General features: G+C 35.9%; 345 protein-coding genes, 4 tRNA genes, 1 pseudogene and 1 riboswitch (1 of these 351 running past the window's edge). Of the genes and pseudogenes, 177 read left to right on the plus strand and 173 right to left on the minus strand.

Annotated features, from left to right (window positions below):
• Nucleotides 1–157 carry the start of a BlaI/MecI/CopY family transcriptional regulator gene (locus J4050_RS02695; RefSeq protein WP_208152415.1) on the minus strand. Its footprint begins 209 nt before the window's first position, so 157 of the gene's 366 nt are visible here — the first part of the coding sequence; it begins with the start codon at nucleotides 155–157; its stop codon lies beyond the left edge, outside the window.
• A gap of 43 nt (nucleotides 158–200) precedes the next feature.
• Between J4050_RS02695 and J4050_RS02700 the strand changes: the two genes are divergently transcribed.
• Entirely contained in the window at nucleotides 201–1658 is a 1458-nt protein-coding gene (locus tag J4050_RS02700; RefSeq protein WP_208152416.1) for a M28 family peptidase, read from the plus strand.
• Between the two features lies 1 nt (nucleotide 1659).
• Here J4050_RS02700 and J4050_RS02705 read toward each other — a convergent pair whose 3' ends face one another.
• Complete coding sequence (locus J4050_RS02705; RefSeq protein WP_208152417.1) at nucleotides 1660–2898, minus strand: DoxX family protein; 1239 nt, start codon at nucleotides 2896–2898, stop codon at nucleotides 1660–1662.
• Nucleotides 2899–2912: 14 nt separating this feature from the next.
• On the minus strand, nucleotides 2913–4301 hold the full coding sequence (locus J4050_RS02710) for a dipeptidase (protein WP_208152418.1): 1389 nt from the start codon (nucleotides 4299–4301) through the stop codon (nucleotides 2913–2915).
• 106 nt (nucleotides 4302–4407) lie between these two features.
• Here J4050_RS02710 and J4050_RS02715 point away from each other — a divergent pair.
• Nucleotides 4408–4489, plus strand: a tRNA-Leu gene (locus tag J4050_RS02715).
• Nucleotides 4490–4527: 38 nt separating this feature from the next.
• On the opposite strand, the gene J4050_RS02720 is transcribed toward J4050_RS02715, so the two are convergent.
• The 12 genes from J4050_RS02720 to J4050_RS02775 form a co-directional block, all read right to left on the minus strand.
• Complete coding sequence (locus tag J4050_RS02720; protein ID WP_208152419.1) at nucleotides 4528–5496, minus strand: aldose epimerase family protein; 969 nt, start codon at nucleotides 5494–5496, stop codon at nucleotides 4528–4530.
• Between the two features lie 20 nt (nucleotides 5497–5516).
• Nucleotides 5517–7169: a sodium/sugar symporter gene (locus J4050_RS02725; RefSeq protein WP_208152420.1), complete on the minus strand. Its 1653-nt coding sequence runs from the start codon at nucleotides 7167–7169 to the stop codon at nucleotides 5517–5519.
• A 30-nt stretch (nucleotides 7170–7199) separates the two neighbouring features.
• Complete coding sequence (locus J4050_RS02730) at nucleotides 7200–8240, minus strand: UDP-glucose--hexose-1-phosphate uridylyltransferase (RefSeq protein WP_208152421.1); 1041 nt, start codon at nucleotides 8238–8240, stop codon at nucleotides 7200–7202.
• A 1-nt stretch (nucleotide 8241) separates the two neighbouring features.
• Entirely contained in the window at nucleotides 8242–9369 is a 1128-nt protein-coding gene (gene galK, locus J4050_RS02735) for a galactokinase (protein WP_208152422.1), read from the minus strand.
• Between the two features lie 9 nt (nucleotides 9370–9378).
• A complete protein-coding gene (locus tag J4050_RS02740; protein ID WP_208152423.1) occupies nucleotides 9379–9804 on the minus strand; it encodes a DUF4174 domain-containing protein in 426 nt (141 codons plus the stop codon).
• Between the two features lie 4 nt (nucleotides 9805–9808).
• A complete protein-coding gene (locus J4050_RS02745; RefSeq protein ID WP_208152424.1) occupies nucleotides 9809–12259 on the minus strand; it encodes a DUF4982 domain-containing protein in 2451 nt (816 codons plus the stop codon).
• An 11-nt stretch (nucleotides 12260–12270) separates the two neighbouring features.
• Nucleotides 12271–13419: a glycoside hydrolase family 53 protein gene (locus J4050_RS02750; protein ID WP_208152425.1), complete on the minus strand. Its 1149-nt coding sequence runs from the start codon at nucleotides 13417–13419 to the stop codon at nucleotides 12271–12273.
• Between the two features lie 97 nt (nucleotides 13420–13516).
• The gene (locus J4050_RS02755) at nucleotides 13517–16369 is read right to left on the minus strand and encodes an alpha-amylase family glycosyl hydrolase (RefSeq protein WP_208152426.1); all 2853 of its coding nucleotides are present in this window, start codon (nucleotides 16367–16369) and stop codon (nucleotides 13517–13519) included.
• Between the two features lie 63 nt (nucleotides 16370–16432).
• Entirely contained in the window at nucleotides 16433–17896 is a 1464-nt protein-coding gene (locus J4050_RS02760; RefSeq protein ID WP_208152427.1) for a SusE domain-containing protein, read from the minus strand.
• A gap of 10 nt (nucleotides 17897–17906) precedes the next feature.
• Nucleotides 17907–19001, minus strand: coding sequence for a SusE domain-containing protein (locus tag J4050_RS02765; RefSeq protein ID WP_243878533.1), 1095 nt, complete (start codon nucleotides 18999–19001; stop codon nucleotides 17907–17909).
• Nucleotides 19002–19018: 17 nt separating this feature from the next.
• Nucleotides 19019–20623: a RagB/SusD family nutrient uptake outer membrane protein gene (locus tag J4050_RS02770; RefSeq protein ID WP_208152429.1), complete on the minus strand. Its 1605-nt coding sequence runs from the start codon at nucleotides 20621–20623 to the stop codon at nucleotides 19019–19021.
• Nucleotides 20624–20629: 6 nt separating this feature from the next.
• Nucleotides 20630–23554 (minus strand): SusC/RagA family TonB-linked outer membrane protein, encoded by a 2925-nt coding sequence (locus tag J4050_RS02775; RefSeq protein WP_208152430.1) that lies wholly within the window; start codon nucleotides 23552–23554, stop codon nucleotides 20630–20632.
• Between the two features lie 280 nt (nucleotides 23555–23834).
• On the opposite strand from J4050_RS02775, the gene J4050_RS02780 reads away from it, so the two are divergent.
• The 14 genes from J4050_RS02780 to J4050_RS02845 all read left to right on the plus strand — a co-directional run bounded on the left by J4050_RS02780 (nucleotide 23835) and on the right by J4050_RS02845 (nucleotide 45895).
• Nucleotides 23835–24884, plus strand: a complete 1050-nt coding sequence (locus tag J4050_RS02780) for a LacI family DNA-binding transcriptional regulator (RefSeq protein WP_208152431.1) — start codon at nucleotides 23835–23837, stop codon at nucleotides 24882–24884.
• Between the two features lie 130 nt (nucleotides 24885–25014).
• On the plus strand, nucleotides 25015–26373 hold the full coding sequence (locus tag J4050_RS02785) for an MFS transporter (RefSeq protein WP_208152432.1): 1359 nt from the start codon (nucleotides 25015–25017) through the stop codon (nucleotides 26371–26373).
• Nucleotide 26374: 1 nt separating this feature from the next.
• Nucleotides 26375–27028, plus strand: a complete 654-nt coding sequence (gene pgmB, locus J4050_RS02790; protein WP_208152433.1) for a beta-phosphoglucomutase — start codon at nucleotides 26375–26377, stop codon at nucleotides 27026–27028.
• A 41-nt stretch (nucleotides 27029–27069) separates the two neighbouring features.
• Entirely contained in the window at nucleotides 27070–29376 is a 2307-nt protein-coding gene (locus tag J4050_RS02795; protein WP_208152434.1) for a glycoside hydrolase family 65 protein, read from the plus strand.
• 1 nt (nucleotide 29377) lies between these two features.
• A complete protein-coding gene (locus J4050_RS02800; RefSeq protein WP_208152435.1) occupies nucleotides 29378–30181 on the plus strand; it encodes a phytanoyl-CoA dioxygenase family protein in 804 nt (267 codons plus the stop codon).
• Between the two features lie 4 nt (nucleotides 30182–30185).
• Entirely contained in the window at nucleotides 30186–31805 is a 1620-nt protein-coding gene (locus tag J4050_RS02805; RefSeq protein WP_208152436.1) for a sulfatase family protein, read from the plus strand.
• Between the two features lie 4 nt (nucleotides 31806–31809).
• A complete protein-coding gene (locus tag J4050_RS02810) occupies nucleotides 31810–33744 on the plus strand; it encodes a glycoside hydrolase family 13 protein (protein ID WP_208152437.1) in 1935 nt (644 codons plus the stop codon).
• A 2-nt stretch (nucleotides 33745–33746) separates the two neighbouring features.
• A complete protein-coding gene (locus tag J4050_RS02815) occupies nucleotides 33747–34724 on the plus strand; it encodes an alpha/beta hydrolase (protein WP_208152438.1) in 978 nt (325 codons plus the stop codon).
• Nucleotides 34725–34767: 43 nt separating this feature from the next.
• Nucleotides 34768–37200, plus strand: a complete 2433-nt coding sequence (locus J4050_RS02820) for a TIM-barrel domain-containing protein (RefSeq protein ID WP_208152439.1) — start codon at nucleotides 34768–34770, stop codon at nucleotides 37198–37200.
• 66 nt (nucleotides 37201–37266) lie between these two features.
• Nucleotides 37267–39159: an alpha-amylase family glycosyl hydrolase gene (locus tag J4050_RS02825; RefSeq protein ID WP_208152440.1), complete on the plus strand. Its 1893-nt coding sequence runs from the start codon at nucleotides 37267–37269 to the stop codon at nucleotides 39157–39159.
• Nucleotides 39160–39166: 7 nt separating this feature from the next.
• Nucleotides 39167–40837, plus strand: a complete 1671-nt coding sequence (locus tag J4050_RS02830; RefSeq protein WP_208152746.1) for an alpha-amylase family glycosyl hydrolase — start codon at nucleotides 39167–39169, stop codon at nucleotides 40835–40837.
• Between the two features lie 2 nt (nucleotides 40838–40839).
• A complete protein-coding gene (locus tag J4050_RS02835; RefSeq protein ID WP_208152441.1) occupies nucleotides 40840–42966 on the plus strand; it encodes a glycoside hydrolase family 97 protein in 2127 nt (708 codons plus the stop codon).
• Between the two features lie 13 nt (nucleotides 42967–42979).
• Complete coding sequence (locus J4050_RS02840) at nucleotides 42980–43435, plus strand: hypothetical protein (protein WP_208152442.1); 456 nt, start codon at nucleotides 42980–42982, stop codon at nucleotides 43433–43435.
• Between the two features lie 87 nt (nucleotides 43436–43522).
• Nucleotides 43523–45895, plus strand: coding sequence for a GAF domain-containing protein (locus tag J4050_RS02845; protein ID WP_208152443.1), 2373 nt, complete (start codon nucleotides 43523–43525; stop codon nucleotides 45893–45895).
• On the opposite strand, the gene J4050_RS02850 is transcribed toward J4050_RS02845, so the two are convergent.
• Nucleotides 45892–47103: a Pycsar system effector family protein gene (locus J4050_RS02850; RefSeq protein WP_208152444.1), complete on the minus strand. Its 1212-nt coding sequence runs from the start codon at nucleotides 47101–47103 to the stop codon at nucleotides 45892–45894. The two genes, J4050_RS02845 and J4050_RS02850, sit on opposite strands and share 4 nt — an antisense overlap.
• A 104-nt stretch (nucleotides 47104–47207) precedes the next feature.
• Between J4050_RS02850 and J4050_RS02855 the strand changes: the two genes are divergently transcribed.
• From J4050_RS02855 to J4050_RS02880, 6 genes are read left to right on the plus strand one after another with little or no spacing between them, the layout of a single operon-like run.
• Nucleotides 47208–48770 carry a protein adenylyltransferase SelO gene (locus J4050_RS02855; RefSeq protein WP_208152445.1) on the plus strand — a complete coding sequence of 521 codons (1563 nt, stop codon included), beginning with the start codon at nucleotides 47208–47210 and terminating at the stop codon, nucleotides 48768–48770.
• A gap of 12 nt (nucleotides 48771–48782) precedes the next feature.
• Nucleotides 48783–49064: a DUF427 domain-containing protein gene (locus J4050_RS02860; protein ID WP_208152446.1), complete on the plus strand. Its 282-nt coding sequence runs from the start codon at nucleotides 48783–48785 to the stop codon at nucleotides 49062–49064.
• Nucleotides 49065–49090: 26 nt separating this feature from the next.
• Nucleotides 49091–50308 (plus strand): bifunctional alpha/beta hydrolase/OsmC family protein, encoded by a 1218-nt coding sequence (locus J4050_RS02865; RefSeq protein WP_208152447.1) that lies wholly within the window; start codon nucleotides 49091–49093, stop codon nucleotides 50306–50308.
• Nucleotides 50309–50316: 8 nt separating this feature from the next.
• Nucleotides 50317–51483, plus strand: coding sequence for an ergothioneine biosynthesis protein EgtB (egtB, locus tag J4050_RS02870; RefSeq protein WP_347879100.1), 1167 nt, complete (start codon nucleotides 50317–50319; stop codon nucleotides 51481–51483).
• On the plus strand, nucleotides 51484–52422 hold the full coding sequence (locus J4050_RS02875) for an L-histidine N(alpha)-methyltransferase (protein WP_208152448.1): 939 nt from the start codon (nucleotides 51484–51486) through the stop codon (nucleotides 52420–52422).
• A 45-nt stretch (nucleotides 52423–52467) separates the two neighbouring features.
• On the plus strand, nucleotides 52468–56145 hold the full coding sequence (locus tag J4050_RS02880) for a metallophosphoesterase (protein WP_208152449.1): 3678 nt from the start codon (nucleotides 52468–52470) through the stop codon (nucleotides 56143–56145).
• Between the two features lie 24 nt (nucleotides 56146–56169).
• On the opposite strand, the gene J4050_RS02885 is transcribed toward J4050_RS02880, so the two are convergent.
• Nucleotides 56170–56997: an SdiA-regulated domain-containing protein gene (locus J4050_RS02885; protein WP_208152450.1), complete on the minus strand. Its 828-nt coding sequence runs from the start codon at nucleotides 56995–56997 to the stop codon at nucleotides 56170–56172.
• Nucleotides 56998–57031: 34 nt separating this feature from the next.
• On the opposite strand from J4050_RS02885, the gene J4050_RS02890 reads away from it, so the two are divergent.
• The 7 genes from J4050_RS02890 to J4050_RS02920 all read left to right on the plus strand — a co-directional run bounded on the left by J4050_RS02890 (nucleotide 57032) and on the right by J4050_RS02920 (nucleotide 63650).
• Complete coding sequence (locus J4050_RS02890; protein ID WP_208152451.1) at nucleotides 57032–58249, plus strand: BaiN/RdsA family NAD(P)/FAD-dependent oxidoreductase; 1218 nt, start codon at nucleotides 57032–57034, stop codon at nucleotides 58247–58249.
• The gene (locus tag J4050_RS02895) at nucleotides 58246–58782 is read left to right on the plus strand and encodes a DUF1697 domain-containing protein (RefSeq protein WP_208152452.1); all 537 of its coding nucleotides are present in this window, start codon (nucleotides 58246–58248) and stop codon (nucleotides 58780–58782) included. The genes J4050_RS02890 and J4050_RS02895 overlap by 4 nt, the downstream gene beginning before the upstream one ends.
• Before the next feature lie 2 nt (nucleotides 58783–58784).
• On the plus strand, nucleotides 58785–59870 hold the full coding sequence (locus J4050_RS02900; RefSeq protein WP_208152453.1) for a diphosphomevalonate decarboxylase: 1086 nt from the start codon (nucleotides 58785–58787) through the stop codon (nucleotides 59868–59870).
• Nucleotides 59871–59891: 21 nt separating this feature from the next.
• Nucleotides 59892–60821 (plus strand): mevalonate kinase family protein, encoded by a 930-nt coding sequence (locus J4050_RS02905; RefSeq protein ID WP_208152454.1) that lies wholly within the window; start codon nucleotides 59892–59894, stop codon nucleotides 60819–60821.
• A 124-nt stretch (nucleotides 60822–60945) separates the two neighbouring features.
• Nucleotides 60946–61848, plus strand: coding sequence for a geranylgeranylglycerol-phosphate geranylgeranyltransferase (locus tag J4050_RS02910; protein ID WP_208152455.1), 903 nt, complete (start codon nucleotides 60946–60948; stop codon nucleotides 61846–61848).
• The gene (locus J4050_RS02915; protein WP_208152456.1) at nucleotides 61849–62796 is read left to right on the plus strand and encodes a carbon-nitrogen hydrolase family protein; all 948 of its coding nucleotides are present in this window, start codon (nucleotides 61849–61851) and stop codon (nucleotides 62794–62796) included.
• 47 nt (nucleotides 62797–62843) lie between these two features.
• Entirely contained in the window at nucleotides 62844–63650 is an 807-nt protein-coding gene (locus J4050_RS02920; protein WP_208152457.1) for a pseudouridine synthase, read from the plus strand.
• Here J4050_RS02920 and J4050_RS02925 read toward each other — a convergent pair.
• Complete coding sequence (locus J4050_RS02925) at nucleotides 63647–64615, minus strand: transglutaminase domain-containing protein (RefSeq protein ID WP_208152458.1); 969 nt, start codon at nucleotides 64613–64615, stop codon at nucleotides 63647–63649. The two genes, J4050_RS02920 and J4050_RS02925, sit on opposite strands and share 4 nt — an antisense overlap.
• A 108-nt stretch (nucleotides 64616–64723) precedes the next feature.
• A complete protein-coding gene (locus tag J4050_RS02930; protein WP_208152459.1) occupies nucleotides 64724–65149 on the minus strand; it encodes a carboxypeptidase-like regulatory domain-containing protein in 426 nt (141 codons plus the stop codon).
• A 420-nt stretch (nucleotides 65150–65569) separates the two neighbouring features.
• On the opposite strand from J4050_RS02930, the gene J4050_RS02935 reads away from it, so the two are divergent.
• The 6 genes from J4050_RS02935 to J4050_RS02960 all read left to right on the plus strand — a co-directional run bounded on the left by J4050_RS02935 (nucleotide 65570) and on the right by J4050_RS02960 (nucleotide 70624).
• Nucleotides 65570–67021 (plus strand): type III PLP-dependent enzyme domain-containing protein, encoded by a 1452-nt coding sequence (locus tag J4050_RS02935; protein ID WP_208152460.1) that lies wholly within the window; start codon nucleotides 65570–65572, stop codon nucleotides 67019–67021.
• Nucleotides 67022–67046: 25 nt separating this feature from the next.
• Nucleotides 67047–67988, plus strand: coding sequence for an agmatinase (gene speB, locus J4050_RS02940; RefSeq protein WP_208152461.1), 942 nt, complete (start codon nucleotides 67047–67049; stop codon nucleotides 67986–67988).
• Nucleotides 67978–68955: a deoxyhypusine synthase family protein gene (locus J4050_RS02945; RefSeq protein WP_208152462.1), complete on the plus strand. Its 978-nt coding sequence runs from the start codon at nucleotides 67978–67980 to the stop codon at nucleotides 68953–68955. Before speB ends, J4050_RS02945 begins: the two co-directional genes overlap by 11 nt.
• Before the next feature lie 14 nt (nucleotides 68956–68969).
• Nucleotides 68970–69293 (plus strand): hypothetical protein, encoded by a 324-nt coding sequence (locus tag J4050_RS02950; RefSeq protein WP_208152463.1) that lies wholly within the window; start codon nucleotides 68970–68972, stop codon nucleotides 69291–69293.
• A gap of 47 nt (nucleotides 69294–69340) precedes the next feature.
• Entirely contained in the window at nucleotides 69341–70120 is a 780-nt protein-coding gene (locus J4050_RS02955) for an RMD1 family protein (protein ID WP_208152464.1), read from the plus strand.
• Nucleotides 70121–70444: 324 nt separating this feature from the next.
• Nucleotides 70445–70624: a hypothetical protein gene (locus J4050_RS02960; protein WP_208152465.1), complete on the plus strand. Its 180-nt coding sequence runs from the start codon at nucleotides 70445–70447 to the stop codon at nucleotides 70622–70624.
• Here J4050_RS02960 and J4050_RS02965 read toward each other — a convergent pair.
• The 5 genes from J4050_RS02965 to J4050_RS02985 are packed head-to-tail and all read right to left on the minus strand — an operon-like array spanning nucleotide 70619 to nucleotide 77085.
• On the minus strand, nucleotides 70619–71977 hold the full coding sequence (locus J4050_RS02965; RefSeq protein WP_208152466.1) for an MptA/MptB family glycosyltransferase: 1359 nt from the start codon (nucleotides 71975–71977) through the stop codon (nucleotides 70619–70621). The genes J4050_RS02960 and J4050_RS02965 overlap by 6 nt on opposite strands.
• Nucleotides 71977–73467 (minus strand): cellulose synthase family protein, encoded by a 1491-nt coding sequence (locus J4050_RS02970; protein WP_208152467.1) that lies wholly within the window; start codon nucleotides 73465–73467, stop codon nucleotides 71977–71979. Before J4050_RS02970 ends, J4050_RS02965 begins: the two co-directional genes overlap by 1 nt.
• On the minus strand, nucleotides 73467–74156 hold the full coding sequence (locus tag J4050_RS02975) for a glycosyltransferase family 2 protein (RefSeq protein WP_208152468.1): 690 nt from the start codon (nucleotides 74154–74156) through the stop codon (nucleotides 73467–73469). Before J4050_RS02975 ends, J4050_RS02970 begins: the two co-directional genes overlap by 1 nt.
• A 33-nt stretch (nucleotides 74157–74189) precedes the next feature.
• Nucleotides 74190–75779 (minus strand): 4Fe-4S binding protein, encoded by a 1590-nt coding sequence (locus J4050_RS02980; RefSeq protein ID WP_208152469.1) that lies wholly within the window; start codon nucleotides 75777–75779, stop codon nucleotides 74190–74192.
• A gap of 1 nt (nucleotide 75780) precedes the next feature.
• The gene (locus J4050_RS02985; protein ID WP_208152470.1) at nucleotides 75781–77085 is read right to left on the minus strand and encodes an NAD(P)/FAD-dependent oxidoreductase; all 1305 of its coding nucleotides are present in this window, start codon (nucleotides 77083–77085) and stop codon (nucleotides 75781–75783) included.
• Nucleotides 77086–77182: 97 nt separating this feature from the next.
• Here J4050_RS02985 and J4050_RS02990 point away from each other — a divergent pair, with 97 nt between their 5' ends.
• From J4050_RS02990 to J4050_RS03000, 3 genes are all read left to right on the plus strand, one after another.
• Complete coding sequence (locus J4050_RS02990; RefSeq protein ID WP_208152471.1) at nucleotides 77183–78199, plus strand: glycoside hydrolase family 113; 1017 nt, start codon at nucleotides 77183–77185, stop codon at nucleotides 78197–78199.
• 109 nt (nucleotides 78200–78308) lie between these two features.
• Nucleotides 78309–79586 (plus strand): POTRA domain-containing protein, encoded by a 1278-nt coding sequence (locus tag J4050_RS02995; protein ID WP_208152472.1) that lies wholly within the window; start codon nucleotides 78309–78311, stop codon nucleotides 79584–79586.
• 59 nt (nucleotides 79587–79645) lie between these two features.
• Nucleotides 79646–80374 carry a metallophosphoesterase family protein gene (locus J4050_RS03000; protein WP_208152473.1) on the plus strand — a complete coding sequence of 243 codons (729 nt, stop codon included), beginning with the start codon at nucleotides 79646–79648 and terminating at the stop codon, nucleotides 80372–80374.
• Between the two features lie 3 nt (nucleotides 80375–80377).
• Here the strand turns inward: J4050_RS03000 and J4050_RS03005 are convergent, their stop codons facing one another.
• The 17 genes from J4050_RS03005 to J4050_RS03085 form a co-directional block, all read right to left on the minus strand.
• Entirely contained in the window at nucleotides 80378–81913 is a 1536-nt protein-coding gene (locus tag J4050_RS03005; protein ID WP_208152474.1) for a carboxypeptidase-like regulatory domain-containing protein, read from the minus strand.
• A gap of 125 nt (nucleotides 81914–82038) precedes the next feature.
• Nucleotides 82039–82599, minus strand: a complete 561-nt coding sequence (locus J4050_RS03010; protein ID WP_208152475.1) for a YceI family protein — start codon at nucleotides 82597–82599, stop codon at nucleotides 82039–82041.
• A 5-nt stretch (nucleotides 82600–82604) separates the two neighbouring features.
• Entirely contained in the window at nucleotides 82605–83093 is a 489-nt protein-coding gene (locus tag J4050_RS03015) for a hypothetical protein (protein WP_208152476.1), read from the minus strand.
• Nucleotides 83094–83208: 115 nt separating this feature from the next.
• Nucleotides 83209–84348: an AraC family transcriptional regulator gene (locus tag J4050_RS03020; protein WP_243878534.1), complete on the minus strand. Its 1140-nt coding sequence runs from the start codon at nucleotides 84346–84348 to the stop codon at nucleotides 83209–83211.
• The gene (locus tag J4050_RS03025; protein ID WP_208152477.1) at nucleotides 84349–85044 is read right to left on the minus strand and encodes a TIGR04283 family arsenosugar biosynthesis glycosyltransferase; all 696 of its coding nucleotides are present in this window, start codon (nucleotides 85042–85044) and stop codon (nucleotides 84349–84351) included.
• Nucleotides 85037–85732 carry a DUF547 domain-containing protein gene (locus J4050_RS03030; RefSeq protein WP_208152478.1) on the minus strand — a complete coding sequence of 232 codons (696 nt, stop codon included), beginning with the start codon at nucleotides 85730–85732 and terminating at the stop codon, nucleotides 85037–85039. The genes J4050_RS03025 and J4050_RS03030 overlap by 8 nt, the downstream gene beginning before the upstream one ends.
• 97 nt (nucleotides 85733–85829) lie before the next feature.
• Nucleotides 85830–86798: an arsenosugar biosynthesis arsenite methyltransferase ArsM gene (gene arsM, locus J4050_RS03035; RefSeq protein ID WP_208152479.1), complete on the minus strand. Its 969-nt coding sequence runs from the start codon at nucleotides 86796–86798 to the stop codon at nucleotides 85830–85832.
• A complete protein-coding gene (locus J4050_RS03040) occupies nucleotides 86799–87611 on the minus strand; it encodes a purine-nucleoside phosphorylase (RefSeq protein ID WP_208152480.1) in 813 nt (270 codons plus the stop codon). It lies immediately after the preceding gene.
• Nucleotides 87604–88233 carry a TIGR04282 family arsenosugar biosynthesis glycosyltransferase gene (locus tag J4050_RS03045; protein ID WP_208152481.1) on the minus strand — a complete coding sequence of 210 codons (630 nt, stop codon included), beginning with the start codon at nucleotides 88231–88233 and terminating at the stop codon, nucleotides 87604–87606. Before J4050_RS03045 ends, J4050_RS03040 begins: the two co-directional genes overlap by 8 nt.
• Nucleotides 88226–88723 carry a rhodanese-like domain-containing protein gene (locus tag J4050_RS03050; RefSeq protein WP_208152482.1) on the minus strand — a complete coding sequence of 166 codons (498 nt, stop codon included), beginning with the start codon at nucleotides 88721–88723 and terminating at the stop codon, nucleotides 88226–88228. Before J4050_RS03050 ends, J4050_RS03045 begins: the two co-directional genes overlap by 8 nt.
• Before the next feature lie 5 nt (nucleotides 88724–88728).
• Nucleotides 88729–89784, minus strand: a complete 1056-nt coding sequence (gene arsS / locus J4050_RS03055; RefSeq protein WP_208152483.1) for an arsenosugar biosynthesis radical SAM (seleno)protein ArsS — start codon at nucleotides 89782–89784, stop codon at nucleotides 88729–88731.
• Nucleotides 89785–89861: 77 nt separating this feature from the next.
• Nucleotides 89862–90197: an arsenosugar biosynthesis-associated peroxidase-like protein gene (locus tag J4050_RS03060; protein WP_208152484.1), complete on the minus strand. Its 336-nt coding sequence runs from the start codon at nucleotides 90195–90197 to the stop codon at nucleotides 89862–89864.
• Nucleotides 90198–90368: 171 nt separating this feature from the next.
• A complete protein-coding gene (locus tag J4050_RS03065; protein WP_208152485.1) occupies nucleotides 90369–90842 on the minus strand; it encodes a nucleoside deaminase in 474 nt (157 codons plus the stop codon).
• Between the two features lie 34 nt (nucleotides 90843–90876).
• Nucleotides 90877–92124, minus strand: coding sequence for an NAD(P)/FAD-dependent oxidoreductase (locus tag J4050_RS03070; protein WP_208152486.1), 1248 nt, complete (start codon nucleotides 92122–92124; stop codon nucleotides 90877–90879).
• Nucleotides 92125–92126: 2 nt separating this feature from the next.
• Nucleotides 92127–93137, minus strand: coding sequence for a 4-hydroxyproline epimerase (locus tag J4050_RS03075; protein ID WP_208152487.1), 1011 nt, complete (start codon nucleotides 93135–93137; stop codon nucleotides 92127–92129).
• A gap of 3 nt (nucleotides 93138–93140) precedes the next feature.
• Nucleotides 93141–94724 carry an aldehyde dehydrogenase (NADP(+)) gene (locus J4050_RS03080; protein ID WP_208152488.1) on the minus strand — a complete coding sequence of 528 codons (1584 nt, stop codon included), beginning with the start codon at nucleotides 94722–94724 and terminating at the stop codon, nucleotides 93141–93143.
• A gap of 1 nt (nucleotide 94725) precedes the next feature.
• The gene (locus tag J4050_RS03085) at nucleotides 94726–95643 is read right to left on the minus strand and encodes a dihydrodipicolinate synthase family protein (RefSeq protein WP_208152489.1); all 918 of its coding nucleotides are present in this window, start codon (nucleotides 95641–95643) and stop codon (nucleotides 94726–94728) included.
• A 134-nt stretch (nucleotides 95644–95777) separates the two neighbouring features.
• Between J4050_RS03085 and J4050_RS03090 the strand changes: the two genes are divergently transcribed.
• Nucleotides 95778–96629, plus strand: a complete 852-nt coding sequence (locus tag J4050_RS03090; RefSeq protein ID WP_208152490.1) for an AraC family transcriptional regulator — start codon at nucleotides 95778–95780, stop codon at nucleotides 96627–96629.
• A 6-nt stretch (nucleotides 96630–96635) separates the two neighbouring features.
• Here the strand turns inward: J4050_RS03090 and J4050_RS03095 are convergent, their stop codons facing one another.
• The 3 genes from J4050_RS03095 to J4050_RS03105 all read right to left on the minus strand — a co-directional run bounded on the left by J4050_RS03095 (nucleotide 96636) and on the right by J4050_RS03105 (nucleotide 100253).
• The gene (locus J4050_RS03095) at nucleotides 96636–97505 is read right to left on the minus strand and encodes a helix-turn-helix domain-containing protein (protein WP_208152491.1); all 870 of its coding nucleotides are present in this window, start codon (nucleotides 97503–97505) and stop codon (nucleotides 96636–96638) included.
• Nucleotides 97506–97855: 350 nt separating this feature from the next.
• A complete protein-coding gene (locus J4050_RS03100; protein WP_208152492.1) occupies nucleotides 97856–98875 on the minus strand; it encodes an alpha/beta fold hydrolase in 1020 nt (339 codons plus the stop codon).
• Between the two features lie 79 nt (nucleotides 98876–98954).
• On the minus strand, nucleotides 98955–100253 hold the full coding sequence (locus J4050_RS03105) for an O-acetylhomoserine aminocarboxypropyltransferase/cysteine synthase family protein (RefSeq protein WP_208152493.1): 1299 nt from the start codon (nucleotides 100251–100253) through the stop codon (nucleotides 98955–98957).
• 122 nt (nucleotides 100254–100375) lie between these two features.
• Nucleotides 100376–100497: riboswitch (SAM riboswitch) on the minus strand.
• A 142-nt stretch (nucleotides 100498–100639) separates the two neighbouring features.
• Between J4050_RS03105 and J4050_RS03110 the strand changes: the two genes are divergently transcribed.
• A complete protein-coding gene (locus J4050_RS03110; protein ID WP_208152494.1) occupies nucleotides 100640–103219 on the plus strand; it encodes a phosphoenolpyruvate carboxylase in 2580 nt (859 codons plus the stop codon).
• A gap of 63 nt (nucleotides 103220–103282) precedes the next feature.
• Here the strand turns inward: J4050_RS03110 and J4050_RS03115 are convergent, their stop codons facing one another.
• The 3 genes from J4050_RS03115 to J4050_RS03125 all read right to left on the minus strand — a co-directional run bounded on the left by J4050_RS03115 (nucleotide 103283) and on the right by J4050_RS03125 (nucleotide 105248).
• Nucleotides 103283–104578, minus strand: coding sequence for an ammonium transporter (locus tag J4050_RS03115; RefSeq protein WP_208152495.1), 1296 nt, complete (start codon nucleotides 104576–104578; stop codon nucleotides 103283–103285).
• Nucleotides 104579–104583: 5 nt separating this feature from the next.
• Entirely contained in the window at nucleotides 104584–104922 is a 339-nt protein-coding gene (locus tag J4050_RS03120) for a P-II family nitrogen regulator (RefSeq protein ID WP_208152496.1), read from the minus strand.
• 250 nt (nucleotides 104923–105172) lie between these two features.
• Nucleotides 105173–105248, minus strand: a tRNA-Phe gene (locus J4050_RS03125).
• Nucleotides 105249–105354: 106 nt separating this feature from the next.
• Between J4050_RS03125 and J4050_RS03130 the strand changes: the two genes are divergently transcribed.
• The 7 genes from J4050_RS03130 to J4050_RS03160 all read left to right on the plus strand — a co-directional run bounded on the left by J4050_RS03130 (nucleotide 105355) and on the right by J4050_RS03160 (nucleotide 113135).
• On the plus strand, nucleotides 105355–106080 hold the full coding sequence (locus tag J4050_RS03130; RefSeq protein ID WP_208152497.1) for a type III pantothenate kinase: 726 nt from the start codon (nucleotides 105355–105357) through the stop codon (nucleotides 106078–106080).
• Nucleotides 106081–106082: 2 nt separating this feature from the next.
• Nucleotides 106083–107402, plus strand: a complete 1320-nt coding sequence (gene bamG / locus J4050_RS03135) for a BamG family beta-barrel-assembly machinery protein (RefSeq protein WP_208152498.1) — start codon at nucleotides 106083–106085, stop codon at nucleotides 107400–107402.
• A gap of 16 nt (nucleotides 107403–107418) precedes the next feature.
• Nucleotides 107419–108783 carry a tetratricopeptide repeat protein gene (locus tag J4050_RS03140; RefSeq protein WP_208152499.1) on the plus strand — a complete coding sequence of 455 codons (1365 nt, stop codon included), beginning with the start codon at nucleotides 107419–107421 and terminating at the stop codon, nucleotides 108781–108783.
• The gene (lptC, locus tag J4050_RS03145; protein ID WP_208152500.1) at nucleotides 108783–109370 is read left to right on the plus strand and encodes an LPS export ABC transporter periplasmic protein LptC; all 588 of its coding nucleotides are present in this window, start codon (nucleotides 108783–108785) and stop codon (nucleotides 109368–109370) included. The genes J4050_RS03140 and lptC overlap by 1 nt, the downstream gene beginning before the upstream one ends.
• A gap of 32 nt (nucleotides 109371–109402) precedes the next feature.
• The gene (locus tag J4050_RS03150; RefSeq protein WP_208152501.1) at nucleotides 109403–109594 is read left to right on the plus strand and encodes a hypothetical protein; all 192 of its coding nucleotides are present in this window, start codon (nucleotides 109403–109405) and stop codon (nucleotides 109592–109594) included.
• Between the two features lie 3 nt (nucleotides 109595–109597).
• Nucleotides 109598–110887, plus strand: coding sequence for a hemolysin family protein (locus J4050_RS03155; protein ID WP_208152502.1), 1290 nt, complete (start codon nucleotides 109598–109600; stop codon nucleotides 110885–110887).
• Nucleotides 110888–110984: 97 nt separating this feature from the next.
• Nucleotides 110985–113135, plus strand: a complete 2151-nt coding sequence (locus tag J4050_RS03160) for a SurA N-terminal domain-containing protein (protein WP_208152503.1) — start codon at nucleotides 110985–110987, stop codon at nucleotides 113133–113135.
• Between the two features lie 69 nt (nucleotides 113136–113204).
• Here J4050_RS03160 and J4050_RS03165 read toward each other — a convergent pair whose 3' ends face one another.
• Nucleotides 113205–114122 (minus strand): GYDIA family GHMP kinase, encoded by a 918-nt coding sequence (locus tag J4050_RS03165; RefSeq protein WP_208152504.1) that lies wholly within the window; start codon nucleotides 114120–114122, stop codon nucleotides 113205–113207.
• Nucleotides 114123–114126: 4 nt separating this feature from the next.
• Entirely contained in the window at nucleotides 114127–115443 is a 1317-nt protein-coding gene (locus J4050_RS03170) for a hydroxymethylglutaryl-CoA reductase, degradative (protein ID WP_208152505.1), read from the minus strand.
• Between the two features lie 150 nt (nucleotides 115444–115593).
• Between J4050_RS03170 and J4050_RS03175 the strand changes: the two genes are divergently transcribed.
• The 4 genes from J4050_RS03175 (at nucleotide 115594) to J4050_RS03190 (ending at nucleotide 121888) form a co-directional block, all read left to right on the plus strand.
• Nucleotides 115594–117825: a S9 family peptidase gene (locus tag J4050_RS03175; protein ID WP_208152506.1), complete on the plus strand. Its 2232-nt coding sequence runs from the start codon at nucleotides 115594–115596 to the stop codon at nucleotides 117823–117825.
• A 28-nt stretch (nucleotides 117826–117853) separates the two neighbouring features.
• A complete protein-coding gene (locus J4050_RS03180; RefSeq protein WP_208152507.1) occupies nucleotides 117854–119422 on the plus strand; it encodes a peptide MFS transporter in 1569 nt (522 codons plus the stop codon).
• Between the two features lie 72 nt (nucleotides 119423–119494).
• Complete coding sequence (locus J4050_RS03185) at nucleotides 119495–121252, plus strand: peptide MFS transporter (RefSeq protein WP_208152508.1); 1758 nt, start codon at nucleotides 119495–119497, stop codon at nucleotides 121250–121252.
• 84 nt (nucleotides 121253–121336) lie between these two features.
• Nucleotides 121337–121888, plus strand: coding sequence for a thioredoxin family protein (locus J4050_RS03190; RefSeq protein ID WP_208152509.1), 552 nt, complete (start codon nucleotides 121337–121339; stop codon nucleotides 121886–121888).
• Here J4050_RS03190 and J4050_RS03195 read toward each other — a convergent pair.
• From J4050_RS03195 to surE, 5 genes are read right to left on the minus strand one after another with little or no spacing between them, the layout of a single operon-like run.
• The gene (locus tag J4050_RS03195) at nucleotides 121878–123920 is read right to left on the minus strand and encodes a ComEC/Rec2 family competence protein (RefSeq protein ID WP_208152510.1); all 2043 of its coding nucleotides are present in this window, start codon (nucleotides 123918–123920) and stop codon (nucleotides 121878–121880) included. The genes J4050_RS03190 and J4050_RS03195 overlap by 11 nt on opposite strands.
• Nucleotides 123921–123970: 50 nt before the next feature.
• Nucleotides 123971–124480, minus strand: coding sequence for a C40 family peptidase (locus J4050_RS03200; protein ID WP_208152511.1), 510 nt, complete (start codon nucleotides 124478–124480; stop codon nucleotides 123971–123973).
• 40 nt (nucleotides 124481–124520) lie between these two features.
• Nucleotides 124521–125633, minus strand: a complete 1113-nt coding sequence (lpxB, locus tag J4050_RS03205; protein WP_208152512.1) for a lipid-A-disaccharide synthase — start codon at nucleotides 125631–125633, stop codon at nucleotides 124521–124523.
• 1 nt (nucleotide 125634) lies between these two features.
• Nucleotides 125635–125922, minus strand: coding sequence for a hypothetical protein (locus J4050_RS03210; RefSeq protein ID WP_208152513.1), 288 nt, complete (start codon nucleotides 125920–125922; stop codon nucleotides 125635–125637).
• Nucleotides 125915–126688 carry a 5'/3'-nucleotidase SurE gene (gene surE, locus J4050_RS03215; RefSeq protein ID WP_208152514.1) on the minus strand — a complete coding sequence of 258 codons (774 nt, stop codon included), beginning with the start codon at nucleotides 126686–126688 and terminating at the stop codon, nucleotides 125915–125917. The genes J4050_RS03210 and surE overlap by 8 nt, the downstream gene beginning before the upstream one ends.
• A gap of 196 nt (nucleotides 126689–126884) precedes the next feature.
• Here surE and J4050_RS03220 point away from each other — a divergent pair, with 196 nt between their 5' ends.
• Together J4050_RS03220 and J4050_RS03225 are read left to right on the plus strand one after the other, a co-directional pair.
• The gene (locus J4050_RS03220; protein WP_208152515.1) at nucleotides 126885–129062 is read left to right on the plus strand and encodes a carboxy terminal-processing peptidase; all 2178 of its coding nucleotides are present in this window, start codon (nucleotides 126885–126887) and stop codon (nucleotides 129060–129062) included.
• A 9-nt stretch (nucleotides 129063–129071) separates the two neighbouring features.
• Nucleotides 129072–130166, plus strand: a complete 1095-nt coding sequence (locus J4050_RS03225; protein ID WP_208152516.1) for an ABC transporter permease — start codon at nucleotides 129072–129074, stop codon at nucleotides 130164–130166.
• Here J4050_RS03225 and J4050_RS03230 read toward each other — a convergent pair.
• From J4050_RS03230 to J4050_RS03245, 4 genes are read right to left on the minus strand one after another with little or no spacing between them, the layout of a single operon-like run.
• On the minus strand, nucleotides 130163–130414 hold the full coding sequence (locus J4050_RS03230; protein ID WP_208152517.1) for a hypothetical protein: 252 nt from the start codon (nucleotides 130412–130414) through the stop codon (nucleotides 130163–130165). The genes J4050_RS03225 and J4050_RS03230 overlap by 4 nt on opposite strands.
• A gap of 20 nt (nucleotides 130415–130434) precedes the next feature.
• Nucleotides 130435–130860, minus strand: coding sequence for a hypothetical protein (locus J4050_RS03235; protein WP_208152518.1), 426 nt, complete (start codon nucleotides 130858–130860; stop codon nucleotides 130435–130437).
• Nucleotides 130861–130869: 9 nt separating this feature from the next.
• Entirely contained in the window at nucleotides 130870–131487 is a 618-nt protein-coding gene (gene yihA / locus J4050_RS03240) for a ribosome biogenesis GTP-binding protein YihA/YsxC (protein WP_208152519.1), read from the minus strand.
• 42 nt (nucleotides 131488–131529) lie between these two features.
• On the minus strand, nucleotides 131530–132294 hold the full coding sequence (locus J4050_RS03245; RefSeq protein ID WP_208152520.1) for an alpha/beta fold hydrolase: 765 nt from the start codon (nucleotides 132292–132294) through the stop codon (nucleotides 131530–131532).
• 285 nt (nucleotides 132295–132579) lie between these two features.
• On the opposite strand from J4050_RS03245, the gene mraZ reads away from it, so the two are divergent.
• From mraZ to J4050_RS03325, 16 genes are all read left to right on the plus strand, one after another.
• Entirely contained in the window at nucleotides 132580–133050 is a 471-nt protein-coding gene (gene mraZ, locus J4050_RS03250) for a division/cell wall cluster transcriptional repressor MraZ (RefSeq protein WP_208152521.1), read from the plus strand.
• Nucleotides 133037–133933, plus strand: a complete 897-nt coding sequence (gene rsmH / locus J4050_RS03255) for a 16S rRNA (cytosine(1402)-N(4))-methyltransferase RsmH (protein ID WP_208152522.1) — start codon at nucleotides 133037–133039, stop codon at nucleotides 133931–133933. The genes mraZ and rsmH overlap by 14 nt, the downstream gene beginning before the upstream one ends.
• The gene (locus J4050_RS03260) at nucleotides 133930–134250 is read left to right on the plus strand and encodes an FtsL-like putative cell division protein (RefSeq protein ID WP_208152523.1); all 321 of its coding nucleotides are present in this window, start codon (nucleotides 133930–133932) and stop codon (nucleotides 134248–134250) included. Before rsmH ends, J4050_RS03260 begins: the two co-directional genes overlap by 4 nt.
• A gap of 57 nt (nucleotides 134251–134307) precedes the next feature.
• Nucleotides 134308–136269 carry a PASTA domain-containing penicillin-binding protein gene (locus J4050_RS03265; RefSeq protein WP_208152749.1) on the plus strand — a complete coding sequence of 654 codons (1962 nt, stop codon included), beginning with the start codon at nucleotides 134308–134310 and terminating at the stop codon, nucleotides 136267–136269.
• Nucleotides 136266–137729, plus strand: coding sequence for a UDP-N-acetylmuramoyl-L-alanyl-D-glutamate--2,6-diaminopimelate ligase (locus tag J4050_RS03270; RefSeq protein WP_208152524.1), 1464 nt, complete (start codon nucleotides 136266–136268; stop codon nucleotides 137727–137729). Before J4050_RS03265 ends, J4050_RS03270 begins: the two co-directional genes overlap by 4 nt.
• On the plus strand, nucleotides 137730–138971 hold the full coding sequence (gene mraY, locus J4050_RS03275) for a phospho-N-acetylmuramoyl-pentapeptide-transferase (protein WP_208152525.1): 1242 nt from the start codon (nucleotides 137730–137732) through the stop codon (nucleotides 138969–138971).
• A complete protein-coding gene (gene murD, locus J4050_RS03280) occupies nucleotides 138971–140302 on the plus strand; it encodes a UDP-N-acetylmuramoyl-L-alanine--D-glutamate ligase (protein WP_208152526.1) in 1332 nt (443 codons plus the stop codon). Before mraY ends, murD begins: the two co-directional genes overlap by 1 nt.
• A gap of 34 nt (nucleotides 140303–140336) precedes the next feature.
• Entirely contained in the window at nucleotides 140337–141539 is a 1203-nt protein-coding gene (locus J4050_RS03285; RefSeq protein WP_208152527.1) for an FtsW/RodA/SpoVE family cell cycle protein, read from the plus strand.
• Nucleotides 141539–142636, plus strand: a complete 1098-nt coding sequence (murG, locus tag J4050_RS03290) for an undecaprenyldiphospho-muramoylpentapeptide beta-N-acetylglucosaminyltransferase (protein WP_208152528.1) — start codon at nucleotides 141539–141541, stop codon at nucleotides 142634–142636. Before J4050_RS03285 ends, murG begins: the two co-directional genes overlap by 1 nt.
• A complete protein-coding gene (gene murC / locus J4050_RS03295) occupies nucleotides 142633–143985 on the plus strand; it encodes a UDP-N-acetylmuramate--L-alanine ligase (RefSeq protein WP_208152529.1) in 1353 nt (450 codons plus the stop codon). Before murG ends, murC begins: the two co-directional genes overlap by 4 nt.
• Before the next feature lie 25 nt (nucleotides 143986–144010).
• Nucleotides 144011–144694, plus strand: a complete 684-nt coding sequence (locus J4050_RS03300; protein WP_243878535.1) for a cell division protein FtsQ/DivIB — start codon at nucleotides 144011–144013, stop codon at nucleotides 144692–144694.
• A gap of 3 nt (nucleotides 144695–144697) precedes the next feature.
• Nucleotides 144698–146020 carry a cell division protein FtsA gene (ftsA, locus tag J4050_RS03305; RefSeq protein ID WP_208152531.1) on the plus strand — a complete coding sequence of 441 codons (1323 nt, stop codon included), beginning with the start codon at nucleotides 144698–144700 and terminating at the stop codon, nucleotides 146018–146020.
• A 46-nt stretch (nucleotides 146021–146066) separates the two neighbouring features.
• A complete protein-coding gene (gene ftsZ / locus J4050_RS03310; protein WP_208152532.1) occupies nucleotides 146067–148001 on the plus strand; it encodes a cell division protein FtsZ in 1935 nt (644 codons plus the stop codon).
• Nucleotides 148002–148150: 149 nt separating this feature from the next.
• Nucleotides 148151–148603 (plus strand): GatB/YqeY domain-containing protein, encoded by a 453-nt coding sequence (locus J4050_RS03315; protein WP_208152533.1) that lies wholly within the window; start codon nucleotides 148151–148153, stop codon nucleotides 148601–148603.
• An 8-nt stretch (nucleotides 148604–148611) separates the two neighbouring features.
• A tRNA-Arg gene (locus J4050_RS03320) sits at nucleotides 148612–148685 on the plus strand.
• A gap of 369 nt (nucleotides 148686–149054) precedes the next feature.
• Nucleotides 149055–150005, plus strand: a complete 951-nt coding sequence (locus J4050_RS03325) for a UDP-glucuronic acid decarboxylase family protein (RefSeq protein ID WP_208152534.1) — start codon at nucleotides 149055–149057, stop codon at nucleotides 150003–150005.
• 71 nt (nucleotides 150006–150076) lie between these two features.
• Here the strand turns inward: J4050_RS03325 and J4050_RS03330 are convergent, their stop codons facing one another.
• From J4050_RS03330 to J4050_RS03360, 7 genes are all read right to left on the minus strand, one after another.
• Complete coding sequence (locus J4050_RS03330) at nucleotides 150077–150643, minus strand: hypothetical protein (RefSeq protein ID WP_208152535.1); 567 nt, start codon at nucleotides 150641–150643, stop codon at nucleotides 150077–150079.
• Nucleotides 150644–150726: 83 nt separating this feature from the next.
• Nucleotides 150727–151809: a nucleotidyltransferase family protein gene (locus J4050_RS03335; protein ID WP_208152536.1), complete on the minus strand. Its 1083-nt coding sequence runs from the start codon at nucleotides 151807–151809 to the stop codon at nucleotides 150727–150729.
• 42 nt (nucleotides 151810–151851) lie between these two features.
• Nucleotides 151852–152970: a hypothetical protein gene (locus J4050_RS03340; RefSeq protein ID WP_208152537.1), complete on the minus strand. Its 1119-nt coding sequence runs from the start codon at nucleotides 152968–152970 to the stop codon at nucleotides 151852–151854.
• A 15-nt stretch (nucleotides 152971–152985) separates the two neighbouring features.
• Entirely contained in the window at nucleotides 152986–153147 is a 162-nt protein-coding gene (locus J4050_RS03345; RefSeq protein WP_208152538.1) for a hypothetical protein, read from the minus strand.
• A 215-nt stretch (nucleotides 153148–153362) separates the two neighbouring features.
• Complete coding sequence (locus tag J4050_RS03350) at nucleotides 153363–155855, minus strand: DUF8693 domain-containing protein (RefSeq protein ID WP_208152539.1); 2493 nt, start codon at nucleotides 155853–155855, stop codon at nucleotides 153363–153365.
• Nucleotides 155856–156249: 394 nt separating this feature from the next.
• Complete coding sequence (locus J4050_RS03355) at nucleotides 156250–159387, minus strand: DUF8693 domain-containing protein (RefSeq protein ID WP_208152540.1); 3138 nt, start codon at nucleotides 159385–159387, stop codon at nucleotides 156250–156252.
• Between the two features lie 280 nt (nucleotides 159388–159667).
• On the minus strand, nucleotides 159668–162721 hold the full coding sequence (locus tag J4050_RS03360; RefSeq protein ID WP_208152541.1) for a T9SS type A sorting domain-containing protein: 3054 nt from the start codon (nucleotides 162719–162721) through the stop codon (nucleotides 159668–159670).
• Nucleotides 162722–163120: 399 nt separating this feature from the next.
• Between J4050_RS03360 and J4050_RS03365 the strand changes: the two genes are divergently transcribed.
• A complete protein-coding gene (locus J4050_RS03365; RefSeq protein WP_208152542.1) occupies nucleotides 163121–164776 on the plus strand; it encodes a glucosamine inositolphosphorylceramide transferase family protein in 1656 nt (551 codons plus the stop codon).
• 219 nt (nucleotides 164777–164995) lie between these two features.
• Nucleotides 164996–165535 (plus strand): annotated as a pseudogene (locus J4050_RS15405) (GNAT family N-acetyltransferase); the annotation flags it as partial.
• Between the two features lie 301 nt (nucleotides 165536–165836).
• Here the strand turns inward: J4050_RS15405 and J4050_RS03375 are convergent.
• Nucleotides 165837–169289 carry a T9SS-dependent choice-of-anchor J family protein gene (locus J4050_RS03375; RefSeq protein WP_208152544.1) on the minus strand — a complete coding sequence of 1151 codons (3453 nt, stop codon included), beginning with the start codon at nucleotides 169287–169289 and terminating at the stop codon, nucleotides 165837–165839.
• Nucleotides 169290–169754: 465 nt separating this feature from the next.
• On the opposite strand from J4050_RS03375, the gene cysQ reads away from it, so the two are divergent.
• The 25 genes from cysQ (at nucleotide 169755) to J4050_RS03500 (ending at nucleotide 195361) form a co-directional block, all read left to right on the plus strand.
• Nucleotides 169755–170705 (plus strand): 3'(2'),5'-bisphosphate nucleotidase CysQ, encoded by a 951-nt coding sequence (cysQ, locus tag J4050_RS03380; protein WP_243878536.1) that lies wholly within the window; start codon nucleotides 169755–169757, stop codon nucleotides 170703–170705.
• A 139-nt stretch (nucleotides 170706–170844) separates the two neighbouring features.
• A complete protein-coding gene (rfbB, locus tag J4050_RS03385) occupies nucleotides 170845–171888 on the plus strand; it encodes a dTDP-glucose 4,6-dehydratase (protein WP_208152545.1) in 1044 nt (347 codons plus the stop codon).
• Nucleotides 171889–172008: 120 nt separating this feature from the next.
• Nucleotides 172009–172365 (plus strand): four helix bundle protein, encoded by a 357-nt coding sequence (locus tag J4050_RS03390; RefSeq protein WP_438874710.1) that lies wholly within the window; start codon nucleotides 172009–172011, stop codon nucleotides 172363–172365.
• A gap of 46 nt (nucleotides 172366–172411) precedes the next feature.
• On the plus strand, nucleotides 172412–173272 hold the full coding sequence (gene rfbA / locus J4050_RS03395; protein ID WP_208152546.1) for a glucose-1-phosphate thymidylyltransferase RfbA: 861 nt from the start codon (nucleotides 172412–172414) through the stop codon (nucleotides 173270–173272).
• Nucleotides 173273–173277: 5 nt separating this feature from the next.
• Nucleotides 173278–173826 carry a dTDP-4-dehydrorhamnose 3,5-epimerase gene (gene rfbC / locus J4050_RS03400; RefSeq protein WP_208152547.1) on the plus strand — a complete coding sequence of 183 codons (549 nt, stop codon included), beginning with the start codon at nucleotides 173278–173280 and terminating at the stop codon, nucleotides 173824–173826.
• Nucleotides 173826–174698: a dTDP-4-dehydrorhamnose reductase gene (gene rfbD / locus J4050_RS03405; protein WP_208152548.1), complete on the plus strand. Its 873-nt coding sequence runs from the start codon at nucleotides 173826–173828 to the stop codon at nucleotides 174696–174698. The genes rfbC and rfbD overlap by 1 nt, the downstream gene beginning before the upstream one ends.
• A gap of 168 nt (nucleotides 174699–174866) precedes the next feature.
• The gene (gene gmd / locus J4050_RS03410; protein ID WP_208152549.1) at nucleotides 174867–175982 is read left to right on the plus strand and encodes a GDP-mannose 4,6-dehydratase; all 1116 of its coding nucleotides are present in this window, start codon (nucleotides 174867–174869) and stop codon (nucleotides 175980–175982) included.
• Nucleotides 175983–176045: 63 nt separating this feature from the next.
• Nucleotides 176046–176411, plus strand: coding sequence for a four helix bundle protein (locus tag J4050_RS03415; RefSeq protein WP_208152550.1), 366 nt, complete (start codon nucleotides 176046–176048; stop codon nucleotides 176409–176411).
• An 81-nt stretch (nucleotides 176412–176492) separates the two neighbouring features.
• Nucleotides 176493–177551, plus strand: coding sequence for a GDP-L-fucose synthase family protein (locus J4050_RS03420; protein WP_208152551.1), 1059 nt, complete (start codon nucleotides 176493–176495; stop codon nucleotides 177549–177551).
• A gap of 183 nt (nucleotides 177552–177734) precedes the next feature.
• Nucleotides 177735–178967: a UDP-N-acetylglucosamine 1-carboxyvinyltransferase gene (locus tag J4050_RS03425; RefSeq protein WP_208152552.1), complete on the plus strand. Its 1233-nt coding sequence runs from the start codon at nucleotides 177735–177737 to the stop codon at nucleotides 178965–178967.
• Nucleotides 178967–179503, plus strand: a complete 537-nt coding sequence (locus J4050_RS03430) for a serine O-acetyltransferase (protein ID WP_208152553.1) — start codon at nucleotides 178967–178969, stop codon at nucleotides 179501–179503. Before J4050_RS03425 ends, J4050_RS03430 begins: the two co-directional genes overlap by 1 nt.
• Complete coding sequence (locus tag J4050_RS03435; RefSeq protein WP_208152554.1) at nucleotides 179503–180795, plus strand: oligosaccharide flippase family protein; 1293 nt, start codon at nucleotides 179503–179505, stop codon at nucleotides 180793–180795. The genes J4050_RS03430 and J4050_RS03435 overlap by 1 nt, the downstream gene beginning before the upstream one ends.
• 1 nt (nucleotide 180796) lies before the next feature.
• Nucleotides 180797–181654, plus strand: coding sequence for a UDP-N-acetylmuramate dehydrogenase (gene murB / locus J4050_RS03440; protein ID WP_208152555.1), 858 nt, complete (start codon nucleotides 180797–180799; stop codon nucleotides 181652–181654).
• 45 nt (nucleotides 181655–181699) lie between these two features.
• On the plus strand, nucleotides 181700–182896 hold the full coding sequence (locus tag J4050_RS03445) for an O-antigen ligase family protein (protein WP_208152556.1): 1197 nt from the start codon (nucleotides 181700–181702) through the stop codon (nucleotides 182894–182896).
• A 17-nt stretch (nucleotides 182897–182913) separates the two neighbouring features.
• Nucleotides 182914–184068, plus strand: coding sequence for a glycosyltransferase (locus J4050_RS03450; RefSeq protein WP_208152557.1), 1155 nt, complete (start codon nucleotides 182914–182916; stop codon nucleotides 184066–184068).
• A 14-nt stretch (nucleotides 184069–184082) separates the two neighbouring features.
• On the plus strand, nucleotides 184083–185201 hold the full coding sequence (locus J4050_RS03455) for a CapA family protein (RefSeq protein ID WP_208152558.1): 1119 nt from the start codon (nucleotides 184083–184085) through the stop codon (nucleotides 185199–185201).
• The gene (locus J4050_RS03460) at nucleotides 185191–186222 is read left to right on the plus strand and encodes an ATP-grasp domain-containing protein (RefSeq protein WP_208152559.1); all 1032 of its coding nucleotides are present in this window, start codon (nucleotides 185191–185193) and stop codon (nucleotides 186220–186222) included. Before J4050_RS03455 ends, J4050_RS03460 begins: the two co-directional genes overlap by 11 nt.
• Before the next feature lie 18 nt (nucleotides 186223–186240).
• Nucleotides 186241–187287, plus strand: coding sequence for a glycosyltransferase (locus J4050_RS03465; protein ID WP_208152560.1), 1047 nt, complete (start codon nucleotides 186241–186243; stop codon nucleotides 187285–187287).
• An 8-nt stretch (nucleotides 187288–187295) separates the two neighbouring features.
• The gene (locus tag J4050_RS03470; RefSeq protein WP_208152561.1) at nucleotides 187296–188501 is read left to right on the plus strand and encodes a delta-aminolevulinic acid dehydratase; all 1206 of its coding nucleotides are present in this window, start codon (nucleotides 187296–187298) and stop codon (nucleotides 188499–188501) included.
• Entirely contained in the window at nucleotides 188491–189189 is a 699-nt protein-coding gene (locus J4050_RS03475; protein ID WP_208152562.1) for a WecB/TagA/CpsF family glycosyltransferase, read from the plus strand. Before J4050_RS03470 ends, J4050_RS03475 begins: the two co-directional genes overlap by 11 nt.
• Before the next feature lie 196 nt (nucleotides 189190–189385).
• Nucleotides 189386–190498, plus strand: a complete 1113-nt coding sequence (gene wecB / locus J4050_RS03480) for a non-hydrolyzing UDP-N-acetylglucosamine 2-epimerase (RefSeq protein WP_208152563.1) — start codon at nucleotides 189386–189388, stop codon at nucleotides 190496–190498.
• 73 nt (nucleotides 190499–190571) lie between these two features.
• Nucleotides 190572–191666, plus strand: a complete 1095-nt coding sequence (locus tag J4050_RS03485; protein ID WP_208152564.1) for an MraY family glycosyltransferase — start codon at nucleotides 190572–190574, stop codon at nucleotides 191664–191666.
• Between the two features lie 71 nt (nucleotides 191667–191737).
• Nucleotides 191738–192502, plus strand: a complete 765-nt coding sequence (locus J4050_RS03490) for a polysaccharide biosynthesis/export family protein (RefSeq protein ID WP_208152565.1) — start codon at nucleotides 191738–191740, stop codon at nucleotides 192500–192502.
• A gap of 3 nt (nucleotides 192503–192505) precedes the next feature.
• On the plus strand, nucleotides 192506–194842 hold the full coding sequence (locus J4050_RS03495) for a GumC family protein (protein ID WP_208152566.1): 2337 nt from the start codon (nucleotides 192506–192508) through the stop codon (nucleotides 194840–194842).
• 99 nt (nucleotides 194843–194941) lie between these two features.
• The gene (locus tag J4050_RS03500) at nucleotides 194942–195361 is read left to right on the plus strand and encodes a CBS domain-containing protein (protein ID WP_208152567.1); all 420 of its coding nucleotides are present in this window, start codon (nucleotides 194942–194944) and stop codon (nucleotides 195359–195361) included.
• Between the two features lie 127 nt (nucleotides 195362–195488).
• On the opposite strand, the gene rpe is transcribed toward J4050_RS03500, so the two are convergent.
• From rpe to J4050_RS03515, 3 genes are all read right to left on the minus strand, one after another.
• Nucleotides 195489–196151, minus strand: a complete 663-nt coding sequence (gene rpe / locus J4050_RS03505) for a ribulose-phosphate 3-epimerase (RefSeq protein WP_208152568.1) — start codon at nucleotides 196149–196151, stop codon at nucleotides 195489–195491.
• A 153-nt stretch (nucleotides 196152–196304) separates the two neighbouring features.
• Entirely contained in the window at nucleotides 196305–197168 is an 864-nt protein-coding gene (locus tag J4050_RS03510) for a sigma-70 family RNA polymerase sigma factor (RefSeq protein WP_094967995.1), read from the minus strand.
• 95 nt (nucleotides 197169–197263) lie between these two features.
• Nucleotides 197264–197638, minus strand: a complete 375-nt coding sequence (locus tag J4050_RS03515) for a hypothetical protein (protein ID WP_208152569.1) — start codon at nucleotides 197636–197638, stop codon at nucleotides 197264–197266.
• Nucleotides 197639–197832: 194 nt separating this feature from the next.
• On the opposite strand from J4050_RS03515, the gene J4050_RS03520 reads away from it, so the two are divergent.
• Nucleotides 197833–198357 (plus strand): hypothetical protein, encoded by a 525-nt coding sequence (locus J4050_RS03520; RefSeq protein ID WP_208152570.1) that lies wholly within the window; start codon nucleotides 197833–197835, stop codon nucleotides 198355–198357.
• A gap of 62 nt (nucleotides 198358–198419) precedes the next feature.
• Here the strand turns inward: J4050_RS03520 and J4050_RS03525 are convergent, their stop codons facing one another.
• Entirely contained in the window at nucleotides 198420–200675 is a 2256-nt protein-coding gene (locus J4050_RS03525; protein ID WP_208152571.1) for a polyribonucleotide nucleotidyltransferase, read from the minus strand.
• A gap of 191 nt (nucleotides 200676–200866) precedes the next feature.
• Complete coding sequence (gene rpsO, locus J4050_RS03530; RefSeq protein WP_208152572.1) at nucleotides 200867–201136, minus strand: 30S ribosomal protein S15; 270 nt, start codon at nucleotides 201134–201136, stop codon at nucleotides 200867–200869.
• Between the two features lie 179 nt (nucleotides 201137–201315).
• Between rpsO and J4050_RS03535 the strand changes: the two genes are divergently transcribed.
• Nucleotides 201316–202164 carry a hypothetical protein gene (locus tag J4050_RS03535; protein WP_208152573.1) on the plus strand — a complete coding sequence of 283 codons (849 nt, stop codon included), beginning with the start codon at nucleotides 201316–201318 and terminating at the stop codon, nucleotides 202162–202164.
• Nucleotides 202165–202222: 58 nt separating this feature from the next.
• Here the strand turns inward: J4050_RS03535 and accD are convergent, their stop codons facing one another.
• From accD to tamL, 3 genes are all read right to left on the minus strand, one after another.
• Nucleotides 202223–203080: an acetyl-CoA carboxylase, carboxyltransferase subunit beta gene (accD, locus tag J4050_RS03540; RefSeq protein ID WP_208152574.1), complete on the minus strand. Its 858-nt coding sequence runs from the start codon at nucleotides 203078–203080 to the stop codon at nucleotides 202223–202225.
• 242 nt (nucleotides 203081–203322) lie between these two features.
• Complete coding sequence (gene fbaA / locus J4050_RS03545) at nucleotides 203323–204390, minus strand: class II fructose-bisphosphate aldolase (protein ID WP_208152575.1); 1068 nt, start codon at nucleotides 204388–204390, stop codon at nucleotides 203323–203325.
• Nucleotides 204391–204550: 160 nt separating this feature from the next.
• Nucleotides 204551–207130: a translocation and assembly module lipoprotein TamL gene (gene tamL / locus J4050_RS03550; RefSeq protein WP_208152576.1), complete on the minus strand. Its 2580-nt coding sequence runs from the start codon at nucleotides 207128–207130 to the stop codon at nucleotides 204551–204553.
• 96 nt (nucleotides 207131–207226) lie between these two features.
• Between tamL and J4050_RS03555 the strand changes: the two genes are divergently transcribed.
• Nucleotides 207227–207961 (plus strand): TrmH family RNA methyltransferase, encoded by a 735-nt coding sequence (locus tag J4050_RS03555; RefSeq protein WP_208152577.1) that lies wholly within the window; start codon nucleotides 207227–207229, stop codon nucleotides 207959–207961.
• Here J4050_RS03555 and porT read toward each other — a convergent pair.
• Nucleotides 207948–208664, minus strand: a complete 717-nt coding sequence (gene porT, locus J4050_RS03560; RefSeq protein ID WP_208152752.1) for a type IX secretion/gliding motility protein PorT/SprT — start codon at nucleotides 208662–208664, stop codon at nucleotides 207948–207950. The two genes, J4050_RS03555 and porT, sit on opposite strands and share 14 nt — an antisense overlap.
• Before the next feature lies 1 nt (nucleotide 208665).
• Nucleotides 208666–209397: a bifunctional demethylmenaquinone methyltransferase/2-methoxy-6-polyprenyl-1,4-benzoquinol methylase UbiE gene (gene ubiE / locus J4050_RS03565; protein WP_208152578.1), complete on the minus strand. Its 732-nt coding sequence runs from the start codon at nucleotides 209395–209397 to the stop codon at nucleotides 208666–208668.
• A 130-nt stretch (nucleotides 209398–209527) separates the two neighbouring features.
• On the opposite strand from ubiE, the gene trkA reads away from it, so the two are divergent.
• From trkA to J4050_RS03580, 3 genes are all read left to right on the plus strand, one after another.
• The gene (gene trkA, locus J4050_RS03570) at nucleotides 209528–210877 is read left to right on the plus strand and encodes a Trk system potassium transporter TrkA (RefSeq protein ID WP_208152579.1); all 1350 of its coding nucleotides are present in this window, start codon (nucleotides 209528–209530) and stop codon (nucleotides 210875–210877) included.
• Nucleotides 210878–210880: 3 nt separating this feature from the next.
• Nucleotides 210881–212383 (plus strand): TrkH family potassium uptake protein, encoded by a 1503-nt coding sequence (locus J4050_RS03575; RefSeq protein ID WP_208152580.1) that lies wholly within the window; start codon nucleotides 210881–210883, stop codon nucleotides 212381–212383.
• 163 nt (nucleotides 212384–212546) lie between these two features.
• A complete protein-coding gene (locus tag J4050_RS03580) occupies nucleotides 212547–212795 on the plus strand; it encodes a hypothetical protein (protein ID WP_208152581.1) in 249 nt (82 codons plus the stop codon).
• Nucleotides 212796–213146: 351 nt separating this feature from the next.
• Here the strand turns inward: J4050_RS03580 and J4050_RS03585 are convergent, their stop codons facing one another.
• Together J4050_RS03585 and J4050_RS03590 are read right to left on the minus strand one after the other, a co-directional pair.
• On the minus strand, nucleotides 213147–214331 hold the full coding sequence (locus J4050_RS03585) for a pyridoxal phosphate-dependent aminotransferase (protein WP_208152582.1): 1185 nt from the start codon (nucleotides 214329–214331) through the stop codon (nucleotides 213147–213149).
• A gap of 14 nt (nucleotides 214332–214345) precedes the next feature.
• Complete coding sequence (locus tag J4050_RS03590) at nucleotides 214346–215446, minus strand: fatty acid desaturase family protein (RefSeq protein ID WP_208152583.1); 1101 nt, start codon at nucleotides 215444–215446, stop codon at nucleotides 214346–214348.
• Between the two features lie 140 nt (nucleotides 215447–215586).
• Between J4050_RS03590 and rsmG the strand changes: the two genes are divergently transcribed.
• Nucleotides 215587–216213, plus strand: a complete 627-nt coding sequence (gene rsmG / locus J4050_RS03595; RefSeq protein WP_208152584.1) for a 16S rRNA (guanine(527)-N(7))-methyltransferase RsmG — start codon at nucleotides 215587–215589, stop codon at nucleotides 216211–216213.
• Nucleotides 216214–216258: 45 nt separating this feature from the next.
• Here rsmG and J4050_RS03600 read toward each other — a convergent pair whose 3' ends face one another.
• The 4 genes from J4050_RS03600 to J4050_RS03615 all read right to left on the minus strand — a co-directional run bounded on the left by J4050_RS03600 (nucleotide 216259) and on the right by J4050_RS03615 (nucleotide 221783).
• The gene (locus tag J4050_RS03600) at nucleotides 216259–217953 is read right to left on the minus strand and encodes a T9SS type A sorting domain-containing protein (protein ID WP_208152585.1); all 1695 of its coding nucleotides are present in this window, start codon (nucleotides 217951–217953) and stop codon (nucleotides 216259–216261) included.
• Nucleotides 217954–218096: 143 nt separating this feature from the next.
• Nucleotides 218097–219722: an L-glutamate gamma-semialdehyde dehydrogenase gene (gene pruA / locus J4050_RS03605; RefSeq protein ID WP_208152586.1), complete on the minus strand. Its 1626-nt coding sequence runs from the start codon at nucleotides 219720–219722 to the stop codon at nucleotides 218097–218099.
• Nucleotides 219723–219975: 253 nt separating this feature from the next.
• Nucleotides 219976–220362: a Co2+/Mg2+ efflux facilitator ApaG/CorD gene (apaG, locus tag J4050_RS03610; RefSeq protein WP_208152587.1), complete on the minus strand. Its 387-nt coding sequence runs from the start codon at nucleotides 220360–220362 to the stop codon at nucleotides 219976–219978.
• Nucleotides 220363–220532: 170 nt separating this feature from the next.
• Nucleotides 220533–221783: a type IX secretion system plug protein gene (locus tag J4050_RS03615; RefSeq protein ID WP_208152588.1), complete on the minus strand. Its 1251-nt coding sequence runs from the start codon at nucleotides 221781–221783 to the stop codon at nucleotides 220533–220535.
• Nucleotides 221784–221944: 161 nt separating this feature from the next.
• On the opposite strand from J4050_RS03615, the gene J4050_RS03620 reads away from it, so the two are divergent.
• Genes J4050_RS03620 through nqrF form a run of 6 tightly spaced genes read left to right on the plus strand, consistent with a single transcriptional unit; the run spans nucleotide 221945 to nucleotide 228067 of the window.
• The gene (locus J4050_RS03620) at nucleotides 221945–223297 is read left to right on the plus strand and encodes a Na(+)-translocating NADH-quinone reductase subunit A (protein WP_208152589.1); all 1353 of its coding nucleotides are present in this window, start codon (nucleotides 221945–221947) and stop codon (nucleotides 223295–223297) included.
• Between the two features lie 49 nt (nucleotides 223298–223346).
• A complete protein-coding gene (locus J4050_RS03625) occupies nucleotides 223347–224558 on the plus strand; it encodes an NADH:ubiquinone reductase (Na(+)-transporting) subunit B (protein ID WP_208152590.1) in 1212 nt (403 codons plus the stop codon).
• 3 nt (nucleotides 224559–224561) lie between these two features.
• On the plus strand, nucleotides 224562–225308 hold the full coding sequence (locus tag J4050_RS03630) for a Na(+)-translocating NADH-quinone reductase subunit C (RefSeq protein ID WP_208152591.1): 747 nt from the start codon (nucleotides 224562–224564) through the stop codon (nucleotides 225306–225308).
• Nucleotides 225309–225318: 10 nt separating this feature from the next.
• Nucleotides 225319–225963 carry an NADH:ubiquinone reductase (Na(+)-transporting) subunit D gene (locus J4050_RS03635; protein ID WP_208152592.1) on the plus strand — a complete coding sequence of 215 codons (645 nt, stop codon included), beginning with the start codon at nucleotides 225319–225321 and terminating at the stop codon, nucleotides 225961–225963.
• 48 nt (nucleotides 225964–226011) lie between these two features.
• The gene (nqrE, locus tag J4050_RS03640; protein ID WP_208152593.1) at nucleotides 226012–226749 is read left to right on the plus strand and encodes an NADH:ubiquinone reductase (Na(+)-transporting) subunit E; all 738 of its coding nucleotides are present in this window, start codon (nucleotides 226012–226014) and stop codon (nucleotides 226747–226749) included.
• A gap of 7 nt (nucleotides 226750–226756) precedes the next feature.
• Nucleotides 226757–228067, plus strand: coding sequence for an NADH:ubiquinone reductase (Na(+)-transporting) subunit F (nqrF, locus tag J4050_RS03645; protein ID WP_208152753.1), 1311 nt, complete (start codon nucleotides 226757–226759; stop codon nucleotides 228065–228067).
• A gap of 55 nt (nucleotides 228068–228122) precedes the next feature.
• Here the strand turns inward: nqrF and J4050_RS03650 are convergent, their stop codons facing one another.
• Together J4050_RS03650 and J4050_RS03655 are read right to left on the minus strand one after the other, a co-directional pair.
• Entirely contained in the window at nucleotides 228123–228569 is a 447-nt protein-coding gene (locus tag J4050_RS03650; RefSeq protein WP_208152594.1) for a Na(+)-translocating NADH-quinone reductase subunit F, read from the minus strand.
• A 63-nt stretch (nucleotides 228570–228632) separates the two neighbouring features.
• Complete coding sequence (locus tag J4050_RS03655; protein ID WP_243878538.1) at nucleotides 228633–229061, minus strand: cupin domain-containing protein; 429 nt, start codon at nucleotides 229059–229061, stop codon at nucleotides 228633–228635.
• A 35-nt stretch (nucleotides 229062–229096) separates the two neighbouring features.
• Here J4050_RS03655 and J4050_RS03660 point away from each other — a divergent pair, with 35 nt between their 5' ends.
• Together J4050_RS03660 and J4050_RS03665 are read left to right on the plus strand one after the other, a co-directional pair.
• Nucleotides 229097–229474, plus strand: coding sequence for a DUF8840 domain-containing protein (locus J4050_RS03660; RefSeq protein ID WP_208152595.1), 378 nt, complete (start codon nucleotides 229097–229099; stop codon nucleotides 229472–229474).
• A 37-nt stretch (nucleotides 229475–229511) separates the two neighbouring features.
• Entirely contained in the window at nucleotides 229512–230495 is a 984-nt protein-coding gene (locus tag J4050_RS03665) for an FAD:protein FMN transferase (protein ID WP_208152596.1), read from the plus strand.
• A gap of 1 nt (nucleotide 230496) precedes the next feature.
• Here J4050_RS03665 and J4050_RS03670 read toward each other — a convergent pair whose 3' ends face one another.
• From J4050_RS03670 to map, 3 genes are read right to left on the minus strand one after another with little or no spacing between them, the layout of a single operon-like run.
• Nucleotides 230497–231261 carry a class I SAM-dependent methyltransferase gene (locus J4050_RS03670; RefSeq protein ID WP_208152597.1) on the minus strand — a complete coding sequence of 255 codons (765 nt, stop codon included), beginning with the start codon at nucleotides 231259–231261 and terminating at the stop codon, nucleotides 230497–230499.
• Nucleotides 231258–231587, minus strand: a complete 330-nt coding sequence (locus J4050_RS03675) for a cupin domain-containing protein (protein WP_347879101.1) — start codon at nucleotides 231585–231587, stop codon at nucleotides 231258–231260. Before J4050_RS03675 ends, J4050_RS03670 begins: the two co-directional genes overlap by 4 nt.
• Nucleotides 231584–232402: a type I methionyl aminopeptidase gene (gene map, locus J4050_RS03680; RefSeq protein WP_208152598.1), complete on the minus strand. Its 819-nt coding sequence runs from the start codon at nucleotides 232400–232402 to the stop codon at nucleotides 231584–231586. Before map ends, J4050_RS03675 begins: the two co-directional genes overlap by 4 nt.
• Nucleotides 232403–232527: 125 nt before the next feature.
• On the opposite strand from map, the gene J4050_RS03685 reads away from it, so the two are divergent.
• Nucleotides 232528–233793, plus strand: a complete 1266-nt coding sequence (locus J4050_RS03685) for an acetyl-CoA hydrolase/transferase family protein (protein WP_208152599.1) — start codon at nucleotides 232528–232530, stop codon at nucleotides 233791–233793.
• A 1-nt stretch (nucleotide 233794) separates the two neighbouring features.
• On the opposite strand, the gene J4050_RS03690 is transcribed toward J4050_RS03685, so the two are convergent.
• Together J4050_RS03690 and gpmI are read right to left on the minus strand one after the other, a co-directional pair.
• Nucleotides 233795–234205, minus strand: a complete 411-nt coding sequence (locus J4050_RS03690; RefSeq protein WP_208152600.1) for a BT0820 family HAD-type phosphatase — start codon at nucleotides 234203–234205, stop codon at nucleotides 233795–233797.
• A 44-nt stretch (nucleotides 234206–234249) separates the two neighbouring features.
• Nucleotides 234250–235767: a 2,3-bisphosphoglycerate-independent phosphoglycerate mutase gene (gene gpmI, locus J4050_RS03695; protein ID WP_208152601.1), complete on the minus strand. Its 1518-nt coding sequence runs from the start codon at nucleotides 235765–235767 to the stop codon at nucleotides 234250–234252.
• Nucleotides 235768–236033: 266 nt separating this feature from the next.
• On the opposite strand from gpmI, the gene J4050_RS03700 reads away from it, so the two are divergent.
• Nucleotides 236034–236420: an ankyrin repeat domain-containing protein gene (locus J4050_RS03700; RefSeq protein WP_208152602.1), complete on the plus strand. Its 387-nt coding sequence runs from the start codon at nucleotides 236034–236036 to the stop codon at nucleotides 236418–236420.
• 46 nt (nucleotides 236421–236466) lie between these two features.
• Here J4050_RS03700 and J4050_RS03705 read toward each other — a convergent pair whose 3' ends face one another.
• Complete coding sequence (locus J4050_RS03705; protein WP_208152603.1) at nucleotides 236467–237234, minus strand: M48 family metallopeptidase; 768 nt, start codon at nucleotides 237232–237234, stop codon at nucleotides 236467–236469.
• Between the two features lie 80 nt (nucleotides 237235–237314).
• Nucleotides 237315–238022 (minus strand): dipeptidase PepE, encoded by a 708-nt coding sequence (gene pepE / locus J4050_RS03710; protein WP_208152604.1) that lies wholly within the window; start codon nucleotides 238020–238022, stop codon nucleotides 237315–237317.
• A gap of 142 nt (nucleotides 238023–238164) precedes the next feature.
• Here pepE and J4050_RS03715 point away from each other — a divergent pair, with 142 nt between their 5' ends.
• The 5 genes from J4050_RS03715 (at nucleotide 238165) to J4050_RS03735 (ending at nucleotide 243058) form a co-directional block, all read left to right on the plus strand.
• Nucleotides 238165–238983, plus strand: coding sequence for a carboxypeptidase-like regulatory domain-containing protein (locus J4050_RS03715; RefSeq protein ID WP_208152605.1), 819 nt, complete (start codon nucleotides 238165–238167; stop codon nucleotides 238981–238983).
• Nucleotides 238970–239782, plus strand: a complete 813-nt coding sequence (locus J4050_RS03720) for a peptidase associated/transthyretin-like domain-containing protein (protein ID WP_208152606.1) — start codon at nucleotides 238970–238972, stop codon at nucleotides 239780–239782. The genes J4050_RS03715 and J4050_RS03720 overlap by 14 nt, the downstream gene beginning before the upstream one ends.
• A gap of 42 nt (nucleotides 239783–239824) precedes the next feature.
• Nucleotides 239825–240331, plus strand: a complete 507-nt coding sequence (locus J4050_RS03725) for a DUF6702 family protein (protein ID WP_208152607.1) — start codon at nucleotides 239825–239827, stop codon at nucleotides 240329–240331.
• 66 nt (nucleotides 240332–240397) lie between these two features.
• Nucleotides 240398–242704: a M1 family metallopeptidase gene (locus tag J4050_RS03730; protein WP_208152608.1), complete on the plus strand. Its 2307-nt coding sequence runs from the start codon at nucleotides 240398–240400 to the stop codon at nucleotides 242702–242704.
• 63 nt (nucleotides 242705–242767) lie between these two features.
• Nucleotides 242768–243058, plus strand: a complete 291-nt coding sequence (locus tag J4050_RS03735; protein WP_208152609.1) for a twin-arginine translocase TatA/TatE family subunit — start codon at nucleotides 242768–242770, stop codon at nucleotides 243056–243058.
• A gap of 4 nt (nucleotides 243059–243062) precedes the next feature.
• Here J4050_RS03735 and J4050_RS03740 read toward each other — a convergent pair whose 3' ends face one another.
• The 10 genes from J4050_RS03740 to kynU are packed head-to-tail and all read right to left on the minus strand — an operon-like array spanning nucleotide 243063 to nucleotide 252301.
• Nucleotides 243063–243704, minus strand: a complete 642-nt coding sequence (locus J4050_RS03740; RefSeq protein WP_208152610.1) for an O-methyltransferase — start codon at nucleotides 243702–243704, stop codon at nucleotides 243063–243065.
• Nucleotides 243704–244789 carry an amidohydrolase family protein gene (locus J4050_RS03745; protein WP_208152611.1) on the minus strand — a complete coding sequence of 362 codons (1086 nt, stop codon included), beginning with the start codon at nucleotides 244787–244789 and terminating at the stop codon, nucleotides 243704–243706. Before J4050_RS03745 ends, J4050_RS03740 begins: the two co-directional genes overlap by 1 nt.
• Entirely contained in the window at nucleotides 244782–245318 is a 537-nt protein-coding gene (locus J4050_RS03750) for a 3-hydroxyanthranilate 3,4-dioxygenase (protein WP_208152612.1), read from the minus strand. Before J4050_RS03750 ends, J4050_RS03745 begins: the two co-directional genes overlap by 8 nt.
• A gap of 32 nt (nucleotides 245319–245350) precedes the next feature.
• Nucleotides 245351–246133 (minus strand): SDR family oxidoreductase, encoded by a 783-nt coding sequence (locus J4050_RS03755; RefSeq protein WP_208152613.1) that lies wholly within the window; start codon nucleotides 246131–246133, stop codon nucleotides 245351–245353.
• A gap of 40 nt (nucleotides 246134–246173) precedes the next feature.
• The gene (locus J4050_RS03760; protein WP_208152614.1) at nucleotides 246174–247028 is read right to left on the minus strand and encodes an alpha/beta hydrolase; all 855 of its coding nucleotides are present in this window, start codon (nucleotides 247026–247028) and stop codon (nucleotides 246174–246176) included.
• Nucleotides 247029–247036: 8 nt separating this feature from the next.
• Nucleotides 247037–248476 (minus strand): aldehyde dehydrogenase, encoded by a 1440-nt coding sequence (locus tag J4050_RS03765; RefSeq protein ID WP_208152615.1) that lies wholly within the window; start codon nucleotides 248474–248476, stop codon nucleotides 247037–247039.
• 12 nt (nucleotides 248477–248488) lie between these two features.
• Complete coding sequence (locus J4050_RS03770) at nucleotides 248489–249226, minus strand: DUF6090 family protein (protein WP_208152616.1); 738 nt, start codon at nucleotides 249224–249226, stop codon at nucleotides 248489–248491.
• Nucleotides 249227–249631, minus strand: coding sequence for a RidA family protein (locus tag J4050_RS03775; protein WP_208152617.1), 405 nt, complete (start codon nucleotides 249629–249631; stop codon nucleotides 249227–249229).
• Between the two features lie 5 nt (nucleotides 249632–249636).
• On the minus strand, nucleotides 249637–251037 hold the full coding sequence (locus tag J4050_RS03780; RefSeq protein WP_208152618.1) for an FAD-dependent oxidoreductase: 1401 nt from the start codon (nucleotides 251035–251037) through the stop codon (nucleotides 249637–249639).
• Complete coding sequence (gene kynU, locus J4050_RS03785; protein ID WP_208152619.1) at nucleotides 251027–252301, minus strand: kynureninase; 1275 nt, start codon at nucleotides 252299–252301, stop codon at nucleotides 251027–251029. Before kynU ends, J4050_RS03780 begins: the two co-directional genes overlap by 11 nt.
• A 102-nt stretch (nucleotides 252302–252403) precedes the next feature.
• Here kynU and J4050_RS03790 point away from each other — a divergent pair, with 102 nt between their 5' ends.
• On the plus strand, nucleotides 252404–252838 hold the full coding sequence (locus J4050_RS03790; protein ID WP_243878539.1) for a (4Fe-4S)-binding protein: 435 nt from the start codon (nucleotides 252404–252406) through the stop codon (nucleotides 252836–252838).
• Between the two features lie 129 nt (nucleotides 252839–252967).
• Here the strand turns inward: J4050_RS03790 and J4050_RS03795 are convergent, their stop codons facing one another.
• On the minus strand, nucleotides 252968–253654 hold the full coding sequence (locus J4050_RS03795; RefSeq protein ID WP_243878540.1) for a hypothetical protein: 687 nt from the start codon (nucleotides 253652–253654) through the stop codon (nucleotides 252968–252970).
• A 35-nt stretch (nucleotides 253655–253689) separates the two neighbouring features.
• Between J4050_RS03795 and J4050_RS03800 the strand changes: the two genes are divergently transcribed.
• The gene (locus J4050_RS03800) at nucleotides 253690–254490 is read left to right on the plus strand and encodes a class I SAM-dependent methyltransferase (RefSeq protein WP_208152620.1); all 801 of its coding nucleotides are present in this window, start codon (nucleotides 253690–253692) and stop codon (nucleotides 254488–254490) included.
• 27 nt (nucleotides 254491–254517) lie between these two features.
• Here J4050_RS03800 and msrA read toward each other — a convergent pair whose 3' ends face one another.
• The 3 genes from msrA to J4050_RS03815 all read right to left on the minus strand — a co-directional run bounded on the left by msrA (nucleotide 254518) and on the right by J4050_RS03815 (nucleotide 257187).
• Entirely contained in the window at nucleotides 254518–255180 is a 663-nt protein-coding gene (gene msrA, locus J4050_RS03805) for a peptide-methionine (S)-S-oxide reductase MsrA (protein WP_208152621.1), read from the minus strand.
• A gap of 124 nt (nucleotides 255181–255304) precedes the next feature.
• Entirely contained in the window at nucleotides 255305–256090 is a 786-nt protein-coding gene (locus tag J4050_RS03810) for a zinc ribbon domain-containing protein (RefSeq protein ID WP_208152622.1), read from the minus strand.
• A gap of 2 nt (nucleotides 256091–256092) precedes the next feature.
• Complete coding sequence (locus J4050_RS03815; RefSeq protein ID WP_208152623.1) at nucleotides 256093–257187, minus strand: Nif3-like dinuclear metal center hexameric protein; 1095 nt, start codon at nucleotides 257185–257187, stop codon at nucleotides 256093–256095.
• A 40-nt stretch (nucleotides 257188–257227) separates the two neighbouring features.
• On the opposite strand from J4050_RS03815, the gene lpxK reads away from it, so the two are divergent.
• Nucleotides 257228–258235: a tetraacyldisaccharide 4'-kinase gene (gene lpxK / locus J4050_RS03820; RefSeq protein ID WP_208152624.1), complete on the plus strand. Its 1008-nt coding sequence runs from the start codon at nucleotides 257228–257230 to the stop codon at nucleotides 258233–258235.
• On the opposite strand, the gene J4050_RS03825 is transcribed toward lpxK, so the two are convergent.
• From J4050_RS03825 to J4050_RS03855, 7 genes are read right to left on the minus strand one after another with little or no spacing between them, the layout of a single operon-like run.
• Nucleotides 258218–260458, minus strand: coding sequence for an ATP-binding protein (locus tag J4050_RS03825; protein WP_208152625.1), 2241 nt, complete (start codon nucleotides 260456–260458; stop codon nucleotides 258218–258220). The genes lpxK and J4050_RS03825 overlap by 18 nt on opposite strands.
• Nucleotides 260459–260488: 30 nt before the next feature.
• Nucleotides 260489–261505: a type I glyceraldehyde-3-phosphate dehydrogenase gene (gene gap, locus J4050_RS03830; RefSeq protein ID WP_208152626.1), complete on the minus strand. Its 1017-nt coding sequence runs from the start codon at nucleotides 261503–261505 to the stop codon at nucleotides 260489–260491.
• The gene (lipA, locus tag J4050_RS03835; protein WP_208152627.1) at nucleotides 261505–262377 is read right to left on the minus strand and encodes a lipoyl synthase; all 873 of its coding nucleotides are present in this window, start codon (nucleotides 262375–262377) and stop codon (nucleotides 261505–261507) included. The genes gap and lipA overlap by 1 nt, the downstream gene beginning before the upstream one ends.
• A gap of 49 nt (nucleotides 262378–262426) precedes the next feature.
• On the minus strand, nucleotides 262427–263656 hold the full coding sequence (locus J4050_RS03840; RefSeq protein WP_208152628.1) for an NRAMP family divalent metal transporter: 1230 nt from the start codon (nucleotides 263654–263656) through the stop codon (nucleotides 262427–262429).
• Nucleotides 263646–264200 (minus strand): RNA polymerase sigma factor, encoded by a 555-nt coding sequence (locus J4050_RS03845; protein ID WP_208152629.1) that lies wholly within the window; start codon nucleotides 264198–264200, stop codon nucleotides 263646–263648. The genes J4050_RS03840 and J4050_RS03845 overlap by 11 nt, the downstream gene beginning before the upstream one ends.
• Nucleotides 264191–265303 carry a glycosyltransferase gene (locus J4050_RS03850; RefSeq protein WP_208152630.1) on the minus strand — a complete coding sequence of 371 codons (1113 nt, stop codon included), beginning with the start codon at nucleotides 265301–265303 and terminating at the stop codon, nucleotides 264191–264193. Before J4050_RS03850 ends, J4050_RS03845 begins: the two co-directional genes overlap by 10 nt.
• Nucleotides 265304–265310: 7 nt before the next feature.
• Nucleotides 265311–265514 carry a membrane or secreted protein gene (locus J4050_RS03855; protein WP_208152631.1) on the minus strand — a complete coding sequence of 68 codons (204 nt, stop codon included), beginning with the start codon at nucleotides 265512–265514 and terminating at the stop codon, nucleotides 265311–265313.
• Between the two features lie 133 nt (nucleotides 265515–265647).
• Between J4050_RS03855 and aqpZ the strand changes: the two genes are divergently transcribed.
• Nucleotides 265648–266334 carry an aquaporin Z gene (gene aqpZ / locus J4050_RS03860; RefSeq protein ID WP_208152632.1) on the plus strand — a complete coding sequence of 229 codons (687 nt, stop codon included), beginning with the start codon at nucleotides 265648–265650 and terminating at the stop codon, nucleotides 266332–266334.
• Nucleotides 266335–266395: 61 nt separating this feature from the next.
• On the opposite strand, the gene J4050_RS03865 is transcribed toward aqpZ, so the two are convergent.
• From J4050_RS03865 to J4050_RS03880, 4 genes are all read right to left on the minus strand, one after another.
• Complete coding sequence (locus tag J4050_RS03865) at nucleotides 266396–267190, minus strand: anti-sigma factor domain-containing protein (protein WP_208152633.1); 795 nt, start codon at nucleotides 267188–267190, stop codon at nucleotides 266396–266398.
• 11 nt (nucleotides 267191–267201) lie between these two features.
• Nucleotides 267202–267735 (minus strand): RNA polymerase sigma factor, encoded by a 534-nt coding sequence (locus J4050_RS03870; protein WP_208152634.1) that lies wholly within the window; start codon nucleotides 267733–267735, stop codon nucleotides 267202–267204.
• 191 nt (nucleotides 267736–267926) lie between these two features.
• A complete protein-coding gene (gene murB, locus J4050_RS03875; RefSeq protein ID WP_208152635.1) occupies nucleotides 267927–268940 on the minus strand; it encodes a UDP-N-acetylmuramate dehydrogenase in 1014 nt (337 codons plus the stop codon).
• On the minus strand, nucleotides 268940–270130 hold the full coding sequence (locus J4050_RS03880) for a pyridoxal phosphate-dependent aminotransferase (protein WP_208152636.1): 1191 nt from the start codon (nucleotides 270128–270130) through the stop codon (nucleotides 268940–268942). The genes murB (J4050_RS03875) and J4050_RS03880 overlap by 1 nt, the downstream gene beginning before the upstream one ends.
• 173 nt (nucleotides 270131–270303) lie before the next feature.
• Here J4050_RS03880 and J4050_RS03885 point away from each other — a divergent pair, with 173 nt between their 5' ends.
• Nucleotides 270304–271593, plus strand: a complete 1290-nt coding sequence (locus tag J4050_RS03885) for a retropepsin-like aspartic protease (protein WP_208152637.1) — start codon at nucleotides 270304–270306, stop codon at nucleotides 271591–271593.
• Nucleotides 271594–271626: 33 nt separating this feature from the next.
• On the opposite strand, the gene J4050_RS03890 is transcribed toward J4050_RS03885, so the two are convergent.
• Nucleotides 271627–272049: a DUF1573 domain-containing protein gene (locus tag J4050_RS03890; RefSeq protein WP_208152638.1), complete on the minus strand. Its 423-nt coding sequence runs from the start codon at nucleotides 272047–272049 to the stop codon at nucleotides 271627–271629.
• Between the two features lie 189 nt (nucleotides 272050–272238).
• Here J4050_RS03890 and J4050_RS03895 point away from each other — a divergent pair, with 189 nt between their 5' ends.
• Both J4050_RS03895 and J4050_RS03900 read left to right on the plus strand, forming a co-directional pair.
• Entirely contained in the window at nucleotides 272239–274872 is a 2634-nt protein-coding gene (locus tag J4050_RS03895; protein WP_208152639.1) for a valine--tRNA ligase, read from the plus strand.
• Nucleotides 274873–275013: 141 nt separating this feature from the next.
• Nucleotides 275014–276450 (plus strand): NADP-dependent isocitrate dehydrogenase, encoded by a 1437-nt coding sequence (locus tag J4050_RS03900; RefSeq protein ID WP_208152640.1) that lies wholly within the window; start codon nucleotides 275014–275016, stop codon nucleotides 276448–276450.
• A 342-nt stretch (nucleotides 276451–276792) separates the two neighbouring features.
• Here the strand turns inward: J4050_RS03900 and rodA are convergent, their stop codons facing one another.
• From rodA to purH, 6 genes are all read right to left on the minus strand, one after another.
• Complete coding sequence (gene rodA / locus J4050_RS03905; RefSeq protein ID WP_208152641.1) at nucleotides 276793–278073, minus strand: rod shape-determining protein RodA; 1281 nt, start codon at nucleotides 278071–278073, stop codon at nucleotides 276793–276795.
• 15 nt (nucleotides 278074–278088) lie between these two features.
• Nucleotides 278089–279999 (minus strand): peptidoglycan D,D-transpeptidase FtsI family protein, encoded by a 1911-nt coding sequence (locus J4050_RS03910; protein ID WP_208152642.1) that lies wholly within the window; start codon nucleotides 279997–279999, stop codon nucleotides 278089–278091.
• Nucleotides 279996–280502 (minus strand): rod shape-determining protein MreD, encoded by a 507-nt coding sequence (locus tag J4050_RS03915; RefSeq protein WP_208152643.1) that lies wholly within the window; start codon nucleotides 280500–280502, stop codon nucleotides 279996–279998. Before J4050_RS03915 ends, J4050_RS03910 begins: the two co-directional genes overlap by 4 nt.
• Nucleotides 280495–281316, minus strand: a complete 822-nt coding sequence (gene mreC / locus J4050_RS03920) for a rod shape-determining protein MreC (RefSeq protein ID WP_208152644.1) — start codon at nucleotides 281314–281316, stop codon at nucleotides 280495–280497. The genes J4050_RS03915 and mreC overlap by 8 nt, the downstream gene beginning before the upstream one ends.
• A gap of 9 nt (nucleotides 281317–281325) precedes the next feature.
• Nucleotides 281326–282354: a rod shape-determining protein gene (locus tag J4050_RS03925; RefSeq protein WP_208152645.1), complete on the minus strand. Its 1029-nt coding sequence runs from the start codon at nucleotides 282352–282354 to the stop codon at nucleotides 281326–281328.
• A 151-nt stretch (nucleotides 282355–282505) separates the two neighbouring features.
• A complete protein-coding gene (purH, locus tag J4050_RS03930) occupies nucleotides 282506–284035 on the minus strand; it encodes a bifunctional phosphoribosylaminoimidazolecarboxamide formyltransferase/IMP cyclohydrolase (protein WP_208152646.1) in 1530 nt (509 codons plus the stop codon).
• A gap of 144 nt (nucleotides 284036–284179) precedes the next feature.
• Here purH and J4050_RS03935 point away from each other — a divergent pair, with 144 nt between their 5' ends.
• Together J4050_RS03935 and J4050_RS03940 are read left to right on the plus strand one after the other, a co-directional pair.
• Nucleotides 284180–285430, plus strand: coding sequence for an ABC transporter permease (locus J4050_RS03935; protein ID WP_208152647.1), 1251 nt, complete (start codon nucleotides 284180–284182; stop codon nucleotides 285428–285430).
• 75 nt (nucleotides 285431–285505) lie between these two features.
• A complete protein-coding gene (locus J4050_RS03940) occupies nucleotides 285506–286759 on the plus strand; it encodes an ABC transporter permease (RefSeq protein ID WP_208152648.1) in 1254 nt (417 codons plus the stop codon).
• Here J4050_RS03940 and J4050_RS03945 read toward each other — a convergent pair whose 3' ends face one another.
• Nucleotides 286760–287236, minus strand: coding sequence for an XrtF-associated fRMsr-like GAF protein (locus tag J4050_RS03945; protein ID WP_208152649.1), 477 nt, complete (start codon nucleotides 287234–287236; stop codon nucleotides 286760–286762).
• Between the two features lie 89 nt (nucleotides 287237–287325).
• Here J4050_RS03945 and xrtF point away from each other — a divergent pair, with 89 nt between their 5' ends.
• The 6 genes from xrtF (at nucleotide 287326) to J4050_RS03975 (ending at nucleotide 292179) form a co-directional block, all read left to right on the plus strand.
• Complete coding sequence (gene xrtF, locus J4050_RS03950; RefSeq protein WP_208152650.1) at nucleotides 287326–287874, plus strand: exosortase family protein XrtF; 549 nt, start codon at nucleotides 287326–287328, stop codon at nucleotides 287872–287874.
• Complete coding sequence (locus tag J4050_RS03955; protein ID WP_208152651.1) at nucleotides 287867–288295, plus strand: exosortase F system-associated membrane protein; 429 nt, start codon at nucleotides 287867–287869, stop codon at nucleotides 288293–288295. Before xrtF ends, J4050_RS03955 begins: the two co-directional genes overlap by 8 nt.
• 50 nt (nucleotides 288296–288345) lie before the next feature.
• Nucleotides 288346–288759, plus strand: a complete 414-nt coding sequence (locus J4050_RS03960; protein WP_438874711.1) for an HYC_CC_PP family protein — start codon at nucleotides 288346–288348, stop codon at nucleotides 288757–288759.
• Between the two features lie 72 nt (nucleotides 288760–288831).
• Nucleotides 288832–289560, plus strand: coding sequence for a heavy-metal-associated domain-containing protein (locus tag J4050_RS03965; RefSeq protein ID WP_208152653.1), 729 nt, complete (start codon nucleotides 288832–288834; stop codon nucleotides 289558–289560).
• Between the two features lie 3 nt (nucleotides 289561–289563).
• Nucleotides 289564–291798 carry a TonB-dependent receptor gene (locus J4050_RS03970; RefSeq protein WP_208152654.1) on the plus strand — a complete coding sequence of 745 codons (2235 nt, stop codon included), beginning with the start codon at nucleotides 289564–289566 and terminating at the stop codon, nucleotides 291796–291798.
• Nucleotides 291799–291828: 30 nt separating this feature from the next.
• Nucleotides 291829–292179 (plus strand): heavy-metal-associated domain-containing protein, encoded by a 351-nt coding sequence (locus J4050_RS03975; RefSeq protein WP_208152758.1) that lies wholly within the window; start codon nucleotides 291829–291831, stop codon nucleotides 292177–292179.
• Nucleotides 292180–292249: 70 nt separating this feature from the next.
• Here J4050_RS03975 and groL read toward each other — a convergent pair whose 3' ends face one another.
• The 7 genes from groL to miaB all read right to left on the minus strand — a co-directional run bounded on the left by groL (nucleotide 292250) and on the right by miaB (nucleotide 298909).
• Nucleotides 292250–293884: a chaperonin GroEL gene (groL, locus tag J4050_RS03980; RefSeq protein ID WP_208152655.1), complete on the minus strand. Its 1635-nt coding sequence runs from the start codon at nucleotides 293882–293884 to the stop codon at nucleotides 292250–292252.
• 21 nt (nucleotides 293885–293905) lie between these two features.
• Nucleotides 293906–294181 (minus strand): co-chaperone GroES, encoded by a 276-nt coding sequence (locus J4050_RS03985; protein WP_208152656.1) that lies wholly within the window; start codon nucleotides 294179–294181, stop codon nucleotides 293906–293908.
• Between the two features lie 139 nt (nucleotides 294182–294320).
• Nucleotides 294321–294665: a preprotein translocase subunit SecG gene (gene secG / locus J4050_RS03990; RefSeq protein WP_208152657.1), complete on the minus strand. Its 345-nt coding sequence runs from the start codon at nucleotides 294663–294665 to the stop codon at nucleotides 294321–294323.
• Nucleotide 294666: 1 nt separating this feature from the next.
• Nucleotides 294667–295608 (minus strand): tetratricopeptide repeat protein, encoded by a 942-nt coding sequence (locus tag J4050_RS03995; RefSeq protein WP_208152658.1) that lies wholly within the window; start codon nucleotides 295606–295608, stop codon nucleotides 294667–294669.
• Nucleotides 295609–295611: 3 nt separating this feature from the next.
• The gene (locus J4050_RS04000; RefSeq protein WP_208152659.1) at nucleotides 295612–296115 is read right to left on the minus strand and encodes an LptE family protein; all 504 of its coding nucleotides are present in this window, start codon (nucleotides 296113–296115) and stop codon (nucleotides 295612–295614) included.
• A gap of 74 nt (nucleotides 296116–296189) precedes the next feature.
• On the minus strand, nucleotides 296190–297458 hold the full coding sequence (locus tag J4050_RS04005; RefSeq protein WP_208152660.1) for a sigma-54 interaction domain-containing protein: 1269 nt from the start codon (nucleotides 297456–297458) through the stop codon (nucleotides 296190–296192).
• Nucleotides 297459–297460: 2 nt separating this feature from the next.
• Nucleotides 297461–298909 carry a tRNA (N6-isopentenyl adenosine(37)-C2)-methylthiotransferase MiaB gene (gene miaB / locus J4050_RS04010; RefSeq protein ID WP_208152661.1) on the minus strand — a complete coding sequence of 483 codons (1449 nt, stop codon included), beginning with the start codon at nucleotides 298907–298909 and terminating at the stop codon, nucleotides 297461–297463.
• A gap of 144 nt (nucleotides 298910–299053) precedes the next feature.
• Between miaB and J4050_RS04015 the strand changes: the two genes are divergently transcribed.
• The 8 genes from J4050_RS04015 (at nucleotide 299054) to J4050_RS04050 (ending at nucleotide 309654) form a co-directional block, all read left to right on the plus strand.
• The gene (locus tag J4050_RS04015; protein WP_208152662.1) at nucleotides 299054–299851 is read left to right on the plus strand and encodes a hypothetical protein; all 798 of its coding nucleotides are present in this window, start codon (nucleotides 299054–299056) and stop codon (nucleotides 299849–299851) included.
• 160 nt (nucleotides 299852–300011) lie between these two features.
• A complete protein-coding gene (gene topA / locus J4050_RS04020; RefSeq protein WP_208152663.1) occupies nucleotides 300012–302510 on the plus strand; it encodes a type I DNA topoisomerase in 2499 nt (832 codons plus the stop codon).
• A 6-nt stretch (nucleotides 302511–302516) separates the two neighbouring features.
• The gene (locus J4050_RS04025; RefSeq protein ID WP_208152664.1) at nucleotides 302517–303683 is read left to right on the plus strand and encodes a formimidoylglutamase; all 1167 of its coding nucleotides are present in this window, start codon (nucleotides 302517–302519) and stop codon (nucleotides 303681–303683) included.
• A 165-nt stretch (nucleotides 303684–303848) separates the two neighbouring features.
• Nucleotides 303849–305195 (plus strand): T9SS ring complex lipoprotein PorK/GldK, encoded by a 1347-nt coding sequence (gene porK / locus J4050_RS04030; protein WP_498370599.1) that lies wholly within the window; start codon nucleotides 303849–303851, stop codon nucleotides 305193–305195.
• A gap of 83 nt (nucleotides 305196–305278) precedes the next feature.
• Nucleotides 305279–305911 carry a type IX secretion system motor protein PorL/GldL gene (gene porL / locus J4050_RS04035; RefSeq protein WP_208152666.1) on the plus strand — a complete coding sequence of 211 codons (633 nt, stop codon included), beginning with the start codon at nucleotides 305279–305281 and terminating at the stop codon, nucleotides 305909–305911.
• 48 nt (nucleotides 305912–305959) lie between these two features.
• On the plus strand, nucleotides 305960–307531 hold the full coding sequence (gene porM, locus J4050_RS04040; RefSeq protein ID WP_208152667.1) for a type IX secretion system motor protein PorM/GldM: 1572 nt from the start codon (nucleotides 305960–305962) through the stop codon (nucleotides 307529–307531).
• A gap of 59 nt (nucleotides 307532–307590) precedes the next feature.
• A complete protein-coding gene (gene porN, locus J4050_RS04045) occupies nucleotides 307591–308499 on the plus strand; it encodes a type IX secretion system ring subunit PorN/GldN (protein ID WP_208152668.1) in 909 nt (302 codons plus the stop codon).
• Between the two features lie 111 nt (nucleotides 308500–308610).
• Nucleotides 308611–309654, plus strand: a complete 1044-nt coding sequence (locus J4050_RS04050) for an NAD(P)/FAD-dependent oxidoreductase (protein ID WP_208152669.1) — start codon at nucleotides 308611–308613, stop codon at nucleotides 309652–309654.
• A 7-nt stretch (nucleotides 309655–309661) separates the two neighbouring features.
• On the opposite strand, the gene J4050_RS04055 is transcribed toward J4050_RS04050, so the two are convergent.
• Nucleotides 309662–310045 (minus strand): DUF983 domain-containing protein, encoded by a 384-nt coding sequence (locus J4050_RS04055; protein ID WP_208152670.1) that lies wholly within the window; start codon nucleotides 310043–310045, stop codon nucleotides 309662–309664.
• Between the two features lie 86 nt (nucleotides 310046–310131).
• On the opposite strand from J4050_RS04055, the gene J4050_RS04060 reads away from it, so the two are divergent.
• The 11 genes from J4050_RS04060 (at nucleotide 310132) to J4050_RS04110 (ending at nucleotide 323741) form a co-directional block, all read left to right on the plus strand.
• Nucleotides 310132–312045, plus strand: a complete 1914-nt coding sequence (locus J4050_RS04060) for an ABC-F family ATP-binding cassette domain-containing protein (protein ID WP_208152671.1) — start codon at nucleotides 310132–310134, stop codon at nucleotides 312043–312045.
• A gap of 62 nt (nucleotides 312046–312107) precedes the next feature.
• Nucleotides 312108–313232 (plus strand): efflux RND transporter periplasmic adaptor subunit, encoded by a 1125-nt coding sequence (locus J4050_RS04065; RefSeq protein ID WP_208152672.1) that lies wholly within the window; start codon nucleotides 312108–312110, stop codon nucleotides 313230–313232.
• 4 nt (nucleotides 313233–313236) lie between these two features.
• A complete protein-coding gene (locus J4050_RS04070; RefSeq protein ID WP_208152673.1) occupies nucleotides 313237–316431 on the plus strand; it encodes an efflux RND transporter permease subunit in 3195 nt (1064 codons plus the stop codon).
• On the plus strand, nucleotides 316415–317767 hold the full coding sequence (locus tag J4050_RS04075) for a TolC family protein (RefSeq protein ID WP_208152674.1): 1353 nt from the start codon (nucleotides 316415–316417) through the stop codon (nucleotides 317765–317767). The genes J4050_RS04070 and J4050_RS04075 overlap by 17 nt, the downstream gene beginning before the upstream one ends.
• Before the next feature lie 12 nt (nucleotides 317768–317779).
• Nucleotides 317780–317962, plus strand: coding sequence for a CPXCG motif-containing cysteine-rich protein (locus J4050_RS04080; RefSeq protein WP_208152675.1), 183 nt, complete (start codon nucleotides 317780–317782; stop codon nucleotides 317960–317962).
• Nucleotides 317963–318092: 130 nt separating this feature from the next.
• Nucleotides 318093–318938 carry a leucine-rich repeat domain-containing protein gene (locus tag J4050_RS04085; protein ID WP_243878541.1) on the plus strand — a complete coding sequence of 282 codons (846 nt, stop codon included), beginning with the start codon at nucleotides 318093–318095 and terminating at the stop codon, nucleotides 318936–318938.
• Nucleotides 318939–319050: 112 nt separating this feature from the next.
• Nucleotides 319051–319123 (plus strand) — tRNA-Met (locus J4050_RS04090).
• Between the two features lie 529 nt (nucleotides 319124–319652).
• Nucleotides 319653–320099: an anaerobic ribonucleoside-triphosphate reductase activating protein gene (nrdG, locus tag J4050_RS04095; protein WP_208152676.1), complete on the plus strand. Its 447-nt coding sequence runs from the start codon at nucleotides 319653–319655 to the stop codon at nucleotides 320097–320099.
• Nucleotides 320100–320105: 6 nt separating this feature from the next.
• Complete coding sequence (gene nrdD / locus J4050_RS04100) at nucleotides 320106–321968, plus strand: anaerobic ribonucleoside-triphosphate reductase (RefSeq protein WP_208152677.1); 1863 nt, start codon at nucleotides 320106–320108, stop codon at nucleotides 321966–321968.
• 56 nt (nucleotides 321969–322024) lie between these two features.
• On the plus strand, nucleotides 322025–322429 hold the full coding sequence (locus J4050_RS04105) for a c-type cytochrome (protein ID WP_208152678.1): 405 nt from the start codon (nucleotides 322025–322027) through the stop codon (nucleotides 322427–322429).
• Entirely contained in the window at nucleotides 322422–323741 is a 1320-nt protein-coding gene (locus tag J4050_RS04110) for a cbb3-type cytochrome c oxidase subunit I (protein ID WP_208152679.1), read from the plus strand. The genes J4050_RS04105 and J4050_RS04110 overlap by 8 nt, the downstream gene beginning before the upstream one ends.
• Nucleotides 323742–323783: 42 nt before the next feature.
• Here the strand turns inward: J4050_RS04110 and J4050_RS04115 are convergent, their stop codons facing one another.
• Nucleotides 323784–324230 (minus strand): RrF2 family transcriptional regulator, encoded by a 447-nt coding sequence (locus J4050_RS04115; RefSeq protein ID WP_208152680.1) that lies wholly within the window; start codon nucleotides 324228–324230, stop codon nucleotides 323784–323786.
• Between the two features lie 142 nt (nucleotides 324231–324372).
• On the opposite strand from J4050_RS04115, the gene J4050_RS04120 reads away from it, so the two are divergent.
• The 4 genes from J4050_RS04120 (at nucleotide 324373) to J4050_RS04135 (ending at nucleotide 327348) form a co-directional block, all read left to right on the plus strand.
• Nucleotides 324373–324807 carry an RrF2 family transcriptional regulator gene (locus tag J4050_RS04120; RefSeq protein ID WP_208152760.1) on the plus strand — a complete coding sequence of 145 codons (435 nt, stop codon included), beginning with the start codon at nucleotides 324373–324375 and terminating at the stop codon, nucleotides 324805–324807.
• A gap of 50 nt (nucleotides 324808–324857) precedes the next feature.
• Nucleotides 324858–325589, plus strand: coding sequence for an iron-sulfur cluster repair di-iron protein (ric, locus tag J4050_RS04125; protein ID WP_208152681.1), 732 nt, complete (start codon nucleotides 324858–324860; stop codon nucleotides 325587–325589).
• 111 nt (nucleotides 325590–325700) lie between these two features.
• Nucleotides 325701–326894, plus strand: coding sequence for a hypothetical protein (locus J4050_RS04130; RefSeq protein ID WP_208152682.1), 1194 nt, complete (start codon nucleotides 325701–325703; stop codon nucleotides 326892–326894).
• Nucleotides 326884–327348, plus strand: a complete 465-nt coding sequence (locus tag J4050_RS04135; RefSeq protein ID WP_208152683.1) for a hemerythrin domain-containing protein — start codon at nucleotides 326884–326886, stop codon at nucleotides 327346–327348. The genes J4050_RS04130 and J4050_RS04135 overlap by 11 nt, the downstream gene beginning before the upstream one ends.
• 14 nt (nucleotides 327349–327362) lie before the next feature.
• On the opposite strand, the gene J4050_RS04140 is transcribed toward J4050_RS04135, so the two are convergent.
• The 12 genes from J4050_RS04140 to J4050_RS04195 form a co-directional block, all read right to left on the minus strand.
• Nucleotides 327363–329363, minus strand: a complete 2001-nt coding sequence (locus J4050_RS04140; RefSeq protein ID WP_208152684.1) for a TonB-dependent receptor plug domain-containing protein — start codon at nucleotides 329361–329363, stop codon at nucleotides 327363–327365.
• A gap of 126 nt (nucleotides 329364–329489) precedes the next feature.
• Nucleotides 329490–330335, minus strand: coding sequence for a hypothetical protein (locus J4050_RS04145; RefSeq protein WP_208152685.1), 846 nt, complete (start codon nucleotides 330333–330335; stop codon nucleotides 329490–329492).
• A gap of 99 nt (nucleotides 330336–330434) precedes the next feature.
• On the minus strand, nucleotides 330435–330833 hold the full coding sequence (locus J4050_RS04150; RefSeq protein WP_208152686.1) for a hypothetical protein: 399 nt from the start codon (nucleotides 330831–330833) through the stop codon (nucleotides 330435–330437).
• A 54-nt stretch (nucleotides 330834–330887) separates the two neighbouring features.
• Entirely contained in the window at nucleotides 330888–331313 is a 426-nt protein-coding gene (locus J4050_RS04155; protein WP_208152687.1) for a hypothetical protein, read from the minus strand.
• Between the two features lie 2 nt (nucleotides 331314–331315).
• Nucleotides 331316–332098 (minus strand): ABC transporter permease, encoded by a 783-nt coding sequence (locus tag J4050_RS04160; protein WP_208152688.1) that lies wholly within the window; start codon nucleotides 332096–332098, stop codon nucleotides 331316–331318.
• The gene (locus J4050_RS04165; RefSeq protein WP_208152689.1) at nucleotides 332091–332798 is read right to left on the minus strand and encodes an ABC transporter ATP-binding protein; all 708 of its coding nucleotides are present in this window, start codon (nucleotides 332796–332798) and stop codon (nucleotides 332091–332093) included. Before J4050_RS04165 ends, J4050_RS04160 begins: the two co-directional genes overlap by 8 nt.
• Entirely contained in the window at nucleotides 332792–334033 is a 1242-nt protein-coding gene (locus J4050_RS04170; RefSeq protein ID WP_208152690.1) for a nitrous oxide reductase family maturation protein NosD, read from the minus strand. The genes J4050_RS04165 and J4050_RS04170 overlap by 7 nt, the downstream gene beginning before the upstream one ends.
• Nucleotides 334034–334042: 9 nt before the next feature.
• Nucleotides 334043–334471, minus strand: a complete 429-nt coding sequence (locus J4050_RS04175; protein ID WP_208152691.1) for a nitrous oxide reductase accessory protein NosL — start codon at nucleotides 334469–334471, stop codon at nucleotides 334043–334045.
• Nucleotides 334468–335085 carry a hypothetical protein gene (locus J4050_RS04180; protein ID WP_208152692.1) on the minus strand — a complete coding sequence of 206 codons (618 nt, stop codon included), beginning with the start codon at nucleotides 335083–335085 and terminating at the stop codon, nucleotides 334468–334470. Before J4050_RS04180 ends, J4050_RS04175 begins: the two co-directional genes overlap by 4 nt.
• Before the next feature lie 173 nt (nucleotides 335086–335258).
• Complete coding sequence (gene nosZ, locus J4050_RS04185) at nucleotides 335259–337211, minus strand: Sec-dependent nitrous-oxide reductase (RefSeq protein ID WP_208152693.1); 1953 nt, start codon at nucleotides 337209–337211, stop codon at nucleotides 335259–335261.
• Between the two features lie 28 nt (nucleotides 337212–337239).
• Nucleotides 337240–337824 (minus strand): fasciclin domain-containing protein, encoded by a 585-nt coding sequence (locus J4050_RS04190; RefSeq protein ID WP_208152694.1) that lies wholly within the window; start codon nucleotides 337822–337824, stop codon nucleotides 337240–337242.
• A gap of 30 nt (nucleotides 337825–337854) precedes the next feature.
• Entirely contained in the window at nucleotides 337855–338325 is a 471-nt protein-coding gene (locus J4050_RS04195) for a c-type cytochrome (protein WP_208152695.1), read from the minus strand.
• A 121-nt stretch (nucleotides 338326–338446) separates the two neighbouring features.
• Here J4050_RS04195 and J4050_RS04200 point away from each other — a divergent pair, with 121 nt between their 5' ends.
• Nucleotides 338447–338878 carry an RrF2 family transcriptional regulator gene (locus J4050_RS04200; RefSeq protein ID WP_208152696.1) on the plus strand — a complete coding sequence of 144 codons (432 nt, stop codon included), beginning with the start codon at nucleotides 338447–338449 and terminating at the stop codon, nucleotides 338876–338878.
• Between the two features lie 103 nt (nucleotides 338879–338981).
• Here the strand turns inward: J4050_RS04200 and J4050_RS04205 are convergent, their stop codons facing one another.
• The 10 genes from J4050_RS04205 to J4050_RS04250 all read right to left on the minus strand — a co-directional run bounded on the left by J4050_RS04205 (nucleotide 338982) and on the right by J4050_RS04250 (nucleotide 348673).
• Nucleotides 338982–340103, minus strand: a complete 1122-nt coding sequence (locus J4050_RS04205) for an ABC transporter permease (RefSeq protein ID WP_208152697.1) — start codon at nucleotides 340101–340103, stop codon at nucleotides 338982–338984.
• Between the two features lies 1 nt (nucleotide 340104).
• Nucleotides 340105–341211 (minus strand): ABC transporter permease, encoded by a 1107-nt coding sequence (locus tag J4050_RS04210; RefSeq protein WP_208152698.1) that lies wholly within the window; start codon nucleotides 341209–341211, stop codon nucleotides 340105–340107.
• Nucleotides 341208–341936, minus strand: a complete 729-nt coding sequence (locus J4050_RS04215) for an ABC transporter ATP-binding protein (RefSeq protein ID WP_208152761.1) — start codon at nucleotides 341934–341936, stop codon at nucleotides 341208–341210. The genes J4050_RS04210 and J4050_RS04215 overlap by 4 nt, the downstream gene beginning before the upstream one ends.
• Nucleotides 341936–342838, minus strand: coding sequence for an ABC transporter ATP-binding protein (locus J4050_RS04220; RefSeq protein ID WP_208152699.1), 903 nt, complete (start codon nucleotides 342836–342838; stop codon nucleotides 341936–341938). The genes J4050_RS04215 and J4050_RS04220 overlap by 1 nt, the downstream gene beginning before the upstream one ends.
• 2 nt (nucleotides 342839–342840) lie before the next feature.
• Complete coding sequence (locus J4050_RS04225) at nucleotides 342841–343320, minus strand: hypothetical protein (RefSeq protein ID WP_208152700.1); 480 nt, start codon at nucleotides 343318–343320, stop codon at nucleotides 342841–342843.
• Nucleotides 343321–343337: 17 nt separating this feature from the next.
• Nucleotides 343338–344240, minus strand: coding sequence for an HlyD family secretion protein (locus J4050_RS04230; RefSeq protein ID WP_208152701.1), 903 nt, complete (start codon nucleotides 344238–344240; stop codon nucleotides 343338–343340).
• 7 nt (nucleotides 344241–344247) lie between these two features.
• Nucleotides 344248–345507 carry a TolC family protein gene (locus J4050_RS04235; protein ID WP_208152702.1) on the minus strand — a complete coding sequence of 420 codons (1260 nt, stop codon included), beginning with the start codon at nucleotides 345505–345507 and terminating at the stop codon, nucleotides 344248–344250.
• A 4-nt stretch (nucleotides 345508–345511) separates the two neighbouring features.
• The gene (locus tag J4050_RS04240; RefSeq protein WP_208152703.1) at nucleotides 345512–346123 is read right to left on the minus strand and encodes a TetR/AcrR family transcriptional regulator; all 612 of its coding nucleotides are present in this window, start codon (nucleotides 346121–346123) and stop codon (nucleotides 345512–345514) included.
• Between the two features lie 669 nt (nucleotides 346124–346792).
• Entirely contained in the window at nucleotides 346793–347461 is a 669-nt protein-coding gene (locus J4050_RS04245; RefSeq protein WP_208152704.1) for a gamma-glutamylcyclotransferase family protein, read from the minus strand.
• Nucleotides 347462–347662: 201 nt separating this feature from the next.
• Nucleotides 347663–348673 carry a hypothetical protein gene (locus J4050_RS04250; RefSeq protein ID WP_208152705.1) on the minus strand — a complete coding sequence of 337 codons (1011 nt, stop codon included), beginning with the start codon at nucleotides 348671–348673 and terminating at the stop codon, nucleotides 347663–347665.
• Nucleotides 348674–349023: 350 nt separating this feature from the next.
• Between J4050_RS04250 and J4050_RS04255 the strand changes: the two genes are divergently transcribed.
• Nucleotides 349024–352407, plus strand: coding sequence for an amidohydrolase family protein (locus J4050_RS04255; RefSeq protein ID WP_208152706.1), 3384 nt, complete (start codon nucleotides 349024–349026; stop codon nucleotides 352405–352407).
• A 74-nt stretch (nucleotides 352408–352481) separates the two neighbouring features.
• Here the strand turns inward: J4050_RS04255 and J4050_RS04260 are convergent, their stop codons facing one another.
• The 9 genes from J4050_RS04260 to J4050_RS04300 all read right to left on the minus strand — a co-directional run bounded on the left by J4050_RS04260 (nucleotide 352482) and on the right by J4050_RS04300 (nucleotide 362679).
• The gene (locus tag J4050_RS04260) at nucleotides 352482–353378 is read right to left on the minus strand and encodes a universal stress protein (protein ID WP_208152707.1); all 897 of its coding nucleotides are present in this window, start codon (nucleotides 353376–353378) and stop codon (nucleotides 352482–352484) included.
• A 193-nt stretch (nucleotides 353379–353571) separates the two neighbouring features.
• A complete protein-coding gene (locus J4050_RS04265; protein ID WP_208152708.1) occupies nucleotides 353572–354786 on the minus strand; it encodes a metallophosphoesterase in 1215 nt (404 codons plus the stop codon).
• A 7-nt stretch (nucleotides 354787–354793) separates the two neighbouring features.
• Nucleotides 354794–355390, minus strand: coding sequence for a CDP-alcohol phosphatidyltransferase family protein (locus J4050_RS04270; protein ID WP_208152709.1), 597 nt, complete (start codon nucleotides 355388–355390; stop codon nucleotides 354794–354796).
• A gap of 88 nt (nucleotides 355391–355478) precedes the next feature.
• Complete coding sequence (locus J4050_RS04275) at nucleotides 355479–355667, minus strand: YgaP family membrane protein (protein WP_208152710.1); 189 nt, start codon at nucleotides 355665–355667, stop codon at nucleotides 355479–355481.
• Between the two features lie 10 nt (nucleotides 355668–355677).
• Nucleotides 355678–355983, minus strand: coding sequence for a hypothetical protein (locus J4050_RS04280; RefSeq protein WP_208152711.1), 306 nt, complete (start codon nucleotides 355981–355983; stop codon nucleotides 355678–355680).
• 1 nt (nucleotide 355984) lies between these two features.
• Nucleotides 355985–359188, minus strand: coding sequence for an efflux RND transporter permease subunit (locus tag J4050_RS04285; protein ID WP_208152712.1), 3204 nt, complete (start codon nucleotides 359186–359188; stop codon nucleotides 355985–355987).
• Between the two features lie 11 nt (nucleotides 359189–359199).
• Nucleotides 359200–360291 (minus strand): efflux RND transporter periplasmic adaptor subunit, encoded by a 1092-nt coding sequence (locus tag J4050_RS04290; RefSeq protein WP_208152713.1) that lies wholly within the window; start codon nucleotides 360289–360291, stop codon nucleotides 359200–359202.
• A 1-nt stretch (nucleotide 360292) separates the two neighbouring features.
• Nucleotides 360293–361609: a TolC family protein gene (locus J4050_RS04295; protein ID WP_208152714.1), complete on the minus strand. Its 1317-nt coding sequence runs from the start codon at nucleotides 361607–361609 to the stop codon at nucleotides 360293–360295.
• Between the two features lie 344 nt (nucleotides 361610–361953).
• Entirely contained in the window at nucleotides 361954–362679 is a 726-nt protein-coding gene (locus tag J4050_RS04300; RefSeq protein WP_208152715.1) for a peroxiredoxin, read from the minus strand.
• A gap of 170 nt (nucleotides 362680–362849) precedes the next feature.
• On the opposite strand from J4050_RS04300, the gene J4050_RS04305 reads away from it, so the two are divergent.
• Together J4050_RS04305 and J4050_RS04310 are read left to right on the plus strand one after the other, a co-directional pair.
• Entirely contained in the window at nucleotides 362850–363230 is a 381-nt protein-coding gene (locus J4050_RS04305; RefSeq protein ID WP_208152716.1) for a hypothetical protein, read from the plus strand.
• A gap of 61 nt (nucleotides 363231–363291) precedes the next feature.
• Nucleotides 363292–365394 carry a TonB-dependent receptor domain-containing protein gene (locus J4050_RS04310; RefSeq protein ID WP_208152717.1) on the plus strand — a complete coding sequence of 701 codons (2103 nt, stop codon included), beginning with the start codon at nucleotides 363292–363294 and terminating at the stop codon, nucleotides 365392–365394.
• A gap of 64 nt (nucleotides 365395–365458) precedes the next feature.
• Here the strand turns inward: J4050_RS04310 and J4050_RS04315 are convergent, their stop codons facing one another.
• From J4050_RS04315 to J4050_RS04345, 7 genes are all read right to left on the minus strand, one after another.
• The gene (locus J4050_RS04315) at nucleotides 365459–366499 is read right to left on the minus strand and encodes a Tll0287-like domain-containing protein (RefSeq protein ID WP_208152718.1); all 1041 of its coding nucleotides are present in this window, start codon (nucleotides 366497–366499) and stop codon (nucleotides 365459–365461) included.
• Between the two features lie 112 nt (nucleotides 366500–366611).
• Entirely contained in the window at nucleotides 366612–367286 is a 675-nt protein-coding gene (locus tag J4050_RS04320) for an ABC transporter ATP-binding protein (protein WP_208152719.1), read from the minus strand.
• Nucleotides 367286–368548, minus strand: coding sequence for an FtsX-like permease family protein (locus J4050_RS04325; protein WP_208152720.1), 1263 nt, complete (start codon nucleotides 368546–368548; stop codon nucleotides 367286–367288). The genes J4050_RS04320 and J4050_RS04325 overlap by 1 nt, the downstream gene beginning before the upstream one ends.
• A complete protein-coding gene (locus J4050_RS04330; RefSeq protein WP_208152721.1) occupies nucleotides 368545–369627 on the minus strand; it encodes an efflux RND transporter periplasmic adaptor subunit in 1083 nt (360 codons plus the stop codon). Before J4050_RS04330 ends, J4050_RS04325 begins: the two co-directional genes overlap by 4 nt.
• Before the next feature lie 12 nt (nucleotides 369628–369639).
• Nucleotides 369640–370248 (minus strand): WG repeat-containing protein, encoded by a 609-nt coding sequence (locus J4050_RS04335; protein WP_208152722.1) that lies wholly within the window; start codon nucleotides 370246–370248, stop codon nucleotides 369640–369642.
• An 88-nt stretch (nucleotides 370249–370336) separates the two neighbouring features.
• Nucleotides 370337–370636 (minus strand): thioredoxin, encoded by a 300-nt coding sequence (gene trxA / locus J4050_RS04340; protein ID WP_208152723.1) that lies wholly within the window; start codon nucleotides 370634–370636, stop codon nucleotides 370337–370339.
• On the minus strand, nucleotides 370633–371025 hold the full coding sequence (locus tag J4050_RS04345) for a tellurite resistance TerB family protein (RefSeq protein WP_208152724.1): 393 nt from the start codon (nucleotides 371023–371025) through the stop codon (nucleotides 370633–370635). The genes trxA and J4050_RS04345 overlap by 4 nt, the downstream gene beginning before the upstream one ends.
• Nucleotides 371026–371149: 124 nt before the next feature.
• On the opposite strand from J4050_RS04345, the gene J4050_RS04350 reads away from it, so the two are divergent.
• The 14 genes from J4050_RS04350 (at nucleotide 371150) to J4050_RS04415 (ending at nucleotide 383787) form a co-directional block, all read left to right on the plus strand.
• Nucleotides 371150–373030: a sensor histidine kinase gene (locus J4050_RS04350; protein WP_208152725.1), complete on the plus strand. Its 1881-nt coding sequence runs from the start codon at nucleotides 371150–371152 to the stop codon at nucleotides 373028–373030.
• Complete coding sequence (locus J4050_RS04355) at nucleotides 373023–374072, plus strand: response regulator (protein ID WP_208152726.1); 1050 nt, start codon at nucleotides 373023–373025, stop codon at nucleotides 374070–374072. Before J4050_RS04350 ends, J4050_RS04355 begins: the two co-directional genes overlap by 8 nt.
• A gap of 78 nt (nucleotides 374073–374150) precedes the next feature.
• Nucleotides 374151–374996: a universal stress protein gene (locus tag J4050_RS04360; protein WP_208152727.1), complete on the plus strand. Its 846-nt coding sequence runs from the start codon at nucleotides 374151–374153 to the stop codon at nucleotides 374994–374996.
• 9 nt (nucleotides 374997–375005) lie between these two features.
• The gene (locus tag J4050_RS04365; RefSeq protein ID WP_208152728.1) at nucleotides 375006–375392 is read left to right on the plus strand and encodes a hypothetical protein; all 387 of its coding nucleotides are present in this window, start codon (nucleotides 375006–375008) and stop codon (nucleotides 375390–375392) included.
• Nucleotides 375393–375891: 499 nt separating this feature from the next.
• On the plus strand, nucleotides 375892–376743 hold the full coding sequence (locus J4050_RS04370; protein ID WP_208152729.1) for a universal stress protein: 852 nt from the start codon (nucleotides 375892–375894) through the stop codon (nucleotides 376741–376743).
• An 11-nt stretch (nucleotides 376744–376754) separates the two neighbouring features.
• Nucleotides 376755–377597, plus strand: coding sequence for a universal stress protein (locus J4050_RS04375; RefSeq protein ID WP_208152730.1), 843 nt, complete (start codon nucleotides 376755–376757; stop codon nucleotides 377595–377597).
• A gap of 11 nt (nucleotides 377598–377608) precedes the next feature.
• Nucleotides 377609–378439 (plus strand): universal stress protein, encoded by an 831-nt coding sequence (locus J4050_RS04380; protein WP_208152731.1) that lies wholly within the window; start codon nucleotides 377609–377611, stop codon nucleotides 378437–378439.
• A gap of 64 nt (nucleotides 378440–378503) precedes the next feature.
• Complete coding sequence (locus J4050_RS04385; RefSeq protein WP_208152732.1) at nucleotides 378504–379355, plus strand: universal stress protein; 852 nt, start codon at nucleotides 378504–378506, stop codon at nucleotides 379353–379355.
• Between the two features lie 11 nt (nucleotides 379356–379366).
• On the plus strand, nucleotides 379367–379768 hold the full coding sequence (locus tag J4050_RS04390) for a hypothetical protein (RefSeq protein ID WP_208152733.1): 402 nt from the start codon (nucleotides 379367–379369) through the stop codon (nucleotides 379766–379768).
• A gap of 67 nt (nucleotides 379769–379835) precedes the next feature.
• On the plus strand, nucleotides 379836–380690 hold the full coding sequence (locus J4050_RS04395; RefSeq protein WP_208152734.1) for an ATP cone domain-containing protein: 855 nt from the start codon (nucleotides 379836–379838) through the stop codon (nucleotides 380688–380690).
• Nucleotides 380690–382063, plus strand: coding sequence for an MBL fold metallo-hydrolase RNA specificity domain-containing protein (locus tag J4050_RS04400; RefSeq protein WP_208152735.1), 1374 nt, complete (start codon nucleotides 380690–380692; stop codon nucleotides 382061–382063). Before J4050_RS04395 ends, J4050_RS04400 begins: the two co-directional genes overlap by 1 nt.
• Before the next feature lie 88 nt (nucleotides 382064–382151).
• A complete protein-coding gene (locus tag J4050_RS04405) occupies nucleotides 382152–382604 on the plus strand; it encodes an Hsp20/alpha crystallin family protein (RefSeq protein ID WP_208152736.1) in 453 nt (150 codons plus the stop codon).
• 65 nt (nucleotides 382605–382669) lie between these two features.
• Nucleotides 382670–383119: a hypothetical protein gene (locus J4050_RS04410; protein ID WP_208152737.1), complete on the plus strand. Its 450-nt coding sequence runs from the start codon at nucleotides 382670–382672 to the stop codon at nucleotides 383117–383119.
• Nucleotides 383116–383787 (plus strand): hypothetical protein, encoded by a 672-nt coding sequence (locus J4050_RS04415; protein ID WP_208152738.1) that lies wholly within the window; start codon nucleotides 383116–383118, stop codon nucleotides 383785–383787. The genes J4050_RS04410 and J4050_RS04415 overlap by 4 nt, the downstream gene beginning before the upstream one ends.
• A 306-nt stretch (nucleotides 383788–384093) precedes the next feature.
• On the opposite strand, the gene J4050_RS04420 is transcribed toward J4050_RS04415, so the two are convergent.
• Nucleotides 384094–384927: a universal stress protein gene (locus J4050_RS04420; protein ID WP_208152739.1), complete on the minus strand. Its 834-nt coding sequence runs from the start codon at nucleotides 384925–384927 to the stop codon at nucleotides 384094–384096.
• 150 nt (nucleotides 384928–385077) lie between these two features.
• Nucleotides 385078–385590, minus strand: a complete 513-nt coding sequence (locus tag J4050_RS04425) for a hypothetical protein (RefSeq protein WP_208152740.1) — start codon at nucleotides 385588–385590, stop codon at nucleotides 385078–385080.
• Nucleotides 385591–385786: 196 nt separating this feature from the next.
• On the opposite strand from J4050_RS04425, the gene J4050_RS04430 reads away from it, so the two are divergent.
• The 3 genes from J4050_RS04430 to J4050_RS04440 all read left to right on the plus strand — a co-directional run.
• Entirely contained in the window at nucleotides 385787–387556 is a 1770-nt protein-coding gene (locus J4050_RS04430; RefSeq protein ID WP_208152741.1) for a tetratricopeptide repeat protein, read from the plus strand.
• A 195-nt stretch (nucleotides 387557–387751) separates the two neighbouring features.
• Nucleotides 387752–387928, plus strand: a complete 177-nt coding sequence (locus J4050_RS04435) for a hypothetical protein (protein WP_208152742.1) — start codon at nucleotides 387752–387754, stop codon at nucleotides 387926–387928.
• Between the two features lie 6 nt (nucleotides 387929–387934).
• The coding region (locus tag J4050_RS04440) for a hypothetical protein (protein ID WP_208152743.1) at nucleotides 387935–388330 on the plus strand (396 nt) is incomplete at its 3' end.

Below are 388330 nucleotides of genomic sequence, written 5' to 3' on the forward strand. Positions count from 1 at the left end.
TTACAAAACCCTTCCCTATCATACGTTTTAGCAATGTCGCTACAGTTGTTGTCGCTGGCTTTGGCTCAGGATAGATATCTAACAAGTCCTTCATAAAAGCTTTTTCAAGCTTCCACAGGTATTGCATTAACTGTTCTTCTGTTTTTGATAATTGCATATTCTACGTTTTTAGAACTAACTCTACAAATGTAGAATAAAAAATGAAATATCCAATAGAAAACGCCAAAAAAACAACAAATGCGTATCTTTATGGTCTTAAACACCCCATTATGCTAAGAGTATATTCTATACTTATTTTCTTTTTATTAGGCATTCAATTGCTTGTTGCTCAATCCGTGCAGGATATTATAAATCAGGTAAGTCAACCAAATTTAGAATTAGTTGTTGCCGAGCTCTCAGGTGAACAAGCGACACTTATTAACGGTACTACTCAAACTATAGCAAGTCGTGTGCAAAGCAATAATGATTTAACAGCAGAGTATCTTGAGGAGCGGTTTTCTGCTCTTCCTAGTCTTAACGTCGAAGTTCAAAACTTTAATACTAGCGGTAAAAATGTGATTGCAACCCAATTAGGACAAACAAATCCAGATGAAATTTATTTGGTTTGTGCGCATTATGATTCGGTTACTACATTTTGCGCCGATGATAATGCCACTGGTGTAGCGGCAGTTCTTGAAATCGCAAGAATACTCAGTACACAATGTATTGATAAAACAATAGTTTATGCGTTATGGGATGAGGAAGAGATAGGCCTAAGAGGTGCTAATTTTTATGCGCAAGAAGCGGCTGATGCTAGTAATGGAAATACCAGAGATAATATTATCGCTGTATTAAATATGGATATGATTGGTTATGATGGTGATGCGCCTGGTACGCCAGGCGATAACGATTTTGATATAGACGTAAGGGATATTGCAAATTCACTTACTATTAAAGACGATTTGTTAAACCTATTAAACATGTACACCTTTGATTTAAATCCTATTGTGGTTGATCCTGGCACTTCTGCAAGTGACCATTCACGTTTTTGGCAGCAAAATTATTCTGCGGTATTAGTAGGCGAGTCGTGGGAAACTAACGATCAAACACCAGATTATCATACAAGTAATGATCGAATAGATGATATCGATTTTCCTTATATGACCGAGATTACAAAGTTAGTTGGTGCCTATCTTGCCACGAAGGTACAGCTGGTTGATTTAGATAATACGGTTACGGTGAATGGTACCAGTTTAAGTTCAAATGACCTTGGTGCAACCTATCAATGGATTAATTGCGATACATATATGCCAATTTCTGGAGCAAACCAACGTACTTTTACACCAAGTTCAAATGGCAATTATGCTGTTGAGGTTAGTAATGGAATTTGCACGGAACGCAGTACGTGTTTTAATTTCAATATCTTATCTACCGAATCTTTTGATGCTGATGTAATTAATGTCTATCCAAACCCAACCAAGACATTACTTTTTATTGATAACCCTTTTAATTTAAAGTTATCTGCTGAAGTTATTGATATTTCAGGAAAACAGATTTTAAAACAACAATCTACAAATCGTACAATTACATTGGATATAAAAAATCAACCCAAAGGTATCTATTTCGTAAAAGTAAATTCTAGCAGTAAAGCCTCGAGTTTTAAAATAGTAAAAGAATAGCTTATCTATTGTAAGGTCTTTCATTAATCCAACGGAATCCTCTGCTCTTAAGAGGAAAGTTGTTTAGGTTCTTTAAGGTTAAAAGGACCTCTATACTATCATCCTCTAAAAGACCTTTTAAACGCAGCGTTTTCATGTCATATTCATAACTGATGTTAAGACTATCTTTATCCCCCTCTGGGCTATACATACTAATTTTATGGGTTGCAGTATCAACGTTAAAATAGTAACGTTCTAATTGATTAGCCATGGTTTTAACTACAGACCTCCTTTTGCGTTCAAGAATTAAATAACGCCAGTATTCTTTATTTGTGATAAGTGGTAAAATGGTATCGCCGTTCTTAATAAATCGTTTGGTCTCCCAAATACCGTAAAACTCGGAAATATTGGCCTTGTTATTTGGACTACGTTTTTTTTCAGTATTGTATCCAAAAATTAAGGCAAAACTGAATACAAAGATGAAGCCAACCAATTTAACCCAAAATAAAATATAGTGGTAGTCTTTTTCTTTAACTGGATGATAAGATGGTTCTATTTCAGTCGTCGAATTTCTTACAAAAGCATACCAAAATCGCTTACTGTCGGATGCAAATAAGACAACAGCCATCAAAACGAGATGTATCGAAAACAGTTTTACAGGAATATCGAAAAATAGATTCATCATGGCAACTTGTGTCATCACTCCCATAATAATAAAAGAACCAAGCGCAATAGTTCGTCTAGGAATCAATAAAATGCCACCAATGATTTCCATTAGTCCAGCAAAGGCGCCAAAACCTTTAGAATAGCCCATATATGTCCAAGCCAAACCCATTGGAGACATTTCGCCAATAGGTTGCAGTAAACGGATTAGGGAAGGGCTTTGAAATTGAATTTGAAAGACTTTCACAAAGCCATAGGTAAACATGAAAATAATTAAGAATAGCCGTAATACGACTTTAAACCAATAATAAAAGGTGTTGTAATTAGGTCGTTTTCGATCAATTAAGGACCATAGTATAAAACAAAAAAAGGCTAAGACTACATTGACAAAGCAAGTAATATAAGCATAGGTATTATCACCACTTCCAAAGCCACTTCGGTCATACTCATAAGAAATACCTAAAACTTCTAATCCAATCCATCGAAATGGTGTTTCAAATAGTCCACTAAAGAACATCAAAAATATATACAGCAGAAAATAACTGCAAACGAGTCTAAATGTCCATTTAGACCATCTGCTCCATATCTTGTCTTTCACTGGGTGTACCAGCATTAGGAGTTCATTTCTGTAAAGTATTTATAAAACCATGGAATGGTTTCAATACCCTTAAGATAATTCCAAACTCCGAAATGCTCATTAGGTGAGTGAATGGCATCACTATCTAAGCCAAATCCCATAAGAATGGTTTTACTCCCTAGTTCTTGCTCAAAAAGTGAAACAATAGGAATACTTCCGCCACTACGTTGCGGAATAGGTGTTTTACCAAAGGTCTGTTCATAAGCTTTAGAAGCCGCTTTATATCCTACAGTATCGATAGGAGTAACGTAGCCTTGTCCACCGTGGTGTGGTGTTACTTTAACTCGGACTCCTTTGGGAGCGATACTTTCAAAATGAGACTTAAATAACTCGGTAATCTCATGCCATTCCTGGTGAGGTACCAATCGCATAGATATTTTAGCATAGGCCTTACTGGCGATTACAGTTTTGGCACCTTCACCTGTATAGCCGCCCCAAATACCATTGACATCTAATGTAGGACGAATGCTATTTCGTTCATTAGTTGTATAGCCTTTTTCACCATAAACCGCATCTATATCTAAAGCTGATTTATAGTCGTCTAATGAAAATGGTGCTTTGGCCATTTCAGCGCGTTCTTCAGCTGATAAGTCTTCGACCTTATCGTAAAACCCCGGAATTGTAATATGATTGTTCTCATCGTGCAGTGAGGCTATCATTTTGTTAAGTACATTTATGGGATTAGCCACGGCACCACCATACAAACCTGAGTGCAAGTCTCTATTTGGACCAGTTACCTCAACTTCAACATAACTTAAGCCTCTCAGTCCTGTTGTAATGGAAGGGACGTACTTCGCAATCATTCCTGTGTCAGAAATTAAGATAATATCATTAGTGAGTTTTTCTTTATTATTGGCAACAAAATCTGCAAGGTTTTCACTACCTACTTCCTCTTCCCCTTCTATCATAAATTTTACATTACAAGGGAGTTGGTTTTCAGAAGTCATGTATTCCATCGCCTTAACGTGCATGTACATCTGACCTTTATCATCACAAGCCCCTCTTGCAAAAATGGCACCGTCAGGATGCAAGTCTGTTGCTTTAATTACAGGTTCAAAAGGCGGAGAAGTCCATAACTCCAAAGGGTCTGGTGGTTGTACATCATAGTGTCCATAGACTAAAACTGTTGGTAAGGATTCGTCAATCAGCTTCTCGCCGTAAACAATTGGGTAGCCATCGGTTTCACAAATTTCTACATGATCACAGCCTGCACGCTCAAGGCTCGCTTTTACCGCATCGGCTGTTTTAAGTACATCTTGCTTATAGGCTGTATCTGCACTTATAGATGGAATTTTAAGTAATTCAATAAGTTCGTTAACAAAACGGTCTTTATTGTTATTAATATAGGAGGTAATGGAAGTCATAAAATAAGCTTTCGATTTTCTCAAAAATACAAAATCCTAGGGTCATTTTTCTTAAATAAAAGGAGTTTGAAATTTCAAACTATTGTTTATATTTGCAGTCCTTAATGCGGGCGTGGTGGAATTGGTAGACACGCTAGACTTAGGATCTAGTGCCGCGAGGTGTGGGAGTTCGAGTCTCCCCGCCCGCACAAAAGACTCATCCAAATCAGATGGGTCTTTTTTTGTTTTATGGTAATGCTATAAATTCAAAGCAAGTTTCTTGCCTATAGGTGTCTTTGGGTCTTAAAAACGTTGTTGGAAAATTGCTATGATGTGGTGCATCCGGGTAATGTTGTGTTTCAAAACAAATAGCAGGAAATTTTGAATAGGAAGCACCACCTTTAAAGTTAAAGTTGGGAAATTCAGGTGACGTAAAGACCACCATTGCAGGTTGATTGGAGTACACGCGCATTTGTATTCCAGATTGTTCGGATTCTAAAGTTGCTTTTAAAGGGTTACTTCGTAATACATAGGTGTCATCCAAACCTTTAAAATCGGGTTGTCCAATTTCCTTTAGTTTCGTAAAGTCATATGAGGAACTTTTAACTGGCAATACTCTTCCAGTGGGGATTAGAGTCTTATCAACTTCAAGATAGGCATCACTTTCAATTTGCAGTCTATGATTTAAAATAGTACCGCTTCCATCTAAATTGAAATAGGAATGATTAGTTAGATTTAAAACGGTTGTTTTATCTGTTCTGGCTTCATAATTCAATTTTACCATATTGTTTTCGGTAACCGAAAATGTTACAGAAACGCTTAAGTTTCCAGGGTAACCTTCTTCCATGTGCGGACTCAAAATAGAGAGTTTTGCAGATGTTTGGCTACAGTCTTCTATGGTCCATATTTTCTTGTCAAAACCTACTTTTCCACCGTGTAAATGAACCTTATTTTTAGTGTAGATAGGATATTTAATATTGTCAATTTCAAAATAACCTTTTGATATACGTCCAGCAAATCTACCAATAGTACTTCCCAGATAAAGACCTTCTTTAATGTATTGTTGGGAGTTATAATCCTTTATGTTCTGAAGACTTGCTATTACGTTAACGTTTTTTCTATTTCTGCTAGGGATTAGTAACTGAGTAATGGTTGCTCCGAGCGTACTTATCTCTAGCTTTAGACCATTTTTGTTAGCGAGCGTAATTGTTTCCACTTTAGTAAAGGGTATTTAATTTATTTCCAGAATAAGGCATAGAGCATAACTAAAATGAGTAGCACAGCAAATGAACCTATATTAAATAGAGGGCTGGTTTTAAATAAGTGACCTTTAAGAGTGATACCTTTATCGTCGTTTTTCCCCTTACCTTGACGTAAACTGACCCCAACGATTACCGCCATTGTTAATAAAGCTGTATATCCCATCTGGTCCATCCAAGGGACATCAACAAAAAATGCGTTGGATGACCAACCCTTCGGAGCCACTTTAAAATATAATGCGATAGGTATAGAGGATAAGGCTCCTATTATTGCAGCTTTATTGGTAGCTTTTTTCCAGAATAATCCTAGTATGAAAACCGCTAAAATTCCAGGGCTTACAACACCAGTGTATTCCTGGATAAATTGAAAGGCTTGATCAATACCACCGAGGAGAGGAGCCATAATTGAAGCAATAACAAGGGCAACTGCCGCAGAAAGCCGACCAATATTAACAGTCTTTTTATCAGAGGCATTTTTATTAAAATACTCCTTATAAATATCCATTGTAAATATCGTTGAGGTAGAATTTAACATGGATGCTAATGACGAGACTACAGCAGCAGCAAGTGCTGCAAATGCCAGCCCTTTTAATCCGGCTGGAAGTAATTGTAATAACCAAGGGTAAGCCTTATCCGCTTGACCAGATGATGGTAAATTTTGCATACCTACTTCGCCTAAGCTTTTTAATAGCTCAGGGTCATTAACGATTACGTAAGCCGCAATACCTGGGATAACTACTATTACTGGTATTACCAATTTTAAAAATGCGGCAAATAAAATACCTTTTTGCGATTCCTTAAGGGATTTAGCGGCTAAAGTTCGTTGTATGATATATTGATTAAAGCCCCAATAATATAAGTTTGCTACCCATAATCCACCAACCAAAACACCAATCCCAGGAAGATTGTTGTATTCTGGGTTAGACTCATCTAAAATCATGGCAAATCTGTCCGGAGCGATTTCGTATATGGTTTTAAAGCCTTCTATAACTCCCTCACCACCAGATACTGTGTTTAGGGCTAAATAGGTAGTGACCAAACCTCCTAAAACCAAAAACACGACTTGAATAACATCGGTCCAAGCAACTGCAGATAATCCGCCGTAAAGAGAATAGGCCGCAGCGAATAGGGATAGTCCAATAACACCAAAAATTAAGGGAACACCTATTATAGTCTCTAGCGCTAATGCACCCAGGTACAGTACCGAAGCTAGGTTTACAAATACATAAAGCCCAATCCAGAACACGGCTAAAATCGTTTTTAACTGGGTCGAATACCGCTTCTCTACAAATTCTGGGATGGTATACAGTCCCTTTTCTATGAAAATAGGTAGAAAATATTTTCCAACGATAATTAAGGTCAGTGCAGCCATCCACTCATAGGAAGCAATGGCTAGCCCAAGGGCAAAACCTGAACCTGACATACCTATAAATTGTTCGGCCGAAATATTTGCTGCAATCAGAGAGGCTCCAATAGCCCACCATGGTAAGGATTTGCTCGCCAAAAAATAGTCTTCTGCATTTTTTTGATGTCCATCTTTATCTCTAGAAACCCATAGACCAACACCTAAAATTAAAACAGCATAGCTGATGAAAATGATATAATCAATAAGTTCAAAATTACCTGTCATTGCTAGAAGTTGAATTAGTTAGTATAGTGACTATTGTTGTGTGCTGTAATGTATCGTTTTTAATTCTTTTAATGATTTAGCGGCTTGTTCAGCCGTTATATCGCGTTGCGGATTAGCAAACATCTCATAACCCACCATAAATTTCTTTACTTCTGCCGACCTTAATAGTGGAGGATAGAAGGACATGTGGAAATGCCATTCAGGATGAGATTTATCTGTTGGACTTTGATGAATTCCAGATGAATAAGGAAAAGACGTTTCAAACAGATTATCGTATTTAATGGTAAGGTCTTTTATTATTTCTGCAAATGCCATTTCTTCTTTGTGATTAAGTTGGGTGATATTTTGATAGTGTGATAATGGGACAATCATAGTTTCATAAGGCCAAACGGCCCAATAAGGGACTAATGCAACAAAATATTTATTTTTTAGAATAATACGTTCGTTTAGCTCTAATTCTTGTTTGATATAATCTTCTAATAGACTTCGGCCGGTTTTATTGTAATATTTAAGTTGTTGCGTCTGTTTTTTGAGCACCACCTCCGGAATGGTTCGTTGTGCCCAAATCTGTCCATGAGGATGAGGATTACTGCATCCCATAACAGCGCCTTTATTCTCAAAAATTTGTACGTGATTAATATCTGGTATTGAGCTGAGTTCTGTAAATTCCTTCTTCCAAATTTTAATCACTTCTGCTATTTCTTCAATTGGCATTAATGGCAATGTTAAGCTGTGATTTGGTGAAAAGCAAACTACTTTGCATATACCTGATTCTGAAGAGGCTTTTAATAAGCCTTCATTAAATTCAAGATGCTTTTCTAAAGGTAATAATGCCGAAAAATCATTAGTAAAACTATAGGTGTTTTGATAGTCGGGATTGCGAAGCCCATTGGCTCTTTTATTAGTAGGGCAGAGATAGCAATTGGTATCGTACTTTTTGGATTCAAGAGGTTTGGCTTTATCTGATTTTCCTTGCCATGGTCTTTTCGTTCTATGCGGAGAAACCAACACCCATTCGTCGGTTAAAATATTATAGCGTCTATGTGGTTGCTCGTTAAATAAAGCGTTCATATTACAGTTGTTTTACACCATCACCTATAGAAATTTCAATCGGTGATAAATCGATATTAAATTGTTTTCGGTAGGACTTGGTCATCTCAGATATAAATTCCTTAACTTTTTCTTTATGAACTAAATTAATTGTACATCCTCCGAATCCGCCTCCCATCATTCTTGCACCAATAACATCATCAAGTTCCCTTGCTTGGTCAACCAAAAAATCTAACTCTTTACAGCTTACTTCGTAAAGGTGTTGCAGGCCATAGTGGGATTGAAACAAACACCACCCAAAGCCTATGAGATCCTTTGCTTTCAAGTAACTCACTGCTTTTAAGGTTCTGCGCTGCTCCTGTGAGACATATAAAGCCCTGTTATAGATGTTTTGAGGTAAAACAGTCTTGAATTCTGCTATTATTTCGGGTGGAATGTCAACAAGGTTGTTGTAGGATGGGTAGGATTTTTTTATTGTTTTAAGGGCTGATTCACACTCTTGCCGTCTTACGTTATACTGGCTGCTAGCTAAGCTATGAGACACATTAGTGTTTAAAAGTACAATTTGGTAAGGATTAAAATCAGCTTCAATGAGCCTGTAATCAAGAGTTTCGCAATTCAATAAAATGAGCTTGTCTTTCTTGCCTTTTACTACGGCGAATTGATCCATGATGCCACATTTTGTGCCGACAAAATTATGCTCTGCATCTCTAGAGAGGGTTATAAGTTCAATATCAGAAAGACCAATACTAAACAGGTCATTAAGTCCCTTTGCCATGCCACATTCTAAAGCTGCTGAAGAACTGATACCAGACCCAAGCGGTAAATTACTTTCAATGATACAATCAAACCCACCAATTCTATTTGGTTTCAGAAGATTTATATGAAAAATGACACCTAGAATGTAGTTTTGCCATTCAATATCACTTCTTGAGACATCGTTTATATTAAATGTAAAACTTGAGTTGTAGTTACTAGAGAAAATTGTACAGATTTCTGAGGACGTCTTTCTAAATTCTAGTAAAATCCTTTTGTCAATTGCGGCAGGTAGTACCAATCCACCATTATAGTCTATGTGCTCTCCAATGAGGTTTATTCGTCCGGGAGAATGGATGGTGATATCAGCGTCGAACGTATTTGGATTGAGCATAAATATGGATTAGTTTTTTCTTATTTCAGTACGTCGCATTGGCATACCATCAATAAGAGTAAAAAGATTTTTAGCCGTAAGTACAGTATTTTGTTCAAGTTTAATCCCACCGTCTAAACCAATTAATATAACCTTGAACTCTTCCGGAGAACTATTATATTTTTTGAAGACTTTAGAATCTGTAATCCAATAGTCATTGTGCTCTTGGGATGACATTTCTAAATAAGGCGATATTTTAAAGACCAGTAGCTTTCGCTCTTCAAGGCCTTTGGATTCTGTCTCTAAAATTTTAAGCTGTCTAGTAAAAGCGGTCGATTTTGTATTTGAGGTTAAGACCAGCAATAGTCTATTCTTCCATTTAAAAGACTCTAGATTTTGACTATTTATTGAATGCATACATAATATGATAAATATGAAGGCAATTACTGGTTTCATAAATTTACATGTTCTGTTTTACTTTTGAAGCCTTTAATCTTAATATCCCTTCTTTTAAATCATCACCTTTAACTTCTAAGGTGATGTCTCCTGCTTTATCAGATGATTGGATAACAACAACCAGTTTACCACTAAATAATTTCATTGTGGGTAGGTGAAATGGTTCGAGTGATGTTGCATCACCATTGCATACTGCTCTGAATGTACCGGCGCCGTTTACCCTAAATTCTAATTGGTTTGTTGCTGTTGGGCAGGGAATACCGTTTTTATCTTCAACCGAGACTGTAATAAAAGCTAAATCTTTACCATCAGCGTTTATAACCATCCTGTCTGGCTTAAGGCTAATTTTATGAGGTTTTCCAGAAGTTCTTATTTCCTTTTCTGCAGCAGGGTTTCCACCATCATCAAAAGCAACCACCTTCAAGGTTCCAGGTTCATAGTTTACATCCATCCACATCAGCCTGTAGCGATTTTGTGGCGAGGCACTGTTCTTTCTTTGAACACCGAGACTTTTACCATTCAAAAATAATTCGGCACTGTTGTAATTGGTATAAACGAAAACTGGTGTTGTTTCACCTTCACGACCTTCCCAATTCCAATGCGGCAGGATATGTAAGGTGTTATCGTTAGTGTTCCATCGGCTGCGATAGAGATAGTAACGGTCTTTGGGTAAGCCTGCAAGGTCATTAATGCCAAAGTAAGAGCTTCTGCTTGGCCAGACTTCATCATAAGGTGTAGGCTCACCTAAATAATCGAAACCCGTCCAAACAAATTCGCCAATAACCCATGGCTTGTCATCTTGCAGGACAAAATCATCGTCTGGTAAATTAGACCAGCTACAATGTTCTAAATCGTATGATGAAGATTGGTAGTCGTCATAAGTTTTCATGCTGGCTCGCTCCACAGGAAACTTATAAATACCTCGCGAGCTAACCGTTGAAGCTGTCTCAGACCCTAATATAAAACCTTGTGGAAAGCGTTTATAGGCTTCTTCATACAGGTGTACGCGGTAATTTAAACCTGGAATGTCTAATAATGCTCCAAACCCAGAGGCCATGGTCGCTTCAACCTGATCCATGCCAACTGTAACAGGTCGGGTTGGGTCTTCCCTGTGAAAGATATCTTGAAGCCATTTAGCGCGCTTAACACCTTCCGCGCCCCATTGATCTGGGACTTCGTTACCAGCACTCCACATTACAATACAGGGATGGTTTCTTGTTGCACCTACTAAATTAACAACATCTTTTTCTGCATAGTCATTGAAAAAACGATTGTAGCCGTTTTTCACCTTAGGCTTGGCCCATTCGTCAAAACTCTCTGCAATGAACATAAATCCCATTTCATCACAGAGCTCAAGTTGTTCAATAGATGGCATGTTATGTGCACTACGAATTGCATCACATCCCATATCTTTTAGAATACGAAGCTGCCTTTTCAGTGCAGCTTTATTTACGGCTACACCTAATGGTCCTAAATCATGATGCAGGCAAACACCTTTAAACTTACGTATTTTTCCATTTAAGGAAAATCCCTTATTTGGTTGATATGAAATACGTCGTATTCCGAAGCGCTGAGTAATTTCATCTACCAATCCTTTATCATCATATAATTTTAGTTTTGCGGTATATAAATATGGGGATTCCGGACTCCAAAGTTTTGGATTTTTAACACCTAAATTTTCCTCAAATTTGTCCCCAAATAAGACGTCACTAGAGTTTGAAACTATCAGATTATTTTCTGCATTATAGATTTCGGTTTCTAGTCTTAAAGGCTTACCAATAACCTCGGACTTTATATTGATTTGGGCAAGGCTATCTGTTATTAAAGGTGTAGTAATAAAAGTGTTCCATTGCTTAAAGCTGGTCTTTTGCGTAACGATTAATTGAACTTTTCTGAATAGCCCAGCTCCTGGATACCAGCGCGACGATAGTCCCATATTAGTTAATTTAACCGCTAGGAGATTTTCTTCTGAAGCATTTATATAGTTTGTAATATCGAAGTAGAAATAACTGTAACCATATTTCCATTCGCCTACTTTCTTTCCGTTGACAAAAATTTCGGGCTCGCTCATGGCACCTTCAAAAACAATTAGCACCCTTTTGTTAGTGTCAAATTCGGGTATCTGGAAGTTTTTTCGATACCACGCTTCTCCAATGTAAGGCAATGCGCCGGTACGTCCCGTTTTTTCAGTAGCAATTTGTTCTCCATTTTGTTCAATGGCCACAACTTGTTTATCTATGTCTTTGTTAAAAGGTCCATAAATAGCCCAATCGTGAGGAACTGAAACCGTTTCCCAGCTAGAGGTGTCAAAACTAGTTTTATGGGCTTCTAAGGATTTCCCTTTTTTGAATTTCCAGTCCTTGTCAAGTAAAATCACTTCTCGCGTTTGACTACCTATAAATTGTATTTGATAAAAGAGGCAACAAAGAAATACGAGAGGATATTTGTTTATCATTGGTACCAATTTTAATCGTTTAAGGCATTGTTATAAAACTGCATTCCTTTTGTTGGAAGGCCATCATTTTTAAACAATGTAGCATTATCCCAATGTGAGCCTTGCGCCCATAAAGTGGAGCAATTTGTAGAAACCCAAGCTGGCTCCCAATAGACTAGTCCTTCACCACCAGCACTTTTAATTATGGAATAGAGTTGGTTTAAATAGTCTAATTGTCCTTGCTCAGTAGCAGGTATTCCACCTGTTAAGGCACTTTCGCCCATTATGTTACCCGCAGAATCTGCATCCTCTAGGGTGAAAGGATAAGCGGTTTCAACAATCATAAGTCTTTTGCTGTAAGTGTTAATTAATGTTCTAAGAGGCGTCTCAACTTGGTTAAGGTCGTACTCCGACCACGTAGGGTAGTAAGATAGCCCAATCCAATCAAAATCAGTGACGCCATTGGCAGTAGCCTGTTCAAACCACCATAATCCATTTTCTGGCTGAGCAATATGGAGCATAACTTCGATAGGTGTATTACGATCCTCAGAAATGTTTCTTACCGCCTCAATACCTTTATTAAGAAGATAAGAGTTTCGGCTCCAATCTATAGGCCATACCAATTCACCTTGTTGCAAAATCATACCATTGATCTCATTACCAACTTGAACGATATCTGGTAAGATATTTTCAGCAGCTAGACTATCGAGGGTATTATACGTATAGTCGTAAAGTAAACTACCTAAATTTTCTGTGTTATTGATTTCGGGTAACCAAGCTGCAGGAATTTCTTGTTTAGAAGGGTCTGCCCAAGTATCACTATAATGAAAATCTAAAAGTACTTTAAGGCCCTGTTGTTTTGCACGTTCTATTGCAGCTTTAACATCGTTATATGTAGAATAGTTGGTCCATTCTGGCGAATGCCAAAGTCTAAGTCGTACCAAATTGGCACCTTGGTCGTTAAATACTTTGTATACGTCTTCTTCTTCGCCACTGCTATTCTTATACACAGCACTACAATCTTCCATCTCATTTACATAAGACAAGTCAGCACCATAAAAAAATGAAATGTCTTCTAAAGGAATTTCTTCTACTAGTTGGTTGGAATTTGAGTTGCAAGAGAAAGTCAATGTAAATATTAAGATGGTGATAGCAAAACCAATTGTCCATAATAAGTTCATAGTGTTTTTATCTTATTTAAGTTGATTTTACTAAGGTAACAATAAAAAAGAGCCTCTCAATGAGAAGCTCCTTTTTTGCTCAACTAACACTTAATAATTAGAGCTTGACTAACTTGGTCGTCAGACTTTGGTTATTGTTATTATCGATTTTTACAATGTAAATACCTGTATTTATGTCAGAAATGTCAAAAGTATCATTACGTGTAAAATCTCCTTTAAAGGCTTTAACAAGTTTACCTGTAATATCATAAATCTCTACATTAGAAACATTTAGATTAGTCTTAAATGAAGTCTGTGCAGGATTTGGATAGATGGTAAAAGTGGTTAATTCTTGCTCGGCAATACTAAGGGCGGCCGCTTCTTCATTACCATAAATTCTAAATTCACCAGCAGGTATAAGAATTGGACTACTAGTGCTTGTAATATTTACAGGAGAATTATCCATTAAATCATACCAAGTACCAGTAAAAGGAAAATCTGGAATAATATTTTGATCAATAGTTCTAAAGTTAGCCAAGATTACTACATTCTTTAAAGTTCCATTTGGCAGGGTGTTGTCAAAAATAAATGCCCTTACGGATTGCGTAGCGCCTTCTAGGACATAATCCCCTTCAAAAACAGGCTCGTTGATTTTTAAATCTATTAATCTTGCCCATGCATCGTAGAGTGCCTTTCTATCTGTGTCACCTAGCCAATTCTCTACCCATTGTGGCTGTGGCTTAGTGTCTAATTTACAATTTGGATTATTCACAGTTCCATTAGAACAGGTAAAAATAGAATCATCCATCCCAAGGGCAGCAAAATGCCATATCATTTTAGGGCCTGGAAGCGTTAAACTTACAGCTCCCATAGACGCCATACGTTGTAATGCAATATTTAAATTTCTTGGATTATGTGAAGGGTTAACATTATTACCAAACTCTACAGTTTCATACATAACACGTTCTTCATCGTGACTTTCAGGGTACATCATTAGCCTAGGCGCATTAAAGCCTCTACTTTGATGAGTAGCTCTTGAAATGTTGCTGCTAAATCCTTGAACAAAGTCTGTATACTCTGAGGTCATTTTACCCCACATCATTATTCCTTTAGAGACATCGCTATCTCCAAGTCTATAATCGGCCCATTCTTTTTCTTCACCATCCTGCCCTAAATGTTCAAAAATCACATAATGCGTTGGATCTAAATTCCAAGAGTGATCAGCATATTCCTTTAACAATTGTACTCGATCTGGTTGATATTGATCTGTACAACCCGGTGAAGAACCAGGGCCACAATTTTGTGTAAATCCTTTGGTTAAGTCCCAACGGAATCCATCAATTTTATATTCCGTAATCCAGTGTTCTATAACTCTTTCTGTATATTCTTGGGTCAATGTACTTTGATGATTAAAATCATTAAACACATTGTAATCATGCTGGGGTACTGTATTAAAATATGGATTCGCACTGGACGGGCCTCCCCAACCGTCATTATCAGGATCATCCATCCATAGTCTTACTAAAGGGTTTCTCCCCGTGGCATGGTTTAATGCAATATCCAAAATCACAGCGATTCCGTTTTGATGACATAAATCAACAAATTCTTTAAACTTATCCGATGTTCCATAGAATTTATCTAAGGCCATGTGGTAAGCAGTATTATAACCCCAAGTTTCATTGCCGTCAAACTCCATAACTGGCATGAGCTGAATGGCATTGATATTAAGATTTTTAAAATAATCAAAACGGTCAATTAAATTTTGATAGTTCCTATCGGCATCAAAATCTCGCACTAAAACTTCATAAACAACAAGGTCTTCTTTCTTTGGTTTTGTAAAATTATCTACCACCCAATTATAAGGTGTTTGCCCGGTTTGAAGTACGGTGACTTCACGTTCTTGACCTACAGGGTAGGCTGGTAAATTAGGATAGGAATTGGATGGAATACCGCCATCATCAAAAGGTGATAACACCAATGTAGAAAATGGATCAGCAGTTTTAACCAAGTTTGGAGAATTTGCAACAGGATTCTCATCAACTGCCCAATACTGATAGGTTTCAATTTGTCCTGGTGTTAATCCGGTCAACTCTAACCAATAAAGGTCATTTTCGGCTGTATCGCGTCGCATGACATAACTGTTATTGAAAGTATAGCCATTAAAGCTTCCGGCAACATAGATATAATCCTTATTTGGTGCTCTTAATGCTACTGTTGCTCTAGTGGCATCATTAGAATTGTAATTAATTCCTTCACGGATGCCAGCGGGAATAGACTGGTTAACAACGGTTGGAGGAATAACGGCTTGGAAAGATCGAACTATTGTTTCACCTCCCGCCGTAGCTTCAAGTTCGTATAGTGTTGTTGTATTTACAGTTGCATTAAAACTGAAAGATTGTGTATTAGAGTTAGTACTTATTGAAGTGCCATTAGCTTTTAAGTTAAAATCTGCAGGCAATGTAGTTGTTGATGCTATAGAAAGATTTTGTCCAGCATTAAGAAATGTTACAGGTTCTGTTGGATTTGTTAATGTATGCTGAAATGCACCAACAGCAGCGTAAAAGTCATCACAGGTCGCATTGTTTTTCATTTCCTGTGTTCCATTGGCATTCCTAAAAACGAAGCCAAGTTGCGTAACGTTTTCTTGTTGCGTGGTTGTGAGTCCGTAATAAGTTGAAGGGGTTATAGTAATGGCCCACGTGGTTCCAAAAATATTGACCATTTCACCAACACCATCATCTTGTCCCCAATTGCCTATGACACTAAACCCAAAAGCATTGGTGTCATCTCCTGCTCCTGAGTGCATATACACTTTAGAAGGATTAACCAGGCCATTACAGCCTGTATCTGCACTAATATCTATTGTAATAGTAATTTGATCTGTAATCTCGAAAGGGTTAGGGCTAATAGTTAACTGACTGAATCCGAGGTAGGAAGTGAGTAATAAGATTAAAAGGGTAATTTTTTTCATATCGTTTTTTTTGAAAAAAAAAGGCTGAATATACATCAGCCTCTTTTTATGTAAAGAAATTTATTAGTTCGGGATAATAACGTAGCTTCCGTCTAGGTCATTAAACCATACATCGTAGTTTCCAGAAGGTGCAGAGAAAGGAAAATTATTACCGCTTCCAGCTAAATTTGCCTGTCCAAATAACTCCTGTGAACCCGTATATCTCCAAACGCCGTTATTCCAATCGTCGTTTGGTCTTATTAAGAATTCTTCACCATTAGTAAAAGAAACATTTGAAGCATACCAGAGGTGAGGATTATTTACAGGGTCTCTCTGAATCAATTCGATTTCATCTCCATCGCCCCAGCCACCAATGGCTTGACCAATTAAACCAATTGAATTGTATGTTGGTGCGGCAGATGCATCAAATGCCTCAATAGTATAATTAGCACCTGGTGTTAATGATGGAATAGACATTGTATAATATCCTGCTGTAGGAACATCAAATATTCCTGGGTCAGATCCACCTCCGGGGTTTACGCCTAGGGTAGAACCATCGTTTGTTCCCCATTGTGGTTGCCAAGAACCAGGTGATTCAAGAATTTTAAATCCACCAGGTTGAAAGTATCCTGTAAATTCGTAAGAATTAGGAGTATTCTGACTTCTAAATACAACAGGATTATTGTTGTTATTAGACCAACCTGCCGCAGTACTCGCACCAACTAAATAAATATATGGGAATGCCACATTGTATGGTGTAACATTAATTGTTACTGGATCAGAAATCCTTTCATAGGTATTGCCACTAGAATTTGTAGTCAAGGTTTTAAGTCTTACCTCCATGTCAGCAGCAGTTTCCGGTGCTATTCCAAGACCTAAGGCAACTCCATTAAGGTCGCTATGAGTGACGTCTAGAGAATTGATGTTGGAACCAACCCCTACAGGAATTACAGTAGCAAAATCTGTTCCCGCTAAGGCAGCTTCAACTGAATAATCTACATTGTCCGAAGTTGTCAATGCTGGATCTTCCCAAGATAAGGTGAAAACAACTAAATCCTGTGATGCGATATCTAAAACAAAGACATCGTTTTGAGATGGATTTGTTATCATTGCTGGGTCAAGAGGGTATGCATTAACAAAAAATATTACTGCATTACTCTGCGCATCGCCCGCATCAACTCGGACATAAATAGGTACTTCTGAGAAAATTTCTGGGTTAGCACTATTAATGGCCATGTTTAAATCCATGGTATTAATAGAAAAAGAACTTCCAGTAGAATTTCCTAATATAACAGGAGCATCAAATGTTTCAGTTAATGACATTTCAATATCATAACTAGAACTTCCAGTAACTTCATCATTCCAAGAAATGGTAAATGCTGGATTGGTATCTAATCCAAAGTTTAAGTTAATATTGGATATGCCCGGTTCTTGCAACAAAAATGCGGCATCAGGTTCTGTAATAATCAATGTCTCTTCGTTCTCACAAGTAAAGAACAAAAGTGCAAAGACTATTAAAAGTCGATTTAGTTTATTATACATTTTCATAGAATTTATTTTATAAGTTTAAAGGAATCATAATATAATCTCCTGTAAGATCATTGAACCAAACATCGTAAAGGTCTCCAACAATAACAGGAATATTAGAACCTCCTTCTGTTGCTTTTCCAGAGAAAGAAGTTTCACTTCCCCAAGTTGAGCCAAGGTCCGTCGAGAATGCTAAATCACCAGGGTTTAACGCTACACTATTAGCGTACCAAACGTGACTATCACTAGCACTTAGTCTAGTCATAGATACTGGTCCAGTGAGAGCAGAACCTTCAATGTCTATTGACATATAGTCAGTAGCCCCACTTTCGTCAAAAGCTTCAAAAGAGAATGAACTATTCCCAAAATTTATTGTAAAGGTGTAATAACCAGCAGCACCTATGCTACTGTTGTTGTTTGGAAACGTTCCAGGGTCAGAAGTATCGCCTGGGTTAACGTCTATCGAGGCTCCATCATTAGTTCCCCATTGTGGCTGCCAAAGTCCTTTAACCTCGAGTACCTTAAACTCACCGCTATTAAAAAAACCTGTATAGGTATAAAGATTAGAATTATCAGCATCTCTAAAAAGTGCGGGATTGTTATTGTTATTATTCCAATCTGCTGCCGTTGCATTACCCACCAAATAATAATCTTTAAATGGATAATTAAAAAATGGAAACACTTGGAAAGTAATAACATTGGAGCCTACAGCCACACCATTTTGTGTGCCTAAGCTAGATACGATTCGTGCATAGAGCGTATTCCATTCAAATGGAGGTAATCCAGCATTACCAGCCGCAGAGTTTAACTCGCCCATAGACAAGGTAACGGTATTATTACCATTGACCGTACTTGGAACTACTGGATTTGTGAATGTTTCATCTGAAGATACTTCTAAAGCGTATCGTTCCTCAGCAGGTTGACCATAATCAGCTACGGTCCAATTAAAAGTAACTGCTGGGTTGTTTGGGTTCGCAGCATCTAACTCAATCATGTCGATGCTAAGTTCAGATAAACTTACCGGATCTGTTTCCGTAACTGTAAATTGATCTGAATCATCTTCACATGCCGTAAAAACAAACAAGGCAAATAAAGAGGATAGAAGAATTGATATTTTACGTTTCATTTTCATTTCTATTTTAATTAATACCCTGGATTTTGCGTTAAATTAGGGTTGGATGATAAACTTAAATTTGGAATAGGGTATAGGTCGAAATGTGCAGGTATTGAAATACCATTGCTACCATTTCCTTTCCATGCCCAATTATAATTTCCTCCCGTGTATCGGTTGAAGCGGATTAAATCTTGCCTTCTGTGTGCTTCCCAATGTAACTCTCTCGACCGTTCATCCAAAATAAAATCAAGCGTTAAATCTCCCGCTGAAATTAAATTAGGATTATTGGCTCTTGTTCTTAAGTCATTAACTAAATCAACAGCAGTTGCTAATGTGCCGCCACCACCTCTAAGATGTGCTTCTGCATACATTAAATGAACATCTGCCAATCTAAAAAGCGGAAAATCTGTATCAACAAAAGTAAGGTCAATACCAAACCCGCCTGTTGAAGTAGCGTTAGAGTATTTTTGAATAATATAACCTGTATCCCTGTCTGATATATCAGTAATATCGATAGGTCTATTTGCTGTAATCAAGGTATTTCTGTCATCGTTAGAGAACAATCCACCTCCAAATAAATCAGCAAACTGCTTGCGGACACGTAGAGCACCGCCCCAGCCGCCTTGAGTAACACCAACTTCTTGGCCGTTTACTTCTAAACTTCCTACAGAACCGTTAATCATAACAGTTGTTGGTCCAAAGTTTTGAGTCGTCGCTCCGTCTGAAACGATTGGGAAGATAATTTCGTTTGTGGCAGAATTAGTATTGTTATCAGCCATGAAATTGTGTTTATAATCCGTTGCTAAAGTGTAACTTGAGGTCAAAATTTTGTTACAATATTCGAGACACTTGTCATAATTAGGTGCACCAATATAAACCTCAGAATTGAGATACATTTTTGCTAAAATCATCCAAGCAACACCTTTGTCTACTCTACCGTATTCGTTTTGGTTGGCATCAATTAAATCATTCTCAATGGCCAACAACTCCTCTTCGATGAAAGTAAATAGCTCTGGTCTTTCGATTACTGGTGGTACAACATTTATACCGGAAGTTTCTGTAACGAAATTAGCCTTACCAAATAAATCCATCATATAATAATAAGACATTGCTCTGAGCAATCTAGCTTCTGCTCTATAATTAACAATTTGAGCTCTAACTCCAGCAGAAACATTTCTACTGTCTAGTTTCTCATCAGTTGTTTCGTTCAAAAAGTTATTTGCAAATGCAATAGTTGCGTGTGATCTACTGAACATACCTAGAATTAATGGGTTTTGAGCCGTCCAAATATTTCGTTGGATTTCTCTTGTTCCAGGGTCATTTTCATAAGACCAAATCATTTGGTCTGCTGAAAGCGTCTGTAGGTATAATAATACACGACCAAATTGGCTGGTACCTGCATCTAATCCTTGTATGTTAGAGCTTCCGGCACCATCGGTTCCTGTTAATGCTAAATTGGCATAAACTCCTGCCAACAGTTGTTTATAGGCTGCTTCGTTTGCAAAAGCCTCGTCTGCTAGCAATGTGTCTTCATCATTAGGTATAATGTTTAAATCATCTGTACATGAGACCATAAACACCACAACAAATAATAAGACACCAACTTTCTGTAATTGTTTTAATTTTCTTTTCATAGTTTTTTAAAATTTAAAGTTAGCTCCTACTAAAAAGTTTCTTTGTCTTGGGAAAATAGTGTTGTCAACTCCTGGGCTACCTCCTGAAAGGGAAACTTCAGGGTCAAGACCACTATAATCCGTAATAATAAAGGCATTTTGTACACCTGCCCAAATTCTTAGGCTCTTTAAGACACTTGAAATGTCTTTAAAAGTATATCCTAATGTAATATTGTCCATTCTTAAGAATGATGCATTTTCAATATATAAATCTGAAATAATTACGTCAGAGGTTCTTTGGAAATTAGTTTGTAAAACAGATGTCGGGATATTTCCTAAGACAGCATTATCTTGTAATAATTCATATTGCGCTCTGGAAGAGTTTACATTGTTATATATATAACCACCTAAACTAGCTCTAAGGTTAAAGGAAAAGTCAAAATTCTTATAATTAAGGTTAGACTGGAAACCTAGAGTTGTATTTGGGTATGGATTTTCTTTAACATACCTGTCTTCATCATTGATAATGTTATCTCCGTTAAGATCGGCATAAGCACCTTCTATTGGACTACCGTTTGCATCATAAAGTTGCTTAAATACATAAAATGAGTTTGGTGCCTCACCTTCTCTTTGAATCTGGATGAAGTTACCAGTTCCGCCACCAATTCCTCCAGTAGTAACATCTTGTCCAAAAGCAAGTTGGGTAATTTCTCTATCTAAGAAGGTAGCATTAAAGTTTAAATTCCAATTAACATTGTCATTATTAACAACACTTGCATCTATACTAAATTCTAACCCTCGAGTTTCTAATGAACCAATGTTCTGTACTATGTTATTCGTAAAGTTACTACCATCAGCTACTGGTGCGTCAAACAGAAGATCATCCGTTGTTCTTAAAAAGACACCTAGGGTACCGGAAATCCTGTTATTAAACAATCCGTAGTCGATACCAAATTCTAAAGTACTGGTTTCCTCCCATTTTAAATCTGGATTTAATGCAGAAGGAAGTAAGGTCTGAATAGGAACATTACCAAACTGGAATACAGAATCAGGTCGTCCTCTTCGGAGACGTCTTAAGAAAATATCTCTAGCACCAATATCTTGCTGGCCGGTTAAACCGTAACTAGCTCGTAATTTTAAATTAGAAATTGTGTTGGAGTCCTTGAGGAAGTCTTCATCACTTATTTGCCATGCACCGGCAACAGACCAAAAATCACCCCATTGGTTTTCTTCGCTAAAACGAGATGTGCCATCACGACGATAGTTCAAGGTTAAACGGTATTTATCATAAAGGCTTAAGTTAGCTCTACCAAAGAAACCAATCAATACAACATCTGGGTCGGCAAAATTATCACCTACGGCTTGAGGGTCTAAAATATTACCCGTAAACGATCCTGAATTAGCAAATCGCTGATAAGAGTAACCACCAGTTACATCAAAACCGAAATCTCCTAAATCTCTTGTATAGGTTAAGAAACCATCTAAGGATTCATTAGTTCTTTCTTGGAAAGCTGAAGATGACTCGCGTGATACATTATCTTGTGTTGCAAATCTAGCTTCAATAGAGGTTCTTGATTCTGATCTATCGTAACCAAGATTTAATACTGCTCTTAACTCTGGTAAAAAATGGAAATTGTAATCTAAATTAATATTACCAAATACTCTATTAACATCACCTAAGTCATCACGGAAAACAAGGTTATAAACCGGATTGGTTGTTCCGTTTTGAACTAAACCATTAGCATCTACATGCTGATAGAATCCACCAAAATCAGGGTTTCCATCCATTACAGGTTGCGTAGGGTCATATCTTAAAGCAGCACCAATTTCACCTGCGTTTGCAAAACGGTTATCCTCAAAGGCCATATTTGCATTAACATTGATTTTAAGATGATCATCAAATAAAGAAGGGTTGAGTGATAAGGATAAGTTACGTCTTTCGTTAAGAGAGGTAATTAAGGCACCTTCTTGTCTAGTTGTTCCAAAAGAAAAACGTGTTGGAAGCGCATTAAAAAGTGAACCTCTTAAAGTAATGTTGTGAATGGCCGAAACCGTGTTTCTGAAAATCTCATCTTGCCAATCAGTATTTTCAGTGCCTAGCAAACTCGTATCTAACGTAGTACCGTTTATGGGCTGGGAATTTACTAAATCTCTAAATTCGTCCCCACTGAACACATCAATTTCATTGAAGTTCTCACCGAAACTAAATTGAGTATCAATATCGGCACTGAAGGAATCACGACCTTTTTTGGTAACAATAATAATTACACCATTAGCAGCACGCGATCCGTAGATTGCTGTCGCTGAGGCATCTTTTAATATAGAGAAAGATTCTATATCATTTGGGTTAATTGTACTTAGTATACCACGTGAACCGTTAACATTATCATTTGAAATTGGTAATCCATCAATAACAATTAAGGGGTCATTAGACGCATTAATCGAAGAACCACCACGTATGCGGATAGTGCCAGATGCACCTGGACGTCCACCGTCACTAGTTATATTAACACCAGCAACTCGACCAGCGAGTAAATTTTCAGGAGTTACAATATTACCACGTGTAAAGTCCTTTGCTGTTACAGATTCTACAGAACCCGTTGCATCTTTTACGGTAGTGGTACCGTAACCAATAAGTATGACCTCATCTAATTGAGCTGCATCTTCAACAAGAGCGACATCAAGTCTAGACTGGCCAGAATAAATTATTTCTTGTGTGGTGTAGCCAAGGTAAGAAACTACTACGGTTTCACCATCACTTAGCTCAAGAGTATAGTTACCATCAAAATCAGTCGATGTACCTCTCGAGGTGCCCTTAACAATAACGTTAACGCCAGGTAAAGGCATAGCGTTTGCTTTATCTGTGACTGTACCTGAAACAGTAGTTTGCGCAAACATAGTTGCTGGCGCAAGCAAACAACAGATTAGTAAAGCATTAAAGAATGTTTTCATACAAAGTTTTTAAATTAATTGCTTAGTTAATTATTTATATTTTCACTTCTTGGGTTAAAAATATGTAAATTTAGCATGTTGTAAACGTTAAAAAACCTGACATTTGTCACGAAAACGTTTTCGTGTTAAAAACTTTTTAACAATAATTAACATTTTCAGAAAAATATAGAAAAATTGAGAATTTCACAATTTCTAAAAGTTAAAACTGAGGATTCCGAAACAATAGTCCTTTTTGTTTATGGTTTTTTCTGAAAATAGTTGTAACTAGTTAATGATCAGAATGAAACGAAAAATTACCCTTAAACAAATAGCTAGAGAACTAGATGTTTCAATTTCTACAGTCTCAAAGGCACTTAGAAATAGTCCGGAAATAAGTGCAGATACTAAGCAAAAAGTACAAGCTTTTGCTAAGCTTTATAATTACAGGCCAAATAATATTGCCCTAAGCCTTAAGAATCGGAAGACTAATACCATTGGAATCATCATCCCGGAAATTGTACATCATTTCTTTTCGAAAGTGATTAGAGGGGTAGAATTGGTTGCTAATAAAAGAGGTTATAATGTTATAATCGGTCTATCAAACGAGTCATTTTCCAAAGAGGTTATCAATATGGAAATGCTTGCAAATGGAAGTATAGACGGATTTATACTGTCGATTTCAAAAGAAACTCTGCAACTGCAAGATTATCATCACTTTAATGAGACTATGAGTCAGGGTATGCCAATTGTAATGTTTGATCGTGTGGTGTCCGACATTAATTGCGATAAGGTTATTGTTAATGATTTTGGAGGCGCCAAGTCAGCTGTTGAGAAATTGATTACTAACGGGTGTAAGTCAATAGCTCTTATTACAACAAAGGATTACGTCAGCGTTGGTAAACTAAGAACACAAGGTTATATGGATGCCTTAAATGATGCGGGTTTTGAATTAGAATCTGAACTTATTCTAAAATTAGATGACAAGCTAGATTACGAGGTACATCTTGATGCTCTAGAGAATGAAATTGAGCATTTATTTAAATCCAACAAATCTGTTGATGGAGTTTTTGCTGTTAATGAGCTTTATGCCTTGTCGGCAATGAAGGTCGCCAGAAAATTAGGACTGGAGATTCCAAAGGATATTCAAGTCATTGGTTTTACTGATGGTGTGCTTTCAAAGCACTCAACTCCGAGTTTAACAACGGTTAGCCAGCATGCTCAAGTTATGGGGGAAAAAGCTGCTGACCTCCTTATTAATAGGCTCGAGACTGAGCACAACGAAAATGAAGATGAAACGTATCAAACGGTTGTTATAGAGACCGATTTAATAGAGCGCAAATCTACTAAATAGTAATTTATCATTGCCAGTTTAAAATCATTATCTATCTTTAACCCGAAATCAAAACTTATATTTTCACTTCTACAGTTAAGTTTTGATGAGCTTTGCTTATCAGAATAGTATTAATCAAACTATACTATTTATGCAAAAGCGTAGATTAAGCTTTTGGGAAATATGGAACTTAAGTTTCGGTTTTCTAGGGGTTCAGATGGGTTTTGCCCTACAAAATGCCAACGCTAGTAGAATTTTACAGATTTTTGGTGCAGATGTTCATGAACTTTCGTGGTTTTGGATTGTAGCACCATTAACAGGCCTAATTGTGCAACCAATAATTGGGCACTACAGTGATCAAACATGGACTAGGCTTGGACGAAGACGACCATACTTCTTGGTTGGAGCGATTTTAGCGTCTTTTGGTTTAATCCTAATGCCAAACTCAGACATGTTTACGGCATACATGCCAGCCTTATGGGTAGGAGCTGGTATGTTAATGATTATGGATGCTTCTTTTAATGTTGCAATGGAGCCTTTTCGGGCGTTAGTGGCAGATGTTCTACCTTCAGACCAAAGAACTTTAGGTTTCAGTGTCCAAACAGTATTAATAGGTATTGGTGCAGTAATAGGATCTTGGTTACCATATGTTCTAGCAAATTGGTTCGGTGTAACCAATGAAGCGGCTGTTGGCGAGGTTCCTCTAAACTTACTCTTGTCATTCTTTGTTGGTGCCGGAGTTTTAATAGGTAGTATTTTAGTGACAGTAATCACTACGAAAGAATATTCCCCTGAGGAAATGGAACTTATTCATGCTGCTGAAGGTGAGGAGATACAAGAAGAAGAGTCGTCTAGTCTTCTTAATATTTTTTCAGATTTTGCAAAAATGCCTGAAACCATGAAGCAATTAGCATGGGTTCAGTTCTTCTCTTGGTTTGGATTGTTTGGTATGTGGGTTTTTGCAACTCCAGCTATAGCATCACATATTTATGGTTTGGATATAACAGATACTCACAGTAAGGGTTTTCAGGATGCTGGAGATTGGGTCGGTATTTTATTTGGTGTATACAACGCGGTATCAGCGGTGTACGCCTTCTTTTTGCCAGCTATAGCCAAAAAAATTGGAAGAAAGAAAACGCATTCTTATTCTTTAATCATTGGTGCTCTAGGATTGCTCTCGTTGTACGTGCTTCCCGGCAAGAATTGGCTAATCCTTTCAATGTTTGGTGTTGGTATAGCATGGGCTAGTATACTGGCTATGCCTTACGCTATTTTGGCAGGATCTATTCCTGCAAGAAAAATGGGAGTTTATATGGGAATATTCAACTTCTTTATTGTCCTACCTCAAATTTTAAATGCCCTAATCGGTGGGCCAATGGTGAAACATCTCTACAATGATAGGCCGATATTCGCTCTAGTCTTAAGCGGTATATCTTTTATTATTGCTGCATTACTGGTAACAAGAGTTAAAGATGTTGACGACACCGTTGTAATTAACGAAGCAGAATAAAATGAAAAAAGGATTCATATTTGATTTAGATGGTGTCATTGTAGATACCGCAAAATATCATTTTTTGGCATGGAAAAAGCTAGCCAATGGTTTAGGTATTGACTTTACCGAAGAAGAAAATGAACAGCTTAAAGGGGTTAGTCGTGTCCGTTCTTTACAGAAAATATTAACTTGGGGAAACAAGTCATTAAGCTCTGAGGAATTCACAGATTTAATGGCAAAAAAGAATGATGACTACTTAAGTTACATTGATACAATGGATGAATCGGAAGTTCTTCCGGATGTCCATAAAGTGCTGGATATTCTTAAGCGACATAAGCAACCAGTAGCCTTAGGTTCAGCGAGTAAAAACGCCAAACCTATTTTAGAAAAGGTGAATTTACTTCAAGACTTCAATGCCATTGTTGATGGCAATGATGTTTCTAGGGCTAAACCGGATCCCGAGGTATTTGTAACAGCATCAAGACTTCTAGGGGTAGATCCAAAAGCGTGTATCGTTTTTGAAGATTCCGTCGCTGGTGTTGAAGCAGCAAATATTGCTGGTATGGTTTCCATTGGTATTGGAAGCGAAAAGGTTTTGGGCCACGCCGATTATGTCTTTAAGGATTTTACCCAAATTTCAGAAGACTTTTTAAACCAACTAATAAACGAATAAACGAATATGGTATTCTACAGAATGCCACAATACATTATATTATGAATCTAGATTATATCAAACCAAATAACTGGTCGATAATAGAGGAAGGATTCGATTCAGAGCATGTTAAAGCGTCTGAAAGCCTATTTAGTATTGGAAATGGAGCTATGGGCCAGCGTGCCAATTTTGAAGAAAAGTATTCTGGGCCAACATTTCAAGGAAGTTATATTGCTGGAGTTTATTATCCCGATAAAACGAGAGTAGGCTGGTGGAAGAATGGTTATCCAGAGTATTTTGCAAAGGTTTTAAATGCACCAAATTGGATAGGTATCAATGTCTATATAAATGATGAATCGTTAGATTTATTTAAGTGTAAGCGCGTTGAAAACTTTAGGCGAGAGCTCAATATGAAAGAAGGCTGGTTAGCACGCAGTTTTACGGCCACACTTCAAAACAATATAGAGGTTGATGTTTCGATTAGACGATTTTTAAGCCTAGACATAGATGAACTTGGGGCAATCGATTATAATGTGGTTCCTTTAAATGCTCCTGCAACCATAACCTACAGACCTTATATAGATACTGGAATTACCAATGAAGACAGTAATTGGGATGATAAGTTTTGGGACACCTTAAGCGTGTCCTTTAAAGAGCATAGAGCTTTTATCCAGGCTAAAACCATGAAGACAGATTTCTATACCTGTACATTTATGGAATCACAATTGTTCTTAAATCAAAAGCCTTTAGACATTACGCCAGAGGTAGATAAGTCTTCTACATATTTCGCTTTCAGTTACAGGGCTAAAGTAGCACAAGGTGAAGAATTTAAAATTCAAAAATTTGGAGGGTATACGGTAGATAGAAATCACGATAAATACGATTTAGTTACTGCTGCTCATACGGTCTTAGATACAGCAAAAGACCAAGGTTTTGACCTGCTCCTAGAGGGCCAGAAATTAGCGTGGTCTCAAATTTGGGATATGGCAGACATTACCATAGAGGGAGATGTTAGAGCCCAACAAGGGATTAGATTCAATATTTTTCATTTAAACCAAACTTATCTAGGGAAAGATGCTAGATTAAATATTGGTCCAAAAGGTTTTACAGGAGAAAAGTATGGAGGCAGTACCTATTGGGATACAGAAGCCTATTGCATACCCTTCTACATGGCAACCAAAGATCAAAATGTTGCTAGAAGCCTGTTAGAATATCGATACTATCATCTTCAAAAAGCCATCGAAAATGCAGAAAAATTGGGCTTTAAAAATGGTGCTGCTTTATATCCAATGGTGACCATGAATGGCGAAGAATGCCATAACGAATGGGAAATAACCTTTGAAGAAATTCACCGCAATGGCGCCATAGCTTTTGCAATTTATAACTATTACAGATATACAGGCGATTACAGTTATATCCCAGAAAAAGGACTCGAGGTTCTCATTGGTATAGCTCGATTTTGGCATCAAAGAGCAACCTTCTCCACAGCAAAAAATAAATATGTTATTCTTGGGGTTACAGGACCCAATGAATATGAAAACAATGTCAATAATAACTGGTACACTAACTACATAGCTAAATGGTGTATTAACTATGCCGTTGAAAATATAGAAAAGATTCAATCGGAATATCCTACGGATTACACAAGGATTATGCACAAAGCTAAACTCTCTAAGGCTGAGGTTAAAGATTGGGTTGAGGTGGCTGACAATATGTATTTTCCTTATTCTGAGGATCATAAGGTTTTCTTGCAGCAAGATGGGTTTTTAGACAAAGAATTGATTACCGTGGCAGACCTGGATAAATCACAGCGGCCAATAAACCAAAAATGGTCATGGGACAGAATATTGCGCTCACCTTATATAAAGCAAGCGGACACGCTTCAAGGATTCTATTTTTTTGAAGATAATTTTACTACAGAAGATCTTGAGCGGCATTTTGATTTTTATGAACCGTTTACTGTTCACGAAAGTTCGTTATCGCCCTGCGTACACAGTATTCAAGCGTCAAAATTAAATAGAATGGAACAAGCCTACGAGTTCTATTTAAGAACCTCTCGCCTAGATTTAGATGATTATAATCACGAAGTACACGAAGGCTTACACATCACGTCCATGGCTGGTACTTGGATGAGTATAGTAGAAGGTTTTGGAGGCATGCGCGTAAAGAACGATACATTAACGTTTGAACCCAAAATACCAGAACAATGGGAGGGCTATTCCTTTAAGGTCAATTTTAGACATCAAATTATAAAGGTAAATGTATGCCAAGGGCATACGCATTTTGAACTCGAGGGCAAACAAGACTTGAAAATTATAGTTAATGGAAAGCCAATTACAATAAGCCCAAATAATCTGGTTAAGGTGTAATGTGAATATTGGAGATGAAACATATCAACTCTCAACGAAGCAAGTTGAAGATTTTCAAAAGGATGGTCATATTCTAATAGAAAGTCTTTCTCTTCAACAAGAGATGGTCTTTTTTCAGCCAATAATAAAGGCGGCTTGTAGCCAACTAAATACTGAAACGCGTAAGCTTCAAGATAGAGATACATATAGCAAGGCTTTTTTGCAAATCATGAATTTATGGACGCAGAACGAAAAGGTAAAGAAGTTTGTTTTTGCCAAACGTTTTGCTGATGTAGCTGCCAGATTGCTGGGTGTAGATAAGGTACGTTTGTATCATGATCAAGCTCTATTTAAGGAGCCAAATGGCGGCTATACGCCTTGGCATCAGGATCAATATTATTGGCCTTTGGATACAAACAAAACCATAACTATGTGGATGCCTTTGGTTGATATTTCTGAAGATATGGGTATGTTGACCTTTGCCTCTGGTTCCCATAAATTGGGTGAAGTAAAAAGCGAAGCCATATCTGATGATACGGAGGCAATTTTTGAGGCACACATCAAAAAACATGGCTTTACCTTACAGTGTGCCAAAGTAATGAAAGCAGGAGATGCTACTTTTCATAGCGGTTGGACCATTCATGGCGCTGGACCGAATAAATCTAGAGATCAAATGAGAGAGGTAATGACTGTTATATATTATGCTGACGGTGCCAAAATTCAATCGCCAGGGAATAAGCATCAAAAAACCGATTTAGACAAATGGTTAGGAAATAAATCAGTTGGGCAATTTGCAGATTCATCCTCAAATCCAATATTAAATTGAAATAATGAAAAATTGGATTTACATAACTTTTGTTTTTTTAGCACACGTGTCGTGTAGTGATAAAATTACTAAAAGTGAAAACCTTGATAAATCTAATATTGTATTTATTATCACAGACGATCACGCTTATCAAGCCTTAAGTGCTTACGATGATAAGGTAATAAGCACACCAAATATTGATAGGTTGGCAAGCGAAGGTATGCTCTTCAATAAAGCATTTGTTACCAACTCTATTTGTTCGCCAAGCAGAGCTGTGGCCTTAACAGGAAAGTTTAGCCATCTTAATAGTGTACGAGATAATCTAGATGTATTTGATACAACTCAAGTTACTTTTCCCAAGATTTTAAGAAAACATGGATATGAAACAGCTATTTATGGCAAATGGCATTTAAAATCTAATCCTATAGGCTTCGATTATTGGGAAGTCCTCCCCGATCAGGGTCATTACTATCACCCAGAATTTCTAACCTCTTACGGAGAAGTAAAAACTGAAGGCTATGTGACAGATGTAATTACTGATAAGGCAATTCATTATTTAGAGACTTTAAGAGACAGGACTAAACCCTTTATGTTAATGTATAATCATAAAGCACCACATAGGCAATGGTGGCCATCAATGCAGGATTTGGAGGCATTTAAAAATCGTAGAATTCCAGTTCCAGAATCACTTTTTGACGATTATAAAACCAAAAGCAGGGCATCAATTGATGCGGAAATGAGAATAGCAGACCATATGGCGTTGAGTGCCGATAATAAAATAGCACCAGAACTTTTAGAGAAATTAAATTACAAAGAATTTTTATCATGGTATGAAGGTGCCTATCTAGAGCGTTTCAATCGCCTAACACCAGAAGAGCAAGATCAGTGGATAAAAGTCTATGGGCCAATAAATGATGATTTTGAAAAAATAAATCCAAAAGGGAAAGCTTTAACACTTTGGAAGTTTCAACGTTATATGAAGGATTATCTTGGTGTTATAAAAAGTGTGGATAGAAATGTTGGGCGACTTTTAGATTATCTTGATGACAATAATCTTACCCAAAATACTATGGTGGTTTATACCTCTGACCAAGGATTTTTTCTTGGTGAACACGGATGGTTTGATAAGCGCTTTATGTATGAAGAGTCATTTAGAACACCACTTTTAATGAGATATCCAGAGAAGATAAAACCTAATACTATCAATAGTGATTTGGTACAAAATATAGATTTTGCACCTACTGTACTTGATATTGCAGGCATTGACATTCCTTCAGAGATGCAAGGACAAAGTTTAGTGCCTTTATTTATGGATAATAAAGTAGACTGGAGAAAAGCTTTATACTATCATTATTACGAATATCCTGGTATTCATATGGTAAAACGACATTATGGGATTAGAACAAAACGTTACAAACTCATACGGTTTTATTATGATATTGAGGCTTGGGAATTATATGATTTGGAAAAAGACCCAAATGAAATGCAAAATATTTACAATAATCCGGAATATACTGAGATACAGTCGAAGCTTCACAAACAGCTTGAAGAATTACGACTATATTATAAAGATTCAGATAGCTTAAATCAAATGTTTATAAATAGTGATTTAAAGCGTTTGAAACAATTGGAAAACAAAACTTAATCTTATGAAGAAATTACTCTTTTGCATAAGCTTACTCATGTTAGCTTGTAGCAGTAACAAAAAGGAAGATGATACATTAGTATCAAATACTTCGGATTTTATAGAAATTAATGACATTGAGCGGATTGAACCACCAAATTGGTGGGTTGATTTTAAAAATGATAGCTTACAACTTTTGGTTAAGCATCCAAATATTTCAGAATATAAACCAAGCATAAATTATTCAGGAGTAAAGATTAACAAGGTTTCAAAAGGCAACAATAGTGATAACTATGTATTTATTGATTTAGATATCTCTAAAGCCGTGGCAACGAAGTTTAATATTTCATTTAAAAACGATACCGGTGAGGAGTTAATCGCGACTTACGAGTTTAAAGAACGTGTAAAACCAGCCGATGAGTATATAGGTTTCAATAGTAGTGATGCCATTTACTTAATTACACCAGACCGTTTTGCCAATGCCAATCCAGAAAACGATTCAGTAGAAACAATGAATGAGCAAGGTACTGATAGAACTGATGGTTATGCGCGACACGGAGGTGATTTACAGGGTATTATTAATCACGTAGATTATATTGACAATCTTGGATTTACAGCGGTTTGGCCTTGTCCAGTATTGACTAACGATATGCCTCAAGGCTCATATCATGGCTATGCTATTACGGATTATTATGAGGTTGACCCAAGATTTGGTACAACTAAAGATTATATTCAATTGGCAGATGAGTTGAGGAAAAGAGATATGAAATTAGTAATGGACCAAGTGGCTAACCATTGTGGATTAGAGCATTGGTGGATGAAAGATTTACCATTTACAGATTGGGTCAACTATCAAGACTATTATGAAGAGCATATTGATAATTGGAATAGAGAAACAGTGATTCGCTCGTCCCATCGTCGCACAACCAATCAAGATGCTTATGCATCAAAGAAAGACCAAAAAGACATGTCTGATGGATGGTTTGTAAAGGGTATGCCAGATTTAAACCAAGGCAACCCTTTTATGGCCAATTATATCATTCAAAATAGTATTTGGTGGATAGAAACCTTAGGGCTTGGGGGTATTCGTCAAGATACGTATCCGTATCCAGACAAGGATTTTATGAGCGATTGGGCTGGTGCAATAATGACTGAGTATCCAAACTTTAATATTGTTGGAGAAGAATGGTCTAGCAATCCGCTTTTAATTGCCTATTGGCAAGATGGTAAAGACAATGCCGATGGTTATGATAGCAACTTGCGGTCTACTATGGATTTCGCCATGCAGGAAAAAGTAGTTGCAGGACTTAAAAATGACGAAACTTGGGGTACAGGTTTAAAGGAGATATATGTGGCCTTGGCAAACGATTTTCATTATAAACGACCTGAAGACATTATGGTATTCCCTGATAACCACGATATGAGTCGCATCTTTACGCAAATGGATGGTGATATTACTAATACCAAAATGGCATTAAGTTATTTATCAGTTTTACCAAGAACATTTCAAATGTATTACGGTACCGAGATTCTAATGGATGATTTTGCCAAACCAGGCGATCATGGTTTAATTCGCACAGATTTTCCTGGAGGTTGGGCAAATGACACAACAAACGCTTTTACTGGCGAAAATCTTGCAGAGTCTAAAAAAGACATGCAATCTTTCATTTCTAACCTTCTTAATTTCAGGAAATCATCTGAAGCTATTCATTCTGGTAAAACACTACATTTTGCACCAGAAGACAACACTTATGTTTTGGCACGCTATAATGAGAATGAAACTGTAGTTCATATTCTGAATAAAAATGAAAATCCTTTTGATTTACAATTAGACTGTTTTGAAGAATTAAATCTCAACGGTAAGACGCTTAAAAATATACAAACAGGAAAGACTATTCAATGGTCAGATATGCTCACACTAGATAAAAAAGGCAGTTATTTATTCACTACAAAACTATAATCATGAAAAAGTGGGTGTATATTTTTTCTGTTGTTTTTGTAATTTTTTCATGTAAAAATGAAAAGGAGGAATGGAATACTTCACTAAACGATTTGACCATTTCCGAAGTTAAATTTGTAAAGCTTGATTCAGCGATACTGGCTTCAGGACGATTATTTAGAGCAGACAGTTTCCCTTCACAATACATTACTCCAAGACCAGTAGATATTTGGTTACCAAAAGACTACTCTACAAATAGAAAATATAGTGTGTTGTATATGCACGATGGACAAATGCTATTTGATAGTACAACAACTTGGAATAAACAAGAATGGAAAGTAGATGAATGGGCAACACAACTAATGGGAGAGGATAAAACCAAAGATTTTATAGTAGTTGCTGTTCATAATATTCCTAAAATTCGCTGGAAAGATTTATTTCCTCAAAAGGCTTTTGAATTTTTAGATGATACAATTCAGAAGAAGCTGATAGAAGAAGCTGTCAATGCGAATATGGACCCAGAGTTCAATGGTGATAATTATTTAAGGTTTATTGTAGATGAATTAAAGCCAAGTATTGATAATTCATATTCTGTTCATACAGATAAGAATAACACCTATGTTATGGGTTCAAGTATGGGCGGCTTAATGTCCATGTATGCAATTAGTGAATACCCAATGATATTTGGCGGCGCAGGATGTTTATCCACTCATTGGGTAGGTGCAGCACCTAGAAAAGATAATCCGCTGCCTGAGGCTATTTTTAGTTATATGGAAGAGAATTTTCCTAAGGCCGGAAATCATAAGGTGTATTTCGATTATGGAAATAAAACCTTGGACCAATTTTATCCGCAATACGCACCAAGAGTTGATAGAATTTTAAAGGCGAAAGGGTATACAGAGTCGAATTCTAAAAACTTATTTTTTGAAGGTACGGACCATTCTGAAAATTCATGGAATAAGCGTTTGGATCAACCATTACTATTTTTATTAGGGAAATAATACGTCATTCTGAACTTATTTTAGAATCGCATAAAGCAAATAAATGAAACAATTTTTTATATACATATCGATTGTACTAGTCACCTTCTCGATTAATGCTCAAAACCCAAACCGAATTTATAAGTCACACAACGAAGAAAGCAATGTGTTTTCAGTTACAACAAATGATGGGAAATACATTTTTCAATTTTATTCTGAAGCCATTTTAGAAACGACCTTTATTCCTAAAGGCGAGACAAATATCAAAGCGTCACATGCGGTGGTAATGCCACCAGAAATTATCGAAACAACTTATAAGTATGTAGGTAACAACATTACATATGGGAGTAAAGGCCTATCCGTAACTATTACTACTGAACCCTTTCAAGTGAGTTATAAGTACAAGGGCGAATCCATAATTTCCGAAAAGCGAGGTTACTATAAAAACGAGCACCAACCTATGGACATGGTCAATGGTAATATTATTGCCGATTCCACAGAAAAAATAGAATTCAATTTAACAAAGGATGAGGTCTTATATGGCGGTGGTTCCAGAGCGTTGGGAATGAACCGCAGAGGCAACCGGTTGCCCTTGTTCAATCGGGCACATTACGGTTATGAAACGGAATCCAAGTTGATGAACTACACCATGCCAATCGTATTATCATCCAATAAATACATGATTCATTTTGATAATGCACCAGTTGGGTATTTGGATTTAGATAGCAAAGGCGATAATACCTTGACTTATGAAACGATTTCAGGCAGAAAAACATATCAGGTGGTAGCAGGTGACTCGTGGTACGATATCATGGATAATTATACGGAGTTAACAGGAAAACAACCGATGTTACCACGTTGGGCGTTGGGTAATTTTTCAAGTCGATTCGGCTATCATTCGCAAGAAGAAGTAGAAATGACCATTGATAAATTTAAAGAAGAAAACATTCCTGTAGATGCGATTATTCTCGATTTATATTGGTTTGGAAAAGACATAAAAGGGACGATGGGCAATCTAGAATTTCATAAAGATTCGTTTCCAAATCCTAAGCAAATGGTGCAAGACTTAAAGTCTAAAAATGTGGAAACTATTCTCATAACCGAACCTTTCATTCTAACCAATTCAAAAAAATGGAATGAAGCTGTTGAAGAAAATATCTTAGCAAAAGATTCCATTGGTAATCCTGCTAAATACGATTTCTATTTTGGCAATACAGGCATTATAGATATTTACAATGAAAAAGGTAATGCATGGTTCAAAAATATTTATAAAGATTTATCTAAACTGGGAGTTACAGGATTTTGGGGTGACTTAGGTGAACCAGAAGTGCATCCACATTGGGTGCAACATGCCACAGGTTCTTCTCAAGAGGTTCATAACACCTATGGTCATGATTGGGCAAAATTGGTCTATGAAGCGAGCTTAGAGGCCAATCCAGAATTACGACCATTTATATTAATGCGTGCTGGTTATTCTGGAAGTCAGCATTATGGTTTAATTCCTTGGTCTGGAGATGTGAGTAGAAGTTGGGGAGGCTTACAATCACAACCCGAAATTGCAATACAAATGGCAATGCAAGGTTTAGGGTATATGCATAGCGATTTGGGCGGATTTGCAGGAGCTAATTTAGATGATGAATTATACGCACGATGGTTACAATACGGAGTTTTTCAACCTATTTACAGACCACACGCACAAGAAGATGTGCCAAGTGAGCCAGTATTCAGAAGTGAAAAAGCAAAAAATTTAGCCAGTTTTGCTATTGAAATGCGTTACCGTATGTTGCCCTATAATTATCATTTAATGGCAGAAAATCATATTGAAGGGAAACCTTTAATGCGCCCTTTATTTTTTGAAGAACCTGATAACCAAGAATTATTTGATTATTCCGAAACCTATCTTTGGGGTAATGATATTTTAGTAGCACCCGTTTTAGAAGCAGGTAAAGACGTGCAAAATGTTTATTTCCCAAAAACCTCGTATTGGTTCAACATAGAAAATGATGACATCATTGAAGGTGGACAAACAAAAGGTATACAAACACATCCAGCTTATATTCCAACTTATGTTAGAGCAGGCGCCTTTATTCCACTGGCTAAGTCGATGCAATCTACAAAGGAGTACGACGCTAACTTTATTCAATTACAGTATTATCATCATGAATCAGTTGAAGAATCAGAACGAGATTTTTACTTCGATGATGGGAAAACCGTTAATGCCATCGAAAAGGAACAATTTCAAATTCTAGAATTTGAAGCTGAAAAAGAAAGACGTTGGTTAGAAATTGAATTTGAAGCTGAAAATGGAAATAATTATACAACCGAAACAAAAACTATTGAGTTAGTAATTCATAATGTAGATAAAAAACCGAAACGTATAAAAGTTAACAAAGACAAAGTGAACGGCACTTATAATGAAGATTATAAAACCTTGACTTTAACTGTGACTTGGAATACAAAGGAGGAAAAAGAAGTTAGAATTAAATTGAGCAAATAATTATTTTGTCATTTCGACAGAGCGAAGCATGAGCGACGAGAAATCTCATAATTGAAGACACAAAACATGAAGAAACAAATTCTTTCCATATTAACACTTGCACTATTAACTATAGTAGGATGCAAAAACGAACCAAAAGAACAACCCACAACAAGCAACTCTGTTGAAGACATGAAAACCCATATGAAGAAAAAAGAAGTCGTCTATCAAGTATTCACGCGTTTATTTGGAAACACTAATACCAACAACAAACCTTGGGGAACACTTGAAGAAAATGGCGTTGGAAAGTTTAATGATTTCACGGAAAAAGCCTTGGCTGAAATCAAAGATTTAGGTGTTACCCATATTTGGTACACTGGCGTGCCACATCACGATGTCATTACAGATTATACTAAATATGGCATCTCAAACGACGACCCAGATATCGTTAAAGGTCGCGCAGGCTCGCCTTATGCGGTTAAGGATTATTATAATGTTAATCCAGATTTAGCCGAAAATGTTGACAACCGATTACAAGAGTTTGAAGCTTTAATCGAACGTACCCATAAAGCTGGATTAAAGTTGTTAATCGATATTGTGCCCAACCATGTCGCACGAAATTATCAAAGTTTAACCAATCCAGAGGGAACTTCAGATTTTGGCGCCGAAGATAATAAGTCAGTGACTTACGACGTTAACAACAACTTCTATTACAATCCCGGCGAAGCCTTTAAAGTCCCAGAATGGAAAAATGGCTATCAACCCTTAGGTGGTGAAGACCACCCAATGGCAGACGGTAAGTTTGATGAAAATCCCGCAAAATGGACAGGTAATGGTTCACGTGCGTCACAACCCGACATGAATGATTGGTACGAAACTGTTAAGGTTAACTATGGTGTAAGTCCTGATGGACAAAAAGATTTTAATGAATTACCAGAAGGTTTTGACAACGAAGATTACAAAACACATTTTGAATTTTGGAGCGATAAAACCGTTCCAAGTTCTTGGATAAAATTCAAGGACATAGCCTTGTACTGGACAGCAAAAGGTGTGGATGGCTTCCGCTTTGATATGGCAGAAATGGTACCAGTCGAGTTTTGGAGTTATATGAATTCACACATCAAAATGAAAAACCCAGATGCCTTTTTATTAGCTGAAGTATATAATCCAGCAATGTATCGCGATTACATTAAAAAAGGTAAAATGGATTATTTGTATGACAAGGTTCAGTTGTACGATACTTTAAAACACGTGATGCAAGGCCATGGAAAAACCGATAATGTGCCTCCAATTTTTGATGATTTAGCTGATATTGAACATCACATGCTTCACTTTTTAGAAAATCATGATGAGCAACGTATTGCTAGTCCTGATTTTGCAGGTAGTGCTGAAAAAGGTAAACCAGCAATGGTGGTTTCGGCAACATCAACAACGGCACCAACTATGGTGTATTTCGGTCAAGAATTTGGCGAACCAGGTGCTGAAGATTTAGGCTTTGGTGACCCAACACGCACATCAATTTTCGATTATGGGTCCGTACCAAGTATGGTGCGTTGGGTCAATAACAAACAGTTTGACGGCGGCCAATCGACAAAAGAAGAAAAAGAACTTCGGGATTTTTACAAACGCTTGTTGAATTTCACGATTAACAGCTCTGCATTAATGGGAGACTATCAAGATATTCATTTGTATAATCAACAGAATACCGAATGGTATAATGATAAGGTCTTAAGTTTTGTGCGTTGGTCGGATGATGAACGATTAATCATCATTTCAAATTTCAATGCAGAGAATACCTATGGATTTGAGCTACAATTACCAGAAGGTTTGGTGCAAAAACTAAATTTGAAAGATGGCGAATTCCAAGTCATAGACCAGTTATACGATGAATATAATTCCACCTTAAACGTTGAAAATGGAAAGGCTTCTGTTCGTATAGATATAAAACCTTTAGAATCCTTTATTTTAAAAATAAGCTAGTAATATGATGAAACAACTTCTTATCCTAATTCTAATTAGCACTATGCTATCAAACTGTAAAGACAAACCTAAATCTGAAGACATTAAGGCACATGTTGAAGAGCCAACAGTTGATAATGTTCCTTTCGATTGGAAAGGCGCCAATGTCTATTTTTTATTGACAGACCGATTCAATAATGGCGATACTTCTAACGATATTAATTTTGAAAGAACCAAAGAAACAGCAGTACTTCGCGGTTTTGAAGGTGGCGATATCAAAGGTGTTACCCAAAAGGTGAAAGAAGGCTATTTTACCGATTTAGGGATTAATGCTATTTGGATGACACCTATAGTTGAACAAATTCATGGCGCAACCAATGAAGGCACAGGGAATACCTATGGATTCCATGGGTATTGGGCAAAAGACTGGACAGCAATTGACCCTAACTATGGTACTAAAGAAGATTTACATGAATTGGTAAAAGAAGCCCACTCAAAAGGAATTAGAATTCTTTTAGATGCTGTGATTAACCACACTGGGCCAGTAACAGAAAAAGACCCAGTATGGCCAAATGATTGGGTACGCACAGACAAGCAATGTAGCTATGATAATTATGAAAATACAGTGAGTTGTACGTTAGTGGCGAATCTTCCTGATATAAGAACAGAGTCTAATGAGAATGTGGATTTACCACCTCAATTAGTTGAAAAATGGAAAGCAGAAGGACGCTATGAACAAGAAGTTAAAGAACTAGATGAATTTTTTGAAAGAACTGGTCATCCACGCGCCCCACGATTTTACATCATGAAATGGTTAACCGATTATATCACGGAGTTTGGTGTTGATGGTTACCGTTGCGATACAGTGAAGCATACAGAACCTTTTGTTTGGGAAGAATTTAAAACTGAATGTGATTATGCATTTGCTGAATATAAATCAAACAACCCAGAAAAGGTATTAGATGATAACGATTTCTACTTGGTTGGTGAAGTTTATAATTATAGCATTTCAGCAGGAAAAGCGTTTGATTTTGGCGATAAAAAAGTCAACTACTTTGACAATATGTTCACAAGTCAAATCAATTTTGAATTTAAGTGGAACGCCAAGCAGATGAAAATAGAGAAGCTGTTTTCTAAATATAACGAAATACTACAAACCGACTTAAAAGGCTTTAGCGTGCTCAATTATATGAGCTCTCACGATGATGGTAGCCCATTTGATCCAATGCGTAAAAAACCTTTAGAAACGGCCACGAAATTACTATTGGCTCCTGGAGCATCACAAGTCTATTATGGTGATGAGCTTGCTCGGATTTTAAAAGTTGACGGTGCTGAAGGTGATGCCAACTTACGTTCCTTTATGAAATGGGAAGATAAAGTTAACAATTCAGAAATCCTTTCACATTGGCAAAAGTTAGGTCAGTTTAGAGCCAAACATCCTGCCGTTGGTGCTGGTGAGCATCAAATGCTTTCTGAATCGCCATATTTATTCAAAAGAACCTATAAAAAAGGCGATGTCAATGATGTTGTGGCTGTAGGTTTAGAATTGGGTGTTGGTGAAAAGGCTTTAGATGTATCACAAGTCTATAAAGATGGCACTGCGCTTCACGATGCGTATTCCAATCAAGATGTTACGGTTGTAGATGGAAAAGTCAAAATCAATTCAGAATTTGATATCGTATTACTTGAAAAGAAATAGACATGAAACTAAAACTGTTTTCCATTATACTAGTCGTATTATTATGCTTGTCTTGTAATTTAGGAAATGATAATACAGCACAACTAAGTGTGAAATCACCTAATGGTCGAATAGCTGTACAGCTAGAATTGGATAACCTAGGACTTCCTTTTTATAAAGTACAATTTGATGATAAAACAGTCATTGACACCTCGTATTTAGCTTTTGAATTTGTTAATGCAAAACCAATTAAGGAGGATTTAAAAGTAACTAGTGTTAGGATAAATAGCTTTAATGAAACTTGGGACATGCCTTGGGGTGAACAACGCAATGTTAAGAATAATTATAAGTTTATTAAAGCACAGTTTGAAGAAACCAGTACGCCTAATCGTAAAGTCAATATTGAATTTAGAGTCTATGACGATGGCATCGGTTTTCGCTATGAATTTCCAGAACAAGACGGTTGGAAAGAGGCTTTAATCAAAGACGAACATACCGAGTTTAATTTAACCGAAGATTATAAAACCTTTTGGATTCCTGGTGATTGGGATATTTATGAGCATTTGTACAGCACAACAAAGCTTTCTAAGATTGATGCCAAATCGTACATTCCAAAAACCAATTTAGCGCAGAGTTACATTCCTGAAAATTCTGTAAACACGCCAGTGACTATGGTTGGTAAAGACGGCATACATCTAAGTTTTCATGAGGCAGCTTTAGTAGATTATTCTGGTATGACCTTGAAAGTAGATACTGAAGATTTAAACTTAAAAAGCAGCTTAGTCGGTTCTGAAAATAAGTCGTATAAAGTCAAACGCAGTTTACCATTTACAACCCCTTGGCGCACCATTCAAATCACTGATAATGCACCAGATTTAATCGAATCTAATCTTATTGTCAATTTAAATGAACCCAATAAATTAGGTGATGTGTCTTGGTTTACACCAATGAAATATAACGGTGTTTGGTGGGAAATGCATTTGGGAAAATCCTCTTGGGATTACGGTATGGAACTAGTTGACGGGAAATGGACTGATACAGGAAAAGCACATGGAAAACACGGTGCCACAACCGAAAATGTAAAACGCTTTATAGATTTTTCGGCAAAAAATAACATTGATGGTGTTTTGGTTGAAGGTTGGAATACAGGCTGGGAACGTTGGATTGGTTTCGAGGACCGCGAAGGTGTATTTGATTTTGTATCGACGTATCCTGATTACGATTTAGATGAGGTCACACGTTATGCCAAAGAGAAAGGCGTACAAATTATAATGCATCATGAAACATCCGCAGCTACACAAACGTACGAGAAACAACAAGATACAGCCTATGCCTTAATGCAGAAGTACGGTATGCATGCAGTAAAATCTGGTTATGTTGGAAAGATTTTGCCCAAAGGCGAATTCCATCATGGACAATATATGGTGAATCAATATAACAATGCCGCGATTAAAGCAGCTAAATACCAAGTGGCAGTTAATGCTCATGAACCCATAAAAGCAACTGGATTAAGACGGACCTATCCCAATATTATTTCGCGCGAAGGTTTACGTGGACAAGAGTTTAACGCTTGGTCTGGTGATGGCGGTAATCCACCAGAACATTTACCTATTGTAGCCTTCACTAGAATGTTGGCCGGACCAATAGATTTTACACCAGGAATTTTCAATATAAAATTTGATGAATACAGAAAGAACAATCAAGTCAACACCACCTTAGCGCAGCAATTGGCGTTGTATGTTGTGATTTATAGTCCGGTGCAAATGGCGGCTGATTTGGTGGAGCATTATGAAGCTAACCCAGAACCTTTGCAGTTTATCCGAGATGTTGGTGTTGATTGGGAAAAATCTTTAATTTTAAATGGAGAAGTTGGTGATTATGTGACTATTGCAAGACAAGAACGCAAAACAGGAAACTGGTTTTTAGGTGGTATCACTGATGAGAATTCACTAACTTTAGAAATAGAATTTGATTTTCTGGAGGATGGTCAAAGTTATGAGGCAACGATTTATAGTGACGGTGAAAATGCACACTGGGATGATAATCCTCTTGATTTAAAAATTGAAAAGCAAACCATAACCAATACCTTTAAACTAAATATAAGACTGGCTGAAGGTGGTGGGTTTGCCATAAGTCTAAAAAAAACATAAAACGTATAGCCCAATGAAAACGATTATTATAACTTTTTTGCTGTGTATTGGATTTGGTCTTAATGCTCAAGTTGGTATTAACACAGATACACCACTGAGTACCTTAGATATTAATGGAAATTTGTCATTAATGGTCGTGAATTATGCAGGAGGACCAGGTGGAGCTGCAACTCCAATTGATGAAGGGATTTACTTGAATCTTACACCAACAGCTTTCAATGTAGAATTCTTATTGCCTAATGCAATGGCAGTACCTGGTAGAATATATATCCTTAGAAATATTTCAGATACTGAAAATGCTTTAATCTATAGCAATGGCGGTCAATTTTTTCCGGGAGACAGCAGAGTCGCTACTGCAGCACCAATTACAATGACTTCTGATACAGCTGGTGACGGTGGAGACATCACCAAAACACTTATTTTTGTCAGTGATGGAACAAATTGGACCTATGGTCACTTAGGGTTCTAGAACATACAATACAAAAACTGTAAGATAGTCGCCTTTAAAGCGACTATTTTTATTATTAGTAACTTTGCTAAGTTAAAAGTCGTTGTAATGGACATAAATGCTAACACAGAATCACCTTTTGAAATGAAGGTGAGCTTCAATCGCTTATTGGAGCAATACGAACAACTAAAAAATTCTAGTAGTTCTCATATTGCCGAGCATGCGAACAAGGTATTAAACATGGCGCAAAAACATGCCATTTTACGAGATGGTTTTAGCGATTTAGATCTTTTGGAAACATACCGAGAAGAGATAGATATGCTACTTCAAGACGCTTTTAGCAGTTTATTGACCACTAATGAAATTAAAACAGCTCAGGTACCCTTTTATAACCATATTTTTAAATCCTCTCAGCGTTTCAAGGATATTTTGAGCAATGCTGGTCAAAATTTTGAGCTTAAGGTTAAAAATATGCCAACGGACCAAACTTATATCATTGCGAGCTCAATTATTTTAAAAGCATGTTATGGCTATGACCTTAATTTTAAGCGTCCTTTCTTTTATGAAATACCAGATGCCAATGGCATCATGCGGTATTATAAAATTTTATATAATGCTGACTTTACTGAGATAAAGCCAAAAGAAAATGCCGTTAAAATTACCGAGAGTGACTTTAACCAATTGCTTGATAATTTTGAAAATATCGAGCTATGGAAAGAGAAATTTCCTGTTGATAGTTATGAATTTAAAGGCTTTCTAATTTGTAACATTTTTGATGTTACAGATGATCAGTCTATTTCCAACATAAAGACAGCCTTGATTCAGGAGAATAAAAGACAGGATGAGGTTTTTATGAAAGATTTTCATGATATTTTTAGATCCTTACTTGGTTTAAAAAATATTAAGGTAGGTTTTTCTATTTACAATGAAGATGAAGAAACCTTTGAGCAGGTTCATGGTAATGGCATTGAAAGTTTTCTATTAAATAAGAGAAATTCTGCATCATGTAAGGATGCTCTATGCATGTGGTCTTATGAGAAACTGCTTAAGGAAAATAAATATTTTTCTGTTTCAGATGTAGAGTCGGCCTTTAAAAAAGCTAAAGGTAGAGCACCACATATTTCCTCAATGCATGAGCAGGGAATAAAAAGTGCCATTTTTGCACCTATTGCCAATGAAGATGGTCTAATGGGTATTTTAGAAATAGTGTCGGAAGTTCCAAAGGTCTTAAACAGCATTAATGCTAATAAACTGGTAGATGTAATGCCATTTATAGTTTCCGCTGTAGAGCGGTCTAAGAATGAGGAAGAGAATCTTATAAAGGCTATAATCCAAAAAGAATGCACGTCCATTCACGATAGCGTTCATTGGCGTTTTGAAAAGGAAGCCAAAAACTATATTAAGGACCAGTTAAACGGAGATGAACCTGTTTTTAATAAAATAGCCTTTAAAGATGTATATCCTCTTTACGGTCAGATGGATATAAAGGGGTCATCGAAAGCCAGAAATCTAGCTACAAAAAATGACTTGCAACTACAGCTTGAGGCAATAAAAGCATTAGTCAAAAAAGCTAAGAAACAAAGAGATTTGCCTATTTACGAGCAATATATTTTTCAAATAAATAAATATATAGATTATCTAGATAATAATTTTCAAGTTGATACAGAAAGGCAAATAAATTCATTTATAAGAGAAGAAATAGAACCTGTACTTAACCACGTATTAGAAACAAATACGCTTAAACAAGAAGTGGATAAGTATTTAGATTTAATTGATAAAACGACCAACTCTGTCTATCAACATAGAAAAGATTTTGATGATACCATTTCAAATATCAATAAAGAAATGGCTATTTTATTAGATGAGAAACAAAGAGAGGCTCAATTGATGTATCCGCACTATTTTGAGCGTTATAAGACAGATGGTGTTGAGCACAACATGTATATTGGGGAATCTATAACTAAGGAAGATAGCTTTAATCCTATTTATCTCTACAATTTAAGGTTGTGGCAATTACAAGTTATGATAGAAATGGAAAACGCCTATTATTTGATGAAGTCTCAGTTTCCTGTCAGTCTAGATGTGGCTTCTATGATTTTAGTCTTTAATCAGCCACTTACAATTAGCTTTAGAATGGACGAGAAGCAATTTGACGTAGACGGCACCTATAATGCTAGATACGAAATTGTGAAAAAACGTGTAGATAAGGCTTTTGTCAAAGGTACAAAAGAGCGTGTAACCCAAAAGGGTAAAATTACGATAGTCTATTCTCAAAAAGAAGATGAGAGAGAGTACTTACGCTATATTAAGTTTTTACAGGAGCGGAATTATTTAGATAATGATGAAGAAATTGTTGAACTGGAAGATTTACAGGCAGTTACAGGTCTGAAAGCAATCCGGGTTAGTGTGCTTTATCATAAAGACCAAGACGATAAAGCGTTTTTTACCTACGAGGACTTAATGAAAGAAATTAACGTTTAAATTAGTGCTTGGGTCGACTGTTCGGCAATGGCAAAAGCCACTCCAAAAGCAATTACACTTATTACAATTCCTACCATAAAAACGCTATAAGTTATTCTAAGTAGATTGTATTTTCGGTTTAGCACTAAGCCTAAGAAGTAGAGGTCTTTGGTTAATGAGCCATAAAGATAGTTCTTGTCTTGCATCATTTCTTTCATGGCCCACTCAAATTCGCCTAGTGGCATTTGGTGAAAATTTCCGAAGAATAGTAAGTTAACCTTCTTATTAGCTACATCTTCTTTTGTAAACTCTCCTTTGGTAACGTTAGGGCGCGTCGCCATTACCGATAGCACTATACAGATTACAGTAAAAGCCAAGAAAATTAATGTTGGGTATATCAAATAATAATTAGATGGGTTGTCCAACTTTGGTAATAGATTAGACAATGCAACCGAGATAATTATCGCATTTACAGAAAGTAAAATATTGGCCTTTGTATCCGCAATATCACTTAAGGTAATATGGTTTCTCAGAGCTACCCTAAACATAGTTTCTATACCGCGATCTGGTAAATCTAGTTTTTCTTTTTTGAATTTTAACTCAGCTTTTTTTTGTTTGAGCTTTTCAGTGCTCAGCTTGATTTTATTTTGACTCTGTAACAAATTGGCCAAATTCTTTCCCTTTCGACTTTGCCATTTTTTCATCGCTATTTCTGAATGAAATGTATGATTTGTTAAAAAGTCGACATTTTCTTGAATCCACTCTGATTTGGTGACCTTTTTGCCTAAGGTTAGTTCCCATTCTTTGCGGAGAAGCGAAGCGTAATTTTCATACTTCTTACTTGAGATATGGGCTGAATCTGCATCCCTAATTAATCCCTCTAGTTTGCTTTTTGGCTTATTTTCCATTTTTGTAGCCAAAATAATCTTGCCTACCGTGTTAATATGTTCTTCGTCAATGTTATGGTCTCTTAAAAATGATGAAGCTATTTTCACACTTTCCTCTTCGTGACCATTAATGGTTTTAGTAAAGCCAGTATCGTGGAACCAGGCTGCAATTAAAAGGAGTTGCTTTTCAATATCGTTTAAATCATCTTCTTCGGTAAGTTCCTTTGTTTTAGCAACCACACGTTGTGTGTGTGCTAAGTTATGGTATACAAAATTAGAATCTAGATTTTCATTTAAATACCGGGTAACAAAGGCTTCTGCCTCATTTATGATGTTTTCCATATAGATTTTTAAAAGTCCTAATTTAAGAATTATTTATGGTCTAAATACTATGCGATTTGTAACTTCGCTGAAGACCTATTAAAATCTTCTTGTATATAATATCCATGCATCTAAATATTTCAGATTCTTTTAATGTAGAACTACCTGCTGATAGTAATAAAGAAAACACTAGAAGGAAGGTTTTCGAAGCTGCATATTCCTTTGTAATGCCAAAAACCCCCTCCAATCCAAAGCTAATTCATGGGTCTAAAGAGCTTGCTAAAGAGTTGGGTTTAACTTGCAGAGATATAAGCTCAGATAGTTTTTTAAAAGTTTTTTCAGGTACAAAAATTTATCCAAGAACTAAACCATATGCCATGGCATATGCAGGGCATCAATTTGGTAGTTGGGCAGGACAGTTAGGTGATGGTAGAGCTATAAATTTATTTGAGGTAGAGCATAACAATAAAAGATGGGCACTTCAACTCAAAGGTGCAGGTGAAACACCTTACTCCAGACAAGGTGATGGCTTAGCCGTTTTGCGTTCCTCAATACGAGAATATTTGTGTAGTGAGGCCATGTTTCATTTAGGTATACCAACTACAAGAGCTTTATCACTAATGCTTTCTGGTGATGACGTACTGAGGGATATGCTCTATGACGGCAATGCAGCATATGAGAAAGGTGCTATAGTGTGCCGTGTTGCACCAACATTTATTCGTTTTGGAAATTTTGAATTGTTTGCGTCAAGGCAAGACTACAAAACTTTAAAGGCGTTATTGGACTACACGATAAAATATTTCTATCCAGAACTTGGCAAACCTTCAAAAAAGACTTACATCTCTTTTTTCAGGGAGGTTAGCAATAGAACCTTGGACATGATTGTGCATTGGCAACGGGTGGGATTTGTGCATGGTGTTATGAATACGGATAACATGTCTATTCTGGGATTAACCATTGACTATGGCCCTTACGGCTGGTTAGAGGATTTTGATTTTGGATGGACACCAAACACTACAGATAGGCAAAATAAACGCTACCGATTCGGAAATCAGCCCCATATTGGACTATGGAATTTATTGCAACTTGCAAATGCCCTTTATCCATTGGTGGAGGAGGCCGAGCCTTTTGAAACTATTCTTGAAGGATATCAAAACAATTTTGAGCGTAAATCACTCGACATAATGCGCTCCAAATTAGGTTTAGAAAGTCGTGATGCGGAGGATAAAAAGCTCATTTCAGACCTAGAAGACAGTCTTTCTTTATCTGAAACAGATATGACGATTTTCTTCAGACAGTTAGGTAGTTATAAAAGGGGTAAACCAGAAAAAGGATTGGAAATTGTTGAAGCGGCCTTTTATAATAAAAACGATATTAAAGATAAAATAGAACAACAATGGAAAGTTTGGTTTAAAGCCTACGACCAAAGATTGAAGATGGAAAAGTTTACAGACCACAAACGACAACTAAAAATGAATCTAGTCAACCCGAAATATGTGCTTAGAAATTATATGGCACAATTGGCGATTGATAAAGCTGATGAAGGCGATTATGGTTTAATAAACCAACTGTTTAATCTTTTGAAAAACCCTTACGACGAGCAAACTGAAAATGAGCAATGGTTTGCAAAACGTCCAGAATGGGCAAGGCATAAAGTAGGGTGTTCCATGTTATCTTGTAGCTCTTAAAACTAATTAATTATGAAAGCAATTTGGAATAATAAAATTATTGCTCAAAGTTCTAAAACCGTTGTTATTGAAGGTAATCACTATTTTCCCCATGATAGTTTATACAAAGAATTCTTTAAATCTAGTGAAACCCACACCGTTTGCTCTTGGAAAGGTACGGCATCCTATTACACCATTGAAGTAGATGGTAAACGAAATAAAGATGCAGCTTGGTACTATCCTGAGGTGTCAGAATTAGCAAAAGGCATAAAAAATCATGTAGCGTTTTGGAGAGGCGTGCAGATTGAAGACTAAATAGATACTGATATATTCGGCATAAAATGAACAGTACAAAACTTAAAATAGAGAACCGTAAGGGGATTACTTTAAATGCACATCTAGAACTACCAGCAAATCAGAAGCCAAATTACTACGCCATTTTTGCCCATTGTTTTACATGCAGTAGCAGTTTAAATGCAGTAAGGCATGTGAGCAGAGCCTTAACCCAAGATGGTTTTGCGGTAGTGAGATTCGATTTTACAGGTTTGGGACGAAGTGAAGGTGATTTTGCAGACAGTCATTTTTCAGCCAACGTAGAGGATGTTATTGATGTGCATCAGTTTATGACAGACAATTATAAAGCGCCATCACTATTAGTCGGGCACTCACTTGGTGGCGCAGCAGTTCTTGTTGCGGGTTCTAAATTGGCTGCGGTTAAAGCAATAGCCACTGTTGGAGCACCAGCAACTATTGGTCATGTAAAGCACTTATTTTCACATGCTATTGAAGATGTAAAGGAGAAAGGCAAGGTTAAGATAAATATAGGTGGCCGCCCTTTTGAAATTGATGAAAATTTTGTTTCAGAGTTTGATAAAACAGATTTGCAGACTATTGTAAAAAATCTTAGAAAGCCATTACTTATAATGCATTCACCTTTTGATAAGATTGTGGGTATTGAAAATGCCCAAGACTTATATCTCAATGCACATCACCCTAAGAGCTTTGTTACTTTAGACGCCGCCGATCATTTGCTAACGCGAGAAACGGACAGTCAGTATGTCGGTGAAGTTATCGGAACTTGGGCAAAACGGTATTTTCCTAAGACTGAAAACACCATGTTGAGTACGGAAGGCGAGCAATTGGTTGCTCATCTTAATATTGTAGAAGATAATTTTACCACATTTATACAAACCAAGAATCACACCTTTACGGCTGATGAACCTGAAGAAATTGGCGGAAATGATTTTGGGCCATCTCCCTATGAATACCTTAATGCAGCGTTAGCTGCTTGTACAGTTATGACTTTAAAGCTATACGCAGAACGAAAACAATGGGATTTAAATGAAGTTTTTATATATATATCACATTCTCGAAAGCACAGTGATGATCTTCGAGCTGAGGTAGAAAAACCAAAATATTTAGATCACATTAGTAAAAAATTAAAATTTGTAGGTAACTTAGATGATTCTCAGAAAGAACGATTAAAGGAGATTGCTTCACGTTGTCCCGTGCATAAAACCATTGCCAGTGAAGTCATCTTTGAAACAGAAATCATTTAAATTCTCACGTGCAGTTACAAGTAGCCAAAACCATAACCAAAGAACGTTTTTTAAACATTAGATGTCAGACCGAACGCATTTGTGAATCCTTACAGCCAGAAGATGTCTCGGCACAACCTGCAGAGTTTGTATCTCCACCTAAATGGCATTTAGCGCACACGACCTGGTTTTTTGAGCAGTTTGTACTCAGCAGCCATAAACAAAACTACAAGGTTTTTCATAAAGACTTTTCCTATTTCTTCAATAGCTATTATAACACTGTGGGTAATCGTGTTGTTAGAGCTAATCGTGGGACTATGACGCGACCAACGTTACATGAGGTTTTGGAATACCGTGGCTATGTCAATAAAAAGATGGCCGAGTTTTTAGATGAAATAATAGAACCTAAGGTTTATGAAACTATAGAGATTGGGCTTCAACACGAACAGCAGCATCAAGAATTACTCATATACGATATCAAATATATTTTTGGTATTCAGCCTACCTTTCCGGTATTAGATTACACGATAGACTTAAAAAAAGAAGACACACAGCAAGATTTCGTAAGTATTCCTGAAGGCGTCTATAATATTGGACATCAGAATATGGATTTTTGTTGGGATAACGAGTTGGGAAGCCATAAAGTGTATTTACATCAATATGAAATCTCAAATCGTTTGGTTACTAATGCCGAATACCTTCAATTTATGGAATCAGGGGGCTATACAGATTTTAATCTCTGGCATGCAGACGGCTGGGATTTTATTCAGAAGCACAACATTAAAGCACCATTGTATTGGTACCAAGACGAGGGAAAATGGAAGCAATATACCTTACAAGGGCTTAAGCAATTGGACAAAGCCTTACCGGTAAGCCACATTAGTTTGTACGAAGCTTTTGCCTTTGCCCAATGGAATGGAATGCGCCTACCGACAGAGCAGGAGTGGGAAGTTGCAAGTTCTTATATTAATTATGGACAACTATGGGAATGGACTAATAGTGCGTATTTACCCTATCCTAATTTTCATAAACCCGATGGCGCTTTAGGTGAATATAATGGTAAGTTTATGATTAATCAAATGGTACTTCGTGGTGGTTCAATTGCGTCTCCGGCAAATCATGTTAGACATACGTATAGAAACTTTTTTCAACCCGAAATGCGATGGTTGTTTTCGGGAATAAGACTTGTAAAATAAATGACAAATCTATTTGCACAAGATGTGCTGGCAGGTCTATCTGCTAAAGATAAATATCTATCCTCTAAATATTTTTATAATGACACTGGTAGTAGGATATTTCAAGAGATAATGAATATGCCCGAATATTATTTAACTGCGGCTGAGTTTGAAATATTATCGATGCAATCAAAACATATTCATGAGGCATTAAAATTCTCAGAACCTTTTAATATTGTTGAATTGGGAGCCGGTGATGGTTTTAAGACCTTTAAGTTTTTAGAATATTTGGTGAAGAATGAAATAAATTTCAATTATGTACCAGTAGACATTTCCTCAGAAGCCATTGCAATTTTAACGGAGAATCTTAAGAAGAAATTACCTGGGATGACCATTAAACCAAAGGTTGGTGATTATTTTGAAATTTTAAAGATTAATAAGTCAAGTCAATACCCTAGTTTGCTCTTGTTTTTAGGGTCTAATATTGGTAATTATAAAGTTGCCAAAGCACAAGAACTCTTAGGTCTGTTCCATGATAATATGAAGAAAGGTGATAAACTTCTTTTAGGTTTTGACCTTAAGAAAAATCCAATTGTAATTCACAAGGCTTACTATGACCCGCACGGTATTACAAAGCGATTTAATCTAAATTTATTAGTAAGAATTAATAGAGAATTAGAAGCTGACTTTAAACTAGATAATTTTGATTTTTACTGCCACTACAATCCTATAAGTGGTGATTTAAGAAGTTACATTGTAAGTCTTAGGGCACAGAAGGTGCAGGTAAAAGCCTTAAATAGCGTCTTTCATTTTGATTATAATGAATTGATCTGGACAGAACTTTCAAAAAAATATAGCCTAGGTGAAATCGAAAACTTAGCTGACAAGTCAAATTTTAAGATTATCGGTAACTTTTTGGATTGTAAGCATTTTTTCACGGATGCCTTGTGGGTAAAGTAGTTGCCATTTCTTATATTTAAGAACTATTAACTAACTAACTAATTTATGACTTCTTACAGAAAGTGTAGCATTCTTATGCTTTTTATTTTAGTCTTGAATGCTTGCGCAACGCATAAACTTCAAGTTAATCAAGAATCAATTTCTAAATACCCAGAGAATAAATCATTACAGCATACATTTTATTTAATTGGTGATGCTGGATTGGCAGGTGAGGAAGAGAATAATGCGGCTATATCAGCTTTTAAAGACGAGTTAAAGAATGCTAACATTAATAGTACTGCGATTTTTCTTGGCGACAATATTTATCCTAAAGGGCTCCCCAAAAAAAATGACGATTCTAGAGCTTCTGCAGAGGCTCAATTAAATGCCCAGATAGATGCTGTAAAAGGCTTTAAGGGGAAAAAGTTGTTTATTCCAGGTAATCATGATTGGTATAGTGATGGCTTAGACGGTCTTAAACGCCAAGAAAAGTACATAGAGGATGCTTTGGGCAAGAATACTTTTCAGCCAGAAAATGGATGTCCAATAGAAAAAATAGATATTTCAGATGATATTGTTTTGATTGTCCTAGACTCTGAGTGGTATCTCACGAATTGGGATAATCATCCAAAAATGAATGACGAATGTGAAATAAAAACAAGAACAAAGTTTTTTGATGAATTTGAAAGTGATATTAAAAAAGCGCGCGGTAAAACAACGATTGTTGCTATTCACCATCCAATTTTTAGTAATGGTCCACATGGTGGCCAATATAGTTTTGGGAGTCATATGTCGCCATTACCAATTTTGGGAACTTTAAAAAATATGATTCGCAGAACAGGTGGTGTTGTTACGGTAGATATGCAGAATAAGTTTTATAATGAATTTAGGGAGCGTATTATCACCATATCCCAAGAAAACGATAAAACTATTTTTGTCTCAGGACATGAACATACGCTTCAATATCTAGTCCAAGATAATCTACCTCAAATTGTGAGTGGTTCTGGGTCAAAGACATCTGCCACACGCAATGTGGGTCCAGGAAAATTCTCGTATGGAGAAAATGGTTTTGCCAGATTAGATGTTTTTGAAGATGGCTCATCACATGTGCGTTTTTACACTGCTAACTCTAAAGATGTAGTATATGAAACCACAGTATTGGAAGCTGATGAAAATTATCGATTACCGCAATTTGAACCTATTAATGCCACTGAAATTGCTTCAGTTTATACCCAAGAGGAAGTTACCAAAGGTGGATTGTATAGATTTTTCTGGGGAGAACGTTACCGTAAATATTTCGGAACAGCAGTTGAAGCACCAACAGTAAGGATAGATACTTTATTTGGCGGATTAAAACCTGTTAGAAAGGGAGGTGGTCATCAGTCTAAATCCTTAAGACTCGAAGATAACCAAGGCCGTCAATACGTAATGCGGGCACTCAGAAAAAATGCTCTGCAATATTTACAGGCAGTAGCATTTAAAGATCAGTTTATTGAAGGGCAATTTGAAGAGACGTATACACAAGATTTGCTATTAGATGTTTTTACAGGTTCTCATCCGTATGCACCTTTCACAATTGCAACACTGGCAGATGCTGTTGATGTCTATCATACTAATCCTCTTCTTTATTATGTCCCTAAACAAAAAGCCTTAGGTCAATTTAATGAAGATTTCGGAGACGAATTGTATATGATTGAAGAACATACCTCAGAAGGACACGGTGATAAGGCAAATTTTGGGTATTCCAATGATATTATTAGTACCGATGATTTATTTAAGAAATTAAATAAAGATGAAGAATTTGTATTGGATGAAGCTTCTTACATAAGAGCACGTTTATTTGATATGCTTATAGGTGACTGGGATAGGCATGAAGATCAGTGGCGCTGGGCAAAGTTCAAGGAAAATGGACAAACAATATACAGGCCAGTACCACGAGATAGAGATCAAGCATTTTCCATAATGTCCGATGGAGCATTATTGAGCTTTTTAACTGGGATATTACCAAACTTACGCTTATTAAGGAGTTATGATGCGGAACTAAAAAGTACCAAGTGGTTTAATTTAGAACCTTATCCCTTAGATATGGCGTTAATCAATAATTCAGGTAAGGACGTTTGGGACCAACAAGTTCAGCGTATTGTAAATGGATTAACTGATGACGTTATCGAAGAGGCTTTTTTGTTTGTTCCAGAAGAAGTTAGAGATAGTTCCATTGATATCATTAAACAAAAATTAAAGGGAAGAAGAGCCAACCTTCAAGATATTTCAAATAGGTATTTTGACCATATTAATAAATTTGGGATTATTAAAGGAACTAATAAAGACGATTGGTTCGATATTGAACGTCTTCCAAGTGGAGGAACAAAGGTTACTGCCTACAGAATTAAAGATGGAGAAAAAGCAGATATTTTTCATCAAAGAACCTATACTCGCGACGTTACGAAAGAGATTTGGGTCTATGGTTTAGATGATGATGATGTTTTTGTAGTTTCTGGCGAGGGCGATAGCATGATTAGAATACGACTCATCGGTGGCCAGAACAAAGATGTTTACGATGTTAGAAATGGAACTAGGGTTAGAATCTATGACTATAAGTCTAAAGAGAGTGAGTTTCTCACAAATAAAGGCAAAAGAAAGCTCACAGATGATTATGATACCAATATCTATGATTACAAAAAATTAAAATATAGTAGTAATCAATTATTACCTGTTATTGGAGCTAATCCCGACGATGGTCTTGCAATTGGTTTTAGCAATACATACACGCGTTACGGTTTTGATCGTAATCCATTTAGTGCCCAACATACAGTTGCAGCGGGTTATTATTTTGCCACACAAGGTTTTAATTTTGAATATACAGGTGAAATAGCAAATGTAATTGGAAAGCTAAACTTAGGTCTAAATGCCAAATTTACTAGTCCTAATTATGCAACAAACTTTTTTGGCATTGGTAACGAAACAGCAAATCCTGAAGCAGATGAAGACGATGGTTTAGATGTTGATAGGGATTATAACCGTGTTAAATTAAGAGAAGCCTCTTTTTCACCATCATTGATTTGGAGAGGCAGAATGGGTGCCATGTTCAAATTTAGTTTGAGTTATGAATCTTTTGAAGTGGAAAGAACAGAAGGTAGATTTATCAATACCATAATCGGAGACAATGTTAGCTTTTCTGATGATTTTTATGGTGCAGATGCAGTTTACACATATTCTAATGTTGATAACAAATCCTTTCCAACTCTTGGGATGAGTTTTGGAATACACGCAGGGTATAGAAATAATACAGAGACTAATGATGGCTTCGGATATATTAACCCTGAATTGGCATTTGATTACAAGCTAATACCTAGCGGACAACTTGTTTTAGCTTCTAAAGTTAAGGGTCAAATAAATATTGGTGATGATTTTAGGTTTTACCAAGGTGCAAATTTGGGTCAGAACGAAGGATTACGTGGTTTTAGACGAGAAAGGTTTATAGGTAATACTGCTTTTGCTCAGACCACGGATTTAAGATTAAACCTTCGCAAGATAAAAACAGGTTTATTGCCACTAAATATTGGTTTCTTTGGTGGTTTTGATTACGGACGTGTTTGGGCAGATGGAGAGGACTCTTCAATTTGGCATACCTCTTTTGGTGGTGGTATTTTTGCAGAAGCTGCAGAGATGTTATCTTTCAACCTCTCAGCTTTTAATAGCGACGACGGTTTACTACTTGCTTTTAAGCTTGGTTTCGGATTTTGATAAAAGAAGTGAAGTAAAAAGGCGCTAATTATTAGCGCCTTTTTTGTTTTCTAAGAGGTTAAATTCGTAAAAATTTCCACCTTCTGAGCCATTTCGTTCGTCTGTAATAACTACTGTAGAGTCAGTCTTAAAACAGACGCCTTCTTTCTGCGAGTCGTGTTTAAACACTAATTTTTCTATATGGCCAGAAAAATAATCCTCGCCATTAAAGTTTGTTAGCTTCCAGAGTTTGTCATGGTTTAACAGTATAGCGGTTTTGCCATCATCACTGATATCTGCAGAGGTCACTTTATTGTGCTTGCCAGGAAGATTATATTCAGTAATAAAAATTGCCTCATGTTTACCAGTAAGATTAGGTACTTTGTATACAGAAGTAATTTTATTGTCTTTACTGAACAAGTAAATACTATTATTTCTTAAAAAAAAGGCTTCGAAATCTTCAGGGTTATGTTCCGGAGGGAGAAAGAAGTCTATTTTTTCGGCAGAAACTTCTCGATTTTTTAGACTTTCATGGTTAATTCTATAAATGGTATATAGTATTTGGTCCTTAGAATTATTTCCAAAGTCACCAACGTAAAGGTTCCCTTTTTTATCAAAGGTCAAATCTTCCCAATCTCTGTTCTCAGCATTTGTGACAACAACAGATTTAACGATATCTCCCTTTTGGTCTAAGGCGAAGATTTCATTTTTATTTCCAGAATCTTCAATTATCCAGAAATGGTTTTCAGATTTATAATAGGCTACAGCTGATACTTCTTTTAAATCGTTACTCAGATCTCCAAGAATTGTTAAGTTGCCTTGAGATTGGCAAGAGGACACAATAAGTAGGATAAAAATTAGTCTTTTGGGCATTATACTTGTAATTTTAATCTAATTAAGATTGGCATTGAACAAATACAAAGATATTATAATTATTGGTGGTGGTGCAGCAGGTTTTTTTGCGGCTATAAATATAGCTGAGAAGCACCCTGAAAAGTCAGTTTGTATTCTAGAGAAAGCAAAGGTGGGGTTGCAGAAAGTAAAGATTTCAGGAGGCGGTAGATGCAATGTGACACATGCGGAATTCATGCCTTCAGAGTTGGTGCAAAACTATCCAAGAGGAAAAAAAGAATTGCTTGGACCCTTTCATAGCTTTATGACTGGTGATACCATTGCTTGGTTTGAAGAGCGAGGTGTTACTTTAAAAATCGAGGATGATGGCCGAATGTTCCCGGTTTCTAATTCTTCCCAAACTATTATAAATTGTTTTTTGAATGAAGCCAAGAATCATAATGTTGAAATATTTTATAGTTGTGCGGTAAAAAACATTTGTTTAAGAAATAATCAATTTCAAATTGATACTATTCAAGGGGAATTTAAATGTGACAAAGTTGTTATAGCAACTGGCAGTAATCCAAAAATCTGGGAGTTGCTTGAAGATTTAGGTCACACTATAATAAAGCCTGTACCATCACTTTTTACTTTTGATATCAAGGACAAACGTATATCTTCTATTCCAGGTGTCGCTGCCAAAGATGCTGAAGTTAAAGTTTTAGGAACAGATTTAGTCTCGGAAGGACCTTTGTTAATTACTCATGTTGGTATGAGTGCCCCTTCCATTTTAAAGCTTTCTGCTTTTGGGGCCATAGTGCTTGCAGAGCGAAACTACAATTTTAAAATACAGGTCAACTTTATTCGGTTAAATGAGTTCTCTTGCTTAGAACATCTCCATATATTAAAACAAGACTATGCTAAGAAAAAAGTTGTCAATACCACAGCATTTGATTTGCCAAAGCGTCTCTGGAACCAATTGGTTTTAGCCGCTGGTATTGCTGAAACGCAGCGTTGGGCCGATTGTAATAAACAGCAATTAGAGGCCATTACCGGGCAACTCACCAAGGCTGTATTTGAGGTGACTGGCAAGAGCACTTTTAAGGAAGAATTTGTTACCGCAGGAGGTGTTGATTTAAAAGAAGTGAATTTTAAAACTTTTGAAAGTAAAGTAATTCCAAATCTCTATTTGGCAGGGGAAGTCATAAATGTGGATGCTGTAACCGGTGGTTTTAATTTTCAGAATGCATGGACAGGAGCGTATATAGTATCACAGTCAATAACCACAACATGAAAACTTACATTGCACTTCTTAGGGGAATTAATGTAGGTGGACATAAAAAAATCCCAATGGCAGAACTTAGGGCTTTGTTGACCAATTTTGGGTTTAAGAACGTGCAAACGTACATACAAAGTGGTAATGTGATTTTTCAGTCTAATGATACTAATACGTTAAATTTAGAGAACTATTTCCAAAAGTTGATTATCGACAATTTTGGATTTGATGTTTCAGTTTTGGTTAGAACAAGAGAGCAATTAATAACGATTTTTAATAAATGTCCATTATCGGAGCGGAAAAGGAAAGAAAGCTATTTTGTACTATTATCAAAAGTTCCAGAGACCAACTTGGTTAAAGAAGCTTATTTGAAGGTCTATGAAAATGAAGAGTATGCCATAGAAAAAGATTGCATATATTTTTACTGTGCCAATGGCTACGGTAAGGCGAAATTCAATCTTAATTTTTTTGAGCGAAAGTTAAAGGTTAGCGCAACTTCAAGAAACTATAAAACAATGATAAAACTATTATCTTTGTCCGAGAATTTATAAAAATGACGGAGAAAGATTTTAACCTTAAATCAGATATTTCAAACTTAGAGTTAGGTTCAGTAAAATGGTCGTCACCAAGCAATATCGCTTTGGTTAAATATTGGGGAAAACGCAAAAACCAGATACCTGCTAATCCGTCAATTAGTTTTACACTTTCTAACTCTAAAACCATAACGGAATTAAGCTTTTCAAAAAAACCTGAAGCTGATAAGTTTAGTTTCGATGTGTATTTTGAAGGTGAGCGAAACGAAGCGTTTAAGCCTAAAATTCAAACCTTTTTTGAGCGTATAGAACCGTATATGTCTTTTTTAAAGAATTACCGTTTTAAAATAGATACAAAAAATACCTTTCCCCATAGCTCCGGGATAGCATCTTCAGCATCAGGTATGTCTGCAATAGCATTATGTCTCATGGACATGGAAAGGCTTTTGTCAACAAATGAAATCAGCGACGATTACTTTAATCGCAAAGCGTCCTTTTTAGCGAGATTAGGCTCAGGTAGCGCGTGTAGAAGTATTGAAGGCGAATTGGTTATTTGGGGTGAGAATAAAAGTTTTGCTGATAGTTCAGATTTATTTGGTGTTAGATTTACTGAGACCTTACACCCTAATTTTAAAGACTATCAAGATGCTATCCTTTTGGTTGACAAAGGTGAAAAGCAAGTGAGCAGTACGGTAGGCCATAAATTAATGGAAGGTCATCCTTATGCACCTCAACGCTTTGAGCAAGCTCATAGAAACCTGGCAGAACTGAAAGAAGTATTGATTTCGGGAGATTTAAAACGATTTGTTGAGATTGTAGAAAGTGAGGCTTTGACACTGCATGCCATGATGATGACAAGTATGCCGTATTTTATCTTAATGAAACCAAATACCTTAGAAATAATCCAAAAGATTTGGAGATATAGAGCTGAGAATAACTCCCTTTTATGTTTTACTTTAGATGCTGGAGCCAACGTACATATGCTATTTCCAAAAAGCGAAGCATCTCAAGTTTATGAATTCATTAAGAGTCAGTTAGTTGCATATTGCCAAAACGGTCACTATATTTGTGATAGTATTGGTGATGGTGCGATGAAGCTAAATTAGTACCGACCCCAAATAAATGTCATGAAAGGACCCCTATTTTACTCAAAGATTCTGTTGTTCGGAGAATACGGAATTATCAAAGATTCAAAAGGTTTATCCATTCCCTATAATTTTTACAATGGAGCGCTTAAGGTAGATGAAAACCCATCTAAAGCAGCCACTGCATCTAATCAGAGTTTAAAAGCCTTTGCAGATTATTTGTCTCAAATAAATCCACAATTGGTAACTTTTGATTTAGAAAAATTAAAATCTGATGTAAATTCAGGGATGTATTTTGATTCTTCAATTCCTCAAGGATATGGAGTTGGCAGTAGTGGTGCACTTGTAGCTGCTATTTACGATAAGTATGCAAATCATAAAATAACTGTTTTAGAGAATTTAACTAGAGACAAACTCATAAAGTTAAAAACGATTTTCTCTGAAATGGAATCGTTTTTTCATGGAAAGTCTTCGGGATTAGATCCCTTAAACAGTTACCTAAGTCTTCCTATTTTAATAAAATCTAAAAATGATATTGAGGCCACAGGAATTCCTGCTCAGAAAGCCGAAGGGAAAGGAGCTGTGTTTTTACTCGATAGTGGTATAGTAGGAGAAACTGCTCCCATGGTTGGTATTTTTATGGAAAGCATGAAAAACGAAGGTTTCCGTAGTATGCTAAAGGAACAGTTCATTAAACATACCGATGCTTGTGTAGATGACTTCTTAAAAGGAGATATAAAGTCTTTGTTTAAAAACACAAAGCAGCTTTCAAAAATTGTTTTGAATAACTTTAAACCGATGATTCCAACAGAGTTTCATGAACTTTGGAAAAAAGGTATTGAAACCAATGATTACTATCTTAAATTGTGTGGTTCGGGAGGTGGTGGTTATATTCTTGGGTTTACCGAAAATTTTGACCGCGCCAAGGAGGCTTTAAAAGGCCAAAAGCTAGAGGTGGTGTACAATTTCTAATCTAATATTTTATGGTAAGCTTATCTAATCTCATTGTTTTTATAGGCTTGGCTCTACTTGGTTTTATAATGATTGCCTTGAGCTATTTTAGGTCTAGAAATACAAAGAAGTAATTTATACTGTTATGCTGTCTCGCAAACAGAAACTAATATTTCTTAAATTTTTCAGCATGTTTTCTGTGGTAAGAGGCTATAACATCTTGGTTGTAGTTATTGCCCAATATTTAGCTTCAATTTACATATTTGCACCAAACAATCCTTTAAAATCTGTACTTTTTGATGTTAACTTATTAATGTTGGTTCTGGCCTCATCAGCAGCAATAGCAGGAGGATATATTATTAATAATTTCTATGATTCTGAGAAAGATCTTATTAATAGACCGCAAAAAACAATGTTAGACAGGCTCGTCAGTCAAAATACTAAGCTATCCTTTTATTTTGTTTTGAATTTTTTGGCTCTTGTATTTGCGAGCTATGTTTCCTTTAGGGCGGTTGTATTTTTTGCGCTGTATATTTTCGCCATTTGGTTGTACTCACATCGTCTTAAAAAACGTCCTATGGTTGGTAACTTAGTATCAGCCATATTAACAGTAACGCCGTTCTTCGCTATATTTATTTATTACCAAAATTTTGAATTAGTAGTTTTTGCACACGCCATATTCCTTTTCTTATTGGTCTCTATGCGAGAGCTTACTAAGGATTTAGAAAATATAAAAGGTGACTTAGCTCTAGATTATAGAACAGTGCCCGTGGTTTATGGTGAAAGGATTTCTAAAATTATGTTATCTGCTGTAGCTGTATTAACTATTTCTTGTGCTTTTTTATTGATTTTCTTATTTGATATTGGGCACATGTATATTTTCTTTTATCTCTGCATATGTTTAATGCTAGTTTTTCTTTTAGTGCTTTGGCGTTCTAGGAAGAAAATCCATTTTTTGGTGTTGCACAACATGCTTAAGCTTATTATAGTTTGTGGTGTATTTTCTATCTTATTAATAGATATTTCAGTTGTACTAAATCGTATTTAAATGAATTCAACATTAAAAATAGCAATGGCCCAAATTGCGCCCGTTTGGTTAAATAAAAAGGCAACCTTGAATAAAATTGAAAACGCCATTAAAGAAGCTGCTTCAGAAAACTGTGAACTCATAATCTTTGGTGAAGCGTTACTGCCAGGATATCCTTTTTGGTTGGCTTTGACCGGTGGTGCCGAATGGAATACTGAAAGAAATAAAAAGCTTCATGCCTATTATGTCAATAATTCAGTAAATATAGAAAATGGCGATTTAGATACCTTATGTAACCTTGCCAAAGCTCATTCAATTGCTATTTATGTGGGTGTAATGGAGCGTCCGCTAGACCGTGGCGGTCATAGTATCTATGCCTCTTTAGTATATATAAACGCTCAAGGTGAGATAAAAAGCGTTCACAGAAAATTGCAGCCTACTTACGACGAACGCTTAACATGGGCTCCGGGCGATGGTCATGGGTTAAAAGTTCATCCGTTAAAAGCATTTACGGTTGGAGGTTTAAATTGCTGGGAGAATTGGATGCCATTACCAAGAGCTGCTTTATATGGCCAAGGTGAAAACCTGCATGTTGCTGTGTGGCCAGGAAGTGACCATAATACTAAAGATATAACACGTTTTATTGCGCGGGAATCGCGATCGTTTGTGGTATCGGTGTCTGCATTAATGCGTCGATCAGACTTTCCTGAAACAACTCCTTATATAGAGGAGATTTTAAAAACTGCCCCTGATTTGCTTACAAATGGTGGGAGCTGTATAGCTGGACCAGATGGTGAGTGGATTGTAGAGCCTGTAATAGAAAAAGAAGGGTTGATTATTGAGACGATTGACTTCAATCGTGTTCTAGAGGAACGTCAAAATTTTGATCCTGTTGGCCACTATTCTAGGCCAGATGTAACTAAGCTTATAGTAAATACAGCAAGGCAAAGTACAGTTGAAATAAAATAGATAGTGTTAACTATTGTTATACCTTTGTAACCTAATTTACAATTAAAATGAACAGGTTTAAAGGAGGAAAGGGAAAGTCAGAACAATCTGCGAGAAGACAAAAAACTAAGCCTAAAAAACAAGTAGAAAGGCAAACGTCAGGCAATCCCGATGTAATGAGGTTGAATAAATATATTTCTAATTCGGGTATTTGTTCTCGTAGGGAAGCGGATGAAAATATTGCCTTGGGTTTAGTAACGGTTAACGGTAAAGTTATTACTGAAATGGGATATAAGGTGAATCGCTCCGACGAAGTAAAATTTGATGGGAGACGTTTAACACCAGAACCTATGACCTATGTGCTTTTAAATAAGCCCAAAGGTTTTGCCACAACAACTGCTGAGGGAAAAGGTAGAACTGTTATGGATTTAGTTACTAATGCAACTAATGCTAAAATAAAACCCATAGGCCGTCTAGGGCGGAATTCTTTGGGGTTACTGCTATTTACAAATGATGATAAGGTGGTTCAAAAGTTCACCAATTCTACCACTGGCGTGGCTAGATTATTTCATGTAGAATTGGATAAGAAACTTAAACCTGAAGATTTAAAAACCATCAAAGAAGGATTCAAAATTGACGATACATTAATAGCCGTGGAGGATATTAGCTATGTACAAGGACAGTCTAAAAACCAAATTGGGATTAAAATAAAAAATACGGGCAATTCTATTTTAAGAACCATTTTTGATCATTTTAATTATAATTTGGTAAAAATAGATTGCGTAGCCATTGGTCACCTTACAAAAAAGGATTTGCCACGAGGACATTGGAAACATCTTACACAACAGGAGGTAAACACCTTAAAAATGCTTTAGTTTACTTCCACCGTGTATGTGGCAATAAGGTCCTTGTCTAAGTATAAATGCACATCATAAAACCCTCTAGAATTAAATTGGTGTTCCACCTCTAGGCTTTTGTTATCATAAGTTATAGCATAAGGTTTAGCTTCCCATTGACTGCTTCCGCTGTCAATAACAAAGCCGATTTTCCTATCTTCTAATGCCTTGTTAAGTTGTAATTCAATAGCAATGGTCTCATTTCTTTTAATAGAATGATGCATCTTTAATGGACCATTAAGCATCTCCAAATTACGATAAGCATTCCCGTAAATTATCGGCGATCTAAGAAAGGTGTCAAAGTCTGGAATACCATCCGTTAAAAGCCACCATTTAGAGTCTATAGGATAATGGTTGAAGGCAAATAATCTAGGTTCGGCTAGAAAAAAACCATCGTTATATTGAAAACTGAAAGCATTGGTTTCTGGGTCTGGGATTCCGGCTGCCCAAGTTGGATCACAGAGGTACCATTTACCATTCAGTTTTACGGCATTCCAAGAGTGATTAGGTAAGCTAAGATTATCAATTTCTGTTGAACTTACCCTTCCATAACCTTGTACTACAACGCAACTTATATCGGCTAAACTAGCAAGTTCTTTTACTAAGTAAGCGTACCCTGTGCATATGGTACGCTTATCCCTGAGCAGTTTTTTAAATAAGATTTTTCTGAATTTGGTGTTCCATTGCTCAAGTTTAAGACTATCACCTTTGTAGTTTTCGCGCCTAGCTTTATTTTTAAAGTATAAATTATAATCATTCGATACGTTTTCACAGACCCACTTATAGATGGCTCTAAACCTTTCAGCTTCGGTGTAGAGACCATCTGTTAGTCTCTTTGATAAGTCCGGTAAATTGTTGAGATTTTCACCTTTTAACCGTAAAGCTCTGGCATCCGCTTTACTAAAGTCAATAGCTTTAAAATCAGATATCTGCGCGGTTGACATTAGGCAAAAGTTAAGTGCTACTATGGTTATTATCACTTTCAAATGGCTATAGTTAAAATAAAGCGCAAGCCAAAGCTTTGCACTTTATAAAATAATAGAGTTTGATTTCTAATTTTTACGTTTTGATTTATAGGGAATATCTGGGTCTAAAGCTCCAATCATTTCAATAAGATCCTCAGCTAAGGTTAATTTTATAAAGGTGCTGTTTTCCTTTATAGGAATCATTTGAGTTTCGTACCCTAAATAACTAAATAGTAATACATCGCCAGTTTTTAATGGAACAGGAAATATAAATTCGCCCTTATCATTAGTTACAGTCCCATTTCTAGTACCTTTCTGAATAACATTAACATCCTTTAGAGCTACTTTTCCATCCGTCACTAGTCCTTTTATAGTAATGTTTTGTGCTTTTGACTTAGTGATTTGAGCCTGGGCAAAGCCACTATTTAAAACAAGCAAAGCCATTATGAAAAAGACAATAGATAAAAGAGGTTTTTTGGTTTTTGGGTGTTGAATTAAGATGTGTGATTTCATAATATTATAAGAATTAAATTTAAGTCTAAGCTATGCTCTTATTTCACAAGATAAAAATAATAATGAGCCAATACATCATAAAAGGAAGTAAACGAGCTAAAAGGATGAGTAAGTGTAGTCCTAAAAAAATAAAAAAATGTTTTGTATTGAAAAATAATATATTTTTGTAGTGCTTTTTAGCTGAACGAATTGAAACGTGTTTTTACGTTCGGGTTTTTGAGAATTAGGAAGTCAAACTCAAAAACGGCTTATAAGATAAGTGACCGAAATTTAAAGCTAACTTCCGTTACTTCGATAGCTGCCAGTCAGCATATGTATGGTTTTGTCCCAACGACCCAAAACCAATTCCAGATTTGATTCAGTGATTTAAATATAATTACCGCTACATTTTTATTACGCAAATCAAATTAATTTTTTCAAATGAACACAAAGTACATTGATCTTATTGATCAATCGTTTCACTTTCCTCAAGACGAGTTTAAGTTAGAGGATAAGTCGTTACAGTTTCATGGTATTGATTTAATGAAACTCATTGCCCAATATGGAGCACCACTTAAGTTTACCTATTTACCTAAGATATCAGATAATATACAAAGGGCTAAAGGTTGGTTTGAAGACGCTTTTGCTAAGCACAATTATAAGGGGAATTACAATTACTGTTATTGCACAAAAAGCTCACACTTTAAGCATGTCTTGGATGAGGCCTTAAAGAATAACATCCATATAGAAACGTCCTCTGCCTTTGATATTGATATCGTAAAGCATCTTAAAGCTGAAGGTAAAATTTCAAAAGACACTTATATTTTGAGCAATGGATTTAAACGTGAAAAATACATCAATAATATTGCCGATTTAATCAACGAAGGACACCATAACTGTATTCCAATCATTGACAATTATGAAGAACTGGATTTATTAGCTCAAGAGATTGATGGTAAATTTAAAGTTGGTGTTAGAATTGCTTCAGAAGAGGAACCAAAATTTGAGTTTTATACTTCAAGGTTAGGTATAGGTTATAAGAATATTGTGCCTTTTTACAAGAATCAAATTCAGGGTAATGATCAAGTAGAACTTAAGATGTTGCACTTTTTTATTAATACAGGTATTAGAGATAATGCCTATTATTGGAATGAACTTACAAAGTGCTTAAAAGTTTATACAGCATTGAAGAAGGTCTGCCCAACTTTAGACAGCCTTAATATTGGAGGTGGTTTTCCTATTAAAAACTCTTTAGCTTTTGATTTTGACTACGCATACATCATCGATGAAATTGTTAATCAAATTAAAATCGTCTGTCAGGAGGAGGATGTTGAGGTGCCACATATTTTTACGGAGTTTGGAAGCTTTACCGTCGGCGAAAGTGGTGGTGCAATTTATCAGGTACTTTACCAAAAGCAACAGAATGATAGGGAAAAGTGGAATATGATCAATTCTTCATTTATAACCACCTTGCCAGATACCTGGGCTATTAATAAGCGTTTTATTATGTTGCCTATAAACAGGTGGCATGACACTTATGAGCGTGTCTTATTAGGAGGATTAACCTGCGATAGCGATGATTACTACAATAGTGAGCAACATGTTAATGCCATTTACCTACCAAAGTATAATAAGGATAAACCTTTATACATTGGGTTTTTTAATACAGGAGCCTATCAAGAAACAATTGGCGGATTCGGCGGTTTACAGCATTGCTTAATTCCTGCTCCAAAGCATATTCTATTGCAACGTGATTACAACGGTAAGTTAGAAAGTAGAATTTTTGCAGAACAACAAAAAAGTGAAGATTTACTAAATATTTTAGGATATGGTGATTTAGAAATCCATGAAAAAACACTAATCCTTTCAGAAACAATGGATGAACTAACCTAAAAAAAAACCTTTTTTTAATAACAAAATGAAAATTAAAACTTATGCTGGTATACCAGCAGAATATTCAAAATTAGATCAATCAAAGATTGTTTTGATTCCAGTACCCTATGATGGTACAAGTACATGGCAGAAAGGTGCGGATAAAGGTCCTGATGCATTTTTAGAAGCTTCAGAAAACATGGAGCTCTATGATATAGAAACAGACTCTGAGGTGTATAAGCAAGGTGTGTTTTTAGCATCACCAATTTTAGAAAATATGTCACCAGAGGCTATGGTAGAGGCGGTACACCAAACCACTAAGGATTATATTAAGAAAAGGAAGTTTGTAACTGTATTTGGTGGAGAACATTCTATATCAATTGGAAGCATAAGAGCCTTTAATGAAATGTTTGAGAATTTAACGGTACTTCATTTAGATGCCCATGCAGATTTACGCCAGAGCTATGACGGTTCTTCATGCAATCATGCCTGTGCTGTTTATGAAGCCAGCCAAACTACCAATTTAATTCAAGTCGGTATTCGTTCTATGGATAGTATAGAAACGACTGTTATGGATGAAGATAAAACCTATTTTGCACATGAGATGGCCATTGACGATAATTGGATAGATTCTGCCATTGACCAAATGACGGAAAATGTATTTATTACTTTAGATTTAGACGTTTTTGATTCGTCGATAATGCCAAGTACGGGGACACCAGAACCTGGTGGTTTATTATGGTATGAAACCTTAGAGTTTTTAAAACAAGTTTTTGAAGAAAAGAATGTCGTTGGCTTTGATATTGTAGAGTTATGTCCAAAAGAAGACAATAAGGCTCCAGATTTTTTAGCAGCTAAACTATATTATAAGATGTTGAGCTATAAGTTTCTGAACGAAGGAGTAGACGAAGATTTTGAAAGTAATTTTAACGAGTCTTCTAACACCTCAAGTAAATTTTCAAAATTTAAAGTTGAAGATGACTACTAACAAAGGACAAATCTCCCAGTTTATGGAGAAATATTATCTCCATTTCAATGCTGCTTCTTTGGTTGACGCCGCAAAAGGCTATGAAGACCAATTACAGCGAGGTGCAAAGATGCTAGTGTCTTTGGCGGGAGCTATGAGTACAGCAGAACTTGGAAAAATTTTTGCGGAAATGATTAGGCAAAACAAAGTTCATATTATTTCTTGTACCGGTGCTAACCTAGAGGAAGATATTATGAACTTGGTAGCACATTCACATTACAGGCGTGTGCCAAATTATCGCGATTTAACACCTCAGGATGAGTGGGATTTGCTAGAAAAAGGATTAAATAGAGTAACGGATACTTGTATACCTGAAGAAGAAGCCTTCAGAAGAATTCAAAAGCATATCGTTAAGATTTGGAAAGAGGCCGACGCTAAAGGTGAGCGCTACTTGCCGCACGAATATATGTATAAACTTTTATTGTCTGGAGTACTAGAAGAACATTACGAAATAGATTTAAAAGACTCTTGGATGTATGCTGCTGCAGAAAAAAACTTACCAATTGTTTGCCCAGGTTGGGAGGACAGCACCATGGGTAATATTTTTGCAAGTTATGTGCTAAAAGGAGAACTTAAAGCAAGTACAATGAAATCTGGAATTGAATACATGATGTTTTTAGCAGATTGGTATACAGATAATTGTCAAAACGGCATCGGATTCTTTCAAATTGGTGGTGGCATAGCCGGAGATTTTCCGATTTGTGTTGTACCAATGTTATATCAAGATATGGAACGTACAGACACACCATTTTGGAGTTATTTTTGTCAGATAAGCGATAGTACAACAAGTTACGGATCGTATTCTGGCGCAGTGCCAAACGAAAAAATTACTTGGGGGAAATTAGATATTAATACACCAAAATATATCATAGAAAGTGATGCTACTATTGTTGCGCCATTAATTTTTGCGTATCTTTTGGATATGTAAACCTAACCTATAACATGAAAAGAACAGACCAACACCTTAAACGCGTCATAGTAGACTTTAAAAAATTAACACCAGAAATACTGGCGTTATTAGTGGAAAAATATCCAGATGGCTATGATGATGATCAAATTATTTCTTTTAAAAATTCAAAAAATGAACTTGTTGAAGCAGTAGAGGTAACAACAGAGGATACCAAGTATTTAGTAAAAGTAAGCACTAAACTTGCGGTGACTATGGAGAATTACGATGAGGATGATTATGAGGATTTTGATAATGATGATCCAGAGGCAGTACAAGATCCTGAGGGATTATCTGAAAATGAATCCGATGATGATTAATTTTATTTGGTTTTGCTAATTGGCCTTTTTCTAGGTCTTAGATAAGAATGAAACATAAAGTAGTCGCCTTTAATGTGGCGAGCAGTATTGCAATTAAAAATTGTAGATCTGTATTAGGCTATAAACTCTTGTTTTCTGATAGTGACGAGCTATTTTTAGAATACGGTGAACGGCAATATGTCTATGTATTTCAGTACGGGATGCTCGGCTTTTTCAATATAGAAGATGCTATAATCACAAAAATCATTGAACAAGTAAAAACATGTTGTAAAGGGTTTTCTGATGACCGCATTTTTGATGAGGTTGGTATTGAAATATCTGAAGGCAGGACAGAAGTAAGATTTGATGCTATATTATTGCCCTATTTTAATCAGGAAATGATAAGATTGGTTATGCTCAATGCATCACAATCCGTGGCTTTAGAGAAGTATGCAAATATTTCTGAAACCTTGTTGGAGGAAACTAATAAACATACCATCTATTTAGAGTCTCATGGTAAATTGAATATTTCTGGACAAAAGCTAAAAAAATTCATAGGTAAAGCCTTAAATCTAAAAAACAGTATTGCTGAGAACCTCTATATTTTTGACTCGCCCGAAATTACTTGGGAAGACGAAGAGCTCAATAATTTAAATCTCGAACTTAAAAAAGGCTTTGACCTAAAAGATCGTTATCATCTTATACACGATAGATTAGAAATAATAAAAGAGAATCTAGAGTTGTTTAAGGATATCATGGACCATAAAGAAAGTAGCCGTTTAGAGTGGATTATAATTATACTAATTCTGGTTGAGGTTGTAGATATGTTTATTCTAAAGTTTATATAAAATCAGAACAATTCAAAAGAAAAGTCCATAATCACACGTTTTACAGCAAGAACTGTTACAAACTAAAAGCGCTGGGCTTGAGGTGGCAAATTTCCAGATTCTAAATTCAAAAAATGTATTTATATAACACTTAGTTCAAAAAATAATGAAAACCACAATATCAACTGTATTTATTTATTATCGTTTATAAGCCTTAGCTCAGAAACCGAGAAGAATGAGTTTCTTTTAAATAGTCAAAAAGAGGTTGTAATTGGAGTATTTGATGGTTATGACTACGAAAACGGTTATGCTTTTATAATTGCAGATGAAGAAGGCTATGAAAGTATGATGTATTTCCAAAAGATAACACCAGAAGCTTTTGAGAAGATTAATCTTAAGTCTGATAATCTCATCGGAAAACGTTTTAGAATTATATACGAAATTTCAGAGGAAATTACTGAAGATAACGATGGAATGGAAGATACTTATGAGATTTATACTATAACGACAATTGAAAAGTTATAAGGGAGAAGACTGTTGGGAAACCGGCATTCTTTTTTTTGATAAAACGTCATACAGCACTGCCAAAAAGACTATCACATATTCCAAGCCAACGAACCATAGATTTTCTTTAAAATCAATATTTGAATACGTCAAATAAGTTAAGACCACAACGACTGACCAGACTAATGGAAATTTGTATTTGGTAAAAACACAAAGTAAGACCAAGGAGGCAAGATACCAAGGATGAACCGTAGTGCTTAAAATGAAGTACAAACTCAACGCCAAGAGCATGGAAGTGATAATTTCTTGGCTAGTATCATTTCTTCTAAAGAATGCTAGGCCCAGAACGCTCATAAAGGTCAAAACTGATAAAGCTTTACTGATAATGGCTATTTCATTATAACCGGTAATCCAGTAACCAATTTCCCTAGCCAAATAATAAATACTGGCATTAAATTCAAAGTTGCCAAACCACAGTCCTATGGATTCGGAATAGTTAGTGATAAACTGCATGGAGAAAAATGGAGCGTATGTTAAAACGACAGTAACACCAGCAATAATGTAAAATAATAGGAGTTTGCCAAGGTTCAGTTTTTTAATAAACCACCAAAAGACGAGCGGCAATAACATGAGTGGAATTAACTTTGTGGCAATAGAACATCCCATCAGTAAGGCTGACCACTCCCATTTACCTTTATGTAACAGATATAAACTCCACAATAAAAATAAGATCATTAATCCTTCAAAATGCAGGTTCCCTGTAAGTTCTATAATAATAAAAGGATTGAGGGCATACCAAAAAATACGTGATGTAGGAAGCTTAAATGCTTCTAATAGTTTCTTGCCGAAATAGAGGATGCCAATATCTGCACCAATAATCATTAGGCGCATCACTATCACAGAACCTAAAATACTTTTTCCCGAAAGCAATCCGGCAATGACAAAACACAATTGGTTTATTGGTGGGTAATTGGTGTAATTGGAGGCGCTTAGGTCTCCCATTCCTTTATATAGTTCCAAGCCTTGTGCTATAGGGAATTCGCCTTGTTCAAAAAATGTTTTTGGTAAGTGCAAATAAGGACTGATACCCTCTAAAATCATTTGACCATCCCAAATAAAACGGTAGAAATCCTGGGATAGATTTGGTATAGCAAAAAGGAAAATTAATCGGAATAGTATGGAAACAACCACCAATTGTTTAAAATTAAAACCAGTGGTTTTTAACAGTTGGTAAGCTAAAACAAATAATGCGAAATAGAGACTTAGGAGTTTAGTGCTATCGGTTCGCTCTAAGCCATAAGCGAAAATTGCATAAAACAGTAAACTTAAAGTAATATAAAGCAGTGGAATTTTATGATATTTCCACAAGGACATTAAACCTTAGAGCTTAAAGACTTAAAAAACACGTAGCCAAATCCAATAAATAGCATGAGATGGAAAGGGAACAGTCCAAAGTCACCACCTTGGTCTCCTACAATAAAAGCGCTGTAAAGTCCAAAACCGAAATACAACATAAGTAAACCTTCTAAGATGACATGAGGGGATAGCTTCTTTCGGAGATACTTATTGCCTTTCCAAGAGTCTCTAATGGTACTGATATTAAACTTAGGTGTTCTTACAAACTCACTTCGTTTACCTATATGACCTTCAATAACAGCTATAGAATTATGCAATGAGAAGCCCATGGCAATAGAAAAGAACGTAAAGAACATTCCTGTATATCCAAAAAAGCGTTTAAATCCACTGCCATAAATATTTCGGTACATAAACCAATAGCACACAAAAAATATAAGGGTGCTCATTACGAAGAAACTCATCACGTAAAAATAGTCCCTCAAATGGGCGTACTCATTTTTAATGTACAGCATGGGAATACTTAATACAGCTACTACAAAAATACTTAAGAACATAGTACTGTTTAATAAGTGCAAAAGTCCATGTATTTTAGTCTTAGTTGAAATATTACGAGACTTAATAACGCGCCAAAGCATTTTCCTAAAATTTTCGGCACCACCCTTATTCCATCTAAATTGTTGCGATCTTGTTGCGCTAATAACTACGGGGAGTTCGGCTGGAGTTTCAACATCTTCGAGATATTTAAATTCCCAGTTTTTTAATTGTGCCCTATAACTAAGGTCTAAATCTTCGGTGAGCGTGTCACCTTCCCAATTTCCGGCATCAATAATACATTCTTTGCGCCATACACCAGCAGTTCCGTTAAAATTAATGAAATGACCTTTGCTGTTTCTGCCAACCTGCTCTAAGGTAAAATGCGCATCTAAAGCAAAAGCCTGAATTTTAGTTAATAAAGAGTAATTTCTATTAATATGGCCCCAACGTGTTTGTACTACACCAATTTTTTCATTTTTAAAAAAGGGTATTGTACGCTTTAGCCAATTGGGTCTAGGCATAAAGTCTGCATCAAAAATTGCAATGAAATTCCCCTTAGCTATCTTTAGTCCTTCCTTTAGAGCTCCTGCCTTAAAACCTGATCTGTTAGTTCTGGTAATGTGTTTTATATCTAATCCGGAAGCAGCCAATCGCTCTACATGAGCTTTTGTTGAAGCTAGAGATTCGTCCGTAGAGTCATCTAAAACCTGAATCTCTAATTTATCTTTTGGATATTCGATTAAAGCGATATTATCCAATAATCGTTCCATGACATAGAGCTCATTAAAAACTGGAAGTTGAATGGTAACGTAAGGGACTTCGTCTGGATTACTTAGGTTAAATTTAACCGATTCGTCGCGGTGCTTTTTAGAAGAAAGATAGTTAATCAGTAAATTTAACTGAGCCAAAGCATACAAAAAAATGAGTACTATGGCAATGGTATAAATTACTATGATTACATATTCTAGAAGCATTATTTAAAACTATATTTAAGAATCCATCCTAGGATTTTTATGCCTGCAAATATAGCACCTTTTACGGTACCCGAAACTTTTGAAACACCTATTCTATTTCTGTACTGTACTGGGATTTCTCTGTAACTTAGCTTTTGTTTAAGTGCTTTAAGTTGCATCTCAACGGTCCAGCCATAGGTTTTGTCTTCCATATTGAGGCTTAGAAGTTTGTTATATTTTATGGCTCTAAAAGGGCCGAGGTCTGTAAACTTAGACCTAAAGAACAAACGCATAAGACTAGTGGAAAGCCAATTTCCGAAAATTTGAGGAAAGGTCATGGAGCCAGGTTCCCTAAATGATTTAACTCTAGCACCAACGACAAAGTCAATGTCTTCCTTGATTATGGGTTCAACTATTTTAGTGAGCTCTTCTGGGTAGTCGCTATAGTCACCATCTAAAAAAACAATGATATCAGTTTGCTCATTTTGCTTGGATATATACTCCATAGCTTTTAAACAAGCGTAACCGTAACCTTTTCGAGATTCTGTTAACACTGTGGCTCCAGCTTCTGAAGCTACTTTTTCTGTATGGTCAGTAGAGTTGTTGCTAACAACAATAATTTCGTTAACAAGGTCAGGAATATCTCTTATAACAAGACCTATTGACCCTTCTTCATTATAGGCTGGAATTATAACTTTGATGTTTGGCATTGCATCTGCTTGAAGCCGCAAAAATACAATTTCTTATTTCTGATTGACCAATTCCATTAAATTCACATCATTGCCCAATAAAACTTCGGTGGGATTAATGCGACCTTTCAGAGAATCGTTTTCTAATTTTAATACACCTCTTGGGCAAACTGCCGAGCAAATACCACAGCCTACACAACTAGAACGCACAATGTTTTCTCCTTTTTGCGCGTAAGCGCGCACATCTATTCCCATTTCGCAGTAGGTAGAACAATTACCACAAGAAATGCACTGACCACCATTGGTTGTAATTCTAAACTTAGAAAACAAACGTTGTTGAAACCCTAAGATTGCTGCCATAGGACATCCAAAACGGCACCATGCTCTGCTTCCAAGTATTGGGTAAAAGCCTGTACCAATAACGCCTGAAAAAATCGATCCAATATAAAGCCCATAAGCTGATCGAAGTGCACCAGACTTAATGTAGAACAATTTATCAGTGGTACCCGTGAAATGCATAATCAGTAATAAGACGATTACAGCAAAAAACCCTATAGCGCCATACTTTACATCTTTGCCTAATTCTTTACCTTTAAACGCTAAAACTCCAACGAATACTATGGTTAAAAAACCAATGACTAACGAGATGAAAACACCTCTTGTTAACCAAAAATCGTTTTTGTCATAGCCCAAATAGGTATAGACCATGGCAGTTGTCATAACAACTGAGAATACCAGAACCAAATGAATTAACCACCTTTCAATTTGCCAAGCGTAAAGCTTCTTTGATGATAATTGTCTAAATGAGTCACCTGCAGTTTCTGCCAAGCCACCACATCCACAAACCCAAGAGCAGTACCATCTTTTTCCATACTTGTAAGTTAGGATAGGTGTAATTACAAAGATTGATAAAATACCAAAAATTAAAAGGGCAAGACCAATATTGCCACCTGATAGAAAGGCTTTTACAGACCATTCATCAAAAATATAATAGTTCAAGGGCCATATACTCTTTAAATCATAATAAGGAAGGTCGCTATTCATTACGTACATAAACTCAGGAATCAAAAAAGCAAATGCCAATTGAAAAAACATAACAGAAATGGTACGCAATCTTTGATAGCGGTTATGCCTGTATTTAAGTAAAAATTTATAGCCAAAAGCCAGTATTGCCAAGGTGTATAGAGTGCCATAAACAAACCACTGACTGGCATTTCTTCCGCTGAGTAATTGGCTTAAAGGGTCGAATAAACTAATAAGTCCGGTATTGGTGGCGCCATCCATACCAAGACCTAAATATTCAGGAAAGAAATACAGTACAATATAAAAACCTGTAAGTACTAGACCTACAAGCCATCCCCAAAGTCCGCGAGAAGATATAGACTTAAACCAAGTTCCGTCGTTTTTTATGCCTTCTAATTTTGTGAGATAAGCTTCTCTAGAATAGATGATTGTCCCAACTGCTATCAATGCTAAGGAAGCAGTTAAGAATATACCCTTTTTTGGAAAATTGATACTTGCCAAGGCCAATACCATAATAAACAGCCCGATAACACCAAGGATAATCGCTATTTTTTGTTTAGCGGTAATTTGTAAAGTATCGGGTTGTGCTAAGGACATGCTATGATTCAACTTATTACTCATATTAAACAGTTTGTAGTTGATTATTATATGAAGCTAAAATCTCATTTTCATAATGCAAGTAAAACTCAGGGTCAAAATTAGCTTCAACCAAATGGGTCATAACGTAATCAATATCTCGTTTTTCAGTGAGCCATTTATCAAAGGTTTCGTGTCGCATGCGTATGCCAAAAGTGTTTATTCCTAAGAAGAGATTGTTCTCCTTGTGATAGGCTACAGTTATACATTTGTTGTCATCATTGTGTTTCCAGTGAAAGTGAGATTCGTAGTCTGGTTTGCTCTTCATTCCATGTACCCAGCCATAGGTTTGGTATTCGATATCTAAAAATTTGGCGGAATTAAACCAATGTCCTGGATTATATTCTATTCGGTTACCGCATAATGTTTGTGCTAAGGTTTCACCCATCATTCTACCTGTGTACCAAACTGCTTCAATCGGTCTTCGGTTTCCAATGGCTTCATGTTGCTCAGCACAATCGCCTAAGGCATAAACTTCAGAAATATTAGTTTCGAGATATCGATTTACTTTTACACCGCGCCCTGTTTCAATATTTGAATCCTTGAGAAAATCTATGTTTGGAGAAACACCTGCGGTTAAACCAACAACATTGCAATGGATTTCTTCTTCTGATTCTTCAATAATTACTGATTTTACCTTTCCATGGTCATCTGCTTTGATTTCCTTTAAATTGGTTGATAACCTTAAATCAATATGATGACTTAATATATGTCTATTAATCATTTCACTTTCACCTTGAGGTAGTACGCCGTTCCAAAAACTACTTTCACGAACTAAGAAAGTCACTGGAATGCTTCTAGAGCTTAACATTTCAGCTAATTCAATACCTATTAAACCTCCACCTACAATGACTGCACGTTTACACACGTCATTATTTGGCGCATGTTTTTCCAAATTATCCAAATCCTGTTTGTGGTACATGCCCATAACGCCATCCAAATCTTGTCCCGGCCAGCCAAATTTATTGGGTTTGCTTCCTGTTGCTATCACCAATTTGTCATAGCTCATAGTTTCTCCGTTATTTAACTTTAAGGATTTATTGGTGGTATCTACTTGATTAACATAGGCTTTTTTTAGCGCAATACGGTTTTTTTTCCAAAACCAATTTTCGTAAGGTTGGGTGTGCTCAAATTTCATATGGCCCATATACACATACATTAATGCTGTCCTAGAGAAAAAATACTCCGTTTCAGCAGAAATGATGGTTATGCTATGGTCAGATAGTTTGCGTACGTGTCTTGCAAGTGTTATCCCTGAAATGCCATTGCCAATAATAACGATATGACTCATAATTGATTGAGGTTGTTAGCCAAAGTTTTGTCGAAGGTTTTGTTAAAACCTTAACAAGACTGCTGATTTTCTTTAAATTTAAACAATAATTTTACCAATGCGAATCTTATTTTTTAGTCTTATAACCGTCCTCCTTTTGGGATGTGCTGCTGCCGAATATAAGCCACAAAAAATTAATGGTGTAAGTTTTGTTGCTGCCCGAGATGCCATAGATAGTACGCATGTAAATCCAGTAATACGTATTAATAGCAATTATGCTGCAATAATGCCATTTGGTTTTATAAGGCAATTAGATAATCCAGAAATTATTCATAATACCGATAGGCAATGGTTTGGAGAAACGAGAGCTGGAGCAAAACAATATATCGTAGAACTAAGAAAGGCAAATCTTAGAATTATGCTAAAACCACAAATTTGGGTATGGCGTGGCGAGTTTACAGGAGAGATAATGATGAGTTCTGAGGAAAATTGGGAAAAACTTGAATCCTCTTACACTAACTTTATCATGGAGTATGCAAATTTGGCAGAGGAGGTTGATGCCGAAATCTTTTGTATAGGTACTGAATTAGAGTTGTTTGTAAAATTTAGACCAGAATATTGGACCAGTCTTATTGCTAAAATACGTTTAGTATATAAAGGCGAATTAACATATGCAGCAAACTGGGATGAGTTTAGAAGGACCCCTTTTTGGAATCAATTAGATTATATAGGTATAGATGCTTATTTTCCGGTTAGTGATGAAAAAACACCCTCTGTAGAACATTGTTTAGAAGGTTGGAAAAAACATAAACCAATTATTAAACAAGTATCAAAAGAGAATAGCAGGCCTGTTTTATTTACTGAGTATGGTTATCGCAGTGTTGACTTCTCTGCAGAGAGGCCATGGGTTTTTGACCGAAAAATGGCAAATGTAAATCTAGAAGCACAGAATAACGCTATGATGGCACTGTATGCTGTATTTTGGGATGAGGATTGGTTTGCTGGTGGCTTTATATGGAAGTGGTTTCATAAAGATGAGGCAGTAGGAGGTGAAGATAATTTTATGTTTACCCCACAGAATAAACCCGTTGAGCTAATCATAAAAAATCACTACGGAAAATATCGAAACCCATAAGTTCATTCTATAATTTAAGAGACTACTGTAATGTTGGATAAATTCTTACGTCCAAGTTAAAGTGATGAACAAAAAACTGTAATGGTCTATTTGCAGTGCAACACTATCAATGAAATTAAATATTGTATTACTAGTACTTGTATTAGGGTTGAATTCTATTGGCTTTGCACAAAATCCAATAATTACAGCTATTGAAATTGAAGGGAATAAACGTACCCGAACAAACTTTTTAAAACGGCTGGCCTTTGTAAAAGAAGGAAGTAAATTAGATACTGTAAAATTGGCCTCAGATGTTCGGCGATTCAAGCTACTGCCTTCAGTAGCTACAGCATCCTACGACGTACAACAACTTAATAACAATCAGTATAAGGTTACGTATACTGTAGTAGAGAATTTTGCAATTATTCCTGGCCTAAACGTATCACAAGACGTCAACGAAGGTTTAGCCTATAGAACATCCCTTTTTGATTTTAACTTTTTAGGACAAAATCAAATTATTGGAGGATTTTATAGTAGAAATGTTTTTGATTCCTATGGATTCTTCTGGGAAGCACCCAATCTCATTACAAGGAAATGGGGCATAGGTGTTAACTATCAAAATAATGTGTTACAGGAACCTGTATTTTTTATGGATGGACGCGATGTAAACTACAAATATGATAGTAAAGCCTTTGAGTTCAGAGTTTTTTATGAGCATAATTTTAATAACAGATTTGAGTTAGGTGTAAATTTTGCCAACGAAGATTACAAGTTGCTTAATGGTGTACTGCCGCCAAATATTCCCGATGAACTTGGTGTAAATCGTATTTCAATTGTTGGTGAATATGAGTACAATAATATTACTAATGAATATCAGTACGTTGACGGATTTAGAAGTGTTTTTACTTATGGATTTACCGTAGATTCTAAAGGAGAGAACGATTTGTTAAAAAACTTCTTTATAGGACGAAATGACTTTGAATATTTTAAACGTATTAAGAAACGAGGAAATTGGGCCAATCGTATTCGCTTAGGTTATGCAACTAATAATGCCACGCCCTTTGCGCCCTTTGCTCTCGATAATCAAATAAATATTAGAGGTGTTGGCAATGTTATAGATAGAGGTACGGCTTCTGTAGTTTTAAATACAGAATATAGGCATACGGTATTTGAAAAGGGTTGGTTCGCCTTTCAAGGAAACGCTTTTGTAGATGCAGGGACGTGGCGTGATCCAGGTGGGGATTTGGGCGAATTAGTTCGAGGTGAAAATTCTGCCTTATTTACGGGATTAGGTGTGCGTTTTATTCATAAACGTATATTTAATGCGGTTTTTAGAATAGATTATGGAATAAGCCTAGGTAAGAAGGCTAATAATGGTATTGTCTTTGGAATTGGTCAATATTTTTAAAAACCACTATAGCTTTTGTGATGCGCAATACCTATTTTTAGCAGTCAAATCTTTGAGCAATGAGAACTCTGGTTATTGGTGATATTCATGGTGGATTAAGAGCTTTGGACCAACTTTTGGAGCGAGCGCAGGTTGGGTTTACGGATAACCTAATTTTTTTGGGAGATTATGTAGATGGTTGGAGTGAGTCTGCACAAGTTATATCAAGATTAATAGAGGCGTCAAAACATAATAAATGTGTTTTTATAAAAGGTAATCATGATGTTTGGTGCGAAGACTGGTTACGAGATGGGGTGGCCAATCCTGTGTGGGTACAGCACGGAGGACAAGAAACCATTGAGAGTTATAAAAATACTTCAGACGCTGAAAAAAAAGCACATCTAAAGTTTTTTAATGCCATGCCACTATATCATTTAGATGAACAGAAACGCTTGTTCGTCCACGCGGGTTTTACCTCAATGCACGGTGTGCAACGAGAGGTCTCGCCTAAAACATTTTATTATGACCGAACGCTTTGGGAAATGGCACTTACTATGGATAAGCGCATTACCAAAAATTCCGATTTGTTTCCAAAACGCTTAACCCATTATAAAGAAATTTATATTGGTCATACACCTACCTTATACTATCACAAATATGAACCCATGAACGCTGCAAATGTTTGGAATATAGATACTGGAGCTGCATTTAGTGGGAAGTTATCCGCTTTAGATATAGACACTAAAGAAATATTTCAAAGTGATACTGTTATGCATCTCTACCCAAACGAACAAGGAAGAAACAAATAATAATTATTCACTGTCAATAGCCTTAAATTCTTTAATCGCCTGGTTAGGTTCTATGATGTTGTAACCTTTCCAAAACTCAGGATTGTATTTCTTTAAATACTCCGGAAGTACATTTGCTTTTTCCTTGAAATCATTGAAAGTCTTTTCGGCTAAGCTTTCGGTTTCAAAAACAATCAATTCTGTCTTTTCTAGATTGGTGACAATAAAATCAATATCTCCTTTAACCATATTTTGTTGTCGTCTTCCCTTAACATTTTTATTCTTTTCAATAATCTTTATGGGTCGTTTAATGCCAACGCTTTGACCGCTGGACTCATCAATATATTTTATAGAATATTTGTCATTATCATTTTTATGAAAAATAATAGTTCCCTCCTTGAGGTATTCGTTTAACGAGATGCCCAATAATCTAAACTTACGTAAGGGTTTTACGTTCTGATAATCAACTCTTACTACAGCAAAATCTTCGGTATTAACATACATAGTGCCTTTATAATCTTCTCGGCGTTTCGGTTTAAAAGAAATGACATAGACAAACATATCGTTCATAAAGGCATAGTCTTCAATTTCAAATTCGTATCGATTAGATTTGTGTAAAAAGTTTAAATCGTTCTCTTCATCAACAAAATGATCATTTTCTAAGCGATGAATGGTCATTTTTCTGAAATTAAGGAAACCTGCTTTTCTCAGGGAATCCTTTCGCCGTTTTTCAGCAAGTAGTTGATCCGTCATTTCTTTCTCTTTACTTGCTTTTTCGGTATCACCAAATAAGCTCGAATCAATTTCTTCCTTAGTACTAAACCATCCTGATTTTATTTTAAAATAAGAGTCGCGTTTCACATATTTCTTGAAAATGGCGTTAAATCGTTTTTCGTAATTTTCCAAGTTCACTTCACTGGCTTCATCTTGTAAACGGCAGGCTTTTAAAATATCCATTTTTTGTTTGCTTTGAGGGGCAAACTTTCCGTAAAGGTTCCCTAATAGTTCAACGTGGTTACTATTCGTTTTCGGAACATCGTTAAGTAAACTATCAACTAATTGTTGGTTAATTTCTGGTATGCTAGACTTTTTTATGTTAACCACAGATTTGTCAATATTGTTATAGTAAGATTCTCTATAAAACAGTTTGCGTTTGGCATAATCTGTATCGTAATTAGTGGCTAAGCCTGCCTTAATTTTCTCAAGTATCTCATCTATAGTGTAGTTTTTATTGGTCAACAATACTTCCTCTAAATCAACCACCTTTGGATTGAGAAGAGTAACCTCATTATTATAATTTAATAATGGAATACTCTGTTTTTCATAGCCAAGACAACTAATAATTAGTGAGTCTGTTGCACGGATTGCTCTAGATATGGTAATACTGTATTCACCGTTATCGTTTGTAATGACACCATTTTTAGAATTAAACTGAATGGTAGCATAAGGTATGGGTTGGTCTGTTGTTGCATCTAATACTCGGGATGAAAACGTAGATTGCCCATTTAGGGTTAAAGCTGAGATTAAGACTACTAATAAAAAAAAGGTAACTGTTCGCATGATGATTGATTTTAAGACTAAAATATTGGTTTAAGTTGAACCAAAGCAGCCCTTTAGAACTTTATTAAGTAAGATTTATCTTAAGTTTAACATCCGAGTTTCAATCAAGGATAGCTGGTGAAGTACTAATTCATTTTAAGTTGACCTTTTATTGAAATCTCATCAGCTATAGCATCATCCTTTAATTTTTCATAAAAACTTGGTGAATTGAAGTTAATGCCGTAGTCTGTGCGGTCTAGACTCATTTCAAATCGTATTAAGCTTTGGTTATCACTAAAATTAAGGGTGAGTGATTCTTTTTTGGGGTGGTTTTTAATGGTGAAGTATCCAGTAATCTTGGCGCTATTATCACGTATTAAGGCAGGTTCTATCAACGCGAAGGTTGCTGTGTCATACGTTTTGACTTCAAAAAAATCTTTACTTCTAAGATGTGATTTTAATGTACCATTCTCGTGATGTAGACTTTTCATATCAACTATGATTTTTAATGCTATTAATGAGTCGTTTCGTATTAAAGCTGTGCCGTTTTTTACCTTTAAATTACCAGTAAGACTATACGCATTAAATGCTGCCTTGCCTGTCCAGTTGAGAGTGCTCTGTACTTTGTCAATTATTTTTGATTGTGAGAAAATTAAAGTGGAATAGGCTATTGCCAAAAAGCTTAAATAGAATTTATAAGATGCCATAAGTATTAGTTTAAAAGATTAGTTGTTGTGTTAATAGTGGCATAGCCACATACGGTTTTACCAGTTGGAGTTTGTCCTATAAAGTACCATAAGGCCCAACCACCATACAGCTGGTCGCCTAAACGCCAATTGTTAGCCCATACATAAGGTTGGGCTTGTTTCATAATTTGTCTTTTGGTCCCAAAATTTTTGTTGAGGTCTTTAAGATCGTATGACTTTCTTAAATTCCAGGTGTCATTGTAATAGAGATAGGCGCCAAACTCAATAATTTCGATGTCACTGGTTTTGCACAAAATAGCAGTAGCATGTTTCCAATAATAGGTGTCTTTTATTTTAATTGGGTCGTTTTCTTTAGGAAAGTGCATTACGTTTATTGCCTGCTCTATACCAATTAGTTTTTCGGGTATGCTATGTTGCGGAGGCTTACCATAGTTAACCTGAGCGCTTAAAGTGGAATAAACAAAAACAAATATTACATTTAGAAGCTGTTTCATCTTTTAGTAGTTTTATTGGGGCAAAGATGAACAACAGTCTTATACGAGTCGTCTCAATTAGATGTTTGAGACCTTATTTTTTTGAGTCTTGGTTTCAATTTTATAGTTGATACCACTAGTTTTCCGATTTTAAATGGCTAGGAGACTGACCCGTTAATTTTTTAACGGCTCTATTAAAGGATGCTTTAGAGTTGAAACCAGCTTCAAACGCCAAGCTCAATAAAGTGAAATTACTGTTTTTTGGGTCTTTGAGTAGTAATTTAAGCTCTTCAATTCTATATTCGTTGACGAAGTCATTAAACTTTTTGTGGAATAATAGATTTAAACATTTTGTAACGAGATAGGATTTTTCTTCAATACTTTCAGATAAAATATTGAGCGTTAAATCTGGATTTTTAAAAACCTTTGCTTCAATCATTATAGATTTAAGCTTATCTGCAATGGGCTTTAGTTGTGCAGTTTCTTTATCATTAAGAATATATTTTTGTTTTAGAACGATATCTTGTTTTCTGTTAAACCCTTCTAGTCCTAACCAATAGGTAATTAATGCCATACCTATAAAAATAGGGTAATGATAAGACCTGTTAAATGCATAATCTAAGAAGATAAAATCGATAAGGACAACCAAAAGAATAGTAATGGCATACCATTTCATTATTCTTAAGATTCGGCTAATCCAATCTGTTTTATGCGGAATGACTTGGTAAGTTTCATAATCTTTCACAGACAGCATGCGTTCAGATTTAAGGATGTAAAAAATCACTAGTCCGGCACTAATGATATACTGAGTTGGGTAATGCATCCAAACTACGTAGCCCCAATAGCCCAGCCAAGACAAGCTTTCTCGAGTACCATCCCAGAAAAAATTTTGAGTTTTAATAAAATTACTCCAAAGAAATTCAATTAAAACAGGAAGAAAATGGATCCAATCGTATTTAAAACTCAATTTAAATTGAGGGCTAACGTATGCTTTGGTAAAAAAGTAAATGAGTGCGCCGTAAATCCAATTAAATTCTAGAAAAACATGATAAAAAATATCATAGTTTCCTAAACCAAACAGTTTAAAGATTTCAACAATGAGTCTATAAGAAAAAAAGAAAAGAATAGTGGCTAGAAATCGGTTTGCTGTTCTATTGGGATTTTGGTTAATCCATAAAATCGCACCGTAAATCAAGCCTTGAAGTGCTCCAATAGACAATAAAATAATAAATACTAACTCTAAGGGTTTCATCTCCCTAAAGATAAGCAACATCATTTATGAAGCAATATACTTTTTATAGTAAGCGAGTAACTCATCTGCATTGGCGCCAAACCATCGTTTTACGTAGATAGTCCAAAAATGGTACTGCAATTTCCAGACACCAACCTTTTTGTAGAGACGCGCAGAGGTTTTTATTTTTTTGTTGATAACAACAAACGCCTTTCGTTTGTATAATTCGTTTATTAAGATATTGTCTTCGTAAATGATGTAATTCTCGTTATAACCTCCAATCTCTTCAAAAAGTGCTTTGGTAATAAATTGACTTTGATCGCCTCCTCGGCAAGGTCTCCAGTTAAATTGTGTGAGCCAACTGGCTAGTTTTAACCACCAATGGCTACTATCAAACTGCATTCTAAAACATCCGGCGAAATTTTCTTTTTCAACTTCATCTATAATGTATGTATCGAAATCCTTTGGAGGGAAAGCATCTGCATGCAAAAAGTAAAGAATTGAACCTTTAGCTTGTTTCGCTCCTAGATTCATCTGTTTTGCCCTGCCTTTTTCTGAAGTACGTAAGGTGATGCCATTAATTGCTTTTACGATAGCTTGAGAACCGTCAGTACTGCCACCATCAACCACAGTAATTTCTGCAATATTTGAAGGGGAGCTATTTGCCAAAAGATGCTTAAGGAGCGGTCCTATACATTCGTTTTCATTGAGTATGGGAATAATAATAGAAATACTATTCATTTAAATCCCAATTATAATCTAAATATGAAATCTTAGCCTTTGGCGCAATTTCAACATTCGAATATAGACTGATAAAGCCTCTTAAACTATTATTAGCTTTAAAGTCTTTTGCAAACCACTTGAAAATTTTTGACAGTTCTAAACGGTCTTTTGAAATTTTATTTTTTGAGCTGTCAGACAAAAACTCTTGTGTTGCTTTGCTGAGTTGTTGTTCTATTGCATCTGCAGTATAGGCTTCGTTTAGAAGTTTTGGGCAGGACACTGAAGCACATACAATGGCAAAATGAATTCGAGGCTCTCCCATTTTACGCAAAATCTTATGCTCAATATCATTTAGGCTCATCGTTTTGTCACCAAAATGCCAAAGAGGTTGATCCCATGGTTTTTTGAGTTCTTTAATACTATTAATGGGATAGTGTCTAAGTATCAAATCAATAGTTAGAGCATTGTAGGCATTAATCCAATAGGCAAGTTTCTCATTCTTTGCCCAATTCTCAGTTGGCATATTATTTTGTAGTACTGAGATATAATTTTCTAAATCTTCTGTATTGTTTTGTATACCTTGGTAATCCACATTGCCATTTGAAGACACATGTGCTTTGAGGAGATTATTCCAAATATCATGACTTGGTTGTGCGTATATTAAGGCACTCCAAAAGATTGTAAATAGAACTAAATAGAATTTCATTATATTTTTAAATTCACGCTTATGTGACTTTTATTTAGTCTTTAACTCATAGGTCTCCTTACGAGATGTCGTCAAATCTAATTATTTCGGATGCTTGTTAGCAGCATCCTCCACCATCGTAATGAAATGTGGATTCAGAAATAAAGATATCATCTCTATTGAGATTGCTCAAGGCGGCCGCTGTTTTATCGCAAACGGCTAAAGGTTGATTTTTAAGTAATACATGACCTGCCTTATCATCAAAATATTGGTTTTCTCCATAATAAATAGCAGCTTTACCTGTAAAAATACAAGGGCCATCTTCTGGCATTGGGTCTTTAATTGCAGCTACTTCAATGGACTCAATATAAATTAAATCATCAGTAGGGTAGTGCTTAGGGTCTAATATGCGGTATGGTTTCCTCGCTCTAATTTCTATAGTGCCAAAACCTGCATCTGTTAGGGTTTTTACATAATCTGAAATGGTTAAGCTACCACTCAAACAAAGTGCTCTCAATCGCTCGTCATTTCTTAAGGCAGTGTTCATGGGTTGCTCACACGTTGGATCACTCATTACTAGGCGACCATGTGGTTTAAGAACGCGATACATTTCATCTATAGCCTGTTTTAAATCATTCTCTTTAAAGATGTTAAATAGACAGTTTTGAGCTGCCACATCAATGCTGTTGTCAGCAACGGGTAAGTTCATGGCGTCTCCTTTTTTTAAGTCCACAAATTCCGATTTAAACCAAGGGTTTAAGGCTTCTGCTTCTTTAAAATTTTTCCGAGAAGCTTCCAGCATTTCATCCACAACATCTACACCTATAACACCACTTTTTTGTCTACTGAAATAGGCAAACTGTAATAATTCCATACCACCTCCTACACCAACGTACAAAATTTTAGGGGTATTGGTTAAATCTCTTGCGTGCACAGTAGATCCACAGCCATAGTTCATTTCTTGCATTATTCTAGGGATTTTTAATCCTGGCAACTCCCAAATGGGATTGGTGGTGCAACACAAACCAACATCTGGTGTTAATGCAGCTTCCTTATAAACATTATGAGTGGTGTCTAGATAACTCATTTATATAGTTTTAATTAGTTCTTTGAAAAGGGTTATCATATGTGGTTCTGCTTTGGCAGCCATTGCAATAATGTCGTCAATATTGATAGGTTCTAAATGGTCTGGGTCGCATTCATCGGTTAGTACAGAAACAGCAGCTGCTTTTAGTCCTAAGTGGTTAGCCACAATAATCTCTGGGACGGTACTCATCCCTACAGCATCTGCGCCAATAATTTTGAGCATTCTGTATTCTGCTCGTGTTTCTAATTGTGGTCCAACGACACTGGCATAAACACCTTTATGTAAATTGATACCATTGGTTTTTGCAATAGCTTCAAATTTATAATTTAAGTCAGCGTCATACGGAGCACTCATATCCGTAAATCGTGTTCCTAATTCGGCAACGCCTTTAAATGCTAATGGTGAATTTCCTTGCAGATTAATATGGTCATCAATTAACATTAAGTCACCTTTTTTAAAATTGAGATTTATAGCACCTGCTGCATTTGAGACTAAAAGTGTTAATACACCTAACTTTTCCATGATTCTAACCGGGAAGGTAACATCTTGTAAAGAATAGCCTTCATAAACATGAAACCGCCCTTGCATTATCACGACTTTCTTTCCTTCTAAGGTCCCATAAATGAGTTTGCCTTTATGAAATTCTACGGTGGCGGTAGGGAAATTAGGAATGTGGTTATAACTTGTTTGAACCTCAATAGCTACGTGATTGAGAAGTTGGCCTAAACCTGTGCCTAGAATAATTCCAATTTCAGGTTTATCAAATCCTTTTTGCTTGAGGTATTCGGTACTTTCGGTAATTTGTTTAATCATTTAACTGCTGAATTTTTTCTTGCAATTTAAGGTTAGATTTATAAAATGATGAATCAATTAAGTCTTCAAAAGTGTCAATGTCATTTAAGTTTTCTAAAGTTGCCACACTACGATTTAGTTCATCCAATTCTTCAATGGAAACCTTAAGTAAGTTTGGCTGACTCCATGGTTTGTCTTTGAAAATATTGGGAATTAAAGTGTTCATTCCAATCAAATAATAACCACCGTCATCTGCTGGTCCAAAGACCACATCATTATTATCTAGAGATGAAATGGCTCTTTCAATTAGTTGTTTATTTAAATCAGGTAAGTCAGAACCAATTAAAACGATTTTATCATATCCTAAATTGAACCCATCGCGAAACGCATTGAGCATACGATCTCCTAAATTATCACCCAATTGAACATGTTTTGAGGTATTAGACCATAACTCAGAAACCACGTTTTGTGAAAAATAAACCCTGATGTCCTCTTCTAGATTCAAGGTTACATGTTCCGTTAATTTTACAAGTTCTGAGTAAACCTCATAAGCACCATAATCACCAATCGTCTTCGCTAAGCGGGTTTTAACCGTTCCGATTTCAAGATTTTTTACAAAAACAATAACTAATGCTCTACTCATAGACTTTTATTCCTTTGTTTAAATATTTGCCCCAACGTTTTGAATAAGCATGAATGCTATCTGTTGAATTGTTTTTTAAATTATAAACTGGCAAATTTTTATTTTTCCATTCAAAAATACCACCATAAAGATTGTAAATATTGGTGTAACCAGCATCCTTAAGTTGTTCTGCAATATCCTCTGATCTTACACCAATAGAACAATACACAACAATAGGTTTAGTCGTGTCTTTGAGGCTACTTGTTGTAGCTTGTAAATTAAAATTATCATAGCCTACGTAAATGGCGTTTTTAAGATGGCTCACTTGGAATTCTTCTATTTCCCTAGCATCTAGAATTAAAACTTCGTCTTGTTGCGCTCTAAGATTTTCAGTTGAAATATATGTAATACTTTCAGAGTTGTATTTGCTTAAAACTTCAGATAAATTTTCTTGAGCGAATCCATTAAAGCCAGTAACTATTAAAACCGAAAGCAAATAAATTTTAATCATAGTCATTAGGCTACTGTTCCTTGACAACTACTACCAGCACCAGCGGTGCAGCCATAGCAATGTTGAGAAATTACAATTTTTCGGCCTTCTAGAAGGTCTTCATTATATTCTGAAATGTGCTTTGCCTTACTGTTAACAGGAAGTTCTAACATTTGATTGAAATCACAATCGTATAAATAGCCATCCCAACTTACAGAAAGCGTGTTTGTGCACATCACATTTGCCACTGCTGAGGGGTTATAGGCTTCAACCAAAGCAAACATATAATCTTCATAATTTTCAGAAGCAATTAGGTAATCCAAGAAGCGACTGATGGGAAGATTGGTAATAGCAAACAAATTATGAAAATGAATATTAAAATCCTCTAATAATGCTTTCTTAAAATCCTTCTCCAGTGATGCTTGGTCTCCAGGTAGGAATGCACCAGAAGGATTGTAAACCAAATCGAGTCTTAAATTACTATCTGGCATGCCATAGCCAATGGCATTTAAATCTTTAAGGGCCTGGATAGATTTATCAAAAACGCCATCACCACGTTGCTTGTCAGTTTTGCCACGTGTCCAATGTGGCATAGAGCTAACTACATGTACATTATATGTTTTGAAGAATTCTGGTAAATCGTGATACTTTTTGTTAGCTCTTATAATGGTGAGATTAGAGCGTACAATAAAATCTTTAATACCAACTTTTGATGCCTCCTCAACAAACCATCTAAAATTCGGGTTCATTTCAGGTGCACCTCCGGTAAGATCTAAGGTGTGGGCTCCTGTTTTTTTAATCACATCCAAGCATTGTTGCATGGTGTCTTTGGTCATTATTTCTTTTCGGTCTGGACCAGCATCCACGTGGCAATGTGAGCATACTTGGTTGCACATATAACCAACATTTATCTGCAAAATTTCCAGTTTTTTTGCCTTTAGCGGAAATTGGTTGGTCTCTGCAATTTTATCTGCAAATTTTGGCAGCTCACCACTTTGGAAAAGACCATTAGATAAAATTTCCAACTGCCTTTTTTTATTAGCGAGTTCGCTCTCTCGCTTCAATAAGGATTTTGTTGCCATTATTAATTTTTCTTTTTCAATTTTATCCCAATAGGATAATTAACTGTAGCAATTATATAAAAAGTCAAACCTCAAAATTACATTTCAAGTTTGTTGACTTTATTCATCATTTGTACGCCATGAACCAAAGAGGCTCCTCCTCTAATAGCTCCCGCAACATGCAGTGCTTCCATCATTTCTTCTTTAGTAATACCGCGTTGTAAGCCATCTCCTGTATAGGCATCAATACAATAGGGGCATTGAATTGTGTGTGCCACAGCTAAGGCAATCAATGATTTTTCCCTAGCCGACAAGTGGCCTTCTTCAAACACTTTGCCGTAATAATCAAAAAATTTAGCACCTAATTCTTCATTCCATTCTGATATTTTTCCGAATTTTTTTAGATCGGAAGGATCGTAATACGTTTTGGACATAGTTTAAACAAGTATTGGATTGTACAAAATTTCAATATACTGCTTTTTGTCGAAGTCAATTGATATTGATTACAGAAAATTTTCTTAAAATATTACGCTTCAATTTCTTGTTTTTTTGGATGAAACGTAATTCCTATCTAGCTTTTCTGATTAGAATGGATAGTTTCTAATCTAATATTGAATTTTATCTTCTTTTTTGTCCCAATAGTCAAAAGTTTTTAAGGTAATTTCCCGATCCACTTGAATAAATGGAATACTTCGTTGATTAAATGGAAGTGGAAGTTCGTCATAAATAAAAGCATCGTCAAATCCTGCTAGTGCGGCATCTTGTTTGTTTGACCCAAAATAAACCTTATTAGGTCTGGCCCAATAAATGGCACCTAAACACATAGGGCAGGGTTCGCAAGTGGTATAGATATCGCAATCCTCTAATTGAAAAGAATTAAGTGTCTTGCACGCGTCTCTTATCGCTATAACTTCTGCGTGGGCTGTTGGGTCATTGGTTGAGGTTACTTTATTGTTACCTCTTCCAACTATCTTACCATTTTTTACTACAATACATCCAAAAGGACCTCCTTCGTTGTTGTCCATACCTCTGTAGGCTTCCTGTATCGCAGCGCGCATAAACTTATCCTTTGTGTCCATACTTCAAAAATTTAAGGCAATATAAGCCTTATCATTAAAACCGCCTTTCTGGATGGAAGGCTTCTAAGGGTAATGAGGTCTTCTTTTTGGAAATTATTTCATTCACAAGTAGGCCTGTTGCTGTTCCCATGCTCCAGCCCATCATAGCATGTCCTGTTGCAATGGTGAGGTTTTTACATTTTGAAGATTTTCCAATATATGGCAATCCGTCTGGCGATACAGGCCGCAATCCACAAGCTGAATTGGCTCTATCTTCAGAGGTAAGTTCAATATTTGGATAATAGCGCTCAACCGCATCTGCTATAGCGTCTACCCTTACTTTATTGATGTTGTGGTTGATACCTGCTATTTCCATGGTGCCGGCGAACCTAGTAAAACCATTCATTGGAGTAACTGCAACTTTAGATTCAGCCAAAATTGCTGGTATAGAGACAGAAAGATGTTTGGTTGTATCAATCCTATACCCTTTTCCCGCTTCTAATAACAAGTTTAGTCCAATTTTTCGGCTTAAGATAGAACTCCAAGAGCCTGCTGCTAATACAATTTCGTCAGCCTGATAATGATTTTTATTGGTTTTTATTCCAGTGATTTCATTGTTTTTGAAGGCAATATCAATAACATGTTCATTAGAATAAAAATCAACTCCAGAGTTAGAAAGAAGTGTTTTCATCCCTGACATAAATTCAAAAGGCGTGGAGTGATGATCGCATTTGTAAAAGATACCACCTATAGTATTAATTACAACATTAGGTTCAATTGTTTTAATATCATCTGGTGTCATAAATTTGGCCTCCAAGCCCAATTGTTTTGCCAATTCTAGCATGTTATGCTCTTCCTCAAGTGTTTTTTCTGTTTGGCAGAGCATAATAAGACCTTTTTTCTCATAATGGGAATTGAGCTTTTCAGTAGCGATAATATCTTCATAAAGCTGCTGGCTTAGCAATGTGATATCTCTGATAATTGGTGCCGCTTTAGCTACGTGCAGCGGAGTGCAAGATTTGTTAAATGCTAAACCCCATTTTAAAAAAGATGAATTTATTCGTGGTTTGATGTATAAAGGGCTAGAAGAATTAAACATCCATTTTAATCCTTTTTTCATCACACCAGGAGCGGCAAGTGGGATAATATGGCTAGGCGATAGATAGCCTGCGTTAACATAAGAGGCACCAGCGTCTAAATTAGATTTATCAATTATAGAAACTGTATAACCTGTCTTGTTAAGATAATATGCCGAACAAAGCCCGATGATGCCACCACCAATAATAATTACGTTTTTTTTCATTTTTATATCACTTGAAATCCATGGGCAAAAGGATCATCTTCCTTATCAATAATTATCGTATTATAACCAAATACTTTTGCCCAACCTTTAACACTTGGTATTATTGCTGGCCTGCCATTGAGACTTGTTGTTGACTCAATTCTACCTGTAAACGTACTCCCAATAAAGCTTTCATGGATATAATCTTGACCTTCTTTAAGAATGCCCTTAGCATGTAATTGGGCCATTCTTGCACTGGTGCCAGTGCCGCAAGGTGAACGATCAATGGCTTTGTCACCATAAAAAACGGCATTCCGGCCTGAGGATTTTGGATTAATAGGTTTGCCTGTCCACATAATGTGGCTTACATTATTAATGGTGTCGTCTTCTGGATGAGTAAAATGATTGGGATATTTTTTATTAATACGTTTACGGATGATCTGTGAAAGTTGAATCAGTTCACTAGCAGTGTGATGTTCAATGCCTAAAAAGTGCTGCTGAGGGTCTATTATTGCATAGAAATTACCACCATAAGCAACATCAAAAACTAAATTACCCAATGTTTCACAAGAAACGGTTAATGCTTCTTCTGCCAAATAGCTTTTAACGTTAGTGAGTTTTACCCAATTAACTTTGCCTTCATTTTTTTGATATTCAACATCAATTAGTCCAGCTGGTGCTTCCATTCTAATTTGACCCTCTTTTTTTGGCTTCACCAAGCCCTCTTCAATGGCTATGGTAATTGTCCCTATTGTGCCATGACCGCACATGGGTAAACAACCTGAAGTTTCAATAAAAAGAATCGAAAAATCATTGTCTGGATCATGAGGTGGATATAAAATACTGCCACTCATCATATCATGACCTCTGGGCTCAAACATTAATCCTGTTCTAATCCAATCGTATTCCTTTAGAAAGTGCTGGCGTTTTTCGCTCATGTCATTCCCAATCAATTTAGGTCCTCCTTCTTTGACTAGGCGAACGGGATTGCCGCACGTATGTGCATCAATACAAACAAAAGTATTTTCAGCCATTCCTTATATTGAGCTTTTTGTTGATTGGTTATTTACTAATCTTAATAGGCCTAGCGGGTTTTCATTTTTTAGTTCGTTGGGCAGTAAGTGATTTGGCCAATCTTGATAACTAAAAGGTCTTGCCCAACGTTTTATAGAATGAATGCCTACAGCCGTAAACCTGCTATCGGTTGAAGCAGGATATGGTCCACCATGAGTCATGGATGGGCACACTTCAACTCCTGTTGGAACACCATTGAAAATAAGTCGTCCAACTCTATTTTGCAGCGCGGAAATAAGTTTAGGGTAATTTGAAGCTTCTCCTTCATCAGCAATCAATGTACCAGTAAGTTGGCCTTCTAGTGCCTTAATAATCTGTACTAACTCATCTTGGTCTGTGCATTTTACAACTAACGAAAATGGACCAAATACTTCCTGGTGGAGCGTAGTGTTGTTTAAAAATGTTTGACCTTTTACAGTTGTAATGGCTTGCCTTGCGTAATTTGGTGCAACTTCGGTTTGATAGTGGCCAGCTAGTTGGAGTTCTTCCTGATTTAGAACTTTTGTTTTGTTATCTTCGTAAGCACCAACAATATTTGGGTGTAACATGCATGATGGTTCAATTTTTATAATTGACTTTGCCAGCTGTTCAGCAAATCTGTTTAGGTCATGGCCATTAATTCCAAGGATTAATCCAGGATTGGTACAAAATTGACCTGTGCCCAGAGTTATGGAATTGGCATAGGTTTCTGCAAGTTCTTCTACATTATTTTTTAGAGCTTCAGGAAGAATCACAACCGGATTAATACTTCCCATCTCGGCAAAAACAGGTATAGGTTCTTTTCGTTGAGATGCCAAATCGTAGAGTGCTCGTCCACCTTTTATGCTTCCTGTAAAGCCAACAGCTTTTATTTTAGGATGTTTTACTAAGCGCTCTCCAACTTCAATCCCTGAGCTATTTAAATTAGAAAATACACCATTGGGCATATGAGTGTCTTTTGCTGCTTTAAGTATTGCAGAAGCAACTAACTCGCCTGTGCCAGCATGCATAGGATGGGATTTAACTATAACTGGGCAACCGGCAGCTAATGCCGACGCGGTATCTCCACCAGCTGTAGAGTAGGCCAAGGGAAAGTTACTAGCACCAAAAACTACAATTGGACCTATTGGGATTAACAGTTTTCTTAGGTCTGGTTTTGGCATAGGCTGCCGTCCTGGTTCGGCCGTATCAATAGAAGCTTCAACCCAAGAGCCATTTTCTACTAAATCAGCAAACATAAGTAATTGGCCTATTGTTCTTCCGCGTTCTCCTTTTGCCCTTCCTTCTGGTAAACCTGTTTCGGAACAGTAGGTATGTATTAAGGCCTCATCTAGGGCCATAATTTCATGAGCAATAGCTCTTAAAAAAAGTGCCTTATCCTTTCCGGAGACCGTTCGGTAGGTCTCAAATGCTTTAGAGGCTAAATTAACGGCATTATCAATTTCTTCTTCTGAGGCTTCGGTGAAAACAGTATCATTCTCAATATTTAACCGAGGGTTGAAGGTCTTGTAAGTTACTGAGCCTTTTGCCGATGTTGAATGTCCTATATAGTTTTTTCCTGTAATCATATTATAGTTGTTTGTATGGTGGTAAGAAAGGTCTTTTTGACAAAGCCGTTTCTATGATGTCAATAACCTGTTCGCGTTCTTTACCAAAAAGTGGTAAACGTGGAGGTCTAACATATTCTGTACCTATACATGTATAAACTTCTGCTAGTTTAATGTTTTGAACTAATTTAGGGTTTATATCTAACTCTAGCAAAGGCATAAACCAGCGATATAATTCTATAGCTTCTCGTATTCGACCTGCTCTCTGCAATTCGTAAATAGCGACAGTTTCTTTTGGAAATGCACATACCAAACCAGCAATCCAACCATGGGCTCCCATCAGTAAACTCTCCAAGGCAAGGGTGTCCACACCTGTCATTATTTTTAGTCGATTTCCGAAACGATTTATTATTCTAGTGACATTAGTGATATCTCGAGTGGATTCTTTTACAGCCTCAATATTTGGGCAGTCATTAACAAGTTCCTTGAACATGTCTAGGGTTACTTCAATTTTGTAGTCAACAGGGTTATTATAAACCATGATTGGTAATTTTGTGCTTTTCGCTACAGTTTTAAAATAGGTCACGGTCTCCTTATCGCCAGATTTGTATCGCATAGGAGGTAACATCATTAAGGCATTGGCACCATCGTCTTCTGCCTTTTTCGCTGCCTCTATGGCAGCTTTAGTACTTTGTTCTGCAATATTTAATAAGACAGGAACTTTACCATTTATAATTTTTACGGTTTCTTGTGTTAATTTACGTTTCTCTTCCTCTCTTAAAGTGCTAGCCTCACCAAGAGTTCCACCTAAAACAATACCGTGTACACCAGCATCAATTTGAGCGTCTATATTGGTTTTGAACATGTGGAGGTCTAGTTTGTCATCAGATGTAAATTTTGTTGTAATTGCAGGCATAACGCCTTCCCAAGTAATGTCCATTTTGCTTTGTTTAGATAGGTAAAAATAAATATTAGCAGGTATTGAAATTAATGGTTTATTAACCACCTGTAATAAAATATTATCCAATAATACTGTTAAATACGTATTTTTGAATAGTATTAAATTAGAATTCATTGATAGTCTATCCGTTTAACATTCCTAAGCCAGATAATTCTGGGTTAATGTACCAAGTTGACAAAACTGATATTTTTTATGATAAACTACATCAGCATGAAGAGATTCAACTAAGTTATATTATTAAAGGTACAGGTACTTTAATCGTTGGAGATACTATAAATACTTATAATGATGGCGATATTTTTGTAATTGGAAGTCACATACCTCATGTGTTTAAGAGTATTCCAAAAAGTAATTTCCTATCTCATATGAGAACCATTTTCTTTACTAGAAATTCTTTTGGCGAATCTTTTTTTAATCAAGAAGCTATGATGGAGATTGCTTCTTTTTTTGAGCGAACTTCTCATGGATTTAGAATTGAATCTAATCTAAACGAATTAAGACAGTTGTTTATTGAATTTGGATCTAGCTCAACATTCAGCAGATTTTTAATCCTTTTGAACATACTCCGTTTAATGGTTGATAGCGATTATTCCAGTTTATCGTCCTTTACCAATAATAAAAAATATCGGCAGGTAGAAGGTATAAGAATGCGTCGTGTTTTTGAGTTTGTTTTAAATAATTATACTAATGATATTAAACTAAAAGATGTTTCGGAAGTTGCTAATATGACTAAAAATGCATTTTGCAAATATTTTAGAAAGCGTACGGGAAAAACCTTTATTGAATTTTTAAATGAATTAAGGGTTGAACACGCAATTAGAGAACTTAAATCTGACAAGGGATTTACGATTGCAGAAATTGCCTTTAGATCGGGTTTTAATAATATTTCTAATTTTAATAAAACCTTTAAAAAAATCAAGAATGATGTGCCTAGTGCTTACCTAAGGTCATCAATTTACAAATAGAAAGGTTTACCTTAAAAATGATTCAAAGGTCCCTTCAACCAAACGAGGAGCGTCTATTAAGTTATACTTTTCTTTAACTTCATGGTCCTCCCAGACTGTTTTTACACCAAGTTGATTGCTCATGTTATGCGAATCGTACCTTGACGTTAATAAAGCATATAAATAATTATGCAATGGCTTATCTCTATAAAACTTTAATACAGCACCTATGATGTAAAAAAAGTTCTCATTACAATCTGCAGTTATACTATGGCAATAAAATATTGGGTTGTCTTGGGTTTTATAGTTTACCAAGTCATTCGCCGTCAATTGATTTTCTTCCATTTCTTTAGACCTAATTTTTTGGTAAGTTGCCAGACTAATTGAAAAATAAACACAATGCCCAGAATAATAACCAGATTGGTCAAATAATACCATGTTTAATTCTGGTAAATTCTTCGCTGCTTGCAAAAGTAAATTCTTATTTGTTGATTTCAATGGGTTGTTTTGGAGCTCTGTATGTCTAATGATTTGAGTAATATCCTCTTCTGAGGAAATTGGTTTTAGGCGCTCGGTTCCGACATCTAATTTAGACTTGATCCAATTGGCGTTTGGTAGCTCGTTAGATAATGAGGACAAAGAATATTTTCGCAAACCGAAATCATAAAAAACAGGAATTTGATTAGCAGAATTCAAATTTCTTATCACTTGATATGGTATAAAAGTAGCTTCGGCTAATTGAGCCTCCTTTTCATTATTTAAAAGTGTTTCATTTTTTTCCCATCTAATGACAGTACGAATGTCTACATCTAATTTTGAGGCTAGGTCAGATTGCGAGGTTCCGTGATGTGCTCGATAAGCCTTTATAAGTTCTCCTAAAGTTAAAAATTTCCTCACTATTAATTTTTTCTAAAAATACACGTTTTAATCTAATTGAAGTGAGCTGAAGAAGGGATAGCGCTTATTGTGGGGTAAAAAAAGAGCGCCTTTTGGCGCTCTTCCTAATTAAGGGTTAAAAGAGAGAAGCTTAATCGCTATTAACCAACTTAAACTTAATATACCATCTCATCAGGATACTAAAAAACCGCTTCTCTCTTTAGTGTATACTAAAGTAGTTAGGGCTTACTTTCTTATACAGTACAAATGTAAGGAGTTAATAATGAGACGAGTATGACATGCTGTGTCAGGTAGTAAATTTTAATAGTATTTAACAAAAAAACCCAAAGATTTCTTAAGTCATAAATTTGTTAAGCGCATTTGTGGACTTCGGATAAAGGCGCGTTTACAGTTTTAATTTCAGAGAATATTGGGTTTAGAAAGCGTTGAAGCTGATCAAATTCGATGAGAAAGGCATCATGCCCATGAATGGATTTAATTTCATGGATCCAGACATTTTCTTTTTTGGATTTTAAGTCAACATAGGTTGTCCAATTTTCTTCAGGCTTAAAAAACAAGTCAGAATTAATAGTTATAATATGGATATTAGACCTGATTTTTGATGCGACGTCTGAAAAAGACATCCTATTTCGGGTAATATCTATTGTTTTGAGAATATGGTTCATCATTTTGTAGGCGGATAAGTTAAATCGTTTTTCTAATGTATTGCCATGATGATTTAACCAAGATTCTACGTTGAAAATTTCTGACTCACTTGTTTTTTTACTTCTATTAAACTTGTGAGCTAATGACTCTGGAGTTCTATATAATGTCATGGCATGTATTCTCGCATCGGCAATAGGATTGTTTGAGTGGTTTAAAATTAAATCTTGGATATAACAATTGGAAATAAGCCAATCCGTGGACTTCCAGTCTGATGCAATTGGAATAAGATGTTGTGCCAGTTTTGGTCTTAGTGTTGCTAATTCCCATGCAATTCCTCCTCCAACAGAGCCTCCGATTATAGCAAATAAGGTGTCAATATTTAAAAGGTCCAAACCTATTGAAAAGAGTTTAGCAATATCTCTTGCGACGAATCCTTTGTAATTTTCAGTAATGATGTTATTGGAATTATCGTAGCCATTTCCTGGCACATTAAAAGCTAAAACACAATAATAGTTTGTGTCTATGCATTTATTTGGCCCAATGAGGTCGCTCCACCAGCCATTCAGTCCACATACGTTTGAGTTTCCCGTTAGTGCATGATTAACCAAAATTATTGGTGCTTCTACTAATTGTCTACCAAACACTTCATAAGATAATTTAATATCATAATCTTGGCCAGAAAGGGTTTTATAGCCATTGATACTTAATTGTTTAATTTTTTTCATGGTTTAAAAATTTAAGATAGTATTCGAATGCCTCCTTAAAAAAGAAGACATCCGATTCTAACTAACAACACTAAGCAGATTAGACACTTACCGTATGTTTTTGCTTTATAACGGAAAAAACTTTCTTTAAATCAGCCTTTAGATCTTCGATGTTTTCTAGCCCAACAGAGAGGCGTATTAAATCTTTTGTTACACCAGTTAATTCTTGTGCTTCATCACTTAATTGCTGATGAGTAGTACTGGCAGGATGAATAATCAAAGATTTGGTGTCTCCTATATTGGCTAGAAGCGAAAATAATTCAGTTTTATCTGCAATTGTCTTTGCAGCTTCATAGCCACCTTTTGCACCAAAGGTTACAATGCCACTTTGACCCTTTGGCAAGTATTTATTTGCTAAATTTTTATAAGGACTAGAGTCTAGACCGGGATAATTCACCCAAGTTACCTCATCTTGTTTTTGTAGCCACCTGGCTAATTCGAGGGCATTTTCACTATGTTTTTTTATTCTAACCTCTAGAGTTTCTAAACCTTGTATAATTTGAAATGCATTAAAAGGACTTAAGGCACCACCGTAATCCCGTAAGCCTTCAATTCTAACTTTAGCTATAAATGCGGCTGCTTCCAAGGCCTCAGAATACACTAAACCGTGATATCCAGGTGAGGGTTCCGTAAATTCCGGGAATTTGCCATTTGCCCAATCAAAGGTTCCAGCATCAATAATAATACCTCCAAGTGTTGTCCCGTTACCGTTAATATATTTTGTTAAGGAATGAATGACAATGTTGGCACCATATTCAATTGGGTTCAGTAAGTAAGGCGTAGCTACAGTATTGTCAACAATTAAAGGCACCTTATAGGTTTTGGCTTGGTTTGAAATAGCTTCAACATCAAGTACATCGAGTTTTGGGTTCCCTAAAGATTCAATAAAAAATGCTCGTGTATTTTCTTTAGCGGCTGCTTCAAAGCTGCCAGGGATTGATGGGTCAACAAAGGTTGTGGTAATGCCATGTCTTGGAAGGGTAACATTTAAAAGGTTGTAAGTACCGCCATATAAACTATTGGAAGCTACAATATGGTCGCCAGTTCTAAGTAATGTAAGAAGGGTCGTAGCAATGGCTGAGGTGCCTGAAGCCGTTGCCACCGCAGCGATACCGTCCTCCAAAGCAGCTAATCTTTGTTCTAAAATATCATTCGTAGGGTTGTTAATCCTAGAATAAATATTTCCCGATTCCGCTAATGAAAATAGATTGGCTGCGTGATTCGAATCCTTAAAAACGTAGGCTGTAGATTGATAAATAGGAACGGCTCGTGTTCCTCCATTTTTAGACACATCGTGTCCTGCGTGCAACGCTTTGGTTGCGAAATTTTGTGTACTCATTTTTCTAAGTTTTTGAGTTAATATTAATTAAACCAAAAGCCAAATAAGCCTCTTAATTGAAGCATACTTAATAGAAAAATGTTATAAAGAAATTTACCCGCAGCAGATGAGCTATTGGGTTTGGGTTATCTATCTAATTTTTTAATAGATGAATTAAAAAATTGAGTAGAATTTAGCACCTTCTTAATACTAAGGGTTGCTAAGGCTTCACAGGGTCTATTCCCTCCACCTTTCTTGATAACATTTCAGTAAGTTTTTGAACTTTGTGTTTACAAATATTGCATAACAAAAATTTAATATCCAAATATTTTTAAACTTTTTAAGATTCAGTCTAAATATGATATCTTTAGATTTCTAAAGAATTAGAATCAAAAGAAATCAATTTTATGCATACAGAACCAAAGCTTATTCGCTTTAATCAAAATGTACTTTCCAAGTATCAAATCTATAACAGTATTTTTATGACACTGCCTTTTGATACGATTTCTAAAACGGTCGCGCTTTTGCCCTTATTTCATGAAACCTGTAAACTTGGCTTTGAGCATAAAGACGATCCAACCACTATTGTAAATACTTTTTTTGAAAAATATCAAGCGAGACGATCTGAAAAAAGCCAAATTAATTTACTCTTTAGGTTTATACAATATATCGAGCGTCAGGTGGTATTGTTTGATGCGGTTGAAGATGCGGCCTTTGCAGTTGTAAATAATATGGAAGGTGTAGGGTCATTGCGGAGTTTAAAAGAAAATGCAGCAGCAGAAAACAAAACCCAACTACTCCAAGATTATCTTGAGTCATTTAATGTTAGAATAGTACTTACTGCTCATCCTACGCAATTTTATCCAGGGACTGTTTTGGGCATTATAACCGATTTGGCCGAGGCTATTAAAGTTGATAATTTACCAGAGATTCGAAGTCTCCTTGGGCAGCTTGGTAAAACGCCCTTCTTTAAGGATAAAAAGCCTACGCCTTACGACGAAGCGGTTAATCTTATCTGGTACCTTAAGAATGTATTTTATCATTCCTTTGGCAGTATATATGATTATGTACAACAAAATATTTTCGATTATCGAGAAATTGACAACTCTATAGTGAACATAGGCTTTTGGCCAGGTGGTGACAGAGATGGCAATCCGTTTGTGACGCCAGAAATTACACTTAATGTCGCGAAAAAGCTCAAAGAATCAATTCTAAAGAATTACATAAAAGATATTAAGTACTTAAGGAGAAGGCTTACCTTCAAAGGCATTAGAGATCGTGTAATTAACTTGAATCATCGTTTGCACAATACCTTACTTTATAAAGATAATCAAATCGCATTACAGGAATTTAGAAATGAACTTATTGAGATACGAGAGATCTTGGTGAAGGAACATCAATCGTTATTTGTGGATAAGGTGACTTCTTTGATTAATAAAACAACCTTATTTGGTTATCATTTTGGAAGTTTAGACATAAGACAAGACAGTCGTGTACACGATAGTATGTTTAGAGCATTGGTAGGTGAACTCATTGAGAATGGAAGTGATCTGTTCCCGTCCAACTTCTTCGAGCTTTCTGAAAATGATCAGAAATTACATTTAGCCTCGATTTCAGGTGAGATAGGTGAGATAGTTTTTAAAGACGAACAAGCGATTAATATAGCCGAAACCATAAAAGCCATGAAGTCTATTCAAGAGACTAATGGCGAAATAGCATGCAACCGTTACATCATTAGTAATAACCAAACGACTTTAAATGTATTGCAGTTATTTGCAATGTTGAAAATTGTGGCCTTCCATGAGACCCTTACGGCAGATATCGTACCATTATTTGAAACCGTAACCGATTTGCAAGCGGCACCTGCCGTAATGGAGGAGTTGTATACCAATTCGCATTACAGAAAGCACCTAGAAGGCAGAAGCAATAAGCAAACTATTATGTTAGGATTTAGTGACGGTACTAAAGATGGTGGATATCTTATGGCAAATTGGGGAATCTTTAAGGCAAAGGAGGCACTCACGGCTTTATCAAGAAAATATAATATTGATGTTATTTTCTTCGATGGTAGAGGAGGGCCGCCAGCTAGAGGAGGTGGTAAAACACATCAATTTTATGCATCATTAGGGCCAACTATTGAAGATAAAGAGATTCAATTGACCATCCAGGGCCAAACCATTAGTTCTAACTTTGGTACACTCGAATCCTCCCAATACAATATGGAGCAACTGATTAGTTCTGGAATAATGAATCGTCTAAATGATAAAAATCATGAGATGGAACCTGACGACAAAGCCGTAATGGATAATTTGGCTGACCTTAGTTATCAAGCTTACGTAGATTTTAAAGCACACCCTAAGTTCTTATCTTATTTAGAGCATATGAGTACGTTGAAATATTATGCTAAAACGAATATAGGAAGTCGACCCTCTAAACGAGGAAAGGCCGAAGGTTTAGATTTTAAGGATTTGCGAGCCATTCCTTTTGTTGGGTCGTGGAGTCAATTGAAACAGAACGTACCTGGGTTTTTTGGCGTTGGTACTGCTTTGCAATATTATGAAGAGAAGGGTGAATTTGAAAAAGTTCAACATTTATTTCAAAACTCTAGGTTTTTTAGAACCTTGATTGCTAATAGCATGATGTCCTTATCAAAATCATTTTTTGATTTAACAAGGTATATGGCAGAAGACCCAGAATATGGTGATTTTTGGAAGCTAATATATAAAGAGTATGAAATAACAAGACGGCTTATATTGAAACTCACAGGCTTTAAAGCGTTGATGGAAAATGAACCGGTGGCTAAAGCTTCTATAGCAGTTAGGGAATCTATTGTGCTACCGCTGCTTACCATACAGCAATATGCTTTGAAAAAAATGCAAGAATTAAAGAAAGCAGAAGTGAAGGATGAGGAAAAAATCGCGGTATTTGAGAAAATGGTAATGCGTTCCTTATTCGGAAATATCAATGCAAGTCGAAACTCAGCTTAAGTAATTTAATCTAAAAAAACCTCAAAGCCATACTTCAAGGTTTCTTAGTCTATCATTATCTAATTAATGCTCATTAAGTCGGAAATCTGGGTATGCATCCATGCCGTGCTCGTGTGCATCAAGACCTTCTAGCTCCTCCCGTGCAGATACTCTTATGCCCACAGTCATTTTTAAACTGAATATGATGAGAAATGATGAAATTATACAAAACCCTGCATAGGCAAGTACGCCATAAAGCTGAGGTAAAAAGGCAATCTCATTTGCGGCCTCAGATAGTGTGCTGACAATCTGCCCACTGTCATTTAATAATTCTCCATCGTCATTGGTGGCAGCTTTAAAACCAAAAATTCCAACCGCCAAAGTACCCCAAATACCACAGACCAAATGTACAGCAATAGCACCAACGGGATCATCTAATTTTAATTTGTCGATTAGGCTTACAGCAAATACAATTAAGCCTCCCGAAACCACTCCAATAATAATGGCGTCTGTGGGAGACATAACATCTGCTCCAGCAGTAATACCAACTAAACCTCCTAAGATTCCATTAAGAAACATGGTCAAATCCAAATTTTTATATAATAAAGTTGACACCATTGCAGAGGATACACCACCAGCTGCAGCAGCTAAACAGGTGGTAACTAATGTAAGGGACGTTGCTTCGGGATCTGCGGATAATACCGATCCGCCATTAAAACCAAACCATCCTAGCCATAAGATTAGGACTCCTGCAGTTGCTAAAGGAATATTATGACCTGGAATGGCTTTTGAAACTCCATTTTTAAATTTTCCAATACGTGCACCAAGTAGTACCACAGCGACTAATGCTGCCCAACCTCCAACAGAATGCACAAGAGTAGAGCCCGCAAAATCGTAGAACCCTATTTCATCCAAAAATCCACCTCCCCATTTCCAAGATCCTGCAATTGGATATACAAGGCCTACATAAAGTACAGTAAACACCATGAAAGGACCAATTTTTATACGCTCAGCAACTGCTCCAGAAACTATGGTTGCTGCGGTAGCGGCAAACATACCCTGGAAGAGGAAATCTGTCCAATAGGTATAGCCAGTATTGTATGCCAAATCTAAATTTCCGCTTGTCGTAAGAGGTGAGTCTAAACCAAACCCAGCAAAACCAAGAATACCGTTAAAATCTCCTGGATACATTAAGTTAAAGCCAATAAGGGCATACAGTAAAAGTCCAACGGTGATAATAAACATATTCTTAAAAAGAATATTTAAGGTATTCTTTTGTCTTGTCAATCCTATTTCTAATAAGCCAAAACCTAAGTGCATAAAAAACACTAGGCCTGTACAGATCATCATCCAAACATTATTTGTAGTAAGAACTTCCATATAATCTAGTTAAGTGTTTGACCTCCTTTTTCTCCTGTTCTAATACGGTAGCATTCTTGAATGTCAGAAACGAAAATTTTTCCATCGCCAACATCACCAGTTGAGGCAGAATCTAAAATGGCCTTAATAGTTAATTCTTCAAAATCATCATTTACCACTATTGAGAGATAGCGACGCTGAATATCGCTTGTACTGTACGTAACGCCTCGATAGACATGGCCCTCTTTTTCATTTCCTAAACCAGTAACATCCCAGTAAGAAAAGAAGTTAACCCCTACATTATGCAAGGCCTCCTTGACATCAGTAAATTTTGATTTTCTGATAATGGCTTCGATTTTTTTCATAATAATTTTGAGGTTTAAAATTCAAAAATTGATAATCTGAACCAAAAATATATTTTTTTGAGGGTATAAAGCAAGATAATTAGATAAAAGACATTATAACCCTAAATTTTTTAGGGTATGAATGATAAAAAAGCACATTTATTATAAACTTACCCCTAAATTATTTAACTTAGAAGAGTCTTAGTTTTATTTCAGAATAGCATTGAGTTATGAAACCAAAAAACCCGATTCAGCCGAATCGGGTTTTTAATGGTGGTGCCTCCAGGAATCGAACCAGGGACACAAGGATTTTCAGTCCTTTGCTCTACCAACTGAGCTAAGGCACCATTTGCTTTAACTATTTAGCGGTTGCAAATATATATTCATTTTTAGTTTTGGCAAAACTTAATTCCTAAAAATTGATTTTATAAATTAGCCAACAACTTCTTTATTATGAATCTTATTATAGATGTTGGTAATACCCTCGTTAAGCTCGCAGTTTTTAAGAAAAGAAAATTAATCTTTAAAACGGATTTTCCAATTAATGATTTGCTCGATGAGTATAACATCATTAAAAGGGCGTATCCCAAATTAGAATCAGTTATTGTGTCTTCCGTGGGTCGATTACCAAAATCAACTTTATCTAAAATTGGTGAAGATTTAGAATTGCATCAATTATCATATAAATCAAAGCTTCCGTTTAAAAACTTATACGAAACACCGCATACCCTAGGTGCAGATCGTATGGCTTTAGTATCTGCTGCTACATATCATTATCCTTATAAAAGCATATTAATTATTGATGCAGGCACCTGTATAACTTACGATTTTATTAATGATAAAAAAGCGTATTTGGGGGGTTCTATTTCTCCGGGATTAAGATTGCGTTACACAGCTCTTAATAATTTAACGGCAAATTTACCGTTATTAGAAAAAAACCAACCTACAAGTTTTATTGGTAAAACAACGGAGTCTTCGATTCACTCTGGTGTTGTTTTTGGTGCCCTAAAAGAGATAGATGGTGTTATTGATGAATATCGTGCTGTATATCAAGATTTAACAGTTATTTTAACAGGAGGGGATGCCGATTTTTTGTCAAACCAATTAAAAAATAGCATATTTGCGCATTCAAATTTTCTCTTGGAAGGTTTGAATTTTATTCTTGATTATAATACATAATAATGATAAAACAGCTCCTAGTAGTTTGTATATGTCTTTTGAGTTTAGGTGCTGTTGCGCAACGTGGTACGGCAACACCTTATTCATTTTATGGTTTAGGAACCCTAAATCTTAAAGGAACAGTAGAAAATCGTAGTATGGGAGGCATAAGTGTATATCTGGATAGTATACACATGAATCTGCGTAATCCTGCATCTTATGTTGGTAAAAACGTTGAAGGATTCCCTTTTGATAATGAAAGTAGGCCTGTAAAATTTACGGTTGCAGGGACTTTTAGCAATACAAATTTAAAGAGTAATTCTGGCGAGGCTCAAACAGGAACAGCAATTTTTGATTATATAGCAATGTCAATCCCTGTTGGTCGATTTGGTTTTGGAATGGGGTTATTACCTTTAACAACAGTTGGTTACAAACTCGATGATGTCGATGATAACGGTGATTTAATTAATAGATACAGCGGTGAGGGCGGTCTAAATCGTATATTCTTGGGCATGGGTTATCAAATTACCAAAGGCTTAAGTGCTGGTGTAGATGTCACCTATAACTGGGGGAATATTGAAAACAATGCGGTTGCCTTTGCATACTCAGCTGATGGAGATTTAGCCCAGTTTCAAACCTATGAAGACAGTCGATCAGAATTGAGAGGTCTAAAATTAAATTTTGGCTTGGCCTATAAAACTATGATTTCGGAAAGGTTAGAGCTTTCTGCAACGGCTACATATTCTCCGATTAGTGATTTGTCATCAGATAATGAGAGAACTTTAGCGAGTGTCTTATATAATAGAGACTTAGATGTATTAACCGTCATAAATTCAATTGATGTTGATTTAGAGAGTGAAGGTCTTCAGAGCACTGATTTAAAAATACCATCTAGAATATCCCTAGGGGCTGGCATAGGTAGGCCACAGCATTGGTTCGTTGGTGCCGAGTATACTTTTCAAAATACAAGTGAGTTCTCTAATCCATTTTATGGAAATCAAGCTACAGCCTTTGAAAATGCTTCCCAATTCTCAGTTGGAGGTTTTATAATTCCAAAGTATAATGCATTTTCAGGTTACTATAAACGTGTCGTTTACAGGGCTGGATTTAACTTTTCTAATACTGGTATAGTAATTAAAGACGAATCAATTAATGAGTTTGGCATATCTTTTGGTCTAGGATTACCACTTGGTGCTCGCGAATTGTTCTCTAACGCTAATATAGGGTTCGAATATGGACAACGCGGAACTACCAATCAAAATTTAATACAAGAGAATTTTTTCACTTTGAATCTAAGCTTATCTTTGAATTCAAGATGGTTTAAGCAGAGAAAGTATAACTAACAAATATGACTACAAAATGAAAGCGAGAATAACAATAATGTTAATAGCCTTATTAGTAGGTTTTAATTTTGGTTTCGCACAGCAAGATGAAGAATGCATGAATAATCTTTCTATCTTCAATAGCTATGTGAAGAGTAAGAAATACGATGATGCCTATGAGCCATGGACGCTCGTGAGAAATAAGTGTCCAAAGTTTAATCGCGCAATATATGCCTATGGTGACGACATTTTAGAGCATAAAATTGAAAATTCTACTGGTGCGGATCAGCTTGCATTTATAAAAGATTTGATGTTGTTATACGATCAAGCTCGTGAACATTTTCCGTCAAAATATCCGTTAGGCGAAGTTTTGAATGACAAAGCTGAATTAGCATACAAATACCAAAAGGAGCTTAATATGTCTAAGGAACAGATTTACAACATGTTCGATGAGGCATACACAAAAGATAAAGCTAATTTTACAAGCCCAAAGGGTTTATACACTTACTTTTCTTTAATGGTTGATCTTTATGACGAAGGTAAGAAGACTGCCCAGCAGATGTTCGATAAGTATGATGATGTAACAGAAATCATAGAAGATATAACTAATAAGTATACTGTAGAGCTTAATAAGCTGGTTGAAAAAGAGGAAGCAGGACAGCCATTATCTAAGAGAGACAAACAAATTAAAAGGCGAAATACCTCTACAATTAATGCTTTTGAAAATCAAATTATCCCAAGTATGGATAAAAAACTTGGAGATAGAGCAAACTGTGAGGTTTTAGTGCCACTTTATGAAAAAGATTTTGAGGAGAATAAAGAAAATACAGTTTGGTTACAACGAGCCATGAATAGAATGTATGCAAAGGGCTGTAAGGAAGATCCTTTATTCTTAAAACTCGTTGAGCAAAAGAACAGTATCAAGCCAACAGCAGACACGGCATTTTATTTGTATTTGTTGACTGATGAGCAGAAGTATTTTGATCAGACTATTGAATTAGAAACTGATCCAATAAGAAAAGCCAAGCTTTTCAAAAAACTTGCTGACGACCAGAAAGCTAAAGGTAGATATGGCAGTGCAAGAAGATATTATAATGAGGCACTAAAGCTTAATCCATCAGATGGGTCACCTTATTTAAGCATTGCTGCAATGTATGCTAAAAGTGCTAATAGCTGTGGAAGTGATAATTTTAGCAAGCGTGCTGTATTCTGGTTAGCTGCAAGTACAGCAGAAAGAGCCGGTAGAGTAGATGGAAGACTGAAAAAAACGGCTGCTCAAAATGCGGCTAGCTACAGAGCGAGTGCACCAACAAAAGCAGAAATATTCCAAAAAGGAAATGCTGGCCAGCCATTAAATGTAGGATGTTGGATTAATATTACCATTACAGTGCCAAAAATTTAATGCGATTTAAATTTAGGTCATACCAAATATTATGCATAGTCACAGTTTTAGCTGTGACTATGTTGTTTTCGTGCCAAAATGATTTCTCAGATGTGCAAAAGGTAGGTGTCCTTCAAAATCAACCAATTGGTGAAGCAGAAGACATAAACCTAAAGTATACTGAATTTGCGGAGGATACCGTGCGGCTATTGGCCAATTTGATAAGTCCAAAAATGTTTGATTACTCAAATAGGAATTTTGGATTTTCTGAATTTCCTGATGGTGTAGAGCTCAAAATTTATGACGAGAATAATAACCAAACGGTTATAACAGCTAATTATGCCATTTACTATACAGATACCGACCTCATTGACCTAAGAGGTAATGTAATTATTGCTACGCACGAAAAAGATACCCTATTTACGGAACAGATGTTTTACAATGAAAAACTAGAATGGGTGTTTACCAATGAACCCTTTACCTTTAAGCGTACTACAGGACCCATTTATGGCAATGGAATTGATGCCGACAGGAGTCTAGAAAAATATGAGATATTAGAGATGCAGGGAAGTGTCCCTGTTAATGGAGGTAGTCCTGTTAAGAATTAATTACCTTTGTGAGGTTAACTTATTATATCTCAATGAAACTTTTACAAATATTTCAGTACGCTTATATCATTTTTGCCGTTCTATTTCTTTGGGACGCTATTTCAAATTGGTCAGTAGATAGAAATAGGGCTTATATGTCTTTGTTCTTTGCTGCACTTGGGGTTTTTATGTTCTTTTTTAGAAGGCGCTTTTCAAAAAAGTTTCAAGAGCGAGATAAAAAGTAGGTTATGGCTGTTGATATAGTTATAATACTACTTATGTTATTGCTTTCTGCGTTCTTTTCAGGGATGGAGATAGCATACGTTTCTTCCAACAAAATCCATATTGAGTTAGAGAAAAAACAAGATGATTTTCTTGGTAAAATATTATCTAACCTAACAGCTAAGCCCTCAAAATATATTGCCACAATGCTTATTGGTAATAATATAGCTTTGGTTATATATGGATTTAAGATGGGTGATGTTTTGGTAGATTGGTTTCAATCCATGCTCCCTGCTCAAAGTAATTTTGCGAACTATATGTTAGTAGATTTACAATTATTGTCACAGACTATTATCTCCACTTTGGTTATACTTATAACTGCTGAATTTTTGCCAAAAGTATTCTTTCAAATATATGCCAATACACTAATTAAAGTGCTGGCTTTACCTACCTATTTGTTTTATTTGATTTTTTCTTGGGTATCAGATTTTGTGATTTGGATTTCAGATGCCATTTTAAAATATCTCTTTAAGGCACAAGGAGAAGATGCGGTTTTGGCAATGACTAAAGTTGAACTTGGTAATTACATAAGCGAACAAATGGAGTCCTTTGAAGATCATGAGGATGTGGATAGTGAAATTCAGATTTTTCAAAATGCACTAGAGTTCTCTGAGGTAAAAGCTCGTGAGGTTATGGTACCAAGAACTGAAATTACAGCTGTTGATATTTCAGATTCCATTGAAGATTTAAGACAGCTCTTTATAGATACGGGACGAACCAAGATTATTGTTTATAAAAATTCCATTGATGATATCTTAGGTTATGTACATGCCTTTGAGCTGTTTAAAAAGCCTAAATCTATTAAGTCTGTTATTATTCCTGTAGGATTTGTGCCAGAAACAATATTGATAAAAGATGTACTAAATATTCTCACAAAAAAGAGACGAAGTATGGCTGTTGTAATCGATGAATACGGAGGCACATCGGGAATAATGACCGTAGAAGACATTATTGAAGAACTTTTTGGTGAAATTGAAGATGAGCACGATACCGTTGAGTTAATTGAAAAAAGGGTAGACGAAACATCATTTAAATTTTCAGCGCGCTTAGAGGTAGATTACATCAATGAAACCTATAAATTGAATCTTCCAGAAAGTGAGAATTACGAAACCTTGGGAGGACTTATCGTCAACGAAACTCAAGAAATCCCTAAAGAAAATGACGAGATTAAAATTGAAAATTTCAAGTTTAAAATCCTTGAAGCATCTTCAACAAAAATAGATGTTATCCTCTTGCAAATTTCCGAAGAGGATTAAACAGATTTTCAATAGTGTAAAATCGGGTATTCTCCTTTTATTATTAGCTAGAAAGTACTATTTTCGCAAACTTATTTAAACGAAACAACAGATAACTATGGCAGTTTTAAATAAAATTAGACAGCGCTCATTAATTTTGATTTTGGTCATTGCATTGGCCTTGTTTTCTTTCGTAATTGGAGACTTGTTTAAAAATTCTGATGCTTTTACAGGAGCACCTCAGGATGTTGTAGCAACCATAAACGGTAAGGATATCAATAGAACTGAATTCCAGCAAAAAGTAAAAAACTATCAAGATAGAGCGGGAGGGAGACAAACATCTACTCAAGCTATGAATGCTATCTATAACCAAGAATTGCGTAGAATAGTACTAGAATCCGAGTATGAAGAGTTAGGATTGGTAGTGGAGAAGGACGAAATGAGGGACTTATTGAAGAATAGTTTTTCTTCTTATCCGGAGTTTCAAGACGAAAACGGAAATTTTGATGTCAATCGCTTAAACGCGTTTATTGCCAATCTTAAGGATCTTGGAGGTGAGACTGCACCTCTTGGAGGTTTTGTTGTTAATTATGATAGTTGGACCACCAACGAACAAAATATAGCAAACAATGCCATCCAGCAATCCTACTACAATTTAATTAAGGCAGGGGTAGCAGCTACCATAGCCGAAGCTAAGGATGAGTATCTAGGAGATGCCAAGACCGTTGATATTAAATATGTGCAAGTACCTTATACTTCAATTGCAGATAGCTTAGTAAAAGTAACAAAGTCCGATATAAAGACTTATATCACTGACCACGAGGAGAAGTACAAAACTGATGCTACCAGAGAGGTTGTATATGTTGAGTTTAAGGAAGAGGCTTCAAAAGCCGATAAGGAAGCTATAAAAGCTGGATTGTTAGCACTTAAAGCGGATCGAACAGAGTATAACGAGAGTAGCAAGAATACAGACACTATACAGGGATTTGATAATGCCGAGGATTTAGAAGATTTTATCAATTATAATTCTGATATCAAATTCAATGATTCCTTCTTAAGGGCAGTTGAATTACCAGCAACGGCAAAGGATAGTTTATTGAATCTTGAAGTAGGTGAATATTATGGGCCTTATGAGGATGCAGGTTATTTTAAGCTGTCTAAGGTAATTGATACTAAAGAATTGGCAGATTCGGTAAAAGTAAGACATATCTTAGTGCCATTTGCTGGTGCAAGTAGAGCAGATGCTACTATTACCAGAACTGCAGACGAAGCTGCTCAGATGGCGGACAGTATACTTACTGAGATAAAAAGTGGGCGGTCCAAGTTCTTGGATTTACTAGATTTATCATCAGATAAGGTAAGTAATGAACAAGACGGAGAATTAGAATTTGCTTACAATGCTGGTATGGCTCCAGAATTTAAGGCTTTTTCGTTTGAAAATGAAGAAGGAGATATCGATGTGGTAGGTACATCTTTTGGTTATCATGTTATTGAAATCTTAGAGCAAAAAAGCTTTAATAGAACATTGAAAATTGCAACCTTAGCAGACAAAATTGAACCTTCTGAGCAAACCTTGCAAGACGTATTCAATCAAATGTCTAAGTTTGAAATTGCTGCTAAGGATGGTGATTTTAACACTTTAGCGGAAGAACGTGAGTTACCTGTAAAGCCTATTACATTTAAAGAATTAGATGAAAATATTCCAGGTTTAGGAAGTCAAAGACAAGTTGTAAGATGGACATTTGAAGGGGACACGGAAATAGGAGATTATAAAAACTTCCCAATTGCTAATTTCGGTTTTATAGTTGTTAAAGTCGTTGAGAAAAATGAAGAAGGCTTAATGAGTGTTGAAGATGCTTCAATTACCGCTCTTCCAGAGATTAGAAAAGAAAAGAAAGCCAAAATGATTCGAGAGAAAATTACAGCTACAAGCGTAGACGAAATTGCTAAGAATCAAGGGCAGAGTTCTAGAACAGCTGCCGCAATAACTATGAACAATACAACGTTATCTGGCGCAGGGGTTGAGCCAAAAGTTGTTGGTGCCGCGTTTGGTTTAAGTCAAGGAGCTACATCTCAACCAATTGATGGAGAAAAAGGGGTTTACGTTATTGAGGTCACTAAAATTAATGAGGCAACTGAGCTTGATAATTATACCGCAATTATGAATAGACTTAATTCTGAACGAAGAAATCAAGTACAGGGTAAAGTATACCAAGCACTTGAGAAAGCTGCTGATATTGAAGATAATCGAGCGAAGACGGTTTATTAAAAAAAATTATAATAATGAAAAAGGCTCTACCATCAGGTAGGGCTTTTTTTTATTCAAAAAAGGACTAAATCAACCTAAAACCATTTTAGAAAATGGAATAACGATGTCTAACCCTTTAGATTTAAAATAATCGCTTGGATTGTTTTTTGAAGTTGCTAAAATAAAATCTCCGCCCCAGGCCCCTAAACTTTTTACCTCGCCATCAAAATCGTTAAATAATCGTTGTTTAATAGGTTCTTGTTGTATCAATTCTGAAATAATGGTTTCGTGTTCGATGATTAATCTATTGAATTGGTCTAAGGACTTACATTTAGTAATATCAGTGGTGATAGCACTTACACGGTCAATAACGGTTGAATTTACTTTATTAAGGTTTCTGTAGCTAGAAATGCCTTCTCTACTGTTCTGTTTTAGATTGAGATAGACAAAATATAGATAATGACTAAAAGGCGGATTGAAGGGTATTGCTCTAACTAAAGGATTGTTATTTTTCTGAATTTGATATAATACTGAACCATTGTACTGTGCACATGCAATATCATAACCACTACCACCAAAAGTAGCCTTTAATAATTGGTAAGCGTCAATTTTAGCCCAGCTGGACATATTATTGATTAAAGTTGAAGATGTACCCAGGCCCCAATGCCTGTTGAATTCAAGCGTAGTTGTAATTGATAGCCCTTCTTTAGGGTTAAAAAAACCTGGCTTTAGGGAATTAACGGCTCTTAAGATTTCTAAAAGGCGCTTAGAGATATTATTTGATAAAGGAATATCTTTTTTGGATAAAATAGCATCGATATTAAAACAGTCTTCAAACCAAATATTGCCTTTCTCATCAATACTCTTCCAAGTTAGCTGTGACGAATTATTCTTTTCAACAACTAGAGTTTGACCAAGCTTTGTTGGTAGTGCTAAAGACAAGGCGCCATCTAGTACCGTATATTCTCCTGTGAGTAATAATTTCCCGTTACTTCTATAGGTTTCCACTATATTATTGTCTTAGACTCTTTATGGCAGCAACAACAGCACTATGAGTAACTACATTGGTTTTAAAGTGCTCCACAAGTTGCGCTTTTTCCTTTTCGGTAGCTTCAAATTGATTTAAAATATTCATTAAGTGCATTTTCATATGACCTTGCTGAATTCCGGTGGTTGTTAATGATTTAACAGCAGCAAAATTTTGAGCCAGACCTGCAACAGCAACAATTTGCATTAAATCTTTTGCGGTAGGCTTTTCTAATAATTCTAAAGCTAGTTTTACCAAAGGGTGTAGACTGGTTAATCCGCCAACCGTGCCAAGGGCTAGAGGAATTTCTATCCAAAACTTAAAGATTCCATCATCTACAGTGCAATGGGTTAAACTACGATAATTTCCTGTTCTAGACGCATAGGCATGAACACCTGCTTCAACAGCTCTAAAATCATTTCCCGTAGCTAAAACTACCGCGTCTATACCATTCATAATGCCTTTATTGTGGGTCACTGCTCTAAAGGGCTCAATTTCTGCTATAGTAATGGCTTGCTTAAATTTTTGAGCGAATAATTCTGGATTGGAGATATCTTTACTTTTTAAATCGTCAATGGGACAAGATACCTCGGCGCGCACTAAACAATTAGGAACATAATTAGATAAAATGCTCATAATAATTTCTATATCGCCTTCCTCTTGAGTAAAATTTGCATACGTAGCAGCCTCATTTTTTAATGTAGTAGCAAATTGTTCTAAACAAGAATTTATAAAATTTGCACCCATAGCATCAAGCGTTTCAAACGTGGCATGGAGTTGATAATAGTTTGTTAGCTCCTTTGTCTTGTCTTTAAGTACAATGTCTTTGATGCCGCCACCACGCTTCACCATATTTTCGGTAATAGCAGCCGTATCGCTTATTAGTTTTGGCTTAATTGCCCGAAAAAAAGATTCTAGTTTTTGGTAATTACCTTTAAAATTAAAATGAACTTGTCCTATCTTCTCGGTGGAAATGACCTTAGTCTTAAACCCACCTCTATCATACCAGAATTTTGCAGCTTTACTAGCAGCTGCTACCACAGAACTTTCTTCAATAGTCATTGGTATGGTATACAGGTGATTGTTAATTAAAAAGTTGGGTGCTACACCAAAGGGTAAGTAGAAATTCGTAATCGTATTTTCAATAAACTCGTCATGAAGTTTCTGAAGAATCTCGTCAGAATTCCAGTACCGAGTTAATATTTGTCGGGCTGTCTCCTTTTGCGAAAAATAGTTGTTTAATAGCCATTCTATTTTCTCAGATTTCGAGAGTTTAGAAAAGCCTGAAATTGCCTCTGGCATAGTGTTCAATTAATTATGAGTGCAAAGATACTTAGGATTGTTAAAAATTTAGTTGATATGCGTTTTTAATTGCCGATTTACTGTTAATAATAGGGTTTTTTTGCATAATTTTTAGTAAACTTGGCACTGCTATATCGAAAATTGACTTTCATGAAATTGAGACCTATTGTAGCCCTAATCGGCTTTTTAACTACTTCTTTAATTTTTTGTCAAAATAAGCAAATCTCCCTAGACGAAATATGGGGTGGTGCCTTTAGAACCCAAGGGATGCAGGCTTTGCATTCTATGAACAACGGCAAAGAGTATTCTGTATTGAACTATAATAGACAAAACGGAACAGCTTCAATTGATATTTACGATTATGAAACTTTAGAAAAAGTCAACACCTTGGTGTCATCCGATGATATATCAGAGCTAAAAGGGTTTTTTGATTATTCCTTTAGCGATGATGAATCTAAGGTAATTCTCACAACAGACGAGCGTCCAATATATAGACGATCACGTTTAGGGGAATACTATGTTTATGATATTACTAATAGGAGTATTACCAAGATTTCGGAACAGCTTATACAAGAACCTACGCTATCACCAGACGGAACCAAAGTGGCCTATGGATTGGAAAATAACCTTTATGTTAAGGATTTAGATTCTAATGAGGTAATCCAGATAACTACTGATGGCAAGAAGAACGAAATCATTAATGGTATTACAGATTGGGTTTACGAAGAAGAATTTAGTTTTGTAAGAGCATTCGATTGGAGTAAAGACAGTAATAAAATCGCATTTATTCGTTTTGATGAAACCAATGTTCCGGAGTTCTCCATGGATGTCTACGGTTCGGCATTATACCCAGACCAACAAGTTTTTAAATATCCAAAAGCAGGTGAGGGTAACTCTAAAGTATCTCTACATTTGTTCGATTTAAGCAGCAATACATTAACCGAACTTAAGGTAGGCAAATCGTATGAAGATTTTTATATTCCAAGACTTAAATGGACTAATAAATCTAACATTCTCAGTGTCCAATACATGAATCGGCATCAAAATGAACTTGATTTATGGTTCATCAATACAGAAAAAGACACCTCTGAATTAGTACTCGCAGAAACCGATAAAGCATACATTGATGTAACTTTTAACCTCACTTTTTTAAAGGACAATAGTTTTATTTGGACCAGCGAGAAAGATGGATTTAATCATATCTACCACTATGACAAAAGCGGTAATCTCGTAAATCAAGTGACTTCAGGTAATTGGGAGGTTACTAATTATTATGGATTTAACGAAAAAGATAAAACTATATATTACCAGTCCACAGAGAATGGTTCAATCAATAGAGATGTCTATTCCATTAAGTTGAACGGAAAAAACAAAAAACGACTGACTAAAGCCGAAGGAACTAATAGTGCTTCTTTCAGTGCAGATTTCACCTACTTTATCAATACACATTCAAGTGCATCCAGTCCTCAAGAGTATACATTGCATGATTCCGAATCGGGCAACTTGGTGAAAAGTATTAAGGATAACGATGTTCTCGCCCAAAAAGTTGGCAATTATGTTACTTCTAAAAAAGAATTTAGTACTATAGATGTCAATGGTAATGATCTCAATATGTGGATGATTAAACCGGCTGATTTTGACGCTTCCAAGACCTATCCTTTATTTATGTATCAATACTCAGGTCCTGGGTCACAGTCCGTAGCTAATCGTTGGAATAGTGCAAATGATTACTGGTATCAAATGCTAGCTCAAGAAGGTTATATCGTGGTTTGTGTAGATGGAAGGGGTACGGGATATAAAGGTGCTGAATTCAAAAAAGTGACCCAAAAAGAATTAGGGAAATATGAACTTGAAGATCAAATTGCAGCAGCCAAAAAATTAGGTCAACTGCCTTATGTTGATGCAGAACGCATTGGCATTTGGGGTTGGAGTTATGGTGGTTTTATGAGTAGTAACGCCTTGTTTAAAGGTAGTGAGGTCTTTAAAATGGCTATTGCTGTGGCTCCTGTAACAAGCTGGCGCTTTTATGACACCATTTACACTGAACGTTACATGACCACACCACAAGAAAATCCTAGCGGCTATGATGATAATTCGCCAATAAACCATGTAGATAAATTGAAAGGGGATTTTTTACTAATTCACGGCACAGGAGATGATAATGTACATGTGCAAAATACAATGCGAATGGTTGAGGCTTTGATCCAAGCTGACAAGCAGTTTGAATGGATGATATATCCAGATAAGAACCATGGTATCTATGGTGGCAACACAAGACTTCACCTCTATAAAAAAATGACTAATTTTATTCATAAGACGCTCGGTGATAAAAGAGAATTGGATACTGCAAAAGAAGTCAATGAGTCCAAAATAAAAGGCTAAACTATCTAAACTAACTAATAAATTATATATGTCAACAGCAATCAAACAACCACACCAAAAAGAGTTATTTGGGCACCCAGTAGGACTGTATGTCTTGTTTTTTACAGAAATGTGGGAACGTTTTTCCTACTACGGCATGCGTGCTATTTTAACTTTATATATGGTGGCTAAAACAACAGATGATAATGCCGGACTTGGCTGGGACAATGGCAGAGCCTTGGCTTTATATGGCTGGTATACCATGTTAGTTTACGTAGCCTCCATTCCTGGAGGTATAATTGCCGATAAAATATTAGGACAAAAAAAATCTGTTATGATAGGTGGTTGGCTTTTAGTGGCTGGACACGGTGTTTTGTCTGTTGAACAAGAATGGGCATTTTATACAGGTTTATTATTAATTATTCTTGGAGTAGGCATGTTAAAACCAAATATTTCAACTATGGTTGGTGGTCTATATAAGCAAGGAGACATAAGAAGAGACAAGGGATTTTCTATTTTCTATATAGGAATAAACTTAGGTGCCGCTGCAGCAAGTTTGATAGTTGGCCTTGTAGCAGCTGAGTATGGTTGGCACACAGGCTTTGGTCTTGCAGCCATTGGAATGGTACTAGGTCAATTAGTATATTTATCAGGCCAGAAATACGTAAAGCATGTTGGTAATGCGCCTTCTCATGATAATAACGATAAAGACTCAGTATCGATAGCTGTTATTTTCAAAAGAATGTTCAGTAATACGAAGACTATGATAATTTTTTGTCTTTTGGTTATAGTGTCCGTTGCAGTTCCTCAGTTATTTATGGAGTCCGAAATATTAAACTATAGTATTTTCTTTGTGTTTTTGTCCTTGGTTGTTGGTTTTATGATTACGGTATATCAAGATTTAGATAATTTAATCGATAAGGATAGATTTATTGTATTACTGTTGTCCTTCTTAATTGTAATTGTCTTTTGGGGTGCTTTTGAACAGGCTGGTGGTTTAATGAATATTTACACTGAACAAAAAACCGACAGATTTATTGGTGGTTGGGAAGTACCAGCAGCAATTATGCAATCATTTAACCCACTTTATATAATTATTTTCGGAATTCCAGTTGCCTCTTTTTGGGCATGGATGAAGAATAGAAAAAAAGAATCCTCATCTATATTTAAAATGGCAACAGGTGTCATTATCATGGGTCTAGGTTTTGTATTTATGATTGGTGCTTCTTTACAATATGAAGAATTAGGGAAGTCTGCATTATATTGGTTAGCCTTCGCTTATCTTCTGCATACCTTGGGAGAGCTTTGTGCATCACCAGTGGCTTTGTCATTCATAACAAAACTTGCTCCTGTCAGATACGGTGCTTTAATGATGGGCGTATATTTTGCCGCTACAGGATTAGGAAATAAAGTAGCTGGAATAATTGGGGAAGGAGCTTCAGAAGCCGGAGAATTAACAATTTTTACTGGGATAACTATTTTTTGTGTGTTATTTGGACTCTTGGTCATTCTTATTCTGAAACCTCTGAAAAGACTAACACATGGTGCTGAAGACGATGAGCACGAGATGCTAGAGACTGAGAAATACGAATTAGCAGACCCAGATATCAATAACTAAATATGCAATTACCAAGCCCTTACAGTTAATCATTGTAAGGGTTTTCTACATACTAACTAAACATCAAAAACTATGTCAAATTCATCTGAGAATTTTTTTCAAACCAAGGTAATGGGGCATCCTGCCGGATTATTCGTGCTATTTTTTACTGAAATGTGGGAGCGCTTTTCCTATTACGGAATGAGAGCCATCTTAGTGATCTTCTTAACAGGAGCATTAATCGGTGATAATCCGGGCTGGGCTTGGGATACTTCTGCAGCACTGTCCTTACTGGGAACTTACGCGCTTTTTGTTTATCTCACACCGCTCCTAGGTGGTTGGTTAGCAGATAATAAAATTGGGTACCGTAACGCTGTGGTCATTGGTGCTTTGCTCATGACCTTAGGCCATGCTTCCATGGCTATTGAGACACCAACCTTTTTATACATTGGAATTGCTTTCTTAATTGTTGGTAATGGATTTTTTAAACCTAATATGACTTCAATTATTTCGAAGATGTATGAAGGGCATGACGAGAAAAAGGATGGTGCTTACAACATCTTTTATATGGGTGTTAATGCCGGAGCATTTCTTGGAATTATGTTGTGCGGATGGGTAGGAGAAAAAGTTGGTTGGAGCTATGGCTTTGGACTGGCTGGGATATTTATGTTCCTTGGTATGCTGCAATTTTATTTTGCACAAGCCCTATTTGGGAATATTGGAGATAAACCTGTCGCTTTAACTCAGGATCAAAAAGACGAAGAAGCAAAGGCTCATCCTGAGGAAAAGAGAAATCCTTTTTTGACTATAGATTACATTTTAGTTGGTGTATTTGTTATTTCTGCCTTAATATTTATTATAAACGATCCTTTAAGTAAAATTGGAGATATTCAGACTTTAAATTATAGCATAGCAGGTTTGTCTGATTCTTTATTTTTCGCCTTGGTTGCTGCTATTTCTTTTATCGTTCTGCTAGTTGTTAGAATTCCTAGATATGCGAAAATAGAACGCGATCGCATGATTGCCTTTGCTATTTTTTGTTTGTTCACAGTCTTTTTTTGGGCGGCTTTTGAGCAAGCAGCTGGGTCACTTCCACTTTATACCAGAGATTTTACAAATAGACTCTTAGAGGGCAATGCAGCTACCTTATTCAAAATTGTGGACCTTATAGTAACCGTTGTACCATTGGCAATTATTACCTACGTACTCTATAGCTTGTTTAGACAAACCTATAAGCGTATTGGACTCTCTAATGTGATTTTAGCCTTTAGTTTTGTGATTGTTTGGGGAATTGTTATCTATAAGCTTTCTGTAGAATTTCAATCTACCGAAACCGAGGTGCCAGTGACATGGTTTGCTATATTAAATTCTTTATTCATAATTATTTTTGCACCTTTATTTACAAAATGGTGGGATAGCAGATATAATCCTCCAGCCTCGGTAAAATACTTTTTAGGTCTCTTTTTACTTGGTATAGGGTTTGCATTCTTGGCCTTTGGTGCGCGCAATGTGCCATCTGGAGCAGAAACTGCCAGTTTAAGCATGGCTTGGTTGGTATTTGCCTATTTGTTCCACACGCTCGGTGAACTCTGTTTATCTCCAATGGGTTTATCTTATCTCAGTAAACTTATACCTGCTAGGATGATTGCTTTTATGTTTGGCGTGTACTATTTAGCTATTGCTATTGGTAATAAATTAGCTCACTATGTAGGTGGGGATATTGAGCAGATTACGAAGGATTATAGCTTATCAACATTCTTTTTAATATTTACTATAATTCCTATAGGACTTGGATTGGTGTCACTAATGCTTCATCCATTATTAAAACGTTTAATGCATGGCGTACGATAGTTAGAATCGTTAAAATAAACTGAAATGCTCCTAGCTTAGGAGCATTTTTTGTAAGTTCGGACTATAGTTTGCTACAAATCGATTATGAATACTAAAATACTTTTAAACCTACTCGTCGTTTTTGCTTTGGTGCAAGGTGCCGTTGCTCAAGAAATCAATTGGTTGACCATTGAAGAAGCAATTGCCCTTCAAAAGAATGAGCCTAGAAAAATTATTATGGATGTGTATACCAATTGGTGTGGTCCATGTAAATTACTCGATAAGAATACCTTTCATAATCCAGATGTAGTGGATTATATAAACAAGAATTACTACGCGGTAAAGTTTAATGGGGAGGGAAATTCTAATGTCACCTACAAGGAAAATACTTTTGCCAATCCTAACTACGACCCTGCTAAGGCCAACCGGCGCAACAGTGCACATGAGTTTACACGTTATTTAAGGGTTTCGGCGTATCCAACTATGGTGTTTTTTGATGAAGAAGCAAACTTTATTGCTCCAATTTCTGGATACTTAAAGCCTCAGCAAATAGAGTTGTATTTAAAACTCTTTAAGTCAGATAAGTACAAGGAAATGACCTCTCAAGAACAATTCAATGAATACTACAAGTCATTTAAAGCTACCTTTAAGGAGTAGAGCCATTTACAATGAAGGCGCCTTTTTCCTTTGTATAATGAAAATTGGCACCTCTGTTTTTGCAGGTTGACCTCCAGCGGTTTATATAACTTGTGTAATTACTAGCGTCTGCAATAATGATTTTAGGCTGCAAATGATCAATAACTCTATTTAGGTTGATTTTCGGGGAATTCCGTAATAAAATATATTGAGGCTTAAAGGAAATATTTTGATAAACTCCAATACTATCTATCACTAAAAGTAATTCACTATTAAATTTATAAACAGGTTCTATTTGCTGCAGATCTATATCGGTTATACCTTCTCCGACCTTGTAGTTTTTAAGTAGATTGTCGTTTAGGGTTTCGGTAGAATCAAGATTTTGAAATAAACTAAGATGCTTGCCATTTTGTAGGCCAATCACAGTATGCCGACTTTTATTAAAAATAACTAGTGCTTCTTTTTGAGAATTAATGTTACTTATAAGTGTATTGCCTTGAAGTGCAATTATACTCCCTAAACACAACATTACCCACTTTGCAGATTTTGTTTTATAAAACTGTAGAATAGCCACTACAATAATGTAACATCCAACAACTTGAAAGATATTAAACGGAATATCTCTAAATAGAAGCGCCTCGAAGGTTGCAACCCAACCTATAAAGGCATTAAGGCTTTCAATAATGGTGCTGTATCCCATAACTAGGATGATTGGTAATGCATTTAATAAAGACAACACAATAACCAGTAGCCCAAGACCTAGTACCAATCCTAAAAATGGAATAACAACGAGGTTAGAGACAAAAAATAATCCAGGGAATTGGTGAAAATAAAAGAGGCTAATGGGAAGTACACCAATTTGAGCAGCAAGTGTTACGGTGAATATCTGCCACATTTTATTAAATATCCAATACTTAGATCGCAACATTTTATAGAAAATAGGCTGAATGCTCACAATGCCGAGTACCGCCAAATAACTCATTTGAAAACCTACCTGAAATAGGAAACTTGGTTTAAAAAGGAGAATTAAAAATGCCGAAATCGCTAAAGTATTGTAAATATTGGTTGGTCGTTTTAAGTGCATAGCAATACTAATAATACTAAACATTGCTACCGCCCGTGTTACAGACGGTGAAAGACCTGCAACAATGGCAAATAACCAAAGTAAAAAAACGATTAGTATTGGTTCAATCACGTAACCATACCTTATAAAAAGCAAAGGTTTAAAAAGTGTATTTAAGATAATTAGGATTATACCTACATGTAAACCTGATACCGCTAGGATATGTATGGTGCCAGCGTTAATATAGTTGTTATAAATTGTTTTGTCTATATCTTGACGCTGACCTAAAAGCATAGCATTTATAATGCCCATTGTATCTGGTTTAAATCCAGCTTTTTTAAGTTCAGTGTTTATGGTTTTCCTTAGGGCATCGGCATAACCATAAATGCTAGTCTTTTCTGTGCTTAAAGTTTTTATAGCTGAATCAGCAAGATAGAGTTGATGATAGATGTTTTGTAGTTCTAAATATTTGCTGTAATCAAATTGATAAGGATTTAAAGGGCCCTGAATAGGGCTAACTTGTGCTGATGTAAATATGACAGTATCAACATCTAGATTATTTGATGTGCTATCCTTTCTCATATTTATTAAGAGGTTACCTATAACCTTTTGTTTATTAATGGATAAAACTGAAGCGATATATTTTTCGTTGTATAAATCTGGTTTAAGTCGTTTTGTAATTTGTAAAATAAAATCAGATGGCTGGTTGGGAGCTAATATGTGCGCATAGTGATTGGGTTTATTCCTATCTATATTAATGATGTAGGAGGTATATCCAATACAGGTCATGGTGAGATAAACAAGTACTGCGAAAAAAGGATGTCTTACAATTTTCTTTCGCAACAAAAACCACGAAACCCCAACGATAACTACAAGGCTAAGAGAACTGGAAAAAACAAGGGTAATATCAAATGAGATATAGCGCCCAATTAGAACGCCTAGAACTAAAAAAAGTAGTAATCGAATGATATTAAAATTCAGTAACCTCATGATAATGAGATACTAATATAATAAAAAGAAAATATGTTATAAGAAAAAGATTACAGTATACGCCTCGCTTGTACAAAGGCAAAGTACCAATACTTTTCAGCGATTGAAGAAACCATAACACCTTTACTGCTAGAGGCATGGATAAACTCAACATTGCCAGTCCTTACATTGGTAACAATACCAACATGGTTAACCTTCCTACTATTTTTTTTGGTGGCAAAAAATACCAAGTCGCCAACATTAACCTCTTTGAGGTCTATCCAATCTCCTGTAGATTTTAAATCTGAAGTGGTTCTTGGAAGTGCAATGTTATGTTTTTTAAAACTGGTATATATCAGACCAGAACAGTCCATACCGCGTTTTGTTGTGCCTCCATATTTATAGCGTGTTCCATCAAACGTCATTGCGTAGTTTACAATCGCTTTTGCCTCGTTTGATGCTGGTTTGGGATTGTTAACTTCAATCGTTCTTGTTGGTTGTTTTTTTGCTGTGTAACTCTTTCCTGATTTGCAGCTACTAACCAATAGAATAAGGAGCAATAAGGAAAGTGAGCGCTTCATAAAGTTTGAGGTCTTTAGAATTAGGAAAATCGTTTAAATTTTAATTATTAATAGTGCTGTAAATTAATTGAGCTGCATTTTCACTAGCGCCTTTACCTCCAAGTTTTTGCTCCAGGTCATAATAATCCAAAAATAAGGTTTCACGTTTACTTGATTGTAAAATGGCGTGAAGTTCCATTTTGAGTTGTTCCTCATTTAATTCGTTTTGAATTAATTCTTTAACAACGGTCCTGTCCATTATCAAATTTACCAATGAAATGTATTTCAATGTAATAATTCGTTTGGCAATGAGATAAGAAATAAAGTTAGCTTTATAACAGACTACCTGAGGCACCTTAAAAAGTGCTGTCTCTAGAGTAGCAGTTCCAGAAGTTACAAGAGCAGCGAACGAAATACTAAGCAGGTCATATGTTTTATTAGAAATAAATGCAACGTTATTACCTTTTATAAAGGATTGATAAAATCCATAATCTTGACTTGGAGCACCGGCTATTACAAATTTATAGTCCTTAAAATGATTCACCATTTTAAGCATAACATTTAGCATTTTATTGATTTCTTGTTTTCGACTTCCCGGCAATAACGCTATAATTGGTTTGCTGCCCAGATTATGTTCTTTTCTAAAAGCGTTTTCATTAACCAATGGTCTATCTGCAATTGCATCAATCAAAGGGTGCCCTACAAAATGAACCTCATAGCCATGAGAAGCATAAAATGCTTTCTCAAAGGGTAAGATGACGTACATTTCATCAATATCTCGTTTTATTTTTTTTACTCTACCTGCTCTGGAGGCCCAAACTTGTGGTGATATGTAATACTGTGTTTTTAAGTTCTCTGCCTTGGCCCATTTGGCAATTCTTAGATTAAAACCAGAGTTGTCAATGAAAATAACCACATCAGGTTTAAATGCTGCGATGTCTTTTTTACAAAAAGAGATGAGTCCTAGTATTTTTTTAAGGTTCATTAAGACTTCAGCAAAGCCCATAAAAGAGCGGTCCTTATAGTGTACTACAAGTTCTCCTCCAATAGCTTTCATTAAATCACCTCCCCAAAATCGCATGTCTGCATTGGAGTCTTGCTTTAGTAAAGCCTTCATAAGGTTAGATCCATGTAAATCACCAGACGCTTCACCCGCAATGATATAATACCTCATTTTATCTCAAAAATTTTATAACCAAGGTAAGCGCTAAAACTAAAAGTGTGGCTATGAGAACGCCTTTTGCACGATTGTCTTGCCGCTTTCTAATAAAAACAAAGAATGCACCTAAATTCAAAAGGGCTCCAATACTCATTAATTTCGTGAAAAATCCTTGCTTTATGGACTCTTCAATAACAAGGCCCCAATCATCGGATTGCCCAAAAATCTGAATCGCAAATATTAAACCGAAAAGGCTAGCGACAACTCCTACTAAAAACCCTATGAGAATATCTTTTTTAGTCATTTAAGTTCCATGTATTAATACTTTTTATGGCATGATGTGCTGTTAGATCAAACTGTACAGGTACCACGGAAACGTAGCCGTTGGCCAGGGCCCATTCGTCTGTGTCTTCACCATTATCCATATTTACAAATGATCCAGTAAGCCAGTAATAATCACGTCCCATGGGATTGGTGCGTTTATCAAATTCTTCCTTCCAGTTGGCTCGGGCCTGCCTGCAAACCTTTATACCTCTTAATTTGCCTTGTTTCTTGTTGGGAATGTTTACGTTTAAAACAACACCATCAGATAGACCATGTTTTAAGACTTCTTTTGTAATGGTTTCTATAAACAATTTACAATGTTCAAAATCAGCATTCCAATTGTAATCTAATAAGGAAAAACCTATTGCTGGAATACCTTCAATCCCTGCTTCTAAAGCGGCACTCATAGTGCCAGAATAAATCACATTTATAGAAGAATTGGATCCGTGATTTATTCCAGAAACACAAATATCCGGCCGTCTATCTAGAATTTCATTAACGGCTAGTTTAACGCAATCCGCTGGTGTGCCAGAGCAAGCATACTCTGGTTGTTTACCGTCAATATTTACCTTTTCAATGTGAAGTGTAGAATTTATTGTAATGGCATGGCCCATTGCACTTTGAGGGCTATCTGGTGCTACAACTACAACATCTCCAATCGTATGCATCACAGAAATTAAAGTTCTTAAACCAGGTGCGGTAATTCCATCATCATTGGTGACTAAGATTAAAGGACGTTTGGACATAAATTCGGCAATGAGATTAGGTTGTAAAAATACTAAAAAGCAAATGAACAACGGATTCAATCTCTTTAACAAAAAATTAGTGCCGCTATTTTTTATGGCATGGTTTTTTCTTCTATTTTAGTGAAAATTTGAGAATTGTATCCATGATACGTAGTTAGACATTGTTTAATATTCTTAAAAGCTATAAAAATTACTAATGAGAGGGAAGTATAAATTTTTGTTGTTTGCATTGCTCATTGCTTTTGCATCATGCAGCTTTACAAACAAGACATTCGACAATTCGGATAAGGATAAGGTATTAATCCAGTTAATTACATATTTGTTAGATCAAGGTCATTTTAGTCCGCAAGAATTAGATGATGATTTTTCTCAAAATGTTTTTGTAGAATATATTAACCGCCTAGATCCGTACAAGCGCTATTTCTATGCGTCGGACATCAAGGAGTTTGAGGCCTATAAATATGATATCGACGATCAAATTAAAGCTTATGATTTAACTTTTTTCAATCTTACCCACGAAAGATTGCTTCAAAGAGTCGAGGAATCTAAAAAATTATATGCTTCAATTTTAGACAAATCTTTTAATTACGATAAGGATGAGGTTTTCTCCGCTGATTACGAGAATTTGGATTATGTGCAGTCTAAGCGCGAAATGAAAGAGCGATGGCGTAAGCAGTTAAAATTCTCTTCCATAGCTAATTATGACGATTTAATTGCGCAGCGCGATAATGAAATTGATTCAACAAATATGCCAGAAAGTGAGTTTTCTCCAGAAAATGAAACTACTAAAGGAAGCGAAAAGAAAAGTTTAAAAGAACTCGAAGAGCAGGCTCGTATGGAAACTAAAGAAATACTCGATGAGCTTCATGGTTATATAGACGATAGAAATCGCAATGATTGGTTTAGTGTATATATCAATGCTTTGGTTGAAGAATATGACCCACATACATCCTATCTGCCGCCAGCAGATAAAGAGCGATTTGACCAATCTATTTCTGGGAATTTTGAAGGTATCGGAGCACGTTTGTCAAAAAAACGTGATGCAATTTCTGTTGTAGAATTAATTAGTGGAGGTCCTGCCTGGCGTGCCAATGAACTTGAAGTTGGAGATGAAATTATCAAAGTAAAGCAAGAGGATGAAGATGAGGCGGTAAATATTGTAGGGTTGCGCCTTGATGATGCCATTAAATTCATAAAAGGCCCAAAAGGTACTGTGGTAACGTTGACATTAAAAAAAGTTGACGGTACAATTGAAAATATTTCTATAATAAGAGATGTTGTAGAGCTTGAAGAGACCTTCGTAAAATCATCAACGGTTGATCGCGATGGAAAAACATTTGGTGTTATTAACTTACCGAAATTTTATATAGATTTTGATGACCGCTCCAAACGGACAGCAGCAGCAGATATGAAAAAAGAGCTAATTAGATTGAAGGAGCAAAATGTAGAAGGCCTTGTTTTAGATTTAAGGAATAATGGAGGAGGATCTTTACAGACTGTTGTGGAAATGGTCGGTTTGTTCATAGAAAAAGGTCCTGTAGTTCAAGTAAAAACAACGGGTGAGCCTAAGGAAGTGATGTCTGATACAGATGAAAGCATTTATTGGGATGGGCCTCTAGTAGTTTTAGTTAACGAATTGTCCGCCTCTGCTTCAGAAATATTTGCTGCGGCCATGCAAGATTATAAACGTGCTATAATACTTGGTAGCGAACAAACATACGGAAAAGGGACTGTGCAGATTATTTTCGATTTGAATCGTTGGGTGAGAAATAATTCTAATGGCGACTTGGGAGCTTTGAGATTTACTACCCAAAAATACTATCGTATTGACGGTGGTTCAGTGCAGTTAGAAGGTGTAAAAAGTGATGTTGTTGTACCGGACCGTTATAGTTATATTAATATTGGTGAGAAAGACACAAATAATCCATTGCCATGGGATAAAATAGACCCTGCATCTTACGAAGAATGGGACAATTATTTCGATTATGAAACTACAATTGCCAAGAGTAAGGCTAGAATGGCCAATAACGAACAGTTAAAGTTAATAGACGCTAATGCGAAATGGGTAAAATCAATTAGAGACCGTGAAACTTATTCGTTGAATTACGATGAATATCGCAAAGAGATGGAGCTGAACGATGAAGAAATAAAGCGATTTGAAAAGCTTTCTGAGTATCAAACTGACCTTACATTTGCGTCATTGCCTTATGAGGTTCAACTTATGGAGCAAGACAGTGTTCTAAGCGAAAAACGTGCGCGTTGGCATCAAAATTTATCGAGGGACGTTTACATCGAAGAAGCTTTAAATGTGTTAAACGACTTAAAGATGTCTTATTCCATAAAAAATAAAGTAGCCACTTCAGTGAAGAATTAAACCTTTGAAATGGCAAGCCAAAATAATTCATTAACAAGCTTTGCGCTCCAAAAATTTAGACGAAATTTTTGGGGCGTTTTTAGTTTAGCTATTATTGGTCTGATTGGTTTAATATCCGTTATGGCATACGTTCTTGCTCCGGATGCTTCAAGAAATGCCAATCAAATGCATTTGTCAATACATTCTAAATCGCCTGGATTTAAGGTGGATATGCTTAGAATACCGTCTGGTATAATAACTGAACAAGGTGCTTTGGACAAACTGTTTTTTGGCAGTACCAATACAGATACTGAAATACCCATTCAGTCCTACAAGGTTGCAGATGGTAATTTGAGTTATATAGAATATACTAGTGATGCGCTACAAGGTTTAGAAAAGGAAATAGAGTTGAGCCGATTTCCAGCAGGAAAGTATAACGATTTTATTGAAACCAGAACATTTTTATTTGGTACGGACAAATATGGAAGAGATTATTTAAGTCGTATACTCATAGGGTCAAGAATATCGTTTTTTATAGGGTTTATAGCGGTGATTATTTCATTGGTTATAGGGCTAATCTTAGGAAGCTTGGCAGGCTACTATGGTGGGCGTATAGATGCTGTAATCATGTGGATTATTAATGTCACATGGTCTATTCCAACCCTTTTAATGGTTATAGCCATTACCTTGGCTTTAGGAAAAGGGTTTTGGCAAGTGTTTATAGCTGTTGGCCTAACCATGTGGGTAGAAGTGGCGAGAGTGGTAAGAGGTCAGATTATTAGTGCAAAAGAGTTGCAATTTGTAACGGCGGCAAGGGCATTGGGATTTAGTGACTACCGGATCATTACAAAACATATTCTACCTAATATTTTTGGTCCTTTAATTGTAATTTCTGCAGCTAATTTTGCGGCTGCTATTCTTATTGAAAGTGGTTTAAGTTTCTTGGGAATTGGTGCACAACCACCAATGGCTAGTTGGGGCGCCATGATAAAAGACCATTATAATTATATTATTTTGGGCAAACCCTATTTGGCGTTAATTCCAGGACTTTGCATCATGCTTTTGGTGATGGCTTTTATGCTGGTCGGTAATGCGTTTAGGGATGCTTTGGATGTCAAGGTTTAATCATTAGAATTTGAATCTTCCACTTGTTGCAATGAAGGGAAGTAAACGGACCATTTCTCCTTTTCCAGATAACGTGAAAAATCATCCAAACGGTATTCTCCATTTCTAACTAAAGTTTGGCCATTGGGTTTTACGGCGGCATAAGACCCACACAAAGTAGGGTATTTAAATATGTTATTTCTGAAAAAGTTATTCTTATCCAAAAAGTAGTATTCTCTCTTGCTTTTTGGCCTATTATTTAAGGTCATCCCCAGTTCGAATAGAGTTATTACTGTAGCCCCTTTTGAGTTGACTTGTTTCTTCTGTTAAATGACTTTCTCCTATTTATTTCTCCTGAAGACCAATGATTATCAAATTTTGGTGAGCATAAGTCATCTTTAAAGTAATACTTAATAATAATTACACTATTGGAGTCAATAGTGAATGGGATAATTTTCTCTAACTCTGATTTTACTAAATTATAATCAAAGTAACCTTTTAAATAGAGTTTGCTCTGTAATGTGCAGTATCTAATATTGTCTTTACCTATTGAATCCCATCGGCTCAATGAGTAGTATTTGTCTCGCCAACGATTAAGGAATTCATATTGTTCAACTGTATCACCGATTTCATCTATCCATACCCTTGTTTGAGATTCGCTATACAGAGAATAAAAAAATAAACAAATAAAAAGAAGCGCCGATTTAAAAGGCATAATATAATCCTATAAGTTATTCTTTAAACCATTTATTTCTTCGTTGGTAGCATCTATAAAATTTAGGACCTCGTCTTGCCCTATTTTTTTACTAGATGAAGTTATAAAATATGGAGGGAGTTCTTCCCAGGTTTTAAGAAGTACCTCGCAATAATGCGCTACTTGCCGTTCTATAGCCTTAGGTTTTAGTTTATCAGCTTTTGTAAAAATAATTCCAAATGGGATTTCATTTATACCGAGATAGGTCATAAATTCTAAATCAATGGGCTGAGGTTCGTGCCTTACATCCACTAAAACATAGGCCATGGCCAATTGCTTACGTTGCTCAAAATAATTGGTAATAAACTTTTGAAATTTCTTCTTGGAGGATTTAGAGACCTTCGCGTAGCCATAGCCTGGTAAATCCACTAAATACCAATTATTATTGATGACAAAGTGGTTAATAAGTTGGGTTTTACCAGGTCGTCCTGAGGTTTTGGCCAAACTTTTACGATTGGTAAGCATATTTATCAATGAGGACTTACCTACGTTACTGCGTCCAATAAAGGCATACTCCGGTATAGGCCGTTGCGGACATTTGGCCACATCAGAGTTACTTATTACAAATTCTGCCGATTTAATATCCATAAAGGCTTCAGAATAGAACTAATTTTTTAAATCATATGAAGTTTAGAATTTACGGCTTTCCAACCATGAATTCAAGATGGTATTAAATTCATCTGGGTGCTCCATCATAGCGGCATGACCACACTTATCAATCCAAAACAAATCCGAATCTGGCAATAGACTATGGAATTCCTTTGCTACTTCAGGTGGCGTAACGGTGTCATTTTTACCCCAAATAATACAAGTAGGTGTATGCATTTTTGGTAAATCCTTAGCCATATTATGCCTAATAGCACTTTTTGCTATGGCGAGAGTTTTAACCAGTTTGTTTCTGTCGTTGACCGTTTCGTATACTTCGTCTACAATCTCTTTAGTTGCTACTTTAGGGTCGTAAAATACGTCTTGAGCTTTCTTTTTAATAACCTCGTAGTCACTGCGTTTAGTGTATCCACTTCCCATCGCACTCTCATAAAGGCCAGAGCTACCGGTTATAATTAGTGCCTTTACTTTCTCGGGAAAAAGTTTTGTGTGGTATAATCCAATATGTCCTCCTAAAGAATTTCCGAGAAGAATAACTTCATCAAAGCCCTTAAATTCTATAAATTCTTTTAAGTAAGTGGCAAAACTCTTAACATTAGTTTTAAGGAGCGACATAGTATAAATCGGTAACTCAGGAATGATTACTTTATAGCCGTTCGTTCCAAAAAAATCAGTAACAGAATCAAAATTACTCAAACCACCCATTAGCCCATGTAACACTATGATTGGTGTGCCTTCCCCTACTTCAATATATCGATATTCCTTTTCTTTTTTTAAAAGGTGTGCCATTAAAATCTTTTAGCGTATTTGCGTTGAAACAAATATAACTAAAACCTTTTTAATACCGCAAAAACAAAGTGTTTTCAAAATTATTTCAAAACACAATATTCTTTGGTATTCGAAAGATAAATAACACTTTTTAAATCGTATTTGAATAAAGTGTAACACCAAACTTCAAGCATGTAGTCCGATAAAAATTCAAAACTTATCAACAAATGTGGTAAATTGTGGTAAAATGTGGTATAATTTTCAATATATTTGAATCTTATACGCTAGAGTGGGAAATTAAAAAGTTTGAATTCATTTATAGGAACATACGAGTGTAAAGCAGATGCTAAAGGGCGTTTAATGATTCCTGCAGCATTAAAGAAGCAAATGTCTTCTGGCTTAAATGAGGGCTTTGTGCTCAAGCGCGCTGTGTTTCAACCTTGTTTAGAATTGTATCCTATGGCTGAGTGGAATAGCCTTATGGTTAAGGTGAATAAACTCAATAGGTTTAAGAAAAAGAACAATGATTTCATAAGGCGGTTTACTGCAGGTGTAAAAGTAGTTGAGGTAGATAGCGCAGGAAGACTGCTCATTCCAAAGGACTTAATTGCTTTTTCTGGTATAAGTAAAAATGTTGTTTTGGCTTCTGCCGTTAACATCTTAGAGATTTGGGATAAAGACAGTTATGAAAAAGCCATAGATGATGCAGCTTCAGATTTTGCTGATTTGGCGGAAGAGGTTATGGGACAAGACGAAGAAGGCAATGGCATATCATAATGCAGTACTGCTTAAAGAGACCGTTGAAGGTTTAAATATAAGACCCAATGGTGTTTATGTAGATGTCACTTTTGGTGGTGGTGGTCACAGTAGAGCGATGTTAGCGCACTTAGGCGATGATGGTAAATTGTTTGCTTTTGACCAAGATAAAGATGCACTGGCAAACGCTATTGACGATGATAGATTTGTTCTCATTAATGAGAATTTCAGATATATAAAAAGGTTCTTAAGGTTTTATGGTGTGAAAGAGGTTGATGGGATTTTGGCGGATTTTGGTGTGTCTTCTCATCAGTTTGACGTCGCTGAGCGCGGTTTTTCTACAAGGTTTGATGCAAATCTTGATATGAGAATGAATCAAGACAATAAGCTTTCGGCCTTTGAGGTGGTTAATGCTTATGAGGAGGAACAGCTTAAGACGGTTTTGTTTCAATATGGCGAACTGCGACAGGCTCCTGCAATGGCAAGAACAATTGTCACAGCGCGTAAAACAGGTGAGATAAAAACGAGTCAGCAATTAAAGGAAATTTTAAAATCCTTTTTACAGCATAAGCGTGAGCATAAGGTGCTTGCTCAGATTTTTCAGGCCATAAGGATTGAAGTTAATCAAGAGATTGAAGTGTTGAAAGAGTTTCTATTGCAGACTAAGGACATTCTAAAAAAAGGAGGGCGCTTAAGTGTAATATCGTATCACTCGCTCGAAGACAGGTTAGTGAAACGATTTATTAGAAATGGATTATTTGAAGGTGAACCAGAACGTGATGTATATGGAAATTTTGAGGTGCCTTTTAAGCGTGTAGGTAAGCTTATAGTGCCAACAGCAGAAGAAATAAAAATAAATAATAGGTCTAGAAGTGCAAAGCTAAGAATAGCTGAAAAATTATGAAAAAAAGCATCTACAGCATATTACGTGGGAAGTTTTTAATAAGCGACGATTCATTTAAGAATTGGCGCATAATAATTTTCATTTCGGCATTAGCTATAATAATGATAGCCAGTTCTCATAGTGCAGATAAAAAAGTGCATGATATAGCACGTCTTACCAATGAAGTTAAAGAGTTGAGATCTTCATTTGTCGATGGAAGATCAAAACTCATGCGATTAAAAATGGAATCTACCATCATAAATAAAGTAGCGGACAAGAATATTCAGATTTCGGAAATACCTCCTACTAAAATTAGGGTTAAATCGCAAAAACAATAAGAATTGGCAACAACAGAAACCAACATATTAAACAGGTTGTACTTTGTAGCAGGCTGCATGTTTGTCTTTGCCCTTGCCGTTGTTTTTAAGTTGTGTAGCATTCAATTTATTCAAGGAGAAACCTATAGAGCCTTAGCTGAAAAGAGAACTGTTAAGGATTTCGAGATTCCTGCAAATCGTGGTAATGTATATTCGGTTGATGGTAGTTTGCTCGCAACCTCAATACCAAAATACGATATCCGTATAGATGCCGTTCAACCCAAAGAGGCTGTTTTTAATAAATACATAGGTGCCTTAGCAGATTCTCTGGCCATATATCGCGGAAAGTCGTCGTCTTATTATAAAAATAGTATTAGAAAGGCAAGGAAGAATAAAAACAGGTACTTTCTTTTAGCGCGTAACATCAGTTATTCAGATTATATAAGACTTCGCAATTTTCCATTACTTAATCTAGGTGCTATAAAAGGAGGTCTTATTGTTGAGCAAACCACTCGTCGCGAACATCCTATGGGTGAAATTGCTGCACGGTCCATTGGTTATGAGCGCATTGATGAAAATAATTATGCTACCAGAGTTGGTATTGATGGCGCATTCGGACAGGAATATTTAAGTGGAAAAAATGGGAAGCGGCTAAAGCAGAAAATAGGAAACGGTCAGTGGAAGCCCATTGCAGATTTTGATCAAGTTGAGCCACAAGATGGCTATGATGTTTACACCACAATAGATGTAAATATTCAAGATATAGCACACCATTCTCTGTTGGGTCAGCTCGAAAAGTATGAGGCCGAACATGGATGCGTTGTCGTAATGGACGTTAAAACTGGCGAAATTAGAGCCATTTCCAACCTAGCAAGAACGTCTAAAGGTACTTATTATGAGCGCCTTAATTATGCTGTTGGAGAAAGTCATGAGCCAGGTTCCACCTTTAAAGTCATTGCTATGATGGCTGCTTTAGAGGATAAGGTCATTGATACATCTACCATTATTGACACCAAAAACGGTATTAAATATTTCTACGGCAGAACCATAAGCGATTCTCATCGTGGTGGCTACGGGAAGATTTCTGCAGCACGTACTTTAGAAGTGTCTTCAAATATTGGTCTAGCAACTATTGTTGATGATAACTATTCCGATAAACCTGCAAAATTTCTAGATAGGCTAAGCGATTGGCGATTAGACAAACCACTTGGGATTTCTATAATAGGTGAGGGTAAACCTATAATTCCTAAACCAGGAGATAAAATTTGGAGTAGAAATGCATTGCCTTCCATGGCATATGGCTACAACTTAAGTATGACGCCACTTCAGACCTTGGCCTTTTATAATGCTATTGCTAATAACGGCGAGCTGGTTAAGCCACGTTTTATTAAAGCAGTTAAATCCTTTGATAAGGATATTGAAGTCTTTGATAAAGAAGTATTAGTAGATCAAATATGCTCTGATGAAACCTTATCTAAAATAAGAGAGATACTTAAGAATATTGTAATTAGAGGTACTGGAAAAAGGATGTATTCCGAGACATTTTCTATGGCTGGGAAAACAGGAACAGCCAGAACCGATTATGCCAATTTTGAAGAATGGAAGAAAGACAAGAAATATATCTCTTCATTTGCAGGTTATTTTCCTGCTGATAATCCGAAGTATTCTTGCATCGTGGTTATACATAAGCCTAGTACAAAAGTGGGTTATTATGGTGCAGATGTTTCAGGTCCTGTTTTTAAAAGAATCGCTCAAAAAATATACATAGATACACCTATAATAGATTCGGTAGAGTCCATTCAGTTTCAAAATCAAATCGTAGAGAACGATTTTGAAGACTACTTTGACAAAGCGCAAAACTACAAGCAGCTCATGCCAGATGTAACTGGTATGCCGGCAATGGATGCCGTAGCCCTTTTAGAAAACCTTCAGGTAAATGTTAAGGTTAAACTTAACGGAAGTGGAGTTGTGAAAAGACAATCTGTTCAAATACATCAAAAACTTCAACCAAATCAAACTATAGAATTAGAGGCGTCATGAAGGTGTTAAAAGACATATTGTACAAGGTTAATATCAATGCAGTTGCTGGTAGCACTAATACGTTGATTAATAAGATTGAATTCGATTCTAGAAAAGTAGCCATAAATGATGTTTTTGTAGCCATATCAGGAGTGACCATGGATGGTCATCAATTCATTGAATCTGCAATTTCTAGTGGTGCTATTGTAATTATTTGTGAAACGCTTCCACAAATTCTAAAAGATGGTATAACCTATGTCGAAGTTTCAAGTGCAAATATGGCCTTGGCTTACATGGCCTCAAATTATTATGAGCATCCTTCAAAAAATTTAAAGCTTGTTGGAGTTACCGGAACAAATGGTAAGACAACCGTCACCAGTTTATTGTATCAGCTATTTAAAAAAGCAGGATTTAAGGTTGGGTTGTTGTCTACCGTAAAAATCATGGTAGATGATTCCGAATATAAGGCAACTCATACAACACCAGACTCGTTGACCATAAATAGATATCTCCAAAAGATGAATGACAAGGGCGTGGAATTTTGTTTTATGGAGGTGAGTTCTCATGGAATTCATCAAAGTCGCACTGACGGTCTGTCTTTTGCTGGTGGTATTTTTACCAATTTATCACATGACCATCTAGATTACCACAGCTCTTTTGCAGAATATAGAGATGTTAAGAAATCCTTTTTCGATGGCCTCACAAAAGATGCATTTGTACTATCAAATATTGATGACAAGAATGGCTTGGTGATGTTGCAAAATACAGTGGCCAAAAAATTCACATATGCTTTAAAGAATTATGCCGACTATAGAGCGCAGATTTTAGAGAATGATTTTGGTGGTCTACTGTTAAAGTTAAATGACCAAGAACTTTGGACGAAGCTTGTCGGAAACTTTAACGCCTATAATATCCTTGCCATATATGCTACTGCAGCGTTATTGGGGTTAAAAAATGAAGAAATTTTAAGGCTCATCAGCGAGCTCGAAAGTGTTAGTGGACGCTTTCAATATTTCATATCAGAAGACAGAATAACTGCCATTGTGGATTATGCTCATACGCCAGATGCCTTGAAAAATGTGCTAGAAACCATAAATAGTATAAGGACTAAAAATGAAGAACTCATAACCGTAGTTGGTTGTGGTGGTGACCGGGATAAGGCGAAGCGGCCAAAAATGGCGCACATTGCTTCAGCCTTGAGCACCAAGGTCATTTTTACAAGTGATAATCCTCGAAGTGAAGATCCAGATGATATCATTAAGGATATGGAAGTTGGCGTAGAGCCACTTAATTTCAAAAAGACCTTGTCAATTACAGATCGGAAACAAGCTATAAAAACAGCTTGTCAAATGGCACAAGCCAAGGATATTATTCTAATTGCAGGAAAAGGGCACGAGACTTATCAAGAGATTAATGGGGAGCGTTTGGATTTTGATGACTATAAAACGGTCTTAGAATGTTTAAAACAATTACAAAAATAGATGCTGTACTACTTATTTGAATATTTAGAACAACAATATCAGTTTCCTGGAGCTTCTCTTTTTGGTTACCTCACCTTTAGGGCAGCTGTAGCTATTATTTTGTCTTTATTGATTTCTACAATATTCGGTAAGCGCATCATAAGATTTCTGCAGAGAAAGCAGGTTGGCGAGACCATTAGGGATTTAGGTTTAGAAGGTCAAGTTGAGAAAGCAGGTACACCAACTATGGGAGGTATTATTATCATTCTAGCAACCCTAATTCCCGTATTGCTCCTAGCTAAGTTAGAAAACACATATATCATTTTACTTCTAGTTACAACCGTTTGGATGGGTACCATTGGTTTTATAGATGATTATATCAAAAAATTTAAAAACGATAAGGAAGGACTTAAAGGACGGTTTAAAGTTTTAGGTCAGATTGGTTTAGGAATTATAGTTGGGGCAACGCTCTTTTTTAGTGACGACGTAACGATAAAGGAAAAATTACCAGTTCAAGAACAACGAGCGCTTTTAGCTGAGAACCCAGATTTACCGGCTGCCAAATTATTTCAGCCCGAAGAAAAATCAACAAAAACAACAATTCCTTTTGTTAAAAAGAACGAGTTCGACTACGCTGTTCTAATTACTTGGATAAATCCAAAACTTAAGCCATACGCTTGGCTGGTTTTCATATTAGTCAGCATTTTTATTATAACTGCAGTTTCTAATGGTGCCAACCTTACAGATGGCATCGACGGTTTGGCCGCCGGTTCTTCAGCTATTATAGTCTTAACCCTTGGTATTTTCGCTTGGGTTTCTGGTAATATCATTTTCTCAGAATACCTCAATATTATGTATATCCCAAGGGTAGAGGAGATAACCATTTACATTACTGCCTTTGTAGGCGCTCTTATAGGTTTTCTTTGGTACAATGCCTATCCGGCTCAAGTTTTTATGGGAGATACGGGAAGTTTAACTATTGGCGGAATTATCGCAGTAATTGCCATAGCTGTTAGAAAAGAATGGCTAATTCCTGTATTGTGCGGCATCTTCTTAGCAGAAAATCTATCTGTTGTTATGCAGGTCAGTTATTTTAAATACACACGGAAAAAATATGGTGAGGGAAGACGCATTTTTAAAATGTCACCCTTACATCATCATTATCAAAAATCAGGATATCACGAAAGTAAAATAGTTACGAGGTTTTGGATTATTGGCATTTTGCTAGCCATTATTTCAATAGTGACGCTGAAGATAAGATAATGAAAAGGCTAGTTGTATTGGGCGGCGGAGAAAGTGGTGTTGGTGCGGCACGCTTAGGAAAAGAAAAAGGTTTCCAAGTATTTGTGTCAGACAAAAATACAATTGCAAAAGCGTATAAGGACGTTCTTTTAAATTATGAGATTGAATTTGAAGAGGAGAAGCATACGGCATCTAAAATTTTAAATGCAGATGTGGTGATGAAAAGCCCAGGCATACCAGAAACAGTGCCTTTGGTGAAACAAATAAGAGCTGCAGGTATTTCAATTATTTCCGAAATCGAACTAGCATCGCGATACACCGATGCAATGCTGATTGCCATCACAGGAAGCAATGGAAAAACAACAACGGCTAGTTTAACACATCATCTGTTGAAAACAGAACTTAGTGCTGGTTTGGCTGGTAATATTGGAGATAGTTTCGCCAAGCAAGTGCTGAATTTTAGTCATACCCATTATGTGCTTGAGGTCAGTAGTTTTCAGCTAGATGATATTGAGCGTTTTAAACCGCATATCGCAATATTGACCAATATAACTCCAGATCATCTCGATAGATACAACTATCAATTTGAAAATTATATCGCTTCAAAATTCAGAATAGTAGAGAATCAAACTTCAGATGACGTGTTTATTTATGATGCCGATGATGAAGTTATTTCAGATTGGATAAAAAATAATCCTATCCAATCTAGATTATTGCCTTTCTCGTTGACCAAAACCATTGAGCAAGGCGCATATTTTAAAAATAAAAACATAGTAATAACAATAGATAATAGCCAAATAATTATGCCTACAGAGAACTTAGCATTAGAGGGTAAACACAACATTAAAAATGCAATGGCAGCTTCTACAGTTGCCCATTTGTTAAAAATCAGGAAACAGACCATCCGAGAAAGTCTTGAGAATTTTCAGGGTGTAGAACATCGATTGGAGTATGTGCTTAAAATTAATAAAGTACAATACATCAATGACTCCAAGGCCACAAACGTTAATGCTACTTATTTCGCTTTAGAAAGCATGGACGCCCCAACCGTTTGGATTGTTGGAGGCGTAGATAAGGGTAATGATTATAAAGAGCTGTTTCCTTTTATAAATGAAAAAGTAAAAGCTATAATCTGCCTTGGGACAGATAATTCTAAATTATTTGAAGCTTTTGGCAATATGGTAGATATTATTGTAGAGACACAGTACATGAGTGAGGCTGTTAAGATAGCATACAAAGTGGCCGATGCTGGAGATAACGTGCTGCTTTCTCCTGCATGTGCAAGTTTTGATTTATTTGAGAATTACGAAGATAGAGGGCGGCAATTTAAAAATGCTGTAAGGAATTTATAATAAGGTTAAAGTAATAGGATAAGGCACTGTAATAATGAGCCAGGTATTTAAACAGATAAAAGGGGATAGGGCTATTTGGGCTATAGCAACTCTTTTGGCCATTTTTTCCTTTTTACCGGTTTATAGTGCGGCGAGTAATTTGGCGTATGTTGGAGGCACGGGTAACACATTTACTTTTTTTCTAAAACATTTTATGCACCTAGTTCTCGGTTTTGCCATTATGTTTGGAGTGCATAAGGTGCCTTATAAATATTTTAGGGGATTATCTATGATAATGATTCCCATTGTTCTTGTACTACTGGTAGTTACAATGCTTCAAGGCACAACAATAGAAGGTGCCAATGCAAGCCGATGGATACAGATACCAATTGTTAATATGTCTTTTCAAACTTCCACTTTGGCATCTGTGGTTCTTATGGTTTATGTAGCGCGATATCTGTCCAAAATTAAAGATAAGCAGGTTTCTTTCTCTGAAACTATTATTCCGTTATGGGTCCCTGTATTTTTTATTCTGGTATTGATTTTGCCTGCCAATTTTTCAACTACCGCTATCATTTTTACTATGGTAATGATGTTGACCTTTATTGGAGGATATCCTATTCGATATCTCTTAGTTGTTATTGGTACAGGCATTGCTGGCTTAGCACTGTTTGTTCTGGTGGCAAAGGCTTTTCCAGAAGCCATGCCAAACAGGATTGATACATGGATGAGCCGCATTGAGAATTTTGCTAATGGTGCAGATACAGAAGCAGATTACCAAATTGAAAAAGCTAAAATTGCGATTGCTTCTGGAGGCATACAAGGTGTAGGACCTGGTAAAAGTGTTCAAAAAAACTTTCTGCCACAATCCTCTTCTGATTTCATTTTCGCTATTATCATTGAAGAGTATGGTCTTGTTGGAGGTCTGTTTTTGTTGCTCTTGTATTCTTGGTTTTTATTTAGAATAGTCATTGTATCCCAAAAATCAGATACTATTTTCGGAAAATTACTGGTGTTAGGAGTTGGGCTGCCTATCGTGTTTCAGGCATTAATAAATATGGCAGTGGCTGTTGAGCTGTTTCCTGTAACTGGACAAACATTACCCTTAATAAGTAGTGGAGGAACGTCTATTTGGATGACGTGTTTAGCGGTTGGAATAATTTTAAGTGTAAGTGCAAAACGAGAGGAGCTAAGAAGTATAGAGAATAATATAAACAAAGAGGAAAACCCTTTAGATATTTTAAGTGAAACGATTTAATGGCTAATTATAAATTCATATTATCAGGGGGAGGAACAGGTGGACATATCTATCCTGCTATTGCTATTGCCGATGAATTGAAAGTACGTTATCCAGATGCAAAGTTTTTATTTGTAGGTGCTTCGGACAGAATGGAGATGGAAAAAGTGCCTCAGGCAGGCTATAAAATTGAAGGTTTATGGATTTCTGGGATACAGCGCAAGTTAAGTTTAAAGAATTTAGCCTTTCCATTTAAACTTCTCATGAGCCTTCTTCGCTCAAGAAAAATCGTAAAGTCCTTTCAGCCAGATGTTGTAATTGGTACAGGAGGATTTGCAAGTGGACCGTTGCTGCAAGTCGCAGCATCACATGATATTCCATGCCTTATCCAAGAACAAAATTCGTTCCCAGGAATCACCAATAAACTTTTGGCCAAAAAAGTAGATGTCGTTTGCGTGGCATACAGCGGCTTAGAAACTTATTTTCCCAAAGAAAAAATAAGGTTAACTGGCAATCCGGTTCGACAAGATTTATTAGGTGTGAAATCTAAAGAAATAGAGGCCAAAGATGAGTTTACCTTGGTTCATAAAAAGTACACGTTATTGGTTTTGGGTGGGTCTTTAGGAGCAAGACGCATAAATGAACTTATAGAGGCTAATTTAGATTTTTTTGAAGGCTTAAATATGCAGGTGATATGGCAGTGCGGAAAATTGTACTACCAACACTATAAGCGATACAATACCCAAAAGCACGTTCAGGTGTATGCCTTTCTTAATAAAATGAATTTGGCATATGCTGCCGCAGATATTATTATCTCGAGGGCTGGTGCTATTTCTGTATCAGAATTGTGTATTGTAGGAAAGCCAGTCATTTTTATTCCATCACCCAATGTGGCTGAAGATCATCAGACGAAAAATGCCGAGGCCATTGCCAATGAGGATGCGGCCATTTTAATTAAGGAGCAGGATTTAGATAATCAATTTAAGCCTGTGTTTTCGGAACTGGTTGGTAATGAAGAAAAACGAAAAACACTTGGAGATAAGATTAAGTCTTTGGCATTGGTAGACGCAACTAAGGACATAGTAAACGAAGTAGAAAAACTCTTAAATATAAGATGAAGGTTTTAGAGTCAAATAATGTGTATTTCATTGGTATAGGCGGCATAGGCATGAGTGCACTGGCGCGCTATTTTCATGCTAATGGTAAGCGTGTTGCCGGCTATGATAAAACACCTTCAGATATTACAGAAGATTTAAGTCAGCTCGGTATTGAAATCCATTTTGAGGATGCTCTAGACCAAATAAATGATACATTCTTGGATTCTAATCAAACCTTAGTCGTTTATACACCTGCGATACCAGAGTCTCATAAGCAATTGAATTATTTTAAGTCTAAAGGATTTACAGTTGTTAAACGCTCTTTCGTTTTAGGTGAAATTGCTAATCAAAGTACGTGTATTGCAGTGGCAGGCACTCACGGAAAAACAACCACTACAAGTATTTTAGGGCATTTATTATATGAATGTGATGTTCCAGTAACAGCGTTTTTTGGAGGAATCAGTGAAAATTATAATACCAATTTTATAAGTAAGGGAACAGACGTCACTGTCGTTGAGGCCGATGAATTCGATCGTTCTTTCCTAACCTTAAATCCAGATATTGCGTGTATTACTTCAATGGATGCCGATCACTTGGACATCTATGGTGATGCCGATCAATTAACAAGCACCTTTAGGGCCTTTTCTAAACAGATAAAGCAAGAAGGTGTTTTGTTTATAAATAATGGGTTGCCGCTCAAAGGTTTAACCTATGGTCTTGAAGACGATTCTGATTATCGTGCAGAACATATAAAAATAGTAGACGGTTCGTACATATTCGATTTCCGTACACCTAAGGGAACATATAAAAATTTTCAATTTAACCTACCTGGTAGACATAATTTGTCAAATGCAATAATAGCCTTGGCGATGGCTGTAACATATGGTTGCCCTCACCAGCAGCTCGCCAAGGGTTTAGCATCTTATAAAGGTGTAAAGCGCAGGTTTACGTATCATGTTAAAACTAATGATACAGTACTTATTGACGATTATGCGCACCATCCACAAGAAATTTCTGCTGTTTATAATGCACTAAGGGAAATGTATGGGGATAAGAAGTTGCTTGCTGTATTTCAGCCGCATCTCTTCTCGCGTACGCGCGATTTTATTGATGGGTTTGCCGAGAGCCTAACAAAATTTGATGAAATTATTTTACTAGACATCTATCCAGCGCGCGAGTTACCTATTGAAGGTGTATCGTCGGCATGGCTCCTCAATAAAATAAAAAACCCAAACAAGCAGCTGGTTAATAAATCAGAACTAGTTGCTGTTATTAAAGAAAGTAAAGCAGATATTATTCTAACTATAGGGGCAGGAGATATAGGCCAAGAAGTAAAAACCATTAAAAAAGCTTTAACCCTTGCAAATTAATTACGGTTATATAAAACTGATCATTTTGCTCCTGCTAGTTGGGTTTCTCTTTGCGTTTTCAAACATTAGAAATAATGCTAAAAAATTGGTGACTGCCCAGATAAAATTCTCAGGAGAGAATAAGCTCTTTATTACAGAAGATGCTGTTAGTAAATTGTTAATACAAAATCAACAGCCTGTTACGGAGCTTCCTAAAGAAATTATAGATTTGAACGAATTGGAAACCGCCCTAAATTCTAATCCAATGATAAAGAAAGCGCAAGTGTTTATGTCCGTAAACGGTGAGCTTTCTGCTGAGATTGAACAAAAACAGCCTATTGCTAGAGTTAGTACTAATGCGTCGTATTATATCGATGATGAGGGCTTTTATATGCCGTTGTCATCTAATTATTCAGCGAGAGTACCTCTTATTACTGGTAAAGTAGATAAAGAAAACCTCGATACGGTTTTTCAATTTGCCAAAACAGTTCATGAAGATGAGTTTCTAAGGAAGCATGTCATTGGGATACATCAAAACGATGATGATACCATTGACTTTAAAATACGTAAAAGCGATGTTTTGGTTCAATTAGGAGATTTGTCCAAACTGGAAAAGAAACTGAATAACTTTAAGGTGTTCTATCAGAAAGCATTGAAAGACAGTATTTTGAATAAATATAGAACTATAAATTTAAAATTTGACAAACAAGTCATATGCACCAAAAAATAAATTATGGAGAAGCATAACATCGCAGTTGGACTTGATATAGGAACCACAAAAATCGTGGCCATGATTGGCCGTAAAAACGAGTATGGCAAACTAGAAATCTTAGGTGTTGGCAAATCTAAAAGTATGGGCGTTCATCGAGGTGTGGTTAATAATATCACACAAACCATTCAGTCTATACAACAAGCCGTTCAGGAAGCAGAAGGTGCAGCTTCCGAAAAAATTGAAGAAGTCACTGTTGGTATAGCAGGGCAGCATATTCGTAGTTTACAACACAGCGATTATATTACTAGATCCAATTCAGAACTGGTTATTGATGAAGGTGATATTGACCGCTTGATTAATCAGGTACATAAATTAGTGATGCTTCCAGGCGAGGAGATTATTCATGTACTACCTCAAGAATTTAAGGTAGATGGGCAAGCAGAGGTTAAAGAACCGATTGGTATGTATGGTGGACGTTTAGAGGCTAATTTTCATGTAGTCGTTGGCCAAGTCTCTTCGATAAGAAATATTGGGCGTTGTGTAAAAAGCTCCGGTTTGCAATTAGAGGGTATTACCCTTGAGCCATTGGCTTCTGCAAATGCAGTACTTAGTCAAGAAGAAAAAGAAGCTGGAGTAGCTTTGATCGATATAGGTGGTGGTACCACAGATTTAGCTGTCTTTAAAGATGGTATAATTAGACATACCGCTGTAATTCCGTTTGGAGGTAATGTAATTACTGAAGATATCAAAGAAGGCTGCTCAATTATTGAAAAGCAAGCTGAGCTTTTGAAAATAAAATTTGGGTCGGCATGGCCAGGAGAGAATAAGGACAATGAGATTGTATCTATACCTGGATTACGAGGAAGAGAACCCAAAGAAATCACTTTAAAGAACTTATCAAAAATTATACATGCTAGAGTCGTAGAAATTGTAGAGCAGGTCTATGTAGAGATTAAAAACTACGGTCATGAAGAACAGAAAAAGAAACTCATTGCAGGTATCGTTTTAACAGGTGGTGGTAGTCAATTAAAGCATTTAAAGCAATTGGTAGAATACATCACAGGAATGGATACAAGAATTGGTTATCCAAATGAGCACCTTGCGGGTGATAGCGATGATGAAATAACAAGTCCGCTTTATGCCACAGCTGTCGGTTTGGTAATGGATGGTATAAAACGTCAAGAGCGCAGGGTTATGGAAGCAGAGGAAGTGGCTGCCTCAGAAGATATTAGTGCTGAAGAATCTGGTGCGGAGTTAAAAATCGAAGAACCTTTGAAAGAACGACGTTCGTTCTTAGACAAGTTGACGGAGCGTGTAAAAGACTTTTTAGACAATGCAGAGTAAGAAATTAATTAATTAGATCATATAAAATCCCATAATCATAAAAAGTATGAGTAATAGCAACGAATTTGGAAACATTTCTTTTGATATGCCCAAGCATCAATCCAATGTCATCAAAGTCATTGGTGTTGGAGGTGGAGGAAGCAATGCCATTAACCACATGTTTCAGCAAGGTATCAAGGGCGTTGATTTTGTCATTTGTAATACAGATGCACAAGCATTGCAAAGCAGTGGTGTTCCAAATAAAATTCAACTTGGCGTTAACTTAACCGAAGGACTTGGAGCTGGTGCAAATCCAGATGTAGGTGAACAATCTGCTGTAGAGAGCTTGGAAGACATTAGGCGCATGTTGGATACCAATACAAAAATGGTCTTTATAACTGCAGGAATGGGTGGCGGAACCGGTACTGGAGCCGCTCCTATAATCGCTAAAATGGCTAAAGAATTAGACATTCTTACCGTTGGTATTGTTACGATTCCATTTCAATTCGAAGGAAAAATGCGTAACGAACAGGCGCAAAAGGGTATTGAAAAACTGCGTCAACACGTAGACTCCTTAATTGTAATTAACAACAATAAGTTACGTGAGGTTTATGGTAATTTAGGCTTTAAGGCAGGCTTTTCTAAAGCTGATGAGGTGTTAGCTACAGCCTCGAGAGGGATTGCAGAAGTTATTACGCATCACTATACACAAAATATCGATTTACGTGATGCTAAAACGGTATTGAGCAATAGTGGTACGGCAATTATGGGGTCAGCAACGGCTTCTGGTCAAACACGTGCACAAGAAGCTATAATGAAAGCTTTAGATTCACCATTACTAAACGATAACAAAATTACGGGTGCTAAAAATGTGTTGTTACTAATAGTGTCAGGGTCTCAAGAAATTACCATTGATGAAATAGGTGAGATCAACGATCATATACAAAACGAAGCTGGTCATGGTGCTAATATAATTATGGGTGTGGGTGAAGATGAATCTCTTGAAGAGTCTATTGCAGTGACCATTATTGCAACGGGCTTTAATCTAGATCAGCAGAATGAAATTACTAATACTGAGACTAAGAAAGTAATTCATGCTTTAGAAGAGTCAGTTGAACATGAGGTCAGTACGCAAGAGCGCGATCCGGCTATAATAACACCAGACATTGTTTTGGAGCAAGAAAAAGAAGCTGTGGTTAGACACACTCTAGAAGATGTGGAAGATGCATCACTAGCTGATACAGATAGCAATGGTATGGATTTGATTCCTACAACAGAACTGATTAAAAACATGGACATTACCTATGAGGAAGTACTAGATCAAAGTCCTGTTGACTTACATTCCGAAGAGGAAGAGTTTATTATCACACCTATAGAAAATAAAGCAGAATCCATTGACATTGAAAATGAGGAAGACCAATTTACATTAACATTTGATTTGCCTTTGTCGCAAAAACAACCAGAAGACATTGAAGAGCCAGAAGAGAAGGAAGAGCAGATGTTCTTTAGTTTGGACGAGGATGTAAAGGATATGAATGTCAATGAACCTATTGAAATAATTTCTGTAACAGAAGTTAACGAAGAAGGGGAAAAGCGTTATGCATTAGACGATTTTGAAACCTTTGAGTCTTCAATGAATGTTACCAATGCTAAAACTGAAGTTAAAGAAGAAATAGTCTTTGAGAAGAAAATAGTGCCAGTTGAAGAAGGAGCGGAACCGCTAGAAGAAGAAATAGATCCAATGAATAGTCCTATTTCTGAATTGATCAAGGCCCGAGCTAATGAGCGCAGAAAGCATATGAAAGACTTTAATTATAAGTTTAATTCGGCTAAAATAGATGAAATAGAAAAAGAGCCTGCTTACAAGAGACAGGGTGTTAACTTAGAAGATGCACAACATTCTTCTGAAACAAATGCTTCAAGATTATCCGTCGGTACAGATGATAACGACGACATTCAATTGAGAAGTAACAATTCATTTTTACACGACAACGTAGATTAATAGCAAGTTTAAGTTAAGTGTTTAATACACCATGTCTAGCCCAAAAAGTCCCTCCAACTTTTTGGGCTTTTTGTTTTATCAAATAGCTTATAAAGCTAAAAACCCCTAGTTTTTTGTATCTTTGCAATCCAAAATCAAAGAAGAGAAACATGAGTTTGCAGACTGAAGTAATGGCGGCCCTTAAAACTGCTATGAAAGAAAAAGACCAAGTGGCACTTGAAGCATTAAGAGCAGTAAAATCGGCTATTTTGTTGGCACAAACAGCATCTGGATCTAAAGCTGAATTATCAGAAGAGGAAGAGTTAAAGATTCTCCAAAAATTGGTTAAACAGCGTAAAGACAGTGCTGCTATATATTTAGAGCAAGATAGAAAGGACTTGGCACTTCCAGAACTAGACCAAGCAGAAGTAATAAGCCAGTTTTTACCTGAGGCGCTAACTGAGGAGGAAATTGAAAAGGTAGTTGTAATGACAATTGACGATATAGGAGCCCAAGGCATGAAGGATATGGGGAAGGTTATGGGTATAGTTAATAAAGAATTAGCGGGTAGAGCAGATGGTAAAACCATTTCTACTATAGTAAAAGCCAAGTTAATGGCTTAATAATTATTGGCCACGTAGCTCAGCTGAATAGAGCACTGGATTTCGGCTCCAGCGGTCGTAGGTTTGAATCCTACCGTGGTCACAAATAAATACTTCAATTAGAAAAAACGCAAAGCTAGCTTTAGCGTTTTTTTGTTTGAAGTATTTTCAAAGCGGCACGCTTTGGGATATGCAATCCCATATTTAGTATAATGAACATATTAGTCTTGGAAGTGCCCAAGCTTGTTTGAGCGTTTTTTTGCTTGAAGAATATTCAATACAAACAAAAGGTCAATCCGGAGCAATCTATGGCAGTATTCGTATTTTAAAAATAGAACGCGTTAGATTTGTCTTATGAGACGTTAAAAATCTCCCGATGTTTATTTTAACTAAATCTATTGAATACCAATTTAACTATAAGGAAAACCTTCAAAATAAAACGTATTTTTAGGCAATTAAAAGTCCACGATAAATGAAACGAATTTTAGTAACTGGAGGTGCAGGTTTTGTAGGCTCCCATCTTTGTGAGCGCTTATTAAAGGAAGGCAATGAAGTGATTTGCTTAGATAATTACTTTACAGGCTCCAAAAGAAATATTGAGCACCTCATGGACCATCATTTTTTCGAATTGGTGCGCCATGATATCATTAACCCCTACATGGTTGAGGTAGATGAAATTTATAATTTAGCCTGTCCTGCTTCTCCAATTCATTACCAATATAATCCCATTAAAACAGTGAAAACGTCTGTTATGGGTGCTATAAATATGCTAGGATTGGCAAAACGCGTCGGTGCAAAAATCCTTCAAGCGTCTACGAGTGAGGTTTATGGCAATCCTTCTGTGCACCCACAACCAGAGAGTTACTGGGGCAATGTAAATCCTATAGGGTTACGGTCGTGTTACGATGAAGGAAAGCGCTGTGCAGAGACACTATTTATGGATTACCACAATCAGAATAAGGTTAACATAAAGATTATAAGAATCTTTAATACCTATGGTCCTCGGATGCACCCTCAAGATGGTCGTGTGGTTTCTAATTTTATAGTACAGGCTCTAAAAGGTAAGGATATTACCATTTTTGGAGATGGCACCCAGACACGTAGTTTTCAATATGTCGATGATTTAATTGAAGGGATGACACGCATGATGAATTCAAGAGATGGTTTCATTGGACCTGTTAATATAGGAAACCCAGATGAATTCACCATGTTAGAACTAGCTGAGTTGGTATTAGAACTGACTAACTCTAGTTCAAAGATTATTCATTTGCCACTACCTCAGGATGACCCTTTACAACGCCAACCAGATATTAGCTTAGCTAAAAAAGAGCTCAATGGATGGAAACCAACTATTAATTTAAGAACTGGCCTTGCAAGCACCATATCCTATTTTGATGAGTTACTTAAAATAGAAAATTATTAAGTAATCAACGATGTGACATAAAAAAAGCCCCGAAATCTCGAGGCTTTTATTATATGTTATAAGTTGATTTTTTATAATGCAAAGACCAACTGTAAGTGTGTTTGGAAATGGTTATTGTCAAAACCACTCTCCTTATGATCAAATGCAAATTTTGCTATTGTTTGTAAGCGCAGTCCTAAGGTTTGTCTGCGGTTGAGCCAAACCTGAACACCACCTCCTAAATTACCTGAGATATTGGTTTCATCTACAGTGAAAAAACCAACACCAGCATTTGCGTATAAATCGAGCCATTCCCATTTAGGAAAGATATGTTTTCCGAAATAGTATTTGGCGTGCGTATCAAAAGACATATAGGTGTAATCTTCAGTCAGGGTTGCACCATCTATTAAATCACCTTCTTTAAATTTATTCACTGTAAATGCCTGCTCAATAGAAAAGCCTGAGGTCCATCCTAACTCTATAGCCGCTGAAAAAGGTATTCCATTGGCCCAATCACCAATGCCTCCGAACGGAGATTGAGTTCCTTGGCTATTAATAGCGTTTAAACCAACACTGGCAAACCATTCTTTATCGTTACGTTGACTAAAAGCGCTTAGAGTTATGCAAATCAGTAAAGTAGATAGCAGTAGTTTTTTCATAAAACAACATTTATAAGTTTCAAAGTTAAACTTTATGATATATAAAACAAATCCTTCATCGAATAAAACTGAAAAAAAAGTACTTAGTGCGGAGGTTTATTATGTATAATTTGGCGTCTTAGTGTAAAGATAATTCGTTTCCTGTCTGCCCATAGGCTCTTGCGATAGTCCTTTTTAGTCAAGAAAAATCCAATTCTTCTACCAATCAGTTTCAAATAATTCATCGTGTAAATTATTCGACGTCTAAGACGGTCAAAGGAGGTGTGTTCTAATCGAAAGTTAAAGTATTTTTTTTGAAAATAAGATAATCTTGAATTGGCGTATAGGCTCTGATTGAACAATTCATTATGATAGCTCAAAAATGAGGCTATGTTTCTATTGTTGAGGTTTGAATTGCTAAATTTTGTAGTTAATCGAGCTGTTATCAATAAGTGATCATAAACAGTTCTAAAGCCAATGGCCTTAAACTGAAATCCGTAATCACTGATTTGAAAATTTAAGATATTATGTAGTAATACATGATGTTTGTTCGGCAACCAAGCCCCATCGACTAACTGTTTTTGAGAAAGTAAATTATGAGGGCTTAATGCTTTATGCTCGTAATCCATAAAAACCTTTCTGTGAAGCTCAACGGCAGCTATAAATACATCTGTCTTAAGGCGTGGAAGATGTTTGTGCTCTACGTATTTCTCTCCAAAAGTTGTGTCAATAGGAACGTAGTCTTGTTGCTCTAACAACCTAAAAGCTTCGGTAAGTTGTGATTGCTCTACCAAGATATCAATATCACCAATCATACGTTCACCAATATCCTCGTATACGTTAGCCATTAATAAAGCAGTTCCTTTTAACAGAACATAATTGATGTTATGTTCTGTAAATAGCTCAATAATATGCAGAGTCTGTAATTTAATCGCTTCATTTCTGTTGCGATTAATACTGGTGAGCTCTTGGAGATAGGATTCTAATTCTTCTGGTAAACAGTGCAGTAACTGCTTTCGTTTTAGGCTGCAGTACATTGCTGGTAAAACCAAATGCTTACTACCCTCAACCACTATAGCATCCCAATCAAAATCGGGCTGTCGCAGTAAGGCTTCTAACTCTGATTGAGAGGTGTCTAAATTCAGAATATGAGCAATTGCGCGGTATGTTTTTAAACGGTTAGCCATAGTAATTAACTGGTCCTAAGGTAACACAATTCATTGACTGGACTAGGCTTTAAAAAGGTCAGAAATTGTTTTTACCATGCTATCGGTATCGCTATAGGTGAGTTTGTAGAAACTAGTAGTGGATAACCAATTTAAAAACGCACCTGCGTATGCAATACCTGGATGTAACCATGAATCTGGTATTATGGTTTCCAAGACCTCCTTAACCGAAATGGTTTCTAGTTGTGTCGTACTTTCAGGGTTGTAATTTACCAAAACGATTGCATTGCACGGATAGTGCAATTGTTCAGGCTTTGGGCACGGCAGGTATTTTAAAACGCCTTTCGAGGGATTAAAGAAAACGTCAGGTAGGGTTTTTATTTGTGGCAATAAGGGTTCTATGATTTTAAAAGCGTTTTCTTTTATAGAAATTGCGGCTGGATTGTAATAGACATGGGTATTAGACTTTGCCAATGGCGAAATATCATCGGCCAAAAGGGAGTAACCATGGGCGACTAAAAGACTACAAAGCGTACTTTTTCCACTACCAGAATTTCCAATGAATAGAAGGGCTGTATCACCATTAGTTATAGTAGAGCCATGAAGTGTGCCTAACCAGTCTGTTTCATTTTTATGATGGATTAGATTTGATACTGCCATATGAAACTTTCCTTGTATAAAGTGGTATTCTGTTTTGGGAACCGCTAACAACAAGGCCTCGTTCTGAAATAAGTGAAGGTTATTTTCATTGAGGTATACATCAAAAACAGTATTTACTTTGTTTACATCTTGTATTTCGTATTGGGCAAGTGAAGGATGAAGGGCGTCTTCAACCTGCTTTCTATCGCTATATAATCGAAAGGAGTTATCTCCAATCTTGTAAGTTTTGGATAAATTACGGTGGTTCTTATCAAATGTAGCGTCAAAGTGATTTGTGGAGTCTTGCTCAACTTGGCAACTACTTAAATAACTATCTAATTTTGCTTTGATGTTTTGGACTTCCTTTGCGGATAAGTGATTGAGTTCGTTTTGAAAGGCATTTAAATCTGGAGCGCCAAGATATAGGTCTAGTATATCCTTAAAATTGCCGTCAACAATACTGTAGCTATTAGAATTGGCGTACCACAACACATAATAATCACCAAAGCTTTTGTCCAAGGTGGGCGCTAAGGCACTTTTCAAAATAAAGAATTGAAATTAATCGAATGGATTTCCTCCTGGATCAGGTGGCGAACTGGCTTGGGCTTTTTGGGGATTTAAAATCACAAATGTACCTATAGCAGTCAACGCTGCGTACTTACCCATTTTTTTAATGGCTTCTTTTCTTGTGATTTTATTGGTATCGTTAGTTTTTTTCATGGTTCTAACCTCAACTTTGGTTCAAAAATAATAAAATATTTTATATAGGACTGTAAATTATTAAAAGGTTTCTATTAAAAAAATACAATACTAAAAAATCTTAACAAAATACTTCTATATGTATGCTGTTTATCGGTTCATTTAATAGTTAGCCTATAGTTTAAGCCAGACGCATAAATTTAAAAGCATGCGCCTAGCCCTGGTTTTATAGGATATTACCTTAAGATCACTTTTTGTGTTTTTGTCGAAGTACCATCTGATAATTCAACGATGTAAATTCCTGATGTTAATGCCGAAGCGTCCATACGCTGCTGTACCTCGTTTAAATTTAGTGCGGTGGTTTTTACCAGACGCCCTTGTAAATCGTAAAGTCGCATAGTTGTTGCAATATTGAGCTGTCCAGCGACAATTATCTCTTTATTTTCAACGAAGATGGCTAAACCATCTAAGGCAACATCTGTAGTATTAAGAGCACTACCTTCAAAACGGATAAAAAAGCGTCCCGTACCGCTTAAGGGGGTAGAAGGTGTTAGGCCATAATCCCCAACAGTAAGTTCTGTACTGGTATTGGCCACTGTGTCATCTAAAAATACCTTTGTGCCTGCAGGTAAGGTATTGGCCGAAATACCAAAGGTAATTGGTTCGCCTTGATTAGCATTGACACCAAGAGCTATTGTGGTGTTTTCAAAATCGTTGGCCCCTAAGGCTTGGACTGCAATAGGTTCGCCAGTATTATCTTGAACGAGTTCTGAGTAGATGGAAAAAGCAGGCGCAGAATTTCCAAAAATAGCGGCATCATAACCAGGGTCTAGCCCTAGACTCGCATTGCTGTTAAAGTAGAAATCTGTCACATAATCGGCAGTAGATGAAGACAATTGAAGCTCTAAGTTCACCAAAGCTGCATTGCGGCCAGGGATAAAATCATCGGAACTACCAGTACTTCTAATATCCGGTGTAAATGTTAAATCGTACAAGCCTGCATTTGTGGCATCCGCGCTTACAAAAAAGCCTTGACCTGGCGCAATGAGGTCAGTTGCATTAGTTGTTGCTAAATTCCAAACGGTCCAACCATTGGAAGCATCACCGTCATAGCCATAAATCGCTGCGGCACCAGAATTAAATAAATCTAAATTACTAACACCAGGGGCTACTTCGGTATTTAAAAAGTCCTGTACGTTGATGTATGAGGAGTATGGGTTCCCAACAAGATTCCATTCTTGAAACCCAGGGCCAGAATTTTGAATATCATTAGTAATGGTTGCGGTTTCTACCGTACCAGTAAAGGCTAAATCAGCTCCACTATCTGTTGCAGCTCTATACCCTACACCAGAGGTTAAGGTGGCCGACGTGACATCTGTAAAATTTTCATAGTCACCATTCGCTTTTACAAAAGGTGCAAATGCATAGGTAGTTGGACTTGTGTTGCCATCGTCAAACAGACGCGTCGCGTTGGCGCCAGAACTTAAGAAATCGGACCAGCTTTGTCCCCCTAAAGGTGGCGCAATAAGGTCGTTGCCATTGGCGTTGGAATTGACAAACCTGAAATAATCTACTTCTCCAGAACCTGAAATCGTTGTGCTTGGCGAAATAATAAGACTCCCAAAACTTGTTGAGGTGCTATTAATCAATACGCCTCCATTGTTTACAAAGTTGAGGCCTGTATGTGTTAAACTTTGACCAGCTGATATTACAAGTACATTGGGGCTGTTTATGGTAATATTACCAGAGTGACTGATATCGCTAGCAACAGTTACGAAGTGGTTCAATTCTACAACATCATTTGTATTAGGAACGCTACCTGAGGTCCATGTAGCAGGGGTATTCCAATTTCCTGAAGCAGCAGTAGTTTGAATATCCCTTACTGTGTAGGAGTAATTGCTACCATTATTGTTTTCTATGTCAATGCTTATGAGATCGTATTCAGATTCATCTATAATTGTTGTGGCATCAACAGTGGTGGTAAATAGATAATAGTCTACAGTAGTGCCTGCAGTATTAACAATGCCAGGGATTATTCCATCCACTTCCTCTGGAAAACCAGGAATGGAGTTTGTCATTTCTACGACATCCGACGTAGCAAAACCATCTGTTGAGTATCTAATAAAAATTCTCAACTCGGTATTAGGTGTAGCGGCAAGCGTTCCAAAAACAGTAACAGGTGTACCGTCAGTAATATTATTTGGAGGCGTTTGTACAGTAGAACTAGAGATATCAAAACCAACAGGCGCGCCTGTGGTTTCCATAAAAATAGCTCTAGTAGTAGTATAGCCACTATCTTCAAAGTTCATGGTGTAGAAACTGCCATTAGTCAACGTAATAGCAGTTGCAGGTGGGTTACAACTGTTACATTGTGTATAGGTTTCAATTGCATCAAAAGTTACAGTTGAACGAGTCCACTGGTTAGCATAATAGTTAGTATCAGGTCCGGAAGTAAATTTAAAAAATCTAGAACCGCCGATGGCCTCAGCACCACTAGCTGCAGCTGCAAATGTGGTTTGCCATCTTAATGTTCCGGCAGAAATTTTAGTCAGCTCTCCATTTGGGCTAAATTGAGCGAAACTTTGAAAAGTAGGGTCTACTACATCGGGATTTCTGAAAGTACCGTCCCAATCACCTGGCATATTTAATCCTTCCGGTTCAAAAATTTGTGCGTTTCCAATAAAAACGAAGGAAACACAAGAAATTAAAATAAAGTAAAACTGTCTCATAAGCGTATAATAGATTTGATATTTACATTATTAGTTAAAAATCAAATATAGAACTGTTTAGTGACAATTAAAAATGCAATCGTTGTGGTGTGGATAAATTAGTGGTGATGTGGTGAGTTGGTGAAGCAGTGAAATGGTGAAACAGTGAAATGGTGATACCGTGAAGTTGTGAACTGTGATTCGTGAAGCGTGAATTGTATTTTTATTATTGACCATTGACCATTGACCGTTGACCATTGACCGTTGACCTTTGACCATTGACCATTGACCATTGACTTTTGACCTTTGACGATTGACCTTTGATCATTGACTATTGCCGTTAGGTGATGCGGTAAATGCTAATAAAAAAAGCAGGCTCCTTGGACCTGCTTTTCAGTTTTGGTTGGTGGTTTATTTAGTTTAATATCACCTTTTCCGTTTTGCTTTGACTGCTGTTGTTCAACTCAACCACATACACACCAGTGGTTAATCCGTTGGTGCTAATACTCTGTTTGCGCAGTGCAGGATTTAATTGGAATTGTTTCACCAAACGCCCTTGTAAGTCAAAAATTGACACGGATGTCTCATCTAATAATTCTCCTGATACTACAATACTACGCTCTCGGATATCTGTATATATGCGTAGGGTCTCACTGTTTGCATCTGGTATGGATAAGGCACTGTTACTTAAGCGTAAGAAGAAACGACCTGTACCATTTAAATCACTGCTAGGCGTTAATACAAAGTCGGTTGAATTTAAAAGCGTGTTGGTGTTATTGACATTATCCTCTAAATAGATATTAACCGAACCTGGTAAGGTGTTTTCGTTTATGTTAATAGTGATTTGCTCGCCTTGAGCGGCATTAATCCCGAGAGGTATCATCACATCATTATAGGCCGTTTCCCCAAGGGCTTGTATGGCCATAGGAATCCCTTGGTTTTCATCTAATAACTCTGAGTACAATGAGAAACCTGGTGCATTACCACCAAATAGACCAGCATCATAACCTGGGTTTAAACCTGCATCGGTTAAAGACGAAAAATAGAAATCCGTGGCAAAATTATCAGTGCTACTGAACATATTTAACCTTAAATGCAAAGGCTGAGGTGTCGTATTTCGACCTTGTATAAAATCATCAGTCCCAGTTGTGGTTCTCATGGCCGGCGTAAACTGTAATTCACCGGTGCCATTTGAAGGCACAAAGAACCCTTGACCTGGAGCAATATTAATAGTGTTGTTTTGAAAATTATTAATGATGGTCCAAATACCTGTAGCGCCAGAATCTGTGCTATCATTGTACCCATAAATTGCTCCGAAAGTAGCATCTATCACGTCGAGACCTGTTTCGTCATTAGCGTCTAAAAAGGCTTGAGCATTTAAGTAGCTCGGATAAGGATTACCAACGAGATTCCATATTTCAATATCAGGGGAGTCAAAGCCGTAATCATCAAAATCAAAAGTGTTAATAGTTCCTGTAGCTAAGTCATTGACACCACCTCTAAAGGCCAATGTTGTACCGCCAAAAGTTGCGGCGCGATACCCTTTTACAGGTTCAATAGTTTCAAAACCATCATCTCCGTCACCTGGAATCCCACCTCCATTAAGCTCATCATTTATGAAGTAGTTGATGTAATCTAAATTAAATTGATTATCAAAAGGCCCAAACAAATATTCTAAAATACTTGTTGAACCATTATCTGAACTTCCAAATAGATTAAACTCATTTTCAGGGTCTTGAACAAAATCAACAAAAAACAAGCCTGTTAAAGGCGAGGTTATTAAATCATTTCCGCCTGTAAATCCAGTTCCTACTCCATTGACAAAGCGTCTGTAGGTTACATTATTAACAATACCACCTGCTAATGTGCCATCAAGGATTAAAGATGCATATTGATCTGATGTAGAATCCAAATCCAACGTGTTGGCAGTTAAGGTTGCACCAGTTTCAATAGTTAAACTTGCTCCTTCAGATATCGTAAATTGGTTACAGGTAATACTAGTGCCCGTTGTTAATACCGCATCTCCAGAACTAATAGTAATATTATCATTGCTAGTTGATACGCCTGTAGGATCACTTGGAGACCAGACACCATTTGTGAAGGTGTAATTTATGGTGGACGATGGATTAAAAGTGACGCTAATATCATCCAAAGCGAACTCATCTCTACTACCGCTACCACTAATATCATCCCCTCGCCAATTCAAATAAAAGAAATCATTTGGTTGAATGTTTAGGCCTGTTATGGTTTCTGAAACGGTTGTTGGTACCCATGAATTGGTATCGCTCGCTTCTGGTGAAACCACATCTAGACTAGGCACATTGGTATAACTGGCATCATCATCACTGTAGAAAAAGCGGAAGTCATTACTGCGGTCTTGGTCATTATTAATATAAACGGTGTATTCAACCCTTATTTCTGTAACGGTATTTCCGGTTTGATTTTGAGCACGTAGAAAGAGGTTGCCAGGCGTCCAATCCGAACCGCCAGGTTGAATACCAAAACTAAAATTCCCCGTAGAGGTTTCGAAAGCATAAAAACCACCAGTACTAACACCACCTGTACTTGATCCTCTGGCATAGTCACCACTGGTGTTGGTGCCATCATAATTAAGAGTGCCGTCACTCATACCTGTATTCGACCAGGCATTAGAATTAAGTTGGCCTGCTACTGGTGTGGGGCTAAAGCCTGTACCGCTATAAGTACCATTATTCACATTGGTAACGCTGTTGTCAAAGTCAATAGTAAATTCGGTGTTTTCAGAGGTAATTTGCCATCCCTCCTGGGGAATAGGATCACATTCCATTGCAGGGACGGTACCACTAAAAGTTAACCCATTACAGTCATTAAATGCAAAAACTTCAATTTCCCAAAAATCGCCTTCAAACACATTAGTAAGAAAAATGGTACCACCATCATCACTACTAGGGTCACTGCTGTTTTCCGTATCTATATTGCCAAAACCATTACTAGTAACATCGACGAAATCGATATCCGCGTCAACCCCTAGATATGGAATTTCAACAATAACTTCATCAAAAGGTAAGCCTGTGGATATACAGGTATAGGTTGCTGGTAAAAATGTAATACCACAACTGGTAACACCAGAACTGATGATGACTTGGATATTAGACCACTCTGCATCTGAGAGTTCAAAACTTTGACTCAGTGTTATTTCTAGGAAACCATCTACATCTGGGTCATAAAATCCTGGTAAGTTTCCTGAAAAGATTAGGGTTGTTGCATTTCCGTTGTCTGCAGCACCTGAAGTTGCAGGTTCTATTGTTTCTGATCCTGCCGCTGTCGTTATGGTAAGACCAGCTTCTATTGACCAAGGCGCTCCGAGTCCCTCGACCCAATCAACTATCACCGTAAAGCTGTCGTAGTTACCAGAATCGACACCTGCCGAATTAAACGTATCATTCAACCCTATAGTTACGGGCGAACCTTCTGCGACGAATTCGGGTCCTGAAATGGTTGGAAAACTAAATTGCGCATTGGAGTACCCGATAAAAGCCAACAACGCAATAAAAAAACTTGTACATTTTTTCATAACGTAAGATTAATACTATTAAACTATTATTTTGGCGATTATAATGTAGGGTCAATACAATCGAAGATTTTAAATGTAAGAAAAATTGCTGTTGATTGCTGAACTAGAGGCTAATACACGATGAAGTGCTTATTTTTTTGGTTGATGGTCTTGGTTTACAGATTATGAAGTAGAAGCAAACCTTTTTCAAAGTGGTTCTTGAAGCGAACAGAGACTTGGAGAGAAGTCAAAAAAAAGCAGGCCCTAAAGACCTGCTCTTCCATATAAAAATGTTATCTAATTATTTTAAAATAACCTTCTCCGTTTTGCTTTGGCTACTGTTGCTTAACTGTACCACATAGACACCTGTGGTTAACCCACTAGTACTTATAGATTGTGTGCGTAAGCTAGCATCGAGTTCTACTTGTTTTACCAAACGGCCTTGAAGGTCAAAAATCGAAGCGCTGGTGTTTTCATTTAAGTCGCCCGATACTACGATAGTGCTGTTTTGTGCATTGGTAAAAATTTGTAGTCCATCCAATTCGTTTTGTGGAATGGACAAGGCATTAGCGGCAAATCTTAAAAAGAAACGTTCGCTACTACTCAATACGGCATTTGGTGTAATGGTGTAATCTGCGGTATTAAGACGTGTTGAGGTATTTTCAACCGTATCATCTAAATACACATCGATACTATCGGGTAGCGTAGAAGTGCCGTTTAAACTAAACGTTATTTGCTCATTAGGGTTTAAATTTACTACCAATGGTACCACAATATTTGTTAAATCGTTGTAAGGCAGGGATTGGTTAACTAAGGCTACTCCAGTATTATCCTCAACCAAATACGAATAAACACCATTCTCTGTTTGGTCAAAAGCGCCTGTATCGTATCCTGGGTCTAACCCTCTAGTGTTGATATCCCTAAAGTACACATTGGTCACAAAGGACGTCGATGCCGTATTTAAATTAAGTATGGCATGTGCAAAGTTATTATTGCTAGAGGCATTGCGCCCTAAAATGAAATCGTCACTGCTACCTGTACGTTGCATAGTTTCGGTAAAGTCTATACCACTGCCACCACCAGCAGGGGCAGCAACAAAAAAGCCTTGGCCAGGAGTAATTAAAAGATCTTGGTCCACATTTAAATCCCAAATGGTCCAAATACTACCGCTGCTATTAGCATTATAGCCATAAACACCATAAAAGGCACTCCTAATATTAGTATTGGCAACATTCTCAGTTAAAAAGTCACCAATGTCCAAGTGGCTTGGATAAGGATTTCCAATAAGGTTCCAGAAACTTGTGGCATCAAAAAGCGTTACTGGTATATCACCAGAATTTGGTGTACCGCTAAAGGCTAGAGTTTCACCACCACTGGCTTGAGTCCCAGCTCTAAAGCCAGCGCCAGAGGCGATTGCGGTTCCACTATTTGCTGTAGTGTCATAGTTTTCATAAGCATTAGACGTGGTATTGAAAGGCGCAAAGGCTCTTAGTGTACCCGACTCCGCTAGTGAGCCTGTATTTGCCGTTGCAAAGGCCCCAAACGGTTGTCCGTCAATAGGTGAAGACACTAAATCATTAGTCCCTGTTGGTCCAACTTGAGCGGTATAGCGGTTGTAGGTGATGCCTCCGGTAACCGTGCCATTGACGATTAGGCTTGCGTATAATTGACTCGTAGAATTAAGCGCAAAGGTGCCAGAATTTGTTAAGTCACCGGCTGAGGTTAAAGACTGTCCCGAATTCACCGTAAGACTGCCTGCTGATCTAATTGTCACATTATTGCTGTTAAGATCAGAGGTGATGTTGGCACTCCCATTAAGAACTAAGATATCGTCTGCAGATGTTGCATTGCCATTGGGGTTTCTAGGTTTCCAAGCACCATTAAAACGAAATTCGTTTTCGGAAGCTCCAGGTGTAGCGTCAGCAACATTGGCTGCAGAAATTGTCCAACTTGATGCTTGCCATGTCGTAGACGGTGAATCCATTATATCATTGCGAACGGCTCTACTATCTCCATATTCCCAAGCCTCACCAGTACCATCCACGCCAATTTGTCCATAAACATCAAATAAGGTTCCAGCTGGAAAAACACCTTGGTACATCCCAAAGGGATCATCACCATTTACTGCAAACCCTCCATTTATTTCATCTGGACTAAACCCATAGGCTAAGTCAAAATTGGTTCCGCTGGCAGCAATAACTAAATAATTTCCTGCTGCTAAGATACCAGAATTAAGCTGCTCAGTATTAGCGCTTGTCGCCGTAGGAGCCTCATTGACAAATCTGGATATATAAATTGGTGTAACAGAAAAATCAATGTCTGTAGAACCATTGTTATAAATTTCAACAAAACGTGCATTAGCGTTATCTCCTGGATCCGCGACTTCAGAAATTATCAAAGATGGTGCTGGTGGTGTGTCATCATCAATAATCGTCACCGTATGTTGGCTGGTACCTAAATCAGCGGTTCCAGAAGTGACTGCAAGATCTAAAATTATGGTTTCATCATCAAAATCGGCATCGTCATTAATGTCTAAAGACACGTTTAAGGTCTCATCTGCATTAAAGGTTAAACTAGTAGTATTCAAGGTGTAATCACCAGCTTCTGCATCACCACCGCTTACGCTTACAGATACTGTAACTGGTGCGTCATAGTTGGTCATGGTTACTGGAATGCTGGTGTTAAATGAAGTATTGGTTTCATTTTCTGTGCTTGTGGCTGAGTCAAAACTTATGGTTGGTGTTGCAGGACCTCCTGTACAATCGGACAATGAAAAGGAACCAATAAAACCGGTTGTTGCACTATTGTCCGTTGTCCAATTGGCAGAATTGAAAATAGCCATTTTTATCTCAGCTATAGTTCCAGTTGTTATTCCTGAATACCACATATTATCAACCTCTGGTATAGCCAGGGCATCTACGTTATCAGTTAGGCCATTTGGTAATGCGGAATTGTTTGTGCTCGTTGCGGTAGCGGCCCAGGTAGTTCCATCTGAGTGCAAGGCAGTTAATATTGTTGGACTGCCCAAAGTTCCTGTAAATGCTATAATTTGGTCCCCGGACGTGGATAAGGCCATACTTGATTCCGTAAAAGTTATTATATCACCACAAGAAACTCCTGGTGATACCCATGTATCAATACCTTCTCCAGTTCGAAAACTTCCCGTCGAGAACCAGCCATTATCAGTGAAGTTAATTTCTGTACCGTTTGGAATATCAACAAACGTAACAAACTTAACATCTGTACTGGTACCATCTGTTATCATTTGTAAAAGAGCTATATCCCCAGAATTAACTTGCCCAAACCCGAAGCTTGTTATTAATAAACCTAAAATCGCAATGTAAAATTTTTTCATGTGTAAAACTATTTCGGTTTCTGTAGGTTCAACATATAAAGAACCATCAAAAACACAACTATTAAATTATAAAGTGGAATGTAGTTTAGGTAGATGCTTTTGGGACCTCAAATATAGGGTTTTATTCAAAATTGTAATGCTTGGGATATTAATAAATTATTAACATAACGTCTAGTGGTCATTGAAGTTCTGTAATGCCAAAAAAACATATTTTAGACTATTCATTGCTCAGATTATAAAATAAAATCGAATTACGATTTTTAGATGTAATTGGTTCAATAACAGTGGTTGAGTATTTTTTGTCGCAACTTTGTTTAACTTTGACGGATATATTTTTTTATTTCCTAAAAGAAGTCCTACATTTATCGATGCTATTAATTTAACGATGATCCTAACCTAATGAAAGTTGGACTGATAACTCATTGCAAAGCTTTATCATTTGCACATTATACTTTTATCGCTTCGGTAATGGCTACTGCAGATATGGACGTCAGTCTCATTGAAGTAGAGCTAACAAATACTTCGGGCTATAACGGAACAGCTTCTTTTTTTAGAAAAAACAAAAGCCTAATCGATAGATTTAATCTACAACTTTTAAAGGGCCAAGCCATTATAGAACGGACAATCCTTAAAAAGGGAATGGGTTACAAGGATTGGTACAAGGTATGGGCACCAAAAGACATAGTGGGCCTCAAAGTGATTAAAGCCTTGGGTACAGTAACAACGAGTGGAATTACTTTGGCATTAGACGATGTGGGTCGTGTATCTTTAAGGCAAGGTAAGTTTGATGTCCTAATTTCCTTGGACGGACCTATGTCTATTGCAGAACTACCTGAGCTAGCACATCTCGGCCTATTAAGTACAAATTGTGACCACAGCGTGCAGTATCCAGTTTCACTGTCAAGTTTTTGGTCAGTCTATACTAAAAAGTCTACAACAGGTTTTCACGTGAGTTTTAAATCCTCCTTAACCCAACAAGAGAGCGTTGTTTTTAAAGGAAACAGAACAACTAAAGATCTGTGCTGGAAATATAATTACCATTATTTGCAAAAAGAGTGTTACCACTATTTGTATCAACTTATGGTAAAACTTAATGCAGATTTTCAACTCAAAGCACTAAGCCGCATTAGCAATGCAGAGTTAGACACTAAAATCCCTAAGTGGTATCAAATTCTGAGCTATCAGTGGCAGGTACTCCGTACCTTATCTAAAAAAACCAAGAACCACCTAACAAATACAGGCGACTATTGGACCGTGTATTACAGTAAAGGCAGCTATGACAAGCTAGACTTTAGTAAGGTTAAAAAAATAGAAAATCCTAAAGGGGGCTTTTTTGCAGATCCTTTCATTTTGCATTATGACAATAGAAATATTGTATTTGTAGAAGAATTTGTTATCAATGAAAAAAAGGCCGTAATAAGTGCTCTAGAAATAGATAAGGATGACAATTACAAGTATTTGGGCGAGGTAATTAGAGAGCCCTTTCATCTCTCTTATCCCTTTATTTTCGAATATGAGAATGCGCTGTACATGATACCCGAAAGCTCTGCTTCTAAATCCATAAGATTATACAAGTGCAAGACATTTCCTTTGGAATGGGAGTACCAATATGATTTAATTTCTAATATCGATGCGGTAGACACCACCATTATGTTTAGAGATCATAAGTATTGGTTATTTACCAATTTAAAGGAGCAAGATTGGGAGCACAATTCTATTTTAGAATGCTATGTTGCAGATTCGCCAATTTCCCAGCAATGGAAGCCGCACGAAAATAATCCTGTTTATTTCGATAATGGTGCAAGAAATGGTGGATTTCTCTACAATGGTAACATGGAACATATGGTGTCACAGACCTATGATATTGATACCTATGGTAAATCTATACAGATAAAAAGAATAAAGATATTGTCTGAAAACCAATTTGATGCTGAGGTTGTAAAAGAATTTGAACCTAAGCTTATGAAAGGGTTCCAAGGTATGCATCATATGAGTTCTGATGATAGTTTTACCGTATTTGACGCGTTGCAAAAACGACCAATAAAAAAGGGGTAATACATGATTGAACTTAGTGCCAGTGAAGATTTCTTTGAACTTCAAGGACAATTAGATATTGTCACGTCAACACAGTCTAAAGGTTGGCATAGTTATAAAAAAAGTCAGGGCCGAGAAATTCGCTATTTTGTCAATGATGAGGCGCAGCCAACAATTGCCGTTTGGGGCTTTATGTTTAAAGTTCCTGTATTAAAGAAATTTCTCTTTGTCATTGAGGGTATGGCCCATGCACAGCATTTAAAAGCTAATGTTATTACAAAGTTTTTCTCCCAACTAGCTCAAATTGATGACTTTGTGGGAGTTGATATAGACAGCAATACCGTCTATAATACGAGCTTTGAAATTGGTTTACGGAGGGCTGGATTTTTAAGACCTTTAGGCAGTTTTAATTGTCCATTAACTATTGAAATCGATTTACAAGAACCCTTTAGATTCGATACCAATTGGAAGCGAAATATTAAGCGTACCGCTGGCCATAATCTCATTTTTGAAGAGAAAACACATTGCTCTGAGGCGGATATAAAGGCTATCGTTGACCTCTATAGGGAAATGAATAATTTAAAAGGTCGTGCTGTTGGGCACAGAGACTACCAAATTAAAGCACTTGTAGAAGAGGAGGATATAAGGGTGTTTTTTGTATCGAGTGAAGACGGAGAGCCGCTCTGTGCTCGGGTTATACATTGTAATGACCGTTTTGCTACAGATATATTTGCCTCAAACGCTTTAAAATCTCGAGAATGTGGGGCGAGTTATTTTATAGTTCAAGAACTCCTTGAGTTGTTAAAGGCTGAAGGCTATGAAACTTTCGATTTTGGCCGCATTGGTCCCAGTACGCATTCTGCCGATAGCGTTTACACATTTAAAAAAGCATCTCGCGGGCGAGAAGTGCAATATCTGGGCGAATTTTCCTGCTACAAGAATAAACTCATAGAATTAGTATTATTGGTTTACAAGCTAAAGTATAAATCTCCAAGATACTAGTTTAGCACATTCAAGTACCTCTAGTCCATTAGGATTACATTGGCAATCGAGGTGTATAACTTGTGGTTCAAAAAATTAATTAGTGTATCACCATCTTTTTTGTGTGTTGACCATTCCTATTTAAGACTTGTATAATATAAACGCCATTGTCTAAATTAGACACATCAATGCGCTGTCTGTTTATCCCAGATTTTAAAGCGGTTTTCAACACTACCTTCCCTGTAATATCATGAACCCTAAAGTCTGCATCAGCCTCAAGGTTACCTGCGATTTCAATTTGTTTATTGCGCTGTAAAAAATGTATACTCAGGGTATCGAAATTGCTCTCAGGTGTTCCGAGTGTTGCATTTTGAAACTTCAAATAAAAACGACCTGTACCACTCAGACTATTAGTTATAGTAACTTCATAAGAATTTTCATTTAACGAAGTGGCTGTTTCTTTGGCCAAATCCAATAAAAAGACTTCTGTGCCTTGTGGTAATTGCGAAGTTATACGCTCAAAACGAAGAGTACGATTTCCAGAAGCTTCGAGTCCTAGTGGAATAATAACCTCGGATAAATCATTTGTATGTAAACTTTGCAAGCCTAAAGGGAGTTGCAAATCATCTTCGGGAGCAATGGAGTATATAGCGAAGGCTTCTGGCGTAGAGCCCCATACTTCAGCGTCGTAACCGCTATCTAGACCTAAGCTAGAATTTGCGTTAAAGTAAAATTCAGTGCTATAGCGCTGATGCCCGGAACTGAGTTGAAGCTTTAAAAAGGTAAGTTGTGCATTACGCCCAGGAATAAAGTCGTCTGTATTTCCAGTACGTTGCATGGCAGGATTAAACAAAAGATTACCATTAGTTTCGGCACGTACAAAAAAGCCTTGACCAGGAGCTATAGCTGTTGCCCCTGTAGTATTGGCAAGTGTATAAATCGTCCAGCCATCATCTGCAGAACCGTCATAGCCATATATACCTACAGCATTCTCATCTAATAATGCAGTATTGTTACCATTATTTAAAAAGTCTTGTACATTGAGATAGCTAGGGTATGGATTGCCAACGAGGTTCCAGTCGCTGCTGCTACCGATGCTAATAGGCACATTAACTGCTCCTGTTTCTACATTACCAGAAAAGATAAAGCTGCTATTATCTGCAGAGCCTGTTCTAAAACCTTCTCCGGCATCTAAAGTTTCAGAATCGTTTGAGGGTTGGTAATTAATGTAGTTTCCTGAATTGATATCAAACGGACCAAATAAAAATGCTGGACTACCACCAATGGTACCTGAAACTAAATTTATGTTTTCTGTTCTAAAATCTCCAAAGGACTGTCCAGATAATGGCGGGCTAATAAGGTCATTATTAGTTGTGGTTGAGCCCGTACCTGCGGCGCTGTTGACATGGCGCTCATAAAATACGTCACCATTGATAGTTCCATTTAGCAATAGACTAGAGTAGCTGGTTGATGTGGATTCTAAAACTAGTGTGTTGAGGATATCTAAGGTTACTCCAGTATCTACAATAAGCCCTGCGCCTGGATTTACCATGAGACTGTTACAGGTTGTTGAACTCGTAATGGATGCATCACCATTAACTATGGTAATATTGTCTGCAGATGTAGCCACACCATTAGGGTCAGACGGTGCCCAGCCGTTATCGTAAACAAAGTTGGTTCCGGGTAGTACCGTAATAGTATAATCTTCAATCTCTCCATCTGTAGAACCTTCGCAGGGTCCGTTAAGTGGAATACTATCAAAATAATACTGACATAAAACACGTAGCCTTGTATTACCCAAAACAGCATCGTTGGGTATCGTAATACTCAGTGGGCTATTGGCTGTTGGTCCATCGGGATTATTGATGGTCTCCCCTAAATCATAAGTCTCATTGGCATCATCAAAATCACCATCTCTATTCCAATCAATCCAAGCATAGCTGTAAACGGCAAAGTTACCGTCGGTATTAAGATTTACGGTAAGGTTTTCTGTACTACCTCGGGTTACTGTTGTTGCTAGTGCGGTAAAATCATCATAGCCTGAACCCTGTCCGGTGACATTGTTAATACTTCCGAAATTTACTAGTGTAATGGAGGTGTCAAAAGTGGTATCGCCAGTGACTTCACAATAATCAATAGCAATACTAGTAGCAACACCTGTGCTCCATACGGTACCTTTTCTTGTAAAAACTCTAAAATGATAGGTGTTCCCAAAATCTACATTAGATACTGAAACGGTATTGCCTGTGCCTTGAAACACAATAAATTCGTTAGTAGAGAGTTCAGTACCACCACCAAAATTAGTATTGGCAATATAGGTGCTGCCGTCACCACTCGGCGCTGCCGTAACCGCGCTGCCCTCTCTGGCTACGACCAAAACTTCATCATAGCAGTTGCTTAAAGCCCAGCTTAAATCAACATTACCATCACTATAATTAGCACTAAGGTTACTCACGTCAGCTGGTATTGTACAGCCCGAAATATCAGTAACGGAAACATCATCCAAAAACCAATTATCACCGTCGTTTTGTTCCATAACAAAGGCGACGTATACAATACCAGAGTAGGCAGATAGGTCTATGGTTTTTTCGTTAAAGGTATTGCCAAGTTGGGCTTCGGTATAAGTTTGTAGGGTCGTAAAACTGCTAATATCGGTAGCTGAGGTTTCAGAAATCCGTACAGTATATTCGGTATTATAATCTACAGTAAACTGTTCTCGTGCAAAAAAGCGCAGTTGGGTTTGGTTAGTCCCTAAGTCAATAGCTGGTGTTACCAGCCAATCTTGGGCATTACCACCTGTAACGGCTTCAAATTCTACGAAAGCAGCGGTTGTCCCGGAGTTGGCTACAAGAGTTGAGGTCGTCCAATCATTAATGGTGCCCAAATTATTTACGCCACGGTAACTGCTCCAACAGGTTGGCGGAAAGACACCGCTTTCAAAATCTTCGGAAAAAGGCAAGGCAAATGCCGTACAGTTTTCAAAACCATTGACTTCAATATTATCAATCCGCATACGCTCCCCACCGCCATTATTGGTCATAATCACCCTTAGCTCTAGAGTACTGCCATTTAGCATGGCTTGGCTTGCTGTAGTAGGATCGTAATCGTTTGCAAAACTTCCGTTAGTCGAGGCTTCAGTCCAGGCACCACCATCGATACGGTATTCAATAGCAACAGTATCGGTTGGTTCGAGATTGTTGCCGCCGAGGCCATTGGATTCAGAAACCTCAATAGTAAATTCTACATCGAAAAAGTTATTGATATCAATAATTGGAGAAAACCATATGGCTTGGGTGTCTAAATCACGACCTTCGAGCAGTTCGTTTCCGCCCAGGGTTATAACTCTAAAATAGTCATTGGTATCAGCAAAACTTCCACTAGAAACATCTATGGTCCAATCTACGCCGCTGAGGTCAATACTGGGATTGCTCCCTCCAGGTCCAGTGGCACCTTGTCCGTCCTGACCTGTAAAATCTTCAGAATAAAATGTGGTTTGTCCGTAACCGTATAGGCTAAGACATATAAGGCTTAAAAAAATGATATTTGTTTTCATAGCTAGTCATATCAATTAATTTGTAGGGACAACATGGTGTTATCCTATTGGTTTAAATTTTAATAACTATGAAAAAATTTACGGATTACTCATGCGCACAATGAAGAGTATTCGAACATGTTCGAGTTTTTCAGAGTTATTAATTAAGGGTTATGTGTCATTAAGACACCACAAGTATGTTATAGTCACAAGAAGTACTTAGGGTGTCCATTGCATATCTAAGGATCTGTCATCGTGAGGTTTTTAGAAATTGTTGAATTGTTTAAAAGGGTTATAGCAAGAAAAGGATATGCCTATAGCTGAAGCGCTATGGACAAATCTGTATGTTTTATCGAAAATATATGGGGCTAAAAGACTAACCTTAACTTTTGTAAGGCCATTGTAGTATCCCAATGTGTTTGACATTACTGCCATTATCATAGACGTTTTAACGGTCTTTGACGATTTATTTTTAGCCTGATGAGAATGCTAATTGTTGCAAATATAATAAAATGCATTAAAATTCCTACGTTTGTTGACTTGGTGCCATTAAATGACTTAAGAGGTATTCAGTGTATAAAAGTCATTTGGAAGCATGACGTGGAAAATAGTATATTGCTGGTGATGGATAGCATTCTTAAAAACACAAACTTGGTTACCGCAATACATGCGGCATTATCGGCAGGTAAATCTATAATGGCTATTTATAAAAATGATATTGCTGTCGAATTCAAATCGGATAATTCGCCACTTACATTAGCGGATAAAGAGGCTAATACGATTATTAATGCTTATTTAAAACCGATAGGTATTCCAATTATAAGTGAGGAGAATATACAGTTAGAGTATGGTATTAGAAAGCACTGGAAGCAATGCTGGATCGTTGATCCGCTAGATGGTACTAAAGAATTTATTAAACGTAATGGCGAGTTTACCGTTAATATTGCGTTTGTAGAATCTGGTCAACCGAGTTTGGGAGTCATTTATATTCCTGCTAGCAAGACCTTGTATTTTGCTGATGCGATAGCAAAATTAGCTTTTAAGGCAGAACTGGAAAATCACAATACAAGTCTTGAAAATGTTATTAGTAAATCAAAACAAATCTTTCCTAAAGGCAGCCCTTCGCAACATATTACTATTATCGGTAGCCAGTCACATATGACTAAAGAAACACAAGGTTTTATTGAGGCTGTTAAACGTGATTTCACCAAAGTAACCTTATTAACAAAAGGGAGTTCTCTCAAATTTTGTTGGTTAGCTGAAGGCAAGGCTCATGTATATCCAAGATTTGCACCAACTATGGAATGGGACACAGCAGCTGGTCATGCCATTTGTAATGCTGTGGATATAGACATAATTTCCCAGGTAACTCATACGCCATTACGGTATAACAAAGCAGATCTCTATAATCCTTCGTTTGTTGCGGCTAAATCCTGATGGCTATGTTTTTAAAAACCAGTAAAGCAATTGGCTTAGTATAAAGATTGTTTTAGATTTGTGTACAATAGTAAGTGCTAAAGGCAATTCAAGGTTTTCCTAATGAAAAAACGGTATTTTTGAAGTTAGAATCTAATCGATGAACATTTTAATTACAGGAGGTGCAGGATTTATAGGGTCACATGTGGTGCGTCAGTTTGTGACTACCTATCCCAATTATCATATTTATAATTTGGATGCCTTAACCTATGCTGGTAATTTGGAGAATCTTAAGGATATTCAAGGGCATCCAAACTATACCTTTTTAAAAGGGGATATCACCGATCAGGCTTTTTTAGCTACAATATTTCAAAACTATAAATTTGATGCTGTCATTCATTTGGCGGCGGAATCTCATGTAGATCGGTCTATTACAGATCCTTTGGCTTTTGTAAAGACTAATGTCATTGGAACAGTTAATTTATTAAATGCGTTTAAGGCGCTTTGGAAGGGACAATTTGAAGATAAATTGTTCTACCATATCAGTACAGACGAAGTCTATGGAACCTTAGGCGAAACAGGCTTATTTACGGAGCAAACAGCTTACGATCCTAATTCTCCTTACTCTGCTTCAAAAGCAAGTTCGGATCATTTTGTGAGAGCTTATGGAGAGACTTACGGCTTGCCCTACATTATTACAAATTGCTCTAATAACTATGGACCCAATCAATTTCCAGAAAAATTGATTCCATTATTTATTAATAATGTCATTAATCAAATACCTCTTCCGGTTTATGGTGACGGCAACTACACTAGGGATTGGCTTTATGTTATTGATCATGCTAAAGCCATTGATTTGGTTTTTCATAAAGGGGTAAAGGGGGAAACCTATAACATAGGCGGTTGTAACGAGTGGAAAAATATTGACTTGGTTAAGTTACTCTGCCAACAGATGGACAAGCGCTATAACAAGCCTAAAGGAAACTCCGAGCAATTAATTACTTATGTTAAAGACCGACCAGGGCATGATTTGCGCTATGCCATTGATGCGTCTAAAATACAAAAAGAACTTGGGTGGAAACCTAGTGTTACTTTTGAAGAAGGTTTAGAAAAAACAATAGATTGGTATTTAAACAATCCGGAGTGGTTAGACCACGTCACATCTGGTGAATATAAATCGTATTATCAGAAACAGTATAGTTAAGAGGTTAAGAGGTTAAGAGGTTAAGAGGTTAAGAGGTTAAGAGGTTATGAGGTTATGAGGTTAGAGCGTGTAGCGTTCAAAATTATTGGATAAAATGTTTGTAAAAGTAATTAGTTATAAGTGAAGGAGATAAAATCCCATAAGGACTTAAAAGTTTGGCAGGAGTCTATGGATTTTGTTGTTAAAATCTATGATATAACGGAGCATTTTCCCTCAAAGGAAGCTTTTGGATTAACGGCACAGTTGCGAAGGGCTTCAGTCTCCATTCCATCCAATATAGCCGAAGGGGCAGGAAGAAAAGGGGCAAAGGAATTTTCCAGATTTTTATTTATAGCTTTAGGATCGCTTTCTGAAGTGGAAACACAATTGGAAATTTCCCAAAGGCTCGGCTATGTAGCCCATTTAGATGACATTAACAATAGTATTTATTTTATTAGAAACATGCTTTCAAAATTGATAAAGAGCATAAACAATTAAGCCATTAACCATAAGTATAACTTTATAACCATTTAAGCATAAATCGATGAAAGGAATCATACTAGCCGGAGGCTCAGGCACACGTTTACATCCCCTAACATTGTCGGTGAGTAAGCAGCTGATGCTTGTCTACGACAAGCCTATGATATATTATCCGCTATCTACCTTAATGTGGTCTGGTATCCGCGATATTTTGGTTATAGCAACACCTCAAGATTTGCCTTTATTCCAAAAACTCCTTGGTGATGGTTCGCAACTGGGTTGTCAATTTCAGTATGCTGTGCAAGAAGAACCTAACGGCTTGGCAGAGGCCTTTATTATTGGTGAGGCCTTTATTGGAGATGACAAGGTGGCCCTTATTTTAGGAGACAATATTTTTTACGGAACGGGTCTTGCAGAATTATTGCAACAGAATAATGACCCAGACGGTGGTATTATCTATGCCTATCATGTTCAGGATGCAGAGCGTTATGGCGTTGTAGAATTTGATGACAATGCAAAAGCCATTTCCATTGAAGAAAAACCCAAAAACCCAAAATCTAATTATGCGGTACCTGGTATTTATTTTTATGATAACAAAGTTGTGGATATTGCCAAAAGCATCACACCGAGCCGTCGTGGAGAGTTGGAGATTACAGATGTGAATAAGGTGTATCTAGCACAAGGTAAATTGAAGGTGAGCGTTTTAGATAAAGGCACGGCTTGGTTAGATACAGGGACCTTTAAGTCTCTTATGCAGGCCGCACAATTTGTGCAGGCCATTGAAGAACGTCAAGGTTTAAAAATTGGATCTATTGAAGAAGCTGCCTACCGTATGGGTTATATTAACAAAGAGCAGTTTAAATCCTTGATAATTCCACTGACTAAAAGTGGCTACGGAAAACACTTATTAAGCCTTATAGAATAGGTCGCATGAAGATAATTGATATGCCATTAGACGGTTGTTTTGAAATACAACCTAATTTGTATTCAGATGAAAGAGGCTATTTTATGGAAAGCTATCATCAAGAGAAGTTCAATGCCTTAATCGGAGCCGATATTCAATTTGTACAAGACAATGAATCGTATTCCACTAAGGGTGTATTGAGAGGATTGCACTTTCAAGAAGGGAAACACGCACAGGCGAAATTAGTAAGGGTGATTCATGGGAGGATTTTAGATGTTGCAGTTGACATTAGAGCCAATTCCTCAACCTATGGACACTATTTTTCCACAGAGCTTTCAGACACCAATAGAAAACAACTCTTTATCCCTAGAGGTTTTGCCCATGGTTTTGTGGTGTTGAGCGAAACTGCTCTGTTTGCTTATAAATGCGATAATTATTATAACAAAGCGTCCGAAGCCGGCATCCTTTATAACGACCCAGACCTAAATATAGACTGGGTGTTGCAAGAGTCAGATTTAAAGTTGTCAGAAAAAGACCTGAAATTACCGAGATTCAAACAAATCAAGCATCTATAATGACCATATTAGTCACAGGTAAAAACGGGCAGTTGGGTTCGGAGCTACAAGCCTTAGCCAAGGCGTTTCCCAAATACCAGTTCTTGTTTACTGATAAAGAGTCTTTGGATGTTACCAAAGAGAAAGCGGTAGAGGACTTCTTTAGAACCCACAATTTCGATGCATTAATTAACTGTGCGGCCTATACTGATGTGGATAAGGCCGAAGCAGAACCCGAATTGGCCAATGCCGTTAATCATTTAGCCTTGGGCTATTTAGCTAAAGCTTGTAAGGAGCACCAGGTAAAACTCATACATATCTCAACCGATTATGTGTTTGATGGGACGGCAACAACACCTTATCTCGAAACGGATAGCACTAATCCACAAAGTGTTTATGGGCAGTCTAAATTAGATGGAGAATTACTGATGAAATTGGTTAACCCAGCACATAGTATTATCATCAGAACCTCTTGGCTCTATTCTGTATATGGTTCCAATTTTGTAAAAACCATGATGGGTTATGGTAAGGAAAAAGATGTTTTACATGTGGTAAACGATCAGCTAGGGTCACCAACATATGCCGCGGATTTGGCCAAGGCTATTGTAGATATTCTACCACAACTCAATACTTCTGTGGTAGAAACCTATCATTATGCCAATACCGGCAGTTGTACATGGTACGAGTTTGCTCATACTATTTTTGAGATGAAGGCTGTCGATGGCGAGGTAAAGCCTATTCCCACATCCGAATATCCCACACCAGCACAACGCCCACAATACTCTGTGTTAAACACAAATAAAATTCAGAGTGTATTTAATATTAAAATACCGCCTTGGACGCAGAGTTTAAAGCACAGTTTAGATAGTTTCACAGAAACAACTGGCAGTTGAGGTATTCAAAGTTGTTGGTCTAAAGTGCATCAGTAAATTTAGATGAAAACTGCAAATATCCTTGATAATATTGTGCATATCTCATTTTGCTATGCTTTGGGGAAGTTCATTATAATGTTTTAGATTTGTGACTTATCACAACCACCACAGAAAAGACCGAATAGAATTATGAGCAAGGTAGCGTTTATTACAGGGGTAACAGGGCAAGATGGCGCGTATTTAAGTGAATATTTATTAAAAAAGGGTTATAAGGTACACGGCTTAAAGCGACGATCATCCCTCTTTAATACAGACCGCATTGATCATTTGTACCAAGACCCACATGTAGAACATCAAAATTTCTACCTCCATTATGGCGACATGACGGATAGTACAAACCTCATCCGCCTTATTAAGGAAATTCAGCCCGATGAAATATATAATTTAGCCGCTATGAGCCACGTTCAGGTATCCTTTGAGATGCCAGAATATACAGGTAATGCAGATGGTCTTGGCGCACTTCGTATTTTAGATGCGGTTCGTTTATTGGGTTTAGAGTCTAAAACACGGATTTACCAGGCCTCTACATCCGAACTATATGGAAAGGTCCAAGAAGTGCCACAATCCGAAACCACACCTTTCTATCCGCGTTCACCCTATGCCGTAGCTAAAATGTATGCGTATTGGATGACCGTGAACTACCGTGAGGCTTACAATATGTTTGCCTGTAATGGGATTCTGTTCAATCACGAGTCGCCCATCCGTGGGGAGACGTTTGTGACCCGTAAAATTACAAGGGCAGTGGCGCGTATTGCTTTAGGCATACAAGACAAATTCTATCTCGGTAATCTCGATGCACAGCGCGATTGGGGCCATGCCAAAGATTATGTTCGTATGATGTGGCTAATTCTTCAAGCCGACCAGGCCGAAGATTGGGTGATTGCTACAGGTAAGACCACACCTGTGCGCGATTTTGTAAAAATGAGTTTTGCCGAAATTGGCGTAGAGCTCGAATTTAAAGGACAAGGCGTTGACGAAAAGGCCTATGTGCATAAATGCAATAATCCAGAATATCAGCTAGAGCTGGGTAAATGTGTGCTAGAGGTCGACTCAAGGTATTTCAGGCCAACAGAAGTGGACCTATTGATAGGTGATGCCTCAAAAGCAAAAAACAAACTGGGTTGGGAATGCCGTTATCAGCTTCAGGACTTAATAAAGGATATGATGCAAAGTGATATTAAGTTGATGCAAAAAGAGCAGTTCTTAAAGGAGGGCGGTTATGATACGTTGAATTATTTTGAGTAGGAAGTTACGCTTGACAATTGACCATTAGCCATTGACATTTTACCTTTGAGCAGCTTAACTCTTATGAGAAATTTTAGAGTTTGGGATATTTATAAAGACGGCATGGTGTTAGTCAAAGATATTTACGTTATTACCAAGGAATTTCCTAAAGAAGAAGTTTATGGTCTCAGTTCTCAAATTAGAAGGGCTGCGGTTTCGATAGTAAATAATATTGCTGAAGGAGCTTCAAGAAAATCTTCAAAAGATTTTCATCGTTATTTAGAAATGAGTCTTGGTTCAGCATTTGAAGTAGAAACGTTATTAAAGATAATACAAGATTTAAATTATTGTGAACTAGAAAGGATAGAAGAGCTCCTCATTAAAATAGATAGTCTCGAAAAACGGATTAATGCATTTATTCAAAAAATAAGAAAAGAGGATTTAAATTAACCAATAGTCAACAGTCAAAAGTCAAAAGTCAACAGTCAAAAGTCAAAAGTCAACAGTCAAAAGCCAATAGCCAAAAGCCAAATGTCAACAGCCAAAAGTCAAACATCAGCAGTCAACACTCACAGTAAAATCTACATCGCCGGCCACCGCGGAATGGTCGGTTCAGCCGTATGGCGCGCATTAGAAGCCAAGGGATATAACAACCTCATTGGGAGAACAAGCCAGGAACTCGATTTGCGGAACCAACAAGCAGTCAATGATTTTATTACTGCAGAACAACCAGACGTTATTATAGACGCTGCGGCTCGTGTTGGAGGTATTTTAGCTAATAACGATCATCCGTATCCATTTCTAATGGAGAATCTACAGATTCAAAATAATCTGATTGATGCCGCCCATAAGGCTGAGATACAGAAATTTATATTCTTAGGCAGTTCCTGTATCTACCCCAAGTTTGCACCGCAGCCTTTAAAGGAAGAGTATCTCCTTACGGATAGCTTAGAGCCTACCAATCAATGGTACGCTATAGCCAAGATTGCGGGAGTAAAAGCTTGTGAAGCGATTAGAAAACAATACGGTAAGGATTTTGTAAGCCTGATGCCTACCAATTTATATGGCCCTAACGATAATTTCGATTTAAAAAGTAGCCATGTACTTCCAGCCATGATTCGCAAGTTCCACGAAGCCAAACAGTCAAAGGTCAACGGTCAAGATTCAACAGCCAATGGCCAACAGTCAAAGGTCAACGGTCAAGACTCAACAGCCAACAGTCAACAGTCAACAGCCAACAGTGAACACCAACCCGTCACCCTCTGGGGCTCTGGGACTCCGATGCGCGAATTTTTACATGTAGACGATCTGGCACAAGCGGTAGTATTTGCTGTAGAACACGTATTGCCGGAGTATTTATATAATGTGGGAACGGGGAGCGATGTGACTATAAAGGCCTTGGCAGAAACCATACAGGCCATTGTAGGGCATAAGGGCGAAATTATCTGGGACAGTTCCAAGCCCGATGGTACACCACGGAAGTTAATGGATAGTTCTAAGATGCAAGCCTTGGGTTGGACACCTAAGATTGGTTTGGAAGACGGTATCCGAACGACCTGCAACTGGTTTCTTCGTAATAGGGCTAAGTAAGGTCGAGCCGCATATTTATATTGCCTTTTAATGGTCTTGTATCTTCTGGGTTATACACTGTGTTTACTACCATACGTTTAGATACAATTTTATAGTGTTAGTTTTTAGTTTTTAATTACAGCGTTTTGATTATGAGAGTCCTTGTAAATGTTTTAGATTTGCCAATATCGCTAACCAAGATTAATGGATACCTTAAAAATTGCCAAAGCAAGACTTCAAGGACAGGTAAGACTCAGCGGTGCTAAAAATAGTGGGCTAAAATTATTAACAGCCTCTGTATTAACTGACGAGCCTGTAGAAATTTATAACTCGCCTAACGGTTTGTTAGATATGCAGGTGCATATTAAAATGCTCAATAAGATGGGCAAAACCTGTGCCGAAGCAGACGGATATTTAAAGATTTTAGAAAACAATATTAATCCAGAATTATTATGGGACGAGCGTTCTATAAGAAATTCATTACTCATTTTGGGGACGCTAACTACACGTTTTGGTAAAGGTAAAGTGCCTCTACCAGGAGGTTGTAAGTTGGGAGAGCGTAAGTACGATTTACATGTGATGATTTTAGAACAAATGGGTGCTAAAGTTTGGGAAGAAGACGGGTATTTATGTACAAAAGCCAATGGAAGACTTCAAGGAGGAGATATCCATTTATCAATGCGCTCTACTGGAGCAACAGAAAATGCCATTCTGTGTGCTACCTTGGCAAAAGGAACTACAACAGTTTGGAATCCACATATACGTCCTGAGATTATAGACCTTATTACTATGCTTAATAAAATGGGAGCAAAGATTAAGGTCTTTGGTCAAAAGTGTATTGTTGTAGAAGGTGTTAAGAAATTAAGCGGAGTAAAGCATCGTGTGATACCAGATAATATGGAAGCGTTAACGTGGGCGATTGGTGCCGTGGTCACTAATGGAGATGTGGAGATTTTGGATTTCCCGTTTGAACATTTGGAGGTACCACTGATTCACGTACGGGAAAGTGGGATGAAATTCTACAAAGGAGAAAACTCCCTAATTGTAAGAGGTGGCGAAGCTTATCCTATAGATATTAGTACTGGTCCTTATCCAGGCATAAACTCAGATATGCAACCCTTATTTGCCGTATTTGGCGCTGTTTCTCAAGGCGAGTCTCGTATTATAGATTTACGGTTTCCTGGGCGCTATGGGTATGCTAAAGAATTAGCAAAAATGGGTATGGACTACGAGATAGATGGCGATTTACTTAAGATACATGGTGGTAACCCACTTACAGGAGCGACAGTTACCGCTTTAGACCTTAGAGCTGGTATTGCTTTGGTTTTGGCAGGACTAACTGCAGAAGGCGAAACAACCATTGAAAATACCTGGCAAATAGGTAGAGGGTATGAAAATCTACATGATAAATTGAATGGGCTTGGAGTAAAGATATAATGAAAAGCCTTTTTGCAACATATAGACAAATCCTTAGAGACTATCCTCGTCGTAATCCCACGTTGTTTAAATGTTTAGTGGCTAAAACTTTAAATCCAAGTTTTAGTGCACTTTATTCTTACAGAATAGGTAGTTATTATTTTCATTCTAATAATAGATTATTTAAGTTCTTGGGTTCAAGAATGAGAATGAAATTAATTTTTAAAATGAATTGTGATATTTCTTTTTTAGCGAAGATAGGTGATAGATTAAGACTGCCTCATCCTTTAGGAGTTGTTATTGGTGCTGGTGTAGAAATTGGAAATAATGTTATAATTTTTCAAAATGTTACTTTAGGTAGTGATGGAAAGAAAGGTAAGGAAAAGAGCTATCCTAAAGTTGGGGATAATGTAATAATATATGCAGATTCAATAATCTTGGGTAATGTTAAAATTGGTGACAATTCTGTTGTTGGCGCAAAAACTTTTGTTACTATTGATGTACCTCCTAATTCGTTAGTAATAGGTAATCCTTGTAAAATCATTATCAAAAATTAATGAAAAGTTTTTTTAATGATGTTTTCAGTATTGGTGTATCAAAAACTTTGATGATGGTTTTTGGTTTTACAACTACGATAATTATTGCTCGAGTTTTAGGTCCAGAAAAGAATGGTATTATTGCAGCATTACTCGTCTATCCTTCATTATTTATGTCTTTTGGTTCTTTAGGGATTAGACAATCTACGACCTATTTTTTAGGTAAGGGCATTTTTTCTGAGGATGAGATAAAAAGAGCCATAACACAGATTTGGTTATTTACTACCGTTTTTAGTATTGCAGTTTGCTTTGTACTCATGCGGTATTTTAGTAAGTCTGGAGAAAATCTATGGCTAGTGTTGTTGGCCTTAATGCCAATACCGTTTACGTTATTTAATACCTATAATTCAGGAATTTTTTTAGGTAAAAATGAAATCAGTAGCTTTAATAAAATCAATTGGATACCAACAGCTTTAATATTCGTAGTAACTTTAGTGTTGGTGCTTTGGCTGTCTTTTGGAATTTCGGGTTATTTAATAGCTATGATTTCTGGTCCAACATTTATAAGCCTAGTGTTATTCTTTAAAAATAAGTTTATAAAAGCTTTTGGCTTTGATTTTAATTGGGTAATCATCAAACGCATGTTGTCTTTGGGGTTGGTATATGCCTTTGCACTATTGGTCATCAACTTAAATTACAGAATGGATGTGATTTTATTGGATAAACTAAGCACCGCTTTTGAAACGGGTATTTATTCTAAAGGGGTGAGCATTACCGAGTATTTATGGCAAATACCCATGTTGTTGAGTACCGTGGTTTTTGCGCGCAGTGCGGTTTCTAAAGACGACATAGGCTTTTCCATTAAAGTTACTCAATTGTTAAGGTTGTCATTTTTAGTTATTGGTTTAGGAGCCTTAGTTTTGTTTTTACTTTCTGAGCAAATTATAATATTAATGTTTGGAGATGCCTTTATAAATAGTGTCTTGGTATTAAATATATTACTTCCTGGAGTTTTGCTGCTCACCATATTTAAGGTCATTAATATGGATTTGTCAGGTAAAGGCAAGCCGTGGGTATCCTTAAAAGCCATGTTCCCAGCGTTACTCATTAATGTAGTTTTAAACTTTGTCTTGATACCAAAACAAGGAGCTTCTGGTGCCGCTTTGGCATCAACAGTAAGTTACACCTTAGCGGCAATCTTATTTGTGCACTTTTACAGTAAAGAAGTTAATTTACCTGTTAAAGAGATTCTTAGATATAAGGCTTCAGATTTTCAGCCCATTGTTCAACTTCTAAAAAAGTTAAAGCGCTGACATGAAAGTTTATAAAGATTTTGACTTAACTAATTATAACGCATATAGGCTCAAAGCTAAATGTAGCCGAGTTTTTTTCCCAGAAAATGAACACGATTTATTAGAATTGTATAGATTAAAAAGGGATTACATTTTATTAGGTAATGGTTATAACGTTATACTCACCCAAACTTATTATGATGAAGATTTTATAGTGTTCAATGGTAATTTCAATACCGTAACTGTTGATAAAGAATCCCACATTATTTCAGCCGAATCCGGTGCTACTACCTTAGATGTAAGTGAGAAAGCCTTGGAACATAGTTTAGCAGGTGTAGAATTCTATTTCGACATTCCAAGTTCAATAGGAGGAGCGGTAGTCATGAATGCCGGTACTAAAGAGGGAAATACACAATCTATTCTAATGAAAGTAAGGTATTTGGATTTAGCAGATATGACGGTAAAAGAAAAACATAATGAAGACTTGGAATTAACGTATCGTAATAGCCTTTTTCAAAAACAAAAGGATAAAGTCATTTTAAAAGCTTGGTTTCAATTACAAAAAGGAGATGCAGAAGAAATTAAAACAATAATGGAGGAGTCTAAAGCCAGGCGCTGGGCAAAGCAACCTAGGGATTATCCCAATTGCGGTAGTGTTTATAAACGGCCACCAGGGCGTTTTGTTGGGCCTATGTTAGATGAACTAGGGCTTAAAGGCTATAGAGTTGGTGATGCCGAGATATCCAAAAAACATAGTGGTTTTATTGTTAATGTGGGTAATGCCACGGGACCCGATATATTAGATCTCATTAGATACACCAAAGAACGCGTAAAGGAAACCTTTGGTGTGGATTTAGAAGTAGAACAGCGTATTATTTAGCGATTTTACTTATGGTAATATTTTTTTCAAAGAAGGTATAATTTAATGAAAATAAGCAAATCAAAAAATGGGCTTATATTAATACTCTTTTTTACACTGTTGTCATTTTTCGATTTGCTGTATCCCTCAAAGGGAGATAATGTAGATAGAATTGTGCCGCAGATTGGTAGAGCTGCTTTTTTTGGGGTTATGTTAGTTTATCTTTTTAATGTTAAAATAAAGGGATATAGAATACCACAACCAGTTACAGGTAAAGCGATAAGGTTTCTTTTACTATTATTTTGTGTAGTTAGTTTGCTGCATTTAGAGTTACTTTTAAAAAATCTCTTTCCGTTCTTAAAAGTATTATATTGGATAGCAGGATATTATTGTTTTTACTATGCTCTTGTCTCAGGTCTTGTGACTAAGCGACATCTTAATATACTAGTTGTTTCACTAGTAATTATATATTTTTTAGTGATACTTAGGGATTTCTCTAATAGATCTTTATGGCAAGGGTCAAAAAACTTTTTTGTATCGAACAACTCTTATCATTTATTAAAGTTATTCCCTTTAGTACTTCTAATGAGGAATAAGTTTACCAATGTATTGATACTGCTAACTGCAATTGGTATTGTGTTAGCTTTTAAGAGAGGGGCTTTATTGGCATTTAGTATAGCTTTTGCAGTATATTACTTTTATATTTTGTTTAAAGTTAAAGAAAAAAAGCTTCTTAAGTTAATCTTTGGTATAGGTGTATTTTCTGTGTCTTCTTATTACTTTTTTTTAAACATGGATATTTTTCTTGCTCGTATAGAAGATTTTGAAAATGTTGAAACAGCAGGATCTGGGAGGGGAAGAATGTTTACTCTGATTATTAATGAAATGTTGAATAATGATAATCCTTTGGTATTGTTGTTTGGCAATGGGTTTTATGCAACAGTTGACTTTTTTCAAAAGACTATCGGTCATAGTATAGTGGCGCATAGTGACATTATGGAGTTTTTCTTTAATTACGGTCTTCTAGGACTGGGTGTAATTATTTTCTTTTTTTATAGAGTATTTAAGTTGTTTTTATTTTTTAAAGGAACTTATGAAGGACTTGTGATTATTATATGGATGGTGGTTGTTGGTCTTGGCTGTTCTTACTCTATTAATCTCTTCGCACCTGAGATGATATACGCAATAATTACCTTGGTCATCTTAGAGGCTAGAAGAATTTGGATACTAAATAGTAGCGCTATAACCTCACCAACAAATTAATTAACCAAAAATCAATAATGAGGATAGTTTATTTAATTACAACAAAGGGACACGGAAAAGGAGGGCATTTTCATAGTTTAAATGCCATAGCCAATACTATTGGACGCGTTCATGATGTCCATGTAATTAATGTTGGTGTGCAACGCTCAGAGTCTCTAGATTCTAGTAGCTACAAAATATCATTTGTAAAGTATAACGGATATAATTTTTTTAAGGTTTTTCTCAAACTTAAAAAGATAGTTAAACATGTTCAACCTCAGGTAGTTCATGCTTTCGATGTAGAGTCCTTTGCTTTTGCAAGATTGTTTTCTATAAGTCTACGGCAGCCTAGTTATCTTAATAAATGCGGTGGGCCAAACCCAAAATTATATTATCCCAAGGCTGATAATTTGGTGCTTTTTAGCCATGAGAATCAACATTTTTTTGATGAGCATAGAAAATATCAAAAAGTTAATAAAGTTCTTATACCTAATAGAGTGTTACCTGTTTATATAGATGTAGAAAAGGTGAAAGCATTTAAAGAAAAACACAAGGTAAATACAGAAATTACAATCTTAAGGATTGCAAGGATAGGAAATCATTACCATCAGTCTATATTACAAGGTATTAATTTAGTGAAATGGCTTGTGGAAAAAGGTTGTAATGTTAAATTTATAATATTAGGGACAATTCAGAGTGAAGAGATATATAGAGATTTATTAGACTATATCAATCAAAATAATATAACTAACCATGTTATCATAGAAACAGATGATAAATTTACTCATAATGCAAGTAAGGTTCTCAGTGCGGGCAATATAATTATTGGTACAGGACGAAACTTTATGGAGGCTGCAAGTTTAGGTCAAATTTTACTTGTTCCTTATGAGGATGAAGATTATCCTTTACTTGTAGATAATGATAATTTCGATCAAGTTTTCGAAACCAATTTTTCACCAAGAACTAAGGTGGATAATTATAATAGTAGATTAAATTTAGAAAATATACTAAGCCTAGTTCAATCAAAAGATAATTATATCAATTCCCAAAAATGGTTTAATAGTTTTTTTAATGTAAAAGAGGCAGTAAATAAATATACACAGTTATACAATGCATCTGATAATCATAAATTGTTTTTATTCGATATTGTACTTAATGTATTGTATTCAATCAAAGGACTTGTAGTTAAGTAGTAAAGAGATAAATCATGAAGATAATCATAGGTGGCGATATTTGCCCAATAAATACTAATAAAAACCATTTTAAAAACAATGCTATGGTTTTTGGTGATTTTCAGGAAGAATTCCGACAATCAGATTTAAATATTATAAATCTAGAGGCTCCATTGACCAATGCTACAAACAAAATTTTAAAGTCAGGTCCTAATATCAAAGGGCCAGTTTTTGCTGCAAACTCTTTGAATCTGTCAAATGTACATGTGGCGAGTTTGGCTAACAATCATATTGGGGATTTCTCTAGTCAAGGAGTGTTAGAAACTATTGAGGTTTGCTCTAAACATAATCTAAAGAGTGTTGGTGCTGGTAAAAATATCTATGAAGCTGGCAAGCCATTAGTTATAAATGCTACCAAGAAAGTTGGGATAATATCTATGTCAGATACAGAATTTGGAATAGCTACAACTAAAGAAGCTGGAGTAAATCCTTTGGATATTTGCGAAGCTTCTCTTCAGTTAATCGACCTTAAAGAAAAAACCGATTACAATATTGTTATCCTTCATGAAGGAAAAGAACATTACAAATATCCATCTCCTAACTTGCAGAAAATTTGCAGATATTTATGTGATATAGGGGCAGATTTAGTTGTGTGTCAGCATTCACATATATGTGGTGCCTGGGAAACCTATAAAAAAGCTGACATTTTTTATGGACAAGGTAACCTCATGTTCGATTATGCTAACAGAAATTCTAATAACTGGAATACAGGTTTTTTAATTAAGATAGAGTTAGAAGATAATGAGGCTCACTTGCAGCAAATACCATTTAAGCAAACTTTTCCGGGTATTGCTAAATTAAATAAAGAAGAAGGCGAAAAGTTTTTTGAGGAATCAGAACAAATGAGTAAAAATGTCTTGGACGAGAATTTTATAAATGAATCTTGGGCTAATTTTATTGAAGAGTTTGAACCATTATATTTTGGTGTTTTTAAGGGGTATGGTAGAGTTTTGAGGAAGTTAAACTCAATTTTTCCTTTTGTAAAAAGGACGTATTCAAAAAAGAGTAAAGCTATTTTGCTAAATGCAATAAGGAGCAGAGTGCATAGGGAAGTTGCAATAGATATTTTAGAGAAAGAAGTAAATGGAAAATAAAAAAATAGTTTTCTTAGTAGACTACAATAATAGGTTCTCATACAAATGGAATACTAAACCTTACAGAAGTGGTATTAACAAAGAAGCACTTCTGATAGAGTTTAAAAAACTTGGACGTGAGGTGATATTTATGCCTTACACAGATTTAAACTTTAGAGACAGAAAGTTTTTTGTAGACAAAGTTTTTTTATACACTAGCCAAGAGGATGAAAATTTATTTTACAAAAGTTTTGTGGAAGATATGGTATTAGGGTTAGAAATGATAGATGCTAAGGTGATACCAGGATATAAATATTTAAGAGCTCATCATAACAAAATATTTATGGAGATTATTAGAGATGTAGCACCTATCCCTGAAATCAAAAATATAAAGTCAAATTATTTCGGAACTTTTGAAGATTTCAGAAAATCTGCCGATAGTTTTAGTTATCCACTAGTACTTAAAAGTGCTTTTGGGGCTACAAGCAAAGCTGTAACTTTAATCAACAATAAAAGAGAAGCGTTAAAAAGAACAAAATCATATTCCAGTAGTAGAAGTTTCTGGTATGATCTCAAAGATTATATTAGAGCTATAAAGCACAAAGGGTACAAAAGAGAATCTAGACATAGAAGAAAATTCATTGTACAGAACTTAATATCTGGGATGGATAGAGACTATAAAATACTAGTATTTGGTGATAAATATTATGTTTTAGAAAGAAGAGTTAAGAAGAATGACTTTAGAGCAAGTGGAAGCGGACTTATAAATTATACCAAAGATATACCAACAGGAATATTAGATTATGCTCATCAGTTTTTTGACAAACAAAATCTTCCGTTTTTTGCAATGGATGTAGCTTTTAATGGAGAAAAATTCTCTTTAATTGAGTTTCAGGCATTATACTTTGGAACTCATACTTTAGAAACGGCACCATATTATTTTATCCAAAAAAATGGAGAATGGGATTGTGTTGAGAAAGAGTCTGTATTAGAAACAGAAATTGCATTTGCTTTAGATAAGTATTTAAGGAGACAACGATAAGTATCTAATACAATACATATGAAAAAAGTACTCATAGTTGTGCCAGATTTAAACTTGCCTGGTGGTGTTTCCAATTATTACAAGACATTAAGGCTAGATGATTATAAAGATATAAGATACTTTAATATAAATGGCGGTATTTTTAAGAATACGGTTTTAAGGTTAATAGAGAGAAATATTGCTTTTTTCTTTTTATTGTTTAAATTTAAAGTTGTTCATGTCAACCCTTCGCTACTTAATAAAGCTTTTTTGCGCGAAAGCGTTTTAATCGCTATATCTTTATTGCACAGAAAGAAAATTATCGTATTTGTAAGAGGTTGGAGTAATGATTTTGAAAATAAAATACATGCTAACAAGATTTATAACCAAATATTTAGATTAATATGGTGCAAAGCAAACCTGTTTATTGTACTTGGTAATGTATTTAAATCAAAAATACAAAAGCTTGGTTACAATAAAAAGGTAATAGTAGAAACGACCCTGTCTCAATATCAAAGCACCTCTCCTAAGTATATCAAAGAAAATGAAGCAATTAATTTGCTGTTCATTTCAAGACTTGTAAAAGAAAAAGGGGTGTATATAGCAATAGATGCCCTAAAGATTCTTCAAAAAAAACATAATATAAAGTATGTGAATTTATACGTTGCAGGAGATGGAGATATACGTGAGGAGATTGAAAATTATATTAATAAACAAGAGATTGTTAATTGCAGTGTATTAGGAGCTGTATATGGTGATACAAAAGATGAACTATTTCAAAAGTCTCATATTTTAATATTTCCGACATATTATGGAGAAGGTCTTCCAAATACAATCTTAGAAGCTATGGGTAGTGGGCTTCCGATAATATCTAGAATTAATGCTGGTATACCAGATCAAGTAGAACAGGGCATAAATGGGTTTTTAACTTCGTCATTAAAACCTGAGTGGTATGCTGAAACTATCTTAAAGTTGCTGGATAATGATATATATCAAGCAATTTCAAAAAATAATATTATGAAGGCGAAACGCTATTCTATAAGTGCCGTAAGTTCAAGATTGTTGAGTGTGTACAGTCAAATATAAAATAAAAAGTGATATCTAATTTTAAAAATAGCTTCCAAAATCTCAAATCCTACTGTGAAGCCCAAGACTTCAAAGGTTGGGATCCCTATGATGGCTTGAACTCCAAAATCTTTCAGGCACTACCCTTAAAACATTGGGATGTAGCGCGTTTGGCATGGATACAAGGCTTTAAGCGCAGCCCGATTAATTTCAGACCCTTGCTCTTGGTGCCTAAAGAGCACAATGCCAAAGGCGTTGGTCTTTTTTTATTGGGGTATTGCCGCTTGTATCAGTTGGCCCAAAAGGGCGATACCACCTTTGGAACGAAAGAGGCTTTGCTCAAACAAATCCAAGAATTGACGCAGCTAGTATTGGATATGCGTTCCAAGGGCTATTCGGGTTCCTGTTGGGGCTATAATTTCGATTGGCAAGCACGGCGCCTATTTTTATTTAAAAAAAATACACCAACAGTGGTGGCTACTGCTTTTTGTGTTGAAGCACTGATTGAGGCCTTCGAGATTACCAAGGATGCTAAACTGTTGGAGGTCATTACCTCTGCTGCAGACTTTGTGCTTAAGGATTTATCGCGAACACCCTGTAAAGATGGGTTTTTGTTTTCCTACAGTGTTACGGATGGCAATAACACCGTGATTAACGCCTCCTTGTTAGGAGCAAAGATTTTGAGCTATGCCTACAAGTACACGGAGGAGAAACGCTTTTTGGTGCCCGCTGAAAAAGCGGTGCTAGCCGCCTGTCAGTTGCAAGAGACCGATGGGTCCTGGGTCTATGGCTTGTTACCTATTCAATCGTGGAAAGATAGTTTTCATACCGGCTTTAACCTCGATGCTATAGCGACCTATCAACAGAATACAGGTGATACACAATTTCAGACCTATATGACTAAGGGTTGGCAGTACTACATAGAACAGTTCTTTGAGGACAACGGTAGGCCAAAGTACTATCATAACAAAACGTTTCCTGTGGATATCCACTGTCCGGCCCAAGTTATCGTCACAGCCTCTAAACTAAAGCTGTTCCAAAACCACCAAAGGCTTTTGGAGCAAGTGTTGCAGTGGACTATAACGCATATGCAGGATAAAAAAGGGTATTTTTATTACCAGTATAGAAGAGGCTTGAGCTCTAAGATATCCTACATGCGGTGGAGTAACGCCTTTATGTTCAACGCCATGGCACATTATTTTTTAGAAACTAAAACCCAAGGTAATGACTGCTGAATTTCTTAATGGTGTACAAACCTTTGCGCCAGAGTCTCGTGATGCCCTTGTGGATTATGCTATGGAAAATCACAAGATTATGGTTGCCGTTAATGCTGAAAAGATTTTACATGCCACAGACGAAAGCCGAGCGCTCATTAATAGAAATTTAGGGTATCCCGACGGTATTGGTGCGGTTTGGGCACTCCAGAAAAAAGGTCATAATACTGCGGTGAAAATTCCTGGTTGCGAATTGTGGTTGCATCTGATACAACGCTATTACAAGGACAAAACCTTTTACTTAGTAGGCGCAAAACAAGAGGTCATTGAGGCTACGGTAACCCAACTGAACATAGATTTCCCAGAGATACATATTTGCAATTACCGGAATGGTTATCTTAAAACGGAAGCTGAGGAGCAGGCTTTAATCGCAGATATAAAGATGCATCAACCCGATGTAGTGTTTGTGGCCATGGGATCACCCAAGCAAGAGTTGCTCATGGAACGTATACAACAAGAGCACGCCGCAGTATATCAGGGTCTAGGCGGCAGTTTCGATGTCTATACCGGAAACGTAAAACGTGCACCCAGATGGTGGGTGGCTCATAATTTGGAATGGGCCTACCGCCTCGTTAAGCAACCCTCACGAATTAAACGACAAATCCATTTGCTACGTTTTTTTATTAACTTAAATTTGGGGCGTTACTAATTAAGGGTTGTAAAATAACCAACGAATACCTGTTAAAAGTATATATGGCCTACTTCAGTATACTGTTTTGGTATATCTAGTATTCTAAGCGTGTTAACCTCGGGTCAACCTCGGGTCAATTTCTGGTCATAAGCGGGTAAAACAGCGTTTTTCTTATAACTATTGTGGTAACGGATTTGCTAACCATAGATTACTGATGTACACGATTACCATTATTGCTGGGGCGCGGCCCAATTTTATGAAGATTGCGCCTATCATTCACGCTATTAAAGATGCCCAAGAGCGTGGCGCACAATTACAGTACCGTTTGGTACATACCGGGCAACACTACGATACCAATATGTCCGGTAGTTTTTTTGAGCAATTACAAATCCCTGAGCCTCATGTCAATTTAGAATGTACTGGAGGGACTCAGGCGGAGCAAACGGCTTCGATTTTGGTAGCATTTGAAAAGGAGCTCCTAAAGAAACCTTCTGACCTGGTTTTGGTGGTGGGTGACGTTACTTCGACCATGGCTTGTGCGCTGGTAGCCCAAAAGCTGCATACCAAGGTGGCGCATGTAGAGGCTGGAATTCGCTCAGACGATTGGACCATGCCCGAGGAAATCAATCGTTTGGTGACCGATAGTATCACCAATTACTTTTTTACCACTTCGGAACTCGCCAATGCCAATCTCCTAAAAAACGGTGTAGATCCGAATACCATTTTTTACGTAGGCAATACCATGATCGATACCCTTTTAAAACACAGGCCTAGCTTTAAACCACCCGCACTCTGGGAACAATTAGGATTGGAGCCACAACGCTATATGGTAATGACCCTGCATCGTCCGGCGAATGTCGATGAAGAAAGTCAATTAAAGGCTATGATAGATGAAATCATTACCCATTCCAAAGACCTTCCATTGATTTTTCCGGTGCACCCTAGAACTGCAAAAATTCTAGAGCGTTTAAACATCAAATATTCTAGGTTGCATTGTGTGTCGCCCTTATCGTATTTAGAGTTCAATTACCTGGTAGAGCATGCTAAGGCTGTGATTACCGATTCTGGTGGTATTACCGAAGAGGCCTCCGTTATGGGTGTGCCCTGTATGACCCTTAGGGATAATACAGAACGCCCCGAAACCATTACCTTGGGAACCAATGAGTTGGTTGGTACCAATCCTAAGCATATTAAGCCTTTTATGGATATTTTGTTTAAAGACGATTGGAAAGAGGGCAAGCCTATTCCTATGTGGGACGGCAAAACCTCAAAACGGATTGTAGAGGTACTGTTAGAATTACATTCTAATGGCTATCATGAAGATTAATAAGTTATAAAAGGATAAAACTGATTTTATTTGTATATTTCTTAATAGCTAAGAGTATAGGAGCTATTGCCATATGATCCAACAACTAGTTGACAATTTCTTGCCAGAGCAGAATATTATCCCATGGCTAATCATTGCCTTTGGGCTGTCATTTTTAATTGCATTCCAAACCTTTCCTACTATCTTGTATGTGGCTAGGGAAAAGCACTTAATGGATGTGCCCGATAGTAGGAGTGTGCATTCTAATCATACCCCAACTCTCGGTGGTATCGGTATTTTTTTAGGACTCATCGTGGTAATGACTATTGTGGGCGCCTTTTTAAACACCAAAGTCTTGCTCTTGGTAATGGGCGCCTTAACAGTGCTATTTTTTCTTGGGCTTAAGGACGATCTTACGGTATTGTCGGCACGTAAGAAATTCTTAGGGCAACTCTTTGCAGCGAGTTTGTTAATTGTATTTACCGATTCTCGGATCATTGGGTTTTCTTCCATATTGGATATTGATATTTTGCCCTATTGGGTGTCTGTGGGTTTTACCTTGTTTGTTTATGTTTTAATCATCAACGCTTATAATTTAATCGATGGTGTGGATGGGTTAGCCGGATCTATTGCGCTTTGTGCCAGTGGTATTTTTACGTATTTATTTGTAATGGCAGACGATTTAAGTTTGGCGACCATTGCCATCGCGCTTTGTGGCGCTCTAATTGCTTTTTTACGTTTAAACTTTTCCGCTACACGAAAGATATTTATGGGTGACACCGGTTCTATGGTCGTTGGGTTCTTATTGGCCTTTTTTACCATAAGCTTTATTCATATGGAACAAGTTGATACCGAAGCTACCTATTATAGAGATGCACCAGCTTTAGCCTTTGCCTTATTATTTTATCCTTTAATGGATACCTTGCGTATTTTCTTTATCCGCATTTTTGTGCATAAAACCAGTCCGTTTAAGGCCGATAAAAACCACATCCATCATCGTTTTATTCAGCATGGCTATAGTCATTTGGCGACTACGGTTATTATTGCAGGGATTAATGTGCTTATTGTGATTATAGCCTTTAATTTAACCTATTTTGATTTGAATAATCAGATTTTTAGTCTCTTGTTGTATGGCACCGTGTTATACCTCATTCCCTTTGGCATTAAGAAATGGGCTTTAAAACCATAGCATATTTTATCTTCGCCTTTGCCAGTCCTTGAAATGCGTTTATATTTGTGAGGTATACATTGATAACAACTATGAGAATAAGGGTTTTGGTGCTATTGGCTTTAGGTGTTTTAAGTTCTTGCGCCTCTAAAAAAGATATTTTTTATATGCAGGATGCCTCTGATGTGGCAGAACAATCCGTGACCTATGTGTCCTCTAAGATTCAACCTAATGATATATTAAAAATCACAGTGGAGTCTGCTATCCCTGAAGCCGCTATTCCTTATAATAGAGTGTCCAACAATACGGGGCAAATCGTACAGAATATTGAGATTTTGCAGCTGGAAGGGTATCTGGTGTCTCCAGACAATAGCATCAGTTTTCCGGTTTTGGGAGATATTAATACGACAGATAAGACCACTGAACAATTAGCAAAACATATTGAAGGCTTGTTGGTGTCTGGCGGCCATCTCAACAAACCAAGGGTAAATGTACGTTTACTGAATGCTAAGGTGACCATTTTAGGGGAAGTGAATAGGCCGGGTACTTATAATTTCACAGAGCAAAATATTACCTTGTTACAAGCCTTAGGTTATGCCGGCGACTTAACAATAAACGGTAAACGAGAGGATGTGTTGTTAACACGTGAAGTTGGTGGGAATCGCAGGGTCACGCATTTAGATTTAACATCAGCTGAATTTATGAATGGTGAGTTTTATTTTATAAAGCCCAATGATGTCATTGTAGTGAACCAGAATAAACCTAAGGTCACCAGTTCAGGCTATATTAGTGATTTCGGCGTTATATTAACCATAGCCTCATTAGCGCTTAGTGTGGCCGTATTACTGTCGAGATAAATTATGGATGTACCAAAAACAAGTTTTTCGGGTTTTATAGAGGACGATAGCATTGATATTAAGCGAAAGGTGCAGCGCTACCTCAATTATTGGCCTTGGTTTTTAGTCGCTGTTGTTGTGGCGCTTATTGCCGCTTACAGCTATTTGCGCTATGCACCACGGATTTACGAAACCACCGCTAAGGTGAAGATTTTAGATGAGTCGGAGGGCTTGGAATTGCCCACCTCTGCGTTTGTCTTTAAGCGTACCAACATCAATCTAGAGAATGAAATTGAGATTTTAACCTCTTATATTATTTTAGAACGTGTGGTGCGTCAACTCAACTTAACCACTAAGTTTTATGAGGAAGGGACCATACAAACCTCACCGCTATATGCCTTACCCTTTGAATTTAAGCAACACATCCAACCCGATAGTATTGTAGAATCGAGACCTTATCAAATTGATATTGAAGCTCAAGGTTTGGTAATTACCAATCTTAAAACGGAGCAAAGTTTTAGTTTTTCAGAATTTAGTACCTATACCAAGGCGCATCGCTTACCTTTTGATATTTACTATAATCCAGAAACAGCAGAACAAGACCTTGTGGGCAAAAGGTACATTATTTCCTTTAGCACCATAAAACAAACGGCATTAGGTCTTAAATCTCAAATAGAGGTAGAGGCCATTGGAGAGCAGAGCGATTTATTAAAACTCACCTTAAAGGGGGAGAGCGAATTACTTTCCGAAGCTATTTTAAATACCCTTATAGAGGTCTTTGATGAAGATGGGATTCAAGACCGGCAACTGGTATCAAAGCGCACGCTGGATTTCATCGATGATCGTTTTGTGTTCTTGGCTGAGGAACTGGATTCTATAGAAATCAGTCGCCAAGATTTTAAACAAGACAATAATTTAGTGGATTTGGTGGCAGATGCGCAAATGGGTCTGGAGCAGCGCACTAAGTCGGATGAGGAGGTCTTTCAATTAGAAAACCAGTTGGCCTTGGCCGAGCTTCTAGAAGAGGCCTTAAGTTCTAATGCACAATCAAATTTACTCCCAGCAAATATTGGCATTAACAATGGCGGCATCAATAGCCTTATCAATGACTATAATATGGCTGTTTTAGAACGCGATAAATTGGCGAGTGGTGCTGGCGCCAATAACCCTGCTGTGCAATTGGCCTCTGGAACTATAAGGGATTTAGGTCAGAACATTAAACGGTCTTTAGCCTCTTATGTCAACCAGTTGAAGGTCTCTTTAAGGCAATTAGAAAATCGTAATGCAGCATTTGTAGGACAGGTCTCTAGAATCCCTGAGAAAGAAAAACTTTTACGGGCCATTGAACGCCAACAAAAGATAAAAGAAAGCTTGTACTTGCTATTGCTCCAAAAGCGCGAAGAGGCCGCTATTAATTTAGCCATTACCGAACCTTCTATTAAAGAGGTAGAGAACGCTTTAACAGGCGTTACACCAATTTCACCAAAGCCTAGTATTATTTATGCCGGTGCTTTGTTGGCAGGGCTCTTATTGCCTTTTGGCATATTGTATATCATCTTTATGTTAGATACCAAGCTGCACAGCAAAGAGGATATTTTAAACTTAACGTCCAATATCCCAGTGTTAGCGGAAATACCAGATTTAAAGAAAACTAAGGACATTGTATTTACAGATCCTAACGACCGTTCTCCGTTAGCAGAATCCTTTAGGATATTGAGCGCTAATGTAGATTTTATATTGCCCCTGCAAAAAGAACCGACAGGGCGTGTCATTTTTTGCACGTCGACCATAAAGGGAGAGGGAAAAACCTTAGTGAGTTTAAATCTGTCTTTAGCTTTGTCTAGTATTAATAAAAAGGTGTTGTTAATTGGTGCCGATTTAAGGAATCCACAAATTCACGCACATATTGCCGAAGATAAGCATAAACCAGGTTTGTCTAACTTTTTACATGAGGGCGATTTCGATTGGAAGACCTCTTTAATTAAAGGCTTTGACAAGCATCCTAACCACGATATTATCCTCTCTGGCAGTATTCCACCCAATCCAGCAAATTTGCTTACTAATGGGCGTTTTAAGATGCTTATTGAAGAGGCTAGGACCTTGTACGATTATATTATAGTAGATACAGCACCTACCATTTTAGTTACGGATACCATGCTTATTTCTCCATTGGCAGATGCCACTATTTATATTGCTAGAGCTAACTATACCGAAAAGCGATTATTGGAATTCTCTAAGGAATTGCATGAGGGCGGTAAGCTAAAAAATATGGCTTATGTAGTGAATAGTGTGGGCGCCAGTAAGTCTTATGGCTATAGTTATAATTACGGTTATAATTACGGCTACGGACAAAAAAGTTAAGAGGTTGCATCCAACTCCAAAGTTCTAACATGACATTTATCATACTTTCTATGCGCTATATGGTTTACTTTTAATAGTGAATTTTAAACCATAGAAGTCATGAGAACTATAGAAAACATAAGCACTATAATGTCTACGGATATTATAGCGCTGAACAGAGATGATGATCTCGAAAAAGCGGAAATGCTTTTTAAACGTCACAAAATTAGACACATACCTGTTGTTGATAAGGATGTTATCATTGGGATGCTAAGTTATACGGATTTATTACGTATCAGTTTTGCTGATGCCGTTGATCCTTACGATACTGATGTAGATACTTTGGTCTATAATATGTTTACGATTGAACAAGTGATGGCCAAGAATATCATTTCCGTGCCATCAACAGCTTCTGTTAAACAAGTTGCTGAGTTATTAGCAAAACGTGAATTCCATGCTTTACCTGTTGTTGATAATGGCGTGCTGGTAGGAATTGTAACTACAACCGATTTAATTAATTACCTGTTAAAGAAATTGTAGACTACTGTCCTCATATGGTTTTCTATAGTCTAACTAGAACACGGTAGGTCATACCATATCATACACAACATGAAAAAGGGCTTTTGAATTTCAAAAGCCCTTTTTTATTTACACGATTTCTTAATTACTATTGATTTGAAAGGGTCTTTAAGCGCTTTATGGTCCTTGTAGGATTCTCGCTTTTAAACACATGGCTTCCAGCGACAAAGGTATCTGCACCAGCAGCCACTAAGGCTTCAATATTTTTATCGGTAACACCGCCGTCTATTTCAATTCTGGTATCTAGATTTTGAGAATCTATAAGGGCTTTCAATTTTTTGATGCGTTGATAGGTGACGTCCTCAAATTTTTGGCCTCCAAAGCCAGGATTTATAGACATTAATAAGACCATATAACACTCTGGTAAAATATCTTCGAGAACAGAAATTGGTGTTGTAATATTAAGAACTACTCCTGATTTACAGCCTGTATCTTTTATTTGTCGTAAGGTTCTATGCAAATGCACTGTAGATTCGTAGTGCACCGTAATAATATCTGCTCCTACTTTAGCAAAATCCTCGATATAACGCTCTGGCTTTTCAATCATTAAATGTACATCCAAGGGCTTAGTGGCATGTTTTTTAATGGCTTGGATAACAGGCATGCCATAAGAAATATTTGGCACAAAATGACCATCCATAACGTCGATATGAAACCAATCGGCCTCACTGGCATTAACCATTTCTGTATCGCGTTGCAGATTGCCAAAATCTGCAGCGAGCATTGAAGGAGCAATAAATTTAGGGTTCATCGTAGTACTAATCGTTTTAATGTTTGGCAAAAATAGAGTAAAAAAGTGAACCCACGGTAATCAGCCGTGGGTTCTTTCATCAATCAAAAAACGAACAGTTATGTTTTGTAACTGTTGTTACCTTTATTAGGTTGGTCGTTAAATATACAAAAACTAACCTAAATATGTTTTTAAAATTTTGCTTCGCGAGGTATGTTTTAACCTACGAATTGCCTTTTCTTTTATCTGTCTTACACGCTCGCGTGTTAAATCAAATGTTTCGCCAATTTCTTCTAGTGTCATGGGATGTTGGTTGCCTAGGCCAAAATATAAACGAATAACATCTGCCTCACGAGGGGTTAATGTCTCGAGGGCACGCTCAATTTCCGTACGCAAGGATTCGTGTAATAAATCTTTATCTGGATTTGGAGATTCGCCACTTCGCAATACATCGTATAAGTTAGAATCTTCTCCTTCAACTAAAGGGGCATCCATACTGACATGACGTCCAGAATTCTTCATGGATTCTTTAACATCATTAATGGTCATATCCAATTCCTTGGCAATTTCCTCAGCTGAAGGTGGTCTTTCGTGACTTTGCTCAAGGAAGGCAAAAGTTTTATTGATTTTATTAATGGATCCAATTTTGTTTAACGGTAATCGTACAATACGCGATTGCTCAGCCAAGGCTTGCAGTATGGATTGTCTAATCCACCAAACGGCATAAGAGATAAACTTAAATCCACGTGTTTCATCAAAGCGCTGGGCAGCTTTTATCAACCCTAGATTGCCTTCATTAATTAAATCTGGAAGTGTTAAGCCTTGATTTTGATATTGTTTTGCTACGGATACCACAAAACGAAGGTTAGCTTTAGTCAGTTTTTCTAAAGCAATTTGATCACCAGCTTTAATTCGCTGTGCCAATTCAACTTCTTCATCGGCTGTGATTAAATCTACTTTACCAATTTCTTGTAGGTATTTGTCTAAGGATGCGGTCTCTCTATTGGTGACCTGTTTTGTGATTTTAAGCTGTCTCATCTAAAAATAGGATTTGTGCAATTGTCTGACAACGATAGGTTGCTTTTATTATACGTATGAAATCCAAAAAATGTTACACGATTACCAACAAAAAATTAAATTTTAATTAATTTTTTGTTGGTAAGATTAATATCCTCTAACATTTCGTTTGTAAACTTAAAATGGCCTTTGGTGGTGATTAATCTAAAATGTCTTGATTTTACTGCACTTAATGTATTAAGAAATAGCCACTTGGACTTGAGCAGATTTGGTTTCTCGCTTTTAAGGCTGATATCAAAATAATGTTTGGTCCCATTCTTCTCAGCAACAATATCCGGTGTAATGGTAACCTCACTTCCTTTTTTTATAAACGATTTAGGGGTCTCATATCCTTCGGTATCTGCTTTAATATTCTCAAACCCGAGTTGTTCTAAATAGGTCACGGAGTTTTCTAAAATGTCTTTGTATTTATCCTTATCTGCTTGTATCATAGCCCAAAATATAAGGATTATTAAAGAGATTGACAAGGTATACGGCAATAACATTAGATTGGCACTATTTTTTAGAGCTCTAATCTCTTACCTAAAGCACCACTATTTTTAATATATGATATTTATCAGTGTCTAATTGCATAATGCTTCTTAGTTTAGTAACTGCTATTAACAACACACTAAAATATGATATCATGAAAACACTATTAAAATTTGCTGCGGTATTAATACTATTCTTAGGATTCACATCTTGTGATGAACTCGATGAACTCACAGAAATTGATTTTAACACAACGCTTAATGAAAGTGTATTTGTTTCGGTGCCTGCAGGTGAAGATTTAGTTTTAAACGAAACAATGCTTATTAATATTAATAATAGCGATACTCAGGATTATCTTGACGTACTACAAGATGTAAGTATTACGAGTTTCACCTACCGCTTAATTAATTTTACGGGAGATGCCAACGGTACTATATCTGGCCAGTTTGAAGCTGATGGTGTCGCGCTAGTCAATCACGATATGGTCATAAAAGACGAAGTTGACGCAGGAACGGTATTTGAAGTTACAGATCCTTCTGCATTGAATGCGATTGCCAATTCACTTAAGAGTGGTAACAATGTTTCTGTTGGTATAACAGGAACGTCTACTTGCGAAGAAGCAATGAATTTTTCAATTGCGGTTACCATTGAGTTGGCTATTACTGCAGATGTTCTTTAATTAAAGAACTAAGGTTAAAAAAAACCGCTTCAATTTTGAAGCGGTTTTTTTAGTAATAGAATTTAATCTTCTTTTTTATCGTCTCTCGACCTTCTGTCGTCTCTGCGATTATCGCGTCCACGATTATCTCTGCCTCTGTTATCACGTCCACGATTATCTCTACCGCGATTGTTATCTCTTGGCGGTCGTGGTTGCCATCCTTCTGGTTTAGGGAGAATAGCTTTGCGAGATACTTTTTCTTTACGAGTTCTAGAATCTATTCCAAAGTATTTAACATCAAATACATCTCCTATGTTTACAACATCAGATACATTTTCAGTGCGTTCCCAAGCTAATTCACTCACGTGTAAAAGAACTTCATTTCCTGGCGCTTCTGTGTATTCTACAACAGCTCCAAAATCTAACATTTTTATCACTTTTACTTCGTAAACACTACCAACTTCTGGCTTAAATAGTAACGAATCGATTTTTTCCATAACAGCATCGATACCTTTTTTACCTACACCTAGCACTTCAACAATACCTTCTTCTGTTACAGGATCTTCATTGATTACTATAGTGGTGTCCGTCTCTTTTTGTAATTCCTGAATCACTTTTCCACCAGGACCTATCAACGCTCCAATAAATTCGTTAGGAATACGTCTTGTCACCATTGTTGGTGCATGTTCCTTAACGTCTTCATTTGGTTGTGAAATGGTATCCGTTAGTTTTTCAAGGATATGTAAACGACCATCTCGTGCTTGCTTTAGTGCATTCACTAAAATCTCATAAGACAATCCTTTTACTTTAATGTCCATCTGGCAAGCGGTGATACCGTCAGCAGTACCTGTAACTTTAAAGTCCATATCACCAAGGTGATCTTCATCACCTAAAATATCTGATAATACAGCATATTTTTCACCTTCAGAAATTAATCCCATAGCAATACCGGAAACAGGTTTCTTTAATTGTACCCCAGCGTCCATTAATGCCATTGTCCCAGAACAAACGGTTGCCATAGAAGATGAACCGTTAGATTCTAAAACTTCAGACACCACTCTTACTGTATATGGACAATCTTCTGGCACCATTCCTTTTAAAGCACGTTGTGCTAAGTTACCATGACCAACTTCTCTACGAGATGTGCCACGGATAGGTCTTGCTTCACCTGTTGAAAATGGTGGGAAGTTATAATGGAGATAGAAACGTTCTTCTCCTTCAAAAGACGGCATGTCTATTTGGTTGGCCTCTCGAGATGTACCCAAAGTAACTGTTGCTAATGCTTGGGTTTCTCCACGTGTAAAAATTGCCGAACCATGGGTAGATGGTAAATAATCGATTTCACACCAAATAGGTCTAATTTCTGTAGTCTTACGACCATCTAAACGTAAACCTTCATTTAAGGTGAGGTCTCTAATCGCGGCTTTTTGTGCTTTTGCCACATATTTGTGAATGAGTTTTCCTAAATCTTCTTGCTCTTCTTCTGAGAACGAATTGAAAACGTCTTCTTTTATTTCACTGAATGCAGCACCTCTTTCATGTTTTGAGGATCCTGCTTTTGCTATGGCATATGTTTTATCATATACCATGTCATGAATTTTCTTAGCTAAATCTTCATCAGAGCGTTCTGGATCATATTCTCTAACTTCTTTTCTGCCAACAGCTTCAGCTAAACGCATTTGCGCAGCACACTGTTCTTTAATAGCTTCATGGGCAAACTTAATGGCCTCGGCCATTTCTTCTTCAGAAATCTCATCCATTTCACCTTCAACCATCATAACAGAATCAGCTGAAGCTCCAATCATCATATCGATGTCAGACTCTAACAACTGCGCTCTTGTTGGGTTGATTATAAACTCACCATTAACACGACCAACTCTTGCTTCTGAGATGGCACATTCAAACGGAAAATCTGATAATTGGATAGCGGCAGAAGCTGCCAATCCTGCCATAGCATCTGGCATTACTTCATCATCATGAGACATTAATTGAATCATTACCTGAGTTTCCGCGTGATAATCTTTTGGGAATAGTGGACGTAATACACGGTCTACTAAACGCATGGTCAAAACTTCACCATCACTAGGTCTTGCTTCTCGTTTGAAGAATCCGCCAGGATAACGTCCGGCAGCAGCAAATTTTTCTCTGTAGTCTACTGTTAGTGGCAAAAAGTCAACATCTGCTGCGTGATAATTGGAAACAACTGTACACAATAGCATACATTTTCCTGATTGAACAACAACAGAGCCGTGAGCTTGTTTTGCTAATTTTCCGGTTTCGATAGAAATTTCCCTACCGTCACCTAGGTCAATGACCTCTTTAAATGTTTTTGGAATCATAAAATTTTTAATTCTTGCTTTGATATTACACCATCAAAGTCTTGTTAAACAATGGTCGTTGTGTTGTTGTGTAGTTGTTGTATTGACCAATGAAAAACTATAGGTAGCTTCTTCAATTCGATTTTTAAACGCTTTCGATTGCGTATGCTAAAATAAAAAACCACGCCAAAAGCGTGGTCTTTTTTGATGGATTATTTACGTAATCCTAATTCCTTAACTATGGCACGATATCTTAAGACATCAACTTTAGTTAGATAGTCTAATAATGCACGACGCTTTCCAACTAATTTTACCAAAGAACGCTCAGTGTTATAATCTTTACGATTATTTTTTAAGTGTTCTGTTAAATGATTAATTCTGTGAGTAAACAGAGCAATCTGCCCTTCTGCAGAACCGGTATCGTTTTTACCTTTACCGTATTTTGCGAAGATTTCTTCTTTTTTCTCTTTAGTTAAATACATTCTAATATTATTGTAAATGATTGTTATGTACTTTGAAAGGTTTTCTTTCAGACGGCAAATATAAGTAAAATAAGTAATTTGGCTCTTTTAATGCTGAAAATTATTTTTTTCGATAAACGGTATTAAACCATTGCATCTCTCTTAAGTCAAAGGAACATATTAACAATAAAAAATTAATCATGAAAAACTTAAAAGTATTAACCAAATGTATTCTAGGCTTTGTTGTTCTAGGGCTTGTTATGTCCTCTTGTTCGGATAATGACGATAACACTGCAATAGACAATGAGACGCAGAATATAGCAGAGATTCAACAGTCTGCTGAAATCGATCAAATTGATAATGTGTTAGGTGACATTGTAGTAGAGGTTTATGAACAGCAAGAAGGTAATTTAGGGCGTATGGCAAATGCTAGCAGTGCTAGTTTTATACCAGAATGTGTTACTATTACTGTTGTGGCTCAGCAAAACTTTAGAGAGGTAACTGTAGATTTTGGTACAGAAGGTTGTGTTGTGCAAGGTCATCTTTTAAGAGGTCAGATTGTTTTTGATTACACTAGAGACCCAGAGGCTCAGCAAATTGAAATCAATTATAATCTGGTAGACTTCTTTGTAGATGCCAAAAATGTTATTGGTTCTCGTTCTATTCTACGTGAGCTGGCTAATGACAATGGAAATCCGCAATTTACTCACGATTTATCTCTAACCGTGATATGGCCTAATGGTGTGCAAGCTTCTAGGGAAGGGACAAGAATTAGAGAATGGGTTGAAGGATTTGGTAGTGGCGTATTTAGTGATAATGTATTTGAAATTACAGGAGATTGGACAGCTACTTTTGTTAACGGAAACACACATTCTTATGAGGTTGTAATACCATTACGCAGAGAAATAGGATGTATGTATTTTGTAAGTGGTTCCGTAGATGTTGAACGTACTAACTTTGGAGGAATCTTTGATTTTGGAGATGGTACTTGTGATGACCAAGCTACGTTTACTTTTAATAACGGCACAGAAATAGAAGTACAGCTTTAAAGAAAGGGTCTGCAAGACAGTTGATTACAAAAAAAGCGAGCAGTAATGCTCGCTTTTTTTATGCTCTTAAAGGTCGATTTAAAATTAAATCGAGATACAGATTAATATTTCGTTTTAAATCTTTACGATGTGTAATAAAATCAAGAAATCCGTGCTCCAATAAGAATTCTGAGGTTTGAAAACCTTCTGGTAACTCTTTTCCCGTGGTATCTCTTACAACTCGAGGTCCAGCGAAACCGATTAAAGCTCCAGGCTCAGCAATATTAATATCACCTAGCATTGCAAAGGATGCTGTTGTTCCTCCTGTAGTTGGGTCAGTACATAGTGAGATATAAGGTATTTTGGCATCAGCCAATTGCGCTAATTTTGCTGATGTTTTTGCTAGCTGCATTAATGATAAGGCTGCCTCCATCATCCGTGCGCCACCAGATTTACTGATTATCATAAACGGAACTTTCTTCTTTAGTGCGTAATCTGCTGCCCTGGCTATTTTTTCGCCAACAACACTGCCCATAGAGCCACCAATAAATGTGAAATCCATACAGGCAATAACCAAGTCCTTGCCATTAGATTTACCAACTGCCGTGCGAACAGCATCGTTAAGTCCGGTTTTTGCTTTAGCAGCCTTTAAACGCTCTGGATATTTTTTGGTATCCACAAATCTTAAAGGATCTTTAGAACTTAGGTTGGTATCTAGTTCCTTAAATTTATTGTCATCAAAGAGTATCTCGAAGTATTCATTACTCCCAATTCTCACGTGGTAGCCATCTTCTGGACTCACGTAATAATTTTGCTCTAATTCTTTAGTGTCAATGATTTTTCCGGTCGGTGATTTGTACCATAGACCTTTAGGAGTATCTTTTTTTTCCTCGGTTGAGGTTTGAATACCTTTATCTTTTCGTTTAAACCATGCCATATTAATCTACTGTTTTAGTCTTAAGGTCTTTCCTTAGGAAAGCAAAGTGATATCTAATTTATAAAACTTCTATCACTTAATGTCTTTTAGTTAGTTATAATGAAGTGTACAAAACTACTATAATAATATTTTAAGTCAAAGAATGTTAGAATTCTAATAGCCAAAGTATCGCATAACATAAGAAAACCCATTATAAATGGTTTAAATCTATAATGGGTTTTAATCGTTTGAGTTAACTGTTGTTATAAGGTATCTACGTTATTAAGATCTTCAAAAGCTTTCTTTAATCTTACCACAAAAGCATCTTCTCCTTTGCGTAACCAAACACGTGGGTCGTAATACTTTTTATTAGGTACGTCGTCTCCATCGGGATTTCCAATCTGTGTTTGTAGATAATCTTTTTTATCTTGAATGTAATCTCTAATGCCACTCATAAACGCGTATTGCATATCGGTATCAATGTTCATTTTAATAACGCCATAGCCAATAGCTTCACGGATTTCCTCTACGGTTGAACCAGATCCGCCATGGAATACAAAATCGATATGATTATGAGGTAAATTGTGTTTTTTAGACAAGAATTCTTGAGAATTTTTAAGAATTTTAGGTGTTAATTTTACATTTCCTGGTTTGTATACGCCATGGACATTGCCAAAAGCAGCAGCCACCGTAAATTGGTCGCTTACCTTGCTTAATTCTTCATAAGCATAAGCGACCTCTTCAGGCTGCGTGTATAATTTTGAATCATCTACATCGGTATTGTCAACACCATCTTCTTCACCACCTGTAATTCCTAATTCTATTTCTAGGGTCATTCCCATTTTGCTCATCCGCGCCAAATACTGTTTACAAATTTCAATATTTTCTTCAATGGGTTCCTCAGATAAATCTATCATATGAGAACTGTATAGTGGTTTACCCGTTTCTTTAAAATGTTGTTCGCTAGCATCTAACAAACCGTCTATCCAAGGTAATAATTTCTTTGCGCAATGGTCTGTATGTAAAATTACAGGCACGCCATAAGCTTCTGCCATATGATGTACATGTTTTGCACCAGCTATTGAACCTGCGATAGCTGCTTTCTGATTTTCATTGCTCAAGCCTTTCCCAGCATTGAACTGAGCACCACCGTTAGAAAATTGAATAATAACAGGTGCGTTTAGGGCTTTTGCCGTTTCTAGTACACCATTGATACTGTTAGAACCAATGACATTAACTGCTGGTAAGGCAAATCCTTTTTCTTTGGCTAATTTAAAAATATCTTGAACTTCTCTTCCTGTAGCAACGCCAGGCTTGATATTGTGACTCATAATAAATGATTGAATATTAGATATCAAAAGTACATAAAATTTGGATATTTCTAAGGGTGATATGCAATCAAAAGAGGTTTGGTTTAAGGGATTGCGTACATTTTGATTTATGACTTAAATAAGGCTTACGAGTCCAGTTGGATTGGCTGTCTTCTGGTCTTTAGAATGGATAATTAATACCAATATTGTAAACGGCATTTTTGAAGTTGTAATCCTTAAACCAGCGGTCGCCAAGCTGATAGGCTGGATCATAGGTTTTAAAGCCAACATCAAAACGCAGAACAAAAAAGTCGAAATCATAGCGGAGTCCAAAACCAGAACCGACGGCAATATCCCTTAAGGATTCTAAACTCGAAAATGTCGCGGCTTCCTCTTCAACGTTGTCAAAAACATTCCAAATGTTTCCTGCGTCAACAAAGACAGCACCACGTAAATTTCCAAATAAGTTAAAACGCTGTTCAGCACTGAAATGGAGTTTAAAATTAGCTTCATTAAACTCTTCATTTGTATCAGTGCTACCAGGACCAAGATCATAAGGTGTCCACGCTCGATTATCATTTGGTCCACCACCAAAGAAACTCTCTACAAAGGGAATACTGTTAGAGTTACCGAAAGGTATGGCAATACCAGCGTAGCCTCTAAATGCGAAAATATTTCGTTTTCCAAGACTTATATATTTCACATAGTCTAATTCTGTCTTAATATACTGGGAAAAGCTTACGCCTAAAACTTCATAATTTCCATTGTCATTTTTTTCAGCACCTGTTAAACGAGATAAGCCAGCAAGTACATTTCCTGCGGTTTCAATACGCCATTTGAATATGGAGAAATTATTATCAAATAAATTCTTTCTCGTATTCTTTCTATACGAAAAGGTACTTGAAATGATGAGGTTATTTTCTGTTAAGCGCTGTTTGCGTTCGTCTATATTGCTAACAGCAGTAAAATCCTCATCTTCTGGTGTTAAACTGGTTTGCTCATTAAGCACCTCTGAAATAAAAAGGTCGGCTTCATCGGGTATACCAAGGTTCTCATCATTACCTATATAGCCAATATCTTGAGCAATAGAATTAAGGCGATCGTATGAGGTAGAATATACACCGAAGTAATTGTCTGTATTTAGGTTTTTAACAAATAAGATATCAAAAAGCCCCAATTCATTAGTTACCGTTTCAGAAGGCTGCCAGTTGTAGGCCAGAATACTCTGAAGTGTTTGTTTATCTAATCCTATATTGGTTTGGCTAGATGTGGACAAAGTTAAACTTGTACTCGGCGACATGTACTTTGGAATAATATTGTCTGTATTAATAGGACTCCATATTCTTGGAAAGGTCAGCCTTATGTTTGCTCCAAGCTCGTTAATATCAAAGAAGGGATCATCAATATTTTTACGATCTTTAGAAGCGCCAATGGAAGTAAATCCAGTAATGTCTAAGGTCTCTGCACCTCTAAAGATATTACGAATTTTTAGTCCGGTACCAAAAGAAAATCCAACGGTTTGAATGTTGCTTTGGCTTACGTCAAAATCGAAATTTAGGCTGTATTTCTTTCTAGGGGCTAAATAGATGTTTGTAATTAGCGTACTATCTTCTGGATTCTCTACATATTCAATACTCCTAGACCCAAACATTTGCAAATCGTTAAGGTATCTCGATGTACGTCTTCTAGCCAAATCGGTGTATAGATCGCCATTATTTATAAAAACAGCATCTGTTAAGGCATTGGGTCTAAACTTTAAGCCCTCCTTGCTGTAGAGGTTATAACCATCATAGACTGTAGTGTCAGATACTGTTTTAAATCGGTTATCAAAGGTATTATCAGTAAAAATATTAACTTCTTTGATTTTAAAAGGTTTAAAAGGTCTTACGATGGTAGAGTCGTCTCCTCTAATTATTCGGTTAGAAATAATTATTTCGCTATTAATTTTTTGTTGAGTACCTATAGTATCTATTTCAAAACGAATGTAGTCTTGACCGAAATGAAAGTATCCGGAGTTTCTCAAAAATGTATTGATTCTCAATCGCTCTTTTTCAAAATTATCTTCATTGTACTGTTCTCCTTTTTTTAAAAAGGAGTTTTTCTCTATTTTGGGATAAAGTGAGTCTATTGCTGGCGTACTAATTAAAGATTTTATGGAGTCTATGGAATAGGGCTTGTTTTTTGTGATCTTGTAAATAACTTTTGCCTTTTTGTTACTGTCTTTTTCAACCTCATAGTCAACAGTATTGTCAAGCCAACCAATGGAGTAATAATATTTACGAAGGTTATTTGCTGTTACTTCAGTCTTTTTCTCATCAAAAATCACAGGAGCCTCACCAGTTCGTTTTAACCAGGAATTAAAACCTTTTTTAGTAGAAATATATTTGTCAAATTGTTTTTTAGAAAGTAAGGCTGTTCTCCGTTTTACTTTTAAGGAGTCACTAAGAATATTGGCGTCTATAATTGAATCTATGTTAGGTCTTGCGAGGTTATAAATATGAAGTTTTAAGGGGAGACTTAAACCTAATAACCCATTCATACCAGCGTTTTCTTTCTGAATGATAATATTGTTGACGCGCTCTTGTTTTATTTTTTTGCCATCTTCTAAGATGGTATTATCTACAATCAGGTACTCCTCTTTTTGAACACGCTTAACCACATTACAAGAATTAACGCCGAGCCAAACAAAAGCAAAAACAAAAACTTTAAAAAGGGTATTAAAGTATTGTCTAAGTAAATACTGACGTTGTGACGAACTCAAATTAGATGTAATTTTTCGATATTGATTCTCTTAAACAAAAATTAGTCCAAAAAAGATTTACTTTGTACTCTGTCTAACAAATGTAAAGACATTTTAATGTTATCAAAGAATCAAATTAAGTTAATTAGGAGTTTGAGTCAAAAAAAATACCGACAGGAACTTGGCTTATTCACAGTAGAGGGCGTCAAGGGTATAAATGAATTTCTAAACTCTAATTATGTGCTCTTTTCTCTTTTTTCTACAGAAGCGATTTTTGACGCAATACTAAAAGATTACCATGAGCTTACTGAAGCTGAATTAAAGAAAATATCTGCGCTAAAAACTCCAAATAAAGCCTTGGCAGTTTTTAGAATCCCAGAAGCGACAGAGCCACCAAGTGAAGGATTAATAGTGGCCTTAGATGATGTTAGGGATCCAGGGAATCTAGGGACTATTATTAGACTTTGCGATTGGTACGGCGTAGACCATATTATTTGCAGTGAAAATACAGTAGATTGTTATAATTCTAAGGTGGTACAAGCTAGTATGGGGTCATTGACACGTGTTAATCTTCACTATTTGCCTTTAAAATCGTACTTAGAATCAAATTCATTACCTGTTTTTGGGACATACATGAATGGTGAATCTGTTTATGAAAGTGCACTGCCATCCGAAGGCATTATTGTATTTGGTAATGAAGCCAATGGTATATCTGGTGAATTTGAAACTATTGTTACGCAAAAACTAACAATTCCTCAGTTTGGAAAACAGCAAAAAACTGAAAGTTTAAACGTAGCTAATGCCGCTGCAATTCTTTTAAGTGAATTTAGAAGGAGGGTTATTGAAAGGTAAAATTGATAAAAACCCCTCTTGTTTGCATGCTTGCTACATTTCCGGTCCATGGACTATTTGGATCTGCATCTCTAACGATTTCATCGTTTAAGGCAAAAATGCCACGTATAGATGGTGTAAACTTGAAATATAAAAGATAAAAGTCAATTCCAAATCCTAATTCGTAGAAATAGGTACTTTTAGTCATCCTAAATTGACCAGAACTATTATCATCAGGATTGTCTTGGTTGCTTGACAAATTTAAAGCAGCAGAAAAACCTCCAACAATAAAAGGTTTAAAATTATTAATGCGTTTGGTTGAAAACTTTAGCAGCAACGGTACATGGACATATGTAGATTTTACTTCGCGCAACAAGTCGGCATCATTAAAATCTAAACCATCGAAATAGCTTTCGTCATAACGTAGATTCCTTGTGGTAAAAAATACACCAGGTTCTAACCTTAGATTTATGTAATCATTAATCCTCAAATCTCCGACCAATCCCAGATGAAACCCAAAGGAATTGTCAACAAGAATATCCTCAAGATCTTCATTGTAATCAAACTTAAAGTCGTAGCTGTTAAATCCTAGAAAATATCCCCAAGACAGTAACTTTTGGTCAATATTATCAACGCTATTGGCAACACGTTCTTTGGAAAAAAGTTGTGCACTCAAGCCATTGAAAAACACAAGAAAAGTGACTAAGCTTAAAAGTTGCTTCATATTACAATTTGGATGCTTTATAAATAGTTGCCACGCCCATGGTCTGTGGATGGTCTTTGACATTAATAAACCCAATTTTTCTCAAAATATTGTTCAAGGTTTCGCCATAAGGAAATACTGAGGCAGATTCACTAAGATATTTATAGGCGACCTTATCTTTAGAGAATAGGCGCCCTATAACAGGTAATATAAATTTTGAATACACGTTGTATCCTAATCGGTAAATGGGATTTGTAGGAACTGAGGTTTCTAAAATAACGAATATACCGTTTGGTTTTAGCACGCGAAGAATCTCAGCAAGTCCTTTTTCCAAGTTTTCAAAATTACGAATACCAAATGCCACAGTAATCGCATCAAAACTATTGTCCTCAAAGGGTAAATCTTCAGAGTCACCTACAACCATTGTAATAGTCTCATCGAGGTTTTGAGCATTGATTTTTTGTCGCCCAACCTCTAGCATACCATCACTGATATCCAAGCCAATAATTTTTTTGGCATTTGTGGTGCTTAAATTAATAGCCAAATCACCAGTACCTGTCGCAATATCTAAAATGGTTTCAGGGTTTTGACTAGCAATAAGTTCTACCACTTTTTTACGCCACTTTACATCTATACCAAAAGAAATGACACGATTTAAACCATCATATTCTTGCGAGATGGTATCAAACATTTTAGTGACCTGAGCTTTTTTTGTAGCATCACTATTTTTATATGGTTTAACCTTTTGGGCCATTAAATTTTTTGGCAAATATAAGGTATTATAGGACTTTTGTAATCATCTAACTTGTAATTATGGACAGTTTTAAACTAATTGCTGGACAAATAATATATGTATATTTGTACCCTGATTTCAATTAGAATCAATGAAAATAATTATTGCAGGTGCTGGAGAAGTAGGGTTTCATTTAGCCAAATTATTGTCATACGAGTCGCAAGAGATAACTCTCATTGATAACAAGAAAGACAGTTTGACCTATGCCGGTGAGCATTTAGATATAAAAACTATTAAAGGTGATGCCACTTCACTTACGATTTTGCAAGAGGCAAGAATTGAGCTAGCTTCGTTGTTTATAGCCGTAACCTCATCGGAGACTACAAATATTACAGCAAGTGTACTTGCAAAACAACTTGGAGCGCAGCGCACTATTGCTAGGATTTCAAATACGGAGTTTATTGATAATAAAGAGACTATAGATTTCTCGCAATTAGGAATCGATGAATTGATTTCACCTGAGTCTCTAGCTGCTTCAGAAATACAACTTCTCCTTAATCAATATGGGTTTAATGACACCTATGAGTTTGAGGATGGCGCACTTACCATGCTAAGTCTGAGGTTGTCCAGAACCGCGGCATTTGTCGGTAAATCCGTAAGAGAGGCAGGAGAATTATATTCAGATTTGCATTTTATTCCCATAGCTATTCAGAGGTACGGGACACAGTATACCATTATTCCGAGAGGAGATACCCAATTTAAAGAAGGGGATAATGTTGTTTTCATGACCTCTAAAGGTGGAGATGACGAATTATTTCAACTATCGGGCAAAGTGAAAGTCGGAATAAAAAACGTAATGATTCTTGGCGGCAGTAAAATTGGTTATAAAACAGCTAAAGATTTATGCGCAAGTAAGTTTAACGTAAAGCTTGTTGAAAATAAAAAGTCCAATGCTGAGGACCTAGCAGACCAGTTGCCAAATGCTCTTATCATTTGCGGTGATGGTAGAAATGTTGAAATATTAGAAGAGGAGAATATCTCTGATATGGATGCTTTTATATCCGTGACGGGTAATTCTGAAACTAATATTATGTCTTGCTTATTGGCGAAATCTAAAGGGGTGAGAAAAACTATTGCCTTAGTGGAGAATATGGATTATTATCAACTGTCACAATCTATTGGTATTGATACGCTCATCAATAAAAAACTTTTAGCAGCCAATAATATTTTTAGATATATAAGAAAAGGTGAAGTTGTGGCCATGACCAAACTTACTAATATGAATGCTGAGCTTTTAGAGTTTGTTGTTAAACCTAAATCCAAGATTACCAACCAGCGCATAAAAGATTTAAACTTTCCGAAATCAGCTATTTTTGGAGGTGTTATTAGAGATGGGGAAGGATTAATTCCATTGGGAAGTTTTCAAATTGAAGCTGGTGATCGCGTTGTGGTATGTTGTTTACCGCGGTCTATCTCTGAGGTAGAAGCGTTTTTTTCGTAGCGTATGTCTAGAATACATCTTAATTATAAAATCATCTTCCATTTTTTTGGACTGCTTTTGCTGTTTAATGGTGGTTTTATGCTCATCTCAACCTTAATCAGCCTAATTTATAAAGATGGCGTTACGTTAGAGCTATTTCTGGCAGGAATGGTAACCTTGCTTATTGGGTCTTTTGCTATGATTGGTACTAAAAATCATAGAAAAGAAATGAATAAGCGGGAAGGATATATAGTTGTAGCCTTTGGTTGGATTGTGATGTCCCTGACAGGAACACTCCCGTATCTGGTTACAGGTGCTATTCCAACCTTTACTGAAGCTTTTTTCGAAACCATGTCTGGTTATACTACAACAGGTGCTAGTATTTTAAATGATATTGAGATTATTCCAAAAGGTGTTTTGTTTTGGAGAAGCACCACACACTGGATTGGTGGTATGGGAATTATAGTTTTGGCGATAGCTATTTTACCATTACTAGGTGTAGGCGGGATGCAGTTGTTTGCAGCTGAAGCTCCTGGGCCAGGAGGTGATAAGTTACATCCGAGAATTACAGATACCGCAAAGCGTTTATGGTTAATTTATGTGGGTTATACAGCGGCAGAAACTATACTCCTACAAATCGCTGGGATGTCTTTTTTCGATGCTATTAATCATGCATTAAGTACGCTTTCTACGGGTGGATTCTCTACTAAAAACGCAAGTATCGCGCATTGGAATGACAACCCTGCCATTCAATACATCATTATCTTTTTTATGTTTCTGGCTGGTACAAACTTTGTGCTGAGTTATTATCTCTTTAAGGGTAAGGTTTCTAAAATTGTAAAAGATGACGAGTTTAAGCTATACTTTAGATTTATAGCTATATTCACAATAGTGGCTGCGATTCTGATTTATTTTAGAGCTGATGTCTCCCAATCGTCTGTAACCCATCCCATGGTCCTTGGAGAGGGTGAGAGTGCCATAAGACACGGTTTGTTTCAGGTGTTGGCTATAGTAACAACAACAGGCTTTGTTACGGCAGACTATACCATGTGGACACCGTTTTTAACTGTATTCTTTTTTGGTTTAATGTTCTTAGGGGGTTCTGCAGGGAGTACTGCGGGTGGTGTAAAAGTTGTGCGCCACCTGATATTAATTAAAAATGGATTTTTAGAATTTAAGCGGGCCTTACATCCGAATGCCATTCTTCCTGTACGTTACAATAATAAATCTATTTCGGGAGAAATCGTATTTAATATTCTTGGCTTTTTTATTCTATACATGTTATCCTTTATCATTGGAGGTTTGGGCTTCTCCATGTTTCAAATGGATTTTGAATCTGCCATAGGCCTTTCCGCTTCGAGCTTGGGAAATGTCGGTCCTGCTCTTGGTGATTTCGGACCAGTGAATAATTATGCCGGATTACCAGCTTTGGGTAAGTGGTGGGCTTCGTTTTTGATGCTTTTAGGACGATTAGAATTGTTTACCATCCTCATTTTGCTGACGCCCTTTTTCTGGCGAAATCGTTAAATTTTTATTTTTTTTCAAAAAAATATAATTTTCATCTAGCCTATATATTTACTAATATTTCATGTGGATTATGTAGTGGTAAATCTTAAAGCTCTGTAATAGAAGATGTAACATTTTTGTTTGATGACCGTCATATCTACATAACCAATTAAAAATCATCATCATGGAATTATCAGTAAATCAAGATTTAGACTTAGAGCCAGAACCTTTAGTTGTTGCTTGTAACATAACCGAGGGATTGTTAAAATCAAATTACAAAATGGTTGTTAATGGAAATTTTAAAACAACCTCTTCCGATTCTATATTCAAAATCCGCCAGGGCATAAAGGCCATTCAATCTAATACTGTAAATCACGCTTCAGTTATTCTTAAACTCACACTATTTGCAGTTACCTTAATCGCTATATTCTAAAAGGTATATGCTTAGACTTATGAACTCTTACTTACTTGGGATTATGTCTTTTATATAAAACTCTTTAACTAAGAGCACAAGGGAAATGTATTAAAAAATTACGTTTATGCCACTTGGCGAATCAATGATACGCGCTTTGAAGAGTAATAAGGGCATAAATGTATAGTAAAAGTACATGGACGTCAAATAGGTTTACGAAAGTTCAAGCAGAAGAGCAACAATCTTAAGGTTCAGGTATTGGTGGCTTCAAGCGTAATAATAGCAGATTGGGTTTGGAGCATTAGGTAATCATAAAAAAGCCATAGTACAATGGTGGCACTATGGCTTTAAATTTTTGTACTTCGACCTAGTCTAAGATAGGGCTTCCTTAATACGTTTAACAGCTTCCTTAATTTCAACCTGAGAAGCTGCATACGAAATTCTTATACAGTTCGGATTTCCGAATGCTTCTCCTGTCACTGTTGCGACAAGGGCTTCCTCAAGAAGGAATATGGCCATATCACTTGAATTATTTATGGTTTTTCCTTTAATGGTTTTTCCAAAATAGGAAGAAACGTCTGGAAAAACATAAAAAGCACCTTCAGGTTCATTGGTTTTAAAACCGTCAATATCATTTAACAATCCTAATATTAATTGTCGTCTTACCTTGAATTCATCAACCATATATTGTACGCTCGAAGCAGGGGCTTCTAGAGCGGTAATAACAGCTCTTTGAGCAATGCAATTAGCGCCACTGGTAACTTGGCCTTGTATTTTATTGCAGGCGCGTGCAATCCAATCTGGCGCTCCGATATATCCAATTCTCCAACCTGTCATCGCAAAAGCTTTAGAAACACCGTTAACCGTGATAGTACGATTGTACATATCATCAAATTGAGCCATGCTATAATGACCACCTTTAAAATTGATATGCTCATAAATTTCGTCAGAAACAATATAAATATTAGGATGTTTTTTTAAAACATCTGCTAAGGCCCTTAATTCTTCTTTGCTATAAACGGATCCGCTTGGATTGCAAGGCGAACTATACCAAATCATTTTGGTTTTAGGTGTTATCGCTGCTTCTAATTGTGCTGCAGTCATTTTAAAGTCGTTCTCTATAGAGGTTTTAACTTCTACTGGGACGCCTTCGTTTAACTTAACAATGTCGCTGTAGCTTACCCAATATGGACAAGGAAGAATGACTTCGTCCCCGTCGTTAAGTAGTACTGACGCTATGTTAAAAAGTGCTTGTTTGGCACCAGTTGAAACTACAATTTGAGGCAGGCTATAGTCTAGACCATTATCTCTCTTAAACTTTGTGATTATAGCGTTCTTTAAATCTACATAACCATCAACAGGAGTATAACTATTGTAATTATCATTAATAGCTTGTATAGCAGCATCCTTTATAAAATCTGGTGTGTCAAAATCTGGTTCTCCCAGGCTTAACCCTATAATATCTTTTCCTTCTGCTCGAAGTTCTCTTGCCTTAGCAGCCATAGCTAAGGTTGCTGATGTAGACAAATTAGTGACTCTATCAGATAATTGATTCATCTTGTAATATGTGTTTAAGCTTGAATTGCTGGAGGCATTCCCATTTCTTTTAGAAATCTAAAATGGGCTATAACAGCTTTTCTTGTGGTTTCGTATTCTTTATAAGGCAAATTAAATTCCTTAGCAGTATCTTTTACGATTTTTGCAATTTTACCGTAGTGAATATGACTAATATGTGGGAAAATATGATGCTCAACTTGATGGTTTAAGCCTCCTGTATACCAATTAACTAGCCAATTTTTACGACCGAAATTTACAGTAGTCTTAAGCTGATGAATGGCCCAAGTGTTTTTCATTGTACCGTCTTTTTCTGGCATAGGCATTTCGGCCTCATCCATAACATGTGCCAATTGAAAAACGACACTAAGGATTAAACCAGCAACATAGTGCATTATTAAAAACCCGATAAGCACCTCATACCACGCTAAATCTGTAAGTACTATAGGTATAACAATCCACATACTTACATAAATAAGTTTAGAAATTACCAATTTACTCCAATTAACAATTGGGTTGGGCAACTTGCCGTAAGAGAGTTTTCGCTTCATGTAGCGATACATTTGCTGAAAATCTGTAGTTATGGCCCAATTAATGGTTAACAGACCATATAGTAGTATAGAGTAGTAATGTTGAAATTTGTGGTATTTACGCCACTCTGCATGTTTTGAAAAACGCAATATTCTTCCAGCTTCTAAGTCTTCATCGTGTCCATGAATATTGGTGTAGGTATGGTGTAGTACATTGTGTTGTACTTTCCAATTATAAACGTTGCCAGCTAAGATATATATACTACTTCCCATTAATCGGTTAACCCATTCCTTATTAGAAAAAGAACCGTGGTTGCCATCATGCATGACGTTCATTCCTACACCAGCCATACCTATTCCCATAACAACTGTTAAGAGTAACTGAGCCCAAGTGGGAATTTCTAAGGTTAATAATAAAAAGTAAGGTGTTAGAAATATGGCAAACATGACTATGGTTTTTAACCATAGTTGCCAATTACCGGTTCGTTTTATATTGTTTTCCTTAAAATAATTGTTAACACGTTTATTTAAGGTTCTAAAAAATTTCGCAGAGTCTGTTCTTGAAAAGGAAAGGGTTTGTTGTGCCATTAATTCTAATTTTTAATACATCACCTAGGGGATAGGTGAAAGTCTTAAGCTTCAAAGATAACTAAATAATGATTTCTTCTAAACAAGGTTTAGTTAATTTCTGCGATTAATTTGATGTATTTTTGCCCAACAATTTAATCATGGACATCATTTTAAAATATTTTGAAGGCTTAACTCAGCGACAGATTCAACAATTTGAAGCGCTAGATTCTCTTTACAGGGACTGGAATGCCAAGATAAATGTTATTTCTCGCAAGGATATTGATGAGTTGTATTTAAGGCATGTACTGCACTCCTTAGGTATTGCTAAAGTAATCGATTTTTCGGATAAATCATCCATACTCGATGTAGGTACAGGTGGCGGTTTTCCTGGGATTCCTTTGGCTATTCTGTTTCCAGAATGTCAATTTCACCTGGTAGACAGTATAAATAAAAAGCTCAAAGTTGTAAATGGCGTTACTGAGGCGCTTGGATTGAAAAATGTTAAAACAACTCATGCTAGAGTAGAAGTAATAGATGAACAATACGATTTTATTGTAAGCAGAGCGGTAACACGTATGCCAGAATTTGTTAAATGGGTTAGAGGAAAGACAAAAAAAAAGCAGAACAATTTATTAAAGAATGGTATACTTTACTTAAAGGGTGGTGACCTTACGGAAGAATTGGGACGGTATACGACCACTACTATATTTCCACTTTCAAAGTATTTTACTGAAGACTTTTTTTACACAAAGAAAGTGGTTCATTTGCCTTTAAAGTATAAATAAAAAAAGCCTCTGCTACGAGGCTTTTTAGTTTTATTGTCTACTTGTTTAATTTATGATAAGTTTTGTCGTAAAATCGATATTTTCCTCATTCTTAACGTTTAATATGTAAAATCCAGAGTTGAGATTCACTGGTATAACTGAGCGGTTAGACAGTCTTATATGCTTATCAAAAACAGTTTTTCCGGTTAAATCTGATATAGAGATTTTAGCGTTAGAGTTGTTGTTGGACAAAATCACTAACTCTGATTGAATAGGATTTCTCTCCAAACGTACATCTATCGACAAATAATTACCATTACTTAAAATAGGATTTAATATTTCATTGAGCGCAAAAGTGACATTGGCTTCCGTAAGTTGAACGTGTTGCTCATTATTATCAGGGATAAAGGTGTTGTCAAAAGGCGTGTCATTGGTTGTAGCTCGAGAGGAACTTAAATCGATATCATGATACCAGTCAACAGGTGTGTCATCAGTAATAACAAGTGACAAAGCACTGACTGTTGGGATAAAGTTGAACTTATCTATTTGTAAGGCATTTAAAAAATCTGTAGCTAAAGGGTCTCCGCCCCCAACTGCACCTGTAAGTGCAGACAAATCAAATAAACCGCCAGGAGCAGCATCAATACCGCTTACAAATTCAAATGCTTGGCTTTGCGCTGTTGAAGTAGTTGGTGGAATAATTGGCGGATCAATAATAACATTACTCACAACATCCGTGGTATTCAATTCAGGTGTGAAATTGATGTCAATATCAATAACAACATTTCCAAAAGGTGGCGCTGGTACAAGGAACGTTGCGTCCATAACTATAAAACCAGGACTCACGGTCGTACCACTATTGCCAATGGCAAAGTAAGGGCTTCCAATACCACTGCCGTTTACTATAGCAACATTTCTTACGTTTGTTGGAAACCCATCTGCGGTAAAAGATGTAATTCTATTCTGAAAACTTGTTCTATAGGGATGTGGTGTTGGTAACGTAATGCTTGGGTCAAATTCCACGTCGCTTCCAGATTGTAAATGTGGCACAAAATGGTCTGTCAAGAGTTGCCTCGCAGCAGGTGAATTGAGTAAATCGTTAATAATGGGTTGAATTTCAGCAACTGGATTTAGTCCGTTAAAAGCTAAATAATTAAGCTGATGCTGTAACCCAATCGGAATATTTGCACCTAAATGTGGCGAATCAAAAGAAATAAATAGTCGGGTGTCATCCGTTATAGCGTTAGACTCCATAAAATTAAGAGCATATCTAGAGATTATGCCTCCCATACTTGGTCCAATAATTACATTTTGCTCTGGACTGTTAGCTGCTTTATCGGTATTAATAGTATTAATCAATTCTACTAAAACCATAGCATTACGCTCAATAAAGTCTGCACCACCATCTATTGTAGCACCGTCTCCATTGACGTAGGTTGGGAAATTTAAAATAATAAGATCAAATCCCTCAGCACGTACTAAATCAGCTAAATTTTGAGTGCCGCCTGCTCCAGTAAACTGTAGAGAGTTGTAAATAGCAGTAATATCTCGAGTATCACCAGGATCGAACCCATCGACAAAGATTATGGGTTTATTTAAGATATTATCATTTCCAAGGAAAATCTCATACTCTCCCTGGCCAAGTGTACTTGCCGTGTTGTCATAAATAGACAAATCTACAGATTCCGTTGCCGTAATCGAAATTTGTGCAATGGCAATGAAAGGGCATAAAATTAAAAATAGAATGTAATTTTTTAACATAAGAATTTTGTGTTTTAATTGAGTTAAAAGATACAAAGATTTCTCTTTCCGCATGTATATTTTAGAATCAAATCTATAAAGTGCACAAAAAAATCCTTAGAACTCAGGGCTTCTAAGGATTTAATTTTCAATTATTTAACAGACTATCCTAAAAATGGATATCTATAATCTGTTGGAGTTACAAAGGTTTCTTTAATAAGTCTTGGTGACACCCAGCGCAATAAATTTTGTGCACTTCCCGCCTTATCATTAGTACCAGAGGCTCTGGCTCCACCAAATGGTTGTTGTCCAACAACAGCTCCTGTTGGTTTATCATTGATGTAAAAGTTGCCAGCTGAATTCTGGAGTGCTTTTGTAGCCTCATCAATCGCATATCGACTTGTTGCTAAAACCGCTCCAGTTAAGGCATATTCACTAGTTTCGTCAACTAATTTCAGAGTTTCAGTAAATTCTGTGTCGTTATACACGTAAATAGTAATAACAGGACCAAATAGTTCAGTGCGCATTGTTGTGTATTTTGGATTGGTAGTAACAATTACTGTTGGTTCAATAAAAAACCCTTTTGATTTGTCGTAACCACCACCGGCAATGATTTCGGCATCGCTGTCTGATTTGGCTTGGTCAATGTATTTGGCCAATTTATCAAAAGATCCTTCATGTATTACTGCAGTTATAAAATTGCTCATATCTTCAGGAGAACCCATTTTAAAAGACGCTATGTCTTCTAGTAAATAGGATTTCACATCTTTCCAAATACTCTTTGGAATATAGGCTCTCGATGCAGCACTACATTTCTGCCCTTGGAATTCAAAAGCGCCACGCGAAATTGCAGTAGCTACCTGTTTTGGAACAGCACTGCTGTGTGCAATGATAAAATCCTTACCACCAGTTTCGCCAACAATCCTTGGATAGGTTTTATAATTGTGGATGTTCTCTCCGATTTGCTTCCATAGTTCTTTAAAAATAAAGGTTGAACCTGTAAAATGTAACCCAGAAAAATCTGGACTAGATAAAACTGTATTTGTTATCATTACGGGATCTCCAAAAACCACATTAATAACGCCATTAGGTACTCCAGCTTCTTTAAATACGTCCATTATTACCTTAGCGGAATACACTTGGCTATCACTAGGTTTCCAAACCACAACATTTCCCATAAGTGCCATACAGGCAGGTAAATTTCCAGCAATGGCAGTGAAGTTAAATGGTGTTACGGCATAAGTAAATCCTTCGAGCGGTCTGTACTCAACTCTATTCCAAGCATCAGAGGTGCTTTCAGGTTGTTCCATGTAAATATCAGTCATAAACTGAACATTGAACCTCAAGAAATCGATAAGTTCGCATGCTGCATCAATTTCCGCTTGGTGCACAGTTTTAGACTGTGCGATCATTGTTGCAGCATTAATCTTCGCTCGGTATGGGCCAGCAATTAATTCAGCAGCTTTTAAGAAAATACCTGCACGCTGTTCCCATGGCATTTGAGACCATGATTTACGTGCCTCAATTGCTGTAGCAATTGCTTTTTCAACGTGTTGTTTTTCAGCGAGGTGGTACTCACCAACAATATGTTTGTGGTCATGTGGAGGAGACATTGGTTTGGTGTTGCCGGTTCTAATGTCTTCACCATTGATATACAAAGGTACTTCAACTTTACTACCATACATCGCTTTATAAGTCTCTAATACTGCTTGTCGTTCCGGAGAACCAGGAGCATATGATTTAACAGGCTCGTTCACAGCTATTGGAACATTAAAAAAACCTTTTCCCATGATATGTTATTTATTAAAAGTTTGAATTTTTTTGAAAGTGCAAAGGTACAACTTTTAAGGTTTATCAATTGCACATTTGATATTCTAACTTGGAAAAGCGGGCACTTAGTTTGATGAAAAGGATATAGGGGTTAACGTTGGTTGTAAGGCACAGAATGTATTGCAGCAGGATCAACTTATGTATAAAACGAATAACCTATAAACAGAAATATTGCCTAAGTTGAAAAAATTGATTCTAAGAGTGATAGATTGTTTAGTTGAGTGCGAAAGGAGCACTGAGCTTAAAGGAAGGAATATAAACTTTAAACTTACTTGCTTTGGTAAAGTTAACCATATTGTAATGACCTTGCATGGCTCCGAAAGGCGAAGTTAAAAGACAGCCCGAATTGTAGGTGTGTTTTTCACCAGGCTTTAATACCGGTTTTTTTCCAATAACACCTTCACCTTCAATAATCTCCTCATTATTTAAGGCGTCTAAAATACGCCAATGTCTTGAATTTAATTGAACCGAATCCTTACTTTGATTTTCAATAGTTACCTTGTATCCAAAAGCGAAATGTACCTTGTAATTTTTGTAAAAGGTGCCTTCGAAATTAGTTTCTACGGAGATTTTTATACCGCTTGTAACTTGTTGTACCATTGTTAGTGTTGAGATGTTACGCTAAAATAGCATAAATTTTTAATCAAAGACACAATTTTAGAAAACTAAACCTTCTATTTTAACAATTTCTGTAGATATTCGCTGAAATCCCCTTTAAAAGGGATGTTAAGCCATTGTGCAATGTTATTTCAGTACACAAAACGTAAATTTTAGTTAGAGATATCAACCGATGTCGCCTCGCCAAATCCAATGAGCCTGTCGTATCTTGCGCCCAAATCCCTGTAATATACTAATACCTTGTAATTATTCTCGGTTTCCCAATAATTACCGCTAATATCACCTTCATTAAGTATTCCCGTTGCTCTGTCTATGGTAACGTACTTGTAATTGTAAAATCCCTGTTTCAAACGCATCATACATTCGTATATGCCCGCTTCGGAGTTGTAGATCATTTGGGTTAGCGGTTCTATTGAAAAGCCATTGAAATTGCCGTAGATATGTACGTCTCTATCCATAAATTCTTCATGACGAAGAGAAAAATGAATCATGGTGTAATCGGCCTCAATGGAAACATCAGTTCTGTCTATAGCTGTAATCTGAAAATTACCATTAATGTCAGGATTGTAAGTGTAGGGATTACCTTTTCGAGCCTCATTGGTAAAAAGATAATTGTGATAAATATCTTTTAAATCAATGAACTGAACACCAACATTGGCAGCCCTTACATCCTTATTTTCAAAAAAGAGATATTCATTTCCGCCCCAAAATGCTGTTTCTGTATCATAGCGATAAATCAATTGATTGCCTAAAGTGTATTGAGGTGCTAATCCTGTGATTGCTGTGTTCAGATTATTGTTTTGAATAATAAGTGTTTTAACAGTTTCTAATGGGTTGTTAAAGTTGATAATACTTGTAGAAATAGCAATGTCTACCGACTGTTTTGATGCAATAACCTTTACGTCTCTAGACCTTTTAACCTTTACGCCTACATTAACCAAATCTTCATAAACCATAAATTTCCTACTAAACATTAACTCGCCATAATCATCATAAATTGAAATCATGTAGTTCCCTGTTTTTAGCAGTGCCCTAGTCTGTAAATTTGGTATTTGGAGTTTGTAATGCGAATAGATTTGATAGGTATTGAAAGAATTAAAATAATCCAGTATTCTTTGGTTATCCAATCCTCTGAGGTATTCTGCTTTGGCTAAAACAGACGGTGTCCAATCATAATTAAAATGCTCAATAACATAATAAAAGTCTTCTTCATTAGCATTGAGTGCGTCAAATTCTAATACCAAAGGTTCACCAAGCCTTAAGACTGGTAATTGGCCTTGCGTAGTGTTTGACTTAAATTGAATGGTTTTAATAAAATCTGGAGGAGGCACTTCAACAGCCTGCGATAGAATTGGACTTGAGCAAAAGAAAAGTACGCCTAAAAAAAAGAGATATCTTGTCATTTTTGTAACTAAAACTTTTAAATATAAACAAATTCTATGCCTTAAACCTATTAAAGTTATTTATAATGACTATAAATAAAAAAGATGTTTTATTATGAAAACTATTTAACCATTAATTCTTAAATTTGCACGGATTTTTAGATAACTAATCTTTAACAGGTATGTCAAAAGACATTAGAATTAAGAAAGGTTTAGATATAAAGCTTGTTGGTGAAGCAGAGAAAACAACTGAGAACGCCATTGTTAGCAATTTTTATTCTGTACAACCTGAAGATTTTCACAGTATTATTCCAAAACTTGTATCGAAAGAGGGTAGCCATGTAAAAGCAGGTGAAACATTATTTTACAATAAGGATAATGAGTCTATGAAATTTGTATCTCCAGTATCTGGGAAAATTTCTGAGGTAAAACGTGGAGAACGACGACGCATTTTAGCTATTAAGATTACTGCGGATAAAGAGCAAACCTACTTAGATCATGGTAAGTTTAATTTAGATTCTGATGCAGAAACTATCAAAACTCATTTGTTAGAATCTGGTTGCTGGACATTTATTAAGCAGCGTCCTTACGATGTTATAGCCAAACCCGATTCAGAGCCGAAAGGCATCTTCATCTCTGGTTACGCAAGTGCGCCGTTAGCTGCCGATTTAGACTATGTTTTGGCTGGTAAAGAAGCAGAATTGCAAGCTGCAGTAAACGTGTTATCTAAATTAACTTCTGGAGATGTCCATGTTTCAGTTGGAAAATCTTCAAATAGTCCACTCTCAAACTTAGAGAATATTACTCTACATAAAGTTTCTGGACCACATCCTTCAGGAAATGTAGGAACCTTAATAAATAAGGTGGATCCAGTAAATAAAGGTGAAACAGTTTGGACAATAAACGCACAAGACTTAGTTATTATAGGTGAATTGTTACTCACTGGAAAATTTAACGCTGAGCGTATTGTTGCTTTAGCAGGGTCTTCGGTTCAAAAACCACGTTATTTTAAAACAAAAATTGGGTCAGAGGTTGCAACAATGATTTATGATAACGGCGTTGAAAAAGATGGCAACGATCGTATTATATCAGGGAACGTGTTAACTGGAAAACGAGTTGCACCAGATGGCTATTTAGATTATTACAGCAACGTCCTTACGGTAATTCCAGAAGGTGACGATTATGAGTTCTTTGGATGGAATAAACCAGTATTTGATAAAATTTCGCCTTCAAGAGCGCTAACATTTTCTTGGTTGACTCCAAAAAAGAAGTATGACTTAGATACGAATACCAATGGTGAGCATCGTGCTTTTGTTATCACAGGGAGCTATGAAGAGGTGTTTCCTTTAGATATCTATCCTTTACAAATTCTTAAGGCTTGTATGTATAAGGATTTGGATGAGATGGAAGTTTTAGGTATGTACGAGGTCGCTCCAGAAGATTTTGCTTTAACGGAATTTATCTGTGTGTCAAAGCAACCACATCAAAAAATTATAAGAGAAGGATTAGACGTAATGCTCCAAGAAATAGGATAACCATAAGCAATTTTTGAGAGTTTGAAAAAGCTATGAAAAAGTATAAATAATGGGATTAAAACAAAACTTACACAACTTTAAAGTAAAAAATCAGGACAAAAAGTGGATTCCCGCTTTTAATGCTCTTTTTACATTTTTATATACCCCTAATGAGACTACACATGGCGGTACTCATATTAAGGCAGCAGACGATTTAAAACGAACAATGAACACGGTAATCATTGCTTTGATTCCATGTTTAATATTCGGAATCTTTAATGCAGGTTACCAACATTACCTCGCTTTGGGTGAAATAGAAGCCTCAAATGGTTTTTTAGGGTCTACATTTTGGACCTTAGATAATCTTATCATAGGCGCATGGACCGTACTGCCTTTAGTAGCGGTGTCATACGGAGTGGGACTTGCTGTAGAATTTGTTTTTGCGGTGATTAAAGGACACGAAGTAGAGGAAGGGTATCTGGTTACTGGTATGCTAGTGCCGTTAATTGTGCCAATTGATATTCCGCTTTGGATGCTTTCCGTAGCTGTAATCTTCGGTGTGGTAATTGGTAAGGAAGTTTTTGGTGGTACCGGAATGAACATACTTAATCCAGCCCTAACCATTAGAGCCTTTTTATTCTTCGCTTATCCAACATGGATGTCTGGAGATAAGGTATGGGTCCATGGAGCAGTAGAGCGCGCAGGTACGCCTGATGCAATTTCTGGTGAAACCTTATTAGGTGCATACGCACAGAACACCGAATTAGCAGGCATTGGTTATTGGGATATGTTTTGGGGATTAATTCCTGGTTCTGTAGGAGAGACGTCTAAGTTCCTTATTATAATTGGTGCATTATTTTTAATATTTACTAAAATAGGAAGTTGGAGAATAATGTTAAGTACCGTAATTGGAGCGTTAGTAATGGGCTTAATTTTTGAATATGGTGTAGTTGGAACAGGATTAATCGACGAAAGTTCAAAATTTTATGGCTTAATGAGTGTACCGTTTTGGCAGCATCTCATTATAGGTAGTATATTATTCGGTGCAGTATACATGGCAACAGACCCTGTGACTGCCTCACAAACCAATAAGGGGAAATGGATTTATGGATTCTTAATTGGATTCATTTCTATAATGATTCGTGTATTTAATCCAGCATATCCAGAAGGGGTATTCTTGGCTATCCTTTTAATGAATGTGTTTGCACCAACTATTGACCATTATGTGGTTCAAGGTAATGTAAAACGAAGACTAAAACGTTTAAAAGTAAAAGCAGCTTAAGTTATGGCAATCGATACTGAAAAAAATAGTTATACTGTTGTATTCGCCGTCATTATGGTGGTAGTTGTAGGTGCGATTCTTGCGGGATTAGCATCAGGTTTAAAGCCTATGGTAAAAGCTAACGAGCGTTACGAAAAACAACAGAATATTTTGTATGCAATGGGTGTAAATAACAACCAAGGCACTAGTGATGTTGAATTTATTCCAACAGAGATAGTCGAGTCTGAGTTTGATAAATACATTAAGAAGCAATACGTAATTCAAGGTGGTGAGGTTTCTGAAAACGACCAAGCCTATTTAATCGATATTAAAAAAGAATCGACAAAGGCTAAGGATCCTAATTATGAAAGACGTCTTCCATTATTTATAGGGGAAAAGGATGGTGAAGAGGTGTATATTGTACCAGTAAGGGGAAAAGGACTTTGGGATGCTATTTGGGGTTTTGTGGCTATGGACAAGGGAATGACTGTGAAAGGAGTTTATTTTGATCATAAAGGTGAAACACCAGGCCTAGGAGCAAATATTAAAGAACGCTTTTTTATGGATGACTTTACTGGTGAAGAGTTACTTGATGGTAATGAATTTAAAGGTATTAAAGTCGCTAAAGGAAATAATGATCCAAAGAATGAGATTAAGGATGATTATGAAGTAGATGCTATTGCAGGATCTACAATCACCGGAGACGGCGTTACAGCCATGTTAAAGAAAGACATTCAAATGTATAAGTCTTATTTTGAGACTTTAAATTAATAAATGGAATATGGGACTTTTATCAAAAAAAGACGCAAAATTAATATCAGATCCATTAGCAGACAATAATCCGATTACCATCCAAGTGTTAGGTATATGTTCCGCTTTGGCTATTACGGCGCAGTTAAAGCCGTCCATAGTTATGGCCATCTCTGTGATATTTGTAATGGGAGTAGGTAATGTTGTTATCTCATTAATGCGAAACGTCATTCCTTCAAAAATTAGAATTATTGTTCAGCTTATTGTGGTTGCGACATTAGTAATTATCGTTGACCAAGTTTTAAAAGCTTTTGCCTATACACTAAGTAAAGAACTTTCAGTGTTTATAGGATTAATTATAACTAACTGTATCATCATGGGACGTTTTGAAGCTTTTGCTTTGGGTAATGGACCTTGGCGATCATTTTTAGATGGCATTGGTAATGCCTTAGGTTATGGTGTAATATTGATCATTGTTGGATTCTTTAGAGAACTGTTAGGTTCTGGAACACTTTTTGGATTTAAAGTGCTTGGAGACTCTGTTGAAAAAACAGGATTATATGCTCTAGGTTATGAAAACAACGGATTTATGGTACTGCCTCCAATGGCTCTGATTGTTGTTGGATTAATAATTTGGGTCCAACGTTCTAGAAATAAGGCTTTAATTGAAGATTAACACATAGTGTAATCCTGAATTTGTTTCAGGATTTCAAACTCAAAATATATGGAACATTTAGAATTATTTTTTAAATCGATTTTTGTAGATAATATGGTATTTGCATACTTCTTGGGAATGTGCTCTTACTTAGCAGTATCTAAGAAAGTATCAACGGCTGTTGGTTTAGGAGCTGCCGTCATATTTGTACTCATGATTACTGTACCGTTAAACTGGTTGCTAGACCAGTATTTACTGCAAGAAGGTGCTTTGTCATGGTTAGGAGAAGAGTATGCAAGTTATGATTTGAGTTTCTTATCATTTATAATGTTCATTGCTACTATTGCTACAATGGTTCAGTTAGTAGAAATCGTGGTTGAGAAATTCTCACCATCTTTATACAATTCATTAGGGATATTTTTACCGTTAATTGCTGTGAACTGTGCTATTTTAGGAGGTTCGTTATTTATGCAGTCTAGAGAAATCGAATCCTTAGGCTTAGCATTTAATTATGGTATTTCTTCGGGTATAGGATGGTTTTTAGCCATTTTAGCTATAGCTGCAATTAGAGAGAAAATAAGATACTCTGCTGTACCACCAGCATTGAGAGGTTTAGGAATCACTTTTATCATTACAGGACTTATGGCTATAGGTTTTATGAGTTTTGGAGGAATGCTTACAGGAGGTGATGAAGCCCCAAAAACAGAAGAAAAATCTGTTGCTATAAAAAAAGAATTGGAAAAAGAAAAAGAGGAAATTACTAAAAAAGTAAGCTTGGTAAATACCTCAAAAACAGAAAACGAATAGACTTATGATAGTATTAGCCGCAAGTACCATAGGAACAGTTATAGCTACGGTAGCAGCCTTTTTAGTTGTAACCTTACTTTTAGTCGCTTTGTTATTGGTAGTAAAACAAAAGCTATCTCCTTCAGGTCCTGTAAAAATCTTGATTAACGGAGAGCGTGAAATAGAAGTAGCCTCAGGGAGCACACTTTTAAATACTCTTGGAAGTAACAAGGTGTTTTTACCATCGGCTTGTGGTGGTGGTGGAACTTGTATTCAATGTGAGTGCCACGTTCTTTCTGGCGGTGGTGAAGCATTACCTACAGAAACACCTCACTTTTCAAGAAAAGAACTACAACATGGTGCACGATTAGCCTGCCAAGTTAAAGTAAAGCAGGATATGGAAATTACCATACCTGAGGAAGTATTTGGTATAAAGAAATGGGATGCAACTGTGGTTAGAAACTATAATGTAGCGTCTTTTATTAAGGAGTTTGTAGTAGAGATTCCTGAAGAAATGAACTATAAAGCGGGAGGGTATATACAAATTGAAATCCCTCCTTGTACAGTAAAATACGAAGACATTGATATCACAGCTCATCCAGAAGAGCACGATAAACCAGATAAATTCCAAGAAGAATGGGATAAATTTGGATTATGGCCTTTGGTGATGAAAAATGATGAGGTTGTGGAACGCGCTTACTCCATGGCGTCTTACCCAGCAGAAGGTCGCGAGATTATGCTTAATGTGCGTATTGCCACACCACCATGGGACCGTTCTAAGAATCAATGGATGGATGTTAACCCAGGAATAGCATCTTCGTACATCTTTGCTCAAAAGCCAGGTGACAAGGTTGTTATTTCAGGTCCTTATGGAGAGTTCTTTATCAATGAATCAGAAAGTGAGATGCTTTACGTAGGTGGTGGAGCAGGAATGGCACCGATGCGCTCTCACTTGTATCACTTGTTCAAAACGTTAAAGACTGGCCGAAAGGTGACGTATTGGTATGGCGGTCGCTCTAAGAGAGAGCTGTTTTACATTGATCACTTTAGAGAATTAGAAAAGGATTTCCCGAATTTTAAATTCTATATGGCCTTGTCAGAGCCGTTAGAAGAAGATAATTGGACAGTGAAAAAAGATATTAACGATGAAAAAGCTGATGGTTTCGTTGGTTTTATACATCAAGTGGTTATAGACAATTACTTAAATCATCACGAAACACCAGAAGATATAGAGTTGTATTTCTGTGGTCCTCCTTTAATGAACCAAGCGGTTCAAAAAATGGGAGAGGATTTTGGAATTCCAGACGAACATATTAGATTCGATGATTTCGGAGGTTAATACAAAAAGCCAACTTTACTAAAGTTGGCTTTTTTATTTTTAGAATACGATTTAACTATTTAACTTCTACTAATTCTTGCTTTTGCTTAAAGTTGAATAGAGAAGAACAGTCCATAAAATTTTTGATACAATCTAATTGACATAAGCATTCTACTACTTGAGAAAGACCATTGAATAAAATGTCTTTATTACTAATATCATCAGGGCGAATTAATCTACCTCGATTCAACCCTGTATAACCACAGCCTTTTAAAAAAGCCTGTTCAATTTGTAGCAATTCTGTAGGTGTATAGCCATTAAAACGGCGCCCAAAATTCTCGTTAACCAATCCAACATAATTGAGTTTTACAGAACCATGTCTGTCCGTAAGATGTTTCCAGCTATCCGAACAATCTAAAATATTGCCTACCGCGCAATGTTTGCAGTCATCAGGGTTTAAAGTATTATTGTGAAAAGCTTCGTATAGCTTTTTAACAGCAGCATCAAATCGTCTAGTAGTCATATTTCTTTTTCTTTTTCAATATTGAAGATACAAAAAATCAAAATGAAACTCAAAATCAAGGATTTATTTGTATTCCATAATAAGAAATTCAGCGGAGGTAGTTCCAATATTTAATACCTCATGCCATTCAATATAATCATTACTGAAACTATAACCTGTTGGGATATCTACCTCTCTAGTGCCTGCAGAATCTGTTATTCTAAATATTCCGCCGGCTAAGGTATAACCAATATGAGCTTTGTGGTAGTGGCGCTCATGACCAACGCTTGGCGGAAAGCTGCATTTCAAAACACGCAGTTTATCCGTTTCTTCAACAATTTCACATACTACTTCGTCCTGCCAACCTGCTTCAAGCGGGTCTGGTAATTGATTGTTGTGCTTACAGGTAAAGACTAAACAAATAAGTAATACAATTAAATAACGACTGTGTTCAATGGAAACCATAGGTGTTTTATAAGCTATAAATATACAAGAGATAGACTTAGTCTTCATTTATTTTTTGATGACATTGTTCGTATCTTTGCAATATGTCCAAAGAACTAACACAGCAGGAGCTTCACAACCTGGCAATGAATCACGTCGGAAAGGATTTAGAGAAGCGTGGCTTTGAGTTTGTAGCCATAAATAGCAAGCTCAAAAGGCATCCACAGTTTGTTTGTATAGATAAAAACAGCCAGTATTTCTTTGTAGTGGTGAGGGCGGTCTTGCTCCCCGAGAATCCAAATAATTATGATGTGGTTTGGATGGAAACATTTAAAAAGCATGCCTTTGATAAAAATGCTAAAGTACTCTATGCAGGTGTCGGTTTAGGTAATCCTAATGGAGAGCATTTACCTATCTATTTAAACGAGGAATATTTAATCGAGTATAATGGGATTCAAGTTGTAGAAATGAACCTCAATTAGCCTACTTTGTTATTTTTATAAAAACATTTAACTCGTTATGAGAAAATTAATTTCAATTACTTTGATTGTTGCATTCGTTTTAGCTTGTACACAAAAAGCTCCTGAGAATGTTGTGCTAAGAGGACCAGTTTTTGGTACCGATTTTTCCATTTTGTATTATGTGGACGATGGGACAAATTATATGGACGAGATTGAAGGCTTATTTGAAAATGTCAACATGTCTTTGTCAACCTATATTGCAGAATCTAGACTCTCTCAAATTAACAGAAATGAGAGCAATGAGGTAGATGAACATTTTAAAAAGGTAATGGCTGCTTCAAAAGTTATTTACAGGCTATCAGAAGGTGTATTTGATCCCACAATAGGAAATGTGGTCAATGCATGGAATTTTGGCGCTGATAAGAATAAATTTTTAACCGATAGCACAACCATAGACAGCCTAATGCAATATGTAGGTTTAAATCGGGTAGGTATTGTAGGAAATAAGATTCAAAAGCCAAAGGAAACTTATTTGGAGTTTAATGCTATTGCAAAGGGCTATGGCGTAGATGTTATTGGTGAATTTTTAGAATCTAAGGGTATTGATAACTATTTGGTCACCATTGGCGGTGATATGAGGGTTTCAGGTATAAATAAAGAAAAGAATCAACCATGGTTAATAGGAATTGATGATCCTAACTTCGATGGTTCGCAGTCTTTCTCTAAGAGCATTTCACTTAAAAATGAATCTATGGCCACGTCAGGGACTTATAGAAAATATAAGGTTGATGCAAATGGTAATCGCTATGCACATATTATTAATACAAAAACTGGCTATCCAACAAAAACCAATGTTTTAAGTGTATCGGTTATAGCAGAAGATTGTATGACTGCAGACGCATATGCCACAACGTTCCAGGCAATGGGTATTGAAAAAGTAAAAGAGTTTTTAGAACGTCATCATCAATTGAAGGTGTACTTCATCTACCTCAATGAAAATAATGAAATGGAGTTTCTTACCTTAAACGGATTCCCTGAATAGCTTATTTTTGAACAAATGGAATGAGCTCACCTTGGGACAAACGATAGGTGTTGACCTCAACTTTTGATAATTTATTGGTATAATCAATGGCCTTCACTTTAAAACCAATAGAACGCAGTTTATCAAAATAATCCATACCATAAACACGGACATGATCGTATTGCCCAAATATTTCAGCACGTTCTTTTCTGCTTGTAATAGAATTATCCTCAAAAGTGGTTTCCCTTGATAAGTCTTGTGGAATTTGAAATATTCCCCAACCGCTGGGTTTCATTATTCGATAGAGCTCTTGCATAGCTCTAGTGTCGTCTGGGATGTGTTCTAACACATGATTGCAAAGAATAACATCAAATTCGTTATCCTTAAAAGGTAGGTTGCAAATATCCGCTTTAATATCTGCAATAGGTGAATTTAAATCTGTAGTGGTATAATCAAGGTTCGTCAATTTTCTGAAGCGTTTTAAAAAGCATTGTTCTGGCGCAAAGTGCAAAATCTTTAGATTTTCCGTAAAGAAGGTGGTTTCTTGCTGAAGAAATACCCAAAGCAATCTGTGGCGCTCTAGAGATAGAGTGGAAGGCGACAATACGTTTGGTCTTTGCTTGCCATAGCCATAAGGCAAAAAGCTTCTAAAACTTTTACCATCAATAGGGTCTGTATAGGTTTTACCTTTTAAGACCATTTCTAATATTGGCTTTAGTACATAACTAAGCCTAATAAGAACAGGCCTAGGTAAAGTATTTAAAATGAATCTGAAAATCGATTTCAAAGCAAGGATTTATAATCTTCACGGACTGGGAAAAATACATCTAAAATCTTACATGGCGTTAATGATTTACCACTATGTGGCATATTGGAAGGAATTACCAATATTGACCCAGGTTTATGAATTTTTGTAGAATCACCTACAGTCATTTCAAATTCTCCTTCTACGATTTGTGATACTTGCTCATGTTGGTGATGGTGTAAGGGTAATTCGTATCCGGCCTCAACTTCCCAAAAGGCAAACGTCATTGACTCTGTATGTAAAAAACGAGCTTTAAAGCCCTTAACGACTTCAACAGGTTCAATGTCTAGTATTCGTTGGTCTATCACAATACCAATGTTTTTTCTCTGAAATGGTCCTCATCGTTAGATGTAATTCCAAGAGCCTCATGGACATAAGCAAATGTAGATAGAATTTCAGGTTTGCCATTTACTAATGCAACATCATGTTCAAAATGAACACTTGGCTTACTGTCTTGCGTTACTATGGTCCATCCGTCTTTTAATTGTTTCACTTTGTGAGTACCCATATTTATCATGGGTTCTATAGCCACAACCATACCCTCTACAAATTTCTTTCCTCTGCCACGGCGCCCATAATTAGGCATCTCTGGGTCTTCATGCATTTTACGTCCAATACCATGACCTACAAGTTCCCGGACGACACCATACCCATGAGATTCACAATACTGCTGAATGGCATAACCCACATCACCAACTCTGTTACCATTTTTAAATTGTTCAATACCAATGTACAGGGATTCTTTTGTGATTTGTACAAGCTGTTTTGTGGCTTCATCCACGTCACCAATTTCAAAAGTATATGCGTGATCTCCGTAAAACCCATTCATTAATGCACCACAATCAACAGAAACAATATCACCATTTTTAAGAGGTGTATCTGTTGGTAGTCCATGAACTACAGCTTCATTTACACTACAAAGCAAAGTTGATGGACAATCATATAAACCTTTAAAACCGGGTAAAGCGCCATGGTCTCTAATAAAGGTCTCTGCAAGGGCATCTAAATGATTGGTAGTTACACCTTCTTTTATTTCTTTTGCAAGCATTCCCAAAGTTTTAGAAACAATAAGAGCGCTTTGCCGCATCAGTTCGATTTCCTCAGGTGTTTTCGTAATAATCATAGGTGAAATTTAGCAGCAAAGATAGCTAATTTAAAGGATTTTTAAATTTCTGAAAAACATGATAAAAGGCAGTTTTTTTGAACATTTTGTAAGTTAAGTTTGTAAGCTAAAAATGTAATATTAATATGTACAAAACAATGACCGCCGAAGAGGCTCTGAAAATTGTAAAATCTAACGATAAAATTTATCTACATGCCGCAGCGGCAGTACCACAAGTATTGGTGAAAGCACTTTCGGAGAGGCACGAAGAATTGAGAAATGTTGAAATATGCCAGTTACACACAGAAGGCGATGCCCCATACGCTAATCCAGAATATGCAAAGAGTTTTCATGTCAATTCCTTTTTTATTGGACGTAATGTTAGGCATACCCTTAAGGCAGGTAACGGTTCTTATACACCAGTTTTTTTAAGTGAGGTCCCTTTACTTTTTAAAAGAAATATCGTAGATATCAATGTGGCCTTAATCCACGTATCGGTCCCTGATAAACATGGATATTGTTCTTTAGGTGTTTCTGTTGAAGCCACTTTAGCAGCTATTGACAATGCAGACCATGTTATTGCTCAGGTGAATAAACAAATGCCAAGGACTTTTGGTGATGGTATAATCCATGTGACTGAAATTGATGCTTTTGTTGAGGTAGATGAGCCCTTGCCGGCATTCCCTGTTACAGAGCCTAAAGCCATTGAGAAGAAAATTGGAGATTATGTTGCAGAATTAATAGAGGACGGTAGTACGTTACAAATGGGCATTGGTAATATTCCTAATGCAGTATTAACACGACTTCACAACCATAAAGATTTAGGCCTCCATACTGAAATGTTTTCTGATGGTGTTATTGATTTAATTTTAAAGGATGTTATTAACGGAAACCATAAAGGTATTAACCCAGGACGTGCTATGGCAACATTTTTAATGGGCTCACAGCGCTTATACGACTATGTGCATGATAATCCTTTTGTTGAAATGCGAACTTCAGATTTTGTAAATGATGTTTCAATAATTAAACTTAACCCTAAGATGGTGGCTATCAATTCTGCTGTTGAGGTTGATGTTACCGGACAGGTTTGTGCAGATTCTATTGGCTCTAAAATGTATTCTGGTGTTGGTGGGCAAATGGATTTTATTAGAGGTGCCTCTTTAAGTGAAGGTGGAAAAGCCATTATAGCCCTTCCTTCCGCAACTAAAAAAGGAGTAAGCCGCATAGTTCCTTCATTAAAGCCTGGTGCAGGTGTAGTTACAACAAGGGCTCATGTGCATTATGTCGTAACGGAATACGGTGTTGCCAATTTATATGGGAAAACAATTAAGCAACGGGTAAAAGCATTGGTTGAAATCTCTCACCCAGACCATAGAGAAAGTATTGATAAAGCTTATTTTGAGATGATGTAATTTATTTAAACCAGCTAAATAAACCACTTTTTCTTTTGGCAGCTTTCATGTCGGGTTCCTCATTAGTTATCATTTGATAGATTTCTCCCCAACCTAGAATACCACCTATATTTCTATCATCAATGAAAAGGTCGGCATGGATTTTACGGCTTCGACTGTAGTCAAACTTTTCTTCAGGAAAACTGGCGTTTACAGCATAAAACTCAATGTCGTTATCCTTACAGAATTCAACGGCCTCTTGCAGTTTAGTTCCGCTTCTATATGTCCATAAGATAAGTCTGTGGCCGTCTTGCTGGAGCCGTTTGAGAGTTTCAAAAGCAAAAATACGTGTTCTTCCTATTTTAGGGTAAGCGTCCTCTACAATAGTGCCATCAAAATCAATGGCAATCGTCAGTCTATCATGAAAATTCATGCTGTGTAATCAATTAGTGAACAAAGGTACGGTATTAAACCGTATTACAAAAGGCTGTGTTGTGTCATAGCTTTGGGTTGGTCAATTCCCATTAAATCTAGAACCGTTGGAGCTATATCGCCTAAAATACCGTCTTTAATTTGCTTCAATTCCTTATCAATTAATATGATTGGTACAGGATTGGTAGTGTGAGCTGTATTTGGGCTTCCATCTGGATTTATCATAGTTTCACAGTTACCGTGGTCAGCGATTAAAATAGTAGTGTAGTCATTATCTAATGCTGCGCTTACAACATCTTTAACACAAGTGTCTACTGCTTCACAAGCCTTTATTGCTGCTTCCATTACACCTGTATGACCAACCATATCTCCATTAGCAAAATTCAAACAAACAAAATCAACATCCTTTTTTTGCAATTCTGGTAGAAGTGCATCCCTTAATTCGTAGGCACTCATTTCGGGTTTTAAATCATATGTGGCCACCTTTGGCGAATTGCGTAATAGTCTTGTTTCACCAATAAAGGGCTCTTCTCTACCACCTGAGAAAAAGAAAGTCACATGAGGGTATTTCTCGGTCTCCGCAATCCTTATTTGTTTTTTGTTATGCTTTTCTAAAACCTCGCCTAAGGTTTCGGACAAGTTATCTTTATCGTAAATAACGTTGATCCCTTGAAAACTATCGTCGTAGTTAGTCATAGTTACATAATGCAAATTGAGCTTGTGCATATTATACTCATGGAGATCTTTCTGAGACAAGGCTTCAGTAAGTTGGCGACCACGATCGGTCCTAAAATTAAAAAATATGATAACATCGTCATTCTCTATGAGACCATTTGGAGTATCGTTTTTATCAACTAGTACAAGGGGTTTGATAAACTCATCGGTTATATTTTCTGCGTAACTATCTTCAATAGATTTTAAAATATTAGTGGTGTGCTTTCCTTTACCATGGACAATGGCATCATAGGCTAATTTAACGCGTTCCCAGCGTTTATCTCTATCCATGGCATAATAACGTCCAGTTACAGTAGCAAGTGCTCCAGTTGTATTTTTAATGTGGTCCTCTAGTTCGGAAATGAAGCCGTAACCAGATTTGGGATCAACGTCTCTGCCATCAGTAAAGGCATGCACTAAAACATCTTTAAGGTCAAATTGGTTTGCGGCATCTAATAAGCCAAATAAATGATTGATATGGGAGTGTACACCTCCATCGCTAACCAAGCCTAATAAATGTACCTTCCTTTTTTTAGTTTTTGCATATTCAAAAGCCTCTACCAAAGTTGGTTCATTGTATAAAGACTTATTTTCAACAGCCATATTTATTTTGACTAAATCTTGATAAACAATTCGGCCTGCTCCTAAATTCATGTGTCCAACTTCGCTATTACCCATTTGTCCTTCAGGTAATCCAACGTGCAATCCATCGGTCCGTAAACTTGCATTTGGATATTTGCTATAAAGAGAATCTATAAATGGTGTATTGGCATGGTCTATTGCAGATACTTTAGGGTCTGGAGATTTTCCCCAGCCGTCTAATATCATAAGAAGAACTTTCTTATTCATGAAGGTTTCATTTAGGTGTATTCAAAGATAAGACTTAGTTAAGTATATAAAATTTGTAATCAAAAAAAAATAACTGATTAAATATTTATTATCAGTGAGTAATAGGAAGATTAAGCCCATTTCAGTAATTGTGACGCTCTTAACATATTTGTTTTCAAAGCGTTAATATTATGTTATATAATTTTTTTGGTGTAACAAATAGGAATTATTACCGTCTATTAGATATAATCAAAAAAACAAATCAATTAATTTTTAAATCTTTCATCATGAAAAAAACAGCAATCGTATTAGCCTTAGCATTGGGCTTTTCTATCAGTAATTTAAATGCAATGAACATTCCATCCCATTCAGCAGAAGTTTCAGTGTTAAAATCTGAAATTTCACCTTTGTGTAAAGCCGTTGCTACCGGAGATATGGATGAGGTGAAACGCTTAATTAATAATGGTGTTGATGTTAATAAAAAATCTAACGGCATGTTACCAATACATTATGCTGCGAGATACAATAGAGTTGACATGATTAAAGTTTTAATTACAGCTGGGTCCGAGATTCACAGTCCTTGTGATAAAGGATATACTGCATTAAGACATGCTGAAAAAACCAATGCGACAGAAGCGGCACAGTTTTTGAAACGCTTTAAGAGAAATGTCTAGTTAAGACAATTATTTGAGTTAGTTAGTTGGTAAAAAGCATCCTATTTTAGGGTGCTTTTTCGTATTTAGAAATTGCCTCTTTTATTTTTTCGATTCTGTTGTCTGGGTCAGGGTGGGTACTTTGAAATTCTGGTACACGGTTTGGACCTGCTGCTGCTTTTAAAATTTCCATAACACCAATAAGTTCGTTAGGGTTGTAACCAGCCTTAATCATTAATAAAACTCCGAGCTCATCACTTTCTAATTCATCACCTCGGCCATTTGACAAGAGCTGTCCTTGTCCTATCTGCTGTGCCACACCACCCATGTCAATAGCAGAGCTTCCCATAGCAATGACCTTCCAAAAATTAGCATTAGTTATTCTTTCATTGGAGTGCTTACCCAAGACATGTCCTATTTCATGACCCAAGATTCCGGCTAATTGATCTTCGTTCTCAAGCTTTGAAAATAAGGCGTAGGTAATAAATATTTGACCACCAGGAAGTGCAAAGGCATTTATGGTGCGCTCATCTGCCAATAAATGGAACTCATAATTATATGGCGTATCTTTAGCAATACTGTTTGATACAAGTTTATTTCCAACATTGTCAACAAGCGCTTGATATCTATTTTCGGGATGTAATCCACCATGCTGTTGAGCCATTTCAGGAGCACTTTGAAGACCAATGGCGATTTCTTGTTCAGGAGATAAAGAGATTGCTTGTGTTTTTCCTGTATATGGATTTACTTCTTCCTGGCTGCATTTTCTTAAGTAAGCAAAAGCTATTACAGCTACAAAAATGAACAGTCTAAATTTAAAGCCTTTTCTGCGCATAATTCCTGATTTTGAAAGTTAAGTTACAAAAGTTTGACACATAATATTTTAACAGGTCATTTGTAAAACTTAATTTTTTGTTACTTTAAAAAATTTAAATCGGCATTGTCTTCAATTTCATAAGGTTTTTTGCCATATTCAAATATTCGTGCTTTTAATCCACCTTCTAGCTTTAAGGAATTGCCTTTAACCTTTATCCAACTGCCTTCTCGTAATCCTATTACAGGTTGGGTATTGTAAGTTAAAAACTCATTGATACGGGTTTCCCTCGTTTCGCCCATATGTTTGCTGTTTGGAATGGGATCTAAGTAATGTGGATTAATATTAAACGGAACAATGCCTAGGGTTTTAAAACTAGGAGGATACACAATTGGCATGTCGTTAGTGGTATTCATAGTAAGTCCACAAATATTACTGCCTGCACTTGTTCCAAGATACGGGATTCCAGAATTAATAGCCTCTTTTAATGGTTGTAGAGTCTTTGTTTTGTAGAGTTGGTTAACGAGTACAAACGTATTACCACCGCCTACAAAAATACCTTTAGATTGTTTAAGGGTTTCAAGAGGGTTTTTAAATTCGTGAATGCCCTTAATGGACTTGTGTATTTGTCGGAAGGCTTTTTCAACACTGCTGGTGTAGTCATCATGAGAAATTCCACCTGGCCGTGCATAAGGCACAAATAGAATATCATTTGTGTCATTGAAATGAATTTTCAACTCTTCTAAGAGATATTCAAGTGGTGTTCCACCATGAACTGTTGAAGTACTTGCGATTATTAGTGATTTCAAGATTTATTACTATTTAGTATTTGATATACAGGAGCTACTTTTTTAATGTGAATGTGCAATTTAGTATTTAACAAAGATTTACAACGGGTTTTTTATGAGAATTAAAGATTATACCCGAAATTGTATTCTTTAAACCATATACATGAAAACAAATTTACTTGTCATTTTCCTTTGTTCTTTCTTTTTGGGTTTTTCTCAAGACATTGAACGCACACTGATTAACGGAAAAATCATTGTGTCTACAGACGATAAAGAAGGTGTTGCTGTATATAATACGTCCTCAAATAAGGGAACCGCAACAGATAAAGATGGCTATTTTTCAATTAATGTTGCCTTAAATGATGTTATACAATTTAGTGCCTTGCAATTTCAGGACTTTACGGTTAAGATATCTGAAGATATTATGCGGTCCAAAAGACTGACCGTGATTTTAGTAGAGGAGGTCAATAAATTAGATGAGGTCGTATTATTGCCTTTTGGTTTAACGGGAAACATAAATACGGACCTCGAAAATGTTAGAACCTATAATGTAAGTTTAGATTATGTGTATTTTGGTTTGGACCATATTACCGACTTTGAGTTCTCTGCAGATTATAAGACCGAAGCCGAAAATTTAGCCTTTAGCGAATATAATCCAACTGTAGATAATATGCTCAATGTAGTTAACCTTGCTGGTTTTTTACTAAAGCAAGTGGCTGATATAGATATTAATGCTAAAACCAGCGATAAGGATAAAGCCTTAAAGAAAACACCATTTAAAAAGGCCTTGGAAAAATATAGCTATAATTACATCCATAGCAATTTTGATATTCCGTTAGATCAAGTTCCATCTTTTATTGATTATATGGAAGAGCAAGGTGTAGACGAATCCTTGTTGGCAAAGGACAAAGAGATTGAGCTTTTAGAGCGTATAAATCAACTCAGCCAAGTTTTTTTAACTGATTCAAGTGAAAAGGATTGAGATAACTTTTATTGTTCTATCAATACTATTTTGTTCATATTCTGCTGCGCAAAGGGTTGAACTTAAAGGTCAACTAATTGCAAATGATGAAGTAGAAGGTATCCACATTCTAAACAAGACAGCTGCCAAATACGATATATCGAATGAAAAAGGGAAGTTCATCATTCCTGCCAAGGTAAATGATACTATCTACATTTCTGGATTAAAGTACATAATTAAAGAGGTTATCGTTAACACAGAAAATGTAAATACAGGTATTATTAATGTAAATTTAGAAGAAAAAATTAATGAGCTAGACCAAGTGGTTGTTGGTAAGATATTTACGGGAAGTCTCCAGTCTGATATTGAAAATTCAGATGCCAAACCCGAAATTAACTTTTATGATTTAGGCCTACCTGGAAGCACCAAACTCCCAATGACCCAAAACGAACGTAAATTATTTGATGCAGGTAGCGGCCCAACTGCTATGATTATGGGAGGACCTTTTGGCGGTGGGTTGGGTGTCAATTTTCATAAATTACTAAATGCTATAAGTGGCCGTACTAAAAAATTAAAGAATATAGTAGAGCTAGATAATAGAGATAAATGTATAACTAGATTGCGACGTGAATACGAAACTATAATTTTTGAAAATGACTCGTTAGCTGATAACTTAAAAACTGAATTTTTCTTATTTGCCCAAGAGACCGATGGTTTTCTCAAAATGTGCAATCGTAAGAATGATATAGAAGCCATTATTTTTCTTAAGGATAAGCTAAAAGCATATCATTTTAGAAGAGAAGCAGAGCCTAAAGACTAATTTTGGAATTATTTTTGATTCTATGACCTTGAAATATATCCTATGAATAAATTAAATTATGCCCTTATTCTACTGATAGTGCCAGTAGTGCTATCTGTATCCAAGGTTCACGAATATTATGTCAGCGTCACAAGTGTTGAGTATGCGAAGGACCAGCAGACTATTCAAATAATCAGTCAAATTTTCATAGATGATTTTGAACAAGCACTTCGTATGCGCTATGATGAAAATCTACTATTAGCTGGTGAAAATGAGATGGAATCAGTAAACAGTTTAATGGAGCGGTATTTAAAAGCAAAGTTGAAACTATGGGTCAATGGGGAAGAAGTTCAATTTCAATTTCTTGGAAAAGAATATAAAGAAGATATAGTGTATTGCTATTTAGAAATTGCAGATGTTTCCTATATAGACTCCATCACCATGAGCAATAAGATTCTTCTAGATATTTTCGATACGCAGCAAAATATTGCTAGATTCAAAATAAGCGACAAAAATAAGAGCTTTCTTATGGTCCGGGAAAATGCTGAATGCATGTTAAACTTTGATTAAAAAAGTTTTAAAGCAACTGCAATTGCCTATTTTAGGCATCATTTTTATCAACCCTAATTAACAGTTATGAAAATCTTTAAGTTCGTTTTATACAGTATTTTTTTCATCACATCGACTGTGATAGCACAGAATGAAATAAAACCAGAGCGAAAACCAGGTCACACAAATCAAAATAAATTTAAGCAGTTGTATGATGAGTTTGCAACTCCAAACATGTTTCGCACTGGTTCGGGTGCTCCGGGTCCTGGCTATTATCAGCAACAGGCTGACTATAAAATGGACATTGAAATCGATGATGTCAATGCCAGATTATATGGTGATGAAATCATCACTTATACCAATAACTCACCAGACGTTTTAACCTATTTATGGGTTCAGCTCGATCAGAATATGAGAGCTAGAGATAGTAAAACACCTTTGATAAATAGTTCGGGTATAGGTCCGGCAACCACTGCGTCAAGAGCAGTGAACTCCTACTTAAAAGAGAGGTTTGATGGTGGTTTTAATATTGAACACGTAAAAGATATTAATAACAAGGATTTACCTCACATTATAAATCGTACGATGATGCGCGTAGAATTGCCAGAGCCGATGAAAACAGGCGATCAATTCTCGTTTAAGATTAAATGGTGGTATAATATTAACGACCATGTTAAAGATGGCGGGCGCTCAGGTTATGAATATTTTGAAGAGAATGACAATAGAATTTACGTCATGGCTCAGTTTTATCCGCGTATGGCCGTATATAATGATGTTGAAGGCTGGCAAAATTCCCAATTTTGGGGACGTGATGAATTCGCATTGCCTTTTGGTAATTTTGATGTTAACATAACTGTTCCGTCAGATCACATACTAGATGGTACAGGTTATTTGACCAATAGAAAAGAGGTTTTTACCAAAGATATGATGCAGCGCTATAACAAGGCCAAGAAATCCTTTGATAAACCTGTTATGATTGTAACAGAAGAGGAAGCAAGGAAAACAGAAAAAACTAAAAGCAAGGATAAGAAAACTTGGAAGTTGTCTGCTCAAATGGTGCGTGATTTTGGTTTTGCAACCTCTAGAAAGTTTATCTGGGATATGATGGCCGTAAAGCTGGATACTAAAGAAGTAATGGCTGTTTCATTATATTCTAAAGAGGGAAATCCACTCTGGGAGCAATGGTCTACAAGAACTGTTGCTAGTACCTTAAAATCGTATTCAAGAATGACATTTGATTATCCTTATCATAAAGCAATCTCTGTACATGCGCCTATGGGAATGGAGTATCCTATGATTTGTTATAATTTTGGACGACCAGATGAAAACGGAAACTATTCAGATAGGACCAAGTTTGGAATGATTGGCGTAATCATCCATGAGGTTGGTCACAACTGGTTTCCAATGATTGTAAATAGCGATGAGCGCCAGTGGACATGGATGGATGAAGGTTTAAACACCTTTGTGCAATATGTAGCAGAACAAGACTTTGGGGAGTGGAATCCAACAGCACTATCAGAAGGAATGACGAAGTATCCGTCTCGTAGAGGACCTGCTAAGAACATCGTGAGATATATGGGAGGCGACCAAGATTTTATAGCACCAATTATGACCAAAGGTTTAAACACCTATCAATTTGGAAGTAATGCCTATTCTAAACCAGCTACAGGACTAAATATTCTCAGGGAAACTATTATGGGTAGAGACTTGTTTGATTACGCCTTTAAAGAATATGCTAATCGCTGGAAATTTAAGCATCCAACGCCAGAAGATTTCTTTAGAACAATGGAAGATGCTTCAGCAGTTGATTTAGATTGGTTTTGGAGAGGATGGTTTTACACAACGGACTACACAGATATTGCGGTTAAAGATGTAAAGAAATATATCGTTACCACAAAACCGAATGAAAATGGTAAGCGTTTGGCAGAACGTTATAAGCGCTTTGGTATAAATCCAGAAGATGTAATTTACTTTGTAGCTGAAGGCGAAGAAGGTTATGAAGAAGCATTAAGCAATCCAGAAAGCCTTGAAAATTTACCAACGGTAAAAGAGTACATTATGGATAATCTTACACAAGAGCAACAAAAGGAGTTAAAGGAAACGCCAAAATATTTTTATCAGGTAACTTTTGATAAACCAGGAGGATTGGTTATGCCGCTTATTGTGCAGTATAAGTATGCTGATGGTACAACAGAAAAAGTTACTTACCCTGCTCAAATATGGAGACTGAATGATCAAGAAGTAAGTCGTGCCATTGCTAGTGATAAAGAAATTGTAGAAATTACTGTAGACCCTGATTTGGAAACGGCTGATGTGGATACATCAAATAATTCTTGGCCTAGAGAGGTCAAGGAAAGTCAGTTCGATCAATTTAAGAACAGTATTAAAGATTAATAAAAAGAGCCGGCTTAGAAAAGTCGGCTTTTTTTATAGACAAACTCATTCTATATTTGCAAAGTGATTCAATCAGCCACATTATTATTTATTGGTGGAACAGAAGTAGTGTTTATTCTGTTCATTGTTGTATTGGTGTTTGGTGCAGATAAAATACCAGATATTGCTAGAGGTCTTGGTAAGGGAATGCGTGCATTAAAAGACGCAACTAATGATATTAAGCACGAAGTCACAAAAAGCGCCCAGGAGAACAATATCGTAGATACTGACCTTACCAAGAACATAGAAAAGGAAATCAATGAAGTCAAAGATGAAATTGAAGATTTTTCTGGGTCTATTAAGCGAAAGATGTAAATTTCTATCTCTTACGGCTAATAGTAAGACCGTCCCTAACCGGCAGAATAATTGATTCTACGCGTTGATCACTTTTGAGAATCTGGTTGTATTCTAAAAGAGCCTTAGTTGAAATATCTTTGTCATTTAAAGGTTCGACCACTTTACCGTGCCATAGAACATTATCTGAGAGTAAAATACCACCAGGGTTAAGCTTATTAATTATTAAATTAAAATAGTTACAATAGTTGGGTTTGTCCGCATCAATAAAAACGAGGTCGTAGGTCTTATTTAGGTTGGGTATAATTTCAGTAGCACTACCTGTATGTTGGTAAATGGATCCTCCGTAGTCTGATTTATCAAAATACTTTCTTTGAAAATCTCTTAATTCCTCATTGATGTCAATGGTGTCAATAAAACCATTAGGCGTTAGACCCTCTGCCAAACACAATGTAGAATATCCTGTGAAGGTTCCTATTTCAAGAATACCCTTTGGTCTGTGGAGTTTAGAAATCATACTAAGAACACGTCCTTGGTAAGGACCGCTTATCATAATGGGTTGTAAAATTTTTTGATAAGTTTCACGGGTAAGTTGTCTCAGTAATTCTGGTTCTGTTTCAGAATGTGATACAATATAATTATCTAATTTCTCAGGTAAAAAATACATTAGCCAACAATTCTGTTCACCAATTTTGTTTTAGCTTCTTCGTCGTCACCACAAAGCCATTGGATAACGTTGTCTTCCCAAATAGCATCACGTTCTTGCTCATTAATTATATTGCGATCAATGGCAAGGTCTAGAATTTTTCCCGGATAAGAGGATTGTTTCACGCTCTCCATCTCACCTAAGGGATAAGGATCGTCTAATCCCATTAAGACTTGCTTAGAGGTTTGATTCCTTATTAATAACTCTAAACTATTAGTGTCGTGAACGAGAGTGTCAAAGAATATATTTTTATGACCTACAGCTTTTCTTGGATGAATTTTATCTTCAAATAAGTCTGGCCTACCATCAAAACCCTGGATGCGTCGACCTAAATTTATTTGAGCCAATTGACCTCCATGAGCGAAGCAAACACGCATATTTTTATATTTTTCATAGTACCCATTTAGGGTTAAAAAATGATAGGCATCTGCACATTGCGCCAACATCCAAATTAAATGGAATCTCCAGGAGGTGTTTTCGAGTTTTATGAATTTTTCACCATCATAAGGATGAACTTCTACAGCTAGATTGTACTTATCAGCTAATTCAAAAATAGGCTCATTTTCTTCATCAAAAATACAGCGCCAAGTACCAATGGTATCCATATAGTGCGTTGGTAAACATAATAGTTGCATACCTAAAACTTCTACACAACGTTCAATTTCCCAACAAGCACCTCTCACAAAACCAGGATGTACCACAAAACCACAAGTGAATTTTCTTGGATTTTCTTTTTGAATTCTAGCGTTAAAATCATTTTGAAATCTAAGCGCCTGCTTCATTTCCTCTAAACGAAGTCCATTGCCATAAAGCTGAGACAAATTAAGAACCACAGCGTGGTCAATCTTAAAATGCTCCATCCATTCCAATTTTTCATTAAGAAAAAAACTAGAATCGGTAATGGGACGATTCCAATCCTTTTGTAGCATAAATTTTCGGTCTTTATCAACCCAAAAGATACCTTTATCCCTCATAAAATCCGGAATTTCTTCAGGATAGGGGAGCAAGTGGGAATGACCGTTAATTCTAAGCTTTTTCTTAGTCATTGAGTTGTACTTTTTTTGGAGGTTCCATGATGCTTCCACAATTTGGACAACTGCGTTTTTTCTTATCGTTATAATAATTATCAAATATGGCAGGCATATCTGTTTCAATATTGTCTAATGTAAAATTTTCTTCATACAACTTAGTTGTACAATTTTCACAAAACCAAAGGAGCGCGTCTTTTACGCCCTCATCTCTAGGATATTCTATAACTAATCCTACAGTGTTGGCACCACGTTGTGGTGAGTGTGGTACTTTAGGAGGTAACAAAAAAATCTCTCCTTCTTTAATATGGATATCTCTAGGATTACCCTCTTCTATCACTTTTAAAACAATGTCCCCTTCAATTTGATAAAAGAACTCAGGAGTTTCATTGTAATGGAAGTCCTTTCGGCTATTAGGTCCACCAACGACCATGACTATAAAATCACCATCTTTCCAAACGACTTTATTTCCCACAGGTGGTTTTAACAAATGACGATTTTCTTCAATCCAAGATTTAAAATTAATTGGAGGATATAATTTACTCATATTATTGTTTGATTTATTGCAGCTCTCTAAAGTTACAAAGATTTTGTGCGCCCACCATCAACCGGAAGGTTAATTCCATTAATATATGCGGCACGTGCGCTTGCTAAAAATGTTATAGCGTCGGCTGTTTCCTCAGGTTTGGCAAAACGTTTTGCCGGTACTGTGTTTTTCATGGCAGTAGCTGCCTCTTCTTCTGTTTGTCCAGTCTTTGATGACTTATTTTTAATTATTTGGGTTAAACGTTCTGTTCCGGTAGCGCCCGGCAATACATTATTCACTGTAATACCAAATTGACCAAGTTCATTAGCTAAGGTTTTGCTCCAATTGGCAACAGCTCCTCTTATAGTGTTACTGACACCAAGACCATCTAATGGTTGTTTTACAGAAGTTGAAATCACATTGATAATACGGCCATAATGTTCACTTTTCATAAAAGGAACTAGTGCTTGAGCTAAAACATGGTTGCATTTAAGGTGTTGTGTAAAAGCACTTTGAAATTCTTCTAAATCTGCAGAAAAAATTGGTCCTGCTGCAGGTCCACCAGTATTATTTATAAGTATATGGAAACCGTGATTCTTAGAAATGTATTCTGAAACTTTTATTTTTAAATCTTTGGGATTTGAAAAATCTGCCACAATATAACTATGATTTCTATGCGAAGGGAGTTCGCTCAAAACCGCTTTAAGTTTTTCTTCATTTCTTGCAATTAGAGTTATGTTTACTCCTTCTTCTGCTAAAGCTAGTGCTGTTGCTTTACCTATACCAGCAGTACTACCACAAACTAGTGCGTGCTTGTTATTTAATTCCAAATTCATAATAGTCTCTATTTATGGTACACTTTATTCACGATTAGTTTTAAGTTTTGAATGTTTCAGTCAATATTTCAGTTAAGAGTTCTCTCCATTTAAGATAGTCGTGTCCACCTTTAAATTCATTAGCATCTAATGTCAAATTTAATGCATTAGATTCTGCTTCTAAAAAATCGGCATCTTCTTTAAGGAATTGAGGTTCTTCACTTCCGTAGCGTAAATATACTTTTGGGTATTCTATATCCTTTTGCCATGTATTAGTTCTTATGTCTCCCCCAAAAGTGGATAGGCAGATATATGTTCCAATAATATCTGGATTAGAATTTAATAAACTCATTCCGAAACCTGCGCCATTTGAAACGCCGTAGAAAAACCTATCTTCTGTTGTTAGTTCTAAGCTGAAGTTGTTTTCTATCTCTGAAATTAACTCATCCTTAAAATATGACTTATGAGCATCAAATCTATTATACAATAAAGCATCTTCTTCCTTGGAGATTCTGTAATTGACATATTCAAAATTGCGGTACTGTAACTTTACGACCTTTCCATCTCCAGTTGTTGTACTTGTGCTATCTGCTATCTTCTTGTTAGAGTGACTTTCTACAAAAATTATTGGCGCTATAATTTGATTAGAAATTAAAGAGTCTAAGGTAGATTTTAAGAAGCTTTCATCTTTAATAGTTCCGCCGTCAGTTGCGTAAATGACAGGGTATTTGTCTTTAGGCGTAAAGTTTTGAGGTAAGTAAATATTGTGCTTTCTGTATTCTTTTAAGTGATTGCTGTATAAAGAATCTGTGTAATATTTCGATTTTGTTTTTACAACCAGATTATTATTCTTACATGATGTGTTTAATAGGATCAGCATAAATAAACAGCCAAGTACTAATAATGTTTTTCTCATGTCTTATTTTAATATTTAATACACACATTCTTGGCTTCCGTAAAAAAGCGTAAGGCTTCAAAACCACCTTCACGTCCAACACCCGACGCTTTTACACCACCAAAAGGTGTGCGTAAATCGCGCATCATCCAGGTGTTGACCCAAACAATACCTGCTTGTAGTTGGTTGCTCATACGCATGGTACGTTTAAGATGATTTGTCCATAGCGTTGCGGACAAACCATAATTCACTTTATTGGCCATTTCAAGAACTTCTTCTTCTGTTTCAAAGGGCATAATAGTGACAACAGGACCAAAAATTTCTTCTTGATTGACACGGCATTCATCAGTTTGGACTTCTATGACGGTTGGTTCTAAATAATAACCATTTTCAAAACCTTTAACTTTGATTTCCTTTCCACCGCACAATACCTTGCCACCTTCTTGCTTGCCAATTTCGATGAATGATTTTACTTTCTCTAAATGCGGTTTAGAGACTAAAGCACCTATGCTGGTATCTGGAGAGTTGGGATGTCCAACCTTGAGTTGTTTCACTTTAGTAACAAAATCAGCTTTAAATTTCTCGTAAATGGATTGCTCTATAAAAATTCGACTACCGCATAAGCATATTTGACCTTGATTGGCAAATGACGAACGAACCGTTGTTTTCAACATTTCTTGGTAATCGCAATCTGCAAAAATGATATTTGGGTTTTTTCCACCTAACTCTAAAGATAATTTTTTAAACATTGGTGCAGCGACTCTTGCAATGTGCGCACCAGTTGCCGTACCTCCAGTAAAAGAAATGGCTTTAATGTCTGGATGCTCCACAATAGCTTGTCCAGTAGTCGTGCCTAAACCGTGAACGATATTTAAAACGCCTTTTGGTAAACCAGCGTCGTTACAGATTTCACCTAATAAGTACGCCGTCATTGGTGTGACCTCACTTGGTTTGGCAACCACACAATTACCTGCTGCCAATGCTGGAGCAATTTTCCAAGTAAATAAATAGAGTGGAAGGTTCCAAGGACTGATACAACCTACAATACCGATTGGTTGTCTCAAGGTATAATTGATGGCGTTTTGTCCAACACTTTCATGACTCTCACTAGCAAATTGGGTAATGGCATTTCCAAAAAATCTGAAGTTACTCGCTGCTCTTGGAATGTCTACGGTTTTAGCAAGAGAAACAGGCTTACCATTATCCTTGCTTTCGGCTTCTGCAAACTGTTGTAAATTTTCTTCTAAAAACTCTGAGATTTTAATTAGAATACGACTGCGTTCTTCTAAAGTTGTATTGCTCCATTTAGGAAACGCTGATTTTGCAGCTACAGCTGCGTTCTCAACATCTTCTTTTGAGGAGTTGGGGGTTTGACTGTAAACTTCACCGCTGGCTGGATTATAGTTGTCTATCCAATTGTTTTCAATTGGATTCTCAAATTTTCCGTTTATGTAGTTTTTGATGTTCATCAAAACTTTGGTTTAACGCGTTTCTTTTAAAATTTCATCAATTATTTGTTCAATACTGTCAATGTTTTTTTGACAACTAATAATCCTATATAAATAATCGTCTAAAATATTTTCGAACTCAATATCATTAAATATATCATACTTTTTCACTTTTAAAGTTGATTCTTCTTTCCAATTTAAAGCGCCGTATTTATCTATGTCTTTTAAAGCGTAATTTTTATTTAAATAAGGTATTATATCTTGATCTATCTTGATTTCTACACGTTTATATTGAGCATCAAAATCCTTTAAGGCACTCTGCCATTTATAAAGCTGGTCTTTAAGTTTCTTGTTTTTGAGTAATTTTAATCTACCTGATTGTATGAGATCATTTACTGTATTTTCACTTGCTCTAAATTCTCCTGGCTCTAAAACATAAAACAATAAACTATCAGGGTTATTTCTTTCAATATAGGCTTTTGGTTTGCCAAAAAGACTCATAAGTTTATAACCACTTTCTTCAGCGGTATCTGAGCTTAGTTTTGTGTTCTTTAATAGTTTTTGATTTGCAGAAAACTCATCATGAAGATTTTGAAGAATTGAACTCTCTTCTAATTTCTCTTTTCTATTTTCATTCCAATTGTTAATCTGAAGAGCAATCAAAATCCCAATTACTACGAGGATTATTTCACCAATGGCGTATTTGAAGTATTTGCCTGTTTTGTTCTCCATGAGAAGAGATTTGCGTATATGCCGAAAGAATTTAATCATTTATAGTGGCTTAAAAGCCATCACCTTAATTTCAATTACCAAATCTGGATGTGGTAGTTGATGAACTGCTACAGTGGTTCTAGCAGGACCCGTTGCCTTGTCGAAGAATTCTGCGTAAGCCCTGTTGTAATCTGCAAAATCATTCATATTTACTAGAAATGAGGTCACGTCGACTACATCTTGTAATGTAGCTCCTTCTTTAGTGAGATTACGTTCAATATTCTTTAAAACTTCTTGAGTTTGGGTGTAGGCATTGAGCTTTTTTGTTCCCATTTCATCAATAATATCTACACCTGCAATGGTATTATCTGGTCTTCTGGAGCTTGTCCCTGAGACAAAGATAAAATCACCGACACGTTTGGTATGAGGGTAGGCACCTCTTGGGGTAACTTGTTTGTTTTCCATAATAATTAATGTAATCCAGCAATTCTATCATCTTCAAGAATTGCTTCTGTTTCTTGTTTTACTTTTTGTAGCGTTTCTTCTGTTACCGCTTCTGTTGAAATAATTCCATCAGAGAGCATGTTTAATATCGCTTTATCCTGTGCGCGACCTCTTATCATTGCTTCTCTATAACCAATATGTTCATTAAAGGTTACAAGGCTATATTTTGATGAATATGCTTTTGGAAATGCTTTTTCCAAAGCCATTTCTATTTTTCGTTTGTCTTGAAAAATAGCTCTACCCACGTGATCTTTCATTTCATGGAAATTGTCAATGGCCAAATCTGCTATGGCGTCGGTATCTTTCTTTCTGGTTTTTTCGTATTCCGAAAACACGTTTTCCCAATTTCCTTCATGTTTTTCTAAAGCAGCATCAAACTCTACAACATCTTCAAAAGACGCGTTCATGCCTTGTCCGTAAAATGGTACAATGGCGTGTGCTGAATCTCCCATAAGCAGTGTATTTCCTTTATAATGCCAAGGAGAGCACTTTACTGTGCCCAATGGGGCTGTTGGGTTTTCAAAAAAATCTTCTACAAGGTTTGGCATTAGCTCTAAAGCGTCTGGGAATTCTTTTTGAAAGAATTCGGTAACAATTTCAGGAGTGGTTAAATTATTAAAATTGTACTCGCCTTCGTTAAAACTTAAAAATAGGGTGACCGTAAAACTACCATCTAAATTTGGTAAGGCGATGACCATAAAATCACCTCTTGGCCAAATATGCAAGGCATTTTTGTAGGTTTTGTAAGCACCTTTTGCATCTGGCAAAATGGTAAGTTCCTTGTAGCCATGACTGAGCCACTGCTGAGAAAAACTAAACAAAAATTTACGCTCTAAAAAATAGCTTCGTCGTAGTGCCGAACCCGCGCCATCTGTAGCTATGATACAATCGGCATCTTCTATAAATTCTCTTTTTGTGATTGTGTCTTGAAAGTAGGCCGTGGTTTTTTCAAAATCAACAGATTGACACTTCTTATTAAAATGTATGTTGACGTTATTGTGTTTTTCGGCCTCATCCAAAAGTAAAGCGTTAAGACCCTCTCTAGATATAGAATTAATGTATTCATAATCTCGTCCACTATAATTGGATAGAAAGGTATTGCCATCTCGATCGTGAAGCATACGGCCATTCATTGGGATGCACAATGCCTTCACTTTTTCTTCGAGACCAACCAACTTCATGCCTTTATTACCTCTATCTGAAAATGCTAAATTAATAGACCTGCCTGCAGAAATATCAGTTTTACGAAGGTCTGGTCGCATTTCATAAACGGATACATTATAACCGCGTTGAGCCATACGCAGTGCTAATAAGCTTCCGCAGAGTCCTGCACCGATTATAAGTATGTTTTGTTTTTTATCTTTCATTTAAAATTGATTTCAATCGTTCAACCATAATATATACGTCTTCAAATGAATTATAAAGTGGCACCGGAGCGCAGCGAATAACATCTGGTTCTCTCCAGTCTGAAATAATACCAGCATCAGTTAATTTATTATGGAGGCTTTTATCAGCATTTTTAACTTGTATAGATAGTTGACATCCACGTTCCATTGGATTTTTAGGTGTAATTATCTTAATACTTTCATTGTGCAGCTCGTTTAGAAGGAATTCAAAATAGCCTGTGAGCCTTTTTGATTTTGTAATGAGATTATCCATTCCGGCCTCTTCAAACATATCTAGTGAGGCTTTTATTGCAGCCATGGATAAAATTGGAGGATTGCTAAGTTGCCAGCCTTCTGCGCCAGGAAGCATATCAAAATCATCACGCATTATAAATCTAGTTTCCTTATTATGGCTCCACCAACCGGTAAATCGATTTAAATCATTTCTATAAGCATGTTTTTCGTGGACAAATACGCCGCTTAAACTTCCTGGACCTGAGTTGAGATATTTGTAACTACACCAAATGGCAAAGTCGGCTCCAGAGTTATGCAAATCTAAATTGACATTTCCAGCACCATGAGCACAATCAAAACCGACCACACAACCGTTTTTGTGACCTAGTTCCGTAATACGTTTCAGGTCAAAGAATTGCCCTGTGTAGTAATTTACACCACCAATCATAATTAGGGCAATTTCATCACCATGTTCTTCTAATATGGCTTCTAAATCTTCATATCTTGCTAACTCTTCGTTCTCTCTTGAGCTCCACAAAATTAGTCCTTCTTTATCATCAAATCCGTGATGTCTCAGTTGAGATTCAACCGCATATTTGTCAGAAGGAAAGGCATCAGCCTCAATAAGTATTTTATAGCGTTCTTGAGATGGCTTGTAAAACGATACCATCATTAGATGTAAATTAGTGGTAAGGGTATTCATAACCACCACTTCAATCGGTTTGGCCCCAACTATTTTTGCCATATTCTCTGTAAGTAATTCATGGTACGATAACCATGGATTTTTACCATGCACATGACCTTCTACACCTAGTTTGGCCCAATCTTTAAGTTCTTGGTTAATATAGTCTTTGGTAACCTTGGGCTGTAAACCTAGAGAATTTCCGCAGAAGTAGATAATATCGGTTCCATCTGTGTGTTTAGGGATATGAAATTTAGTTCTGTAAGAAGCTAATGGGTCAGCCTTATCTAGTTGAAGTGCAAAGTCAATCCCTGTGTTGTAAGTGCTCAATGACAATTGATTTTAGCTGTGATAACAAAAATAATCATTTAAAATGAGGCGTTAAAGGCTTTTGTTGGCTTCAATTGATGTGTTAAAAAGTTGTATCTTTAAATGAAAAAGTTAATTATGGGGAAATTAAAAGAATACTCTAATGGGGATGTTACAGTTACATGGGAACCAGAAAAGTGCATTCATTCTGCAATTTGTGTAAAAGGCCTACCAAATGTATTTCAACCAAAAGAAAAACCATGGATAAAAATTGATGCAGCTTCAACGAAAGCATTAGTCGATCAGGTAAAGCAATGCCCTAGTGGTGCTTTAGGTTATTACATGACTCATGAAGATGATAAATCTGCCGAAACTATGGAAACAAAAGTTGAGGTTTTAGAAAATGGACCTTTATTGGTCTATGGCACCTTAAAGGTGACTGATAAAGACGGCATTTCAGAGACCAAAAACAGAACCACTGCATTCTGTCGTTGCGGTGCATCTGCCAATAAACCTTATTGTGATGGCGCTCATGTTAGCGCGGAATTTAAGGGGTAGAAAAGTGCTTTTCAATATATTTAAATGCCCAAATAGGACCATGTAAAATTTGTTCTATGAGTTTAAATACAAATGTTGTCCCACAATACTTTTTAGACATCTAAAATCACATGAGGTTAGAAGTTTATATTACTCTAAAGCTACGCTGACATCGGCAAAATTTAAATTCCAGTTAGCATCAGGCCTTTTGTGGTCAATTGCGATTTTAATTCCTTTAAAATCTTGATAATTTTCAAATGTTGTGGATAATGTTGGTTCTGGAGAATTTCCTTTTCTAAATGTCCATTCTCTTATCAAATAGTTATCATCGAAATAGATGTCGTAGGCATCGCCTGGTGTATATCCGCCTCTGTCATCTGGATAACTTAGGGTAATCATTTGCATATCTGTTTGGCTAATAGGTGCCAGAGCTATTTTTGAATCGCTAACATTTGCAGATGTATCCCAAACCAATTGAAATGGTACAAAGAGCCAGAACTTATCATTGACAAAAGCTCTATCGGCAGCAATATGAGTACTATCCATAGCGCTACGTTTATAGGTAATGATTTCCTCTCCCATGGTTAAAGTTATGTTGTCAGACTTTGGTTGCCATACCCAATTCCTACCTTTACCTTTTACTGAATCTCTATCTACCTTAAAGGTAAACTGAACCTCAGATACATTTTTCCAGTTCTCGTAGCCGTGTGCATTTGCTATCTTTTCAGCAATACTTAATGATTTGTCTTGACCTTTATGTGTTGAATTTGATTTATCGGATTTGCAGGAAGTTAGTAGAACTGCACAAAATAGAAGGGTGGTAATCGATCTCATCATTATAATTTTTTTATTTTGAACAAAATTAAGGAAGGATGACAGACAAGGCTAATTATTTTAATATTAATAAGGAGACATGGAATAAAAAGGTGGCTACTCATGCACAGAGTGCTATGTATGATTTAGAAGCCTTTAAATCTGGCCAGAACTCACTCATGTCTTATGAATTGAATGCCTTAGGTGATGTTACTGGCAAGTCCATGTTGCATTTGCAATGCCATTTTGGTCAGGATACCTTAAGTTGGAGTAGACTTGGTGCTAAAACTCTAGGTATTGACTTCAGTGACAAGGCTATTGCTCTTGCTAAACAACTAAATGAAGAACTGTCATTGGATGCAGATTTTTTTTGCTGTAATGTATTGGATACTTCAAAACATGTAAGCAAAAAATTTGATATTGTATTTACTAGTTACGGCGTTATTGGATGGTTGCCCAATTTAAAACCTTGGGCGCAAATGATTGCAGAACGTTTAAAACCTGGTGGTATTTTTTATATGGTTGAATTTCATCCGATTTTATGGATGTTTGATTACAGTAATGGTACACCAGAAATGAAATACCACTACAATCAAAAAGAAGTGATTTATGAGGAGTATAAGGGAACTTATGCAGACCAAAACTCAGAAATGATAAGTAAAGAATATGGTTGGAACCACGGTTTAAGCGAAGTCATTAACGCTTTAGTTACATCAGGGTTAAAGATTGAATATCTCAATGAATATGATGAAAGCCCTTATAACATATTTCCTAATTTGATAAAAACACAATCAGGTATGTACAAAATAAAAAATCAGTTGCATCCCTCGATTTTTGAAGTCAAAGCAACTCAATCTTAAGCAAAAGCCGCCTAGGTAAGCATTTTTTTAATGCTTGGCTTCCTCTTTTAATAATTCAGGAAATTTTGCTTTAAACCGGTTTAGCCTTGGGACAGAAACGGCTCTCACATAAGACTGGTTCGGATTTCGTTTTTCATAGTCTTGATGGTAGGCTTCAGCTTTCCAAAATTTTTGAAAGGGATAGATTTCTGCAGCAATCTCAGCGTCTAGTTCTTTTGCTAATTCTGCTTTTTTATTTTTTATAATAGACTTTTGCTCCTCGTTTTGATAGAAAATTATAGATCTATATTGTGGTCCACGATCAGGCCCTTGACCATTTGCTTGTGTTGGGTTTTGCGATCCAAAATAAACATCGACTAAAGTGGAAAAACTTACGACTTCAGGATTGTAAATGACTTCAACAGCTTCGGCATGACCCGTGCGGCCTGTATTACTAAGTTCATAGGTTGGGTTATCTGTAAATCCTCCAGCATAGCCACTAATAGATTCTTCCACACCTTTTACGCTCTCATAAACAGCCTCTACACACCAAAAGCAACCACTGGCAAAATAGGCTCTAGCCATACCATTTTCCAAAGGGACTTCAACAGGTTCTGCATTTATTACGGCTTGTTGCTTAGGATTTATTTGAGCTTGATTTTGACAGCTACATACTAAAAATAGACTTATACTAAAAATAAGGGATTTCATAGTTTTTCTTTTTCTAATAGACGTGTAAAATTATCAAACCTTAACTGTAATAGTTTTAAAATTATATTAAATAAAAAAGCCTTGGCAAGTAGACCAAGGCTAAATAATAAGATTAAATTTATTTTTACTTACCTAATTTAGTAAAAAGCTTCTCCATTTTTGCCTTTTCTTCTTCAGCAAGAGCCGCATCAACCAAGATACGCCCACTATGCTCGTCAGTTATAACTTTTTTTCTTGATGCAATTTCTACTTGAACTTGAGGAGGAATAGTAAAAAATGAACCACCAGAGGCCCCACGCTCAATTGGCACAACAGCAAGGCCATTTTTAACGTTGTTACGAATTCTTTGGTAGGCTTTCACTAAACGCTCATCTATTTTCTTTTGAAAATCTTGAGATTTTTTTAAAAGCGCTTCTTCTTCTTTCTCAGTTTCTTTAAGTATTTCGTTGAGCTCTCCTTTTTTATGCTTAAGGTGTGAATTGCGGTCTTTTAAACGATCTTTCGTTTCAGTAATTACCTCTTTCTTTTGTTCTATCTGAACTTTAAATTCTTTGATGTGCTTCTCTGCTAATTGGATTTCTAATTCTTGAAACTCAATTTCTTTAGTTAGCGAATTATATTCTCTGTTATTTCTAACATTTTTTTGTTGTTCGCTATATTTTTTGATTAAGGCTTTAGCTTCTTCTATTAAGTTCTTCTTTCCCTTAATCTCATCGTCGATAATAGCAAGGCTGTCGTTTAGCTTTTCTATTCTTTTGGTTAGGCCTTCTACTTCATCTTCCAAATCTCTAACTTCTAATGGAAGCTCACCTCTGACATTTCTTATTTCGTCTACTCTAGAGTCAATTAATTGTAAATCGTATAGTGCTCTTAATCGTTCTTCGACAGAAACTTCAGCTTTTTTTGCCATAATTATAAATACTTTACCGGATTTGTATTGGTCGTTGATAAAATGATTGCAAAATTAGTAATTTTTTTTGAGAGATAATCTACTAAAAAGCTTTTTGTGAATTGCTCGCTTTCATAATGTCCAATATCTGCTAAAACTAATGAATTTTCTGCAGTGAAAAAATCATGATATTTTAAATCAGAGGTAATCAAAAGGTCTGCATTTGCTGCTTTTGCAGCGGAAATTGCAAAACTTCCTGAACCACCTAAAACGGCAATCTGTCTAATAGGTTTCCCAATGTCTTTAGAATATCTCACAGAAGATGCTTTCATCGTCTTTTTTATAAAATTTAAGCAAGTATGCGTGTCCATTGCAGCCTCAAGCTCACCTATCATCCCCATACCAATATGTTGGTTGTTGTTTTCTAAGCTAAAAATTTCATAAGCTACCTCTTCATAGGGGTGTGCTGCAAAGAGTGCATTTAGTATCTTAGATTCTTGATGCTTTAAATAAGTTATGGAAACTGCGATTTCAGCCTCTGTATGTAATTGCCCTCTTTTGCCAACAACAGGGTTGGAGTTTAAGTTACCTTTAAAAGTACCTTTCCCTTCAAAATTAAAACTACAAGACTCGTAGTTGCCAATGTTCCCTGCACCTGATGCAAACAATGCCTGCCTTAAATGTTCAGCTGATTCGGATGGTACATAGGTTTGCAGTTTCTTTATGGTCCGTAATTTTGGAATTAAGATACGCTTGTTTTTTAACCCTAGCTTATTACATATAATATCATTAACGCCTTGAAAAGCATTATCCAAAGCCGTATGAATAGCGATAATGGCAATTTTGTTTTCAATGGCTTTTATTACAACACGCTCTACGTAGGTTTTTCCGGTTAATTTTTTTAAGCCCTCGAATATAATAGGATGGAAGCTCACAATAAGATTACAATTTTTTTCAATGGCTTCATCAACAACTTCTTCTAAGGTATCTAAAGTGACTAAAATACCAGAAACCTTTTGGTTTTTATCGCCAACGAGTAAACCTACATTATCAAAATCTTCAGCATAAGCTAGAGGAGCTAATTCCTGTAAATGCTCCATTACATCTTGTACAACCATAAGTGCTAATTTGTATCAAAAATAGCATATTTTAGTGGCAATGAAATTCATACGAATTATATTATTTCCTTTGGTTCCATTTTACTATATAGTCACTTGGTTAAGGAATATTTTTTATGATAAAGGATGGTTAAAGTCTAAGCCTTATAACTTACCAGTAATTTGTGTTGGAAATTTAAGTACTGGTGGTACAGGCAAAACTCCAATGATTGAGTACTTAGTAAGGCTCTTAAAAAAAGAGTATAAAGTGGCAACTTTAAGCCGTGGTTATAAACGAAAAACTGATGGTTTTGTAGTTGCTGATGCAGAAGCAGACGCAAGTTCAATAGGTGATGAGCCATATCAGTTTTATAGAAAATTCCCTGAAATTATAGTAGCGGTTGATGCAGATAGGCAAAATGGTATTACGCAACTACTTACATATAAAGATAGACCAGATGTAATTCTTTTAGATGATGCATTTCAGCACAGACGCGTTAAGGCTGGTTTTAATATTTTATTGACGTCTTATCAAAAACCCTATACGAAGGACTTTGTTCTTCCTACTGGCAATCTCAGGGAGCCTAGGTCTGGTGCTAATCGTGCAGATGTTATTATTGTAACTAAATGTCCTATTGGTCTTGAAGAGGATGAAAAAAGAAGAATGTTATCTCAGTTAAGCCTTAAAGCTGGACAAGATGTATTTTTTAGTCAAATAAATTATTCAGAAAAACTAAAATCGTCGAAGATTGGATTAGAATTGGACGACTTACCAAAATTTACGCTTGTAACGGGTATTGCTAATCCTCAACCGCTAGTTGAATATTTAACCGATAAAGGTCTTCGATTTGAGCATATAGAATACAGGGACCATCATGAGTTTAAACCTCATGATATAAAAATGCTATCGGAAAAGAAGCTTATTGTGACTACAGAAAAAGATTACGTTAGACTTTCAGCAGCTAATGAACTTAAAGGTAAATTGTTCTACTTACCTATTAGGTTCAAAATAGATAGGCCTATTGAATTTGAAGCCTTGGTGCATTCTTATTTAGCTAAAGAAACTTGATACGATTTTTTCACCCGAGAGCGCGGCGTATAATTTCTTTTCAAAGTCTTCTTGCTTAAAGGGTTTAGATATGATGTCATCGAATCCAGCTTCTCCAAATTCATGCATTTTATCTTCTAAAGTAACGGCTGTCAGGGCAAAAATAGTTAATTCCTTATCAAAGGTTCTAATGATTTTAGTGGCCTCTAATCCACTAATTCCCGGCATATGGATATCCATAAGAACAACGTTGTACTCCACTGTTTTAACTTTCTCAACTGCAGCCTCACCATTATCTACAACATCACAGTGAAGTCCCATTTTGTTGAGGATTTTTTTAGTAATCATCTGGTTGATCTTGTTATCCTCCACAATAAGGATTTTGATAGTGCTTAGGTCCAAATCTTGCATAGCTTGTGTTTGTGTTGGTTCTACTTTTTCTGGTTCTTGGATATCATCCGTGTATTCTAAAGGAATTTCAAAAAAGAATGTAGTGCCTTTGCCAAGCTCACTCTTTAAGTAGATTTTACCTTTTAGGATTTGGATAAGTCCTTTAACAATTGATAAGCCAAGACCAGTACCACCGTACTTTCGGTTAATTTGAACAGAGCCTTGTGAGAAACTGTCAAACATGGAGTCTTGCTTTTCTTTTGTTATGCCAATACCATTGTCTTCAATCTCAAAACGAAGTGTGTAAAGGTTGTCCTTTTGGTCAATCTTGTAGGCTCTAACCCAGATGTCTCCGTCTTTTGTGAATTTAATGGCATTACCAAGTAGGTTGATTAAGATTTGGGATATCTTAAGCTGATCACCGATGTAGGTGTTAGGTAAATTTTCTTCATATTCAAAATGCAAGGTCGTACCGTTATCTTTTGCAGAATTGCTCAAGGCAGACATTACATTTTCTAATTTGCTTTTAAGATTGAATTTTTCTGGGTCGAGGTCTACCTTATTTGCTTCGATTTTATTAATCTGTAAAATATCATTAATAAAAGTTAGAAGGTAGTCTCCAGAAAATTTCAAGGATTTTAGATGTGGTACTTGTGATTCTTTAGGATTCTCATCAAGTAACATGTTGGTGAGTCCTGTAACAGCATAAAGTGGTGTTCTCAGCTCATGAGTTACCGTAGAGAGGAAATTAGCCTTTGTTTTAGAGGCCAACTCTGCTTTTTCTTTAGCTACAATTAGTTCGTCATTCTTCTTATGTAGCATATTATTGGTCTTTAACCTTATGTTGTTGTTTTTATACAGTGATAAGGTCAATAAAGACAGAATAGTAATTAAGGCAATACTCAGAACCGTAGTAATCCTCTGAAAATTATTTTCGGAGCTAATATCATCAATCTGTGCCTTCAATTGTGCGTTTTGAGCATCTTTATACTCATTAATATATTTTCCGGTTACACTTTCATTGAGGCCTTCGCGTTGAATATTTAAGAGAGAATCAGAAAGCTGGATATGTTTTTTAATGTAATCGTAAGAGCTTTTGTAGTCTCCACGCTTTTCATGTATGGCACTAAGTATTAAGTAACCAGAATTAATGTTTTCGGTAATTCCGTAAGCCATTGCAAGAGAAAGGCCTTCCTCAGCTTGATTTAATGCTAAATCATAATTTTTTAAAGCGCTAGATACTTTACCTGTTTGTATTAAGGCACTACTTAATCTCCGTTGTTGATCATACTTCTTCGCAAGGATAACCGTTTTCTCTAGCTGAGCTTTTGCTAAGTCAAAATTTTCTTGTGCGATGTGAACTTTAGCTTCATTTAGGGTTACTTCAGAGATGTACTCTTCTAAGTCTTCTTGCTCAAATAAATTTTTTGCTGAATTGAAATACTCCAGTGCATCTTCATACTCTTCATTAGTGCTGTGAATTACCCCTTTAATATTATACGTTATTGCTAGATTATCGTAATCACTGTTTTTGCGTTGAATTAAAATGGCGTTTTTTATGGCAATATTGGACTTATCACTTTCTCCGAGTAAGAATAGAAGCTTTGCGGTTTTAGTGTAAATGCGACCCTCGTTCTCTTGATCATTTATTTTAATGGCGATCTCTAATGCTTTATCAAGATTGTTTTTAGCATTATAGTAATCGCCTCTATCACTTTCTAGTTTGGCTTGGTCAATATGGTTTTGAAGCCTCATAGAAAGCATGTCTTTATCCTCGATTCCGTTGATTTGGGCAGCGGTAGTATTCGAGAGACATATTAAAAAAATAAATATGAAATGTTTGATTTGGGACATTTCAGAACAATTTTGTGAAAACAAATATAATTATTTATTCGACAAAAGTGATGATTTATCCGATAAATTGCAAATTAATTCTAAAATTCTTGAACTGTAGCCAGTTTCATTGTCATACCAACCAACTATTTTCACCATATTTCCAATGACTGAGGTCATCTGCGCATCGAAAATGCAAGAATGGGAATTTCCCACAATATCAACGCTTACTATTGGATCTTCTGTATACTCTAATATACCCTTGTATTTTGTTTCAGATTCTTGCTTAAATAGGGTATTTATTTCTTCTATAGTTGTTTGTTTATTGACGTTTATGGTTATATCTGTCAATGAGCCATTAGGAATTGGAACTCTAATCCCGCAACCACCAATAACTTCTGATAATTCTGGAAAGATTTTTGTCAGAGCTTTGGCAGCTCCAGTTGTCGTAGGGACAATAGATTGCCCTGCAGCTCGTGCGCGCCTCAAATCTCTGTGAGGCTGGTCATGCAAACTTTGGTCTGTTGTATAGGAATGTACCGTGGTAATATAGGCTTGTTTAACCCCAAAATATCTATTGATAATATCTATCATCGGAGCGGCATTGTTGGTAGTGCAAGACGCGTTAGAAATTATTCCTTCATTACCAGAAATAGTGTGCTCATTAACGCCAAGGACAATAGTTTTAATATCATCTTCTATCGGAGGAACGGATAATATGACATGCTTAGCTCCATTTTTTAAATGGTATTCTAAATCTTGTCTAAGTTTAAATTTACCCGTTGCTTCAACAACAATATCAGGATTTACAGAAGCCCAATTTATATTTTGGGGATGTTTTGCGTTAAATAAAGGAATTTTAGCTCCATCAACAATTAGATGCTCTTTGTCATGATAAACAAGGCCATCTAATCTGCCATGGATACTATCGTATTTTAACAGGTGGGCTAAAGTCTTGGCATCCGCCAGATCGTTGATGCCTACAATCTTTAGGCGTTTATTTTTAAGGGCTAATCTAAATACACGACGTCCAATTCTACCAAAGCCATTAATGGCAACCCTAATCATTAATTAATATGTTTTTGAGCCTTGTATGACGATCTTACCAAAGCACTACTTTCTACATGTCTAAAGCCTAAATCGAGTCCGATTTCTTCATATTCCTTGAATTCATCTGGATTTATAAACCGTTTTACAGGTAAATGTTTTTTACTAGGCTGTAAATATTGCCCAATTGTAACTACATCAACATTGTTTTCTCTTAAATCATACAGCGTTTGAATTACCTCTTCCTTTGTTTCTCCAAGGCCAAGCATAATGCCAGATTTTGTTCTTCGCTGACCTTGTTCCTTGAGATATTTTAGAACTCCCATACTACGATCGTATTTTGCTTGTATTCTCACTTCCCTTGTGAGGCGTCTAACCGTTTCAATATTATGAGAAACAACTTCAGGCGCAACGTTAATAATACGGTCTATATGACGTTCTATGCCTTGAAAATCAGGAATTAAGGTTTCTAAAGTAGTTTCGGGGTTCATTCGTCTCACGGCTTTAACGGTTTCGGCCCACATTATGCTTCCCATGTCCTTTAAATCATCTCGATCAACACTTGTTAAGACAGCGTGTTTAATTTGCATAATTTTGATGGAGCGTGCTACTTTCTCAGGTTCATCCCAATCTACTGTCTCTGGTCGGCCTGTTTTAACACCACAAAACCCACAAGATCGTGTACACACATTACCTAATATCATAAATGTTGCTGTGCCTTCTCCCCAACATTCTCCCATATTCGGACAGCTGCCCGAAGTGCAAATAGTATTTAATTTGTACTTGTCAACAAGTCCTCTTAATTCCGTGTATTTTTTTCCAGTAGGAAGTTTAACCCTTAACCATTTCGGTTTTCTTTCTGGTAATATATTTGAAGTAACCGTCGTTTCCATGCAATTTTTTGTTTCGGCAACAAAGATACAAAGTAAAAATATAAATATGTTATAAGGTAGATAGGTACCAACCGCTAAATCCAACAAGGAATAAAATACCTAGCCATGACAATACTTTTAGGCCTATACTCGGGTGCCATTCTTTTGGAGTGTGTTTGCTGGTAATTAAAAAATAATTTGCTGCCGCATAAAACGGAGCTGTTACAAAGGATAAAATGGTGGCAATTTTTATGAGCAAGCCCATTTCAGAAGCAAATGCAAAGTAAATAATCATGGTACCTATTGTAAGTACTATAATCCAATGTAAATATCCTTTTGTAATGGATGACTTAAATAAAATGTTAAGGCTTAGGGACATTGATCTAGGGGAGGCATCTAAAGTAGTAATTGTTGTACTAAACATAGTTGTGAAAGCTGCTATGGCGATAATAAAATATGACCAATTTCCCAGACTAGAAGTATAAACTTCGATAATTTGATTTGAAAAAACCAATGCCTTATCACTAAAGGATTCTCCAGAATTATACATCACAAAATAACCTAAACATAAAAAGATAATACCTAGAACTATGGCGCCTCCAAAGCCTATGTTAAAATCTAGAAGCGCAGTACGTGGTGAAAATTGTTTTGATATTTTCTTTTTCTCGAGCGCCCAGATAGAATGCCATATTGAAATATCTAATGGTGCAGGCATCCAACCCATAAATGCAATTAAAAAGGTAATTTCAGCTGCTGAATTTGGTAAAACCTGAGAAAACGAAACAGCACCGTAAAAATCCTTAAAAGCATAAATAACAGCGGCTAAAGTGCTTATGGTTAAAAGTGCTACAATAATTTTTATGGTTCTATCTAGAGCTTTGTACTTTCCAAAAAGTAGAATAAATAAACAGGTGAGTAACACAATAACAGTCCATGCTTCAGTACTTAAAAATCCAAGAGAAGTAATATTTCCAAAAAGGGATTTAGCAAGTCCAGCTGTAACGATAGTAACAGCCGCTTGGATTGTAAACATGGTGGCTATGTTTAAAACAAAATAGGTAATAAGTACCCACTTCCCTAATTTGTAATAGCCGTGCAACAAAGATTCTTGTGTGGCAGCTGCATACCGTGGACCAAACTGGAAGAATGGGTATTTAAATAAATGAACAAGTAATAATGCCCATAATAAACCTAAACCATAATCTGCACCTGCTTTAGTAGATTGCACAAGATGCGAAACTCCTATGGCTGCAGCAGCAAAGAGAAGTCCAGGACCAAACTGCTTTAGTTTAGCTCGCATTTGGTTTGGTAATTATTTCGGCCAGAAGTTTTTTCGCTCGTAATAATTTCACTTTGACATTATTCATTGGCTCGTTAAGTTCTTCAGATATGTCTTTATAGCTCAACTCTTGGAAGTACCTCAAATTTATAATTTCTTGATAATGCGGCTTCAATTTTTTAATATCTCGCAGAAGTTTAGCCAGATTTTGATCGGTTATAATTTTGTCCTCAGGAGTAGGGGAATCATCAATAATCTCAAGAAAATGATCCTGATTGTCCTTGGAGGTATTTTTAATCGTTTTTCTTTGTTTTCTTACAAGGTCTATGTGCAAATTTTTCGATATAGTGATTAACCAAGTCTTAAAATTATAAGAGGCATCATAGGTGTTAATCTTGTCAAACGCCTTGGAAAATGTTTGAATGGTAATATCTTCAGCATCATTTTCGTTTTGCGTACGTTTTAATTGAAAGGCATAAACATCATTCCAAAAAGTATCCAACAGGAAATTAAAGGCTAGTTGTTCGTTGTTTTTGGCTTTAGTTATGGCGTCTGTTATTTCCAATGTCTAGGTTTGGATATTAGGTTGACAATAAATATAACGAATTGTAGAATAACTAAAAATACTTCAAGTAAAGGTGCAAGAAATATGAGTTTACGTTCGTCAAAGGTTTTTGCAGCATATCCGAAAGCTACCAATTGAAGGCAAAACCTTAAAGCGATTAACAAAAGGACTAAAGCTTGCTTGTCTAAAATTACAGTACTGATTGGAATCATTAGCCAGAATAACAATTGCGTAAGGTAAAATAGCCCAAGTAAGAATCTGTGTATTGGTTTATAGTATTTGGCGGTAGCGATATGACGTCTTTTTTGTAATATCCATGCTTTAAAAGTAGTTTTGGGTTTAGATAGGGCAAAGCTAGAAGGGTCCATGCAAACTGTTGTATTTGCACCTGTTGCTACTGAATTGATAAATAAATCGTCATCTCCAGACATAAGACCCATGTGCTGAGAAAATCCTGAGTTATTAAAAAATAGTTCTTTACGGTAAGCTAGGTTTCGTCCAACTCCCATGTATGGTTGCCCTAATAAAGCATAAGAAAAGTATTGCAGTGCAGTTAAGACTGTTTCAAAACGAATAAGTTGATTGAGCAGTGATTTTTTCTTTTTAGTATAGCCACCATAACCTAAAACAATTGATTTTTCATTAGAGAAATGAGAGCTCAAACTAAGTAGCCAATTATTAGTTATTGGTTTACAATCAGCATCAGTAAATACGAGAAAATCATTTACAGAGGCTTTAATACCTAGAGTCAAAGCGTATTTCTTATTTCCCCAAAACGCTTCATTTGGTTGAACGTCCACTACTTTTACATTGCCATGCAAAGCTTCAAATGATTTCATGATTTTAAGTGAATCGTCTGTGGAACTGTCATTTACCAAAACTACTTCAAAACTTGGGTAATTCTGGTTTAAAATGTGAGGTAAATTCTCGCTAAGGTTTTTAGCCTCGTTTTTAGCGCATATGATAACAGATAGCGCAATATTGTTCTTTTTGTTAGGTCTCGGTTTATTTGAAACAAAAGCAACCAAAAAACTAGTATAGAAAACTAGTTGTAAACAAACTATTATTATAAATACAATGAGCAGAGCAGCAGTTAGGCTCATTTAATATTTAGGAGTGTTGAGGTTCTTTACAGTCTTTATATTCGTCTGGTGTTTTGCCACAGAATCCGCAAGCCTCACCGTCTTGATTTAACATTGGGTTTTGACTTGCACAAGTTCCGGCAAATTTACCGTCTTTCTTTGCCCAAATTTTTATGGTAATACCGGCAATAGCTAAAGCTAATAATCCAAGTGTAAGAAATAATAATTCCATTTAATTGCTTAAATTTAGATGCAAAGATAAGGCTTTTCCTTTACTTTCGTTCCCATTTCTCTGTGACTTACCTATTGTTCGTTGTGTCTTAATTAAAAGATTTTTACAATTTACTAACTAATTCAATTTTATTATGAAAAAATTATTTGCTGAGTTTTTCGGAACATTTTGGCTGGTATTTGGTGGCTGTGGAAGTGCCATTTATGCCGCAGGTATACCAAATTTAGGTATTGGTTTTGTTGGAGTTGCACTTGCATTTGGTCTTACAGTTTTAACCATGGCTTATGCTGTTGGTCATATTTCTGGAGGCCATTTTAATCCTGCTGTGTCTGTTGGTCTATGGATTGGTGGACGATTTGAAGCTAAAGATTTAATCGGTTATATTTTAGCTCAGGTTGTCGGTGCCATTGCAGCTGCAGGTGTACTGTATCTTATTATGTCTGGTAAATCTGGATTTGACTCTATTGGAGGCTTTGCTGCAAATGGCTATAATGAGCTTTCACCAGATGGTTATAATATGATGTCGGCATTAGTAGCTGAAGTCGTTTTAACAGCATTTTTCTTATTAGTGATTCTTGGAAGCACTAATGCTAGAGCGCCAAAAGGATTTGCTCCAATAGCCATAGGTTTGGCTTTAACATTGATTCACTTGATAAGTATACCAATTACTAATACTTCTGTAAACCCTGCTAGGTCATTAAGTCAAGCAATTTTTGCTGATGGTGCTTACATGTCTCAAGTTTGGTTATTTTGGGTTGCGCCAATAGGTGGTGCCATACTTGGGGGTTTAATACACAAGACGTTTTTTGAAAAAGAATAGAAAACATTGAAATAAAAAAAAGGCATCAGTTATGATGCCTTTTTTTATTTTTCTATTAAAACTATTTATTATCCTTCAAAGAAATTTCGGCCACATCGGCATTGTTTTCATTTGTTTCTTCGCCTTTTTTGCCAATCTTGATGCTTAAAGCTAAAGCATCTTCGACATAAGGAATTTGTTTTAGTTTGCGATCGGATTCATCAAGTATACCAAGATTAACCATTCTGTCTTGTAATTCTGCCCAGATTTGATAATGCTGTTCTTCTGGCAATTGTGGTAAAGTAATAACATCAATCATTGATGTTTTGTCAACTGGATTAATATAAGCCACCGTCTTTAGATTTTTGGCTCTGTCATTTCCGTTGAACACATATTTTTTTGCATCAGGGTTGTTAAGCTTCATTAATTGTTCTGATAGTTCTGATAACCGCGAATTATTTTTCTCAATATCACTTCTTAAATCAAAAATCTCTTCAACCACGATATTGTTTTCTTCATTGAGATTAAGATTTTTTTGATAAAGTATATACGTTGAAAAAGCAAAAAGTATGGCCGCTGCAGAGGCTGCAATACTATACCATGATATTCTTCTTTTATGCACCAAATTAATGACTTGTGAAGGCTCTGGCTCATCGATTGCCGTTAATATTTGCTTAAGCACATCGGTAGGCACGTCTTTAGCACCTGCCTTAGCAATGATTTCTAAATTATTTTGAAGTTGTTCGTACGCTTCGGCCGCTTCTGGGTAGTTAGAAATAAAAAACTCTACCTCTTGGGTTTCGGTCATAGAGGCCTCACCAACTAAATATTTACGTAGAAGATCAGATTTTAAAAAACTATGTAGTTTTGTTTCCATATCTTAAAATTTTATGGGTCGTAAACTTTTTTAAGCTCACGCAGCCCAATTTTTAATCTCGATTTTATTGTTCCTAAAGGAATACCTAATTCATCACTTGCCTCTTGCTGGGTCATGCCTTCAAAAAACAAGGCGTCTAATACTATTTTATACTTTTCCTCTAGTCTTCCAACATGCTCTCTAATGTCCATGACATCTTGATTTAAATCACTTGTTGGTAATATATATACGTTTGATTTGTCAATTTGGACTTCTTTCTGATATCTATTATTAAAGCTTCTCAATTTATCTATGGCCGTATTGCGCGCAATTCTAAACAACCAAGTAAATAATTTAGCTTTTGAAGAATCGTACTTGCCAGAATTACGCCATACTTTAATAAATGTTTCTTGAAGGGCGTCTTCAGCGATTTCTTCATTTTGAGTGATTTTTAATATTACACCATAAAGACTAGTTGAATAATTTTCGTAAAGCAGATTCAAAGCGCGTTTGTCTCCATGCTCTAGATAATCGATTATTTTTTTCTCTATTGGTGAACTGCTCAAAATGTTAAAGTTTTCGGTTTTTATATAACAAGGTAATCCAAAGTCCGATTTTGTTCGTATTTAAATCATAAACCTTAGTTAAAGGTCTAATATAATATTATTTAGAATAATTTTTCTTCTTTACAGGATTGATTAATAGCATTTTCAACAAAAATTATTCTATAACTAAAAGCCGCAATTAATGCGGCTTTTTATATGATATTGACTTCGGTTTCAATATTAATTTCAAAAAGCCTTAAAACAGTTTTCTGAATAAGCTTTGCCAAGTCATAAATATCACTACCCTTTGCATTACCATAATTAACCAAAACTAATGCTTGTTTGTTGTGAACGCCATAGTTGCCAAATCGTTTTCCTTTAAAACCTGCTTTTTCAATTAACCAGCCAGCAGGTATTTTAATTTCTGTTTCCGAAATCTGATAAGACGGTATATCTTCAAAATTGTTTTGAAGTTCCTTATAATGAGATTGTGAGATTACAGGGTTTTTAAAAAAACTTCCGCTATTGCCTATTACTTTAGGGTCAGGCAATTTACTTTTTCTAATTGTTATTACAGCATTTGAAATATCTTTTATACTAGGGTCTTCAATGTTGTGGGCCTTCAACTCTTGTTTGATGGCGCCGTAATCTATATTTATTTTGTGATTGGATGTCGTTAACTTAAAATTGACGCTAGTAACAATAAATTCACCTTTTAATTCATTTTTAAAAACAGATTCTCTGTAGCCGAACCGGCATTCTTCATTACTGAATACTTGGGTTGTTTTGTTTTTTATATGTACTGCAGTGCAGCTAACCAATGTATCTTTGAGTTCAACTCCGTAAGCACCTATGTTTTGTATTGGTGCTGTACCAACATTACCAGGAATAAGTGATAGATTCTCTACACCACCGTAGTTATTGGAAATGCACCACAACACAAAATCGTGCCAATTTTCACCAGCCATTGCCTTAACAATGACATGATTCTCATGGTTTTCGATTACCTCAATACCTTTTAGGTTTATGTGTAAAACTAAGGCATTAATATCTCTCGTAAGGAGCATATTACTGCCACCTCCAAGTATAAATAAGGATTTTTGGGCATTATCGGTTAGTACTTTTTTAAGATAATCTTCGGTAGCAATATTACAATATTCTTTTGCGTTGGCGTTAATGCCAAAAGTATTTAAGTTGCGTAAAGGGACATTTTGAAGAATAGGCATTAATCTTTATAAACTTTAAGAGCTTCTGCAATTACCTCTACGGCTATTTTCAAACTATTTTCGTTAAGTACATAAGCAATTCGTATTTGATTTAGTCCAACACCAGGTGTAGAATAGAAACCAGTAGCAGGAGCGACCATTACAGTATTGTTGTTGTATTCAAAGGACTCTAAAAGCCAGCGCGCAAAATTTTCTGCACTCTTAACCGGTAGTTCAGCAATACAATAGAACGCACCATTAGGTTTTGCCACCTTCACCCCAGGTATTTTTTGAAGTTCTTCAATGAGTACGTCTCGTCGCTTCACATATTCTTCTTTTACCTCATCAAAATAACTCTGAGGTGTTTCTAATGCGGCTTCAGCAGCTATTTGAGCCAATGTGGGAGGGCTTAATCGTGCTTGTGCAAATTTTAAAGCGGTCTGTATCACAGCTTTATTTTTTGAGACTAGATAGCCAATCCTAGCGCCACACATGCTATAACGTTTAGAGACAGAATCAATGACAATAGCATAGTCCTCAAGACCACTTTCTTGAAGAATTGAATAATGGGAAACACCATCGTAAACAAATTCGCGATAAACTTCATCGGCAATAAGAAACAGGTCATGTTTTTTAACAATTTCTGCGAGTTTTTTTATCTCTTCTCTAGAGTAAAGATAGCCCGTAGGATTTCCTGGATTACAAATTAAAATAGCCTTAGTTTTGGGTGTAATGAGTTTTTCAAATTCCTCAATTGGAGGGAGGGCAAAATTATCATCAATATTAGAAATTACTGGGACGACCTTAATGCTAGAGGCAATTGAGAAACCATTGTAGTTCGCATAAAAAGGTTCCGGGATTATTATTTCATCATCCTCATCCATAATACTTCCAAAAGCAAACAATAGCGCTTCACTACCACCTGTGGTAACTATAATATCGCTATAATCAACTTCAATAGAATTATTATAGTAATACTTAGCAATTTTCTTTCGGTATTCTTCTGCACCTTCTGATCTAGAATAGGCAAGTACATCTAATGAGTGGATTTTCACGGCATCCAGAGCAATTGAAGGTGTTTTAATGTCTGGTTGACCAATATTTAGGTAATAAACAGTTCTCCCTTTTTTATTTGCTTCTTCAGCATAAGGTACCAACTTCCGTATTGGAGACTCTGGCATTTTTGTACCTTTTCTTGAAATTGATGGCATTGTTGTTTGTTTAGCTAACGGTTGATTTTTTAATTCTTAAATTTTCACTAAAAAATGAAGATGACACTTAGAGCTTGATTTAAGATTTGTATCTTTTATAAATACAAAAATAATTGAAATTGTCTTGGCGTAATATTATCCTTTTACTTTTTATTTCTTTTTCTTTTTGCGGTTTGGCACAGGACAGATATTATATGCAAGAGAGCAATAGCAAGAAGATTAACTTTGAACTCATTAATAATCTCATTATTATTCCAATGAAGGTTAATAATGTTTTGTTATCATTCGTCTTGGATACTGGTGTTAGTAAACCCATACTTTTTAATATTGCTGAGACAGATTCGGTCGGTCTTAAAAACACCAAAACTTTTTTTTTATATGGTTTAGGTGGTGATGGTAAGTTAGAGGCATTAAAGTCTTCAGGTAATTCGTTTAAAATTGGTGATGCCACGTTGTACAATAAAGATTTGTATGTAGTTTACGATGATGATATAAGTTTTACACCACGATTGGGTGTTTTAGTTCACGGTATTATTGGCTATGATATTTTTAAAGATTTTATAGTAGAACTCAATTACAGCTCTCGGTATATAAGGTTACATAAACCAAATGAGTTTAAAAGAAAGACGAGTAGGAAATGGACTCAACTTCCGTTAGACATATATAATAAAAAGCCATATCTAAAAGCCAAGGTTACCTTACATAACGATACTAAAATAATTAAACTATTGATGGATACAGGAAGTAGTGATGCACTATGGCTCTTTGAGGATGTAAACAGGGGAATTTATCCTAATGAGGAATTGGTCTTTGATGACTATTTGGGTAAAGGTTTAAGCGGTTCGGTTTATGGACAAAGGTCAAGGGTGAAGGCATTTGAAATCGGTAATTTTAAATTTGAAAATGCGAACGTGGCATTTCCTGACTCATCATCTGTTGATGTAACTAAAATTTATAAAGAGCGAAATGGCTCTGTTGGAGGTGAGATTCTTAAAAGGTTTAATTACTTCTTTGACTATGGTAATTCAGTGCTTTACTTAAAAAAGAATGGTTCTTTTAAAAATTCTTTTACATATAACAATAGTGGTATTGTACTTGAGCATAACGGAATAATGTTCGTTAGGGAAGAAATAAACGTTCCAATCATTAATAAGAATAAAAATAGCAGTGCTGTAAGCATTAATCAGGTTGTTAACTACATGACTTCTGTAAGACCAGCTTATGAGATTGTTGAAATACGAGAAACCTCTAATGCTTACGCTGAGGGACTTCGTAAAGGAGACGTTTTAATTGGAGTTAACAATAAAAAAGCCTACGAATTTAAGCTTTCAGAAATCAATGAGTTGTTTCATGGTAAAACGGGAAAAACTATAAGGCTTAAGATTGAACGCCAAGGTGTAGAAATGGTTTTTAAATTTAAGTTGGATGATGCTTTCAAAAAAAATAAGCCCTCAACTGATTGAGGGCTTGTAACTAATATTATAATCTAAGTATAATTATTGCTCAATCATACTTTTAGACTTTTTCTCCAATACACTGGTTTTATTAGAATCAACAACTAACCCTTTAATCTTTAAGGCTACGGTTGGCGTGTCTGCGTTAGAGAAAACAGTAATGGTCTTTCTTATTGGGTTAACGCGTTTAGTGTCATATTTTACTTGAATTTCACCTGTTTCACCAGGCATTATTGGACCTTCTGGTTTCTTAGGTACGGTGCAACCGCATGTAGATTTTACATTAGAAATGATTAATGGTGCATTACCAGTATTTGTAAACTCAAATACTCTAACGCCATCAGATCCTTTTTCGATGGTGCCATAGTCAATCACATTGGTCTTAAATTCAATTTTAGCTACTTTTTCTTGAGCAAAGGCTCCAAGGGTAAAAATGCTAACTAATACTACTACTAAATTTTTCATCACTTTAAAATTTCGTTTGTTATGTTAAAACTACTTACTTTTTCTATCTCAACAAAATTAATTAGATGTATAACACATTATTTAACATGGATTAAAACTAATTAATATACGTTTCATGCACGAATAAGTTTTTCAAAAAAAGAAATATAAGTACTTTTGTCATCCATTTAGCAAAAATAATACCAAAATATGGAAATCCCATCTAAATATAGTGCCCATGCAGTTGAGAGTAAATGGTACGACTACTGGATGGAACATGGTTACTTTCACTCGGAACCAGATGATAGAGAGCCTTATACTATAGTAATACCTCCTCCTAATGTTACAGGTATTTTGCATATGGGACATATGCTAAATAATACAATCCAAGATGTGCTTATTAGAAGAGCACGCCTTTTGGGTAAAAACGCATGTTGGGTTCCTGGTACAGACCATGCCTCAATTGCAACTGAAGCTAAGGTTGTCGCCAGATTAAAGTCACAAGGCATAGATAAGAATGATTTAACGAGGGAGCAGTTTTTAAAGCATGCTTGGGAATGGAAAGAAGAATATGGTGGCGTTATTTTAGAGCAACTCAAAAAACTTGGTTGTTCCTGTGATTGGAACAGAACCAAATTTACCATGGATGACGATATGTCGGAAGGGGTTATTAAAGTTTTTATAGATCTTTATAAAAAGGGTTTGATTTACCGTGGTTATAGAATGGTTAATTGGGATCCAGAAGCCAAAACAACCTTGTCTGATGAGGAGGTTGAATATGTTGAAAAGCAAGGGAAACTATACTATATAAATTACAAAATTGAAGATTCGGAAGAGGTATTAACCATTGCAACTACAAGGCCAGAAACCTTGCTAGGTGATACAGCCATATGCATTAATCCAAAAGACGAGCGTCACACAAACCTTAAAGGGAAAAGAGCAATTGTTCCTATTTGTGATAGAGTGGTGCCTATAATTGAAGATGATTATGTAGACTTGGAATTTGGGACAGGTTGCTTAAAGGTAACACCAGCTCATGACGAAAACGATAAAACCCTAGGAGACAAACACGGTTTAGAGGTCATCGATATCTTTAACGAAGATGCCACTCTAAACTCTTATGGTTTACATTACAAGGGTAGAGATCGGTTTGAAGTCCGTAAGGCTATTGTTAAAGAGCTAAAGGAATTAGATGCTTTAGTTAAGGTCGAGGACTACACCAATAGGGTAGGTATTTCCGAACGAACTAAAGCGATAATTGAACCAAGATTAAGTGATCAGTGGTTTCTTAAGATGGAAGATTTGGCTAAGCCAGCACTCGAAGCTGTGTTAGAAACGAATTCTATAAAGTTATTTCCAAAGAAATTTGAAAACACTTACCGTCATTGGATGGAGAATATTAGAGACTGGAATATTTCTCGTCAATTAATTTGGGGTCAGCAAATACCAGCTTATTATTATGGAGACGGAAAAGAAAATTTTGTAGTAGCATCAACTAAGGAGGAAGCATTAGAACAAGCCAAAAACCTCTCATCTAATGAAAATTTGAAAATTTCAGACTTAAGACAAGACTCTGATGTTTTAGATACATGGTTTTCATCATGGTTATGGCCAATTAGTGTTTTTGATGGTGTTAGGAATCCTGATAATAAGGAAATTAATTATTACTACCCAACCAATGATTTGGTTACCGGTCCGGATATTTTATTCTTTTGGGTGGCTAGGATGATTGTTGCTGGTTATGAGTTCAGAGGAGAAAAACCTTTTCATAATGTGTATCTTACTGGGCTGGTTAGAGATAAGCAAAGGCGTAAGATGTCTAAATCTCTTGGCAACTCTCCAGATGCATTAAAACTAATTGAAGATTACGGTGCAGATGGTGTCCGAGTAGGACTATTGTTGAGTTCGGCAGCTGGAAATGATTTAATGTTTGATGAAGCGCTTTGCCAGCAAGGTAGAGGTTTTGGAAACAAAATATGGAACGCTTTTCAATTAACTAATTTATGGGAGGTTTCTGATATAGAACAGCCCAATTGTAGCAAGATTGCCTTGGAATGGTATACAGCTAAATTTCAAGCGGCATTAGTTGATATCGAAGACCATTTTAGTAAGTACAGGCTAAGCGATGCCTTAATGACTATTTATAAGTTAATTTATGATGATTTTTGCGGTTGGATGTTAGAAATGGTCAAACCAGCCTATCAACAACCTATTGATAGAATCACTTATGACGAGGTAATGACTATTTTCGAGGAAAATTTAAAAATAGTACATCCGTTTATGCCTTTCTTAACGGAAGATATTTGGCAATCTATAAAAAAGCGTTCAACAGAGGAGGCCTTGATAATTGCTAAATGGCCAGAAACTAAACCAATAAACAAAGATTTAATTTCAGAGTTTGATTTTGCGACAGAAGTGATTTCAGGTATTAGAAATATTAGAAAACAGAAAAATATTGCCTTTAAAGATGCTATTGAATTTTCAGTAATCAATAATGAAAAAGCATCAACTAGATTTGATGAGGTGATTATGAAGCTTGGAAATTTAGAATACCTCAATTATGTCAATGAACCGGTTGAAGGTGCTCTAACGTTTAGAGTAAAGTCTAATGAGTATTTTATTCCAATGGAGGGTAGCATTGATGTTGAGGCTGAAATTAAAAAACTAACTGAAGAATTGAACTATACAGATGGTTTTTTAAAGTCTGTACAGAAGAAATTATCTAACGAGCGTTTTGTAAATAACGCACCTGAGCAGGTTGTAGCTATAGAAAAGAAGAAAGAAGCGGATGCGCTGGCAAAGATTGAGATCTTAAAAAACAGTTTAGAAAGTTTAAAAAATTAGAGCAGAATAACTTAGAGTAGAGAATAATTTAATCATTTATACATTTATTAATCATAAATTTCAATTATACATATCATAAAAAACATATATAAAAATATATGAAAAATGATATGCATCTTTGTAATTGCAAACAACAACCCTATGACAAAAATCACAGTAGCGAAGGGCGATGGTATCGGCCCAGAAATTATGGATGCCACATTGCGTATTTTAGAAGCAGCAGGAGCACAATTAGACATTGATGAGATTGATGTTGGAGAAAAGGTCTATTTAGCTGGTAATACGGCAGGTATTTCCAAAGAGGCTTGGGAAACCATAAGAAGAAACAAGATTTTTCTTAAAGCACCAATAACAACGCCTCAGGGTGGTGGTTATAAAAGCTTGAACGTTACAACGCGTAAGACATTAGGTCTTTTTGCAAATGTTAGACCATGTAAAAGTTTGCACCCTTATATAGCTACAAAGCACCCAGAGATGGATGTAGTTATTGTAAGAGAAAATGAAGAAGATTTATATGCAGGTATTGAGCATCAACAAACAGATGAAGTTGTTCAGTGTTTAAAATTAATCAGCCGTCCAGGTTGCGAAAAAATTGTGACTTATGCTTTTGAATATGCCAAAAAATTTGGCAGAAAAAAAGTGACCTGTTTTACAAAAGACAATATTATGAAACAAACAGATGGTTTGTTTCATAAAGTATTTGATGAAATAGCAGCAAAATATCCAGAAATAGAAAACGAGCACTGGATTGTTGATATAGGTGCAGCAAAATTGGCTGATTCTCCAGAAGTTTTCGATGTAATCGTTATGCCTAACCTTTATGGTGATGTACTTTCAGATGTGGCAGCCCAAATTACAGGATCTGTTGGTCTTGCGGGTTCATCAAATATTGGACATGACCATGCGATGTTTGAAGCAATTCATGGTTCTGCTCCAAGAAGAGCTGGCCAAAATATGGCAAACCCATCAGGTTTATTGCAAGGTGCAATTTTAATGTTGCAGCACATTGGACAATCCGATATTGCGGCTAAAGTTCAAAATGCTTGGTTGAAAACTATGGAAGATGGTGTTCATACCTATGATGTTTATGATGAAAAGGTAAGTACCAAAAAAGTAGGTACCAAAGAGTTTGCCGATGCGGTTATTGCCAACATAGGCGAGGTGCCACAGCATCTTAAGAAGGTAGAATTTAAGAATGCAGGAGCTATAGAAATCCCTAAGCACACGCGTAGACCTAGAGCTGAAAAAGTACTAGAAGGTGTTGATGTTTTTGTGGATTGGGAAGGTACAGACCCAGATGTCATAGGCGAAAAATTACAAAATATGAATACCGAGGTTCTTAACCTTACTATGATAACCAATAGAGGTGTAAAAGTTTGGCCAAATGGTTTCGACGAAACTTTTTGTACGGATCACTGGCGTTGTCGTTTTAAGGCCGTAGAGGGTAAAGCACCAACTAAGGCAGATATTATTGAGGTATTAACTAAGGCCGAAGAAAGTGGAATTGATGCTATCAAAACAGAAAACCTATATACGTTTGATGGTGTTAGAGGATACTCTTTAGGTCAGGGTCAGTAGGCCTTTTTGACATATTGAAATACATTTACATCCCAAGGGCATTTGAGTTAGTTAAAAAGGTCTTCTTGGGATGTAAATAAAAAAATAAGGACACCGTGATAGCGTTATGCACAGGATTGGTAAATTTTCATAGGTTGTTACATACTAATTATTCTGCTTCTGTGAATCGTTGTGCTTAGATGACACAGATAAACCATAAAATTAAAGTAATTTGATTAGTATTATTGCTGTGCAAGGCTGTCTTTGGTGTCTTTTTATTTAATGACCTAACTCTTAAGGTCAAAAAATATCATCGTGTAAGTGTAAATAATGAATTGAGTGTATGGCTATGTTGAGCTAATACTACCATTCATTGATTTTGTTACTATCTAATTTAACGAAGATAAACAGCAAGATTGTAAAGCCCCATAGTCCTGAGCCACCGTAGCTAAAAAAGGGCAGAGGAATACCAACCGTGGGAATTAATCCCATAACCATACCTGTATTAATCGTAAAATGCACAAAGAGTATAGATGCAACACCATAGCCATAAACACGGCTAAACTGTGACTTTTGAGCCTCTGCCAAATAAAGAATCCTTACGATTAAAGCTACAAACAAAATAATGACAAAGCTACTTCCTAAAAAGCCCCATTCCTCACCAACAGTACTAAAGATATAGTCCGTTTCTTGCTCAGGGACAAACTTTCCAGTAGTTCTTGTGCCCTGTAAAAAGCCCTTGCCGGTTATACCACCAGAGCTAATAGCTTGCTCTGACTGAATGAGATTATAAGCTTCAGCCTTTTTCATTTGTTCTAATTTTAAAGGGTCTTTCTCCAGCCGTAACCAAAGACTAATTCTATTTTGTTGATGAACTTTGAGTCCATGTTGGTAGAAAAGCTTTACTCCAAATGAAAAACCAATTGCTAATGCTAGTACAAGTATGTATTGAATTATAGAGCTTCGTTTCTTTTTTCGGAGAAAGTATCTTGAGAGCAATACAACTGCAGCAATTAGGCTCGTGATTGTAACACCAAACTTTAAGGATAAAACGGCAAGCAGGATTAATGAAAGCACCACGATTAGATAGACTTGTTGTAGTCCTTCTCTATAAAAAACGAAGAAGAATGCCAGATAAACAATAGTACTGCCTGCATCATTTTGGAGGAGAATTAATAAAGCGGGGATAAAGATAATGGCGGCTACCCTCACTTGGTCTTTAAGGGTTTTCATATTAGTTTGTATGTCGCTTATATATTTAGCAACAGCCAAGGCGGTTGCAAACTTTGCAAATTCACTTGGTTGGATAGTCATACTACCTATACCGTACCATGATCTTGCACCATTTACATCTTTGCCAAAAATAAACAAACCGATGAGTGCAAGAATGGCAACTAAATAAATAATACTAGCAAATCGCTCATAAAATTTGGCTTCTAGAGAAAGAATTAAAATGATTAAAACAAAAGAAAGACCAACAAATATTAGTTGTTTTCCATAAAGTTGTGATGTGTCAAAATAGCTTGTGATTTCGCCAACATGTGAAGCTGAGAGTATATTGAGATAACCGAAAGTAACAAGGAGCAAGAATATTAGGATAATAATCCAATCGAATTGAAAGCGTCTCTGGGTTTCTCTATACATTCAAATAAATAAAATTTAGTCCTTGAGAGCGTAGTTCTCAATTAATTGTAATTGGGTTTCTCCATTGATTCTAAACGGCTCACCAGAATACGGTTTTTTGTACTCATTTTCTAAACTATGGGTGAAAATCCAATTTTCTAAATCCTTGCGAGTGGTTTCTCCCTTAATATATTTTTCTATCATGAGACTGGCCATTCTGCCTGCGAAACGACTTCCCCAATACCCATTTTCAACAAAAACGGCTATAGCGATTGAAGGATTGTCCTTAGGTGCAAACGCTACAAAAATAGAATGATCAGTAAGTTGGGTCTTAACGTTATCTATTTTAACGAAATTTTCTGCAGTACCTGTTTTGCCGCAGATTTCTATTCCCGGAATTCTTAAGGTACTGGCGGTCCCTTCGTTATAAACATCGAACATGCCTTCTACAACAGGTTCAAAATGCGCTTTATCTATGGTAGTGTATTTTGGTACCGTAAAGTTGCTTGGTAAGGTATCGCTCTCAATATTTTTAATTATATGTGGTGTATAATAAAACCCTCTATTACCTATTGCGGCCGCCATATTGGCAAGTTGAATTGGTGTTGCTTCAACTTCGCCTTGTCCTATGGCATTAGATACGATATAGGTTGATCCCCAACGATTATCACCATAAGCTCTATCATAATAATCACCATCAGGAATTCTTCCTGGTCTGCCTACTGATAGATCATTGTTTAAAAAGTTACCGAGACCAAAGCTTTTGGCATGCTCAGCCCATTTATTCATGCTAACGCCTGGGTCATCATATTTATCGACTATTCGTCTATAAACATTAACAAAATAGGCATTACAAGATTGTGAAATACCTTGATTCATATCAACAGGGCTACGATGGTGGTGGCAGCCTGTTAATTTTCTGCTTCCATAATAATAACCCATGCGGCAAGAGAATCTATCATTAACATCAACAACACCTTCCTGTAAACCAATTAAGGCATTTATGACCTTAAAGGGTGAGCCTGGCGGGTACTGCGCTTGTAGCCCTCTATCATAAGTGGGCATGTTAATCGTGTCTCTAAATAAGCGTGAAAAATTTTTATTTCGTTCTCTTCCAACAAGCAAATTTGGATTATAACTAGGCCCTGTTACCATAGCTAAAATTTCACCGCTACTAGGTTCAATTGCAACAATGCCACCACGCTTATGTTTCATCAGTAATTCACCATAGGCCTGCAGCTCAGAATCTATTGTAATTGTAATATCTTTTCCTGGTTTTGGCAGGGTATCATACTGTCCATTTTTATATGGACCAATATTTTTATTGAATCTGTCTTTTTGTATGAAACGTATCCCTTTGACACCTCTAAGAATATCTTCATAAGATTTTTCTACGCCCTGTTTTCCAATTAAATCTCCTAATTTGTAATAAGAATCCTTATTCATCTCCTTTTGGCCTACTTCACCGATATCGCCTAAAACATTGGCGCCAATGTCGGTTTGGTAGGATCTCATCGATCTTTTTTGAATATAGAAGCCTTCATACTTCCACATCACTTCCTGCAAAACTGCATAATCTGCTTTTGATAATTGTGGAACAAAAGGAGACGGCAACCTAGGGGAATAATTCGTGGCTTTTGTTAATTTTTTTTCATAGTCCTCAGCTGTTATACCTAATAAATTGCAGAAGTCTTTAATTTCTGACGGCTCCAAGGGAGTCACCTCTCTCGGTATGACCATTACATCATAGGAAGGTTGATTAGCAACGAGAAGTTTTCCGTTTCGGTCATATACATAACCGCGTTTGGGATAGTTATACTCCGCTCTAATAGCTGTATCCTCAAGAATATTAAATGAATCGCTATTATAAACCTGAAGATAGAACAAGCGAACCAAAAAAATAAGGCCAACTGCAATTGCCGAGGTTACGAGTAGGAGTTTTCTCATTTACGATTCTGACTGAACAAGATTATTATAAGAATAGACACTATTAAGGTGAATATACTAGAAAATAACGTCTTTTTTAATATTAGCCATATACTACCTATGTTAAAAATTTCTAACGAAAATAGTACCAGATGGTGCAATAAAGTACCAATTGCGACATAGCTAATTAAACTTCCAATCTCAGAATTATTAAAATTAACACTTTGATGTTCGTAAAGCATCCCAAAAGAAAATTTCAATAGAATAGGCCGGCTGTAGGCTAAAACAACTGATGCACCGGCATGGACGCCACCAGAATCAAGAAACATATCCAAGGCCATCCCTAAAACAAAACTTACCAGCAATAAGATAAGCCTGTTATCTCTTATTGGAAATAAAAAAATAAAAATGATATACACATACGGATTAATATAACCAAGAAAGTTTATGTTGTTAAAAATGGCAACTTGCAAAAGAATTAAGGTAACAAACCTTATAATATGAAGGCCGATAGAACTATTCATTGCCTTTGGATTCTAAAGATTCAATTTCTTCCTTATCCGTATTTTCGATGATATATACTTTTCCAATATTAGTCATATCATTAAACAACTTAACGTCTATGAGATAGGTGTCTCCACCAATGTCCGTAGTAAAGCTTTCTACTAAACCAATTTCAACGCCTTTAGGAAAAATAGCGGATTGTCCGCCAGATACAATGGTGTCGCCAACTTTTACAGGTGCAAATTTAGAAACGTCAACAAGTTCCATAACATTTGGAGATATGCCCTTCCAGGTTAAAGAGCCAAAATGATTTGTAGATTTTAGTTTAGCGTTAATCCGACTTTTTTTATTCAAAATTGATAATACAGTAGAGTAACCGTTACTTGTATTGTCAATTATTCCTATTATCCCTTTAGAATTTATTACTCCAAAATCAGAACGTATACCATCTTTGGTTCCCTTGTTTAATGTAAGATAATTGTTAGTTAAAGCGTAGCTGTTCTTATAAACATCTGCTGTTGTAATACGATATCTTTGGTCACCTAAAATAGAATCTATAGAGGTATTGCTAGAATCTGCTAATGTGTTTAGAAGTTGTTCTCTAAGGCGTTTGTTTTCCTCAGCTAGTACTTCATTCTGAGTTTTGAGAGAAAAATATTGGTCAACAGAATTTATGGTACCGTAAATTCCTCCAGTTAAAACATTGGCCGAATTAATAAATTGACTTTTATGGTAAGAATGAGACTGGATGGTCAGGGCAAACGAAACTCCAAATAGCAACAAAAACAAAAGAAACGTTTTGTTTCGAATAACAAAATTTATGATTTGTTGCATTAATTAGAATTATTTAATCAATACGCTTTTGTATTTAGGTAAATTTTTAAGCACAATTCCCGTACCTCTTACAACCGCTCTAAGTGGATCTTCTGCAATATATACAGGGAGGTCTGTCTTTTGTGATAGGCGTTTGTCCAAGCCCCTTAGCATTGACCCTCCTCCAGCGAGATAAATTCCTGTATTGTATATGTCAGCTGCTAATTCTGGTGGGGTTTGAGATAAGGTTTCCATAACAGAGTCTTCAATCCTAAGAATAGATTTGTCAAGTGCTTTTGCTATTTCTCTGTAAGATATTTGAACTTGCTTAGGTTTACCTGTAAGTAGGTCACGTCCCTGTACACTCATGTCTTCAGGAGGCAACTCAAGGTCCTCAGTGGCAGCACCAATTTGTATTTTAATTTTTTCTGCTGTACGGTCACCAACATATAAATTGTGTTGGGTTCTCATGTAGTATATGATATCGTTTGTAAAGACATCGCCAGCTACTTTAACTGATTTGTCACAGACTATACCGCCAAGGGCGATAACTGCAATTTCAGTCGTTCCACCACCAATATCTACAATCATATTGCCTTTGGGTTGCATAATGTCTACTCCAATACCAATAGCTGCCGCCATTGGCTCGTGAATTAAATATACTTCTTTTCCATTTACACGTTCACAAGACTCTTTAACCGCTCGCATTTCTACCTCTGTAATCCCTGAAGGAATACAAACTACCATGCGGAGTGCGGGATTAAAGAACTTTTTTCTTAAAGCGGGAATATTTTTAATGAACAGGCTAATCATCTGTTCAGAAGCATCAAAATCTGCTATTACACCGTCTTTTAATGGCCTAATTGTTTTTATGTTTTCATGGGTTTTACCCTGCATCATGTTGGCTTCTTTTCCAACAGCGATTATTTTACCGCTTATTCTATCTCTTGCTACAATAGATGGGTTGTCTACTACAACTTTATCATTATGAATTATCAGGGTATTCGCCGTACCTAAATCTATGGCTATTTCTTCGGTTAAGAAATCAAAAAATCCCATGTGCTATTATAAATTATTGGGGTTACTTTTATGTGTCTTTGCAGACGTAATGTAAATGTAATCAATTATACGATAAATCTTCTATTATAGACGTTTATTGGATTATATTTTATTAAACAGGCACAAGGACCAATACGGCATTAGGATTTGGCTAATGCTTGAAATGTCTGGTTCCTGTAAACACCATGGCCATGTTATTTTTATTGCAATAATCTATACTAAGTTGGTCTTTAATGGAGCCACCTGGTTGGATAACAGCCGTTATACCTGCATTATCGGCAATCTCCACACAATCCGGAAATGGGAAAAAGGCATCACTTGCCATTACCGCACCATTTAAATCAAAATTGAAAGATTTAGCTTTGTGAATGGCTTGGTTAAGCGCGTCAACACGACTTGTTTGTCCGGTTCCACTAGCACATAATTGCTTATTCTTAGCTAGGACAATAGTATTTGATTTGGTATGCTTACAAATCTTAGAGGCAAAAATCAAATCTTCAAGTTCTGATAAACTAGGTGTATTTTTTGTGACCGAATTTAAATCTTCAGGTGTGTCTGTTTTAGAATCCCGTTCTTGCACCAAGGCACCGTTTAAACATGTTCTTACAGTTGTTTTTGGAAGCTCAATATCATTGAGAATCAGGATAATTCTATTTTTCTTTCCTTTCAATATTTCAAGGGCCTCATTACTAAAAGATGGTGCAATCACAACTTCACAAAACAGCTTATGAATTTCTTCGGCAGTAGCTTTATCTATTTCAGTATTACTAATTAAAATACCACCGAATGCTGAAACTGGATCACCTGCCAAAGCATCTACATAAGCTTTATGTACCGTATTACGTTGTGCAAAACCACAAGCATTATTATGCTTTAAAATAGCAAAGGTTGGCGACTCGTTCTTGAATTCTAAAATTAAATTTACAGCAGCATCAACATCTAGAAGATTGTTATAGCTTAATTCCTTACCATGAAGTTTAGTAAACATAGCCTCAAAATCACCAAAGAAAAAACCTTTCTGATGTGGGTTTTCACCATAGCGTAATACCTTGCCTTCTGTTTCACTAATTTTTAAAACGGCAATATCATGGTTAGCATTAAAATAGTTAAAAATGGCAGTATCATAATTTGACGACACATTGAAGGATTTGGCGGCATATTGCTTTCTATCACCTTCAGAAGTTTCACCATTTTTTGTATTAAGTAGTTCTAAGAACTCCGCATAGTCGTTTACTGAGGACACACAAACAACATCAGCATAGTTTTTGGCGGCAGCTCTAATTAATGAAATACCTCCAATATCAATTTTCTCAATAATATCTTGATGGCTTGCACCAGAAGCAACAGTTTTTTCAAAGGGATATAAGTCAACAATAACCAAATCTATTTGAGGTATTTCAAACTCAGCCAATTCAGACCTATCATTTGGGTTTTCCTGACGATTTAATATACCTCCAAAAACTTTTGGGTGTAGCGTCTTTACGCGTCCCCCAAGAATTGATGGGTAGGAGGTTACATCTTCAACAGGAACAACATCAATACCCAAATCCTTTATAAACTTTTCGGTACCACCAGTAGAATAGATAGTAACATTTAAATCGTTTAGTTTTTTAACTATTGGTTCTAATCCATCTTTGCTGAATACAGAAATCAGTGCCGAGGAAATGGTTTTGTTGCTCATAATAATAGGTTGTCATTTTAATGCGGCAAAAATACATATATTAGGACTGAAAAACGTGTGATTTGAAACAGTTTGTTTAAGATTTTTGTAACAATGGATTGTTGAAAACGTCTAACCTTTAAATCCTAAATAAGGTATCTTGTAATGCTAGTCTACCTAAGATTAATTAGAGAGAGCTTTTCTTTCGCTATTACTGCGTTAAATAATAATAGGCTCAGGACTTTCCTTTCGTTATTGGGCGTTACGGTTGGTATTTTTTCAATTATTGCGGTTTTAGCAGCGGTTGATTCTCTTGATAGAAGTATTAGGGAAAATTTGGAGGGTATTGATACTAATACCATTTACATAATGAACATCTCTTTTGGACCAACAGATGTGCCAAAGTGGAAACGCGATAATTTTGATCCTATTTCTTACGATGACTATAATTTTGTAAGAAAGAATATGTCTGATATTGAGGCCTCCGCTTATAGTATTTTTGGTTTAAGAGAAACCGTAAGGTACCAAGCAGAGACACTTGGAAGTGTTAACATTGCTGCTGTTACACATGGTATTTATAATATAGAAAGATTAAAATTAGGGCAAGGACGGTTTTATACAGAATTAGAATCTGAGAAAGGTGCCCCTGTGGTGGTTATTGGCTATCGTTTGGCAGAAAATTTGTTTGGTAATGCAGAGCCATTAGGCAAGGAGATAAGGATATTCGGTAGAAAACTAAGAGTGATTGGTGTATTGGAAAAGTATGGCGATGCCATAGGTGATTCTCCGGATGACACGGTTTACCTCCCTGTAAACTTTGTTCGTGGTATAAGGAATACCGGAAAAACTGGATATCCAACGGCTATAGTGATAAAACCTAAAGCTAACGTTGATATTGATGCTTTTGAAGGTATCTTAACCCAAAAGTTTAGAATACACCGTGGCGTAAAAGCAGGTGATATCAATGATTTCTTTTTATCAAAACTTTCGGGCTTTGTTAATTTAATAGATAGCATTATCACCAGTATGAACGTAATTGGATGGATGCTAAGCGGATTTTCTCTACTTGTTGGAGGTTTCGGAATAGCAAATATTATGTTTGTTAGCGTGAAGGAGCGAACTAATATTATCGGTATTCAAAAATCACTAGGCGCTAAAAATAAATTCATTCTTTTTCAATTTTTATTCGAAGCCATTATTCTCGCTTTGCTTGGTGGTCTTGTTGGGTTAGCCTTGGTGTGGCTTATTACTGTAGCAAGTTCATTTGCTATGGACGACTTCAAGTTTGTACTGTCTTTTACTAACATTATTATTGGAGTAGGTATCTCTAGCCTTATTGGTTTGGTGTCTGGTGTAATACCTGCCCTATCCGCCTCGCGTTTAGATCCAGTAGAAGCTATTAGAACAGGAATGTAATTGCTTTCTTATTTAAGTTTTCTGTAACAGATTTCTTTTTTAAACAATTTATCTTTATCGAGATTTATTTAGGCTATGCTAGTATACATCCGGTTATTTAAAGAAAGTTTTTCGTTTGCCTTTAGTGCGCTTGCAAATAACAAGCTAAGAACGTTTTTGTCTTTGCTTGGAGTTACTATAGGTATTTTTTCCATAATTGCTGTTTTAGCAGCTGTAGATTCTTTGGATAAAAACATTAAAGATCAATTAAGTGCTTTAGACAGCAACACCATGTATCTCTCTAGTTTTAGTTTTGGACCTACAGATGTACCAAGGTGGAAATGGAGAACATTTGATAAAATATCCTACACGGAATACAAATATTTGAAAGAGTCGCTCCCTCAGGTAGAAGAAATGGCCTATCAACTATTTGTACCCAGGGAGAGTATTAGGTACGAGTCAGAATTGATACAAAGTGTAAATACCGTTGCAGTGTCTAGTGAATTCTCCGACATTCAACGCTTGGAGTTTAAAAAAGGTCGCTTTTATAATGAAATGGAATCCAATGCAGGAAGACCTGTCGTGGTTATAGGGTCTGAAATTGCGGATGCACTTTTTGGAGAATTAGAACCCATTGGAAGAAAAGTCCGTTTATACGGGCAAAAATTTACGGTTATTGGAGTTGTTAAAAAAGAAGGGTCTGGTTTGTTTGGGGATAGTAATGATATTTCAATTTTTTTGCCATCTAATTTTGTAAGAACACGTTATGGAGAGAACGTATCTTCAATGGTACCAGTGGTAATTATTAAACCAGAATCTAGTGTTAACTCTGATGACGTTGAAGCAGAACTTGTTCAATTATTGAGAAATAAACGCGGTCTACGACCTGATGAGGTTAACTCTTTCTTTATTAGTGTAGTAGAAGGTCTTCAGGATTTTATAGATGGTATTATTGGTAGTATGAATGCCATTGGTTGGGTCATCAGTATTTTTTCCTTGTTAGTTGGAGGTTTTGGTATCGCCAATATCATGTTTGTGAGTGTAAAGGAACGTACCAATATAATAGGTATCCAAAAATCACTTGGAGCAAAAAATAAATTTATTTTGTTTCAGTTTTTATTCGAGGCGGTAATACTTGCCGTTGTGGGTGGCATAGTAGGCTTAATTATGGTTTGGTTTGGTACTTTAATCGCCTCTCAGGCAGCAGAAGATTTTGACTTTGTACTGTCGTTTAAAAATATGCTTATTGGGTTCTTCATTTCCTCTTTTATCGGTCTTATTTCTGGAGTTGTGCCGGCTATTTCTGCCTCAAGATTAGATCCCGTAGAGGCTATACGTACAGGCATGTAATTAGTAGATGTAGGTATCTACAGGTATTATTTTGCCTACTTTTTTACAAACGTATTCTAAAAAGCGCTCGTCCTCTTCTGTAAAAGGGTTAATTGTATTAGAATCTATATCTATTTGCCCAATGTTTTCACCATCAATAAAAATAGGAACTACTATTTCAGCTTTAACAGTTATACTGCAGGCAATATAATTATCTTGGGATTTTACATCTGGGACTACAAAGTTTTGGTTGCTAACGGCTACCTGTCCGCAAATTCCTTTACCAAAAGGGATTATGGTGTGGTCCGTTGGCGCCCCAACATAAGGTCCTAATTTTAACTCATCCCTGTCGCCATTTTTAAAATAAAACCCTACCCAATTATAGTATGGGATATGTTTTTCTAATAACTCACAGATAAGTAGTAGTCGTTTATCAACACTTTTATTGTCTTGTGCTACGATAGACCTGATTTCTAGTTTTAATTCTTGTAGGCTCATGGCGATATTTTCAGTAAAAGTATTTAATTTGGATAGTTTAAAAATATGGATTTCATAAATTTAACAACAAACTAACAAAGCTCCTCTATTTGAAGTCAACTCTTATTAAATATAAGCTTGTATTTAAGTTCATTATCACCTTCGTGGCAGTTTACTCTTTTCTTACTTTGGCATATAATCAGTATTTGACTTTATCTGATGGCTCTATGTATTACCCAGACTATCTTACCAACTTGGTCGCGAAGCAAACTCAAATCTTACTAGATAGTGTGGGGTATTCCTCTGAGGTTGTGCCACATCCAAATGAGCTTTCAATGAAAATTATCTTGAATGGAAAATTTGTAGCAACAATTGTTGAAGGTTGTAATGCCGTGAGTATTATTATCTTATTTCTGTCTTTTATTGTAGCCTTTTCAGGGCGGTTAAAAACAACGCTTCTATATGCACTTGCAGGCAGTATAATAATCTATGCATTTAATCTCGTTAGAATAGTAGTGTTATCAATAGGATTGTATCATTATCCTTGGAGACGAGAAATGCTGCATACAGTAATTTTTCCACTACTCATCTATGGGACGGTATTTTTACTCTGGATGATTTGGGTAAATCGTTTTTCTAAATCTAGTGACCATGCCTAATATTTTGAAATATAGTTTGGTTGTAGTTCTGTTTCTAGTGCTTGTTGCTATTCGAGCTTTTGAAGATGTCTTATTCTACGATCCATATCTGACTTTTTTTAAAAAGGATTACCTTTATATCGATAGCCCACGAAGAGAAGTAGCAAAACTTGTGATGTTTACAAGTCTACGGTTTTTATTAAATACAATAGCTTCATTAGGCATTATTTACTTGTTACTTAAGGATAAGAGCATTTTAAAACTAGCAAGTTTATTATACATGGCAGCATTCATTCTTTTGCTTATGCCTTTTCTGTATTTTGTAATTAACCCAAGGCAAGAAGATTATTATCTATTTTTTAATGTGAGACGTTTTTTAATTCAGCCTGTATTTTTAATGCTCTTTCTACCGGCGTTTTATTACTACAAACTAAACCGTTAAGGCTTTTGTAATTTCTACTCGAAGTATATACTATTTATTACCTTTACAGCGTGAAATTTTCTTTTTTACATAAAAGTGCATCATTAGTGCTAGCTGTCTTAGTTCTCTTTTCTACTATGTCCTTGACAGTAGAAAAGCACTTTTGCGGTGGCCAACTTATCGATGTCGCAGTTTTTACCAAATTGCACAGATGTGGCGACGGCATTTCCGAAATGCCTACTTTGGATACATTGAAGAAATCTTGTTGTAAGGATGAAGTTGATATCATAGAAGGTGTTACTAACCTTCACGTACCTTCTTTTCAGGATTTGGATGTAGATGGGCAAGACTTTGCTGTAGGTTTTATAATTACCTACTATAATTTAATTCTTAATGAGGACTCAAACCTAAGTGTTTTAAGGCACTACGAGCCGCCAAACCTAGTTAAGGAAATATACCTTTTTAACGAAACATATATAATTTGATTTTAAAGTTGTCCTATTAGGCTTACATGTTGAGCCTAACCATACTTTAGTTATAATCAAATTAAAACACAAATGACACATATATATAAAGTTACAGGAATGACCTGTAATGGTTGCAAAGCTTCAGTAGAATCGTCTCTAAGCACTTTAGATGCTGTAGAAAATGTAGCGGTAAATCTAGAGAAGGAAGAGGTTGAGATTTCTATGTCCAAGCATCTAAATCTGCAGCAGCTACAAGAAGTTTTAACAGATAAATACAATATTTCAAAAGTACAAGAATCTAATGTTTTTGAACAGAATAGTACAGTTAAGCCACAAGATCAAAATGAGCTCAAACAGCTTTTTCCTTTAGTACTAATTTTTGGGTACATAACTGTTTCCGCCTCATTATTAAACATGAAAATGTGGAATACCACGGATTTTATGCTGGATTTTATGGGGTTATTTTATATCGTTTTCAGTTTTTTTAAACTACTCGATTTAAAAGGTTTTCCAGAAAGTTTTAGAATGTACGACCCTCTGGCCAAACAACTGCCAATTTATGGCTGGGTATACCCCTTTATAGAAATAGCATTAGGACTCTTATTCCTATTCCGTTATAAAATTGATATAGCCTTAATTTTAACCTTAATAATTCTTGGCATTACAACAGTTGGGGTCACTAGGTCTTTAGTGGATAAGAAGTCAATAAGGTGTGCTTGTTTAGGTACTGCATTAAATTTACCTATGACCAAAGCTACCTTCATCGAAAATTCAATCATGATAATAATGGCTGTAGTCATGTTGTTTAAAACCTTTTAGAAAATGAGACAAATAATAATTTTTATAGTGTTAGTTGTGTCTCAGCTTTCGGCTCAAGAGCAGTTGAAAGGTGTGGTTTTAGAATCTAGCAGTTCTAAAGAGTTGCCGTTACCAGGTGCTAATGTATATTGGTCGGGGTCATCTGTAGGAACAATTACCGCGGGAGATGGTACATTTGAGTTGCCTTATAAATTTTCTTATAATCGGTTGGTAATAAGCTATGTTGGTTATAAAACAGACACGTTGGTGGTTACCGAGAACAAGTATATAAAACATGTTTTACAACCATCTGATGAGTTAGAAACCGTAACCATTACGAGCCGAAAGCAATCCACAATGAAATCGTATTTAAAAGCTACAAATACGTTTACTGTGAGTAGTGATGAATTGCTCAAAGCGGCTTGTTGTAACCTTTCCGAAAGCTTCGAGACCAATCCATCAATCGATGTAAATTTTGCTGATGCTGTTACTGGGACAAAGCAAATAAAAATGTTAGGTCTTAATTCACCTTATATTTTAATCACCACAGAGAATGTTCCCGCAATACGTGGGGCTTCTCAAGCTTATGGCTTAAGTTTTATTCCTGGGACTTGGGTAGAAAGTATCCAAATCACCAAAGGCGCTGGTAGCGTTGTTAATGGATTTGAAAGCATTGCAGGTCAAATCAATGCAGAACTAGTGAAGCCAATGACAGATGCTAAACTTTTTGTTAATGCCTATGCTGGTATGAACGGCCGATTTGAGTTGAATACTCATATTAATAAGCAGGTATCGGAAAAATGGAGTAGTGGTTTATATGTGCATGGCAACCTTAGAAATCAAAAGTTTGATCGAAATGACGATTCCTTTTTGGATGTTCCCTTGAAGGAACAAATCAATATTATGAATAGATGGCAGTACACAAATGCAGAAAGAGGAATAGTTAGCTTTATAAATTTGCGATATCTTAATGACAATACTCAAGCAGGGCAAGTCGGTTTTGAACCAGAGCGTGACAGAGGAACTACCAATTTTTGGGGAAGTGAAATTGATACTGAGCGTTATGAGATCACAACTAAATTAGGTTACGTAAATCCTCAGATACCCTATCAAAGTATTGGATTTCAAACGGCGTTTAGCTATCATAATCAAGAATCGTATTTCGGATTGAATATATATGATATACAACATACGAGTTTTTACTCTAACCTAGTGTACAATAGTATCATTACTGATTCTAGGCATAAAATAAAAACCGGATTAAGCGTTACTTACGATAATTATAATGAGTTGGTAAATACCTTTACTTTTGAAAGGACCGAGAATTCTTTCGGTGGTTTCTTTGAGTATTCGTACGATGATTTGGATAAACTTACGTTAACAGCAGGTATAAGAGCCGACCAACATAATAGATTCGGTTTTTTCATTACACCGCGATTGCATGTAAGATATACACCTTGGGAAAAATCTGCGCTCAGGGCATCTGTAGGAAGAGGTATAAAAAGTGCCAATATTTTTGCCGAAACCCAGAATATGTTTTCTAGTTCTAGGCAGATTAATATTATCGATGCAGGAGGTAAAATCTATGGGCTAGACCCAGAGATTGCCTGGAACTATGGTGTAAGTTACCTGCAAGGCTTTAATTTATTTGATAGAAAAGCGGATATTACCCTAGATTTTTACAGAACGGAATTTCAAAATCAAGTAGTTACCGATTGGGAAAACCCTTTTGAAATTACATTTTATAATCTGGAAGGTGAGAGTTTTGCTAATAGTTTTCAGTTTGAATTTAACTATAATGCTTTTGAGAATTTTGATGTGAGATTGGCCTATAAGTATTACGATATACAAACCGATTATATCAGGGGCAGACTTGATAATCCTTTGGTGCCAAAACATCGTATTTTTGCCAATGCGGCTTACGAGACAGAAATAACCTCCATTGGCGCTCAGTGGAAATTTGATGCGACGTATAATTGGCTGGGACGGCAACGCTTTCCCAATACGGATTTAAGTCCTCCTGAATTTCAATTAGGGGAATTTTCACCAACAATTGGTACCTTAAACCTGCAGATTACCAAAGTATTTTCACCAAAGTTTGAAGTGTATGCTGGAGGTGAGAACGTTACCGATGTGAGACAGCCAAACCCTATAATAAGTCCAGATAATCCATTTGGTTCAAATTTTGATAGTAATTTTGTATACGGACCAATTTTTGGAAGTATGTATTACGCCGGATTGCGATTTAGAATAAACTAAGATTAGAATATAAAAATTAAATAAAACATGATGAAAAATATAGTAGTAATTTTCCTTTTGAGTTTAAGTACAATGGCATTTGCCCAAAATAAAAATGCCAAAGCTAGTATGGAAGTAGATGGTGTTTGCGGGATGTGTAAGGAACGCATTGAAAAAGCAGCCATAAGAACTAAAGGTGTGAAATCTGCCATTTGGAATGGAGATACACATGAGCTTAAGCTAATTTTTGATGAGCGTAAAACTAATGTTGAAACAATTTCTAAACAGATTGCGGCAGTAGGCCATGATACTAAGCTCTTCAAAGCTACAGACAAGGCTTATAATGCTGTAAGTCCCTGTTGTAAATACAGAGACGAAGAGGTTGTCAAAAACCACAATTAGCATAGAGCTTTAATTGAAAAAGCCTTTGATTTACTCAAAGGCTTTTTCAATTAAATTGATGATGTTGTTTTTACATCATACCTGGCATTCCGCCGCCACCTCCCATTGGAGGCATTGCAGGTGCGTCTTCTTTAATGTCTACCAATGCACACTCTGTAGTTAAAATCATACCAGCTACAGAAGCAGCGTTTTCTAAAGCGATACGCGTTACTTTTTTAGGGTCGATAATACCAGCTTTAAGCATATCCACGTATGCTTCAGATTTGGCATCGTAGCCAAAGTCTTTTTTGCCTTCGAGCACTTTGTTAATTACAACAGAACCTTCTCCGCCTGCATTTTCAACAATAGTCCTTAAAGGTGATTCAATGGCTTTGTTTACAATTTGAACACCAGTAGTTTCGTCTAAATTTTCTGTAGTTATTTTCTCTAATGTCTTTTTAGCTCGCACTAAAGCAACACCACCGCCTGCAACAATACCTTCTTCTACAGCTGCACGTGTAGCATGTAAAGCGTCATCAACACGGTCTTTCTTTTCTTTCATTTCTACTTCAGAAGCTGCGCCCACATAAAGCACGGCAACACCACCAGCTAATTTGGCTAAACGCTCTTGTAGTTTTTCTCTGTCATAGTCTGATGTGGTAGTCTCAATCTGTGCTTTGATTTGGTTAACACGTGCTTTGATATCAGAGGCATTACCAGAACCATTCACAATTGTTGTGTTGTCTTTATCAATAGTGACGGTTTCAGCAGTACCAAGCATGGATAAATCTGCATTCTCAAGTGAGAAACCTCTTTCTTCAGAAATGACAACACCACCAGTAAGAATAGCAATATCCTCTAGCATAGCTTTACGTCTGTCTCCAAATCCTGGAGCTTTAACAGCAGCAATTTTTAGTCCACCACGTAATTTGTTTACAACCAAAGTGGCTAAGGCCTGTCCTTCAACATCTTCTGCGATAATTAATAAAGGACGACCAGATTGTGCTACTGGTTCCAAAATTGGAAGGATTTCTTGTAGGTTAGAAATCTTCTTATCGAATAAAAGTATGTACGGATTTTCTAAATCGGCAATCATCTTATCGGCATCTGTTACAAAGTATGGAGAAAGATAACCTCTGTCAAACTGCATACCTTCTACAACATCTACATAGGTATCAGTTCCTTTTGCTTCTTCTACCGTAATTACACCTTCTTTACCAACTTTACCAAAGGCTTCAGCGATAAGCTCACCAATGGTACTGTCGTTGTTGGCAGAGATAGAAGCAACTTGCTTAATTTTCTCTGAAGAGTTACCTACTTTTTTTGCTTGCTTTTCTAAATCTGTTGTGATGGATTCAACCGCCTTGTCTATACCGCGTTTTAAGTCCATCGGATTTGCTCCAGCTGCAACATTTTTTAAACCTTCTTTTACAATAGCCTGAGCTAAAACAGTAGCCGTAGTAGTTCCATCACCCGCTAGATCATTGGTTTTAGAAGCAACCTCTTTTACCATTTGCGCGCCCATATTTTCAAGCTCATCTTCAAGCTCTATTTCCTTGGCCACAGTTACACCATCCTTAGTGACTTGCGGTCCGCCAAATGATTTTCCAATAATAACGTTTCTTCCTTTAGGCCCTAAAGTAACTTTTACTGCATTAGCCAATGCATCAACACCGCGCTTTAATCCATCGCGTGCTTCAATATCAAATTTTATATCCTTTGCCATTTTTAATTTTAATTTTTTTAATTAAACAATTGCTAAGATGTCACTTTCGCGCATCATTAAATAATCCTTACCATCAAGTTTAAGCTCAGTACCTCCATACTTTCCGTATAGTACGGTGTCACCAACTTTTACCGTTAAAGGTTCGTCTTTTTTACCATTACCTATGGCAACAACAGTTCCTCTTTGTGGTTTTTCTTTGGCATTATCTGGAATAATAATTCCAGCAGCTGTAGTAGTCTCAGCTTCCATAGGTTCTACAAGAACTCTGTCTGCTAAAGGTTTAATGTTTAAGCCCATTGTGTTTAATATTTTTTGTTATTAATTTAATTTATCACTCACGCATATTCTAAAATTGTGCCAAGCGATTTATACTGACAAACTTGCAGTAAAAAAAAAGCCAGCTACTTGAGCTGGCGTTATGTACCTAATTTAGTTTTTATTCTGCTTGTTGTTCTTCTGATGAAGTACTGCCGCTTTCTGTGGCAGGTAATGCAGGCATCTCGGTAGTTTCTTCTGTATCCAGTGCTTTGGACTCATTACCAGCTCCTGCTCCAATAGTAAGGTTAGATGCTAATATTAAAACTATAAGAGCTGTTGCCAAAAACCATGTACTTTTATCTAAGAAGTCTCCTGTTTGTTTAACACCGCCTATTTGCTGGTTTCCACCACCACCAAATGAAGACGATAAACCACCACCTTTTGGGTTCTGTACCATTATAACAACAACCAAAAGAAAGGCTACTATTACTATTAGTATTAAAAATATTGTAAATGCACTCATATTATGATTTGTTTTGTTCTCTAAGCTCTTCTACCGCTTTAATTTGGTGTGCAAAGAAACTACTTTTTTCTGGATATTTCAAACTTAAAATCTTGTATGCTTGAATCGCTTTATCATAGTTCTTTTGTTCTAGATAAATTCTAGCTAGGGTCTCTGTCATTAAGCTATCTGATTCATCTTTTCTATTATCAACAAGTTTTGGTTTAGGAGTTAATCCTGTGATAGGTTTTATTTTTGGATTTTCAGTAATGAATTTGTCAATGATATTGAGTTTACTCGTTAATGGCGCAACTTCGTCCTCTTTTTTATCAGGGATATCCGCTTGATTGGCGTCTTGCTCTTTGCGTTCTATCGGTTTAAAACTTGTTATTTTAAGCCATTCCATAAATGAGTGACTTTCCGTTTTGTCAAAATCTAAGGGTTTGCCAATTTCTAGTTTTTCTTCAGGAGTAATATTGTCTGCATCAACTTTAAGAAAAGAGCTTTCGTTTGAAATACCTTCTTTTTCGATGATGTCATTTGAAATTACGGGCTTAATCTCAAAAAGTTTTGGATCTAAAACACCTTCTGTGGCTTTAATATGGGCCTTTAAAGCGTCATCTATCTCAACACTTTTATGTACTGAAATATCATCAATGCCATTAACTTCAATCGCTTTAATGTTCTGTGAGTTTTGTTTGATTTGTTCTGAAATCTCATTTTGGTTAAAAGAAGCTGAGGTGATGTAATCAAACAAAATACTGCGATCTGTGGTATGGGCTGCCGTTATTTTTAAAGCGTTATTGTACTTATAACTTTCCTTTTGTTTCAAACCTTTAAGGTAGAGCGCGTGGAGGGCCTGAAAATAAGGATAGGATTTAATGTTTTGAGCAAGAGACTCTGTTTGGCTTGGTGTAACAGCTTCAGGATGCTGTAACAGGTATGTGAGATCTTGCTGCTTCATGTTTTACCAATTTGCTAATGACGTATTAAAAATATCTTGTGTAATTCGTTCAAATATTTCCTCAAAGGCTGCTTCTTTGGTGCTTCCGGTAAGTTGGTCATTAGCAGGAAAATCGAAAAAGAACGAAAAGCGCTGTTCAAAATCTTTCTCTTCATCTAATGTGTTAAAGTAACGGACGTTTATGCCAATGGTAAGTCTGTTCTGAGCTGCTCTATCACCTGTGGTTGCTGTCATTGGTGCAATTCTATATTCAACAATTTCACCTTCAAAAATTAAATCGCCACCATCTGTAACCAAATCTAAGTTTGTTTGGTTAACCATTAAATCCTGCAAAGCATTGGTAAAACGAATATCTAATCCTGGTTCAACTAAAGGTGCATTATTTTGAAAAAAATTCACTTGGAATGATTCGGCATCTCCAGTATCACCTTGATTAAATTTGTAAATACCGCAGCTTAAAAGCGTCAAAGCTGCAGAAAACAAGAAGATGTATTTGATAAATTTCATAGTTACGATTAAAGGTTATGCGGTAGTAACGAATGAAAAGTTATAAAAATTTGCTCTAAGCCCATAAACTTTTCCTAAAGGTCGTACTGTTTGATTTTTCTATACAGCGTTCGTTCGCTAATACCCAATTCTGCTGCAGCAAGTTTTCGTTTTCCTTTATGGCGCTCTAAAGATTTTTTAATAAGTTCTAATTCTTTGTCTTGTAAAGATAAAGTTTCTTCTTCTTCAATTTCTTCGGCAAAGTGATATTTATCTTCTGTATCAACAATCAATTCATCTGAAGCTTCAGTGTGCTCTGGAATGGATAGTACTTCTACACTGCTTGATTCTGATTCTTCAAAAGCGTCAGAATCAGAATCACCGTAAATCTTTTGTATGAGTTGTTCGTTTTCTTTCTGTACGTCACTCGCATCGCCAGATTTCATTAATTCCATCGTGAGCTTTTTCAAATCATTGAGGTCGCTTTTCATGTCAAACAAAACCTTGTACAAAATCTCTCTTTCATTACTGAAGTCACTCTCTGATTTGGTACTATTTATGACGGCAGGTAGATTATTTCCAGCGTCGGGTAAGTATTTCTGCAGAGTAGCCCCATTAATACTGCGGTTTTGTTCTAAGATAGAAATTTGTTCTGCTACATTTCTCAATTGCCGAATATTTCCATTCCATCTGTACTTCAGTAATAACCCTATCGCCTCATCTGTCAGTTTTACAGTGGGCATTTTATATTTAATAGCGAAATCACTAGCAAATTTCCTAAATAATAAATGGATATCATCCCTGCGTTCTCGTAAAGCAGGTAAATGTATGTCCACAGTACTTAATCTGTAAAAAAGGTCTTCTCTAAATTTTTCTTTTTTGATGGCTTCAAACATGTTAACGTTGGTAGCTGCAACTATACGAACATTAGTTTTTTGCACCTTACTTGAACCAACCTTAATAAACTCACCATTTTCTAGAACTCTCAATAAACGCACCTGTGTCGTTAAGGGTAATTCTCCTACCTCATCAAGAAAAATGGTCCCCCCATCAGCTACTTCGAAATAACCGGAGCGTGTTTGTGTGGCGCCGGTAAAAGCACCTTTTTCGTGGCCAAACAATTCACTATCTATAGTGCCTTCAGGTATAGCACCACAATTAACAGCAATGTATTTACCATGCTTGCGATGTGAGAGTTGATGAATAATTTTAGGGATACTCTCCTTACCAACACCACTTTCACCCGTAACTAACACAGATATATCAGTTGGTGCCACTTGCATGGCTTTTTCAATAGCTCGGTTAAGTTTGGCATCGTTGCCGATAATCCCAAAACGTTGTTTTATGGCTTGAACGGATTCCATTATTAATTATTTTCTGAATAGCCCACAGCCTCTCCAATTAGTGTCGCACTGGTGCAATCCAAAACCTTAACATTGACAAAGTCGCCTACTTTGTAATGTTCTTTAGGGAACACTACTACGGTATTTTGGCTATTGCGTCCAGACCAATGTTGGTCAGATCGCTTAGACGCCTTTTCTATCAATACTTCTTCTACCTTACCAAGATGTTGCTGGGTTCTGTAAAGGCTGTGTTTTTGTTGTAATTCTATGATTTCTGTTAAACGTCTTTTCTTAACCGCCTCTGGTATGTCATCTTCCATTTTTCTGGCGGCTAATGTTCCAGGGCGCTCAGAATAAGCAAACATAAAACCAAAGTCGTACTTCACATATTCCATTAAACTTAGCGTGTCTTGATGGTCCTGTTCAGTTTCCGTTGGAAAGCCCGCAATCATATCTTGAGAAATACCACAATCTGGTATAAGACGTTTAATATTGTCAATTAATTCAAAGTATTCTTCACGCGTATGTAAGCGATTCATGGCCTTAAGAATGCGATCGCTACCGCTCTGAACAGGCAGGTGAATGTAATTGCAGATATTGTTGAATTTAGCCATGGTTTCAATAACATCTAATGTCAAATCTTGTGGATTAGATGTTGAAAATCTAAAACGCATTTTAGGTTGTGCCTTGGCGCAAAGTTCAAGCAGTTTAGCGAAGTTCACTGCTGTTGCTTTCTGTAAATCAGATGCTTTTTCAAAGTCTTTTTTAAGACCTCCACCATACCAAAGATAGCTATCCACGTTTTGACCTAAAAGGGTAACCTCCTTGAAGCCTTGAGTCCACAAATCATTAATTTCTTCTATAATGCTCTGTGGGTCTCTACTGCGTTCACGACCTCTAGTAAAAGGGACTACGCAGAACGTACACATATTGTCACATCCTCTAGTGATGGAGACAAATGCAGTAACACCATTGGAGTTTAGCCTCACAGGTGATATATCTCCGTAGGTTTCTTCCTTGGATAGAATAACGTTGATAGCATCTCGTCCTTCCTCAACTTCGGCCAAGAGATTTGGTAAATCTTTATAGGCATCTGGTCCAACGACTAAGTCTACAATTTTTTCTTCCTCTAGAAATTTGGTTTTTAACCGCTCTGCCATACAGCCCAAAACACCAACTTTCATTGTTGGATTGTTCTGCTCTTTAACCGCATTATATTTCTTTAGACGTTTTCTTACGGTTTGTTCGGCTTTGTCTCTAATGGAGCAGGTGTTGACCAAAACTAGGTCCGCTTCCTCCAGATTTTGGGTGGTATTATAGCCTTGTCCAGAAAGAATTGAAGCTACAATTTCACTATCGCTAAAATTCATTTGGCAGCCATAACTTTCAATGAAGAGTTTTTTGCTATTCTCTTGTTTTTGATTGAGAATAAGTGCCTCACCTTGTTTATTTTCGTCTATAATCTTTTCCATCTTCTTAAGTCAAAACATCTGAATGTCAATAAGCATGCAAAGATAGTATTATTTTGTGTATTGTGACAAAGTGGCAGCGTTAAAAGGATTTGATTTTCTGCGAAAAAAAGTCGTTTTTTGATGTATCAACCAATATAAAATCAAATGACAGTTTCAGAGATTCAACAGCGCATTCAAAATGCAAAGCCCCTAGATTTCAGTTCCATCTTTAACCAGGCAATAGAGCTATTTAAGAAAATATGGGTTCAGGGACTTATAACTGTAATTCTAAATATGGTCTTGGTTATTCCCGTTATGATGGTTATTTATATACCATTAATATTTATGGGTGTACTAGATGCCTACAGCGTAAACTCAATAGACGAGTATGGTTATGATAACTATAATGAGCCTGAGTTAAGCCCTATTGTTATGCTTATCATGTTTGTAGTTTACATTTTTGCTGTTGCCGCTGTCAGTACCATAACCATGGCACTGCGAGCTGCCTTCTACCGTATTTGTAAAATGAAAGATTTCGATGAGATGGGGAAAGAGGATTATTTCTATTTTTTAAAAAAGAAGTATTTGGCTAAATCCCTCAAGCTAGCTTTGGCATCGATGGGTATAGCGCTTTTGGCTGCATTGCTTTGTTTTTTACCACTTATTTATGCCATTGTCCCTCTAAGTTATGTTTATGTTGTTTATGCATTTAATCCAGATAAGTCTATATCAGAAATACTTAGACTAAGTTTTGACTTAGGGAACAAGAAGTGGCTATTGACTTTGGGTCTACTTTTTATTTGTGGTCTTTTAGCTGGTATTGTAGGGTTTGTGCTATGTTTTATAGGAATTTATGTTACTCAGTCTTTTAGTTATCTTGGTCCTTATCTTATATATAAGGATGTGGTTGGTTTTGAGGACGAAGATATGACACCACGTATAGAGGAACACTCATCTATGTAATTGAAAAAGGTAATTATATGTAGTGAATAGGCCTTGTTTTTACAAGGCTTTTTCAGTTTATTTTTTAATCAAAATTCACCTAAATGAACCTAGCTGATTTTTGCAAATTAGGATTGTATCTTAATTTTCGCATACATTTGTAACCTCAAAAAAAATAAGAATGTCGAAGAATTTAGTGATTGTTGAGTCGCCTGCAAAGGCAAAAACTATAGAGAAATTTTTAGGTAAAGATTACAGAGTAGAATCTAGCTTTGGTCATATCGCAGACTTACCATCTAAGGAGCTTGGTGTTGATGTAGACAAGGATTTTAAGCCCAAATATCAAGTCTCAAAAGACAAGCGCGACGTTGTTAAAAAATTAAAGGATTTAGCCAAAAAAGCAGAAATTGTTTGGTTGGCAAGTGATGAAGATCGTGAGGGAGAAGCTATTGCTTGGCACTTGGCTGAGACTCTAGGCTTAGATAAAAATAAAATTAAGCGTATTGTTTTTCATGAAATTACCAAAAGCGCTATTACTAAGGCCATCGAAAACCCTCGAACTATTGACTATAACCTTGTAGATGCGCAACAAGCGAGACGTGTTTTAGATCGTATAGTTGGTTATGAATTATCACCTGTGTTATGGCGCAAGGTAAAAGGTGGATTGTCTGCTGGAAGAGTGCAATCCGTTTCAGTTAGACTTATTGTAGAACGAGAGCGCGATATACAAGGTTTTACACCTGAGGCTTCCTACAGGATTGATGCTGAATTTAAAACCGAAACGGGAAATTCATTCAAGGCCAAATTACCTAAGAACTTTAGTTCAAAACAAGAAGCAGAATCCTTTTTAAATAAAAATCTAAATGCTAGCTATCAGGTTGATAGCCTAGAAAAAAAGCCTGTAAAAAAATCGCCAGCACCACCGTTTACAACATCGACTTTACAACAGGAAGCCGCTAGGAAATTGGGCTTCTCAGTGAGCAGGACAATGAGTAATGCTCAACGTTTATATGAGGCAGGTTTTATTACTTACATGAGAACAGATAGTGTAAACCTATCTAATGAAGCGAAAAAGGGAGCGGCCGAAGCTATAATATCTTCTTATGGCCAGAATTACAGTGAACCAAGAAATTATAGAGGTAAATCAAAAGGAGCACAAGAAGCTCACGAGGCAATTAGGCCTACTAATTTTGCGAATCCAACAGTAAATGCAGATAGAGATCAAGCTAGGTTATATGATTTAATTTGGAAACGTGCTATTGCTTCCCAGATGAGTAATGCTAAATTAGAGCGTACTAACGTAAAAATAAAGATAAACTCCCAAAAACCAGTCAAAGAACTGTTTATAGCTAATGGGGAAATCATAACTTTTGATGGCTTTTTAAAAGTCTATCTAGAAGGTACGGATGATGAGGATACAGAACAATCAGGTCTCTTGCCAGAACTCTCAGTTTCTGATGAATTAGACAGAAAATATATTTCTGCTACCGAACGATTTACAAGGCCACCTGCGCGATATACTGAGGCATCGTTAGTTAAAAAGTTAGAGGAACTTGGTATTGGAAGGCCATCGACTTATGCACCAACTATTTCTACCATACAGAATAGAAATTATGTAGAGAAAGGAAGTGTAGATGGTGTTGAGCGTAACTATGCTCAATTAACATTGAAGGCGAACAAGATTGAAGAAAAATTACTCTCCGAACGTGTTGGTTCTGATAAAGGGAAATTAGTACCAACAGACATAGGGATGATTGTGACGGACTTTTTAGTAAATCACTTTGAAAGCATCTTAGATTATAATTTTACGGCAAAGGTTGAAGAGAGTTTCGATGATATTGCCGAAGGCAAAGAAGATTGGACCGCCATGATGAAAGATTTCTACAAAGGTTTTCATCCTCAAGTTGAGGACGTCCAAGAAAATGCAGAACGTGAGTCTGGTGAACGTATATTGGGTAAGGACCCTAAAACTGGCCGCCAAGTAAGTGTCCGCTTAGGTAAATTTGGACCAATGGTACAAATAGGAACTGTAGATGACGATGAGAAGCCTACATTTGCTAGCCTAGCTCCAGATCAGCAATTAAGCACAATTACTTATGATGAGGCGATGGATCTTTTTCAACTTCCAAAAGCCTTGGGCCACTATAATGAAGATGAGGTTGAGGTAAATATAGGACGCTTTGGTCCCTACGTACGCTATGGTAAAAAGTTTGTTTCGCTACCCAAAGGTGTAGATCCTTTGTCCGTTGAGTTAGACCAAGCTATTGAATTCATTAAAGAAAAGGAGAAAGCAGATGCGCCAATTTATAAATATCAAGGATTAGATGTCGTTAAAGGTAAAGGACGCTTTGGTCCATTTATAAAATGGAATAATATGTTTATAAATGTGAATAAAAAATACGATTGGGACAATTTATCTGAGGATGACATTGTAACTTTGATTGAAGAGAAAATCCAGAAAGAAAAAGATAAGTTAATCCATGTCTGGGAAGAAGAAGGGATTCGTGTAGAAAAAGCAAGATGGGGAAGGCATAATGTTATCAAAGGAAAGCAAAAGGTAGAATTGGCAAAGACAGTAGATGTCAGTGAGATGTCGCTAGATGATGCCAAAGCTATATTAGAGAAAAATGCTCCCAAAAAGAAGACAACAAGAAAAAAAGCAGCAACTAAAAAGAAATAATAAAGTATGAATTTTAATTTTTTAACGCCTGTTTCAGATGCAGTATTGGCTCATAACGAACTAGTTGCACAACAAGGGCTAGGAAAAAAAGTTAAAATTCACTCCCAACAATTAGGATTGCCAGATTTAGATGATGTCAAAATTGCAATCATCGGAGTAAAGGAAAATAGAAACGATGTTAATTATATGGGTGAAGACCTTAATTTCGATTCTATTAGAAAGACCTTTTACACTTTATTCCCTGGTAATTGGCACACAACTATAGCAGACCTAGGAGATATTAACCCGGGTGAAACGGTAGAGGACTCGTATTTTGCGATTAAAACGGTAATTAGCGTTTTAATAGAAAAGGGAATAATTCCTATAATAATCGGAGGCAGTCAGGATTTGACCTATGCAAATTATCGGGCTTACGATGATTTAGTACCAATGGTAAATATTGTAAATATCGATTCAAATTTTGATCTAGGGGATGCCAACTTGCCAATTAAGAATAACAGTTATGTTGGGAAAATAATAGTTGAAGAACCTTACAATCTTTTTAACTATACCACTTTAGGCTATCAGACTTACTTTAATTCCCAGGAGGAAATCGATCTTGTAGAGAAGCTTTATTTTGAAGCATATCGGCTAGGTGAGATATCAACTGATATTAATATGGTAGAACCATTGATGAGAGATGCTCATTTAGTCTCACTAGACCTAAAGTCTATTGAAGCTTCGGCGGTTAGTAATAGTCAAAAGTATTCTCCAAATGGGTTTTCCGGAAAAGAAATCTGTGCTATAAGTCGCTATGCTGGGATAAGTAATAAGGTATCTTCATTTGGGATATATGAATATCATAACTCTAAAAATGACAGTGCCACATCAATGTTAGTAGCCCAAATTATGTGGTATTTCATAGAGGGTATAAACTGTAGGGTTAAAGACGACGATTTTACAAACGAAAACCTTTACCAAAAATATAATGTCCTAGTAGATGGTGACGAATTGATCTTCTACAAGAGCCTTAGGACAGGTCGCTGGTGGATTGAAATTCCTTTTTTGCCAGACGTTAATAATAAATTAAAAAAGCACACGTTATTACCATGCATGCATTCCGACTATGTGCAAGCTTCTAAGGGTGAAATACCAGAAAGGTGGTATAAAGCCTACAGGAAGAACAGCTTATAAATTGTACTTTTGGTCGATATTTAACGATTTTTTAATCGATGAAATGCAATTTTTAGGGATGAAATGCGAAAAAATTCGGAAAAAAGTTGTTTTTTCGGAAATATATAAATATGTTTACCACCTTAAAATTAAGGACGACTAATTTAACCTCGTGTTACTATGAATATTAAGAAGTTTATTTTACTAACCACTGTATTAGTTTTGGTTGCCAGTTGTAATTCTGGGGATCGAGGACAATTAGTAGGTGTTAAGGGTAAGAAATGGCATCCAGAGAAACCTTATGGAATGACCTTAGTACCTGGTGGAGCGTTTATCATGGGTAAATCCGATGATGATATCGCTGGTGTAAATGATGCTCCGACTAAAACGGCCACTGTTAGAGCCTTTTATATGGATGAGACTGAAATCACCAATAGTGAGTATCGCCAATTCGTAGAATGGGTTAGAGATTCTACATTGAGATTAAAGTTAGCTGAGATGGCTGATTTAGAAGGTAAGACCCCAGGTAATGGAGATATAGGTGAGTTTGCTTATGTAGATTCTAATCCAGATGATATGAATGCATACGAAAGTTATATGCTCAATACTTATGGAAATGAACAACGCAAAATAAATCGAGATATCGATTTAATATTTGATACGGATGATTATCCAGACGAGTTATATGCAGAAGTTATGGATGGTATGTATTTGCCTTTAGAAGAGTCGTATAACGGTCAACGTACTTGGGATGTTAAGCAATTTAAATTCCAGTATACTTACATGGATATACAAAAAGCAGCTAAGGATAGAAGCCTCAAGCGCAGCGATGTCATAATAAGAGAAGAAGTAGAAGTATACCCAGACACAACATCTTGGATTAGAGACTTTGCGTATTCCTACAATGAGCCAATGCATAACGACTACTTTTGGCACGATGCCTATGGAGATTATCCAGTAGTAGGTGTGTCATGGAAACAAGCTCAGGCTTTTTGTCAATGGAGAACCTTATACCATAATGGTTATCAAAAGGGCAGAGGAAGACAAGCTGTAAATGCTTATCGTTTGCCTTCTGAAGCTGAATGGGAGTATGCAGCACGTGGTGGTTTGCAAGGTGCCAGCTACCCATGGGGTGGACCATACACTAAGAATGATAGAGGATGCTTTATGGCAAACTTTAAACCTTTAAGAGGGGATTATGCTGCGGATCAAGCATTATACACCGTGGAAGCAGATGCATATGACCCAAATGACTTTAACCTTTATAATATGGCAGGGAATGTCTCGGAATGGGTAAATGGATCATACGATCCAGGCTCTTATGAGTATGCCTCTACAATTAATCCAAACGTAAACGATGCAGAAAATTCGCGTAAGGTTGTTCGCGGTGGATCTTGGAAAGACGTTGCTTATTTCTTACAAGTAAGCTCACGTGATTACGAGTATGCAGATTCTGCGAGAAGCTATATTGGATTTAGGACTGTTCAAGATTATATGGGAACAGAAGTAACGCAAAACGCAGCCACAAATTAGAATAATACAACTTAACAAATAACCCAAATTTTATTAACCTACTTAAGTTATACCATTAACTTAAACTTAAACTAAACAAAACTATGGCACAGAAAGGCAAAATTACAATCACTAACATGATTTACGGATTAGGAGCGGCAATCGTAATTGTTGGAGCTTTATTTAAGATTCAACACTGGCCTTACGGTTCGGAAATCTTAACAATTGGTATGATTGTAGAAGCACTGGTATTTACATATTCAGCGTTTGAAAAGCAACAGTCAGATTTAGATTGGTCTCTTGTATATCCTGAACTAGCAGGAGGCGTAACAGCTGGCAAAAAGAAAAAAGAAGAACCAAAAGATGCAGAGGGACTTCTTTCTAAGAAATTAGATAATCTATTAAAAGAAGCAAAAATAGATGGTGAGTTAATGGCTAGTCTTGGAAGTAGTATTAAAAATTTCGAAGGTGCCGCTAAAAATATTTCACCAACTGTAGATTCCTTATCTGCACAGAAGAAGTATAGTGAAGAACTTTCTTTAGCTGCGGCTCAAATGGAGTCATTAAATAGCTTATACAAGGTACAAATGGAAAGTGCCAATCGTCAAGCAGCTATTAATGAGGAAGCAGTTGAAAATGCAACTAAGCTAAAGGAGCAGATGGTATCATTAGCATCTAATTTATCCTCCTTGAATGGAGTTTATGGTGGAATGTTATCTGCTATGAACAAAAACTAATTAGTTTTTATAATTAATTCTTTTAATCAAACTTAAAAACTAATTACAATGGCAGGAGGAAAATTATCTGCAAGGCAGAAAATGATTAACTTAATGTACTTGGTATTTATTGCTATGATGGCAATGAACATGTCCAAGGAAGTACTATCGGCATTTGGATTGATGGATGCGAAATTCGCTGAATCAAATACGGTAGCAGAAGATAAAAACAGCGCATTACTCGCAGACTTGGAGAGAAAGGCAGAAGAGAAACCTGCAGAGTTTGCAGTGCCCTCTAATAAAGCGGCCCAAGTGAGTCTTGCATCTGATAAATTTTATAAATATATCCAATCACTTAAGCAAGACCTGCTTAGAGAAGGCAATTATAAAGTTGACGAAAAAGGTAAATTACCTTTTGAAGAAATGGATAAAACAGACATCCTAGATGAAATGTGGTTCACAGGAGATCGCAATACCAAAAAAGGGGATGAGGTTATTGCTAAGATTGAAGAATATAAAAATGAAATAAAAAGTATTCTTGGGTCTGACGTTAAATACAAAAAAGCAATTGAACGCTTTGAGAGCCGTTTCAGTCTAGAAAAAGTAGAAAACAACGATGGCAAAAAAATCGATTGGTTAAAGTATAATTTCCAAGGTTTCCCGGCTATTGCATCCTTTACTAAGCTTACAGCTATGCAAAATGATGTGAAAGTAACAGAGACCAACTTGTTTAACCTATTTTTAGGGAATACTTTAGATGAGGCTGTATCTTTAAAAAAGTATCAAGCTATAGTATTAGCTGATAAATCTGCGTTTTTTGCTGGAGAAAAATTTCAAGGTAAAGTAGTTCTAGGAAAGTATGCTAACGTAACTCCTACAAAGTTAACGGTCCAAGGACAGGAAATCAATGTAGGTGAGGCTGTTGACTCAACTGGTGCTGCAAGATTAGATTTCAATGTAGGAAATGTTGGTGAGCAAAAAATTCAAGGTAGTTTTACATTCCTTGAAGATGGTAAACCACTTGAAATTCCGATTGTTGGAAATTATGTAGTGGTGCCTAGACCAAATTCTGCAACAATTTCTGCAGATAAGATGAACGTTGTTTATCGTGGTGTTGCCAACCCAATGACCATTTCTTTTGCTGGTGTACCAGATAATAAAGTATCTGCTTCTGGTGTTGGACTTAGTAAAGTATCAGGCCAGGGGAAATACGTTATGAATGCAGGATCTGGTAAAGAAGTAACTATTAACGTCACTGCAACACTAGATGATGGTTCTAAGGCTTCAGATAGCAAAACTTTTAGAATAAAAGATATTCCTGCGCCAACTGGTGTAATTGCTGGACAAACAGGAGTTGTTAAATTACCGAAGCGCAATGTTGAAATTGGTACTGTTGCTGCAAAATTAGACGACTTTGTTTTTGATTTACCAATTGAAGTCACATCATTTAAAATAAAAGTCCCTGGGCAACCTACAGTAAATGTTGCTGGAACAAAAATGAATAGTCAGGCACAAGCTTCAATTAAAAGAGCTCGTCGTGGTGATAACATTACCATTTTTGATATCAAAGCAAGAATTAAAGGAAATACATCTTATAAATTAAAGAATGTTTCTCCTGTTATTGTTGAGGTGACCAACTAAGAGACAATTTATCTAGAAAGATTACATTCTAAACGAACAAACCCAAATTAAAGAGAACAATGAAAATGAGAAGCTTTATATATACAGGATTAGCCGTTGTGGCAACAAACTTTATGTTTGCTCAAGCTAATGTCCTCAATGCAAAGATACCAGAAGAAATTGGTATGAAAACTGAAGCGCAACTAGCTCTTGATAACGATAAGCCCCTAGAGTATGGGTATGTTGGAGATAGAGATATATTGTACTCTAAAATGATTTGGGAAAAAGTCGTTTTAGATGAGCGTGTAAATTTCCCGCTTTATTTTCCGGTAGAAGAAAATTTAGGTGAGAATAGAAAGTCCCTTTATCAAGTTCTAATGGAAAATTTGGAAAGTGGTATGATTCCTAAAGTATATGCCGATTCTTATTTTACAGAAGAACGTACTTTAAAGGATTTGGAAGCTTCTCTTACGATGACTAAGATTACAGATGCTGGTATTGACTATATGAACGAAAATGCCGTAGGTGAAGACGAAGTACCTGAAGAATTTATTATAAGAAGAGATATTGGCCCTGCTGACATTAATTCGTATTTAATAAAAGGTCTTTGGTATTTTGATAAGCGACAAGGAGAGTTAAAGTATCGTATTTTAGGAATAGCTCCTGCTGCTCCAGATGTTAACTTTATTGATGAGGAAGGTGATGCTAACAGTGAACCAATTCCAATGTTCTGGGTGTTTTTCCCTGAGATAAGGGATATTCTTCACGAGGCTAAAGCTTTTAACGACAGTAACAGTGCAGTGCCTATTTCCTTCGATCATTTATTAAATAGCCGTCGTTTTAGTGGTCTTATTTACAAGGAAGAAAATGTTTACGGTGATAGAGAGGTAAAGGAGTACGTAGCAGAAAATGCATTAATGCAATTGATGGAATCAGAGCGTATTAAAGATAAAATAAGAGACTTTGAACAAGATATGTGGAGTTATTAATCTTCACATCAATAAAATGAGCGCCCACTTTTAGTGGGCGTTTTTTATTTCTAAATTAGATATTATTAGTTTCTAGAATACTTAAGTTTTAAATAGTTGATTGTATTATAGATGAGACAGGTTGATTATATTATAGTAGGTTGTGGTTTAGCTGGAATTTCATTTGCCGAAAAGTTGAGGGCAAATAGCCAATCTTTTATGGTATTTGATAATAGCTCCCAGCAATCATCACTTGCTGCTGCGGGTTTATATAATCCTGTTATTCTTAAACGATTTACTCCGGTTTGGAAGGTAAAGGAGCAGTTGAAAATTGCGTTACCACTATATGCGAATATTGAGAAAGACCTGAGTATAAAGATTGATTATCGCTTGCGTATTTTAAGGCGTTTTTCCTCGGTTGAAGAACAAAATCTTTGGTTTACTGCTTCAGACAAATCGACTTTAGAAGATTTTATGGGCCTAAATATTGTCAAGAACACAAATCCACTAATAGATGCACCTTTTGGTTTCGGTGAGGTCTTACAGGCCGGACGATTAGATACGGAAGAATTAATTAGGCGTTATAAGGCCTTTTTAATCAAAGAGCAATGGCTTGTTTCAGAACGTTTTGATTATCAAAACCTTCAAATTTTAGAGGACCAATTTGTTTATGGTGATCTTGTTTCAAAGTATATTGTTTTTGCAGAAGGTTTTGGTGTAAAGCAAAACCCATTTTTCAATGATATCCCTTTAAATGGGACTAAAGGAGAAGTTCTTACAGTTAGAATACCGCAATTAAAAATTGATTATGCTGTAAAATCTTCTGTTTTTATTATTCCACTAGGTAATGACTTATATACAGTTGGGTCAACTTATAATTGGAGCGACACCTCTAACCTGCCAACTAATGAAGCAAAACAAGAATTGCTAACAAAACTCAAATCATTTATTACGTCAGATGTAGAAGTTGTGAACCATGTGGCAGGAATACGGCCTACAGTAAAAGATCGAAGACCCTTAGTAGGAAGACATCCTAAATTTCATAATATGTATATGCTTAATGGTTTGGGAACACGAGGTGTGCTAATTGGACCTTATGTAGCAGAACAATTGATCAATCATATAGAGTTTGGTGAATCTCTAGATGAAGAGATTAACATTAATAGGTTTCTCTAGCCCAAATCTAGTCCTTAACCAAAGACTTATCGTAGGACATAAAAAGGTTAATCCAGATGTTCCGAGATAGTCTCATAATAATCGGCATAAAGCCAACTAAAGTGATTATTATGGCAATAAAAGCCGTTATAAGCGATGTTTCGATTAGCACATAAGAAATAATAAACGCAGCAACTGCAAACGCTATGCCTACAGCATAACTCACGTACATAGATCCATAAAAAAAAGAGGGCTCCATTCGGTAGCGTGTATCACAATGCGAACATTTATCATTTATCTTTAAAGTATCAGCCAATACATATGGATTCTTTGTAATGTACATGGATTCTTGGTGGCACTTTGGACAAGCCCCAAAAAGAATACTATATAATTTCATTCCTTTCTTAATCATAGATATTGACTTACTTTTGCGGTGTTTGAACAAAGAAACAAAGATACCTTTTTTCTAATGTTTGTTTCGTAACAAAAGTCACAATAATGCTAAATGTCCATAACCTATCTGTTGCATTTCAAGGCGACTATCTTTTTCAAGAGATCACTTTTAAATTAGGTGCTGGAGATCGCATAGGTTTAATAGGTAAAAATGGTGCTGGTAAATCTACCTTACTTAAAATACTGGCTGGAGAGCAAGATTATGATTCTGGGCAAATTGCAAAGGAAAAAGATATTAAAATAGGGTTCCTTAAACAGGATATTGATTTCGAGTATGGTAAAACTGTTTTAGAAGAGTCTTACAAAGCCTTTAAGCAGATCAAAGAATGTGAATCTAAATTAGCCAAAATCAATGAGCAGCTTGGTCAGCGTACAGATTATGAGAGTGATGCTTATAACCAACTCATGATTGATTTAAACGAGATTCAGCATCAATATGAAATTTTAGGAGGATATAATTACCAAGGAGAGACAGAAAAGGTACTGCAAGGCCTCGGTTTTAAAAGAGACGATTTTAATAAACTCACAGATACCTTTTCTGGCGGCTGGCGTATGCGAATAGAATTGGCCAAACTATTACTAGAGAATAATGATTTACTTTTATTAGATGAGCCTACAAATCATCTAGATATAGAATCTATAATTTGGCTAGAAAATTTTCTAAAAGCCTACTCTGGCGCTGTTGTAATTGTATCGCACGATAAAATGTTCTTAGACAATGTGACTAACAGGACAATAGAAATTTCACTAGGGCGAATTTATGACTATAATAAACCGTATACCCAATTTTTAGAATTACGTCATGAGATACGCATCCAGCAATTGGCCGCACAAAAGAATCAAGAAAAACAGATAGAGCAAACAGAGAAGCTCATTGAAAAATTTAGAGCCAAGGCTTCCAAAGCGAGCATGGCGCAGTCTCTCATTAAAAAATTGGACCGCATCGAAAGGATTGAAGTAGACCAAGAAGATCAAAGTGTAATGACACTTAATTTTCCAGTCTCCGTAACTCCAGGGAAAGTCGTAGTAGAACTCAATGATGTATCTAAAAATTATGGTAATTTAGAAGTACTTCAGCATATTGATTTAAGTATTGCTAGAGATGCTAAAACCGCCTTTGTAGGTCAGAACGGTCAGGGAAAATCTACTTTGGCTAAAATAATAGTCGGCGAAATACCTTACAATGGAAATTGCAATTTAGGCCACAATGTGCAGATAGGTTACTTCGCACAAAATCAAGCTGAGTATTTAGAAGGCAATAAAACGGTTTTAGATACAATGATTGATGCGGCCAACGAATCTAATCGCAGTAAGGTGAGGGACATTTTAGGTTCTTTTTTGTTTAGAGGTGAAGAAGTGGATAAGTATGTTAAAGTGCTTTCTGGAGGAGAGCGTAATCGATTAGCATTAGCCAAATTAATGCTTCAGCCATTTAATGTGCTGATTATGGATGAGCCAACGAATCATTTGGATATAATGTCTAAATCTGTATTAAAAGAAGCCCTTAAGAAGTTTCAAGGCACCTTAATTTTAGTTTCTCACGACCGTGAGTTCCTACAAGGACTTACAGATGTCGTATATGAATTTAAGGATCAAAAAATCAAGCCATATTTGGGAGACATAGATTACTATTTAGAATCTAGAAACCTTGAAAATCTGCGCGAGGCAGAAAAACGTACAGTAATTGTTGATACTGAAACCAAAATAAGCAATAAAGAGGCTTATGAAAATCAAAAGAAAGCCAAATCCATTAGAAATAAAATAAGTAATCTCGAATCTAGAATAAACCAGCTAGAAAAAGATATTAAGGCAGATGATCATAGGTTAGAAACTGACTATGATAAGACCGCTTCCAATCCAGAATTTTTTGACAAATACCAAGCAAAGAAAAAAGACTTGGAGTCATTGATGGAAGACTGGGAGAGATTTCAAGAACAGTTAGAAAGCCTTAACAATTAAGATTATTTTAACGGCTAACCTTAGGGATATAGGTAACTTTGCGCACTTGTTAAGCACACATTATGTTAAGAAAAGTTATCTTATCTGTCCTAGGTTTAGTCTTGGTTATAGGTGCTATTACCATCTCCAATACGCTAATTAAGAACAAAAACAAACCTAAATCTGTTCTGCCTAAAGTCCTTAAAACTGTTTTTGTAGATACAGTCAAAAATTCTACAATTCCTATAATTATCTCAGCAAATGGAAACACTGTTGCGAAGCGCAGAGTTGAACTTTTTTCTGAAGTACAGGGTGTTTTTAAGCCAACGGGTAAATTATTCAAAGCAGGCCAAAGCTATAGAAAAGGAGAGCGCCTTCTATTAGTTGATGCTTCTGAGCATTACGCGACGGTTCAATCGGCTAAAAGTAATTTATATAATGATATTGCCGCAATTATGCCCGACTTACGACTAGATTTTCCAGAGATATTTCCAAAGTGGAAGGCGTATTTAATAGATTTTGATTTAGATGCTACAACACCAAAACTACCAGCAATAACATCAGATAAGGAGAATTACTTTATCACAGGGCGAGGCATTGTATCAAGTTATTACAATGTAAAAAATCTAGAGCAACGTCTGACAAAATACTATATCAACGCGCCTTTTTCGGGAGTTTTAACTGAGGCCTTAGTGACAGAGGGTACATTGATAAGAAACGGTCAAAAGCTTGGCGAATTTATAGACACTTCAGAATATGAAATTGAAATTGCTATTACAAAATCATATGCGCCTTTTATCAAAGAAGGTGAAAAAGTGGTACTTACTACCTTAAATGGGGCAACCACATATAATGGGATAGTGTCTAGGGTTAATGCCAGCATAGATTTAACCACACAAACTATTACTGCCTTCATAGATGTTAAGCATCCTGACATAAAAGAGGGTATGTATTTTAAGGCAGATTTGAGTGCAAGAGGTGAAGAGAATGCCATTGAAATTGACCGAACGTTATTATCAGACCGCAACACCATTTTTGCAGTAAGAGACAGCATTTTAGAATCCATAGACGTAAAACCTGTCTTTTTCTCGGATAAAAAAGTAGTTCTAAAGGATGTAAAAGACGGAACGGTTATTCTAAAAAAACCAGTTCCTGGAGCTTACTCAGGTATGTTGGTTAAGCCTTATTTAGATTCAAAAACACAATAATAAGATGCGAAAAATTATTGCGTTTTTTATACGGTACCATGTCGCTGTAAATGTTGTAATAGCAGCTTTCTTTATATTCGGAATTCTTGGATTTAGTGCATTAAGATCAAGCTTTTTCCCTCTAGTTGAGTCTAAATTCATTACCATTAATATTGCTTATCCAGGAGCATCTCCACAAGAAATAGAAGAAGGAGTTGTTCTCAAAATAGAGGATAATTTAAAAGGGTTACGAGGTGTTGATAGAGTAACCTCGGTGTCTAATGAAAATGGAGGCACCATTACCGTAGAGATTGAAAAGGGTGAGAATATTGATTTTATGCTCCTCGAGGTTAAGAATGCGGTTGACCGTGTACCGAGTTACCCGGCAGATATGGAACCACTAGTCGTTGCTAAACGAGAGGAGGTGAGACAAACAATTAGTTTCGCCGTTAGTGGTAAAGACATTCCTTTAGGGACGCTTAAACAGATAGGTCGGCAAATCGAAAACGATTTACGAACAATACCTGGTATTTCTCAAGTGGAGGTTTCTGGTTTTCCTGCTGAAGAGATTGAGATTGCTGTAAATGAAAACAATCTTTTAGCCTATGATATTTCTTTTACAGATGTTGCGCTAGCCGTAGGGCAGTCTAATATTCTTGTAACAGGAGGAAATATTAAAACCGAAAAGGAAGACTATTTAATTAGGGCCAACAATCGCTCCTATTTTGGCGATGAGCTTTCCAATATCGTTGTAAAAGCAACTCCAAGTGGAAGAACGGTAAGGCTTAAAGATGTGGCGATAATTAGAGATAGGTTTTCAGAGACACCGAATGCGACCTATTTTAATAGAGAATTATCGGTTGATATTACCGTGACCAGCACCAATAATGAGGATTTGGTAAGTTCTGCCCAAAAAGTAAAGGATTACATCGAGGACTTTAACCAAAAGTATACCAACGTACGTTTAGACGTTGTACGGGATTTGTCTATTACCTTAGAACAACGTACAAAATTGCTTTTTGAAAATGCATTGGCCGGAATAATCTTAGTTTTAATTTTTTTATCCTTATTTCTAAACACCAGGCTCGCTTTTTGGGTAGCATTTGGGTTGCCTATATCTTTTTTGGGGATGTTTATGTTTGCAGGACAATTTGATGTTACCATTAACGTGCTCTCACTTTTTGGGATGATTATAGTTATTGGGATTTTAGTAGATGATGGTATCGTTATCGCTGAGAATATATATCAGCATTACGAACGTGGAAAAAAGCCTATAGATGCTGCAATTGACGGAACATTGGAAGTTATTCCGCCAGTTGTTTCTGCAATTATTACCACTTTACTGGCCTTTTCTACCTTTCTCTTTTTAGATAGTAGAATTGGAGAATTTTTTGGTGAAGTTTCAGTGATTGTTATACTCACTTTAACAGTTTCCTTAATAGAGGCTCTTATCATTTTACCTGCACATTTAGCCCATTCTAAGGCTTTAAGAGCAAAAAAAGGTGAACCTGAACCCCAAGGCATTAAACGCTTTTTTGCAAAAATGCGAGTTGTTAACAGAGTAGGGGACCGCATTATGAGCTTTAGTCGAGATAAAATTTACGCACCCTCCTTAAGATTTGTCTTAGAATACAAACTATTAGCTTTGAGTATTTTTATCGCTTTATTAATTTTTACAATGGGTGCCATTGGTGGCGGAATAGTTAGTGTAACCTTATTTCCCAGAATAGCTAGTGACCAGGTTGCCGTAACTTTGGATATGCCTAATGGAACCAATGAGCGTATTACCGACTCTATTATTTCCATGATTGAGGATAAAGTTGATATAATCAATACAGAATTTTCAGAAGCTTATCCCTCAGAAACGGGTAAACAACTCGTAGAAAATGTAATTAGAACAATTACAAGTTCTTCCAGTGCCTCTCTGAGAATTAATATGCTTCCTGGAGAAGAACGCTCAGATGAAATAACATCCATCCTAGTAGCAAATAGGTTGAGGGAATTGGTAGGTCCTGTAGTTGGTGTAGAACGTTTAACTTTTGGTTCTGGTAGTAATTTTGGTGGTAGTCCTATTTCCGTTTCTTTGCTGAGTAACAATATTGCTGAGCTCAAAGCAGCGAAGCAAGAACTTAAGGAAATCATGTCATCAAATCCTGTTTTAAAGGATGTTGAAGATAATGATCCAGCTGGGATAAAAGAGATTAGGCTAAAATTAAAGCAAAGTGCATATTTACTTGGTTTAGATTTGAGGACGGTTATGAATCAAGTGAGAGCCGGTTTCTTTGGAGTACAAGCACAGCGCTTTCAGAGAGGGCAGGATGAAATTCGTGTTTGGGTGCGTTATGATCGCAGTAATAGAGCATCCATAAATGATTTAGACCAAATGCGAATCCTAACACCAAATGGAGAACGTGTGAATTTAAGGGACATTGCAGAATACAGTATAGAGCGTGGAGATGTACTAATTAACCATCTCGAAGGGCAACGCGAAATTCAGATATCTGCAGATATGAAAGAGGCCAATGCTAGTAATACCGAAGTTATGGCGGATTTGAGAGTGAATATAATACCAGAGTTACAGTCAAAGTATCCAACGATTACCGCATCATTCGAAGGTCAAAATAGAGAGCAACAGAAACTGAGTAGTTCTTTAAGATCTGCTGGCTTGGTTATTCTGTTACTAATATACGCCACAATTGCATTTACGTTTAGAAGTTATAGCCAGCCATTTTTATTACTATTACTAATTCCATTTAGTTTAACGGCTGTAGCTTGGGGTCATCTTTTACTTGGGTTCCCTTTAAATATCCTGTCTTTACTAGGTATTATAGCGCTAATTGGCATTATGGTAAATGATGGACTAGTCCTTATTGGTAAGTTTAACTCTAACTTAAAGGATGGGTTTAGTTTTGATGAGGCGTTAATAGAGGCTGGAAAATCGCGTTTTAGAGCAATTTTCTTAACATCTCTTACGACGATTGCCGGGTTGGCACCCTTACTTTTAGAAAAAAGTAGGCAAGCTCAGTTTTTAAAACCAATGGCTATTTCTATAACCTTTGGTATTGCCTATGCAACAATCCTAACACTATTAGCTCTGCCGTTATTACTTTCCATCAGTAATAATATTAAAGTTGGGGTAAAGTGGTTAGTTACTGGTAAATCCATAACAAAAGAAGAAGTAGAACGTGCAGTAAAAGAAAAACATGAATTGGAACAATAGTTTTTGGTTGTACATTTTTGTCTTTGCAACTGTTAGTATTAGTGCTCAGGACCTCTTGGATAAATCTGAGGCGATTAAATTAGTTTTAGAAAATAATTTTGGGATTCTTGTAGCTTCAAATAATGTTGAGATAGCTAAAAATAATAAAGGAATTCTAAACTCTGGTTATTTACCATCGCTTTCAACTTCAGCAGGTGCTGATTACAATAAGCAAACGACAGTAACTAGTTTTCCGGGAGTAATTGATCCAGATACTGGAAGTCAACGACCAGATATTGAGATTGCAGGTGCAGAAACCCAGCGCTACAATGCAGCTTTAAGTCTCGGTTATACGCTATTTGATGGGATGGGTAGATTTTATAATTATAAGCGACTTAAGGAAGAGTACAACCTTACAGAACTGCAAGCTAGAGAAACCATAGAAAACACCATTATTCAGCTTTTTACGGTGTATTACGAAATCGCTAGATTATCCCAAAATACCGATATACTTAAGGAGACACTACGCATTTCTAGAGAGCGTTTAACACGAGCAGATTATCAGTTTGAATATGGACAGAATTCTAAATTAGATGTTCTAAACGCTCAAGTAGATGTGGCTAATGACAGTATTAATCTTATTAATATAAAACAACAACTAATTAACACCAAACGCGACTTAAAAGTATTATTGGCAAACCAATTGCAACAAGACTTTCAGGTGGATACTACGGTTGCTTTTATTCCAGAATTGATTTTAGATCAATACATTAAAAGTGCCCCTCAAAACAATGTAACATTACTCCAAAACCAAAGCAATATTCAACTAAGTGAATACGATGTAAAAGTAAGTAAGTCTGGCTATCTTCCTACAGTTGGTTTAATTGGGTCGTATGGATGGAATGAAAACAGAAATCCACAATCGGTCTTTTTTCCTGGTAATGTCTCAGATACGTACAACTTTAGTGCTGGTATAAACCTTAGTTGGAATCTTTTTGATGGTGGTGCCACTTCTACGAGAATTCAAAACTCCAAAATTGCCTTAGACAATCAGGAAATTGCAAGAGATCAAATAAAGATGGAGGTAGAAAGAGATATTGCAAATGCCTTGGGAAATTATAAGAATAGACTCGAGGTTTTAGAAATTCAGAGACAGAATGTAGTCACTAATAAAAATAATTTTAATCGCTCAAAAGAGCGTTACAATATTGGCCAGATAACTTCACTTGAATTTAGGCAAGCACAAATTAATTTAATACTCGCTGAAACCAATTTAAATGGCGCAAAGTACGATGCTAAGCTTGCAGAACTGCAATTATTACAACTTACGGGCCAATTGTTAAATGTAGATTTTTAATATTGCGCCATAATGGAAGAATTTTTTTTTCAATGTCCGTACTGTTGGGAGCAAATTTCTATGCTTGTAGACCTTTCCCAATATTCTCAAACATATATAGAAGATTGTGAGATTTGCTGCAATCCCATCCAAATTTCAGTAGTTACCAACGCAGGTGAAATCCTTGATTTTCAGGCAGAAAGCATTGAACAGTGATTTTGGTAAAGCTCTAGAAATCATAGTGTTATACTTTTTGCTTGTGTAGTTCATCGAAAAAAGTTGTTCGTTTAGCGATTAGCTGCTATATTCGTTAAACAAATGTGCCCCTCCACATAAATCTGCTATTATGAAAACTTTAAAATTAACCTTGATATGTTGCTTGCTTTCTGCATTTACATTTGCCAGCGTTTCTCAAAACGAAAAAGAAGCACTACTAGCACTTTACAATTCTACCAATGGTCAATCTTGGACAAATACTTGGGACTTAAACGAGCCGGTTAATTCTTGGTTTGGAGTAACCCTTGAAGATGATAAGGTAGTTGCCATTGAACTGATGTTTAATAACCTCGAGGGTAATATTCCTTCAGAATTATCTCAATTAACGGCCTTAAGAAGTCTCAATTTATCATTCAATAAATTATCGGGAGAATTACCTGTTGAGTTAACAGAAATAAGTTCTTTAAAAGAATTAAAATTGTTTTCAAATCGTATTTCTGGAGCCATACCAATTACTATAGGCAACTTAGCGAAGTTGAGGTCTTTAGAATTATATAACAATGAATTATCTGGAGAGATTCCAGAATCTATTGGCGAGTTAGTAGAGTTAGAAGCACTTATCTTAAGTAGTAATCAGCTTATGGGAAAACTTCCAAGAAGTATCTCTAATTTAAAAAAATTAAAGGTTTTAAGCGTTTTTGATAACAAATTACTCGGTACGGTACCGTCTTCGTTTGGTGAATTAGCCCAATTAGAAGAGTTGGTATTGTCTAATAACGCATTTTATGGTCGTCTCCCCAACGAGTTAGCCCAATTGAGCAATCTAAAAACTTTGCTCTTAAGTAATAATGGTTTCAAAGGAAATTACGCCTACTTAAAAGATAAATTGCCAAACATTGTAGATTTTGATTTGGATAAATCAAACACAGAAGGTGTTTTGGTAACTCTGGACGAAGAGCCAGATGATAACGATTAATTTTAATTTTGGTTTAATAAATTGACGAATAACGTCCAGACTTAGTTTGGGCGTTATTTTTTTTATATTTCCTTGTAGAAATTAAAAAGCATTGTATATTTGCAGTCCACATCGCGGGATAGAGCAGTAGGTAGCTCGTCGGGCTCATAACCCGAAGGTCACTGGTTCGAGTCCAGTTCCCGCTACTAAATGAGACTCAAACAGTTTTTCTGTTTGAGTCTTTTCTTTTTTAGGGTCGTATTGTTCTAAAAATGAATTAGTTAGTTCGAATAATAGATTCAATTTACTGGTTCGACATTTTTTGTTTTTCATTGAAAAACGGAAACCTTCTGGAAATAGGATATTTTGGAAAAGTCTTTTATTATGGTAATCCATTGATTCGTAGAATTGACGAGGGTTTTCTGCAACTTTAAGAAAGAATTTCATTACTTTTTTGTGGTTCGACATTTTTGATGGCAGATTCAGAAGCAATTGCTTTTTCTTTTCAATTTGCTCTTTAAGCCTTGATCCATGTTTTTCAAAATTATCTTTGATAATGAGCTAAAGAAATCGATTACACAATAACGACCATATAAATACAACCTCAATCAACGACAAAAAATAAGGCCTTAACTTGTTAATAACTCTTTTAATAACATAACATCAGAAATTTAGTTGTTGTTCACATACTTTATATCTTTATAAAAGATAAAAAGGTCTTTTAATAGTTATATTATGTATTGCTACGATTTTCAAGTTGTTCTGCAGGAAGTCCCTGGAGAAATAAGTCTGTGTTTTACCATTTCTGGCTGTCCGCTAAGGTGTGAGGGATGCCATTCACCCTTTCTCTGGAAGAAAGGAAGTGGAGCTAAGTTGACGAATAAAGAATACCGAGATATACTTTATAGATATTTTGGTTTTGCTACGTGTGTGGTTTTTATGGGTGGGGAATGGCATAAAAAAGAACTTATAGCCAAACTGAAATATGCTCAAAAGCAAGGTTACAAAACTTGTCTTTATACAGGGGAGGAAACCATTGACCCGAAAATCGAAGCACATCTTACTTGGCTAAAAACTGGGAAATGGGACTTCAAAAAAGGTGGTCTTGACAGTAAAACAACTAACCAACGCTTCATTGAAGTCGAAACAAATAAACAACTAAATCACTTATTTCTAAAATAGCAGACTATGATAAGATTATCTAATGAACAAATCAACAAGAAAATAGACTTTATTCATCATTATTTACAATCAGCTAACGCTGCTGATGGTTCAAAGGTAGATGCCAACGCCAATGTAACGTCCAAAAATATTGCTACTATGGAAGCCGAAATTAATAAGGATATTAATATTCAAGTGAATCGAGAATTGATTAGGCAGAAAATCAGCTTTCTATTCGGTGAGGAACTGGCGAAGGAATATATTCGCCAGATAGAGTCTCATGAGATTTACGTTCATGACGAAACATCATTAAAGCCTTATTGCGCATCAATTAGTATGTATCCTTTTCTTCTTGATGGTCTTACCAAGTTAGGCGGAGAGAGTCAAGCCCCAAAACATCTTGAAAGCTTTTGCGGAGAATTTGTAAATCTTGTTTTTGCCATAAGTTCACAATTTGCAGGAGCATTGGCTACTGTTGAATTCTTAATGTACTTTGACCATTTTGCATCATTAGATTATGGTAAAGACTACTTAAAAACACATAAAAAACTTGTTGAAAATCACTTGCAGCACGTTGTATATGCGATAAATCAACCAGCTGCCGCTAGAGGTTACCAATCTGTTTTCTGGAATATTTCCCTATACGATGAGGCCTATTTTAATAGTATGTTTGGTGACTTTGTTTTTCCGGATATGATAAAACCCGAATGGAAAAGTGTGAAAGAACTTCAAGCTTTTTTTATGAAATGGTTTAATCAAGAGCGAACGAAAGCCGTACTTACTTTTCCTGTAGTCACCGCTGCTATGCTCACGGATGATGGAAAACCCGTTGATTTTGAGTTTACAGAAATGTGTGCTCAAGAACTTAGTGAAGGAAATTCGTTTTTTATCTATCAATCTGAAAACGCAGACAGTCTCGCTTCGTGTTGTCGATTAAGAAATGAGATAAGCGATAATACATTTAGCTATTCCTTAGGTGCAGGAGGTGTGGCTACAGGCTCAATAAATGTGATTACTTTGAATATGAATAGACTTATTCAAAATAACGCGAACATCATTGATGAAGTAAAAAAGGTTCATAAATACCAAACAGCCTTTAGACTACTCATGGAAGAATACTATACTGCAGGTCTTCTACCTGCTTATGATGCTGGGTTTATCTCGCTGGACAAGCAATTCCTTACCATTGGTATAAATGGAATGGCAGAAGCGGCTGAGAGTAAAGGTATAAAAGTGGGAAATAATAAAGTCTATAAAAACTTTGTAAATAAATATTTAAAGTTGATATACGACGAAAACAGAGCAGCCAAAAAGCATTATGGTTATATGTTTAATACTGAGTTTGTGCCTGCTGAAAATCTTGGAGTGAAAAATGCCAAATGGGATAAAGAAGATGGATTAATTGTGAACAGAGACTGCTATAATTCGTATTTCTATATAGTCGAAGATGACACCATAAACACTTTGGACAAAATAGTACTTCACGGTAATGAAACTATAAAATATTTAGACGGTGGCTCTGCGCTACATCTTAATTTAGAGGAGTCCCCAAACAAGGATGGATTTATAAAACTAATCTATGCTACTGCTAAGGCCGGATGTAATTATTTTTGTTTCAATATTAGGATTACAATTTGTAACGACTGTCTTCATATTGATAAAAGTACTGAGTATAATTGTAAACAGTGTAATTCGGCCAATGTCGACCATGCCACACGCGTTATTGGATATTTAAAAAGGGTATCAAGTTTTAGTTCTGGAAGGCAGAAAGAACATCATTTGAGACACTATCATTCAAAAGAGAAAAACACTTCTTTAAATGGACACAGAATAAGCTTACTTCAACAAAAGGTAGAAAAATCATCTGTGAAAGAAATTTATGAAAATTAATAATTGGTAGTTCTATTGTGTTAGTCTGGTCTAAAAATAAAAGCACTGAGGTCAAAATGATTGTATTAGTATCCCTTATTGTAATTTTTATAATATACAATCGCTTGATTTATAGTTCTGAATCATATTATCCGTCTATTGCCTTATCCCCTAAAGCAATTAAAGGGCAAAATTTATGGCAAAGCAATAATTGCTGGTCTTGCCATCAAATTTATGGACTAGGAGGTTATTTAGGACCAGATCTAACCAATATATATTCACACCCCAATAAAGGACCAGATTATATTAACACATTTTTGAATAGTGGCATAAAAAGTATGCCTTACTTTAATTTTACAGAAGTCGAAAAGGAAGCAATTATTGAATATCTAAAAGTGATAGATCAGTCAGGTTTCTATCCTAATTACGAGGCTGATATTGAAGCCACAGGATGGGTAAAGATTAAGTATAAAGATGAATAGCAAATACCCAATATATTTCTTAATTCTTGCCCTGATTTCATTATTAATAGGTGTGGTTTTCGGTCTTAGCGCATCGTTACAGTATATTTATCCAGAACTATTTAAAGAGTTTGCCCCATTTAGTAAGCTTCGTCCACTGCACGTTACATACGGAATATCTTGGGTTATTCTCAGCGCAGTTGGGAGTATATATTTTTATCTAAACAAGTTACAATTCTACTCATATAGATTGTTGAAAATACATTTTATTCTTTATGTATTGACTGGTCTGGCATTGTATTTTTCATACTTAATAGGAAATATGGATGGTAGAGAATATTTAGCTTTCACTCCTGTTTTAGTCATTCCGATCCTTTTGGGATGGGTCTTGTTCGGAATCAATTTATTTAAAACATTGTGGGGCAGCGTTACAAATTGGCCTGTATATTATTGGATGTGGGGAACAGGTATTGTCTTTATGATTTATCATTTATCTGAAGCACACTTTTGGCTCTTTGAAGATTTTCGAAGTCACTTTACCAAGGATATGGCTGTACAATGGAAGTCGTACGGTTCCTTTACTGGTTCTTGGAATATGCTAGTTTACGGAATATCCATTTACGTAATGTCCAAAATTAGTAAAGAGGATAAGATGGGTAGAAATAAAAAAGTTTTTTTCTTTTATTTTCTAGGCCTTACTAACCTTATGTTTGGCTGGGCTCACCATACTTATTTATTACCTACTCAACCTTGGATTCGTTATGTAGCCTATGGCGTAAGTATGTCAGAATGGATTGTTTTGGCATCAATTATTTATGATTGGACACTAGGTTTATCAAAAAACTCACTAGCACAACATCAAGTAGCTGTTAAATTTTTGAAGACGGCAGATTTTTGGATATTTTCTAATATAATACTAGCACTCTTCATTTCTATTCCTGCGATAAATTACTACACACACGGAACCCATATAACAGTTGCGCATTCAATGGGCACAACGATTGGGATTAATACAATGATATTATTTTCTTCAATTTATTTTGTAGCTGGCGATATTAATAGGAAGTTTCAACGAATGACCTTTATGGTTGAGTTTGGTTTAAAACTCTTTAACGGAACGCTCTTATTATTCCTAATATCACTACTAGTTGCTGGAGTAAAAAGAAGTTATTGGATTCATTTTTCTGACCAATCACCATTCTCTGAAATGCAAGATGCACAGTATTTAGTTTATGTAGCTCTTTTCATTTCAGGTCTAGGAATATTAATCGCTATCTACATAGTAACTATACCTATCTTAAAAAAACTAATAATTTTAGCTAGAAGTTACTGAAGGTTTACCAATAATTGAAAAATTTAATTTGATATTGTTGCTTTAAAGATTTAATCCCTTTAAAGAAATTAGAGTACTTTCCATCTTAATTTCCTTCACCAAATCATCAATAGATTTATGTTTAAAAAGGTTTAAAATTTCGGTTTTAAATTTAGCTGCTAGATGATGAACTGGACATGGATTTTTATCGTCACAAGCAGAAAGACCTAAAAAACATTGCTCAAATTTAATGCTACCATCAATATTTTCAATGATATTCCAAATATTTTCCTTCCGATTAGTTTCAGACAAATAAAAACCACCAGTAGGTCCTTTTGTCGAGGTTATAATATTTTTTGTAGCTAAGTCTCTTAATAATTTCGCAAGAAACGGATGCGGTACTTGTATTTCCTCGGCTATGGCTTTAGCCCCAATTTTATTATTAATTTCGCTTTTTTGTGCTAAATACAGCACTGCTCTTATAGCATATTTTGAAGCTTTGGATATCATTTAAATTCAGATTTAATTTAAAGATATTAAAAGATATTTTAATCTTTTAACTTGCATCAATAAAAAAATGAGTAATTAAATAGGATAAATTAGTCTGAAATAAAAACAATTAATATCTTTGTAATAACAGAAGTCAATGCAGATGTTTTCGAAAGCTTGCGAGTATGGTATAAAAGCAGCGATATATATTGCGGTGAACTCATCGGAAAATAAGCGTGTGAGTCCGAAAGAAATATCTGAAAAGATAGATTCACCTCAAGCCTTTACAGCAAAGATTCTACAAGCCTTAGTAAGACATAACATCATAATTTCTGTAAGAGGCGCTTATGGTGGTTTTGAGATTGATAAAACAAAAATTGAGACGACAAAACTATCTCAAATCGTTTATGCTATTGATGGTGATAGTATTTACAATGGTTGCGGTTTAGGATTGCATACTTGCGACGAAAATCATCCATGTCCTGTACACGATAAATTTAAGTTAGTAAGAGAAGAGTTGAGGGACATGCTAGACAACACAACGTTAGAACGATTAGCGCTAGAGATTAAGTCTGGTGTTTCATTTTTAAAAACCTAAAAAAAATTTCAATATAAATAGGATAGATTTGTCCGAAATAAATTATAAATATGGAAGTATTACAAAAAAACACCGAAAAAGAAATAGGACAGTATGTTGCAGACGATTTTAGAACTGCAGCTATTTTTTCTAAATACAAAATTGATTTTTGCTGCAATGGTAATAGAACAGTCGCCGAAGCCTGCGAAAAAAAAGGAATTGATGAAGCTGTGCTTATAGCAGAACTAAATGACGTTTTTAATGCTAAAACAGGCGAAAGTATTGACTATAAGTCTTGGCCACTAGACTTGTTGGCAGAATATATTGAGAAAAAACACCACAGATATGTAGAAGAAAAAATACCTGTGTTACTTCAGTTTTTAAACAAATTATGTCGTGTGCATGGCGAGCGTCATCCAGAGTTGTTTAAAATAAACGAGCTATTTACAGCTTCGGCAGGCGAATTAGCATCACATATGAAAAAAGAAGAACTTATCCTTTTTCCGTTTGTAAAAAGAATGGTTAGTGCTAAATTAAAAAATGAAGCAATCCAATCACCGCAATTTGGCACTGTAGAAAATCCAATTGCTATGATGAAGGAAGAACACGATAATGAAGGCCAACGTTTTAGAGACATTGCAGAATTAACAGACAATTACAATCCACCAGCTGATGCTTGTAATACGTATAAAGTAGCCTTTGCTATGCTAGAAGAATTTGAAAAAGACTTGCATTTACACATTCACCTAGAAAATAATATTTTATTCCCTAAAGCTATAGCCTTAGAAACACAATTTGATTAATAGCAACCCTTTATTTACTCTTTAACCTGTAGTTTAATCCTGAAATGTTCCCCTAAACATTTCAGGATTTTTATCTTAATTCATTACATTTCTACTTCATCAATTTAAAAGATGCCAAAAAAATTAGTCATAGTCTGTTTAATTAATTTCTTTATTGCTGCGCTAATGGGCTTGGCGTTGCGTTTTTCGTTTATAGACTCTATTGGTATTAATTATAGGTTTTTAACGCACGCGCATTCTCATGTAGCGATGTTGGGTTGGGTGTACTTAATGTTGTATGTTCTTTTTGTGCATTATTTTGTGCCCGAGAAACTCAAGGTTTTCAATCGGTTGTTTTGGTTAACCGAATTTGCCGTTGTTGGTATGATGCTGAGTTTCCCGTTTCAAGGGTATGCTGCTATTTCCATTTCGTTTTCAACCTTACATATTTTTTGTAGTTATTACTTTGTGTATTTGATTTGGAAACATTATAAAATCACATCAAGTGTAAGTCAAAAGTTGTTAAAAACAGCGTTGCTATTTATGGTTGTATCTACATTTGGTGTTTGGTGCTTAGGCCCAGCAGTAGCAACACTTGGTCAGACTTCGGCGTTTTATCAAATAGCGATACAATTCTTTTTGCATTTTCAGTTTAATGGCTGGTTTTTAATAGCTGCTTTAGCGGTCTTTTTTCATCTTTTAAATATTCAAAACTCTAAAATATTCAGACAGTTTTTCTGGTTTTTAATAACATCAACTGTATTAACCTTTGCATTGCCAATTCAATGGTTTGCACCTCATGATAGTTTATTATGGATTAATGGTTTTGGTGTTGTAACTCAAATTTTAGTGTTGTATAAATTCTTTCAAGTTTTAAAACCGAAATTCAATACTCTAGCTAATCAGAAAAACAAACTGGTATTTTATATGTACGTTTTTACGCTAATTTGTTTTCTCTTAAAAGTGATATTTCAGTCACTTTCTATTTTAACTGAATTTTCGCAAGTGGTTTATGAGCATCGCAATTTTATTATTGGCTTTATCCATTTATTAATGCTTGGTGTTATTACTGGATTTTTATTTGCTTTTATTTTGAAAAGTGATTTGGTTACGGTTTCAAAATCATTAACTTTTGGAATCTATAGTTTTGTATTAGGCTTTGCGTTAACAGAATTATTGCTGTTAATACAAGGTATTAAGTATTATTTTAAAAGTGGAATTTTTCCACAGTATTATCTACTATTGTTTTTATTTAGCATTTTATTGCCTCTAGGGATTGGTTTTATTTTATTCGATAGTATTAAACAAAAAACGTATGCCACTTAAACCTTTAAAAAGACATAAAGCATTGCAACCATTAAGCAGAGAGCATCATTTTGGGTTGTTATTGTGTTATAAAATTAGAATGGGTTTTCGATATCATATAGCACCAATACGCATTAGGACGTATGCCAGTTGGTTTTACAAAACCCATTTAATTCCGCATTTTGAAATAGAAGAAACACACATTTTTCCTGTTTTAGGGAACGACCACGAATTGGTAAAACGTGCCTTGACAGAACACAAAAGCATAATACAATTGTTTGAAAAAAATAATGATGACACCGTAACCTTGCAACATATTGAAGACCAATTAGAACAACATATTAGATTTGAAGAACGTGTACTCTTTCCTGAAATTCAGAACGTAGCATCAGAGGCAGAATTTCTTCATATTGAAAAAATTCATAATTCTGAATCTTTTGTTGAGAATACGACAGATGTATTTTGGGTAAAGTAATATTCATAAACATTTCAAGGAAACACATAAGATATATTGATGTAAAAATTACGTCCTTGTCTCGGAATATTATTCCAATCTGCATAGGTGGAATAGTTGGCATCTAAAATATTTTCTATGCCGTATTTTAAAATGGTTCTTCCTTTTTCGCCATAAAAGGCATTGCCCAAATTAAGATTTAAAATAGCATAAGAAGCGGTTTCATTTTCGCCATAAAAACTACTGTAATTACTTTGGTTACCGTTACCATCGAGTTGTAAGGAAGCATTAAACTTGGGTTTATTATAATTTAATTCAGCGAAGTAAGAAAATGGTCTAATTAATGGTAGATTTTCACTATTGCTACCTCTGCCGTAGTTGTAACCTACAGTTCCGTTTACTGAAAATCTATCAGAAATAGTATAACTACTATTTACATACACATCAAAAATTGAAGCGTTATCTAAGGCAGTATATACACGGACTCCATTGGCACCAATGGTCATAGAACTTACATTTTGTGCAATATCGCCTATGATGTAATCCATGATATAGAAATAAGAAGATTCTAAACCAATTTTAAACTTATCATAAGTTTTTGAGAAATTAAAGTTAGCTTCGAGTGCTTTTTCATTTTTTAAATTGGGATTTCCGATATAGTCGTAATTATCAAAACTATTGAATAAGAAAAATCCATAGCCTTCGCTCACCGATGGTGCACGTTCGCCATAACCTAAACCAAAAGCGATATTTGAATCTTCCTTTTTTATGTTATAAGAAGATGCCAGACTCATTAAAAATCGACTTTGTTGGTCGTCAATATTGGGATGAAATATTTGAAGACTTTCAACACCAACTTCTTTTGCAATTCTGTTGGTGTGATAGCCCAATCTCACCGATGACGATAATGATTTACCATCAGCAAAATGCCAATCATCTTTTACGAAAATACCAGAGTATAAGGTTCTAATGTCTGGCCATGTGTACATAAACATATCTGGCTCATTAGGATTGTTGGAAAACATGGTCATTTCAGCTAGCGATTTGTTATAAAACCCATTGAGGTTAAATGTAAAATGATGCTGTCCTTTTAAAACATCTGCTTTACTGTAAAATCCGAATGTGTCACTCCAGCCAGGCATATCCATGCGTATTGGTACATCTGGACGTTTGGTGTCGTCCATAATATGTGTAATGGTATTAAAATACAACTTGGTTTCAAGCGTTTTTAAGGCTTTATCCTCTGGATTATAGTTGTGTGTAAAAGATGTAATTAGGGCTTCGGCTAAAGACACATCCATTGGTAAGGCTGGATAGCCAACATCTGTTGCTCTATCATAAATAATATTGGCATCGACGCTATGATTTTCTGAAATTTTATAACCCGATTGTAACGAAATATTATACTTCCGAAATTGAGAATACAAAACTTCTAAATTATTACCAGCGTCATAGTTTTCAGATTTTCTGAAAATTCCGTCAGCGCTAATAAAGAACTTCTGCCCAGAATACTCCAGATCTAAACCCGTAGCAATGAAGTTGCCGTTGGTTTCATAGCCTAAATCTGCACTTGTTTTTAGACCAGATTCGTTAAATTTTGAAGTTGGTAATTGCAAATCGATTCCTCCACCCACACAATGTCCATTTTCCGTACCTTCTTGGCCTGAACCAACAGTTACTTTTTCAAGATTTGAAACATCGACATAAGACGTGATTGGATCCATTTTGTCAGTACAAGCACCAAAAATTTGCATACCATCAATAGTGACTACCAAACGGTCACTTACCATATTGTTTATGGTCGGTTCCCATGCATAATTACCACGTTTTATCATGGTGACGTTGTTAGACTTTTCTAAATAGTCGTCTATACTAGATAAGGTTTTTTCTTGCCTGTAGCTACTAAGTTTACGTCGTGTTTTAATAACGACTTCTTCGAGCTTTGTGGTATCTTTTTTTTGCTCGTTTTTCTTTTCTTGACTAAAACCAAGTGATGAAAAGAGTATGCAAAGCATTATTGTGATTAGCTTCTTCATAGCCAATATTTTTTGCGCTTAACGGATTTTGTCATTCAGAGGCAAAGCCGAAGAATCTAAAAAAAGTCAGTTATTTTAATAGATTCTTCACTTCGTGCCTCGTTCTGAATGACAGTAAGAAAAGTTTTAAAACTCTAATTCTAAGTAAAGACTACTAGCTTCATTTTCTTCGGTGACATCTTCACCTTTTAAAACGTCGTCACCAGAATTCATTAACTTAAGATTCAGTTTCCAATACCCAGTCATGGTTAAGGATAGATCTCCATAATAAAAATTATCAACACTATTATAAGTAAGGTCTGTATTGTTCGGTGAACTGTGATTTCCCATGCCAGGCATACGTGGATCTAAAGCAATGGTATAATCTTCAACAACAGGGAATGTCATCATATTTTGCATTTTAAATAAACCAACTTTCATTTCATTGATAGCAATGCTTGGGTCTTTTGGTTCGATTAATGCCAAAATATATCTAGAGTCATCGCTTGCCATAAAGCTCGCCACATTTTGGTTTTCGTATTGCATAACATTGATGGTTTCTGTTAGAGAATAGTCCATGCCATCAATAGTATAGTCTAGCGTTAATGACCATCCAGAACTGTCCATATTAGTCATTTGGTAGATTATAAAGCCTTTGTAAACCGTATCTTTTCCATCCGCTTTTGTAATTGCTGATTTAGGACAAGAATGTTGCATTGTAGGCATTTGCATTATTGGCATCCATGATAAAATAGCATCTTCGTAGTAAGTATCAGTTGTATTATCTTTTAGACGTATACTAATTTCATTGTAACCAGTTTCAAACATACCTTTTTTGTTAAAAAGCTCTATGGTTTGGTTGCCATTAACAATTTCTTTTACTAGTAATAAACCTTCGACTTCGTTTACAGGATTAGTATTATCATCATCGTCTGTAGAGCATGAGAATACGAGTACTAAAAGTACTAATGGTAATATATATTTAAGTTTCATTTCTTTCTTATTTGTTTAATAATTGGATGTAATTTCCCTTTCTATGTGTGTTTTATACGCATAGCAAAGTGAGTTGTGCGGAATGCACGCAGAAAAGAATTAACTTAAAATTGGTGGTGGCGTATCTAAATCGTAAAACTTAGATATAGGTTGAAATAACCTTAAATCACTATTGAAATGTTGTGATTGTAAGTTATTATTTGAAAGGTCTGTATTTAGATTTATTTCAGAAATCACAAAGACATCTAATCGTGTTCTATTGCTATTTTGTGAAGGTGCATCAGAATTACCATCTGTATTATTTTGAACAAGTTCTTTTCGTAATTGACATTTACCATTACAGCCTTTTTGCTCTTCTTTTTGAATACAAAGTGTTTTGGCAATGAAATCTTGATTAATGACAAAATCAGTTACAATAACAACATTGTTAATACTGTTCGCTAATAGAACGAACGTTAGAAACAGTGCTGTAATTTTATGAATAACCTTTAATATCATAATGCGAATATCGGACAAATTTGTCTTAAATTACCTGACATTTGTCAGCTTACATTAAGCTTTAAAGTATTGAAAACAAATATTAACTAAGCCTTTTAAATAGGTCACTTTATTTTCTAACTTATCCACTTCAGTGACGTCTTTTAAGTCGGTTATTTCCTCTAAAATAGGAACTAATATTAAGTGAAGTTGGTCATGTGGTTCACCTTTCATATCACAACTTTTAATAATATAACTTGTTTCTTTAGATAGGGCATCGCCTAACACTTTTCCATCTGAAGAAGTGTTATTTTTTAGAATAGAATCTATGCGTTTCATGCCAAGATGTGTTTCTTCATTAGCAATCCACTTTTCATCATTTTTTAGCACTAAGCCTTCAGGAATTATAACGGATTCCGATGTTGAAATTTTATCATTTTTGCAACCTAGTATCAGTAAAGCTATAAGAAGTGCCTGAATGTGAAAAGTTTTGTATTTCATGATTAAAAATCTTTTTTCTTTGATTTATAGATAATTCTCAGAACAGGTAATCCTACCCATAAAGTCAAGGCTAAAAACGAAACGATTAAGCCAAAACTAGTACCGAAGAATTGCTTAAATACCGCTCCTGTATATCCTAGTAAGGCTGAGATATCCAATTTTAAAAGAATTAGCGTTCTCGATAGATCAATTGGGTTTAACATTGTGCCTATTAAGGATACTTTATCTAATGGATAGTCTTCAAATAAAATGAGCGACATTAAAAACAACCCGTCGTAAATAATGGCGAGGAACAACCACAAAAGGATGGCGTAACCAAAGCCTTTAATCTTGTTTTCGTTAGATAGCGCAATATTAAAAGCTAAGGCACTAAATATGAAGGTTAGAAATATACCAACAATGAGTAATAGTGAAAAGTCCCAAATGGCATTAGATTTAAACAAACCATAAGCAATAAATGGTAATCCTAAACCGAGAATCAAACTCATGGATAATGAAATGGCAACACCTAAATACTGACCTAAAAAAATAGAAGAGCGTTTTAGTGGTTGAGCCAATAAGAGTTCTGTAAATTCTTTAGAATTATAATAGTACATCACTCCAAAAATGGTACCAATTAATGGCACCAATACAATGATGACATTCATTAATGTAATGACTGCTTTTGACAAATCATTATTGAGAAAAAGCAATACAATGCCTAATAAAAGATAGAATGCAAAATAGACATAACTCCAACTGCTGCGCATTAAATCGAAAAAACTATATTTTAATATTTTAAGCATGGTTTTCGATTAAAATGTTAGCAATGGCATGTTCAAAATCTTGTTGTTTGGTTTTTGCCTTTAGTTCTTCAATACTGCCTTTGAAGTATATTTTTCCTTCGAGAATAAAAACAATATTATCTGCAACTTCCTCAACAAAACTCATAATATGAGAGGTGATAAGAATGGTTTTTCCTTTGGCTTTTTCTTTCTGAATTAATTCTTTTAATCTAATTAATGAAATAGGATCTAAGCCTGTAGTTGGTTCATCTAAGATGATTATTGGGCTGTTAAACATAAAGGTTAAAACAATATTGACTTTTTGTTTAGTTCCTCCAGACAATGTCCCAAGCTTTTTGTTCAGAAAGGGTTCTAGTTTAAATGTTTCTATAAGATTTTGGTCTGCGTCAGTTTTACCTCTAAGATCCTTAATCATTTTTATTAATTCATTCACTTTTAGGTTGCTGGGAAAATTAGCAATCTGTGGCAGATAATCTATTTTATGACGATAGTCCGAATTATTTTTAATGTTAGTGTCAAATACTTTAATACTGCCTTTATCTGGAATGACCATACCTAATATAGTCTTGATAATAGTAGTCTTACCTGAACCATTCGGACCTAGTACAGCAAAAATACCACCTTCTTTAATGGATAAGTTGATACCATTAAGTACATCATTCTTCCCAAATTTTTTATATAAATCGGTTATTTCTACCATGTAACTTCAGTCATTAAGGGTTTATTGTCAATAAGATTTTCGGGTGTAAAAACAGGCGATACTTTTTCTGAAAAATCAATAATATCTATAAAAAGGCTTCGTAGTAATACAATACTTTCGGGTGTGCGATTTACCAAATACGAAAAGAGTTTTACGGGCCTGTAAGGGATATCACCAATGCCATTTTTGTCTAAATCATATCCCGTGTAATTACTCCAATAGTTATTTTCGAACTTATTGCTGTTGAGGTTGCCAGAATAGGATAAATCAAAAGAATTATACAAGAAGTTGTTTTTTGAATAGATATTATCATAACAAGCACCATGCACTTTTATGGCATAGCCATTATTTTTAAACGTGTTTTCAGTGTAGGTAATTCGGTTGGTACCATCTGCATTAATACCAATGGTATTATCTTCAAAAATATTGTGTTTTAATTCGGCATCATTGATTTCCTTGAGAAGGATACCATAGGAAGCTGTTCCCCAATTTTTCTTAAAAATGTTATTATACATTTTAATTTTTTTTGAAAACATTACGGCAACACCAGCACCATTTGCTTCAAAAATATTATTCTCATAAGTGTTTTCATTAGAGAACATAAAATGCAATCCATAGCGCATATTCTCAGTGGAGTAGTTGTCTGAGATATAACTATTACTTCCAAATTCTAAATAAATACCATCGCGCATTCGTCTTACATCGTTATTGGTAATTCTAATGTTTTCGCAGTGCCAAAGATGTATGGCATTACCAGAATCTGCTTCGGCTTTTCCTTCTCCAGAAATAGTATTGTTATGTACAATACCATCCTTAGATTTCTGAATTAAAAATCCAAAAAATGCGTTTTCTACCGTGATATTTTCTATCTCAAAGTCATAAGATTTAAATAGTAAAATGGCTGCATATTCTTTGGTATAACTAACCTCAATGTTTTTTATAATTAAATTTTTAATGATGATATCTGTGGCTTCTACAGAAAAACCATAACCGTTATTTTGTGTATCGATAATCGTTCCTTCTTCGCCTGAGATGTGAAGTGATTTTTTATAAATAATAATGTTTGATTCTTTGTAGAGTCCTTTTTTTATGAAAATACGATCTCCGCTTTTAGAACTATCAACAGCCGTTTGAATGGATGTAAAATCGCAACCTGCATTGCAAACAGTAGTTGTCTGTGATGATGCAAAGCTGGTTGAGATTATAAAAAGAATAACACTAAATAGTAGTTTCATGCTATTAATTTAGTTGAGTTTTTTGAAAATACCATCCCAATCATAATAATCAGCCGATGAATTATTTATTGCTTTTTTGGCTTGCTCGAAAGAACTAAATCCGGTTAGATTGGCTCCCATAGGACTACTAACTGCTTCACTAATTACATAGCTCGCGGTTTTGGCATTTATCATTGTGCCTGGTGAGGTGTAATCCGTAATTAATAGGTTGCTATCTAAAATAAGTTCTTGTTTATCATTTAAGAATCTAATCATACATTCAATAGCATCAAACTTATATTGTTTGCCTTTGCCAGTAACCATTTGAGCAGCATGAGTTTTTGTGACGATGGTCATTTTACAAAAGTGACACATATCTGTTCCGTATTTAATTGGTTCAGGTGTTTTACTGCAACTTAAAAAAGTAAATAGTATGAGTAAAAGGCTTATTCGTTTCATGCTTTAATAGATTTCATTTTTTTATTGCCTAACCAATAAGCAACAAAGGTTAAGAACATACCAAAGCCCATCATATAAGCACCTGTATGCGGATAAGATTTTGCTACGAAATTTAAAATATGTCTCGTACCAAATAAAGGTGGTTTATAACTTAGTGGATTACCATCTGCATCTGTCATTTTCATAATAGCCTTTGGATCTAAGTTGGTACCATAATCTACCATCCATGCATTAAAATCGTACATACCTAATACTCCTAATATACACATAAGAATTAACCAACCTAAAAACCATTTGGGTGAAATACCTTTAAACAGACCTAACAATCCTATAATAATGCCTAGGGCAGCCATACCACCAATGACTTTTGGGAATACACTAAACTCCCACATATCTTCTGGTTTAGGAAGTTTACTCATGCCTATGTAATGATTTAAGCCATCTATATTTTGTAAATCGTGTTTTTCTTTACCTTGAAGTCCATCGAGATGAATATTCATCCCAATACCATTTGGGTACTGTGGAGCTTCTAGCTCAATACTCCATAAAGGAAAAACAAATAATCCCAATAATAGAGCTGAGCCTATAATCATTATGATACTTGCGGATTTCATGTGCTAATATTTTATTGTAGTAATATGTAACATCTCAGAATAACTCATCTCAAGGATAAAGTAATGCGGTCAGTGATGTTTTATGAGTTTGAATTTAAAAGAATGGGCGAGTTATTACGACTCGCCCATATTGAGTTAAATAACATTTTTAACACTAAAACTATTCAACTCTCTTATTCATCTAAGGTGAATTTAAGAGGTGTGTTTGCATTTGCCGCAGACACCCTTATATAACCTTGCATTTCCTGGTGTAATGCAGAACAGAAATCAGTGCAATAGAATGGCCAAACACCTTCGCGTTTTGGTTCCCAAACAATGGTTTTTGTTTGTCCTGGCATTACTAAAATTTCTGATGTATTGGCACCAATTATTGAGAATCCGTGCGGTACGTCAAAATCTTGTTCTAGATTTGTTAAGTGCAGATATACTTTATCTCCAACCTTAACACCTTCAATATTATCTGGTGAGAAGTGACTACGTATCATGGTCATACTTATATGAACTTCATTACCATTTCGTGTAACCGTAGCTTCACTTTCGCTCTTAGCCACATATGGATGTTCATTTTCAGATAATTCGTAATATTTTTTACTTTTATCTTTAATGATATCTGCTCTAATTCCTGCGGCATAGTGAGGTTCTCCATGCGTTGGGAAATCTGATAATAATTCCATTTTGTCTCCAGAAATATCATACAACTGCGCAGAGTGTTCTAATTCAGGTCCCGTTGGTAAGTAACGGTCTTTAGTTATTTTGTTAAGTGCTACCATGTATTTACCAAATGGTTTTCTAGAATTTCCTCCAGGTATCATTAGGTGACCAACTGAGTAGAAGGTTGGTTGTCTATCTAATATTTCCCAAGTGCCTAATTTCCATTTTACAACTTCAGAAGAGATAAAGAATGTCGTATAAGCATTTCCTTGTCCGTCAAACTCAGTATGTAATGGTCCTAGTCCTGGCTGTTTAACAACACCTGCAATAGTGTTTTCATAACTTAAAACAGGTATTCCGTAAGAATCGTCAACAAAATCCTTATTTGCTATTGCGGTCAACATTTTTTCGAATGAATACACACTTAAATCTGTAGATAATTTACCACTACCAATAATGTACTCACCAGACGGGTCAACGTCGCAACCGTGAGGTGATTTTGGAATAGGAATATAGAACACAGCACCTTCTACATCTTTTGGATTAACTGAAATCACACCTTCTTTCATTGTCGATGTCGCTGTATGTGTTTTTTCGTCATATACATTATGTGCATATGTACCAGCTACTTTTTCACCACCACCATTTTTAACATATTCGGCAATTTTTTGCCAGTTCACAGCTGCGATATAATCTTTATCATTCTGTGAAGCGTTAACTTCCATTAATGTATTGGCTTCTTCAGTATTATAACTTGTAAAGAAAAACCAACCATGAGATTTATTACGACCTGGATGTGCTAAATCGTAGTTGAAACCAGGCATGTTTAATTGGAATTCAAGATTTAAACGTCCATTATCGGCTATACTTACAAATGATAAAGGTCCTTTGAATTGTCCTTTCATTTCATTAATTGGCATATCGCGTTGTGGATTAGGAACTGCAAAACGTGTACCTGCAACAATATATTCGGTATTTTCAGTTACAAAAGAAGAGGCATGGTTACCAGCACTGTTTGGCAATTCAATAATTTCTTCCGTTTCAAAAGTTTCTAAACTAATACGTGCTATTCTAGGAGTATTATTTTCATTGATAAAAATCCATCGTCCATCTAATTCTCCATTAGTTTGTGAAATATCTGGATGGTGAGAGTCGCCCCAAGGTACAAATCCGAAAGACGTATTTAACATCGGTTTGGTTTCTTCAGAATAACCATAGCCTGATGTTGGAAATTGTGAAAATACAGGGATTTCTTTTAACATTCTACCGCTAGGTAGGCCATAAACAGTTAAGTTACCGCTATAACCTCCAGACATAAAAGCATAGTATTCGTCATGTTCACCTGGTGCTACATATACCTTTTCGGCTTTACTCGAAGACATAGCGCCAGAATTGTTAGAATTGTTGTTATTACCGCAACTTGTTATAAAAATAAGTGCAGTAATACTCAACAAATATTTACCTATTGTATTCATATAATTTTGTTTTAATTAGTTGATTTATTTATTCTCTTGGTAAGATGACATCCTCAGTGACGTGCACCCAACCGTTACTTACATTAACAGTACCTAATATCTTAACTCCATCTACAAAGAGGTCACCATCTTTCTCAGTAACTTCCAAGTATTTACCTGAAGCCATATAAAGTTTACGCCCTTTTTGCGCATTCTTTTTTAGCATATCAACTGGGTAGTTGGCAGGCGCAACATGATGTGTTAAAATAAAAGCGAGTTTACTTTTGTTTTCTGGTTCTAAAAGGCTATTTAGAGTCGCTTCATCAATTTTTGCAAATGCAGCATTATTTGGTGCAAATACTGTTAATGGGCCAACATTTACCAATGCGTTTTCGACACCTGCAGCTTGCACAGCAGCAACTAATGTTGAGTGATCTTCTGACTGAATCGCTAACTGTAATGCGTTAGGTGTACCTCCTTCATCTTTAATGAAAGCTTGTCCTGTTTTTTTAGTTGAAGTTTCATCAGTAGTAGTGTCATTTGTTGCGTTTTCAGATGATTTTGTAGCATTATTACAAGCTACGAAACATCCAAAAAGCACAAAAAATAATAATGATTTGATTAGTGTTTTCATTGGTTTTTTGTTTAGTGTTATTATTGAAATTTAGAGCGTTCTAAAATATTCAAGAACAGCTCTGGCTTCCTCTTTGGTCAAGTTTTGATTGGCCATGGGCGATCCATTAAATTCCATTAATAAGTCTTTGGCCAAAGGATCTTCCTTTACCATTTGCTCTGGATTCAAAATCATGTTCATCACCCATTCTGGTGTGCGTCGGCTTAAAATCCCTTTAGGTGAGGGGCCAATGAATTTTTTTTCTGCTTTATGGCAAGCGGTACACATTTTTTCGTATATCTCCTTACCGTGTGTAGCCATGTCTTGGTCTACGACGAGTGCAAGGTCAACCGATGTTACAGGACCAACTCCTTTGTTCTTCAGGTCTATACGTTCAGAGGCCTTTACTTTAACTTCAGGTGTTTTTTTACCATAAGAAACTTCTTCTTTCTTTTCACTTCCACCACAATTAAATAGGGTGAATGAAATAATAAGTGCAATGAGTTTTAGTGTTTGTTTCATTTTTATTGATTTAATATGATGCAAATATAATATGGGGCTTGTTAGTAAAATATGATAAAAATCACATTTAAGATAAAAATATCTTTTTTACTTTTGTTCAATATTAACAAGTCTAAAGATTATGTTTTCAAATTCAACTAAGTACGCTATAAAAGCGGTTTTATATTTAGCAGTACATTCTTCAGAAGAGCAAAAAATAATGATTAAAGATATTGCTGAACCTATTAATGTGCCTAAACACTATATTGCTAAGATTTTGCAAGCTCTTTCCAAAAAAGATATTATATCTTCAACTAAAGGCCCAAAAGGAGGATTTTATCTAACCAGTGATCAGTTGCAAACAAAAGTTATGCAAATCATAGAAACGGTTGATGGTGAAGAGAGGCTTAATTCTTGTTTATTAAGTCTGGAAAAATGTAATAGTGATAATCCATGTTCGTTGCATCATTTGGTTTTTGATGAGAAAAACAAGATTAACGAAAGGTTGAAAATGACAATTCTAAAGGATTTAAGACAACATATTATGAGAGGGGAGTCTATACTACCATTATAATCATTTGTTTTAACAGTTAAGTTCTCATTATTAAAATTTAGATATCTGAAAAAACATAAATGAGTTGAATTTGTTTTAGATATGCTTTTTCACATTTTTAATACTATAGTGTTTTTTTGTAACTCCAGACAGCCAAGCCATTCATAACTATAGCATATACTAATGTTTTTATGGCCAAAGGGAAAACATCGTTAAAGCTAGAACCTTTGAGCATGACCATTCGTATGATTTCCACAAAGTACTTGACTGGATTAAATTCAGTGAGTATTTGTGCCCATTTTGGCATACTTTCAATAGGTGTGAACAATCCACTCATCAATATGAATATTACTACAAAAAACCAAGCAATAAACATTGCTTGCTGTTGTGTGTCGGTGAAGTTTGAGATGAACAATCCAATTCCCAAAATCACTAATATGTAAACGGCGGTATAAACATAAAGAAGTCCTAGGTTTCCTATCATAGGTACATTAAAAATAACTTTAGCCAGAATTAAACCAATGGTCAATAATCCTAAGCCCAATACCCAAAATGGGAATAACTTCCCAATTATAAAATGATGTTTTTTTATGGGTGTAACATTTATCTGTTCTAGCGTACCAATTTCTTTTTCTCTAACAATGTTCATTCCTGATAAGAACAGGGTAATCATTGTTACAAGCAAAACCAAAATCCCAGGCACCATAAACGTTTTGTAGTTTAAAGTCTGGTTGTACCAAAATAGGGGAATGCTATCTATATTTTTCGGTTTTTGTACAGCATCTGAAACCTGTATCAAATCCGCTACAATATTTTTGTTGTAGTTCTGTATAATTTGGGTTATATAAACATTGATAACTCCCGCTGCCGAACCATCAATGGCATCAATAAATACGCCTATATCTTTTGTTTTGTCTTTTTGTAAATCCCGTTCAAAATGGGTAGGTATATTTAAATACGCATCAATCGTACCTTCCTGCATTGCTTGGGAAGCCTCCTTTTCAGAGGGAAACTTTTCTGAAACATTGAAATAAGTCGAAGATTCAAATTGTTCTATCAACCCTCTGGAGATGCTACTGTTATCGGCATCGACATATCCAAATTGTATATTTTTTATTTCGTAGGTAGCCGCATTTGATAAAATGACCAATTGTAGCACAGGTAAAATAAATATGATGGGTAGCATTCCTTTATTTCTAAAGATTTGCTTAAACTCCTTTTTTATGATGTATAGTATTATTTTCATCTTACTCTAGTCTAATTTTATATTTCTTCACACTTACACCAATGAACACTAAGGTCATTAAAAGAAGAATAAAGGTTTCCTTTAAAACAAAACCAATTCCAATACCTTTTAACATTATGCCTTTTACAATGATTATAAACCATTTTGCAGGTATGATGTTGCTAATAACCTGAAGCGGTAATGGCATACTGCTAATAGGGAAAATAAACCCGGATAGTAATATGGTGGGTAACATTAAGCCCATAAGGGAAATCATCATAGCTGTTTGCTGTGTTGCCGATATGGTAGAAATTAAAATACCCAAAGCAAGTGATGTGATGATAAACAGGACACTTTCAATCCCTAATAAGAATAAGCTGCCATTAACAGGCACATGAAATACAAAAATGCTCAACAAGACGATGACTACGGCATTGATAACAGATAGGAAAATGTATGGAAACACTTTACCTATAATGACCTGAAATGGCTTCAAAGGGGAAACCAATAAAATTTCCATTGTACCCTGTTCTTTTTCACGGGTTATCGATATGGACGTCATCATTGCCGATACCAACATCAAAATAACCGTCATCACACCGGGAACGAACATATAAACACTTTTCAACTCTGCATTATAAACCATCCTGCTTTGCGGTACAATCTGATAATCAACGGAAACATTCTTGTTCAATTCTTGCTGATACTTTTTAAGTATTGAAGAAATGTAATTGCTGATGGTACTGGCCATATTAGGGTCTGTAGCATCGGTAAGTACTTGTACATTTGCCTGTTTTTCTTTAATGAGATTATTTCCAAAGTTGTTTTCAAATTGAAGTACGGCCTTTACCTTTCCTTTTTTGAATATGGATTCTATGGATGACTCCTGATGTATGATATCTACAATACTGAAATGCTTTGAAGCAGATATTTTATTGATGATTTCTTTGGAAGTAACATCATTGGCCTGGTCTAAAATGCCTATATCCACGTTGTTAATTTCATTGGTAATGGCGAAACCAAACAACAATATTTGGGCTATGGGCATTCCGAATAATATAAATAGGGAACGTTTATCACGGAATATGTGATAAAACTCTTTTCTTACAAAACCTACAAATCGTTTCATCCTCTGGCGAGTTTTAAAAACACATGGTTCATTGTGTCTGTTTTATAATGCTCTTTTAGCTTTTTTGGGGTGTCCAAAGCTTCAATTTTCCCATTCACCATTATGGAAACACGGTCGCAATATTCTGCTTCGTCCATATAATGTGTAGTTACAAAAATGGTAGTCCCATTATGGGCAGCTTTATAAATCATTTCCCAAAATTGACGTCTGGTAATAGGGTCTACACCACCAGTAGGCTCATCTAAAAAAACGATTTTAGGCTCGTGCAATAGAGAAACCGAAAACGCTAACTTCTGTTTCCAGCCCAAGGGCAGTGAAGCCACAAGACTCTTCGTAACTTCTTGAAGCCCCAATTCCTCAACCAGTTCGCATCGTTTTTGGTCTATTTGTTTTTTGGACAATCCGTAAATACCACCAAAAAATGTGATGTTCTCTTTTACTGTCAAGTCATCATACAAGGCAAATTTTTGACTCATATACCCAATATTTTTTTTGATAGATTCAGTTTCCTTATAAACATCAAAACCGGCAACCGTCGCCTTCCCCGAAGTAGGGGAAGAAATCCCGATGAGCATTTTCATCGCTGTGGTTTTACCAGCACCATTTGCTCCCAAAAAGCCAAATATTTCCCCTGCCTTTACCTGAAAACTTATTTGGTTTACCGCTGCAAAGTCTCCAAATAATTTGGATAGATTTTCTACTTGTATAACGTTATTATCTTTCATCATTTGGCTAATTCCATAAAAGTGTCCTCTATGGTAGGTTGGGTTTTTTCAATTTTAATATCTGTAAGACCTTGAAATTCCAGATAGGTTTTCAAACTTGCCTTATCTATAGGGTGACGCTTGTCGGTATAGTGTACGAACTCCCCAAAAGGAAAAATACTGTAGGTGTGCTCGTAATTAGTTAAACTCTCAATGAGGTTGTACATATTGTGGGCACTGATGTTGTATAACGGTTTTGGAAAGTGGCTAACAATTGCGTTTGGCGTATCTATTTCAAGGATGTTACCATCTTGAATTAATGCGATGCGGTCACATAAGGCAGCTTCATCCATATACGGTGTTGATACCAAAATGGTTATTCCTTTTTTCTGTAACCGTTTGAGCATTTCCCAAAATTCCTTTCTCGATACGGGGTCCACTCCAGTTGTAGGCTCATCCAGAAAAAGGACTTTCGGCTTGTGTATCAACGCACAGCTTAAGGCAAGCTTTTGTTTCATACCACCTGATAGTTTGCCTGCTCTACGATTTTTAAAAGGTTCTATTTGTACATAGATGTCTTTTACCAAATCATAGTTCTCTTCTATGGTCGTACCAAAAATTGTAGCGAAAAAATTCAAATTTTCCTCTACGGTCAAATCTTGATAAAGTGAAAAACGCCCAGGCATATACCCAACACTATTTCTAATGGATTTATAATCGTTAAGCACATCATAACCTGCTACGGTAGCTTGCCCATGATCTGCTATCAACAGCGTGGTAAGTATGCGGAACAAGGTGGTTTTTCCTGCACCATCGGGACCTATTAGTCCAAAAAGCTCACCAGGTTTTACATCAAAAGAAATATCTGATAATGCGGTTATTTCACCATAAGATTTTGATATGTTGGATATTGTGATGCCCATAATTATTCAAAATAATCGTCATAAGCATTTACGTTTTGCTCAATGCTCTTATAAATATGTTGTGCTTCAGCCAAGGTGTTAGCTTCTTTTAAAGCATCAATTTTTTCTATTAACGGAAGCAGCCATACGTGTAAATTATCGTGTGAAGGTCCTTTCATAGTACACTCTTTAATGACATAGTTTTTCTCTTTGTTAAGTGCATTGACGATGGTGTGATAATCATTCAATTCTTTTGGGTTACTTGTTGTTAAAACGGATTGCATTCTAACTACACCTTCATTTGTTTCAGGATTCGCAGTCCATTTAGCCCCATTATTCATTTTTATTTCTTGCATCCAGTCATTACCAACTGCGTTGCTTTCAGCATGCTGTTCTGTGTGTTCTGTTTCATTTTTCTTTGTTGCATTACTTTCTTTGGGTTGGTCTTTACAACCTGTAAAAAGTAGTGATACTGCAATGAGTGTGATTATTATTTTATTCATAATTTCAAGTTTAATATTTATTGATTTGATTCTGTGTTTAACCACATTTCAGCTGGCATTCCAATTTTTAAACTGCCATCGTTTTTTACCTGCACTTTCACCGCATAGACCAGGGCAACTCGTTCTTCTTTGGTTTGAATGATTTTAGGGGTAAACTCCGCTTCCGAAGCTATCCAGCTAATTTTGCCGTCATACGTTTTCATTGTATCTTGGTCATCGATTTTGACGGTTACGGCTTCACCTATCTTTACTTTGGCCAATTGGGTTTCGCTGACATAAACCCGTAGTTCCATAGTCGATAAATCAGCAATTTTATAGAGTGGTTTTCCAAAGGATACAATTTCACCGGGTTCAACGTATTTTGACAATACAGTGCCATTTATTGGATTTTGTATTCTACTCTTTGTTATTTGGTCATTGACTTGTTGAAGCTGTACATCTATGTTTTTAAGTTCGTTTACCACTGGTGCATTTTGAATTTCAACACTGCGAATACTGTTTTTTAAAACTGCTATTTCACCGTCAATATCATCCAACTGCTTTTGTGTTCCAGCATTGTCTTTAATTAAATTTTCAATTCTTGTTTTATTGGTGTTGGCGGTCTTTAATTTGGCTTGTAATACATTTATCTGAGACAAAACACCTTTGGACTTTGCTTTAATCACATCTTTTTGTACGAAAAGTTGCTCTTTTTTTAAGTGAAGAGGAATCGTATCTATATGACCAATAAGTTCATTGTATTCTATAACAGAGCCTTCATCAATAGTAAAGGTCATTAGTTTGCCAGTGTTTTCAGCAGATACAGTTATTTCGGTAGCTTCAAAATTTCCATAGCCATCTGCTTTATCTCCGTTATTGCTACAGGCTATTAATACAGTTATAGCAGTTAGTGTAATTAGTATTGTCTTTATGTTTTTCATCGTTTTTCTATTTAATATCGCCTTTAAGGGTATTGTAATTGGCTTTGGCTAATTCCAATTGGGTTTTATGTTGATTGAACAAATTTTCTGTTTCGTAAAGTTTGGTAAGTTCTGTAATGTATTCAGAGGTCGTGATAACACCATTCTTCAATTGAGATGCGGAAGTATTAACTACTTCTTGTTGCAAAGAAATTAGCTGCTGGTCAATAGTAATAGTGCTTTCAAGAGTTTCAATTTCTTTTTGTTGTTCATTTAAAGCGGTGTTGATGTTCAGTCTAAAAACTTCTTCTTGATTGCTAATCAATTCTTTTGAATAATCCAATGCTTGCAGCTGTTTCTTATTAGCATTCCAGTCGAACACGTTCCAGTTTAGATTTAAACCAACGATGTAGTAAGATGTAAAGTCATTTTCCAACATATTCAATCCTGGATTACCATAACCACCAGTTGCAAATCCTTTAAGTTCGGGAACCAATGATTTGGATAGTATATTTTGTTGTTGTCCTATCTCTTGTTTCTGCAAATTGAACAAGGCTAATTCCGGTCTGTTCAAATCTGAACTTTCAACTATTGAGAGCAAAGGTTTTTGAAATTCTGTTTCAATAGGAATAGAAACTCCTATTAATGAAGATAACGATGCAATCAACTTTGACTTATTGTTGGTCGCTTCTTTCGTTTGCTGTAAAATTTTCAACAATTCAGCTTCAATGACTTTATCTGATGTAGGTAATAATACACCATTTTCTATTCCGGATTTCACTTCCTTTAATTTACTATTCAATTGTTGTTCTCTTACATTCAACAATTTAGTTTGGTCATCAATCAGAAGAATTGAAAAATACAGTTGATTAACACGTTGTTTTAATTGGTACAGATTGACTTCGACCTCTTGTTGTTTTCTGTTAGAAATTATATTTTGTAAACCTTGCGATGCTTTAATTTTTCCTCCGTTGAAAATCAGCTGATTAGCTGTGAGTGTGGCACGGTATTGATCGTTGTTCAGAGATTCAATATCTATACTGGGTACTGGAACCTCAGTAACATCACTCTGATAGGTCGCCTGAGCATTAAGATTAAGCTGTGGTAATGTCTTCGCTTTTATTGCCGAAAGCTCAACCTCCTTTTGTTGCTCTAGGATGGCACGTTGTTTAGCAAGAGGGTAATTTGTTTTCAAACTTTCATAACATTCATTCAAACTGATATTGCTTTGGCTGTAACCAAAAATCGTTGTTAAAAAGAATAGTCCTAATAGATATAAAGTTTTCATAGGTTTATTTTTTTATGGCATTAATGATGAAATCTGATACTTCTTTTTTTCGAGCTTCCAACAATGTTTTGAATGTTTTGTCATCGACATTCGTAAACGCTTTAATCAAAGGTGAAGCAACAAAAGGGAAAATATTTAAGGCTAGGATATTTATAAGCAACTGTTCCGCACTTATAGGATTTATGTTACCAGCATTAACTTCATTTTGTACTTGTAGCTTAAATTTATCAATGTTTGGAAAGGTAACATTCATCTTTATTTTTTCGATGAAGTTTGGATTTCTATTAAGCTCCTGAATAACGAAGTTTGGTAAATAAGGATGCTTTATTATAAAACTAATATAGTTGTAAGTGAAGTTTTTGATTTTATTCTCTAATGAAGAATCATCATTAAGAATGGCGTTTAGTTGAGGTGCTAATAAAGCGAAAGCTTTTTTAAATACAGCCTCGAACAAGAGTTGCTTACTTCTGTAATAATAATGTAACATTGCCTTGTTGATGCTTGCTTTATCTGCAATTTCTTGCATTCGTGCACCATCCATTCCTTTAGCTTGAAATACTTTTTGTGCTGCTTTTAATATTTGTTCTTCTGTTTTATTGTCTTTATGTTTTGTCATAAATTAACCTTTTAGTTTAACCATATGGTTAACAAAATTACTAAAAAATATTTAATAACAATTGTTTGAGTTTTTAAAAATATACCAATGATTTACAAAAATGTGGTAATATGCAACTACAAGAAATAATGGTGTTTAGTATAAACAAATGAAATAGAGGTATTAGTATTGAATCTTATTCATATTAATAGGTAGTCTTTATTTGAGAAATTATATCGAATTTATATTTATAAGAATTAAGGTTTGGAATATTTTAAAAAAGTTAAAGAAGCATAAATGAATTGTCAATAAATTCATCAATTCTAACTGAGTCGAAAATGAGTTTATTCATAAAAAGAAGAATGGTAAATATTAGAAAGCCTATAAAAATAAAAAGTTCCTTTTGTGTCTAAAAGTCAATGATACCTTTTGTTTAAAGTTCATTTAACTGATTAAATTTATTGATTTCTAGTATTAAAAGGTTCGATATTTTTTCTGTACGCTCTACTACAAACCAGATACACTGTATCTGGTTTTTTTGTGAGCGAGATTCAAAAACTTGTTTTATGAATTAAAGCAAGCAAAATAAAGATTTGTTTTTCAAATCTGGTTTGTTGTACAAACTCCCATTTATGGTCCAATGAGCATAGCGAACTAGGGCTAGTAATTATGCACATCGTTAGCCTGTGTTTATTCTTTATCAATCCAAAAAACATCACTATTTGCTAGAACAGTAACTTTATCGAGATTTTTTGTTGAGGACTCAAATTCTTGTCTAAATTTAACTCCAATGCTGTCGCAAGCCTTTGTTACTAAATCAAAATATGGTTTTGGCAAAACGGTATTGTCTTTTAGTTCATAATTATAAGTGTGCCCCGCGTCTGCTTTGTAGACATAAACTTTGCCTCCTTTAAACTCATATTCTTCAATCTTATTAGTCACATCTATTCTGTCGTAACCTTTTTCACGTATATCAAATTCAGCTAATTCTTCAGGTGTGATAAAGAACAGTACACAATTCATCTTTTGCTTATCTGATTCTGTTATGTTTAGTGCTATTCCGTTATAAATTTGAATGGTGTCATTATCTTTAGAATAGAAGAAATCTCTTTTGGGATTTAATACCGAAGAGAAGAAATCCCATGACCTTTGATAGTCTTTAAGATGAACAAGATAAACAGAATCTTGATAGGTTCTCTTTAAGGTTTTTTCCATACTAGTCTTAGACATTAAAGAGCCATAACCTATCATGCCAACTTTACCTTTTTCTATAGTAATAACTTCTTTTTCTAAATTTTTATTACACCCAAACAAAATTGGTATAAGCATTATTAGAATATATGTTTGAGCTGATTTCATTTTATTTTAATTAGTTTCTTTTAATATGTGAGAGTTTTCAATGCCGGCTAACGATTTTAGACATGGTTTCGTTACGGAATGGTACGCGAGTATCATTCTGCCGTAACCATAAATTTAGCAAAAAGGCTCGAAATTCCGATTAGGAGTTTCAGCTGTAATGAACTATAGCCGGTATTGTGTTTTCATATTTTTATTAGCTGCTTATTTTCTTGATTTATCTAATGCAATAAATTTTTTCATTCCAGTAATTAAATCATTAGCCATTCTAGATGTTACAGTTTCTAAACCATCTAAATGCCATTGATTAATTTGTCCAGTTTTTTTGTTAAGTTCTGCAATTTCAAAAGGTTCAACTTCAAAATAGACTGAACTAAAAGTTAGTCCATCTCTATATTTATTCATCATACCAGCACCGATTCTACCTTTGTATTCCCTTGTTTTATCGTCATCAATTGGTCCTACTAATGCAGTTTCAATTCCGTGAAGCACCATACTCTTTCCATTTTTAATAAGACTTACATTTACCGTTAGAATAAGAACAGCGTCTAAATCTAGGTTTTCTGCTATTAGGCCAATTGAAGCTGGTGCTTTAAAATCTGTTGCTACTATACTTGCACTTAATGGATAGAATTCATAACCAGTTGCAGAAAGTGACCCCTGACCTTTTACATCGTCTGTTAACATTCTTGTAAAACTATTCCTCAAAGCTTTTGAGAGTCCACTCATTTCTACATTATTGACTCCTTCTTTGTAAACATTTATTTTTTCTTCACCAGTTAGAAAGTCTTTAGGTTCTAATAGAGATATGTTTTGTTCTTGAAATTTATTTTGGAATATTGGTAACATTTCATTGAGAAATTTATCCGCTACAAGATTGCTTCCTGAAGGTGTTAAATAGTTTTTGGTGAAAAGAGTAGTGTTTCCAATCTTGCTTGATTTTGTTACTGATTTATCCCAAATTTGCATTGTTAGAACACCAATTTTTTTTGGATTGGGTAGATTATCTTCGGAAAGTAAATTCTCATTGAGTAAACCTTTAAGTTGATCAATCCAAGTACTGTTGTTTTTATAACTTTTCACTAGCTTATCCCATTTCTTATCTTTTAATTCAGCTAAATCCTGTATAGATTTCTGGGCACTACTTGGGCTGGACATTCCTATAAAAAATAGAGTCAAAACTAATTTTAATAAAGTTTTTGATAATGAATTCATAATATAAAATTTAAAGTTAATTAAGATTATTAATTAGTATGAAACACAACTTGTTTATATGCGTTATTGAAAGTTCCATAATATCCAATCGGAGGGGTAACGATGATTTTATGTGATTTTTTTCTTCCATATGATATGCTTTCAATAGTTCAATTTTCAATATAGATACTTTTTACAAATTATCGAAAGGATTTTTTGTGTGCCAAAGCCCAGTTCTTAATTCTAGTAAAAGAATTTCTCCCTGAGAACAAGACTGAACATGCTTCTTGAAGTAGTTTCAATTCTTAAACCCTACGAGATAACCAATAATTGAGTATTTTTAGAATCACTATCTAATTAAACCATTTAATATGAAGACTTCTCAACTGTTTTATGCAGCGTTATTTATCTGTTGCATTGCCCTCAACTCATATGCACAGGAAGAAAAGGCCGTTAAGGATACCTTAAAAAAGGCCACTAAAGAGCTGCCATTAGAACCAACTAGAACTGTGAAATTCAGTACTGATACTGGGACTTGGATGTCTTTAGATGTGAGTCCGGACGGAAAAACAATAGTATTTGATATGATGGGTGACCTTTATACTATTCCAATAAAAGGCGGTAAAGCTAAGCGCATCACTGAAGGTATGCCCTATGATGTGCACCCAAGATTTAGCCCAGATGGAAAAAGTATTCTATTTATTTCGGATAAGAGTGGATCCGACAACTTGTGGACCATGGATCTAGCTTCTAAAGAACAAAAGCAATTGACCAAAGATAAAAATAAGTATCATGTTTCAGCAGATTGGACACCAGATGGCGAGTATATTGTGGGAACAAGAGGACGACGGAATATTAAACCGTTTATAGTTCATAAAGATGGCGGTGCAGGTGCCGATTTGCTTTCAGATCAAAAGCCCAATAAATATATCGATCCTGCTTTAAGTGCAGATGGCAGGTATATTTATTTTTCTGCACGTAGAGGTGCTTGGAATTATAATGCACAATTACCCCAATACCAAATTTTAAGTTTTGATCGTGAGGATGGAGATACAGAAACCATAACGTCTAGATATGGTTCAGCATTTACGCCAACAGTATCTAATGATGGTCAGTGGATGGTTTACGGAAGCCGTTTTGAAGAACATACGGGACTAGTACTTAGAAACCTTAAAACAGGTGAAGAGAACTGGTTGGCCTATCCTGTTCAGAGAGATGATCAGGAGTCTATAGCGCCGCTTGGTGTTTTACCCGCAATGGCATTTACACCAGACAATAAAAACTTGATTGCTTTTTATGGAGGAAAACTGCATTCCATTTCTATTGAGGATAAAAAGGAAACCGAAATTCCGTTTTCGGTGGATGTAGATTTAGATTTAGGTCCAATGGTTTCCTTTAAGTATCCTATTGAGGATACACCAGAAGCACTGGTAACTCAGATAAGAGACGCAAAACCATCACCAAACGGAAAGCAAATTGCCTTCACGGCATTGAATAGGCTTTATGTGATGGATTTACCTAACGGTACGCCAAAGCGTTTAACAGATCATAATTTTACTGAAGCTATGCCAGATTGGTCTCCAGATGGTAAGCAAATTGTATTTACAACCTGGAAACCAGATGGTGGCCATTTGTATAAGATAAATGCAACAGGAAAAGGCAAGCCCGTGAAATTAACAAACCGACGTGGCATATATTCAAATCCAGCATGGTCTTTTAAAAGTGAACGTATTGTTTTTATTAAGGGAGCAGCGCAAACCTACGATGATGCTATAGATCCATTTGATTCTAGGGTATATGAAGAGATTGCCTGGATTCCTACAAATGGTGGTAACGTTACCATTATTGATAAAGCTAAGGGGAGAACAATGCCTCATTTTACTAAAATAAATGACCGTATTTATTTAAGCCATAGTAATAGAGGTTTAGTGTCTGTCCGCTGGGATGGTAGTGATGAAAAGGAGCATCTTAAATTAACTGGGATTAAAACTTATGGCTCGTCTGATATATTCGGTAAGGACCATGATCGCGCAGCAGCCATGCCAACTCACGAAGACGGATGGAGAGAAACTAATAAAGGGTCATCACCAAGTGAAATAAGGATTTCTCCTAATGGCAAATATGCACTTGCCAAAATAAATAATGATGTTTATTCGGTTTTAATTCCAATGATAGGTAAAACACCTTCTATTTCTGTGGCCAAGCCAGAAAAAGCAGCTTTTCCAGCCACAAAACTTACCGTAATTGGAGGTGAGTTTCCGGCTTGGTCTAATGATAGCAAGCGTGTGCATTGGTCACTAGGAGCTAGTCATTTTCAATATGATTTGTTAAAAGGCAAGGCCTTTAAAGATAGTTTGGAAGTCGCCAAGAAAAATGAAAAGGAAGCCAAGTCTAAGGAAAGTGACTCAACTAAAGTTAAAGATAAAAAGAAAGATAAACCTGTTTTTAAAGCAGACGAATATAAAGTGAAGGTGTTCTACAAGCGTGCTATTCCCCAGGGTGTAACGGTGCTTAAAGGTGGGCGAATAATTACTATGAACGGTACGGAGGTTATTGAAAATGGAGACATTCTTATAGAGAATAATCGCATTAAAAATATTGGAGTCTCAGGGAGTTTTAGTATCCCGGATGATGCTAAGGTTATAGATGTCTCTGGTAAGACCCTAACGCCCGGTTTTGTGGATACTCATGCGCATATGTGGCCAAATTGGGGAGTTCATAAAAATCAAGTTTGGATATACTCGGCTAACTTGGCTTATGGCGTTACTACAACGCGAGACCCACAAACCGCAACAACGGATGTGTTGACTTATGCTGATATGGTGGAGTCTGGAATGATACACGGTCCTAGAATTTATAGTACTGGACCTGGAGTGGGATTTTGGGCTTATAACATAACAAGTTTAGTGCATGCTAAGGATATTTTGAAGCAGTATAGCGAATACTACAATACTAAAACCATAAAAAGTTATATCGTTGGGAATAGACAACAGCGTCAATGGTTAATTATGGCCGCACAAGAACTAAAACTCATGCCAACGACTGAAGGAGGCCTAGATTTTAAGCAAAATATGGTAAATATGATAGATGGTAATCCCGGACATGAACATTCTTTTCCCATTTATCCCATCTATAACGACGTTATTACTGTGGCAGCACAGTCTCAAATGGCCATTACACCAACTTTGTTAGTTAGTTATGGTGGGCCTTGGGCCGAGAATTATTTTTATTCCAGGGAAAATCCGTATGACGACAAAAAAATGCAATACTTCACACCATATAAGGAGTTGGCTCAAAAATCTAGAAGAAGACCAGGTTGGTTTAAGGATGAAGAACATGTATTTAAAAAACATGCTGCATTTATGAAAGATCTTATCGAGGCCGATGGTATTGGTGGTATTGGAAGTCACGGTCAATTGCAAGGTCTAGGTTTTCATTGGGAACTTTGGGCTGTGGCTAGTGCTGGCATGAGTAATCTTGATGCGTTGAGATTAGCTACAATCAAAGGGTCCGAAGCCATTGGATTGGATAAGGACTTAGGGTCATTAGAAGTTGGTAAGTTGGCCGATATTCTCATTATGGATAAGAACCCTTTAGACAATTTACGCCATACAAATACGCTAACTCATGTTATTAAAAACGGTATTGTTTATGATGCCGATACATTAGATGAAGTTGCACCTGTTGAGAAAAAGGCGGATACCTTTCATTGGCAAACTAAAAGACCCTCTAATTTACCAGGTGTTAAGAACTAAAAAAAAGCCATTGTTAGACTAAAAAAAGCTCCTTGATTGTTCAAGGAGCTTTTTATTTAACAGAAATAACTATTCTATAATGCTAATGACATTTTTTTGATGCCATCAACTTGCTCTGATAGTTTTCGTTTAATCCGTTTTTTATTAAAGACCAATAGAGGAATTGAGATTTCATAACCCATTGTTTTTACAAGATCCTTATGAAGTAATTTATCTATGATTCTATCGCGTTGGCGCTCCATCATAACAAGAATTTCTGGTCGGTCTTTTTCAATAAAATTCTGAATGCCAGATTCTACGTCTTCTGCTTGTTTAGATGAGAATAGGATATTAGAATAGGCAATCCGCATACCTACCATGGCTTTAAACCATTCCATTTTGCGCTCGTGATAGTCTTCATTTTTTCTTGGAATATGAACAACTTCAATTTGTGCATTAAGAGGTTTTACAAAATCAGCGAGACGTTTCAATGCATGGATATCGGCCTCATCAAAATCAGTGGCGTAAATTATTTTAGACCAAGTTTCGTACAATGTATACTCTGGTAGAACAAGTAATGGACAAGATAAGACTGCCATTAATTGATTGGCAATATTTTCTGTAAAAATACCTCGCAGCGAATATGGATTTTTAACGCCGACAATTACCAAATCCGCATCTATTGTGGTTGCAGTTTTAAGAATGGCTTTTGATATGGAATCACTTTTTAAGGCATGTCCATTAATAATTGGGGATTTAAAGTCTTTCTTAAGATATTTTAAGCAATAATCTTGAAGAATATCTTGTTGTTCCTTATCAAAGTTGTCTTCTAAAACACCTCTTGAACGAACTGTGGTTGAAACAATTGGAAGTAAATCATATACATGAATGGCATGTAGTTCTGCCTTTAGCGCTTTACTCAGTCTGTATGCATATTTAAGTTCAGGGACTGACTTTTTGGTACAATCGGTAGCATAAAGAATAGTTTTCATGAGAATTAGGTTTTGATAAGTACAAAATTAGAGTTAGGATTTATTGTGGTCAATGATAATTATCATTCTACCACGATTTGATAGGGCTGATCATACATTGGTTTTACGTGCAAACTAATGTTCAAAGAGACTCGACTTTACCCCTAAGAACTGCAATTTAATGTTGTGTTTTTTTGGAGTAATAGTTGGCCCATTAATTAGTGAGCTCTAAGATGGTTATTTCTGGTCTCATCCCTAATCTACCTGGAAACCCCAGCCAACCTAGACCTCTATTGACATAAAGAAATTGATGCTCCTTGTTATAAAGTCCTGCCCAATGTTTAAACTTATATTTAATGGGGCTCCATTGCTTGCTTCCTATAGTTATACCAGCCTGCATACCATGTGTATGCCCAGATAATGTGAGTGCAATGTCTGTTTGCTTTACAACCTCAGCCTCCCAGTGATTAGGATCATGCGTGAGTAAAAGTTTAAAAGAATTAAGTTGAGTACCCTTTAATGCCTCTTTGAGATGACCATATTGTTTAAATGGTGGCAGACCCCAATTTTCAACACCTACTATAGCGAGTTGCTGCTTATTTTTTTCTATTAGCTCAGAAGTGTTCAGGAGTAGTTTAAAACCTATTCTAGGAAAGAAGTTTTTAATAGCTTCAAAATTTTCAGCTTTTTTAGTATCGGATTCCCATTGGCCATAGTCGCCATAATCATGATTACCCAAAACAGCATACTTGCCCATAGTTGCCTTTAGCTGTGAAAGCACGTTGTCCCATCCACGCAATTCCCAGGCATAGTTGTTTACTAAATCGCCTGTAAATACTATAATATCAGGGTTTTGTTTGTTAATCAGTGTTACAGCACGTTCTAAAATGTTATACCGATAATTAAAATTTCCTATATGCAAGTCTGAAATTTGAACAATTTTTAGATGGTTAAAAGCATTTGGTAGTGATTTAAACTTTAAATTTTTATGATGGATTTTGAATTTATAGACTGCATTTAAAACAGCATAAATAATAATAATGAAAGGTAATAGACCCGAAAATAGTCCAACTATTGGGATAATAATTAAGGATTCTTCATTTGAAAAAACAAAATTTGCGAAGTACAGTATAGAAATAACCACTACAAATATAAACTTTGGTATCAATGATGAAATTACAAGGCCGTAAAGTCTCGAAATAAACAAATGCTTGCGCATCGGATGGATTGCATTAAGCCTTAGTTTTAAGAGGATAATCCCTGTAACTAGTCCAAAGGTGAAAACCCAAAACACAATATTGATACTCCATTTCAAAAAATTACTGCCAAATAATTTTGTAATGGATTGTAACCAATAAAAGGCTGCAATATCAATTAAGATAATGGCTAGGCATAACAAAAGGATAGTAAAGAAGGAATAGCTTCTCATGAGTTATCTATTTGCTTTTAGAATTCTTTAGACGACGTTTATCTTTTGAAGCCATATAAATACCTTTAACATCAGAGATCCAATAATCATACATAAATATCAGAGTGATTTCTTCAATTGTTTCTAAGACTCCAATAATAATCATAATATAAAAAAGAGTAACTTCTGGTTCAAAGAATAAGGATGATAGAATAAAAACAGATTGTATTATAGCTGATAATTTAGCTAAATAGGTGTGAAAGGCAGTTGCTTTCCCATATTTGTAATAGGCAAGTAAAATTTGAATGATATATGGAATAAAAGCTATAAGAATTACCCATAAATAAGTTCTGATAAATGTGGTTTCAAAATAATATAAACCAACAAGCCCAATGATAAATGTGACTTGGTCGCCAAGTGAATCTAATTGTGAGCCTCTAGGGCTTGCAATTTTTAATTTGCGAGCCAAAAAGCCATCTATAGCATCAGTGCAATAACTTATTAATAACAGCCAACTAAACCATTCTCGGTACTCAAACCATAAGACGAGTAAAAGAAAGGGTGCTGCAAATAGTCTGTAGAACGAGAACCAGTCGGCAATGTTATAATTCTTAAATGTGAGCATAATAGGCCTATTTGAATAAAAATATGTGTAATTATATTTCCCTCAAATGACAACCGTCAGCCCAATAATTTACTTAGGTCACAGATACCTAGTTCTCCACCTTAAATACCTTTTCAAGGATAGTGTCCATAAGACACCATTTTGTTAATGAAGATTGGAGTAAGTTAGCGCCAACAAAGGCTGTAAACCATAACCAATTTATGTTCACATAGATGGCTAATAACAAGCTAATTAATATAAAAGTACCAGCGATACCCCTTACAATTCTATTTTTCATAATACGTTTTTTAAATATATTTTTCAATAGGTAATACAATCCCTCGTATGGGATTTGTAGTGGATTGTTTTGAATTAAATTCTGCAATAAGATGGAATAATCTCTCTATGTGTTCTTCTTCGGTAAATGAAAAGAACATTTGAGATTCATTTCCTCCTTTGATACTCGGAAACCAGCTAGAAGTGGTCAAAAAACTTGGTGTATTTTTATAGCCATCTATTTCCGAAGCACTAAAACTGTCTATTTCTGCAGTCTTAAAAAGTCTTAAGACATCATCTTGAAATTCTTCTACTGAGGTTACAATTACTAATTTCATATTACTTGTGGTTTTTTCGTTCTATCATATAATACACCAATGGTACAACCAATAGTGTTAAAACAGTTGAGACTATAGTGCCGCCCATTAAAGAAATAGCTAGACCTTGGAAAATCGGATCAAATAAAATAACAAATGCACCTATGACCACAGTCCCTGCAGTTAGGAGTATAGGTGTGGTTCTTACAGCACCTGCTTCAATAACAGCCTGCTTTAAGGGAATGCCATCAACAAGTCTCAAGTTTACAAAATCAATAAGCAATACTGAATTACGCACCATAATACCGGCGAGAGCTATCATTCCAATAAAGGATGTTGCTGTAAAAAAGGCATCAAGCAGCCAATGACCTAATACAATTCCAATTAAAGACAATGGAATTGCCACCATCATTACTATAGGAGCTTTAAAGTTTTGGAACCAGCCTACAATTAAAATATATATAATGATGATTACACCTAGAAAGGCAATGCCTAAATCCCTGAATACCTCTAGTGTAATCTGCCATTCTCCATCCCATTTAACTGTGTAGTCATCTTCAAACTTAGGTTGGTTTATATATAATTCATTCATAGAGTAGCCTTTGGGCAGGTCAATATCATTTAATTTTTCAGTCATTCCTAAAATAGCATATACAGGGCTTTCTAATTCGCCAGCCATATCTGCAAGAATGTAAACAACACGCTTTTGGTTCTTTCTATAAATACTTTTCGGTTTAGTATCTTTTTTAATCTCAACCAAATCAGTTATTGGTATAAGCGTACCTTGCTGTGATTTTACTTGGAGAGCGCTAATGCTTTCTGTAGTAGACTTTTCTGAACCCTCTAAAGCAAGTACGAGTCCCACTTGATTTGAAGCATCTTCATCGTACAAATGCGTTACAGCTCTGTTGGATAAGGCTAAATTTAATGTATGGGATATCTGTTGCGGTGTTATCCCATACAGCATGGCCTTTTCCTTGTTAATTACAAAATTGAACTCCGACTGGTCAGCTTCCACCATCCAATCAATATCTACAACATCTGGTGTGCGATGCAAAATAGTTTTTACTGAATCTGCAATACGAATTTGAGCCTCGTAATCTGGACCATAGACTTCTCCAACAATTGTAGATAGAACTGGTGGTCCTGGTGGGACTTCAACTATTTTTACGTTTGCGTTATATTTCTTTGCAATAGCTTGAATATCCGGACGTAGTAATTTGGCAATATCATGACTTTGAGCACTACGATCGTGTTTATCCGTAAGATTAACTTGGATATCAGCCATATTACTTCCGCCACGTAAATCATAGTGTCTTACTAAACCGTTAAAAGTTATGGGTGCTGAGGTACCTACATAGCTTTGGTAATTCACAACCTCTGGGCGTTGTGCCAAATATTGTCCGATTTCTTTTGTAACAACAGCAGTACGTTCTAAGGTAGTTCCCTCTGGCATATCAATTACCACTTGAAATTCGTTCTTATTGTCAAAAGGAAGCATTTTAACAGCGACCGACTTTGTAAAAAACAGACCTATAGAACCAATAAGTAATGCGAAAGTGATACCCAGAAAAGCCCAGCGCTTAGTTCTGTTTTCTATTAAAGGTGTTTCAAATTTCGAATACATCTTGTAAATAAAGGTATCTGCAATTCCTGTGGTTTCATCGTCTTCAATAGCATCTTCAGCTTTTTTGTCTTTCTCCCTTAAGAAAATATATCCTAGATAAGGCGTTATGGTTAAGGCTACGAAAAGTGAAAGTATCATAGCTATAGAAGCACCGATGGGCATCGGACTCATATAAGGACCCATTAATCCCGAAACAAAAGCCATTGGTAATACGGAAGCAATTACGGTAAACGTTGCTAAAATCGTAGGGTTGCCAACTTCATTTATGGCATATAGAGCCGCTTGTTTAAAAGGTAGACGTTTCATTTTAAAATGCCTATGCATATTTTCCGCAATGATAATGGAATCGTCAACCACAATCCCTGTCACGAATACTAAAGCAAATAAGGTAATTCTATTGAGCGTATAGTCTAATAAGTAGTAGCTTAAAAGCGTCAATGCAAAGGTTATTGGTACTGAGAGAAAAACCACCAATCCACCACGCCAACCCATAGCCAACATTACCACTATGGTAACTGCTATAATAGCTCCAATAAGGTGCATAAGAAGTTCCGAGACTTTCTGCGAAGCGGTTTCTCCGTAATTTCTGGTGATTTCAACATTAACATCATTCGGTATCAATGAGGTTCTGAGATGCTCAACCTTTTCAATAATAACATCCGAAATTTTCATTGCATCAGCACCTTTACGTTTTGCTACTGATATGGTAACGGCTGGATATTCAGATGGATGATTTTTAATTTTAGGACTCGCTGCACCAAATCCAAGACTTACATAGTCTTTTGGTATTTCAGGCCCATCTAATACAGTAGCCACCTGATTGAGGTATATGGGTTGATTTTGAAGTACACCTACTACGAGATTCTCAACATCTTTTCTTGTCTTTAAAAATTCGCCTGTTTTAACTAGGAACTCTTCATCGTTTCTATTAAAGCTACCAGCACCTAACTGCTGGTTATTTGCTTTTATCATTTCAACTACGGTCAGTACATCGAGACCGCTACTAGCTAACTTGTTTTTATCAATAGACACTCGTAGTTCTCTATTTCTGCCACCAATTTTATGGGTTTGAGCAACATCGTTAACTTTTTCGATTTCATTGGTGAGTTCTTGGGCAATTTGTTTTAATTGAAAATCATCGTAGGTTTCGCTCCAGAGCGTTAAACCTAGCATGGGTACATCATCAATTGCCCTAGATTTTACAAGTGGTAAGGTGACACCTTGTGGCATCTTGTCCATATGCTTGTTAATTTCGTTGTAGAGCTTAACTAACGAGCGTTCAATGTCTTCGCCAACATAAAACTGAATTATAACCATTCCTTGCTCTTGCATCGATGTAGAGTACACATATTCTACACCTTTGATATTAGAAAGGATTTTTTCGAGAGGTTTAATAACTCTCGACTCTACTTCTTTGGGACTTGCTCCTGGATAGCCAACAAAAATATCGGCCATTGGAACATCAATTTGAGGTTCCTCTTCTCGTGGAATGAGAAATGAACTGTATACTCCAATAATCATAAAGACAATCATTAAGAGTACGGTGAGCTTTGAGTTTATAAAGCCCTTGGCAATTTTTCCTGCTAAACCTTCCTTCATTTGTCTTGTATTTATTGAATTGTAAGTGTTGCGCCGTTATACAGCTTTTCTTGCGATGACATTATGTAGGTTTCACCTTCTTTTAATCCTGATAAAATTTCTACATTGTCACCAATAGTATTCCCAACACGTAACCACCTTAACACTGCTGTATTTTGTTGGCTTACGGTATAGATTCCTGTCAATTGCCCTCTGGTAATCAAAGCTTCTTTCGGTACCATAATGTTAGTGGGTATCACTGAATTAGTTGATGTTATTTTCGGAAATTGAACCGATGCGAACATTCCAGAGCGGATTGAATTGCTAGAATCAATAATTTCAATTGTTGTGAGATACTGTCCGCCAGATAAAGCAGATGATGAACTCACTTCCTTTATCTGACCTGTAAAAGTTGCTTCTATGGATGATACTAGGATGTCAACTTTCATTCCGGTTTTTACATCAGAGATAACACTTTCTGGTATTTTTGCGACCACTTCGAAGCTACTTGGGGATTCTACCAATAACAATGGCATCCCAGGATTAGCCAAAGTTCCAACTTCAACTAATTTAGAGGCTACCTTACCATTAAATGGGGCTCTAATATTGGTGTAGGCAAATTGTGCATCGACTTCATTTTTCATCTCTTCTGCAGCTTGAAGACGTGCTTTGGCCATATCGTAGCGAGCGGTCATATCATCCAATTCTTTTTGGGAGGCACTATTTTTATCAAAAAGTGACTTAAATCGTTCATAATCTTTCTTGGCATTTTTGAAAGCAGCAGTTGCTTCCAAAATTGCAGCATTAACCTGAGCTTTTTTTGCCTTTAAATCGTTACTATTAACGGAAAGTAATAATTGGCCCTTTGTGATGTTGTCCCCAACGTTTATATGGATTTTGTCCACATAGCCCATTGTTCTAGTGCTTAAAGTAGCACTGTTTGCCGACTGAATGGTTCCACTGACAATTAATGAATTCTGGTTGCCTTTAGAGGCTACCTTTGCCACAGTTACGGCAATAGGATCAGAGGTATTGACCACGGGAGTATTGCTTTGGTCATTACATCCAAAAATTAGAAGAATGACGCTTAAGCTTAGCAGTTGGTATATAGAGATTGTTTTCATTTTATAATGTTGTTAAATAGTTGAGATATGCTTTAGTTCTGTTATATTCATACACGGTTTGATAATACTCCAATTGTTTTTGAGCAAACAGAGCTTCTACTAGTAATAAGTCTGAAGTTTTTTCAAGGCCTTCTTTAAATCTATTGGTTCTAATTCTAAGGGCTTCTTCAGATTGTTGAAGGGCTAATTCTGTGAGTTCAACCTTGTTTTGAGCATCTTCTAGGAGTCGTTTGGTTTTATTTAATTCAAGTTGACTTTGAGACAGATATTGCTCATATTCTAATTTAGATTTCTCATAAGTAGCTCTTGATGTTTTGGATTTACCGAAGCGTTTAGTTCCGCTAAGAATATTCCACTTCAGTTCCGCTCCTATGAGGTAACCACTGGCTCCAAATTGAAATAGATTTTCGTCGAAAAGTTGATAATTACCAAAAGCATTTAGAGTAGGTAAGAAACTCATTTTATCTGAGTTGTAAATAGATTTCTGTGCTTCTGCTACTAAAGCCATGGCTTTGATATCAGCGCGTTCTTCGGAGAGTAGACTTTCTTCATTGCTAAGGGATACAACGTTGATTTGTAGACTATCCTTTGGCTTTAAAACAATATCAGATCTCTCGTTCATTAAAAAGGATAAGTAATTAGATGCGTTTTTAATATTGCTTTTAGCACTTTGAAGTTGATTTTTAAGTTCCGATACCCTTACTTCAACCTGAAGAACATCGGCACGTTGCAGTAATCCTTGATTATAACTGTCATTGGCAAGTTTAAAGTTAGCCTCGGCTGCTTGCAGTGCTCTCTCAAAAACTTCAACGGCCTTGTATGCTAACTGTAATTGCATGTAGGCCTTATTAACTTCAAACGCCATATAATCCTTAATACGGTTGGATTGCAAGGACATCGCTTCCATTTTGTTTTTGGCTGCTTTTCTTTGGTAGAATCCATCCATGTTTATTAAGGGTTGTTGAAACTCAAATGTGGTAGCAAAGTTTTGGGTCTGATCAGGGTTGTTTAATACATCCGGATTAAAGTCAGCCTGAGTGAGTATCTCTTGATTTAGCTTAGAACCAAATGCCATCAATGGATTTGTAGTTGCAAAGCCAGAGTGTGATACAGAAATATTGGGAAGAAAAACAGCATTGGTCTGTTTGTATTCACCTTTAGCTTCATTAAAAGCTTCAATTGAAATCTTAATGCTTCTATTATTCTCTAAGGTTTGATTTAAAATTTCCGACTTGGAGACCTCTTTTAATTCTTGAGCTTGGGCTAGAGTGAGAAGGCTAAAAAAACTAAATCCTAATTTATATAATATTCTTATCATTGTTTTTTTGTTTGAGTCAAAATTACATGCAGACCTCATAAGTTTTAGTAACCTTTGTTACCAATGAAAAAGGCACCCTATTAGAGAGTGCCTTTAACTACTAACCAAAAAAAAATCTAACTAATCATGTACTGGCTTATCGATTACCTTTACTTTATAAATAAGTATATATCAATGAATTTTATGCTTAATACCATGACTTGTTCATCATAAAGATATGAAGTACTTTTATTTCTCTCAGTTACATTTGTTACATAGAAAAAGAGCACCCATCGGATGCTCTTATCATGGAAACAGTTATTGCTCATACCATTATAACTGATTCACTTTAAATATAGTTAAGCTTAATTTTTAATAATTTCTTTAAGCACCATATCCTTATCTAGAGGTTTTGTGCAGAAAAACCAGTCTTCACATTCTAATTCATCAGTATTACTCATGCGCTCTTCTGCAACACCACAAGATCCGGCAGGAGAAATTATAACATCTTTTCCTGGTACCCAATCTGCAGGTGTGGCCACGTTAAATTTATCTGATGTTTGCATAGCTATTAGTGCTCTGTAAATTTCGTCAAAATTACGTCCTAGGCTTAAAGGGTAATATATTAGAGCTCTTACCGTACCTTCAGGGTCAATAAAGAATACGGCTCTTACCGCTTGGGTTTTATGCTCACCTGATTGAATCATGCCATACTTTTTAGCAACATTCATGATGATATCTTCAATTAGAGGAAACTTCACCTCTATATTTTCCATACCATTAAATTTAATCTTATCCTTAATCGTTCTTAACCATGCTATATGGCTGTAAAGACCATCTACAGATAGACCAACGAGTTTACAGTTAGCGTTATCAAATTTTTGTTCGAGATGTGCAAAAGTCATGAACTCCGATGTGCATACAGGTGTAAAATCGGCTGGATGGCTAAAAAGGATAACCCATTTTCCCTTATAATCTGATGGAAAATTGATTTCTCCTTGTGTGGTTATTGCTTTAAATTCTGGAGCTTTATCACCGATTCTTGGCATTGTAAAGTGCTGCTCTTGGTTATTGTTTTCTGTAGTTTCCATATAAGTATATGTTTTAAGTTGTTTGACAAAGTTAGCTTCAATAATTGCGTTAATGTGTAACCTATGTTACCCTCAAATATTCTATTAAAAAAGACCTTTGATAATAATTATTTGTGAGACTTATGATATAGATCGGCTTAACAGATAATGAGCTAAACTAAATACGCAGCATGAAGCTGATATCCTACATATTTTCAATAAGCTTTTCAGTTCTAATTTTAATGAACAGCTTCTGGGCATCTGTCAATTACCTTTATTATGAATTAGACCCCGTTGGCTTTATTGAAAAATTGTGCGAGAACATTGATAAACCCGAATTAGAATGTAATGGTAAGTGCCACTTGAAGAAAGTTGCTGAGTCACAAAATAAGAGTCACAAAACACCTGAAAACTTAATAGATTTTAAAGATTTACTCCTTTTTATCGAGATTCTTGTAAAGCCTGAGAACAAAAACATTTATTACACGAATAGAAGTTTATTAATAGGGTATGTAAATCTTTACACATTCAATGTCTTGAATGCTGTTTTCCACCCTCCAAGGTTTGTCTAGATATTTCCAAAACTTTGCAGCTTAGCTGCAGGAGTCAAATTTTCTAACAAAACCTATAAAAATGAAACATAAAATAAGTGCGCTATGCTGCGTACAGTTTTTGCTATTCTCTTATGGACAAGAACCAAATAAATCTCAAAAGGATAGTACAAAACAAGACTTGATTATATTAAATGAGGTCATTTTAAGTGGCCAAATTAAACGCGACCCCGTTTTTTCGGTAGTATCTCACAAGTATGCCAAAAAGGTGGTACAGCCAAAAAACGTCACTGACCTGTTCAATGATTTAAATGGATTTAACGTCATAAAGCGTGGCAATTATGCTATTGACCCAAGTTTTAGGGCGGCTCAATACGAACAGCTTAACGTGCAGTATGATGGTGGTACCAAAGCCTTACATGCTTGTCCGAATAGGATGGATCCTATTACAACGCATATTATACCTGAGGAAATAACCAAGATAGAAATCGTTAAAGGGCCTTATACAATGCGATATGGGCCAACTTTTGGTGGAATTGTGAATTTAGTTACCCAAAAACCGAATGCCTTTGCAAATGGTTTTAATGGTAAAATTTCATCTGGATATGAAACCAATGGTGATAATACGGTGAACTTAGTACAACTTGGTTATACTGAAGATACTTATGATGTGCTAGGAACTTTTGGTTATCGTGACTTCGGAAATTACGAAGATGGCGATGGTGTTGAGATTCCATCATCCTTTAGAAGTTTGGATTATGGCCTAAAGGTTGGCTACAATCTATCAGATAACGAACGTATACAAGCTCAATGGCGTCAGTCTTTTGGGCGCGATGTGCTGCATGCTGGATTGCCTATGGATACCGAGTATGATAATAGTTCCATAGCTTCTATAGACTACAAAAAGTCTATGGATAACAGTAGTATAAAAACCATAACGGGAAAGGTATATTACAGTTTTGTGGACCATCTTATGACTAATAAAAGAAGGCCATCCTTTATGATGACCGAAGCAAGTACTCCAGTGGAGGCTACAACAATAGGAGGTAAGTTTGAGCTCGAGTGGGAGACCAACGAAAAATTAACCCTCTTTTCTGGAGTTGATGCTATGCATATTGCACGAGATGGAACACGTACGCGTCTGGTAAAGGCCATGAATGGCAATCCTTTGCCAATGCCAATGACTTTTACAGATAAGGTTTGGCAAGATTCTTACATAACGGATCTTGGAGTGTTTACTGAGGCCAATTACCAATGGAATAACTCCACTGTATTTACGCTTGGAATGAGGTACGATCAAGTCATATCAGATATCAAAGATCCTGAAGACGATTTTGCTTTACTGTACGATTTAGACAAACGTACTGAGCATAACTTTAGCGGTACCTTATCGGTAAAAAAGCAGGTTTCCGACAATGTTGTATTGCAAGCAGCTTATGGTCGAGGTGTGAGGTCTGCCAATATGATTGAGCGTTTTATCAATCACTTTAATATCGGCCAAGATCCCTTTGAGTATATTGGTAATCCCAATTTGAAAGCCGAAGTAAATAACCAGTTTGAAATAGGATTTTTAGGTAAAGCACCATTACAAAATGGGCTTAACGCCTTAACCTATGAAACTTCATTCTATTATTCGTTCTTTGAGAATTACATTGTTGGAATTATTGATGAAACAAAGACACGCAAGTTTATGCCTATGGCCCAACCCCAAAATCCAAAAGTTTTTAGAAATCTAGATGAAGCCTATAAAACAGGATTTGAACTTATGGCCAAATTAGAGTTTTTGGACTATTATTATTTTAAAACTGAGTTGGCTTACGTCTATGCTAAGAACAAAGATCTAAACGAGTCTTTACCTTTGACGCCACCTTTGACAACGCGCTTGTCTATAGGATTGGAAAAGCCAAAGTTTTGGGCTAATGCCGTTTTTAATATCGTTTCTCAGCAAGATGAAATCGCACCGAGTTTTGGTGAAATAGTAACACCTGGTTATGAAACCTTAGATTTAAGATTCGGCGCAACCATTCTAAAGGATTTTACCTTAGGCCTAGCAGCGCTTAATGTCTTTGACGCGGCCTATAACAATCACCTTAATTTTTCTTTTGTGAATCAGAGTGAATTCGGGAGAACACCGATTACAGACCCTGGTAGAAATTTAGCGGTGTTCTTGCAATATCTGTTTTAATAAAATACAAAAAGAGAGCATGATATTTGCTCTCTTTTTCTTTTAAAGATTGTTTAGGGCTAGGCTAGTTTTCCTCTTGATTAAAAGTAATGTGCCAAATGCCTCTAACTTGGTTTTCACTATAGCCAATAGCTTTGTCATCTGGATATAGCGTTTTTATTTTATTTAAAGTAACGGTTGTTAACTCTTGCTGAGGTTTACCATGGCATTGCAGGCACATACTATTAGTGGTTATAGGGTAATAAACATGGACCTTATCATTTCGTTCTTCTGATATAGGCTCAATTTCCATTCTATTATTTACTTGTGCCTTAAATGTCTCAATGTGAGCTAGCTCTTTGATAGAGGCCTGATTTTTTTGATTTCTGGGTTTGTCAGAAACACGCTTAATGCTAGCATTAAAATGAGCGGCCATGCTATCCGTTAACGGATAGGCCTGCTCATTGCAAAATTCTAAGGCTGCTATAGTTCCCTCTTTTTGAATTTTAGACATTAAGTTTTGCCCAAGAACCGCTTTGGTTCCCAATGCATATTTTAAGCCGATTTGTGCAGGGCTTAGGTTTTCATTAGACACCTGTTTGCCATTGCCGTACTGATTTCCCTTTCCTTTTTGTTTGCCCTTTCCTTTACCCATGCCTTTACCCATACCTTGCCCAGAGTGTTTACCGCGTTCTTCATTAAAGTGGCTTTCAAACCATTCGGGTTGTTCTATGTCATTGTCAAACATATAGTCAGCTATTTTGCCAATGGTTTCCTCCGGATAATAGGCTTTGGGCATTACACCAAAACGTCTAACAGCCCCTCGCATTTTAGCATTAGATTCTACTGGGTTTTTTATCCATGCTTGCATGTCTTTGATAAAATCCTCTTTTGTAGTAGTATCATTTATATAGTGTTTTTTTACGGCAATCATCGGTGGTGCTATTCTATTATCATGTTCAGCAGTAGGACTGTGACACAGATAGCAATTCTTCTCCATGAGAACTTTGCCCGGATGGGTGTTGTCTTCTATTTCTGTAGAACTTATAGCTTTGTAGGGATCATTTTTTTCTTTACAGGCCATTGTAGTAATTGCGAACAATACTATTATTACAAGCTTTTTCATATTGTTATGATTTATCAGCACGAAAATACATACAACAACTATTGGGGACAATGATAAAAGTCAGGCATTTTAAAATTATTGTGATTTAACAAATCCCATATCACAGGGTGATTTAAGGTACTATACGTCCGTCTTCCATGGTTATTATGCGGTCCGTACGTTTGGCAAAGTCTTCATCGTGCGTTACTACTAGTAAAGAAAGTTTCTCTTCTTCACTGAGTTCCTTAAAAATATTGAAGACATTTTCCGAGTTGTAACTGTCTAAATTGCCTGTGGGTTCGTCTCCCATGATAATGGACGGGTTGTTAATCAGTGCCCTAGCAATGGCAACACGTTGTTTTTCTCCACCAGAAATTTGAGAGGCACGTTTACTTGCAAGATGTTCAATATTGAGAATCCTTAATTTTTCGTGGGCGTTGTGTATTATTTCCTCAGCCGAACATTCCGCAAGTTTTTTTGCTGGTAACATTACATTTTCTAGAACTGAAAATTCAGATAGTAGATAATGAAACTGAAATACAAAACCAATATGCTTATTTCGTAAATATGAAAGCTTTAAGTGGTCTGAATCGGTAATTAAGTCGTCATTAAGATAAAGTTCTCCTTCGTAATCCGTATCCATAGTGGATAGAATATAGAGCAATGTGGATTTTCCGCAGCCAGACTTGCCCATAATAGAGGTGAATTCTCCTTTGTTAATTTTAAAACTAATATCCTTTAGCACATGAAACAGTACAGGCTTTTTAAAATATTTATTGATATGTTTTGCTTCTAGAACCGTATGCATTATTGACCTCGAATGATTTTTACAGGATCGATTTTTTTGGCTTTTTTGGATGGCAGATATCCAGCTAAAAAAGTAGATAACATAGCAAATGAAAACCCGATAACAAAAAACCAAGGATTTAAGTTTATGGGATAGGTCTTAATGGTTGGTAGTGCTTCTGTATTAAATGGTATGGTATCTATGACATTAGCGAGTCCTAGCCCAATGAGTAAGCCTAAGATACCTCCAACCAAACCGATAATTATAGCTTGAGTCATAAAAATCAGTTGCACATCCCTTCCCGAAAAACCAGTAGCCTTTAAAATGGCAATGTCATTCATTTTTTCATATATCAGCATATTTAGAATATTGTAAATACCAAATCCAGCGACGATAAGTAAGGTTACAGAAACAGCATAGGTTATGAGGTTTCTAATAGTAGTTCCAGTTTCAAATTGAGCATTAGCCGTTTTAATGTCAATTGCCCTGAGATTAAATTGCTGTTCAATTCTCTTAGCCATTGGTAATGCTTTTTCAATATCTTCTAATTTTACATTAATGTCTGTAATGTAATTATTGGCTTTGCCCATAATGCGTTGAATAGTTTTGATATTGGTAAAGCTTTGGATTGCATCAATTTCTGCAACACCACTTTGATAAATGCCAACAACTTTTAACGGGAATAGACCACCTTCAATGGGTTTTACTTGCACACGATCCCCTACTCCGAGCGACAATTTTTCGGCAACACCAGCTCCGAGAAGAATGCTATTGTCGGTGTTTTGTAATGCTTTTGCTGATCCAGTAACGATGTAATCATTAAAATTAAAATATTCAGCTTCAGAAACAGGCTCAACTCCAGTTAAATTTCCGCCGATTTGAATAGATCCCGCGATATAGAAAATTTGAGTTTTTATTTGAGGTAAGGCTGCTTTTACGTTGTCATTTTTCATTAAAAATGTCATCAAAGGTAATGCGTTGTGAATTTTCTTTTGGGTAACCTTAGGTTTTATGGAGTGCACTACATTGAGACTATTCTCAAATTCACTATATAGATCTACAGGTTGCTTTTTGGAAGGTTTAATCTCGTTGTAAATATGAATATGCGGCGTTTGGTTGAGAATAAGGTCGTCTAACATAGAATTTAGACCTGTCATAAAGCAAACCAAAGTAATATAGGCACCAATGCCAAAGGTAACACCAAGAGCAGCGATACTTGTTTGCTTTAATTTGGTAAGCAAATGGGTTTTAGCAATACTCAATATAAGACTCCAGTTGGTCACTCGGTTTTGTTATAAATTGTGGTGGATTCGTCTAGTCCTGAAACGATTTCTACATACTCCATGTTTTCTAATCCTAGTTCAACGGATATAAGACCATTATCTGTTAGCACCTGATTGTTATTAACCAAAAATGACTTTGGTATGGTCAGAGCATTTTCATTTTTTGCAATGATAATATTAGCTTCTCCAGAAAGGCCAGGATATAGTTTTTTAGGCGGATTACTAAAAACAGCCTCTACTAAAAAGGTTTGATTACGTTCATCTTTCTTAGGATAGATTTTTGAAGCCTGAGCTTCAAAAACTTTCTCTCCATAGGCATCTAAATGCATGAGTACTTTTTGTCCAAGAGTAATTTTTACAATATCTACCTCATCAACTAGCATCTCAATTATAAAATTTGAAGCACTACCAATTGATGCTAATGGCTCCCTTGTGCTAACAATCTCTCCAGGTTCTTTGTAAAGGGCGTAAACCTTTCCATCCATATTGCTTTTAATGGTGAAATCCTTACTTGTACTCAGTGTGGATTTATAAGTATTTTGGGTTTGCTCAACGGCCGTTCTCAGCTCATTCTCGGTTTGTGTAAGTTTTGATTTTAAGAGATTGAGCGTATTCTTTGAGAGTTGATATTTTAGTTTCTGGGAATCGTATTGTGTTTTAGAGCCAATGTTTTGCTTCCATAAATTGGCTTGTCTAAAATAATTTATGGAGTCGTTTTGGCACTGTAACTCAGCAGCCGCAATTTCATCCTTAATACTGTTGAGAATAGCAGAACTACCTTTGTAATTTTTCACAGCAAGGTTATAGGCAAGTTTAGAGTTTTCAGCATTTAATTTTGGGGTATTATTAATAATTTCAATGATCTTTTGATTTCGCTTAACAAGACCTCCTTCTTCAACGAGATTTTGGTCCAAGATTCCTGAGACTATGGAATAGGCTTCATATAAACTATCTGGTTGAATTACTACCGAAGCGTAAACGGACTCAACTATAGAGCGTTTTTGTGCAGTGGTGAATTCACGATTAGTGTTACAAGTGAACACTATTAAAATTAAAAAAAGGGGACTGATTTGTCTCATTAAAACCAAGGTTTAAACTTTTTTAATACGCCATTTGTTGTTGTCGTCTCTTATGGCAATCAAGGATTTAGATAAAAACTTTGATCTAATAGGAGGTGGGCCTTTCATAAAAAACTTAGACAATGTAATATGTACTGGTTTTTCAGATATATAGTGTACGATTTCTCCATCTGGATCAATGGCCAACTCCATATAGTCGTAATTTATCATAGCTTTATCCAATACATCGTTACGACCTAAAATATTCTTATACAATTTAAGAATTATTGCCAGACCGTCGTTAAAAGCTGTGGCATTTAAAAACTGAGGTTCAAGTACTTCGTGTCCTGAAGAGTCAATATATCCGAAATAAGTTATGCCGTCTTTTTGTTCTTTGATTAGACATCTACCAGAATTAAAATAAGGGTAGTCTATATCTTCAGAATATTCTATGACTAAATCATTGCGGAAATCAATAATTAAATCGCCCTCGGTATTTATGAATCCCCAAGTATCTCCTTTTTTAATGGCTGCAACCCCTTCATGGAAAGGCGATATAAAGTCTACATTTGAGACGTCTTGAGAAAAAATAAATAGAGGTAAACCAATCAGAATTAAATAAATAGCTATCAATCGTTTCATGATTATAGATTTTGAAATTTCACATTTTTAAATGTAAAACCTCAAGCTATCTTAAACAATGACGATGGTCAATCTAACCTAGTGCAGTTTATAGGTGAGGTTTTATAACAGCTAGTAGTTCTTGTTTTTGGAGCACGCCAGATTGTCGCCAAATTTGTTGTCCATTTTTAAATAAGATCATTGTTGGGACACCACGGACGTTATAACTAGAGGCAAGGCTCTGGTTTTTATCCACATCAATTTTTATAATCTTAATTTTTTCCTTTAAATCATCTTTAAGGCTTTTAAGGATAGGGGCTAACATTTTACAAGGACCGCACCAATCTGCGTAAAAGTCAATTAGTACAGGGATTTCGGATGAGATAATTGATTTAAAATTTGATGTCATATGTCTGCGTTTTTAAATGCTATACTAAGTCTAGCCATAAAATTTAATTCCGATTTATTGATTTTTGCGAAAGCATAAACAATAGCATTACTCGTTTCAAAGATAAGAGTCTTCAGACTTTTTGTAAAAACGTTAGGGTTTTTACTCAGATATTCCGAAAATGCCTCAAAACAGTCTGTTGAATTGAGATCCTCTTTTTGGGCCTTATTAAATTGCTTCTTAATTCGCTCTATGTTTTTTTCACCATACGCTCCCCATTGACCTTCTAAAATTTCTGAAAATGAAATGTATTCTTCAATAGAAAGTGTTCCATCAGCTTTAGCAATGGCATAGAATAGATTACCTAATTGTTCTGACAATGTTGCGGATATTATAGCTTGTGGTTGCATATGTTTTTTGGTGAATACAAAATTATTTATAACGTATAAATATTAGAATGATATTGGTCATTATCATAATATAATAGTTCTAATTTTCGTATATTTATTAGAGATGTCGGTTACAAACTAAGGTATGGTAAATCAAGATCAAGAAATTTTCAATATTCTATTAGAAACGGTATCAGAGGCTATTATTATTGCAGACCAAGAACAGCAAATAGTGGAGATAAATGGTGTTGCTGAAACAGTTTTTGGTTACAATAAAGAAGAAATAAAAGGTCAGTCTATTGAAAAGCTAATACCGCACAATTATCATAAAGACCATAAGAAACATGTGTCCAAATTTATTGAGGAAAGTAAGCATAGATCGATGGCGAAGGCCTTGGAAGTTTATGGTCTTAAAAAATCTGGTGATATTATTCCTGTAGAGGTTGAGCTCAATCCGTTTAAAATCTATGACAAAACCTACGTCATGGCATTGGTGAAGGATGTTTCTAAGCAGAAGGAAAGTGAAATAGATTTTATGCTAAGGAGCAAGGCTTTGGAATCTGCCAGTAATGGGGTTATAATAACAAATGCACTTAAACCGGACAACCCTATCATATATCATAATAAAGCCTTTTCTAATTTAACAGGTTTTTCTTCTGAGGAAATCCTAAATACAAATTGTAGGTTTTTACAAGGTACAGACCGAGACCAAGAAGCCATTTTGCTTATACGAGAGGCGATTAAAAAGGGTGAAAGTTGTCAAGTCACTTTAAGAAATTATAAAAAAGACGGTACCTTATTTTGGAATGATCTTTACATAACACCAATTAAGAATCAGCGTGGTGTAATTACCAATTTTATTGGTATTCAAAATGATGTCACTGAGCGCGTAAAGGCTGAGGAAGAGCGCAATCATTTAGCTACAATTTTTGATGAATCCTTAAATGAAATTTACGTTTATGATGCGGAGACCCTTAAATTTATTAGGGTTAATAAGGGTGCTATGACTAATAATGGTTACAGTTACAAAGAGCTTCTAAACATGACACCCATGGATTTAAAGGTGAGCATGGATGAAACAGAATTTAGGAAGTTTACAGACCCATTACTTAAAAAGAAACGAAAGCGCTCAGAGTTTGAAACGGTTCACAAAAGAAAGGATGGCAGTACATATCCTGTAAGTGTTACGCTTCAGCTATCTTGTTTAAATGAAAAACCAGTATTTTTCTGTATTGTGGCAGACATTACCGAACAAAAAAATTATCTGACCAAACTTGAAAAAACTGTCGAAGAAAGAACCCAACAGCTTCAAGCTGCGTTAAGCAAAGAAAAAGAGCTAAACGAACTTAAAACCAAATTCCTGTCCTTAGTCTCACATGAGTTTAAAACCCCCTTAAGCGGTATTTCAACCTCAGTGATGCTTCTCGAAAAGTATAAGCGTACAGAAGACCAATCTAAACGAAACAAGCATCTTTCTATCATAAGAGATAAAGTGCATTACCTTAATAATATTCTCAATGATTTTTTATCTATTGAACGTTTAGAATCTGGAACCGTAACCTATAATATGTCTCAATTTAAATTGAGCAAGGTTATTAATGAGGTGGTTTATAATGCAAATATGCTGCTTAAAGAAGGGCAACGTATTAATTATCCTGAAAACATCAACGATATACAAATGCATCAAGATGAAAGGATTATTGAATTGATATTAACTAACGTGGTTCAAAATGCCGTAAAATATTCTGGTAAAAATTCGCAAATTGATATAAATGTTACCCAAAATAAGAATGTAACAACTATTGTTGTACAGGACTATGGTATTGGTATTCCAGAGCAGGATATAGAAAATGTATTTACAAGGTATTTCAGAGCAGAGAATGTGCTCAATATGCAAGGAACCGGAATTGGATTAAATATTGCTAAGACGCATTTGGAAAATTTGGGCGGACATATTGATTTAATGAGTGAAGAGGGAAAAGGAACTGCGGTAACTCTTAAAATTCCAACAAAACGACATGGCTAAATTATTAATCATAGAAGATGATATTGTACTAAGGGACAATACGGCAGAACTGTTAGAACTTTCAGGCTTTACAGTTGTTAAGGCGGCTAACGGTAAAGAAGGTTTGAAACTTGCTAGGACTGAACTGCCAGATATAATTGTCTGTGATATAATGATGCCAGAGATAGATGGTTATGAGGTTTTACATCAATTGTCCAAAAACAAGAAGACCAGGTTTATACCCTTTATTTTTCTTTCTGCGAAAACTGAGCATCAAGATGTAAGAAAGGGAATGAATATGGGTGCAGATGATTATATAACCAAACCTTTCTCTGAAGATGAATTGGTCAGTGCTATAAAAAGTCGTTTAGCAAAAGCTGAAATTTTAAATGAGCGTCAAGGTGAAGATTACTCAGGTATTGAGGAACAAGATGAACTTAGGTCACTAAATGATCTTAAGAATTTTTTTGATGATTATGGTGTTGAGTTTAGCTATAAGAAAGATGAAATGATTTACCAAGAAGGTGACCACGCTAATTACATTTATCTAATTTCCGAAGGTGCTGTAAAATCCCATAAACTCGATGATCAGGGAAAGGAATTAACCACGGGACTTTTTAAAGAAGATGACCTTTTTGGCTATACTTCGTTTACGCACAATTTACCGCACAAAGAAACGGCAACAGCCTTAAAACCAACTAAGCTCACAGCAATTGCCCTCCACGAATTGTTGGCTATTTTAAATGATAATCATAAAGTTGCAATAGATTTAATAGATCTTTTAACGGACGACTTATCTAACATAAAAGAACAACTCTTGCAAATGGCTTATAGTTCGGTTAATAAGAAAACTGCTAGAACCATTTTGCAATTTGCTGAGAAAATAAACAGACGGCCAGAAGATCCTATTAAGATATCTCGTAGTGATTTGGCTAGTGTCGCTGGCGTAGCTACAGAAACATTTATAAGGACCCTTACCAATTTTAAAAATGATGGATTAATTAGGTCAGAAGGGCGCAATATTGTTGTGATGGATTTAGAGCGCTTAAAAGAAATTGATTAGGAAATAAATTTAAATGACTCCCGTCATTTTACGTAAGCCTTTTAGCATTTACTTTTAGTATCATTAATTTTTAGCGATATGAAGAGTGTTCTGCTACCAACGGATTTTTCGGAGAATTCATGGAATGCCATTGAATATGCTTTAGAGTATTTAAAGGATAAACCATGTGTGTTTTACCTCTTGCACGTCAATACATTGAGCCATAGCATTCTCAATGACCCTACATATAGAGATTCTACTAATGTCATTGAAGAAGTTTACACTAAGCCATCAAAAGTGCAGCTGCTAAAACTCATGAAGCGTATTTCAAAGGTATCAAATAACAAGGCACATAGATTTTATTCAATTGTAGACAATGGCTTTTTTATAGATGTTATACGAAATCAAATAATTGATAAACAGATAGACCTTATAGTCATGGGGACCAAGGGAGCGTCTGGACTTAAAAAAATAATAATAGGGAGTAATGCTGGGGATGTCATTGTTAAAGTAAAATGTACAACACTAATAGTTCCAGAAAATGCTAAATACCAAACTATTGAAGAAATCGCATTTCCAACAGATTTTTCTTCCTTTAACAATTTTAAAACCTTAAACCCACTCATGGACGTCATTGAAGAATACGGTGCTAAATTGAGTTTTTTACATGTAAATAAAAAGAACACTGAACTCAATATAGAGCAACACCGAAATAAAGAATTGTTAGAGGATTTTTTTAATGGATTTGACTACGATTTTTATTTTTTATCCAATAAAAGATTAGAAGATGCCGTGCAATGTTTTACTGAGAGTAGGGCGGTAGATATGATTGCCATGGTGGCAAAAAACTTAAACTACTTTCAACAGCTACTATTTAATACTAGGGTAGAAAACATATCCTATCATACAGAAATACCATTTTTGGTACTACATGAAACCACTTAATAATTAACTATGGAAACTTCTCAACTTTTTGCAAAATTCTGGGGCTGGTATCTCATTATTTTTTTCCTGATTCTTAGTTTAAATCCTAAACGGATTAAACAAATATTTGAGGATTTAAAGGATGAAAAATTTCTTATTTTGTGTTCCTTTATAGCAATTATTGTTGGATTGGTGAATATTATTTTCCATAATATATGGGAAGCCAATTACAAGATTGTTATTACACTCATTGGTTGGTTCTCTCTATTTATTGGGTTGGCACTTTTTATTTTTCCTAAATGGACGGTGGATTGGCTGGAGGTTACTAATGTAAAATTTGTACAGGTCATTTATACCTTACTTTTTTTAATAGGCTTGTTTTTGTTAAATGAAGTTTATCAACTCATACCTTATTAGAAAATTGACCAATATCATTTTTTGAAAAGAAAATATAAATTAGGTTTACCCTACAATAAAAGGAGGTCTTATACATAAAGTTAGCCTCTTGAAATTTGCTATTAATCAATACATAAAGACCAGATGAAGTATATTCATCTGGTCTTTAATTTAAAGTAGTATTTGCGCAAAACTGATTTTGGTCATTTTAAGAACCAATTTAAGGCTTTACATTAGTAGTGTATTAAAAGGGGGCTTTTAATAATTTAAAGGGTATTGAAATTGTGCTGTTGTTATGCGTACTTTCAGTTTTTCTTAAGAATTAAAGACATCTTTAAACTGCTACAAAGACAATATCATAAGGTCTAAATACCCGAGGAACCAGGAAGTTTTTCTTCTTGGTTCTGTTTTTTGTCCACTTTTTTATCTCCTTCACTTTTAGGTAGTTCTAGTCTGATATATATCATTGTAGTATCTGTAATTTGATACTAGATTTAATGTCCTATAAAACCATTCTGATATGAAAAATATTCTTATTCCAACCGATTTTTCAGATAACGCAACCAATGCTATTCGCTATGCATTAGAATTCTTTAAACACGATGTCACCGAATTCTACTTTTTGCATACTTATGAAGAAGAAGTCTATAAAAACCATGATTTACTCGAAGAGGAGGATTTTGAAGAAGTTGTTGAAATAGCAAAAAACCAATCGCAATTAAAATTAGAATTACTACTAGAAGAGGTAAAAGCTATTGCACCACACGATAGGTTTAAATACCATATCATTTCCGCATATAATTCGCTGATTGATGAGGTAGATAAATTAGTTATTGGCAAAAACATGGACCTAATCGTAATGGGTACAAAAGGAGAAAGCAAAGGAAAGAGTTATGTTTTTGGTAGCAATACCTTACAGGTTTTAAAGTATGTGTCATGCCCTGTTTTAGTAATACCAGAGTTTTATGGGTATAAACAACCAAAGCACGTTCTATTTCCAACCAATTATCTTATTCCCTTTAGAAGGCGTGAGCTAAAACTCCTTAGTACAATTTTATCACCATTTAGATCGGTTGTAGATATGCTTTACATTTCTAAGAGTAAAAAACTCTCTAAGCGCCAAATTGACAATAAAGATTTTTTGAGGTCAGAACTCGTTAATCTTCAAGTTAATTACGAGACTATTGATAGTAAAAATGTATCTAAGGCTATTTCCGATTATATCAAAACACATAATGTCGACTTCTTGGTAATGGCAAACACCAGGCATTCGTTTCTGGAGGATATGCTCTTTAGGTCTAAGGTAGACGACATCTGTTTGCATACCGATATTCCGTTTTTAGCACTTCAAAATGTTCGTAGAACCGCATAATTAAAAGCACTATGAAAACGATTCTTCTCCCAACCGATTTTTCTGAAAACTCTTGGAATGCCATAAAGTATGCGCTCCAATTATTCAAAGATCAATACTGTAAGTTTTTATTAATGCATACCTATACTCCGATTATTTTTCAAACCGAATTCGTGCCAATAGGTCCTGCTCAATTTGGACTAGGCGATGCCATTAAACACGTTTCGGAATCAAAAATGGAGAACTTACTAGGTAGAATTAAGAGTGAATTTGCCAATACAAAACACCAATTTGAAAGCGCTTGTATCTTCAGCACTTTAGTAACTGAAATAAAGGAAATTACAGAAAAGCAAAAGATAGACTATGTAGTTATGGGCACAAAAGGGGCTACAGGGGCCAAGGAAGTGTTGTTTGGTTCTAATACGGTTCATGTGTTTAAGAACGTGAAATGTCCTGTTCTAGCAATTCCAGATGATTTTCAATTTGAACGTCCGTTAGAAATATTGTTTCCTTCGGACTATGAGGTATCCTTTAAAGACTTTCATCTAGAACCTATTTTACATATTGTGAAGGCCTATACTAGCAGATTGAATATTATGCACGTTTCTTACGGATTTCCGTTAACAGAGCAGCAAAAAACTAATAAGAAATTGTTAGAAACCTATTTTAATAAAATTGCCCACATTTTTCATGATATAAGAAATGAAAACGTCACTGATGCTATCGATGAGTTTCAGACTAAAAACAAGACCAATATGTTGGTGATGTTAAACAACAAACATTCATTTTTTGAAAATCTCTTTTTTAGATCGGCACTAAATCAAATAGGGTTTCATTTAAATATACCATTTCTAGTTATTCCGTCTAATCCGTAAAGCCATTAATCATGAAACGCAAAATTCTTTTACCTACCGATTTTTCAGATAATGCATGGAGTGCTGTAGATTATGCCATTAAATTATTTAAAGACGAGACGTGTAGTTTTTACTTATTGAATTCCATTGCTTTAAAGGTGTCGACCATGTCTAATTTCTCCAATAGCCTTTTAAAGGTTATGAAGGAAAAAGCAATTGAGGAACTCAAGGAACTAAAGTCAGAGATTGAAGCTGCCACCAACAATCCTAATCACGAGTTTAAAACCATATTAAGCACCTTAGATTTATACGACGCCATAACATATGAGGTTAAAACCAATAACATAGAGTTTGTGGTTATGGGTACCAAAGGGGCTACTGGAGCTAAAGAACTGTTTTTTGGAAGTAACACGGTAAGAGTTATTAAGAAGCTAAAAGGGTGCCCGCTTTTAATTGTACCAAATGAATACCATTATGTGGAGCCAAGGCAATTAGCGTTTCCAACAGACTTTAAAATCAAATTAGGTGAAGGTGAATTACAGATATTAAAAACAATCCTTTCACTTTACAATTCACAAATTAGGATTTTACATATAAACGAAGAAGAGGAACTTAGTGAAGCGCAAGAGGCCAATTATGAAAATCTAAAAACACAGTTAGAAGGATATAATTACTCTTTTCACTGGATGCCAGAATATAGCACCAAAGCAAATGAGATAAAGGAATTTATTGAAGACTTGAAAATAGATATGCTAGCTATGGTCAATCACAAGAAAAGTTGGATAGAGCGCATTGCAACTAAGCCCGTCATTAAAAAAATAGGTTTTCACCCTTTTGTTCCGTTCCTAGTAATACCAGCTTAAGTGATAGAAATCATTGTTCTAATCTCTGATGCAGGTTACATTTAAACTGATTAATAAATAAACCATGAAGTTAAGAATCCTTTTACCAACGGACTTTTCAAAAAATTCCTGGCACGCCATTACCTATGCTTTAGAATTGTACAAATCCAATTCTTGTGAATTTTATCTTCTTAATGTGTTTTCTGCCACTGGAAATATTATGAAGAGTCTAATGAATATGGAACCAGGCAGCGAGCTCTATGAAATGGCTAAAGCACAGTCGGAAACAGGGTTGGCTAACATGCTAGATATGCTCGTTCTTAATAGAGAAAAGTACCCTAACCATAATTTCAATACTATTTCTATGTTCAACAGTACCGTAGAGGCCATTAAGATTGTGGTTGACGATAAGGACATTGACCTTATAGTAATGGGCACAAAAGGAGAAACTGCTTCTAGAACTATGGTTTACGGGAGTACTGCGGTTAATGTTATGGAGAAAGTGCGCAATTGCCCTGTATTAGTAGTGCCAGAAAAAGCAAAGCCGGCAATGCCAAAGGAAATCGTTTTTCCGACAAATTATAAGTTACCCGTTAAAAAGAAAGAACTTCAATATCTAATAGATATAGCAAAGAAAACACATGCAACAATTCAAGTACTTTATATTAATGAGGGCGAATTGAGCCATAGTCAACTTGAAAATAAAGCCTTGTTACAAGAACATTTTGCTGAGGTAAATTTTGTTTTTAGGCAGTTGAGTAATATGCATGTGCCAACGGCTATAAATTGTTTTGTAGAAAGCAGGGAGAGTGATATGGTAGCTTTTATAAATAAAAAGCATTTGTTCTTTGGAAGTATTTTAAGTCAAGCTTTAGTAAAAGAAATAGGATACGATTGCAAAGTTCCCATCCTTGTAATGCATAACCTCAAGAATTAAAATTTATTATTATGAAAGATAAAGCCATTTGGATCGATAAGGAGAAAGCGCATATTCTTACTCTCGTTGGTGAGGACGTAAAATTGAAAACAGTTTTTTCTGAGTTTAAAGAGTTACATGAAGAGGACCCTGACCGTCAAGGCGGAGCAACAGAAGTGCTGAAGGACCGAAAAACCTTGGAACGTGAAAAGCAAATAACGAAGCATTATTTTAATGCTTTGAGTCTCAATTTAAAGAATGCAAAAAGAATAGTAATTATGGGCCCTGCTCAGATGGGTCAGCATTTTTATAAATATCTAGTAAAAGAAAAAGCCGATTTAGGAAATTGCGTAGTAGAAGTGATGAGGTCTAAAAAAATGACAGAAAATCAACTTAAAGCTACGGTAAGGGAATTTTACTTGTCGAAATCTTAATCGGCAATTTGGTTAGTTTGGCTGCTGCCAGGGCCGCAAGCGGTTCTGGCAGCGTTGTTTTTATATTATGAAAGATAGAACATTTGAGATCATTAAATCTAGCGGTAAAAAGGTGAGGTTTTCATTAAGCAAACTGAGGTCTTCATTGAAACGGAGTGGTGCTAATAAAGAAACCATCGATTCTATTATTGATGCTGTAAGAGATGAATTATACCAAGGAATTTCTACAAAAGAAATTTATAACAGAGCCTATGCGCTTTTAAAGAAAAAGAAGAGTTACCTCGCCTCGAGATATAAACTGAAAAAAGCCATATACGAGCTTGGTCCAACCGGATTTCCGTTTGAGCGTTTCATAAAAGAAGTATTAAGTTTTTCTGGTTACACGGCCGAGCTAGATGAAGTCTTGGAAGGGAAGTGCGTTAGTCATCAAATAGACGTTTTAGCTCACAAAGACGATGAGACCATTTTGGTAGAGTGTAAATTCCATGGTGACCAAGGCTTAAAATGCAATGTTAAAATTCCGCTGTATATCAACTCGCGCTTTCAAGATGTTAAAGCTAATTGGCCAAACCATAACACTAAAAAATCAAAACTCAATCAAGGTTGGGTGGTAACCAATACGCGTTTTACCGAGGACGCTATACAATATGGCAGCTGTTGTGGTCTTTATTTATTGAGTTGGGATTACCCAAACGGTCAAAGTTTAAGAGATAGGATAGATCGTCTTGGTCTATATCCTATTACGGTTTCAACGTTGCTCACCCAAAGAGAAAAGCAATTTCTTTTAAGTAGGAATATAGTTTTATGCCGACAGCTCATTGGAGATTCATTTTACCTAGACCACCTTGGCATTTCTGACACTAGAAAAAAGAAAATACTTAACGAATTTGACGCACTTTGTCAAATAGAAAGACCTCAATAATGAAACCTCTAGTAAAATTGAATTTTTTAGGTGCAGCCGGAACTGTAACAGGTTCTAAATTTCTTATTGAAACCTCAGAACTACACGTCATGGTAGATTGTGGTATGTTCCAAGGAATGAAGCATCTTAGGGAATTAAATTGGGCTGAGCTTCCTGCAGATGTTGCTGCTATAGACTTAGTTATACTAACTCATGGTCATTTAGATCACGTAGGGTATTTACCACGCTTGGTTAAGCAGGGTTTTAAGGGGAAAATTATTGGTACTGCACCGACATTAGCTATTGCGGAAATAATTCTTAAAGATAGTGCGAAAATTCATGAAGAAGATGCAGAAAAAGCCAATAAAGAAGGGTATACAAAGCATAAGCCTGCCTTAGCTTTTTATACTGTTGATGAGGCTGAAAAAGCATTGCGCTTATTTAAAAGTGCTACTCTGAACACATGGCAGCAACTCTCAGAAAATATAGCCTTAAGGTTTCAGTACAACGGCCATATTATAGGCGCTACTTTTGTAGAATTAGATATCAATGGAAAACGATTTGTCTTTTCTGGAGATGTTGGCAGAAAGGATGATTATCTTCTTGAAAATCCTAAAAAACCAGAATGGGCAGACTTCTTATTCCTAGAGAGTACGTATGGAGATAAACGCCATCCTAAAGAAGATTTAGAGACCGTATTTATAGACTTAATCAATAAAACTCTATACAATAAGGGCATACTTATTATCCCAAGCTTCGCTGTTGAGCGCCTTCAAACCCTTATGTACATCTTATGGAAATTATATAAGGAACGTAAAATTCCAGCAATTCCACTTTATGTTGATAGTCCTATGGGGAATAATGTTCTAGATGTGTTTCAGCAATTTCCAAGCTGGCACAAATTATCCATATCAGAGTATAAGGCCATGTGCCAATACGTAAATATCATAAGTTCGTACAAGGAAACCTGGGAAACTATCAATAATAAAAGACCAAAAGTAGTTATTGCAGGCAGTGGTATGGTAACTGGTGGCAGGGTTTTAACTTATTTACAGCAATTTATAGATCATCCTACAACAACTGTCCTTCTCGCAGGTTACCAAGCTGAGGGTACGCGTGGACGTCAACTTCTTGATGGTGCCCATGAAATTAAGTTCTTTGGAAAATATTATCCGGTTAGAGCCCAAATAAGACATATTGAAAGTCTATCCGCACATGCCGATCAAAGTGGGCTTTTAGATTGGTTAGCAGATATTAGGAATATACCTGAGTGCGTATATCTAGTCCATGGAGAAGCCAGCGCATTAAACACGTTTAGGGTGAAGTTAGAAACCGCGTTTCACTGGAATGTGAAAGTACCAAAACTCACGGATAAGGAACAAGTAATCGTTTAATCCTAAACTGATTAATATCATTTTAGAATCTGTAGTATGTTTTTAAATTTAGGTTGTAATGATTGTATAATAACTTAAAATAAAAGCTATGTCACTTATTAAATTTAACAACAGAAACAGGTTGTTCCCATGGAATAACAGACAATTAAAAGATTTTTTTAGTTCCGATGATTTCTTCTTTAATGACGATTTTTTCACAGAAGATTCTATAATGCCTGCAATGAACGTAAAGGAATTGGAGGAAGAGTTTGAAGTGGAATTCGCTGCTCCCGGATTTAAGAAGTCCGACTTTGAAGTTACTTTAGACGACCACATCCTTAACGTATCGGCCAAAAAAGAAATGGAGAAAAAGGAGGAAGAAGATGAGTTTATGCGAAGAGAATTTAGCTACAACGCTTTTAAACGTTCTTTAAGATTGCCAGAAACTGTAGATAATACAGCAGATATTAAAGCAAGATATAAAGATGGGATCCTTAAATTAAATCTTCTAAAAAAAGAACCTACCAAAGAAACACCTAAAAAAGTTATAGAGGTTATCTAAAATTCAAGAATCATAGCAGAGTGTATTCTAGGTGTTTTACACTCTGCTTTTTTAATATATATATTATGAAAACTATACATACCCAAGCAAAACATACCGAGTGGTTAAGTGCAGAGGATATGCACGAGGCCTCTAAATTATGGCTCTCTGAACTCTCTTTCTTTAAAGAAGAACAGTTCTTTCTAGAGGATTTGATAAAATCCTATACCCTTCAATTAATAGATAAAAATCGTTTTGAAGCGAGTAAAAATGTAGTCGATAGACTCTCACAAGTCGTAAAACAGACGGAAGTTTTATATAATGCTGTAACTAAGCACGAGAAGGAATTATCTATAATGGTAGATGGAATTGATGAATTAGAAAAAGAAGCTAATTACAAAAAAGAACATCGCAATCTTATAGAATTGATAGGTGAGTTTAAGAAACGCTATCAAAATGTAAAGGCAGAATTGTTTGATATGGTCAAAATAGCCCTGAAAGAAACAAAATTAAATAAACTCATAGACAAACCATGAGGCCAACAATTATATTAATTTTATTATTAAGTGCAATGGGATGCTCAGAAACGCAGTTGGTGGATTATTGGAAAAATCCGGATGTAGAAACGTATAGTCCAGAGAAAGTATTGGTTATAGGTTTGACCTCTAATGCAGAAGCGAGGGCAATGTTTGAAATTCAACTAAAAACAGCATTGGAAGAGCGTGGGTTTAGGGCAGATAGGAGTGCTACCATTAAGATGCTAACCACACAGAATGAAAAATTGACAGAGGAGCAACTTAATGATTTAGAATCTTACCTATTAGAGCAAGGGTACGATACTATTCTCCTTTCATCCATTGTTGGCACAGAAGATAAGATTGCTTATAAAACCAATTACGATGGGTTCGATGAAACCTACAAAAGGTTTAAGGAAGATTACCTGAGATACCAAGATGCTTTTTATAATCCAGATTATTACGAGCAATATACCATCTATCATGCAGAAACGGCAATGTACTGCATTTGCCCTGCTGAAAAACGAGAACTGATTTGGAAAGGTTACATAAATATCACCGATCCCAGGGTAGTAAGCGAAACAGTTGATCAATATGTAAATTTGGTTATTGTAGCCTTAGAAGAACTTAATCTTCTAGAGCCTATTGCTACCAAACCTAAGTTATATAATGAACCGGTTTACCATTAATTCTTTTATTGGTGTTTTAGGTAAATTGAGCTAGGCTGTAATTAGAGTTTCTAAAAATGGCACCAAGAAAATAAGCTCCTATGGACATCGCAAACCCATCGGCTAGTAAATAAGCAAAACCTAAAATAGTAATTGTACTATTGCTCAAGCCTACACCTACTGCTGATTATACAACTGCAAAGGTTGTTACAGCGCCATCTATTCCGCCATAGACCACTTCTCCTAGATAGTTTTGTATAGTTTTAGCCCCCTTCATTTAACTCCCTTACTTTGTAAGTTGGTGTGCGCATTCCACTACTACAGTTTTTAGTAATGGTAGACCAAAAGCGGCGTTACTAAATCTTGACTTAATCTAGTGGTAGCAGAGCCAAAGAAAAAACGATTGAAAAACGATTCCGTTTGTTCAAAAAGAACCATTAAATCAATGTGGTGAGTTTGGATATAATTACTTACGGAAAAATGTATAGGGACATTTTTTATATAATGATATTCAAATTCATTATCTGTAATGATTTGACTCAAATGCTGTAACTCGTCATCGTTATCATTCTTAGCATCAGCAGTATCCGTAATTCTTAGGATATGAAGTTTACTTTTATAGGGTTTAGAAAACTCCAAAAACCTAGTAAATAAATCCCCATCGTTTGGGTCATAGGAATCTAACGGTAATAAAATATCATGTAACGGACTATAGCGGTAGAGTTCTGGTATCACTAAAGTAGGTATGTCAATATTCCTAATAACCTTAAGTGTATTGGAACCAAAAATAGACTCTGCTGCATTTGAGGCGCCATTACTTCCCATTACAACCATTTCTATGTTGTAATGTTCTATATTTTGCTTAATACTATCAATAAAGGCATCATAATCTACAATGACTTTAAATTTGTGTAATGGATTATGATACTGATTTTTAAGGCCGCTAGTAATGGCTTTTAGTTTGAGTTTTTCATCCTTGATGAGAGACTTATATACACTAGCGGAACTGCTAGTTATTAAATCGTCAGAAATATAACTCTTGGCTTTTTTTATATGGCATACATAGAACGTACATGGCACCTTCGCAAAAAGTTGTAAGGCGTAATGCATACCATTAAGGGCAATGGTAGAGTAATCCGTTAGTAAAAGGATATGTTTCATTGTTTAACATTGGATTTACTCCAATATAAATATCCTTTCCCCAAATTTATATGACTTTGGTCATTTATAGAACAATTACAACCAACAATCCAAAAGCCTAGATTTCAAATGAGGTAAAAGCCCAGTAATTTGGTAATGCGTAACTTTCGATTATATCTGTTTTTTGTTCAGGTCTTTTGGTTTTGCTTTTGGCTCAGGCGGAATAATATAGTTTTGTCGGTTATTGAAAAATTGCTGTCTCATCGCTTCCATTTGTTTTATCATCTCATCCATGCTAGGAAAATTAGGGTCCACCGGAGCATTAAAAAAATCATCTAAAAAAAACTGTTTCATAATAGAATCATGCGCAGGGAAACCAAAATGATTAGGCCCTTGGAACATGGAAAATTGTTTACGCATGCGTTGTTGCATTTGGGCTATTAAACTGTCTGTATCCATGCCTTTTAATGCGCCATTTGAAGACCAAGAGTAAATAGAGTCGTACCTAATAACATTTCCATTTTCATCAACCTCTTTATTTACTTGCCAACGCTCATTGGGTCGGGTGATGCTGTCTTTTGTTTCATCAGACTTAGCCATTTCTGGGCCTGATTTTTTTTGGGTTTGGCCGTTACAACTTGTAGCTAAAACTGCTACAAGAAAAATTAGAACATATTTTTTCATTGTTTACAATTTTAGGATTCGATTTATCGATATCAAAAAAAATGCCAAATAAGTGCCTATGAAAAGGTGTCATATTTCACAAAATTTATCATTTCAGGCTCTAACTAGGATGAGTAAAACAGACATAATTTTCTTAAAACTATAGGTGTTCAGAAAACAATTACATTTATCATTACTTCTTTTTTATATTTGATTTATGAAAAGTGGTCTATTATTTTTTCTGTTTAGCATTAGTTCTATGTGTTTCTCACAAAAGAACACCATAGATAGTATTCAAAAGGCCTTAACGCAAAGCTCAGATAAAAAAGAAAGAGTAGTGTTATTGTCGGAATTGAGCGAAATGTATAAGGAAATAGACACAGATTCTGCTCTTGTATACGCTAAAAAAGGAATACGATTAGCAAAAGAGATCGATTTTAGCTTCGGTGAAGCTGAAAATGCATCAAGTATAGGAGGGATTTTTATAGTAAAAAACAATTTAGACTCCTCACAAGTTTACTACCATAAAGCAAAAACACTTTACAAATCAACAAAAAATCATTTTAAATATGCGCAAACGACAATGCGCCTTGGTAATATCAACTTAGCTCAAAACATTCCTATTAGCGCTTTAAAATTGTACCAAGAGTCCTTGGAGATAGCAAAGGCTAAAAATTTTAATGCGCTACTTCCTCATCTATTTAATAATACGGGATTGGTATTTCAACAAATTGAAGATTATGATGATGCTGTTACTAACTTCGAAAAGGCTTATGACATCTTTTTAGCAAATAATGATGAAGCAAATTCGGTATATCCACTGTATAACATAGCTTTAATTAAAAGTATTCTTGGTAAAGATGACGAAGCCATAGATGGATATTTAAATTTGGTCAGTTATCACTTAAAAACTGAAAATTGGGTAAGCCTTGCTCAAATATATAACTCCATTTCCGAAATCTATTTCAACAATGAAGAATATACTAAGGCCACAGAATACTTGGAAATGGCCTTGACTTCTGTAAAGGATAAAAGTGATTCCTTCAATACTGGACCGACCTCATTTTATAAAGCCACAATTTACACCAATGCAGCCGAAATTTATCATCAAGAAAATAATGAGGAGCTCGCTAAATCTTTTGCTCATAAGGCAATAAAGCTTTCACTACAAAATTCGTATAAATTAAATATGATGAAAAGCGCAAGGATTTTAGCTGATATATATGATAAGAGCTATAGGCTGGATTCTGCATTGTACTACCATAAAAAATATATTGACTTTAGTAACCAATATCAAGAAGAGTATGATGTAAAACAGCTTACCAAATTAAAAATGCAAAATCAATTTGATGAAATTCTTAGGCAGAATGAAATTGACCGTATATATAAAGAGGCTAGTTATAAGAATAGGGAAATAAAGTTTATAGCTGGCACGGTTGCGGTTGGTCTTTTAGCTATCATTTTAATATTACTTTTCATTAACCAAAAAAATAAGACAGCCAAGCTTGAGTTAAAGGAACAAAATCTACAACTTGAAAAGAAGGAACTGAATCAACGTTTGGAATATAAGAAAAAGGAATTAGCATCTAATATGATGTACCTTATGGAAAAGAATGAATTTATTACATCAATTTCCAAGAAATTAATTGAGTTAAAACCAGACGCTAAAAAAGATAATAAGGATTTGATTCAACAAATTATAAATGAGATTCGACAAAATTCTTCTACAAAGATGTGGGAAGAATTTGAAGTCAGATTCAAAGAAGTCCATAAGGATTTTTATAATGCCCTTCATGCTGCCCATCCAAATTTAACTTTAAATGAAGTGAAAATATGCGCTTTTTTAAGGTTAAATATGACAACTAAGGAAATTTCGGCAATTACTCACCAAAGTGTAAAGAGCATAAATATGGCTAGATTCAGATTGCGTAAAAAGTTAAATATTGAGCGTGATGACAATTTAGTTGGTTACCTAAATAGTCTTTAAATTCATTTTCATCCTAATTTTTTAGGCAATTGCGCCTAACAAACATTATCATTTAATACGCTCATAATCAATTGATAAATTGATTATGTAGTATTAATGTTATACCCCATTTTAAGCTTGTAGCTTTTTTGTATCCAAAGATCTTCATTTAAAACGCTTCGGTTAGAATAGTTTTACTCCAAAGCTATTTTAAAATTGAAAACACCCAACAATAATCAAAAATTAAAATCTTCGAAAAAAGAGGATAAGGATTTAGAAAATCTTGACAAAGAATTGAAGGAATTAATTCGCGAAAATGAGTCGCGTAAAGATGGTATTTCTAAAATTCTTAAAAAGATAGAAGACAACGATAAATCAACTAATTCAAATTAATTCATTATGAGAAAACAGTACTTATTAATGGTATTTATGTTCATTGGAGCTATTATGCAAGCCCAATTTAATGTAAATATAAATGTTACAGACTCAGGGACGACTTCCAATATTGAGTCGGCAGACGTAACTTTTGATTCTACAACATTGCAAACTGATGTTAATGGCAATGTCACCTTTTCTAACATTGCAAATGGTACATATAATTATTCAGTTTCTTTCGATTGTTATACGGCAGAGTCAGGAACAATCACGGTTTCAGATGCTGATGTAAATACTAATATTGTATTAAGTTTATTCACTACTACCAACGTGTTCTGGCAGGTCAACCAGGACGGTTCCCCTGTTAGCTTTCCTGTTCCCACGGCAGAGATAACGATAAGCGACGGTGTCAACGCACCG

The sequence above is a fragment of the Winogradskyella pelagia genome (genome assembly GCF_017581965.1).
Taxonomy (GTDB): Bacteria; Bacteroidota; Bacteroidia; order Flavobacteriales; family Flavobacteriaceae; genus Winogradskyella; species Winogradskyella pelagia.

What these genes read in the sequence shown, in the direction of transcription:
- J4050_RS02700 (WP_208152416.1), top strand. Translation starts at nt 201, where the DNA reads ATGAAATATCCAATAGAAAACGCCAAAAAAACAACAAATGCGTATCTT.
- J4050_RS02710 (WP_208152418.1), bottom strand. Translation starts at nt 4,301, where the DNA reads ATGACTTCCATTACCTCCTATATTAATAACAATAAAGACCGTTTTGTT.
- J4050_RS02725 (WP_208152420.1), bottom strand. Translation starts at nt 7,169, where the DNA reads ATGACAGGTAATTTTGAACTTATTGATTATATCATTTTCATCAGCTAT.
- J4050_RS02730 (WP_208152421.1), bottom strand. Translation starts at nt 8,240, where the DNA reads ATGAACGCTTTATTTAACGAGCAACCACATAGACGCTATAATATTTTA.
- galK (WP_208152422.1), bottom strand. Translation starts at nt 9,369, where the DNA reads ATGCTCAATCCAAATACGTTCGACGCTGATATCACCATCCATTCTCCC.
- J4050_RS02740 (WP_208152423.1), bottom strand. Translation starts at nt 9,804, where the DNA reads ATGAAACCAGTAATTGCCTTCATATTTATCATATTATGTATGCATTCA.
- J4050_RS02745 (WP_208152424.1), bottom strand. Translation starts at nt 12,259, where the DNA reads ATGATAAACAAATATCCTCTCGTATTTCTTTGTTGCCTCTTTTATCAA.
- J4050_RS02750 (WP_208152425.1), bottom strand. Translation starts at nt 13,419, where the DNA reads ATGAACTTATTATGGACAATTGGTTTTGCTATCACCATCTTAATATTT.
- J4050_RS02755 (WP_208152426.1), bottom strand. Translation starts at nt 16,369, where the DNA reads ATGAAAAAAATTACCCTTTTAATCTTATTACTCACTTCCTACCTCGGA.
- J4050_RS02760 (WP_208152427.1), bottom strand. Translation starts at nt 17,896, where the DNA reads ATGAAAATGTATAATAAACTAAATCGACTTTTAATAGTCTTTGCACTT.
- J4050_RS02765 (WP_243878533.1), bottom strand. Translation starts at nt 19,001, where the DNA reads ATGAAACGTAAAATATCAATTCTTCTATCCTCTTTATTTGCCTTGTTT.
- J4050_RS02770 (WP_208152429.1), bottom strand. Translation starts at nt 20,623, where the DNA reads ATGAAAAGAAAATTAAAACAATTACAGAAAGTTGGTGTCTTATTATTT.
- J4050_RS02775 (WP_208152430.1), bottom strand. Translation starts at nt 23,554, where the DNA reads ATGAAAACATTCTTTAATGCTTTACTAATCTGTTGTTTGCTTGCGCCA.
- J4050_RS02780 (WP_208152431.1), top strand. Translation starts at nt 23,835, where the DNA reads ATGAAACGAAAAATTACCCTTAAACAAATAGCTAGAGAACTAGATGTT.
- J4050_RS02785 (WP_208152432.1), top strand. Translation starts at nt 25,015, where the DNA reads ATGCAAAAGCGTAGATTAAGCTTTTGGGAAATATGGAACTTAAGTTTC.
- pgmB (WP_208152433.1), top strand. Translation starts at nt 26,375, where the DNA reads ATGAAAAAAGGATTCATATTTGATTTAGATGGTGTCATTGTAGATACC.
- J4050_RS02795 (WP_208152434.1), top strand. Translation starts at nt 27,070, where the DNA reads ATGAATCTAGATTATATCAAACCAAATAACTGGTCGATAATAGAGGAA.
- J4050_RS02805 (WP_208152436.1), top strand. Translation starts at nt 30,186, where the DNA reads ATGAAAAATTGGATTTACATAACTTTTGTTTTTTTAGCACACGTGTCG.
- J4050_RS02810 (WP_208152437.1), top strand. Translation starts at nt 31,810, where the DNA reads ATGAAGAAATTACTCTTTTGCATAAGCTTACTCATGTTAGCTTGTAGC.
- J4050_RS02815 (WP_208152438.1), top strand. Translation starts at nt 33,747, where the DNA reads ATGAAAAAGTGGGTGTATATTTTTTCTGTTGTTTTTGTAATTTTTTCA.
- J4050_RS02820 (WP_208152439.1), top strand. Translation starts at nt 34,768, where the DNA reads ATGAAACAATTTTTTATATACATATCGATTGTACTAGTCACCTTCTCG.
- J4050_RS02825 (WP_208152440.1), top strand. Translation starts at nt 37,267, where the DNA reads ATGAAGAAACAAATTCTTTCCATATTAACACTTGCACTATTAACTATA.
- J4050_RS02830 (WP_208152746.1), top strand. Translation starts at nt 39,167, where the DNA reads ATGAAACAACTTCTTATCCTAATTCTAATTAGCACTATGCTATCAAAC.
- J4050_RS02835 (WP_208152441.1), top strand. Translation starts at nt 40,840, where the DNA reads ATGAAACTAAAACTGTTTTCCATTATACTAGTCGTATTATTATGCTTG.
- J4050_RS02840 (WP_208152442.1), top strand. Translation starts at nt 42,980, where the DNA reads ATGAAAACGATTATTATAACTTTTTTGCTGTGTATTGGATTTGGTCTT.
- J4050_RS02845 (WP_208152443.1), top strand. Translation starts at nt 43,523, where the DNA reads ATGGACATAAATGCTAACACAGAATCACCTTTTGAAATGAAGGTGAGC.
- J4050_RS02850 (WP_208152444.1), bottom strand. Translation starts at nt 47,103, where the DNA reads ATGGAAAACATCATAAATGAGGCAGAAGCCTTTGTTACCCGGTATTTA.
- J4050_RS02855 (WP_208152445.1), top strand. Translation starts at nt 47,208, where the DNA reads ATGCATCTAAATATTTCAGATTCTTTTAATGTAGAACTACCTGCTGAT.
- J4050_RS02860 (WP_208152446.1), top strand. Translation starts at nt 48,783, where the DNA reads ATGAAAGCAATTTGGAATAATAAAATTATTGCTCAAAGTTCTAAAACC.
- J4050_RS02865 (WP_208152447.1), top strand. Translation starts at nt 49,091, where the DNA reads ATGAACAGTACAAAACTTAAAATAGAGAACCGTAAGGGGATTACTTTA.
- J4050_RS02875 (WP_208152448.1), top strand. Translation starts at nt 51,484, where the DNA reads ATGACAAATCTATTTGCACAAGATGTGCTGGCAGGTCTATCTGCTAAA.
- J4050_RS02880 (WP_208152449.1), top strand. Translation starts at nt 52,468, where the DNA reads ATGACTTCTTACAGAAAGTGTAGCATTCTTATGCTTTTTATTTTAGTC.
- J4050_RS02885 (WP_208152450.1), bottom strand. Translation starts at nt 56,997, where the DNA reads ATGCCCAAAAGACTAATTTTTATCCTACTTATTGTGTCCTCTTGCCAA.
- J4050_RS02895 (WP_208152452.1), top strand. Translation starts at nt 58,246, where the DNA reads ATGAAAACTTACATTGCACTTCTTAGGGGAATTAATGTAGGTGGACAT.
- J4050_RS02900 (WP_208152453.1), top strand. Translation starts at nt 58,785, where the DNA reads ATGACGGAGAAAGATTTTAACCTTAAATCAGATATTTCAAACTTAGAG.
- J4050_RS02905 (WP_208152454.1), top strand. Translation starts at nt 59,892, where the DNA reads ATGAAAGGACCCCTATTTTACTCAAAGATTCTGTTGTTCGGAGAATAC.
- J4050_RS02910 (WP_208152455.1), top strand. Translation starts at nt 60,946, where the DNA reads ATGCTGTCTCGCAAACAGAAACTAATATTTCTTAAATTTTTCAGCATG.
- J4050_RS02915 (WP_208152456.1), top strand. Translation starts at nt 61,849, where the DNA reads ATGAATTCAACATTAAAAATAGCAATGGCCCAAATTGCGCCCGTTTGG.
- J4050_RS02920 (WP_208152457.1), top strand. Translation starts at nt 62,844, where the DNA reads ATGAACAGGTTTAAAGGAGGAAAGGGAAAGTCAGAACAATCTGCGAGA.
- J4050_RS02925 (WP_208152458.1), bottom strand. Translation starts at nt 64,615, where the DNA reads ATGTCAACCGCGCAGATATCTGATTTTAAAGCTATTGACTTTAGTAAA.
- J4050_RS02930 (WP_208152459.1), bottom strand. Translation starts at nt 65,149, where the DNA reads ATGAAATCACACATCTTAATTCAACACCCAAAAACCAAAAAACCTCTT.
- J4050_RS02935 (WP_208152460.1), top strand. Translation starts at nt 65,570, where the DNA reads ATGAACACAAAGTACATTGATCTTATTGATCAATCGTTTCACTTTCCT.
- speB (WP_208152461.1), top strand. Translation starts at nt 67,047, where the DNA reads ATGAAAATTAAAACTTATGCTGGTATACCAGCAGAATATTCAAAATTA.
- J4050_RS02945 (WP_208152462.1), top strand. Translation starts at nt 67,978, where the DNA reads ATGACTACTAACAAAGGACAAATCTCCCAGTTTATGGAGAAATATTAT.
- J4050_RS02950 (WP_208152463.1), top strand. Translation starts at nt 68,970, where the DNA reads ATGAAAAGAACAGACCAACACCTTAAACGCGTCATAGTAGACTTTAAA.
- J4050_RS02955 (WP_208152464.1), top strand. Translation starts at nt 69,341, where the DNA reads ATGAAACATAAAGTAGTCGCCTTTAATGTGGCGAGCAGTATTGCAATT.
- J4050_RS02960 (WP_208152465.1), top strand. Translation starts at nt 70,445, where the DNA reads ATGATGTATTTCCAAAAGATAACACCAGAAGCTTTTGAGAAGATTAAT.
- J4050_RS02965 (WP_208152466.1), bottom strand. Translation starts at nt 71,977, where the DNA reads ATGTCCTTGTGGAAATATCATAAAATTCCACTGCTTTATATTACTTTA.
- J4050_RS02970 (WP_208152467.1), bottom strand. Translation starts at nt 73,467, where the DNA reads ATGCTTCTAGAATATGTAATCATAGTAATTTATACCATTGCCATAGTA.
- J4050_RS02975 (WP_208152468.1), bottom strand. Translation starts at nt 74,156, where the DNA reads ATGCCAAACATCAAAGTTATAATTCCAGCCTATAATGAAGAAGGGTCA.
- J4050_RS02980 (WP_208152469.1), bottom strand. Translation starts at nt 75,779, where the DNA reads ATGAGTAATAAGTTGAATCATAGCATGTCCTTAGCACAACCCGATACT.
- J4050_RS02985 (WP_208152470.1), bottom strand. Translation starts at nt 77,085, where the DNA reads ATGAGTCATATCGTTATTATTGGCAATGGCATTTCAGGGATAACACTT.
- J4050_RS02990 (WP_208152471.1), top strand. Translation starts at nt 77,183, where the DNA reads ATGCGAATCTTATTTTTTAGTCTTATAACCGTCCTCCTTTTGGGATGT.
- J4050_RS02995 (WP_208152472.1), top strand. Translation starts at nt 78,309, where the DNA reads ATGAAATTAAATATTGTATTACTAGTACTTGTATTAGGGTTGAATTCT.
- J4050_RS03000 (WP_208152473.1), top strand. Translation starts at nt 79,646, where the DNA reads ATGAGAACTCTGGTTATTGGTGATATTCATGGTGGATTAAGAGCTTTG.
- J4050_RS03005 (WP_208152474.1), bottom strand. Translation starts at nt 81,913, where the DNA reads ATGCGAACAGTTACCTTTTTTTTATTAGTAGTCTTAATCTCAGCTTTA.
- J4050_RS03010 (WP_208152475.1), bottom strand. Translation starts at nt 82,599, where the DNA reads ATGGCATCTTATAAATTCTATTTAAGCTTTTTGGCAATAGCCTATTCC.
- J4050_RS03015 (WP_208152476.1), bottom strand. Translation starts at nt 83,093, where the DNA reads ATGAAACAGCTTCTAAATGTAATATTTGTTTTTGTTTATTCCACTTTA.
- J4050_RS03020 (WP_243878534.1), bottom strand. Translation starts at nt 84,348, where the DNA reads ATGATGTTGCTTATCTTTAGGGAGATGAAACCCTTAGAGTTAGTATTT.
- J4050_RS03025 (WP_208152477.1), bottom strand. Translation starts at nt 85,044, where the DNA reads ATGAATAGTATTTCTATTATTATTCCCATACTCAATGAAAACGAATGT.
- J4050_RS03030 (WP_208152478.1), bottom strand. Translation starts at nt 85,732, where the DNA reads ATGAAATTCTATTTAGTTCTATTTACAATCTTTTGGAGTGCCTTAATA.
- arsM (WP_208152479.1), bottom strand. Translation starts at nt 86,798, where the DNA reads ATGAGTTATCTAGACACCACTCATAATGTTTATAAGGAAGCTGCATTA.
- J4050_RS03040 (WP_208152480.1), bottom strand. Translation starts at nt 87,611, where the DNA reads ATGATTAAACAAATTACCGAAAGTACCGAATACCTCAAGCAAAAAGGA.
- J4050_RS03045 (WP_208152481.1), bottom strand. Translation starts at nt 88,233, where the DNA reads ATGAGTAGAGCATTAGTTATTGTTTTTGTAAAAAATCTTGAAATCGGA.
- J4050_RS03050 (WP_208152482.1), bottom strand. Translation starts at nt 88,723, where the DNA reads ATGATTAAAATTTATTTGCTTTCGGTTTTAATAGTTACTGGCTTTAAT.
- arsS (WP_208152483.1), bottom strand. Translation starts at nt 89,784, where the DNA reads ATGGCAACAAAATCCTTATTGAAGCGAGAGAGCGAACTCGCTAATAAA.
- J4050_RS03060 (WP_208152484.1), bottom strand. Translation starts at nt 90,197, where the DNA reads ATGTCCAAAACGTATTACGATCCTTCCGATCTAAAAAAATTCGGAAAA.
- J4050_RS03065 (WP_208152485.1), bottom strand. Translation starts at nt 90,842, where the DNA reads ATGGACACAAAGGATAAGTTTATGCGCGCTGCGATACAGGAAGCCTAC.
- J4050_RS03070 (WP_208152486.1), bottom strand. Translation starts at nt 92,124, where the DNA reads ATGAAAAAAAACGTAATTATTATTGGTGGTGGCATCATCGGGCTTTGT.
- J4050_RS03075 (WP_208152487.1), bottom strand. Translation starts at nt 93,137, where the DNA reads ATGGCTGAAAATACTTTTGTTTGTATTGATGCACATACGTGCGGCAAT.
- J4050_RS03080 (WP_208152488.1), bottom strand. Translation starts at nt 94,724, where the DNA reads ATGATTACAGGAAAAAACTATATAGGACATTCAACATCGGCAAAAGGC.
- J4050_RS03085 (WP_208152489.1), bottom strand. Translation starts at nt 95,643, where the DNA reads ATGGACATTACTTGGGAAGGCGTTATGCCTGCAATTACAACAAAATTT.
- J4050_RS03100 (WP_208152492.1), bottom strand. Translation starts at nt 98,875, where the DNA reads ATGAAAAAAATTAAACAATTAAGTATCAATGGCTATAAAACCCTTTCT.
- J4050_RS03105 (WP_208152493.1), bottom strand. Translation starts at nt 100,253, where the DNA reads ATGAGTACACAAAATTTCGCAACCAAAGCGTTGCACGCAGGACACGAT.
- J4050_RS03110 (WP_208152494.1), top strand. Translation starts at nt 100,640, where the DNA reads ATGCATACAGAACCAAAGCTTATTCGCTTTAATCAAAATGTACTTTCC.
- J4050_RS03115 (WP_208152495.1), bottom strand. Translation starts at nt 104,578, where the DNA reads ATGGAAGTTCTTACTACAAATAATGTTTGGATGATGATCTGTACAGGC.
- J4050_RS03120 (WP_208152496.1), bottom strand. Translation starts at nt 104,922, where the DNA reads ATGAAAAAAATCGAAGCCATTATCAGAAAATCAAAATTTACTGATGTC.
- J4050_RS03130 (WP_208152497.1), top strand. Translation starts at nt 105,355, where the DNA reads ATGAATCTTATTATAGATGTTGGTAATACCCTCGTTAAGCTCGCAGTT.
- bamG (WP_208152498.1), top strand. Translation starts at nt 106,083, where the DNA reads ATGATAAAACAGCTCCTAGTAGTTTGTATATGTCTTTTGAGTTTAGGT.
- J4050_RS03140 (WP_208152499.1), top strand. Translation starts at nt 107,419, where the DNA reads ATGAAAGCGAGAATAACAATAATGTTAATAGCCTTATTAGTAGGTTTT.
- lptC (WP_208152500.1), top strand. Translation starts at nt 108,783, where the DNA reads ATGCGATTTAAATTTAGGTCATACCAAATATTATGCATAGTCACAGTT.
- J4050_RS03150 (WP_208152501.1), top strand. Translation starts at nt 109,403, where the DNA reads ATGAAACTTTTACAAATATTTCAGTACGCTTATATCATTTTTGCCGTT.
- J4050_RS03155 (WP_208152502.1), top strand. Translation starts at nt 109,598, where the DNA reads ATGGCTGTTGATATAGTTATAATACTACTTATGTTATTGCTTTCTGCG.
- J4050_RS03160 (WP_208152503.1), top strand. Translation starts at nt 110,985, where the DNA reads ATGGCAGTTTTAAATAAAATTAGACAGCGCTCATTAATTTTGATTTTG.
- J4050_RS03170 (WP_208152505.1), bottom strand. Translation starts at nt 115,443, where the DNA reads ATGCCAGAGGCAATTTCAGGCTTTTCTAAACTCTCGAAATCTGAGAAA.
- J4050_RS03175 (WP_208152506.1), top strand. Translation starts at nt 115,594, where the DNA reads ATGAAATTGAGACCTATTGTAGCCCTAATCGGCTTTTTAACTACTTCT.
- J4050_RS03180 (WP_208152507.1), top strand. Translation starts at nt 117,854, where the DNA reads ATGTCAACAGCAATCAAACAACCACACCAAAAAGAGTTATTTGGGCAC.
- J4050_RS03185 (WP_208152508.1), top strand. Translation starts at nt 119,495, where the DNA reads ATGTCAAATTCATCTGAGAATTTTTTTCAAACCAAGGTAATGGGGCAT.
- J4050_RS03190 (WP_208152509.1), top strand. Translation starts at nt 121,337, where the DNA reads ATGAATACTAAAATACTTTTAAACCTACTCGTCGTTTTTGCTTTGGTG.
- J4050_RS03195 (WP_208152510.1), bottom strand. Translation starts at nt 123,920, where the DNA reads ATGAGGTTACTGAATTTTAATATCATTCGATTACTACTTTTTTTAGTT.
- J4050_RS03200 (WP_208152511.1), bottom strand. Translation starts at nt 124,480, where the DNA reads ATGAAGCGCTCACTTTCCTTATTGCTCCTTATTCTATTGGTTAGTAGC.
- lpxB (WP_208152512.1), bottom strand. Translation starts at nt 125,633, where the DNA reads ATGAGGTATTATATCATTGCGGGTGAAGCGTCTGGTGATTTACATGGA.
- J4050_RS03210 (WP_208152513.1), bottom strand. Translation starts at nt 125,922, where the DNA reads ATGACTAAAAAAGATATTCTCATAGGGTTTTTAGTAGGAGTTGTCGCT.
- surE (WP_208152514.1), bottom strand. Translation starts at nt 126,688, where the DNA reads ATGTCCAAACGTCCTTTAATCTTAGTCACCAATGATGATGGAATTACC.
- J4050_RS03220 (WP_208152515.1), top strand. Translation starts at nt 126,885, where the DNA reads ATGAGAGGGAAGTATAAATTTTTGTTGTTTGCATTGCTCATTGCTTTT.
- J4050_RS03225 (WP_208152516.1), top strand. Translation starts at nt 129,072, where the DNA reads ATGGCAAGCCAAAATAATTCATTAACAAGCTTTGCGCTCCAAAAATTT.
- J4050_RS03230 (WP_208152517.1), bottom strand. Translation starts at nt 130,414, where the DNA reads ATGACCTTAAATAATAGGCCAAAAAGCAAGAGAGAATACTACTTTTTG.
- J4050_RS03235 (WP_208152518.1), bottom strand. Translation starts at nt 130,860, where the DNA reads ATGCCTTTTAAATCGGCGCTTCTTTTTATTTGTTTATTTTTTTATTCT.
- yihA (WP_208152519.1), bottom strand. Translation starts at nt 131,487, where the DNA reads ATGGATATTAAATCGGCAGAATTTGTAATAAGTAACTCTGATGTGGCC.
- J4050_RS03245 (WP_208152520.1), bottom strand. Translation starts at nt 132,294, where the DNA reads ATGGCACACCTTTTAAAAAAAGAAAAGGAATATCGATATATTGAAGTA.
- rsmH (WP_208152522.1), top strand. Translation starts at nt 133,037, where the DNA reads ATGGCATATCATAATGCAGTACTGCTTAAAGAGACCGTTGAAGGTTTA.
- J4050_RS03260 (WP_208152523.1), top strand. Translation starts at nt 133,930, where the DNA reads ATGAAAAAAAGCATCTACAGCATATTACGTGGGAAGTTTTTAATAAGC.
- J4050_RS03265 (WP_208152749.1), top strand. Translation starts at nt 134,308, where the DNA reads ATGTTTGTCTTTGCCCTTGCCGTTGTTTTTAAGTTGTGTAGCATTCAA.
- J4050_RS03270 (WP_208152524.1), top strand. Translation starts at nt 136,266, where the DNA reads ATGAAGGTGTTAAAAGACATATTGTACAAGGTTAATATCAATGCAGTT.
- mraY (WP_208152525.1), top strand. Translation starts at nt 137,730, where the DNA reads ATGCTGTACTACTTATTTGAATATTTAGAACAACAATATCAGTTTCCT.
- murD (WP_208152526.1), top strand. Translation starts at nt 138,971, where the DNA reads ATGAAAAGGCTAGTTGTATTGGGCGGCGGAGAAAGTGGTGTTGGTGCG.
- J4050_RS03285 (WP_208152527.1), top strand. Translation starts at nt 140,337, where the DNA reads ATGAGCCAGGTATTTAAACAGATAAAAGGGGATAGGGCTATTTGGGCT.
- murG (WP_208152528.1), top strand. Translation starts at nt 141,539, where the DNA reads ATGGCTAATTATAAATTCATATTATCAGGGGGAGGAACAGGTGGACAT.
- murC (WP_208152529.1), top strand. Translation starts at nt 142,633, where the DNA reads ATGAAGGTTTTAGAGTCAAATAATGTGTATTTCATTGGTATAGGCGGC.
- ftsA (WP_208152531.1), top strand. Translation starts at nt 144,698, where the DNA reads ATGGAGAAGCATAACATCGCAGTTGGACTTGATATAGGAACCACAAAA.
- ftsZ (WP_208152532.1), top strand. Translation starts at nt 146,067, where the DNA reads ATGAGTAATAGCAACGAATTTGGAAACATTTCTTTTGATATGCCCAAG.
- J4050_RS03315 (WP_208152533.1), top strand. Translation starts at nt 148,151, where the DNA reads ATGAGTTTGCAGACTGAAGTAATGGCGGCCCTTAAAACTGCTATGAAA.
- J4050_RS03325 (WP_208152534.1), top strand. Translation starts at nt 149,055, where the DNA reads ATGAAACGAATTTTAGTAACTGGAGGTGCAGGTTTTGTAGGCTCCCAT.
- J4050_RS03330 (WP_208152535.1), bottom strand. Translation starts at nt 150,643, where the DNA reads ATGAAAAAACTACTGCTATCTACTTTACTGATTTGCATAACTCTAAGC.
- J4050_RS03335 (WP_208152536.1), bottom strand. Translation starts at nt 151,809, where the DNA reads ATGGCTAACCGTTTAAAAACATACCGCGCAATTGCTCATATTCTGAAT.
- J4050_RS03345 (WP_208152538.1), bottom strand. Translation starts at nt 153,147, where the DNA reads ATGAAAAAAACTAACGATACCAATAAAATCACAAGAAAAGAAGCCATT.
- J4050_RS03350 (WP_208152539.1), bottom strand. Translation starts at nt 155,855, where the DNA reads ATGAGACAGTTTTACTTTATTTTAATTTCTTGTGTTTCCTTCGTTTTT.
- J4050_RS03355 (WP_208152540.1), bottom strand. Translation starts at nt 159,387, where the DNA reads ATGAAAAAATGTACAAGTTTTTTTATTGCGTTGTTGGCTTTTATCGGG.
- J4050_RS03360 (WP_208152541.1), bottom strand. Translation starts at nt 162,721, where the DNA reads ATGAAAAAATTTTACATTGCGATTTTAGGTTTATTAATAACAAGCTTC.
- J4050_RS03365 (WP_208152542.1), top strand. Translation starts at nt 163,121, where the DNA reads ATGAAAGTTGGACTGATAACTCATTGCAAAGCTTTATCATTTGCACAT.
- J4050_RS03375 (WP_208152544.1), bottom strand. Translation starts at nt 169,289, where the DNA reads ATGAAAACAAATATCATTTTTTTAAGCCTTATATGTCTTAGCCTATAC.
- cysQ (WP_243878536.1), top strand. Translation starts at nt 169,755, where the DNA reads ATGCTAATTGTTGCAAATATAATAAAATGCATTAAAATTCCTACGTTT.
- rfbB (WP_208152545.1), top strand. Translation starts at nt 170,845, where the DNA reads ATGAACATTTTAATTACAGGAGGTGCAGGATTTATAGGGTCACATGTG.
- rfbA (WP_208152546.1), top strand. Translation starts at nt 172,412, where the DNA reads ATGAAAGGAATCATACTAGCCGGAGGCTCAGGCACACGTTTACATCCC.
- rfbC (WP_208152547.1), top strand. Translation starts at nt 173,278, where the DNA reads ATGAAGATAATTGATATGCCATTAGACGGTTGTTTTGAAATACAACCT.
- rfbD (WP_208152548.1), top strand. Translation starts at nt 173,826, where the DNA reads ATGACCATATTAGTCACAGGTAAAAACGGGCAGTTGGGTTCGGAGCTA.
- gmd (WP_208152549.1), top strand. Translation starts at nt 174,867, where the DNA reads ATGAGCAAGGTAGCGTTTATTACAGGGGTAACAGGGCAAGATGGCGCG.
- J4050_RS03415 (WP_208152550.1), top strand. Translation starts at nt 176,046, where the DNA reads ATGAGAAATTTTAGAGTTTGGGATATTTATAAAGACGGCATGGTGTTA.
- J4050_RS03420 (WP_208152551.1), top strand. Translation starts at nt 176,493, where the DNA reads ATGTCAACAGCCAAAAGTCAAACATCAGCAGTCAACACTCACAGTAAA.
- J4050_RS03425 (WP_208152552.1), top strand. Translation starts at nt 177,735, where the DNA reads ATGGATACCTTAAAAATTGCCAAAGCAAGACTTCAAGGACAGGTAAGA.
- J4050_RS03430 (WP_208152553.1), top strand. Translation starts at nt 178,967, where the DNA reads ATGAAAAGCCTTTTTGCAACATATAGACAAATCCTTAGAGACTATCCT.
- J4050_RS03435 (WP_208152554.1), top strand. Translation starts at nt 179,503, where the DNA reads ATGAAAAGTTTTTTTAATGATGTTTTCAGTATTGGTGTATCAAAAACT.
- murB (WP_208152555.1), top strand. Translation starts at nt 180,797, where the DNA reads ATGAAAGTTTATAAAGATTTTGACTTAACTAATTATAACGCATATAGG.
- J4050_RS03445 (WP_208152556.1), top strand. Translation starts at nt 181,700, where the DNA reads ATGAAAATAAGCAAATCAAAAAATGGGCTTATATTAATACTCTTTTTT.
- J4050_RS03450 (WP_208152557.1), top strand. Translation starts at nt 182,914, where the DNA reads ATGAGGATAGTTTATTTAATTACAACAAAGGGACACGGAAAAGGAGGG.
- J4050_RS03455 (WP_208152558.1), top strand. Translation starts at nt 184,083, where the DNA reads ATGAAGATAATCATAGGTGGCGATATTTGCCCAATAAATACTAATAAA.
- J4050_RS03460 (WP_208152559.1), top strand. Translation starts at nt 185,191, where the DNA reads ATGGAAAATAAAAAAATAGTTTTCTTAGTAGACTACAATAATAGGTTC.
- J4050_RS03465 (WP_208152560.1), top strand. Translation starts at nt 186,241, where the DNA reads ATGAAAAAAGTACTCATAGTTGTGCCAGATTTAAACTTGCCTGGTGGT.
- J4050_RS03475 (WP_208152562.1), top strand. Translation starts at nt 188,491, where the DNA reads ATGACTGCTGAATTTCTTAATGGTGTACAAACCTTTGCGCCAGAGTCT.
- wecB (WP_208152563.1), top strand. Translation starts at nt 189,386, where the DNA reads ATGTACACGATTACCATTATTGCTGGGGCGCGGCCCAATTTTATGAAG.
- J4050_RS03485 (WP_208152564.1), top strand. Translation starts at nt 190,572, where the DNA reads ATGATCCAACAACTAGTTGACAATTTCTTGCCAGAGCAGAATATTATC.
- J4050_RS03490 (WP_208152565.1), top strand. Translation starts at nt 191,738, where the DNA reads ATGAGAATAAGGGTTTTGGTGCTATTGGCTTTAGGTGTTTTAAGTTCT.
- J4050_RS03495 (WP_208152566.1), top strand. Translation starts at nt 192,506, where the DNA reads ATGGATGTACCAAAAACAAGTTTTTCGGGTTTTATAGAGGACGATAGC.
- J4050_RS03500 (WP_208152567.1), top strand. Translation starts at nt 194,942, where the DNA reads ATGAGAACTATAGAAAACATAAGCACTATAATGTCTACGGATATTATA.
- rpe (WP_208152568.1), bottom strand. Translation starts at nt 196,151, where the DNA reads ATGAACCCTAAATTTATTGCTCCTTCAATGCTCGCTGCAGATTTTGGC.
- J4050_RS03510 (WP_094967995.1), bottom strand. Translation starts at nt 197,168, where the DNA reads ATGAGACAGCTTAAAATCACAAAACAGGTCACCAATAGAGAGACCGCA.
- J4050_RS03515 (WP_208152569.1), bottom strand. Translation starts at nt 197,638, where the DNA reads ATGATACAAGCAGATAAGGATAAATACAAAGACATTTTAGAAAACTCC.
- J4050_RS03520 (WP_208152570.1), top strand. Translation starts at nt 197,833, where the DNA reads ATGAAAACACTATTAAAATTTGCTGCGGTATTAATACTATTCTTAGGA.
- J4050_RS03525 (WP_208152571.1), bottom strand. Translation starts at nt 200,675, where the DNA reads ATGATTCCAAAAACATTTAAAGAGGTCATTGACCTAGGTGACGGTAGG.
- rpsO (WP_208152572.1), bottom strand. Translation starts at nt 201,136, where the DNA reads ATGTATTTAACTAAAGAGAAAAAAGAAGAAATCTTCGCAAAATACGGT.
- J4050_RS03535 (WP_208152573.1), top strand. Translation starts at nt 201,316, where the DNA reads ATGAAAAACTTAAAAGTATTAACCAAATGTATTCTAGGCTTTGTTGTT.
- accD (WP_208152574.1), bottom strand. Translation starts at nt 203,080, where the DNA reads ATGGCATGGTTTAAACGAAAAGATAAAGGTATTCAAACCTCAACCGAG.
- fbaA (WP_208152575.1), bottom strand. Translation starts at nt 204,390, where the DNA reads ATGAGTCACAATATCAAGCCTGGCGTTGCTACAGGAAGAGAAGTTCAA.
- J4050_RS03555 (WP_208152577.1), top strand. Translation starts at nt 207,227, where the DNA reads ATGTTATCAAAGAATCAAATTAAGTTAATTAGGAGTTTGAGTCAAAAA.
- porT (WP_208152752.1), bottom strand. Translation starts at nt 208,664, where the DNA reads ATGAAGCAACTTTTAAGCTTAGTCACTTTTCTTGTGTTTTTCAATGGC.
- ubiE (WP_208152578.1), bottom strand. Translation starts at nt 209,397, where the DNA reads ATGGCCCAAAAGGTTAAACCATATAAAAATAGTGATGCTACAAAAAAA.
- trkA (WP_208152579.1), top strand. Translation starts at nt 209,528, where the DNA reads ATGAAAATAATTATTGCAGGTGCTGGAGAAGTAGGGTTTCATTTAGCC.
- J4050_RS03575 (WP_208152580.1), top strand. Translation starts at nt 210,881, where the DNA reads ATGTCTAGAATACATCTTAATTATAAAATCATCTTCCATTTTTTTGGA.
- J4050_RS03580 (WP_208152581.1), top strand. Translation starts at nt 212,547, where the DNA reads ATGGAATTATCAGTAAATCAAGATTTAGACTTAGAGCCAGAACCTTTA.
- J4050_RS03585 (WP_208152582.1), bottom strand. Translation starts at nt 214,331, where the DNA reads ATGAATCAATTATCTGATAGAGTCACTAATTTGTCTACATCAGCAACC.
- J4050_RS03590 (WP_208152583.1), bottom strand. Translation starts at nt 215,446, where the DNA reads ATGGCACAACAAACCCTTTCCTTTTCAAGAACAGACTCTGCGAAATTT.
- rsmG (WP_208152584.1), top strand. Translation starts at nt 215,587, where the DNA reads ATGGACATCATTTTAAAATATTTTGAAGGCTTAACTCAGCGACAGATT.
- J4050_RS03600 (WP_208152585.1), bottom strand. Translation starts at nt 217,953, where the DNA reads ATGTTAAAAAATTACATTCTATTTTTAATTTTATGCCCTTTCATTGCC.
- pruA (WP_208152586.1), bottom strand. Translation starts at nt 219,722, where the DNA reads ATGGGAAAAGGTTTTTTTAATGTTCCAATAGCTGTGAACGAGCCTGTT.
- apaG (WP_208152587.1), bottom strand. Translation starts at nt 220,362, where the DNA reads ATGGTACAACAAGTTACAAGCGGTATAAAAATCTCCGTAGAAACTAAT.
- J4050_RS03615 (WP_208152588.1), bottom strand. Translation starts at nt 221,783, where the DNA reads ATGACAAGATATCTCTTTTTTTTAGGCGTACTTTTCTTTTGCTCAAGT.
- J4050_RS03620 (WP_208152589.1), top strand. Translation starts at nt 221,945, where the DNA reads ATGTCAAAAGACATTAGAATTAAGAAAGGTTTAGATATAAAGCTTGTT.
- J4050_RS03625 (WP_208152590.1), top strand. Translation starts at nt 223,347, where the DNA reads ATGGGATTAAAACAAAACTTACACAACTTTAAAGTAAAAAATCAGGAC.
- J4050_RS03630 (WP_208152591.1), top strand. Translation starts at nt 224,562, where the DNA reads ATGGCAATCGATACTGAAAAAAATAGTTATACTGTTGTATTCGCCGTC.
- J4050_RS03635 (WP_208152592.1), top strand. Translation starts at nt 225,319, where the DNA reads ATGGGACTTTTATCAAAAAAAGACGCAAAATTAATATCAGATCCATTA.
- nqrE (WP_208152593.1), top strand. Translation starts at nt 226,012, where the DNA reads ATGGAACATTTAGAATTATTTTTTAAATCGATTTTTGTAGATAATATG.
- J4050_RS03650 (WP_208152594.1), bottom strand. Translation starts at nt 228,569, where the DNA reads ATGACTACTAGACGATTTGATGCTGCTGTTAAAAAGCTATACGAAGCT.
- J4050_RS03655 (WP_243878538.1), bottom strand. Translation starts at nt 229,061, where the DNA reads ATGAAGACTAAGTCTATCTCTTGTATATTTATAGCTTATAAAACACCT.
- J4050_RS03660 (WP_208152595.1), top strand. Translation starts at nt 229,097, where the DNA reads ATGTCCAAAGAACTAACACAGCAGGAGCTTCACAACCTGGCAATGAAT.
- J4050_RS03665 (WP_208152596.1), top strand. Translation starts at nt 229,512, where the DNA reads ATGAGAAAATTAATTTCAATTACTTTGATTGTTGCATTCGTTTTAGCT.
- map (WP_208152598.1), bottom strand. Translation starts at nt 232,402, where the DNA reads ATGATTATTACGAAAACACCTGAGGAAATCGAACTGATGCGGCAAAGC.
- J4050_RS03685 (WP_208152599.1), top strand. Translation starts at nt 232,528, where the DNA reads ATGTACAAAACAATGACCGCCGAAGAGGCTCTGAAAATTGTAAAATCT.
- J4050_RS03690 (WP_208152600.1), bottom strand. Translation starts at nt 234,205, where the DNA reads ATGAATTTTCATGATAGACTGACGATTGCCATTGATTTTGATGGCACT.
- gpmI (WP_208152601.1), bottom strand. Translation starts at nt 235,767, where the DNA reads ATGAATAAGAAAGTTCTTCTTATGATATTAGACGGCTGGGGAAAATCT.
- J4050_RS03700 (WP_208152602.1), top strand. Translation starts at nt 236,034, where the DNA reads ATGAAAAAAACAGCAATCGTATTAGCCTTAGCATTGGGCTTTTCTATC.
- J4050_RS03705 (WP_208152603.1), bottom strand. Translation starts at nt 237,234, where the DNA reads ATGCGCAGAAAAGGCTTTAAATTTAGACTGTTCATTTTTGTAGCTGTA.
- J4050_RS03715 (WP_208152605.1), top strand. Translation starts at nt 238,165, where the DNA reads ATGAAAACAAATTTACTTGTCATTTTCCTTTGTTCTTTCTTTTTGGGT.
- J4050_RS03725 (WP_208152607.1), top strand. Translation starts at nt 239,825, where the DNA reads ATGAATAAATTAAATTATGCCCTTATTCTACTGATAGTGCCAGTAGTG.
- J4050_RS03730 (WP_208152608.1), top strand. Translation starts at nt 240,398, where the DNA reads ATGAAAATCTTTAAGTTCGTTTTATACAGTATTTTTTTCATCACATCG.
- J4050_RS03740 (WP_208152610.1), bottom strand. Translation starts at nt 243,704, where the DNA reads ATGTATTTTTTACCTGAGAAATTAGATAATTATATTGTATCACATTCT.
- J4050_RS03745 (WP_208152611.1), bottom strand. Translation starts at nt 244,789, where the DNA reads ATGACTAAGAAAAAGCTTAGAATTAACGGTCATTCCCACTTGCTCCCC.
- J4050_RS03750 (WP_208152612.1), bottom strand. Translation starts at nt 245,318, where the DNA reads ATGAGTAAATTATATCCTCCAATTAATTTTAAATCTTGGATTGAAGAA.
- J4050_RS03755 (WP_208152613.1), bottom strand. Translation starts at nt 246,133, where the DNA reads ATGAATTTGGAATTAAATAACAAGCACGCACTAGTTTGTGGTAGTACT.
- J4050_RS03760 (WP_208152614.1), bottom strand. Translation starts at nt 247,028, where the DNA reads ATGAGAAAAACATTATTAGTACTTGGCTGTTTATTTATGCTGATCCTA.
- J4050_RS03765 (WP_208152615.1), bottom strand. Translation starts at nt 248,476, where the DNA reads ATGAACATCAAAAACTACATAAACGGAAAATTTGAGAATCCAATTGAA.
- J4050_RS03770 (WP_208152616.1), bottom strand. Translation starts at nt 249,226, where the DNA reads ATGATTAAATTCTTTCGGCATATACGCAAATCTCTTCTCATGGAGAAC.
- J4050_RS03775 (WP_208152617.1), bottom strand. Translation starts at nt 249,631, where the DNA reads ATGGAAAACAAACAAGTTACCCCAAGAGGTGCCTACCCTCATACCAAA.
- J4050_RS03780 (WP_208152618.1), bottom strand. Translation starts at nt 251,037, where the DNA reads ATGAAAGATAAAAAACAAAACATACTTATAATCGGTGCAGGACTCTGC.
- J4050_RS03790 (WP_243878539.1), top strand. Translation starts at nt 252,404, where the DNA reads ATGAAAAAGTTAATTATGGGGAAATTAAAAGAATACTCTAATGGGGAT.
- J4050_RS03795 (WP_243878540.1), bottom strand. Translation starts at nt 253,654, where the DNA reads ATGATGAGATCGATTACCACCCTTCTATTTTGTGCAGTTCTACTAACT.
- J4050_RS03800 (WP_208152620.1), top strand. Translation starts at nt 253,690, where the DNA reads ATGACAGACAAGGCTAATTATTTTAATATTAATAAGGAGACATGGAAT.
- msrA (WP_208152621.1), bottom strand. Translation starts at nt 255,180, where the DNA reads ATGAAATCCCTTATTTTTAGTATAAGTCTATTTTTAGTATGTAGCTGT.
- J4050_RS03810 (WP_208152622.1), bottom strand. Translation starts at nt 256,090, where the DNA reads ATGGCAAAAAAAGCTGAAGTTTCTGTCGAAGAACGATTAAGAGCACTA.
- J4050_RS03815 (WP_208152623.1), bottom strand. Translation starts at nt 257,187, where the DNA reads ATGGTTGTACAAGATGTAATGGAGCATTTACAGGAATTAGCTCCTCTA.
- lpxK (WP_208152624.1), top strand. Translation starts at nt 257,228, where the DNA reads ATGAAATTCATACGAATTATATTATTTCCTTTGGTTCCATTTTACTAT.
- J4050_RS03825 (WP_208152625.1), bottom strand. Translation starts at nt 260,458, where the DNA reads ATGTCCCAAATCAAACATTTCATATTTATTTTTTTAATATGTCTCTCG.
- gap (WP_208152626.1), bottom strand. Translation starts at nt 261,505, where the DNA reads ATGATTAGGGTTGCCATTAATGGCTTTGGTAGAATTGGACGTCGTGTA.
- lipA (WP_208152627.1), bottom strand. Translation starts at nt 262,377, where the DNA reads ATGGAAACGACGGTTACTTCAAATATATTACCAGAAAGAAAACCGAAA.
- J4050_RS03840 (WP_208152628.1), bottom strand. Translation starts at nt 263,656, where the DNA reads ATGCGAGCTAAACTAAAGCAGTTTGGTCCTGGACTTCTCTTTGCTGCT.
- J4050_RS03850 (WP_208152630.1), bottom strand. Translation starts at nt 265,303, where the DNA reads ATGAGCCTAACTGCTGCTCTGCTCATTGTATTTATAATAATAGTTTGT.
- J4050_RS03855 (WP_208152631.1), bottom strand. Translation starts at nt 265,514, where the DNA reads ATGGAATTATTATTTCTTACACTTGGATTATTAGCTTTAGCTATTGCC.
- aqpZ (WP_208152632.1), top strand. Translation starts at nt 265,648, where the DNA reads ATGAAAAAATTATTTGCTGAGTTTTTCGGAACATTTTGGCTGGTATTT.
- J4050_RS03865 (WP_208152633.1), bottom strand. Translation starts at nt 267,190, where the DNA reads ATGGAAACAAAACTACATAGTTTTTTAAAATCTGATCTTCTACGTAAA.
- murB (WP_208152635.1), bottom strand. Translation starts at nt 268,940, where the DNA reads ATGCCTATTCTTCAAAATGTCCCTTTACGCAACTTAAATACTTTTGGC.
- J4050_RS03880 (WP_208152636.1), bottom strand. Translation starts at nt 270,130, where the DNA reads ATGCCATCAATTTCAAGAAAAGGTACAAAAATGCCAGAGTCTCCAATA.
- J4050_RS03890 (WP_208152638.1), bottom strand. Translation starts at nt 272,049, where the DNA reads ATGAAAAATTTAGTAGTAGTATTAGTTAGCATTTTTACCCTTGGAGCC.
- J4050_RS03895 (WP_208152639.1), top strand. Translation starts at nt 272,239, where the DNA reads ATGGAAATCCCATCTAAATATAGTGCCCATGCAGTTGAGAGTAAATGG.
- J4050_RS03900 (WP_208152640.1), top strand. Translation starts at nt 275,014, where the DNA reads ATGACAAAAATCACAGTAGCGAAGGGCGATGGTATCGGCCCAGAAATT.
- rodA (WP_208152641.1), bottom strand. Translation starts at nt 278,073, where the DNA reads ATGTATAGAGAAACCCAGAGACGCTTTCAATTCGATTGGATTATTATC.
- J4050_RS03910 (WP_208152642.1), bottom strand. Translation starts at nt 279,999, where the DNA reads ATGAGAAAACTCCTACTCGTAACCTCGGCAATTGCAGTTGGCCTTATT.
- J4050_RS03915 (WP_208152643.1), bottom strand. Translation starts at nt 280,502, where the DNA reads ATGAATAGTTCTATCGGCCTTCATATTATAAGGTTTGTTACCTTAATT.
- mreC (WP_208152644.1), bottom strand. Translation starts at nt 281,316, where the DNA reads ATGCAACAAATCATAAATTTTGTTATTCGAAACAAAACGTTTCTTTTG.
- J4050_RS03925 (WP_208152645.1), bottom strand. Translation starts at nt 282,354, where the DNA reads ATGGGATTTTTTGATTTCTTAACCGAAGAAATAGCCATAGATTTAGGT.
- purH (WP_208152646.1), bottom strand. Translation starts at nt 284,035, where the DNA reads ATGAGCAACAAAACCATTTCCTCGGCACTGATTTCTGTATTCAGCAAA.
- J4050_RS03935 (WP_208152647.1), top strand. Translation starts at nt 284,180, where the DNA reads ATGCTAGTCTACCTAAGATTAATTAGAGAGAGCTTTTCTTTCGCTATT.
- J4050_RS03940 (WP_208152648.1), top strand. Translation starts at nt 285,506, where the DNA reads ATGCTAGTATACATCCGGTTATTTAAAGAAAGTTTTTCGTTTGCCTTT.
- J4050_RS03945 (WP_208152649.1), bottom strand. Translation starts at nt 287,236, where the DNA reads ATGAGCCTACAAGAATTAAAACTAGAAATCAGGTCTATCGTAGCACAA.
- J4050_RS03955 (WP_208152651.1), top strand. Translation starts at nt 287,867, where the DNA reads ATGCCTAATATTTTGAAATATAGTTTGGTTGTAGTTCTGTTTCTAGTG.
- J4050_RS03965 (WP_208152653.1), top strand. Translation starts at nt 288,832, where the DNA reads ATGACACATATATATAAAGTTACAGGAATGACCTGTAATGGTTGCAAA.
- J4050_RS03970 (WP_208152654.1), top strand. Translation starts at nt 289,564, where the DNA reads ATGAGACAAATAATAATTTTTATAGTGTTAGTTGTGTCTCAGCTTTCG.
- J4050_RS03975 (WP_208152758.1), top strand. Translation starts at nt 291,829, where the DNA reads ATGAAAAATATAGTAGTAATTTTCCTTTTGAGTTTAAGTACAATGGCA.
- groL (WP_208152655.1), bottom strand. Translation starts at nt 293,884, where the DNA reads ATGGCAAAGGATATAAAATTTGATATTGAAGCACGCGATGGATTAAAG.
- J4050_RS03985 (WP_208152656.1), bottom strand. Translation starts at nt 294,181, where the DNA reads ATGGGCTTAAACATTAAACCTTTAGCAGACAGAGTTCTTGTAGAACCT.
- secG (WP_208152657.1), bottom strand. Translation starts at nt 294,665, where the DNA reads ATGAGTGCATTTACAATATTTTTAATACTAATAGTAATAGTAGCCTTT.
- J4050_RS03995 (WP_208152658.1), bottom strand. Translation starts at nt 295,608, where the DNA reads ATGAAGCAGCAAGATCTCACATACCTGTTACAGCATCCTGAAGCTGTT.
- J4050_RS04000 (WP_208152659.1), bottom strand. Translation starts at nt 296,115, where the DNA reads ATGAAATTTATCAAATACATCTTCTTGTTTTCTGCAGCTTTGACGCTT.
- J4050_RS04005 (WP_208152660.1), bottom strand. Translation starts at nt 297,458, where the DNA reads ATGGAATCCGTTCAAGCCATAAAACAACGTTTTGGGATTATCGGCAAC.
- miaB (WP_208152661.1), bottom strand. Translation starts at nt 298,909, where the DNA reads ATGGAAAAGATTATAGACGAAAATAAACAAGGTGAGGCACTTATTCTC.
- J4050_RS04015 (WP_208152662.1), top strand. Translation starts at nt 299,054, where the DNA reads ATGACAGTTTCAGAGATTCAACAGCGCATTCAAAATGCAAAGCCCCTA.
- topA (WP_208152663.1), top strand. Translation starts at nt 300,012, where the DNA reads ATGTCGAAGAATTTAGTGATTGTTGAGTCGCCTGCAAAGGCAAAAACT.
- J4050_RS04025 (WP_208152664.1), top strand. Translation starts at nt 302,517, where the DNA reads ATGAATTTTAATTTTTTAACGCCTGTTTCAGATGCAGTATTGGCTCAT.
- porL (WP_208152666.1), top strand. Translation starts at nt 305,279, where the DNA reads ATGGCACAGAAAGGCAAAATTACAATCACTAACATGATTTACGGATTA.
- porM (WP_208152667.1), top strand. Translation starts at nt 305,960, where the DNA reads ATGGCAGGAGGAAAATTATCTGCAAGGCAGAAAATGATTAACTTAATG.
- porN (WP_208152668.1), top strand. Translation starts at nt 307,591, where the DNA reads ATGAAAATGAGAAGCTTTATATATACAGGATTAGCCGTTGTGGCAACA.
- J4050_RS04050 (WP_208152669.1), top strand. Translation starts at nt 308,611, where the DNA reads ATGAGACAGGTTGATTATATTATAGTAGGTTGTGGTTTAGCTGGAATT.
- J4050_RS04055 (WP_208152670.1), bottom strand. Translation starts at nt 310,045, where the DNA reads ATGATTAAGAAAGGAATGAAATTATATAGTATTCTTTTTGGGGCTTGT.
- J4050_RS04060 (WP_208152671.1), top strand. Translation starts at nt 310,132, where the DNA reads ATGCTAAATGTCCATAACCTATCTGTTGCATTTCAAGGCGACTATCTT.
- J4050_RS04065 (WP_208152672.1), top strand. Translation starts at nt 312,108, where the DNA reads ATGTTAAGAAAAGTTATCTTATCTGTCCTAGGTTTAGTCTTGGTTATA.
- J4050_RS04070 (WP_208152673.1), top strand. Translation starts at nt 313,237, where the DNA reads ATGCGAAAAATTATTGCGTTTTTTATACGGTACCATGTCGCTGTAAAT.
- J4050_RS04075 (WP_208152674.1), top strand. Translation starts at nt 316,415, where the DNA reads ATGAATTGGAACAATAGTTTTTGGTTGTACATTTTTGTCTTTGCAACT.
- J4050_RS04080 (WP_208152675.1), top strand. Translation starts at nt 317,780, where the DNA reads ATGGAAGAATTTTTTTTTCAATGTCCGTACTGTTGGGAGCAAATTTCT.
- J4050_RS04085 (WP_243878541.1), top strand. Translation starts at nt 318,093, where the DNA reads ATGAAAACTTTAAAATTAACCTTGATATGTTGCTTGCTTTCTGCATTT.
- nrdG (WP_208152676.1), top strand. Translation starts at nt 319,653, where the DNA reads ATGTATTGCTACGATTTTCAAGTTGTTCTGCAGGAAGTCCCTGGAGAA.
- nrdD (WP_208152677.1), top strand. Translation starts at nt 320,106, where the DNA reads ATGATAAGATTATCTAATGAACAAATCAACAAGAAAATAGACTTTATT.
- J4050_RS04105 (WP_208152678.1), top strand. Translation starts at nt 322,025, where the DNA reads ATGATTGTATTAGTATCCCTTATTGTAATTTTTATAATATACAATCGC.
- J4050_RS04110 (WP_208152679.1), top strand. Translation starts at nt 322,422, where the DNA reads ATGAATAGCAAATACCCAATATATTTCTTAATTCTTGCCCTGATTTCA.
- J4050_RS04115 (WP_208152680.1), bottom strand. Translation starts at nt 324,230, where the DNA reads ATGATATCCAAAGCTTCAAAATATGCTATAAGAGCAGTGCTGTATTTA.
- J4050_RS04120 (WP_208152760.1), top strand. Translation starts at nt 324,373, where the DNA reads ATGTTTTCGAAAGCTTGCGAGTATGGTATAAAAGCAGCGATATATATT.
- ric (WP_208152681.1), top strand. Translation starts at nt 324,858, where the DNA reads ATGGAAGTATTACAAAAAAACACCGAAAAAGAAATAGGACAGTATGTT.
- J4050_RS04130 (WP_208152682.1), top strand. Translation starts at nt 325,701, where the DNA reads ATGCCAAAAAAATTAGTCATAGTCTGTTTAATTAATTTCTTTATTGCT.
- J4050_RS04135 (WP_208152683.1), top strand. Translation starts at nt 326,884, where the DNA reads ATGCCACTTAAACCTTTAAAAAGACATAAAGCATTGCAACCATTAAGC.
- J4050_RS04140 (WP_208152684.1), bottom strand. Translation starts at nt 329,363, where the DNA reads ATGAAGAAGCTAATCACAATAATGCTTTGCATACTCTTTTCATCACTT.
- J4050_RS04145 (WP_208152685.1), bottom strand. Translation starts at nt 330,335, where the DNA reads ATGAAACTTAAATATATATTACCATTAGTACTTTTAGTACTCGTATTC.
- J4050_RS04150 (WP_208152686.1), bottom strand. Translation starts at nt 330,833, where the DNA reads ATGATATTAAAGGTTATTCATAAAATTACAGCACTGTTTCTAACGTTC.
- J4050_RS04155 (WP_208152687.1), bottom strand. Translation starts at nt 331,313, where the DNA reads ATGAAATACAAAACTTTTCACATTCAGGCACTTCTTATAGCTTTACTG.
- J4050_RS04160 (WP_208152688.1), bottom strand. Translation starts at nt 332,098, where the DNA reads ATGCTTAAAATATTAAAATATAGTTTTTTCGATTTAATGCGCAGCAGT.
- J4050_RS04165 (WP_208152689.1), bottom strand. Translation starts at nt 332,798, where the DNA reads ATGGTAGAAATAACCGATTTATATAAAAAATTTGGGAAGAATGATGTA.
- J4050_RS04170 (WP_208152690.1), bottom strand. Translation starts at nt 334,033, where the DNA reads ATGAAACTACTATTTAGTGTTATTCTTTTTATAATCTCAACCAGCTTT.
- J4050_RS04175 (WP_208152691.1), bottom strand. Translation starts at nt 334,471, where the DNA reads ATGAAACGAATAAGCCTTTTACTCATACTATTTACTTTTTTAAGTTGC.
- J4050_RS04180 (WP_208152692.1), bottom strand. Translation starts at nt 335,085, where the DNA reads ATGAAATCCGCAAGTATCATAATGATTATAGGCTCAGCTCTATTATTG.
- nosZ (WP_208152693.1), bottom strand. Translation starts at nt 337,211, where the DNA reads ATGAATACAATAGGTAAATATTTGTTGAGTATTACTGCACTTATTTTT.
- J4050_RS04190 (WP_208152694.1), bottom strand. Translation starts at nt 337,824, where the DNA reads ATGAAAACACTAATCAAATCATTATTATTTTTTGTGCTTTTTGGATGT.
- J4050_RS04195 (WP_208152695.1), bottom strand. Translation starts at nt 338,325, where the DNA reads ATGAAACAAACACTAAAACTCATTGCACTTATTATTTCATTCACCCTA.
- J4050_RS04200 (WP_208152696.1), top strand. Translation starts at nt 338,447, where the DNA reads ATGTTTTCAAATTCAACTAAGTACGCTATAAAAGCGGTTTTATATTTA.
- J4050_RS04205 (WP_208152697.1), bottom strand. Translation starts at nt 340,103, where the DNA reads ATGAAAATAATACTATACATCATAAAAAAGGAGTTTAAGCAAATCTTT.
- J4050_RS04210 (WP_208152698.1), bottom strand. Translation starts at nt 341,211, where the DNA reads ATGAAACGATTTGTAGGTTTTGTAAGAAAAGAGTTTTATCACATATTC.
- J4050_RS04215 (WP_208152761.1), bottom strand. Translation starts at nt 341,936, where the DNA reads ATGAAAGATAATAACGTTATACAAGTAGAAAATCTATCCAAATTATTT.
- J4050_RS04220 (WP_208152699.1), bottom strand. Translation starts at nt 342,838, where the DNA reads ATGGGCATCACAATATCCAACATATCAAAATCTTATGGTGAAATAACC.
- J4050_RS04225 (WP_208152700.1), bottom strand. Translation starts at nt 343,320, where the DNA reads ATGAATAAAATAATAATCACACTCATTGCAGTATCACTACTTTTTACA.
- J4050_RS04230 (WP_208152701.1), bottom strand. Translation starts at nt 344,240, where the DNA reads ATGAAAAACATAAAGACAATACTAATTACACTAACTGCTATAACTGTA.
- J4050_RS04235 (WP_208152702.1), bottom strand. Translation starts at nt 345,507, where the DNA reads ATGAAAACTTTATATCTATTAGGACTATTCTTTTTAACAACGATTTTT.
- J4050_RS04240 (WP_208152703.1), bottom strand. Translation starts at nt 346,123, where the DNA reads ATGACAAAACATAAAGACAATAAAACAGAAGAACAAATATTAAAAGCA.
- J4050_RS04245 (WP_208152704.1), bottom strand. Translation starts at nt 347,461, where the DNA reads ATGAAATCAGCTCAAACATATATTCTAATAATGCTTATACCAATTTTG.
- J4050_RS04250 (WP_208152705.1), bottom strand. Translation starts at nt 348,673, where the DNA reads ATGAATTCATTATCAAAAACTTTATTAAAATTAGTTTTGACTCTATTT.
- J4050_RS04255 (WP_208152706.1), top strand. Translation starts at nt 349,024, where the DNA reads ATGAAGACTTCTCAACTGTTTTATGCAGCGTTATTTATCTGTTGCATT.
- J4050_RS04260 (WP_208152707.1), bottom strand. Translation starts at nt 353,378, where the DNA reads ATGAAAACTATTCTTTATGCTACCGATTGTACCAAAAAGTCAGTCCCT.
- J4050_RS04265 (WP_208152708.1), bottom strand. Translation starts at nt 354,786, where the DNA reads ATGAGAAGCTATTCCTTCTTTACTATCCTTTTGTTATGCCTAGCCATT.
- J4050_RS04270 (WP_208152709.1), bottom strand. Translation starts at nt 355,390, where the DNA reads ATGCTCACATTTAAGAATTATAACATTGCCGACTGGTTCTCGTTCTAC.
- J4050_RS04275 (WP_208152710.1), bottom strand. Translation starts at nt 355,667, where the DNA reads ATGAAAAATAGAATTGTAAGGGGTATCGCTGGTACTTTTATATTAATT.
- J4050_RS04280 (WP_208152711.1), bottom strand. Translation starts at nt 355,983, where the DNA reads ATGAAATTAGTAATTGTAACCTCAGTAGAAGAATTTCAAGATGATGTC.
- J4050_RS04285 (WP_208152712.1), bottom strand. Translation starts at nt 359,188, where the DNA reads ATGAAGGAAGGTTTAGCAGGAAAAATTGCCAAGGGCTTTATAAACTCA.
- J4050_RS04290 (WP_208152713.1), bottom strand. Translation starts at nt 360,291, where the DNA reads ATGAAAACAATCTCTATATACCAACTGCTAAGCTTAAGCGTCATTCTT.
- J4050_RS04295 (WP_208152714.1), bottom strand. Translation starts at nt 361,609, where the DNA reads ATGATAAGAATATTATATAAATTAGGATTTAGTTTTTTTAGCCTTCTC.
- J4050_RS04300 (WP_208152715.1), bottom strand. Translation starts at nt 362,679, where the DNA reads ATGGAAACTACAGAAAACAATAACCAAGAGCAGCACTTTACAATGCCA.
- J4050_RS04305 (WP_208152716.1), top strand. Translation starts at nt 362,850, where the DNA reads ATGAAGCTGATATCCTACATATTTTCAATAAGCTTTTCAGTTCTAATT.
- J4050_RS04310 (WP_208152717.1), top strand. Translation starts at nt 363,292, where the DNA reads ATGAAACATAAAATAAGTGCGCTATGCTGCGTACAGTTTTTGCTATTC.
- J4050_RS04315 (WP_208152718.1), bottom strand. Translation starts at nt 366,499, where the DNA reads ATGAAAAAGCTTGTAATAATAGTATTGTTCGCAATTACTACAATGGCC.
- J4050_RS04320 (WP_208152719.1), bottom strand. Translation starts at nt 367,286, where the DNA reads ATGCATACGGTTCTAGAAGCAAAACATATCAATAAATATTTTAAAAAG.
- J4050_RS04330 (WP_208152721.1), bottom strand. Translation starts at nt 369,627, where the DNA reads ATGAGACAAATCAGTCCCCTTTTTTTAATTTTAATAGTGTTCACTTGT.
- J4050_RS04335 (WP_208152722.1), bottom strand. Translation starts at nt 370,248, where the DNA reads ATGAAACGATTGATAGCTATTTATTTAATTCTGATTGGTTTACCTCTA.
- trxA (WP_208152723.1), bottom strand. Translation starts at nt 370,636, where the DNA reads ATGACATCAAATTTTAAATCAATTATCTCATCCGAAATCCCTGTACTA.
- J4050_RS04345 (WP_208152724.1), bottom strand. Translation starts at nt 371,025, where the DNA reads ATGCAACCACAAGCTATAATATCCGCAACATTGTCAGAACAATTAGGT.
- J4050_RS04350 (WP_208152725.1), top strand. Translation starts at nt 371,150, where the DNA reads ATGGTAAATCAAGATCAAGAAATTTTCAATATTCTATTAGAAACGGTA.
- J4050_RS04355 (WP_208152726.1), top strand. Translation starts at nt 373,023, where the DNA reads ATGGCTAAATTATTAATCATAGAAGATGATATTGTACTAAGGGACAAT.
- J4050_RS04360 (WP_208152727.1), top strand. Translation starts at nt 374,151, where the DNA reads ATGAAGAGTGTTCTGCTACCAACGGATTTTTCGGAGAATTCATGGAAT.
- J4050_RS04365 (WP_208152728.1), top strand. Translation starts at nt 375,006, where the DNA reads ATGGAAACTTCTCAACTTTTTGCAAAATTCTGGGGCTGGTATCTCATT.
- J4050_RS04370 (WP_208152729.1), top strand. Translation starts at nt 375,892, where the DNA reads ATGAAAAATATTCTTATTCCAACCGATTTTTCAGATAACGCAACCAAT.
- J4050_RS04375 (WP_208152730.1), top strand. Translation starts at nt 376,755, where the DNA reads ATGAAAACGATTCTTCTCCCAACCGATTTTTCTGAAAACTCTTGGAAT.
- J4050_RS04380 (WP_208152731.1), top strand. Translation starts at nt 377,609, where the DNA reads ATGAAACGCAAAATTCTTTTACCTACCGATTTTTCAGATAATGCATGG.
- J4050_RS04385 (WP_208152732.1), top strand. Translation starts at nt 378,504, where the DNA reads ATGAAGTTAAGAATCCTTTTACCAACGGACTTTTCAAAAAATTCCTGG.
- J4050_RS04390 (WP_208152733.1), top strand. Translation starts at nt 379,367, where the DNA reads ATGAAAGATAAAGCCATTTGGATCGATAAGGAGAAAGCGCATATTCTT.
- J4050_RS04395 (WP_208152734.1), top strand. Translation starts at nt 379,836, where the DNA reads ATGAAAGATAGAACATTTGAGATCATTAAATCTAGCGGTAAAAAGGTG.
- J4050_RS04400 (WP_208152735.1), top strand. Translation starts at nt 380,690, where the DNA reads ATGAAACCTCTAGTAAAATTGAATTTTTTAGGTGCAGCCGGAACTGTA.
- J4050_RS04405 (WP_208152736.1), top strand. Translation starts at nt 382,152, where the DNA reads ATGTCACTTATTAAATTTAACAACAGAAACAGGTTGTTCCCATGGAAT.
- J4050_RS04410 (WP_208152737.1), top strand. Translation starts at nt 382,670, where the DNA reads ATGAAAACTATACATACCCAAGCAAAACATACCGAGTGGTTAAGTGCA.
- J4050_RS04415 (WP_208152738.1), top strand. Translation starts at nt 383,116, where the DNA reads ATGAGGCCAACAATTATATTAATTTTATTATTAAGTGCAATGGGATGC.
- J4050_RS04420 (WP_208152739.1), bottom strand. Translation starts at nt 384,927, where the DNA reads ATGAAACATATCCTTTTACTAACGGATTACTCTACCATTGCCCTTAAT.
- J4050_RS04425 (WP_208152740.1), bottom strand. Translation starts at nt 385,590, where the DNA reads ATGAAAAAATATGTTCTAATTTTTCTTGTAGCAGTTTTAGCTACAAGT.
- J4050_RS04430 (WP_208152741.1), top strand. Translation starts at nt 385,787, where the DNA reads ATGAAAAGTGGTCTATTATTTTTTCTGTTTAGCATTAGTTCTATGTGT.